Here is a 461,373-nt window from a genome sequence, read left to right as displayed (position 1 = left end):
CGCCTTCTCCGGCAGGCTGAGCCAGGTGGAGCTGTTCAGCAGGAACCCGATGCAGGTGGCGCCGTTGCCCCGCAGCCCGGCCAGCAGCTCGGCCTCGGCCACGCTCACCGTGCCGAACAGCCCGATGATCAACCCGCCGTCGGCGCGCTGGCGGACCCGCTGCACGAGGCCGGTCACCTCGGCGCGCTGATCGAGGCGGACCTCCGCGAGGTGGTCGAGCAGCGCGCCGTCACCGCCGGCCTCCGACGCGTCCACATCGACGCCCGAGCCGGTGACCAGCCGCAACTTGTAGCCGGCCTGTCGTAGGTGGACGGCGACGCTCGCGGCGGCGGAGACGGACCACTCGAAACTGGCCGTCGGCCCCTCGCCGCGGTGGCCGTACGCCCGGGTGTCCAGAACGACAGTGGCCCGGCTCTCCCACGGCTGCTCCTCGCGGCGCACCATCAGCTCGCCGGTCCGCGCGGTCGACTTCCAGTGCACCCGGCGCAGGTCGTCGCCGCGCCGGTACTCCCGGGTCGCCGCGTCGTCCTCGCCGTGTACCGCCACCGAGCGGGCCCGGCTGTCGCCGCTGCCCGCGTACTCCCCGGGGAGCCGGACCGACGGCAGCGGGGTGACCTGCGGGATGACCGTCAGGTGGTCGGTGCTCGGGAAGGACCGGGTGAGCTCGCAGAGCCCGAACGGGTCGGTCATCCGGACCACCAGCGGGCCCACGTCGTAGCGGCCCCGCACGTCGGCCCGCACGGTGTACGCCACGGAGCTGGCCTGGTGCGCGCCGAGCCGCTCCAACACCACTCGGGGCCGGCTGCCCAGCGCGTAGGGCAGCCGGTCCTCCAGGAGGAGGGTGCCGGTCGGCAGCCGGGAGAGGTTCTGCAGACGCAGCACCACCCGGGAGTTGGCGCCGACCGGAACCCGGTGCGGGTCCAGCGAACGGTTGCAGGCCAGTTTGTAGCGGCTACGCCCGACGTAGGTCGCGGCCAGCAACGGCAGGATGGCCAGCAGCACGGCCACCCGGAGCAGGTCCTTCTCGCCGAGGATGCCGGCCGAGATCGCTGCCGCGACCGCCGCGGCGAGGAAGGAGCGCCCGCGGGTGGTCAGCCCGCGCAGCCCGGCACGCACGTCATGGCCTCCGCGGCTCGTAGGGCGCGCGGCCGTTGCCGGAAGCGGGCCGGGTGTCGTACGGGTTGCGCTGCCGGTCGTGTGGCAGTGGCAGACGGTGCACCAACTCGGAGACGATCGCGTCGGTGGTGCGTCGGGCGAGCTGCGCGTCGGCGGTCGGGATGATCCGGTGCGCGAGCACCGGCACCGCCAGCGCCTGCAGATCGTCGGGGAGGACGTAGTCGCGGCCCTCCAGGGCGGCGACCGCCCGGGCGGTGCGCAGCAGTTGCAGGGTCGCTCGGGGGGAGGCGCCGAGCCGCAGGTCGGGGGCTTCCCGGGTGGCGGTGACCAGGTCGATCGCATACTGCTTGACCGCGTCCGCCACGTGCACCTGCCGGACGGTGGCGATGAGTTGCCGGACGATCGCCGCGTCGGAGACCGGGCGGAGCTCGTTGAGCGGGTCCGTGCCGCCGTGTCCGTCGAGCATGGCCAGCTCCGCGCCGGAGTCCGGGTAACCCATCGCGATGCGGGCGGTGAACCGGTCGCGCTGCGCCTCGGGCAGCGGGTAGGTCCCCTCCATCTCGATCGGGTTCTGCGTGGCGATGACCATGAAGGGGGTCTGCAGCTGGTACGTCACGCCGTCGACGGTGACCTGCCGCTCCTCCATGCACTCCAGCAACGCCGACTGGGTCTTCGGTGAGGCCCGGTTGATCTCGTCGCCGACCACCAGGTTGGCGAACACGGCCCCGGGGCGGAACTCGAAGTCGTGCGTCTCCTGGTTGTAGACGCTGACACCGGTGACGTCGCTGGGCAGCAGGTCGGGGGTGAACTGGATCCGTCGTACCGTGCAGTCGATGGACCGCGCGAGGGCCTTGGCCAGCTTGGTCTTGCCGACACCCGGGACGTCTTCGATCAGGAGGTGACCCTCGGCGAGCAGCACGGCCAGGGCGAGCCGCACGGTGGCGGTCTTTCCCTCGATGACCTGCTCGATGTTGGCCACGATGGCCTCGCTGGCGGCGCGGAACTCGTCGTGCGGCAATAGGCCGCCCACCTCGTCCCAGGTCTGTTGTGTCACGGGCCTCCTCCTCGTCGCCGTCACGGCAGCTCTGTAGAGAGCACCTGGACCCGCCGTTGGGTTCGCGACGTCGAGCCTCTTTTGCCGCAGGATTCTCACTAGCCTCTCAGGCTAACCATGTTTGTCGTTATCGCCGACCCCCGCAGGTAGTCCGTCGGTTACGCCCCGATATTCGTCGCGTCGGGGGACCCGGCTCGGCGCGGCCCGGGGGCCCGCAGGCCGAACCGTCGGCGGGGTAGACTGCCGGACATGGCCGGAGTCTTCCTGCTTCTTACCGGGCCGTGCTGATGCGCTGAACGCGCGACAGCACGGCGGCCCCTCCTGTGCGAGGGGCTTTTTTGTGCCCGCCGCCGGCCCGGCCCGGTGGTGCCGAGACGAACGCCGCCGGCCCGGCCCGGCGGTGCCGAGACGAAGCGAAGCGAAGCGAGGAGAGACGATGAGTGAGGCAGCCGCACCGGCGGGCGACATTCCCCCGTTCCGGTACACCGCGGCCCTGGCCGACGAGATCGAGATCCGTTGGCAGGACACCTGGGCGCGCGAGGGCACCTTCCACGCACCGAACCCGACCGGCCCGCTGGCCGACCCGACCCATCCCCGCGCCGGCGCGGAGAAGCTGTACGTGCTGGACATGTTCCCGTACCCGTCCGGTGCCGGCCTGCACGTCGGTCACCCGCTGGGCTACATCGGCACCGACTGCTACGCCCGCTACCAGCGGATGGCCGGCCGCAACGTGCTGCACGCGATGGGCTTCGACGCGTTCGGCCTGCCCGCCGAGCAGTACGCGGTGCAGACCGGCACCCACCCCAGGACCACCACCGTGGCGAACATCGAGCGGTACAAGGCGCAGCTGCGCCGGCTGGGGCTGGCGCACGACGAGCGCCGCTCGGTGGCCACCATCGACACCGACTTCTACCGGTGGACCCAGTGGATCTTCCTGCAGATCTTCAACTCCTGGTACGACCGCGACGCGGGCCGAGCACGCCCGATCGCCGAGCTGATCGCCGAGTTCGAGGGCGGTAACCGGCCCACCCCGGACGGCCGCGCCTGGGCCGAGCTGAGCGTGGCCGAGCGCCGCCAGGTCGTCGACGACCACCGACTGGCGTACGTCTCGCAGGCCCCGGTGAACTGGTGCCCGGGGCTGGGCACCGTGCTGGCCAACGAGGAGGTCACCGCCGACGGCCGTTCCGAGCGGGGCAACTTCCCGGTCTTCAAGCGCAACCTGAAGCAGTGGATGATGCGGATCACCGCGTACGGCGATCGGCTGCTGGACGATCTGGACAGCCTGGACTGGCCCGAGCCGATCAAGCTGATGCAGCGCAACTGGATCGGCCGCTCCACCGGCGCCCACATCGACTTCCCCACCGCGACGGACCCGGTGCGGGTGTTCACGACCCGGCCGGACACCGTCTTCGGCGCCACCTACATGGTGCTGGCGCCCGAGCACGAGCTGGTCGACGCGCTGGCACCGGCGGCCTGGCCGGACGGGACGAGGGACAGCTGGACCGGCGGGCACGCCAGCCCCCGGGAGGCCGTCGAGGCGTACCGCAAGGCGGCGGCGGCCAAGACCGACGTCGAGCGGCAGTCCGACACCAAGGAGAAGACCGGCGTCTTCATCGGCGCGTACGCCACCAACCCGGTCACCGGCGGGCAGATCCCGATCTTCATCGCCGACTACGTGCTGGCCGGTTACGGCACCGGCGCGATCATGGCGGTGCCGGCCCAGGATGAGCGGGACTGGGCGTTCGCCGAGGTCTTCGAGCTGCCCATCGTGCGTACCGTGCAGCCGGCGGAGGGCTTCGACGGCAAGGCGTACACCGGGGACGGCCCGGCGGTCAACAGCGCCGCGCCCGAGCGCGGCCTGGACCTGAACGGCCTGGGGGTCGCCGACGCCAAGGCGGCGATCATCACCTGGCTGGAGGCGAACGGGCACGGCACCGGCGCGGTGACCTACCGGCTGCGTGACTGGCTGTTCTCGCGCCAGCGCTACTGGGGTGAGCCGTTCCCGATCGTCTACGACGAGACCGGCGCGGCGATCGCCCTGCCGGAGGAGATGCTGCCGGTCGAGCTGCCGGAGGTGGACGACTTCTCCCCGAAGACGTTCGACGCCGACGACGCGAACAGCAACCCGGAGACGCCGCTGTCCCGGCGGCGCGACTGGGTCGAGGTCGAGTTGGACCTGGGTGACGGGCCGAAGCGCTACACCCGGGAAACCAACGTGATGCCGCAGTGGGCCGGCTCCTGCTGGTACGAGCTGCGCTATCTGGACCCGACCAACAGCGAGCGGTTCGTCGACACCGAGAACGAGCGCTACTGGATGGGTCCGCGCGGCGACGGCGACTGCGGAGGCACCGACCTGTACGTCGGCGGCGCCGAGCACGCCGTGCTGCACCTGCTGTACGCGCGCTTCTGGCACAAGGTGCTGTTCGACCTGGGGCACGTGTCGTCGTTCGAGCCGTTCCGCAAGCTGTTCAACCAGGGCATGATCCAGGCGTACGCGTACACCGACTCGCGCGGCAGCTACGTGCAGGCCGAGGAGGTCATGGAGCGCGACGGCGCTTACTACCTGGGCGACCTGGCGGTCAACCGCGAGTACGGCAAGATGGGCAAGTCGCTGAAGAACGTGGTGACCCCCGACGACATGTGCGCCGCCTACGGTGCGGACACCTTCCGGGTGTACGAGATGTCGATGGGCCCGCTGGAGGTGTCCCGCCCCTGGGAGACCCGGGCCGTGGTCGGCTCGTACCGCTTCCTGCAGCGGGTCTGGCGGGCCGTCGTCGACGAGCAGACCGGTGCCCTGCGGGTCACCGAGGACCCGGCCGACGAGGCGACCCGCCGGTTGCTGCACAAGGTGATCGACGGGGTCCGTGGCGACATGGACGGCATCCGGTTCAACACCGCGATCGCCAAGCTGATCGAGCTGACCAACGGGTTGACCCAACTGTCGGCCACGCCCCGCGAGGTGGCCGAACCGCTGGTGCTGATGGTGGCGCCGTTCGCCCCGCACCTGGCCGAGGAGCTGTGGCGCAAGCTGGGCCACGACACCTCGCTGACGTACGCGGACTTCCCGACCGCCGACCCGGCGCTGCTGGTAGCCGACACGGTGACCTATCCGGTGCAGGTCAACGGGAAGGTCCGTGGCCGCATCGAGGTCCCCGCCGACGCCGCTGAGGAGACCGTCCGCGCGGCGGCCCTGGACGCGGTGGCCGCCACCCTGGCCGGCAAGGAACCCCGCAAGGTCATCGTGGTCAAGGGCCGGATGGTCTCCGTAGTCGCGTAACCGACCCCCGCGATCTTGCACTTTCGGTCCCTGGTTCGCCCTCTTTCGGGCGGTTTGTCGGGACAGAAAGTGCAAGATCGCGGGGTCAGGGGGCCAGCGCCGCCTCTGCCACGGGGCGATTGGTTTTTAGCCAGTCTTGCCAATGGGCGATCAGCGCGCCTATGCCTGCCTTGCGGAGGCGTCGCATGGCTGGGTCGGTGCTGGTGTCGATGGTGCGCCAGGTGCTCTCGATCTGGCGGAGCATCACGTCTGTCAGCTCCCCTCGGGGCAGCAGCCCGGGGCCGGCCGCGTCGTAGGCGTCGCAGAGCACGCGACAACGCCGGCCCAGCTCGGCGGGATCGGCGCCGTCGCCCAGCGGGGCCCAGTGCCAGCCGGCGAACGCCACGTCCTCGATCCGACGGCCCGGGGCAGCCAGGTCCCAGTCGAGGAAGGCCACCGGGAGCGGCCCAGCCGGGAAGTCCCGGTACACCGTGTTCTTCGGCGACAGGTCGCGGTGACACACGGTCTCGGCGTCACCGGCCAGGTCGGTGCCCGCACACGCGTCGTGCAGCCGCCGGATCAGCTCGGCCAGCCGCACCAGCGCCGCGTCGGCGAAGAACGCCGGATCCTCGGAGTCCCGCCACGGCACCCTCCCCGCGACGTAGCCGAGCATCTGCCGCCCACGCGCGTCGACGCCGAGGTGGCGGGGCGCGAGGTCCGCGCCCACCCCGGCGAGGTGGTGCAGCAACGCGCCGACGAAGTCCAGGTTGGCTGGCGGGGTACGTCGTACCGTGTCACCGACCCGAACCACGTCGGCGACGAAACCACCGGCGAGCGGCTCCTCGGCAGGGCTGTCGGTCGGCTCGGGCACGGTCACACCGGCAGGCGACGGCGTCGTCGCTCGGCGCGCCACCACCGGTGGACGAGCACCAGGCTGGCGATCACACCGAGGCTGGACGGGGCGGCGGCGTACCAGTTGACGTGGCCGGGGGAGCTGACCGCCGCGCCGATCGCCGCGTAGCCGAAGGCGGTCGGCGCGGAGGCGATGACGCTGCCGGCCAGGAACGGCAGCACCCGGGCTCCGGTCGTGCCGTAGCCGTAGCTGACCAGCCCGAAGCCGGCGATCGGCAGCAGTCGGACGGTGATCACACCGACCACGCTCTGCCGGGCGAACCAGCCGTCGAGGCGGGCCAGGCGACCACGGACCCGTTCGGCTACGAACTCCCGGCCGAGCAGCCGGCCGACCGTGAACCCGATCGCCGCGGCCACCAGCGCGGCGCCGAGGGCGTACCCGGCACCCTCCAGCGGGCCGAAGATCGCGCCCGCGGCGAGCGTGATGAAGGTCCGGGGGACCAGCGCGACCAGCAGCAGCGCCCCGCCGAGGATCGCCGCCACCGGGGCGAGGTCGCCCAGCCGGTCGGCCAGCAGCGGCAGCCGCTCCGGATCCGGCCGGGGCACCAGGAGCAGCAGTAGCCCGCAGCCGCCGATCAGCAGCACGAGCAGGGCGAACCGGGCTGCCGACGGCTGCCGGAGCAGCCGCCGGACGGCACGGATCATGCCCGGGCGGCGGCCACTGCGGAGCGGCGCTCGTTACGGAGCCGGTCCGACCAGGTGTCGTCCAGCGGCGGGAGCTGGTGTGCTCCGGTGGCCCAGCGCAGCAGCAGGTCGGCCAGGGCCGGGTTGCGGGCCAGCGCCGGGCCGTGTGAATAGGTGCCGAGCAGCTTGCCGCGCCACGCGCCCTCGGTCGCGCCGTCGTTGCCCACCCCGGCGGTGACCCGGGCCAGCGGGGAGACCTCCGGGCCGAGGTGGGTGCGGCCGCCATGGTTCTCGAAACCGGTCAGCGGGGGCAGGCCCAGCCGGGGGTCGATCTCACCGGCCAGCTCGCCGACGGCCCGGCTCTCGCCCCGGTCGGACTGCAGGTCGAGCAGCTCCAGGCCACGGCACTGCACGCCCTTGGCGAAGAAGGAGGTGCCGAGTAGTTGGTAGCCGGCGCAGACGCCGAACACCACCGAACCCTGGGCGACCGCCCGGTGCAGACCGCCGTCGGCGAGCAGGCGCTGGGCGCCCAGCGCCTGCGGGCCGTCCTCGCCGCCGCCGACCAGGTAGATGTCGGCGGTCGCCGGCAGTTGCTGGTCGGAGCGGACCTCCAGCACCTCGACCGGCATGCCGCGTTGGCGGGCCCGGCGGGCGAGGATCAGGGCGTTGCCCCGGTCGCCGTAGGTGGAGAGCAGGTCGGGGTAGATCCAGACGATGCGCAGGCTCTCAGATGACACGGTCCAACTCCGCTCGGATGTCCTGGAACGCGGTGTAGTTCGCGATGACCTCCAACCGCCCGGGCGGAACCGACCGGATCGCTTCGTCGAAGGCGCGTACGTGCTGGAACGGCACGTCGTTGACGTCCAGTCGGACCGCCAGGTCGTACGCCCGGTCGCCGGTGATCAGCACCTGCCGGCCGCGGAGCGGGGCGAAGTCGACGTCGAAGAGCCAGGAGGTGTCGAGACCGTCGGGGTCGCGCGCGTTGATGGAGAGCAGGGTCGGCGCGTCGTCGGCCATGTCGAAGGCCTCCAGCCAACTGGCCGGGTTCTTGGCCAGCAGCAGCCGGATGTTGCGCCCGTCCTTGTCGACCTGCGCGTAGCGGCCGGCGACCGAGGTGACGATGCCGAGGCGGGACACCGCGTCGACCGGGCGGACGCCGAACTCGGCGGCCACGGCCAGCGCGGTCGCCGCGTTGCCGAGGTTGACCTTGCCGGGCAGTTGGAGGGAGACCTTGTGCCAGGCGCCGGTGGGGTCGAGCACGCCCTCGTCCTCGACGACCCACTGCGGCTCCGGCCGGCGCAGCGCACAGCCGGTGCACCACCACTGGTCGCCGGATCGCTGGATGGTGGAGCCGCACTCCGGGCAGACCCAGGAGTCGTCGTGCCAGCGCTGGCCGGCGCTGAACCAGGTCACGTGCGGCGGGTTGATGCCGCGGGCGGGGTCGGCCGGAGGGGTGGCCGCCCAGACCACCATCGGGTCGTCGGCGTTGGCCACCACCCGGACGTTGGTGTGCCGGACCAGTGCCGCGCGCCAGAGCTGCGCCATCATGGCGACCTCCTTGGCGCGGTCGAGCTGGTCGCGGGAGAGGTTGAGCAGCGCGACGACGTGCGGCTCGGTCGCCTCCAGCACCTGGGCGAGGTAGTGCTCGTCGACCTCCAGCACCGCGTACGGGGTGCTGCCGGCCTTGGCCAGCGCCGACGTGTGCCCGCTGGGCATGTTGGCGCCGAACGAGTTGGTGGCGACCCGGCCGAGCACGCCGACCGCGGCGGAGGTCAGCCGCGTGGTGGTGGTCTTGCCGTTGGTGCCGGAGACGAGCGCGATCGCACGCCCGGCCGACAGGTGGGCCAGCAGGTCCGGGTCGATCTTCAGGCCGATCCATCCGCCGATCACCGAACCGTCGCCACGGCCGGCCGCCCGGGAGAGTGCCGCGGCGGTCCGTGACACGGAGCTGGCCACCTTGGCCCGTAGGGGCATTTTCGCGTCCGTCACGCGAGCGAGGTTACCGGACCGCCCGCCTCACCAGATCGCCGCCGACGGTGAACCGTTCGGCCGTGGTGGCTGCGCGCGCGGCCAGGTGGGCGTCCGCCGGACGGAGTCGATCTATGTCGGAAAGCGGACCACGCCGGGGGGCCGCCGTGGCCCTCCACTCCGCTCCACCCCTTGTGACGTGCGGTTTTGCCCTCCGATCGGTCACGCCACGCGGGCGATTCTGGTTGCGGGTGGAGGGAAGTGGAGTAGAGTGGGGACCAATGGTGAGGCCGGGAGGGCTCACCGGCCCGGGGGGTCAGCGGCGCCGCGAACGCCGCTCAGGGGCGAGGGGGTAGGGCCGTTGTTTCTCGGCACCCACACTCCACGCCTGGACGAAAAGGGCCGGTTGATCCTTCCGGCCAAGTTCCGGGATGAGCTGGCGGGGGGTGTCGTGGTCACCAAAGGGCAGGAGCGCTGCCTCTACGTCTTCCCGACCCCTGAGTTCCAGCGGATCGCGGAGCAGTTGCGCGCGCAGCCGATGACGCACAAGGCGGCCCGGGCCTACAGCCGGGTCTTCTTCGCCAGCGCGCACGACGAGGTTCCGGACAAGCAGGGACGGGTGACCATCCCTGCCCACCTGCGGGCGTACGCCGCGCTGGACCGTGAGCTGGTGGTGATCGGCGCGAGCACGCGGGTGGAGATCTGGGACAAGGTCGCCTGGGAGACCTACCTCGCCGAGAGCGAAGACGACTTCGCCGACATCGAGGAGGGGGTGCTGCCCGGCGGTCTGTAGGGCGGAACGGCGCCCGACGTACTGCGAGATCTCCAGCCGCTTTCGAGTTCCTGGCATCACTTCCCCGGTGCCAGGCGCACGATCCAGTCATCGGGCGACGGTCCGGTGTCCGGCGGGAGCGGATGGGGATCTGGCGGTACGACGGCAGCGCCGTCCGACGACAGGCGCACGAGGAGAACGGACGTTTCAACCAGTGGGGGTCAACATGGGGGAGTTGCGCGGCACGCACGTGCCGGTGCTGCTTGAGCGGTGTCTTGAGCTGCTGGCCCCCGCGCTGGGTCGAGGCGGCCGTACGGTCCACGTCGACGCGACGCTCGGCCTGGCCGGGCACGCGGAGGCGGTGCTCGAGGCGCACCCGGAGACGGTCCTGATCGGGCTCGACCGGGACACCGAGGCGCTCGCTCACGCGCGGGTCCGGCTGGCCCGGTTCGCCGATCGGGTGCATCTGGAGCACGCCGTCTACGACGAACTGCCCGATGTGCTGGACCGGCTGGGCTATCCGGGCATCGACGGGATCCTGTTCGACCTGGGCGTCTCGTCGCTGCAGTTGGACGCGCCCGACCGCGGGTTCGCGTACGCCCAGGACGCTCCGCTGGACATGCGGATGGACCAGACCCGGGGGGTGACCGCCGAAGAGGTGGTCAACACCTACGCGCATCCGGACCTGGCCCGGGTGCTGCGGGTCTACGGCGAGGAGAAGTTCGCCGGCCGGATCGCCTCGGCGATCATCCGGGAGCGGGAACGCGCCCGGATCACCTCGTCGGCGCTGTTGGCGGAGCTGGTTCGGGACTCCATTCCGGCACCAGCCCGACGAACGGGTGGGCACCCGGCAAAGAGAACGTTTCAGGCTTTACGGATCGAGGTAAACAGAGAGCTGGCAGCGCTGGAGACAGCGCTGCCGTCCGCACTCGACGCACTGACCGTGGGCGGTCGCATGGTGGTCCTGTCCTACCACTCCCTGGAGGACAGGCTCACCAAGGCGGCGCTCGCGGACCGGGTCCGCAACAAGGGCCCGGTCGACCTCCCGGTCGAGCTTCCCGGGTCCGGTCCGACGTTCCGGCTGCTCAGCCGGGGCGCCGAACTGCCCGGGGAGGCGGAGGTCGCCGCGAACCCGCGCGCCGCATCGGTGCGGTTGCGGGCCGCGGAACGGCTCGACCCGAACGCGACAGAGCAAGGGCGGACCGACCGCGAACGGTCTCGCCGACGGGTGAAGGGAATGCACCAACCGGGCACGGGGTCCGCCTGATCCGTGGGGGGTCAGGGGCACCGGGACGGCAGAGGGACGGGATGTTGAGGGGGAGGGACATGAACATTGACAAGCGCGACCGCCGGGACGTCACCGGCGGCGGGCAGCGCACACCGCGGTCGGGGGGCCGGACCGCGGCGGAGCGGGCTCCGCGCCTCGGAAACGGTACGCCACGCATCGATCGAGTGAACCGGCAGGGGGAGACTCGCGCCCGGGGGGCGCGCGAGTTCCCGACTCAGGGCGCCGCCGCGCTGCGGCCGGTCGAGAAGGCCGGCAACGCCGCCAGCGCCCGCCCGCCGCGGTTGCGGGTGGCGCCGCCGCCGCCGGTGTCGGTGCCGCGCGCGCCGTTCGCGGCGCTGATCGTGGTGCTGGTGGTCGGTGGGGTGCTGGGCATCCTGGCGGTCAACACCAAGATCAACGAGAACGCGTTCCGGTTGGAGCGGTTGCAGCAGCAGCAGGCTCGACTGGACGTGGAGAAGCAGCAGCTCGACAAGCAGATCGCCGACGCCGAGGCGCCGGGCAACCTGACCGCCGAGGCACGGCGGCTGGGTCTGGTCGACGCTGGCGAGCCGGGCTACGTCCGGCTGCCGGACGGCAAGACGATCGGCGTGCCGCAGCCGGCGAGCGGCCAGCCGTCGGTGACCAGCCAGGGTGCGGGAGGCTGACCGGTGGCACCAAGGTCGGACGAGCCGCGCCGGGACCCGAAAGGGGCCCGGCGCGGTTCTTCGCGTGACGCAGGCCCCACCGACGGCGAGCCGCGCACCGGCGAGCCGGGCATCGGGGGCATCTCCGGCGCCCGGGCGTACACGCCGAGGGGTCGGACCGTCCGCGAGGACCGCGGCACCCCACCCCGCAGCGTGGGCGCCGAGCAGCGGCGTACACCGCGCAGCACCCGATCCGGTGACCCGTTCCGACCGGCGTTGCAGGTGCTCGACGGCGGTCGGGCCGCCGCCAGGGCCGGCCGGCGCGACGCCCCGGCCGCCGGACGCGGGGGTGTCGTGCGCACCGTCGCGCCGCGTACCCCCCGGGGCCCGGGCGTCGACGAGCCGCCGCCACGCCGCCGGACCACGCCGCGCGCGCCGCGGCGCGGCGACCGCCCGGCGGCCCGCCGGCCGTCGCGCAAGCCACCGCGTCCCCCGAAGCTGGCCGACTCGCGGCTGCGGCTGCGGCTGGGCACCGCGCTCGCCCTGACGCTGTTCGCCACCATCGGAATCCGGCTGATCTTCCTTCAGGCGGTCGACACCCCGGCGTACGCCGGCGGCGGCATCTCCGACCGCCTCCGCACGGTCGAGCTGCCCGCGCCGCGGGGAGCGATCTACGACAGCACCGGCGCCCTGCTGGTTCGCAGCGTCGAGGCGCGGTACGTGTTCGCCGACCCCACCGAGGTCGAGGACCCGGCCGGCACCGCCAAGGCGCTCTCACCACTGCTCGCGATCCCGGCGTCGAAGCTCGCCGATCTGCTCAAGCCCCGCAAGCTGGAGAACGGCAACGAGTCCCGATTCGTGTACCTGGCCCGAGGGGTGGAGATCTCGACCGCCAAGCAGGTGCAGGCGCTGGAACTGCCCGGGATCGGGGTGCACCGCGACGAACGCCGCGACGTGCCCGGCGGTGACCTGGCAGCCAACCTGATCGGCTTCACCAGCCAGGACATGACCGGGTTGGAGGGGCTGGAGGCCCGCTACGACGACCTGCTCGCCGGACAGGACGGCAAGCGGGTGTACGAGGCCGGCCGCCGCGACCTCGACGCGGCGATTCCGGGCGGCTACAACCGGACCACGCCCGCCAAGCCGGGTAGTTCCCTGCGCCTCACCCTCGATCGTGACCTGCAGTTCCGGACGCAGCAGATCCTCAGCGCGGGCATGGCCCAGCTGCGGGGCGGCACCGGCGCGGCCGTGATCATCGAGATTCCCTCCGGCGCGGTGCTGGCCCAGGCCAGTAATCCCACCTACAGCGCGGCGAAGCCGCTCCCGAGCGACCCGGTCGCCCGGGAGGACGCGGCGACCAGCTTCATCGTCGACCCCGGCTCAATCCACAAGGCGATCACCTACGGCGCGGCCCTGCAGGAGGGGGTGATCACCCCGGACACCACGCTGCCCATCGCCAACAGCATCAAGAAGGGCGACACCTGGTTCTCCGACACGCATCCCGCCAATGGCAAACGGATGAGCATCCCCGGGATGCTCGCCTACTCGTCGAACGTCGGCACCATCACGATCGCCGACAAGCTCGGCCGGGACCGGTTGATCGACTACCAGAAGCGGTTCGGGCTGGGCAAACCGACCGGCGAGGGGATGCCGGGGGAGGCCAGCGGGCGACTGCTGCCGGCCGACGAGTGGAGCGAATCGTCGTACGGGTCGGTGCCGATCGGGCACAGCGTCGACGCCACGCCGCTGCAGATGGCCGCCGCGTACGCCGCGATCGCCAACAACGGCACGTACGTGCAGCCGCACCTCATCAAGGAGGTGATCGCCCCGGACGGCAAGCGCACCCCCGCGCCGGCTCCGGTCACCCGGTCGGTGCTCAGCCCGCAGAACGCGGCAGCCCTGCGCACCATGCTGGAGGCGGTCACCACTGTCGATCACGCGACCGGCCTGACCGCCGCGGTCCCGGGCTACCGGGTCGCGGGCAAGACCGGCACCGGCTCGCGGCTGGCCGACGGCAGGATCGAGACCGACAAGGTGTCCTCCTTCATCGGCATGGCTCCCGCCGAGAACCCCCGGTACGTGATCGCGGTCTTCGCGTACGCGCCCGGCGGTGGGGGCGCGGCGATCACCGGGCCGGCGTTCCGCGACATGATGCAGTTCACTCTGCGTCACTATCGCGTGCCGCCGTCCACCGGCGGTTCCGCACCCAAGTTCACGGTCTATCCGCGCTGAGCAGCGACGGCGGGACATCATCGGTGAGTGCCGACGAACTACCGGGGCGGCTGTACGGCCGGAACCGGACGACCGGGTAGGGTCTGACGCCGTGCCCGGCAATCCACGTCCACGTACCGTGACCGGAGTCCGGCTCGGTGATCTCGCCGTCCGACTCGCCGTCGACCTCCCGGCGGACGCCGCCACGGTGGTCGTCACCGGGGCCACCCACGCCAGCCAGGAGGTCCACCCCGGTGACCTCTACGCGGCGCTGCCCGGTGCCCGTCGGCACGGCGCGGAGTTCGCCGCCGGTGCCGCCGAGGCGGGCGCCGTCGCCCTGCTGACCGACCCGGCGGGTGCGGAGCTGGCGGCGGGCAGCGGCCTGCCGACCCTGGTGGTTGCCGACCCGCGTGCCGTGCTCGGCGAGCTGGCCTCGGCCGTCTACGGCGACCCGACCGAAGGTCTCACCGTGATCGGGGTGACCGGCACCGCCGGAAAGACCTCCACGGCGTACCTGATCGAGTCCGGGTTGCGGGCCGCTGGGCACGTCACCGGCCTGATCGGCACGGTGGAGACGCGGCTCGGCGATCTGCTGATCGACAGCGTGCGCACCACCCCCGAGGCCACCGACCTGCACGCCATGCTGGCCACCGCACGCGAGCGTGGCGTCACCGCCGTGGTCATGGAGGTCTCCAGCCATGCCCTGGCAATGGGCCGGGTGGGCGGTGTCCGGTTCGCCGTCGGGGGTTACACCAACTTCGGCTCCGACCACCTGGACTTCCACGCCGACCGCGACGACTACTTCGCCGCGAAGGCCCAGCTCTTCGACGGGCGCTGCGCGGTCGAGGTGCTCAACGACGACGACCCGGCGTTGCAGCCGCTGTACAAGCCGACGACGGTCACCTACTCGGCCGCCGGCGACCAGGGCGCGACCTGGTGGGCCGACGGCGTGGGCGGCGAGGGGTACGCCCAGCGGTTCACCGCGCACGGCCCGGACGGTGTGGTGCTGTCCGCCGGGGTGGCGCTGCCCGGCCGGCACAACGTGGCCAACGCGCTGCTGGCCATCGCCGCGCTTGTCGGTGCCGGTGTCGATCCGGCGACCGCGGCCGAGGGCGTGGCCGCCTGCGGTGGCGTACCCGGCCGGCTGGAGCTTGTCGAGTCGGTCGGGCCGGTGCGCGGCGTCGTCGACTACGCGCACAAGTCGGACGCGATCGTGGCCGCGCTGGCCGCGCTGCGCGAGCTGAGCGTCGGCCGGTTGATCTGTGTGATCGGTGCCGGCGGAGACCGGGACCGGGGTAAGCGCCCGGTGATGGGCGCGGCCGCTGCGGAGGGAGCCGACGTGGTGCTGGTGACCGACGACAACCCGCGTACCGAGGACCCGGCGGAGATCCGCGCCGAGGTGCTCGCCGGGGCGTACGGGGCTGCGACGGCCGCCCGGATCATCGAGGTGGCCGGCCGGCGCGCCGCGATCGACGAGGCGGTGCGGCTGGCCGAGCCGGGCGACGTGATCGCGCTGCTCGGCAAGGGGCACGAGCGGGGCCAGGAGGTGGCGGGCGAGGTGTTTCCGTTCGACGACAACGTCGAGCTGTCCGACGCGCTGCGGGCCCGCTTCGCCGACCCGGCGGGGCAGCGGTGATCGCGCTGAGCCTGGCCGAGGTGGCCGCGGCGGTCGACGGGCGGCTGGTCGGCGCCGACCCGGCCGCCACCGTCACCGGCTCGGTGGAGTTCGACTCGCGCAAGGTGGGGCCCGGTTCGCTCTTCGTGGCGTTCCCGGGGGAGAAGGTCGACGGGCACGACTACGCGGCGACGGCGATCCAGGCCGGCGCGGTGGCGGTGCTCGGCACCCGCGAGGTGCCCGGGGTGCCGATGGTGCTGGTCGACGACGCCCTGACCGCGATGGGCCGGTTGGCCCGCGCGGCGGTGGACCGGCTGCCCGGGCTGACCGTGATCGGCGTGACCGGCTCCTCCGGCAAGACCACCACGAAGGACCTGATCGGTCAGCTCACCACCCGGCTCGGGGCCACGGTGGCGCCGCCCGGCTCGTTCAACAACGAGCTGGGGCACCCGTACACCGCTCTGCAGGCCGGGCCGGACACCCGTTACCTGGTGATGGAGAAGGGCTCGCGCGGGATCGGGCACGTGCGGTACCTCTGTGAGCTGGTGCCGCCCCGGATCTCCGTGGTGCTCAACGTCGGCACGTCGCACATCGGCGAGTTCGGCTCGCAGGACAACATCGCCCTGGCCAAGGGCGAGCTGGTCGAGGCCCTGCCGTCGGACGGGCTGGCGGTGCTGAACGCCGACGACCCACGGGTGGACGCGATGGCGAGCCGCACCGAGGCCCGGGTGGTCCGTTACGGCGAGGCGCCGGATGCCGACCTGCGGGCCGAGGACGTCACGCTGGACGAGCGGGGACACGCGTCGTACACCCTGGTCACCCCGGAGGGCCGCGCGTCGGTGCGGCTCGGGCTGAGCGGCCGTCACCAGGTCGGGAACACTCTCGCCGCGGCGGCGGTGGCCCGGGAGTTGGGCATGCCGCTGGCCGAGCTGGCCACGGCCCTCGGCGAGCTGGGGCTGGTCTCGACCCGTCGGATGGACGTCTTCGACCGTCCGGACGGGGTGACCGTCATCGACGACTCGTACAACGCCAACCCGGCCTCGATGGCGGTCGCGGTGCGGGCGCTGGCCAGTATCGGCCGGGGACGGCGTACCGTCGCGGTGCTCGGATACATGGCCGAGCTGGGCCCGTTCGAGTTCGACGGCCACGCCGAGGTCGGCCAACTCGTGGCCGAGTTGGGTGTCGACCGGCTGCTCGTGGTGGGCGAGCCGGCCGCGCCGATCCACGAAGGCGCGACAGCGGTAGGGAACTGGGGAGGAGAGTCGGTGTTGCTCACCGATCAGGCGGCGGCCGTCGAGGTGCTGCGGGGCGAACTACGACCGGGTGACGTCGTCCTGGTCAAGGGCTCGCGGTATCGGACCTGGGAGGTGGCCGACGCCCTGCGCGCCGACGCCGATGGGGAGTTCGCCCGATGAGGGCGGTCATCGTCGCCGTCGGGGTGGCCTTCATCGTCTCGCTCTTCTGCACCCCGATCGCGATCAAGGTTTTCACCCGACTCAAGGCGGGCCAGCCGATTCGGAGCGACGGCCCGGCGATGCACCAGGGCAAGAAGGGCACGCCCACGATGGGTGGCGTGGTCTTCATCCTGGCCACGGTGATCGCGTACGTGGCCGGACACCTGGCCCTGACCACTCTGCCGGACCAGCAGATCGCGCAGGTGGAGCCGACCATCACCGCGCTGGTGCTGCTGGGACTGATGGTCTTCTCCGGCGCGGTCGGCTTCCTCGACGACTTCCTCAAGGTGCGCAAGCGCAACAGCGCCGGGCTGAACAAGCGCGGCAAGCTGCTCGGTCAGATCCTGGTCGGCGCGGTCTTCGGCGTGATCGCGCTGTACTTCCCGAGCACGATGACCGACGCGAGGGGCCTGGCGACCAACACCGAGACGGTGGGCAGCACCACGCTGAGCTTCATCCGGGACATCGACGTCCTGGAGGTCAGCAAGGTCGGCGCGGTGATCATCTTCATCTTCGTGGTGATGGCTGCGACCAACGGGGTCAACCTCACCGATGGCCTGGACGGCCTGGCCACCGGCGCGTCGGTGATGGTGCTCGCCGCGTACGCGTTGATCGCGTTCTGGCAGTACCGGCACTGGTGCGCCGACCCGAGCTACACGCAGCCGTACTGCTACGAGGTCCGCGACCCGTTGGAGATCGCGCTGATAGCCGGAGCGGCGGCCGGGGCCTGTGTGGGCTTCCTCTGGTGGAACACGTCCCCGGCGCGGATCTTCATGGGCGACACCGGGGCCCTGGGGCTGGGCGGCCTGATCGCCGGCATGGCGATGTCCACCCGCACCATCCTGCTGCTGCCGATCATCGGCGGGCTCTTCGTGATCATCACGATGTCCGTGGTGATCCAGATCATCTCCTTCAAGACCACCGGTAAACGGGTGTTCCGAATGTCGCCCCTGCAGCACCACTTCGAGTTGGCCGGCTGGAGCGAGGTCAACATCGTGGTGCGCTTCTGGATCATCGCCGGCATCGGCGTGGCCATCGCCCTGGGCCTGTTCTACAGCGAGTTCCTCGCCAACATGACCTGACCCCCACTTCCCCGCGATCTTGCACTTTCGGCCCCCGGAACGTCCCGCAACGCGGCTTGTGTCCGGGCAGTTAGTGCAAGATCGGCGGGAGGTGGAGGCTCGACACGCCCGGGGTGGCGTTGTGGGCCCGCCGGGCGCGGCTAGCGGTGATGATGTCGGGGTGGGGGAGGATCCAGGCACCGACGACAGGACAGCCGGTCGACCGCGACGGTCACCGGGCGCTGCGCGTACCGCGGAGGCCAGCGCGCCGCCGGACGACGTGCGCGGCCCGGACCCGGGCGCGGCACCGCGGGAGGCCGAACCGGCGCCCTCCGTGCCGCTGCGCGGGTTGGACGCGGCCAACGGGCTCGCCGCGCTGCGGGGCCTGCTGGACCGGCCCCTGGCCTCCTACTACCTGCTGCTGTCCTGCGCCGGCCTGCTGCTGCTGATCGGGCTGACCATGGTCTTCTCGGCGACCAGCGTGAAGGACTACGCCGAGGACGGCAACGCCTCGGCCTCGGTGACCAAGCAGGCCATCTTCGCGGTGATCGGCATCGTGGTGTTCTGGGCCTGCCAGCGCCTGCCCGCCAGCACCTACCGATCGCTGGGCCGGCCGCTGCTGTTCACCTCGATCGGGCTGCTGCTGCTGCTCAACCTGCTGCTCGCCTACGCGCGACTGACCGACCAGGATTCCGCCCGGATCGGCCCGATCGAGGCACGGCTGCTCTGGCTGTTCATCGGCGGGGTCCAGGTGCAGCCCTCCGAGCTGGCCAAGATCGCGCTGGTGCTGTGGGGCGCGCACCTGATCGCCCGCAAGGGCGCCGCCCTGGGCTGGTGGCGGGAGCTGGCCACCCCGCTCTTCCCGGTGATGGGACTGCTCTTCGTCCTGGTCGGTTACAACGACGTGGGCACCATGCTCTGCCTGCTGGCCCTGGTGGTCGGCCTGCTCTGGGCCGCCGGCGTACGGATGCGGGTCTTCGGTGCCCTGACGGTGGTCGGTCTGCTCGGCGTCGGCCTGCTCATCGCGGTGGCGTCGCTGGGCGCCGGCTCTGGTGAGCGCGGCGCCGACAACTACCGCCTGGCGCGACTGACGCTCTTTCTCAACCCACCGGCGCCGGACAAGTGCGGGGACCCGTGCTACCAGTTCTACCAGGGCCGACTGGCCATCGAGCACGGCGGCTGGTTCGGGGTCGGGCTCGGCAAGGGCAGCCTGAAATGGGACTGGCTGCCCGAGGCGCACAACGACTTCATCTTCGCGATCATCGCTGAGGAGTTGGGCGTGATCGGGTGTGCCGTGGTGCTCAGCCTCTTCGCGGTGCTCGCGTACACCGGGTTGCGGATCGCCCGGCGGGTCGACGACCCGTTCCGTCGGCTCGCCGCCGCCGCCGTGACCACCTGGCTGGTCAGCCAGGCCGTGATCAATGTCGGTGGCGTGGTCGGGCTGCTGCCGATCACCGGCCTGCCGCTGCCGTTCATCTCCGACGGCGGAAGTGCCCTGGTGGTGACGTTGGCCGGGATCGGGATGCTGGCATCTTTCGCCCGCGCCGAACCCGATGCGGCCAGAGCACTGCATGCCCGTCCGCCGGCCCGGTGGGTCCGACTACTCTGGGCCCCGTTGCCGCCGCTTCCCGGCCGGCGCCGCCGACCGGCGACGCCGCCCGCCGGCCGAGGGTCCGTGCCCCGGTCCCGCGAGCGGCGCCACGACGACCAGGCCGCGCCGCGCGGGGTCCGACAGGACCGGAGCCGCGGGGGTACGGCGAGCGAGAGGAGACGCTGATGGGTCCGCTGCGTTCGGTGGTGCTCGCGGGAGGTGGCACCGGGGGACACGTCTACCCGTTGCTCGCCTTCGCCGACTGCCTGCGCCGACACGACCCGGGCGTCCGGATCACCTGCCTCGGCACACCACGCGGTATGGAGAACGACCTGATTCCGCCGCACGGCTACGAGCTGCGGCAGATCCCGGCGTACCAGCTGCCCCGGTCGGTCAACATGAACCTGGTCCGTACCCCGGGCCGGATGTGGACCGCGGCGCGCGCCGCGGGCAAGGTGATCGACGAGGTGCGCGCCGACGTGGTCGTCGGCTTCGGCGGGTACGTCTCGGTGCCGGCCTACCTGGCCGCCTGGCGGCGGGAGCTGCCCATGGTGATCCACGAGGTGAACGTGCCGCCGGGCGTCGCCAACCGGCTGGGCATGAAGTTCACCAAGAACATCGCCGTCGGCTTCCCGCACCAGCCGAGCCAGGCCGAGTCGCTGCGCGATGCCACCATCGTCGGGGTGCCGCTGCGCCGCACCATCGCGGGGCTGGACCGGTACGCGCTGCGCAACGCCGCCCGCGCCCACTTCGGGCTGCGCCCCGACCTGCCGGTGCTCTTCGTCTCCGGTGGTTCGTCGGGCGCCCGCTCGATCAACCTGGCGGTCTCCGGGGCGGCCAAGGAGCTGGCCCGCAACGGCGTGCAGGTCCTGCACGTGATGGGCGCCCGCAACGAGCCGGTGCCGATCCCCACCGACCTGCCGGTGCCGTACGTGACGCTGCCGTACCTGTCCGAGATGGAGCTGGGCTACGCCGCCGCCGACCTGATGCTGGCCCGGGGCGGGGCGATGACCGTCGCCGAGGTGGCCGCGATCGGGCTGCCGACGATCTACGTGCCGTACCCGCACAGCAACCAGGAGCAGAGGCGCAACGCGCTGCCCGTGGTGGAGGCCGGCGGTGGGCTGCTGGTCGACGACGCGGAGCTCACTCCGGACTGGTTGGAGCGCACCGTCATTCCGCTCATCCGCGACCCGCAGCGGTTGTACGCGATGGGCGCCGCCGCGGCGGCGTACGGGCGGCGCGACGGTGACGAGGCGCTGCGCTCCTTCGTCATCGAGGCGGTGGCCCGATGACCGCGCAGTTCACCCCGGCCGGCACGCTCACCGCCGAGGACCTGGGCACCATCCACCTGATCGGGGTGGGTGGGGTGGGCATGAGCGGGCTGGCCCGGCTGTTCCTGACCCGGGGCATCGCGGTCTCCGGCAGCGAGTTGCGCGAGTGGCCGTCGCTGGCCGGTCTGCGCGCGCTGGGCGGCACGATCCACATGAGTCACGAGGCGACAAACCTCGACGGTGTGGACACCGTCGTCTACTCGTCGGCCATTCCGCAGGATCATCTCGAGCTGGTCGAGGCGCGTCGGCGCGGGCTGCGGGTGCTGCACCGCTCGGAGGCGCTCGCCGCGGCGATGACCGGCCGCCGGGCGGTGGCGGTCGCTGGCACGCACGGCAAGACCACCACCACCTCGATGGTGACGATGGTGCTGCAGCAGGCCGGGGTGGACCCGTCCTTCGTGATCGGCGGCGAGATCTCCGAGGTCGGCTCGGGCGCCCACCACGGCACCGGCGAGCACTTCGTGGTCGAGGCGGACGAGAGTGACCGCTCGTTCCTCATCTACCGCCCGTACGTCTCGATCATCACGAACGTCGAGGCGGACCACCTGAACACCTACGGCGACTACGCGACGCTGGAGGCGGCGTTCGTGGAGTTCGCCCGCCTCACCGACCCGGACGGGTTCATCATCACCTGCGCCGACGACCCGGGCGGTCGGCGGCTGGCCGAGAGCCTGCGCGCCGAGGGGCGGCGGGTCTTCACCTACGGCGAGGCGGCCGACGCGGACCTGCGGTTGACCGAGATCGTCTCCTCCGCGCGTGGTGTGCGCTATCTGGCCGCTATCGATGGCCGCTCGCTGGGCGAGTTCCGGCTGCCGGTGCCGGGGCGGCACATGGGGCTCAACAGCGCCTCGGCGGTGCTGGCCGCGTACCTGCTGGATCTGCCCCTGGAGGCGGCGGAGGCCGCGCTGGCGGTCTTTCCCGGTGTGCGACGGCGCTTCGAGCGCAAGGGCGTCGCGGACGGCGTGCTGGTCTACGACGAGTACGCCTACCACCCGACCTCGATGACGTTGGCGTTGCAGACGCTGCGCGAGGTGGCCGGGGACGGGCGGCTGATCGTCGTCTTCCAGCCGTACCGGCTGTACCGCACCCGGGACTCCCAGGCGGAGATCGCCGAGGCGTTGGGTCTCGCCGACGAGCTGGTGCTGCTGGAGGTCTTCGGGCCGGGCGAGTTGCGCCAGCCCGGCGAGGGCTCGGCGGCGCTGATCGCGGCGGTGGCGCTGCCGGCCGACCAGAAGGTCTTCGTCGAGTCGTGGGAGGCGGCGCCGGGCGAGGTGGCCCGGCGGGCCCGCTCGGGCGACGTGGTGGTCACCATGGGCGCCCCGCCGATCTCGCTGATGGGCGACGAGCTGCTGGCCGCCCTGGGTGAGCGGGCCTCCGGCCCCACTCCGACCGCGACCGTCGACCCGGTGGCCACCGCCCCGGCGATCGGTGATCCGGTGCCGGGTGGGGCCACGGCCGGGGGCGACGGAGCAGCCCTCGGTGGCACCGCCGCACCCGGCGGCACGGCGCCCATGGCCGGATGAGTCCCGGCCCGGCCCGAGGACGGACCAGCGCCGCCGACGGCGGCGCCCCACGCCGCGGTCCGTCCCGGCGTTGGCAGCTGGTCCGGGCGGGCCGCGACGCGGTACCGCCCTCGACCCGCCGGTTCATGGCCCGTGCCCGGCAGCGTCGCATGCGTGCGGCGCTGCCCTGGGCGGTGGCCGCCGGGGTGCTCGCGCTGGCCGGACTGGTCGCCTGGACGGTGCTCGGGACCGGGCTGTTCGGGGTCCGGGAGGTGCGTGTCGAGGGTGCCGACCTGGTCACCCCGGTGCAGGTGCACGACGCGGTCGGTGTGCCGGACGGGGTGCCGCTGGCCCGGGTGGACCTGGCCGCCGTCGCCCACCGGGTCGGTGCGCTGCCGGCGGTGGAGCGGGCCACGGTGTCCCGGGACTGGCCCGGCGCGCTGGTGGTGCGGGTGACCGAGCGGACCCCGGTGGCCGCGGTGCCGCAGGGGGAGGCGTTCGCCCTGATCGACCGGAGTGGGGTGGCGTTCCGGACGGTGGACCGACGCCCCGCCGAGCTGCCACAGGTGACGGTGGTCCGCCCGGCCGCCGACGACCCGGGCACCCGGGCCGCGCTGGAGGTGCTCGTCGCGCTGACCCCGGAGCTGCGCACGGAGCTCGTGGACGTACAGGTGGAGGGGCTGGCCCGGATCAGCCTGCGGTTGCGGGGGGACCGGACGGTGGTCTGGGGCGACGCGAACCGGGGGCCGGACAAGGCCCGGGTTGCCACCGCGCTGCTGGACGAGGACGCCGCCCGGATCGACGTGAGCGCGCCGGACGTGGTGACCTTCCGCTGACCCGGGGAGCGCGCGCGGAGGTGACCCGTCGCGCTCGGGTCGGCGACACGCCGGTCGGGTCCTTGGCTCATCGCGCGGTGGCGCTTACGTTGCCCCGAAGAGGATCAGTGGTTGACATAACTGTAAGCCTCTAGTAGAGGGTGAGGGTTCATCTCTGATCCTCGCTGGTGACAGATGTCGTCGGCCGCTGGTCTGGCCACGCCGTACCCGGTCGGCCGAAGCCAATCTCGAAGGAAAGGACCGGAGATGACACCTCCGCACAACTACCTGGCGGTCATCAAGGTCGTCGGCATCGGGGGCGGCGGCGTCAACGCCGTCAACCGGATGATCGAGGTTGGGCTCAAGGGCGTCGAGTTCATCGCGATCAACACCGATGCCCAGGCGCTGCTGATGAGTGACGCCGACGTCAAGCTCGACGTCGGCCGTGAGCTGACCCGTGGCCTGGGCGCCGGCGCCAACCCCGACGTCGGCAAGAACGCCGCCGAGGACCACCGCGACGAGATCGAGGAGGTGCTCAAGGGCGCCGACATGGTCTTCGTGACTTGCGGTGAGGGCGGCGGCACCGGCACCGGTGGCGCGCCAGTGGTGGCCAACATCGCCCGCAAGCTCGGCGCGCTGACCATCGGTGTGGTGACCCGGCCGTTCTCCTTCGAGGGCAAGCGCCGCCAGGTGCAGGCCGAGACGGGGATAGACGAACTCCGCAACCAGTGCGACACCCTGATCGTGATCCCGAACGACCGGCTGCTGGCCCTGGGCGACCGCAACATCAGCATGATGGACGCGTTCCGTACGGCCGACCAGGTGCTGCTCTCGGGTGTGCAGGGCATCACCGACCTGATCACCACCCCGGGTCTGATCAACCTGGACTTCGCCGACGTCAAGAGCGTGATGAGCGGCGCCGGCAGTGCGTTGATGGGCATCGGCAGCGCCCGCGGGGAGAATCGCGCGGTCGAGGCGGCCGAGGCGGCCATCTCCAGCCCGCTGCTGGAGCAGAGCATGGACGGCGCGCGGGGCGTGCTGCTCTCCATCGCCGGCGGCTCCGACCTGGGCCTGTTCGAGATCAACGACGCGGCCCAACTGGTCACCGACGCGGCCCACCCGGATGCCAACATCATCTTCGGCGCCGTCATCGACGACGCGCTCGGTGACGAGGTGCGGGTGACGGTCATCGCGGCGGGCTTCGACGGCGGCACTCCGGCCTACAAGGCGGCTGAGCCGACCCGCAAGACCAACACCAACCAGCCGGCGCCGCAGAGCACGCCGGTGCCGGCACCGGCCACCAACCCGGCTCCGGCCCAGTCACCGCGCCGAGTGCTCTTCGACGACGTGGACGTTCCCGATTTCCTCAAGAACGGGTCCTGAGCACCGCCGATGACCGACAGCTCAGCCACGGTACGACCGGACCGGCGCGCCGAACTCGCGGCCGGCCTTGCCCACATCCGGACCCGGATCGCCGACGCCTGCGCGGAAGCCGACCGCGACCGCGCCGAGGTCACGATGATCGCGGTGACGAAGACCTACCCGGCCAGCGACGTGTTGGCGCTGGCCGGGCTCGGAGTGACCGACATGGGGGAGAACCGCGACCAGGAGGCAGCCGGTAAGGCCGCCGAGGTCGCTGCGGCGGGGGTGCGTCCCCGTTGGCACTTCATCGGTCAACTGCAGCGCAACAAGGCCCGCTCGGTGGTCCGCTACGCCGACGCGGTGCACTCCGTCGACAGTGTCCGGCTGGCCCGGGCGCTGGCCTCCGCGGCCGCCGACCGGGAGTCGCCGCTCGACGCCATGGTCCAGGTGAGCCTGGACGGCGACGCTGCCCGGGGCGGAGCGCTGCCCGGGTCGGCCGATCCGGGCGCCGGGCTGGAACCGGTGGCCGAGGCGGTGGCCGAGGCGCCTGGGCTGCGTCTGACGGGCCTGATGGCGGTGGCTCCGCTGGGTTGGGAGCCGGAACGGGCCTTCGCCCGACTCGCGGAGGTTGCCGGCGCGTTTCGGGCAGTCCATCCGGGAGCTACCGGGCTGTCCGCGGGAATGAGCGGAGATTTCGAAATCGCGATCCGATACGGCGCGACACATGTCCGCGTCGGTAGCGCGTTGCTCGGAATGCGTCCCACGCTGCGGTAGCCTGACCGCGAGACATGCAAATTACATCAGTGTTGTTTCAGGGGCGGCGTCTCCTAGTCGGGGGTCGTGGCATGCGACGCGAATCGCGTGCCAGGAGATTGCCGTTCCGGTCCGATGGGCATGGTTGTCCACTCGCGACGGGCGACATGGCACGGGGGCGCGTGCCGCACGGCGGACGGAAGGGCGCGGGATGGGTGCACTGCGCAAGGCGGGGGTCTGGCTCGGTCTGGTCGAAGAGGACGACGAGCGGGCCTACGACGACGGTGGCTACGACAAGGGTGGCTACCGCGACTCGCGTTACCGGCAGAGCCGGTACGCCGAGGAGTTCGCCGACGAGGACGAGGACGACACCGAGGAGCCGCCGGCTCCACGGCCGCGCGCCAGTGAGCGGGGTCGACTCTCCGAGCGGACGAGCGGGCGGCTGAGCGAGTCCGAGCGTGGTGACGGTGAGCGTCCGGAGCGGGCCGAGCGGTCCAGCGTACGATCGATCACCCGGTCGTCGGCTGGTGAGACCTCCGGCGCGCTGACCTACCACACCCGTGACAACCTGGCCCTCGCGCCGCAGGTCACGTCGCGTGAGCGGGCGTTGCCCGAGGAGGAGCAGCGCTACCAGATCACCACGCTGCACCCGACCACCTACCGGGAGGCGCGCACGATCGGCGAGCACTTCCGCGACGGCGTTCCAGTGATCATCAATCTCACCGAAATGGATGAGGCCGATGCCCGCCGTCTGGTGGACTTCGCCGCCGGTCTGGCGTTCGGCCTGCGCGGTACGATCGAGCGCGTGACCAATCGGGTGTTCCTGCTCTCACCGGCCAACGTCCAGGTCACCGCTGAGGACAAGGCCAAGATCGCTGAGGGCGGCTTTTTCAGTCTGAGTTGACCCCGCCCGACCCGAGGGACGTCGCTGACCGTGTTGTCGATCTTACTGCAAGTGCTGTACCTGATCCTTTATGTCTTCCTGCTTCTGCTTCTGTCCCGGTTCGTGTTGAGCGCCGTCCTGCAGTACGGCCGTCGCTGGCAACCGGGGCGTGGCGCATCGGCAGGATTGGAATCCGTGTGGAGCGTCACTGATCCCCCTCTCAACGCGTTGAGGCGTGTGATCCCTCCGCTGCGAATTGGTACCGTGAGCATCGACCTGGCCTCCCTTGTGCTCCTGGTTATCCTGTTCGTGCTGATGGAGTTCGTGTTAGGGCCGTCGATCAGGGCATCTGCCTGATGACCGACGCGCTTTCGCGGCCGCAACTGACCCGAGGAGTTTCGATGCCGCTGACCCCGGCCGACGTCCACAACGTCGCCTTCAAAAAGCCGCCGATCGGCAAACGGGGGTATGACGAGGAGGAGGTCGACGCCTTCCTTGACGAGGTTGAGCGCGAGCTCGCCCGTCTCATCGAGGAGAACAACGAGCTGCGCGCCCAGGTGGAGCGCGGCGGCCGTGGCGGCGCCCCCGCAGGCCCCGGCGGCGACGCCCGACTCGCGGCGGAGCTCAACGACGTCAAGGCCCAGCTGGACCGGGTGCAGCGCGACAAGTCGGCGGCCGAGCAGGCTGCCCGCGCGATGCAGGCCGAGCTGGAGCAGGTCCGTGCAACCGGCGGCCCCGCGGTCACCGGTGACGGCGAGCAGCAGGCCCTGCGCGTGCTGATGATGGCCCAGCGCACCGCCGACGACCACGTGTCCGACGCCCGCCGCGAGGCCGACCAGCTGCTCTCCGAGGCCCGCGGCAAGGCCGAGGAGGTGACCCGCGAGGCTCGCGCGAAGGCCGACGCCCTCGAGCGGGACGCCCGCCAGCGGCACCAGGAGGCCATGGGCGGCCTGGACGCCAAGCGCACGGCTCTGCAGAAGCACATCGAGGAGCTCAAGCAGTTCGAGCGCGAGTACCGCACCCGGCTCAAGGCGTACCTGGAGAGCCAGCTGCGTGACCTCGACGGTCGCGGCCAGGGCCTCGAGGCCGAGATGACCCGCTCCGAGGCAGGCCGGGTCGCCGGCGGCAACGGGCTGGCCGCTGCGGGCCTCGCCGGTTCGTACGGCGGCGGCGGGCGTTCCGGCGCCCTCGAAGCCGGACGCTGAGCACCGGCCGGCGATCGCGTCCGCCAATGGTGACGGTCGCCGGCCCAGCCTGGACGGTTCGACGCGGCGGGGGTGAGCCGTGATAGTCGCAAGTCTGTTGCTCATCCTCGTCGCGGTGGTGCTACTGGTGCTCGGCCTGGCCGGTGGCTCAAGCTTCATGTTGATCATCTCCATCGCGGCCAGTCTGCTGGCCGCCGTGGCGTTGGTGGTGGGCGCCCGCCAGGCAGCCACCAACCGCGCTACGGCGGGTCCCGGCCGGACCGGCCGGCGGCACCCCGACGCATCCCGCACGGCCAGCCAGGCCCCGCCGGGAGTCGCGTACGGGCCGCCGCTGGTCGAGCCGGAAGTGCCGGTCCAGCACGTGCCCACGACGGTTGGTACCGGCGGCACCGGGTGGCGGCAACCACCCGTGTCGCCGGTCGACCATGCGGCACGCGTCGACGACGCGCCCGTGTTTGACCCGGGCGTCGACGAGTCGCCGCCGTTCGACCCGCGCGTCGACGATGCGCCCCTGCTCGACCCGCGCGTGGATGATGCGCCCCCGTTCGACCAGGGGGCGCCTTTCGTGACTCCGGCCGACGACGTGTCCGCTCCCGTCAGCCCGGCTTCGTCGCCTGCGGCCTCGACCGACGACGCCCCGGACCGCGGTGACCCGCCAACCGACGAGCCGGAAGAGCAGTTGGTCACCCCCGCCGAGGCGGCCCGGGTGGCACGACTGCCCGATGCCGTCCACGTGGTGGACGGCCGTCCTCGCTACCACCTCGCCGACTGCCCGCACCTCGTTGGCCGGGTCACCGAGTCGCTGCCGGTGGCCGAGGCCGCCGAGCTTGGTTTCACTCCGTGCGCGCACTGTGCGCCAGCCACCGCCCTGCTCGCCGACGCCCGGCCGATCTGAAGCGGCACCGGTGCCCACGCAGGACACGCTCACCGTGGCGGTGCGGGTGAAGCCCGGCGCGTCCCGGGACCGGGTGGGTGGGCGCTTCGACGGTCCGCACGGGCCCGCCCTCGTAATCGCGGTGCACGACCCGGCCGTCGACGGTCGGGCGACCGAGGCGGCCCGCCGGGCCCTCGCGGCTGCCCTGGGCGTCCGGCCGGCGGCGGTGTCGCTGCGTACCGGCGCGGCCAGTCGGGACAAGCTCTTCCTCGTCGATCGGCCCAGCCCTGAGCTGTCCGGGGTGCTGCGCCGACTGCGCGACGGATCCGCCGAGTGAGGAACGCCCAGGCCAGGCAGCCGTGACGCCCGGGTTGGATATCGCGCTGCTGCTGGGTGCGGCCGTGCTGCTGGTCGCGGTCGGTGCTGTGCGGCTCTCCACCCGGCTCGGCGTGCCCAGCCTCCTGGTCTATCTGGCGCTGGGCGTGGCGATCGGCGAGGCCGGGCTCGGCATCCGCTTCGACGACGCCGAGTTGACCCGGACCCTCGGCTTCTGCGCGCTGATCGTGATCATCGCGGAGGGCGGCCTGACCGCCCGGTGGACCACGCTGCGCCCGGTTCTCGGGCTGGCCTCCGCGCTCTCCACGGTCGGCGTGGTCGTGAGCATCGTGGTGGTCGGCGTCGCTGTGCACCTGCTGCTGGGGCTGGACTGGCGGTTGGCGCTGCTCTACGGCGCGGTGCTCTCGTCCACCGACGCGGCGGCCGTCTTCGCCACCCTGCGCCGGCTGCGGCTGCCGCCCCGCCTGGTGGCGACGCTGGAGGCCGAGTCGGGCATGAACGACGCCCCGGTGGTGCTGCTGGTGGTGCTGCTGTCCCACCAGGGCTGGGCACACCCATGGTGGTACGAGGTCGCGCTGGTCTGTTACGAGTTGGGCGTCGGTGCGGCGGTGGGCGTGGCCGCGGGGGTCGCCGGCACCTGGGCGCTACGCCGGGCCGCGTTGCCCTCGGCCGGGCTCTACCCGATCGCCGCGGTGGGCATCACCGTCCTCGCGTACGCCGCGGGGGCGTCGCTGCACGCCTCGGGGTTCCTCGCCGTCTACGTGGCCGGAGTGCTGCTGGGCAACGCCCGGTTGTCACACCGGCAGGCGATCCTCGGCTTCGCGGACGGTCTGGCGTGGCTCGCCCAGATCGGGCTGTTCGTGCTGCTCGGGTTGCTCGTCTCGCCGGCCCGGCTGGACGCGGCGGTGCTGCCCGCGGTGGTCGCGGGGCTGGCCCTGGTGCTGCTGGCCCGGCCGCTGTCGGTGGCCGTCTCGGCGCTGCCGTTCCAGGTCGGCCTACGAGAACAGGCGTTCCTGTCCTGGGCCGGGCTGCGCGGGGCGGTGCCGATCGTGCTGGCCACCATTCCGCTCTCCGAGCGGGTGCCCGGTGCGGAGCGCCTCTTCGACGTGGTCTTCGTGCTGGTGGTGATCTTCACGCTGGTGCAGACCAGCACCCTGGGGCCGTTCGCCCGCCGGTTGCGGGTGACCGCGCCGGCCGAGGCCGCCGAGATCCACGTGGAGACCGCGCCGCTGGAGCGGATGCGGGCGGATCTGCTCCAGTTGGAGGTGCCGCCGGGCTCGCGGTTGGCGGGCGTGCACGTCGACGAGTTGCGGCTTCCGCTGGGCGCGTCGGTAACCCTGGTGCTGCGTGACGGGGTGGGTTTCGTGCCCGGACCGGACACCCGGCTGAAGACCGGAGACAGCTTGCTGATCGTGGCGACCGCCGGGGTGCGGGACGCCGCCGAACGGCGGCTGCGGGCGGTCAGCCGGCGAGGTCGGCTGGCCCGATGGTTTGGTGAGTACGGGGATGAGGCGGTCGGTTGATCTGCTAGCGTTCCTTTTGCCCCAGTTAGGCAGGGCTAGGGGCGGTTAAGCGGTGCGACGGTGCGGCACGTTGTCGGACGCCTGTACGTTCCGTATTCTTGCCAACCTCCGGAGTGCGCGGCCATCGTCGCCGTGCGCCCCTTTTCGTACATATAGGGGACGCCCTGGTTGGCGCCCCCTGACCAGGTGCCGCGGACCGCGCGGCTCCCCGGCCGAGGGAGCGACCTATGGCGAAGCCAGCCGACACCAGGACCGCCGGGCGCAAGCCGGCGGCCAAGGCCACCCGCAGCACGGCGGAGACCGAGAAGATCCGGGCGGCGCTGGCGGCGCGACGGGACGAGCTTCGCGCCGAGTACGATCAGACGCTGAGTGAGATCACCGAGCTGCAGCGCGATCGGCTGACCGACTCGGCCGGGGACGACCAGGCCGACACGGGCACCAAGACGCTCGAGCGGGAGCAGGAGATCTCTCTCGCCAACAGCATTCTGGAACGGATCACACAGGTCGAGCGCGCTCTGGAGCGTCTCGACGAGGGTGGTTACGGCTGGTGCGAGCGGTGCGGCAACCCGATCCCGGTCGAGCGCCTCGCCGCCTTCCCGTCGGCCACCCAGTGTGTGACGTGCAAGCAGCTGGAGGAGCGGCGCTGAGGTCCGTTCCCCGGCGGCGATGAGACGGTGAACGATCACCGCCGAGACTGTCGATGGGGAGCGCATGACCGCAGCACCGTCCGCCGAACCCGGCCGCACTGACCCGGGTGGCGGCAAGCGCCGGCCTCGGGCCGTTGCGATTCTGGCCGGAGTCGCCCTGGTGGCCCTGCTGGCCGACCTGGTCACCAAGCACCTCGCGCTGGCCGCGCTGACCGACCGGGAGCCGCTCCGGCTGCTCGGCGGGTCCGTCTACCTGAGTCTGACCCGCAACAGCGGCGCCGCCTGGAGCATCGGCGCGGACCACACCTGGATCTTCCCGTTGATCACCATCGGTGTGGTCGGCTGGATCGTCTGGATGGCCCTGCGACTGCGCTCGCTGCCGTGGGCGGTCTCCCTCGGCCTGGTGTTGGGTGGCGCGCTCGGCAACCTCGTCGACCGGATCTTCCGGGCACCCGCACCCTTCCACGGGCATGTGGTTGACATGATCAGCCTCTTCGATCCGTACGGCCAGGTCTGGCCGGTGTTCAACCTGGCCGACAGCTCGCTGGTCTGCGGTGTGCTGCTGGCTGTGCTGTTGGAGCTGACCGGCCGCCAGCGGGACGGTCGGCGGGCCGGCCGCGACGGCGACCCGGCCGAGTCGAACGCCGCGCAGGACGCCGACCAGCGGGAGCGGGCATGACCTCCGCGTTCGCCGCTGGCGGCGACCACCGTTCCCTCCCGGTCCCGGACGGCCTCGACGGCATGCGACTGGACCAGGCGGTGTCACGTCTGTTCGGGCTCTCCCGCACCGCCGCCGCGGCCCTGGTCGATGCCGGGGACGCGCTGGTCGACGGCAGCGCCCGGCCCAACTCGCACAAGGTCAAGGCCGGCTCCTGGCTGGATGTCACGCTGCCCGCCCCGGTCGCGCCGCCGACCATCGTGCCGCAGGCGGTGCCGGGCCTGCGGGTGGTCTACGCCGACGACGACATCGTGGTGGTCGACAAGCCGGTGGGCGTCGCCGCGCACCCCAGCCCCGGCTGGACCGGCCCGACGGTGATCGGCGCCCTCGCCGCGATCGGGCACCGCATCTCCACCAGTGGTGCCGCCGAGCGGCAGGGCGTGGTGCACCGGCTCGACGTGGGCACCACCGGCATCATGGCGGTGGCCAAGAGCGAACAGGCGTACACCGCGTTGAAGCGGGCCTTCAAGTACCGCGAGGTGGACAAGGGCTACCACGCCGTGGTGCAGGGTCACCTGGACCCGCTGCGCGGCACGGTCGACGCGCCGATCGACCGGCACCCCACCCACGACTACCGCTGGGCGGTGGTTTCCGGCGGCAAGCCGAGCATCACCCACTACGACACCCTTGAGGCGTTCCCGGCGGCCAGCCTGGTCGACGTCCGACTGGAGACCGGCCGGACACACCAGATCCGGGTGCACTTCTCCACCCTGCGGCACCCGTGCGTGGGTGACCTGACCTACGGTGCCGACCCCACCCTGTCGGCCCGCCTCGGCCTGGCCCGACAGTGGTTGCACGCCCGCGAATTGAGCTTCCTGCACCCCCGAACGGGGGACGAGGTCCGCTTCGTCAGCGACTACCCTGACGACCTGGAACGTGCGCTTCAGATCTTGCGTGACTGAGCGGCGACCGCCCGACACCGATCCGACGAGGGGATCCTGCCCGTGCGCGCCGGCAACCTGCTGCGGCAGCTGGACCAACGGCTGCTGCCGCCGCTGACCCGGGCCGTGGCCCGGCTGGGCGACCGGTCGGCGCGGTCCGGGGTGCTCAGCTGGGCGGCCGTGCTCTCCGCGGCGGCGGTGCTGGGCACCGCGGTCTGGGCCGTCGACGACACTCCGGTCGGCGACCGGACGGTGGGCGAGGTGACCCGGGTCGGAGTCTCCGACGGCGACTCCGTGCCCGGCTACCTGCAGTCCGCCGCTGCCGACCTGGCGGCGCTGCCCGCATCGACCCCGGCCACCGAGGACGGGACCTACGCGCTGGTCACGCTTGTCGCGTACCTGCCGCCGCAGCGTCTGGCGACGGTGCTCAACGACGTTCCGGTCTCGACCGTCTTCGGGCGGGTTCCGCTGCCCGGGCGGCAGACCGAGATCGTCAAGATTCCCGCGATGCGGGTGCCGGACGACGTGGTCGCCGGGATGGACCAGGTGGCGGCCCGCAAGGAGACCGAAGCCGCCGACTACCGGGCCAGGGCCGCCGCGGTCGACGGTGAGGGTGCGGGCGAGCGGGAGTTGCGTTCGCGCTACGCCAGCGGCGCCGACGTGGCGGCCGCCGAGGCGGCGGCGTACCGCACCGGTTGTGCCTGCGTCTATGCGGCGGTGGTACGCGCGACACCGGTGGTGCTGCGCGGCGTCGCGGCCCGGCCGGACGTGCGGGCGGTCGACCCCGCCCCCGAGGTGTACCGGCTGGACCGCACGGTCTTCACGCCGCCACTGCCCGAGCAGCGCGACGTGGTGCGTCCGCCGGCCGACACCGGGCCGAGCCCCGAGCCCACCCCGGGCGTTCGGTCGGAGCCGGCACCGGGCACGCCGACGCCCTCGGCGTCGATGGGCGAATCGTCGGAACCCGCACCGGTCGTGACGATTCCGTCACCTGAACCGTCGTCACCGGAACCGACCGAGTCGGCGCCGCCGAGCGTCACCACCTCCCCGGACGCCACCGCCACCGAGCCGCCGACGCCCACGTCGTCGTGATCTGCGTCGGCTGGTGTGCGTTCTGAGGTGTGGTCCGAATAGGGTTTGGTTCGTAGCCTGTCAGACGGAGATCGATGGCGCTGGGAGGGCGGGCCGTGGAGGGCAGTGAGACCGGCTGGGGCCGGCCGGCCGAACCAGCGCCGCGCTGGCGCGCGTTGTTGGACCGTGCCCGGCTGGGTGGTCGCGGCGCGGAGCCGGCCGAGCCGGACCGGCACGCCGACGAGGCGCCGCCGGACCCGCTGCCGCGACGCGCGGCCCCCAACGGGTACGCCGGGCGGGCACCCGCCATCGGACATCCGGCCGAGCTGTCGTACGGCGCCGAGCCCACTTACCGGGCCGAGGCGACCTACCGCGTCGACCCCGCCTACCGGGCGGAGCCGGGCTACCGCGCCGAGCCGGACTACCGCTCGGAGCCGGCCTACCGGACCGAGCCGGGTTATCGGGCCGAGCCGGGCTATCGCGCTGAGCCGGACTATCGGGCTGAGCCGGACTTTCGTGCTGAGCCGGGCTATGGTGCCGAGCCGGGCTATCGGGCTGAGCCGGGTTATCGGGCGGAGCCGGGCTATCGGGTTGAGCCGGAATACCGGGCGGAGCCGGGCTATCGCGCTGAGCCGGGCTACCGTGCTGAGCCGGACTTTCGGGCCGAGCCAGGTTATCGGGTCGAGCCGGGTTACCAGCCGGAGCCGACGTACCGGGCCGAGCCCGAGCCGCCCGCGCGCGGACCCGAGCCGGTCCAGTCGCGCTACGCGCTGTTGGACAACGGCTACCGGCAGGGCGACCCGGCGGTCGAATCGCGGTACGCCCTGCTGGAGACCGGGTACCAACCCGAGACCGGCTACCCGGCACCCGCTCCGGTCACACCGCCGCCCCCACCGGTCGCACCCCCACCTGCCCCGCCGGTCGCGCCGCCACCCACCCCGGCGGTCGGCTCGGCGATCGCCGAACGCGCCTATCCGACCCGGGTCGAGTGGCGCCCGCAGGGCGCCGACCCGGAGCAGGAACGGGCCAACGGGGTGCTCAAGCGGGACCTGGGCACGCCCCGGGTGTTCGCCTTCGCCAACCCCAAGGGCGGGGTGCACAAGACCACCGCCACCGTGCTCGCCGCGGCCACGGTCGGCAGCGTGCGCGGGCAGGGCGTACTGGCCTGGGACGACAACGAGCTGCGCGGCACCCTCGGGCTGCGCGCCGGCAGCGCCCGGCACGCCCGGACGATCCGTCACCTGATCACCGACCTGGCCCAGATCGAGATCCTCGAAGGCTCGACCCTGCTGGGTCGGCTCGACGACTACCTGCGGCATGCCTCCGACGGCTCGTACGACGTGCTGGCCGGCGAGGAGAGCCCGCGCTTCGCCCAGCGGCTGGATCAGTTCACCGTCCGGCGGGTGTTGGAGCTGCTGCGACGCACCCACGACGTGGTCTGCGTGGACACCGGCAACAACGTGGAGAGCCCCAACTGGCGCACGGTGATGCAGGCCGCCGACCAGTTGGTGGTGACCACCGTGCCCCGGGAGGACGCGGCGTTCAGCGCCGACTGGATGCTCGACCTGCTGCACGAGGAGGGCATGGGCGAGTTGGCGGACAACGCGATCACCCTCATCTCCTGCCCGACCCCGGGCCGCTCGACGCTGCAGGACGACCTGGAGCGACACTTCGCCACCCGTACCCGTGGGGTGGCCGTGGTGCCGTACGACCCGGCGTTGGAGACCGGTTCGTCGATCGAGTACCACCAGCTCCAGCCGGAGACCCGGGAGGCGTGGCTGCGTGCGGCGGCGATGATGGTGGAGCCGTTCGCCCGGTGAGCTGGTCTGCCGCCACCGGCACCCCGGCCCCGCACCGGGCCTGAGAGGATCATCGGGTGAGCCCGGACAACCCCGACCGTGAGCGGCCCGTCGACGAGCCCGACCGATCCGCGCCGCCCCGATCATCGGGCGCGACATCGCCGGCTGCCGAGCAGCCGCTAGCTGCCGAGCAGCCGCCGGCCGCCGAGCAGCCGCTAGCTGCCGAGCAGCCGCCGGCCGCCGAGCAGCCGCCGCGCGGCGAAAGCCCGACCGAGAGCCCTGCTGACTTCGCTCCTCCGGCGGCGTACCAGAGCTCGTTGGAGCTGAGTTTCGACGAGCCGCGCCGTCCGCTGCGGGCCGTGGCGACGGTGCTGGGTGCCGTGGTCGCGCTGGCCGTGCTGGGTGTGCCGTTCGGGCTGCTCTGGGCCGTGCTCGCGCCGGACACTCCGGTGCTCAAGACCGTCGAGGGGGCGATCTACGCCGAGCCGCAACCGGAGCAGCCGATCGCCGCGGACGGGTGGTTCAGCCTGCTCGGGCTCGCCTTCGGGCTGCTGGTGGCGCTGGCCCTGTGGATCGTGCTGCGGCGACGGCGTGGTCCCGTCGGGCTGCTCGCCGCGGTGCTCGGCGCGCTGGTCGCCGCGCCGGTGGCCTGGCAGGTGGGGCGGCGGGTCGGCCTGGCCACCTTCGACCGGTTGCTGGCCACCGCCCCGCCCGGACAGGCCTTCACCAAACCCGCGGACCTGCGGGCCGGTGGGATCGACTGGCTGCTCGGCGTGCTGCCGGTGCCGCACGGCAACCTGCTGTTGCCGGCGTTCGGCGCGGCGATCATGTACACCCTGCTGGCTGGCTGGTCGCGGTGGCCCGGGCTGCGCCCGGAGCCCGACCCGGCGGGGCTCAGTTGGGTGTCGGTGGGGACGCCAGTTCCGCCAGCGGCACCGGAACCGCCCGCACCTGACGCAGCAGAGCCGCCTCGCGGTTGAGCAGCCGCAGCTCGGCGCGGAGGCGGGCGGCGGTGTCGTCGATTGCCAACAGCCGCTGCCGGTCGTCGACGGTGAGCGCCGCGGTCGCCGCCACCAGGTGGGAGAGCACGGTCGGGTCCTCCGGCAGTTGCTCGGAGATCTCCTCCGGGTCGGAGCGGATCAGGCCGAGGTACTGCCGGAACACCGCGATCACCCGGGCGGCCAGCAGCTCGGCCACCTCGTCCGGCCCGGCCGGGTCGGGCAGCCACTCGACGTCGGCGGTCAGATAGGGCGCGGCGCTGTCGTCGACCTCGGCGATCCGGAAACGGCGCCGGCCCACCGTGACGATGTCGAAGCCGCCATCGGCCAGCTCGGTCACCTGACGCAGCTCGGCGGTGCAGCCCACCTCGTGCAGGGTGACATCGCCGGCGCTCGGCGTCGCGCGGGCGCCGGGCCCGGCGGGCGCGACCTCCCAGCCCGCCTGGATTGCCACCACGCCGAACTCACGCGGCGCGCCCTCGGGCAGGTCGACAAGGTGCCGGACCAGCGCTCGGTAGCGCTCCTCGAAGATGTGCAACGGCAGCACCAACCCCGGAAAGAGCACCGTTGCGAGCGGGAAAACCGGCAGCCGTGCGGTCACATGGTCGAGCCTAACCAATCTCGCCCCCGTGGGCGTGGCCCGGCTCACCGTCCCGGCGGACGGGCGGCTCGGACCTGCTGCGGACCGGCCGCCTAGACTCCCAAGGGTGCTGAATCGGATCGACCTGCGCGACGGTCTCGGTGACCCGCGCCGCCTGCTGCCCCGTGCCCAGCTCGACGTGTCGGTCGCCGTCGAGCGAATCCGGCCGCTGGTGGAGGCGGTCCGCGAGCATGGGTACCCGGCGATCCGGGAGGCCAGCGAGCGGTTCGACGGCATCTCCCCGGAGATCCTGCGGGTGCCGGTGGAGGCGATCGCCGAGGCCGAGGGGGTGCTCGACCCCGCAGTGCGCGCCGCGTTGCTGGAGTCGATCACCCGGGCCCGTCGGGTGCACGCGGACCAGCGGCGCACCGACCACACCACGCAGGTGGTGCCCGGTGGCACCGTCACCGAGCGGTGGTTGCCGGTCGACCGGGTCGGCCTCTACGTGCCCGGCGGCCTGGCGATGTACCCGTCGACCGTGGTGATGAACGTCGTGCCCGCCCAGGCGGCCGGGGTGCGCTCGCTGGTGGTGGTCAGCCCGCCGCAGAAGGACAACGGCGGCCTGCCCGACTCCCGGGTGCTCGCCGCGTGCGCGCTGCTCGGCGTCGACGAGGTGTACGCCGTGGGCGGGGCCCAGGCGGTGGCGATGCTGGCCTACGGCGCGGCCGTCGACCCGACGGGCGAGCGGCGGTGCGACCCGGTCGACCTGATCACCGGCCCCGGCAACATCTGGGTGACCGCCGCCAAGCGACTGCTGCGCGGTGTGGTCGGCATCGACGCCGAGGCGGGGCCGACCGAGATCGCCATCCTGGCCGACGACACGGCCGACCCGGCGCACGTCGCCGCCGACCTGATCAGTCAGGCCGAGCACGACCCGCTCGCCGCGAGCGTGCTGGTCACCCCGTCGCTGGCGCTGGTCGAGTCGGTCGAGCGGGAGTTGGCCCAGCAGGTGCCGGCGACCAAGCACACCGAGCGGGTCACCACGGCGTTGACCGGCGAGCAGAGCGGCGTGGTCCTGGTCGACGATCTTGAGGCGGGGCTGCGGGTGGTCGACGCGTACGCGGCCGAGCACCTGGAGATCCAGACGGTCGACGCCCGGGAGTGGGCGCTGCGGGTCCGCAACGCCGGGGCGATCTTTGTGGGCGCCTGGTCGCCGGTGTCACTCGGCGACTACTGCGCCGGGTCCAACCACGTGCTGCCCACCGGCGGCTGCGCCCGGCACTCCTCCGGGCTCTCCGTGCAGTCCTTCCTGCGCGGTGTGCACCTGATCGAGTACACCGAGGCGGCACTGCGCGACGTGGCCCCACACGTGGTCACCCTGGCAGGAGCGGAGGACCTGCCGGCCCACGGCCAGGCGGTCCAGGCCCGCTTCCCGGGAGAGTCGGCATGACCAACCTGGAGGACCTGCCGATCCGTGCCGACCTGCGCGGGCTGTCGCCGTACGGGGCGCCGCAGCTGGACGTGCCGGTGCGGCTCAACACCAACGAGAATTCCCACCCGGTGCCGGAGCCGGTCGTCGAGGCGATCGGCAAGGCGCTCGCGGCCGAGCTGCGCGAGCTGAACCGCTACCCGGACCGGGACGCGGTGGCGCTCCGTGCCGACCTGGCCGAATATCTGGGGCACGGGCTCACCGTCGAGCAGGTGTGGGCGGCCAACGGCTCCAACGAGATCCAGCAGCAGTTGCTGCAGGCGTTCGGCGGGCCGGGGCGCAGCGCGCTCGGTTTCGTTCCGGCGTACTCGATGCACCCGCTGCTGGCCCTCGGCAGCGGCACCCGGTGGGTGCCCGCCCAGCGCGGCGTCGACTTCGGGTTGACCGTCGAGGAGGCGGTCGCCCAGGTCCGCGAGCACCGACCCGACGTGGTCTTCCTCTGCTCGCCGAACAACCCCACCGGCACGGCACTGGACCCGGCGGTGATCGCCGCGGTGCTCGACGTCGCGCCCGGCATGGTGGTCGTCGACGAGGCGTACGCCGAGTTCGCCCGACCCGGGACGGTCAGCGCGCTCGCGGTGTTGCCCGGCCACCCGCGGCTGGTGGTCACCCGGACGATGAGCAAGGCCTTCGGCTTCGCCGGCGGGCGGCTGGGTTACCTGGCCGCCGACCCGGCGGTGGTGCAGGCGGTGCAGCTCGTCCGACTGCCGTATCATCTCTCCGCGCTGACCCAGGCCGCCGCGCGCGCGGCGGTGACCCACCGCGACGCCCTCCTCGGCACGGTCAGCGCGATCATGGTGCAGCGGGACCGGATCGTGGCGACGCTGCGCGAGCGTGGGTTGCGGGTCGCCGACAGCGACGCCAACTTCGTGCTCTTCGAGGTGGGCGGCGACCAGACCACCGTCTGGCAGGCCCTGCTGGCGCAGGGGGTGCTGGTCCGCGACGTCGGCCTGCCCGGCTGGCTGCGCGTGACCGCCGGCACGTCCGCCGAGACCGACGCCTTCCTTTCTGCAATGGAGACAGTGTGATGGGAGCGCGAGGAGTGAGCTTGCGCGCCCCGCAGCCGCGACCGAGAGGTAAGCAATGAGTCGGACCGCCCGGGTGGAGCGGATCACCAAGGAGACCAAGGTCCTCGTCGAGATCGACCTCGACGGCACCGGCACCGCCGAGATCAGCACCGGCGTCGGCTTCTACGACCACATGCTGCACCAGATCGCCCGGCACGGCGGCTACGACCTGACCGTGCGCACCGTGGGTGACCTGGAGATCGACGCGCACCACACCATCGAGGACACCGCGCTCGCCCTGGGCGCCGCGTTCGACCAGGCGCTGGGCGACAAGGCCGGCATCCGACGGTACGGTTCGGCGACCGTACCGATGGACGAGGTGCTGGTCCGGGCGGCGGTGGACCTGTCCGGTCGGCCGTACGTGGTGCACGACGAGCCGGCACTGGCCCCGTACATCGGGCCGGTCTACGCGACCAGCATGACCCGGCACATCTGGGAGTCCTTCGGGCAGGCGGCCCGGGTCACGCTGCACGTCGACGTGCTGCGGGCGGCCCGGCCGGGCGGTCACCCGGACGCGCACCACGTGGTGGAGGCGCAGTTCAAGGCGGTCTCCAGGGCGTTGCGCGAGGCCACCGCGATCGACCCGCGCGCGGCCGGTGCCATTCCCAGCACGAAAGGTGCGCTCTGATGAGCGCGAGGAGTGCAGCGCGGCGGAGCCCCGCAGTCGCGAATGAAAGAAGGCTCTGATGGGTGCCGCTCTGCCGACGTTGTTGCTGATCCTGGCCGGGGTGCTGGTGGGTGGCACCTGGTCGCTCTACCGGCAGGGTGCGCCGAAGGCCGCCGTGCTGGTCACCGCGGCGCTCGCGGTGCTCGCCACGGTCGCCGGGGTTCTGCGGCTGCTGCCGGAGAACGGGTGATCGGGGTGACGACATGAGTGCTGTGGTGGTGCTCGACTACGGCTCGGGGAACCTGCGCTCGGCGGAGCGGGCCCTGGCCGCCGCCGGCGCGGACGTACGGGTGACCGACGACCTGACCGCCGCGGCCGCCGCCGATGGTCTCGTGGTGCCGGGGGTGGGCGCGTACGCCGCGTGCATGGCTGGGATCGAGGCGCTTGGCGCCGGCCCGGTGATCGCCGAGCGGGTGGCCGCCGGCCGGCCGGTGCTCGGGATCTGCGTGGGCATGCAGGTGCTCTTCGAGCACGGTGACGAGCACGGTGTGGTGACCAAGGGGCTCGGGCTGCTGCCCGGCGGGGTGACCCGACTGGCCGCCACCCGGTTGCCGCACATGGGCTGGAACACGGTCCGGGCACCCCGGGAGTCGGTGCTCTTCGCCGGGCTGCCGGAGCAGAGCCGGTTCTACTTCGTCCACTCGTACGCGATGGGCGACCCGGCGGGGCTGGCCGCCGCCGGGGCCGCGGTGACCACCGCCCACCACGACACGGATTTCGTCGCAGCGGTGGAGCGTGGTGCGCTCTCGGCGGCGCAGTTCCACCCGGAGAAGTCCGCCGACACCGGTGCCGCGCTGCTGCGCAACTGGCTCGCCACGCTGCCCAGCGGTGACTGAGCGTCGTCGCCCGGTGCCCGGCCGAGGGGAGTCGCGGTGAGCCGGGAACGTGCCCGTCGGCGGGCCGAGCGGGAGGCTGAGCAGGCCCGGGAGCGGGCGGTCCGGCAGCGTCAGGTGGCTCGCCGTCAGCGCCGCCGCGCGGTGGTCCGCCGGTTGACTCCGCGGTTGCGGCGGGGCCGTTCCGGGCGGCTGGCCCGGCACACCCGGGGTGAGCGTGCCGCGATCGTGCTGCTCACCGGTGCGGCACTGATTTTGATCTGGACGTTCGTCGACAACCTGGCGTTGCGTATCGCGCTGATTGTGCTGTTGCTGCTCGTACTGCCGGCGATCGTCGTGATCGCCCTGGACCGTCGTACCTGATCGAGGAGAAGACGTTGAGCCTCACCCTGTTACCCGCCGTGGATGTCGCCGACGGCCGGGCCGTCCGGCTCGTGCAGGGCGCCGTCGGAAGCGAGAGCATCTACGGTGACCCGTTGGACTCCGCCCTGGCCTGGCAGCAGGACGGCGCCGAGTGGATCCACCTGGTCGACCTGGACGCGGCGTTCGGTCGGGGCACCAACGCGCACCTGCTCGCCGAGGTGGTGCGCCAGTTGGACGTGAAGGTGGAGTTGTCCGGCGGCATCCGTGACGACGAGTCGCTGCGCGCGGCGCTGGGCACCGGGGCGGCCCGGGTGAACATCGGCACCGCGGCCCTGGAGGACCCGGTCTGGTGTGACCGGGTGGTCGGGGAGTACGGCGACCGGGTCGCCATCGGGTTGGACGTACGGGGTCACACCCTCTCGGCGCGTGGCTGGACCCGTGACGGCGGTGACCTGTACGAGGTGCTGGAGCGGCTGGACAAGGCGGGCGCGAGTCGGTATGTGGTCACCGACATCACCAAGGACGGCACGATGCGCGGACCGAACCTGGACCTGCTGCGCGAGGTGTGTTCCCGCACCGACCGGCCGGTGATCGCCTCCGGTGGCGTGTCCACGCTGGACGACCTGCGGGCGTTGGCCACCCTGGAGTCGGACGGGGTGGAGGGTGTCATCGCCGGCAAGGCGCTCTACGCGGGGGCCTTCACGGTGGCCGAGGCGCTGCGGACCCTGGCTGCGGCGTGACGACCACCCGGCTCGGCTCGGGCGGTCCGTGGGAGCAGCGGTACGGCTACTCCCGGGTGGTGCGGGCCGGTGAGCGGGCCTGGACGGCCGGTTGCACGGCCACCGTGGACGGTCGGGTGGTGCATGTCGGTGATGCCGCGGCGCAGACCGCGCAGGCGTTGCGGATCGCGCTGGCCGCGCTCGCCGAGGTGGGCGCGGAGCCGGGCGACGTGGTCCGGACCAGGATGTACGTGACCGACCGGCTGCACGCCGACGAGGTGGGCCGGGCGCACAACGCGGTCTTCGGCGCGGTCCGGCCGGCGGCGACCTTGGTGGTGGTGGCCGGTCTGCTGGACCCGGAGCACCTGGTCGAGGTGGAGGTGGAGGCGTACCTCGGCGATCGCTGAGGTACGCCCGGCGGTGACCGTCGTCCTGGCCGGATCACGGCCAGATAAGTTGTGCGCAACTTAATTGTGGGCTATGGTTCAGCGGTGACCGATGACCTGGTGCTGCGCCGGCAGGTGTGCTTCGCGCTCTACGCCGCGTCGCGCGCACTGACCGACGTCTACCGGCCGATCCTCGACGAGCTCGGGCTGACCTACCCGCAGTACCTGGTGCTGCTGGTGCTCTGGGAACGCCCCGACGACGCCCCCACGGTGTCCGAGCTGGGGGCCGAGCTGCGGCTGGACTCCGGCACGCTCTCCCCGCTGCTCAAGCGGCTGGAGGGGGCGGGCCTGGTGGTCCGGCGGCGGTCGGCCCGCGACGAGCGGCGGGTCGAGGTGGGCCTCACCGAGCAGGGCCGGGCGCTGCGGCAGCAGGTGGACGAGGTCCCGCTGCAGATCGCCCGGGCCACCGGACTCGGCATCACCGAGCTGGTCGCGCTGCGCGACACCCTCACCCGGGTCACCGACACCATCCACCGACAGAAGGAGCAGTGACCATCATGCAGGTTCTCTACACCGCGTCCGCGACCGCGAGCGGCGACGGCCGCGACGGCCACGTCGAGACCTCCGACGGCACCTTCACCCTCGACCTGGCCGTGCCGAAGGAGATGGGTGGCGCCGGCGGCGCCGCCAACCCCGAGCAGCTCTTCGCCGCCGGCTACGCGGCCTGCTTCCACGGCGCGCTGCGACTGGTGGCCCGTCGGGCCAAGGCCGACGTGACCGGCTCGGTCGTCGGCGCCGAGGTGGGCATCGGCCCGAACGGCAGCGGCGGCTTCGGGCTCACCGTGGGACTCGTCGTCGACCTGCCCGCCGTGCCCCGCGACGCCGCCGAGCAGCTCGTCGAGCAGGCCCACCAGGTCTGCCCGTACTCGAACGCGACCCGCGGCAACATCGACGTCACGCTGACCGTCCGCGAGACCCTGCCCGCGTGACGTCGCGGAATCAGGCCCCGACCGCGGACGAGAGGACGACCACCCCCGTGACCAGCAACCGCGAGATCCACCTGGCCAGCCGCCCTGTGGGCTGGCCCTCCGAGGACACCTTCCGGCTCGTCGAGACTGACGTTCCGACCCCCGGGCCGGGCCAGATCGTGGTCCGCAACCAGTACCTGTCCGTCGACCCCTACATGCGCGGACGGATGAACGACGTCAAGTCGTACGTGGCACCGTTCGCGCTCGACGCGCCGCTGGACGGGGGCGCGATCGGCGAGGTGGTGGCCAGCGAGGCGCCGGACATCGCCGTCGGCGACACCGTCCTGCACGGGCTGGGCTGGCGGGAGTACGCGCTGCTCGACGCGACCGCCGCCCGTAAGGTCGACCCGACGCTCGCCCCGGTCAGCGCGTACCTGAGCGTGCTGGGCATGCCCGGCCTGACCGCGTACGCCGGGTTGTTGGACGTGGCCGCGATGAAACCCGGCGAGACGGTCTTCGTCTCCGCCGCGGCCGGCTCGGTGGGCAGCCTGGTCGGCCAGATCGCCAAGCTCAAGGGTGCCGGCCGGGTGGTCGGCAGCGCCGGCTCGGCGGCCAAGGTCGAGCGGTTGCGGGCGTTGGGCTTCGACGCCGCCTTCGACTACCACGACGGGTCGGTCCGCGCCTCGCTGCGCGAGGCCGCCCCGGACGGCGTCGACGTCTACTTCGACAACGTCGGTGGCGATCACCTGGAGGCGGCGATCTCGGCCATGAAGCTGCACGGCCGGGTCGCCATCTGCGGCATGATCGCGCAGTACAACGACACCGAGCCACCGGCCGCGCCACGCAACCTGGCGCAGATCATCGCCAAGCGACTCACCCTGCGTGGGTTCCTGGTCGGCGACCACGGCCACGTCCGTGCGGAGTTCGTCCGTGACGTCGCCGGCTGGCTGGCCGACGGCACGCTGTCTTACGACGAGACGATCGTGGACGGCATCGAGAACGCACCAGCGGCGTTCCTCGGCCTGCTGCGCGGCGACAACCTCGGCAAGATGCTCGTCCGGGTCTGAGGAAGGTTCCCTTCCGGCGAGGCCCCGCACCAACGGCACCCACGGTGGCCGGCCCGACGGGTCGGCCACCGTGGTCGTACGGAGGGATAGGCTGGTGGCATGACGGTGGCGGTACGGGTGATCCCCTGTCTGGACGTGGACGCCGGGCGGGTGGTCAAGGGGGTCAACTTCCTCGACCTGCGCGACGCCGGCGACCCGGTGGAGTTGGCCGCCGCGTACGACCGGGCCGGGGCGGACGAGCTGACCTTCCTCGACGTCACCGCGTCCTCGAGTGACCGCGGCACCATGCTCGACGTGGTCCGCCGCACCGCCGAGTCGGTGTTCATCCCACTGACCGTCGGTGGCGGGGTCCGGCAGGTCGCCGACGTGGACACGCTGCTGCGCGCCGGGGCGGACAAGGTCGGCGTGAACACCGCCGCGATCGCCCGGCCGGAGCTGATCGCGGAGATCGCCGACCGGTTCGGCCGGCAGGTGCTCGTGCTCTCCCTCGACGTGCGCCGGGCGCCCGACGGTGGCACGCCCAGTGGCTTCGAGGTCACCACGCATGGCGGTCGGCGCGGCACCGGGATCGACGCGGTCCAGTGGGCGCGCCGCGGCGCCGAGTTGGGCGCGGGGGAGATCCTGCTCAACTCGATGGACGCCGACGGCACCAAGGCGGGCTTCGACCTGGAGTTGATCGCCGCGGTGCGAGCTGTCGTGGACGTGCCGGTGGTGGCCAGCGGTGGCGCCGGCGAGGTGGCCCATTTCCCGCCGGCGATCGGCGCGGGGGCGGACGCGGTGCTCGCCGCCAGTGTCTTCCACTTCGGTGAGCTGACCGTGGCCGAGGTCAAGGACGCGCTGCGGCACAGCGGCCACCCGGTGCGCTGAGCCGGTCAGCGCCCGCCGGAATGCCCCTCCGGTGACCGGCGGGGCGTGGGGATCGAGCGGACGGCGTACTCCTGCACGGCCGCCGCGTGGTCGGCCTCGTCCAGGCTCCAGTCGGCGCTGCCGGGCGCATGCCGGCGGGTCAGCACGCCCTGCACGGTGTCCACCATCGTCGCCACACCGGCACGCGGGCGGGTACGCCAGAGCTGCTCACCCTCGGCGGTGATCCGGAACCAGCCGTCGGCGACGCTGACCAATCCGGCGCCGACCAGCCGCTGGACCGCGGCCTCCACCTCGTGCCGCTGCGGGATCGTGTGGTTGAGGTGGTCGGCGGTGGAGAGCACGTCGGTCAGGCGGACGCCCTCCGGCCGTCGACTTGTCGCTGACCGACGGTGCCGCCCGGCCCCGCTCGCGATGACCAGCGACACGAAGATCCAGGCGTCCGTCCAGCGCCAACCGTTCTCCCCCATGCAGTGATGATGACGGCGCGCGTCGCGGAAGGGAACACCCACCCTCCCATCCGGCATCTTGTACCACCACGGCGTGCCGGTTCGCCGACCGTCGGTGAGGGCTCAGCCGGCGGGAGCGGGCGGCGCGGCGGTGCCCGGACCGGCGGCGCCCGATGCGGGCGCGGGGCCGTCGGGCACGGCGAAGAGCGGGATGAAGAGCTGGGCCAACGGGCCAATGGCCAGCGCGTAGGCGACGGTGCCCAGGCCGACCGTGCCGCCGAGCAGCCAGCCGAGCGCCAGCACGGTTACCTCGATGACGGTGCGCACCAGCCGGACCGACCGGCCTGGCCGGCGGGCCACGAAACCGGTCATCAGCCCGTCTCGGGGGCCGGGCCCCAGTCGGGCGCCGAGGTAGAGGCCGGTGGCGGCGCCGTTGGCGACGATCCCGGTGATCAGCAGCGCGATCCGGGCGCCGAGTGGGCCACCGGTGGGCAACAGGGTCAGGGTGGCGTCCACGACCAGACCAATCACCACGACGTTGCTGACCGTGCCGAGGCCCGGCCGCTGCCGGAGCGGGATCCAGAGCAGCAGCACCAGCGCGCCGACGGCGATGGTGACGGTGCCGAAGGAGAGATTGGTCAGCTCGGACAATCCCTGGTGGAACACGTCCCATGGGTCGAGGCCAAGGTCCGAGCGGACCATGAGGGCCATGCTGACGCCGTAGAGGGTGAGTCCGAGGTAGAGCTGAACCAATCGTCGAACCGGCCGATGCCGCAGATTGCCAATCAGTGCCATGCATGCCACTCTAGGTGCCAATCCTCGCGGAGGAAGAAGCCAATATCCGAGGAGTGGCCATGACTGGTCAGGTGCGCGGGGTCCAATTGGCGCGTCTGCTTGGGCAGTGGCACGCCCTGCCGGGTCGTCGGCGCAGCCCCGACTACGTCGCCCTGGCCAGCACTGTGCGCGGCCTGCTCGCCGACGGTCGGCTACCGCTGGGCGTCCGACTTCCTGCCGAACGGGAGCTGGCCGAGGCGCTGCGGATCAGCCGGACCACGGTAACCGCCGCGTACCGGCACCTGCGCGAGACCGGGCACCTGGCCAGCCGCCGAGGGGCCGGCAGTTGGACGATGCTGCCCGGCAACCACCGGGTGGCCAGCACCGGTCTGTGGACCCCGCTGGACGACCGGGAGATGCTCGACCTCGGCGTCGCCGCGTTGGCCGCCCCTCCGCAACTCCTGACGGCCGCCCGGGCGGCTGCCGAGGACCTGCCCCGCTACCTGGGCGGGGCCGGCTACCACCCGACCGGCATCGTCGAGCTGCGCGAGGCGGTGGCCGAGGCGTACACCGCCCGGGGGTTGCCCACCTCGGCCGACCAGATCATGGTCACCAGCGGCACCCAGCACGCACTGGACCTGGTGCTGCGACTCGCCCTGGCCCCTGGTGGCAACGTCCTGGTCGAGTCTCCGACCTACCCCAACGCGCTCGCCGCGCTGGCCGGCCGGCGAGCCCGGATCACCACCCACGGCCTGGCCACCGACGGCGGCGGCTGGGAGCCCGACCTGCTGCTGGCGAGCCTCCGGCAGACCCGGCCCAAGCTGGCCTACCTGATCCCCGAGTTCCAGAACCCGACCGGGCACCTGATGCCCGCCGCGCTCCGCGAGCGCGTGGTGGCCGCCGCCCACGCGGTCGGCACCGATCTGATCATCGACGAGTCCTTCGTGGACCTCGCGTTGGACGGCACCGAGCTGCCACCCCCGGTGGCTGTCTACGACCGACACAGCCGTGTGATCAGCATCGGCGGGATGAGCAAGCCCTACTGGGGTGGCCTGCGGATCGGCTGGGTACGCGCCTCCGCGCCGCAGGTGCAGCGGCTGGCCGCCGTCCGGGTCGGAGTGGACATGGCCAGCCCGGTGCTGGACCAACTGGTCGCGGTGCACCTGCTCGCCGACGCCGACGCCATCGTCGCCGACCGGCGCGTCCAGTTGGCCGCCCAGCGCGACGCGCTGCTGGGCGCGCTGGCGCACCGGCTGCCGGACTGGCGGGTCACCGTGCCGCGCGGTGGCGTGACGCTCTGGGCCGAGTTGGACGGGCCGGTCTCCAGCGCGCTGGCGCGGGCCACCGAGGAGGTCGGCGTACGACTGGCACCCGGCCCCCGGTTCGGCCTGGACGGCACCCTGGAGCGTTTCCTGCGGCTGCCGTTCACCTTGCCCGCCGCGGACCTGGTGGAGGCCGTCGGGCGGATCGCCGCGGTCCGCTACGACCTGGACCGGGCCGGGCCGCAGCGGTGGCGGGAACCTTCCGTCATCGCCTGAACCGCACCGACGGAAACGCCGGTGGCGCCGCACCCGAGCGGGCACGGCGCCACCGGCGCTGGATCAGAGCTCGGCGAGGGTGCCGGCGTACATCTTGTCGATCTCGGCGGCGAAGTTGCTCTCCACACCACGCCGCTTGATCTTCAACGACGGCGTGATCTCGCCGTCCTCAATCGTCAGGTCGCGCGGCAGGATGGCCACCTTCTTGATCGTCTCCCAGCGGTTGAGCTTCGCGTTGAGCTGGGCGACGTACTCCTCGACCATCGTCTGAGCCTCGGGCGAGGTGACGATCTCGGTGTAGCTGCGACCCTCCAGCGGGCCGCCGGCGACCCAGCCCCGGATCGCGTCCGGGTCCAGCGTGACCAGCATCGTGCAGAAGTTGCGGGCCTGACCGACGACGACCGCCTGTGAGGTGTACGGACAGATGGCCTTGAACATCCCCTCGATGTGCGACGGCGCGATGTACTTGCCGCCCGAGGTTTTGACCAGGTCCTTCTTGCGGTCCGTGATCCGGAGGTAGCCCTGCTCGTCGAGGGTGCCGATGTCACCGGTACGGAAGAAACCCTCCTCGGTGAACGCGGCGGCGGTCTCCTCCGGCAGGTTGTGGTAGCCGCGCATCACCGGCCGACCACGCACCAGGATCTCCCCGTCGGTGTCGATCCGGCACTCCAGGTCACCCATCGCCCGACCCACCGTGCCGATCCGCAGCCCGGCCGGCGGGTTGACGAAGTTGCCGGCGCTGGTCTCGGTCAGGCCGTAGCCCTCCGAGATCGGCAGGTTCGCCGCGGCGAAGAAGGTGGCGATCTCCGGGCTGAGCGGCGCGGCGCCGGACACCAGCACCCGCATCCGGCCACCCAGGCGGGCCTGGAGCTTGCTGAACACCAGCTTCTCGGCCAGCCCGTAGCGCAGCTTCAGCCCCGCCGGCACCGGCTTGCCCGCCTGCTCCAGGGTCACCTTCTCCTTGCCGACGCCAACGGCCCAGGCGAAGATCTTCGCCTTCGCGCCGCCGGCGCCCTGCGCGGTGGTCACCGCCCGGTTGTAGACCTTCTCGAACACGCGGGGGGCGCCGCACATCAGCGTCGGACGGATCACCGACAGCAGGTCGACAAGCTTCTCCACCCGCCCGTCGACGTAGGTGGGCAGCCCGACGTGGATGGCGCCGCAGAGCAGCGTCTTGCCGAACGAGTGGGCCAGCGGCAGCCACAGGTACTGCAGGTCGTCGTCGCGCAGCAGCCCGACCTCCGCCTGCGCCACGGCCTCCCAGCACCAGCCGCCGTGCAGCAGCTCGACGCCCTTGGGTTGGCCGGTGGTGCCGGAGGTGTAGATCAGGGTGGCCAGGTGGTCGGGGCCGATGCCGGCCACGAGCATGTCGATCAGATCCGGTTCGGCGGCCAGCGCGCGGGTGCCCCGCTCCTCCAGCTCGGCGAGCGTCAGTTGCGGGATCGCGGCGGTGGGGTCGACGGCACCCTCGATGAGCACCACGTGAGTCAGCGCGGGCAGGTTGGCGCCGGCGATCTTCGCCGCCTGGGCCGGGTTCTCCGCGAACAGCACCTTCGACCCGGAGTCGGCGATGATGTACGTCGCGTCCGCCGGCTCGGTGGTCGGGTAGACGGTGGTGGTCGCCCCGCCGGCGCACATGATGCCGAGGTCGGCGATCACCCAGTCCAGCCGGGTGTTGGCGAGGATCGCTACCGGGTCCTCCTGGCCGACGCCCAGGCCGTGCAGGCCGGCGGCGACCGCCTTGGCGCGCTGGCCCACCTGCTCCCAGGTCAGCCAGACGGGCCCCGAGTCGTCGGGGGTCGGGGACGCAAACGCATTCCGGTCGGGGGTGGCCGCCACACGCTTGAGGAACATGTCCGGGATGGAACGGTACGGTACATCGAGAGCCATCGCTGTAGCCGCCTTCGGGGGTGGTGGCGTGACGGTCGTCACGTCATGGTGGTTACCGAAGAGTATTGCCTGGCGCGGTGCGTCGGCTAGCCCTGGTGATCGTCCGGCCATCCCTCCCCACCGACCGGTACGGCCGAATCAGGCGTACCGGGCAGCCACCAGTGACCAGTCGTAGGTGGCCCGGATCCAGTTTCGCCGTGCGGCCAACGCGTGGTGTATCCCGTCGTCCCCACTGGCCAGCAGCGCCTCCTCCGCATCGAGGTACGCCGCCAGCCCCTGGTTGAACCGGTTCGCCGCAGCACGCAGCGCGGTCGCCTCGTCCGCGCCGCTGTTGCGCGCGATCACCGTTACCAAGTTGTGCGCGTCCGGGTCCACCTCGCTCTCCTTGCCGTAGGAGAAGAGGTCGTTGCACCAGCAGACCAGGTCCACCGCCAGCAGATCCAGGGCGACCAGGGCCGGATCGGCGTTCTGGGCGGACCCGGGTGGTTGCGCCGACGCCAGGTCGGTCAGCGTGAGGCACGGGCGTACGCCGCCGGTGTGCCGCCGCATCTGCACGTACTCGGCGACCTCGGGGACCCGCCGACGCTCCCGGTTGGTCGCCTCCCAGAGCAGTGCCAGCAGGTACGCCTGCACCTGGCTGACGAACCGCAGCAGCTGCTCCGGTTGGCCGTGTGCCCGGGTCCGGCGGCACAGGTCGTGCAGCGCGGCACCGAGCGGGCCGGCGTCGACGCCTGGTGGACGGTCCGGCTCGCCGCACCGGTCCAGCACGTCGAGCAGGCCGCCGATGGTCGATGCCAGCCGGGCCGGATCCGCGCCGAGGTCGTCCTCGTCGCAGGCGTCGTCCATCACGAACAGCCAGGAGATCAGGTCGGTGAGCAGCCGCAGCCCGTCCTCTGGCCCGTCCGGGCAGGCCCGCCCGGCCAGGCCCGCGGCATCCGCCCGCCGCAGTCGATGAACCCGGTGGCCGGAATCGATCAGGTCGAAGGCGCGCGCCCACTCGACGCTCTCGCTCGCCACCCGATCCGTGGCCTTGTGGCGCCCCGCCGGAAACGGTGGCTCCCGCAGTGCCGAAATCGCGAAACTTCGCACAATTCGCCCCCACTCGCGCCACCCGGCGCGGAGCGGCGCGGTGAAGCGTACGGGAGAAAGTATCAGCGCCAGTCGCTGGGTGTGGGGTACCCCACACTTGAGCTGTGACCGTTTAAGTACAGAGGGTTACATTCCCAGGCTGGCGGCGCGTAGACGACGTGCGGTCTCCGTCGGACCGTCGAGTTGGACCCGGGCCACCCGTTGGCGACCGGAGAGGAACAGGACCAGCTCGGCCGGAGGGCCGACCAGCCGCACCGGTTCGCCGCCCCGACCGACGGACATCTCGCCGTGACCGGGCGCCTGCACGTAGAGGTCCGCCGGAAAGCGGCGCAGCGCGAGCCGAGCCATCGGGGCGGCACGCTTCCAAAGGGCGCTCTGCAGGCCGGCGGGCAAGTCGCGCGGTTGCCACCCGGAGCCGGCCCGCCGCACGTCCTCGTGGTGGATGAAGAACTCCATCGTGTTGGCCAACTCGTCGGTCACCGGGTTGCTGACCGGGCTCCACAGCGGCGGCCGCCGCACCTGCGCCACCAGCTCCGGGTAGGGCTGCGCCGCGAGTTGGCGACGGACCCGTTCGGCGTAGCCGCGCAGCGGCGGCAGCACGATCCCGCCGGCCGCGTCCGGGCGGCGCTCCCGTAGTACCAGGTGCGCGGCGAGATCACGGGTCGCCCAGCCCTCGTTGATCGTCGGGGCGTCCGGCCCGAGGGCCAACAGGAGATCGGCCAGCGCCTCGCGCTCGGCTCGGGCGTACCGCGGCATGGCCCGATCGTAGGCCGGGTCGCCCGCCGGCGCGCGACACCGGCCGTCGGGTCGGCCCCCGCCGCTGGTCGTCATCCGGTACGTGACGGTCGACATATCCGGGCCGGGTCGGCAGTGCTGGCCCGGACCGGTAAGGATGAGGGAGATAATTGCGGCTTACGGCGGGGGAAAGTGTGGCGAGCAAGACAAGTCGGGACGTGCTCAGCCGAGGGCTGGGAGTCCTGCGGCAGGCGATCCGCGAGCAGCCACGAATCTTCGCGGTCGCGGTCGTCGGCAGCGTGCTCTTCGGCGGGATGATCATTGTCAGCGCGCGGGTCGTCGGGACGGTCGTCGGTGAGGTGGCGCTCCCGGCCATCTCGCGCCGAGAAGTGGGCACCGGGACGCTGGCACTGGCCGCGGCCGCGTTGTTCGGGATCAGCGTGCTGCGGGTGGCTGGCATCATCGGCCGTCGCCTCGGCGCCGGCTACATGCAGTACCGCCTCCAGGCCTCCTACCGCCGCCGGGTCACCCGCCGCTATCTGGAGCTGCCGCTGTCCTGGCACCACCGCAACTCCACCGGCACCCTGTTGTCCAACGCCAACTCCGACGTCGAGGCGGCCTGGTACCCCATCGCGCCGCTGCCCTTCGCCGTCGGCACGCTGGTGATGCTGGTCGGCGCGATCGTCTCGCTCTTCGCCACGGACTGGGCGCTCGCCCTGGTCGGTCTCGCGGTCTTCCCGGCGCTGTTCGCGCTCAACGTGGTCTACTCCCGCCGGATGGCGCCCCGACAGGCCCGAGCGCAGCGCCTGCGCGCCGAGGTCAGCGGGATCGCGCACGAGAGCTTCGACGGCGCTCTGGTGGTCAAGACGATGGGCCGCGAGGCCCAGGAGACCGCCCGGTTCGCGGGCCGGGCCGGCGAGCTGCGCGACTCGTTGATCGCGGTCGGTCGGCTGCGCGGCGTCTTCGACCCGCTGCTGGAGACGCTGCCCAGCATCGGCACCCTCGCCGTACTGGTGGTTGGGGCCTTCCGGCTGCGCCAGGGCGCGATCAGCGTGACCGAGCTGGTCAGCGTGGCCTTCCTCTTCACCGTGCTGGCCTTTCCGGTGCGGGCCATCGGTTGGGTCCTGGCCGAGCTGCCGCGCAGCGTCGCCGGCTGGGACCGGGTCCGCCGGGTGCTCGACGCCACCGGCGAGATGCCGTACGGAGAACGCGTCCTCGACCCGGCCAGCGGGCTCGGCCCGGCCACTCTCGCCTTCAGCGACGTGCACTTCTCCTACCCACCCGCCGAGGCGCACCAGCCTGGTGCGCAGGTGCTCGGCGAGGTCGGCTTCACCGTGCCGGCCGGCCGGACGGTGGCCCTGGTCGGGCCCACCGGCGCCGGCAAGTCGACAATCGCCTCGCTGGCAATCCGCCTCGTCGACCCGGACTCCGGCACCGTCACCCTGGACGGGGTGGACGTGCGCGAGCTGACCGCCGCGTCGCTGGCCGGCACGGTGGCCCTGGTCGCCCAGGTGCCGTTCGTCTTCGACGACACGGTCCGCGCCAACATCTCCCTCGACCGCGCGGGTGTCGACGACGAGGCCGTCTGGGCGGCGTTGCGACTGGCCGAGGCGGACGGGTTCGTCGCCGCGCTGCCCGATGGTCTGGACACCATGGTCGGTGAGCGGGGCACCTCGCTCTCCGGTGGGCAGCGGCAGCGGCTCACCCTGGCCCGCGCGCTGGCCGGCCGGCCGCGCCTGCTGGTGCTCGACGACGCGACAAGCGCGGTCGACCCGCGGGTGGAGGCCGCCATCCTGGCCGGGCTGCGGTCGTCGACGGCCGAGCCGGGGGTGCCGGCCGCGTCGATCCTGGTGGTGGCGTACCGCCGGGCCACCATCGCGCTGGCCGACGAGGTCATCTACGTCGAGCAGGGGCGGGTGGTTGCCCGAGGCACGCACAGCGAGCTGTTGGCCACCGTTCCCGGCTACGTCGACCTGGTCACCGCCTACGAGCAGGCTGAGGTCGACCGCGCGCAGGAAAGCCCGTATGGCGATGAGGTCGCGCCGTTGCCGTCCAGCCTGGAAATCGAGGTGGACCGGTGAGCGCGAGGAGTGCAGCGAAGCGGAGCCCCGCAGTCGCGAACGAAAGGCCAGCACCGGTGAGTGGGAAGTCGTCTGAGACCGCTGAGAAGCAGGAGACGACCTGGCAGACCCTGCGTCGGGGCCTGGCGCTCTCGCCGGAGCTTCGGACCGGTCTGGCTGGCACCCTGGTCCTGGCGTTGGTCTACATGGTCGGTCGGGTGGCGGTGCCGGTCGCCGTGCAGCAGGGCATCGACCGCGGCATCGTGGGTGGCCTGAATCTGGACGTGGTCTGGTCGGTGGTGGCGATCACCGCACTGATCCTGACGGTCACGACGATCTGCGGCTATCTGATGATGCGCCGGCTGTTCACCGTCAGCGAGACGGCGCTGGCCAACGTGCGGACGCGGGCGTTCCGGCACGTGCACGACCTGTCGATGTTGCACCAGCAGTCGGAGCGGCGTGGCTCGCTGGTTTCGCGGGTGACCAGCGACGTCGACCAGATCACCCAGTTCCTCCAGTGGGGCGGGGTGATCTTGCTGGTCAACCTCGGTCAGTTGGTGGTCACCACCGCCGTCATGCTCGCGTACTCCTGGCAGTTGACCCTCGTGGTGTTGGCCGCGTTCCTGCCGGCGGTGCTCGTCATCCGGCAGTTGCAACGCCGTCTCGGCACGGCGTACGCGACGGTGCGCCAGCGCACCGGCACGCTGCTCGGCACGATCGGCGAGAGCGTGGTGGGCGCGCCGGTGATCCGGGCCTACGGGATCGCGGGGCGCACCGCGCGGCGGCTGGACGACGCCATCGACAGTCAGCGTGTGGCACAGCAGCGGGCGATCCGGATCAGCATCGTCGGCAGCTCGGTCGGCGAGTTGGCCGCCGGGCTGGCACTGGCCGGTGTGGTGGTGCTCGGGGTGACGCTCGGAGTGGACGGCACGCTGTCGATCGGTCAGCTGACCGCGTTCCTCTTCCTGGTGACGCTCTTCATCCAGCCGGTGCAGATCGCCACCGAGGTGCTCAACGAGGCGCAGAACGCGATCGCCGGTTGGCGTCGGGTGCTGGACGTGCTGGACGTCGCCCCCGATGTGGCCGACCCGGGGGAGCAGGGGCGCAAGCTGCCGAGCGGGCCGTTGGACGTCCGGTTCGCCGGTGTGCGGTTCGCCTACCCGGGTGGTCCGCCGGTGCTGCACGACATCGACCTGGAGATTCCCGCGAAGAGCCGGGTGGCGGTGGTCGGTGAGACCGGCAGCGGCAAGACCACCTTCGCCAAGCTGCTGACCCGTCTGATGGACCCGTCGGACGGGGCGGTGCTGCTGTCCGGCGTGCCGTTGGCCGAGGTCCGGTTCGACTCGCTGCGCTCCCGGGTGGTGATGGTGCCGCAGGACGGGTTCCTCTTCGACGCGACGGTGGGGGACAACGTCCGGTTCGCCCGGCCGGAGCTGACCGACGAGCAGCTGAGCGCGGCCTTCACCGAGCTGGGCCTGTCGGACTGGCTGGAGGGTCTGCCGTCGGGTCTGGACACACCTGTCGGCGAGCGCGGTGAGGCGCTCAGCGTGGGCGAGCGGCAGCTCGTCGCACTGGCCCGGGCGTACGTGGCCGACCCGGACCTGCTGGTGCTGGACGAGGCGACCAGCGCGGTGGACCCGGCGACCGAGGTGCGGTTGCAACGCACCCTGGACGCGGTCACCAGGGGTCGGACCACCCTCGCGATCGCACACCGGCTCTCCACGGCGCAGGCAGCCGACGAGGTGATCGTGGTGGACCGGGGTCGGGTGGTGCAGCGCGGCCCGCACGATGAGCTGGTCCGCGACGCCGACTCGGTCTACGGCCTGCTCTACGCCTCCTGGCTGGAGCAGACACGGTGACGCGGTGGCGTTTCGGTTGCGCCGGTGTGGTGGACGCCGACGGCCAGGTGCTCTAGGCTCCGGGTTAGGTAAGCCTAACCTTTGAAGGAGGTCGCGCCCATGCGGCCCAATCCCGCCGAGATCGTTCGTACCCTCGTCGCCGGCCGCCTGCCCGGCCTCGTCCACCTGGCTCACCGGCCGGGACCGCACCACGCCCGGCACGTGACCGACCCGGACGGGCGGGTGCTGCTGCTGGTGCCGGTGGCCAGCCACCTGGCCGCCGCGCTGCAGCCGGTCGCCGGGGGCAGCGACGTCGCGGTGGTGCTCGACGTGCTCGACCTGCCACCCGCCGCTGGAGCGCCCGGCCTGGGCCGGGCCTGGGTCTCCGGCTGGGCGGGCGAACTGCGCGGCGACGAGGCCCGCCACGCGGCGGTCGACTTCGCCACCGTGGAGCCGACGGGCGACCTGCTCGACCTGGGCACCCGGTTCCGGCTGTTCCGCTTCGAGGTGGTCGAGGTCCGCTGGGAGCGCGCCGGCGTCGTGCACCGGGTCGACCCCGGGGAGTACGCCGAGGCTGAGCCGGACCCGGTACACCCGGTCGAGGCGCGCCTGCTCGCCGACCTCGCCGAGCGCGACGGCGCCCAGGTGACGGAGTACCTGCGCCGGCAGCTCGGGTTGACCGAACAGACTCCCGACGGGTCGCCCCGAGTGGTGCGGATCGACCGCTACGGGCTCGTGGTCGCCCTCGGTCGGCCCGGCGCCCGACGTCGGATCCGGCTGGCCTTTCCCGGCCCGATCGCCGACCCGGCCGAACTGCCGCGACTACTGCCACCGCTGCGACTCCCGGCCGGCGCCCGCCCGCCGCGCTGACCGCCCGCCGCAGTGGCCGTCGGGCGCTCACCTGGGGCTTGATCGACTCCGTATCGCCGATCTGGGGGTGTCCGCGCACGCTGATACCCCCAGATCGGCGAACTGGAGTCGATCAACGGCTTCGGCCGGCCACTACCCGCCGGCCACTGTTCGCTGGCCGGGTCGGGCCTAGGTCGGGAGCGGACCGGTGAGGTACCGCTGGATGGTGGGACCGATCGCGGCGGCCAGGGTCTCCGGGTCCGCCGAGGCGACCGGCTCAAGGCGCACCACGTGCCGCATCATGGCCAGGCCGATCATCTGGGTGGCCACCAGGGAACCACGCAGCGGTAGCTGGGCCGGATCGACGTCGAGCTGTTCGAGCACCCGACGCAGCACCTGCGTGGTGATGAATTCCCGCAGCAGCCGCGCGGTCCACTCGTTGCTCACGGCCGAGCGCAGCAGTGCCACCCCGGCGCTGCCGGCCGGGGAGTCCCAGACGCCGAGAAAGATGCGCACCATGCGCTCACCGACGCCGTCCCGGTCACCGGCGAGCACCTTCGGCACCAGCTGGCCGGGGTCGACGGGAAAGTTCATCGCGGCCAGGAAGAGCTGGTCCTTGCTGCCGAAGTAGTGGTGCACCAGCGCCGGGTCGACCTCCGCCGTGCCGGCGATGGCACGGATCGAGGCGGCGTCGAAGCCACGCTCGGCGAACGCCGTCCGCGCCGCGTCGAGAATCGCCTCCCGGGTGCCGGGGTTGCCGGGTCGCCGGCCGGTCCGCCGCGTCATCGCCGCCCTTCGTTCGTCCACCGGGGTCCGCCGTGGTCCGGCCACCCCCGTCGCGCCGGGAGCAGCCGCAGCGCGCCGGCCCGACCGCCGCGCCGGCGCGTCGCCTGTCAGCCGCCGCGCCGGCGCGTTGGCCGTCAGCCGCTGCGGCGGCGCAGGGTGGCCGCCGCGAGCACCAGCGCCAGCACCACCGCGCCGAGCACCACCGTCACGTCCCGCCACATCCTGCCGGTCGGCTCGGCGTGGGCGCCGACCTCCTGCAACGCCTCGATGGCGTACGACAGGGGGAAGGCGTCACTGAGCGCCTGGAGCCAACCGGCCATCTGGTCGCGGGCCACGAACAGCCCGCAGAGCAGCAGTTGGGGGACCACCACGACCGGCAGGAACTGTACTGCCTGGAACTCGGTGCGCGCGAAGGCGCTGCAGAGCAGACCGAGGGCGACGCCGAGTACGGCGTCGATGACGGCGATCCCGATCACCAGCCCGATGCTGCCGGCGGTGTCCAGGTCGAAGACCCAGTACGCCACGCCGGCGGCGACCGCGGCCTGCACGGCGGCGGCCAGCCCGAACGCGATGCCGTACCCGAAGAGCAGGTCGAGCTTGCCCAGCGGTGTGGTGAGCAGCCGCTCCAGGGTGCCGGAGGTGCGCTCCCGGAGCATGGCGATGCTGGTCACCAGGAACATGATGACGAAGGGGAAGATGCCCAGCATCACCAGCGCGATCCGGTCGAACGTCGTCGGCTGCCCGGGTGGGGTCGGCTGGTCGGCGTACATGAAATAGACAAGGGTGAGCAGGGCGGCCGGCACCACCACGAGCAACGCGATGGTCCGTCGGTCGTGCCGGAGTTGGCGCAGGATGCGGCCGGTGGTGGCCACCAGGATCCGTGGGTTCACGACGCCTCCTGTCCGGTCGTCGCGCGGGTTGTCTCGCCCGCCCGGATCAGGCGCAGGAAGGCCTCGTCGAGGTCGTCCACACCGGCGGCGGCGCGGACAGCGGCCGGGCTGTCGTCGGCGATCAACCGCCCCTGGCGGATCAGCAGCAGCCGGTCGCAGCGGGCCGCCTCGTCCATGACGTGACTGGACACCAGCAGGGTGGTGCCGGCGGCAGCCATCGCGTGGAACCGGGCCCACAGGTCGGCCCGCAGCACCGGGTCCTGACCGACGGTCGGCTCGTCGAGGATGACCAGTTCCGGCTCCCCGACCAGGGCGCAGGCCAGCGAGGCCCGGCTGCGTTGACCGCCGGAGAGGGTCGCGACCAGTTGGCCGGCGGCCTCGGCCAGCCCGACATCGCTGACCGCCCGGTCGGCCTCGACCCGCCCTCGCCCGTACAGGGCCGCGAAGTAGCGGGCATTTTCCCGGACCGTCAGGTCGGCGTAGACGCTCGGCGCCTGGGTCAGGTAGCCCACCCGGTGCCGCAGCGCGGGGGTGCCCGCCGGATGGCCGAGCACGGTGACGGTCCCGTCGCTGACCACCTGCACCCCGACCACCGCGCGCATGAACGTGGTCTTGCCGCTGCCGCTGGGACCGAGCAGCCCCGTGACCGCGCCGCGCGGGACGCGGCAGCTGATGCCGTCCAGCACCCGCCGCCCGCCCCGGTCGACGACCAGGTCGCGGACGGCTATCGCGTCGTCCATAACCACCTCCCCAAGAAACTCATCAACTGTTGAACTCAACGCTAGATGAGATACCCGTGATCACACAATGGGTTGACTTCGAGCGCACTCGAACTGGAAGCCTGGATGGCGTGGACGTCAGCACCAAGAAGATGACCCTCACCGTCGGTGAGGCCGCCGAACGCGTCGGCCTCACCACCTACACGCTGCGCTGGTACGAGCAGGAAGGGCTGGTCGCGCCGGTCGGCCGGGACGCCGTCGGACGTCGGCGGTACACCGCCGGAGACGTCAACTGGCTGCTCCTGCTCACCAGGCTGCGCCGCACCGGGATGCCGGTGCGCGACATGCGTCACTACGCCGAGCTGGCCCGGCAGGGCGACCGGACCCTCGGTGCCCGGCGGGCGCTCTTCGAGGCGCACCGCGCCCGGGTGCTGAACCGGATGGCCGAGCTGGAGGAAGACCTCAGCGTGCTCAACTACAAGATCGACGCCTACCGTCGCGCCGAGGAGGAGAACCGATGATCCGTCGTCGAATGGGCACCACCGGGCCGGATGTCTCGGCGATCGGGCTCGGCTGCATGGGGATGAGCTTCGCCTACGGCGGTCGCGACGACGCCGAGTCGACCCGCACCCTGCACCGCGCCCTCGACCTGGGCGTCAACCACCTGGACACCGCCGACATGTACGGTCGCGGCGCCAACGAGGAACTGCTCGGGCCGGTGGTGCGGGCCCGACGTGACGAGGTCTTCCTGGCCACGAAGTTCGGCAACCGGGTGACCGGCGAGGCCTTCGGTGGCACCGGCACCCCCGGCGCGTACGTGGACAGCAGCGCCGCCTGGGCCCGCGAAGCGTGCGACGCGTCGCTGCGCCGGCTCGGTGTGGACACCATCGACCTCTACTACCTGCATCGTCGTAATCCCGACACCCCGATCGAGGAGACCGTCGGGGCGATGGCCGAGCTGGTCCGCGCCGGCAAGGTGCGGCTGATCGGCCTGTCCGAGGTCAGCCCGGCGACCCTGCGTGCCGCGCACGCGGTGCACCCGATCAGCGCCGTGCAGTTGGAGTACTCGTTGTTCAGCCGGGACGTCGAGGGCGAGATGCTGGCCACCTGCCGGGAGCTGGGGGTGGCGCTGGTGGCGTACTCGCCGGTCGGCCGAGGGCTGCTCACCGGGGCGATCACGAGCCGCGAACAGTTGGCGGCCGACGACTGGCGCCGGGGCGCGCCGCGCTTCGCCGAGGACAACCTGGACGCCAACCTGGCGTTGGTCGACCAGGTGCGGGCGGTCGCCGCCGAGATGGGCGCCACCCCGGCGCAGATCGCGCTGGCCTGGCTGCTCGCCCAGGGCGAGGACATCCTGCCGATCCCGGGCACCAAGCGGGTGCGCTGGCTGGAGGAGAACGCCGCCGCCGTCGACCTGAAGCTCGGCCCGGAGCACCTGGCCCGACTCAGCGCTGCCCTGCCGCCCGGCGCCGCAGCCGGCGAAAGGTATCCCGCGGCAGCAATGAGAATGGTCGGGCAGTAGCCTCCGGACCGGACACCAGGTCCGGCAACGGGCATTGCGCACCGATCGGGCGTACGGCACGATGACTCGGTGGGTCACGCTCCGTTACCGGATAGCGGTTTTCTTGAGGATTGGGCCGCGCGGTTGCGGCAGACCGTCGAGCGGCCGGTTGTCGGCATCCTGCTGCGCGGTAGTCACGCCCGTCGCGCGGCCACCGCGCACAGCGATGTCGACCTCGACGTGTTGGTCGGCGGCGCCCCGTACGCGGCGCGGCGGGCGTACCTGGCCGAATCCGCAGGTCGGGTCACCCACGTCTCGGTGGCCGCCCGCGACGTCCGCTCCTGGGTGCACCGACTCGGCGAACCGGCCGACTGGGCGTTCGGGCTGCCGGTCACCGCGCCGGCGCGGCTGCTCTGGGCCGACCCCCACTGGCGGCCCCGGATCGACCTGCCGGTGCTCTGCCAGCCCGCCGAGCCACCCCGACTCGAAGAGCTGATCGCCACGCTGGGTAAGGCCGCATCCGCCCGGGCCGCCAGCGACCGCCTCGGGGTACGGCTCGCCGTGGCCGACCTCGCTCGACTCTGCCCATCGGTGCTGCGCCCCGCGAACCCGTCGGTGCGGGTGCACTCCCGCCGGGCGGCCTTCGCGGCGGCCCTGGAACTGCCGGTGGCCCCACCCGGCTACCGGGCGGACATGCTGCTCTGCCTCGGGCTGCGCCCGGGAGCCACCGGCCAACTCTGGGCCGCCGCCGTACGGCTGGTCGCCGGCACACTGCCGTTGATCCGGCCGTACGCCGAGGAGATCGCCGAGGTAGCCGGCGCGGACCTGGCCGCGGCCCTGGTCGACGGCCGGCTGGATCGCTACGTGGCCCAGCTGGCACGGCCCGCCGGGCTCGCGCCGCAGCCCCGGCGGGAGCGGTCGCCGGTGCCCGCGCCGCGTGCGGGACAATTGGTCACTGTGCCCGTACCTGACTCGCCGGTGACCGGCGGCCCCAACGACCCGAGCGACCCGGTGGCGCCCGTCCCGGCCCGCCCGTCCCGGCTCGACCCGGCCATCGCGGCCCAGTTGCGCCGCACCGCCGACGGTCTGGTCGCCGCCGTGGTCCGCGCGCACGACTCCGGCGAGGTGCTGATGGTCGCCTGGATGGACGACGAGGCACTGCACCGCACCCTCACCACCGGTCGAGCCACCTACTGGTCGCGCAGCCGCCGCGAATACTGGGTCAAGGGCGCCACCTCCGGGCACCACCAGTACGTCCGTTCGGTCGCGCTGGACTGCGACGGGGACGCGCTGCTGGTAAGCGTGGACCAGGTCGGTGCCGCCTGCCACACCGGGCACCGGACCTGCTTCTTCACCGACCTGCCCGTCACCGCCCCGGAGGCACGCCCATGACCGACGGCACCGTCAGCCCCGACCTGGCCACCTTCACCGAGCTGGCCGCCGACTGGCGGGTCGTGCCGGTCACCCGGCGGCTGCTGGCCGACGCGGAGACCCCGGTCGGGGTCTACCGGAAGTTGGCCGGTGGACCGGGCACGTTCCTGCTGGAATCGGCTGAGCAGGGCGTCGGCTCGGCCGGCATGGCCTGGTCGCGGTACTCGTTCATCGGCGTACGCAGCAGCGCCACCCTCATCGAGCGGGACGGCGTGGCCACCTGGCTGGGTCAGCCGCCGGCCGGGCTGCCCACCGAGGGTGATCCGGTGCGGGTCCTGCGCGAGACGGTGGCGGCGCTCGCCGGCCCGGTCGGGGACCCGTCCGACGGTCTGCCGCCACTGACCGGGGGCATGGTCGGCTACCTGGGGTACGACCTGGTCCGCCGCTTCGAGCGGTTGCCGGAGCTGACCGAGGACGACCTTGGCGTACCCGAGCTGGGCATGATGCTCGCCACCGACCTGGTGGTGCTCGACCACTACGACGGCTCGGCGATCCTGGTCGCCAACGCGGTGCTGCCGCCGCTGGACGCCCCGGACCGCGCTCCGCAGGTCGCCGCCGCGTACCACCACGCCGTGGGCCGGCTGGACGCGATGACCACCGCGCTGTCCCGGCCCATCCCGCCGATGATCTCCACCGTCGAGCGTCCGCCGGCCGGCGAGGTGCTCTGCCGTACGCCCGACGGCGGCTACCCGAAGGCGGTGGAGGCGGCCAAGGAGGCGATCCGGGCCGGCGAGTGCTTCCAGATCGTGCTGTCCCAGCGCTTCGAGCGGTCGACGCACGCCGACCCGCTGGACGTCTACCGGGTGCTGCGCACCAGCAACCCCAGCCCGTACATGTACCTGCTGCGCTTCGACGGGTTCGACATCGTCGGTTCCTCGCCGGAGGCGCACCTGAAGGTGACCGGCGGCCCGGACGGGCGGCGCCGGGCGTTGCTGCACCCGATCGCCGGCACCCGGCCGCGCGGCGGCACCCCCACCGCCGACGCCGCGCTCGCCGCGGAGCTGCTCGCCGACCCGAAGGAACGGGCCGAGCACGTGATGCTGGTCGACCTGGGCCGCAACGACCTGGGCCGGGTGTGTCAGCCCGGCAGCGTGGAGGTGCCCGAGTTCGCCACCATCGAGCGGTACAGCCACGTCATGCACATCGTTTCCACCGTCACCGGCACGCTGCGTGACGACCAGTCCGCGTTCGACGCGCTCGCCGCGACCTTCCCGGCCGGCACCCTGTCCGGCGCGCCGAAGGTGCGCGCCATGGAAATCATCGAGGAGCTGGAGCCGGTCCGCCGCGGCCTCTACGGCGGCACGGTCGGCTACTTCGGCTTCGGCGGCGACCTGGACATGGCGATCGCCATCCGGACCGCGCTCATCCGCGAGGGCCGCGCCTACGTGCAGGCCGGGGCGGGGGTGGTGGCCGACTCCGACCCGGCCGCCGAGGACCAGGAGACGCGGAACAAGGCCGCGGCGGTGCTGGCGGCGATCGCGGCCGCCGAAACATTGCGGCCGGCCCGTTGAGTGCCGGGGAGCGGTCCGCGGTGGGGCGGCGCGAGTTGACGTACGCCGTCCTGCTCTGCCTGGCCGGCGCGGGCCTGGCCCTGTGGGCTGCGACGCGGAACTGGTCGGTCGAGCTGACGCTGCGTCCGGCGCCGCTGCCGCCGGTGCGTGAGGCCCGCAGCGGCGCCGGCTTGCTGCCCTGGCTGCCGGCGTTGGCCCTGGTGACGTTGGCCGGCGGTGGCGCGGTGCTGGCGACCCGTGGGGGGCTGCGGCGGGTGCTCGGTGTGCTGCTCGGCGTGCTCGCGCTGGCCGTGGCGGCTGGTGGCGGTTACGGGCTGGTCGCCGACGTCGGCGGTTCGGTGAGCCGGCAGTGGCCGGCGCTCTGCCTGCTCGGCGGTCTGCTGGCCGCCGCGGGCGGTTTCTGGACGGCGCTGCGCGGCGGCGGTTGGCCGGCGATGGGTGCTCGGTACGAGCGGCCGGCGCGGAACGATCCGGAGGGCTCGTCGGTTTCGACCGGCCCGGAGGGGCCGCAAGCGCCGATGGCGGGGCGGCGGACCACCGAGGCGTGGAACGCGCTGGATCGGGGCGAGGACCCGACGGCCGACTGAGCGATGGCCGGAGTGTCAGGCGACTGGCTGACGGTCCCGCTGCGGTCGGTGACCGGCGGCGCGGGCGGCGGTCAGCTCGGCCACCAGGCGGTTCAGTTCGGCGCGCTGGTCGGCGCGGGCGCGGTCGGCGCAGACCGCTTCCCAGGCGTTGCCGCGCGCGGTCCGCATCCGTCCCTCGCCCACCACGGCCCGCTCCAGGGTGTGCACCACCCCGACGGCGAGCGACGCTACCGTCCGTGAGATGGTCGTCAGCCCGATGTTCGGTTGCGGCTCGGAAATGCTCATGGTCACCTCGCACGAGGAGTTGCGACGGTCGGGGCAGGCGCGTCATCGAGTCTGCCTGAGGACGATGCTGACCGGCTGACGTTTCGCCGCCGTGACCGCCCGGTCAACTGTCCCGCCTCGGCCATGACCAGGGGCCGTCCGTTCGGCCTTGAGCTTGGTCACAACATCGATCGACGCCGTTGTCGGCGGGCGCTGCCCAGGAACTGGTGGCATGATCGATGGATCGGCCCGGTCTGACCGTGGCCGCCAGGCTCCGTTCCGCGTGACAGCGGTCGATACGGGAGGTGGCGCTGCGTGACATACCGTTCACGGCAAGTCGGCCATTATGCCGCAGCCCTTTTCGTGAGCAGCGCCATACCCCCGGCATCCGGCGTCGGTCGGCTGCCCCTAGCATCGGCCCATGACGCCCGGAGAGGGGAGTCCGTTGGTGACTGCTGAGCATGCGCACGCGGAGGGGGACGAGGCCGGTCAGGCAGCGTCCGTAAGCGTGCTCGACGAGATTCTGGCTGGCGTACGTGAGGACGTCGCCCGACGCCAGGAGCAGGTTCCGCTGGAGCGGATCCGTGAACTGGCAGCGGCGGCGCCGCCGCCGCTGGACGCGTACGCGGCGCTGCGCAAGCCCGGCGTGGCCGTGATCGCCGAGGTGAAGCGCTCGTCGCCGTCCAAGGGCCGGCTGGCCGAGATCGCCGATCCGGCCGATCTGGCGGTCGACTACGCGGCCGGTGGGGCGCGGGCGATCAGCGTGCTGACCGAGGGGCGCTGGTTCGGCGGCTCACTGGACGACCTGGCGGCCGTCCGGGCCGCGGTCACCGTGCCGGTGCTGCGCAAGGACTTCGTGGTCTCCAGCTACCAGGTGCACGAGGCGCGCGCGCACGGCGCCGACCTGGTCCTGCTGATCGTCGCCGCGCTCGAACAGAACGTGCTGATGGGCCTGCTGGAGCGGATCGAGTCGCTGGGCATGACCGCGCTGGTCGAGGTGCACGACGAGGAGGAGGCCGACCGCGCTCTGGAGGCCGGCGCTCAGGTGATCGGGGTCAACGCCCGTGACCTGCGTACCCTTGAGGTCGACCGGTCGGTGTTCGAGCGAATCGCGCCCGGTCTGCCCAGCAGCGTGGTCAAGATCGCCGAGTCCGGCGTCCGCGGCCCGCACGACCTGATCCGGTACGCCTCCGCGGGTGCCGACGCGGTCCTCGTGGGCGAGGGCCTGGTCACGCAGAAGAGCCCCCGCGAGGCGGTTGCTGAGCTGGTCAACGCCGGCAACCACCCGGCAACGCCCCGGCCGGTGCGCTGACCCCGCGCCGACGTACGTCCCACCGAGAGGATTTCCGATGAGCGCCGACGCGCTGGCCCCACTGGCTGGCCCGCAGCCCGACTCCACCGGCCATTTCGGCCGTTTCGGCGGTCGGTTCGTTCCCGAGGCCCTGGTGGCCGCGCTGGACGAGCTCGACGGGGCGTGGCGCACGGCGATGGCGGATGAGTCCTTCCGGGCCGAGTTCGGTGGGCTGCTGCGCGACTATGCGGGCACGCCGTCGCTGCTCTACGAGGCCCGGCGGTTCTCCGCGAGGGTCGGCGCTCGGGTGCTGCTCAAGCGCGAGGACCTCAACCACACCGGCGCGCACAAGGTGCGCAACGTGCTCGGCCAGGCGCTGCTCACCAAGCGGATGGGCAAGACCCGGGTGATCGCGGAGACCGGGGCCGGCCAGCACGGCGTGGCGACCGCGACCGCCGCCGCCCTGTTCGACCTGGAGTGTGTGGTCTACATGGGCCAGGTCGACACCGAGCGGCAGGCGCTCAACGTCGCCCGGATGCGGATGCTCGGCGCCACCGTCGTTCCGGTCACCAACGGCTCGCGCACTCTCAAGGACGCGATGAACGAGGCGATGCGCGACTGGGTGGCCAACGTCGACGAGACGCACTACCTGATCGGCACCGCCGCCGGCCCGCACCCGTTCCCGGCGATGGTCCGCGACTTCGTCCGGGGCATCGGAGACGAGGCCCGCCAGCAGTGCCTCGACCTCACCGGTGCGCTGCCGGACGCGGTCACCGCCTGCGTCGGCGGCGGCTCCAACGCGTTGGGCATCTTCCACGCCTTCGTCGGCGATCAGGACGTGCGGTTGTACGGCTTCGAGGCCGGCGGCGACGGGGTGGCCACGGGCCGGCACGCGGCGAGCATCACCGGCGGGTCGGCCGGTGTCCTGCACGGCACCCGGACCTTCGTGCTGCAGGACGCCGACGGGCAGACCCTGGAGTCGCACTCGATCTCCGCCGGCCTGGACTACCCGGGCGTCGGGCCCGAGCACGCCTGGTTGCACGACACCGGCCGGGCGAGCTACCTGCCGGTCACCGACGACGAGGCGATGGCCGCGTTCGAGCTGCTCTGCCGCACCGAGGGGATCATCCCGGCGATCGAGAGCGCGCACGCGCTCGCCGGCACCGTCGCGTTGGCGCCGAAGCTCGCCGCCGAGCTGGGCCGGGAGCCGACCATCGTGGTCAACCTCTCCGGGCGGGGCGACAAGGACGTGCACACCGCCGGGGACTACTTCGGCATCCTCGACAAGGAGCGGTGAGATGAGCCGGATCGGGGTGGCCTTCGACAAGGCCCGCGCCGACGGACGGGCGCTGCTGGTGGGCTGCATGCCGGCCGGTTTCCCGACCGTCGAGGGCAGCATCGCCGCGATGACCGCCATGGTCGAGGCCGGTGTCGACGTCATCGAGGTGGAGATCCCCTACTCGGACCCGGTGATGGACGGGCCGGTGATCCAGAAGGCCAGTGACATCGCGCTGGCCGGGGGCGTACGCACCACGGACACGCTGCGCATCATCGAGGCGGTGGCGGCCACCGGGGCTCCGGTGGTCACGATGACCTACTGGAACCCGGTCGAGCGGTACGGCGTGGACGTGTTCGCCCGTGACCTCGCCGCTGCCGGTGGCACCGGTCTGATCACCCCCGACCTCATTCCCGACGAGGCGGACGAGTGGCTGGCCGCCTCGGACGCACACGGGCTGGACCACACGTTCCTGGTCTCGCCGTCGTCCACCGACGCTCGGCTGGCGATGACCGTGGAGCACTGCCGTGGCTTCGTCTACGCGACCGCCGTCATGGGTGTGACCGGCGCCCGGGCGCGTACCTCCGATGCCGCGCCGACGCTGGTCTCCCGGGTTCGGGCGGTCACCGACCTGCCCGTCGGTGTCGGTCTGGGCGTGGGCACCGGTGCGCAGGCCGGCACCGTCGCCGGGTACGCCGACGGGGTGATCGTCGGCAGCGCGCTGATCCGGTGCCTGCTCGACGCGCCCTCCGAGGCGGAGGGGCTGGCCGCGCTGCGTACCCTCAGCGCCGAACTCGCCGAGGGCGTCCGCACCCCCGTCCGGTGAGCGTGACCGGCCCAGGTGCCGGCAGGTCGCGCACGGGGTTGTGGCCGGCGACGGCGATCCGCGGAGCGTGTGGTCAGGGCCGGAACGACGGGTCTGTCGCTGCCTCGCCGCGTTGCTCCGGTGGCTGACCCACTCCCGGCCGCTCGTCGTGGTCGGTTCCGGGCGCCCACGCGTCGCGGAGCACGCCGGAGCGGCCGGCGACCGCGTCGGTGACGGCGGCCCGGGTGAGCGGGGTGACCGCCTCGGGCAACGCGGCGGGGGCGTGCCAGGACAGGCGGCAGCCCGGCGGTGGGTCGGCGGTGGGTCGGACGTCGGCGGCGCGGGCCCGGAACACGTGCACGAGGACGTCCGGTAGCGGCCCGGCGCGTCCTGCCGGGGTCTCCCTCATGGGCCCGGTCAGGTGGTAGACGCCGACCAGGTCGACCAGCTCGATCTCCCAGCCGGTCTCCGCGCGGATGTCCCGCAGGGCCGCCCGCACCGGGCTCTCGGCCGGGCGCAGTCGCCCGCCGGGCAGCGCGTAGCGGCGTTCACCCCGACCCTGCTGGCAGAGCAGCACCCGGCCGGTGTCGTCGCTGACGACCGCGGCAACCGCCCAGGTGAGCGCGCCCATGGACAAAGAGCCTACGGCGGCGCAAACCAGAAGTCATCGAGATACACCCTCCAACCGCCCGGGGTGCCGCTGTGGGGGTGTGCAGCGGTAGCGTGTGCACCCGTGACCCTCGCCTCGCTGTCCCCCCAGGCGGCCCTGCCCAGTCCCAGCACCGCGGTCTGGCAGCTCGGGCCCGTGCCGATCCGGGCGTACGCGCTCTGCATCATCGCCGGCATCGTGCTGGCCTGCTGGGTGACGGAGCGCCGGCTGCGGCAGCGCGGCGTCGCGCCCGGCGCGGTGCTCGACATCGCCGTGTGGGCGGTGCCCGCGGGCATCATCGGCGCCCGGATCTACCACGTGATCACCTCGCCGGACAAATACTTCGGCGCCGGTGGTGACCCGATGAAGGCGTTCGCCATCTGGGAGGGCGGTCTCGGCATCTGGGGTGCCGTCGCCGGTGGCGCGGTCGGCGCCTGGATCGCCGCCCGGCAGCTCGGTATCCCGTTCGGCGTGGTCGCCGACGCGCTGGCCCCCGGGCTGCCGCTGGCCCAGGCGGTCGGCCGGCTCGGCAACTGGTTCAACAACGAGCTGTTCGGTGGCCGCACCAACCTGCCGTGGGGCCTGGAGATCCACCGGATGGACCCGGACAATCCGGGGCACGCGCTGCGTGACGACGCCGGGCAGCCAATCCTCGAACCGGGCCTCTACCACCCGACCTTCCTCTACGAGTTGCTGTGGAACCTCGGCGTCGTCGCCCTGGTCCTGATCCTGGATCGCCGGCTGAAGCTGGGTCGCGGCCGAGCGTTCGCGCTCTACGTGATGGGCTACACCGTCGGCCGGTTCTGGATCGAGCTGATGCGCACCGACGAGGCCAACCAGATCCTCGGCGTCCGGCTCAACGTCTGGACCGCCGCCCTGGTCTTCCTCGGCGCGTTGATCTACTTCGTGCGGGTGCGCGGCCCTCGGGACTACCTGATCCCGCTCGGCGCGGCGGCGACGCCGACCCCGCCCCCCACGTCCGACCTGTCCCAGGTCGACCTCTCCGAGCGGGAGACCCCCACGCGGGCCGCCGCGCCGGAGGGCTACCGGGTGGTCAGCGAGGAGCAGTACGCCGCCTGGCAGGACACCGGCGTCATTCCGCCGGAGCCGGCTACCGACGAGGACTCCCGACCGGACGGCGAGCCGCTCGGTGACGCGGCGCCCGTCGACGGCCCGTCGACCGACGACGAGCCGGCGGACGACCCGTCGACCTCGCGCGCCGACCGGGCCGACGCCACAGGCGTGCGGCCCGCCGACCGGGACAGCTGAGCGGGGGCGGCACCGATGCGAAGCGCGGTGGTGGTCGGCGCAGGGGTCGGTGGCCTCGCGGTGGCCGGCGCGCTGGCCCGCTCCGGCTGGCAGGTCACCCTGCTGGAACGCGCCGAACGGGTCCGCCCCGAGTCGACCGCCGTGGTGCTCTGGCCCAACGGCGTCCGCGCGCTGCAGGCTCTCGGCCTCGGCGCGGGCCTGGCCGCCATCGCCACCCCGCTGGCCGACGGCGGGGTCCGTCGCCCGGACGGGCACTGGCTCGTGCAGCCTCGGCCCATCCCGCCCGACCGGATGCCCGTGGTGGTGCACCGCGAGGACCTGCACGACACGCTGATCGCCGGCCTTGGTGACCGGGTCGACCTGCGTACCGGCGTGACCGTGCGCCACGTCCGGGTGGAGCCGGGCGAGCGACCGGCGGTCAGCGACGGACGGCACACCATCGAGGCCGACCTGGTGGTCGCCGCCGACGGCACGGACAGCGGCATCCGCCGCCAACTCGCCCCCGAGTCCCGGGTGGTCAGCTCCGGATGCGCCGCCTGGCGGGCCGTCATTCCCTGGTACCAGGCACCCCGGCTGCCCGACGACCAGCCGCTGGCCGGCGAGATCCTCGGCGCCGGCTACCGGTTCGTGGCCGCGTCGCTGGGCGAGCGCGGTTCCTCAGGCGGGTCCACCCGGGGCGGCATCTACTGGGTCGCCACCGCCGCCGGGGCACCACGCCCGGAACCCCCGGAGACCCAGCTCGCCCTGCTGCGCCGCTGGTACGCGGGCTGGCCCGCCCCGGTCGGCGCGCTGCTCGACGCCACCGACCCGGCCGACCTGGTCCAGCAGGAGGTCCGCGAGCTTCGTCCGCTGCCCCGTGCGTACGGCTTCCCGGTCGGGCCGGGCGGGGTGGTGCTGCTGGGCGACGCGGCGCACGCCATGCCACCACACCTGGGGCAGGGCGCCTGCCTCGCGTTCGAGGACGCCGCCACGCTCGCCTCCCTGCTGCGGGAGGCTCGACTGCCCGACGCCGTTCAGGCGTACGACCGGGTGCGCCGTCCCCGGGCCGCGACCGTGGTCCGGCAGACCCGGCGGATGTCGGCGGTGCTGCAGACCCGGGGCCGGTTGGCGTTGCGCGCCCGGGACGCCGCACTCGGCACGATCAACACGCGGTTGCTCTCCAGCGCCGCGGCCACCGCCGCCCAGTGGCGTCCCCCAGCCTGACCTCGGTCACGGGAGAGGTCAGGCGATGAGGGCGGCGGGTTCGGCGATGCAGGCGGTGCCGATGCGGCGGAACCCGACCCGCAGGTAGACCCGGGCGATGTCCTCGCTGCCCGCGGAGAGAAAGATCAGGTCGGTGCCGGCCGCGCGGAGCTCGTGGGCAAGGGCGGCGGTGAGCGCGGCGCCCAGCCCGCGTCGTCGGGCGGCCGGCAGCGTGGCCACCCCGGCGATCTCCGCGACGTCGCCCACACGCATCGCCATGCCGCTGGCCAGCGCACCGTCGACCGACGTGCCGGCCAGCGCGGAGACCCGTCGACCGTCCGCGATCCGGGAACGCTCCTCGTCGAGCGCGGCCAACTCGAGCTCGGTGACGGCGGCGTCCCGCTCGGCCGGGCCGGCCTCACCCGGCGCGGTGCCGGCCGCCGCGAACGACACCGCCGCCACCGCACGCCGGGCGGCGACGTCGGCGGCGAAGCTGGGGGAGTCCGCCGCCAGCACCCGTACCGCCCCGTCGGACAGCGTCGCCGGGTCGGGCAGGGCCGTCGGGTCGAGCACCATCAGCGGTGCCTCCAGCACGCTCAGCCCCGCCGAGCGGGCCACCGCCAGCAGCTCGGGGGTCGTCTCGTGCACCCACTCGAAGGCCTCCGGCAGGCCCAGCTTCCGCTGCCGCTCGCGGACCGAGGTCACGTCGGCCAGCGACGGCGGCTCGGTGGCGTCGATCCGGGGGCGGGCGTAGAACGGCCAGCCGGCACCCTCGCGGACGAACAACACCAGCCCGCCATGCTCCTCCACACCGGCGACGTCGCGGGGCACCGCGTCGTAGAAGTGTTCCAACCGGTCGAAGATGTCCTTGTGTAGCGGATCCACCGCGCGAGACTACACGTCCCAGCCTATGGACGGTGTGATCAATCTCAGGTGGCAGGGCGGGCCCGGCCCTAACGTAGACTCAATAGACCCACGGGCCGACGTCGTCCCCACCATGATCCAACCTGAGTGACGACAGGAGGCCCGGTGGCTCAGCCGTACGCGGATATGACACAGCCGTACCCGCACAGCCCGCAGGCGTCCCCGACGCCCGGCGCCCACCCCTTGGCCCAGGGCCTCTACGACCCGACGCAGGAGCACGATGCCTGCGGCGTGGCGTTCGTAGCGGACCTGCACGGCCGCCGTTCGCACGCGGTCGTCGCCAACGGGCTCGGCGCGCTCTGCCGGCTGGACCATCGGGGCGCCCGGGGCGCCGAGCCGAACACCGGCGACGGCGCGGGCATCATGATGCAGGTGCCCGACGCGTTTCTGCGCGCGGTGGCCGACGTCGCGCTTCCCGCGGCCGGTGAATACGCCACCGGGCTGGTGTTCCTCCCCGACGACGATGCCGCCGAGGCGCGTGCCCGGCGGGTGGTCGAGAAGTACGCCCTGGTCGAGGGTGCCGACGTGCTCGGCTGGCGGGATGTGCCGATCGACCCGACCGGGCTCGGCGAGACCGCCCTGGCGGCGATGCCCCGGGTCCGGCAGGTCTTCCTGGCCGCGCATCGGCTCACCGATTCCCCCGAGGGGCCGGCCGGTTCCCCGCTGAGCGGCATCGAGCTGGACCGGGTGGCCTTCTGCCTGCGCAAGCAGGCCGAACGGGAGACCGCCGAGCGGGGCGTGCCGGCGTACTTCCCGTCGCTGTCCAGCCGGACGATGGTCTACAAGGGAATGCTGACCCCGGACCAGTTGCCGGCGTTCTACCCGGACCTGCGCGACGAGCGGGTGGACAGCGCGATCGCGTTGGTGCACTCCCGCTTCTCCACCAACACCTTCCCGTCCTGGCCGCTGGCGCACCCGTACCGGTTCATCGCCCACAACGGCGAGATCAACACGATCCGCGGCAACCGCAACTGGATGCAGGCGCGCGAGGCGCTACTGCGCTCGCCGAACGTGCCGGGCAACATCCGGCGGGTCTTCCCGGTCTGCACCCCCGGCGCCTCCGACTCGGCGAACTTCGACGAGGTCCTGGAGTTGCTGCACCTGGCCGGGCGGAGCCTGCCGCACTCGGTGCTCATGATGATCCCCGAGGCGTGGGAGAACGACCCCGGCATGGAGCCGGCCAAGCGTGACTTCTACCGCTTCCACGCCAGCCTGATGGAGCCGTGGGACGGTCCGGCGTCGGTGGCCTTCACCGACGGCGAGATCGTCGGCGCGGTGCTGGACCGCAACGGGCTGCGCCCGGGGCGCTGGTGGCAGACCGACGACGGGCTCGTGGTGCTCGGCTCCGAGGCGGGCGTGCTCGACCTCGACCCGGCCCACGTGGTCGCGAAGGGGCGGCTCCAGCCGGGCAAGATGTTCCTGGTCGACACCGTCGCCGGCCGGATCGTGCACGACGAGGAGATCAAGTCCGAGTTGGCCGCCGCGCAGCCGTACGGCGAGTGGCTGCACGCCGGGCTGATCGAGCTGGGCGACCTGCCCGCCCGCGAGCACACCGTCTACACGCACGACTCGGTTCGCCGCCGCCAGCAGACCTTCGGCTACACCGAGGAGGAGCTGAAGATCCTGCTCGGGCCGATGGCCCGTACCGGGGCCGAGCCGCTGGGCTCGATGGGCACGGACACTCCGATCTCGCCGCTGTCCACCCGGCCACGGCTGCTCTACGACTACTTCCACCAGCTCTTCGCCCAGGTCACCAACCCGCCGCTGGACGCCATCCGCGAGGAGTTGGTGACCAGCCTGGCGTCGACGATCGGGCCGGAGGGCAACCTGCTCGACCCGGGCGCGGCGAGCTGCCGGCAGATCGTGCTGCCGCATCCGGTGATCGACAACGACGAGCTCGCGAAGATCCTCTCCATCGACGAGGACGGCGACCTGCCCGGCTTCAAGGCGGTCCGGGTGTCCGGCCTGTACCGCATCCGGGAGGGCGCCGCCGGGATCAAGGCACGGCTGACCGAGATCTGCCGGCACGTCTCCGAGGCGATCGAGGACGGCGTCCGGATCCTGGTGCTCTCCGACCGGGACTCCAACGCCGACCTGGCGCCGATCCCGTCGCTGCTGCTGACCGCCGCCGTACACCAGCACCTGGTGCGTGAGCAGACGCGTACGCAGGCGGCGCTGATCGTCGAGTCGGGCGACTGCCGCGAGGTGCACCACGCGGCGGTGCTGATCGGCTACGGCGCGGCGGCGGTCAACCCGTACCTGGCCTTCGAGTCGGTGGAGGACATGATCGCCACGGGCGCGCTGGCCGGTGTCGAGCCCGCCGCCGCCGTGCACAACTACGCGAAGGCGCTCGGCAAGGGCGTCCTGAAGATCATGTCGAAGATGGGCATCTCGACGGTCTCCTCGTACTGCGGTGCCCAGGTCTTCGAGGCGGTCGGTCTCGACAACCGGCTGGTCGAGCGCTACTTCCGGGGCACCCCCAGCCGGATCGGCGGGGTCGCGCTCGCGGGCGTGCACACCGAGGTGGCCGCCCGGCACGCGCTGGCCTGGCCCCCGGCCGGCACCGCCGCCTCGGACCGGTTGGAGGTCGGCGGCGAATACCAGTGGCGCCGCGAGGGCGAGCTGCACCTGTTCAACCCGGAGACGGTCTTCCTGCTGCAGCACGCCACGCGCAGCCGGCAGTACGACGTCTTCCGGCAGTACACCGCGAAGGTCGACGCGCTCGCCGCGCAGGCCGGCTCGCTGCGCGGGTTGTTCACGCTGCGCACCGGGGTTCGCCCGGCGGTGCCGATCGAGGAGGTCGAGCCGGCCACCGAGATCGTCAAGCGGTTCGCCACCGGCGCCATGTCGTACGGGTCGATCTCCGCAGAGGCGCACGAGACGCTGGCGATCGCGATGAACCGCCTCGGCGGCAAGTCCAACACCGGTGAGGGCGGCGAGGACGTCGAGCGGCTGCACGATCCGGCCCGCCGCTCGGCGGTCAAGCAGATCGCCAGCGGCCGGTTCGGTGTGACCAGCGAATATCTGGTCAACGCGGACGACCTCCAGATCAAGATGGCCCAGGGCGCCAAGCCGGGTGAGGGTGGTCAACTGCCCGGCAACAAGGTGTGGCCGTGGATCGCCCGTACCCGGCACGCCACCCCCGGCGTTGGCCTGATCTCACCGCCGCCGCACCACGACATCTACTCCATCGAGGACCTCGCCCAGCTGGTGCACGACCTGAAGTGCGTCAACCCGGCGGCCCGGGTGCACGTCAAGCTGGTCAGCGAGGTCGGCGTCGGCACCGTCGCCGCCGGGGTGGCGAAGCTCAAGGCGGACGTCATCCTGATCTCCGGTCACGATGGCGGCACGGGCGCGTCTCCGATGAACTCGCTCAAGCACGCCGGCACCCCGTGGGAGTTGGGGCTGGCCGAGGCACAGCAGACGCTGCTGCTCAACAGGCTGCGTGACCGGGTCACCGTGCAGGTCGACGGTCAGCTCAAGACCGGCCGGGACGTGTTGATCGCCGCGCTGCTCGGCGCGGAGGAGTTCGGCTTCGCGACCGCGCCGTTGATCGTCGCCGGCTGCGTGATGATGCGGGTCTGCCACCTGGACACCTGCCCGGTCGGCATCGCCACGCAGAACCCGGTGCTGCGGGAGCGCTTCACCGGCACTCCGGAGTTCGTGGAGAACTTCTTCCTCTTCCTCGCCGAGGAGGTCCGGGGGTACCTGGCCGAGCTGGGCTTCCGGTCGATCGAGGAGGCGATCGGGCAGTCCGAGCTGCTCGACGTGGCCCCGGCGGTGACGCACTGGAAGGCGAACGGTCTGGACCTGGCGCCTGTCCTGCACCTGCCGGAACTGCCGGCGGGGGCTGCCCGCCGTGGGGTCCGCGCGCAGGATCACGGCCTGGAGCAGGCACTGGACAACGAACTGATCGCGCTGGCCCGTCCGGCGCTCTCGGATGGCGCGCCGGTGCGGGTCGAGGTGGCGGTGCGCAACGAGCACCGCAGCGTCGGCGCGATGCTCGGCGGCGAGGTGACCCGTCGCTTCGGCGGTGCCGGCCTTCCCGAGGACACCATCGAGTTCGTGCTGCATGGCACGGCTGGGCAGTCGTTCGGCGCGTTCCTGCCGCGCGGGGTGACCCTGCGGCTGCACGGTGACGCCAACGACTACGTGGGCAAGGGCCTCTCCGGTGGGCGACTCATCGTCCGTCCGGACGCCGCCGCGCCGTTCCTCGACGTCGACGCCGAGCCGGGGCAGCGGGCCGAGGATCAGATCATCGCGGGCAACACCATCCTGTACGGGGCCACCGCGGGCGAGGTCTTCCTGCGTGGGCGCGTGGGGGAGCGGTTCGCGGTGCGCAACTCCGGCGCGGTGGCCGTGGTCGAGGGTGTCGGCGACCACGGCTGCGAGTACATGACCGGCGGCACGGTCGTGGTGCTCGGCGCTACCGGCCGTAACTTCGCGGCCGGCATGTCCGGCGGCACGGCGTTCGTGCACCAACTGGACCGCGCCCGGGTCAACGCGGAGCTGGTCGACCTGGCCCCGCTGGGCGAGCAGGAGCAGTTGTTGCTGCACGAGCTGGTCCAGCGGCACGTGGCCGAGACCGGGTCGGCGGTCGCCGAGGAGCTGCTCAAGCGTTGGCCGGAGGCGGTGGCTGAGTTCACCGCCGTGGTGCCTCGCGACTACCGCCGGGTAATGGAGATCATGCGGGCCGCCGAAGCCGCCGGCCGCGACGTCGACGACGCGGTGATGGGCGCGCTCAGCGCACCCGCCGCGCCGGTGCCGCCCGCCCCGCGGGTGGCGGCCCAGGAGGTGGCACGTGCCTGACCCGAACGGTTTCCTGCGCTACGACCGGCGACTGCCGGCCCGCCGCCCGGTGCCGGTGCGGATCAGCGACTGGCGGGAGGTCTACCCGCCGGCCGGCGAGGAACTGGTCCGTGAGCAGGCCACGCGATGCATGGACTGCGGCATCCCGTTCTGCCACAGCGACACTGCCGGTTGCCCGCTGGGCAACCGCATCCCGGACTGGAACGACCTGGTGCGTACCGGCAACTGGGACGCCGCGGTGGATTCGCTGCACGCCACCAACAACTTCCCGGAGTTCACCGGCCGGCTCTGCCCGGCGCCGTGCGAGGCGGCCTGCGTGCTCGGCATCTCCGGCGGCCAGCCGGTGACCATCAAGCAGATCGAGGTGGAGATCGCCGACTTCGCCGTGGCGCGCGGACTCACCGCTCGCCCCGTGCCGGCGCCGTCCGGCCGGTCGGTCGCCGTCGTCGGCTCCGGGCCCGCCGGCCTGGCCGCCGCACAGCAGCTGGCCCGCGCCGGTCACGCGGTGACGGTGTACGAGCGTGACGACGCGATCGGTGGCCTGCTCCGGTACGGCATCCCCGACTTCAAGCTGGAGAAGCGGCACGTCGACAGCCGATTGGCTCAGCTCACCGCCGAAGGGGTGCGCTTCCGGACCGGCGTGAACGTCGGGGTGGACATCACCGCCGAGCAGTTGCGCGCCGAGCACGACGCGGTGCTGCTGGCCTGCGGCGCGTTGCAGGGCCGGGACACTCCGGAGACCCCCGGGCGCGCGCTTCGGGGCGTACACCAGGCGATGGCACACCTGGTCGCGGCGAATCGCGCGGTCGCCACCGCGGCCACCGAGCAGCCTGGCGTCGCGGCCACGGGCGAGGGCCGGCCGGCGCGTGCGCTGCTGCCGGACGGCACCCCGATCGACGCGGCTGGCAAGCACGTAGTGATCATCGGTGGTGGTGACACCGCGGCGGACTGCCTCGGTGTCGCCCACCGCCAGGGTGCGGCGGGCGTGCACCAGCTCGACCTGTACCCGCAGCCGCCCGAGGCGCGCGACGAGGCACGGGACCCGTGGCCGACCTGGCCGTGGATCCTGCGCAGCTACCCGGCGCACGAGGAGGGTGGCGAGCGGGTCTTCGCCGTCGCGGTGCAGGAGTTCGTGGACGACGGCACCGGCCAGGTGCGGGCGGTGCGGATCGCCGAGGTGACCGTGGAGAAGCGCGACGGCCGGCGGGTCGTCACCGTGGTGCCGGGCTCCGAGCGGGAGCTGCCGGCCGATCTGGTGCTGCTGGCGATCGGTTTCGAGGGCACCGAGCAGCAGCCGCTGCTGGCCCAGTTCGGTGTGACCCGTAATCCCCGGGGCGCTGTCGACGCGCGCGACGACTGGCAGACCGACGCCGACGGGGTGTTCGTCGCCGGCGACATGCACCGGGGTGCCTCGCTGATCGTCTGGGCGATCGCCGAGGGGCGTGCGGCGGCCGCCGCCATCCACGGGTATCTCGGCGGTGTGGGCGCGTTGCCGGCCCCGGTGGGCTCGGCCGCGCAGGCCCTCGCCGCCACCCGCTGAGGCGGCACCCGACGGATCGACGGAGGTCCGGCCGGCGCGGCAGTTCCTGCCCGCCGGTCGGACGTCTTCGCTGGTGAGACCGCTCACAAACGTGGGCAAATAGGTTTAAGGCCGCAAGACTTGTCGGCTGCCGAACCGCACCGCGATCGGCATGAATGATCATGCAGCCGATCGCTTGGAGGTTCGTCGTGGCCAAGGGTGCCACCTTCGCCGCGCTGCGCCACCGCAACTACCGGATCTGGGCGTTCGCCGGGTTCGTCTCCGTCATCGGCACCTGGATGCAGGTCCTCGGGGTCAACTGGTACGTCCTGAAGGAGACCGGCTCGGCGACGTCCATGGGCTTCGCCGTGCTGCTCCAGGCGGCTCCCACGCTGCTGCTCAGCGTCTGGGGCGGTGTGCTCGCCGACCGCCTGCCGGCCCGCCCGCTGTTGATCGCCGCCCAGGTGGCCCACGCGGCACTCGCCGCCGGACTGGCCGCGGTCGCCCTGACCGGGTTCGGCGGCCTGCCACTGATCTTCGCGATCTCCCTGGGCACCGGCGCCGTCTCGGCGATCGAGGGCCCGGTGATGGGTCGCTGGGCCTCCACCCTCGTCGACCGGGAGACGCTGGGCAACGCCCTGGCGCTCGGGTCGCTCACCAACTCCGCCGGCCGGATCCTCGGCATGAGCCTCGGCGCGGTCGTGGTGGCCGCCGTCGGGCCCGCGCTGCTGTTCGGCATCAACGCGGCGAGCTTCGCCGCCGTGGTGGTGGCGCTGTTCGCCGTCCGTCCGGGAGCTCTGCCCACGGTGGCGGCAGCAGAGGACGGTCGGGTCCGCGGCGGTGCTCGCGCCGGGTTCGCGTACCTGCGCAGGCAGCCGGTGCTGCTCCTCGCGCTCGCCCTGTCGTTCGTGCTCGGCAGCCTGGGCCGCAACTACCAGGTGACGATGGCGGCGATGAGTGACGGGCCGCTGGACGGCGGCGCCTCCGGCTACGGCTTCCTGTCGACCGTGTTCGCGGTCGGAACGGTGCTGGGTGCGCTCGTCGCGGCCCGTCGGCGCTCCCTGGACTACCGGACCCTGGTCGTCGCGGGTCTGCTCGCCAGCGGGCTGCAGATCGTCGCCGGCCTCGCACCGGGCACCTGGAGCTTCGCCGCGGTGATCCTGCCGATCGCCGCCGCCGCGGTCGTCATCGACACCACCGTCGGTACCCGCGTCCAACTCGACACCGACGGCGCGATGCGGGGCCGGGTGCTCGCCGCGCTGGCGGTCACCGGCTCGGTCTCCGCCGCGGTCGGCGCTCCGCTGCTCGGCTGGCTCGCCGAACACGCCGGGCCGCGCCAGACGCTCGTGCTCGCCGGCGCTGTCGCGGCGATCGCCACGGTCGTCGCGGCGGCCGCCCTGGACCGCCAGCGCGCCCGCGCGACGACCCTCACGCTGGTCGTGCCGCGGCCCCGCCATCCGGTACGACGAGTGGCCTGGAGGGCGGCCCGCATCGTCCGGCCGACCGGGGCGGTCTGTGTCGTCGCGCCCGCCGGGCCCGGCGGGGTTCGGTTGGGCTCGGTCCGGCTCGAGGAGTTGGCCACGGCCGGCCCGGCGGCGCGCCGCTGAGACAGCGGTCACGCCCGGCGGCCGCTCTGCGGGACCAACCGCCACGAAGATCATCGTTACGCTGCGATCATGGACATCGAGGAGCGGCTACGGCGGACCCGCCGGTGGCTGTGGATCGTGCTGATCGGACTCTTCCTGAGTGGTGCCACCGCGTTCCCGCTGGAGATCGAGGTGCGCTGGCTGCTGCGCGCGCTGGATCCGCTCGCCGGCCAACTGCCCGCCCTGGTCGACTGGATCGAGCGGGTGCACACCGGGCTCGTGACCGCCGACGCGGACTATCCGTTCCTGCTCTACGGCACCGACTGGCTGGCCTTCGCCCATCTGGTGCTGGCGGTGGCGTTCTGGGGGCCGCTGCGCGACCCGGTGCGCAACGTCTGGGTGGTGCAGGTCGGCATGATCGCCTGCGCGGGCATCATCCCACTGGCGGTGATCTGTGGCCCGATCCGGGACATCCCCTGGTTCTGGACGCTCATCGACCTCTCCTTCGCGGTCGGGGCGTTCCCACCGCTCTGGTTCGCCTACCGACACATCCGGGCCATCGAAGCGAGCACGGCTGCGGCGACAGGTGTCCCAGCGACTTCCTGATCGGGGCTCTCCAGGCCCTCGGCCCGGTGGGTCACAACACCCCCGACGGATGCCTGTAGAGCTGCCCCAGATATGGGCCGCCGTCATCGCCATCGCCCCATTTCTGGGGCAGCTCTACAGGCGAGCACTGCAGTGGTCGGTCGCCGGTCCGCAGCCCGGGAGAACAGCGGGATGCCGGAGAGACTGGGCCACCGGCGAGCTGGAAGGGCCCGCCGCAGGGGCGGCGAGCCCTTCCAGTCCACACCGGATCCCTAGTGCGACAGCAGGCGGTGCGACTCGCGGATCTTGGCCCAGGACTTCGGCTCGGTCGGCGGGGTGGCCTTGCGCGCGGCGGTGGCCACGTCGGGTCGGCCGGCGGTGAACAACCAGGTGGTGAACAGGTCGTCCAGGTCCAGACCGGAGATCCGTTCGGCCAGTTCCTGGAACTGCGCGATGGTGCCGTTGCCGTACCGACGCTCGGCCGTCCAGGCCGGCAGGATCTCGAAGAACGCGTCGTCACCCACGGCCAGCCGCAGCTGGTGCAGGGTCATCGCGCCCCGGTCGTAGACGGCACCGTCGAAGACCCGGTTGGCACCCGGGTCACCGGGCAGCACCTGCCAGAACTCGTCGTCGGCCGGGTAGCTGGCATAGGTGAAGTCGAACAATTCCTGCGCGGTGCCCTCGCCCTGCTCGTCCGACCAGAGCCACTCGGCGTACGAGGCGAAGCCCTCGTTCAGCCAGATGTCGCTCCACCCGGCCACCGAGACCGAGTCACCGAACCACTGGTGCGCGTTCTCGTGTGCCACCACGTACGTGTTGGCGCCGCGTCGCCAGTAGCCCGGCCCGTACACCGGTCGGGTCTGCGTCTCCAGCGCGAAGCCGATGCCGTCGAGCGGACCGGCGACGCCGCCCTGCGCCTCGAACGGGTACGGGCCGAAGATCCCGCTCTCCCAGTCGACGATCTCGGCGGTCCGCCCGATGCTGGCCCTCGCGGCCGGCCCGAGCTCGCCCAGTGAGGTGCTGTACGCGTTGATCACCGGCAGGCCGCTCGGGGCGGTGTCGCTGACGATCTCGTACTGGCCGATGGCCATGAAGGCCAGGTAGGTGGCGGTGGGGGAGGTGGTCCGCCAGATCCACCGGGTGCGGTTGCCGGCCTCGGCCAGCGGTGGCCGCGGCTGCACGCCGTTGCTGATCACCTCGACGCCGGTGGGCACCGACACCGAGACGTCGAAGGTGGCCTTGTCCAGTGGGTGGTCGTTGCTCGGGAACCACCACCACGCCGACTCGGGCTCGTTGACCGCCAGCGCGCCGTCGTCGGTACGCGTCCAGCCGGTGTAGCCGCCGACCAGGGTCTCCGACGGGATGCCGGCGTAGCGCACCACGATGGTGAGCTCCTGGCCCCGGGTCACCGTGCGGGCCGGGGTGACCACCAACTCGTGCACACCCGCGGTGCTGGTGCTCGCCGCCCAGCCATTGACCCGTACCGACTCGACGTCGAGCAGGAAGTCCAGGTTGAAGGCGGAGAGGTCCTCGGTGGCGGTGGCGAGGATGGTGGTGGTGCCGCTGAGCTGGTCGGTCGCCGGGTCGTAGCGCAGCCGGACGTCGTAGTGCTCGACGTCGTAGCCGCCGTTGCCGTAGTCGGGGAAGTAGCTGTCGCCCAGGCCGGGCGCGCCGGGTTGCGGCGCCACGGTGACGACAGGACGGCCCCAGCCGGTCGGGGCGGCCTGGCCAGGGGTGCCGGCGAGCATGGTGCCGGCGGTGGTGAGGGTCAGGGCGGCGGTGGCCGCCGTGAGAACTCGTCGCACGGGGTGGACTCCCTCCATCGGGTGTTCGCCACGACAACCTAATCGACAACGGTGAACGTCGCCGGCCCGCCGCGCTGACCTTCGCCGGGTACGGCGGCGCTGTCCTCTGTGGGCGGTCGGTCGCCGGCTCTGGCGGGTCTTGCGCCGCATGGTCACACTGTGTGGATCGGAGGTGACGCGTGCGGCGTTCGGAGGTGCCCAAGCGCGAGTTGATCGGCCAGCGGCAGTCCGCCGGAGGACGGGACCGCCTGCCGGCCGGCGGGTTGGAGTTCTTCGCGCTGCTCGCGCGGCTGCTGCGGCGACCCCGTCGAGGTGACCGGAGACTGCCGCTGCTCTGGCTGGTCCGCTCCGACACCTCGGACCTGATGGTGCCGCTGCGCCGATTCCTCAGCCAGGGCCCCCGGCGGCGGGTGCCGCACGCCGTACTGGACGCCGACGCGCCGCCGGGCGCCGGCGACGTGTCGGCGCTGCTGCGCGAGCTGCACCGGCAGCTCTCGCTGGAGGCGTTCGGCGCCGCCCGGCTGCGTTTCCGGCACTATCCGCTCGCCGACTGGCTGATGCACCAGAGCCTCAGCTTCGGCGTCGACGCCGACGACGGCCGTTCGGCCCTGGTACGCCGGCTACGCGACCGCCGGGGCCCGCGTACGCCCGAGGCGTTGCCCTCCGGTGGCGACGCGGTCAGCATCGCCTCGCAGGTGCTGCTCTGGCTGGTCCGTCGCGCCGTGCCCGGCGTCGTCTTCCGGGCCGCTGTCTCCGGTCGGGTGCCGGTCCTCGGGCGGCACTACAACTGGTTCATGCGCCAGCAGTATCTGGCGCCCCGGCAGTCGGTCACCTTCCTCGGCTTCGCCGAGCGCCTCACCGCGGGGTGGCGCGACGGCGAGCAACCCGACCAGGTCAACAAGCTGCTGCTGCACGCGTTCCTGGAGGACCTGCGGCAGGCGTACCGGCGTCGGCCGTGGCGCCCGTCGGACTGGCGGCGCACCGCGTACCCGGCGCTGCTGCTCGATCACGTCGCCCCCGGCAACGTCGGCGGGGAACTGATCCGCCTGATCGGTGACGTCCGCACCGAGACCGGCCGTAACGACCCGCTGCTCATCGTCGCGTCCGGCGGGCAACCTCCGCCGGAGCTGCCGGAGCCGCACCCGTTGACGGAGGCCGACGAGGCGTACGACGAGTGGGCCGAGGCGCTGCCGGAGATGCGGCGGCTGCGCCGCCCGGCCGCCTGGCTCGTGGCGCTGCGGCCCGACGACACCGACACCGGCCCACCCTCCCGGGGCGGCATCCGGCCGTTCTCCGCGCCCGACCCGCCCTGGTGGTCGCGGCGTTTCCTGCCGGCGGCGCTCTGCCTGGTGGTGCTGGTCTCGGCGGGCGCGTGGGTGGGCAGCCGGTGGTCGCCGGGCTGCCATCCCTCGCTGACCGGCGGGCAGGTCTCGGTCGAGGTGGTCGGCAGCGGTGAATGTGTCGGCTACAGCGACAGCGCCGCGCAGGTGTTCAACAACGACCCCGGCCAGGAGCGGCTGCGGACCATCCAGCAGCGCATCTTCGCGCAGAACCGGGCTGCCGAGGAGGTCTGGCAGCGCAGCGACCGGCGCCGGCCCTTCCTCACCCTGGTCTACCTGGGCACCCTGACCGGTAACCGGACCCGTGCCGACGAGGAGTCGTACGTCTCCGAGCGGGAGGAGCTCGAGGGCATGGCGACCGCGCAGTACGCGCTGCTGAAGGAGTCGGCCGGGGCCGACGGCGCCGCGCTGCTGCGGATCGTGGTGGCCAACGGTGGCCGACAGATGATCTACGCCGACCGGGCCGTGGCGATGCTGGCCGAGCTGGCCCGGGACGATCCGACGGTGCTCGGGGTCGTCGGGTTGGTGGAGAGCCGGACCAGCACCGCCCGAGCGCTGCGCGAGTTGAACCGGGTCGGTCTGCCGGTGCTGGCGCCCACGCTCTCCGCCGACCGGATGGACGCCAACTCCCGCCTCTACCTGCAGATCTCCGCGCCCAACGCGGATCAGGTCGAGATGGTCGACGCGTACGCCCAGCAGGTGTTGAAGGTCAACGACGCGCACGTCTTCTACACGACACTGGAGGGCAGCTCACTCACCGAGGACCTCTACGTGAACACCCTCGTCGAAGGGCTCCGACAGCGGTTCGGCGCCCGGATCACGCGCCTCGACGAGTGGCGCACCGGTCAGCGCCTGACCGGCGAGTGCGGGTACCCCGGTCTGCTCTTCTACGCGGGTCGGTGGTCGGAGTTCGACGGTTTCCTGCGGGCGCTGCGCGAGTGCGGCGCCGACCCGCCCCGGCACCTGGTCGCCGACGACTCGGCGAACCGCTACATGGCCAATCCTGGGCTGCGCGCCGCCGCGCCCGGCAACCTGCCGGTCACGTACGTCTCCAAGGCCGCCCTGGCCACCTGCGCCGCGCTGCGGGCCGCCCAGGACCGGCGCGACGACGCCCGGGCCAGCTTCCTGTCCTGGATCCAGGCCGACGACCTGCTCGACCCGCCGCGCTGCCGTCCGGACACCGGGTACCAGGTCGGCGAGCGGGTCAGCCTCGCCTACGACGCGGCGATGATGCTGATCCGGGCGGTGGAGAGCCTCGCCGCCCGGCTGCACCACGCCGATCCACGTCAACGCTGGGAGCCGACCTCGGTCAACCCGGTCGGTGTGCACGCGGAGGTGCTCCGGCAGAACGCCGGCCAGGGCTACCCGGGGGTGGCCGGGCTGATCCGGTTCACCCCCGACTCGGGTGAACCGGTCGACAAGCGGCTGGCCCTGATGCGGGTGGAGCAGGTGCCCGACGTGGCGACGGCGCCGGTGGAGGTGTTCCGCTGCGGGGTGGCCGACGCGTCCGGCCCGGCGGCCTGCGGCCCGGCGTGACAGGCCCGGCGTGACACGTCCTCGCAGGACTGTCCGGGTGCCACCGGTGTCCGTTAGGGTTCCTGGGACCAGGCGGCCGTTGGCGTTGGGGGCAGAGGTTGAGCAGGCTCGCGTCGTCGTACCGGCAGGCGGTCGCCTCCCACCGGGCGGCCCGGGCGCACCTGGACACCGCCCGGAGCGCGCTCGGCACGGCACCGGTTGCCGTCGCGCCGGCCGGCGCCGAGGAGTTGGTGGCCCGCCTCGCCCGCCTCGGCGGCGCCCTGGCCACTCCCACCCCGAACGCCACGCCACTGACCGACGAGCCGGCCGCGGTGCGGATCGGCGAGGCGTCCACCTCGGACGGCGGCTTCCCGGTGCTGGTCCCGCTCGGCGGCGGCCACCACCTCGCCCTGGACGCCGATGTCCGCGACCCGCGGGTCGCCGGGCTGTTGCGGGCGCTGGTGCTGCGGCTGGTCGCCACCGCACCGCCCGGGCAGGTCCGGGTCGCCGGCATCGACACCGCCGCCGTGGGCGCCACCTTCGGCCCGTTGCGCCCCCTGCTCGACGCGGGGGTGCTCGACCCGCCGGCCACCGGCGAGGCCGAGGTGGCCGCGCTGCTGGACGCCGCCGAGCAGCACGCCCGCGCCGCGCAGCACGCCCAGCCCGCCGCCCGGCACCTGCTGGTGGTGGTCGCCACCGCCGCGCCACCGCCGCGCGAGCTGGCCCGGCTCGCCGCGCTCACCCACGCCGGCCCGGCCGCCGCCGTCTGCGTGCTGCTCGCCGGCCACCCGTCGCGGCAGCCCGGAGAGACCGCGACGACGCTGGGCGGCACCACCGCGGTCCGGCTCAACCAGGGGTACGCGTACGTCGGCGACCCACCCGGCACCCCGTTCAGCGCCGACGGCACCGGCCTCGCCGCACCCGTCCTGCTCGACGGCGACCCGCCGCCCGCCTCGGTACGCGCGCTCGCCGAGCACCTGGGCGCCGCCGCCCGCCGCGCCGACGCGCTGCCCTTCACCGACCTGCTGCCCGAGCGGCGCTGGGTCGAGTCCGCCGGCAACGGCCTGCGGACGGTGATCGGTCGGGCCGGCGGCACCCCGCTGACCGGCGCCTTCGACGATGCGTTGACGCTCGCCTTCGACGACGCCACCCCGCACTGGCTGGTCGGTGGGCGCACCGGCGCCGGCAAGACGGTGTTCCTCCTCGACGTCCTCTACGGGTTGGCCGCACGCTACTCCCCGGCCGAGCTGCAGCTCTACCTGCTCGACTTCAAGGAGGGCGTGAGCTTCACCGAGTTCGTGCCCACCGGGCGGGACCCGTCGTGGTTGCCGCACGCCCGTGCCGTCGGCATCGAGTCCGACCGCGAGTACGGGCTCGCCGTGCTGCGCGAGCTTCGCCGGGAGGCGCAACGCCGGGCCACCGCCCTGAAGCGGCACGGCGTCACCAAACTCGCCGACCTGCCCCGCGACAACCCGCTGCCGCGCATCGTGGCGGTCATCGACGAGTTCCAGGTGCTGCTCGCCGGCAACGACGCGCTGGCCCGCGAGTCCGTCGACCTGCTGGAGGAGTTGGCCCGCAAGGGCCGCTCGTACGGCATCCACCTGGTACTGGCCAGCCAGAGCATGACCGGCATCGAGGCCCTCTACGGGCGGGCCGAGGCGATCTTCGGGCAGTTCGCGCTACGGGTGGCGCTGCCCGGCGGTGGCGGGGTGCTCGACCAGCTCAACGACGCCGCCGCGGCCCTGCCGATCGGCTCGGCCGTGGTCAACACCGCCGCCGGTGCGGTCGGCGCCGACACCGTGCTGCGCTTCCCCGACGCGCATGCCGCCGCGGCGGACCTCGCCGCACTGCGCCACGAGCTGTGGCAGGCCCGCCCGCCGGGCTCGCGGGCACCGGCGGTCTTCAAGGGGTACGAGGCCGCGCGGGTCGAGGACGACCCCACCTTCGCCGGGCTGCGCCCCGGTGGCCGACGCCCGATGGCCCTGGTCGGCCGGACGGTCGACGTGCACGGCACCACCGCGCTGTTCCTGATGGACACCACCCCCGGCCGGCACCTCGCCGTGGTGGGCACCGCACCGACCGGCGCGGACGTGCTGCGCGCCGCGACGCTGAGCCTGGCCCGCCAGCACACCCCTGGTGATGCCCGGTTCGCGCTTGCCTCCCTGGTCACCGCCGCCGGCCCGGTCGCCGACGACACCGAAACCGTCCTGCGGGCCGCCGGTCACCCGGTGCGGCGCCTCGACGCGGCCGGGCTGCGCGAGCGCATCGCCACGCTGGCCGCCGAGCCCACCGGCCGCGAATACCTGGTGGTGTTCGGCATGGACGCCGCCGCGCCGGTCCTCGGGGCCGCCGACCCGAGCACGTTCCGCTCCGGCCTGGACGACCTGCGCGCACTCCTGCGCCAGGGGCCCGGGCAAGGGGTGCACCTGCTCGGTTGGTGGCGTGGGTTGCGGCGGCTCGCCGACGACCTCGGCGGCACCCAGAACCGTGACGACGTCGCCTGCCTGGTGGCGCTCAACGTGCCCGGGTCCGAGCTGGCCCTGCACCTCGGGATGCACGACCTGGCCTACACGCCCCGCGCCGACCGGGCGCTGCTGGTCGACCGGCACGACCAGCGCACCCGGCTGATCGTCCCGTTCGTCGGCGACGGGCACGAGCCGGACTTGGAGCGGTGACAGTGTCCTTCGAGGAGTACGCGGCGCTGGCCCGGCAACTCGCCGAGCAGCACCGCGCCGGCGTTCAGCACGCCGCCGCCGAGTCCGAGCGCCGCCGTGACCTGCACGCCGCCGCCGACTACCTGCAGCAGAGGTTGACCATCCAGGGGCAGCGCCTCGACCAACTCGGTCGAGCGATCGGCCTGCACCAACCGGCATCCGCCCCTGCCGCTGCCGCGGAGCCCTCTTTCACCGCGCCCGGATCGGGGAACGGGGGACCCGCCGGCGCAGCCGGCGCGCCGGGGTGGGCGGGGGTCGGGGCGTACCCCCAGGTGCCGGCGGGGGAGGCGCGGCTGGCGCTGCCGACGGCGGTGAGCCCGGCGGGCGCGGTGCCGGCGCAGCGCGCGGTGCCGGTCGACCCGGCGGTGGAGCTGGAGCTCGCCCGGCGGATGGCCGACGAGGCCGACCGGCACGGGCAGCAGGCGGAGCTGCTCGCCCAGCGGCCGGTGCTCCTGCCGACGTGGTCACCGCTGGCTCGGTCGGTTGCCATCTACGCCGGCTGTGCGGCGGCCGCCGGCGTGGTGATGCTGGCTCTGGTGCTCGCCTCCGGGGTCGGCCTGGTCGACGGCTTCACCCTCGGCGCGTGGATCTGCGCGGGGCTGCCGGCGGTGGCGTTCTTCGGTGGGTACCTGGTGCTGGGCCGGTGGGGGCGACCGGCCATGATCGAGGGGGCCCCGCCGCGTTATCTGCCGCTCGGGTTCCTGATCTGTTTCCTGCTGGTGCCGATGGCCTACTGCGCCTACCTGCTGATGGTCCGCGGCCTGCGCGGCTGACAGGTTGCCCCCAGCCCGCCTCGGACCTGCCTCGGGCTCGCCCCGGGCATGATCCACTCGATATCGAGTCGACCTTGGACTTGTCGGCTGCGAGCGGGCGGTCGCGCTCAGTGCGCGGATCTCGTACGCTCCCATGTGGTCTCCGCCGGTGCGGCGGTGGAGGCGATGGTCGACCAGGGGAGGGCGCGCGTGAGCGCAGCACAGATCATCGCGCGGTTGGCGGCGGCGTCGCAGAAGCTCGACGAAGCGAAGGCCAAGACCGCAGCGGCGGCCCAGGACGCAGCCGAGGCACGGGCGCTCGTCGCCGGGGCTCTGGAGGGCGTGGCCGCAGGCCCCCTCATCGGCATGATCGACGCGTATCGTCAGGCCCTCGCTCAGGCGTCCCAGGGTGGGGACCCGGCGAAGCAACACGTTCAGGAGACGATCGCCAAGGTCCGAGCGCTGGGAAACTGACCACCTGGATCCACTCCGGATCGGCGATGTGGGGGTGTCTCCCCGCAAGGACACCGCCACATCGGCGATGTTGAGTGGATCAAGCGGGCCGCGTGCCTCAAGCGGGCCGTTTGTGTCGGGGTGGACCGTTCCTGACCCTGGGACCCGAGGCGGCGTCGGTCAGGACGTCGCGGCGGACTGCCCGCTGCGGTTGCCCGGAGTCGTGCCGTGCCCGGGGCGGGTGGTCAGCACCTGGGGGCCGGCCTCGGTGATCGCGACGGTGTGCTCGGAGTGGGCGGTGCGCGAGCCGTCCGCGGACCGGATCGTCCACCCGTCCTTGTCAAACTTGATCTTGTCGGTGCTGCGGCAGAACCACGGCTCGATCGCGATCGTCAGGCCGGGCTTGAGCTTCATGCCCCGGCCGGAGCGGCCGTCGTTGGCCACGTGTGGGGCCTCGTGCATGGTGCGGCCGATGCCGTGCCCGCCGAACTCGTTGTTGACCCGGTAGCCGTAGCGGCGGGCGACCTCGCCGATGGCGGCGGAGACGTCGCCGAGGTGACTGCCCGCCACGGCGGCGTCGATCCCGGCCTCCAGCGCGACCTCGGTGGCCTCGATCAGTTTCAGGTCCTCCGCGGCGGCGGTGCCGACGATGACGGACAGCGCGGAGTCGGCGACCCAGCCGTCGATCCCGACCGCCATGTCGATGCTCAGCAGGTCACCGTCGCGCAGCGCATAGCTGTGCGGCAGGCCGTGCAGCACGGCGTCGTTGACCGAGAGGCACAGGACGTTGCGGAACGGGCCGCGTCCGAACGACGGCGAGTAGTCCCAGTAGCAGGACTCGGCGCCACGTTCCTTGATCCGGCGGCGGGCGTGGTGCTCGAGGTCCATCAGGTTGACCCCGACGGCGGCGACCGCCCGCAGCTCCGCCAGCAGCTCGCCGACGAACTGGCCGGTCACGGCCATCCGTTGGATCTCCTCGGGGGACTTGAGCTCGATCACGATCCACCCTCCCTTCCGTTGCCGGTATAGTTATACCACGCTGCTCGGCGCGTCCATCGTGATGGCGTTGCCGGTGCGCGGAGGCGGATCTATCCTGCTCACATGGTTCGCCCACCGCTCACACCCGCACAGATCGCAGCGGGGCAACGTCTCGGGGCGGCGCTTCGGGTCGCGCGAGGTGACCGCAGCCCCGTCGAGGTGGCCCTGGCGGCCGGCATCTCGCCGGAGACGCTCCGCAAGATCGAGGTGGGGCGGCTCCCGGCACCCGCGTTCGGCACGGTGGTCTGCCTCAGTGAGGTTCTCGGCGTTGCGCTCAGCGACCTGGCCGAGGTGTGGCTGGCCGATGTCCGGGTGCGCGAAGCGTCCTGAGGGAACACCCGCGAAACGACCTGAACGCGAAACGACCTGAACTCGATGGGCCCTGGCCGGGACGGTCAGCCGCGCGAGCGCGGCAGGCAGCACTTCTTGTACTTGGCGCCCGATCCACACCAGCAGGCGTCGTTGCGGCCGGGCGGCCAGGACCTGAGGTCGGCCCCGGTGAGCGAGTCGGCGTACTCGTCCTGGGTTTCCTCGTCGGTGGGGTCGCGGTCCTCCCGCTCGGCGAAGGCCGTCAGCCCGGCGACGGAGCCGACGACCACACCCAGGTCCGCGCCACCCACCCCGGACGCCTCGACGAGGGCGAGCTCGATCTGGGCACGGTGCTCGTCCCAGGTGGCGGGGTAGCTGCCGCTGAGGGTGGGCCAGCGCGTCAGCAGCGCGTCGTACTCGGCCTGCGGCCAGAACAGCAGCGTCGCCGGGCCGTCGTCCAGCCCGTCGAGCGCGTGGTTGCTCGCGGCGCGGAGCCGGTCGGCGAGGTTGTCGTACTCGTCGTGCGGCAGACCGATCTCCTCGCGGAGGTCGTGCCGTCCCTGGGCCAGCCCGTAGATCATGGCGGCGGCCTCGTCCTGCGCGTCTTCGGACTCGTGCTGCTGGGTCCGGGTCCGTTCCAGGATCGCGTCCAGCGCGGCGGTCAGCCACTCCAGCGCCGTCTCGGTGCGGCCGGCGCCCGCCAGGTCGTCGATGAGGTACGTGGCGTCGGGGTCGGTCTCCAGCAGCGGGCGCAGGGCCGACAGCTCGGCCATGCCCTCTTCCTCCCGGCCGAGGCGCAACAGCAGCCCACCGCGCATCGATCTGGCGTACCCGTCATCGTCCGGCTGTTCGGCGATGGCGCGGGTGGCCAGCGCGAGCGCGTCGGCCAGGTCGCCCGCCTGCGTGAGGATGTCCGCGGCGACCAGCAGGGCGTACCCGGTGTCGTCGGGGTCCGCGACCCGCCCCTCGTCGACGGCGCCCACCAGCTCGGCGACCAACGCGGCCGGGTCCGGGCTCTCGGAGCCCAGGGAGCCGATCTCCTCGATGCGGTCGGCGGTCAGCAACTCGGACATGGGCGCATCCTGAGGACGGGGAACGGACGGGGAAGCGGCCAGCGTACTCCCGAGGCCGCCGGATACAGCGGAGCCCGGGGCGGTGTACCGCCCCGGGCTCCACTCTGGGTCAGCGGGTAGCTGGCATGGTGGCGAACTCGCCGGCTAGCTCCGACTCGACGATCGTCGCGGTGGACGGCCGGCGACCGGACGACGCCCGCCGGGCGGACGGGACGGCCAGCGCCGCGAGCGCGGCGGCCAGGGCGATCGCCGTGAGGACCAGAAACCCTGTCGTGAAGCCGGCCTCCCGGGGCAGGCCGTTGGCCTGCGGGTTCGCGGTGATCACGCCGCTGACCACGGCGGCGCCGATTGCGCCTCCGATGGTGCGGATGTTGGCGTTCATGCCGGTCGCCACGCCGGTCTGGCTGGCGGGCACGCTGGCGACGATCAGGTTGGCCATCGACGCGAAGGCCAGACCGATGCCGAGGCCGACCAGGCCACCGGCGACGGCGACCTCCCAGCGGGTGTCGTGCGCGGTGGCGAGCATCGCGGAGGCGGCCACGTTGAACGCGGCACCGGTGGCGAGCTGCGCCTTGGCGCTGAAGACGGCCTGGAGCCGACCGGCGACCAGGCCGGCGACGAACATCGCGACGAGCATCGGCAGCATGAGCAGACCGGCCTGGCTGATGCTGGCGCCGAAGCCGTAGCCGGCGACGGTCGGGGTCTGCACGAACTGGGGGAGAAACGCGTAGATGGAGAACATCGACGCGCCGTAGAGCAGCGCGACCAGGTTGGTGGTCCAGACGCCGGGCAGGCGCATCATCCGCATGTCGATCAGCGGGTTGGCCGAGCGCACCTCGGAGATCAGCCAGCTGACCAGGAGCACCACGGCGAGCGCCAGCAGGCCGATGACCCGGGGAGAGGTCCAGCCCCAGGCCGCGCCCTGGCTGATCGGCAGCAGCAGCGCGACCAGCCAGCCGGAGAGCAGCAGGGTGGCGCGCCAGTCGATGCGTCCGGGGGTACGGACCGGCGACTCGGGGACGAAGAGGTGGGCGGCGACGGCGGTGAGCCCGACGACGACCATCGGGATCCAGAACAGCCACCGGTAGTCCAACGCCGTGACGATCGGGCCGGCCAGCACGATGCCGAGCCCACCGCCGGCGGCGACGATCGCCGAGATGGCGGCGACGGCGGAGGAGACCCGCGCGGCCGGGAACTCGTCGCGGATGATGCCGAACGACAGCGGGAAGACCGCCCCGCCGATGCCCTGCACGACCCGGGCGATGATGAGGACGCCGATGTTCGGCGCGATGGCGGCCAGGAGGCAGCCGAGGGCGAGCGCGGCGAGCGAGACGACCAGCATCCGCTCCTTGCCCACCATGTCGCCGACTCGTCCGAGGATCGGCGTGAAGATCGACGCGGAGAGCAGGTAGGCGGTCAGGACCCAGGTCACGGTGTTCTGAGAGGTGTGCAGGTCCTGCTGGATGGTCGGCAGCACCGGGGTGATCAGCGACTGGAGCATCGCGAAGAACCCGGCACCGGCCGCGAGCACGGTGAAGGTGAGCCGACGCGAGCTGCGTCGGGAAGTCACTGCCACGAGAGAAAACTCCCTGATTACGTACGGAAGGAGGCTTGTCGCCCGCCGTCGGTGACGGGCTCTGATGTCGGGTCCGGGCGATCGGGTGGCCAGGCGGCGATCGGGCGGGTCCCGAGGTAAGCTAACCGGAGGCAGGCCTCCGGGATTCCGGAGGGGTGCCTCCACTAAGCTAGCGGAGGGTTGCCTCCGGATGCAACCAAGGTGAGGTGACGCACGTCATGACCAGCGCGGGGCAGGTGCCCGAGGTCTTCGCGCAGCGGCCCAAGCGGGCCGACGCGCGGCGCAACTACGACGCCCTGATCGCTGCGGCGCGCGAGGCGTTCGCCGAGAACGGAGCGGCCGCCTCCCTGGAGGACGTGGCCCGCCGGGCCAGCGTGGGCATCGGCACGCTCTACCGCAACTTCCCCACGCGCCGTCACCTGTTCGAGGCGGTCTACGTCGAGGAGGTCCGGGCGCTGAGCCGCTCCGCCGAGGACCTGGCCGAACTGCCCCCGTGGGACGCCCTCGTCGCCTGGCTGCACCGGTTCGTCGCGTACGTCGCCACCAAGCGGGCGCTCGCCGAGCAGTTGCTGCACGACTCCGAGATCTTCGCCAGTTGCCGCACGGAGATCTACGCCGCCGGTGAGCCGCTGATGAGTCGCGCGCAGGCCGCCGGCGTGGTCCGCGACGACATCGGCTTCGACGACGTGGTGCGGTTGATCAGCGGTCTCACCATGGCCCAGTTCCCGTCGTCCGAGCAGCGCGACCGGGTGCTCGGTGTGGCCCTGGACGGATTGCGTCCCTCAGCCGCCACCCGCTGACCCGCCGTTCAGCGGTCGACCAGCAGCAGCCAATCGTCGTCGAGTCGTTCGACCACGGCGCCGGTCGGCCACCGGTGACCAGGATCGGTCACCGCCCGGGCCTGGTCGACCTGCGGTGGCCGGCTGAACTGAGCGTCGCGGAAGCTGGCCATGCTGTGGAACCGGGCCCGGCCGAAGTTCGCCGCGTCGGTGAAGCGGGCGCGGTCGAACAGCGCCTCCGCGCCGAAGATCGTCCAGCGGAACAGCGCCATGTTCGTGAAACGGACGGCGTGGAAGCTGGCCGACCCGCCGAACTCGGTGTGCTCCATCGACAGGGCGCCGACGAACTCGGCCTCCCGGAAGGTGGCGTCCTCCTCGAAGCGGGTCGCGTCGAAGCTGGTCGGCTGACCAAAGGTCGCCCGACGAAATGAGGCCGGGCCGGCGAAGCTGGACCGCCGGCAGGACAGGCCGTCGAACGCGGCCCCGTCGAAGCTGGCCGAACCGCCGACGCGAGCACCGTCCAGCACGACCTCCCCGTCGGCGTTGAGATCGTCGAAGACCACGTCACCGAAGACCGCCGCCCCGAGCAGGAGACGCCCCCGCGCCGCCGCGCCCGCGAAGGTGGTCGTGCCGGTGAACGCCGCCGCCGTGAAGTTCGCGTCGACCAGCGTGCAGCCGGCGGCGTCGAAGTCGACCAGCCGGGCTCCGGCCAGATCCAGCGTGACCTCCGGCCAGTAGGCCGCGTCGTCCGCGCGCAGGTGCCGGGTGAGCACGCGCTGCGCGGTGCGCCGAACCTCCGTCTCGCGCGGCTCGCCGTTGCCCGCCGGCATCCGCAGGTACGCGCAGAGCACCGCCGCGATCGTCGGGCGCTGCCCCGGATTGTCCTGACCGAGGCGCTCCAGCGCGTGCAGACCGCCGAGGCGTACCGCCGCGCTGTCGTTGCCGAGCAACTCGACCGCGCGGGTGTAGAGCTCGGTCAGCCGACGCTCGGCCGCGTCATGTTCGGCCGCGCTGGACTGCCGATCCTGGTGGCGCTGCGCGGCTACGGCCACCGCCTCGGCGTGCGACTGCACCCGGTCCCGGTGTGCCTGGTCCTGGGCGGCGACGTCCTCCTGGTGTCGCTGGGCGCGCTCGGTGATCCACTGTCGCCGCGCGGCCAGCAGCAGCGCGAGCCCTCCGCCGGTGCCGGCGACGACGGTCAGGCCGGTGCGGATCGCGTCGATGCGCAGAGTGGCGCGGGTGTCCGGCTGGCTGGCCCGGTCGGCCTCGGTGAGCAGCAGGTCCAGCACGAGCCAGCCCAGGGCCGCGGCGACCAGCAGGCCGACCAGGACCAGCCACCACGGCATCACTCGCAGCTGGTGCGCGGTGGGTTTGTCGACAGCCACGGCCACAGCATGCCAGCCACCGACCAGGTCCGATATGGAGCTTGACGGTATGCCCGTTTGCGCCCCCGCCGGAACAACGGGTTACTGGCGCGTAACAAGTCATTGACGTTTCCAAATTGTTGCGGGCATCATCGTCGCACGGTCGACCGGACACCCCCACCCACCTGCCCGGTTCGCCGGGTGCCTCCCCCCGGAGGTGCAGCGATGCTGCTCCGAAAGACCGCCCTCGTCCTGGCCCTCGTCACCGCGGCCCTGCTCACCTTCACCACCCCGGCGACCGCCGATCCCGTGGCCCCCGCCGATCCCGTGGCCGCCCCGAAAGCCGCTGCCGCCGCCAACCCGGTGATCGTGGTCGGCGGGCTCAGCGGCGTCGCCGTCGCGTACGAGCCGATCGCCGCCCGCCTGCGCGGTGACGGCTACCGCGCCTTCATCTACCAGTTGCCCGGGTTGGGTCTCGGCGACATCCCCACCTCCGCCCGCGCGTTCGCCACCTACGTCAACCAGGTCCGCGCCAGCACCGGCGCGGCCGCCGTGGACCTCGTCGCGCACTCCGAGGGCGGACTGGTCGCCCGCTACTACCTCAAACGGCTCGGCGGCACCGCCACCGTCGGCCGGTACGTCAGCCTGGGCTCACCGCAGTACGGCACCTACGTGGCCAACATCGTGGCGTTCCTCGGCCTGGGCAGCTGCGCCGGCATCGTGGCCTGCCAACAGATGACCATCGGCTCCGCGTTCCTCGCCGACCTCAACGCCGGCGACGACACTCCCGGGTCGGTGCGCTACACCACCATCCGCACGCTGCAGGACGAGCTGATCCGCCCGACCGGGAACGCCGTCGTCAACGATGGCGCGACGAACGTCCTCATCCAGGCGTACTGCCCGCTGCGGGTGGTCGGGCACCTGGGCCTGGTGCTCGACGGGACGTCGTACACCATCGTGCGTGGCGCCCTGGTCGACGGCCCGGTGCGACCCAACTGCCTGGCGCTCTGACCTGGTCCGCGCGGGTGGTTCGAGCCCGGACCACCCGCGCGGCCACGTCGGATTGCCGACTTCCCACCCGTAACGGTGTGGCGGACATCGGACACGCTCGATAACCTGCTCCGGCTGTCCATTCCCGACAGACGTGATTTCCGAAGGAGCAGCGCGCATGACCGAGCCGCACACCGTGCCGCCGGAGGGCACGCCGCCTACCGTGCCGCAGCTCGACGTGCGGGCGGCCGAACCGCCGGCGGACGACACGCCGCCGCCCACCGGCGGGTTCGCCGACCGGCCACCCGGCTTCCCCAGCGCGCTGGTCTGGCTGCGCGCCGGGATCGTGCGGGACTGGCGGGGCGTGCTCGGGGCTTTCGTCGCCACCTGGTTCTACCTGCCGATCGCACTGCTGCTGGCGTTCTGGGGTGGCCTCAGCCTCGCCGCCGTCGGCCTCTTCGCCGGCGGGCTCGGCGCCGACGACCAGGTGCCCTCGGTGCTGCGCGACGCCCCGCTGATCGGCTCGCTGCTGGAGGCGTTCCTGAGCCGCTCCGGCGGGGTCCTCGGCGGCGTCGTCGGCTTCGTCGTCGGGTTCCTGGCCGGTTTCCTCTCCGTGCTGGTGCTGCCCTGGCTGGGCACCACCGACGAGCCGTTCGCGCTGTTCACCGGGCTGGTCGGCATGGTCGTCGCGGCGGCGCTGATCGGCGTGCTCTACACGCTCTACCGGGTGTTGCTGGAACCACGCCTGCTGGTGGTCTCCGGCGCCCGTCAGCCCAGCCGCCGGGAGTCCGCGCGACTGCGCCCGATCCTGGACGAATCCGCCCGGCGACTCGGCCTGCCGAGCGTGCCGCGGCTGCTGATGGAGGACGACCCCGTCCTGAGCAACGCCCGAACGTACGCCCGGCACGTGGTGGTCACGACCGCCGTGCTGACCGAACCGGACGACGAGGTCGCCGCGCTGCTCAGCCACGAGTTGGTGCACTGGCGCACCGGGGACGAGATCACCAGCGCCTTCGTCCGTGGTGTCGGCCTGCCGCTGACCCTCGCGCACGCCCTGCCGACCTGGCTGATGCGGACCTTCCCGCACCCGGCCACCAACTTCGTGGTCTTCCTGTTCTTCTGGCCGGTGCTGCTGACCATGCGTTACGTGGTGCTGCCGCTGCACGCCCGCGACGTCCGCGCGGCCGAGTACCGGGCCGACCTCGGTGCGGTGCTCACCGGCCACGTCGACGGCATGCGGCGCATCCTGGAGCGCCGACTGTCCTTCGAGAGCGGTCGCAGTGGTTGGGACGAGGCGGTCTGCGCCACCCACCCGCCACACGAACTCCGGCTGGACCAACTGGAGCTGGCGTCGGTGGCCGGCGCGCCGGGGACGCCCGAGGCCGCTCCGGTCACCGCCGAGCGGCTGTTCGGCAACTCCGGTCCGGTCGGCAGCCGGCGGACCTGGCTCCTGGTCGGCGCTCTGGTGCTCGCCGCCTGCGTCGGCACCGGCGGGCTCGGCGTGGTGCAGTGGGCGTTCTTCCGGCCCCAGGCAACGGTCGAGGGCTACTTCTCCGCGCTCGCCGACCGGGACAGCGACGCCGCGCTCGACTTCCTGGGTGACCAGAGCAGCGTCACTGATCGCAAACTGCTCGCCCAACTGTTGAAGGGCGAAGGCTACCAACCGCCGACCGACGTCGAGATCAACTCGCTGGAGCGCGACGGCGACAGCGCCACCGCCGCCGTGGCGTACCGGCTCGGCGATGAGCGGCACACCGTCACCGTAGGGCTGCACCGCGACGAGGAAGCCACCGTCGGGCTGTTCCACGGCTGGCAACTGCTCGGTGGGTTGATCCCGCTCGACGTCCCGGTCGCCGGCCCCGGGGTGCAGCTCAACGGGGTGGCCCTGCCGGCCGCCACCGAGGGGCCCGCGCTGGTGCTGCTGCCCGGCGGCTACACCGCGACCGGCCCGTCCACCGCCCTCAGCGAGACACCGAGCACGACCGTGACGGTCGGCCCGGGGCAGAGCGCGGCCACCCTCCAACTGGTCCCGGTGCTCAAGCCGTCGGCGGTCGAGGCCGTCGAAGCCCGGGTGCGGGCCTGGCTCGACGAGTGCGCCAAGCAGACCGTCGCCGCACCGGAGGGTTGCCCGTTCCGCTACTACAACGCGAGCGCCGGGCAGAAGGTCACCTGGAAGATCCTCGACTACCCGCGGCTCGCCGTCGAGCTGACCGGACCGGACACCGCCCAGGTCGGCACACAGTTCGAGGCCCGGGGCCGAGTGCAGGTCAGCGGCACCACCACGTACTTCGGCACCAGCTCACCCTTCACCGACGACCAGGAGCTCAGCGTCGCCGGTGTCGCCACCGTCGACGGAGACACCGTCGCCTTCCGACCCACCGCCAACTGACCGGGGGAGACAGTGACCGACAGCGACACCGCCGCGCGCCAGCCGGTGCGGCTGACCATCAGTCCCCGGCACCGGCAACCGCCGCCAGTCGCCCTGCTCGACTGGATCCACCGCAGCCCGCAGTACCGGCCGGTGGTCCGCCAGGCCGGCGGCGGTGGCGGGGGACGGCCCGGCTTCAGCGACGCGGTGATCATCGCGGTGCTGGCTCAGGGGCTGCTTCCGGGGCTGTTCAACCTGCTGCAGTCCTGGGTCGACCAGCAGCGCACCGAGGCCAGCATCCGGATCCAGGCCGGGGACACCGAGGTGGAGCTGCAGGTGAGCGGGCGTACCGACTCCGCCCGCCTGCTGGCCCAGGCGACCGAGGCGCTGCGGGCCGCCCGGGAGCCCGGTTCGGACGCCGCCGGCTGAACCGACGGCGTCCGAACCTGGCGCGTCAGCTCGCCTTGGCCAGCGCCTCGAACTCGTCGTCGGTGAGCCGCACGTCGGCCGCGCCCACGTTCTCCTCCAGGTGCGCCACCGAGGACGTACCGGGGATCGGCAGCATCACCGGCGAACGGCGCAGCAGCCAGGCCAGCGCGAGCTGCGCGGGCGACGCGCCGTGCGCGGTGGAGATGGCGTCCAGCGGGCCGCCCGGCCGGGCCAGCTCACCGGTCGCGATCGGGAACCACGGGATGAACGCGAGGTCGTTGCGCTCGCAGTAGTCCAGCACGTCCTCGGCACTGCGGTTGGCGAGGTTGTAGAGGTTCTGCACGGAGGCGATCGTGGTGATCGCGCGAGACTCCTCGATCTGCGCGACGCTCACCTCGGACAGCCCGATGTGCTGGATCTTGCCCTCCTGCTGCAACAACGCCAGCTCACCCAGCTGATCGGCGAGCGGCACCTTCGGGTCGATCCGGTGCAGCTGGTACAGCGGGATGCTGTCCAGGCCGAGGTGGCGCAGGCTCAGCTCACACTGCTGACGCAGGTACTCGGGGCGGCCCAGCGCACGCCAGTCGCCCGGGCCGGAGCGGCTCAGGCCGGCCTTGGTCGCGATGACCAGGTCCTCGGCGTACGGGTGCAGCGCCTCGCGGATCAGCAACTCCGAGACGAACGGCCCGTACGAGTCGGCGGTGTCGATGAACGTCACGCCCATCTCGACGGCGCGGCGCAGCACCCGCACCGCCTCCGCCGGGTCCTTCGGGTCGCCCCAGACACCCGGGCCGGTGATCTGCATCGCCCCGTAACCGAGGCGGTTGACGGTGACGTCCCCGCCGATCCGGTACGTGCCGGACGCCTTCGCGGGCTGCTCACTGATGTTGGTCGCCATGGGTAGATCATCCCCCGGAACCCGGTCGTCGCACCGCGTGTCGGCCGACTGTGTGCGTGGACACGTCACCTGCCCGGGGAGGCCAGTTGCCCGCAAGCGCCCGCTACGACCGGGGCGTACGTGCGACGCTGGCCGGGGCCGGCGCATGCCGGCGCGACGGCGGAGGGAGCACCCATGGCGGGAGTGCCGCAGGTCAACTTCGCGCTCGACACGTACGAGTGCATCGTGATCTATCCCGGCGCGGCCGGACGGGCCCTGCCCCCCGAGACCGTCCAGCGGTTGCAGTCGGAGCACGCCGAGCACATGCAGGCGTTGCAGCGCAGCGGCATCGTCCTGGTCGCCGGGTCGATCGACGGGCCGGCCCGCAACCCGGAGCCGCCGATCGGCTTCGGGCTGGCCCGCACCGGGAGCGTCGACGACGTCCGCAGCGTGCTGGAGGCCGACCCGGCGGTGCAGGCCGGGCTCTACCGGGTGGACGTGCTGAGCTTCCTGTGCCCGGCCGGGTCCCTGGAGTTTCCGCTGGTCAAGACCGAGAGCTGAGCTGCCGCTCAATCGGCGGCTGTCGTGATGACGACGGCGCTCGGCGCTATGCCGGTGTTACGGTCGCGCCCAGCGAGGGCCGCCGCCGGGGCGCACCCGGAAGCCTTGGGTCGGCCCCGGTCGAGGAGTCGCCATGATCTCCGCCGCCACCCCCGATGTCGCGACGGCCACCGCCCGGCTGCGCGCCCTGCTCGGCGATCGACTGCACGAGCCGGGCGATCCCGGTTTCGTCACCACCACCCGGCTCTGGAACGGCGCGGTGGACCGCACGCCCGTACTGGTCGCCCAATGCCTGACCGACGACGAGGTGGCCGGCGCGGTGCGCATCGCCGCCCGGTGCCACCTGCCCCTCTCGGTCCGCTCCGGCGGGCACGACTGGGCCGGTCGGGCGCTGCGCGACGGCGGCCTGGTGCTCGACCTGACCGGGCTGCGCGACGTCCGGGTCGACCCGGACGACGCCACGGTCACCATCGGCGGCGGCGCCACGTCAGCCGAGCTGCTCGCCGCCGCCCGCCCGCACGACCTGGTGGTGCCGACGGGTGTCGTCCGCGACGTCGGCATGGCTGGGCTCACCCTCGCCGGCGGGTACGGCCCGCTCTGCGGCCGGTTCGGTCTGACCTTGGACAACCTGCTCGGCGCGGAGGTGGTCCTCGCCGACGGTCGCCGCGTCACCGCCGACCCCCGCCACGACGCCGAGCTGTACTGGGCGCTCCGCGGCGGCGGGGGCAACCTCGGCGTGGTCACCGAGCTGCGCTTCCGCGCGCACCGGCTGCCCGCCGTGCTGGCCGGCATGATCATGTTCGCGCTGGCCGAGGCGCCGGCCGTGCTGCGCGGCTACGGGGCGCTGATCGCCGAGGCCCCGGACGAGCTGACCGTGATGGCCGGTTTCCTGCCCGGCCCGGCCGGTGAGCCCGTGGTCTTCGTCTGCCCGTTCTACAGCGGCCCGGACCTGGACGCCGGGTTGCCGTGGCTGGAGCGGCTGCGCGCGCTGGGCAGCCCGCTGGTCGACCAGATCGCCCCGATGCCGTACGCGGACGCGCTGCGGATGTTCGACGGCGGGATGGTGGACGGCAACCACTACCTGCTGCGTACCCGCTGGCTGCCCGCGCTGACCGACGGCGCGGGGGAGGCGCTCGTCGACGCGGCCCGGCAGGTCAGCTCGCCGTTCTCCGCGCTGGCCCTGCACCACTTCCACGGAGCGGCCACCCGGGTCCGGCTCGCCGACACGGCGTTCGGCCTGCGTAGAGATCACCTGCTGACCGAGATCATCGCGGTCTGGGCGCCCGGCGAGCAGACCGGGCCGCACCGGGAGTGGGCCGAGCGCACCTCGGCGGCGCTCGCCCCGCACGCCCTGCCCGGTGGTTACCCCAACCTGCTCGCCCCGGAGGAGACCGACCGGGTCCGGCTCGCCTACGGCACGAACTGGGCGCGGCTGCGCCGGGCCAAGCGCCACTACGACCCGCGTGACCTGCTCACCGCGGTGCCCACCCTGCCGCCGTCGGGGCATCCACGGTGAGCGTCTGTCGGGAGCACCCCGACAGCGCACGGCGACGGAGGCGTACGATTCCCGGCGCGCGGTCGCCGTTGCCCGTCGCCACAACGTTCCCGGTGCGGTTCCGCCCGCCGGCCCGACGCGCACCGCGCGTTGTTGGACACATGTTCCGCTGCCTGCAATGGGTCGGCCCCGAGTCCGACCTGAAGGAGAGACTAGCCTGATGGGCGTGACACGCCGCGTAAAGATCGTCTGCACTCTGGGTCCCGCCACCTCGTCCCCGGAGCGCATCCGGGGTCTTGTCGAGGCCGGCATGAACGTGGCGAGGCTCAACTTCAGCCACGGCAGCCACGCCGACCACGAGGCGGTCTACCGACTGGTCCGGGAGGCGTCCGAGGCGGCAGGTAAGCCCGTGGCGGTCCTCGCCGACCTGCAGGGCCCCAAGATCCGGCTCGGTAAGTTCGCCGACGGCCCCCACGAGTGGCGCACCGGCGACTCGGTCGTGATCACCGGTGACGACATTCTCGGCAGCAAGGAGCGGGTCTCCTGCACCTACCGCAAGCTGCCGCAGGAGGTGAAGCCCGGTGACCGGCTGCTGATCGACGACGGCCGGGTCGCCGTCGAGGTCACCGACGTCACCGGCAACGACATCCGCTGCCTGGTCACCGAGGGCGGCCCGGTCTCCAACAACAAGGGCGTCTCGCTGCCCAACGTGGCGGTCAGCGTCCCCGCCATGTCGGAGAAGGACGCCGAGGACCTGCGCTTCTCCCTGGGCCTCGGCGTGGACCTGGTCGCGCTCTCCTTCGTCCGCTCGGCCGAGGACATCAAGCTCGTCCACGGCATCATGGCCGAGGAGAACGTGTTCCGGCCGGTGCTGGCCAAGGTCGAGAAGCCGGAGGCGGTGGAGCACCTCGAAGCCATCGTGCTGGCCTTCGACGGCGTGATGGTCGCCCGCGGTGACCTCGGGGTCGAGATGCCGCTGGACCAGGTCCCCCTGGTGCAGAAGCGCGCCGTGCAGCTGTGCCGGGAGAACGCCAAGCCGGTCATCGTGGCGACCCAGATGCTCGACTCCATGATCGAAAATTCCCGCCCCACCCGGGCGGAGGCCTCCGACGTCGCCAACGCGGTGCTCGACGGCGCGGACGCGGTGATGCTCTCCGGCGAGACCAGCGTCGGCAAGTACCCGGTGCTGACCGTCAGCACCATGGCCAAGATCGTGACGACCACCGAGTCCGGCTCGATCGGCGTGCCCCGCCTGCAGCACGACCCGCGTACCCACGGTGGCGCGCTCACCGTCGCCGCCTCGTCGATCGCCCGGGCCATCAACGCCAAGGCGCTCGTCGCCTTCTCGCAGACCGGCGACACCGTCCGACGGCTGTCCCGCCTGCACTGCGACCTGCCGCTGCTGGCCTTCACTCCGGTCCCCGAGGTGCGCGACCAGCTCGCCCTCACCTGGGGCGTGGAGACCTTCCTGATGCCGTTCGTGCAGCACACCGACGACATGTTCCGCCAGGTCGACCAGGCGCTGCTCGGCCTCAACCGGGCCAACCCCGGTGACTACGTGGTGATCGTGGCGGGCAGCCCGCCCGGCACCCCCGGCTCGACCAACACGCTGCGCGTCCACCAGCTCGGCTCGTTGGTCGACGCGGCGTCGGCGCGGGCGCTGCAGTGAGCGACGGTCGGGTCGCGGTCGGCCAGGCGGCGGTGGACCAGCTGCTGGAAGTGCTGGACCTCGACCCGACCGGGGAGATGACCTTCCGGGGGATGAGCCCCCCGGTCGGCCCACAACGGGTGTACGGCGGCCAGGTCGCGGGTCAGGCCCTGGTCGCCGCCGGTCGCACGGTCGACCCGGAGCGGTTCGTGCACTCGCTGCACGGATACTTCGTCCGCCCCGGCGACCCGGTCGAGCCGATCGAATACCAGGTGGAGAACATCCGCGACGGCCGGTCCTTCTCGGTGCGCCGCTCGGTGGCCCTCCAACACGACAAGCCGATCTTCTTCATGTCGGCGTCGTTCCAGCGGGCCGAGGAGGGTCTGGACCACCAGGCCACCTCCCCGCTGGACGTGCCACCGCCGCAGGACGTGCCGACGATGACCGACCGGCTCTCCCGCTACCCGGAGCGGCTGGGCATCTGGGGTCAGATCCCGCGCCCGATCGACGTGCGCTACGTCGGCGAGCCCGGCTGGGTCCGCCCCGGCGACCGACCCGCCGACCCGCACCAGCGCGTCTGGATGCGGATCGACGGCAAACTGCCGGACGATCCACTGCTGCACGCCTGCGCACTCACCTACGCGTCGGACCTCACCCTGCTGGACTCGGTGCTCTCCGCGCACGGCGAGGTGTGGGGGCCGGGCGGGTTGGTCGGCGCGAGCCTCGACCACGCGCTCTGGTTCCACCGGCCGTTCCGCGCCGACGAGTGGTTCCTCTACGACTGCTTGAGCCCGTCGGCGTCCGGTGCGCGTGGGCTGGCCACCGGCCGGATGTTCACCACGGACGGCCGGCAGATCGCCAGCGCCGTCCAGGAGGGTCTGCTTCGCCGGGTAGGCGCCTGAGACCGTCGACCATCCCCGCCAGGCGCGCACCCGAACAGGGCGCGTCGTGGCGGGGATGAGGCGCCGTCAGGCCTGGTGGATGGCCTCGCCGGCGATTTCGATCTGCACCGTCTTGCCGACCAGCACCCCGCCGCTCTCGAGCATGACATTCCAGAGCAGGCCGTAGTCCTCGCGGTTGATTTCGGCCGTCGCGCTGAAGCCAAAGATGTTCTGCCCGTACGGATCAGTGCGGGCGCCACCGAAATTCACCTCAAGGTCGACAGCCCGGGTGATTCCTTTCACCATCAACTCACCGGTGAGCACGAATCGGCCGGGGGTGCCGTCGGACTGCGGCGGGACAATGGGACTCCGGCCTCGCCCACCGAGCCGATGGCTGCGCAGACGGGCCCACTGGAAGATGGGGTCCTCGTTGCCCTGCCACTTGATGCCGGTGCTTCGATACTCGAGGGTGGGATAGCGCTCCACGTCGAGGAAATCGGCACTCTTCAAATGCGTGTCCCGGTCGAGGCTTCCGGTGGTGATGCTCGCCGACGCGATGGTCGCCGTCACCGAGGAGAGCAGCGGATCCTCCGCCACGAAGATCTGCGCCGTGGCCTCGGCGAACTCGCCGCGCACCGGGCTCACCATCATGTGCCGGGACAGGAAACCGATCCGCTTGTGCGCCTGATCGAGAAGATAGGTGCCGGCCACCGGGATGGTCATGCCATCCCAGGTGCGTGTGGCGATATCGGTCATCGTGTTGCCTTCCCCCCAATGTTTATCAATATGCTGCCCGGCGTCGCTCAAACGGTCTGACAGTCGTACCCCCGCCCAGCATAAGGACGCTCCATGCTGGCATTTTCGCGCCCACCAAACGGTGGTTCATGAGGTACTTCACTAGTCCTCGGCGGCGGCCGGAACGGGCGCGAATGGCGCGAGTTTCCATCGATGCGTGCCCGATCGGCAGAGGGTCGGCCGCCCGGCAGACTGAGCAGCGGCTAACCTTGCCGGCATGCGCCTCTCCGCCCGGGTCGACTACGCCCTCCGCGCGGCCGCCGAGCTCGCCGCGACGGCCAGTGGTCCTGGGCGCGGCCGGCCGGTCACGGCCGACCAGATCGCCCGTGCCCAGGAAATCCCGCCGAAGTTCCTGGAGAGCATCCTGCTCCAGCTGCGCCGGGGCGGCATCGTGCACGCCCAGCGTGGCCCGGAGGGCGGCTACTGGCTGGCCCGCCCCGCCGAGGAGATCACCCTCGCCGAGGTGATCCGGGTGATCGACGGGCCGCTCGCCCACGTACGCGGGCAGCGCCCGGAGCAGCTCGGCTACCACGGCCCGGCCCGCGCCCTCCAGGAAGTCTGGATCGCGCTGCGCGCCAGCGAGCGGGAGATCCTGGACCTGGTCAGCATCGCCGACGTGGCCGCCGGGACCCTGCCCGCGCGCGTCACCGAGCTGGTCGCCGACCCGCGCGCCTGGATCTGAGGGTCGGCCCCTCGCGGGCTGCGCGTCGCTCGTGTGGCGGGGTGGTCCTCCGGTCCCGCGTCGCTCGTGTGGCGCGGTGGTCCTGCGGTCCTGCGTCGCTCGTGTGGCGGGGTGGTCCTCCGGTCCCGCGTCGTTCGTGTGGCGGGGTGGTCCTCCGGTCCTGCGTCGCTCGAGTGGCGCGGTGGTCCTCCGGTCCCGCGTCGCTCGTGTGGCGGGGTGGTCCTCCGGTCCCGCGTCGACCCGTGCCGCACGATGGCGGCTGCTGCGGAGAGCCGCATCATGGCGTCCCATCCACCGATCTGAGGCTTGACCCCGGCAGGCCGGTGCCGCATTGTCGACCAAGTCGATAGGAGATGCCGAAAAGTCAGGGGGCGCTCGTGCGCAAGCTGTTGATCCTCGCTCTGGTCGGGCTCGCCGCGCAGTTGATCGACGGCTCGCTCGGCATGGCGTACGGGCTGACCTCGTCCACTCTGCTGCTGGTCGCCGGGGTCGCACCGGCCGCCGCCTCGGCCTCGGTGCACCTGGCCGAGATCGGCACCACGCTCGCCGCCGGGGTCGCGCACTGGCGGTTCGGCAACGTCGACTGGCGAGTGGTGACCCGCATCGCCCTGCCCGGCGCGATCGGCGCCTTCGCCGGCGCCACCCTGCTCAGCTCGATCTCCACCGAGTCGGCCGCGCCGTGGATGGCCGGCATCCTCTTCACGCTCGGCGCGTACCTGCTGGTCCGCTTCGCCCGACCGCTGCGTACCGATCGGGTCGGCGGGCGGCTACGTGGTCGTTTCCTCGGCCCCCTGGGCCTGGTCGCCGGCTTCGTCGACGCGACCGGCGGCGGCGGGTGGGGGCCGGTGGCGACTCCGGCGCTACTGGTCTCCGGCCGGATGGAGCCACGCAAGGTGATCGGCTCGGTGGACACCGCCGAGTTCGTGGTGGCTGGCGCGGCCAGCGTCGGCTTCCTGATCGGGCTCGGCACCGAAGGCTTCCTGCTCCCCACCGTCGCCGCGCTGCTGGTCGGCGGTCTCATCGCCGCGCCGCTGGCCGCCTGGCTCGTGCGTATCGTGCCCGCCCAACTGCTCGGCGCGGCGGTCGGCGGCGTGATCGTGCTGACCAACGCCCGCACGTTGGTCCGCTCTGCCGAGCTGGACGGCCCGGCCGGCCCCGCCGTGTACGCACTGCTGGCCGCCGGCTGGTTGGCCGCGCTGGTGCTAGCCGTGCGGGCTCTGCGTCGCACCCACCGGGTCCGCGCCGAGGCCGCGAACGCCGCCCCGGCCCTCGCCGCCCCTGCCGACGTCGCTGCCGGCAATGCCGTCGCTGCCGGCCATGCCGGCCCCGCCGTCGTCGCTGCTGCGTCCGCCTCGGCCTTCGACGATGCGGTCCCGGGCGAGCTGGCCGTAACAGGTACCGCCAACCCACGCTGAACCCTGCTCCACCGTCTGCCCGACCGACCAGCGAGCCTGCGGGTTCGACGACGGGCGCGGTCGCAGACGTGCGGGCCCGGGGGGCGAAACGCCCGCTAGCTTCATAATCACCGAGGTCGACCAGCCAAGATCGTGCTCGAACATGGAGGTAGTGGCTTCCGGCGAGTCCGAGGCCACTACAACCAGGATCGAGCACGATCTTGGCGCCGGGCGCCGGGCGCCGGGCGCCGGGCGCGGGGCGCGGGGCGCGGGGCGCGGGGATGTCAGGGGGCGAGGAGGTCCTTGGCCGTGTTGGCGAGCAGTGTCCAGGCCTCGTCGACGTGTGCCTCGGTGGTTTGTGGCGATCCGACCGCCAGCCGCAGCGTGTAGCGATCGGCGACCCGGGTGTGCGTCAGGTACACCCGCCCGGTGGCGTTCACCTCGGCCAGCAGTGCCGCGTTGACGTCGTCGTCGGCGCGCAGTCGGAAGCAGACGAGCGAGAAGGGGTGTGCCGCCGCCAACTCGAACCGGTCGTCGGCGCGGACCCGTTCGGCGAACCGGTCGGCCAGCGCCACCCCGGAGCGGATGTGCGCCCGCAGCCCTTCGGCGCCGTACCAGCGCAACACGAACCACAGCTTCAAGGCCCGGAATCGCCGGCCCAGCGGCACCTGCCAGTCCCGGTAGTCGATCACCGCACCGGACTCGGAGGCCGCGTTGCGCAGGAACTCCGGCAGTACGGTCAGCGCCTCGATCAGCTCGGCGCGGTCGGCCACCCAGAACGCGTCGCAGTCGAAGCCGGTGAGCAGCCACTTGTGTGGGTCGAAGCAGTACGAGTCGGCGTACTCCAGGCCGGCGTGCGACCACCGCAGCTCGGGGCAGACGGCGGCGGAGCCCGCGTACGCGGCGTCGACGTGCAGCCAGATCCCGTACTCGGCGCAGATCGCCCCGATTTCCGGTATCGGGTCGACGGCGGTGGTGGAGGTGGTGCCGATGGTCGCCACCACGATGGCGGGTACGTCCCCGGCGGCCAGGTCGGCCTCGATCGCCGCGCGTAGAGCGTCCGGCCGCAGGGCCTGGGTGTCCTGGTCCACCTGGATTGTCCGGACCCCGTCGGCGCCCAGCCCGGCGATCCGCACGGCCTTCTCGATGGAGGAGTGCCCGTGGACGGAGGTGTACGCGCGGTAGCGCCGGTCGATGCCGGTGTCGCGCCAACGACCCCCGCTGGCCCGGTGCAGCGCGGCCAGGGTGGCCACCAGGGTCGCCGAGGACGCCGAGTCCTGGATGACCCCACCGCCGGTGCCGGTCGAGCGGAATCGCTGCGGCAGGTCCATCAGTTGGGCCAGCCAGTCCATCAGCACCGTCTCCAGCTCGGTGCAGGCCGGGCTGGTGGCCCAGAGCATCCCCTGTACGCCGAGCCCGGAGCTGACCAGGTCGCCGAGCACGCTCGGGCCGGAGGTGTTGGCCGGGAAGTAGCCGAAGAAGCCGGGGTGCTGCCAGTGGGTCAGCCCCGGTAGGACGATTGAGTCCAGGTCGGCGAGGACGGCCTCGACGGGTTCGCCTCCGGCGGTGGGCGGCGCGGCGGGAAGAGCGGCGGCTACCGTGCCCGGCGGGTCGGCCGGGGCGACCGGTCGTTGCTCCAGCGTCGTCCAGTAGTCGGCGATCCAGTCGACGACGGCGTGGCCAGCGCGACGGAACTCGGCGGGGTCCATGTGGGGGGCGCTCACCCGAACGAGTTGATCAGGCATTGATCGTTGAGGCAAGACCGGGCGTGGCAGCCATCGATGTTGCGCCCTGGAAAGCGCTTGCCTTACGATGCGCGGTGAGTCGGATCCGTGAGTTCCAGGGCGTTCACCCCCGATCAGATCGCCGGCCTCCGCCGTAGCGGCGGGGCAGGGTCCACTGTGCTTCCCGGGCAGGGCGGATGGGCCGCGGCGATCACCAGCGGATCCCCGGAGGCAGTCCCATGCACCCGTCCAGACATCGGCTCATCCTGCTCGCGGCCACGACGGCGGCCGCCGTCGTGGCCGGCACCCTCGGCACGGTCGTCGCCTCGGCCGCCGCCATCGGCTGCCGGGTCGACTATCAGATCACCAACCAGTGGCAGGGCGGCTTCGGCGCCAACGTCACCGTCACCAATCTTGGCGACCCGGTCAACGGGTGGGCCCTCACCTGGTCGTACGCCGCGGGCCAGCAGGTCACCCAGGCGTGGAACGCCGCTGTCACCCAGTCCGGTGCGCAGGTGACGGCACGCAACGTCGACTACAACGCCACCATCGCCACCAACGGCACCGCCGCCTTCGGCTTCAACGGTTCGTGGACCGGCAGCACCAACCCGGTGCCGTCCAGCTTCGCGTTGAACGGGACCACCTGCACCGGCGCCCCGCCCACCGACGGCCCGACCACCCCGCCGCCGACGACCACTCCGCCGACGACCACCCCGCCCCCGACCACGCCGCCCTCGACGACCACACCACCTCCCACGCCGCCGCCGTCGGGGGCGAAGCAGATGGAGGACCTGGACCGAGGGCTGATCAGCGTCCGCTCCGGCAACGGCAACCTGGTCTCCTGGCGGCTGCTCGGCACCGAGACCTCCGGCGTGGCGTTCAACCTCTACCGCGCCTCGACCAGGGTCAACGCCAGCCCGATCACCGGCGCCACCACCTACCTCGACAGCGGGGCGGCGGCCGGCTCGGCGTACACCGTGCGGGCCGTGGTCGACGGCGCCGAGCAGGCGGCGTCGGCGCCGGCGTGGCAGTTCGGCGCGGGCTACCTGGACGTGCCGTTGCAGGTCCCGGCCGGCGGCAGCACCCCCAGCGGCGAGAACTACACCTACAGCGCCAACGACGCCTCGGTCGGTGACCTCAACGGTGACGGCACCTACGAGATCGTGCTCAAGTGGGATCCGTCGAACGCCAAGGACAACTCCCAGTCCGGCTACACCGGAAACGTCTACGTCGACGCGTACACCCTGACCGGCAGTCGGCTGTGGCGGATCGACCTGGGCCGCAACATCCGCGCCGGGGCCCACTACACCCAGTTCCAGGTGTACGACTACGACGGCGACGGCCGCGCCGAGGTGGCCATGAAGACCGCCGACGGCAGCCGCTCCGGCACCGGCCAGGTCATCGGGTCCTCGTCGGCGGACCACCGCAACTCCAGCGGTTACGTGCTGGCCGGGCCCGAGTATCTGACCATGTTCAACGGTCAGACCGGCGCGGTGCTCTCCACCGTCAACTACGACCCGCCGCGCGGCACCGTGTCGTCCTGGGGCGACTCGTACGGCAACCGGGTGGACCGGTTCCTCGCCGGCACCGCGTACCTCGACGGGCAGCGCCCCTCGCTGATCATGGCCCGGGGCTACTACACCCGCGCGGTGGTCGCGGCCTGGGACTTCCGCAACGGCACGCTGACCAGGCGCTGGACGTTCGACTCGAACACCTCCGGCAACGGCGCCGCCGCCGGTCAGGGCAACCACCAGCTCTCCGTCGCCGACGTCGACGGTGACGGCCGGCAGGAGATCGTCTACGGCGCCGCCACCATCGACGACAACGGTCGTCTGCTCTACTCGACCGGGAACGGGCACGGCGACGCCCTGCACGTGGGGGACCTCGACCCGGGCCGCGCCGGCCTGGAGGTGTTCAAGGTCGACGAGGACGCCAGCAAGCCCAGCTCCTGGTTCGCCGACGCCCGTACCGGTCAGATCCTCTGGTCCACGCCGGCTTCCGGCGACAACGGCCGGGGTGTCTCCGCGGACATCTGGGCGGGCAGCCCCGGTGCGGAGTCCTGGTCGTCGGCGGTCGCCGGGCTGGCCAACACCAGAGGCCAGAACATCGGCCGCAAGCCGTCGTCGGCCAACTTCCTCGCCTGGTGGGACGGCGACCCGGTGCGGGAACTGCTCGACGGCACGGCAGTCGACAAGTACGGCACCGGCGGCGAGACCCGGCTGCTCACCGGCAACTCGGTGGGATCGAACAACGGCACCAAGTCCACGCCGGCGCTCTCGGGCGACATCCTCGGTGACTGGCGTGAGGAGGTGATCTGGCGAACCACCGACAGCCGGGCCCTGCGCATCTACAGCACACCCACACCGACCAGCACCCGGATCCACACCCTGATGCACGACCCGCAGTATCGGGTGGCGATCGCGTGGCAGAACACCGCCTACAACCAGCCGCCACACCCGGGGTTCTTCATCGGCGACGGAATGGCCAGCCCGCCCACTCCGAACATCTACCTACGTTGATCTGACCCCTGGCGGTCCCGAGCGGGGTCGCCTAGGGTGGCAGGCACCGGGCCGCAGCCGCGGAATCCGCTCAGCTCCGGCCCGGTGCGCCACACCGCGGCATTCCCAACCCGTCCCGACCGGGAATGCCGTACCACCACCGGCACCAACATTAGGCACCGTCGGGGTCGGCGGGGTGACGCTGACGTGAAGATCGTGTTTCACGCCCGCTGGCGTAGACCGCCCGCCACCTGCTCGGCGATCAGTTCGTACGACCGCACCCGGTCCTGCACGTCGTACACGAGGGTGGTCAGCATCAGCTCGTCCGCGCCGGTGCGCTCCACCAACTCGGTCAGCTGTCGGCGCACCGTCTCCGGTGAACCCATCGCCTGACCGTCGCGGCGCTGCAGCACGAACTCCCGCTCGATCTCGGAGTACGGGTACGCCGCCGCCTCGTCGGGCGTCGACAGCGGCTCCGGCCGGCCGGAACGCAGCTTCAGGAACGACAGGGCGCTCGGCCCCGCCAACCACTCGGCGCGCTCGTCGGTGTCGGCGCACACCGCGTTGACCGCCACCATCGCGTACGGCTTGTCCAACCACTGCGAGGGCCGGAAATTCTGCCGGTACAGGGCCAGCGCCGGCAGGGTGTTCGCCGAGCTGAAGTGGTGCGCGAAGGAGAACGGCAGACCGAGCAGGCCGGCCAGTTGGGCGCTGAAACCGCTGGAACCCAGCAGCCACACGGCCGGCTGCTCACCGCGGCCCGGCGTGGCGATGATCTGCCCCGGCCGTTCCCCGCTGAAGTAGTTCATCAGGTCGGCCAGCTCGCGCGGGAAACCCTCCGCCGACAGGCCCTCCATGGTGCGCCGCAACGCCAGCGCGGTCACCTGGTCGGTGCCCGGCGCCCGCCCGATGCCCAGGTCGATCCGACCGGGGTGCAGCGCCTCCAGGGTGCCGAACTGCTCAGCCACCACCAGCGGCGCGTGGTTGGGCAGCATCACCCCGCCCGACCCGAGCCGGATGGTCGACGTGTTCGCCGCCAGGTGCGCCAGCAGCACCGCGGGGGCGGAGCTGGCGATCGCCGGCATGTTGTGGTGCTCGGCCACCCAGAATCGGTGGTAGCCCAGCTCCTCGGTGCGGCGGGCCAGCTCGGTGGTGGCTTCCAGGGCCGCGCCGACGGTGGTGCTCTTGGCGACCGGAGCAAGATCAAGAACAGACAACGGTACGGTGATCACACGGTCAGCCAACCCTCCGCCAACCGGATTTGTTCCGCTTGGCCGGCATCTGTCGGTTGATTCACCCCTGCCGCCGCTCAGCCCATCCCACGCGCCTGCTCGAAGATCAGGCTGGTCTGGGTGTGCTGCACCACCGGGTCGACGGCCAGATGGTCCAGCACGAAGTCCCGCAACGCGTCACCCGACGCCGCCCGTACGTGCAGCACGTAATCCTCCGCGCCGGCCACGTGGAACACCGACACCACCCCGGGCAGCCGCACCGACCGGGCCCGGAAGGCGTCCACCGCCGCCCGCTCGTGCGCGGTCAACCGCACCGACACCAGCGCCTGCAACGGCAGTCCCAGCGCGGCCGGATCCACCTCCGCGTGGAAACCGCGGATCGCGCCACGCTCCCGCAGCGCCCGGGTGCGGGTCAGGCACGTCGACGGCGCCACCCCCACCCGCTCGGCGAGAGCGTTGTTCGGCAGACGACCATCCGCGGCCAGTTCGGTCAGGATCGCGCGGTCCACCTCGTCCAGGGCCGGATACGGCCGCACATCGTTCGGCTCAGGAGGCATCCGACCATCCTCGCCCGAATCCCACAACGAAACCAAGCCCATTCACAGAATCATCTGCCGAGCCATTGCTTGCCAGCCGGTGGATGTTCGACGCTACGCGGCATGACATCGGTGGACACCCGGGCCGTACACGCCGGACGCGACGACCTGCGCACCCTCGGCGTGCACGTCCCACCCATCGACCTGTCCACCACCAACCCGCTGCCCTCCGTCGACGAGGGCGGCGCCGCGTACGAGCAGCTCGCCACCGGCGGCACGTTCCCCAACGAGGGCGGGGCCGTCTACCAGCGGCTCTGGAACCCCACCGTCGCCCGCTTCGAGACCGCCCTCGCCGAACTCGAGGGCACCGCCCAGGCCGTCGCCTTCGCCAGCGGAATGGCCGCTCTCACCGCCACCCTCCTCGCCGCCGCCCGCGACGACCGCCGGCACGTCGTCGCCGTCCGACCCCTCTACGGCGGGACCGACCACGTCCTCGCCACCGGCCTGCTCGGCACCACCGTGACCTGGGCGCACCCCGACGAGATCGCCGCCGCCATCCGCCCCGACACCGCGCTGGTCATCGTCGAGACGCCGGCCAACCCCACCCTCGACCTGGTCGACATCGCCGCTGTCGCCGCCGCGGCCGGCGACATCCCGCTGCTGGTCGACAACACCGTCGCCACCCCCGTACTGCAACAACCCGCCCGACACGGCGCCACCCTCGTCCTGCACAGCGCCACCAAGAGCATCGGCGGGCACGGCGACGTGCTCGCCGGCGTCGTCGCCTGCGACGCCGACTGGGCGGTGCGACTACGCCAGGTCCGCGCGGTCACCGGCGCGATCCTGCACCCACTCGGCGGCTACCTGCTGCACCGCGGCCTGCAGACCCTGCCACTGCGGGTCCGCGCCCAGCAGGCCACCGCCGAGAAGCTCGCCGGCTGGCTCGCCAGCCACCCCGCCGTACACCGGGTGCACCACCCCTCGGTGCACGACCCGGCGGCGCTGGTCGGCCGCCAGATGGCCGGACCCGGCAGCCTGCTCGCCTTCGAGGTACGCGGCGGCGCGCCCGCCGCGGCCGCCGTCGCCGGTGCTTGCCGACTCATCACGCACGCGGTGTCCCTCGGCGGCGTCGACACCCTGATCCAGCACCCCGCCTCGCTGACCCACCGACCCGTCGACGGCGACGCGAAACCCGCCGCCGGGCTGCTGCGCCTCTCGGTCGGCCTGGAGGACCCCGAGGACCTGCGCGTCGACCTCGCCCACGCGCTCGACACGCTCACCTGACCGGACGCGCGGTCAGCGCAGCTCGCGATTGCCCAGCACCCGGCTGGGCGAACCCTGCCGGGCCACCCGCAGCATCGCCAGGCCGATCCCGTCGGTCGTGGTGATCTGATTCGGCAGCAACCGGCGCAACACCGGGAAAAGCGGACGGGTGATCGCGTACCCGATCCGATACCAACGGGTCCTCGACACCACCCCGTGCCTCGGCTGGATGACGCCGGGCCGCGCCGCGTAGCCGTTGGGCAGCAGGTCGATGATCGCGTTCTCGGCACGACCCTTGACCCGGGCCCACATCACCCGACCCTCGCCTGAGGAATCGGTCCCCTGACCGGAAACGTAGACGAACGTGACCTGCGGGCTCACCTCCGCCAACAGCCGCGCCGCCGCGAGCGGGTAGTCGTAGCTGACCCGGGTGTACGCGGCCTCGCTCAAACCCAACGAAGAGACGCCCAGGCAGTAGAAACACGCGTCCACGCCGGTCAACTCGGCCCGCACCGCGTCCAACTCGCCCACGTCCGCGACCGTCAGCTCACGCAGCTTCGGATCCTGCCCACCGGTCGGCCTCCGGCCGACCGTCACCACTTCCCGCACGTCCTCGGCGAGCAGGCACTCCCGCAGCACGCCCTGGCCGACCATGCCGGTCGCACCGAAAATGACCACCCGCATCGGTCCTCACCCCTGTCGATCTCGCAGCTTCGTAGCGGCCAGGCTCCCACGCCCGGCAGCACCACGGGGGTCGGAAAATGCCCCGCCGATCGACATCGCCGAACCGGCAGGGGAGACGACCGCGAGCGCGCGAGCTGCGCCCGCATCTGCGGCGGGACGCACGCTCGCATCGTCGAACAGGTGTATGACGGGGTGCCGGGAGCGGGATTCGAACCCGCAAGCCCTTTCGGGCAGAAGTGTTTGAGACTTCCGTGTATGCCGTTCCACCATCCCGGCGGGTGGCGCTTACTGTACCCGACTACTCTCATGCGGGAGCATGGGTGGTAGCCGTGCAGTGATCGATGGTGGGGGTAGGGCTGGTGGCTGAGATGCCGACGGATGCCGAGCGCAGGCGCGTACTGATCGCCGAGGACGAGGCGCTGATCCGGCTGGACCTCGCCGAGATGCTGGTCGAAGAGGGTTACGAGGTTGTGGGGGAGGCCGGTGACGGTGAGACCGCCGTCCGCCTGGCCGAGGAGTTGAAGCCCGACCTGGTCATCCTCGACATCAAGATGCCGATCATGGATGGGCTGGCTGCCGCCGAGCGCATCGCCGGCGCCCGGATCGCCCCGGTGATCATCCTGACCGCGTTCAGCCAGCGTGACCTGGTGGAGCGGGCGCGGGCGGCGGGCGCGATGGCGTACCTCGTGAAGCCTTTCCAGAAGAGCGACCTGGTCCCGGCGGTGGAGATCGCGCTGTCGCGTTACTCGGAGGTCGCCGCCCTGGAGGCCGAGGTCGCGAGCCTGACCGACCGCCTGGAGATCCGCAAGGCCGTCGAGCGCGCGAAGGGCGCGCTGATGACCACGTACGGGATGACCGAGCCGCAGGCGTTCAAGTGGATCCAGCGCACGGCGATGGATCACCGGATGACCATGAAAGAGGTCGCCGAGCGGATCCTCGCGGAGACCGCTGGCGGCGAGGTGTCGCAGCAGCCGACCGTCTGAAGACCCGACCCGCGCGATACGGCCTGCGCGGGGCCCCGGGCGCGGTGTCCGGTGGTTAGCATCGACGGGTGTCCGTCCGACGGGTGATCGCGGTGTTCGGCCTCTTCGCGCTGGTGCTTGCCGGGTGCGACGGGCCGACCGCACCGAGCGGCGCCGGGTCGACGTCGGCCGCCGCGCCGGCGCTGCGGCCGGTTTGGCAACCCTTGGCGCTGCCGGCGCCGCCGGGTGGCGCGGGCCGTCTTCTCCTACGCGACGCGACATCATGCGCGGGTCGATGGTTCCTGGTGGGTGGCGTCGCCGACGCCGACGGAGGGACTCGTCCGGCGGCGTGGACCAGCGTGGACGGTACGACCTGGACGGTGGTGACGGTCCGTCCGGATTCCTTCTACGGTCGGCAGAACGTGTTTCTCTCGGTGGCCTGCCGGGACGGTGCGGCGGCGCTGATCGGCGCGAAGGTCGGTGGCGCGCACGGCTATCCGCGGGTGAGCACGTGGCGGCAGGTGGCCGACGGCGCGCTGGTCGAGGTGCAGGCGCCGTTCGAGACGTTCGGCGGGCCGACGGCGGTGAACGTGTCCCGCCTGACGGCCGGCGCGCAGGGCTGGTTGATCGTCGGCAACCGTTCCGCGGGTGCGGCCTCCTGGGTGGCGACGCCGGACGCGGCCGAGTTCGCGCTGGTCGAGGGTGCGCCGGAGCTGGCCAGTGACGCGGTCGGGGTGACCTGGGCGTTCGACGCGGTGGCGACGTCGTCGGGCTGGCTGGCGGTCGGTGGTCTGCTGCCGGCCGGCCGGATCGACCGTGACCCGGCGGTGTGGTCGTCGCCGGACGGGCGGTCGTGGCGGCGCACGGTGTTGCCGGGCGGTTCGGAGTACGAGGAGTTGCAGCGGGTGGCGCTGGTCGGCGGGGTGCCGGTGGCGGTCGGGCTGCGGGGGTCGACGTTCGGCGCGTGGCGGCAGGAGGCCGCGGGCTGGGTGGCCGCCGCGACGTTCGGGCGGCGGGCCGGGGCCGGGGTGCCGGGCGTGACGTCGCTGGTGTCGTCCGGGGATCGGCTGTTCGCCGCGGTGACCGATGGGGCGCGGCAGTCGGTGTGGGTGTCGACGGATCGTGGTGGGTCGTGGCGGGAGGTCACGATGCCGCTCGATGTGCCGGCCGGCGTTGATCGGGACGTGTCACTGGTGGCGGTGGGTGACCGGTGGTGGCTGGCGGCGGACGACGGGACGCGGGCCGGGCTGTGGTGGGCGGCCGGCGTGGGCGTCTGAGCGCCAACGGTCGCGTGCCGTGCCGGGCCGGGTGCAATGTGCCGAGCTATTTTCGCAGGTCAATGGTCGTCTCATCGGCTGGGATTGGTCCGGGTCGGTGCGGGTGACCTCCGACCGGACGTGCGCTTAAGGACCAAAAGACGGGTTCACCTGTTACGCGCATCGACATGATTACCCACGTCTTCGTAACGGTTTCGCAGACCCCGCGTTCAGGCCTTCCGGGACGGTATGCGGTGTCGGTACGCTCCGCCATCACGAGCCGTAACGCAGGGGCAGTCCCTGCGGGGTGGGTGGAATTGCGGTCTGCTGCTGTCGCCGTCGCAAACGGGTCAGTGGCGTCCGCATCTGGAGGAGGTCAGGAAGCCGTGAGGCGAAGCTATGTACGGGCGCTGGGTACCGTTGCGCTCGCCGCGACCCTGGTGGTCGCGGCAGGTTGCCAGGATTCCGGTGGCGGCGACAGCAACACCGCGTCCGGTGACTGCGGTGGCAAGATCGCGATCTTCGGCGCGTTCACTGGCGACAACGCGGGTCTGGTGATCCCGTCGCTGAATGGCGCCAAGCTCGCCGTGAAGCAGTTCAACGCGGCGAACCCGAACTGCAAGGTCACCATGCAGGAGTTCGACACTCAGGGTGACCCTGCTGTGGCGACCCCGTTCGCGAACCAGATCGCGGGGGACAACTCGTTCCTCGGTGTCATCGGTGGTCACTTCTCCGGTGAGTCGGACGCGACGATGCCGATCTACCAGGCCGCGGGCCTGGCGATGGTCAGCCCGTCGGCGACCCGGACCGACCTGACCCAGAAGGGCAACACGTCCTTCTACCGGGTCGTCGGCAACGACGGCACGCAGGCCGGCGCGGTGGCGAGCTACCTGAAGACGCAGAACGCGCAGAAGGTCTTCCTGGTCGACGACGCCAGCGCCTACGGCGCCGGCATCACCGACGAGCTGGGCAAGCAGCTCGGCCCGCTGGTCGTGAACAAGGACAAGATCCAGGAGCGGCAGGCGCAGTTCGACGCCACCATCTCCAAGATCAAGTCGGCGCAGGCGGACTTCGTCTTCTACGGCGGCTACACCCGTGAGGCCGCTCCGCTGGTCAAGCAGATGCGTGCCGCTGGTGTCCAGGCCAAGTTCGTCGGCCCGGACGGTCTCTACGACCCGGCGTTCCCGGCGGGTGCCTCCGGCGGTGCCGAGGGCGCGATCATCACCTGCCCGTGCCTCCCGGCTGACAAGGCCGGCGGCACCTTCTCGGCCGACTACCAGAAGGAGTACGGCATCGCGCCGGGCTCCTACGGTGCGGAAGGCTTCGACGGCGCGACGATCTACCTGGACGCCTTCAAGGCTGGCAAGAAGAGCCGGGCGGACATCCTGGCGTTCGTGAAGTCGTACGACAAGCAGGGCGTGTCGAAGTACATCAAGTTCGACGCCAAGGGTGACGTTGACCCGACGAAGGTCGTCATCTGGGCCTACCAGATCAAGGGCACTGCTATCGAGGCGCTGCAGGAGCTCAAGCTCAGCTGACGCCCACGCAATGGAGTGCGGCCGGGGTGTTTCACCCCGGCCGCACTCGATTCAAGGAGACCCCCGGTGCATTTTGATGAACTGATCGGCCATCTCGGCCAGCACACGGTCGATGGCCTGTCCAAGGGCGCCATCTACGCCCTGATCGCCCTTGGCTACACCCTCGTCTACGGCGTCCTGCGCCTGATCAACTTTGCGCACTCCGAGGTTTTCATGGTCGGTACCTTCGCGGTGCTGATCCTGTGGACCCAGCTCGGCGTGCAAAATAACCCGCCTGTCGGCCAGGCGATCCTGTTCCTCGTGCTTGGTCTGGTCGTCGCGGCGGCAGCCTCGGGCGGTACGGCCCTGGCGCTCGAGCGGATCGCGTACCGACCGTTGCGCCGTAAGAACGCGCCGCCGCTGATCTTCCTGATCACCGCGATCGGTCTGTCGCTGGTCTTCGTGGAGCTCTTCGGGCAGGTGCTGCCCAAGCTGCTCGGTGGCGTGTTGCCGGAGGCGTTCGGCCGGCCCCGGCAGATCGTCGGTATGCCGACGATCATTCAGCAGGAGACGCTCTTCACCATCGGCAACACGGCGATCACCAACATTCAGCTGATCGTCTTCGTCGCGGCCGTCGCGATGATGGCGGTGCTGGACTGGTTCATCAACCGCACCCGGTACGGCCGGGGCGTGCGGGCGGTGGCCCAGAACCCGGAGACCGCCGCGCTGATGGGCGTCAACCAGGAGCGCGTGATCATGCTGATCTTCGTGCTGGGTGGCATCATGGCCGGCGCCGCCGCGCTGTTGTGGAGCATGCGGTTCGGCTTCACCCAGAACAGCATCGGCTTCGTGCTCGGTCTGAAGGCGTTCACCGCCGCGGTGCTCGGCGGCATCGGCAACCTGCGCGGCGCACTGCTGGGTGGTCTCTTCCTCGGCATCGTCGAGGTCTACGGCGCCACGCTCTTCGCGTCCAACTGGGAGGACGTCATCGCCTTCGTGGTGCTGATCGTGGTGCTGATGTTCCGACCCACCGGCCTGTTGGGTGAGTCGCTCGGGAGGGCCCGCGCATGATCGACAAGATTCGCTCCGCAGACCGTCGCCGGGTCGGCATGCTGACCTCGGTCGGCGACCGCTGGCGTGCGCTGACGAAGTGGCAGCAGGCGCTCGGCCTGGCCGCGTTCGTGGCGTTCCTCTACTACCTGCCGCTGCTCGGCATTCCGGGCCTGACCTGGTTGCGTACCGACTCGATCGAGGGCGGCAACAACTGGGCGGGTGTGCTCTTCGTCTGCGCCATCTACGTGCTGGTCGCGATCGGCCTGAACGTGGTGGTCGGCCTCGCCGGCCTGCTCGACCTGGGCTACATCGGCTTCTTCGCCATCGGCGCGTACAGCGTGGCGCTGTTCGGCTCGGTGAACTCGCCGGTGGTCAAGTGGATCCAGCAGGAGTTCAACCTGCCGCCGACCTGGGCGGTGACCTGGGCGATCTGCCTGTTCATCGCGATCGTGCTGACGATGATCTCCGGGGTGCTGCTGGGCTGGCCGACGCTGCGGTTGCGCGGTGACTACCTGGCCATCGTGACGCTGGGCTTCGGCGAGATCATCCGGATCGTGGCCCGTAACGCCACCGGGCTGACCAACGGCCCGGTGGGCATCTCGGCCATCCCCGGTCCGGAGGGCGCGCCGTCGGCGGACAACAAGGTCTTCGGTCTGATCGACGCGAAGCCCTGGTACTGGTTGGCGATCACCTTCGTGCTGATCATGGTGTTCCTGGTGCGTCGGCTGGAGCACAGCCGGGTCGGCCGGGCATGGTTGGCCGTGCGCGAGGACGAGGACGCCGCCGCGGTGATGGGCGTGTACCCGTTCAAGTTCAAGCTCTGGGCGTTCGCCATCGGTGCGGCGCTCGGCGGCCTGTCCGGCTTCCTGTTCGGCAGCCGGAACGCGTTCATCGACCCGACCCAGTTCAACGCGAACCTGTCCATCCTGTTCGTCGCCATGGTCGTGGTGGGTGGCTCCGGCAACATGATCGGCGTCTCGCTCGGCGCGGTGCTGCTGGCGTACCTGCCGGAGCGGTTCCGCGACTTCGCCGACTACCGGTGGTTGGTCTTCGGCCTGGCCATGGTCCTGGTGATGATCCTGCGTCCGCAGGGCCTCGTCCCGAGCCGGCGGCGTGCCCGCGAGTTGAAGGACCGCGCGGCCGAGGCAGAGGAGGCGCCCGCTCATGTCTGACCAGACCACCCGCACCGCGACGCCGAAGATCCCGACTCAGCCGGGACCCCGGTCGGTGCTGCTCGAAGTCGACGACGTCACGCTCCGCTTCGGCGGCGTGGTCGCCCTCGACAAGATCAATTTCCAGATCTACGAGGGCGAGATCCTCGGCCTCATCGGGCCGAACGGTGCCGGCAAGACCACCAGCTTCAACGTGATGACCGGGGTCTACAAGCCGACCTCCGGGGCGGTCCGGTTCCGCGGCCAGAAGGTGACCGGCCGCAAGCCGCACCAGATCAGCCAGTTGGGCATCTCCCGCACGTTCCAGAACATCCGTCTCTTCCCGGAGATGACGGCGCTGGAGAACGTGATGGTCGGCACCGACTCGCGGCACAAGACGAGCGTGCCCGGGGCGCTGTTCCGGCTCTACCGGGTGCGGCCGAAGCCGGAGGAACTGCCGCAGGTCACCGCCGCGTCCGGAATCGTCCGGACCTGGCAGCAGGTGCGCCTGTCGGCCGCGAAGATCTTCGGCCTGTCCCGGCACATCCTGGAGGAGCGGGCGGCCGAGTCCAAGGCGCTCGAGTTGCTGCGTTTCGTCGGAATCGCCGATCGGGCCAACGACGAGGCACGCAACCTGCCGTACGGCTACCAGCGCCGGTTGGAGATCGCCCGCGCGCTGGCCACCGAGCCGAAGCTGATCTGCCTGGACGAGCCGGCCGCCGGCTTCAACCCGGCGGAGAAGGAGGAGCTCCTCACCCTGATCCGCAAGATCCGTGACATGGGCCTGACCGTCCTGCTCATCGAGCACGACATGCGGCTGGTCATGGGAGTCACCGACCGGATCGTGGTGCTGGAGTTCGGCCGCAAGATCGCCGAGGGTGCGCCCGCGGAGGTCAGCCGCGATCCGAAGGTGATCGCCGCGTACCTGGGGGAGCCCGCCGATGACGCTGCTTGAGCTTGAGAACGTCGCCGTTGCCTACGGCCGGATCGAGGCGCTGCACGGAATCAGCCTCACCGTGAACGAGGGCGAGGTGGTGGCCCTGATCGGCGCGAACGGCGCCGGTAAGACCACCACCATGCGGGCCATCTCCGGCACCCGGTCGCTGGCCGGCGGGAAGATCACGTTCAACGGCGAGGACATCAGCAAGCTCCGGGCCGACCTGCGGGTGGTCCGGGGGCTGTGTCAGTCGCCGGAGGGACGGCAGATCTTCCCGGGCATGACGGTGATGGAGAACCTGGACATGGGGGCGTACACCCGGCGGGACTCCGCCGGCATCGCCTCCGACCTGGAGCGGGTGCTGACCCTCTTCCCGCGGCTGGCCGAGCGGCGCAAGCAGGCCGGTGGCACGCTCTCCGGCGGCGAGCAGCAGATGCTCGCGGTCGGCCGGGCACTGATGAGTCGACCGAAGCTCCTGCTGCTCGACGAGCCGTCGATGGGTCTGGCCCCGTTGGTGATCCGGCAGATCTTCGACATCATCACGGAGATCAACCAGCAGGGCACCACGATCCTGCTGGTGGAGCAGAACGCCCAGCAGGCGTTGTCGCGGGCGCACCGCGGCTACGTGCTGGAGACCGGTCAGATCGTGAAGGAGGGGTCCGGTCAGGACCTGCTGCACGATCCGTCGGTCAAGGAGGCGTACCTCGGCGTGGCCTGAACCACCCGAGCGTCGGCCGGTCATCCCCTCGCGGGGGTGGCCGGCCGACGGCGTTCGGGCCGGCTCTCGTCTCGGTGCCGCGGCACCCCGTGCCGAGGGCCAGGGATGTCGGTGCGACGGACTAGAGTCGCTGCCGTGACAGCTACGACACCGCGCCTGCTCCTCGTCGACGGACATTCCATGGCATACCGGGCCTTCTTCGCCCTGCCGGTGGAAAACTTCTCCACCACGACGGGGCAGCCGACCAACGCGGTCTACGGCTTCACCTCGATGCTGATCAACGTGTTGCGGGATGAGCAGCCCACCCACATCGTGGTGGCCTTCGACGTCTCCCGCCGTTCCTTCCGCACGGAGAAATACTCGGAGTACAAGGCCGGCCGCAGCGAGACTCCGACCGACTTCAAGGGCCAGGTCAGCCTGGTCAAGGAGGTCCTGGCCGCGCTGCAGATCCCGGTGGTCGAGAAGGAGGGCTTCGAGGCCGACGACGTCATCGCGACGCTCGCCTGCCAGGCCCGCGACCAGGGCATGTCGGTGCTGATCAGCAGCGGTGACCGGGACGCGTTCCAGTTGGTCGACGATCAGATCACCGTCCTCTACCCGCGCAAGGGTGTCTCCGACCTGGCCCGGATGGACCCTGCCGCGATCGAGGCGAAGTACGGCGTCACCCCACAGCAGTACCGGGACCTGGCCGCGCTGGTCGGCGAGACCAGCGACAACCTGCCCGGCATCCCGGGCGTCGGCCCGAAGACCGCCGCCAAATGGATCACCACGTACGGCGGGGTGGAGGGCGTGATCGCCCGGGCCGACGAGATCAAGGGCAAGGCCGGCGACAGCCTGCGGGAGCGGCTCGCCGACGTGATCCGCAACTACGAGATCAACCGCCTCGTCTCCGATCTGGAGCTGCCGCTGCGCCCGGAGGACACCCGCTGGGCCGGTTGGGACCGCGAGGCGGTGCACCAGGTCTTCGACACGCTGGAGTTCCGCATCCTGCGGGACCGCCTCTACCAATACCTGGAGGCGGTCGAGCCGGAGGCCGAGTCCGGCTTCGACCTCGCCGGCGAGATGCTCACCGAGCCCGGCGCGCTGGCCGGCTGGCTGGGCACCCACGCCCCGACCGGCACCCCGGTCGGGTTGGCGGTCAAGCTCGACACCGGCCCCAACCGCCGGCACACCGCCTCGATCACCGGTCTGGCGCTGGCCACCGCCGGCGGCGCGGCGGCCTGGGTCGACCCGGCGCGGCTCGACCCGACCGACGACGGCGCCCTGGCCGCCTGGTTGGCCGACGCGCAGCGGCCCAAGGTGCTGCACGACAGCAAGCCGGCCGTGCTGGCCTGCGCCGCGCACGGTTGGCAGCTCGCCGGCATCGTCCGCGACACCCAGATCGCCGCGTACCTGGCCCGTCCCGATCAGCGGTCCTACGACCTGACCGACCTGGCGCTGCGCTACCTGCACCGGGAGTTGCGGGTGGACGTCCCGGAGTCCGGCCAGCTCACCCTCGACGGGCTCGGTGACGAGGGCGTCGCCGAGCAGAACCTGATGCTCCAGGCCCGGGCCACTCTCGACCTTGCTGACGCGATCGACGCCGAGTTGTCCCGCGACGGCGAGCAGTCCGCCCGGCTGATGGCCGGGGTGGAGCTGCCGTTGATGCGGGTGCTGGCCGGCATGGAGAGCATCGGCATCGCCGCCGACACGCACTATCTGTCCGAGTTGGAGGCGCATTTCGCCGCCGAGGTGAAGGCCGCCGCGCAGGGCGCGTACGAGGCGGTGGGTCGGGAGTTCAACCTCGGCTCGCCCAAGCAGTTGCAGGAGATCCTCTTCACCGAGCTGGGCCTGCCGAAGACCAAGAAGATCAAGACGGGCTACACCACCGACGCCGACGCGCTGCAGTGGCTCTACGCGCAGCAGCCGCACCCGGTGCTGGCCCACCTGCTGCGCCACCGGGACGTGGCCAAGCTCAAGTCGACAGTCGACGGGCTGCTCAAGTCGGTCTCCGACGACGGCCGGATCCACACCACCTTCAACCAGACGGTGGCGGCCACCGGGCGGCTCTCCTCCACCGAGCCCAACCTGCAGAACATCCCCATCCGCACCGAGGAGGGCCGGCGGATCCGCCGTGCCTTCGTGGTGGGCGAGGGTTACGAGTGCCTGCTCACCGCCGACTACAGCCAGATCGAAATGCGGATCATGGCTCACCTGTCCTCGGACGACGCGCTGATCGAGGCGTTCAACTCCGGGGCCGACTTCCACGCCGCCACCGCGTCGTCGGTCTTCGGGGTGCCGCTCGACGAGGTCACCCCCGACCAGCGCCGCAAGATCAAGGCCATGAACTACGGCCTGGCGTACGGGCTGAGCGCGTTCGGCCTGTCCCAGCAGCTCAGCATCGGCACCGACGAGGCGCGCGGGCTGATGGAGAACTACTTCGCCGGTTTCGGCGGGGTGCGCGACTACCTGCAGCAGGTGGTCGCCCGGGCACGCCAGGACGGCTACACCTCCACCATCCTGGGTCGCCGCCGCTACCTGCCCGACCTGGTCAGCGACAACCGGCAGCGCCGCGACATCGCCGAGCGGATGGCGCTCAACGCCCCGATCCAGGGCTCCGCGGCCGACATCATCAAGGTGGCGATGCTGCACGTCGACACCGCGCTCGGCGAGGCCGGGATGCGCTCGCGGATGCTGCTGCAGGTGCACGACGAGTTGGTCTTCGAGGTCGCTCCCGGTGAGCGGGAGGCGTTGGAGGCGCTGGTCCGGCGGGAGATGGGCGAGGCGTACCCGCTGTCGGTGCCGTTGTCGGTGTCGGTCGGCGACGGGCACGACTGGAACAGCGCTGATCACTGAATTTCTGTCTTGCGGTGGGGGTTCCGGGGCAGCCCGACCCGCTCCGGGCGGTCAGGCTTGATCCCTGCGCGGGTCGGGCTGCCCCGGAACCCCTGACTGGGTCACCCCGACGGCGATGCTTTCGGCCGTCGCCTGGAGTGTGATCTTGTTCGTGGTTACTTCAGGGGGTCGTGGCCCCAGTTCATGAGGGACCAGCGCCACTTGGTGTCGCGGACGTTGCCCGACGGGCGTTGCGCCATGTGCCGGCGAACGTAGCCGACCACCTTGCGCATGTGCTTGTAGTCGCCCTCGGACAGGTCACCGCGCTTGCGCCGGAGCAGGTTGATGATCTTCCGGCCGGAATCGTGCCCGACGGACTCGCCGCCACCGGAGCGGCCGCCCTTGTGCCAGCCAACCCGCTTCGACTCATCGGTCTCCAGCCACGTGGACAGCTCGCCGGGTTTCATGTTCACCGCCTCGGTGAACTCCCGGTAGGTGTCCCGGCCCTGATCGTCAGCTCTGCTCATGACGCAGCGCCTCGGGGCGGTGGGCCACGTCGCGGCCCGTTCCGTCACTGCGGACCCGGTACTGCGGGTCGTCGGGCGCCGCGTTCACTGCCCGCCCGCGGATCCGCGTCCGCTCGGTGATCGTCTCCTGCACCACGCCGTACGCGCGGCTGCCGTGGGCCGACCAGGAGACATGGTCGCCCTTGTGGAAACTCTGTTCGGCCATGACCCTCGGCTACCCGACGCCGTAGGGGTGAAACGACTACGGGGTGATCTCGGCGATCGGCAGTTTGATGTCGAACGGCTCGGCCAGCTCGATCACGTCAGCGCCGTCGGCGACCAGTTCGTACTGCCGCTCACCGCCCGGCCCCACCCGGTCGCCGATCCGGTACGCGTACACGTGCACCGGATCCTGCTCGATCCGCCAGTAGAACGGGATGCCGGCGGCGGCGTACTCGCCCGGTTTGGCGAATCGGTCGATCCGCCGCGTGCCCGGCGACACGATCTCCACGGCGAACACGACATCCTCCGAGCGCAGGATGGAATGGGCGGACGCCACGCCGGCACGGTGCAATAGCACGTCGGGCTGTCGGCTTGTGTTGTGGCTGAGCTTGACGCCGATGGCCTGGGCAGCGCCGAGGTGCTGAGGCGCGTGGTTGTGCAGCCAGAGCCACAGCAGGCTGGAGATGTTCTGATGGCCCAGGGTGGGGGAGGGTGTCACCTGGAAAATTCCGTCGACGAGTTCGACGCGGGGGGCGTCGTCCGGCAGGGCGAGCAGGTCTTCCAGCGTGTAGTCGGCACGCTGCTGCCGCATCGGATCCGGACACCAGGGGCCAGGTGATGTAGGGATGGGCCCCGCGCTCATGAGCCGAGCCTACCGGCGATCGATGGAATGCAGGTCGGACCGCGAGTGCGACGCGCTTACGTGGCGGGCTTCTCGGTGACGAAGATGGCGGTGCCGGGGAAGAGCCGACCGCGCAAGGGGCTCCACTGCCCCCAGATCCCCTCGTGCCCCTGCGGCCACTCCGGTTCCAGCAGGTCCAGCAGCCGGAACCCGGCGCCGACCAGCTCCCGGATCCGGTCGCCGAGGGTGCGGTGCTGCTCGACGTAGGTGGCCACGCCGGACTCGTCCTGTTCCACGTAGGGGGAACGGTCGAAGTACGAGTGCACGGCGGTCAGCCCGCCCTCGCCGGGGTCGTCGAGGAAGATCCAACGCATCGGGTGGGTCACCGAGAACACCCACCGCCCCCCGGGGCGCAGCACCCGGTGCACCTCGGCGTGCAGGGTCGCCGAGTCGTCCACGAAGGGGATCGCGCCGAAGGCGGTGCAGGCGACGTCGAACGACCCGTCGGCGAACGGCAGGGCGAGCGCGTCGGCCTGCACCAGCGGTACGCGTACCCCGGTGCGGTCGGCGGCCTCGGCGGCGTGCCGCAACATGCCGGCGGACAGGTCGAAGGCGACCGGCCAGGCGCCCTGGGTGGCCAGCCAGCGGGCGGCGGCGGCCGCTCCGCAGCCCACCTCCAGCACCCGCCGCCCGGGCAGGTCGCCGAGCAGTCGGGCGTCGGCCTCGCGCAGCCCCTCCGGGCACCAGACGAAGTCGACGTCGCCGAGGAACGCGCCGTGCTCGGCCTGGTAGTCGTCGGCGTCGGTGTCCCACCAGCCGCGGTTGGCCCGCCGGGCCTCGGCGTCACCCACCCGGCGCCGGGTGACCCGGCTGTCGTCATCCACGCGCTCACGCTAGGCCCCACCGTGGTCGATCCGCCCGCTGGGCCGGCCCGACCCGCCGAGCCCACACACCCCACCCCGGCCCCGCCTCGGCAGGGCGTGAATCTTGGAGGGGCCGCGGTGGCCGCTGGGGTCGCTGTGACGCACGAGACAGCAGGGGTGGTTTCCGGGCGATTGTTCGTCTTTCGCAGGTCATCGCACGGAGAGAAGCCGGGAGGGCTTGCACGCTGTGGTAATGCGCACGGTAGGCTAGACGATGCGCTCGCGGATCGCGTTGCCTCGGCAGGGAGCAGGTACGCGGTCGACGGAGCCACATCATGATCTCACTAGGCGATCGTTCGGTGTGCCCGGCGACGGATCCGCTGGCGCGAACAGGTCACTGCGACACCAGCCTGCTGTGACAACCCACCGACCGGAGCAACCGCCCACATGACGAGCAGCATCGAGGCCCCCTCGAGCGCCACCCGGGTCACCCACGACGATCTCGGTTCCGAGGAGGCATTCCTCGCCGCGATCGACGAGACCATCAAGTACTTCAACGACGGCGACATTGTCGAAGGCACCGTCGTCAAGGTCGATCGGGACGAGGTCCTGCTCGACATCGGCTACAAGACCGAGGGTGTCATCCCCTCTCGGGAGTTGTCGATCAAGCACGACGTGGACCCCGCCGAGGTTGTGACGGTTGGTGACCACATCGAGGCCCTGGTCCTCCAGAAGGAGGACAAGGAGGGTCGTCTGATCCTCTCCAAGAAGCGGGCACAGTACGAGCGGGCCTGGGGCACGATCGAGAAGATCAAGGACGAGGACGGCGTCGTCCGCGGTTCGGTCATCGAGGTGGTCAAGGGCGGCCTCATCCTCGACATCGGGCTGCGCGGCTTCCTGCCCGCCTCCCTGGTCGAGATGCGTCGTGTGCGCGACCTGCAGCCGTACGTCGGGCGTGAGCTCGAGGCCAAGATCATCGAGCTGGACAAGAACCGCAACAACGTGGTCCTGTCCCGCCGGGCCTGGCTGGAGCAGACGCAGTCCGAGGTGCGCACCGAGTTCCTCAACAAGCTGCAGAAGGGCCAGGTCCGCAAGGGCGTCGTGTCCTCGATCGTCAACTTCGGCGCATTCGTGGACCTCGGCGGCGTCGACGGTCTGGTGCACGTCTCCGAGCTGTCCTGGAAGCACATCGACCACCCGTCTGAGGTCGTCGAGGTGGGCCAGGAGGTCGAGGTCGAGGTCCTGGACGTCGACCTGGACCGCGAGCGCGTCTCGCTGTCGCTGAAGGCGACCCAGGAAGACCCGTGGCGGCAGTTCGCCCGCACCCACGCGATCCAGCAGATCGTGCCGGGTAAGGTCACCAAGCTGGTGCCGTTCGGTGCGTTCGTCCGCGTGGACGACGGCATCGAGGGCCTGGTCCACATCTCCGAGCTGGCCGAGCGCCACGTGGAGATCCCGGAGCAGGTCGTCCAGGTTGGCTCCGAGGTCATGGTCAAGGTCATCGACATCGACCTGGAGCGTCGCCGGATCTCGCTGTCGCTCAAGCAGGCCAACGAGGGCTTCGTCGAGGGCGAGGAGCACTTCGACCCGACCCTCTACGGCATGGCCGCGACGTACGACACCGAGGGCAACTACATCTACCCGGAGGGCTTCGACCCGGAGACGGGCGAGTGGCTCGAGGGGTACGACAAGCAGCGCGAGACCTGGGAGAACCAGTACGCCGAGGCTCGTCTGCGCTGGGAGGCCCACACCAAGCAGGTGCAGACCTCTCGGGCCGCCGACGCCGAGGCTGCCGCCAACCCGACTCCGGCCGTTCCGGCCGCTGGCGGCGCAGGCGGCGGTGGCACCACCTCTTCGTCCAGCCCGGCCCCGAGCCGGCAGGCCGAGGAGCCGGCCGGCACGCTGGCCACCGACGAGGCGCTCGCCGCACTGCGGGAGAAGCTCGCCGGCGGTAAGTGACCCGCTGAACGACTGAACGACGACAGGCCCCGTCCCCGCGATCTCCGGATCGCTGGGGGCGGGGCCTTCGCCGTGCCCGGGCGCACCTCGCGGTGTCCGGGAGCGCTTTGCGATGTATGAGGCAGACCTCGCCGTGCCCCGCGCGGCTTCGGCACTGTCCGGCCACCCCGCCGGCGCGCAAGATCGTGCTCGATCCTGGATGTAGGGGCCACCAGGCGACCAGGACACCACTAGAACCAGGATCGAGCACGATCTTGCTGGGCTGAGCGGTATTCGGCCATCCCGGGCTCGGGCCGGGCTCGGGCCGGGCTCGGGCCGGGTCGGGCTCGGGTCGGGCTTGGTGGGCCGGTTGCCGGCCTGGTGAGCACCAGCGCGGTGGGTTTGGCGGCTTGGCCGGTGATCCGGTTGACTGGTCGGGTGCTGAGGGTGGGGTTGACCGGCGGGATCGGGTCGGGCAAGAGCGCGGTGGCCGCGCGGCTCGTGGAACGGGGTGCGGTGCTCATCGACGCCGACCGGGTGGCCCGGGAGGTCGTCGCCCCGGGTACGGAGGGGCTGGCCGAGATCGTTGCCGCCTTCTCCGACGCGGTGCTGGATGCCGATGGCGCACTGGACCGTGCCGCACTGGGCGCGGTGGTGTTCGCCGACGAAGCCGCCCGCCGTCGACTGGAGACGATCACCCACCCCCGGGTGCGGGCTCGCACGGCGGAGTTGGCCGCCGCGGCGGCACCCGACGCGATCGTCGTCAACGACGTACCGCTGCTTGTCGAGGTTGGGCTCGCGCCCACGTACCACCTGGTGATCGTGGTGGAGACGGCCGTGACGACCCGACTGGAACGGCTGGCGCGCGACCGGGGGATGGGTCGCGCGGAGGCCGAGCGGCGGATCGCCGCCCAGACCGACGACGCGCGTCGCCGTGCGGCTGCGGATGTGGTGCTCAGCAACGACGGGAGTCTGGCGGCGTTGGACGACGCCGTCGACGCGCTGTGGCGGCAGCGGCTGGTGCCCTACGAGGACAATGTGCGCGAGCGGCGGGTGGTCCCGCCGGGCCGGGTCGACCTGGCCGAGACCGACGCGAGTTGGCCCGAGCAGTACGCGCGGCTCGCCGCCCGGATCCGGCACACGCTCGGCTCGGACGCCCTGCGGATCGACCACATCGGCTCGACCGCGGTGCCCGGGCTCGCCGCCCAGGACGTCATCGACGTGCAGGTGGCCGTGCCCAGCCTCGTCGACGCCGACGGGGCGCTGGCCGACCGGCTGGCGAACGCCGGGTTCCCACGGGTACCGGGGCAGTGGTGGGACGATCCGCGCCCGGCCGGCACTGCTCGGTGGGAGAAGCGGCTGCACGGCAGCGCGGACCCGGCCCGCCCGGTCCGGCTGCACGTGCGCGTCGCGGGCTCGCCAGGCTGGCGGTACGCGCTGCTGATGCGCGACCACCTTCGTGCCGACCCGGATCAGCGGGCCGCGTACCTGCAGCTCAAGCGGGACCTGGTCGACTCGGCACCGGCCAGCGACTCCGGCACGGCCGGCGACCCGTGGTTCGACGAGGAGTACCTGCGGGCCGAGCAGTGGGCCGCGCAGACCGACTGGCGGCCCTGAGAGCCACGGTCAGCGGGTGCCGGGCCGCGCGGTGGTGGGCCGAGCCGAGGTGGGCCGGGGGTTCGGGGCCGGACGGGGCACCGGGGCCAGTCGGGGCACCACCGCGGCGTGGAGATCCAGTTGAGCCCAGGTGTTGGCGTCGGTGCGCAGCTCCAGCCGCCGTAGCGACCCGTCGCGGTCGATCCAGTAGCGCAGTCGCGCGCCGACCGGGCCCACCTCGACGACGTCCACGGTCCGTCCGGTGGTGACGTCCTCGCGTACCCGCACGGCCGCACCGGGTTGCCCGACCGACCCGGCGGCCAGCGCGGCGTCGACCAGCAGGTTCAGGTCGTCCCCGCCGGATCGGGAGACCCGCCACGCCCCGGCCGGGGGTGGCAGCGGTGGCCGGCCCGGCACCTCCGCCGTGCCGCCGCCGGCGGCAGCGGCCGGCAGGTCCGCCCGGGCCAGCCCGGCGGTGTCGCGGCGCAGCAGGGTCCGCCGATCCGGCACGCCCAGATCGGCAACCGAGAGGTACGCGGTACGCGCGGTCCAGCTCAACCAGCCGGCCCCCCGCAGGTTCGTGTCCGTGCCCGTCGGCGCGGTCAGCGTGACCGTGGCACCGCCCTGGGCGCGTAGCCGAGCGGGCAGCCGGTCCAGCCGACGCTGCTCGGCGTCGGTCAGTGCGCGGGGCAGACCGGGCCGGCCACCGAGGGCATCCACCGGCCGGAGTGTCGGCCGGTCCACCCGGTTGAGAATCACCGTGACCGGGCCGACGCCGGGCAGCTGGGTCACCAGCTTGTGCAGGCGGGCGTCCTGGTCGAGCCAGTACCGGCTCCGTCCGTCCTGGTCGGTGCCCGCCGACCCGCTGCCCGGTGCGGTGCTACCCGGTGCGGTGCTACCCGTGGTGCTGCCCGGTGTGGTGCTGGCGGCGACTGGTGTCCCGGTGGGCAGCGGCGCCTGGAGAACGTCCACCGGGCCGCCCGCCACGGTGTCCCTGGCGATCCAGCGTGCGCCGCTGCCCGGCACCGTCTGGGTCGGGTCCGGCCGGTCGGCGGCGAGCCCGAGGAGCAGGTCGAGTACCGGTGCCAGCGTCGATCCCGGTGCCAGGCGGTGCAGCCGCCAACGGTCCGTCGGAGGCATCAGTGGGGGTGCGGCGGGGGTGGGCACCGCCGCCGGGTCGGGCCGGATCACCAGCACCGGGCCGGCTCTCTGCAACAGCCCGCGCTCGGCACCCGCACCCGGCCCGCCCACGTCGAGGTAGAGCAGTGACCGCGACCAGTCCACCCAGCCCACCAGCTCGATCCGGGCTGCGTCGGTGCCGGCGGTGACGCGGACCCCGGCGCGGAGGTCCCGCAGGTTGGTGACCCGCACGGCGGCCAACCGCTCGCCCTCCGCGAGGGTCAGCGGCCGGGCCGGCTCGGGAGGTTCGGGCGCCCAGCTCAACAGCCCGAGAACCAACGCCGTCGCGGACGTCACCGCGGTCAGACCGAGCAACATCAGCACGGTACGTCTGCGGCGGCTGGCCTGGCGCGGACCAGCGGCGTCGGCCGCGTCGGCGGTGCCGTCGGGGCTGGTGGTGGTCGGGGTGTTCGCGGGTCCCCGGCCGGCGGCGGATCGGTGGCCTGCGGCGGTTCGGCGGCCGGGGGGCCGATCGTTGTCGGGTGGTCGGTCGTTGTCGGCCGGTCGCTCGGCGGCGGGTCGGCCGGTGGTGGACCCGATCCCGATGGTCCGGATAGCTGCGGACGCGCCGGCCGAGCCGGTGCGGTGACGCCCGGTGCCACGCCCCGGCCGGACAGTTCCGGCACCGGGACCCCGCAGCTCGACACTCCCGCCGCCGGGAAGTCCCGCACCTCCACCGCCCGACGGCTTGACACCGGATGGCTTGGCGCTCGACGGCTCAGCACCGGGCGGCTTAGTACCGGATGGCGTGGTGCCGGGCGGTGTGTTGCCGGAGCGCTTGGCACCGGAGGGCTTGGCACCGGAGGGCTTGGCCTCGGAGGGGGTGGCACCGGAGGGTTTGATGCCGGAGGGCGTGGCACCGGGCGGCTCGGCGGCGGGCGGCGTGCCCCTGGGGGCGGTGGCGTCGGGCGACGGGGTCGCAGAGGTGTCCACGGAGATGAAACGGGCGGGGAGGCACCGGGGTGACGAGCAGGGGCGCTCGCGGCGGCCGGTCTGCGCCTCGAGCGCGACCACACGGGTGCGCACGCCGGACGAGCCGGGTGCTGCGACCGCAGTGCCGGGGGCGGCCGGCCGTGATGACGGCCTGGCCACCGGCCCGGTCGGCCGCCGCGAGCGGCCTACATGGAGAGGGTAGTCCCGGTGACATGTGCCACACAATGGGAATATTGAAGCCGATCACGTACCTGGCGTGACGGCCGTTCCTGTCGGACCTCCGGCGTACCGTTGTTGGCATGGCGCTCGACATTCCCCGGCTCGACAGCCGCTTCCAGGTCGTCAGTGATTTCCAGCCGGCCGGTGACCAACCCGCAGCCATCGATGACCTTGAGCGTCGGGTTCGGCGCGGCGACCGCAACACGGTGCTGCTCGGCGCGACCGGCACCGGCAAGAGCGCCACCACGGCGTGGTTGATCGAGCGGCTGCAGCGCCCGACCCTGGTGCTCGCCCCGAACAAGACCCTCTGCGCGCAGCTGGCCAAGGAGTTCAGTGAGCTGCTGCCGCACAACGCGGTCGAATACTTCGTCTCTTACTACGACTACTACCAGCCTGAGGCGTATATCCCGCAGACCGACACCTACATCGAGAAGGACTCCTCGATCAACGAGGAGGTTGAGCGGTTGCGGCACTCGGCGACGATGTCGCTGCTCACCCGTCGCGACGTGATCGTGGTGGCCACCGTCTCGGCGATCTACGGCCTGGGCACCCCGGAGGAATACCTCAACCGGGCGGTCCGGGTGCAGACCGGCCAGGAGCTCGACCGTGACCAGTTGCTGCGTCGGCTGGTCGACATCCAGTACACCCGCAACGACATGGCCTTCCAGCGGGGCACCTTCCGGGTTCGTGGCGACACGTTGGAGATCATCCCGGCGTACGAGGAGCTGGCGGTCCGCATCGAGCTGTTCGGTGACGAGGTGGAGAAGCTCTACTACCTCAACCCGTTGACCGGTGACGTGGTCCGCGAGGTCGACCAGCTGGTGATCTTCCCGGCCACGCACTACGCGGCCGGTCCGGAGCGGATGGAGCGGGCGATCCGTGACATCGAGGTCGAGTTGGCCGAGCGGCTCGCCGAGCTGGAGCGGCAGGGCAAGCTGCTGGAGGCGCAGCGGCTGCGGATGCGCACCACCTACGACATCGAGATGATGCGGCAGGTGGGCTTCTGCTCCGGCATCGAGAACTACTCGATGCACATGGACGGGCGGCTGCCCGGCAGCCCGCCGCACGCCCTGCTCGACTACTTCCCCGACGACTTCCTCACCGTGGTCGACGAGTCGCACGTGACCATCCCGCAGATCGGCGGCATGTACGAGGGCGACGCGTCCCGCAAGCGGATGCTCATCGACCACGGCTTCCGGCTGCCCAGCGCGGCCGACAACCGGCCGCTGCGCTTCGACGAGTTCCTGGAGCGGGTCGGCCAGATGGTCTACCTCTCCGCGACCCCCGGCACCTGGGAGTTGGAGCAGGCCCAGGGCGAGTTCGTCGAGCAGGTCATCCGGCCCACCGGTCTGGTCGACCCGCAGGTCGTGATCAAGCCGACCAAGGGTCAGATCGACGATCTGATGCACGAGATCAAACTGCGCACCGATCGCGATGAGCGGGTCCTGGTCACCACGCTGACCAAGAAGATGGCCGAGGACCTGTCCGACTACCTCCTGGAGAACGGGATCCGCGTGCGCTACCTGCACTCGGAGGTCGACACGTTGCGCCGGGTGGAGCTGCTGCGCGAGCTTCGCAAGGGCGACTACGACGTGCTGGTCGGCATCAACCTGCTGCGTGAGGGTCTGGACCTGCCCGAGGTGTCGCTGGTGGCGATTCTCGACGCCGACAAGGAGGGCTTCCTGCGCAGCGGCCGGTCGCTGATCCAGACCATCGGGCGGGCCGCTCGTAACGTCTCGGGTCAGGTCCATATGTACGCCGACAAGATCACCCCGTCGATGGCGGCGGCGATCGACGAGACAGATCGGCGCCGGGCCAAGCAGATCGCGCACAACGAGGCACACGGGATCAGCCCGGAGCCGTTGCGTAAGAAGATCCACGACATCCTGGACGACATCTACCGCGAGGCCGAGGACACCGAGAACTCCCGGGTCGGGGGCGCGGTGCGTCAGCTGTCCCGTGGCAAGGCGCCGGTCAAGGAGACCCGCAGCCGGAGCCGGTCGGCCGCCACCACCACCTCCCGGGAGGGGATGGCCCGCGCCGACCTCGCCCAGCTCATCCAGGAGCTCAACGACCAGATGCTGGCCGCCGCCCGCGAACTGCAGTTCGAGCTGGCGGCCCGGATCCGTGACGAGGTCTCCGACCTGAAGAAGGAGCTGCGCGGCATGGACGCCGCCGGCGTGAAGTGACGGCCACCACCCGGCTGGCCACGACGAGCGCTCCGCTCGGGCGCGGCCGGCCGGGGCGCGCGAAGGGCGGGCGAGGTTGACGGCGGTGGCACCGGTCGGGGAGATGGTTCTTGGGCTGCCCGACGTCCGGCTGCGCCCGTTCGTCGACCGGTACATCGGCTACCGGGAACGGGCGGACGTGCCCCTGGTCCGCCGGGAGTCGGCGGGCGTGTTCGTGGTGCTGATCCTGGGCTGGGGCGCGCCGCTGGACGTGACCGACCCGCGCAGCGCGGAGCGCGGGGCCACGAATGTCGACTCGTTCGTGGCCGGCACCTTCGACGGTTGGTGCGCCACCCGCACGATGGGTGTGGGGGAGGGCGTCGAGTTGCTGCTCGCCCCACTGACCGCCCGCAGGCTCCTCGGTCTGCCGCTCAGCGAGCTGACCAACCGGGCCGTGGGCGTCGGGCAGCTCCCGGGCCGTTGGCTGGATCAGCTGCGCGGCCGGCTCGCCGAGGCGGCGGGCTGGCCGGAACGGTTCGCCCTGCTCGACAGGGTGCTCGCCGACCGGCTGGCGGCGTCCCCGCCGGTGGACACCCGGCTGGACTGGGCGTGGCGATGGCTCGTCGCCGGCGGTGGGCAGGAGGGTGTGGGTGCGCTCGCCGACGAACTGGGCTGGAGCCGGCGGCACCTCGCCTCCCGGTTCCGGAAGGACGTGGGGCTGCCGCCCAAGATGGTCGCCCGACTGCTGCGCTTCCAGCAGGCGTACGCGGCGCTGGCCGACGTGGGCGCGACCATCGGGGCGGGTGCCGGGGCGGGTGCCGGGCCGCCGACCGACGCCGGGCGGTCCGCGGCCGGTGCGGGGTCGGCCGGCGCGACACGGGCCGTCGACTGGGCCGAGGTGGCGGCGCGCTGCGGTTACTACGACCAGTCCCACCTGATCCGGGACTTTCACGAGTTCGCGGGGGCGACTCCGGCCGCGCTGCTCGCCGCCCGGTCGATGGCCGGCTGACACCACGCGGTCGACGACCCGCCGAGGTCACATTCGTCCAATCCGGAGCAGGGTCGCCAGCCGCAGAATCGGGTCATGCGAACTGTCTATCCTGTCTTCCGTTACCCCGATCCCCGCTCCGCGATCGACTGGCTCTGCGCCGCCTTCGGCTTCCAGGTGCACGCCGTGCACGAGGCACCGGACGGCACGGTCGCGCACGCCGAACTCGTCCTCGACACCGGCATGATCATGCTGGGCGGTCGAGCGGACGCGACGCCCAGGTCGGCCGATGACGACTGCCCGATCTACGTGGCGGTGCCGGACGTCGACGCCCACTGCGCCCAGGCCCGCGCGGCCGGTGCCGAAATCACCCAGGAGCCGTTCGACACCGACTACGGCTCCCGTGACTACGCCGCCCGCGACCTGGCCGGGAACGTCTGGGCCTTCGGCACCTACCGGCCCTGAGCCCAGCCTGGCCGGCCCTGAGCCCAGCCTGGCCGGCCCTGAGCCCAGCCTGGCCGGCCCTGTTGTCTCGGGCCCGATCCGTAGACCGCGCCGAATGACCTGATTGCGGTGAGCGAGCGACCTATTGCACTGGGTGATCGTCCTGCGTAGTCTCCCTCGATGGGGAGGCCGGGATGCCGCTGCCAACGAGTCCTGTCATTCGACGTGTACGCCTCGGCGCAGAACTGCGCCAACTACGTCGGCGCGAGGCGCTGACCCTGGAGCAGGTCTGCGACCGGCTGGGCTGGGCCTCGACGTCGAAACTGTCCCGCATCGAGCTGGGCCAGAGCCGCCCGGACCTCGCCGATGTGCTCGATCTGCTGGACATCTACAAGGTGCCGACGCCGGCCCGGGACGCGCTGATCGTGATCGCTCGGGACGCGGCGACCAGCCGAGGCTGGTGGAAGACGCTGGGCGAGATGAGCGAACGGCAGCGCACCTACGCCGAGTTGGAGGCGGGCGCCGCCGACATCGTCGAGTACCAGCCGACGGTGGTGCCGGGGCTGCTCCAGACGCCCGAGTACGCCCGGGTTCTGGTCGCGGCAGGCGCCCAGCTCACGCCGGAGGTCGACGTGGAGGCGGAGGTGCGCGCCCGGGCGCTGCGGCAGGAGGTGCTGAGGCGGGCCTACCCGCCGCGCTACACGGCGGTGCTCGCCGCGGCCGTCTGCGAGCCGGGTGACCTGCCGGTAGCGGTCTGGCGGGAGCAGTTGCGGCACCTGGTCGCCGTGACCGGGCTGTCCCATGTCACGGTGCGGCTGTTGCCACCTGGGGCGGCCGGCGGCGGGCTGCACCCGCTCACGCCGTACTCCTGCTATGCCTTTCCCGACCCGGCGGACCCGCGGACGGTGATGATCGAGGCGTTGACCACCGACGTCCGGTTGGCCACGGTGCTCGACGTCGACCGCTACGAGCGGATGACCGAGGCGTTGCTGGCGGCCGCCCTGTCCGCGGAGGAGACGGTCACCGCGCTGGCTCGGCGCGCCGGCGAGTAGGGCCAGGGCGGCGCGCCGCGCGGCCACCGGGCCCGGCGCCCCCGAGCCCGTCGGGACCGGCGGCCGGCGCGTGCGCAGGGCACGATAACCGTGGGGTACGACAGCGTCACGCAGGCCGGCACGTCGTGACGCCTGTGTGTCGAATCAGCCCGGTGTGTCGAGACAGGCCGGTGCGTCGGATCAGGCCGGCACGTCGAGGAAGTGCTCGACCACGGGCGGCCCGGCGAAGTGCGGTCCGATCAACGCCCGCCACTTCTCGAACCGCTCGGTGGCCCGGAAGTTCTCCTCGTGCGCCTCGACCGAGTCCCATTCGACCAGCAGCACGAAGCGGGTGGGGGACTCGATCCCCCGCGTCATCCGCACGGACCGGCAGCCGGTTGCCCCGGCGAGCACGGGGTGACCCTCGGCGTACGCGGCGGCGAACGCGTCCTCGTGTCCGGGCAGTACGTCGATGAGCGCGACCTCAAGCACCATGTCGGAGAGCCTCCCACGGTGGGCGGGACCGGGGCTGACGCGGGGTCTGTTCCGGTGTCGACGGTGCCCCTAGGGTGAACATCGTGATCATTGACTGGCTCACCGGCACCGCGTTCCAGGTGGCCGGTACGGGCACCACGTGGGCGGAGCTGCTGGGGTTCCTGACCGGTGTGCTCACCGTCTGGTTGGTGGCCCGGCAGAAGATCGCGAACTGGCCCATCGGCATCGCCAACGCGCTGCTGCTCATGCTGCTGTTCTGGACCGCCGGTCTGTACGCCGACGCGGGGCTGCAGATCGTGTACGTCACGCTGGGCTGCTACGGCTGGTGGCACTGGCTGTTCGGTGGCGAGCGGCGGAGCCGCCTTCTGGTGAGCCGGACCGGGCGCCGGGAGTGGCTGGTCCTGCTCGTCGTCGGGTTGCTGCTGACCGGTGGGCTGTGGGCCCTGTTGGACCGGGCCACCGACTCGACCGTGCCGTTGCCGGACGCGTTGACCACGGCGCTGTCCCTGCTGGCCACGTACGGGCAGACCCGCAAGCGGGTGGAGAGCTGGTGGCTCTGGATCACCGCGGACCTGATCTACATCCCGTTGTACGCGTACAAGGAGCTGTACCTGACCGCCGTCCTGTACCTGGTCTTCCTCGCCCTGTGTGTGCTCGGGCTGCGCGCCTGGCGGGCCGACCTGCGTCGGGTCGACCGGCCGACCCCCGTCCCGCCCGGCCCGGCCCCGGTCGCCGCGTGACCGCCGGGGCGCCGGGGCGCCCGCCGACACCCCGCCAGCCAACGACACCGGGCCAGTCAACGACACCGGGCCAGCCAGCGCGGTCCCCGGACTTCGGCCATGGGATGGTGGTGGGGAAGTTCTACCCGCCGCACGCCGGGCACCACGCGCTGATCGAGGCCGCCGCCGCCCGCTGCGCCACGGTCACCGTCGTCGTGGCCCCCTCGCGGCGGGAGTCCATTCCGCTCACGCTGCGGCTGGAATGGCTGCGGGAGGCGCATGCGCGCACCCCGTGGGTCCGCTTCGTCGGCCGGTACGACGACCACCCGGTGGACTACGCCGACCCGGCCGTCTGGGACGCGCACTGCGCGGTGTTCCGCGAGGCGGTCGGGTCGGGGCGGGTGGACGCGGTCTTCTCGTCGGAGGCGTACGGCGCGGAGTTGGCTCGACGCTTCGACGCCGTACCCGTGTCGGTGGATCTGGATCGGCGGACCGTTCCGGTGTCCGGGACGGCCGTCCGCGCGGACCCGGCGGGTCACTGGCGGTGGTTGAGCCCGCCGGTGCGGGCCTGGTTCGTGCGCCGGGTGGTGGTGGTCGGCGCGGAGTCGACCGGCACCACCACGATGGCGGCAGCGCTCGCGGCGCACTACGGCACGCCGTGGGTGCCGGAGTATGGCCGGGAGTTGACCGCCCGCAAGCTGGCCCGGTTGCGCGAGCGCACACCGGAGGTGACGGTCTTCGACGTGACCTGGGACCGGGACGACTTTCGCACGGTGGTCCGCGAGCAGCAGGCGGCCGAGGATGCGGCGGCCCGGACGAGCGGGCCACTGCTGGTCTGCGACACCGACGCGCGGGCCACGGCGGTGTGGGAGGAGCGCTACCTGGGCAGCGCGTCTCCGGAGGTGCGGGCGGCGGCCCGTCGGCCGGCGCTGTACCTGCTGACGGATCACCGGGATGTGCCCTTCGCTGATGACGGGCTGCGCGACGGCGAGCATCTGCGGAGTTGGATGACCGAGCGGTTCCGTGCCGAGTTGGCGGGGTGCGGCGTGCCGGTGGTGGAGCTGGTCGGGTCGCACGCGGAGCGACTGGCCCGGGCGGTGCGGGCCTGCGACGACCTGCTCGCCGCCGGTTGGTCGCTCGCCGACCCGATCGACGCCCCCGACTCGCACTAGCCTCCTAGGACGGCCCAGCGGGTGTGGCACGTGCGTTGTTCCCCGTTGACGGGTGGCCAGCGCCACCGGCTGCCCGGGGTGTGATCACGGGGCGTGGTGGGCAACAATGGTCACCGAGGAGGGGAGTATTCCCCCGCGACGGAGTCGTCAGCACGGTCGATCGCCGGAACCACGGCGGCCCGACCCGGCCCCGTAGGTCGCCGCCCCGCGAGGGGTGGCGGCGGAAGAGACCTCCGACAGTCACCAGAGTGAGCGACAGCGGCACGCCGGCCCCCCAGGGGGCGTACGGTGTGCCCGACGCCGCGTGTCTGCCGGAGGAATGAACGTTGGACGTGTCCGGATTGGTGTGGGCGGGGACGCTTGTCGCACTGACTGCGGTCCTGCTTGTCGACCTGTTGATTATCGGTCGGCGTCCGCACGAGCCGAGTGTGCGGGAATCGAGCCTCTGGGTCGCCTTCTACGTCGGTCTTGCCCTGCTCTTCGGTGCGGGTGTCTGGCTGACCTCGGGCGCCAGCGCGGCCGGGCAGTTCTACACCGGCTGGCTCACCGAATACAGCCTCTCGGTGGACAACCTCTTCGTCTTCGTGATCATCATGGCCCGCTTCGGGGTGCCCCGGCAGTACCAGCAGAAGGTGCTGCTCGTCGGCATCGTGCTGGCGCTGGTGATGCGCGGCGGGTTCATCGCCGCCGGCGCGGCGCTGATCACGCAGTTCTCCTGGGTCTTCTACATCTTCGGCGCGTTCCTGATCTACACGGCGATCAACCTGGCCCGGCAGGGTGAGCCCGACGAGGACGAGTTCTCCGAGAACGTGCTGATCCGGTGGAGCCGCAAGGCGCTGCCGATCTCCAAGGAGTACGACGGCGCGAAGCTCACCACCCACGCGGCCGGCAGGCGACTGTTCACCCCGATGCTGATCGTGATGATCGCGATCGGCACCACCGACCTGATCTTCGCACTGGACTCGATCCCGGCGATCTTCGGCATCACGCAGGAGCCGTACCTGGTCTTCACCGCGAACGTCTTCGCGCTGATGGGCCTTCGTCAGCTCTACTTCCTGCTCGGTGGCCTGCTCGACCGGCTGATCTACCTGAGCTACGGCCTGGCCGTCGTGCTCGGCTTCATCGGGGTCAAGCTGGTGCTGGAGGCGTTGGCCGACAACAACCTGCCGTTCATCAACGGTGGCGAGCACGTCGGCTGGGCGCCGCACATCCCGATCTGGCTGTCGCTGCTGGTCATCATCGGCACCCTGGGTGTCGCCACCGCCGCCAGCCTGGTCAAGTCCTCCCGGGACCGGCGCCGCGAGCTGGCCGACGCCCGACGCTGACCGGGCACCGGCCGGGCGCGGATGCGCGCCCGGCCGGTCAGACCCGGTGTGCGCCGACCAGCGTGGCGGTCCGATCGGCGGGCAGCGGCTCCTCGATGACCCGCCGCCGCCGGTAGCAGGCGTGCAGCATCCGCCGCTGGCCGTCGTCGCCGGGCAGGGCGGTGACGATGCCGATGTGGTGGATCTTCCGGCCCGGCCGGGCGAAGAAGTAGAGGTCACCGGGGCGTTCCGCGCCCAGCGCCAGCGGTGTGGTGGCCATGGCCTGGTCGTCGGCGTCGCGGGGTAGCAGCACCCCGAATCGCCGCCAGGCCAGGTGCACGAGCCCCGAGCAGTCGATGCCGTGCGCGGAGAGACCGCCCCAGATGTAGACCACGTCCAGCAGCCGCTGCGCCACCGCGAGCGCCTGCTCGGCGGCCGGCGACGCGGCCGGGGCCGGGACCAGGTGGCTGTCGAGCAGCCAGAGCGGCGCGGCCCGCCCGGGGACGTGTACCGGCCGCCAACCGTCGCGGGCAGGGCCGGCCGGGGTCAGGCGGGTGCCGACGACCACGCCGGGCAGCACCACCGGGCCACTCGGCTCGGCGTGCAGCCCGGTGACGGTGGCGTCGACCACCAGCGGGTGGTCGGTGTCGGTGCGGGTGGCCGGGTCGACCGCGGTCAGCTGGTCGGCGGGGAGCCAACCCGGGTAGCCGCGTGGGTCCAGCTTGGCGGCGGGCTGCTCAACGGCGACGACCCGGGCCCAGCCGTCCGGGCGCAACTCGCTGACGAGGACCCGCTCGCCGAGCAGGAGTTGGCTCAGCACGCAGTCGCCGACCTGCTGGTCGGTGTTCAGACCGGAGACCCAGGCCGGGATGTCGACTCCGGCGGTCAGCGCCGGGCGGTCGACCGGACGGACCGCCTCGGGGGAGGTCCACAGTGTTGCCACCGCGACCCGGACGACGGCCTCGCGGCCCGGTTGCAGCTCCACGTCAACCCCCAGATCGTGTCGGCTGTCCCAGGGGAACCCTATGAAAGAAACCAACGATCATCAACCGCGGGTCTGCACCTTTGCTTCAGCAAGCCCGGAAATGCCCAGGCCAGGGGCATCCGGCAGCACCACGGTCGACCCGTCGTAACGTACCCCGCCCTGCACCGGCGACCAGGCCAGCCACCAGGCCGCGTCCAGGTCGGCCACCGCGGTGGTGCCGTATGCGGCGACCAGGCTGGCTGCCGCCCCGATACCGACCTGGCTCTCCATCATCGAACCGACCACCGTGCCGAGACCGTGGGCGGTGGCCAGCTCGAGGAGGGTACGCGCCGGGTGCAGCCCGCCGCACTTGGCCAGCTTGACGTTGACCAGGTCGGCGGCCCGACGGCGGATCACCTCCACCAGGTCACGGACCCCGAAGACCGCCTCGTCGGCCAGGATCGGCACGGACACCCGGTCGCTGACCCAGGCCAGCCCGTCCAGGTCCCAGCGGGCCACCGGCTGCTCGACCAGCTCCACGTCGAGCCCGGCGTCCTCGATGCCACGAATCACCCGGACCGCCTCCCGGGGCGTCCAGCCCTGGTTGGCGTCGAGCCGGATCCGGACCCCGGGGCCGACGGCCGCGCGGACGGCCCGCACCCGGTCCAGGTCGCCGGCCGCGTCGGTGCCGACCTTCAACTTCAGGACGCCGAACCCGTCGGCCCGCCGCTGCCTCGCCGCCGCCGCCAGATCCACCGCGTCGCCCGCCGCCAGCGTGACGTCCGTCGGCACCCGCAGCGTGGTGCCCCCGAGCAACCGCACCAGGGGTACGCCCAACCGCCGGGCGGCGAGGTCGTGCAGGGCGACGTCCACCGCTGCCTTCGCCGCCTCGTTGCCAGCCGCCGCGCGCTGCACCTCGGTGCAACGGGCCACCAGGTCGTCCGGGTCACGGCCGATCAGCAGGGGGCCGAGCAGCTCGCGTACGCACGCCTGCGCGCCGGCCACCGACGCCCCGGTGACCTGCCAGACCTGGGGCGCCTCGCCGAAGCCGGACCGGCCGTCGGCATCGATCAGCTCGACGACGAGAGTGTCCACAGTGGTGGTGCGGCGCAGCGCGGTGACGAATGGGGTGTGTAAGGGGGCGGAAACCCGGTGGGTGCGTACCGCCGAGATCGTCATGTGGGGCACCCTATACGCAGGCACATGGCGGGAGGGGAGACCGGATGGCTGGTCAGGGCTGGGAGTTGGTGGGCGCACCGAACGCGCGCGACCTGGGCGGGCTCGTCGGTGCCGACGGGCGGCGGGTCCGCGTCGGGCAGCTGATCCGCACACCGGCGTTGGGTCGACTCGCCGACGAGGACCTGCCGGTGCTCGCGAAGCTGGGCCCGGCATGTGTGCTGGACCTGCGCGACTCCTCCGAGATCGCGGTCGCCCCGGCGGATCGGCTGGTCGGCGAGCCCCGGGTGGTGCACCTCCCGGTGCACGATCCGGAGCACCCGGTCTTCACGTACGTGTCGGCGGTGCTGCTCGGCCACGACCTCGACGCGTACGCGGAGCTGGCCCGGCAGGGCACGGCGAGGGCGATGGCGGCCATCTACCGGTGGTTCGTCACCGGCGAGTCGGCGCGGACCGGCTTCGCCGAGGCGGTGCGGCTGGCCACCCAGTCGGAGAACCTGCCGCTGGTGTACCACTGCTCCGCCGGCAAGGACCGCACGGGTTGGCTGACCGTCATCCTGTTGACGGCGCTGGGGGTGGACGAGTCGGCGATCCGCTCCGACTACCTGCGCAACAACGCGTTGACCGACAGTCTGCGCGCGGTGATCGTCGAGGCGTTGCGACGACGGCAACCCGGCCTGGACGTCGACGCGGTGCTGCCGGTGCTGGAGGTCCGCGCCGAGTATCTCGACGCCGCGTACGACGAGGTGCGCCGGGTGCACGGCTCGTTCGACGCGTACCTGCGCGACGGGCTCGGAATCACCGACGAGACCCTCACGGCGCTGCGGGCGCGGTTGCTGGAGTGACCGGCGCGCCCGGCGGCGTGCTGGCGCGGCCGGCCCAGCCGGTGACGATCAGCGCCTGGCCGGCGGCGTAGGACGCCATGATCAGCACCGGCGCGCCGGGTGGCTCAGCCACCCCGGCCACCCCCGCGGCGATCAACAGGTCGGAGCCGAGGAACAGCGCGGCGCCGAGACCGACCCGCCAGCCCTGGGCGGCGGCCGTGCTGGCCATCGCGGCCAGCGCCAGCGCGTAGCCGGCCACCGGCAGGGCCAGCCCGGCATCGGTCAGCCCCGTCCACATCCACCAGAGCGCGACGACGGTCAGCACCGCGTACCCCAGCGGGACCGCGACCAGCGGCGGGCGGCGTAGCGCGAGGTCGGCCCGGTAGCGGGTGAAGGCCGCGATGTAGCAGAGGTGTGTGCCGAGGAAGCAGGCCATGCCGGCGAGGAACCAGCCGGTGCCGCCGATCATCAGGGCCACGTCACCGGCGGTGGCGAAGGCCAGTGCGGCGAGCACCAGCCGGTCGGGTCGTGCCCCGCGTTCGACGCAGGCCCGCCAGAGGTACGCGGCGAGCAGCGGCATGAGCAGCGGCTTGGTGACCCGAAACGCCACCTCGCTGTCGGTGGCGTTGGCCAGCAGGTTCGCCGCCGTCACGACGAGGAAGGCGGCCAGCAGGTCACGGCTGCGAGGCATCGGCGGCTCCGGATGTGGGGGGGGGGTGCGAGCAGCCTAGCCGGAGTCGGCCTGTGCGGGGTCAGAGCTGGTGGCGGGCGGCCCAGACCTGGGCCGAGATGTGGGCGATCAGCAGGCAGGCGTCGTCCTCGTCCTCGTCGCCGCTGGCGTTGCCGTCGGCCGGGTCGGTGGTGGTGCAGACGACGATCAGGTAGGGCGGGGCGTCGTCGGGCAGCACCACGCCGGCGCCGTGCCGCACGCCGCGTACCCAGCCGTTCTTGTGCGCGATGCGGGTGCCCTCCGGCAGACCGGCGGCCAGGTCCTCGCGGTGCTCCTGGGCGAGCAGGACGTCCAGCATGGCCGAGCAGGCGGCCGGTGCGGCGAGCGTGCCGGGGGAGCCCGCCCCGGAGGCCAGTGCGCCGAGCAGGGCGGCCAGGTCGGCGGCGGTGACCACGTTGGTGATGCCGGCCTCGCGGGCCGCGAAGTCCTCGATGCCCCGGCCCGTGACGCTGTTGCGGGCGCCGGCGAGCGCCCACACGTCGGCCACCGCGGGCAGCCCGACGTGCCCGATGACGAGGTTGGTGGCCAGATTGCTGGAACGCACGATCATCCGGTCGGCTAGCCAGCGCAGCGTCGCCGTGCCACCCAGCCGGTCCCAGACGGCGTCGTCGTTGTCGTAGGGCTGTGCGCAGGAGAACCGGGGCGCGCCGGGCTGGGCGGAGTCGAATTCGTTGACGATCGGGACCGGGGCGTCCAGGTTCAGGGTGCCGGCCTCGGCGGCGCGGTGCAGCGCGGCGAGCACCGCCACCTTCATGGTGCTGGCGGCGTAGTGGGCGGCGTCCGCGTGGCGGGTCCAGGTCGGCGGCGCGTCGAGCCGGCCCACGTACGCCGAGACGGTGCCGGGCACCCGGTCCAGGTGGGCGTCGAGATCATCCCAGGTCATGCCGGTGACCGTAGCCCATCAGCGCCGGAGGGTCGGACCGGCCCGCGTACCCGTGGCGGAAACGGACGGGCGCGTCGACCGCAAGCGGTCGACGCGCCCGGTGTCGGGTGCTGCTGGGGTCAGCCGGCGTGCTTGCGGCGGGCGGCGGCCCGGCCCCGCTGCTGCTGGTCGAGCACCACCTTGCGGATCCGCACGGTGGCCGGGGTGACCTCGACGCACTCGTCCTCGCGGCAGAACTCCAGGGCCTGCTCCAGGGAGAGCTTGCGCGGCGGGACCAGCTTCTCGGTCTCGTCGGAGGTCGACGCCCGCATGTTGGTGAGCTTCTTCTCCTTGGTGATGTTGACGTCCATGTCGTCGGAGCGGGAGTTCTCCCCGACAATCATGCCCTCGTACACCTCGGTGGTCGGCTCGACGAAGAGCTGGCCACGCTCCTGCAGGTTGATCATCGCGAAGGCGGTGACCGCGCCGGACCGGTCGGCGACCAGGGAGCCGTTGTTGCGGGTACGCAGCTCGCCGAACCACGGCTCGTAGGACTCGAAGACGTGGTGCAGGATGCCGGTGCCCCGGGTGTCGGTGAGGAACTCGGTGCGGAAGCCGATCAGGCCGCGCGCCGGGACCAGCCACTCCATCCGGATCCAGCCGGTGCCGTGGTTGACCAGCTGCTCCATCCGGCCCTTGCGGGTCGCCAGCAGCTGGGTGATCGCGCCCAGGTACTCCTCGGGGGAGTCGATGGTCAGCCGCTCCACCGGCTCACAGGTCTTGCCGTCGATCTCCCGGGTGACCACCTGCGGCTTGCCGACGGTCAGCTCGTAGCTCTCCCGGCGCATCTGCTCGACCAGGATGGCCAGCGCCAGCTCACCGCGGCCCTGCACCTCCCAGGCGTCCGGTCGCTCGGTGGGCAGCACCCGCAGCGACACGTTGCCGACCAGCTCCTTGTCGAGCCGGTCCTTGACCATCCGGGCGGTGACCTTGGCGCCCTTGACCCGGCCGACCAGCGGCGAGGTGTTGGTGCCGATGGTCATCGAGATGGCCGGCTCGTCGACCGTGATCAGCGGCAGCGCGACCGGGTTCTCCGCGTCGGCCAGCGTCTCACCGATCATGATCTCGGGGATGCCGGCGACGGCGATGATGTCGCCCGGGCCGGCCGTCTCGGCCGGCTTACGCTCCAGGCCCTCGGTCATCAGCATCTCGGAGATGCGGACCCGCTGGGTGCTGCCGTCGGTGCGGCACCAGGCCACCGTCTGGCCCTTGCTGATGGTGCCCTGGCGGACCCGGCACAGCGCCAGCCGGCCGAGGAACGGCGACGCGTCGAGGTTGGTGACGTGCGCCTGCAGGGGGGCGTCGTCCTCGTACGCGGGTGCCGGGATGGTGTCCAGCAGGGTGCGGAACAGCGGCTCCAGGGAGGTGCTGTCGTCGGGCACCGAACCGTCGGCGGGCTGGGTCAGCGAGGCGATGCCGTCGCGGGCGCAGGCGTAGACGATCGGGAAGTCGATCTGCTCCTCGTCGGCGTCCAGGTCGAGGAAGAGCTCGTAGGTGTCGTCCACGACCTCCTTGATCCGGGCGTCGGGGCGGTCCACCTTGTTGATCACCAGGATGATCGGCATCCGGGCGCGCAGCGCCTTGCGCAGCACGAAGCGGGTCTGCGGCAGCGGGCCCTCGCTGGCGTCGACGAGCAGCACCACGCCGTCGACCATGGTCAGGCCGCGTTCCACCTCGCCACCGAAGTCGGCGTGGCCGGGGGTGTCGATGATGTTGATGGTGACCGGGTCCGAGCCGTCCGCCGGCAGGTAGCGCACGCCGGTGTTCTTGGCCAGGATGGTGATGCCCTTCTCCCGTTCCAGGTCCCCGGAGTCCATCACCCGCTCGGTGTTCTCGCCGCGTGCGCCGTACGCGCCGGCCTGCCGCAACATGGCGTCGACCAGGGTGGTCTTGCCGTGGTCGACGTGAGCGATGATGGCGACGTTGCGGAGGTCGCTGCGAAGCTGCATACCCTCTATCCTTCCGCCTGCGCTCGCGCAGGCTGCGTCGGGGTCACCCCCAGGTGCCCCTGATCTATGGTGAAACTGCTGTCCGGGTCGTTCCCCCGGCTGGCATGCTGACTCCCGTGTTCCGGGGGCCTGAGTGCATGACCTGCTGACCTGGGTGCAGGGCCTGCCCGCCCTGTGGATCTACCTGGTCGCCGCGCTGATCGTGGCGGGCGAGACCGCGGTGATCTTCGGCCTGCTCGTGCCGGGTGAGGCTACCCTGCTGCTCGTCGGCTTCCTCACCTACAACGGTACCTTGCGGCTCGGGCCGGCGTTGCTCGCGATGATCGTCGCGGCGGTCCTCGGCGACGGGCTGGCCTTCCGCGCCGGACGGCGCTACGGGCCCCGGCTGCGTGCCGGGTTGGGGCACCGGGTGGGGCCCGAGCGGTGGGGCCGGGCCGACGCCATGCTCGCCCGGCTCGGTGGGCGGGGCGTGTTCGCCGCCCGTTGGGTGGCTTTCGCCCGCACCCTGGTGCCCCGGCTGGCCGGCGCGGGCGGCATGCCGTACCGGCGGTTCGCACCGTGGAACCTGGCCGGAGTGATCACCTGGGTGGGCGGCTCGGTCCTGCTCGGTCACCTCGCGGGTGAGTCGTACGACACGGTCTCCCGGCTGCTCGGTCGGGCCACCGGCGTGGCGCTGCTGCTGCTGGCCGGTCTGTTGGGAGTCGTGCTCGCCGGCCGGTGGCTGGGTCGTAACCCCGACCCGGTACGCGCCCTGCTGTCCCGGGCGGGCGCGCTGCCGCCGGTGCGCTGGCTCACAGCCCGCTACGGTGTGCTGTTCTTCCTGGTGGCCATGCGGATCGGGCCGGCCTGGACGCTGCTGCTCAATCTGGCCGCCGGGCTCCTGCTGCTCTTCGCTGCCGGGCTCGCCATCGCCGGACTGCTCGCCGTGGCGATCCGCAACAGCGGGTTGGCCGCGCTGGACGACGCCATCGCGGACTGGTTCGCCGCCCGGCGTACCCCGGGCGCCGCCGACGCCACGATGCTCGTGGTGTCGGTGGTACGAGGGTCGGTGTTGATCGTGTTGGTGGCGCTGGTGGCCGCGGTGCTGGCGTGGCGCAACCGACCCTGGCGTGCGGACCTGCTCAGTGTGGTCGGCACGGTGGGCGCGTTCGTGCCGCTGGTGGTGCTGGCCGTGGTGGCCGAGGTGACCGGGCCGCACGGCACCGCACCGGGTGGCGGCGAGGCGAATCCGCTCTCGACTCAGAACGCCGTGGTCGCGGCGAGCTTCTGCACCCTGGCCTGGCTGGTGTCGCGCAACGCCCGCTGGCCGGTCGCGGTGGCCGCCTGGACGGCCGCCGCCGCGGGGGTGCTCGGGATCGGCGGCGCGCGGCTCTACCTCGGCTTGGAGACGGCGAGCGGGACCGCCGCGGCGGTGCTGCTCGGAGTGCTCTGGACGGTGGTGTTCATCGTCGCCTGGGCCACCCGGGACCGGGCGGTGGGCGACCGGGAACAGCACGTTGATCAGGCCCGCCCGCCGTCGCAGGGGCACCGCCGCCCGGTCGAACCTTGCTAGGGTGCGGCGACGATCACACCGGGAGGCATGGGCATGTTTCGACGGACCGGCCGGCGGGGCGCTGCGGTGCTCGCCGGGCTCCTGCTCGCGAGTGCGCTGGTCGGCTGCGCCGCCAAGGGGGAGAACCCGCAGGACCTGACCGCCCCGGTCGCGGTCACCGATGCGCCGACGGACGCCCCCACAGACGAGGTCTCCGCGGCGCCGAGCCCGTCGCCGACCGCCGTGGCGTCGATGGGTGCCGCGCCGAGCCGTAGCGCGACCCCGACGCCGACGAAGAAGCCGACGAAGAAGCCGAGCCGCACGGCGCCGAAGCCGCTCGCGGTGGCGAAGCCGCCCACCGAGACCAAGGTCCCGCCGGCCCCGCCGAAGCCGGCGCCCAGCTCCTGCAAGCCGAGTTACAAGGGCACCCAGGCGACCCGCGCCGAGGTGAAGGCCGCGTTGACCGACGCGGCCGGCCGCACCTACTGGCCGGTCTCCGCTCCGGACATCAAGATCCCGCTCAACCTGCTCAAGGCCACCGCGTGGCAGGAGAGCGGCTGGCAGTCCAACATCTACGCCTGTGACGGCGGTGTCGGGTTGATGCAGGTGATGCCGGGCACCGCGACCTGGATGAACCAGCGGTTCGAGAAGAGCTACCAGATCGACGACTACCGGGACAACGCCTACCTCGGCGCCACCTACCTGGCCTGGACGACCAAGTACATCGGCGAGATGTACTTCGAATCCGACTTCCGCCTCGACCCGGCCCTGTGCACCACCGAGCTGAACTCCTGCCTGCTCAACGCGGTCATCGCCGCGTACAACTTCGGGCATGGGGCGGTGGCACGGGAGGGGGAGCCACTGGCCATCCCCAACCCGTCGTACGTGCGCAACGTGCGGGCGCTGATGAGCGAGTGCGTCTGCCTGGAGTACTGACCTCGACAGGGGTCGTGTCGGTGTCGCCCCGGCCTGCGCCGCACCCGTCGGTCAGTCGCGTGCGGCGACCGGCTCCGGCGACGCCGCGATGTCCTCCGGGCGGTCGCGGCTGATCCGGCCGGGCCACCAGAAGCGGTCGCCGAGCACGAACGCCAGCGCCGGCACCAGGACCGTGCGGACCAGCAGGGTGTCGAACAGGACACCGATGCAGACGATGATGCCGATCTGGGTCAGCGTGATCAGCGGCAGCACGCCGAGCACGGCGAAGACCGCGGCGAGCAGCACTCCGGCGCTCGTGATCACCCCGCCGGTGACCCGCAGAGCGGAGAGCATCCCGTCGCGGGTGCCCACGCTGCGGGCGTCCTCTCGGGCACGGGTGACCAGGAAGATGTTGTAGTCCACACCGAGTGCCACCAGGAACACGAAGGCGAGCAGCAGCACACCGCTGTCCAGTGCCGGGAAGCCCAGCACGTGATCGAAGAGCAGCCATGCGGCGCCGAGGCTCGCGAAGAACGACGCGATCACGGTGAGCACCAGCAGCACCGGTGCGAGCAGGCCGCGCAGCAGCAGCACGAGCACGGCGCCGACCAGCAGCAGGATGATCGGCAGGATCAGCCGCAGGTCGGAGTCGTTGGCCTTCTCCGAGTCGTAGGTTGCCGCCACGGTGCCGCCGACGAGCGCGCCGGACGGCGGATCGGCACCGTCGACGGCGGGCGGCGCGGAGCCTCCGACGGCGGCGACCGCCGCGCGCAGCGCCTCGATGGCGCGGTCCGCGGCAGTGGTGCCCGGTTCGGCGTCCAGCACCACGTCGACCTGGGCAACGGCCTCACCCGCGTCGCCGGGGCGTACCGAGGCGACCCCGGGCACGGCGCTCGCGGCGTCGGTGACCGCCCGGACGGCCGCCGGGTTGGTGAGCACGGCCACCGGCTGGGTGGTGCCGGCGGGAAACGCGCGGGCCAGGGTCTGCGCACCGGTGACGGCCTCGGGCTCGGCCCGGAACTGCTCGGTCTCGGACAGGCCGGTGCGGATACCGAGCCCACCCAGCGCGAGGCCGCCGAGCAGCAGGGTGGACAGCACCGCGACCACCACCGGGCGGCGTTGCACGGCGGTGCCCAGCCGGCCCCAGAGCCGACCCTCCCGGGCCGGGCCGCCGACCCGGGGTACGAACGGCCAGAACAGGCCCCGACCGAGGAGCACCAGCACGGCGGGGAGCACGAACAGCGCCGAGAGCATGGCGAAGACCACACCGGTGGCGCAGGCCACCGCCAGTGCCCGGTTCGTCTCCTGCTCGCTGAGCAGCAGGGTGAGGACGCCGAGCACCACGGTGCCGCCGCTGGCCAGGATGGGCTCGGCGGTACGGCGCAACGCGGCGCGCATCGCGACGAACCGGTCCTCCTCGCGCCGCAGCTCCTCGCGGTAGCGGGCGATCAGCAGCAGGGCGTAGTCGGTGGCGGCACCGAAGACCAGCACGCTGGCGATGCCGGTGACCTGGCCCGGTTGGAGGTTGATCCCGACCGCCGGCACGATCGTGTCCACCGCGCGCAGGGTGATCTGCTCGGTCACCGCGACCACCACGAGCGGGACGATCCACAGGAACGGGCTGCGGTAGGTGATCAGCAGCAGCAACGCGACCACGGCGGCGGTCACCGCGAGCAGGGTGACGTCGGCGCCGTCGAACACCGAGGACAGGTCGGCGGTGAAGGCCGGGGCGCCGGTCACCTCGACGGTCAGGCTGTCGGGCAGGTCCGCCAGAGCCGCGCGTAGCTGGGTGACCGTCTCGGTGACGTCCTCCTGTCCGCCCGCGGTGTCGAGGGGCACGGCGACGAGGGCCACCGTGCCGTCCGGGGACACCTGGACGGGGCTGACCTGCCCGCCCACCGCGAAGCCGCGCAGGGCGTCGGCGCGGGCGCCGATGGTGGCCCGGTCGGCCTCGCTCAGCGCCCCGCCGTCGTCGCGGCCGACCACCATGATGGCCGGCTGCACGTCACGGGACGGGAGCTGGTCCTGCAGGCGCTGCACCTGGGTCGACTCCCACCGCACGGAGAGACCGGTGGCGGAGACCGGCGCCGGGTTGTCCGGCTGGGGCATTCCGAACACGGCCGCGCCGACGACGATCGCGGCGGCCACGGTGAGCCAGGCGGCCAACCGGCCGCGGGCGACTCTGGTGAACACAGACATCAGCTGACCCCAAGGTCCTTCGGAAACCGAGTATCTCGATAATCGAGATTATCGAGGGCTGTTCTATGCTGCAACCCGGGGGACCGACGACGGGAAGAGCGGCGCGAGGTGGCGACTCACGGCATGTACCGGCGGCGCGACACGCGCCGCGAGCAGCTGGTCGCGGAGATCACCAACAACCTCCGGCGGTACGCGGTGGACGCCCAGCAGGTCGGCCACGCCTTCGCCAACCTGCACGGACTCAACCCGACCGACCTGCAGGCGTTGATCGCGGTGATGGACGCCGAGCTGCTCGGTGACCCGATCACCCCCGGTCGCCTCGGTGAGCAGCTCAACCTCTCCTCCGGCTCGGTGACCGCCCTGATCGACCGGCTGGAGCGGGCCGGCCACATCCGCCGGGACCGGGACACCGTCGACCGCCGCAAGGTGCTGCTGCACTACGCCGACCAGGGAGCCGCCCTGGCCATGGAGTTCTTCCAGCCGCTGGGCGCCCGGACCGACACGGTGATGGCCCGCTTCGGCGAGGACGAGCTGGAGGTGGTGCACCGATTCATGGCGGAGATGAGCGAGTCGCTACGGGGGCACCGCGACGCGGTACGCGCAGCCCGGCCCGAGTCGCCCCGCCGACCGACAGGCTGACCCGTGTCGGACCGGCTCCTCACCCGCCTCGCCGGCGTCGCGCTGCGGTTGCCACCGACCCGCCCCGGCCCGGTACGGGTCACCCGCGACATTCCGATCCGGGCCTGTGACGGTGTGGTGCTGCGCACCGATCACTACGCCCCGCAGGTCCGGGACGCGCCGACCGTACTGATCCGCACCCCGTACGGGCGGGGCGGACCGCTGCGACTGCTCGGCCGGCTGCTCGCCGCGCGGGGCCGGCACGCGGTGATCCAGTCCTGTCGCGGCACCGGTGGTTCCGGTGGGACGTTCGCCCCGCTGGTGCACGAGCGCGACGACGGAATGGACACCCTGGACTGGCTGCGTCGCCAGCCCTGGTGGTCCGGCCAACTCGGCATGTTCGGGATCAGCTACCAGGGGTTCGCACAGTGGGCGCTGGCCGCCGACGCCGGCGAGGAGTTACGCGCGATGGTCGCCGTGGTGACCGCCTCGGCCACCCGGGACTCGACGTACGCGGGGGAGTCCTTCGCCCTGGACACCGTGCTGACCTGGGCGGAGTTGCTGCACGCGCAGACCGTGCCGTGGCTGGCCCGGCAGTGGGAGCTCAAGCGTGGCCAGCCTCGGCTGGCCGCCGCGCTCGCGCACCTGCCACTCGTGGACGCCGACCGGGTGGCCACCGGCGTGACCATCCCGTTCTTCCAGGAGTGGCTGCGCCACCACACCCCGGAGGCCGTGTACTGGCGGAACCGGGTCTTCGCCGACCGGGTGCCCTTGGTGCGGGCGCCGGTGGTCATGGTCACCGGTTGGCACGACATCTTCCTGCCCGCCCAGCTCGACGATTACGCCACCCTGCGCGCCGCCGGTACGGAGCCACGCCTGGTGATCGGCCCATGGACGCACGGCAGCCCCGGTCTGTTCGTGGCCGCGCTGCGGGAGGGGCTGGCCTGGCTCGACGAGCACCTGAACGTCGCGCCACCGGCCGGTGGGCGCTCACGTGCGGGTTCCGCCCCGGTCCGGCTGTTCGTGGGTGGTCCCGGCGGCGGTTGGCGGGACCTGCCGGACTGGCCACCGCCTGCGGTCGAGACCGCCTGGCACCTGCACCCGGGTGGTGAGCTGGCGGTGCGCCAGCCGGTCACGTCGGCGCCGGACGGGTTTCGGTACGACCCGACCGACCCCACCCCGTCGCTGGGCGGGCCGCTGCTCGTCGGCCAGCGGGCCGGTCCGGTGGACAACCGGACCGTCGAGGCCCGCCCCGACGTGCTGACCTACACCAGCGCCCCGCTGACCGGGCCGGTCGAGGTGATCGGTCCGGTACGCGCCGAGATCTACGTCCGCAGCGAGCTGCCGCACCTGGACGTCTACGTTCGACTGTGCGATGTGGACCGGCGAGGTCGCTCGTCGAACGTCTGCGACGGTCTGGTGCGGGTGACACCCGAGCACTTCCCCGCCGACTCGTCCGGCGTGCTGCGGGTTCCGGTCTCGCTCTGGCCGACCGCGTACCGGTTCGCGGCCGGGCACCGGCTGCGGGTGCAGGTCGCCGGCGGCGCCCATCCGCGCTGGGCGCGCAACCCCGGCACCGGCGAAGCCCTCGGTACGGCGGTCACTCTGCGTGCCGGCTGGCGGCAGATTCTGCACGACCCGGCGCACCCCTCCGCCGTGCTTCTGTCGATCATCCACTCTGGTCAGTGATCTCACTCAGAAAATAAATCGCTCTGACCTGGGCATTCATGTATTGATGGGGCTATGGTTGGGTCATCGCCCGGTGCCACGCACAAGTTAGGCCGGGCCCTACCTGAGGCCCACACCGCGCACACACGGTGTGACATCGCTTCTGGTTCCCCGTACTTCCTGAGAGGGGGGCCGATGACTCGCGCCCCATCCAATCTGTTGGCTGTTCGCAGCCTGCTACTCACCCATCTCAACATCGACCCGAACACCGATCGGCCCGAAGACCTCGAGCCTGCGGAGGTCGGCATCGTCGGGGACCCCGCCCACCGGGGTGGTTACCACTGCGGATCGGATCGGGTGGTCACCAATGACTACTCGGTGGTGGAGTCACCCCGGGACAAGGCCGGTCTGACCCTCGACGCGGCGGCGCTGGACGTCGGCGGCTTCGAGGTCCGTTCCGGCGGCCGTACGCACACCCTGTCCAGTTTCTCGCTCTGGTGCGTGGGGCAGTGCGCCGCCAACGCGGCCGACACCCGGGACATCCGGGAGATCATCTACAGCCTCGACGGCTCGACCGTGAAGCGGTGGGATCGTCTCGGCAAGCGCACCACCGGCGACAGCTCGCACCGCTGGCACACCCACTTCAGCTTCTTTCGCGATTCGACAAAGGCGGGCCGCGACCAGCGGCCGCTGTTCCGTCGCTACCTGATTTCCATCGGTCTCCTGGAGGACGACGACATGACCCCCGAAGAGCACGCCTGGCTGGCCACCGTCCACAAGAACATCACCGTGCTCGACGGCCGCAACCCGATCGGACAGATCTACACCCGAATGGCGGAGGGTCGGGACGACACCGGTGCTCCGGTGATCGGCAACTGGAACCTGCAGGCGATGACGAAGCAGCTCACCGCCCTGCAGGCCACGGTCAACGCACTGGCCGGGAAGGCCTCCACCGACGAGACGGTGGTCGCCCAGGGCGTGCTGGCCGGACTGTCACCGGAGAAGATCGCCGCGGCCATCCCGCCCACCGTGGCCAAGCAGGTCGCCGACGAGTTGGCTCGCCGACTGGTCGCCTAGAGCGAGGGGCGACTCGTACCCGCCGGGTCGCCTCTCCTGGCATCCGCAACGACTGTTGGGCAATAAAAATTGCGCAACGGCCGTTGCGGATGCGATTCTGATGGCATGGACAGTCCCGACGTACGCCAGATCACCGACTCGCGGGTCCTCGCTGCCATGGCCCACCCGCTGCGTCGCCGCCTGATGGACGTGCTCAAGGTGCACGGACCCTCGACCGTCGGGCTCCTCGCCGACCGCACCGACCAGGCACCCGCGAACGTCAGCCACCACCTCAAGGTCCTTGCCGCCGCGGACCTCGTCACCGAGGCCCCCGAGTTGGCCCGGGACCGGCGCGAGCGCTGGTGGCGGTTGGTCACCCGAGCGCTGCGCTGGACCAACACCGACTTCGACACCGACCCGGCCGCCCGTGCGGTCGCCGACGCCGCCACCTCGCTCAACCTGGACCGGCACGTCGCCCTGGCCCGGGCGTGGCACGCCGCCGACGAGTCGGCGCAGGCCACCTGGAACGACGCGCCGTTCTCCACCGACCACTGGCTGCGCCTCACCCCCGACGAGTTGGCCGAGCTGAGTCGCGAGATGATCGACCTCCTCGCCCGCTGGGCCGACCGCGACCTGCCCGACGACGGTGCCGACCGCCGGCCGGTCTTCGTGTTCGTCCACGGCGTGCCGGCCCGCCCGTGACCGCCGACACCCGCAGCGACCCGGCCTCGACCCCGGCCCGCCAGGCCGGAGGGCTGCTGCGGCACCGCGACTTCCGGCTGCTCTGGGCCGGTCAGGCGGTCAGCAGCATCGGCAGCAACGTCACCACTGTCGCGCTGCCCCTGGTCGCGGTCACCGTCCTCAACGCCGGGACCTTCCAGGTGGCGGTCCTCACCGCCGCGGCCTGGCTGCCCTGGCTGCTGATCGGCCTGCCGGCCGGCGCATGGGTGGACCGGCTGCCCCGTCGACCGGTGATGGTGGTCTGCGACCTGCTCTGCGCCCTGGCCTTCCTCAGCGTGCCGCTGGCCGCCGTGCTGGACCGGCTCACCGTCGTGCACCTGCTGGTGGTCGCCCTCGGCGCCGGCGCCGCGCGGGTCTTCTTCGAGACCGCCGACCAGGTGTACCTGCCGGTGCTGCTGCGACCCGAGCAACTGCCGGAGGGCAACGCGAAGCTGCAGGCGACCCAGACCGCGAGCTACGTCATCGGACCCGGCCTCGCCGGCCTGATCGCCCAGCTCATCGGTGCCGTGGCCGCGCTGTTGCTGGACGCGCTCACGTTCCTGCTCTCCGCGGTCCTCCTGCTGCGGATCCGCACCGTCGAACCACGCGCTCGCCGAGAAGACCGATCCCGGGCACTACGCCGGGACATCGCCGAGGGCCTGCGCTTCGTCGCGCGGGACCCGTACCTGCGGGTGCTGACGGTCTTCGGCGCGGCCAGCAACATCGGTCTGACCGGCTACCAGGCCGTCCTGGTGGTCTTTCTGGTCCGCGAGTTGCGGCTGGAGCCGGGCCTGGTGGGCGCGCTGGTCGGCGTGATGAGCGCGGGCGGGATCGTCGGCGCGCTGCTCGCCACCACGCTGGCCCGGCGCTGTGGCACCGCACGGGCGCTGCTGGCCGGGGCGGTGCTCACCGGCCCGCCCGCGCTGCTCATCCCGCTCGCCACACCTGGTGTCGGGTTGATCTGGCCGGCACTCGGCGGGGTGCTGATCGGCCTCGGGGTGGCCATCGGCAACGTGGTCAAGGGCGCTTTCCGGCAGGCGTACACGCCGCACCACCTGCTGGGCCGGGTGACGGTGAGCATGCATCTGCTCAACTACGGCACGATCCCGCTGGCGGCCGTGCTGGCAGGCGCCATCGGCGCGCGCTACGGCGTCGAGACGGCGATCGGGGTGATGACCGCCTGGTTGGCGCTCACCCCGTTGATTCTGTTGATCGGGCCAATCCGGAGGCGGCGGGACCTGCCCGCCGCCCCGGCGGCGTCTTGAGTGCGCTGCGACGGCGGCCGGAGGACCGGCCGCCGTCACCGGCACGGAGCTACATCGGGCGGACGTTGTCCGCCTGCGGACCCTTCTGCCCCTGGGTCACCTCGAACTCGACCTTCTGGCCCTCGTTGAGCTCCCGGTAGCCGCTCGAAGCGATGGCGGAGTAGTGGACGAACACGTCCGGCCCTCCACCGTCCTGCTCGATGAAGCCGAAGCCCTTTTCCGAGTTGAACCACTTAACCGTGCCGGTTGCCATGCATCTCTCCCTGTTCAAAGCGGCTGACCCTCGGCCTCTGGCCGATGATCGCCCGTACCTGTCCGACAGTAACGGGCAAAACCCCGATCCGCTGGCCGAAGTGCCGTAGGTCTTCGTGTGAAGTCGGGTGAACTCTGCGCGCCGGCATGCGAAAGCTGCCCCGACCACCCGCCGCTGGGGCATGCTTGCGCCGATGAGGGGTGCCGCAGCCGACGCGCTGACCGAGCTGGAGCGCGAGATCGACGCGCCCGGCGCCGGCCTGGATCGGCTCCGGTTGGTGCCCACCCCGTTCGTACCCGAGGTGCGGCTGCACCTGGCCGAGGACGCGATCGTCTGGTGGGCCCGGATGGAGGCTGCCGTCGGGCACGCCCTGCCGGCGCCGTACTGGGCGTCCGCCTGGGCTGGAGGCCAGGCCCTGGCCCGCCACCTCCTGGACCACCCGGAGCTCGCCGCGGGCCGCCGGGTGCTCGACCTCGCCGCCGGATCGGGGCTGGTGGCCATCGCCGCGGCGCTGGCCGGTGCCGCACAGGTGATCGCCAACGACATCGACCCCTACGCCGTCGCCGCCGTCACGCTCAACGCGCGGGCCAACCGGGTCGCCGTCGACGCCGTCGGAGACGACCTGCTCGACAGCACCGAAGCGGAGGCCGACCTGGTGGTCGCCGGGGACGTCTTCTACGACCGCGCGATGGCCGACCGGATGCTGCCGTTCCTGCAGAGAGCCGCCGCCGGGGGCGCCGAGGTGCTGGTCGGGGACCCCGGCCGGGGGCACCTGCCGGCGGACCGCCTGACGGTGCTGGCCAACTATCCGGTGCCCACCACCGAACCGTCGGTCGACTCGTCGTTACGCCGAGTGCAGGTGCTCCGACCCGCCTGAGGTCAGCCGCCGCCTCAGGGGCGACCCCGAGGCGAATACCAGGGGTCGCTGGGGGCTACGACCGGATGCCCAGGGTGGTGCGGCGGTCATACCGTACGAGGCATGACGCAATGGCTGGCCCAGATCGGAGAACTGCCCGTCCTGCTGCTGATGGGTGCGCTCGGGCTCGTCATGCTCTTCGATGCCGTACCCCTGCTGGGTGTCCTGGTCCCCGGCGACGTGGCGATCCTGGCCGCCGTCGGGGTGGGCCGCCCGACCACCGGGCTGGCCACCTTCGCCGCGGTGCTGGTCGGCTGCCTGGCCGGCTGGTCACTGAGCTTCCTTATCGGCCGCCGCTACTCCGAGCGGTTGCGACACAGCCGGATCGGCGGCTGGATCGGCGAGACGCGCTGGACGGCCGCGGAGGGAATCCTGCGCCGCGGTGGCGGCCGGATGATGATCGTCGCGCCGTTCCTGCCCGTGTTCAACGCGCTACTCCCGCTGGCCGCCGGCGGGCTACGGATGTCGTACCGGCGATTCCTCGGCTGCGCGGCGCTCGGCGCCGCTGCCTGGGCCGGTCTCTACCTCGCGCTGGGCACCGCATCCCGGTCACTCGCCGGGCTGCTGCCGGGGGACCCCAGTCCGCTGCTGGTCACCATGGGGGTCGGGCTGGTGCTGGCGTCCGTCGTGCTGCTGGGGGCGCGGCGGCGGTTGTTCTCGGTGGCTGGGTGACGGGGTCGGGGTTTGCCGGTTGCGGTTTCCGGTGGGGCTTGCTGGTTGCGGTGGGGGGCGGGGGCCTGCCGTGCCCGGCTCCGGGCGGTCAGGCTTGATCCCTGCGCCGGGCACGGCAGGCCCCCGCCCTCGTCGTGGTGGCGGCTCATTCGGGGGAGCCGCCACCACCGACGGTGGTTGATCTTGGTGGTTCTTGGTCCTTGGTGGTTCTTGGTCAGCGTGTGGTTCGTGGCTTTACCAGCCTCGGGTTCGCCACTGGGGGAGGGCCGAGCGTTCTGCTCCCAGGGTGCTGTCCTTGCCGTGGCCCGGGTAGAACCAGGTGTCGTCCGGTAGCTGGTCGAACAGCTTGTGCTCGACGTCGTCGATCAGCGCGGCGAAGCGCTCCGGGTCCTTGTCGGTGTTACCGACGCCACCTGGGAAGAGACTGTCGCCGGTGAAGAGGTGCGGGGTGCCGGCCGGGTCGCGGTAGAGCAGCGCGATCGAGCCCGGGGTGTGCCCCTTGATGTGGATGACCTCCAGCGCGCAGTCGCCGACCGACACGGTGTCACCGTCGGCCAGGTGGTCCGCCTCGATCGGCAGCCCGGCCGCGTCGTCGGCGTGCACCAGCGCCCGGGCGCCGGTCTTGGCGACCACCTCCTCCAACGCCACCCAGTGATCCATGTGCTGGTGAGTCGTCACCACGGCGGTGAGGCCGCCGTCGCCGATCAGGTCCAGCAGCCGGGGTGCCTCGTTGGCGGCGTCGATCAGCACCTGGTCACCGGTGCCCGTGCAGCGCAGCAGGTAGGCGTTGTTGTCCATCGGGCCGACCGACAGCTTGCTGATGGCGAGCCCGTCCAGCTCGCGTACCGCCGGCGCGCCGCCGTGGGTGACGTCTCCGCTGTATGTCATGACGTTTCTATATCCATTCCGGTGGAGTAGGCAGGGGACCGTCGGGGATGACGGAGAGCGGGTCGCCGTCGGCACGGCCGATCAACCAGGCAGCGAGGTCGGGGACGGAACCGGCGACGATCGGGGCGCCGGCGCGGTCGCCGATCACCACCTCGTGCCCGCTGCCGTCGAGGCGTAGCACCATCGATGGCGGTGTCGGCCCCATGGCGTGATGGCTGGCTGCCTCGCGCAGCAGTCGGAGGGCGAACGTCTCCGACCAGTCGGTGGGCCGGTAGTCGGCGGCCAGGTCGAGGTGGTGCACCTCGATCTCGCGCAACCGGCCCCAGACGAGCAGCGCGGCCGGCCACGGGCCCCGACGGGCCTGCACCGTCGCCGCCCAGGCCTCGGCCGGCATCGCCGCGACCGCCTCCTTGAACAGGTCCGCGGTGCGCCGCAGGTCGTCCAGGTGCTCGGCGGGTGGCCGACCCGAGCCCACCTCGATGTCCGTCGTGCGGGCCGCCAGCGAGGCGTACATCGGCAGTGCCTCGCCGGTGCGGGCCGCGGTGAGCAGATTGACGAAGCCGTCGGCGTTGCGCGCCAGGTGCGCCAGCACGTGGCCGCGCGTCCAACCCGGCAGCAGCGACGCGGCGGCCAGGTCCGCGGCGTCGAAGGAAGCCGCGGTACGCAGGAGTCGGCTGGTGGCCGCGTCCACCTCGCCCATCAGCAACAGCGGATCCGTGGTCACCCGTCGACCCTAGCGGTCGGCCGTCGCGCCGTCGCCGGGGAAATCGCTTTCGGCGAGTCGGCGCGGGACCTACCGTCAGCGGCAGACGCGGCACCGGGACATCGGACGGAGGTGGTGATCATGCCGGACGTGGCACGCGTGTTCCGCCATCACCAGCTTCGACACCGATGAGGATGCCATGACGATCGATCTGACCGCCCTCGGCTGGGACGCCGAGCGGGCGGCCTACGCCGCGCGATGCGGCGAACACCACCCTGGCCGGGTGGCCCGGGTGGACCGGGGGGTCTGCACGGTGCTCGCGGCGGCCGGCCCGGTCCGGGCCAGCCTGGGCGGTGCCGTGCTGGCCGCCGCTGCCCGGGACCCGTCCGCGTTGCCCTGCGCCGGGGACTGGGTGCTGCTCACACACTGGCCGGACCGGCGCGTCACCGTGGAGGCGGTGCTGCCGCGCCGGGCCGCGCTGATCCGCCGTACCGCCGGCAAGGACGCCAGCGGCCAGGTGCTGGCCGCCAACCTCGACGCGGCCGCCGTGGTGGAGCCGGTGCACCCCGAGCCGGACGTGGGACGCATCGAACGGCTGCTGTCCCTCGCCCACGAGTCCGGCGCGCGGCCGCTGGTCGTGCTGACGAAGGCCGACCTCGCGGCCGACCCGGCCGCGCTGGCCCGCCAGTTGGCCGCGGTCGCCCCGGGCGTGCCGGTCCTGCCGGTCAGCGCCGAATGTGGCATCGGGCTAGGCCCGCTGCGCGCCGAGGTGACGCCCGGCCGCACGCTCGGCCTGCTCGGGCCGTCCGGCGCCGGCAAGTCGAGCCTGGTCAACGCCCTGGTCGGGGCGGTGATGATGCCCACCCAGGCGATCCGGCGGGTCGACGGCAAGGGCCGGCACACCACCACCTGGCGGGCCCTCGTGCCGATCCCCGGCGGCGGCGCGGTGATCGACACTCCCGGTGTGCGGGCGGTCGGCCTGCTGGACGGCGAGACCGGGCTCGACCGGGCGTTCGCCGATATCGCCGGGCTGGCCGAGGGCTGCCGGTACGCCGACTGCGGGCACGACGGCGAGCCCGCCTGCGCGGTCCGCGAGGCGCTGCAGACCGGCGAGCTCTCCACCCGCCGGTGGGAGAGTTGGCGGCGGCTGCAGGGGGAGGTGTCCCACGAGAGCCGGCGGCGGGAGGCCCGTCTGGCGGCGGAGCGGCGCGGTGGTTGGCGTTCGGCCCGACGTCGGGCAGCCCGGCCCCCGTCGCCCGGGGGTTACTGAGCCGACGCGTGCGACCGACGCGGCCAAGAGCGCCTGATCGGCGCGGCCGACCGGGCTGAGCTGGGGGAATGTGCGGGCGGGGAAAACTGTCGTACCTCGGGGCTAGAGTTGCCGAGGCGTGTTTTCCGCGCTCGCACGACCGCTCAGAATCACCCCAGAGCGGGACAGATCCTTCGCTTCGTCTTCTCCCGGGAGTACACGCACCGTGGCCGACCGACTGATCATCCGTGGCGCGCGCGAGCACAACCTGCGTGACGTCAGTCTCGACCTGCCCCGGGACGCGCTCATCGTGTTCACCGGGCTGTCCGGGTCGGGCAAGTCGAGCCTGGCCTTCGACACGATCTTCGCCGAGGGGCAGCGCCGGTACGTCGAGTCGCTCTCGTCGTACGCCCGGCAGTTCCTCGGCCAGATGGACAAGCCAGACGTCGACTTCATCGAGGGCCTGAGCCCCGCCGTCTCCATCGACCAGAAGTCCACCTCGCGCAACCCGCGTTCGACCGTCGGCACCATCACCGAGGTCTACGACTACCTCCGCCTGCTCTACGCCCGCATCGGCGAGCCGCACTGCCCCGTCTGCGGCGAGCGGATCTCTCGGCAGAGCCCCCAGCAGATCGTCGACCGGGTCCTCACCATGGCCGAGGGCACCAAGTTCATGGTGCTCGCGCCGGTCATCCGCGGACGCAAGGGTGAGTACGTCGACCTCTTCGCCGAGCTGCAGGCCAAGGGCTATGCCCGGGCCCGGGTCGACGGCGTGGTGCACCCGCTGACCGAGCCGCCGAAGCTCAAGAAGCAGGAGAAGCACACCATCGAGGTGGTGATCGACCGGCTCACCGTCAAGCCGAGCGCCAAGCAGCGGCTGACCGACTCGGTCGAGGCCGCCCTGGGTCTGTCCAGTGGCCTGGTGCTGCTCGACTTCGTCGACCTCCCGGAGGACGACCCGGAGCGGGAGCGCCGCTACTCCGAGCACCTGGCCTGCCCCAACGACCACCCGCTCGCCATCGAGGATCTCGAGCCTCGGGTCTTCTCCTTCAACGCGCCGTACGGCGCCTGCCCGGAGTGCACCGGCCTGGGCACCAAGAAGGAGGTCGACCCGGAACTGCTGGTCCCCGACCCGGAGCGGAGCCTGCGCGAGGGCGCCATCCAGCCCTGGTCCACCGGCCACAACCTGGAATACTTCCTGCGCCTGCTGGAGGCCCTCGGCGAGGCCCAGCACTTCGACGTCGACACCCCGTGGCGGGCGTTGCCGGCGCGGGCACAGAAGACGATCCTGCACGGCTCCGACGATCAGGTGCACGTGCGCTACCGCAACAAGTACGGGCGCGAGCGCTCCTACTACACCGGCTTCGAGGGCGTGGTGCAGTGGATCGAGCGCCGGCACTCCGACACCGAGTCCGAGTGGTCCCGCGACAAGTACGAGGGCTACATGCGCGACGTGCCGTGCGCGGCGTGCGGCGGCGCCCGGCTCAAGCCCGAGGTGCTCGCGGTCACGCTGGCCGGCAAGAGCATCGCCGAGGTCTGCAACCTGTCCGTGGGGGAGTGCGCCGACCTGCTCGCCGGCATCGAGCTCTCCGACCGGCAGAAGATGATCGCCGAGCGGGTCCTCAAGGAGATCAACGCCCGGCTGCGGTTCCTGCTCGACGTGGGTCTGGACTACCTCTCCCTGGACCGGCCGGCGGGCACGCTGTCCGGCGGTGAGGCGCAGCGCATCCGGCTCGCCACCCAGATCGGCTCCGGCCTGGTGGGCGTGCTCTACGTGCTCGATGAGCCCTCGATCGGGCTGCACCAGCGCGACAACCACCGGCTGATCGAAACCCTGATCCGGCTGCGCGGCCTGGGCAACACGCTGATCGTGGTGGAGCACGACGAGGACACCATCCGCACCGCCGACTGGATCGTCGACATCGGTCCCGGCGCGGGTGAGCACGGCGGCAAGATCGTGCACAGCGGCTCGGTGCCGGCACTGCTGAAGAACAAGGAATCGATCACCGGGGCGTACCTGTCCGGGCGGCGGTCGATCCCGACGCCGACGAAGCGCCGCCCGCACGATCCGGCGCGGGAGATGGTGGTGCACGGCGCGCGTGAGCACAACCTGCGCAACCTGACCGTCCCGTTCCCGCTGGGCCAACTGATCGCGGTCACCGGGGTGAGTGGCTCGGGCAAGTCGACGCTGGTCAACGACATCCTCTACGCGGTGCTGGCCAACCAGATCAACGGCGCCCGGCTGGTCCCCGGCCGACACACCCGGGTCTCCGGCCTGGAGCACGTGGACAAGGTCGTCGGCGTGGACCAGTCGCCGATCGGCCGGACGCCGCGCTCCAACCCGGCCACCTACACCGGGGTCTGGGACCACGTCCGCAAGCTCTTCGCCGAGACCACCGAGGCGAAGGTGCGCGGGTACGGCCCGGGTCGGTTCTCGTTCAACGTCAAGGGCGGGCGCTGCGAGGCGTGCTCCGGCGACGGCACCATCAAGATCGAGATGAACTTCCTGCCCGACGTGTACGTCCCCTGCGAGGTCTGCAAGGGCGCCCGGTACAACCGGGAGACCCTGGAGGTGCACTACAAGGGCAAGACCGTCTCGGACGTGCTGGAGATGCCGATCGAGGAGGCCGCCGAGTTCTTCTCCGCCATCCCGGCCATCCACCGGCACCTCAAGACGCTCGTCGACGTCGGCCTCGGCTACGTACGCCTCGGTCAGCCCGCGCCGACTCTCTCCGGCGGTGAGGCGCAGCGGGTCAAGCTCGCCTCCGAGCTGCAGAAGCGCTCCACCGGTCGGACGGTCTACGTGCTCGACGAGCCGACCACCGGTCTGCACTTCGAGGACATCCGCAAGCTGCTGATGGTGCTGGAAGGGCTGGTCGACAAGGGCAACACCGTGATCACCATCGAGCACAACCTCGACGTGATCAAGACGGCCGACTGGCTGATCGACATGGGTCCGGAGGGCGGTCACCGGGGCGGCACCGTGCTCGCCACCGGCACCCCCGAGGAGGTCGCCGAGGTGGCCGAGAGCCACACCGGCCAGTTCCTGCGCCAGGTGCTCAAGCTCGACGGCGAGGCGAAGGGCGCGGCCGCCGCCACCACCCGGGCGACCAAGGCCAACGGCGTGACCAAGGCCCGGGCCGGTCGCAAGGTGCCGGCCGCGGCGCGCTGACCCTCGACTCTCCTGGAGCGGGTCTGGTCGCGTACTCCGATCGCGGGGGTGGGTCCGCTCGTGCTCGCGGACGCCGACTGCGGGGCGGGTCCGGTCCGATTCGCGCACGTCCTCGGGGCGTGGGCGAGCCGGACCGGAGCCCGTCCCGTCCCATTTCTCGGGTCGGACAGATGCCGCGGTGAACCATCCGGCACAGTTGCCCGTGTGGAGAAGTGTGCCGGCTTTCCACCCGGCGCAGCGGGCTAGAGAGAGGCGAGGCATGAGTGACGATCAGGCGCTGAGCGGTCCGGGTACGCAGACACGCCGCACCCTGCTCACTGGCGTCGGGGCAGTCGGCGCGGCCGTCGTCCTGGCCGCCTGCGGCAGTGACGACGGCAACGGCAGCGCCGCTCCCACCAGCGGCGGCCCGGCGGTGCCCAGCACCGGAGACGCTGGCGGCGGCGACCGGCAGGGCGCCCAGTCGTTGGCCACCACCGCCGACATCCCGGTCGGCGGCGGAAAGGTCCTCGCCACCGACGGCGTGGTCATCACCCAGCCCACCGCCGGCCAGTTCAAGGGCTTCAGCCCGATCTGCACCCACCAGAACTGCCCGGTGACGAACGTCGACGGCGGCACCATCAACTGCACCTGCCACGGCAGCAAGTTCTCGATCGAGGACGGCTCGGTGAAGGCCGGCCCGGCCACCAAGCCGCTGCCGCCCAAGGAGATCAAGGTCACCGGAGACCAGATCTCACTGGCCTGACGCGTACCTCGCCTGCGTGGTCGACTCGCGTTCCGGGAGTCGGGGTGTCCGCGGCCTGCGACACCCCGACTTCCCGGGAACCGAGTGGATCTAGCGCTCGCGGTGGGTTGTCGGTGCTGCGGACTAGGCTTGCTGGCGTGGCTGACCCCTCGACCTACCGCCCCGCACCCGGCACGATCCCGGAGTCACCGGGGGTCTACCGCTTCCGCGACGGCACCGGCCGAGTGATCTACGTTGGCAAGGCGAAAAACCTGCGCAGCAGGCTCAACTCCTACTTCGGCGACGTGTGGAACCTGCACGAGCGCACGCGGCAGATGGTCACCACCGCCGAATCGGTGGACTGGATCACCGTCGGCACCGAGGTCGAGGCGCTCCAGCAGGAGTTCACCTGGATCAAGCAGTACGACCCCCGGTTCAACGTCCGCTACCGCGACGACAAGTCGTACCCCTACCTGGCCGTCACCCTCGACGAGGAATACCCGCGGCTGCAGGTGATGCGCGGCGCCAAGCGCAAGGGGGTGCGCTACTTCGGTCCGTATTCGCACGCCTGGGCGATCCGGGAGACCCTCGACCTGCTGTTGCGGGTGTTCCCCGCCCGGACCTGCTCCGCCGGGGTGTTCAAGCGGGCCGGCCAGGTCGGCCGTCCCTGCCTGCTTGGCTACATCGGCAAGTGCTCGGCGCCGTGCGTCGGCACCGTCTCCGCCGACGAACACCGCGCCATCGTCGACGGGTTCTGCGACTTCATGGCCGGGCGCACCGACACCATGGTTCGCAAGATCGAGCGCGAGATGACCGACGCGAGCGAGCAGCTGGAGTTCGAGCGCGCCGCCCGGCTGCGTGACGACGTGGCCGCGCTGCGCCGGGCCATGGAGAAGCAAACCGTGGTGTTGGGCGACGGCACCGACGCCGACGTGGTCGCGTTCGCCGACGACCCGCTCGAGGCGGCCGTGCAGGTCTTCCACGTCCGCGATGGCCGGGTCCGCGGCCAGCGAGGCTGGGTGGTGGAGAAGACCGAGGACCTGACCACCGGCGACCTCGTGCACCACTTCTGCACCCAGGTGTACGGGAGCGAGCAGGGCGAAACCGACGTGCCCCGGGAGCTGCTGGTGCCCGAGTTGCCCGCGGACGCCGACGCGCTGGCCGACTGGCTCTCCGACCACCGGGGCAGCCGGGTGTCGCTGCGGGTGCCGCAGCGCGGCGACAAGCGCTCACTCATGGAGACGGTGGAGCGCAACGCCAAGGACGCGCTGGCCCGGCACAAGCTGAAGCGTTCCGGTGACCTGACCACCCGGGGCAAGGCACTGGACGAGATCAGCGAGGCGCTGGGCATGCGCACCTCGCCGCTGCGCATCGAGTGTTTCGACATCTCCCAGATCCAGGGCACCGACGTGGTCGCCAGCATGGTGGTCTTCGAGGACGGGTTGCCCCGCAAGAGCGAGTACCGGCGGTTCATCGTCCGTGGCGCCACCGACGACCTGTCCGCCATGTCCGAGGTGCTCCGCCGCCGCTTCGCTCGCTACCTGGACTCCAGGGCCGAGACGGGCGAGGTCGGGGTGGAGTCGGCCGACGACGCCACCGCCCCGACAGACGCGGTGGAGCCGCAGGTCGGCGTCCTGATCGACCCGACCACCGGCCGGCCGCGAAAATTCGCGTACCCGCCGCAGCTGGTGGTCGTCGACGGCGGCGCCCCGCAGGTCGCTGCGGCCGCGCAGGCCCTCGCCGACCTGGGCATCGAAGACGTGGCTCTGTGCGGGCTGGCCAAGCGGCTGGAGGAGGTGTGGCTCCCCGACGACGAGTTCCCGGTTATCCTGCCGCGCACCTCGGAAGGGCTCTACCTGCTGCAACGGGTCCGCGACGAGGCCCACCGGTTTGCCATCACCTTCCATCGGCAGCGGCGTTCCAAGCGGATGACCGAGTCGGCGCTGGACCACGTGCCCGGCCTGGGAGAGGTGCGGCGCAAGGCGCTGCTGCGTCATTTCGGCTCACTCAAGCGGCTCTCAGCCGCAACAGTCGAGGAGATCACCGAGGTGCCCGGGGTGGGCCGACGTACCGCCGAGGCGATCCTGGCCGCCCTCGACAAGGACACGAAAGCCGACGACGGCGCAGCCGCGACACCAAACCCCTAAGCCCCGCCCCGCCTGCCTCGCCCCGCTCGCCCTCGCCAGTCAGTCGGTGGTGCGTTTGTCTCGTCATGATCGTGCTCGATCCTGGTTGTAGTTGCCTCGTTCGTGGTTGAGGGCCCTGTTTCCTGGATCGAGCACGATCTTGGCCGGCGGGCCCTGTCCCAGCGGTGCGCGCCCGCGTCCCGTGGGTGGTTTCCCCGGCGGTGTGAGGGGTGACAACCCGACCAGGCCTGGTCGGGAGTGGGTTGGCGTGGGACCTCTGTCCGGTTTGCCCCCAGGCGCCGAGGTGGTCGACTCCTCGGGCCCGACCCAGGGTCGCCAAGCCGGACGACTCGGCCGTGATCGACTCCATATCGCCGATGTGGGGGTATCCCGCCCGGGGGATACCGCCATGTCGGCGAAACGGTGTGGATCACGCCTCGGCGCCCACGATGCGGGATCATCAGACCACCGATCTGTTCTGTATGGGTGGTTTCGTCCGGTGGTGGGGGTCACCGTGGCGGCGGAATCGGGGGCCGGCCGGGGTCGTTATACCTGGCATGCCGCCGGAGCCCCCGGGCTCAGGCGCGCAACAGCCCCGGACCCCGGGTGCGCGGCAGTCTCCGGGAACACCCGCCAGGCCGCCACGGTTACATCCCCCGCAGCCGGCCCACGGAACATCCGCCGGGTCGCCACGGTTACATCCCCCGGCCGCCCAAGCGGCAGGCCAACCCCGGGAGTTCGGCGGAATGACCCGCCACCCCGGGTCGTTACAACCCCGTTGAGACGCCCCGATGCCGGCCCGTTGCGGGCTGCCGGGCAACCTCCAGGACTTCTTCCCGCAGCACACCCACCCCCCGAGTGTGTGTTGCGTACCCCCATCGCAGAGGAGCACGCCATCATGCGTACCGATCTGATCCGTAAGACCGCCCTGACCGCTGCTGGGCTCGCCTTCACCGGCGGCGCCATCGCCGGCCCCGTCACCGCCGCCTACGCCGCGTCCGACGCCAAGCCGACCTCGCAGACGCAGAACGACCGCAAGCCCTCCGGTGAGCGGGAGCTCGGTGTCCGCTACGAGGCGCAGCCGAACTTCTACTACTGCGGGCCCGCCGCGACCCGTAACGCCCTGTCCGTGCAGGGCAAGAACATCAACGTCGACGACATGGCCAAGGAGATGGGCACCACCGAAGCCGGCACCAACTCCATCAACGACATCACCCCCGTGCTGAACAAGGAAACCGGCAAGCCCGACGCGTACCGGTCCGTGGAGATCAGCAACCCCAACGCTGACACCAAGCAGACCGACACCCTGCGCACCGACGTCGTCCACACCGTCGACCAGGGCCGCGCCGTCGTCGCCAACATCGCCGGCACCAGCACCGACACCACCGGCACCACCCACTCCTACGAAGGCGGGCACTACATCAGCGTCGTCGGCTACCACGACAACGGCAACACCGTCACCATCGCCGACTCCGCCGACCCCAACCAAGCCGCCTACGACATCACCATCGAGCACCTCGCCGACTGGATCGCCACCCGCGGCTACGCCACCAGCTGACCCCCGCACCACCACGACCACACCGAAGGGCCGGACCCCACCACGGGGCCCGGCCCTTCGGCATGCCTTCAGTCGGTGGCGAGGACGGTGAGGATCTGCTCGCCGTACTTGGCGAGCTTGTTCTCGCCGACGCCGCTGACGCGGGACAGGTCGGCCAGTGTGGCCGGCGCGTCGGTGGCGATCTGGCGCAGCGTCGCGTCGTGGAAGACCACGTACGCCGGGACGCCCTGCTCTTTGGCGGTGGCCGCCCGCCAGCCGCGCAGCCGCTCGAAGAGCGACGTGGCGGCCGGCGTCAGCTCGGCCACGACGGTGGCCGAGCCGCGCGGCTTCGACGAGCGGCTCGAGGCCGGCTTCTCCGGTTCGCGGCGCATCGTCACCGTGCGGCGGCGACCCAGGACGTCCGCGCTCGCCTCGGTCAGGGCGAGCGTGCCGTAGTCGCCCTCCACGGCGAGTAGCCCCTCGGCGAGCAGTTGCCTGACCACGCCTCGCCACTCCGCCTCACTCAGCTCCGAACCGATGCCGAAGACGGTCAGCGAGTCGTGACCGTACTGGCTGATCTTGTCGGTCTGCTTGCCGAGCAGGATGTCGATGCAGTGCCCGGCGCCGAACCGCTGGTTGCGTTCGCGGTCGAGACGGAAGACGGCGGAGAGCAACTTCTGGGCGGCGACGGTGCCGTCCCAGGACTCCGGTGGGGTGAGGCAGGTGTCGCAGTTGCCGCAGGCGGACGTCGTCGTCTCGCCGAAGTATTCGAGCAGTTGGACCCGTCGACAGCGCACCGTCTCGCAGAGGGCGAGCATCGCGTCCAGGTGTGCGGCGAGGTTGCGGCGGTGGGCGAGGTCGCCGTCGGACGTCTCGATCATCTTGCGTTGCTGGACCACGTCCTGCAGTCCGTACGCCAGCCAGGCGGTGGACGGCAGGCCGTCCCGCCCGGCGCGGCCGGTCTCCTGGTAGTAGCCCTCGACGGACTTGGGCAGGTCGAGGTGGGCGACGAATCGGACGTCGGGTTTGTCGATGCCCATGCCGAAGGCGATGGTGGCCACCATCACCAGGCCGTCCTCCCGCAGGAAGCGCTGCTGGTTGGCGGCGCGGGTCGCCGCGTCCAGACCGGCGTGGTACGGCAGGGCGGCGACCCCGTTGGCGGTGAGGAACTCCGCCGTCTTGTCGACCGAGGCCCGGGACAGGCAGTAGATGATCCCGGCGTCACCGGGGTGCTCGTCGCGCAGCAGGGCCAGCAGTTGCTTGCGGGGCTCCCGCTTGGGCACGATCCGGTACTGGATGTTGGGCCGGTCGAAACTGGCCACGAAGTGGCGGGCGTCGTCGAGCTGGAGCCGGCTGGCGATCTCGGTGCGGGTGGCGCTGGTCGCGGTGGCGGTGAGCGCGATCCGGGGCACCTGGGGCCAGCGCTCGTGCAGCATCGACAGCGCCAGGTAGTCGGGGCGGAAGTCGTGCCCCCACTGGGACACGCAGTGCGCCTCGTCGATCGCGAACAGGGAGATGCGCCCACGGTCCAGCAGGGCGAGGGTGGATCGGACGCCGAGCGCCTCCGGGGCAAGGTAGAGCAGGTCCAGCTCGCCGGCGACGAAGGCGGCCTCGACCCGGCGTCGGGCGTCCAGGGTCTGGGTCGAGTTGAGGAAGCCGGCACGCACGCCGACCGCGGTGAGCGCGTCCACCTGGTCCTGCATGAGCGCGATCAGCGGGGACACGACGACCGCGACCCCGTGGCGGACCAGGGCTGGAATCTGGTAGCACAACGACTTGCCGCCACCGGTGGGCATCAACACCAGTGCGTCGCCACCGGCGACCACATGGTCGATCACGTCCTGCTGGAAACCGCGGAAGGCGTCGTAGCCGAACACCCGGCGCAGCACCGGCAGAGCGTCCTCGGTGCGCAGGTCGGTGGGAGAAGCCATCCGCGGAGTCTACGAGCCGACCCCGACAGCGCCTGCCCGGCGCACCCGAGTGGCGGCGCGCCAGGCGCACCCGACAGTGCCTGCCCGGCGCACCCGACTGGCGGGCGCGCCGGGGACGGGGTCAGCTGGGCTGGCTGGACCGGTTCGCGAGGCCGCGCGGCGGGGCCTTCATTCCGACCACGATGTCGACGATCTCGATGTAGCGGGCCTTGTTGCCCATGCGGAAGGCGGTGGCCGCCGCGTTGATCTCCTCCAGGGTGTCGGCCTCGACCATGGTGACCTGGTCGTACTTGCCGTTCACCCCGGTCGTCACGACGTGGGTGAGCTGCTTGGCGAAGCGGCCCAGGTCCCGCGCGTGCTCGGCGGAGACCTCGTGGATGCCCTCCCGGCCGAGGGCGAAGTACTCCGGGTTGATCCGCATGAACAGGAAGCCGATGTATTTGTTCTTGTCCGCAAGGTCGTGCATCGCACCCTCCCAGTGTCGGTCTGACCTGCGACGATCACGAAGAGCTTATTGATGATTACTGATCGTCATCAAGGGCGGTGACTGTCGGGAGGGCGACCCGCGCCGGCTGGTCGAGGGACGACCCGCGACGGGTGCCGGCCGTCGGCTGGGCGGCGGGATAGAGTCGCTGATTGACCTATCGCGGCCGAGGGCGGCCGCGGCGCCACAGCTTGGGGGTACGGGTGAGCGAGGCGCGCACAGCCGGCGGACGGATCGACGATCCGAGCGCCGTCGACGGGCAGTTGGCGGCGGAGTCGGAAACCACCCTCGTGGTGGTCACCGGCGTCTCCGGGGGCGGCCGCAGCACGGTTGCCCGGGCGTTGGAGAACGTCGGCTACTACGTCGTCGACAACCTGCCACAGGCACTGATGCTGGACATGGCCGAGTTGGCGTTCAAGGCGGGCGGCGCCGCTCGGCGTACCGCGATGGTGCTGGACGTGCGGTCGCGGGCCTTCTCCACCGACCTGGCCGGGGCGATCCGGGAGCTCAAGGAGCGCGGCTTCTCGCCCCGGGTGGTCTTCGTCGACGCGGACGACGAGGTGTTGATCCGGCGGTTCGAGAGCGTTCGCCGTTCGCACCCGTTGCAGGGCGACGGGCGGTTGGCCGACGGCATCGCCGTGGAGCGGGGGCTGCTGGAGGAGGCGCGCGACCAGGCCGACGTGATCATCGACACCAGCCACCTCAACGTCAACCAGCTCCGTCGGCGCATCGAGGAGCTGTTCGGCGGCGAGGACGCCCGCCGGCTGCGGGTCACCGTGTTGTCGTTCGGCTTCAAGTACGGCCTGCCGCCGGACGCGGACTTCGTGCTGGACGCCCGGTTCCTGCCCAACCCGTACTGGGTGCCGGAGTTGCGCGAGCACACCGGGCGGGAGGAGGCGGTCAGCGCGTACGTGCTGGGCCAGGAGGGCGCGGACGCCTTCGTCACCTCGTACGCGGACCTGGTCAACGCCACCACCATCGGCTTCGAGCGGGAGGGCAAGCGGTACCTGACGGTCGCCGTGGGCTGCACCGGCGGCAAGCACCGCAGCGTGGCCATCGCCGAGGAGTTGGCCAGCCGGCTGCGTCACTCGGGGCTGGCGGCCAACGCCCAGCACCGTGATCTGGGGCGCGAATGACGGCCCGCCGGGTGGTGGCGTTCGGCGGTGGGCACGGCCTCTCCGCCTCGCTGCGGGCGTTGCGTCACTGCGCACCCGAACTCGACTTCGACATCACCGCGGTGGTCACCGTCGGTGACGACGGCGGCTCCAGTGGCCGCCTGCGTGCCGAGCGCGGTGGGCTGCCTCCGGGTGATCTGCGCCAGGCTCTGGTGGCGCTGGCCGGGGACCACCCGGCCACCCGGCGCAGCGCCGGGCTGTTCCAGCACCGCTTCGCCGCTTCTGCCGGCGTACCCCAGACCGCTGCGGGGGATCCGACGGACCTGGCGGCGGCCGGCGGTTCTGCCGGGCCGGCGGCGGCCGGTGGTTCTACCGGGCCGGCGGCGGCCGGTGGTGTCGCCGGGCCGGCGGCGGGTGGCGACGGGCTGGCCGGGCATGCGGTGGGCAACCTGGTGCTCTGCGGTCTCATGGAGCTGCTCGGCGACCCGGTGGCCGCGCTGGAGCACGCCGGTGCGATGCTCGGCACGGTTGGCCGGGTGTTGCCGATGTCCCGCCAGCCGGTCGGCATCGAGGCGCGGGTCCGCGGGGCCGACCCGGCCGCCCCCGACGAGGTGCACACGGTGCGCGGGCAGCACCAGGTGGCCGTGACCACCGGGCGGGTCGAGTCGCTGCGCCTCACCCCCGCGGCCCCGGCGGCCTGCGCCGAGGCCATCGAGGCGATCATGGCGGCGGACTGGTTGATCTTCGGGCCGGGCAGCTGGTACACCAGCGTGCTTCCGCACCTGCTGGTGCCGCAGTTGGCCGACGCGATCGTGTCGACCTCGGCCCGGCGGTTGGTCACGCTGAACCTCGCCGCGGAGAAGGAGACCCTCGGGCTCTCCGTCGCCGGTCACCTCGCGGCCCTGCACCAGTACCTGCCCGAGCTGAAGGTGGATCTCGTGCTCGCTGATGCCAAGGCGGTGGGTGACCCCGAACCGGTCGAACGTGCGGCAGAATCGCTGGGTGCCCGCCTGGTCCTCGCCCCCGTCGCCGTCAGCGACGGCACTCCCCGCCATGATCCGGCTGCCCTGGGCGCCGCGCTGGTGCCTGTCCTGCGCGCCGATCGTTAGACACGTACGTAATCTCCGGCGACACGCCGGAACCGGTCCGTGAGGGGACGCACAATGGCGATGACGGCCGCGGTCAAGGACGAGCTGAGTCGGGTCGACGTGCCCAAACCCTGCTGTCGGCGGGCGGAGATGGCGGCTCTGCTGCGCTTCGCAGGCGGGCTGCACATCGTCTCCGGCCGCGTGGTGGTGGAGGCGGAGTTGGACACCGGGGCGGTGGCCCGGCGGCTGCGCCGCGAGATCGCAGAGGTCTACGGATACCCGAGCGAGATCCACGTGCTGGCCTCCGGTGGGCTGCGCAAGGGCAGCCACTTCATCGTGCGGGTCGTCAAGGACGGCGAGGCCCTCGCGCGGCAGACCGGCCTGCTCGACGTGCGGGGCCGCCCGGTGCGTGGGCTGCCCCCGCACGTGGTGGCGGCGAACGTCTGCTGCGCGGTCTCCGCGTGGCGGGGCGCGTTCATGGCACACGGTTCGCTCACCGAGCCCGGCCGCTCCAGCGCCCTGGAGATCACCTGCCCGGGGCCGGAGTCGGCGCTGGCACTGGTCGGCGCGGCCCGCCGCATCGGCATCACCGCGAAGAACCGCGAGGTACGCGGCGTGGACCGGGTGGTGGTCAAGGACGGCGACGCGATCGCCGCGTTGCTCACCCGCATCGGCGCGCACTCCAGCGTGCTGGCGTGGGAGGAGCGGCGGGTGCGCCGCGAGGTACGGGCCACCGCCAACCGGCTCGCCAACTTCGACGATGCCAACCTGCGCCGCTCGGCGCGCGCGGCGGTCGCCGCCGCCGCCCGGGTCACCCGCGCCCTGGAGATCCTCGCCGACGAGGTGCCCAACCACCTGACCGACGCCGGACGGCTGCGCCTGGAGCACCGGCAGGCCTCGCTGGAGGAGTTGGGCGCGCTGGCCGAGCCGCCGTTGACCAAGGACGCCATCGCCGGGCGGATCCGCCGGCTGCTGGCGCTGGCCGACAAGCGGGCCCGGGACCTCGGCATCCCGGATACGGAAGCAGCCGTCACGCCCGACATGCTCGTGGTCTGATAGGACGGTGGGGCCGCACAACGCGCCCGGGAGCACGACCCGGCGCAGTGTGGTCTCGCACGCTCGGATAAGGTCGCTGCGTACGGCAAGGGGGCCGACACGAGGCACTCCTCGTCGTGCGCACCGCCTCGGGCGGTCAGGTCCTCAGACCGCGGCGGGGTGGCCTAGACGAACCGTCAGCGGCCGGTCCAACGGTCGGCGCACACCACTCCGCCGGCCCGTTGTCTGAGGCCGGCAGACCAGAACGCGAGGAGATGGGACCTGTGACCATCCGGGTTGGCATCAACGGCTTTGGCCGAATTGGCCGTAACTTCTTCCGGGCAGTGCTGGCGTCTGACGCCGACATCGAGGTCGTGGCGGTGAACGACCTGACCGACAACGGCACGCTCGCCCACCTGCTCAAGTACGACAGCATCCTGGGTCGCCTGCCCTACGAGGTCAAGGCCACCGCCGACGAGATCACCGTCGGTGGCAAGACCATCAAGGCGTACGCCGAGAAGGACCCGTCGAAGCTGCCGTGGGGCGAGGTCGGCGCCGACGTCGTCATCGAGTCGACCGGCTTCTTCACCGACGCCACCAAGGCGAAGGCGCACGTCGACGGCGGGGCCAAGAAGGTCATCATCTCCGCCCCGGCGAAGAACGAGGACGTCACCGTCGTCATGGGTGTCAACCACGACACCTACGACCCGGCGAAGCACACGATCATCTCGAACGCTTCGTGCACCACCAACTGCCTCGCCCCGATGGCGAAGGTCCTGCACGACACGTTCGGCATCCAGCACGGCCTGATGACGACGATCCACGCGTACACCCAGGACCAGAACCTGCAGGACGCGCCGCACTCGGACCTGCGTCGGGCCCGAGCCGCCGCGCTGAACATCGTCCCGACCTCCACCGGTGCCGCCAAGGCGATCGGTCTGGTCCTGCCGGACCTCAAGGGCAAGCTCGACGGGTACGCCCTGCGGGTGCCGATCCCGACCGGCTCGGTCACCGACCTCACCGTCAACGTGGCTCGCGAGACCACCGTGGACGAGGTCAACGCCGCGCTGAAGGCCGCCGCGGACGGCCCGCTCAAGGGCATCCTGGTCTACAACGAGGACCCGATCGTCTCCACCGACATCGTCACGGACCCGGCGTCGTGCATCTTCGACGCGCCGCTGACCAAGGTCGTGGGCAACCAGGTCAAGGTCGTCGGCTGGTACGACAACGAGTGGGGCTACTCCAACCGTCTCGTCGACCTCGTCAAGCTGGTCGGTAGCTCGCTGTGAGCATCCGGACCCTCGACGATCTGCTCGCCGAGGGGGTGTCGGGTCGGCGCGTGCTGGTGCGCGCCGACCTGAACGTCCCGCTCGACAAGCAGACCGGTGCCATCACCGACGATGGGCGGATCCGCGCGGTGCTGCCGACCCTCGGCGCGCTGGTCGAGGCCGGCGCGAAGGTTGTCGTCTGCTCGCACCTGGGCCGTCCGAAGGGCGCACCGGACCCGCAGTTCAGCCTCCGCCCGGTCGCCGGGCGGCTCGGTGAGCTGCTCGGCGCGCCGGTGCACTTCGCCACCGACACCGTCGGGGATTCGGCCCGTTCCACCGTCGCGGACCTGGCCGACGGCCAGGTCGCCCTGTTGGAGAACCTGCGCTTCAACGCGGGGGAGACCAGCAAGGACGAGGCCGAGCGGGGCGCCTTCGCGGACCAGCTCGCCGCGTTCGGCGACGCGTACGTGGACGACGCGTTCGGTGCCGTGCACCGCAAGCACGCAAGCGTCTACGACGTGCCGCCCCGGCTGCCGCACGTCGCGGGCCGCCTGGTGCTGCGCGAGGTCGAGGTGCTCTCCAAGCTCACCAGTGACCCCGAGCGGCCGTACGTGGTGGTGCTCGGTGGGTCGAAGGTGTCCGACAAGCTCGCCGTGATCGAGGCGCTGCTGCCCACGGTCGATCGGCTGCTCATCGGTGGCGGGATGTGCTTCACCTTCCTCAAGGCCCAGGGCCTGGAGGTGGGCACCTCGCTGCTGGAGAAGGACATGGTCGAGACGTGCCGCAACCTGCTCGAGCGGTCCGGCGGCAAGATCCTGCTCCCGGTCGACGTGGTGGTCGCGGACGCGTTCGCCCCGGACGCCGCGCACGACACGGTCCGCGTCGACGGCATCCCGAGCCACCGGCTCGGCCTGGACGTCGGCCCGGAGACGGTGGCCGGCTTCACCGCCGCGCTGTCCCCGGCGAAGACGATCTTCTGGAACGGCCCGATGGGCGTGTTCGAGATGCCGGCCTTCGCGGCCGGCACCCGGGGGATCGCCGAGGCGATCACCAAGGCCGACGCGTTCAGCGTCGTCGGCGGCGGCGACTCGGCGGCGGCGGTCCGTGCCCTGGGGCTGGACGAGTCGTCCTTCGGGCACATCTCCACCGGCGGCGGCGCCTCCCTGGAATACCTCGAGGGCAAGGCCCTCCCCGGCATCGCAGCCCTGGAGAACTGAATGGCGAGCACCACCCGCCGGCCGTTGATGGCCGGCAACTGGAAGATGAACCTCAACCACCTCGAGGCCAACCTGCTGGTGCAGAAGCTGGCGGCGAGCCTCACCGAGAAGCAGCTCACCGACGTCGAGACGGTCGTGCTGCCGCCCTTCACCGACCTGCGTACCGTGCAGACCGCGGTGGACGGCGACAAGCTGCTCATCGGCTACGGCGGGCAGGACCTCTCCCCGCACGCGTCCGGCGCGTACACCGGGGACATCTCCGGTCCGCTGCTGGCGAAGCTCGGCTGCACGTACGTGGTGGTCGGGCACTCCGAGCGGCGGGCCTACCACCACGAGGACGACGCCGTGGTCAACGCCAAGGTGAAGGCGGCGCTGACGCACGGCCTGACGCCGATCCTGTGCGTGGGCGAGGGGCTGGACGTGCGCGAGCAGGGCACCCACGTGGCGCACTGCGCCGACCAGCTCGACGGGGGCCTCGCCGGGCTCACCGCCGAGCAGGTCCGGCAGGTCGTGATCGCGTACGAGCCGGTCTGGGCGATCGGCACGGGCAAGACCGCGACGCCGGAGGACGCCCAGGAGGTCTGCGGCGCGGTCCGGCAGCGGCTGGTGGAGCGCTTCGGCCAGGACACCGCCGACCAGGTCCGGGTCCTCTACGGCGGCTCGGTCAAGGCGTCCAACATCGCCTCGATCATGGCCCAACCGGACGTGGATGGGGGCCTGGTGGGGGGCGCCAGCCTGGACGCTGAGGAATTCGCTCAGATCTGCCGGTTCCCGGAGCACCTCGCCCGCTGATCGCTCGGTATCCTTGACACCGCCCGTCCGCCGGTCGGTGCCACCGTGCCCGATCAGACCGGGCGAGGATCGCTACGAGAGGAACTGACCCCAGCCATGCCGATCTGGTTCGCATACACGTTGATCGTGTTGCTGGTCATCACGAGCATTCTGCTCACCATGCTGATCTTGCTGCACCGCGGCAAGGGCGGCGGTCTGTCGAGCATGTTCGGCGGTGGCGTCAGCTCCAGCCTCGCCGGCTCCTCGGTCGCGGAGAAAAACCTGGACCGCTACACCGTTCTGGTGAGCGTCGTCTGGTTCGCCGCCATCGTCGGGCTCGGGCTCTGGCTTCGCCTCCAGATGAACAGCGGCGCCTGAGCTAGCTCGTAAAGTCGTAGAATCTGCGCGCGGTTCGTCACTCGACGGGCCGCGCGCAGGCTTTTCTCCGCTGCACCGCGTCGCCCGCCGCCCACCCCTGAAACGACGGCGGGTCCCCTCCGACGACAGGAGCGAGCAGCCGTGCCCAGTGGCAACGTCATCCGCGGCGCCCGAGTCGGGTCCGCACCCATGCGCCCCGACGAACGGCACCAACCCGCCCCCCGACAGGACGTCACCTACTGGTGCCGCAACGACCACCGGATCGACATCCGGATCGCCGCGGACGCCGAGGCACCCGCCCTGTGGGACTGCCCCCGGTGCGGCCTACCCGCCGGTCGGGACGCGCTGAACCCGCCAGGCCGGGTCCGCGCCGAACCGTACAAGAGCCACCTGGCGTACGTGAAGGAGCGGCGTACCGCCGAGGAGGGCGAGGCGTTGCTGGCCGAAGCCCTCGCCGCGCTACGCCGTCGGCGCGGCGAATAGCGGGCCCCTCCTCGCGCTCAGCGCAGGCTGCGTAGGCGGGCCGGTACGTCGGCTGCCGCCGCCCGGTCCAACAGCCAGCGGGTGCGGTCCACGCCGTGCACCCCGGCGGCCGGCAACTGCACCGGTCCCGCGCCGGCCAACGCCATACCCACCGCGCGTGCCTTGTCGGCGCCTCCGGCCACCAGCCAGACCTCCTCGGCGGTGTTGATCGCCGGCAGGGTGAGCGTGGTCCGCATCGGCGGCGGCTTGGGGCTGCCCCGCACGGCGCTGACCGGCCGGGTCTCGTAGTGCACCGGGTGCTCGGGGAAGATCGAGGCCACATGCCCGTCCTCGCCGACGCCCAGCATCAGCACGTCGAAGTGCGGCAGTGTGGCGTGCCCGGGCCGGGCTGCGCGCGCCAACTCCTCGGCGTACGCGGCTGCCGCCGCCTCGGGGTCGTTGCCGGTCGGGCCGTCGGAGGCCGGCATCGGGTGCACCCGGGCCGGGTTCAGCGGCACCACGTCCAGCAGGGCGGCTCGGGCCTGGGTCTCGTTGCGGTCCGGATCACCGGCGGGCAGGAACCGCTCGTCACCCCACCACACGTCGACGCGGGACCAGTCGACCGCGTCGCGGGCCGGCAGCGTCGCCACCGCCCGGTACACGGCCGCGGCGACCCGACCACCGGTGAGCACCACCGAGGCCTCACCCCGGTCCGCCTGGGCGTCGAGCAACTTCACCAGCAACCGGGCCGCCACGGCCTGCGCCAGCAGGTCGGCGTCGGCGTGGACGGCGACACTCGCCTCACTCATGGGTTGCGCCTTCGTCTCTCGGACCGCGGGGCGGTCGCTGTCGCGTCGTGCCCGGGCCGGTGTGCCCGAGGTGGCGGGGCGAATGCCCCGGAGGTTCCGAGGGCAGGGCCCGGTCTCAACCCGGCCCTGCCCCGAGGTCGTGCCCCGGTGGGGCTCAGCCCTCGCCGCTCGTGCCGGAGTGTGCGGCGACCCCGGCCTCGGCGCGCTGCGCGGTGGCCGGGTCCTTCCAGACGTGCACCCGCTGCGGGGGACGCTGCTCCAGCCCACGCAGCCCGACCGTCGCGCCCAGCGCCTCCGCGTACACCTGGTCGGCGTCCAGACGGCGCAGCTCCTCCGCCAACTCGTCACCGAGCGGGCGACGGACCAGCGGCAGGGCCCGGTCGTCCTGGCCGGTCCGCCGGAACACGGCCATGCTGTCCTCGCGGGTGAGGATCAGCTGGTCGCCGTTGGCGCAGCTCAACTGCACCTCCCGCATCCGGGGGAACTCGTTGGTGTCCACCCGACGCGGGGTGATGCCGAGCCGGCTGGCCAACCAACCGACCATCAGCGTCGCGGTCGGGTCGGTGGGCGGCGCGACCACGGTCGCCTCGACGACCTGCTCGCTGGCGGTGTCGAACGCACCGGCGACCAGGGTGCGCCAGGGGGTGATCCGGGTCCACGCCAGGTCGGTGTCGCCCGGGGCGTAGTCCCGGGCACGCTGCCGCAGCGCCTCCACCGGGTCGGCGGCCTGCGCGGAGTCGGTGATCCTCCGGTCGGCGACCACCCCGAGGAAGTCGGTGGCGATCTCCGCCGGCGGCTCGCCGTGCCACCAGGTGACCACGGGCACGTCGGGGACGAGCAGCGGCATCACGACCGACTCGGCGTGCAGCGCCAGCCGACCGTACATCCGGGTGACCACCGCCTCGCACGGACCGAGCCGGCCACCGACCACGATCTCCGCGTCCAGCCGGTTGCGGTCCCGTTCGATCTCGGACCGAACCACCACCACCAGCCGGCACGGGTGGGCGGCGGCGGCGATCGTCGCCGCCGCCTCCGCCTCCCGGACCCGCTTCTCGTCCACCACCACGATCAGGGTGAGCGCCATGCCGCTGGCCACCCCGCCGGCGCTGCGCCGCTCGGCGGCGAGCGCCTTGACCACCTCGTTGCCGGTGGTATCCCACAGCCCGATCACTGGAGCCTCCTGCTCTGCGTCATGGTGAGGTCGCCGCGCTCGCTCACGCGCGCCGCCATGCGCGGCCCTCGCGGGCCAGCATTTCGTCGGAGGCCCGTGGCCCCCACTCGCCGGCCCGGTACGGCTCCGGCTTGGTGCCCGCCCAGGCGTGCTCCAGCGGGTCGATGACCTGCCAGCTCTGCTCGACCTCGGCCGCGTCCGGGAACAGGGTGCGGTCGCCGATCAGCACGTCGAGAACCAGCCGCTCGTACGCCTCGGGGCTGGACTCGGTGAACGCCTCGCCGTACTGGAAGTCCATCGCGATGTCGCGGACCTCCATCGTGGTGCCCGGCACCTTCGAGCCGAACTTGAGCACCACGCCCTCGTCCGGCTGAACCCGGATGACCAGCTGGTTGTTGCCCAGCGACTCCATGTCGGCGTCGTTGAACGGCAGGTGCGGCGCCTTCTTGAACATGATGGCGACCTCGGTGACCCGCCGGGGCAGCCGCTTGCCGGCCCGGATGTAGAACGGCACCTCCGCCCAGCGGCGGTTCTGGATGCCCAGCCGCACCGCCACGTACGTCTCCGTGGTGGAGTCGGTGGGAACGTCCCGCTCCTCCAGGTATCCGACCGCGCGTTCGCCGCCCACCCAGCCGGGCAGGTACTGGCCGCGCACGGTGTCCCGGGCGACGTCCTTGGGCAGGGTGATGGCCTTGAGCACCTTCAGCTTCTCGGCCCGGATCTCGTCGGCGTCGAAGCTGGTCGGCTCCTCCATCGCCACCAGGGCGAGAAGTTGCAGGAGGTGGTTCTGCAGCACGTCGCGGGCGGTGCCGACGGTGTCGTAGAAGCCGGCGCGGGTGCCGATGCCGACATCCTCGGCCATGGTGATCTGCACCGAGTCGACGTACTTGGAGTTCCACAGCGGCTCGAACAGGTTGTTGGCGAACCGCAGGGCGAGGATGTTCTGGACCGTCTCCTTGCCGAGGTAGTGGTCGATCCGGAAGACGTCCTCCCGGGTGAACACGTCGTCGACGAGGTCGTTGAGCGCCTTCGCCGAGGGCAGGTCGTTACCGAACGGCTTCTCCACCACGACGCGGCGCCAACCGCCGGACTTCTCGTTGTCGGCCATCCCGGTGCGGGCCAGTTGCTTGAGCACGACGGGGAACGCGGCCGGGGGGATGGAGAAGTAGAACGCCGCGTTGCCGGTGATGCCGTGGGTCTGCCGCAGGTCGTCCAGCGTCGAGGCGAGCTGGTCGAACGCGGCGTCGTCGTCGAAGGACCCACCGACGAACTTGATGTTGCCGGCCAGGCGTGCCCACACCTCGTCCCGCCAGGGGGTGCGGGCGTGCTTGCGGGCCGCCTCGCAGGCGAGGGTCTCGAAATCGCCGTCACCCCAGTCGCGGCGTGCGAAGCCGAGCACCACGAAGCCGGGCGGCAGCAGCCCCCGGTTGGCCAGGTCGTAGACGGCCGGGAGCAGCTTCTTGCGGGCCAGGTCGCCGGTCACCCCGAAGATCACCAGAGCGCAGGGCTCCGGGATCCGGGGCAACCGGCGGTCCTGCGGGTCGCGTAGCGGGTTCACCGAGGCCTCCCGGTTCGCGACTCCGGGGCTACGCAAGATCGGCTCACTCCTCGCGCTCACGGTGCCTCCAGTCACATCGTCCATCCTCACGCCCGCAGCTCACCGGCCGCGTCGAGTAGTTGGGCGACGCCGGCGGCCCGGTCGGTCAGGTGCAGCCGCAGCACGGGCCGCTCCCGACCCGCGAGGGCCTGCCGGTCGCCGGCGGCCTGTGCCGCCTGCAGCGCACCGAAGGTGTACGGCTTACCCGGCACCTCCAGGTCCTCGGCGACCGCGCCGGTCACCTGGAGGTAGCTGCCGACCTGCGGGCCGCCCTTGTGGTACTGGCCCGTCGAGTGCAGGAACCGCGGCCCCCAGCCGAAGGTCACCGGCCGCCCACCCGCCTGCGCCAGCAGCGGCCGCAGCCGGGCCGCGTCGGCGTCGGCGAACCGGTCCAGGTACGCCATCACCGCGAGGTAACCGTCGTCGCCCAGCCCGTCGAGCAGCCAGCGCAGCACCCCGGCCAGGTCGCCGGGAGCGCCCTGCGGGGCGTACACCTCGATCGCGCCCTCGGTGAACGACGGCGTCTCCGCCGGCAGGCCCGAAGCCAGGATCTTGTTGGTGTTCTCCTTGGACTCGGTGACGTTCGGCTGGTTGAACGGGTCGATGCCGAGCACCACGCCGGCCACCGCGGTGGCGTACTCCCAGGCCAGGAAGTGCGCGCCCAGCGGGCCGTTGACGGCCACGTCCGGGGTGGCGCCGCCACCCGGGACGTCACCGGCGGCGAGCGCGCCGCCGTAGCTGACGGTCAGCACGTCCGCACCGGTGGCGCCGGGGCTCTGCGGGGACTCCACGACCACCGGGAGGATGCCCACCCCGGCCTTGCCGGTCGACTCGGCGATCAGCTGCTCAGCCCAGTCGCCGAGGCCGTCGATGCCGGTGCCGTCGGACACCAGGGCGATCTTGTCGCGGGCCAGCGTGGCCGCCGCGCCCAGGGCGGCGCCCAGCGCCAGCGCCGGATTGTTCCGGTCCGCGCCGAGCGACGCGGCCAGCGCGTCGGCCTGGTCGAGCAGTTCCGCGACCTCGACCCCGGCCAGCGCCGAGGGCACCAGGCCGAACGCGGTGAGCGCCGAGTACCGGCCGCCGACGTTCGGGTCGGCGAGCACGGTGAACGCGCCCATCTCGGTAGCGGTGGTCTCCAGCGGGGAGCCCGGGTCGGTGACGATGACGAAGTGCCGCCCGGCCTCCGCCTCGGTCATCCCGGCGTCCAGGAACGCCTGCCAGTAGGCGCGTCGGTGGCTGTCGGTCTCCACCGTCGAGCCGGACTTGCTGGCCACCACCACCACGGTGCGCTCCAGCCGGTCACCGAGCGCCGCCCGGACCTGGCCCGGGTCGGTGGTGTCCAGCACGGTCAGCGGACGACCCAGGGTCCGGGCGATCACCTCGGGGGCCAGCGACGAGCCGCCCATCCCGGCGAGCACCACGTGGTCCAGATCGGCCAGCTCAGCGGTCAGCTCGGCCAGCTGCACCAGCAGCTCCCGGCTGCGCTGGTGGGTGTCCACCCAGCCGAGCCGGATCTTCGCCTCGGCTTCGGCGTCCGGACCCCACAGACTCGCGTCCTTGCCCGCCAGCTTGCCCGGGACGCCGGCCTTGACCAGCGCGTCCCGGGTCGAGGCGGGCGCGGACTTGTCGACCGCGTCCGCGCCGTAGACGGCGAGCCCGGCGGCTGCCTCCACCGGCCCTGAAAGTAGATCGCTCATGCGCCACCGGCCTTCTCGGCGGCCTTGGCGTTGCCCTTGGCCGCCTTGTTCGGCGCTCCCGTGCCCTTTGCCGCCGCCTCCAGCGACTTGCGGACGCCGTCGAGCAGCTCCTGCCAGCTGGCCTCGAACTTCTCCACGCCCTCGCGCTCCAGGGTGACGATCACGTCGTCCATGTCCACCCCGACCGACTCCAGGTCCGCGAAGACCTTGCGAGCCGCGTCGTAGGCGCCGGTGATGGTGTCGCCGCGGGTCTCGCCATGATCGGCGTACGCGTGGATGACCGCCTCGGGCATGGTGTTGACCGTGCCGGGGGCGATCAGCTCCTCGACGTAGATCACGTCGCGGTAGTCCGGGTTCTTCGTCGAGGTGGACGCCCACAGCGGCCGCTGCGGGGGCGCCCCGGCGTTGGCGAGCGCCGTCCACCGGTCGGAGGAGAACACCTCGGTGTAGCGCTCGTACGCCAGCTGGGCGTTGGCGATGGCGGCCTTGCCCTTCAGGGCCTTGGCCTGGTCGGACCCGATCTTCTCGAGCCGCTTGTCGACCTCCGAGTCAACGCGGGAGACGAAGAACGACGCGACCGAGCCGATCTTCGACAGGTCGTGGCCGTTGGCCTTGGCCTGCTCCAGGCCGGCGAGGAACGCCTCCATGACCGCCGAGTAGCGGTCCAGACCGAAGATCAGCGTCACGTTGACGCTGATGCCCTCGGCCAGGGTGGCGGTGATCGCCGGAAGACCAGCCTCGGTCGCCGGGATCTTGATGTAGAGGTTGGGGCGGTCGACCAGCCACCACAGCGCCTTGGCCTCGGCCACCGTCCGGTCGCTCTCGTGCGCCAGCCGGGGATCCACCTCGATGGAGACCCGCCCGTCGACACCGGCGCTCGCGTCGTACGACGGCCGCATCACGTCGCAGGCCCACCGTACGTCGTACGTGGTGAGCATGCGCACCGACTCCTCGACCTCCACCCCACGGGTGGCGAGGTCACGCAGCTGCCAGTTGTACTCGTCGGCGTCGCTCAGCGCCTTGGCGAAGATCGTCGGATTGGTGGTGACTCCGGCCACGTGCTTCTCGCGGCGGAGCTGGTCCAGCCCGCCGGAGCTCAGTCGTACCCGGGAAAGGTCGTCGAGCCAGACCGCCACGCCCGCGGCGGTCAGCTCCTTCAGCTTGTCCGTCATGCCGTCCACGCTCCCTCAGTTGCCGGTCGTGAAACCGGTGATGTCGCCCACCCGGGCCAGCGAGGCGTGCGCCGCCGCCACGATCCGGTCGGGAGTGAACCCGAACTGCTCCAGGAGCACGGTGTACGGGGCACTCGCGCCGTAGTGCTCCAGGCTGACGCTCTCGCCGAGGTCGCCGACGATGCCGCGCCAGGACATCGCGATGCCCGCCTCCACGCTCACCCGTGCCTTTACCCCGCGGGGGAGCACCGACTCCCGGTACGCCTCGTCCTGCTCGTAGAACCACTCCTGGCAGGGCATCGACACGACCCGGGTGGGGGTGCCGTCGGCCTCCAACCGCTCCCGGGCGGTCAGGCAGAGCTGCACCTCGGAGCCCGTGCCCACGATGATCACCTGCGGCTTGCCGTTGGACGCCTCGGCCAGCACGTAGCCGCCCTTGACGACCCCCTCGGCACCGCCCAGGACACTCCGGTCCACGGTCGGCAGCGCCTGGCGGCTCAGCGCCATGGCGGTCGGACGGTCGGTGTGCTCCAGCGCCTGCCGCCAGGCCCAGGCGGTCTCGTTGGCGTCGGCCGGGCGGACCACGTCGAGGCCCGGGATGGCGCGCAGCGCGGTCAGGTGCTCCACCGGCTGGTGGGTCGGGCCGTCCTCGCCGAGGCCGATCGAGTCGTGCGTCCACACGTAGGTGACCGGCAGCTGCATCAGCGCGGCCAGCCGGACCGACGGGCGCATGTAGTCGCTGAACACCAGGAACGTGCCCCCGTACGGGCGGGTGCCGCCGTGCAGCGCGATGCCGTTGAGGATCGCGCCCATGCCGTGCTCACGGATGCCGAAGTGCAGCGTGCGGCCGTACTCGTGACCGGGGAAGTCCTTGGTGGCGTGCGCGGCCGGGATGAACGACGGCTCGCCCTTCATGGTGGTGTTGTTGCTCTCGGCCAGGTCGGCCGAACCACCCCACAGCTCCGGCAGCACCGGCGCGAGAGCCTCCAGCACCTTGCCGGAGGCGGCCCGGGTGGCCACGCCCTTGGCGTCGGCGGGGAAGACCGGCAGCGCGTTGGTCCAGCCGTCCGGCAGCACCCGGCCAGCCATCCGCTCGTAGAGCGCCGTGCGCTCCGGGTTGGCCTTCTTCCAGGCGTCGAACGCGGCGGTCCACTCCTGCTGCGCGTCGGAGCCGCGGCTCATCACCGTGCGGGCGTGGCCGAGCACCTCCGTGTCGACCTGGAAGGTCTGCTCCGGGTCGAAGTCGAGGATCCGCTTGGTGGCCTTCACCTCGTCGGCGCCGAGCGCCGAACCGTGGATCTTGCCGGTGTTCTTCTTGTTGGGCGCGGGCCAGCCGATGATGGTGCGCAGCGCGATGAAGGAGGGGCGTCCGGTCTCCGCCTTGGCGGCCAGCAGCGCGCCGTGCAGGGCCTCGGCGTCCTCGTGGTAGTCGCCCTGGTCGGCGTCCCCGGTGCGCCAGTCGACGGTCTGCACGTGCCAGCCGTACGCCTCGTAGCGGGCGGCCACGTCCTCGCTCTTGGCGATCCGGGTGTCGTCCTCGATCGAGATCTCGTTGTCGTCGTAGATCACCGTGAGGTTGCCCAGCTGCTGGTGCCCGGCGAGGGCACTGACCTCGTGGCTGATGCCCTCCTCGATGTCGCCGTCGGAGACGATGCACCAGATGTCGTGGTCGAAGACCGACGCGCCCGGCTCGGCCTCCGGGTCGAACAGGCCGCGCTCGCGGCGGGCCGCCATCGCCATGCCGACCGCGTTGCCCAGGCCCTGCCCGAGCGGGCCGGTGGTGGTCTCCACGCCCGGGGTGTGCCCGTGCTCGGGGTGACCCGGAGTCTGCGAACCCCACTGCCGCAGCGACTTGAGGTCTTCCAGGCTCAGCGGGTAGCCGGACAGGAACAGCTGGATGTAGAGAGTGAGGCTCGAGTGCCCGGCGGAGAGCACGAACCGGTCCCGGCCGGGCCAGTTCGGGTCGGCCGGGTTGTGCCGCATGACGCGGTTGAAGAGGAGGTACGCCGCGGGCGCGAGGCTCATCGCGGTGCCCGGGTGGCCGTTGCCGGATTTCTCCACGGCATCCATGGCCAGCACGCGGACGGTATCGACGGCCCGGCGATCGAGGTCGGACCAGTTCAGTGCGGAGTGCTCGGGTCGTTTGGCAGCCACGATGGTTGTGCTCCTCGGCAGATGGGCGGAACCCTCACTGGTGACCCTATCGAGCGTGCCTAAACGTGCGCCCAGGGATCTCTGCATGGTGTGCGCTACGTGACCATTCGAATGCCCGGTTCAACCCGGTGGTGTGACGGCCCGCACCGTTGTCGGGTCGGCCGGGCAGCCAAAACGACGACGCGTAGTGTGTGGGTCGGTATGCGGACCCGAGTGGTCCCGACCGATCCGATCTCCCCGTGCCGATGCCGGAAGGTGGCAATCCGTGAGCATGATCACCGAGCGCCCCGCGAGCAACCCGGCCGGGCATCCGGCGCGGGCGGCCGAGGGACCGGTGGCCCGGCGGGACGTACGCGCGGTCCTCATGGCGTACGTGGCGCTCACCAAGCCGCGGATCGTCGAGTTGCTGTTGGTCACCACCATCCCGGCGATGATGCTCGCCGACCGCGGGCTTCCGTCGCTGTGGCTGATGGCCGTCGTGCTGATCGGCGGTTCGCTCGCCGCGGGCGCGGCCAGCGTGCTCAACTGCTACATCGACCGGGACATCGACCAGTTGATGCGGCGTACCAAGCGTCGCCCGCTGCCGGCGCACACCGTGTCGCCACGGAACGCGCTGATCTTCGGTCTGGTGCTGGCGGCGGTGTCGGTCGCCCTGATGGCGGCGTTCACCAACCTGCTGGCCGCCGGCCTGACCCTCGCGGCGATCGCCTACTACGACCTCGTCTACACCCTGTGGCTCAAGCGGTCCACGCCGGCGAACACCTTCTGGGGCGGCGCCTGCGGGGCGGCCCCGGTGCTGATCGGGTGGGCGGCGGTGACCGGCTCACTTGCGCCGGCCGCCTGGGGGCTCTTCGCGGTGGTCTTCTTCTGGCAGATGCCGCACTTCTACCCCCTCGCCATGAAGTACAAGGACGACTACGCGCGGGCCGGCATTCCGATGCTGCCGGTGGTGGCCTCGACCCGGCGGGTGAACGCCGAGATCCTGATCTTCGCGTGGCTCACCGTGCTCACCTCCCTGGCTGTCTGGCCGCTGGGGCTCAGCGCGATCTACGGCGTGCCGACCCTGGTGGTGGGCGCCATCTTCGTGGTCGAGGCGCACCGACTCTGCCGGCGCGCGACGCGCGGCGAGGCGGTCAAGCCGATGCGGCTGTTCCACTGGTCGACGACGTACCTGACGATCGTGTTCGTGGCTGTCGCGCTCGACGCGCTGATCTGACCCGTTCCCGTCCCGCGGCTCCGCCGGTACGCCGAGCCCGTGCCGGTGATCTCCTGACTAATCATGGCCATGGATGAGTTGTCCGGGTTTAACGTCACATCAGAGTAACTTTCGACATGAGTCGGATCGGCTCAACCTGCGACGGTTGGGCGCCGGTTTGGCAGCGTGCTTTGACCTGGAAAGTCCGGATAAAACCGGACAGCAAACCTGTGGTCATCCTTAAACCCTTGAGTAATTGGCATCACAAAAGGTTCATGGTTCTCGCCCGGTGGGGTGCAACTCTGCTTAGGCTTCGCGTCATGGCAGATGGTTCCGATACGACGCTGACGGCCGAGCAGACCGCCGGCGAGCAGGCGCCCCACGGCCTGGTCGCGGGCCTCAAGGCGTTCGCCGCCGGACACGGCGGCGCGAAGGCGGTCATCGAGTACGTCGGCAAGCGTGGCGCGCGAATCGTCCTCGTGGGTTCCGACGGTGAGTGGGGCGACCAGTTCGCCGACGACACCGTCGCCGCGCGGGAGGCGTGCGCCAAGGCGGGAGTCACCGTCGAGAACGCCTGGGAGCGTGAACTGATGGACCAGATGCGTCCGAGCAACGACCTGTGGCGGTCGATGGCCCGGCGCACGATGGCCCGCTGAATAGACAGCTGAATTGACCACCCACCACAAGTCGACCCGGGGGGAACCCCGGGTCGCTCTCGTCACCTGTGCCGACCTGGTCGACCTCGACCCGGACGACCGGCTCGTCCTCGCCCCGCTCTCCGCCCGTGGCATCGCGGTCGAGACGCCGGTCTGGGACGACCCCGACGTCGACTGGTCCTCCTACGACCTGGTCGTGCTCCGCTCACCCTGGGACTACGCGTTGCGCCGCGACGAGTTCGTCGCCTGGGCGGCATCCGTCGCGGCGCTGGTCAACCCGGCCGACGTGGTTCGCTGGAACACCGACAAGCGTTACCTCGCCGAGTTGAGCGCCACCGGAGTGCCGACCGTACCGACGTCGTGGGTCGAGCCGGGGGAGAGTTGGCAGCCACCCGCCGAGACCGGCGAGTACGTGCTCAAGCCCTCGGTCAGCGCCGGCAGTCAGGACACCGGCCGCTACGACCTGGCCGACCCGGAACACCGGGACCTGGCCGTGGCACACGTCCGCCGGCTCTCCGACGCCGGCCGGGTGACCATGGTCCAGCCGTACCTGCGCGCCGTCGACACCGAGGGCGAGACGGCACTGCTCTTCCTGGCCGGCCCGGACGGGCTCACGTTCAGCCACGCGATCCGCAAGGGCCCGATGCTGACCGGGCCGGACCTCGGCCCGGACGGGCTCTACAAGACCGAGGCGATCACCGCCCGCACCGCCCGACCCGAACAGCTGGCGGTGGCCGAGAAGACCCTCGCCGCGGTTCCTGGCGGCACGCGGCAGCTGCTCTACGCCCGGGTCGACCTGATCCCCGGCCCGGACGGCGAGCCGGTCCTGGTCGAGCTGGAGCTGACCGAGCCGTCACTCTTCATCGGGTACGCCGACGGAGCCCCGGACCGTCTCGCCGCCGCGATCACCACCCACCTGGCCCGCCGCACCTGACCCACGCCGGCGTTCTGCCGGGCGACGGCGGTCGCCGGCTCCACGATCCGCGCGACGCTGCCCCGCGCCGACTTGCCTCCTGCGCAAGATCGCGCAACATCCTGGATGTAGTGGTGTCCCGCGTGCCGGACCGCACTACTTCCTGGATCGAGCACGATCTTGGCGCGGGGCGCGGGGCGCGGGGCGCGGGGCGCGGGGCGCGGGGCGCGGGGCGCGGGGCGCGGGGCGCGGGGCGCGGTGGCGTCAGGCGGTGACCGGGACGGGTGCGGCGTCGTCGGCCGGGGTGGTCGCGGGTGCCGGGGCGACCGGACGGCGCTCGCGGGTCGACCACTGCACCGACAGGGTGGCCAGCAGCACCAGGCAGGCGCCGAGCATGTGCGCGCCGACCAGGAGCGCGGGCACGTGGGTGAAGTACTGCACGAAGCCGATCACGCCCTGACCCAGCTCCACGGCGACCAGGACGATCGCGGCACGGGTGGCCCGCTGCGCTCCGACGGCGCGGAACGCGAAGATCAGCGCCACCGAGAGGCCGATCAGCAGGAAGACGCCGTCCGCGTGCACCTGCGAGATCGACTCGGGGTCCAGGCCGTTGCGGGCCGCGCCATGGTCGCCAGCGTGCGGGCCGCTGCCGGTGACCCAGGTGCCGAAGACCAGCACCGCGACGCCGACGCCGGTGGTGATCCGGGCCAGCGCGCGCAGCGGTGTGGGCACCACGGCCACGGTCGGGCCGTCCGGGTCGCCGATGCGCCGCCAGAGGGCGTACGCGGCGGCGATCACGGCCATCGAGGCGAGGAAGTGCAGCCCGACCACCCACGGGTTGAGGTTGGTGAGCACGGTGATGCCGCCGACCACGCCCTGGGCGGGGATGCCCAGGAAGACCGCGACGGACAGCCCCAGCAGCCCCGGTCGGCGCGGCCGGTGCGCCAGCACCGCCAACACGGTGGCCAGAGCGATCAGGCCCACTACGAAGGTCAGCATCCGGTTGCTGAACTCGATCACCCCGTACACACCCATCTCGGGTGTGGTGACGTACGAATCGTCGGTGCAACTGGGCCAGGTGGGGCAGCCGAGGCCGGAGGCGGTCAACCGGACGGCCCCGCCGGTGACGACGATGCCCACGTTCGCGATGATCGAGGCGAGCGCGAGGCGGCGCAGCAGGGTGCCGGAGACCGGACGGGTGATTCGGTTCACGGCGCAAATCCTACGCACCGTAGTGATCGAGGTTCGTCCGACTCCGTCGGCTCGGTGGTTCGGATCACCGGGGCCCGGGTTTGCGACCCTCCGGGTAATTACGTAACGTTGGCGTTGTGAAAAACGCGGCGGCGCTCTCCGGGCACCAGCCGACGGCTGTCCCGGCCGTCGGCGCGTCCGCGTCCGCGCCCGTCGTGACCACGTCGGCGGCGCTCGGTGCCGCCACGGCGGCCGAGATCTCCACCCGCGACCGGGTCACCCAACTGCTGCTGGAGCGGGGGGCCACCACCGCCGCGCAGCTCGGCGTGGCCCTCGGGCTCAGCCCGGCGGCGATCCGCCGGCACCTGGACGCGATGCTTGCCGAGGGTGACGTCTACGCCCGCGAGCAGACCGTGCAGGGCAGCCGCGGTCGGGGGCGCCCGGCCAAGGTGTTCATGCTGACCGAGGCCGGCCGGGTCCGCTGTGGCACCCATCACTACGACAACATGGCAACCGCCGCGCTGCGGTGGATCGCCCGCAGCGGTGGCTCGGACGCCGTCGAGGCGTTCGCCACCGAGCAGGTGTCCGCCCTGGAGTCGCGCTGTCGGGCGGCCATGGAGGACGCCGGCGACGACCCTCTCGCGCGAGCCGAGGCACTCGCCGCGGCGCTCACCGCCGAGGGTTACGCTGCAAACGCGACCACGATCGCCTCCGGCGGTCAGCTCTGCCAGCATCACTGCCCGGTGGCGCACGTGGCCGCCGAGTTCCCTCAGCTGTGCGAGGCCGAGACCGCGGTCATTTCCCGTCTGGTCGGCACCCACGTGCAGCGCCTGGCCACCATCGCGCACGGCGACGGGGTGTGCACCACGCACATTCCGACCCAGCCGGGGCGTGCTCAATCCGGTAATCCCGTCACCACTGTGAGGACAGATAGATGACCGAGCAGATCGTCCAGCCCCTGACCCAGGAAGAGCAGCTTGCCGCCCTGGGTCGGTACGAGTACGGCTGGTCCGACCCGGACGCCGCCGGGGCGGTCGCCCAGCGCGGCATCAACGAGGCGGTGGTGCGGGACATCTCGGCCAAGAAGAACGAACCGGCGTGGATGCTCGACCTGCGGCTGAAGGGTCTGCGGCTGTTCGGCCGCAAGCCGATGCCGGCCTGGGGCGCGGACCTCACCGGGATCGACTTCGACAACATCAAGTACTTCGTGCGGTCGACCGAGAAGCAGGCCACCAGCTGGGAGGACCTGCCCGAGGACATCAAGAACACCTACGACCGGCTGGGCATCCCGGAGGCGGAGAAGCAGCGCCTGGTCGCCGGTGTCGCCGCGCAGTACGAGTCCGAGGTCGTCTACCACAAGATCCGCGAGGACCTTGAGGAGCAGGGTGTCCTGTTCCTGGACACCGACACGGCGCTGCGCGAGCACGAGGACGTCTTCAAGGAGTACTTCGGCACGGTGATCCCGGTGGGCGACAACAAGTTCGCCGCCCTGAACACCTCCGTGTGGTCCGGTGGCTCGTTCATCTACGTGCCGAAGGGTGTGCACGTGGAGATCCCGCTGCAGGCCTACTTCCGGATCAACACGGAGAACATGGGCCAGTTCGAGCGGACGCTGATCATCGTCGACGAGGGTGCGTACGTGCACTACGTCGAGGGCTGCACCGCGCCGCTCTACTCCTCCGACTCGCTGCACAGCGCGGTCGTGGAGATCATCGTCAAGAAGAACGCGCGTTGCCGCTACACGACCATCCAGAACTGGTCGAACAACGTCTACAACCTGGTCACCAAGCGCGCCGTCTGCCACGAGGGTGCGACCATGGAGTGGGTCGACGGCAACATCGGCTCCAAGGTGACCATGAAGTACCCGGCGGTCTTCATGGTCGGTGAGCACGCCAAGGGCGAGGTGCTCTCGGTGGCGATGGCCGGCGAGGGTCAGCACCAGGACGCCGGCGCCAAGATGGTGCACGCCGCGCCGCACACCTCCTCGACCATCGTGTCGAAGTCGATCGCCCGGGGCGGCGGCCGCACCTCGTACCGCGGTCTGGTGCAGGTGCTGGAGGGTTCGCACCACAGCCGCAGCACGGTCAAGTGCGACGCGCTGCTGGTCGACACCATCTCCCGCTCGGACACCTACCCGTACGTCGACATCCGCGAGGACGACGTGTCGATGGGGCACGAGGCGACCGTCTCCAAGATCAGCGACGACCAGCTCTTCTACCTGATGAGCCGGGGCCTGAGCGAGGACGAGGCGATGGCCATGATCGTGCGCGGCTTCATCGAGCCGATCGCCAAGGAACTCCCGATGGAGTACGCCCTGGAGCTCAACCGCCTGATCGAGCTCCAGATGGAGGGTGCGGTCGGCTGACGCCGCCGCTCCCGCGTGGCGGGCCGAAACGCCGGCCCGCCACACCAGGCCCCAACCTCGTCGTCACGGAACAGACAGACCAAGGAAGAAATGACTACCCAGGCTTCCGCGCCGCCCAGCACCAAGTCGCAGGCGCTGCGCTCGTACGACGTCGCTGACTTCCCGGCCCTCACCGGCCTGGAGGAGGAGTGGCGCTTCACCCCGCTCAAGCGCCTGCGTGGCCTGGCCACGGCGGACACCTCGGCCGCCACCGGCCGGGGCGTCACCGTCGAGCACCCGGACCTGCCGGCCGGGGTGTCGGTGCGGCTCGTCGACCCGACCGACGCCAGTGTCGCGCCCGCGCCGCTGCCGACCGACCGGATCAGCGCGCTGGCCCACGGCGGGGCGGCGCGGGTCGCGCTGGTCGAGGTGGCCCCCGAGGCGGTGGTCTCGGAGCCGGTCGTCGTCCGGCTGCTGGGCGCGTACCCCGAGGAGTTGGCCTTCGCCCGGACCCAGGTCCAGGTGGGTCGGTTCGCGGAGGCCACGGTCGTGTTCTCCCAGGAGGGCTCGGCCACGCTCGCCGACAACGTCGAGGTGACGGTCGCGGACGGCGCGAAGCTGACCCTGGTCACCGTCGCGGACTGGGCCGGGGACGCGGTGCAGGCGCAGCACGTCAACATCAAGCTGGGTCGCGACGCCCGGGTGGTGCACGTCCAGGTCACCCTCGGTGGCGACCTGGTCCGGCAGTTCACCAGCGTGGACTACACCGGCCGGGGTGGCGAGGCCGAGCTGTACGGCGTCTACTTCGCCGACTCCGGCCAGCACCTGGAGCACCGGCAACTGGTCGACCACACCGTGCCGGACTGCCGCAGCTACGTCGGCTACCGGGGCGCGCTGCAGGGCGAGGACGCGCACACCGTCTGGATCGGTGACGTGCTGATCCGGGCCGAGGCGACCGGCACCGACACGTACGAGATCAACCGGAACCTGCTCCTCACCGACGGCGCGCGGGCGGACTCCGTACCCAATCTGGAGATCGAGACCGGCGAGATCGCCGGCGCCGGTCACGCCAGCGCGACCGGCCGCTTCGACGACGAGCAGCTGTTCTACCTGATGGCGCGCGGCATCCCGGAGAGCGAAGCCCGCCGCCTGGTGGTCCGCGGCTTCTTCGCCGAGCTGATCAACAAGATCCCGGTGGAGCCGCTGCGCGAGCGCCTCGGCGACGCGATCGAGGCCCGGCTCGCCAAGGCCGGCGCCTGATGATCCGCATCTGCTCCACCGAGGACGTGCCGAAGGGCACCGCGATCAGCGCGGACGTCGACGGCACCCCGATCGCCCTGGTGCACGGCGAGGACGGCAACTTCTACGCCGCCTACGACGAGTGCTCGCACGCCTCGGTCGCCCTCTCCGAGGGCGAGGTCGACGGTTGCACGCTGGAGTGCTGGCTGCACGGCTCGCGCTTCGACCTGCGCACCGGCGCACCCAGCGGGCTGCCCGCCACCGAACCCGTACCCGTCTACCCCGTCGAAGTCCGCGACGGCGACATCTACCTCAGCCTGACGCCGAGTAATGGAGTGACCCGATAATGAGCACCCTGGAGATCCGCGACCTGAAGGTGTCGGTCAAGCTGCCCGAGGGTGAGCTCAAGCCGATCCTGGCCGGCGTCGACCTGACCGTGAAGTCCGGTGAGACCCACGCCATCATGGGCCCGAACGGCTCCGGCAAGTCCACCCTGGCGTACTCGATCGCCGGTCACCCGAAGTACGAGATCACCGGCGGCACGGTGACCCTCGACGGCGAGGACGTGCTGGCCATGACGGTCGACGAGCGCGCCCGCGCCGGCCTCTTCCTGGCCATGCAGTACCCGGTCGAGGTGCCCGGCGTCTCGGTGGCCAACTTCCTGCGTACCGCGAAGACCGCCATCGACGGCGAGGCGCCGAAGCTGCGCACCTGGGGCGGCGAGCTGCGCGGCGCCATGGAGCGACTCCAGATGGACCCGGCGTTCGCCCAGCGCAACGTCAACGAGGGCTTCTCCGGCGGTGAGAAGAAGCGGCACGAGATCGTCCAACTGGAGCTGCTCAAGCCGAAGATCGCGATCCTCGACGAGACCGACTCCGGCCTCGACGTGGACGCGCTGCGCGTGGTCAGCGAGGGCGTCAACCGGGTCCGGGACACCGGTGACACCGGCGTGCTGCTGATCACCCACTACACCCGGATCCTGCGCTACATCAAGCCGGACTTCGTGCACGTCTTCGTGGCCGGCCGGATCGTCGAGCAGGGCGGCCCGGAGCTGGCCGACAAGCTCGAGGCCGAGGGCTACGAGCGGTACGCCGCCGGGGCCGGCACGGCCCAGGCCTGAGCGAGAGGGGCGCTGCCGAGATGACCAGCATCGCGATCCCACCCGGGATGCCGCAGTACGACGACGTGCCGCGTTTCGACGTGGCCCAGGTGCGCGCCGACTTCCCGATCCTGTCGCGGGAGATCAACGGGCACCCGCTGGTCTACCTCGACAGCGCCAACACCTCGCACAAGCCCCGCCAGGTGCTCGACGTGCTCGACGAGCACTACGCGCGGCACAACGCCAACGTGTCGCGCTCCGTGCACACCCTGGGCACCGAGGCCACCGAGGCGTACGAGGGTGCGCGGGCCAAGGTCGCCGCGTTCATCAACGCGCCGAGCCCGGACGAGGTGGTGTTCACGAAGAACTCCACCGAGGCGATCAACATCGTGGCGTACGCGTTCTCCAACGCCTCCCTGCGCCCGGACGCTGACCCCCGGTTCCGGCTCGGCCCCGGCGACGAGGTGGTGATCTCCGAGATGGAGCACCACTCCAACATCGTCCCGTGGCAGCTGCTCTGCGAGCGGACCGGCGCGACCCTGCGCTGGTTCCCCGTCACGGATCAGGGCCGGCTGGACGAGTCGGGCCTGGACGACCTGGTCACCGAACGGACGAAGATCGTCTCGCTGGTGCACGTGTCGAACATCCTCGGCACGGTCAACGCCACCTCCCGCATCACCGCGCGGGTCCGCGAGGTGGGGGCCCTGCTGCTGCTGGACTGCTCGCAGTCGGTGCCGCACCTGCCGATGGACGTGGTCGACCTGGACGCCGACTACATCGTCTTCACCGGTCACAAGATGCTCGCCCCGACCGGCATCGGTGTGCTCTGGGGCCGGGCCGAGCTGCTGGCGGCCATGCCACCGGTCTTCGGCGGCGGCTCGATGATCGAGACGGTCACCATGGCCCGCTCGACGTTCGCCGCGCCACCGGCCCGATTCGAGGCCGGCACCCCTCCGATCGCCGAGGCGGTCGCGCTCGGTGCGGCGGTCGACTACCTCAACGGCATCGGGATGCGGGCCATCCAGTGGCACGAGAAGGAGCTGACGGCGTACGCGCTGGACGCCCTCGGGACGGTGCCGGACCTGCGGATCTTCGGCCCAACCGTGCCGGTCGGCCGGGGCGGCACCATCTCGTTCGCCCTCGGTGACGTACACCCGCACGACGTGGGTCAGGTGCTCGACTCGCTCGGCGTGCAGGTGCGGGTGGGCCACCACTGCGCCAAGCCGGTGTGCAGCCGGTTCGGCGTCCCGGCGATGACCCGGGCCTCGTTCTACCTCTACACCACCACCGAGGAGATCGACTCTCTGGTGACCGGTCTGGAGCAGGTGCGGAAGGTGTTCGACTGATGCAGCTCGACCAGCTCTACCAGGAAATCATCCTGGATCACTACAAGCGCCCCCACGGGCGTGGCCTGCGGGACGCCGACGACTCGGGTGACCAGGTCGCCGAGGCGCACCACGTCAACCCGACCTGCGGTGACGAGGTCACCGTCCGGGTGGCCACCGACGGTGACGTACTGCACGACATCTCGTACGACGGGATGGGCTGCTCGATCAGCCAGGCCTCGGCGAGCGTGCTGCACGAGTTGCTGCGCGGTCGGAGCGCCGGGGAAGCTTTCGAGGTGCACGAGGCGTTCGTGGAGTTGATGTCCGGACGTGGCCAGGTCACGCCGGACGAGGACGTGCTCGGTGACGGGGTGGCTTTCGCGGGTGTTGCCCGCTACCCCGCCCGGGTCAAGTGCGCGCTGCTGCCGTGGATGGCTTTCAAGGACGCCGCGGCGCGCGCCGGTGTGGGCGTGAGCCCGGAGGTAAAGGCATGAGTGAGCGTCAGCGAGCGAATCATTGTTGCAGCGCGATGATGCCTCGTGGCGTCATGAAGCGAAACGGAGGGACGGCATGAGCAGCGAGAACACGGCTACTGCAGCAACGCCGGAGGCTGGTGACGCCGTCGTGGCGCAGACCGACGCCGTCGCACCGACCGACGCCGTGACGCCCGACGGTGTCGCGACGCCCGAGGCCGGTACCCCGGCGGGCGGCGTCAGCAAGGCCATGATCGCCGACATCGAGGAAGCGATGAAGGACGTCGTCGACCCCGAGCTCGGCATCAACGTGGTCGACCTGGGCCTGGTGTACGGCGTGCACGTCGACGACGAGAACGTCGCCACCCTGGACATGACGCTCACCTCGGCGGCCTGTCCGTTGACCGACGTCATCGAGGACCAGGCCCGGCAGGCGCTCACCACCGGCCCCGGCGGCGGCCTGGTCAACGACATCCGGATCAACTGGGTGTGGCTCCCGCCATGGGGCCCGGACAAGATCACCGATGAGGGTCGGGACCAGCTCCGCTCCCTCGGCTTCAACGTCTGAGCCGACCTGGTCGGCCCTGCCCGTCGAGCGCGACGCCCCGGTTGGGGGCGTCGCGCTCGATGCTTTTCGCGCCTAGACCGACCTTGCTTTGCCCGCAAGATCGCGCAACATCCTGGATCTAGTGGTATCCCGCGTGTCTGACCCCACTACTTCCAGGATCGAGCACGATCTTGGCGTGGGGCGTGGGGCGTGGGGCGTGGGGCGTGGGGCGTGGGGCGTGGGGCGTGGGGCGTGGGGCGTGGGGCGTGGGGCGTGGGGCGTGGGGCGTGGGGCGTGGGGCGAGGGCGTGGGGCGTGGGGCGTGGCAGGCCGGTCAGGCCCGCCGGGGTGGTCGGGTCGGGCGAGGCCCGCGCGCGACGGTTGAGGTGGGCGTGATCGACACGAGGTCGCCGATGTGGGGGTGTCGCGCTGTCCGGATGCCCCCACATCGCCGACCTGGTGTCGATCATGGCGATGGAGGCGGGCGGGGCGCAGGAGTGCGGGGTGCGGGTGCGGGGTGCGGGAAATTTGGTGGCGGGGGTGGGGCTGCGGTGACCAGGATGACGGGGTGATTGAGGCGTACCCGAAGCAGGTTTCTGTCCGTGCGGCCACCGCCGTGCGTCGACAGCGCACCGTGCCCGGGGTCGCTTTGATCCGGCACCCGTCGTCGTGAGCGGCGCGTTCCTCGCCGGTCTCGTCGCCGGCTACGGCGTCGCCATCCCCGTCGGCGCGATCGCGATCCTCATCCTGGGGCTCAGTGCTCGTACCTCGTTTCGGGTCGGTGCGGCCGCGGCGCTCGCGGTGGCGACGGCCGACGGGCTCTACGCGGCGGTCGCCGCGCTCGGCGGCGCGGGCCTGGCCGGGATCGTCGCGCCGGTCGCCGGGCCGCTGCGGGTGGTCGCCGCCGCGGTCCTGTTGGGTCTCGCCGCGCATGGCCTGTGGCGGACCTGGTACGCCCACCGTTCGCGGCAGACGTCGACGACACCCGTCGGCCGGGGTCTGAGCACTCCCGGGCGGGCCTTTGCGGCGGTACTCGGGCTGACCCTGCTGAACCCGACGACGGTGCTCTACTTCGCCGCGCTGGTGCTTGGCCGTCGGGACACCGCCGACGAGGGCTCCGCGGCGCTCTTCGTGGCGGGTGTGTTCCTGGCGTCGGCGAGTTGGCAGCTGCTGATCGCCGGCGGTGGCACCGTCGTCGGTCGGGCGCTGACCGGGCCGCGCGGCCGGCTGGTCACCGGCCTGGTCTCCAGCGCTCTGATCGCCGCGCTGGCGGTGGCCGCGCTGCTGCGGCCCTGAGCGGTCGCCCGCGGGTCCGGCCGGGCCCGCCGTGCCGTGCGGTCGCCCGCGGGCCCGGTCGGGCCCGCCGTGCCGTACGGTCGGGCGGTGACCAGTCGACCCGCAGCCGGGGGCGGCCGGTGGGTCGAGGTCGACCCGGCCCGCGTCGGCCGGTGGGTCGAGGGCTTCGCCGACCGGCACGGCCCGCCCACCACCACCCCCCAGGAGTACGGGCTGCTGCTCGCCGCTCCCGACGGGTCCACCGCCGAGCTGTACGCCCCACCCGGGTCGCCGGCCAGCGTCGACGTCGCCGGGTTCGTGACCTCTGCCATGGTGCCCCGCCGGATCGGCCTGCTGCTGGCCCGCAAGGGCGCGGTGGCCGTCGGCGTGGCCGAGGGCGCCGACCTCGTGGTGTCCAAGGTGGACCGCCAGTACGTGCAGGGGCGCACCGCCGCAGGGGGATGGTCGCAGCAGCGGTTCGCCCGCCGGCGCGACAACCAGGCCAAGGCGGCGTTGGGTGACGCGGCCGAGCTGGCCGTACGGCTGCTGTTGCCGGAGGCCGCCGCGTTGGCGGCGGTGGTCTGCGGCGGTGACCGGCGGTCGGTCGACACGGTGCTGGCCGACCGGCGGTTGGCTCCGCTCGTGCCGCTACGTGCCGAGCGGCTGCTCGACGTGCCGGAGCCTCGGCACGCGGTGCTGGTCGGCGCGGTGGGCGCGGCCCGGGCGGTATGGATCCGGCTGCGTGACCCGGCACCCGAGCGCGCCGACTGACCTCGGGCGGACGGCCGACTGGTTTTGGGCGCTGTGGGCGGACGGCCGCGCGCATTAGCGGATTCCCGGGGTCTGGCCGCGCTGGCGGCCGGAGTATGGGCACGTGGAGTTTCTGGTGGACATGGTGACGACGGTGCCGGAGGGCACGTCGGAGGACGGGGTCGCCGACATGCGCCGGCGTGAGGCGGCACGCTCGGCCGAGCTGACGGCGCAGGGCAACCTCCTGCGGCTGTGGCGGCCGCCGCTGGCGCCGGGGGAGTGGCGCACCTGGGGGCTGTTCCGTGCCGGCGACGCGGACGAACTGGAGGTGGTCCTCGCGTCGATGCCGCTGCGCGCCTGGCGGCGCGAGACCGTCACCCCGCTGACACCGCACCCGAACGATCCCGGTCAGCCGCCCCGGTGACCGGTGACTCACCCGACCGCGAGACCAGGGAGATCGTTGTGTCCAGTGCCGAGGCTCAGATCCTGCGTACCGTCCTCGACCGGTGGCGGTCCGCGGTCGACGCCCACGAGCCGGATCGCGTCGCGTCGCTCTTCACCGACGATGCGATCTTCCAGGGTCTGCACCCGTACAGCGTCGGCCGGGACGGTGTCGCCGCGTACTACGCCGCGCAGCCGATCGGCCTGACCGCCGCGTACGACATCCGGGAGACCCGGCGACTCGCCGACGACCTGGTCCTCGGCTATCTCGAGGTCGACTTCGGCTTCACCGACCGGCCGACGCTGACGGTCAACCTCAGCGTGATCGTGCGCCAGCTCGAAGACACCTGGTACATCAGTCACTACCAGGTCTCCCGCCTCACCTAGCCACTCCGGTCCACGCACGCCCGCGTCGATCATGGAGTTGTGGTGGTGGACGAAGGCCGCTTACCCTCCCGAACCAGGCACCACAACCCCATGATCGACGACGTCGGCGGGGGCGTCGGCGGGCGGCGTTGACGGGCGGCGCCGGTTAGAGCTGGTCGGTGTTGAAGGTGTCGCAGGTCTTCGGGTCGCCACGGTCGTAGCCCTGCTGGAACCAGCGCTGTCGCTGCGCGGAGGTGCCGTGGGTGAACTGGTCGGGGTTGACCTGCCCACCGGAGCGTTCCTGAATGCTGTCGTCACCGATCGCCTCGGCGGCCTGCACCGCCTCGCTGATGTCGCTGGCGGTGATCGACTTGAACAGCGGCTCCTGGCCGGTCTTGTCCTTGCTCTCGGTGGCGTGCTTGGCCCAGGCGCCGGCGTAGCAGTCGGCCTGCAACTCCAGCCGCACCGAGGCGGAGCGGGGGCCACTCTGGTCGCCCTGGCCGGCCTTCTCGTTGGTGCCGAGCAGGTTCTGGATGTGGTGACCGTATTCGTGGGCGAGCACGTAGGGCTGGGCGAACTCACCCTTGGCGCCGAACCGGGACGCCAGCTCGTCGTAGAAGCTCAGATCGATGTACACGTTCCGGTCGGCGGGGCAGTAGAACGGGCCGACACCCGAGTCGGCCTGGCCGCAGCCGGTGTTCACCGCGGCCTGGAAGAAGTTGGTCTGGGTCGGCTCGTACTTGGCGTTGCCCAGCTCCGGGTACGTCTTCTGCCAGTAGTCCTGGATGCTGTTGACGTAGAGCGTGTTGCGGCAGCGCAGGTCCTCAAGACGCTGGGGGTTGTCGCGTGAGCACACCTGCTCCAGGTCGGTGCCGCCGGTCTGGCCCGTGTCGTCGCCGTTGGTCATGGCATTGAGCCCGAAGCCGCCGCCGAGCAGCGCGACGAGCACGGCCACCACGATGCCGATCAGCGATCCCCGGCCGCCGCCACCGGGGATCGGGATGCCGAGGCCGCCGCCGGATCCACCACCTCGGCCCACGTCGTTGACCTGTGAGGTGTCGATTTCGGCCCGCTCGTTGAGTTCCATGGTGACCCCGATCGCCGTATGCCGATGAATGTCGTCTGTGTGTCGTTTCGTCGCGTTGGTGCCGGACGGGGTCCGGACAGCGGTTCCGGTACCCGATGATCTTGATTGGTAATCCGGGCGGGCCGCTCAGCGGCGCCCGGTACACTTGCTGGGTGCTGCGCTGCGAAGGCTGAACCGCCCCGCGCCGTCGGGCCCTTGAGCCCGCCGGCCGTTTCGCGTGCCCCGAGTCAGCCTTCCAGACCCCGAGAGCGAGCCCGAAAACATGATCACTGCCACCGGCCTGGAACTGCGTGCCGGTTCCCGGATCCTGCTGTCCGACACCACCCTGCGCGTGCAGCCCGGTGACCGGATCGGCCTGGTCGGTCGCAACGGCGCCGGCAAGACCACCACGCTGAAGGTTCTCGCCGGCGAGGGGCAGCCATACTCCGGCCAGATCGACCAGCGCAGCGCCATCGGCTACCTCCCGCAGGACCCGCGTACCGGCGACCTCGAGGTGACCGGCCGCGACCGGGTCCTCTCGGCCCGGGGCCTGGACGTGCTGATGGCCCAGATGCAGGAGATCGAGGCTCGCCTCGCCGAGGACGCCAACGAGAAGCTGGTTCGTCGTTACGGCGCGCTGGAGGACCAGTTCGCCGCCCTGGGCGGGTACGCCGCCGAGGCTGAGGCCGCCCGGATCTGCGCCAACCTCGGCCTACCGGACCGGGCGCTCGCGCAGACCATCGGCACCCTCTCCGGCGGTCAGCGTCGGCGCATCGAGCTGGCCCGGATCCTGTTCCGCGACGCGGGCGAGAACGGCGGCGGCATCCTGCTGCTCGACGAGCCGACCAACCACCTCGACGCCGACTCGATCACCTGGCTGCGCGGCTTCCTCGCCAATCACAAGGGCGGCCTGATCGTGATCTCCCACGACGGCGCACTGCTGGAGTCGGTGGTCAACAAGGTCTGGTTCCTCGACGCCACCCGGTCCGTTGTCGACGTGTACAACCTGGGCTGGAAGGCGTACCTGGAGGCGCGCGAGACCGACGAGCGGCGCCGCCGCCGGGAGCGGGCCAACGCGGAGAAGAAGGCCGGCGCGTTGATGGCGCAGGCCGACAAGATGCGGGCCAAGGCGACCAAGACCGTGGCCGCGCAGAACATGGCCCGCCGCGCCGAGAAGCTGATTTCCGGCCTGGAGGAGGTCCGGGTCGCCGACCGGGTCGCCAAGGTGCGGTTCCCCAACCCCGCGCCGTGTGGCAAGACGCCGCTGACCGCGACCGGCCTGTCCAAGTCGTACGGCTCGCTGGAGATCTTCACCGACGTCAACGTCGCGGTGGACCGGGGCTCCCGGGTGGCCATCCTCGGGCTCAACGGCGCCGGCAAGACGACCCTGCTGCGGATGCTCGGCGGGCTGCTCAGTCCGGACACCGGCGAGGTGCACGCGGGTCACGGCCTGCGGCTGGGCTACTACGCCCAGGAACACGAGACGCTGGACGTGGAGCGGACCGTGCTGGAGAACATGCGCGCCGCAGCCGTGGAGCAGTCCGACACCGACCTGCGCAAGATCCTCGGCGCGTTCCTCTTCTCCGGTGACGACGTGAACAAGCCGGCGGGTGTGCTCTCCGGTGGCGAGAAGACCCGGCTGGCACTGTCCACCCTGGTCTGCTCCGGAGCGAACGTGCTGCTGCTCGACGAGCCGACGAACAACCTCGACCCGGTCAGCCGCGAGCAGGTCCTCGACGCGATCGCCAACTACCCGGGCGCGATCGTCCTGGTCACCCACGACCCGGGAGCGGTGCTGGCGCTCAAGCCGGACCGCGCGATCCTGCTGCCCGACGGCGACGAGGATGCCTGGAGCGACGACCTGCTCGAGCTGGTCGAGCTGGCCTGAGCACTTCCGGACGGCTGCTCGGCCACTCTCAGCCGAGCAGGTCGACCAGCCGGCCGAGCACGCCGGAGCTCACCAGGATCACGATTCCGATGGCGACGAAGATCGTCGGTACCAGCCAGTGGCCGGCGCGTTCGACCAGCCGGACCACCCGCCGGTGCCCGCCCAGCCAGGCCCCGGCGGCGCACCACAGCGCGATGAGCAGCACGAAGACCAGGAGGAACACCGCGCTGTCGGCCACGCCGAGGGCACGGAACACGGGGACGTAGACGGCCACATTGTCGGCGCCGTTCGCGATCGTCACCCCGGCGACACCGAGCATTCCGGTGACGACCGTGGGGGAATCGTCGTCGTCGGAACGCCCTAGCGCGCGGAGGCCCAGCGCGATCGGCAGCAGGCCGAGCAGCCCCGTCCACGGTTCCGGCACCACCAGCAGCCCGGCCGCGACCACCGCGCTGGCCAGCGCGAGCGCGCCGATACCGAGGTATTGTCCGGCGACGATCTGCCAGGTACGCGGTCGCCCGGTGGTGCGGGCCGCGACGAAGAAGAGCGTCAGGATGACGATGTCGTCGATGTCGGTGGCGGCGAAGACCACGGCCGCTGCGGCCCCGGTGCCCAACAGGTCGATCACGACCGAAGGCTACGGGTCGCCGGCAGCTGCCAGCGCGCGGCGGTGGTACGCCTGGACGCAGCGCCGGGGCCGATCGCCAGGATCACTCTATCGGGAAGCTGACATTGCATAGCGTGTCGGTTGGCGAAGAGTTGATATCTGGCGCATGATCGTTCGAGGCGGTCTAATAGGTGGGACCGTATCCGAACCGCACAGTCTGGGACGTGAGGACACAGCATGGCAGCCACTGGCACAGCCACCAGCACTGAGAAAGGTCGCCGGATCGTCGGAGCCGAGCGTCAGACGCTCGCCAAGGACCTGGTAAAGCGGTACACCTCGGGGGAAAGCATCCGCGCGTTGGCGGCCTCGACCGGCCGTTCCTACGGGTTCATCCACCGAGTGCTCACCGAGTCAGGGGTGCAGCTGCGTCAGCGCGGCGGTGCCCGGCGCCGCAAGAAGGCGTGACCCGCCCCCCAGCGTCGTCCACCAGCGCCACGACCCGGGTCGCCCGGTGACCGCCGAGGCGACCGGGGTTCGGCTGAGCTGCGACGGGCCGGTTGCCACGGTGACGTTGTGCCGGCCCGACGTGCTCAATGCTCAGACGCCCGCGATGTGGCGGGCGATGAGCGACTTCTCCCGCGATCTGCCCGGCGACGTGCGGGTGGTGGTGGTCCGGGGTGAGGGGCGTGCGTTCTCCGCCGGCCTCGACCTCGCGGTGGCCGGCGCTTCCGGCCCCGGCTCCTTCGCGGAGCTGGCCACCCTGCCCGAGCAGGAGTGCGCCGAGCGCATCGCGGAGTTCCAGGCTGGTTTCACCTGGCTGCACCGGCCGGACGTCATCTCCGTCGCGGCCGTGCAGGGCCACGCGATCGGCGCTGGCTTCCAGTTGGCGCTCGCGTGTGACCTGCGAGTGCTCGCCGCGGACGCGAAGCTGTCGATGGCCGAGGTGACGCTCGGCCTGGTGCCCGACCTGGCCGGCACGAAGCGCCTCGTGGAGTTGGTCGGCTATGCCCGGGCGTTGGAGATCTGCGCGACCGGCCGCCGGTTGGACGCCGCCGAGGCGGACCGGATCGGCCTGGCGACCCTGGTGGTGCCACCACCCGAGTTGGACGGCGCGGTCCAGGACCTGACCGCTGGCCTGCTCTCCGGGGCCCGCGACGCGGTGGTGGAGATCAAGGCGTTGCTCGCCGGCGCCGCGGGGCGGTCGCACGCCGATCAGCAGCGCGCCGAGCGGGAGGCGCAGACCCGCCGGCTGCGCGACCTGGCTGGACGGGGAGAATAGGTAAGGACCGTACGGGAAGATCCGGGTTACGACCGAGGTTGTCACAGTCGTCGGGAGAATTGACCTGACGGTGCGGTCAGTCCGACAACCCGGAGGTGAGCGGTGTCCAACCCGATGTCCGGCGGAGGCATGGCCGGGTGGAGCATGCTCCGGTCGATGCGTAACCGCGACGAGGTCTCCACCCACCGGCTGAAGCGTGGGGTCGCCCGACGCATCGTGGCCTTCGCCCAGCCCTACCGGCGCGACATCGTCGTCTTCCTGGCCACCGTCGTCCTGGCCGCCATCATCGGCGTGGCCACACCGGTGCTCGCCGGCGACGTGATCAACGCGATCAACCGGGGAGGTGCCGAGGCCGGTCGACTCGTGGTGCGGCTGGCCCTGTTCATCGCCGCGCTAGCGGTCGCCGACGCACTGCTCTCGCTGGCCCAGAGGTGGTATTCCGCCCGGATCGGCGAGGGCATCATCTTCAACCTGCGCACCCGGGTCTACGACCACGTGCAGCGGATGCCGTTGCAGTTCTTCACCCGTACGCAGACCGGTGCCCTGGTCAGCAGGCTGAACAACGACGTGCTCGGCGCCCAGCGGGCGTTCACCTCCACCCTGTCCGGTGTGGTCAGCAACGTCATCCAACTGGTGCTCACCGCGGCGGTGATGTTCACCCTCTCCTGGCAGATCACCGCGCTCTCGCTGGTGCTGCTGCCGATCTTCATCATTCCGGCCCGCCGGGTCGGTCGGCGGTTGGCCGACATCACCCGCGAGTCGTACAACCTCGACGCCAAGATGAACGCGACCATGACCGAGCGGTTCGGGGTGGCCGGCGCGTTGCTGGTGAAGCTCTTCGGCCAGCCCGAGGTCGAGGCCCGCCGGTTCGCCGCCCGAGCTGAGCGGGTCCGCGACATCGGCATCCAGTCCGCGATGTATTCGCGCACGTTCTTCGTGGCGATGCTGCTGGTCGCCTCGCTGGCGCAGGCGCTCACCTACGGCCTCGGTGGCTGGCTCGCCGTGACCGGCGGCGTCAGCGCGGGCACCGTGGTGACACTCGCGCTGCTGCTCACCCGCCTGTACGGTCCGATCACCGCGCTCTCCAACGTCCGGGTGGATGTGATGAGCGCGCTGGTCTCCTTCGACCGGGTCTTCGAGGTGCTCGACCTCGAGCCGGGCATCGTGGAGAAGCCCGACGCGGTGTCGGTGCCCCGGGGCGCTGGCCGGGTCGACTTCCGCGACGTGCGATTCCGCTATCCGAGTGCCGCGGAGATCTCGCTCGCCTCCCTGGAGGAGGTCGCCACCCTCGACCGGACAGTCAACGAGCCGGTGCTCAAGGGGGTCTCGTTCAGCGTGGAGCCCGGGCAGATGGTCGCGCTGGTCGGTCCGTCCGGTGCCGGCAAGTCGACGCTGTCGATGCTCATCTCCCGGGTCTACGACGTCACCGAAGGGCAGGTGCTGGTCGGTGGCGTGGACGTACGCGACGCGACGCTCGCCTCCCTGCGCGACGAGATCGGGGTGGTGACCCAGGATTCGCACCTGTTCCACGAGACGATCGCCGAGAATCTGCGGTACGCCAAGCCTGACGCCACCGACGACGAGATCTGGGCCGCGCTGGCCGGCGCACAGGTGGCCGACCTGGTCCGTTCGCTGCCGGACGGGCTGGACACCACCGTCGGGGAACGCGGCTACCGGTTCTCCGGCGGCGAGAAGCAGCGCATCGCGATTGCCCGGCTGCTGCTCAAGGCGCCGTCGATCGTGATCCTCGACGAGGCGACCGCACACCTGGATTCGGAGAGCGAGTCGGCGGTGCAACGGGCGCTGTCGGTGGCGCTGGCCGGGCGAACCGCCCTGGTGATCGCACACCGGCTCTCCACCGTGCGCGACGCCGACCAGATCCTGGTCCTGGACGGCGGGCGGATCGTCGAGCGGGGGCGGCACGACGAGCTGGTGGCCATCGGCGGTCTCTACGCCGAGCTGTACCGGACCCAGTTCGCGGTCGCCGACTCGCCCACCCCGTTCGTCGACGCGACCGGCCCCGAGCCGGTGGTCATGCCGCTGGGCACCTACCGCGCCGACGAGGTGCTGCCGCCGGCCGCCGCCAACTGACGGTCAACGCCGACGGTGTTGCTCGCGGGCTGCTGCCCCACCTTGATCAATTGATGAGAAGTAGGTGTCAGGACCGATCCGGACCTACTTCTCATCAATTGATCACCGCGTATCCCTCCGGTGTACCGGTGCCGGCGGCGGTTAGGCCAGGCGGCGGTCCGGTAGACCCGCCGGCGCCCGCAGCTCGGCGAACGCGAGGCCCAGTGTGAGCGGGGTGAAGTGCGCGTTCAGGCCGCTCGGGTTGGGCAACACCCACAGCCGGGCGCCGGCCAGCGCCTCCGGTTGCGGCCCGAACGCGGCCTTCGGCCGCTGAAAACCGATCCGGTACGCGGTCACCCCCACCACCGCGACCCAGCGTGGCCGGTACCGGGCCACTTTGTCGGTCAGGATGGCGGCGCCATCGAGTAGTTCCTCGGTGCTCAGCTCGTCCGCGCGGGCGCTGGCCCGGGCGGCCATGTTGGTGATGCCGAGCCCGAGGGCGGGAAGCTCGTCCTGTTCGCTGGGGTGCAGCAGACGGGGAGTGAACCCGCCCCGGTGCAGCGCGGGCCAGAACCGGTTGCCGGGCCGCGCGAAGTGCCAGCCGGTCGCGGCCGACCAGAGACCCGGGTTGATGCCCACGAAGAGCACCGCTAACCCCGGCGCGAGGACGTCGGGGATGGTGCGGTCGGCGGCCGCCGCCAACTCCGCCGGGGTCGGCCGCGGATAGCCGCCAGCAGCACCGGCAGGCCGGATCGGGTCCGGCGTCACCGCTCGGGCACCGCTGGCCGGGTCTGGCGTCACCGCTCGGGCATCGCTGGCCGGGTCTGGCGTCACAGTCCGCGCAGCGCGCCGCCGTCGACCGGCAGGGTGATGCCGGTCAGGTAGCTCGCGGCGGGGGAGAGCACGAACGCTGCCACCCGCCCGAACTCGGCCGGGTCGCCGATGCGGCGCAGCGGAATGCCGGCCTCCGCTTCGGTGCGGGCGCGTTCCGGGTCACCGGTCGCCGCGAAGAGCTCCCGGTTGCGGTCGGTCAGGATCCGGCCGGGCAGCAGGCCGACCACCCGGACACCGCGTGGGCCGTAGTCGTCGGCGATGTCCTTGGCGGCCCCGACCAGGCCGGGTCGCAGACCGTTGGAGATGCCGAGGCCGGGCACCGGGCCTCTGGCCGAGGTGGAGAGCACCAGCCCGATCGCACCGCCCTCGGGCAACGCGCCGGCGATCGTGCGGACCGCGCGGATGGTGCCGAGGAAGACCGTCTCGAAGGAGAGCCGCCACTGCTCGTCGGTGATCGCCGCGGCGTTGCCCGGCGGTGGCCCGCCGACCGAGATCAGCGCGCCGTCGAGCCGGCCGAAGTGTTCCCGGGCGGCGGCGACGAGCTGCCCCGGGGTCTCCGGGTCGGCCAGGTCGGCGGTCAGCCCGACGGCGTGCTCCGGGCCGCCCAGCCGTTCCGCGGCGGCGGCCACGGCGTCCGGGTCCCGGGCCGAGAGCACCACCCGTGCTCCGTCGGCGACCAGGCACTGCGCGGTCGCGTAGCCCAGGCCTCGGGAGGCGCCGGTGAGGACGTACACGCGGTCGGTCAGTCCGAGATCCATAACGCCGATCCTGCCGCATCGGGTACGCCGTCGCCACCAACGGGGGGCACCGTCGATGGACGCGGGGCGGGGCGCAGCAGGCGTACCCGGCCGGCGATCTGCACCGCGACGGCGCCGCCGGCGCGGCCCACCGTCGGCATCCGGCGCGGACGCGGCGCCGAGAGCCCGTCGTAGCGCAGGCGCGCCTCCCGGAGGGCCAGCTCCTCGGCGGCGGCCGGGGGCAGCGCTTGCCGGTTGTGCAGTGCGCGGGCCAGGTCCCAACCGTCGCGTAGCGACCCGGCGGTAGGTCGTCGGGCGGCCCAGCCGGCGAAGGTCGTCGTCCACCTGGCGCCGAGCCCGGCGGCGAGCAGTGGCCAGTGCCGCGCCACCTCGCCGGCACGTTTGCGCAGGAGGGCCGCCCGGGTGGCGGCCAACTGGGCCGGTGCGAACCCCGGCGGTGGCGGCCCGCCGGCGACCAGTGTCGCGACCAGCGCCGCCTGCCGCTCGGCGAGCCCGGCGAGATCGCCGGGTGGCCGCGTGTCGTCGTGCGCGTCGGTCATGTCACGGCCGGGAAGCCGGCGGCCGCCGCCAGGGCGTCCAGTTCGGCGCGGAGCTCGACCGCCGGCGGGTAGTGGCCGTCCCGTTCCAGCAGCAGCGCCGGTGGTCGCTGTCGGGCGCAGAGCGCGCCGACCAGCTCCAGCACCGCCGCCGGAACCGGGTCGGTGTGTGTGTCGTGGTAGAAGCCGCCGTGCTCGGCCCCGCCGGCCACGTGGGCGTACGCGACCCGGTCCAGCGGCAGACGGTCCAGCAACGCGAGCGGGTCGGCGCCCCGGTTGCGGGCGTTGGCGTGCACGTTGGCGACGTCCAGCAGCAGCAGTGCCCCGGTCCGGTCGAGGATCTCGGTGAGGAAGTCCGCCTCGTCGAGCTCGTCGTCGGGCCAGTCGACCAACGCGGCGATCGGTTCCAGCGCGAGCGGCACCGGCAGCTCGGCCTGTGCCCGCGCCACGTTGGCGCAGACCGCGTCGACCGCCGCCCGGCTGCGCGGCAGCGGCAGCAGGTGCCCGGCCTCCAGGCCGCCGGCTCGGACGAACGCGATGTGCTCGCTGACCAGCGGTGCGTCGACGCGTTGCGCTACCGCGGCGAGGTGGGCGACCCGCGCCGGGTCGACCGGTTCGGCGCCGCCGAGGGAGAGCCGCACCCCGTGCGGTACGACCGTCACCGCGCGCTCGCGCAACTGCGCCAGGCCTGGTGGGAGTGGCCCGGACGCGGGCACCGCCTCGGCCACCACCTCGACGAAGCGCAGCCCGGGCAGGTCGGCCACGAAGCCGGCGATCTCCGGCCGCCAGCCGATGCCCACTCCGGACGGGCCGGTCATCCGCCGCACCCCCCGCCGCCGCCGCAGCCGCCACCTCCACCGCAGGAGCTGCCGCCGCCGGAGCTGTCACCGCCTCCGCCGGAGCTGTCTCCACCCCCGCCGCTCGACCCGTCGGAGCCCCCCGTCCAGCCGGAGTTGCCGACGGCCTGGCGCTGAATCTCGGCCTGGTCGGCGAAGCCCGGGTCGAGTGCCCAGAGCGAGGCGGTGCCGAACAGGGCCACGCCCATCGCCGCGCCGGCCGCTCCGTAGGTGGCGTAGGCGGGCGCGGAGGCAGGGGCGAGGTGGGTGTGCTCCTCGCGGACGGCACGCAGCGTGGCCCGACCGGCCCGGGTGAGCGCGGGTGCCCGGCCCAGCAGCAGCGTGGCGCCCAGGAGCGCGACAAGGGTGAGCAGCAGGTAGCCCACCGGTCGATCATTGAAGAAGCCAGAGAACAGCCGGAGCCCGCCGAGGCCCAGCAGGGCCATCATGACCTTGTTCCAGAAGCGGGCTCGCTCGCGCTGCGTGTCGTTCGTCAGCAAACCGCGCTGCTCCAGGCCGTTGCGAATCTGGTCGAGCGCGGTGCGTACGCGGGAGTCCTGCGGCAGCTCCCGGACCCGTGCGTGCTGGTGGGCGGCCCAGTGGATGGCCTGGTCCAGCGGGGTGAGCCCGCCCGGCGCGGTGCCGACGGTGGTCAACCGGCGGTCCGGGCGTACGGCGATCGCACCGCTGCCGCGCAGCCCGCCGAGTGCGGCGTGCACGGCCAGTTGGGGCCCACCGTTGAGGTAGGCGACCTGCTGTGGCCCGAGCGGGTCGAGTGTGGTGTGCCCCGAGACGGTGAGCAGGCGGATCCGGTAGTACACCCCGATCGCCACCACCACGGCGGCCGCGACGAGGTAGTACCGGAGGAAGGTCGGGGCGGAGATGCCCCAGGTGTCGCCCGACGCCGCGTTCACGATCATCGACTGCTCCTGTCACCGGAGGGATCGGCGGCCCCATTGTGGAGCAGCTCCGCCACGGTCGACGTACCGGTGTCGGCGCGGTCAGCGGCGGCGGACCGCCTCCTCGACGAGGTCGAGCACCGGGCCCAGGTCACCGGCCGGTCGGCCCATCGCCAGGTGCAGCACCAGGCCGTCGTAGGCCAGCTCCAGGAACTGGGCCAGCACGTCGATCGGTACGTCCTCGCGCAGCACCCCGGCGTCGCGTTGGCGGGCCAACCGGTCGCGGGTCGCCTCGGCGATCGCGGCGGACCGCTCCGCCCAGCGGCGGGCGAACGCCGGGTCGGTGCGCAGGCGGCGGGAGACCTCCAGTTGGCTGCCCAGCCAGCCGGTGGTGTCCGGCGAGACGGCGCGGGCGAGCAGGTCGCGCATCACCTGCACCAGACCGTTGCGGGCCACCGTCTCGACCATCGCCGCGGCGTCGTCCTCGGCGACGGCGAGGAAGAGCGAGTCCTTGTCGCGGAAGTGGTGGAAGATGGCACCGCGGGACAGGCCGGTGGCCTCCTCGAGGCGGCGTACGGTCGCCCCCTCGTAACCGAGCCGGGCGAAACACGCCCGCGCGGCGGCGAGGATCTCCTGCCGGCGCGCGTCGAGCTGGTCCTGGCTTACTCTGGGCACGCGTCGATCGTTGCAGGTCACCTCGGGTCACGCAAACCGTACGTACGGCTTGGTTCCCCGCCGACTACCATCGCCCGGTGACCCTGCCCCGCACCGTTCCCGCCACCCCGCTGACCGTGGCCACCGTTCAGGCCACGCCCACGCCCGGCGACGTCGCCGGAAACGCGGTCCGTGCGGCTGACCTGGTCCGCCAAGCTGGTGAGCTGGGCGCCCGGGTGGCTGTCCTGCCGGAGCTGTTCCTCTGCGCGTACCACCCGCCGACCCTCGCCGCCGACCCGGTCGGCACGGACGTCGCGGCCGACCCTGCCGGGATGGTCGCGGATCCTCGGCTCGACCCGCTGCGCGCCGCGGCCCGCGAGGCCGGCGTCACCGTGCTGGTCGGCGCCGCCGCCCGGCACCCGGACGGTCGGCGGACCATCGCCGCGCTGGTGGTCGACCGGGCCGGCGCGGTCCGGGTCGGCTACGACAAGCAGCAGTTGTGGGGCGACGAGCGTGAGCTGTTCAGCGCTGGCGGTCGGGGCGCCACGCTGCTCGTCGACGACTGGCGGCTCGGGCTGGGCATCTGCTACGACGGCTGTTTCCCGGAGCACGGCCGGGCCGCCGCCCTCGACGGTGCCCACGGATACCTGTGCCCCAGCGGATACCTGGCCGGTTCCGAGCACCGCCGAGACCTTTACTACGCCGCGCGAGCCCTGGACAACACGATGTTCGTGGTCTTCTCCAACGCGGTCGGAGGCGTCGACCCGTGGCGGTTCAACGGCGGCGCGGCGATCTACGACCCGCAGGGGCGGGTGCTGGCCCGGGGCGCCGACGACGGCACGGCGGTGCTGGTCGCGACGTTGGACCCGGCCGCGCTCGCGGCCACCCGGGCGGCCCATTCGATGCTCGCCGATCGACTTCCGGACCAGGGCGGCCCTCGGGTGTCGATGTCTGGCTGAGCCCGTCGTCAGGTCGGTACCCGCAGGATCTGTTGGCGGACACGTCGGTCCCGTAGGGTGCCCGAGTGCCACTGCTCCTGCTGGACCTGGACAACACCCTGCTGGATCGGGCCGGGCCGTTCCGCCGCTGGGGTGAGCGCTTCCTGGACGGCATCGGCGCGCCCCCCACCGACATCGACTGGCTGGTCTCGGTCGACGCCGACGGCTTGACCGACCGCTGGGATCTCGCCGACGCCATCCGGGACCGCTACGAGCTGCGCATTCCCTCGATCGACCTGGTGGAGGACCTGCACGACGGGGTGGTGGCGCAGACCCGGCTCGACCCGCTCACCGCCTGTGCGCTGCGGATCGCCGACGACGCCGGCTGGGTGCCGGTGGTGGTCTGCAACGGCACGGTGCGCGTCGAAGACGCCAAGATCCGCAGAACCGGCCTGGACCAGTACGTCGCGGACTGGGTGATCTCCGAGGAGGCCGGCGTCAGCAAACCCAACCCGCGGATCTTCGCGCTCGCCGCGCAGCGGGTCCGAATGCCGCTGCGCGGTGCCTGGGTGGTCGGCGACAGCCCGGAGGCGGACATCGGTGGCGCCGCCGCGGTCGGGTTGCCCAGCGTCTGGCTGCACCGGGGGCGCACCTGGACCGACGTCCGGTTCGCGCCGAGCCGCACCGTGGACGGGCTGATCGCCGCGGTCGCCACCGTGCTCGCGCGCTGAGAGGTTCGCTCGCTCGCCCCGGTGTCGACGCTGCCCGGACGGCGTTTCGATAAATCGGTTGACCGGCTGCCGCGGGGCAGCGAGCATTGTCGGCGCATCGTGCATCCCGGGCGTGGGCCCGGTCGAGGAGAGGGGGTCGGTCATGGCCGTCTTCGCAGGTCGCTTCCAGCCGCCTATCTCAGCCTCGACCAAGGGAACCTCACCACAGTGCGCGATCACGACCTTCCGGCGCTGGAGCGCCGGAGCCGCGGCAAGAGCCGCTTCGACGACGACGAACCGCAGTTTCTGAAGCGCGGGCGGCCCACCGAGCCGCTCGCAGACCCGGACAGCGACCCTGACCCGGACACCGGCGAACGCTGGTCGTCCTGGGACGACGCCGTCCACGGGCCGCAGCCCCACCCGGACTGGCTGGTCACCGAGTTGGCTGCCAAGGACACCGAGCTGGGTGTGCTGAAGACCGGCAAGGAGGCGGACGTCCACCTGGTCCGCCGGGCCGTGCCCGACAGCGACCGCTCCTGCCTGCTGGCGGTCAAGCGCTACCGCGACCCCGAGCACCGGTTGTTCCACCGCGACGCCGGCTACCTGGAGGGCCGCCGGGTGCGCCGCTCCCGGGAGAACCGGGCGATGGCCGGTCGGACGGCGTTCGGCCGGCAGATGATCGCCGGGCAGTGGGCCGCGGCCGAGTTCGACGCCCTGGCTCGCCTCTGGGAGATCAGCGCAGGGTACGACCGGATCGCCGTGCCGTACCCGGTGCAGTTGCGGGGTACCGAGCTGATGCTGGAGTTCGTCGGCGACGCCGAGTCGGGGGAGGCTGCGCCCCGACTGGCTCAGTTGCGCCCCGACCCGGCCGAGCTGCGCGACCTGTGGAACCAGCTGGTGGAGGCGCTGCGAGTGCTGGCCCGGGCCGGCTATGCCCACGGCGACCTGTCGCCGTACAACCTGCTCGTGCACCGGGGCCGGCTGGTCGTGATCGACCTGCCGCAGGTGGTCGACGTGGTGGCGAACCCGCAGGGGCCGGAGTTCCTGGCCCGCGACGTGCGGGTGGTCGGCACCTGGTTCGCGGCCCGGGGGATGCCCACCGAGCAGGTCGATCCCGGCGTGCTGACCGGAGAGCTGCTACGCGAGGCGGGCATCCGCTGATCGGAGCGGGTCGGGCGGCCTGACCGCCCGACCCACCACGCCGGTTACTGCAGGTAGCGCTCCACCTCGGGCTTGGGGCGCTCGCCCTGTGCGTCCGGGTCGCCGTGGGTCTCCCGGGCGGCCCGCCTGCGGCGCAGGAGGTCCCAACACTGGTCGAGGGACTCCTCCAGGGCGCGCAGCCGCTCGCTGGCCTCGCCCTCGGTGCCCGACTCGTGGGCCTGGGCATCCGCCCGCAGCTTGTGTTCCTCGTCGACCAGCTCGGTGATCCGGTTCAGGATGGTCTTGTCGTCCATGACAAGAGCCTGGCACAGGGGACCGGACGTCGCCCGGATTCGGTCGTTCCGCCGGGTCGACTCGTGCGGCCGAGGCGGCTGCCTGCCGCGGTCCGCGGCCGAGCCGCGGCGATCTCCCGGGCCGCTCCTCGACGGGATAGTGAGTGATGTTCATCACTATCGAACGTCACGGATGCCGACTGATGGTCACCGCCGTCACTACCTGCGGGATCTGTGATAGGCGCACTTCCCGGCATCCCAATCCTACGGCGACGCAATCCATGCGTGTGAAAATTTCACGTACTGCGTCTAGAGAGAGACGACCGAGCGGTGGCATGCTCCACGAACACCTAACTCCGCAGAGTCGTTCCGCGACGGCGAGTATCCACAAGGGAGTGTCGGGTCCCGTGGTAGCACCTCAGGCAGTGCCGGTTCAGCCACGACGAGCGGGCTCGGTCCCGCTGCGTCACGTGGTGCCCAACCTGTTCCGCGATCCGGCCGGCACCCTGGTCGAGATGGGCGAGCGGTCGCAGGGTGAGGTGGTGAAGCTCAGCCTGGGCGCGTTCCGGCCCTACCTGGTCACCCGGCCAGAGCACCTGCAGCGGGTTCTGCGCGAGAAGTCCGACAACTACGTCCGCGCCGGTGACGGTCTCCAGTGGCGTCCGCTGAAGCGGTTGTTCGGCGACGGCATCCTCAGCGACGGCGACTACTGGAAGAACAGCCGCCACGTACTCCAGCCGCTGTTCACCGCTCGACGCGTCGACTCGCTGGTGGACCGGCTGGCCGAGGCGATCGAGGATGCGGTCGACGACCTGGACGAGCCGGCCCGCGCCGGCCAGCCCGTCGACATGGGCACCGTCCAGGCCCAGATCGTCTGCTCGGCGATCATGCGGGTCTTCTTCGCCGACAAGATCTCGGTGCCGCAGGCGATGCGCATCATGAAGGCGCAGGACGCGATCGCCTGGTCGGTGATGCCACGGCTGATGGTGCCATGGGCGCCGCTGGCCATGCCGATGCCCGGCGACCGGGCATTCCGTAAGGCCGTCCGCCTCATCGACGACACGCTGCTCCCCATCGTCCGAGCCGCCCGGGAGACGGCCGAGACGGATGGCGACGACATCATCGCGACGTTGTGGCGAGGCCGCACCGAGACGGGTGGCCGGCTCGACGAGCGGCAGGTCCGTGACGACACCGTCTCCATGGTCGCCACCACCACCGAGACCACGATCAGCGTGCTGACCTGGCTCTGGCCGCACATCGCCCAGGACGAGCAGATCGCCGAGCGGCTGTACGAGGAGATCGACCGGGTGGTCGGCGACGCGCCGGTCCGCCGCGAGCACCTGCGCGAGCTGCGCTACACCCGGCAGGTGCTCGACGAACTGCTGCGGCTCTATCCGATCGGTTGGCTCTTCCCGCGCCGCGCGGTGGAGGCCGACGTGATCGGCGGCGTACGGATCGAGGCCGGCGCGACCCTCGTGGTCAGCCCGTTGATCACCCACCGGATGTCCGCGTTCTGGGACCGCCCCGAGGTCTTCGACCCCGACCGCTTCGACCCCGAGCAGGTCCGCAACCGGCACCGGTACGCGCACTTCCCGTTCGGCGGCGGCCCGCACCAGTGCATCGGCATGCACCTGTTCTATCTGGAGGCGATGCTGATCGTGGCCACGGTGTTGAGCCGGTTCCGGTTCAGCCTGCAGCGGCAAGCTCTGCCCGGTATCAAGGTGGCGGCGGCGCTGCGACCCCTTGAGCGTGTCGAGGTGACGCTGCGGCCGGCACGGAGTGTCTCCGCATGACCGCAGGGCTCACGTCGCCGCCGGCAACCGGTGGCGACCAGATGGCGCTGGCCGCCGAGCAGGGCCGGATCTGTGCCCTCGCCGCGAAGGGCCAACGTGACCTGGCCGAACGTGCCGCGGCGTACCCCGATCTCTTCCCGGCGCGACCGTTCGACCCGGCGCTGTTCGGCAACGTCGCGATGGCGATCGCGTTCGGGGCGCCCTGGTGCGACCTCGACCAGTTGCGTGTCACGAACCGGGCCGTGCTCTGGGGCTTCGCGGTCGACTGGCTCGTCGACCACGAGGCGCGTACCCGTGACGAGATCGACCGGTTGACGGCGGGCTGCCTCGCGGTGGCCGAGGGCGGGCGACCGGCGGCGGACGATCCTCTCGGCCGCTTCCTCGCCGAGTTGCACGACGACCTGGCCGCCGTGCCGGCGTACGCGACCCACGGGGTGGTGTGGCGCACCGAGTTGCGCACGATGCTCGACGCCATGGCGCGGGAGTGGGACTGGAAGCAGGCCGCCGACGGCGGGGCGCTGCCCACCCTCGACGAGTACCTGGCCAATGCGGCGAACCTGGCCTGCACGGTGGTCAACGTCGTGCACTGGATCCACTCCGACGATCCCGCGACGCTGGCCCACCTCGACGCGCTCGTCGCGGCCAGTGACCAGGTGCAGCGGATCCTCCGACTCGTCAACGACCTGGCCACCTACGAACGCGACAAGCGGTGGGGGGACCTCAACGCGTTGATGCTGGTGCCGGAGCGGGCCGACGTCGAGCGTCAGGTCACCGACCTGGTGGCGCACGCCCGCGAGATGCTCGAACCGCTGCGCGAGACCTGCCCGGTGCAGGCCGACTATCTCGCCCGCCAGATCGGCTTCAGCTCGGGCTTCTACCGGTCGACCGACTTCTGGGGCGTGCTGTGACCAGCTCACCAGCCGCCGACGCCCGGGACGAGTCCGAGGTGGCCGCGTCGGCCCGGGAACTGCTCGCCGCCATGACGCTCGAACCGGCGGGCCGGGTCACCCCCTCGGTGTACGAGACCGGTCGGGTCGTCGCCGACGCGCCGTGGCTCGCCGGGCATGATCGGCGGCTGCGGTATCTGCTGGACGCCCAGCGCGCCGATGGCGGTTGGGGTGGCGCTGGCGGTTACGCCGTGGTGCCGACGGTGAGCGCGGTGGAGGCGCTGCTCGGCACGCTGCGTGGCACCGAGGATTCCGACCCGGACGTGCTGGCGGCCGCGGCCCGCCGCGGGTTGGAGGTGCTCGCCGACTGGCTTGGCAGAGGCACGCCGCTGCCGGACACACCGGCGGCCGACCTCATCGTGCCGGCCCTGGTGGAGCGGATCAACGACCACCTCGCGTTCTTCGCCACACGCGACGATCGGAGGTTCGCCGACGGGCTCCGCGCCCTGCCCGGCGTGGACCGACGGCGGCTCGACGCCGTCCACGCGCTGGTCGGCACCGGACGTCCGGTGCCGCAGAAGCTGCTGCACGCCTTCGAGGTGCTCGGACCGGTCGCGCGCCGGCACGGCGGCGTGTCCCCGGTCGCCGGGGCCGTCGGCGCCTCGCCTGCCGCCACCGCCGCCTGGATCGGTGACCCGGCGACGCCCGGCGCCGACCCGGAGGCGCTGGCCTACCTGCGGGAGGCGGTCGGTCCTCTCGACGGACCGGTGCCCTGCTGTACGCCGATCACGGTGTTCGAGCGGGCCTGGGCGCTGAGCGGTCTTGCCCGCGCGGGGGTGCCGGTCCGGCCCGCGCCGAAGCTCGTCGCCGAGTTGGCCGCCGCGCTCGGGCCGCGGGGCGTGCCGACCGGGCCGGGGCTGCCGGCCGACGCGGACACCACCTCGGTCACCCTCTACGCTCTCGCCCGCCTCGGTCACCCGGTGGACCCGGCGAGCCTGCTCCACTTCGACCTCGGCACCCACTTCTGCACCTGGCAGGGGGAGGACGGGCGGTCGGTCACCACGAACGCGCACGTGCTGGAGGCGCTCGGCTGGCACGCCCGGCACACGGCGGTGGGCGCGAGCCGCTACGGCGTCCGTGCGGCCGCGCTGGCCGGGTGGCTGGGCGACGAGCAGCAGCCCGACGGCTCCTGGGCCGACCGCTGGCACGCGTCGGCGTACTACGCCACCTCGTGTGTCGTGACGGCCCTCGACCGGTACGCCCCGGCCGGGGTCGGCGGACCGGCGGTCGATCGCGCCGTCGACTGGCTGGTCGCCACCCAACGGGCGGACGGGGCCTGGGGACGGTGGGCGGGCACCGCGGAGGAGACGGCGTACGCCCTGCACGTGTTGCTGGGGGTGCGTCGACCGGTGCGGCCGGGCGTAGCCGAGGCGATCGGTCGCGGATTGCGTCATCTATCCGAAGTGGACGATCAGCAGGACGACCCTCCCTTGTGGCACGACAAGGATCTCTACACGCCGGTGCTGATCGTCCGAGCGGCCGTTCTCGCCGCGCGGCAGTTGGCGATGACCAGATCCGACCTGGTCAACAACCCGGACCGGCCCCTGCTCCGGTCCCGCACGGCGGTCTCATGATCAGCAGCGCTTGAGCACAGCCCCGGACGCTGCTAGCGTGCGCCGGGGTCGATGCGTGCACTACGCATTCCTGACTGATCACTCACACAGGCCGCGCCAGGGACGGTGTAATGGGTTCCCGCAGTACGAATCTGCGTACCAAGGTCGTTGCTCTGCTCGTCTCCCTCGTCGCGCTCTGGGGCTTCACGGCCTGGGTCACCGTCCGGGACGGGGTCAACCTGCTCGGTGTGCAGACGCTGGACGTCAAGGTCTTCGATCCCACCGAGCCGCTGCTGCTGCAGCTCCAGCTGGAGCGTCGGACGTCGGTGGCCTACCTCGGTCGACCCGACGACGCGCAGCGCGCCACGCTGGCGCAGATGCGGCAGCGCACCGACGAGTTGGCGGCGAAGTTCACCAAGTCCACCGAGAACTGGCAGGTCGGCGCGCTGGGCAGCGACACGCTCGACCAGCGGATCAAGGCTCTCACCACCGGGCTGACCGAGCTGAGCAAGACCCGTACGGCGGTCGACGAGCGGAGCATCGACCGGGCCGGGGCGACCGCGACCTTCACCGGGGTGATCGAGTCGATCTACCGGGTGTACGACGCTCTCGGCAACCTCGACGACGAGCAGGTCGCCGAGGACACCGCCGCCCTGATCGGCCTCAACCGGTCCCGCGAGCTGCTGTCCCAGGAGGACGCGCTGCTGGCCGGCGTGCTGGCCGCCGGCCGGATCACCCCGGCCGAGCGGGCGGACTTCACCCGGATCGTCGGCGCCCGACAGTTCGTCGCCGCCTCCGCGCTGGTCCGGCTCCCGGCCGCCGACCAGCGCCGCTACGAGACGATGTCGACGGGCCCCACCTTCAGCCGGCTGACCACCCTGGAAACCCAGGTCATGCAGGGCAGTGGCGCCGGCCGACCGTCGGTCACCGCGACGGACTGGAGCGACACCACCACCCCGGCGCTGACCGAGATCAGCACGGTCGTGCTGGCCGGCGGCGACGGAGTGGTCGACCGGGCCACTCCGGTCGCCATCGGCGTCGTCGTCCGACTGGCGCTCGCCACCGGCCTCGGTCTGCTCGCCGTCATCGCCTCGATCATCGTGTCCATCACCACCGCCCGCGCCCTGGTGCGGCAGCTGGAACGGTTGCGTAACGCGGCCTTCCGCCTGGCCAACGAGCGATTGCCCAGTGTGGTCGAGCGGCTCGGTCGCGGCGAAGACGTCGATGTGGCCGCCGAGGCGCCACCCCTGGAGTTCGGCACCGACGAGATCGGCCAGGTCGGCAAGGCCTTCAACGCGGTCCAGGAGACCGCGATCCGTACCGCCGTCGAGCAGGCCGAGCTGCGGCGCAACGTCCGCGAAGTCTTCCTCAGCCTGGCCCGGCGCACCCAGGCCCTCGTGCACCGCCAGCTCACCCTGCTCGACGCGATGGAGCGCCGCGAACACGACGCGGAGGAGCTGGAGGACCTGTTCCGGGTCGACCACCTGGCCACCCGGATGCGACGCAACGCGGAAAACCTGATCGTGCTCTCCGGCTCCACCCCCGGCCGGGCCTGGCGGCGCAACGTTCCGATGGTCGACGTGGTGCGCGGTGCAGTGGCCGAGGTGGAGGACTACACCCGGGTCAACGTGCTGCCGCTCGGGCCGGTCTCGCTGGCCGGCCGCGCGGTCGGCGACATCATCCACCTGCTCGCCGAGCTGATCGAGAACGGCCTGTCGTTCTCCCCGCCGCACACGACCGTCGAGGTCCGCGGCCAGCTGGTGGCCAACGGCTTCGCCATCGAGATCGAGGACCGGGGCCTCGGCATGAGCGAGGAGGACCTGGTCGCGGCGAACCACCGGATCGTCGACCAGTCCGAGCTGAACCTCGCCAACGCCACCCGCCTCGGGCTCTACGTGGTGAGCCGGCTGACCGAGCGGCACGGCGTGCGGGTGCGGCTGAAGGAGTCCGCGTACGGCGGCACCACCGCTGTCGTGCTGATCCCGCTGGAACTGGTCACCGAGAACGCGATCGGCCCGGAGGACTCGGGGGCGATGCGGACCGGTTCGGCCATCCCGCTGCCTTCGGCGCCCGCTCTCGACACCGGCCGTCCGGCCTTCCTCGCACCGCTCGCACTGGCCGCACCGACGACCACCGCACGGGACGTACCCGAACCGGTCAGCACGGAGACGCCAATGTCGGCTGACATCGCCACCTCGACGGCACCGGCCGACGAGGCCGAAACCGTCCTACCCACCCGGCAGCGGGCAGCCCCGGCCGCCGCACCCGAGCTGCCCACCCGGGCCCGGCGCGGCCCGGGCCAGCCGGCCCTGGAAGCCCCGACGGTGCCCACCGGCCTGCCCGCCGTCGACCGCACCCGGGTTACGGACGACGACGGCGCGCCGGTCGTGGCAGCCGACGACGCTCCGGGGCTCGCCCGCGCCGAGGCGGAACGCACCGACTCGGGACTGCCCGTCCGGGTTCGACAGGCGAACATCGTCCCCGAGCTGCGCGACGACCCGGCGGAGTCGGAGACCAACGACGAGGATGTGGTGCGCGCACCGGAGCAGGTGCGCCGCATGATGAGCTCCTACCAGACCGGCACCCGGCGTGGCCGGACCGACGCGGCTCGGCTGATCGGCGGCGCCTCCGGCGCTCCGGCGACCGCGTCTCCCGAGCCGGCCGACGAGGACCCACAAGCGACCTGACCGAGCACCGATGACGCGGGTTCCGCGCGGTGCGGCGGTCAAGCCCCAGACGAATACGGCGCACAGCCGGGCGAGAAGAGGACGACGAAGTGACCCAGAAGACGGCTTCGAGTGCCGACCTGACGTGGTTGCTGGATGACCTGGTGGGCCGGGTGAAGCAGGCCGAGCACGCGGTCGCGCTCTCCACCGACGGCCTGTTGATGGCCTCCACCCAGGGGCTGAGCCGGGACGACGGCGAGCACCTTGCGGCGATGGCAGCCGGCATCCAGAGCCTGGCCCGAGGCGCCGGCAAGCGCTTCGGTGGCGGGCAGGTGCAGCAGACCATCATCGAGATGCAGTCGTCGTTCCTGTTCGTCACCGCGGCCGGCCGCAACGCCTGCCTGGCGGTGCTGGCCACCGAGGACGCCGACGTCGGTCTGATCGCGTACGAGATGGCGATGCTGGTCACCCGCGTCGGCAAGTACGTCGCATCCCCGTCCCGTACCGAGCAACTGGCCGGCGAGAGGTAGCGGCGATGACGGTCCAGGGGGAGTCCGCAGACCAACAGTGGGTGGATGACCATGCGGGTCCGGTGGTGCGCCCGTACGCGGTGACGCGCGGTCGGGCCCGCCCGGTCACCGGCACGTTCGACCTGATCTCCCTGGTCACCGCGACCCGAGCCGAGGTCACGCCGGAGATCGGTATCGGTCCGGAGCATTTGGCGATCGTCGGGCTGTGCCAGCGCATACAGTCCGTCGCCGAGATCGCCGCCCATCTCGACCTGCCGGTGGGCACCATCCGGGTGCTCCTCGGTGATCTGGCGGCACGCAGCCTGGTGCAGGTTCGCGAGCCGCAGACCACGGCCGGTCTTCCCGACAACAGCATCTTCGAGGCGGTAATCAATGGACTACGGGCACTCTGACCGGCCGGCGGGAGCGACCCCACTGCCCACCGCGATCAAGATTCTGGTCGCCGGCGGCTTCGGCGTGGGCAAGACGACCATGGTCGGCGCGGTCAGCGAGACCCGGCCGTTGCGCACCGAGGAGGTGCTGACGGAGTCAGGGGTCGGCATCGACGACCTGTCCGGGGTGGAGGGCAAGACCACCACCACCGTGGCCATGGACTTCGGCCGGATCACCATCAGCGACGACCTGGTGCTGTACCTGTTCGGCACGCCCGGGCAGGACCGGTTCTGGTTCGTCTGGGACGAGCTGGCGCTGGGCGCCATCGGCGCGGTGGTGCTGGCCGACACCCGCCGGCTCGCCGACTGCTTCCCGTCGATTGACTACTTCGAGGGCCGCGGCACGCCCTTCGTGGTCGCGGTGAACTGCTTCGAGGGCGCCCGGCAGTACCGGCTCGACGAGGTGCAGGCCGCGCTGAACCTGGACCCGGGGGTGCCGGTGCTGCTCTGCGACGCCCGGCAGCGGGAGTCCAGCAAGGAGGTGCTCGTCACGCTGATGGAGCACGCCATGAAGACCCGCGAGGCCCGCCGCCGCGCCGCGAACGGAAACTGACCGAGGTTTTTTCGGGGGAGGGTGTCCGGAACGGCCCCGGCCGATCGTCATGCTGGTGATACCCGAAGACACCAGGGAGCGACACCAGATGAAGTACATGATGTTCGTCTGCACCGACAGCGCGCCGGACACCGACCCGACCGACGCCCCCGACATCGACAAGTGGGTGGCCGAGAACGACGCCCGCGGTCGACGCGTCGCCGGCGACCAGTTGGCGCCGACCGCCGCGGCCACCACGATCCGGGTACGCGACGGCGAACTGCTCGTCTCCGAGGGGCCGTTCGCGGAGACCACCGAGGTGATCGTGGGCTTCGACCTGCTCGACTGCGCGGACCTGGACGAGGCGATCGAGGTGGCGCGGGCACACCCGATGGCCCGACACGGGCGGCTGGAACTGCGCCCGTTCGCGGACCTGTCCGCCTGACGGGTTGTCCACACCGCAGCGCCGGCCGTCGTGCACCTCGGCGCCGGCCGACGCGGCCGCGGCGGAGGCCGTCGCGGCCGCCAGCGTCGAGGCGTACCCCCGGATCGTCGCGGCCCTGATCCGGGTGACCGGGGACTGGGCGCTGGCCGAGGACTGCGCCCAGGAGGCGCTGACCGTCGCCCTGGAGCGCTGGCCCGACGACGGCGTGCCGAACAACCCGGGTGGCTGGCTCATGACGGTGGCCCGTAACCGGGCGCTCGACGTGCTGCGTCGGGCCACCGTGGAGCGTCGCAAGCTGCACGACCTGGCGCTCCTCACACCGGCCGAGACGCAGCCCGAGCCCGAGGTGGGGGCGGACGTGGTGGACGACCGACTGCGCCTGATCTTCACCTGCTGCCACCCGGCGCTGGCCATGGAAGCCCGGGTGGCGCTGACCCTGCGGACCGTGTGCGGTGTGCCGACCGTGGACATCGCTCGACTCCTGCTGGTCAGCGAGTCGACGATGACCCGGCGGTTGACCCGTGCCCGGACCCGCATCGCGCAGGCCGGCATCCCGTACCGGGTACCGAGCGGACCGGCGCTGCCCGAGCGGCTGCCCGGCGTCCTCGCCGTGCTGTACCTGTTGTTCACCCGGGGCTACGTCGCCGACGGGGAGCCGGCCTTCGCTGACGAGGCGGTCCGGCTGGCTCGACTGCTCGACCGGCTGATGCCGGAGCAGTCCGAGGTGGCCGCGCTGCTGGCGCTGTTCCTGTTCCAACACTCCCGTGCCGAGGCCCGCCGCGACGCCGCCGGCAACCTGCTCACCCTGCAGCGGCAGGATCGCCGCCGGTGGGACCGCGCCGCCATCACCGAGGGCCTGGCCGCGCTCGAACGGGTACGCCACGACGGGCCATACGCGTGGCAGGCCCGGATCGCCGCCTGCCACGCCACCGCGACGTCCGCCGACTCCACCGACTGGCCCGCGATCGCACGGGCCTACGACGCGCTGATCGGCATCCAGCCCTCGCCGGTGATCGCGCTCAACCGAGCGGTCGCGCACAGCCACGCGTACGGGCCGGCCGCCGGGTTGGGGCTGCTCGACGCGGCACACGTCGGGGGAGGGTTGGACGGCAACCCGCTCGCCGTGGCCGTGCGGGCCGATCTGGTGGCCCGGCAGGGTGACCGGACGCGCGGGGCCATCCTGTTCCGGGAGGCTGCGGCAAGGGTGGGCTCGGCCGCTGAACGCCGCGCACTGCTCGACCGGGCTGACGAACTCGCCCCGTAGCCGTGAACGCGGCAGGGCCCCTACCCGCCGGGCGGCGAGCAGGGGCCCTGGTGACGTTGGTACGTCAGTTGGCGATCATGCGGCGCAGCACGTACTGCAGGATGCCGCCGTGCCGGTAGTAGTCCGCCTCACCGGGAGTGTCGATCCGCACCACGGCGTCGAACTCCACGCCGGTGTCGGTGTTGACCCGCACGGTGCGCGGGGTCTCACCGTCGTTGAGCGCGGTCACCCCGGTGAAGGTGAACGACTCGGTGCCGGTGAGACCCAGCGACTCGGCGGTGACGTCCACCGGGAACTGCAGCGGCAGCACGCCCATGCCGATGAGGTTGGAGCGGTGGATCCGCTCGTACGACTCGGCGATGACCGCCCGGACGCCCAGCAGCATCGTGCCCTTGGCCGCCCAGTCCCGCGACGAACCGGAGCCGTACTCCTTGCCGGCCAGCACGACCAGCGGGATGCCGGCCTCCTGGTAGGCCACGGAGGCGTCGTAGATTGAGGTCTGCTCACCGGTGAGGTGGTTGACGGTGAAGCCGCCCTCCACCCCGGGCACCAGCTGGTTGCGCAGCCGGATGTTGGCGAAGGTGCCCCGGATCATGACCTCGTGGTTGCCCCGGCGGGAGCCGTACGAGTTGAACTCGTGGCGCGGTACACCGTGCTCGGCGAGGTACGTCCCGGCCGGGGAGTCGGCCTTGATGGCGCCGGCCGGCGAGATGTGGTCGGTGGTCACCGAGTCACCCAGCTTGGCCAGCACCCGGGCGTCGGCGATGTCCACGACCGGGCTCGGCTCCTGCTGCATGCCCTCGAAGTACGGGGGCTTGCGCACGTAGGTGGAGTCGCTCTCCCACGCGAAGGTGTCACCGGTCGGGGTCGGCAGCGACTGCCACCGCTCGTCGCCGGCGAAGACGTCGGCGTACGCCGCGCTGAACCCGGTGGCGCCGATCGCCTGGGCGATGACGTCCTGGATCTCGGCGCTGTTCGGCCAGATCTCGCGCAGGTAGACCGGGTTGCCCTCGGTGTCCTCACCGATCGGCTCGTTGGCCAGGTCGATGTCCATCGTGCCGGCGAGGGCGTAGGCGACCACCAGCGGCGGGGACGCCAGGTAGTTCATCTTGACGTCCGGGTTGATCCGGCCCTCGAAGTTCCGGTTGCCCGAGAGCACCGAGACCACCGACAGGTCGTGCTCGTTGACCGCGGCGGACACCTCCTCGGGCAGCGGGCCCGAGTTGCCGATGCAGGTGGTGCAGCCGTAGCCGACCAGGTTGAAGCCGAGCTTGTTCAGGTACGGCGTGAGGCCGGCCCGCTCGTAGTAGTCCATGACGACCTTCGAGCCGGGCGCCAGGGTGGTCTTCACCCACGGCTTGCGGGTCAGGCCCTTGTCGACCGCGTTACGGGCCAGCAGCGCGGCACCGATCATCACCTGCGGGTTGGACGTGTTGGTGCACGAGGTGATCGCGGCGATCACCACGGCGCCGTGGTCCAGCTCGTACTGCACGCCGTCGGAACCGGTGACCCGGATCGGGTTGCTGGCCCGGCCACCCGCGCCAACCGCCGCGGTCTCCAGGTCGCGCGGCTCGTCGGCCGGGTCGCTGAACTCGTTGGCCGGCGGGTCGCTGGCCGGGAACGACTCGGCGCTGGCCTCGTCGGCCGGGCCGTTGGCGCCGCGCGGCAGCTCCTCGCGGGGCACACCCGGCTTGAGGTCGCGCTCACCGACGGTGTCGTCGGCGACGTAGTCGGTCAGCGCCGAGCGGAACAGCGTCTTCGCAGCGCCCAGCGGCACCCGGTCCTGCGGGCGCTTCGGGCCGGCGAGCGACGGCTCGATGGTGCCGAGATCCAGCTCCAGGCGCTCCGAGTACTCCGGCTCGGCCTCCGGGTCGTGCCAGAGGCCCTGCTCCTTGGCGTACGCCTCGACGAGCGCGACCTGCGCGGCGTCGCGGCCGGTCAGCTCCAGGTAGCGGACGGTCTCCGCGTCGATCGGGAAGATCGCCACGGTCGAGCCGTACTCCGGGGACATGTTGCCGATGGTCGCCCGGTTGGCCAGCGGCACGGCGCTCACGCCGGGGCCGTAGAACTCGACGAACTTGCCGACCACGCCGTGCTTGCGCAGCATCTCGGTGATGGTCAGCACCAGGTCGGTGGCGGTGGTGCCGGCCGGCATCTCGCCGGAGAGCTTGAAGCCCACCACCCGGGGGATCAGCATGCTGACCGGCTGGCCGAGCATCGCGGCCTCGGCCTCGATGCCGCCGACGCCCCAGCCCAGCACACCCAGGCCGTTGACCATCGTGGTGTGCGAGTCGGTGCCGACCACGGTGTCCGGGTAGGCCTGGCCGTTGCGCTCCATGATGGTACGGGCCAGGTACTCGATGTTGACCTGGTGCACGATGCCGGTGCCCGGCGGGACGACCTTGAACTCGTTGAACGCGGTCTGACCCCAGCGCAGGAACTGGTAGCGCTCCTTGTTGCGCTCGTACTCCAGCTCGACGTTGCGGGCGAACGCGTCCTCGCGGCCGAACAGGTCGGCGATCACCGAGTGGTCGATGACCAGCTCGGCCGGAGCGAGGGGGTTGACCTTGCTGGCGTCGCCGCCCAGGTCACGCACGGCCTCGCGCATGGTGGCCAGGTCGACCACGCAGGGCACACCGGTGAAGTCCTGCATGAGCACCCGCGCCGGGGTGAACTGGATCTCGACGCTGGGGGCGGCGGTGGGGTCCCACCCGCCGAGCTGACGGATGTGGTCGGCGGTGATGTTCGCGCCGTCCTCGGTCCGCAGCAGGTTCTCCAGCAGGATCTTCAGGCTGTACGGCAGTCGGGCGTAGCCCTCCACCTTGTCGATCTTGAAAATCTCGTAGCTCGCGTCTCCGACGCGTAGCTGGGTCTTCGCACCGAAGGTGTCGAGGCTCGCCACGTCGTACTCCTTCACACCAGCGACCGTGAGTAGTCCTGAGCAGTCTGTCGCACCGGTTGGGGTGCCGCCGAGGTTAGGTCGCACTTACCGGCGATTCCGCTCTCAACAAAACCGTACGTCCGTCTTGCTAGTTGCGCAACCTGAGCGTCGGCTCCTCGTCCCGCCTCACCCCTAGCCTCCTAGGACGGCGTACGCGGTGTGGGCACTCCCGCGCGTTCCACCTGCGGCACCTGCGTCCGACCCGCCACCGGTAGGGTTCGAGGCCCGCCGGGAAAGGGGTCCACCGATGTTCGACGTCCAGCACTGGCTGGTGTCGCTGCCGCCGATCGCGGTCTACCTGCTCGTCGGCGGGGTGATCGGCGTGGAGAGCATGGGCATCCCGCTACCCGGTGAGATCGTCCTGGTCAGCTCGGCCCTGCTCGCCGCCACCGGCGTGGTGGAACCGGAGTGGGTGGCCACCGCCGCGGCGTTCGGCGCCATTGTCGGCGACTCCATCGGGTACGCCGTTGGCCGACGCGGAGGTCGTCCGCTGCTCGCCCGGCTGGGCAGGCGGTTCCCGAAACACCTCGGCCCGCCGCAGCTCGCCCGTGCCGAGCAGAGCTTCGCCCGGTACGGCGTCTGGGCGGTCTTCTTCGGTCGGTTCGTGGCGCTGCTGCGAATCCTGGCCGGGCCGCTCGCCGGGGCACTGCACGTGCCCTACCGCCGGTTCCTGCTGGCCAACGCGGCAGGCGGGCTGGTCTGGGCGTTCGGCACCACCTACCTGCTGTTCACCGTGGGCCGGGCGGCCGAGCACTGGCTGAAGGACATCTCCTGGGCCGGGCTGGTCCTCGCGGTGCTCGCTGGTCTCGCCAGCACCTGGTGGCTGCGCCGACGGGCCCACCGGTTCGAGGCGCCCGACGGCGTGCAGGCGGCTGAGGTGGCCCCCGGCCGTCAGGCGGCCGAGGTGGCCCCCGGCGTCGATTCGGTCCGCGCGGGCAACGAGCACTGACTCAGGCATGCCGAAGGGCCGGGCCCCGTGGTTGGGGTCCGGCCCTTCGGCATGGTCGTGGTGTGCTGGTGCGGGGGTCAGCTGGTGGCGTAGCCGCGGGTGGCGATCCAGTCGGCGAGGTGCTCGACGGTGATGTCGTAGGCGGCTTGGTTGGGGTCGGCGGAGTCGGCGATGGTGACGGTGTTGCCGTTGTCGTGGTAGCCGACGACGCTGATGTAGTGCCCGCCTTCGTAGGAGTGGGTGGTGCCGGTGGTGTCGGTGCTGGTGCCGGCGATGTTCGCGACGACGGCGCGGCCCTGGTCGACGGTCTTGACGACGTCGGCGCGCAGGGTGTCGGTCTGCTTGGCGTCAGCGTCGGGGCTGCTGATCTCCACGGACCGGTACGCGTCGGGCTTGCCGGTTTCCTTGTTCAGCACGGGGGTGATGTCGTTGATGGAGTTGGTGCCGGCTTCGGTGGTGCCCATTTCCTTGGCCATGTCGTCGACGTTGATGTTCTTGCCCTGCACGGACAGGGCGTTACGGGTGGCGGCGGGGCCGCAGTAGTAGAAGTTCGGCTGCGCCTCGTAGCGGACACCGAGCTCCCGCTCACCGGAGGGCTTGCGGTCGTTCTGCGTCTGCGAGGTCGGCTTGGCGTCGGTTGCGGCGTAGGCGGCGGTGACGGGGCCGGCGATAGCGCCGCCGGTGAAGGCGAGCCCAGCAGCGGTCAGGGCGGTCTTACGGATCAGATCGGTACGCATGATGGCGTGCTCCTCTGCATTTCGGGGGTGCCCGCACAGCACTCGACAGGGGTGCGTGGCCGTGCGGGAAGTTCTCGCAAACGGCCCGGCGATCAGGGGGACCTGCTCGGGCGTCGCGGGGGGTGTAACCGGGGTGGCCTGCCGGGTGTTCCCGGCGGCTGCCGTGCACCACGACCCGACAGTCGCGGTGCCATGCCAGGTATAACGACCCCGGCCGGCCCCTGATTCCACGTGGGGGGTGGCATCGACCACGGGACACCAGTCCACACAACCGGCCGGACGAGGCAGACGGGCCATTACCAAACCGGACATTGAGCCTCAATAGCATGTCGGGGCTGATAGTCGTCAGACGGGCTGAGCCGGCCCCTTGCAGGTCGAGTACGGCGTCCACGACGCGCTGCCACCAGGCAACATCTAGGCTCTGACCGAGAGGGGTGGATCATGGACGCTGCATTTTGCCGGGCTCTGGCTCCTTTCCCGCCCGAGGTCGGCCGATGAGCACAGTGGCATTCCTGAACATCGCCATGCACGGGCACATCAACCCGACATTGCCCGTTGTGGGCGAGCTTGTTCGTCGTGGTCACTCCGTCACCTACCACACGACGCCGGCCTACGCCGAGGAGGTCGCGGCCACCGGCGCGCGAGTGCTCCTCTACTCCGGGGACGAGCTACCGCTCTCCGGGCCGCCGACGCCCGTCACGCTGATGGAGCAGCTTGCGCGTACCGCCGTACGCGTGCTGCCGGCCGTCCTCACCGACCTGAGGGGCGCCCGGCCCGATTTGATCGTTCACGACTCCCTCTGCCCGTGGGGGCCGGTGGCCGCCCGGGAACTCGGCGTGCCGCCAGCATCGTCGTTCACCACGTTCGCCTTCAACCGGCGCGTGCCCAGTCCGACCCGCGGCTCCCGGGAGCTGCTCACCGCGGCGGTGGCCCTTCCCCGTCCCACTATGGGGTACCTGAGGTCGCGCTGGGAGCTGCGTCGCCGGTACGACACAGGCACGTTGCCCCTGATCGACCTGGCCAACATCCGTCAGCCGCTCAACCTGGTCTACACCTCGCGGGCGTTCCATCCCGAGGCGGACAGTTTCGACCAGTCCTACCAGTTCGTCGGACCGAGCATCGGCGGCCGCCCAGCAGACTCGTCGTTCCCGGTCGATCGACTGCGGGACCCCGTGATGTACGCCTCGATGGGCACGGTGTTCGACGCCCCGCGGCTGCTGCGCACCTTCGCCGACGCGCTCGCCCCGCTGGGTGGCACGGTGATCGTTTCCACGGGACACACCAATCCCACCGCGCTTGGCCCGCTACCGGGCAACGTGCTCGCCTTCCGTTCCGTACCGCAGTTGGAGGTGCTGGCCCGCGCAGCGCTGTTCATCACTCACGGTGGGGTGAACAGCGTCAACGAGGCCCTGTACGCCGGCACCCCGATGCTGGTGGTCCCGCAGGGCGCTGACCAGCTGCTGGTGGCTTCCCGCATCGTCGAACTCGATGCCGGCCTGTCGATCCGTACCGAGGACGTCACGGTGGAGATCGTGCGGGCCCTCGCTCAGCGTCTGATCGAGGAGCCTCGATTCCGGGCCGCCGCGAGCACCCTGCAGGTCGCCCAGCGTCAGGCGGGCGGCTATGCGCGTGCCGCCGACGTCCTGGAGGACTTCGTGCAGCAGACCGGCTCGGTCACTCAGCCGGGCTCCGCCGATCTGCCACCGCAGGGCTGACCGATGTCTCCCGTCGTCGCCGTCCTGCTGTTGGTCGCCGGGCTGTCCGAGGCCGCCGGGCGTCTCCTGCCGGTGGTGGCACGCCTGTCCGGCGTGTCGCACGCGAGGGTGGTCGGGTTGTTGCTGGCGGGCGCGATCGTTGACGGCGCAGTGTTCGCGCTCTGGCCGCTGTCCGCGTGGGCCGTTGCCGGTCTGGTGCTGCCCGCCGCACCGTCCGACGAGACGGCACTGGTCTGGACACCGGGCCTGGCCGCTCCGCTGGTGCTTGCTGGAGTCCTCGCGTTCCCGCTGCTCGGGCCACTGCTGCACCTGTTGCTCATGGTGGGGGTGGGGGTCGGCCTCGCCGGTGCGCTCGCCACGGTGGCCGGAGTCGGCTGGTGGGAGGCCGCCGGCTGCGTAGCGGTCGCCGGTGTCGGGCTCGGCGTCTCCGTCGAGGCCGTCCGCCGCCTTGTCGTGAAGCTCAACACCACCCGAGCACCGGAGCCAGTCGCGTGATCGGACTGGCGCTCCTGCTGCTGCTCGGAGGGCTCGGACTGGTGCTGATCGCCGAGGCCCTGCTTGCCCGCTACGAGGTGCTGGTTTACGTCGCCGGCTGGCGCCCACCCACCATCTCGCGCCCCGACGGCACGTCCTACGCCCGCGGGGCGGATCCGAACCGCCCTCCGGACGCCTACCTGATCTATCTGGACGGCATCGGGAAACGCCGTTTCCACGACACCCGCGACGGTGGCCGACTGGTCAAGAGCCTGATCAACCGAGCGCCGGAGCTCAGGGTGCTGGGCCAGGTGCAGCCCTACTCCCCGCTGGCCGTGCCGCTCGCCGACCGGCCGGTCTGGGCCTGGCTTCGCCGCCACATCGGGCTGCTGCTGTTCCTGCACAACGTGATGCAGATCTTCGTCGCCGCCGACCGCCGATACCGTCCCCTGTACAACCGTGCCGTCGGTGCACAGATCGCCACCGAGCTCCGGGTCGCCGGTTACCGACCGGACAGCGGTATACCCGTCGTACTGCTCAGTTACAGCGGTGGCGCCCAGGTCGCCAGCGGTGCGGTGAACGAACTGTGGTCCCAGCTGCGCACCCCGCTTTGGTTGATCACTCTCGGCGGTTTCCACAACGGTGCCAACGACATCACCCATGCCCAGCACCTCTACCGGCTCACCAGCGCTGGCGACTGGATTGAGCGAGTCGGCACCTGGATCTTCCCGCAGCGGTGGCGGCTGTTCCGCTGGAGCGGATGGAACCGGGCGGAGCGCGAAGGGAAGATCACCGTGCACCGGCTCGACCCCGCCACTCACATCGGCTCCCGCAGCTACATCGCCCCGGAGGCCCGCTTACCCGATGGCCGCAGCCACCTCGACCGGACCACCGACACCGTGATCGCGCTGATCCGGGATCGCCTCAGCCTGACTGCGGAGACCGACGGCCCGCTGCCCTGAAGGCTCACACGTCGGGGTTCAAACCGGCCTGCTGATTCGCCTCCGTCTGGGGGAGTCCGGAGACCTGGAGCAGCTGACTGACGACAACGCGCAGTTGCGAGACGACGACAGCCCCGGAGGACCCGACACCCTCAGCGCATGCCTCGTTGATATCAGTGATCACCTGTAGCGCTCGCTCCCGCGCGCGATCCGGCTCCCGTCCGGCCAGGAAGTCACGATGCAGAAGCCTGAACGCCTGGCCGAAGTGCTCGATCGCTGTGGAGAGGCCGGCCGGCAGCGTCTCCCGGGCCTGTAGTGCCGACACCGCCCATTGCAACATTTCGCGGCTGCTGGTGTAGGCGAGTTCCAGGTGCTCGGCCGCCCGCGCGTACCGACGCATGATGCCCAGCCGTCGTCTCCGCCACGGAGAGAGAAGCGCGACTTCGCATGCTGCGGCGACCACGTCGGTGGTGTTACGTCGTTCCGCCTCTGCCGCACGCAGCCGCTGCAGGGCATCCTCGGCCTGCCGCACGTCGCGGTGAACCATCGCATTGGCGGTAGCGGTCATTTCCCGGGCGATGGCATCGACTGTCGGACCAGCGGCGCGGTGGACGATCCGTACCGGATTGAGCGGCAGAATCAGCAAGGCCACCACGATGGCCACCAGGACACCGACCAACGCATTCGCTGTGCGCGGAACGGCCAGGTCCGGCCGTTCCGGAGACACCGTTCCGAGCAGGACGGCGGTGCTTCCCGCCTGCACCATGACAGCTCCGGTGCCTCGAAATACGGCGGCCGCCGAAATGGCCAGTGCCACGACCACGCCGGTCTGTATCGGTCCCGCCCCGATGAACCGTATGAGCCCGTTTCCGACCAGCACCCCCAGGATCACCCCGGCGAGAAGTTCCAGAGTTCGACGGGCTCGATTACCGATGGCCGCCGCGATCGTGCCGACCGCGGCGGCGGGTGCGAACAGCGGCTGCGGATTGTGCAGTACGTCGCTCGCAACGAACCAGGCCAACCCGGCGGCCACACCCGCCTGCACCGCGAGGATGAGGTAGGTGCGAAGCCGTTCATAGGCCTCCCGGCCCTCGCGCAGCGCACTCTTCGCCGGTCGGGCACCCCGACGTCTGCTGCGCACGTCTCACCCCCCCACCACCGATCGGCTCTCTGACGATCGTCGTACGACGGCGAACGTCGGGTGTGGGAGATCCCCAATCTGGTGCGCCACCGACGGGAGCCTGGGCATCCCGGGGGGGGGTATCCGGCCGGCGGGGTGGGGTCAGCCGGCGTTGAGCAGGTCCTGGACGGCGTCGCGGGCGGCCAGGACGGGCCGTCTCGGATTGCGGGCTGTGCTGAGATTATCGAAGGGGTGCTGCCCGTCCGGCACCTCGATCACCAGCATCGGCCAACCCTGGGCGGTCGCCGCGGGGAGGAACGCGTCGACGCCAGCCAGGACCGGTGGATGTCCTGCCGTGCACCACCACGATGGCGGGCGCCGGACCGGTGTGGGTGGGCAGGTGCGGGTCGACGTTGCCGTGTCGTTTGACCGGAGCGGCCGGGGTGGACAGGACGAAGCGCCGCTGCGCGACGGGCGTCGTCATGCCCCCATCGTATCGATCATCGACCTGACCGACTTTCCATTGGCGATCTACAGGAGACGGTCGGTCAAGTCGAGTCGCCCGGCTTGGCGGTGTCGCCGGCCTGGGCGTGCCGTTCCAGTAGTCGCTGCCGGATCTCCTCCGGGGTGTACGCGCGCCGACGCCGTTCGGCTCGCGCGATGACCACGCCGGAGGCCGCGACGCCGGCGAGGCCGGCCAGCCCGAGGACCTTCCACCACCGCATTCGTTGCCGCATCGGCCTAGGCTAGACCCTCATGAGCATCAGCCTGGATGAGGCCGTCGAGTTGACCCGCACCGGCGACGTGTGGGTGTTCCGGGGTCGCAGCGTGCCGGACCGGGCGATCCAGTTCACCACCAACAGCCCGGTCAACCACGTCGGGATGGCGGTGGTGCTGGACGACATGCCGCCGTTGATGTGGCACGCGGAGCTGGGCAGGTCGTTGCCGGATCTGTGGTCGGGCACCCACCAGCGCGGCGTCCAGCTGCACGACCTGCGGGACGCGGTCTGCGTCTGGGCCAACCGGTACGGCCAGCGGGCCTGGCTGCGGCAGCTCGACCCGCCGGCCGACGGGGAGATGGAGCGGGCGGTGCTGCGCACGATCGCGCGGTTGGACGGCACGCCGTTCCCGTCGACGGCCCAGCTGGCGTGGCGTTGGGTGCGTGGTCGGGTGCCGGCGCTGCCGCGCCCCGGCCGGCCGGCACCTCGGCCAACCCCGGCCACCCCCGCCGGCCCGGCCGGACGAGCGGGGGAGCGGGACCGGGCGCTGGAGACGGCGTACTGCGCTGAGGTGGTGGCGGTGACCTATGAGGAGATGGGGTTGTTGCCGGCGGGCCGGCGTCCGAACTGGTATGACCCGGGACGGTTCTGGAGCGGGGACGACCTGGGTCTGGCCGCCGGCGCCCGGCTGGGTTCGGAGATCGAGGTGCGGGTGCCGCAGCGCTGAGGTTTGACCGACCGGGTTGTCCGCGGGGTCGAGCCGTTTTCCGGGGGGCGTCGGCCGGTTGGCCCGATCCGTACCCGCCCGGTTTCCGGTCGGCGCGGTCCTGGCTACGCTGTCGCGTCGGTGGGGACGAGGGGAGACCTGATGGCGGTGCGGCCGGACGGTGCGGCAGGGTCGCGGGCGGCTCGGGTGTTGGCATCGGCGCCGTGGGTCGTGGTGCTGCTTGGTGTGGGTGCGCTGGCGGTGCTCCTGGTGATCGCGCTGGTGTCGTTCCGGGGCAGGGAGCGGGACGCCGTGCCGCAGGCGGCGCCTCCGGTGTTCCTGCCGACTGTGCCGGCCGCCGCGTCGGCCACCGGTGGGCCGACTCCGGTCGGCGCGGAGCGGCGCTCGGTGTCGCCGCGGCCGTCACGCAGCAGTCGGACACCGTCGCCGCGTGTCACCGTGAGCAGTTCGCCGACTCCGGGGCGGACGAGCGCCCCGGCGGTGCCGCTGGTGCCGGCGGCTGACACGGTCAAGGCCCGGTACCAGGTCGGGACGAACGGCTGGGACGGTGACGCGGCGGTGCTGTCCATCGAGAACGAGTCGAGTCGGTCGGTGGACTGGTCGGTGGAGTTGGCGTTCGACGACGACATGCGGGCTCTGCGGGTCAGCGACGACTCGGGAATCTCGGTGCGGGGGCGTGGGAACGGCGAGTTCGTGTTGCGTGGTACCCGTTCGCTGGACCCGGGTGCCTCTCGGACGCTGCGGCTGCGTCTCGGCTGGGGTGACTCGGCGGAGCGGCCGCTTCGGTGCACGATCAACGGGGTCGACTGTCGGCTCGGCTGAGCTGTCGGCGCTTCCGGCCTCGGCCGCCGATCGTTAGGCTGCCCGGACGGTCCGCTGAGGGAGGTTCATGTCCGGCATGCGTCGTGCCCCGCGACTGCCGCACGGTCCGGCTGCGATCGTGTCGTCGCCCTGGATCGTGGTGGGCGCTGGTGTCGTCGTGATGGTGGTCCTGCTCTTCGTGGCCCTGGGCGCGTACCGGGGGCGTAGTCCTGCGCCGGACGGCGCGCCGGTGCCGCCGGCGTTGCCGCTCCCGTCGGCGGTCGTTGCGCCGAGCGCGCCCACGTCGGTGTCGGCTCCGGCGTCGTCGCCGGCCCCGGTGCTGCCGGGCCTGTCCGGGCGTGCGAGCGGGCTGCCACCGAGTGCCGTGGCCGGGTCGCGGTCACCGTCGGGGAGTCCGTCTGTCGTCCCGACGGGTGGGCCGACGGTGACGCGGTCGCCGAGCCGGGCCCCGCAGGGGCGGCCGGCGATGAGTGGGCGGTACCGGGTGGTGCAGAGCTTCGACGGGGGTTTCATCGGCGAGGTGTCGATGGTCAACACCTCTGCCGAGAGCCGTGGTTGGACGGTTGCGCTGGAGTTCTCCGGGGGGCGGTTGGTGACCACCTGGGTGGAGGGCGTACCACAGGGGACGGTCCGACATGCCGGCAGCAGCTTCACGTACGTCAGTGGAGTGGACGTGCGGCCTGGTGGTTCGGTGTCGTTGCGGTTCCACCTGGAGCGGACTTCCAGCACCCCGCGGGCGTGCACGGTCGACGGGCTGCGCTGCAGCGGGTTCTGACCTCGACGAACACGGCGCTTCTGCAAGGTTGCTGCTTTGTTGCGACCGTGTTTGCAAGGTATTGCAGAATTTTTCGGCAAGGGTTAGCGTGCGGCCAATCAGCGACCAGAGGAAGGCGTCGATGAAACCCCCGCCGATACCGCGCACCGCCCTGCTGACCCTCGTCTCCCTGCTCACCCTCACGCTCGTCGGCACTCCGGTCGCCGCGCAGCCCGCCGCAGCCGCGGCTCCCCGGCCGTCCGACAGTGCCCCCCTCGCCGTCGGCGGCGCCGCACAGTGGCGCGACGAACCCACCGCCGAGGCGCTGCTGAAGGCCGGCGGCAACTCCGCCGGGGCCGAGCAGTTCTACTTCGTCCTGCCGGACCGGTTCGCCAACGGTGACCCCCGCAACGACCGGGGCGGCCTCACCGGTGACCGTCTGCGAACCGGGCTCGACCCCACCGACAAGGGCTTCTATCACGGCGGCGACCTCAAGGGCGTCATCGACAAGCTGGACTACATCCAGGGCATGGGCACCACGGCCATCTGGCTCGCCCCGATCTTCAAGAACCGGCCGGTGCAGGGTGCCGGTGCCGACATCTCGGCCGGCTACCACGGCTACTGGATCACCGACTTCACCCAGGTCGACCCGCACTTCGGCACCAACGAGGAGATGAAGAGGCTGGTCACGCTCGCCCACCGGCGTGGCATCAAGATCTACCTCGATGTGATCGTCAACCACACCGCCGACGTCATCAAGTACGCCGAGGGCACGTACGCGTACGTGGACAAGGCGACCTCGCCGTACACCGACGAGCAGGGGCGGGCGTTCGAGGACCGCAACTACGCCGACGGCAGCCGTGCGTTTCCGCGGGTCGACCAGGAGTCGTTCCCGTACACGCCGACGTTCCCCGAGGCGGGGGACGCCACCGTCAAGGTTCCGGCCTGGCTGAACGACGCCACCATGTACCACAACCGGGGCAACACGACGTTCGCCGGCGAGAACAGCGAGTACGGCGACTTCTTCGGTCTCGACGACCTGTGGACCGAGCGCCCCGAGGTGGTTCAGGGGCTGACCAAGGCGTACGGGGACTGGATCGGCGCGACCGGCGTCGACGGGTTCCGGTTGGACACCGTGAAGCACGTCAACATGGACTTCTGGCCGCAGTTCAGCCAGGGCATCGAGCGGGCCGCCGAGAAGGCCGGCAAGAAGGACTTCTTCATGTTCGGCGAGGTGTACAGCGCCGACCCGGAGATCAGCTCCAGCTACGTCCGGCAGGGTGGCCTGCCGGCGACCCTCGACTTCGCCTTCCAGGAGGCCGCTCGCGGGTACACCGCCGGCGCCGGCTCGGCGAAGGCGCTCGCCGACGTGTACGCCCGCGACGACCTCTACTCCGCCCGGGACACCGACGCGGGCCGGCTGACCACCTTCCTCGGCAACCACGACATGGGCCGGATCGGTTCGTTCGTCGCCGGCGGTGGCACCGACCCGAGCAGCCACCTACGCCGCGATCAGCTCGCGCACCAGCTGATGTTCCTCACGCGTGGCCAGCCGGTCGTCTACAGCGGCGACGAGCAGGGCTTCACCGGCCCGGGCGGGGACAAGGACGCCCGGCAGGACATGTTCGCGTCGAAGGTCGCCGACTACCTCGACGACGACCTGCTCGGCACCGACCGCACCCACGCCAGCGACCAGTTCGACACCGGCCACCCGCTGTACCGGACCATCGCCGAGCTGGGCCGGCTGCGCCAGGCGCACCCGGAGCTGCGCGACGGCGTGCAGGTCACCCGGTATGCCGCCGACGGTCCGGGCGTCTTCGCCGCCTCCCGGATCGCCCCCGCCGACCGCACCGAGTACGTCGTGGCGGTGAACAACGCCGACACCGCGCAGACTGTCACCGTGGACACCTGGTCGGCCGGCGCCACCTTCACCGGAATCTACGGCGGCTCGGGCGAAGCGAAGGCGGGCGCCGACGGGAAGCTGACCCTGACCGTGCCGCCGCTGTCGGCGGTGGTGCACCGGGCCGGCACCCCCATCGCACGCCCGGCCGGCGCGCCGCGGATCACCATCACCGCCCCGGCCCCGAACGTGCCGGTCGCCACCCGGGCCGCGGTCACCGCCCAGGTGACCGGTGACCCCCTCGCCACCGTCACCGTCGCCGCCCGGGTCGCGGGCGGCCGGTGGACGTTGCTGGGCAGCGCCGACCACGCGCCGTACACCGTGCAGCACGACCTGCTCGGTCTGGCCGGCGGCACCCGGGTCGAGTACAAGGCGGTGGTCCGCGACGGCCGGGGCCGCACCGCGACGGCCCGGTCCACCGCCATCGTGGGTACGCCGGCACAGGGCGAGTCCCGGGAGTGGGCGGTGGTGCACTACCAGCGCCCCGCCGGTGGGTACGACGACTGGGGGTTGTACGCCTGGGGTGACATCGACCCGGCGTACGTCACCGAGTTTCCCAAGGGGCAGCCGTTCGCCGGGGAGGACCCCTACGGCCGGTTCGCCTGGGTGAAGCTCAAGCCGGGCGCGAAGTCTCTGAACTTCCTCGTGGTCGACAAGAACGGCACCAAGGACGTCGCGCAGGACCGCAGCATCGACGTGACGTCCACCGGGGAGATCTGGCTCAAGCAGGGCGACCCGGCGATCTACCCGAGCCGGCAGGCGGCCACCGGTGAACCGGATCCGCCGGTCCAGGAGGGCACCGCCGTGATCCACTACCAGCGGGCCGACGGCAACTACGACGGCTGGGGTCTGCACCTGTGGGACGGCGCGGCCAACCCGACCGAGTGGTCCAGCCCGTTGAAGCCGACCTCGACCGACGCGTTCGGGGCGGTGTTCCGGGTGCCGCTGGCGGCCGGTGCCACCGGGCTGAACTACATCATCCACCAGGGCGACACCAAGGACCTGCCCGACGATCAGCGGCTCGACTTCGCCAGCGCGGGACGCGAGGTGTGGTTGCTCGCCGCCACGCCGGGCCGCTTGCTGCCGTCGACCGCGACCAGCGCCAGCGGGGACACCGACATCAGCAAACAGAAGGCGCACTGGATCGACCGGTCCACCGTGGCGTGGCAGACCCCGCCGACCGACGGCAAGACGTACGCGCTGGTCGCCGGCCCCACCGGCGGGGTCAGCGTGGTCGACGGGGAGCTGACCGGGACGTACACCTCGTTGCCGCTGCGAGCGCAGCGCAACGGGCTCACCGAGGCCCAGCGCACCGCGTTTCCGCACCTGTGGTCGTACCGTAGCTTCACCCTGGACCGGGCGGACCTTGCCAAGGTCCCGGCGGCGCTGCGGGGGCAGCTGCTGGTCACCGAGCGCGACGCCGCGGGGGCGCTGCTCGCCGCGACCGGCGTGCAGATCCCCGGCGTGCTCGACGACGTGTACTCCCGGGCCACCGACGCGACCCTCGGGCCGACGTTCGCGGGTCGGACGCCGAGCGTCGCGCTGTGGGCGCCGACCGCGCGGACGGTGACGCTGCAACTGTTCGACTCGCCCACCGCCCCGCCCAGGACGGTGCCGATGCGCCGCGACGACCGCACCGGTGTCTGGTCGGCGCGCGGCAACTCCACCTGGGTCGGGAAGTACTACCGGTACCAGGTGCAGGCGTGGCAGCCGGCGACGCAGAAGATGGTCACCGCGTCGGTGACCGATCCGTACTCGGTGGCCCTGGCGGCGGACTCCACGCACAGCCAGCTGATCGACCTGAACGACCCGGCACTGGCCCCGGCGGGCTGGCGGACGCTGCGCAAACCGACGCCGGTGCCGCCGGCGAAGGCGCAGATCAGCGAGTTGTCGGTACGGGACTTCTCCATCGCCGACGACACCGTGCCGGCCGAACGGCGGGGGACGTTCCTCGCCTTCACCGACCCGAAGACCGCGGGCATGACCCACCTGAAGGCGCTCGGCGACGCCGGTGTCACCCACCTGCACCTGCTGCCGGCGTTCGATTTCGCGACGATCCCGGAGAAGCGGGCCGACCAGCGTCAGCCGGCCTGCGACCTGGCGGCGCTCCCGCCGGACTCCGCCGAGCAGCAGAAGTGCGTGGCAGCGGTCGCCGAAACCGACGGCTACAACTGGGGGTACGACCCGTTGCACTACACCGTGCCGGAGGGCGGCTACGCCGTCGACCCGGTCGGTGCGGCGCGGACCACCGAGTTCCGCCGGATGGTCGCCGGAACGAACGACGCGGGCCTGCGGGTGGTCATGGACGTGGTCTACAACCACACGTCCGCGGCCGGCGCCGACGCGAAGTCCGTGCTCGACCAGGTGGTGCCCGGCTACTACCACCGGCTGCTGGAGGACGGCACGGTGGCCAACTCCACCTGCTGCGCCAACACCGCGCCCGAGCACGCCATGATGGGCAAGCTCGTCGTCGACTCGCTGGTCACCTGGGCGCGACAGTACAAGGTGGACGGTTTCCGGTTCGACCTGATGGGTCACCACCCGAAGGCGAACATCCTGGCCGTCCGCAGGGCACTGGACACGTTGACCGTCGCCCGCGACGGCGTGGACGGCAAGGCGATCCTGCTCTACGGCGAGGGCTGGAACTTCGGCGAGGTCGCCAACGACGCCCGGTTCGTCCAGGCCACCCAGGCCAACATGGCGGGCACCGGCATCGGCACGTTCAACGACCGGCTGCGCGACGCGGTGCGCGGCGGTGGACCATTCGACGCGAACCCGCGGGCGCAGGGTTTCGCCTCCGGGCTCTACACCGACCCGAACGGTGACGCGGTCAACGGGTCACCGGCCGAGCAGAAGGCCCGGCTGCTGCACGCCCACGACCTGATCAAGGTGGGTCTGACCGGCAACCTGCGCGGGTACCGGTTCACCGACACCGCCGGACAACAGGTCACCGGCGCGCAGGTGGACTACAACGGCTCCCCGGCCGGCTACACCGCGGCGCCGGGGGAGGCCGTCACCTACGCCGACGCGCACGACAACGAGATCCTGTACGACGCGCTGGCGTACAAGCTGCCGCAGGCCACCACGGCGGCGGACCGCTCCCGGATGCAGGTGCTGGCGCTGGGCACGGTGGTGCTGGGACAGGGCACCGGGTTCGTCACCGCCGGCACCGAACGGCTGCGGTCGAAGTCGCTGGACCGCAACTCGTTCAACTCCGGTGACTGGTTCAACCAGATCCGCTGGGGCTGCGCACAGGGCAACGGGTTCGGCGCCGGCCTGCCGCCCGCGCAGGACAACGAGGACAAGTGGTCGTACGCGAAGCCGCTGCTGGCGGACCCGGCGCTGGTGCCGGACTGCGCGGCGATCAACACCACCGACGCCCGCTACGCCGAGTTGCTGCGCATCCGGGCGTCGTCGCCGGTGTTCGGGCTGGCCACCGCCGAGCAGGTGCAGCAGCGGGTGGCGTTCCCGCTGTCCGGGGCGCAGGAGACGCCCGGCGTGCTGACCATGACGCTGGACGCCCGTGGGCTGGGCGGGACGTGGAAGTCGGTGACCGTGGTCTTCAACGGCACCCCGCAGGCGGCCAAGCAGACCGTGACCGGTCTGCGCGGTGCGGACGTGGCACTGCACCCGGTGCTGGTCGACTCGGCCGACCCGGTGCTGCGTACGGCCTCGTTCGATCGGAGGGCGGGCACCTTCACCGTCCCGGGGCGCAGCGTGGCGGTCTTCGTCCAGCAGTGACACGAACCGGCCCCCTTCCGCGTCGTGCGGAAGGGGGCCGGTCCCGGTTCACTGCTGTTGCACCGCCGTCACCCGAGGGTGCTGTGCCATCGTCACCCGGAGGTGATCAGGCGAAGCAGTTCTCGATGGTGCCGCCCGGGATGGCCAGGCAGTTGGTCGGGCGGTTCGCGGTGATGGCGGACTTGTCGTCCACGTTCACGTCTCCGAAGAAGCTGAAGACACCGCCCGGCTCGAAGGTGGAGAAGTTGTGGGCGACCTTCGTCTTCGACAGGTTGACCTGACCGAAGATGTTGAAGATGCCGCCACCGACTCCGATCGGGCCGAGTGCCCGGTTGCCGACGACCTCGCTGTCGCGCAGCGTGGTGATGCTGCCGGCGTTGAAGAGCCCGCCGCCGAAGAAGCCGGCGGTGTTGTCCTTGATGGACGTGTGCTCGATCGTGACGGCGTTGTCGAAGACGACAGCCAGACCGCCACCGACGCCAGCGGTGCTGTTCTTCTCGACCGTGGACTTGTGCAGGTTGAGCTGGCTGTCGGCCGCCGCGATACCGCCACCGGCGAGAACCGCGGTGTTCGAGACGAACTTGGTCTCGTACGCGGTGGTGTTGCCCTCGATGTCGAGGTAGCCACCGCCGAAGCCCAGCGTCTCGTTGTCGTTGATCTCGGCCTTCTTGAGCTCGACCGTTCCGCCGTCGACGTCGTCGGTGAAGATCTCCGCGGCGCCGTTGGAGATACCGCCACCACCGATGACGGCGGTGTTGTCGGTGATCTTCGACTCCTCGACCTTGAGCAGGCCGGCGTTGAAGACACCACCGCCGAAGAAGAAGGCGGTGTTACGGGTTACGGTGCTGTGCCAGATCTTCGTGGTTCCGAAGTTGGCCACGCCGCCGCCGTTGCCGCCCGACTGGTTCAGGACGACCTCGGATTCCAGAATGTCGGCGGTGCCGCCCGGCTGGACCAGGATACCGGCGCCATCGGTGTCTTCCGGCTGCTCGACGAGCGGCGTGACGACGCCCCCCGGCGCGGCCGGCGCGGCCTTGAGCGCGGCCTTCGGTGCGGCCTTGAGCGCCGCCTTCGGGTTGGCCTGCCGCGCGGTGAGCGCCTGGTTCAGCGGGACGCCTGCCTTGACCTGCGCGGCGAGCGCCTCGGAGTCCGAGTAGGCCCCCCAGACCGCAGCCGGCTCGACGGGCAGGTACCGCTCGAGGGTCTGGCCGCCCTTGATGGTCAGGCCCTTGATCGTGAGGTGCCCGCCGCTGCCGACGTTGAGGATCCGGAAGTAGTCGGCCGTGGCGTCGCGGACGATCGTGGTGTGCTCGCCCTTGAGCGTGATCCGCTCGGTGATCACCGGCAGGCCGTTGCCCTCGTAGTCGTTGCGGGTCAGGTTGTAGGTGCAGCCCTTGGCCAGCTCCAGCACACCGCCGTGCTTGTTGTTGGCGAACACGATCGCCTGGATCAGCTTGTCGGTGTCGCAGGGCACCTCCTTCCCGCGCTCGTGGTCCTTGTCCTTGTCCTTGTCTCGGTCCTCGCCCTTGTCCTTGTCCCAGTCGCGTCCTTCGTCACCCCGCTGGTCGCCGTCCTTGCTGACCTGCGCGGTGTTCCAGTTCAGACCGACTGCTCCGGCGCTGCCCGCGACGCCCACCGCCGCGAGACTGATCACGCCCGTCAAACCGGCCACGCCACTGGCGAGCCAGAGCTTGCGGCGGCGCTTGGCCGTCGCCCGCCCGGAGGCTTCGTTGTTCGTTAGGTAGTTGGACATCGGAGCTCTCTGCCCTCTCCTCGTACCAGACAGGGTCGCCGCCGTCAGACGGACGTCCCCTGCTACAAATCGGTTGTAGCTCCCAAAACCACCGTATGAGAAGGATCCTCGCCTCGCGGGCTTATCCGAAAGAAGCCCGCATTCGGTTCATGTCCTGTCCGGAAGGGCCGGGACACCCCGGCAGGCCCACCGCCGCCCAATCCGGCCGTCGACCCCTCTTGACCTGCCAAAACGGGTGCGCCCCTCCGCGCCGTCGCCGGCTCGGAGGGGCGCACCCTCTATGTGGATCAGCCACCCCGTTCCGGTCAGAAGCAACCGGGAACGTTCAGGCAGTTGGTGGGGCGGTTGGCGGACACCACAGACTCGTCGTCCAGTCTGACGAAGCTGAAGAGTCCGTTGGAGATGCCACCGGGCGGCAGAGTGGCGAAGTTGTACGTCACCTTCGTCCGGTAGAGGGCGATCTCGCCGCCGTCCGTGTTGTAGATGCCACCGCCGCTGCCGAGCGGGCCGACGGCCCGGTTGCCCACCACCTCGCTGTCGCGCAGCGTGGTGACGCTGTCCTCGTTGAAGAGGCCCGCGCCGAAGAACCCGGCGGTGTTGTCCTTGATCTTGCTGTTCTCGATCGTCGCGGTGCTCTCGAAGGCGACCGCCACGCCGCCACCCACGCCGGCAGTGCTGTTGTTGGCCACCGTGGCGTTCTTGAGAGTGAGTTGGCTGTCGGCCACCGCCACGCCGCCACCGGCGAGGACCGCGGTGTTGCCGCTGACCTTCGTCTCGTGCAACGTCGTGGTGCCCTCGACATCCAGGACGCCGCCGCCGAAGCCGAGCGTCTCGTTGTCGGTGATCTCGCTCTTGTAGACCCAGACCGAGCCGCCGTCGACGTCATCGGTGAAGATCTCGGCAGCGCCGTTGGAGATGCCGCCACCGCCGATGATCCCGGTGTTGTCCTTCACCTTCGACTCATCGATCTGGAGCACTCCGGCATTGAAGATGCCGCCGCCGAAGAAGAAGGCGGTGTTGTGCGCCACTGTCGTCTTGCTGAGCTTGGCGCTGCCGAAGTTGGCCAGCCCGCCGCCATTGCCGCCGGACTGGTTGTAGAGCAGCTCGCTGTCCAGGATCTCCGCGCGACCACCGGGCTGCACCAGCACCCCGGCACCGTCGGTGAATCCGGGCTGCTCGACCAGCGGCACCACCGCCGGCCCGGCCGCCGCCGCGACCACGGGCTTGGCCGCCGTCGTGGCGGCCTTGGTCGCTGCCGCCGGAGCCTTGGCCTCCGCCGCTGCCGCGGGCTTGGCTTCCGCCGCGGGCTTGGCTGCTGCAGCCGGACCCGGTTCGGTTGCCGTGCCCGGCTTGCTCCCGGGTGCTTCCGTGACGTCCGGCTTGGCCGCCGCGCCGGCTGCGGTCGAGCGGACCACCGCCGAGTACGGCGCCCAGACCGTCGCCGCGTCAGCGGTCATCGCCGGCCGAAGGGTCTGGCCGCCCTTGATGCTCAGGCCCTTCAGGGTGAGGTGCCCGCCGGGGCCGACGTTGAGGATCCGGAAGTAGTCGGCCGTGGCGTCACGACCAATGGCGGTGTGCTCGCCCTTGAGCGTGATCCGCTCGGTGATCACCGGCAGGCCGTTGCCCTCGTAGTCGTTGCGGGTCAGGTTGTAGGTGCAGCCCTTGGCCAGCTCCAGCACACCGCCGTGCTTGTCGTTGGCGAACACGATCGCCTGGATCAGCTTGTCGGTGTCGCACGGGACCTGCTTGGTGCGGTCCTTCTCGTCGTTCTTGTCGTCCTTGCCGGACTGGTCGTCGAAGCCGCTCCAGTCGTCGCCGCTCCACTCGCCTTCCGTACCGTCGTCCTTCTTGGCGCCGTCGTCCGCGCCACCGGCGTCGCTGACGTTCTGCCGATTGGTCGACGGCTGGGCGTCCGACGCCCGGTTGGAAGTGGGTTTGTCGTCCCGGGCGATCACACCGCCCAGGGCAGCCAGGCCGACCACACCGGTCAGCCCGGCGACGCCGGCGACCCAGAGCGCCCGCCGTCGTCGTGTCGGCGGAGCTGTCGAGGCCCCGCCGTCGGTACTCGTTACGTCGTTGGACATCAGAGCCTTCCGCCCTTTCCTGCTACCAGACGGGGCCGCACCGCCCGAGGCGCCACGACCAGCTACAAATGGGTTGCAGCCTCTGATCCCCACCGTATGAGAACCATCTTCGCGATGCGGACGTATCCGAGATAACCACGCATTCGGCTCAGCTCAGCTTAGGGAGCGCAACCGGTTCGGGCTGGCGGAAAGGGGTGTGAGCAGCACAAACACCGACGGATGGGGTGTGCGAGGGCCTCGCTACCCGGGGTTCGGGCGGGGCCGACGGCAGTGCCGTCTGGTGGGGTCGGTGGAGCGACAGCTGACCGAGGTGGGGCTGGGGGCGCGGCCGTTGCCCGACCGTGCCGAGATGATCCACTCCAGTTCGCCGACATGGGGGTATCCGCGGCGCTTGATACCCCTACATCGCCGATGTGGTGTCGATCATGATGATGCGGGCGAGGCCCCGGTCGGCGTCGGAGCACGCTGACCAGGGCCTCGCCGGCGGCAGTCGCCGTTCGTCAGGTTCAGCCGGGCAGGCGGGGGCCCGCCTCGCGCTGCTCGGCCAGCCAGGTCTCCACGTCGTCGGAGGTGCGGGGCAGCCCGGCCGACAGGTTCACCGCACCGGTCGCGGTGACCAGCACGTCGTCCTCGATCCGGATGCCGACGCCGCGCAGCTCGGCGGGGACCAGCTCGTCCTCCGGCTGGAAGTACAGACCCGGCTCGACGGTGAGCACGTAGCCCTCGCCCAGCGCGCCGTCGCGGTAGGTCTCCTTGCGCGCGTTGGAGCAGTCGTGCACGTCGATGCCGAGCATGTGGCCGAAGCCGTGCAGCGTCCACCGCCGGTAGACCGTCGACTTCTCGTCCATCGCCTCGTCGACGCTCACCGGCAGCAGACCCAGCTCGGACAGGCCCTCGGCGAGCACCCGCATGCAGGTCAGGTGGACGTCCTTGAACTTCACACCCGGCCGGATGGCTTCGATGCCGGCCTGCTGTGAGGCGTAGACGATGTCGTAGACCTGGCGCTGCAGGGCGGTGAACCGGCCGCTCACCGGCACCACCCGGGTCACGTCGGCGGTGTAGAGGTTGCGGCCCTCGACGCCCATGTCCATGAGCAGCAGGTCACCCGGTCGGGTGGCACCGTGGTTGTGCACCCAGTGCAGGATCGTGGCGTGCTCGCCGGCGCCGACGATCGAGCTGTACCCGACGTCGTTGCCGTCGTGCCGGGCCCGCAGCGCGAAGACACCCTCCAGGAGCCGCTCCGAGACGGCGCGGTCCGCCGGCAGGATCCGGGCCACGTCCTCGAAGCCGCGTACGGTGGCATCGATCGCGTCCTGGAGTTGGCCGATCTCCCACTCGTCCTTGACGAGCTTCATCTCCGAGATGGCGATCGCCAGCTCCCGGTCCCGGGCCGGCTGCCCCTCGGCGCGCGCACCGTCGTAGGGGTGGACGGCCGCGTCCACGTGGGCGTCGAACCCGCGCAGCACCCGGGTACGCCCCGGCGCCAGGTCGGCGAGGGTCGCCTCCAGGCCGGTCAGGTCGGCGGTGGGCAGGCCCAGTTCGGTCGACTTCTCGCTGAGCGTGTGCCGCCGGCCCACCCACAGCTCGCCGTGACGGCTGCGGAAGAACTCGTCGGTCTCCCGGGACGAGCGGGGCCGCATGTACAGCGTCGCGTCGTGCCCTGAGCCGTTCGGGCGCAGCACCAGCACGCTGTCCGCGTCGTGGTCGCCGGTCAGGTAGGCGAAGTCACTGCCCGGCCGGAACGGGTAGTCGGTGTCGTTGGCCCGGACCTTTTCGGTGCCGGTGGGGATCACCAGCGTCTCTCCGGGGAACGCCGCCGAGAGTGCCGCCCGCCGCTTCGCGTAGTTGGGCGTCTCCGGCCGGGGCGCCACGGGGAGCGCGGTGTCGCGCCAGCCCTGCCGCATGAACGACAGGAATGCCTCCGGAAAGTCCGGATCGTGCGATTCCGTACCGTCCGTCGGCGTACCGTCGGTGCGTCCCTCGGTCATTGCGCCGCTCCCTCCGCTTCGTTGCTGGTCCCGACGGTACCGCGCGCCCGGTTCGCGGTTGCGCCCACCGGGAGCCGGGCGGATCGACGGACGGCTGCGACGGGCCCACAACGCGCGTGGGAAGATGACCACCATGTGCGGACTTCTGGCCTTCTTCAGCGCGAACGGCAATGCCGCCGCGCACCGCGACCACATCGCCGGAGCGTTGGAATGCCTGCACCACCGCGGCCCCGACGAGACCGGGGTCGAGGTGGTCGGCGACGCCTCCGGCCGGTACGCGGACGGCGTGTTCGCCCACAAGCGGCTGGCGATCATCGACGTCGCGTCGAGCCACGAGCCGCTGCCCTACGCGAACGGCCGTTACCTGCTCACTTTCAACGGTGAGATCTACAACTACATCGAGCTGCGCGAGGAGTTGATCAGGGACTTCGGCGCCCAGTTCGCCACCGCCGGTGACGGCGAGGTGATCGTCGCGGGCTACCACTTCTGGGGCGAGCAGGTGCTCACCCGGCTGCGGGGCATGTTCGCCTTCGTCATCTGGGATCGGCAGGAGCGGCGCGCGTTCGGTGCCCGCGACTACTTCGGCATCAAGCCGATGCACTACCTGGAGACCGCCGACGGCCTCTACCTGGCGTCGGAGAAGAAGGCGCTGCTGCCGTTCGCGCACAGCAACTACCAGGGCGACGCGGGCGTCGACGCGGCCAACCTCAGCCACTACCTGACCCTGCAGTACGTCCCCGAGCCCGGCACGCTGCACAAGGGCATCAGCCGGATCGGCTCCGGGGAGTACCTGAACTGGACCCCGGGCGGGCGGATCGACGTACGGCGGTGGTACCGGCCGGTGTTCCGGCCAGCGCCGGTCGACGACGAGCAGAAGCTGTACCACGAGATCCGGGAGACGCTGCGGGAGAGCGTGCGCATGCACATGCGCTCCGACGTTCCGGTCGGCTCGTTCCTGTCCAGCGGCATCGACTCCACCGCGGTGGTCGCGCTGGCCCGGGAGTTCAACCCGAACATCCTCACGTTCACCGTCGGCTACGACGTACCGGGATATTCGGAGATCGACGTCGCCCAGGATTCGGCGCGGCACCTGGACGTCACCACCATCCCCACCAAGATCGGTCCGCAGGACATGATCGACGCGCTGCCGAAGATCGTCTGGCACCTGGACGACCCGGTGGCCGACCCGGCGCTGGTGCCGCTCTACTTCGTGGCCAAGAAGGCCGCCGAGCACGTCACGGTGGTGCTCTCCGGCGAGGGCGCCGACGAGTTCTTCGGCGGCTACACGATCTACCGGGAGCCGCTGTCGCTGGGGACCGTCAATGGTCTGCCCGGCGGGGTGCAGAAGGGCCTGCGCGCGGTCTCCAAGGCGATCCCGCAGGGGGTCAAGGGCAAGAGCTTCCTGGAGCGCGGCACCACCCCGATCGAGGAGCGCTACTACGGCAACGCCCGGATGTTCACCGAGGAGGAGAAGCAGCACCTGATGCGGCGCTACGACCCCTCGGTGCGCTACACCGACGTCACCGCCCCGATCTACGCCGAGTGCACCGAGCTGGACGACGTCACCAAGATGCAGTATGTCGACCTCTACACGTGGCTGCGGGGCGACATCCTGGTCAAGGCCGACCGGATCTCGATGTCGCACTCGCTGGAGGTGCGGGTGCCGTTCCTCGACCGTGCGGTCTTCGACGTCGCGGCGAAGATCCCGGTCGACCTGAAGCTGCCGCCGCGCTCCGACGCCACGAAGTACGCGATGCGCCAGGCGTTGCAGGGTGTCGTGCCGCCGGCCATCGTCAACCGCAAGAAGCTGGGCTTCCCGACCCCCACCCGGGTCTGGTTGCGCGGCGAGATGTACGAGTGGGCCCGGCACGTGCTGAGCACCTCGGGCGCGGGCGACCTGCTCGACCTGTCGTACGCGCTGCGGCTGCTCGACGAGCACAAGCGGGAGGAGGCCGACCACTCCCGCAAGGTGTGGACGGTGTTGATCTTCTGCATCTGGCACGCCATCTTCGTGGCCAAGACCCTCGACCCGGGCATCCAGCGCAACCAGTCCGCCCTACTCACCAAGCCCGTAGTCGGCTCCATGGTCCGCTGACCCCACCCCAGCCTGTTGATCAAGAGGTTTGCGTCATCCGGAGCCGTTCCGGTGACGCAAACCTCTTGATCAACTGGTGGTTAGCGGCGGGCGCAGGTCACTGTGGGGATGCCGTTCGTTCCTGTGGAACTGGCCAGGAAGCCGAACGTTGTCGTGCCTTCTGGTGCGACCGTGCCGTTGTAGGAGACGTTTGTCGCCGTCACCGACGATCCGGACGACGTCTGTGTGGCGCTCCAGATCTGACTGATCGACTGCCCGTTCGGCCAGGTCCAGCTCGCGGTCCAGCCGGAGAACGGCGTACTGCCGTGGTTCATGATCGTGACCTCGCCCTGGAAGCCACCCTGCCAGGCGCTGGTCACCTTGTAGACCGCCATGCAGTCGCCGCCGGTCGGCGGCGGGGTGGTGGTCGGCGGCGGAGTGGTGGTCGGCGGCGGAGTGGTCGGTCCCGGCGTCGAGTAGGTCGGTGTGGGCGTGGGGGAGACCGGGGTCGGGGTGGGCGACGGCGAACCGTTACCCGGGCCCACCCCGGTCACCTGACCGTTGCCGCCGTCGAAGGTCACGTCGGAGCAGCCGAAGAAGTTCTCCTGCGAATCCGAGCGCACCCAGCGGGAGTAGATGATGTGCCGGCCACTCTTGCCCGACGGCAGGTTGCCGCTGAAGTAGTAGTGCCCGTCGTTGGTGCCGACCGCCCCGCGCTGCGGCGGATTGGTCACCTGCAGGAATGGTTGCTCCTCCAGGTCACTCCAGGCCAGCGCCCGGGTCGGACTCCAGCTGTTCTTGGTCACGTAGAAGTAGAACGTGCCCGGGTGGTGCGCCCAGTTGCTGTACCGGAAGTCCAACTGCGCCCCGGCGGTCAGGTGGGTCAGCGGCCAGTCGGTGCGGGGCAGGTCGTAGCCGCGGTAACCGGAGTTGCCGCCGCTGCACAGCTGCCCGTCCGGGATGAAGCCGGTGGTCCGGCCGCCGGCGTCGGAGCGCAGCACGCTGAACCAGTTGTAGAGCGAGTTCGCCCCGCTCTGCGCTACCGCAGCGGAGCACGCGGGGTTGTTCGGCCTGATCTCACCGGTCTGGCTGCGGCCATCCTGCCAACACAGGTAGGTACGGCTGCCCGGGGTCATCGCCGCGCCGTGCGCGGCGGCCGGCTGGGGACTGGACGCCAGGGCGACAGCGCCCAGCGAGAGGGTCACGGCCGCGATGAGCAACGCGGCCGTACGGGAACGGTTCACGGGTTCTCCTGACTCGCGAGGCGCGCTGCCCGAGCCGCCCCGCCGCAATCGGGTGGGTTGTGGCCTGATCGCCCCGCTGACGTGAGCGGTGCGACGATCACGGCGACGTGCCCCGGCGGGAAACGGCCGGTGGACGAGCGCCATCGACGGTCCTGTCACGGACCGGCGCCCTCGCGTCTGACGAACCCGGCAACCGGCGGCGCGGCAGCCCCTCGCACCGCCCGGTACGCGCCATCCCACCACGCCGCACGGTCGCAGCGCAATAGCCGTTCCTCGATGTGTTGGACCGGGTGTCAGGCCACTCTCAGAGCAGCTTCTCCAGGGTGATCGGCAGCTCGTACTGCCGGCGTCCGGTGGCGTCGTGCACGGCGTTCGCGATCGCGGCGGCCGCACCCACCACGCCGATCTCCCCGACGCCCTTCATTCCGAGCGGGTTCACCACCTCGTCGTGCACCTCGACGGTGTCCACCACGACGTCCGGCGCGTCCGCGTTGACCGCGACCAGGTAGTCGCCGAGACTGGCGTTGGCCCAGCGGCCCGACCGGGGATCCATCCGGGTGGCCTCCAGTAGCGCCTGGCCGAGCCCCCAGAGCATGCCGCCCATCAACTGGCTGTGCGCCGTCTTCCGGTTGAGCACCCGGCCGGGCGCGAACACCCCGACCATCCGGCGCACCCGCACGACGCCGAGGTCGGCGTCGACCGCCACCTCGGCCATCTGTGCCCCGAAGGTGTGCAACCCGTACCCAGCGTCCTGCGGTGGCGGCGTCCAGGTGCCAAGTACCTCCGCGTCCGGGGTCAGGGTGCGGGCCATCATGTCCGCGTACGTCTCGCCGACGTCGGGACGGTCGCGCAGCGCCATCCGACCGTCCTGAACCACCACCGTGCCGGGATCGGCGCCGTGCAACGGCGAGTGGGCGTCGGCGACCGCGCGCCTGATCAGCTCGTCGCGCAGCTGCGTCGTCGCGAGGTGTACGGCGGAGCCGACGGCGCTGGTTCCCGCGGAGCCCACGGCGGCGGTGACGTTCGGCAGGTCACTGCTGCCGCCGACGAACCGTACCCGCTCCACCGGGAGGCCGAGCGCGTCCGCGGCGACCTGGGTCATCGCGGTGAAGACCCCGGTGCCGAACTCGGACACGCCCGCCTCGACGACGGCCGTACCGTCGTTGTAGAGCCGGGCCCGCGCGCGTTGCGGGTTCACCGGTTGGGTCACCGGATAGAGCGCGCTGGCCATGCCGCTGCCGATCAACCATTGGTCCTCGCGCCGGGGACGAGAGTCGCGGTCGCGCCAGCCGAACAGCTCGGACGCCCGCTGGTAGCACTCCTTCAACCCGCTGCTGGACCACGGGTTTCCGCTCTCCGGGTCGGCGTCCGAGTAGTTGCGCAGCCGCAGCTCCAGGGGGTCGATCCCGATCTGCTCGGCCAGCTCGTCCATCGCACACTCGAGGGCGAACATGCCGGTCGCCTCACCCGGTGCGCGCATGAAGGTCGGGGTGATCGTATTGCCCCGGACCAGGTGGTAGATCCCCTCGTAGTGGGGGCTGGTGTACGCCACCGCCGGGCTCTGCAAGGACGGTTCCGCCCAGTCGTCGAAGCGCGAGGTCAGCGACAGCTTGTGGTGGCGCAGCGCGGTGATGCGGCCGTCCGCGCCCGCGCCGATGGTGATCCGCTGCTCCTGCTCCTCGCGGTGCCCGCAGGAGGTGAACATCTGCTCCCGGGTCAGCGCCAGCTGTACCGGCCGGCCGACCTGCCGGGCGGCGAGCGCGGCCAACGCCGGGTGATGCCAGATCATCGCCTTCGAGCCGAAGCTGCCGCCGACGGCGTGACTCACCACCCGGATCGAGATGGGTGGCAGGCCGAGCAGCGCCGCGACGGTGAACTGGGTGGCGTTCGGCCCCTGGGTCGAGTCGTAGATGGTCAGCCGATCGACGTCCTCCCAGACGGCGGTGCTGGCCGACGGCTCGATCGGGTTGTGGTGGTTGGGCGCGAAGCGATATGTAGCGTCCACGCACACCTGCGCCTCAGCCAACGCCTTCGCCACGTCACCACGGGATGCCTGCCCCGGCAGCAGCCCGCCGAAGATCCGTTCGGGCACGTACGCCTGGTCGCGGGCCTGGTCGAGCAGGGTGATGGAGGGCGTGGCGGCGTACTCGACGCGGATCAGGGTGCCGGCGTGGTCGGCGCGTTCGACGGTGTCGGCGACCACGATGGCGATCGGCTGACCGGAGTAGTGGATGACCTCGTCCTGCATCGGAAAGAAGGTCTGCCCCGGCGCGGCCAGTCCGGCCAGTGACGGGAGTAGCGGCGGCACGCTGGCGACCCGGCTCAGGTTGCGGTGGGTGAACACGGCCAGCACCCCGTCGGCCCGCTCGGCCTCGGCGGTGTCGATCGCGGTGATCCGGCCACTGGCCACCGTCGCGTTCACCAGCACGGCGTGGACCAGGCCGGTCACCGCGACCTCGGCGGAGTAGCGGGCGTCCCCGCGCACCTTGGCGCGACCGTCCACCCGATTGAGCGTGCCGCCGATCGCCGGGCTCATGCCGGTCCCTCCCGCTGCGTCATCTGCTCGAGAGCCCGGACGACGGTACGTCGGGCCAGCTCGACTTTGAAGTCGTTCATGCCGTGCGACACCGCCGGTGCCAGCTCGGCCGCCGCGGCGCGGGTGAACGAGTCCGTGGTCGCCGGGGCGCCGTTGAGCTCCCGCTCGGCAGCCCGTGCCCGCCACGGTTTGGTGGCCACCCCGCCCAGGGCCAACCGGACCTCGGTGACCCGACCGTCGTCGACCGCGATGGCCACCGCGACCGAGGCGAGCGCGAACTCGTACGACTCGCGGTCGCGAATCTTGATGTAGCGGGAGGTGGCCGCCACCGGTGCCGGTGGCAGGTCGATGCCGGTCACCAACTCGCCGTGGGTCAACGGGTGTTCCCGCTCCGGGGTCTGGCCGGGCAGCAGGAAGAAGTCGTCGATGGGGATGCTCCGTGCACCGCCCGGCCCCTCGGTCTGCACCACGGCGTCGAGCGCGACCAGCGCCACAGCCAGGTCGGACGGGTGGGTGGCGATGCACTGGTCGCTGGTGCCGAGGACCGCGTGCCCCCGGTTGATGCCCTCCAGCGCGCTGCACCCGCTCCCGGGGACGCGCTTGTTGCAGGCCGCCTCGGTGTCGCGGAAATAGCTGCACCGCACCCGCTGCAGCAGGTTGCCTCCGATGGTGGCCATGTTGCGTAGCTGCGGGGAGGCGCCGAGCAGCAACGACTCGGCGACCATCGGGTAGCGCCGGACCAGCTCCGGCTCCTGGGCCACGTCGCTCATCCGGGCCAGCCCGCCGATCCGCAGTCCACCGTCGGGCAGCGCCTCGACCCGATTCAGCGGCAGGTCGTTGATGTCGACGAGGCGGCGCGGCTGTTCGACGTAGATGCGCAGCAGGTCGACCTGGGTGGTGCCGCCGGCCAGGAAAGCGCTCTCCGGGTCGGAGCTCACCGCGCCGATGGCCGCGCCGACATCGGAGGCCCGGGAGTAGCTAACGGGCCGCATCGCCACCGCTCCCGTCGCGGACCCGGCGGATCGCCGTGCGGATGTGTGGGTACGCGGCGCAGCGGCAGAGGTTGCCGCTCATCCACTCCCGGATCTCCGTATCGTCGCCGGCGTGCCTCTCGGCCAGCAGAGCCACCGCGGACATGATCTGCCCGGGGGTGCAGTACCCACACTGGAACGCGTCGCAGTCCAGGAAGGCCTGCTGCATCGGGTGCAGGGCGTCCCCGTCGGACAGCCCCTCGATGGTGGTCACCTCGCGGCTCTCGCAGGTGATCGCCAGGGTCAGGCAGGCCAGCACGCGGCGACCGTCCACCCACACCGTGCACGCTCCGCAGGCACCCTGGTTGCAGCCCTTCTTGGTGCCGGTCAGGTCGAGCCGGTCGCGGAGGGCGTCGAGCAGGCTGACCCGTGGCTCCAGGTTCGTCGTCCGACTCTCGCCGTTGACGCGCAGATGGACCGCCACCTCGCCCGGACCCCTGACCATCGCGTGGTCCGGATTCGGCGCGGTACGCAGCGCCTCGTACGACTTCACCAACTGACACTCCCTCCAGGTGGAACCGACCATATCCTCGGCTTAAGGCCGTTTTGCGGCTTTTGCGGGCAAGGGTTTCAGGCGGCGACCCGGCCTGGTGGCCCGGCTCGATCAGCGACGAAACGGAGAGTGGGCAGCGTGCCCGAGGTGTTCGACGAGGTGCACCGCCGGTGCCGGGCCGGCGAGGTGGTCGCCCTGGCCACCGTTGTGGCCACCTGGCGGTCCGCGCCACAGCCACCCGGCGTCACCATGCTGGTGGCGGCCGACGGCACGGTCACCGGCAGTGTCTCCGGTGGCTGCGTGGAGGCCGACCTCTACGAGAGGGCCCACCGCGTGCTGGACGCCGGCGTCCCCGAGCTGATCCGCTACGGAATCAGCGACGACGACGCGTACGCCGTGGGCCTGACCTGTGGCGGAATGCTCGACGTGTTCGTGGAGCGAATCGAACCCGACGCCATCGCGGAGTGGGACGCGGTCGCCGTCGCGCGCCGTGCCGGCCAGCCGGCGGCGGTGGTCACCTGCGTGGCGGCCAACGATCGCGACCTGCCGGGCGACCCGGCCGGGCGGCTGGGCCGCCGGCTGGTGCTGACCGGGGACCAGGTGATCGGCTCCCTCGGCGCTGAGCGGCTGGACGCGGCCGCGACCGCCGACGCCGTCGGGCTGCTCAACGCCGGGCACAGCGGAATGCTCCGGTACGGGTACCACGGGCAGCGCCGGGGCACCGGCCTCAGCCTGTTCGTGGCTGTCCACGCCACCCCGCCCCGGATGATCGTTTTCGGGGCGATCGACTTCGCCGCGGCGGTGGCCCGGATCGGCGCGTTCCTCGGCTACCGGGTGACCGTCTGTGACGCCCGCCCGGTCTTCGCCACCGCGCGACGGTTTCCGGAGGCGGACGAGGTGGTGGTGCAGTGGCCGCACCGCTACCTGGCGGCGGAGTTGGACGCCGGCCGGGTCGACGGGCGGACCGTCGTCTGCGTGCTGACCCACGACCCGAAGTTCGACGTGCCGCTGCTGGCGCTGGCACTGCGTCACCGGCTGGCGTACGTCGGTGCGATGGGATCACGACGCACCCACGACGAACGGCACAAGCGCCTGCGCGAGGCGGGTCTCGATGCGGCGCAGCTGGCCCGGCTCGCCTCACCGATCGGGTTGGACCTCGGCGGGCGTACCCCGGAGGAGACCGCGGTGAGCGTGGCCGCGCAGATCGTCGCGGGCCGCTGGGGTGGGACCGGCCACCCGCTGACAGCACTCGACGGGCCGATCCATCACCCGGTGTAACGCGTGTCGTTGCGCCGCCTTCCGTGCGCACCGGGCCGCCTGCTGTGCCAGCCTGGTGCCACGCCGGTCGGGCTCGGTGGGCGGTGGCGGTTGGCGACGACGAGAGGATCGGCATGGGATACGCGGTGGTGCTCGGCGAGGCGCTCGTCGACCTGCTCGACACCGAGCGCGACGGGGAGCGGGTCTACCGGCAGGCGATCGGCGGCGGGCCGCTCAACGTCGCCGTCGGGGTGGCCCGACTCGGCGGCGCGGCACAGTTCGTCGGCTCGCTCGGCGACGACGTGCTGGGCGGGCGGATCCGCACCTTCCTGACCGACGCCGACGTCGGGGTGGCCGGAGCGGTCACGGTGCCCGCACCGACCACGCTCGCGGTGGTCACGTACGCCGGGCCGGAACCCGACTTCCGCTTCTACGGCGAACCGGCCTCCTACGGCCTGCTCGGCCCCGACGATCTGGATCTCGCGCTGCTGGAGGGCGCCGACGTGCTCTACTGCGGCTCGATCGTGCTGCTCCAACCCGGCACGCTGGCCGCCGCCCGACGCGCCTGGTCGCTCGCCACCGGTCTGCGGGTCTTCGACCCGAACGTGCGTCCCCGGCTGCTGAACGGGCCGGCCGCGTTGGAGGGGTTGCGCGAGGTGGTGGCCGAGTTCGCCGCCGGCGCGCACCTGGTCAAGCTGAGCGCGGCCGACGCCGGGCTGCTCTACCCGGGTGAACCGGTCGAGGGGGTGGCGGCGTACCTGCGCGAGTTGGGGGCCGCCACGGTGGTGGTGACGCTTGGCGCGGCCGGTGCGGTGCTGGCCGCGGCCGACGCGGACCCGGTCCTGGTGCCAGCCCTGAAGGTCAACGCGATCGACGCCACCGGTGCCGGTGACTCGGTGATGGCCGCGCTCATCGCCGACCTGCTGAACGACGGCGAACCGACCGACCCGGGAGGCTGGGTCGAGCGGGTGGCGTTCGCGCTGCGAGTGGCGGGCCTGGTCTGTGAGTCCCCGGGCGGCGCCACCGCCATGCCCACCCGCGCCGCCGTCGAGCGCCGCTTCGCGGCCTAGGCCTCGCCGTCGAGCTCGCTGTAGCCGCGCCGGGCAGCGATCAGGGCGGCGCGGGCTCCGAAGGGGGCCTCGGCGGCCACCCGCTCCGGCGGCGCGCTGCCGGTGTGCGCAGCCCGGATCAGCCAGGCCAGTCGCACCAGCTCGGCGTGCTGGGCGCGGACGAAGTCGACGTCCACCGGGTCGCCGTGGCCCGGCACCACCACCGTGCGCGCGGTGGTCAGCCGCAGCAGGTCCGCGACCGCGTCCGGCCACTGCAGGGGGTACGAGTCCTCGAAGGCTGGCGGGCCACTCTGCTCCACCAGGTCCCCGGCGACCAGCACGTCCGCGTCCGGCACATGCACCACCAGATCCGCCTCGGTGTGCCCCCGCCCCGGGTGCCGCAGCAGCACCCGCCGGCCACCCAGGTCGAGCGACGTCTCGATCCGCACGGTGTGCGTCGGGGCGAGCAGCGGAGTGTCGGCCAGCTCGGCGGCGAGCGCGGGATGCTCCGTCCGCACCTCCTCGTACGCCTCCCGGCGCAGCCGCTCCGGCTCCGTGCGCAGAGCGGCGGCGGCCAGCTCGTGCGCGTACACCGGGCGGGGCGGGTCGCCGGCCAGGACGGCGTTGCCGAAGCAGTGGTCGTAGTGGTGATGGGTGTTGACCAGCGTCAACGGACGGTCGGTGACCGCCCGGACGGCGGTGGCCAGTTCGGTGGCCTGGGCGGCCGACGACAGTGTGTCCACCAGCAGCGCCTCGTCGTCGCCGACGACCAGCGTGACGTTGACCCGCAGCAGCGGCTCCCGTCTCACGTACACCCGGTCGGCGACCTCGACGAAACCGGCGTTCACGACGCCCGCCCGGCGCGCTCGACGAAGCGTTGCCGGTCCACCAGGATCCGGTCCACCCGGCCCCGGGCCACCGTCTGGTCACCGTCACTGACGGTGACCTCGAACGACAGCCGGCGACCGTCGACCGTGGCCAGCAGGGCCTGCGCCCGGACGGTCCGGCCAACCACGGTCGGGGCCAGGTGCTCCAGCTCGACACGCGTCCCCACGGTCGTCGACCCGGGCGGCATCCCGGTCGCCGTCGCCGCGACGGTGGCCGCCTCGGCGAGCGCGAGCACCCGAGGCGTGCCCAGCACCGGTACGTCACCGGAACCGACCGCCTGGGCGGTATCCGCGTCGGTGACGGTCAACTCGACCTGGGCGGTCAGACCCGGCGCGAAGGCCGGCTCGGGCTGCTCCTGCATGGTCGTCAGCCTAGGTGCTCGCCGACCCCGCCGAACACGCGCCCGAGGATCCCGGCACCGACCGTCCGCCCACCTGTGCACGGCTTCGCCGGGTGGTCCCCGTCGGTCGATGCCGCCCCCGTCGTTAACCTTGACGACGATGGCCGTCGTGACTGACCCCCAGCCCCCCGCCCGGACCGACCCGCCCGCGTCCGCCGACGGGGGCCGTCGGCGTGTCGTCGCCATGAGTGTCTGGGCGGCCGCCTTCCTCGCCGCGTGGCTGGCCATCGGGCTGCCCACCGACCCGACGTACGCCTTCGTCTGGATCTGGGCGGCGACCATCGCCTGGAACAGCGACCGGCCGTGGCGCAGTCACCTGCGCTTCGCCCGGGACTGGGTGCCGGTGGTGCTGCTGTTCGTCGTGTACAACCTCTCGCGCGGGTTCGCCGACAACGGGGCCACCCCGCACGCCATGGAGTTGATCGTCGCCGACCGGTTCATGTTCGGCTGGGCCACCGGCGGCGAGGTGCCCACCGTCTGGTTGCAGCAGCACCTCTACCACCCGCAGGTGCACTGGTGGGACATCGCGGCGAGCTGGGTGTACTTCTCGCACTTCGTGGTGACGCTGACCGCTGCCGCGGTGCTCTGGCTGCGCGACCGGCACCGCTGGGCCGCGTACATGCGGCGCTGGGGCTTCCTCTGCGCCGCCGGCCTGGTCACCTACTTCATCTACCCGGCGGCCCCGCCCTGGTGGGCGGCGCAGAACGGGCTGCTCACCGAGGTCGCCCGGATCTCCACCCGGGGTTGGAAGGCGTTCGGCATGCACGGCGCCGGCAACGTGCTCAACGCCGGCCAGATCGCCTCCAACCCGGTCGCCGCGATGCCGTCGCTGCACACCGCGTGGGCGCTGTTCGTGGTGCTGTTCTTCCTGACCGCCACCCGCCGCCGCTGGTGGCCGCTGCTGCTCGCGTACCCGCTGGCGATGACGTTCACCCTGGTCTACTCGGGTGAGCACTACGTCATCGACGTGCTGGTCGGCTGGGCCTACGTCGGGCTGACCTTCCTGGTCGTCGGCCTGGCGGAGCGCGGTTGGGTCGCCTGGCGCGCCCGCCACCCAAAGGCCGACGCGGAACCAGCCCCCAGCCAACCACCCAAACAAACCCCCGCCCCCGCCGACCACTAACCCCCCACCCCCCACCCCCCACCCCCCCCGGGCCCCCCACCCTCACCCCGTTGATCATGAAGTTATTGCCCTCCCGCCCGGCGTGTCGGGGCAATAACTTCATGATCAACCGGGGGGTGAGCGCGGGATTGAGTGGGGCGGGTTAGGTGGGGTGGCGGGCGGTTTGGGCTCGGGCAGTTAGGTCGGCGGCCAGGGTCCAGGCCTCGGCCAGGTCCCGGTCCTGGGCCGTGGCGCCGGACCCGCCCGCGGTGTCCGCGTGCACGGAGGCCAGGCCCAGGCGGCGCTGGAGGGGCCCCTGCACGACCCGCACGCTCTGGATGCGGGCGTACGGCACGATCACCAACTGCTGCGTGAGCCGCCCGGACCGGGTGACGAACACCTCGTCGAACAGCCCCGCGCCGAACGCGGCACGGCCCAGCGGATGCAGCCAACGGGTTCGGCGGGGCGGCGGGGTCAGCGCGAGCGCGTCGAGGCGTACCCCCGGAAGCACCTCGGCGACGATCATCGTCGCCGTCGGCAGGTCGCCGACCGGTAGCAGCCGGTCGGGCCGGTTGCGGTCGTCGGCCTCGGCGACGGAGTACCCGGCCACCTCAAGGCGCAGCCGCAGCCAGCCGTTCACCCGCCAGAGCAGCGGCCAGGTGGCCCGCACGGTCTGCACCCGCGCCAGCGGCACGGTCTGCGCCCGGGTTTCCAGCAGGCCGTTGTGCACCCTCAGCGTGCCGTCGTCGCGGGCCAGTCGGAAGTTCCAGTCGTCGAGGACCCGGCGCACCGGTTGCAGCAGCACACCGGCCATCGCCGTCAGCGTGCTCGCCACCGCGACGAACGACCACGACCCCGCGGTGAGGAACTGCACCACGACGAAGGCCACACCGAACGGCAGCAGGAACGCCTGCGGGGTGAGTAGTTGGCTGACCAGCAGGTTCTGGTTGCGTACCGCGTGCAGTGGCCGGCCCGGCACGGTCGCCGGTGGCGCCGCCGCCCCCGGGACCGGGACCACCGCGGGCACCGCGTGGCCCGGCACGGTCGGCTGCGTCACCCGCCCGGCCAGCGCCAGCAGCCGCTCGCGCAGCCGGGCCGCGTCGGCCACCCCGAGGTACGCCAGGGGCGCCTCGGTCTTGCCCCCGCCGACCACTTCCAGGCGCAGCTCGGCCAGGCCGGTGAGCTGGGCGAGCAGTGGCCGGACCACCTCCACGGCCTGGAGTCGCTCCAACGGGATGGCCCGGGTACGCCGCCAGAGCAGCCCTTCGTACACCCGTAGTTCGCGGCCCACCACGTGGTAGCCGGTGTTGTACCAGCTGATCACCGACAGCACTGTCGCGCCGAGCGCCAGCACCACCACCATGGCGGCGAACCAGCCGAAGCCCACCCGGGACAGCGTCGACCAGGACAACCCGGCGATCACCACGAACAGGGATTTGGCGCCGTGCAGCAGCGGGCTGAGCGGATGCAGTCGTTGCCGGGGCTCGGCCTCGCCGCCGCCCGGGGGTGCCGGCCACGGCACGGCCGCCCCCGGCGGTACCGGCTCGTGGGGTGGCGCGCCGACGGGCGGCACCGGCTCGTGGGGCGTCGGGCCCGCGGGTGGCACGGTGCTCGGCTCGGCGGGGCGGTCGCTCATCGGGCTGGCCCTCGACACGGTCGATGGTCGCCCGCTCGGGCGCTCACAGCCCCTCCGCCCGGTCCTCGCCGAGCGCGGTGAGCCGGTCGCGTAACCGGGACGCCTCCGCCGGGCGCAGCCCGGGCACCCGGGCGTCGCTCGCCGCCGCGGCCGTGTGCAACTGCACGGTGGCGAGGTCGAACGCGCGCTCCAACGGCCCGGCGCTGACGTCGACGAACTGCATCCGCGAGTACGGCACGATGGAGAGCCGGCGGACCAACAGCCCATGCCGGACGAGCAGGTCGTTCTCCCGCTCGGCGTAACCCCAGGCCCGGACCGCGCGGACGATCGCGACGGCCCGCCACACGCCGAGCAGCAGCACGACCGCGAGGGCGAGCCCGAACAGCCAGTGACCGCTCAACACCCAGCCGACCGCCGTCCCGGCCAGCACGATGCCGACCACGACCGCCAGCCGGATCAGCTCCACCCAGATCAGGTCGGTGGAGATCGGCTGCCAGTGGACGGTGTTCGGCCAGGGCTCCAGCGGCCCCCGGGCCACCGGTGCGGCCGTCGAGGCATCAGGTCCGGGAGGCGGTGGGGCGCCGGGGGTGCTCACGTGTCGAGCGTAGGCGATCCGGGCACCGGAGTGACGGCACGCAGGAAGCCGCGAGCGTCCAGGAAGTCACCGAGGCTGGTCCGGTGCTCCGCGCAGGCCAGCCAGGTCTTGCGCCGAGCGGTGTCATGCAGACGGGGATTGTTCCACTCCAGGGCCCAGACAGCGGCGGCACGGCAGCCCCGGGCCGAGCAGACCAGGGCGTCCTCGGCGGGGGAGTGGATGCTCATCCCGGCCAGTCTAGGGCGGCGGGACGGAGAGCTTGAGCGCCGGGCGACCACGGGGGGAGCCGCCCGGCGACGGGGTGAATCGTACACGCGGCGGGCCGGTCCGTGTGCACCCGTGATGCGCGATTCGGCTGCTGAGGACGGCGCGGCGAAAATCGGCTTCTCCCCACCTCGACACTCAGGAAGGCGTGCGAGTCTTGATACCGCATCAGCCGCGACGACCGACCAACGCTGTGGAGGACCGGTGGCCCAGCCGACCATGCCCGACGCCCCGACGCCGAACGGGGCGGCACCGCAGACACCTGCGCCGGTGACCACGCCCGCGCAGGACGCCACCCTGCTGGAGCGGGCGCTGTTCGAGATCAAACGCGTGATCGTCGGGCAGGACCGAATGGTGGAGCGGATGTTCGTCGCGCTGCTCGCCCGGGGTCACTGCCTGCTCGAAGGTGTGCCCGGGGTCGCCAAGACCCTGGCGGTGGAAACACTCGCCAAGGTCGTCGGCGGGTCCTTCGCACGGGTGCAGTTCACCCCGGACCTGGTCCCCGCCGACATCATGGGCACCCGGATCTACCGGCAGTCCAGCGAGAAGTTCGACGTCGAGCTGGGCCCGGTCTTCGTCAACTTCCTGCTCGCCGACGAGATCAACCGGGCTCCGGCGAAGGTGCAGTCCGCCCTGCTCGAGGTGATGAGCGAACGGCAGGTGTCCATCGGCGGCGAGAGCCACCGGGTGCCCGACCCGTTCCTGGTGATGGCCACCCAGAACCCGATCGAGCAGGAGGGCGTCTACCCGCTGCCGGAGGCGCAGCGGGACCGGTTCCTCATGAAGATCGTGGTGGGCTACCCGACCGACGCGGAGGAACGCGAGATCGTCTACCGGATGGGCGTGACCGCGCCCGAGCCGACCGCGGTCTTCGACACACCCGAGCTGATCGCCCTGCAACGCAAGGCCGACCAGGTCTTCGTGCACAACGCCCTGGTCGACTACGCGGTCCGGCTGGTGCTGGCGACCCGCGCTCCCGCCGAGCACGGCATGCCGGACGTCGCGCAACTGATCCAGTACGGGGCCAGCCCGCGCGCCTCGCTGGGCCTGGTCCGGGCGACGCGTGCGTTGGCGCTGCTGCGCGGGCGCGACTACGCCCTGCCGCAGGACGTGCAGGACATCGCGCCGGACATCCTGCGGCACCGTTTGGTGCTCAGCTACGACGCGCTCGCCGACGACGTGCCCGCCGACCACATCGTGCACCGGGTGATGTCGACCATCCCCCTCCCGGCGGTCGCGCCCCGGCAGCAGGCCACCCCGTCGACCACGCCGCCGCCGGGCGCCGGCTGGCCCGGGCAGCGGCCGTGACCTCACCCACCCCTCGTCCCGCCTCCGACCGCAGCGAGGCCGTGCTGTCCCGGCTGCAGTTGCTCGTGACCCGTAAGCTCGACGGTCTGCTGCAGGGCGACTACGCCGGTCTGCTGCCCGGACCGGGCAGCGAGGCGGGGGAGTCACGGGAGTACCGCCCCGGCGACGACGTGCGCCGGATGGACTGGCCGGTCACCGCACGGACCACGACACCGCACGTGCGGCGTACGGTCGCCGACCGGGAGTTGGAGACCTGGCTCGCCCTGGATCTCTCCGCCAGTCTGGACTTCGGCACCGGGCAGTGGCTCAAGCGGGAGGTGGTGGTGGCAGCGGCGGCCGCCATCACCCACCTGACCGTGCGTGGCGGCAACCGGATCGGCGCGGTGATCGGCACCGGCGGCGGCGTGTCCGCCCCGGCCCGGCGCTGGCGCGGTGGAGCACCACCGCCGGCTGGGCCGGGCGTGCTCACCCGGCTGCCGGCTCGCTCCGGCCGCAAGGAGGCGCAGGGCCTGCTGCGTACCGTCGCCGGCACCACCATCCAGCCTGGCCGTGGTGACCTGGGCGCCCTGGTCGAGATGCTCAACCGTCCGCCCCGCCGGCGCGGGGTGGCCGTGGTGATCTCGGACTTCCTCGCGCCAGCCGAGCAGTGGGCCCGGCCGATGCGCAAGCTGCGGGTCCGCCACGACGTGCTGGCGATCGAGGTGATCGACCCGCGCGAGCTGGAGTTGCCCGACGTGGGCGTGTTGCCGGTGGTCGACCCGGAGAGCGGCGAGCTGCACGAGGTGCAGACCGCCGACCCGCGGCTGCGGCAGCGCTACGCCGATGCCGCGACCGCCCAACGGGCCACGATCGCCGCCGCCCTGCGCGGCGCCGGCGCGGCCCACCTGCGTCTGCGTACCGACCGAGACTGGCTGCTGGACATGGTGCGATTCGTGGCCGCGCAGCGGCACGCGCGCACCCGGGGGACGACACGATGATCCGTTTCATGCAACCGTGGTGGCTGCTGGCCGTTCTGCCGGTGCTCGCACTCGCCGCGTTCTACATCTGGCGGCAGCTGCACCGCCGGGCGTACGCGATGCGGTTCACCAACGTGGACCTGCTGCGTACGGTCGCGCCGAAGGGGCTCGGCTGGCGTCGGCACGTCCCGGCGACCGCGTTCCTGCTGTGCCTGCTGGTCCTGGCCACCGCGCTGGCCCGGCCGGCGGTGGACACCAAGGAGCCGCTGGAGCGGGCCACCGTGATGCTCGCCATCGACGTGTCGCTGTCGATGCAGGCCGACGACGTGGCGCCGAACCGCCTGGAGGCGGCACAGGAGGCGGCCAAGCAGTTCGTCAGTGAGCTGCCGGAGAGCTACAACCTGGGCCTCGTGTCGTTCGCGAAGGCGGCCAACGTGCTGGTGCCGCCGGGCAAGGACCGGGACGCGGTGACCAGTGCCATCGACGGGCTGGTGCTGGCCGAGGCGACCGCGACCGGTGAGGCGGTGTTCACCTGCCTGGAGGCGATCCGGTCGGTGCCGGCCGACGGCGCGGCGGGCATCCCGCCGGCACGGATCGTGCTCCTCTCCGACGGGTTCCGCACCTCCGGGCGGGCGGTGGAGGAGGCGGCGGCGGCCGCGCAGGCGGCAAACGTCCCGGTCTCCACCATCGCCTTCGGTACGGACACCGGCCAGGTCGACATCGGCGGGCAGTTGCAGCGGGTCCCGGTGGACCGGATGGCCCTGGCCGAGCTTGCCGAGACCACCGAGGGCTACTTCTACGAGGCGGCCTCGGTGAGCGAGCTGAAGCAGGTCTATCAGGACATGGGCAGTTCGATCGGCTTCCGCACCGAGCCGCGTGAGGTGACCCAGTGGTACGCCGGGCTGGCGCTGCTGCTGGCGCTCTGCGCCGGTGCGCTCAGCCTGCTGTGGTCGTCGAGAATGCTCTGAGCGTTGGGCCGGCGGCGGGTCAGTGACCGCCGCCGGCCAGCACGAAGACGATGGCCACCCAGACGGCGGCGAGGGTGAAGCCCAGCGGGGCGACGTAGCGGCTCATGGACGGCTCCGGGTGGCGGCAGGACGGTCCGCGTGCGGGGGCGGACCGCAGGGGTGGGGACGCGCACACGAAGTCGTGACCGGGCGGCTCCCGGCGACCGCCCGGAATCGGGCGGCGCGGCACACGCGCCCCGGCAGGTGCCGAAGCGGTGGGGGAGCGGAGCGGGGTCAGCTCACCAGACTGAGTCGTGGCTCAGCGGGGCTGACCATCGGCCCGGCCACGACTGGGAGGATCGCTATCTCGCACAGCGATCACCTCCTGCAAGTCGGGCGGGCCGGAACGTCGATGATCGTACACCTGGGGTGCCGACGAGACGTACTCGGCCGACCGGCTGGCGACCCCTCCACCGCCCGGCTGGCGCGGCCCTCGCAGGCGGCCCGCCGGCTGGCCGATCCGCACGACCGTGACCAGCACCGCGGCGAGCAGCGGCAGCCAGCAGCAGCGCGCCAGCACCCAGCTCAGGCCGTCCGGCATGGTGTGCAGCCCCGGCAGGGCCAGTCCGCTGCGGGCGGTGAGCGCGGTCACGGCCACCAGTACCGGTTGGTGGCACAGGTAGATCCGGACCGCGTGACGGTTCACCTCGGTCACGGCCCGGCCCGGCAGCGGCCGGGCCAGCAGCCGTTCCAGCACCGGCGATCCGAGCAGCCCCAGCCCGACCTGGGTGACCGCCAGCGCCACGGCCAGCAGCGACGGCGGGTTCAGGTTGGACATCCCGGCGCCCGGCACTCCGACCGCGCTCACCGGGTAGCCCAGGAGCAACAGCGCCGCCAGCACGGCGGCCCCGCCGCCCGCGAGGCTGCCCGCCGCCCGCCGTCCGACCAACTGCCCGTCGGCGTGCGCCACCCCCAGGAGGTACGGCACCGACCAGGCCGCCACCACGGTGACCGGCGGCAGGTGGGTGCCGGTCGGCAGGAGACGCAGGACCAGGTCGGCCGCGGCGACCACGGCCACCGCCGGCGCGACGCAGCGCGCCACCCCCCATCGGCGTACGGCGGCGCGCAGCGGGCCGGTCACCGCGACCAGGAACACCAGCGGCAACAGGAACCACAGGGGACTGGCCGCGAGCCGCAGCGCGACGGCGAGCGTGTCGTCCGGGGTCCCGGCGACGGTGGCGGCGAGCAGCACGGCGGCGCCCACCCCCAGCAGCGCCACCGTCGGCAGCAGCAGGTGGCGCAGCCGACGGGCCAACCAACCGCCCGGACCGCCCTGGTGACGGGCCAGCGACCGGGTCGAACCGAACCCGGCGGTGAAGAAGAACAACCCGAGCGTCTGCAACACCCAGGTCACCGGGGCCAGCCCGGGCAACGCGGTCAGCGGGCTGGCCTGGTGCAGCCCACCCTCGCCGGTCAGCACCAACCCGGTGACCAGCCAGTGCCCCAGCACCACCCCGCCGATGGCGTACGCCCGCAGCGCATCGACGGTACGGTCCCGGTTCACCGGGCGTCTCCGACCCGGTCGGCGTCGACGCTGCCCAGCACGACCGCCGCCAACGCGACAAGCGTGGCGCTGCCCGTCGTGAGGTAGCTGTCGTGCCCGGCCACCCCGCCCACCGGCAGGGGTCGGGCGCCGAACGCCGGGTCGCCGGGGCGACGGCCGAAGCCGAGGCCGGGCAGCCGTACCGGCGGCACTCGGCGGATCCAGTCGGTCGGCGCCTCGGCCGCCCAGAACCGCCGCTCGCCGGGCAGATCCTCTGCGCGCTGCACCCCGGCGCCGACACCGCCGAGGCTGACCACATCGGTGACCTGGGCCGGGGCGTCCGCCGCCGCCAGGGACACCACCAGCGCCCCGTAGCTGTGCCCGACCAGCGTGATCGTCGTCGCCGGACGTCGCACGGCCAGCTCCCGCAGCAGCACGGCAAGCCCGGCCGCGCCCCGCCGGGCGCTGGCGCCGCCGGCAGCCGTCCACGCCCCGTCGGGCGGGTCGTAGCCGAGCCAGGCCAGCACCGCGACCCCCGCCGCTGGCTCGGTCGCCCGCAGCTCCTGGTAGAGCTGCCCGGCCTGCACCGCCGGGGCCCGGCGGGCCACCCCGCCCAACCCTCGATCGAAGTCGGCCAGGGTGCTGCCGACCCCCGGCACCAGCACCGCGATCCGATCAGCGCTGGCCAGGTCGCCGAGCACCTCGACCACCCGGCCGTCGCCGCGCGGGTCGAACATCAAGAAGTGACGCCCGTCGGCGGCCCAGTCCGCGTACGGGGGGCCGGCCGCGCCCATGGCTGCCGCGGTGACCGGGTACGCCTCGACGAACCCGGCCGCCGCGACCGGCTCGGGTCGGGTCGGCAGTACCAGGTTCACGCCGAGCAGCGCGGCCAGCGCCAGACGGCTGGCACCTCGTCGTCGCATCACGTTCTCCCTCCGGAATGGTGTCCGGAGGGAGAGTGCGCGAGTGGGCGGTGCTCGGTCGTCGTCCCAGAGAGCCGTCTGCGGGCTGGCTCCACGGGGCTACTCGCCGGCGGCCACCAGACCCGTCTCGTACGCCAGCACCACGGCCTGGGCCCGGTCACGCAGCCCCAGCTTGGCCAGGATCCGCCCGACGTGCGTCTTGACGGTCTGCTCGGCGACCACCAGGTCACCCGCGATCTCAGCGTTGTTGCGGCCCCGGGCGATCAACCGCAGCACCTCGGTCTCCCGTGGAGTGAGCCCGGCCAGGTCGGTGGGGCGCGGCCGGCGGCGATCCGGGCGGGCGGCGAACTCGGCGATCAGCCGGCGGGTGACCGCCGGGGCGAGCAGCGCCTCCCCGGCCGCCACCACCCGGACCGCCTGCACCAGATCGGCCGCCGGGGCGTCCTTGAGCAGGAAGCCGCTGGCCCCGGCGCGCAGCGCCTCGTACACGTAGTCGTCCAGGTCGAAGGTGGTGAGGATGAGCACCCGGGGGCGCTGCGCCGACCGGTCACCGAGCAGCTTGCGGGTGGCGGCCAATCCGTCCAGCACGGGCATCCGCACGTCCATCAGCACCACGTCCGGGTCGAGCCGGCGAGCGGCTTCGACGGCCTGCGCGCCGTCGGCGGCGTCCCCCACCACCAGCAGGTCCGGTTGGGCGGCGAGCAGCGCGCCGAAGCCCTGTCGGACCATCGCCTGGTCGTCGGCGATCAGCACCCGGATCATCGGTCCCCGCCTTCCACGTCGTACGGCAGCTCGGCCGCCACCGCGTAACCCCCGTCGGGCAGTGGCCCGGCGGTGAACGTACCGCCCAGCGAGGTGGCCCGCTCCCGCATGCCGGTCAGCCCGTGCCCGGCACCGGCCTCGCCGGTCCGGGAGCCCGCCTCGGCGGGTCGCGCGTTCTGCACGCGTACCGTCAGGGTGGTCGGGCCGGGGCGGACGGTGACGCGCACCGCGGCGCCGGCCGCGTGCCGGGCGGCGTTGGCCAGGCCCTCCTGCACGATGCGGTACGCGGCCAGCCCGACCGGCGCGGGCACCTGCCCGTCGTCCACCGGCCCGAACTCCAGCGTCACCGGTAGGCCGGCCCGGCGTGCCGCGTCCACCATCGCGTCCAGGTCGGCCAGGTCGGGCTGCGGCGCGGTCTGCGGCCCGGACGACTCGCTGCGCAACACCCCTAACAACCGCCGCATGTCGGTCAGCGCGTCGCGGGCCGAGCCGGCGATGGCGACGAACTCGGCGGCTGCCGGCGCCGACACGTCGGTCAACCGGTACGGAGCGGTCTCGGCCTGCACGGCGATCAGCGACATGTGGTGCGCCACCACGTCGTGCATCTCCCGCGCGATCCGGGTGCGTTCCTCCAGCACCGCGCGGCGCTCCTGTTCCCGCTCGCTCTGTTCGGTCTGGGCGGCCAGAGCGTGCCGCGACAACCGGTTGCGTCGGACCAGGTCGCCGACGATCGCCAGCGCGCCGAGCAGCAGCAGGACGGGGACCCGGTTGTCGGGGTGGACCAGGGTGAGCACCGGCACCGTGGTGATCGTCACCACCCAGACCAGCACCGGCCGGTCGACCCGCGCGACGGCCACCGCGACCACCGCGATCGACCCGAGCGCCAGCGGCGGGGTCCACGGCCAGGCCTGGTCGGCCGGCGCGTTGAACGTGCAGATCAGCAGGGCCAGCACCGTCAGCCGCCAGGCCAGCAGCGGGTGCCGGGGCAGCGCCAGCAGCGGCGCCACGGTCATCGCCGCGAACAGCACCGCGATCGGCGTGGGCAGGCCCCAGTCGCTCTCCACGCTCAGCGTGATCGCGAAGAGGCCGAGCGCGGCGAGCAGCCCGACCGGGGCGGCGTAACGGGCCAGCCCGGGCCAGCGGGCCAGTAGCGGTCTGCCGGGCGGGGCGTCCCGGCCCAGGAGGGTCTGTCGCAGCGCCCGCAGGGCCACGGCGATCGGTTGCCGGTTCACCACCGGGAGGCTACGGGCCGGCACCCCCGCCAGGCGTGCCACCAGGGGTTGATCCCGGTGTCGTACCCCAGTGTGACGCGACTCCCGTTAGCGCTTACCTGCCGGTAACGCCTAGGCTCCGACGCGTCCGTGCTGAGTATTCGCAAGGGGGAACAGTGGCCCGTACCGTGCTGGTGACCGGGGGCAACCGGGGAATCGGCCTCGCCATCGCGCAGGCCTTCGCCAAGCAGGGCGACCGGGTGGCGGTCACCCACCGCAGCGGCGAGGCACCCGAAGGGCTGTTCGGCGTACGCGCCGACGTCACCGACGCCGCCTCGATCGACGCTGCGTTCAGCGCCGTCGAGGCCGAGCTGGGTCCGGTCGAGGTGCTGGTCGCGAACGCCGGCATGACCGCCGACACGCTCCTGCTGCGGATGTCCGAGGAGCAGTTCACCGGCGTGGTGGACACCAACCTCACCGGCGCGTTCCGAGTCGCGAAGCGGGCCTCCGGCAAGATGCTCCGCGCCAAGTGGGGCCGCATGATCTTCATCTCCTCGGTGGTCGGCCTCGCCGGCGGCGCCGGGCAGGTCAACTACGCCGCCAGCAAGGCCGGCCTCGTCGGCGTCGCCCGCTCGATCACCCGGGAGCTGGGCAGCCGCAACATCACCGCGAACGTGGTGGCGCCCGGCTTCATCGACACCGACATGACCGCCGGCCTCACCGGAGACCGCAAGGCGGAGATCCTCAAGTCCATCCCGGCCGGCCGGATGGCCAGCCCGGAGGAGGTCGCCGCCGTGGTCACCTGGCTGGCCTCGGACAGTGCCGGATACGTCTCCGGCGCTGTTATCCCGGTCGACGGCGGCCTCGGCATGGGCCACTAACCTTTTTTGACTACGGAGGAACTCAGCGATGTCCGGACTGCTCGCCGGTAAGCGGCTGCTCGTTACCGGTGTCATCACCGACGCCTCGATCGCCTTCTCGGTGGCGAAGCTCGCCCAGGAGAACGGCGCGCAGGTCGTGCTCACCGGCTACGGCCGGCTCTCCCTGGTCGAGCGGATCGCCAAGCGCCTGCCCGAGCCGGCCCCGGTCATCGAACTGGACGTCACCGACCCGGCGCACCTCGCCGGCCTGGCCGACCGGGTGCGCGAGCACGTCGACGGACTCGACGGCGTCGTGCACTCGATCGGCTTCGCCCCGCAGAGCTGCCTGGGCGGCGGCTTCCTCGACGCGCCCTGGGAGGACGTGGCGACCGCCCTGCACGTCTCCACGTTCTCGTACAAGTCGCTGGCCATGGCGGCGCTGCCGCTGATGTCCCCGGGCGGCGCGGTGGTCGGCCTGACCTTCGACGCGACGAAGGCGTGGCCGGTCTACGACTGGATGGGCGTGGCCAAGGCCGGCCTGGAGTCGGCGTCCCGCTACCTGGCGATGCACCTGGGCAAGCAGGGCATCCGCAGCAACCTGGTCGCCGCCGGGCCGCTGCGCACCATCGCCGCGAAGTCGATCCCCGGCTTCGACGAGTTCGAGGGCGCCTGGGCCGAGCGGGCCCCGCTGGGCTGGAGCCTCACCGACCAGGAGCCCGCCGCCCGGGCCTGCCTGGCGCTGCTGTCCGACTGGTTCCCGGCCACCACCGGCGAGATCGTCCACGTCGACGGCGGCTACCACGCCATCGGCTCCTGACGTTCCCCCGACGGCGCCCCCCGACCACCGTTGGCGTGACCCACACGTCCGGACCAGGGGGCGTCGCCGGGTGGTCCCGGCCGACCGGCAAGAATGAACCCATGTCGTACGACGCGGTGGTGCTGGTGTCCTTCGGCGGGCCGGAGCGGCCCGAGGACGTGATGCCGTTCCTGCAGAACGTGACCCGGGGTCGGGGCGTACCGCCGGAGCGGCTGGCCGAGGTCGCCGAGCACTACCAGCACTTCGGTGGGGTGTCCCCGATCAACCAGCAGAACCGCGAACTGCTGGCCGCCGTCCGCGCCGACTTCGCCGCGCACGGTCTCGACCTGCCCATCTACTGGGGCAACCGCAACTGGGACCCGATGCTCGCCGACACCGTGACCCAGATGCGCGACGACGGGGTCACCCGGGCGTTGGCCTTCGTCACCAGCGCGTACGGCGGCTACTCGTCCTGCCGGCAGTACCAGGAGGACATCGCCGCCGCGCGGGCCGCGGTCGGCCCGGACGCCCCGGTGATCGAGAAGCTGCGCCAGTTCTGGGACCACCCCGGCTTCGTCGAGCCGCACATCGACGCGGTCCGGACGGCCCTGGGTCAGCTCGACGCGGCGAAGCGGGACACCACCCGGCTGGTCTTCACCGCCCACTCCATCCCCACGTCGATGGCGGCCAGCGCTGGCCCGCACGGCGGCCGGTACGAGGCCCAGCTGCACGAGACCGCCCGGCTCGTCGCCGCGGCCGCAGCCCCCGACCTGGCGTACGACCTGGTCTGGCAGAGCCGCTCCGGCCCGCCGCAGATGCCGTGGCTGGAACCGGACATCAACGACCACCTGGCCAGCCTCGCGCAGGGCGGCACCACCGGCGTGGTGGTCAGCCCGATCGGGTTCGTCTCCGACCATCTGGAGGTCGTGTGGGACCTGGACACCGAGGCGCTGGAGACGGCCAAGCAGCTCGGCCTGGACTTCGTCCGGGCCGCCACCCCGGGCACCGACCCGCGTTTCGTGACCATGGTGCGTGAGCTGGTCACCGAGCGAACCGACCCGGACGGTGCGCAGCTGCGCCGCCGCCTGGGTGAGCTGCCGATGTGGGACACCTGCGCGACCGTCTGTTGCGTGCCGACCCGACGCCCCTGACTCCTGAGGATCATCATGCATGACCGCAAGCCCGTGCAGAGTTGGCTGACCGACATGGACGGCGTACTGGTGCACGAGGGCCAGCCGGTGCCCGGCGCACCGGAGTTCATCAATCGGATGCGCGCCTCCGGCAAGCCGTTCCTGGTGCTGACCAACAACTCGATCTACACCCCGCGCGACCTGACGGCCCGGCTGAGCCGGATGGGGCTCGACGTGCCGGAAGAGTCGATCTGGTCGTCCGCGCTGGCCACCGGTCAGTTCCTCGCCGACCAGCGGCCGGGCGGCACCGCGTACGTGATCGGTGAGGCCGGGCTGACGACGGCGCTGCACGCGGTCGGCTACGTGCTCACCGACTTCGCCCCGGACTACGTGGTGCTCGGCGAGACCCGCACCTACAGCTTCGAGGCGATCACCAAGGCAGTCCGTCTGATCAACGACGGAGCCCGGTTCATCTGCACCAACCCCGACGTGACCGGCCCGTCGGTGGAGGGCGCCCTGCCCGCCGCCGGCTCGGTCGCCGCCATGATCTCCAAGGCGACCGGCGTGGAGCCGTACTTCGTCGGCAAGCCGAACCCGATGATGATGCGTTCGGCACTCAACACGATCAACGCGCATTCGGAGAGCACCGCGATGATCGGTGACCGGATGGACACCGACATCCTGTGCGGCCTGGAGGCTGGGCTGGAGACGATCCTGGTGCTCACCGGCATCAGCAGCCGCACCGAGGCGGAACGGTACCCGTACCGTCCGTCCCGGATCATCAACTCGGTCGCGGACCTGCTCGACGAGATCTGACCGACCGGCCTTGGCGGGCCGCCGGCCCGGCCGCTGGGTCGATCCTGCGCGTGCTGCACGTGCTGTTCGCGCTTCGCGTGTTTCGCGCGCTGCGCGTGCTGCCCGCGCTTCGCGCGCTGCGCGTGCCGGTCGCGCTTCGCGCGCTGCGCGTGCCGGTCGCGCTTTGCGCGCTGGGCGTGCCGGTCGCGCTTCGCGCGCTGCGCGTGCTGGTCGCGCTTCGCGCGCTGCGCGTGCTGGTCGCGCTTCGCGCGCTGCGCGTGCTGGTCGCGCTTCGCGCGCTGCCCGCGCTGCCCGCGCTGCCCGCGCTGGTCGCGCTTTGCGCGCTGATCGCGCTGCAACCAGGATGTAGTGGTAACCCTCGGACCAGGAGGCCACTACATCCTGGATCGAGCGCGATCATGCCTGGGTCCGCCCGGCTACGCCGCGGCGTGGCGCGGGTGCGGCGGGGTGCGGGCAGCGCCGTCGGGGGTGCGGGCAGCGCCGTCGGGGGTGCGGCGGGGTGCGGCGGGGCGGGGTGCGGTCGCGCAGCAGAGTGCGGTCAGGGGCGTAGCGGGGCGTTGCAGGCGGCCACCAGCGCCTGGCGGCAGGCCGCGGTGAGTGGGCGCAGGGCCGCATCCCGTTGCTGCGCCTCGTAGTTGTTGATCGCGCCGCCGGGCGCGGCGTGCCCGGCCAACGCGAGCACCCGGTCGAGCACTGCGGCCCGGGCGAAGAGCCGGCGGGCTCGCGGATCGAAGCCCGGTGGCAGGTCGGTGGCGCCGTCCGGGCGGCGCAGCGCGGCCAGCGCACCGGCCAGTTCGGGTCGCCACTGGGCCACGTCGAGACGGGTCAGCGCGGCGGTCGTCTCGGCCAGCGCGGCGGCCAGCTCGGCCTCCGCCTCGGCCGCGCCTGGCAGTGAGAGTGAGGCGGCGGGCGCGTTGGCCGGCAGCGGGTAGACCCGCCAGAGCACCGTCTCGAAACAGTCCCCCGAGCCGGAGGTGTGCATCCGCACCTGGGGAATCAGGCCGAGCCCGCCCGCGACCACCGCCTCGCCCGTGACCAGCGCCGCCCCGGCGAAGTCGCCCGGACCGGGCAGCCCTCGGGGGTCGCCGGGCGCGGGCAGCACCAGGCGGATGTCGTCCGGGGAGAGCTTGGCCAGGGTCGGCAGCGCGGCACTCAGCGGGACGTCGGTCCAGGTGCCGGGGGCGTCCGCAACAAGGTGCTCCTCGTCGCCGGCGATGGCGTCGGCGACCTCGTCGTACGGCACCAACCCGGCGCGCCACGCGCGCACCCAGGCAACGAACCGGCTCGACCGGCGCGGCGTGAGTGTGGCCGCGCCCGTTGCGGGGGTGGACATGCCGAAAGGGTACGTGGTCACGACCGGCCCTGTCTCGACTGCCGCTCCGGTCGCCCGGCCTGCCCCGAACTGCCCCCTTCGCCCCGAATCCCCACCCCAGCCCCACCCCACGCCCCCGCCATCCCACGTCCGCGCCACCCCCACCACCCCCCCGCCACCCCCACCCCCCGCGCTCACCACCCTCAACCCCCGCGCCACCCCGCGCTCACCACCCTCAACCCCGCGCCACCCCGCGCTCACCACCCTCAACCCCGCGCCACCCCGCGCTTACCACCCTCAACCCCGCGCCACCCCGCGCTTACCACCCTCAACCCCCGCGCCACCCCGCGCTTACCACCCTCAACCCCGCGCCACCCCGCGCTTACCACCCTCAACCCCCGCGCCACCCCGCGCTTACCACCCTCAACCCCGCGCCACCCCGCGCTTACCACCCTCAACCCCCGCGCCACCCCGCGCTCACCACCCTCAACCCCGCCTCCGCCCTGCCCACCCCGTCGATCATGGAGTCGTGGTGGGCGAAAGCTGCTGATTGCGGGCGTTTCGTGAGGCACCACAACTGCATGATCGACGGCGACGGCGACGGCGTCGGCGTCGGCATGGGTGGGGGCGTGGGTGGGGGTGGGAGCGGGGGATGGGGTGGGGCGGTGTGTCGGGGGCGAGGGGGGTGGTGCGGGGGTTAGCGTGATCGCCATGGCGGGGCGATACGGCGAGGACGTGTTGGCGGGGGACTGGCGGCGGCGGAAGGTCACCCCCGAGGTGGACGCCGAACCGGATCTCGTCGTGGAGGATGCCGACTCCGGGTTCTGCGGAGCGGTGGTGGGCTTCGAGGCCGGTGCCGCGGTCCTGGAGGATCGGCATGGCCGACGACGCAACTTCCCGCTGCTCCCAGCGGCGTTCCTGCTCGACGGTTCACCGGTGACGCTGCGCCGCCCGACCCGCCCGACGGTGCCGGCGGCCCGTCGGCGTACCGCGTCCGGCTCGGTGGCCGTGGACAACGTGAAGGCTCAGGTCGCGAAGGCCAGCAGGATCTGGGTGGAAGGCATCCACGACGCCGCGCTGGTCGAGCGGATCTGGGGTGACGACCTGCGGATCGAGGGCGTGGTCGTGGAGCCGTTGGACGGTATCGACGCCCTCGACACCGAGGTACGCGACTTCGGCCCCGGCCCGACCCGACGACTCGGCGTGCTCGTCGACCACCTCGTGCCGGGCAGCAAGGAGAGCCGGATCGTGGCTCGCGTGAACTCGCCCTTCGTGCTGGTGACCGGACACCCGTACGTGGATGTCTGGCAGGCGGTCAAGCCGGCGGCGCTGGGCATCGCGGCGTGGCCGGTGGTGCCGCCGGGGCGGCCGTGGAAGGAGGGGGTCTGCGCGGCCCTCGGGGTAGCCGAGCCGGCCGACATGTGGCGGCACATCCTGTCCCGGGTGAACAGCTTCGCCGACGTGGAAACCCCGTTGATCAACGCCATGGAACGCCTGATCGACTTCGTCACCGAGCCAGCCTGACCCGCCGGTTCGCCCCCGCCGCGCGCTGTGCGGTGGGGGCGAACCACGGGTGTCCCGCACCGGACGGGGCAGCGCGTGACTCAGGGCTCCTGGTCCGGGGTGCGGGTGTGGACGAACGTCGCGATGTCCAGGGCGACCGCCCGGCCCTGCTCGTCACGTCGCACCGTGAGGATCTCGCCGTCCTGTCCACCCGCTCGACCCCGCCACCGGTCCGGGCCCTCGGCGACGAAGCGGAGGTCCGGCGCGCCGACCGGGCCGGCGTGCAGGTCCCCGGCGGGGTCCGCGGTCACCTCGATCTCGGAGCCCATCCACCACCAGCGGCCGGTCAGCTCGGCCAACTCGGCGGGCGGGGCGCTGGCGGCCGGCCGCCACGGGGTGACCGGCGCGGGTTCGCGGTCCAGCACGAGGGTGAGCAGTTGCCGGCCGAGCGCGCCGAGGTGGCCGGTGCGCAGGCCGTACGAGTTGGCGAAGCCGACCACGGCGGTGCGGGTGGGCCGGTGCACGGCCAGCGAGGCGATGTAGCCGGGCATCGATCCGCCGTGCCCGGCGTACACCCGGTTTTCTTCCCGGAAGAGCTCCACCCCGAGACCGTGCCCGTGGGTCCAGGCCTCCAGGTCGCCCATCACCACGGGCGAGCACATCTCGGTCACCGTCTCGGCGGCCAGCACCGACGGGTCGGGGTCGGCCAGGAACGCGGCCCATCGGCCCAGGTCCTCGATCGTCGACCAGAGCTGCCCGGCGGGGGCCATCGCACCGGTGTCGGTCCGGGGTTCCTCGCGCAGCGTGTCGTGCCAGGGGTGTACGACGTAGCCGCGGGCGTACGGCTCGGTGGCCGCGTACGTGGTGCGGCGCATGCCCAGCGGGCCGAGGAGCCGTTCGTTGAGCAGGTCGAACCAGGGCATCCCGCTGAGTCGTTCGAGCAACCCGCCGAGCAGCCCGTACGCCAGATTGGAGTAGTGGTAGGTGAGGTGCGGCGGGTAGGCGATCTTGTCGGCGGTCAGCCCGGCGAGCAGGGTGGTGAGGTCGACGCCCGCCGTCCGCTCCCACCAGTCCCCGTCGGGTTCGCGCTGGATACCGCTGGCGTGCCCGAGCAACTGGCGCAGGGTGAGCGCGCCCAGACCGGTGCCGGGCAGGTGCCGTTCCAGCGGGTCGTCCAGGGTCAGCCGTCCGGCGTCGCGCATCTGCATGATCAGGGCGGCGGTCATCGTCTTGCTGATCGAGCCCAGCCGGTACTGCAGGTCGACGTCCGGACGGGGGTGCTCGCCGGCGGCGGCGAGATGGGCCAGCGCGCCGTCGCGGACCACGCCCAGCACCAGCGACGGGGCGCGACCGTCGATCTGCGACTGGGCGACCTTGGCGTCGATCTGTCGGGCGGTCTCGGGCAGCAGGGTCAACGGGATCTCCTCGGGTCGGGCCGCCGAATCGTGGTGTTTTGGTGGGCCGGAAAGGGCCTCGCCGAGCCTACTGATCTTCGCGGGGCGGCCGCGCGTGCATTTGCGTGTCACGATCGTGGTGTGGACGCCGTGGTGTGGATCGTGTTGGGTGTGTTGCTGGCGGTCGCCGAGATCTTCACGACGACGCTGTTTCTGATCCTGTTCGGGGTCGGCGCGTTCGCCGCTGCCGGCGCTGCCGCGCTTGGCGCGCCGGTGGCCGTGCAGGCGCTGGTCTTCGCGGTGGTGTCGGCGTTGAGTCTGGTGGCGGCCCGGCCGGTCATCCGCCGGCACCGCCGTTCCGCGCTGGAGAGCGGCGAGCAGCCGTTCGGCGTCGAGGCGATCGAGGGCTCCACGGCGCTGGTGCTGGAACGGGTGGACGCCGAGCACGGCCTCGTCAAGATCGACGGGGAGCTGTGGAGCGCCCGCTCGTACGACACGACGCAGAGTTTTGAACCTGGTCAGCGGGTTCGGGTGATAAAGGTCCGGGGCGCGACAGCCCTGGTTTGGCAGGACGATATTTCTTCCGCCGGTGAGCTGCCGGAAGCGAGAGGGTGAACGGGATGACGGTCATAGGCGTGCTCGTGCTCGCGGTGGCGTTGATCGCCGTGGTGACACTGGCCAAGGCGGTGCGGATCGTGCCGCAGCAACGCCAGGACGTGGTGGAACGGCTCGGCAAGTACAAGCGCACCCTCAGCCCCGGCCTCAACCTGCTGGTGCCGTTCATCGACGCGGTCCGCACCAAGGTCGACATGCGGGAGCAGGTGGTCAGCTTCCCGCCGCAGCCGGTGATCACCTCGGACAACCTCGTGGTCTCGATCGACACGGTGCTCTACTTCAAGGTAGTCGACTCGGTCCGGGCGACCTACGAGATCTCCAGCTTCCTGCAGGCCATCGAGCAGTTGACCGTCACCACGCTGCGTAACGTGATCGGCTCGCTGGACCTGGAGCGGGCGCTGACCAGTCGCGACGAGATCAACCGGCACCTCTCGGGCGTGCTGGACGAGACCACCGGCCGCTGGGGCATCAAGGTGACCCGGGTCGAGATCAAGGCGATCGAGCCGCCGGCCAGCATCCGCGACTCGATGGAGAAGCAGATGCGCGCCGAGCGGGACCGCCGTGCGGCGATCCTCACCGCCGAGGGCCACAAGCAGTCGGTGATCCTCACCGCCGAGGGTGACAAGCAGTCGGCGGTGTTGCGGGCCGACGGTGACCGGCAGGCCCGGATCCTGCAGGCCGAGGGTCAGGCGAAGGCGATTCGGACGGTCTTCGACGCGATCCACCAGGCGAACCCGAGCCAGAAGGTGCTCGCCTACCAGTACCTGCAGGCCCTGCCGCAGATCGCCCAGGGCAGCGCCAACAAGGTCTGGATCATCCCGGCCGAGCTGACCAAGGCGTTGGAGGGCATGGGTGGCGCGCTCGGCGGGCTGAGCCAGATGGTGGGGGATCTCCCCGCGCCGGAGGCGGCCGACCAGGCGAGCCAGGTCGAGCGCGAGGCCGCGGAGGCGGCGCAGGCCGCGGCGGCGGCCGCTCAGCAGATCCACGACGAGGTACGCGTCGCCGAGGCGCAGGCCACCGGCAGCAAGGGGCCGCAGGGGCTGCCCGCTCCGGAGCCGGTCTCCCCGGCCAGCCTGGTCGAGGACCCGGCCGACCAGCGCGAGCGCGGCTGATCCAGTACGCCGGCCGGCCGGCCGGGTAAATACGAGAAAGACTCATGGGGCGCTCCGACGCCTGCCACGATCGGTCCTAGGACGGGTGGTGACCAGGCAATCGGGGCGCCCCGGCGCGTCTCGCACCACTCGCGGACGAGCGAGGTGACGCATGAAGGATCCGGCGAATCGGATGTGGTCCTCGGCCCCGGTGCCCGGCGCACACGACCCGGTCGCCCCGCTGGGCTCCCGGAGCAGCGGTGGCGGGTTCGGCGTACTGCCGTTCGTCGGCGAGCCGACCCCCGCCGGTCCGGCCACGAACGCCAGCTGGGCCTGGTCGGTGCGTCGGTTCGCGCGGGCGGCCGTGTGGCTGCTGCCCGCGTACGCCATCCTCTACGGCGCGGTGGCGATGGCCAGTGACGGAGGGGTGGGCAACGACCCCTACCCGGCCGACGGCCAGGCGGTGTACCTGATCGGTTGGGTGGCGGCGGTCTGGCTCGGCCTGCTCGCGCTGCTGGCCCTCACCGGGCTGCTGGCCGCGACCCGCAGCCGCCGGGTGGCCGCCGCCGGACTGCTGGTCAGCATCGCCGGCACCGTGCTGATGCTGCCCTTCGCCGGGCTCGCCGAGCAGACGCCGGTCTTCGGCACCACCGCGCGGTCACTGGTCCTGGTCGGCGCCACGTTCTACAGCGTGGGCTGGTTCCTCACCGGGTGGGCGGTCGCCCGCTCGGGCACCTTCAGCCTCGGCGACGGAGTCATGCTGATCATCGCCGCGCCACTTCTCGGCCTGGGCGGCGCCCTGGTTGGTTCGCTGCAGACGTTCGGCGCGATCTTCGTACTGATCGCCGGCATCGGCATCGGCTACCGCTCCGGCCGCCTGATGCCCCGCGAAACCGCACGAGACGCCGCCAGCGCCAGCCTAAGCACCCCAAACCCCTGACCGTCGGCCAGCCCAGCCCCGCGGCCCGGCCGCCCTCGCCTCCCGTCCCCGTTGATCATGAAGTTATTGCCCTTGGCCTCGGCGTGTCGTGACAATAACTTCATGATCAACAGTGCGAGGCGCGGGCTGGGCGGGCGCGGCTGGGTGGGGATTGGCTGGTGGGGGGCCGTGAAGTTGCTGACAATTGGGCTGCGGGGCTGGTCGGTTAGCGGCTTTCATGGCAATCCTGGGGAGCATGGCCGCCCCCCGCTCGCCGCTGTCGCGGCTGTTCACCGTGCTGCTCGCCGGCTTGCTGGCCGGGCTTGCCCTGGCAGTCGCCGCACTGCCGGGCAACCTGCTGCTCGGGTTCACAGCCCGCTCGGCGCTCGCGTCGTACGCCTCGTTGCCCGCCTCGCTGCGCACCCCGGCCACGCCGCAGCGCTCGTACCTCTACGCCAACGACGGCAAGACGCTGATCACGACGTTCTACGACGTGAACCGCACCGACGTCGCCTTGGCGGACATCGCACCGGTGATGCGGCAGGCGATCGTGGCGGCCGAGGACCGGCGCTTCTACGACCACGGTGGCGCGGACCTGCGCGGCCTCGCCCGGGCACTGGTGGCCAATGTCAAGGGCGGCGGCACCGAGCAGGGCGGCTCGACCCTGACCATGCAGTACGTCCGTAACGTCCTGAAGACCGACCCCACCCGCACCGCCGAGGAGCGCGCCGCCGCGACCGACCCCACCGTCGGCCGCAAGATCCAGGAGATCCGGTACGCGAGCGCGCTGGACAAGAGCCTCGGCAAGGACGAGATCCTCGACCGGTACCTGAACATCGCCTACTTCGGCTCCGGCGCGTACGGGGTCGCGGCGGCCAGTCAGCGCTACTTCGGTAAGCCCCCGGCGCAGTTGACCCTCGCCGAGTCGGCCCTGCTCGCCGGCCTGGTGCAGTCCCCGGACGCGTACAGCCCGATCGACGGGAACTCCGACGACGCGTTGGCCCGCCGGTCGTACGTGCTGGACTCGATGGTCGCCACCGGCTCGATCACCGCCGCACAGGCCGCCCAGGCCAAGGCGGAGCCGCTGGCCCTGCATCCGACCGCCCAGCCCAACGGCTGTACCGCCGTCTCCCAGGGCCACGACGACTGGGGCTACTTCTGCGACTACCTGCGCCGGTGGTGGGTGGCACAGCCGGCGTTCGGGGCGACCGTCGCGGAGCGCGAGCAGGCTCTGCGCTCGGGTGGCTACACCGTGATCACCTCGCTCGACCCGAAGGTCCAGGCGACCGCGCAGCAGCAGGCCACCAAGGTCTACGGGTACGACAACAAGCGTGCCCTGCCGATCGCGGCGGTCCAGCCGGGCACCGGGCAGGTGTTGGCTATGGCGGTCAACCGGCACTACAGCCTGGCCGACAACCCGGCCGGGCAGGCCAACTACCCGAACACCGTCAACCCGCTGATCTCCGGCGGGACGAGCGTCCACGGGTACCAGGCGGGTTCGACGTTCAAGCTGTTCACCATGCTCGCCGCGCTGGAGGCGGGCCGTACCCTCTCCACCGGCTTCGACGCGCCCGCCAAGCTCCCCACCCGGTACGCCGCCGAGGGTCCGGGCAGCTGTGACGGCCACTGGTGCCCGGCGAACGCCAACCCGGACTGGATGGACGGGTACCGGATGATGTGGGACGGCTTCGGCCGCTCGGTGAACACCTACTTCGTCTGGTTGGCCGAGCAGGTCGGCCAGGACAAGGTGGTCGAGATGGCGCAGCGGCTCGGCATCACCTTCCGCGCCGACTCGGACGCCGCCTTCGCCAAGGACAACGCCGCCAACTGGGGTTCGTTCACCCTCGGCGTGGCCGCCACCACCCCGCTGGACCTGGCGAACGCGTACGCCACGGTGGCCGCCGAAGGCACCTACTGCACGCCGGTGCCGGTGGTCTCGGTGACCGCCGCGAACGGTGAGAAGGTGCCGGTCGGGCAGCCGTCCTGCAAGCGGGTCCTCGACGCCGACGTCGCCCGTGCCGCGACCGACGCCGCTCGCTGCCCGGTGGGCCAGCAGTCGGCGTTCGGGCAGTGCAACGGCGGCACGGCCACCGGTGTCAACGACATCCTCGACGGCCGGCCGGTGGCCGGTAAGACGGGTAGCTCGGAGCAGAACTCCACCGAGACGTTCGTCGGCTTCACCCCGCAGGTCGCGGTGGCCGGCATCGCCGCCAACCCGGACGACCCGGCCGACGAGGTGGGCTCCGCGGTGCAGACCAAGGTGATCGACGCGGTCGCCCGGGTCATCGCCACCGCCGTCAAGGGCCAGCCGGAGAAGACGTTCGCCGCGCCCAGCCACGAACTGGCGGGCGACCCGCACCGCCCGGTGGACCGCCCGAAGGCCCCGGACCGCGAGCAGCAGCCCACCGAGGAAGACCCCGGCGACCTCCTGCAACGCTGGCTGAACAACCGTCGCGGCTAACCTCCCGTACCCCGGTATCAGCGCTCGCGGCGGCGGGGGCGGTAGCTGCTGATCGTGGACGGTAGGCCGCGGCGGATGATGCCGGCCCAGTCGGTGTCGCCGCGCAGCACCGCCGCCGCGGTCTTGCGGGCCTGCTCGACCGTGAAGTGCGGAGGCAACATCAGCTCGGCCGGGTCGACCAGGGCGTTGATGACCACCGGTCGGTCGGCGGCGAGTGCCCGGTCCCAGACACCCGGCACCTGCTCCGGCGAGTCGACCAGCTCACCGTGCAACCCGAGCACCTGTGCCCACTGGTGGTAGGCGATGTCCGGCAGTTGCTGGCTGTCCGGGAACATCGGCGTCCCCTCCGAGGAGCGCTGTTCCCAGCTGACGAACGCCAGATCCCGGTTGTTGAGCACCAGCACCACGAATCGTGGGTCCGCCCAGCTGCGCCAGTACTTGGCCACGGTGATCAGCTCGTTGACGCCGTTCATCTGCATGGCGCCGTCGCCGATCAGCGCGACGAGCGGGCGGTCCGGGTGGGCGAACTTGGCGCTGAGTGAGTACGGCATGGCGCCACCCATGGACAGCAGCGTGCCGGACAGGCTGGCCCGCATCCCGGGGCGGACCTGGATGTGGCGGGCGTACCAGGCGGTGGCGGTGCCGCAGTCGACGGCGAGCAGCACGTCGTCGGGCAGCCGCTCATTGAGGGTGTGGAAGAGCAGTTGTGGGTTGACCGGGTCGGCCGTCTGCTCGGCCAGGTCGCGTTGCACCCGACGCCACGCCGAGGTGGCCTCGGCGATCTCGGCCCGCCAGGCGGTCGGACCGGGGCCGGGGCCCAGCTCGCGAAGCAGCGCCTGCAGCGTGGGGCGGGCGTCGCCGGTCAGGTTCACCTCGGTCGGGTAGCGCAGGCCGAGTTGGGTGCCGTCCAGGTCGATCTGCACCGCGCGGGCCTGCCCGGGCGGCGGGTAGAACTCCGAGTAGGGCATGTTGCTGCCCACGATCAGCAGTCGGTCGCAGCCGGTCATCAGTTGCCAACTTGGCCGGGTGCCGAGCAACCCGATCGCCCCGGTGACCCAGGGTTCGCGGTGGTCGACGGCGGTGAAGCCGAGCAGCGCGGTGGACACCCCGGCGCCGAGCCGGTGGGCGATCTCGCGGACCTCGTCCGTCGCGCCCAGCGCGCCCTGCCCGACCAGCATCGCCACCCGCTGCCCGCCGCCGAGAACCTCGGCGGCCCGGCGCACGTCCGCCTCCGGCGGCACCGTCGGCGTACTGCTCGGCACGTTGCTGGTCTGGTAGTAGCCGTGTGCGTGCGGTGGGTCCAGCACGGCCGGCTCGTCCTGCAGGTCCAGGGGGAGGATCAGGGCGGTGACGGTACGCCGGGCCAACGCCGTGCGGCACGCCCGGTCGACGAGGTGGCGGACCTGCGCGGGGTGGTCGAGCTGGGCGAGGAAGGCCGCGGCCACGTCCTTGTAGAGGGCGAGCAGGTCGACCTCCTGGTAGTAGCCGCCGCCCTCGGCGGTGACCGCGGTGTGCCCGACCAGGGCGATCACCGGCTGGTGGTCGAGCTTGGCGTCGTACAGGCCGTTGAGCAGGTGGATGGCGCCCGGCCCGCTGGTCACCAGCGCGCAGCCCAGCGGCCCGCCGCCGTACTTGACGTGTGCCGACGCGGCGAAGCCCGCGGTCTCCTCGTGGCGTACCTGGATGAACTGGGCTCGCTCGTTGGTGCGCTGCAGCGCGGAGGTGAGGCCGTTGATGCCGTCTCCGGGGTAGCCGAAGTAGCGGTGCACACCCCAGCTGAACAGCCGCGACACGATGTGGTCCGCGACGGTCGGGCGCCGGGGTAGAGCACCTGCTTCGCCCGGTGCGGTGTGTTCGCTGCTCACCTGGCTGGTCCTTCCCGTCGGGTCCGATACCCGGCCGGTCATTCCCCTTCTTCTTCGGACAAAACGCCCCGTCGGGCGGGCATCGGTGGGCAAGGTTCGTCGTCCGGCAGAATCGTCGGGTGCCCGTCCACCAGATCACCGACCCTGACGACGACCGGATCGCCGACTACCGAGCGCTCACCGACGTCGAGCTGCGCACCCGCTGGGAGCCACCGCACGGCCTGTTCATCGCCGAGGGTGAGCTGGTGCTGCGCCGGGCGCTGCGCGCCGGCTACCCGGCCCGGTCGTACCTCGTCGACGCCAAGCGGATCGACCAGCTCGCCGATCTGGACACCGGCGACGCGCCGGTCTACGCGGCGACGCAGGACGTGCTGCAGCGGGCCACCGGCTTCCACGTACACCGGGGGGTGCTGGCGTCGTTTCACCGCCGGTCGCTGCCGACGGCGGCCGAGGTGCTCGCCGCCGCACGCCGGGTGGTGATCCTGGAGGACGTCAACAACCACACCAATCTCGGCGCGGTGTTCCGAGGTGCCGCCGCACTCGGCATCGACGGCGTGCTGCTGTCGCCGACCTGCGCCGACCCGCTCTACCGGCGGAGCGTGCGGGTCAGCATGGGCGAGGTCTTCGCGGTGCCGTACGCCAAGTTCAGCCGCTGGCCGGACGGGCTGGAGCAGGTGCGGGAGGCCGGCTTCACGGTGCTGGCGTTGACCCCGGCGGCGGACGCCCTCCCGATCCAGCGGCTCTCCCCAGCCCAGCGGGCCCGCGCGGCGTTGCTGTTCGGTGCCGAGGGGCCCGGGTTGACCGGGGCGGCGCAGAGCGCCAGTGACGTGCGGGTGCGGCTTCCGATGCGGCGCGGGGTGGACTCGCTGAACGTGGCCGCCGCCGCGGCGGTGGCGTTCTGGGAGCTGGGCCGCGACGATCCGCCGTTCGGCAGCGAGTAGACCCCCGGCTTGCATGGCCATGCGCCCTGTTGCATAATCTTCCTTGTGTCCAAGGTTCTCACCTCTCTGCCCACCGGCGAACGTGTCGGCATCGCCTTCTCCGGCGGCCTCGACACCTCGGTCGCGGTCGCGTGGATGCGCGACAAGGGCGCCGTTCCCTGCGCCTACACCGCCGACATCGGCCAGTACGACGAGCTCGACATCGCCTCGGTGCCCGGTCGCGCGCTCAGCTACGGCGCCGAGGTCGCCCGACTGGTCGACTGCCGCGCCGCCCTGGTCGAGGAGGGCCTGGCGGCGTTGACCTGCGGGGCCTTCCACATCCGCTCGGGCGGGCGGGCGTACTTCAACACCACCCCGTTGGGCCGGGCCGTCACCGGGACCCTGCTGGTGCGGGCGATGATCTCCGATGACGTCCAGATCTGGGGCGACGGCTCCACCTTCAAGGGCAACGACATCGAGCGGTTCTACCGCTACGGCCTGCTGGCCAACCCGCAGCTGCGCATCTACAAGCCATGGCTCGACACCGACTTCGTCACCGAACTGGGTGGGCGCAAGGAGATGTCGGAGTGGCTGCTCGAACGCGGTCTGCCGTACCGGGACAGCACCGAGAAGGCTTACTCCACCGACGCCAACATCTGGGGTGCCACGCACGAGGCGAAGACCCTCGAACACCTCGACACCGGCATCGAGACGGTCAACCCGATCATGGGAGTCCGGTTCTGGGACCCGTCCGTGGAGATCCCCGCCGAGGACGTCACGATCGGTTTCGACCAGGGTCGTCCGGTGACGATCAACGGCAAGGAGTTCGGCAGCCCCGTCGACCTGGTGCTGGAGGCCAACGCGATCGGCGGCCGGCACGGCCTGGGCATGTCGGACCAGATCGAGAACCGGATCATCGAGGCCAAGAGCCGGGGCGTCTACGAGGCGCCCGGGATGGCGCTGCTGCACGCCGCGTACGAACGGCTGGTCAACGCCATCCACAACGAGGACACCCTGGCGAACTACCACAACGAGGGTCGCCGCCTGGGCCGGCTGATGTACGAGGGGCGCTGGCTGGACCCGCAGGCGCTGATGCTGCGCGAGTCGTTGCAGCGGTGGGTCGGCACGGCGGTCACCGGCGAGGTGACGCTGCGGCTGCGCCGGGGAGAGGACTACTCGATCCTGGACACCACCGGCCCGGCGTTCAGCTACCACCCCGACAAGCTGTCGATGGAGCGTACCGAGGACTCGGCGTTCGGCCCGTCGGACCGGATCGGCCAGCTCACCATGCGCAACCTCGACATCGCCGACTCGCGGGCGAAGCTGGAGCAGTACGCCAACCTCGGCGTGGTCGGCGGGGCGACCCCTCAGCGGATGGTCGGCGCCGCGCAGGCGGCCTCCACCGGTCTGATCGGCGCGATGCCGCAGGGCGGCGCGGAAGCCATCGCCTCCCGGGGCGTCTCCTCCGCCGACGACGAGGCACTCGACCGGGCCGCGATGGAGTTCGGCACCGACTGAGCGGCACCTCGGCGACCCTGGTAACGCTCACCCGACGAATGTCGAGATCCGGCGTCACGGAGGGTAGCGTGTCGGCCGTGTTCCCTACCGTGCGTGAGGTCCTCGCCCTGGGCCCGGTCCGCCACGGCGCACCGCGCGTGGTCGCCGGGGACGCCGGGCTGGACCGGCCGGTCCGCTGGGTGCACGCCGCCGAGGTGCCGGACATCGCCACCCTGCTCGGCGGTGGCGAACTGGTGCTCACCACCGGCATCGGCTTGCCCGGGGACGACGCGGGGCTGCGCGCGTTCATCGGGGACCTGGCCGACGTCGGCGTCTCCGGGCTCGTCGTCGAGCTGGGCCGCCGCTACGTCAGCGGCGTGCCCCGGGTGATGGTCGCCGCCGCCGAGCGGCGCGGGCTGCCCCTGGTGGAGCTGCGCCGGGCCACCCCGTTCGTACCGATCACCGAGGCGGTGCACGCGCTGATCATCGACGCGCAGCTCACCGAGCTGCGTGCCACCGAGGAGATCCACCAGCGCTTCAACGACCTGTCCGTCGAGGGCGCCGACGCCGCCGAGGTGATCCGGCAGACCGCCGAGCTGTCCGGTTGCCCGGTGGTGCTGGAGAACCTGTCCCGGCAGGTGCTGGGGTACGACCCGGCCGGGGAGAGCGCCGAGATGCTGCTCGACGGTTGGGAGCAGCATTCCCGGCGGATCCGACCGGCCGGGCGGAGCGCGTACGACCTGGACAGCGGCTGGCTGGTGACGGTCGTCGGCGCCCGGGGGCAGGACTGGGGGCGGCTGCTGCTGCGCTGGCCCGCCAGCGGCGAGGTGGCCACCCACCGGGCCAGCGAGCCGAACGCGGGACCGCCCACCCGACTCACCATCCTGATCGAGCGGGCCGCGTCCGCCCTCGCGCTGGACCGACTGATCCGTCGCGACGCCGAAGGGCTGGAACGGCAGATCCATCGCACCCTGCTCACCGCGCTCCTCGACCATTCCCGGCCGGTGGACGAGGTCGCGCTGCGGGCCAAGGCGCTCGGCGTGGTGCTCGACCGCCGGCACCTGGTCGGCGTGATGGTCCGCCACCGGGCTGAGGACCCGATCGGGGAGAGCGGCCCGGAGGCGGGACAGGCCCGGCTGCGGGACCTGTCCGAGGCGGTCGGCCAGGCGCTGCGGGAGGCGAAGCTGACCGCGCTGACCAGCGCGGTCGATGATCACTCGGTGGGCGCCCTGCTGGCCCTGACCGACCCGGCCGCCGAGGACCGCGCGCTGTCCGCGTTCGCCAGCGCACTACGTCGGGTACGCCTCGACGCCGGCACGGGCCGCGCAACGCCGGGTGCCGAGACGCCCCGGGCGGCTCCCGGTGCGGAGGCGTCCCGGGCGCCGTTCGGTGCGGAGGTGTCTCGGGCGCCGTTCGGCGCGGAGGCGGCCCGGGCGCCGTTCGGCGCGGAGGCGACCCGGTCTGCGTTCGGCGCGGACGCCGGTCGGGCGGTGGGCGGTGCTGATCCGTCCCGGGGCGGCGGCGGTGCTCCGGGTGGGGTCATCGTGGCCGCCGGCTCGGGCGTCAGCAACCTGCGGGAGGCGCGGCGGTCGCTGGTCGAGGCGCGGCAGATCGCCGAGGCGGCCCGACGGGACCGACGGGACCTGCCGATCTTCCGGCTGCCGCACGTCGGCCTGGCCGGGCTGCTGCACCTGCTACGCGACGAGCCCCGGTTGCAGACGTTCGTGGAGCGCGAGCTCGGCGCCCTGCTGGATTACGACGCCCGGCATCCCCGGGACCAGTTGCTCGACACCCTGCGTGCGTACCTGGAGCAGGGGCGCAACAAGACCGCTGGCGCTGCCGCCGCCCACCTGTCCCGGCCCGCGTTCTACGAACGCCTGGCCCGCATCGCCCGCATCCTCGACGTCGACCTCGACTCGGTAGAGGCATCCCTGTCCCTACACGTGGCCCTGCTGGCCCTGGAAGCAGTCCGCACCCCCTAACGGTCCCCCTCTGCCTCGTTGATCATGAAGTTGTTGCCCCGACACGCCGGCCGGGATGGCAATAACTTCATGATCAACAGGGGTGGGGCGGGGGGTTAGGTGAGGGGGGTTAGGGCCTTGGCGTAGGTGGGGGGGATGTGGTTGGGGCCACCGGGGGTGAAGACGTCGGACGTGGCCACGGCGGACCAGGCGGTTTCCGGGACGGCTTCGACCAGGGCCTGGATCACCGGGGCGTCCCGCCACTGGTCCTGCTCGGCGAGCAGGCCAAGGGCCACCACCGACTCCTCGACCTCGCCCACGCACTCGAACGGCTTGTGCCCGTCCACACCCAGCAGCTCGCGATAGCCGGGGATCTGCTCCGGGTCGGCCAGCAGATCGCCGCCGAAGATGTGGGTGACCCGCTCCCGTGGCATGAACGGCGCCATGGCCAGGAAGACGAACCGGCACTTCGGGCAGTCGCGGCACCAGCGCTCGCTCGCGTCGTGCAGCTTGAACGCGGCGTTGCAGCTGGTCACCACGTCGTCGTACCGGGTGAACTCGGCGAACAGCCGGGCGATGTGCAGCTCGGACAGCGAGCGCAGAAGCGAGAAGTACGGTTCGGTCAGGCCCGCGTGCTCGGCCAGCGACGCCCGCAGCAGCCCTTCCGCCTCGACGCCCTTGGACCACTGGTGGTTGATCTCGTGGCCGTTCCAGACCAGGTTGGGGTCGGAGGCCGAGCGTTCGTTGGACATCACCACCGGACCCAGCCCGTGCAGCACCGCGGTGGCCACCGCGATCAGCGAGTTGATGGCGGTGACCGGGATGTGCCCGTTGAGCGCGCCGGCCGCGTTCAGGTCGAACAGCACCGGGTCGATCCGCCGGCGGGCGGCCAGCGGGGTCAGCCCGGACGCCTCGTTGACCGAGACGATCACGTGGTTCGGGTTGACCGAGAACGGCACCGGGTCCAGCTCGGCGCGGCGCAGCGCCTCCAGGCTGACGATCGAGTCCTTGCCCCCACCGACCGCGGAGAGCGGACGACGGTCGGAGTCGTCGTACACGCGTGGCGGCTCCGGCGAACCCACCGGCACCTCCGGGCGCAGCTCCAGCACGTGCGGCAGCTGGTTGCGGTACGCGTACTCGGCGAGGCCCTTGGTGTAGACGGCCGTGACGTAGTCGACGGTGGCCGCCCCCAGCGGCGCCGGCAGCACGAGTCGGGGCGGTGCGGCGGCCTTGTAGTAGCTGACCCCGGCGACGAGGTGCAGCACCTCCAACACCCGGCCCAGGGTCGCCACCGTCTCGTCCGAGGGCGGCTCCGCCGGCAGCGGAAGAGTGATCGCCTCGGTGAACCGTTGCTCGCCGGCCGGGCCGGTGAGGGCGTAGTCGAACAACACCTCGCCGGTGGCGAAGTCGATCGAGTAGGACGGGAAGGTGAAGGCGTCCATCCGCCGAAGTTGTCCGTTAGGCACAGGTCATACTAGTCCGAGCCCGTCCGCTTGCGAGCAAGGAGATCATAGGTGCGCCTGGCTGACCTGCGCGGACGCTCTGTGGCTGTCTGGGGTACGGGCCGTGAGGGCGTGGCCGCCGTCACCGCCGTCGCCGCGCACGGCCCGGCCAGCCTGGTCGCCGTGGACGACCGGACGAACTTCCTGTCGCTGCCGTGGGAAGGGCCGATCGCCCAGGCCGCGCCGCTGGTGACCGGCGACGACGGGCTCGCTCGGCTGGTCGCGGCGGACGTGGTGATCCGCTCCCCGGGGGTGCCGCAGACGCACCCCTGGATTGTCGAACTGCGCAAACGCGGTATTCCCGTCACGCAGGGCACCGCGCTCTGGATGGCCGACCACGCGGCCCGCACCGTCGGGGTCACCGGCAGCAAGGGCAAGAGCACCACGTCGAGTCTGACCAGCCACCTGCTGAACGCGGTCGAGCGACCGAACCTGTTCGGCGGCAACATCGGTGTGCCGACGCTGGAGCTGCCCGAGGCGGAGCTCTACGTCCTGGAACTGTCGAGTTACCAGTGCAGCGATCTCACCGACTCGCCACGTCTCGCCGTGGTCACCGCGCTCTTCCCCGAACACCTGGACGCGCACGGCGGTGAGCAGGAGTACTACCGGGACAAGCTCAATCTGATCGCACACGATCCGGAGACCGTGATCGTCAACGGCACGGACCCGCGGCTCATCGCGGAGTTGGGTGACCGGCCGGTGGTGCGGGCCGGTCTGCCCGACACCACCCACGTCGATGTCGGACCGGACGGGACGCCCTGGTTCTACCTGCGGGACCACGCTCTCTTCCCGCGCGCGGTGCTGCCCCTGGTCGGCCGGCACAACGAGGGCAACCTGTGCGTGGCGCTGGCCGTGCTCGACGCGCTCGGTGTCGACGTCGTCGCCCGTAAGGACACCCTGGCCGTGGCGGTCGCCGAGTTCCAGGGCCTGGCGCACCGGCTCACCGAGATTCTCGACCCGTCCGGCCTCACGTTCGTCGACGACACCCTCGCCACCAGCCCGTACGCGGCGATGCACGCTATCGACGCGTACGAGGGGAAGCCGTTGACCGTGATCGTCGGAGGTAACGACCGGGGCGTGGACTACACCCCGCTGCGCGACCACCTGGCGGAGCGGGAGCTCACCGTGATCGGCATCCCGGACAGCGGTCCCCGGATCGTCCAGACGCTGGACGGGCTGCCCGGGGTGCGTTGCGAGATCGTGGACGATCTGACGGCCGCCGTGCGGCAGGCTCGGAAGATCACCCCGGCCGGTGGCGTCGTGCTGTTGTCGCCGGCGGCGCCCAGCTATGGTCGGTTCCGCAACTACGAGCACCGCTCCGAGGTGTTCCGCGAGGCCATCGCGGAGACCCTGGCCGGCTGATCGGAGCCGGCCGCGCAACCCCCGGTGAGGACGGTCTTGGACTTCGCTTTCGCCACCGCGCCCGGGTCGGACCGGCCGAACGAGGACCACGTCGTCGTGGCGGCCGACTACGCGATCGTGCTGGACGGGGTCACCCAACTGCCCGATCTCGACACCGGGTGTGTGCACGGCCCCGCATGGCTCGTGCGGGAAACGGGGCGACCACCTGGCAGGCGCGTCGACAGCCGGGCCCGCACGCCACGAGTTCGGTGAAGGAGGAGCATGGTCAGCTTCGCTGCTGTCGCCCTTCCGACTTGCGAGCCGAAATTCCGTCCGCAGGCCGCGGCCGAGGAAATCCTCGGCTGGATCTCATCGCCGCCGATGCGCGCGTTGGTAGAGGAATACGGCGGCACCCTGCCGTCGGGCGATGTCAGCGAGCTGCTGGCCTGGCTCGACGCGTTCTCCGACCGGCACTGGAATTTCCGCAAGCAGGGCAATGTGGAACGTGACCAGGTGGCGGCGCCGACATTCGACCCGGCCAGGACCGCGCTCGTGCTCGCCGTGGCCACCGCCCTTCGTCTCGTCGAGCCGACCGATCCGCCCCGTGCCACGTACGACCATCTGCTGGTCCTGGGTGGCCTCGGGCGGGCGTGTCTGCAACGCACCGAGTACGCCGCCCGACTCGTCCGCGAGGGTGTCGTCGCGGTCGGTGACGTGGCGGCACTCGGCAGTTTCCGGCCGTTGACCGAGGCGGAGACGACGCTGCCCGGCCTGGCCGGCAGCCGGTTCGAGATGGACGCGATGGACGTCGGCGTGCGCGGCGCGTTCGGCCTCACTCAGTTGGTGCGGTGCGAGTCGTCCGACGGGCACGTGACACACCGGGCCTGGCAGGTCCGCACGTACCAGGCCGACGGCTGCCCCGCGGTGCACGTGCTCGCCGCGCCCTCCAGCGAGCCGACGCAGCGTCGCGCCAACACCCCCGACACGTACGATTTCTGGGCGCAGCGGTCCAGTCTCCGGCCGACCGACCGGATCCTGGTCGTCACCTCCCCGATCTACGTGCCGTTCCAACACAGCGACGCGATCCGCATGCTGGCGGCCCGGTACGGGTGCGGGATCGACACCATCGGCTTCGATCCGGCGCGGACCACGGTGCCACTCGCGCCCGGCGCCACCAACCCCGACCGATATCTGCAGGAGATCCGGTCCGGGATCCTGTCGATGCAACGCCTGCACCAGGCGCTGGCCGGGAGCCTGGCCGCGTGACGGCGGCGGTCTTCTCCTCGGTGCCACTGCCCACCACCCGCCCGGCGAGAGGCGAGCGGATCGCGGCCGGTGCAGGGTTGGCCACGCCCGACCGGGCCAGGCTCGTCGAGCGGATCACCTCCTGGGTCGACTCGCCGGCCATGACCGCCCTGCTGGCCGAGTTCGGGGCTGAGCAGCGGTTGGCGGGCTCGCTCGCCGAGCGGCTGCGGGCGCTGGAGGAGTTCTCCGCCACCCGCTGGGACTACCGGAAGGGGCAGGTGGAGCGCTACGAGGCTGTGGGGGAGACCTTCACGGCCCCGACCGACGTGCGCATCCGGTCGGCCGCGAGGTCGTTGGGGCTGGCCGCTCGGGTGGTGCCGCGAAACCGGCGGTTCGATCACGTCCTGGTGCTCGGCGGCGGCGTCCGCACCATGATGGCGCGTGCCCACCTGGCCGCCACGATCCTTCGCCAGGGTGTGCAGGCCACCTCCGTCGACGGGTTGGGCAGCCTGCGGCCGATTCCCGAGCAGAACGTGTTCGCCGCGCAGTTCGGGCTGGGCGATGTGGCGACCGAGGGCGACGCGGTCGACGAGACACTGCGGCACGTCTTCAGCGCGGCGCCGGCCACCGAGCAGCGCTCCGGTACGACCGAGACCGGTCATGCCTGGTGGGTGCGGTCCCATGGGGACGTGGAGCCCCCGGTGCACGTGCTGGCCGCGCCGTCGAGCCGGCCGGGTAAGCGGGCCAACACGGCGGACACGCTGATCGGCTGGGCGGAACTCCTGCGGCCGGCACCGGTCGGCGTGCGACTGCTGTTGGTCACCACCGACATCTTCGTACCGTTCCAGCACTGTGAAGCGGTTCGACTCCTGGGCCTACGGTTCGGCTGCGACGTGGAGACGGTGGGCTTCGACAGCAGCGTCAATCCCTGGGTCCCACCGGCACCGACCTTCGCCATCCTCCAGGAGGTCCGGTCCACCATCCGCTCCATGCAGGCCTTGTACGAGGCGCTCGGCTGACGGTCGGCAGCGGCGATCAGCTTCTCCATCTTCGGCGGCAACCCGATCTGCGCGGTGGCCGGCAACGCGGTCTCGACTACCTGATCGAGCACGACCTCCAGCCGAACGCGGCCCGCGTCGACGCGATCCTCACCGACGGCCTGCGGTCCGCGGTGGGCGGGGCCCGACTGCATCGCCGCGCGATACCCCTGTCCGATATCGACCATCGGGCTGAGGCCGTGCGGAGGAGGTCCGGCGCGGGTGCCTGCTGCTCGGGGCGTGGGCCTGTCGGGCCTGTCGGGCCTGTCGGGTCTGCGTCGGGCCTGGGTGGGTCTGCAGATTCGGCGGTACTCCTCAGCGCCTGGAGTGGTTGCCGGCTCGGTCAGCCTCGCCAGGTTGTCTGATACCTGCTCGTCGGCGGCCTGATGTCTCCGGTTCTCCTCGCCGTGGTGCTGCTCCTCTTCGTGATCCGCAACGCCGGCCTGCTCGGCATCTGGACCGGGCTGATCCTGTTGTGCGTGGCCTCTTCGCCGCCGTTCACCGTGTTCTTCGTGACCGCACTCCTCGGGACCAGGTCGACCTCGATGGCGATGCCTCCGGCTCAACTCCCGGCTGATGCTGGCCGATGGTGCGTCCAGAATTGATCAGTGATGCGATCTTCGACCTCCTCAGCCTGTGCATCCATTCCTGTTGCCGCAGGTGCCGATGCAGGGCGCCTGCCCGCCGCGCTGGGCCGGGCTGCGCGTCATGATCGTGCTGGATCCTGGATGTAGTGGCTTCCTGGCGTGAGGTGGGGACTACATCCATGATCGAGCGTGATCATGGCGCGTGCGGGGCGCGGGCCGGACGGAGCGCGGACGGAGCGCGGGCGCGGGCCGGGCGTGGGCGTGGGCGGGGCGGGCTGTGTGGGGGTTAGGGGGTGGTTGGGAACAGGCGGGCGTGCAGGGCGGCCGGGTCGGTGACCTCGGGCAGGTCGCGGGCGGCGAGCCAGGCTGCGGCGGCGGCTCCGTCACCGGCGGTGTGTAGCGGCGCGTTCGGCCAGTGCCGGGCGATCTCGGTTCGGACGGCGGTGGCCAGTGGGGTGTCCGCGGTGAGGAGTCCGCCGCCGAGTACGACGGGTGTCACCGCCTCGGCGGGTCGGATTCGGCTCACGCTTTCGGCCAGGTGGGTGGCGGCCTCGGCGATCAGCGCGAGGGCAACGGGTTCACCCTGGCTGGCGGCGGTCACGACCAGCGGTGCCAGCCGGGCCAGTTCGACAGGTGCGCGTCGGGTCACGGCCTGGATGGTGGCGTCGACGGTGGCCCGAGGGCGGGCGGCGATCTCGGCGCTGCCGACCAACTCGGTGAGCACCGCCGTGGCCAGCGCGCCGGGCGTACGTCCGATGTCCAGGTCGGCGAGCAGCCGGCGCACCGCTTCGCGACCGAGCCAGAAGCCCGAGCCGGTGTCGCCGAGGAGCCAGCCGTGACCGTCGGCGATCCGGTCGAGTCGCAGATCGTGGACCTGCGCGGTGATCGCCCCGGTGCCGGCGATGAGGATGGTTCCGTCCGGGGCGGCGCTGCCGGAGGCGTAGGCGACCAGAGCGTCGCCGTGTACCGCGTACGGGCAGCGTAGGCCGGCGTCGTGCCAGGCGCGGTCGAAGGCGGCCCTCCCGGCGGGGTCGGCGAGCAGTCGACCCGCCCCGGCCAGCCCGATGGTGCCGGCGACGACCCGGGCCGGGTCGAGGTCGGCGAGCGCCTCGCGTAGCGCGGTCAGCAGTTCGGCGGCGGCGCGTTCGGCGCCGTGACTGGTGGGGTTGCCACCGCCGGCACGGCCGGTGCCGAGGCGTTGCCCGGTGACGGTCAGGACGGTCGCCCGGGTGGACGTCCCGCCGACATCGAGACCGACCACGAGGGTGTCGGACATCGGCACGGGCCTCCTTGGGTTGTACGTCGATCGGGCCTGTTCATGCTGGTCGGCGACGTCTTACGGGGCAAGTTCTGGCGGGCGCAAGGGGCTGTGCGCCAGGTAACAGTTTGAAAACTTCGCCCACAGTCTTGACACGGAGGGCCGTTCAGTAAGAACTTTTACCACTAACAGTTAACAGTCTTTTCGGAAAGGTGAGGCGACTGATGGTTGATCACGAGGTGGACGCCGCCGCGGGGACCGCGGTGGTCGACGCCGACGCGATCGACCGGCGGAACGCCCTCGGATCAACCTCCGACGGGGTCCTGGCCCGCGTCCGCAACGGGCTCGGCGAATTGACCGGGGCCCTGCGCCGGGTCGCCGAGCACGTGCTGAGCGACCCGGAGGCGGCCGCCCGATCCACCATCGTCGAGTTGGCCGAGCGCAGCGGCACCTCGCCGGCGACCATCACCCGCTTCTGCCGGGCGATGGGCTTCGAAGGGTACGCCGACCTGCGGCTGGGCATCGCCTCCGAGACCGGCCGGGCCCGCTCGGCCGGCTGGACCATCGACATTGGACGAGAGATCCAGCCGAGCGACCCGCTCGCCCGGGTGCTCGACCAGATCATGGCCGCCGACACCCGGGCCATGCACGACACCGCCACCCTGCTCGATCTCACCGAGGTGGAGCGGGCTGCCGTGGCGATCGCCGGCGCCAGCAGAGTGAACATCTTCGGTGCCAGCGGCAGCGCGCTGGTCGGCGAGGAGATGCAGTTCAGCCTGCATCGCATCGGCGTGGCCGCGTGGGCGTGGAACGACGTGCACGAAGGGCTGGCCAGCGCCGCGTTGCTGCGCAGCGGAGACGTGGCGCTCGGCATCTCGCACACCGGGCAGACCCGGGAGACGATCGAGATGCTCGCCGAGGCGGGCAGCCGGGGCGCCACCACGCTCGCGCTCACCGGCTTCCCCCGCTCACCGTTGGCCGAACTGGCCGACATCGTGCTGCTCACGGCCAGCCAGGCGACCACCTTCCGGCCGGACGCGCTCTCCGCCCGGCACCCCCAACTGGTGGTGCTCGACCTGCTCTACATCGCCGTCGCCCAACGCACGCACGACCGTGCGCACGCGGCCTTCCGGCGAACCGCGCAGGCCGTCGACGGGCACAAGGCAGCGAAGGGAGTCCTGTCATGATCAGCGCTCAGGGGTACGCGGACGCGGTCCGCCCGGTGCTCGACCGACTGCTTGACTCGGAGGCTGACGGGATCACCCGGGCCGCGGATCTCATCGCCGACAGCCTGCGTGACGGCGGCGTGCTCCAGGCGTTCGGCGCCGGGCACTCCGAGGCGTTCGCCGCCGAGCTGGTCGCCCGGGCCGGCGGACTGGTTCCCACCAACCGACTCTCGGTGCGGGACCTGGTCATGCACGGTGACGCCCCCCGTGACGTGCTCGCCGACCCGAAGCTGGAACGCGACCCCTCCATCGCCCACCAGATCTACGCGCTCGCGGCGCCACAGCCGCGCGACGTGTTCGTGGTGGCGTCCCAATCCGGCATCAACGGCTCGGTGGTCGAGCTGGCGGCGCTGGTCACCGAGCGCGGTCACCCGTTGATCGCGGTCACCTCGGTCGAGCACACCGCACGGGTCGCTCCACGGCACCCGTCCGGGTATCGGCTCGCCGACCTCGCCGACGTCGTGCTGGACAACGGCGCGCCGTACGGCGATGCACTGCTGCCGCTCGAGGGCGGCGGCGCGGTCTGTGCGGTCTCCTCGGTCACCACGGCGCTGCTGGCGCAGCTGCTGACCGCGGAGGTCGTACGACGGTTCCACCAGGCCGGAGAGGTACCCCCTATCTACCTCTCTGCCAACGTCCCCGGCGGGGACGAGCACAACATCGCCCTCGAGTCGCAGTACGCCGGGCGACTCCGGCGCACTGCCTGACCCGAATTCCACAAGGAGAGACGACGATGTCGATTACCCCCGAACAGCCGGCCGCACTCGACCGTCGCACGGTGCTGCGTCGCGCCGCCGCCGTGGGCATGCTCGCCACCCCGGCCATCGGCCTGCTCAGCGCCTGCGCCACCAGCGGCAGTGACAAGGAGACCGAGCAGGTTGGCGGCGGCACCAAGAGCGCGGCCAACCCGCTGGGCGTCAAGGAGGACGCCGCGATCGAGGTGATCATCTTCAACGGCGGTTACGGCGAGAAGTACGCCACCGACGTGCACGAGCCGCTGTACAAGAAGGCGTTCCCCAAGGCGGAGGTCAAGCACCAGTCCACCCAGGCCGTCTCCACGGTGCTCCAGCCGCGGTTCGCGTCCGGCAACCCGCCGGAGTTCGTGAACAACTCGGGCGAGAAGCTGATGGACTTCGGCGCGTTGGTCAACGACGGCCAGCTGCAGGACCTGACCGAGCTGTGGGATGCCCCGTCGGTCGACGACCCGGCCAAGAAGGTCCGCGACACCGTGGTGCCCGGCACCGTCGAGGCCGGCTCGTTCAACGGCAAGCCGTACGTCCTGTACTACGTCTCCACCGTCTTCGGTATCTGGTACTCGGGCAAGCTGTTCAAGGACAACGGCTGGGCTCCGGCGAAGACCTGGGACGACTTCATCGCCCTGCTCACCTCCATCAAGGCCAAGGGCATCACCCCGTACGGCTACGCCGGCTCGAACGCGGCCTACTACCAGTGGAACGTGATCCTCACCCAGGCCGCCAAGATCGGCGGCACGGACGTACTCAAGAACATCGACAACCTGGAGGACGGCGCCTGGAAGCAGGACGCCATCAAGCAGGCCGCCACGGCGTGGGCCGAGGTCGGCGCGAAGTTCAGCGACAAGAGCTTCGAGGGGCTCAAGCACACCGACGTGCAGCTGCGGCAGAACCAGAACAAGGTGGCCCTGTACCCCAGCGGTGACTGGCTGGAGGGCGAGCAGAAGCAGGACACCCCGGCCGGCTTCGAGTACCAGCTCATGCCGGTGCCGAGCCTGACCGCGTCGGACAAGCTGCCGGTCACGGCGCTGCGGGCCACCGCGGGTGAGGGCTACTTCGTCTCGGCGAAGAGCAAGAACCCCAAGGGCGGCCTGGAGTACATGCGCCAGATGTTGTCCGTGGCAGGCGCGAAGGGCTTCACTGAGGTGGTCAAGGCCCCGACCGTGGTCACCGCGGGCTCGGAGGGCTTCGCCTTCCCGCCCGGTGTGGCCAGCTCTCAGGCCGCTCTGAAGGCGGCCGGCCAGGACGTGTTCAACCTGTACTTCGACGGCTGGTACAAGGAGCTCGACACGGAGGCGCGGGCCGCCACCAACGAGCTGATGTTCGGCCGGATCAACGCGGACGCCTTCGTGGAGCGAATCCAGAAGCGCGCCGACGCGATCAAGAAGGACACCTCGGTCGCCAAGTTCAAGCGCTGATCGATCGGAGCTAGGGTCATGCGGCACGGCAAGTATCCATTTGTGATCGGGTTCCTGATCGCCCCGGTCGCGCTGTACGTGACATTCGTGATCTGGCCGTACGCGCAGGCGTTCTGGATCTCGATGACCAACTGGCGGGGGTTGTCGGCCCCGCAGTACGTGGGCTTCGACAACTTCCGGAGGTTGCTCGACGACGGCGCCTTCTGGAAGGCGATCCAACACCACGGCGTACTGCTGCTTGCCCTGCCGCTGATCACCATCGCCATCGCTCTGTTCTTCGCCTTCCTGCTCAACGTGGGCGGCAAGAGCAGTGGCGGTCAACGCCAGGGGGTCTGGGGGTCGAAGTTCTACCGGGTGGTGTTCTTCTTCCCCCAGGTCCTGGCGGTGGCCATCATCGCGGTGCTGTTCCAGACGGTGTACCGGCCGAACGAGTCCGGCCTGATCAACGGCGTGCTGATGAAGCTCGGGCTGGATCCGGTCCTGTTTCTCATCAGGCCGAACCTGGCGCTCTGGTCGATCATCGCGGTGCTGGTCTGGCAGGCCGTCGGCTTCTACGTGGTGCTCTTCTCGGCCGGGATGGCCTCCATTCCGGGTGAGATCTACGAGGCGGCAGAGATGGACGGGGCGAGCAGGGTGACCCTGTTCTTCCGGGTCACCCTGCCGCTGCTCTGGGACACCCTCCAGGTGGCCTGGGTCTACCTTGGCATCGCGGCGTTCGACTGCTTCGCCATCGTGGCGGTGCTCTCGATCGATGGCGGTGGACCGGACGGCGCGACGACCGTGCTGGCCGTGGAGATCTACCGCAACGCGTTCACGTATCAGAAGTACGGCTACGCCTCGGCCATGGGTGTGGCGCTGTTCTTCCTCACCATCACGTTCGCGGCGTTGACGCTGCGGCTCACCAAGCGGGAAAGCGTGGAGTACTGATGAATCCGCAGTCGACGCTGCCGCCGACCCCGGCGGCACTACCGCCGAAGACCGGTGACCCGTCCGTACCCGTCGGCCGGCGCGGCAAGGGACCCCGCTCGGAGGTACGGTTCTTCTCCGGCCTTGGACACGTCGCGCTCGCCGTGTGGGCGGTGATCGTGATCGTGCCGATCCTCTGGACCTTCCTCGCCGCGTTCAAGAACACCACTGAGATCTTCAGCAGCCCGTGGACGCTCCCGGCGGAGCTGCGCTGGGAGAACTTCGGGCGGGCCTGGACCAAGGCGAGGGTCGGCCGGTACTTCCTGAACAGCGTGATCGTGGTCGGGGGCAGCACGTTCCTCACCATGCTGCTCGGCTCGATGGCGGCGTACGTGCTGGCCCGCTACCGGTTCTGGGGCAACCGGGCGGTCTACTACCTCTTCGTCTCCGGCTTGGCCTTTCCGGTCTTCCTGGCGCTGGTGCCGCTGTTTTTCGTGGTGAAGCAGTTGGGCTTACTGGACACCTACCAGGGTGTGGTGCTGGTCTACACCGCGTACTCGTTGCCGTTCACGGTGTTCTTCCTGGCCGCGTTCTTCAAGACTCTGCCGACCTCGGTGGCCGAGGCGGGCATGATCGACGGGTGCGGGCACACCCGGCTGTTCTTCCAGGTCATGATGCCGATGGCGAAGCCGGGTCTGATCAGCGTCGCGATCTTCAACATCATCGGCCAGTGGGCGCAGTACCAGCTTCCGTTGGTGCTGCTCTCCGACAAGAACAAGTGGGTGCTCACCCAGGGCATCGCGGAAATCTCGGTGAACGCCGGCTACGAGGCGGACTGGTCCGGGTTGTTCGCCGCGCTCACCCTCGCCATCCTTCCGATGATCATCGTGTACGCGATCTTCCAACGCCAGATTCAGGCCGGCCTCACCTCCGGCGCCGTGAAGTAGGGGCTCGACCTCACCGCTCGTCGGCGTGGGTGTGCCAGGAGTGCCACAGAGCCGCGTACGCCCCGCCGGCCGCGACCAGCTCGTCGTGGCTGCCGATCTCGGTGATCCGACCGTCGGCCAGCACGGCTACCCGGTCGGCGTCGTGTGCGGTGTTGAGCCGGTGCGCGATCGCGATGACGGTCCGCCCGGCGAGCACGGCGGCCAGCGCCCGTTCGGTGCGACGGGCGGTGGTCGGATCGAGAGCGGCGGTCGCCTCGTCCAGGATCAGCGTGTGCGGGTCGGCCAGCACCAGCCGGGCCAGCGCGAGTTGCTGTGCCTCGGCCGCGCCGAGCTGCCGGGCCCCGTCGCCGAGTTGGGTGTCCAGGTCATCGGGCAGCCCCGCGAACCAGTCGGCGCCCACGCTGGTCAGCGCGGAGCGCATCTGCTCGTCGGAGGCGTCGGGTGCGGCGAAGGAGAGGTTGTCGCGCACCGAGCCGATGAAGACGTGGTGCTCCTGGGTGACCAGGGCGATCCGGCGGCGCCGCTCGGCGGGGTCGAGGTCGGTGACCGGGCAACCGCCGATGCTGACCACGCCCTGACGTGGCGCGTCGATCCCGGCCAGCAGCCGGGCCAGGGTGGACTTGCCGGCACCCGACGGACCGACGATGGCCAGTCGCTCACCGGGCTGCACCTCCAGGTCGATGCCGTGCAGCACGTCCGCACCGCCGGAGTAGGAGAACCGCGCACCACTTACGACGAGTCGCTCTCCCTGTGCCGCTGCCGTCCGGCCGGGCGGCTCCGGCGGGACCATGCCGACGCCGAGCACCCGGGCGTACGACGCGAAGCCCCGCTGCGCCTGCTCCGTCCACTGCAGCAACCGGTCCATCGGATCGATCGCCTGTTGCAGGTAGAGCGCGGCGGCGACCACCGCGCCGAGCGAGACGATGTCCCTGGAGAGCAGGTAGCCGCCGACGAGCAGGACCAGGGCGACCGGCAGCGGATAACTGGCCTCGACGACCGAGAAGAACACCGTACGTAGGGCGAGGGTCGCCCGGCGGGCCGACCAGACCCGGGTGATGTGGGCGGTGCCGTGCCGGATCCGGTCGTCGGTCAGCCGCAGCGCCTCCACCGTGCGGGCGCCCTCGGCGGTGGTGGTCAGCGTCTCCGTCAACTCGGCCGACGCCGCGCCCTCGGTGAGGTACGCGGGACTGGCCCGTCGCAGGTACCAGCGGGTGACCGCCACGATCGACGGGAGCCCGGCCAGCGCTGCCAGCCCGAGCAGCGGGTGCAGGAGGAAGACCGCCCCGAACAGCAACGTCAACTGCACTATGGCGATGACGATGGTGGGCACCACGTCCCGGACGGTGGTGCCGACCGTCGCCACGTCGACCGAACTGCGGGTGGCCAGGTCCCCGGAGCCGGCGCGTTCGACGACCGAGACCGGCAGCCCGAGGGTCCGGGAGACGAACTCCTCGCGCAGTTCGGCGACGGCCCGTTCACCGAAGCGGTGGCCGGCGTACTGGGCGTACCGGGAAAGCAATGCGCTGACCAGGACGCAGCCGGCGATGGCCAGCGCCAGCCGGTCCACCGTGGCCACGCCCGCGCCCGCGGTGACCCGGTCGACGATGGTGCCGAGCAGCCACGGTGGGGCCAGCCCGGCGACCGCGGCGGCGCTGTGCAGCGCGAGCACGATCCCGACCGCGCGGCGGTGCCGGCTGATCAGATCCCGCAGCGCGCGACGTACGGTGCGGCGGTCGGCCACGGGCAGCCGGCTCACCGGTACGCCTCCTCGGTGTCGGTGGGCTGCTCGATGTCCGGATCCTCGCTGCCCCGGGCCACCAGGTGCCGGTAGTCGGCGTCGGAGTCGAGCAGGTCGAAGTGGCTGCCGGTGGCGGTGATCCGGCCGCCGCTCAGGTGCGCGACCAGGTCGGCCCGGCCGAGCAGCAGTGGCGACGTGGCGATCACCACGGTGGTCCGTCCGGCCCGCGCGGCATGCAGCCGCTCGGCGATCCGAGCCTCGGTGTGCGCGTCCACCGCCGACGTCGGGTCGACGAGGATCAGCACCTCCGGCTCGGTGCGGAGTGCCCGGGCCAGACGGACCCGTTGGCGCTGACCGCCGGAGAGCGTCCGGGCGCGGGCGTCGATCGGGGTGTCCAGCCCGGCCGGCAGGGAGTCGACGACGTCCTCGGCCGAGGCGACCCGCAGCGTCGCGTGGATCCCGTCGTCATCGTCGCCTCCGGCGTTGGCAACGGTCGGACGCAGGATGTCCCGCAGGGTCCCGGCGAAGAGGTACGAGTCGTGGTCGGCGACGACGATCCGGGAGCGGACCTCGTCCAGGGCGACCCCTGCCAGCGGCACACCGCCCCAGGTGGTCGCGCTGACCGCGTACCGCCCGAGCCGGTCGGCCAGGGCCACGCCGGCGGCCGGGTCGTCTGCTGCGACCGCGGTCAGCCGGCCGGCGCGCACGGTCAGGCCGGTCACCGGATCGTGCAGGTCGGCGGGGCCGGCCGGCGCGGCCAGGGGGCCCGGCCGGCGGGCGTCGGGCACGAGGCCCGGCCACCGACGACCCGGACCACCGACGTCGTCCGGGCTCACGTTGAGCAGGTCGGCGATCCGCCGGGCGGCAACCCGACCCCGGATCAGTTCGTAACTGCCCTCGAGCAGGAACCAGACCGGCACGACCAGGGTCGCCACGTAGCCGTAGATGGCGACCAACTCGCCGATCGTGACGTCACCGGTCACCGCCATCCGAGCCGTCAGCCAGACCACCGCCGCCAGGAACAACCCGGGGATGGCGACGGTCGCCGCGTCGATCCAGCTGTTGACCGCGCCGACCCGGTAGCCCTCGGCGCGCAGGTCCTGGGATCTGGCCGCGTACCGTCGGGTGAACAGGTCCCGGCCGCCCACCCCGGCGAGCACTCGCAGCCCGGCCACGATGTCGCCGGATCGGGCGGTGAGCACGCCCTGCTGCTGGCGGTAGACGGACTCCGCGCGTTCGAGGCGGCGCAGCAGCGGCCCGACGACCAGCGCGACCACCGGCACTCCCACCAGCACGCAGAGCGCGAGCATCGGGGAGATCGACCAGAGCACCACGGCGATGACCGCGTAGGCGATCACCGAGCCGACGCCCGGCCCGGTCAGCGTCAGCACCTCCGCCGTCCAATTGATGTCGGAGCCGCCGACGGTGGCCACCTCGCCTGCGGCGACCCGGCGTGGTAGCGCGGCGCCGATCCGGGACAGGTGGCGCAGCAGGACCTCCGCGGAGCGGGCCTTGGCGTCCTCCCGAATGAAGGTCATCGTGCGGTGCCGCATGATGCCGACGTATGACAGTGCCACTCCGGCGACGATGATCGCCGCGACCCAGAACGCCAGGGCCCGGGTGTCACGTGCACCCAGCCCGTCGTCGACCGCACGGGCGATCAGGTAGGGCCGTGCCGACAGCCCGATCATCCAGGTCGTCCCGAGCAGGCTGCCGCGCAGCACCCGCCAGGGTTGGCAGCGGATCAACCACCAGAGGTATCGCATCGGACCGCGGGTGTCCGGAGTGCCAGGATCGGAATGCGGGATCTGCGGAGGCACCAGGTCAAGCTACCGGTCAGCTCCGACACCCCACCGACCCGACGAACGTAAGGTGCGCCTCACTTCCTGTCGGAGGGGCGGGGCAGAATCGCGTTCGTGCTGGTGGCGGTGGTGGCTGATGAGCGGGGTGGGGGAGTGCTGTGCCCGCTGGACGCCGCCGGCCGGCCGGCTGGCCCGACCGAGGTCGTCGCCGACCTGGTCGCCGCGGTCGCCGCGCGGGAGGCCGCCGAGCACCCGCGTTGGGTCTGGTCGACCGCCGCATCCGTCTACCCGGGGCTACTACGCGCCGGCGTCCGGGTCGACCGGTGCCACGACGTGGAGTTGACCGAGGCGTTGCTGCTCGGGCATGCCGGCCGCTGGGGCGAGCCCCGCGCGCTGGCCGCCGCCTGGGCCCGCCTGACCGGCGCGGCGGTGCCGCCCGACCCACCGCCCCGCGCCGCCGAGCCGCCCGGGCACGGCCAGGGCGCGCTCTTCGACACGCTGCCCGGCCCGTCGGGCCCGGGCATCGACGCACTGACCCAGGTGTACGCCGACCAGCTCGCCCGCATCGCCGAGACCGAGCACCCGGGCCGGTTCCGGTTGCTGGTGGCCGCCGAGTCGGCCGGCGCGCTGATCGCCGTGGAGATGGGCGCCGCCGGCCTTCCCTGGCGCGCCGACGTGCACGACGAGATCCTCACCGAGCTGCTCGGTGAGGCGTCCCCGGTCGGTGGGCCGCCACGTCGACTCGCCGACCTGGCAGCCCAGATCGCCGACGCGTTCGGCGTACGTCGCCTGCACGCCGACTCCCCGGCGGAGCTGTTGAAGGCGTTCGCCCGGGTCGGGGTGGAGCTGCCCAACACCCGGGCCTGGGTGCTGCGCGGGGTGGACCATCCGGCGGTGCCGCTGGTGCTGGAATACAAGGAGCTCTACCGGATCTGGACGGCGCACAGCTGGTCGTGGCGCGAGCAGTGGGTGCAGGGCGGCCGGTTCCAACCGGAGTACGTGCCGGGTGGGGTGGTCTCCGGCCGCTGGGCCACCCGGGGTGGTGGCGCGTTGCAGATCCCGAAGGTGATCCGGCGCGCGGTGATGGCCGATCCGGGCTGGCGGTTGGTCGTCGCCGACGCCGGCCAGTTGGAGCCCCGGGTGCTCGCCGCTGTCTCCGGCGACGCGCGTCTGGCGGCGGCGGGAGGTGCCGGTGACCTCTACGCCGCGCTGGCGCGCGATGCGTTCGGCGGCGACCGGGCGCGGGCCAAGGTGGCCCTGCTCGGCGCGATGTACGGGCAGACCGGCGGCGCCGCGGTGCCCGCGTTGGCGGTGCTGAAGCGCAGTTACCCGACGGCGTTCAACTACGTCGAGGCGGCGGCGCGCACCGGTGAGGCGGGCGGGTTGGTGCGGTCGTGGCTGGGGCGGACGTGTCCGCCGGGTTCGGCCGGGTTCGGTGATCCCGACGATGTGCCGTCCGATCCGGATGGAGCGGCCGACCGGCACAGCCCTCGGGCTCGGGCCGCGCGGTCCCGGGGGCGCTTCACGCGCAACTTCGTCATCCAGGCCACCGCCGCCGAGTGGGCCTCCACGCTGCTGGCGACGTTGCGTACGGAGCTGGCCGGCACAGACGCGGAGTTGGTCTTCTTTCAGCACGACGAGGTGATCGTGCACGCTCCCGCCGAGCAGGCTGCCGCGGTCGCCGAGGCAGTCACCCGCTCCGGTGAGCGGGCCTCCGCGCTGCTCTTCGGTGCGACGCCGGTCCGGTTCCCGCTGGATCTGTCCATCGTGGACTGCTATGCCGACGCCGACTGAGTGAGGGCTCAACCCGAGGCAGCGCCTCGGTTAGTCTCACCGGAGCGTCGCGCTTTCGTCGGGATGGGAAGGTGCTCCATGGTCGCCGCAGTCGTCCGTCATCTGGCCGGAATGGCCGCCGCCTGGCTGGTCTTCGTCGCCGAGGCGGTCGTGGGATACCTCGGCCTGCTGGCGTACGCGCTGGCCAGCGGGTCCGGGCTGGGCGGCCCGCTGGCCGGGCCGATGCTCGTGTTGATCGCCGCAGTGCTCGGTGTGGTCCTGCTTCCCCTGCTCTTCCTGCCGGCCGTGGCGGTCGGGGACGCCGCCGGCCGTGATCGGGGGACCGGCCGGGTGGTGGCGCTGTCCGTGCCCGTCGCTGTCGTCCTGGCCGTCGGATATGCCGTGGGCGGGGCGATTGCCACGGGGGTGTCCGCCGGCTACGTGCCCCTGGTCGCGGCAATCGCCGCGCTCGTCGTCCTCGCTCCGGTCGTCCTGTACGCGCTCACCGTCTCCGGCCTCGGCTGGGTGGCTCGACGGGTGCCCCGGCGGTGGGGCGGCACCGCGATCGCAGTGCCCGCAGAGGCGAGCTGATCGCCGCTCGGTCCCGGCGAACCCGGCCGTCGGCCGACACCACCGCGTCGAACACCCCGCCGTGCTCGGGGACCTCAGGTGTCCGTATCGGGAGATGCCGGGCGTGTAACGATTGCACTATTTCCCCCTTTCGCCCCGCCACTCCCGGCCAGCCGTCCTCGTTGCAGTCTCCGTAGGAAGGGACGGATCGGTCACGGTCGGTCCCATGCTTGAGGGGGCGCAGCTGAACCGGATCGCAGGAATGATCATCGCCGCGGGCGGGGGACGACGGATCGGCGGTCCCGAGGCGCTGCTCCACCAGGGCGAGAAGCCCCTGGTCAACCAGATGATCGACACGATGACCAAGGCGGGCTGCGAGCAGATCGTGGTCGTGCTGGGTGCCGCCGCCGAGCAGGTCCGGGAAACCGCCGACCTGGGCGAGGCCACCGTAGTGATCAACAAGGCGTGGGGCACCGGGGTCGGCTCGTCGATCCGGGCCGGTCTGGCCGCCATGGACGACGAGGGGATCGAGGCGGTGGTGGTGGTCCCCGTCGACATGCCGGGCCTGACCGCCGCGGCGGTCCGCCGGGTGGCCGCGCTGCCGTACCCGGACGTGCTGGTCTGCGCCACCTACGACGGGCTGCGCGGCTACCCGATGCTCTTCGGCCGTCGGCACTGGCCCGGCATCGCCACCCTGGCCAGCGCCGACGTGGGCGCCCGGCCGTACCTGCTGGCGCACAAGGACCAGATCGTCGACATCGCCTGCGACTCGGTGGCCGACGGCAGTCGGGTCGACACCCCGGAGCTGATGGCGCTCTACGGCCTCACCGTGCCGCCGCAGCGCGTGGGCGTCTAGCACACCGCGAAGTTCACCGGGGCGGAGGCGGCCCCGCGTGCGCCATCCTGGCCGCGCTGTCGTACGCGGCCGCTCGGGCGATCACCTCGGGGGTCGCGCGGGACGGGTGGCCGCTGTCGAACGGTGGTTGTGGGTCGTACTCCATCCATAGCTGGATGGCCTCCGCGGTCGTCCGGTCGGTGAGGAGTTCGACGAGTCTCAGCCCCATGTCGATGCCGCTCGACACGCCGGCGGCCGTGATGATGCGGGCGTCCGGTTCTTCGACGACCCGCTGGTCCGTCGGCTCGGCGCCGAAGCGGATCAGCTCCTGTGCTGCGCGGTAGTGGCTGGTGCCACGTCGTCCCCGAAGTAGTCCGGCGGCTCCCAGGAGGATCGAGCCGGAGCACACGGAGGTCGTGAAGGTCGTCGTGTGGTGGATCCGTCTGATCCAGGCCGGTAGAGGCCCGGTGAGAGCCTGAACGGTCCCTGGTCCTCCCGGGACGACGAGAACGTCGGCCGCTTCCACGTCTTCGAGCGCGGCCTCGGCCACCAGGGAGACCATCCCACAGTCGTCCCGGACGGGACCGGGGCGTTCGGCGACCAGGACCACGTCGATGCCCGGGGTGAGGGCCAGTGGCTGGTAAACGCCGATGACGTCCAGCGCGGTGAAACGCTCGTACAGCGGAATGACGACGTGGGTCACCAGAGGTTCCTTTCGGTGGTTCGGAGCGATGGGCCGTCGAATGCGGTCAGAGCATCGAGAAGCGTGCGCGAAACGCGCCCGGGGTCGTGCCGAGTCGTTCACCGAAGACACGTCGAAGCGACTCGGCCGACCCGAATCCCGACCTGGCCGCCACCGCGTCGAGGGCGAGATCGGACTGCACCAGGAGACGTTTGGCGGTCTCCAGGCGAAGCTCGGTGAGGTAGCGCCCGACGGTGAGTCCCGTCTCACGTGCGAAGAGACGCTGGAAGTGTCGAGGCGACATGGCGAACTGCGCGGCAAGGTCATCGACACGGTGTGCCGCCGCCGGGTTGGCATCGATGGCGCGCTGAACGGCGGCTACCCGCTTCTCGGTGGCGCGTTCCAACCACACCGGGCCGGAGAACTGGGCCTGCTGTCCGGGGCGATGCAGGAACATCACGAGCCAGCGGGCGATCTCCTGGGCGACTGGCGCTCCGTGGTCGGCCGCCACGACAGCCAGTGCCAGGTCGATTCCTGCCGTGACACCACCCGACGTCCATACCGGGCCGTCGTGCACGTAGAGGGCGTCGTGGTCGACGGTGAGGTCGGAGAATCGGCGGCCGAGGTCCCTGGACACAGACCAGTGGGTGGCCACCCGGCGACCGCTGAGCAACCCCGCCCGTGCGCACAGGAACGCTCCGGAACAGATCGACAACAGCCGGGTGGGGCGGCACTCCCGCAACCAGGCGACGAGGTCGGCGTGCTCGTCCCCGGCGGCCGCAGTACGGCCGCCGGGGACGACGAGGGTGCCGGCCTGGACGGGCTCCCCGAGCGCGTCGGCCACCATGACGAGGCCGCTCTCGGACGCCACCTTCTCCTCCGCGCCCGCCAGCCTCAGGTCGTACGCGGGTTGCTCACCACGTGCTGCCCGATGCCGGTTCGCCCCGGTCAGGACCTCCCACGGCCCGGCGATGTCGAGGGACTGCACGCCGGGGAAGGCGACGACGGTGACGTGCTCAACCATGCCCTGAGTCTGCAGGCCGAGCCGTCGTGGCGCCATGACGCCGTACCCACGGAAAGTGACATCGTGCGGGAGGCGTCAGTCGAGACGGCCGGTCGCGGCGAGCCGCTGGTACCAGTGGGCGCTGTCCTTCCAGGTGCGTACCTGGGTGTCGTAGTCGACGCGGATGATCCCGAAGCGGCGGTCGTAGCCGTAGCCCCACTCGAAGTTGTCCAGCAGCGACCAGACGAAGTAGCCGCGGACGTCGGCGCCTTGCGCCCGGGCGTCGGCCACCGCGCCGATGTGCCGGCGCAGGTAGTCGATCCGCCGGTCGTCGTGGATCTGGCCGTCGGCGGACACCACGTCGTCGAACGCCGCGCCGTTCTCGGTGATCATCATCGGCTGGCTCGGGTACTCGTGCCGCAGGCGCAGCAGCAGCTCGGTCAGGGCCGGCGGGTCGATGTTCCAACCCATCGCCGTGTACGGGCCGGGCTGCGGCAGGAAGTCGACGTTGTCGGCGGCGACCCACGGCGTCGAGGTCGAAGCGCCGTGCCCGTCGGCGTCGGAGCGGGCCGACACCCCGTCCCAGGCTCGGACCAGGGTGCTCGAGTAGTAGTTGACCCCGAGCACGTCCAGCGGCACCGCGATCAGCTTCTCGTCGCCCTCGCGGACGAACGACCAGTCGGTGACGGATGCGGTGTCGGCCAGCAGGTCGGCCGGGTACGCCCCGTCCAGCATCGGGCCGAGGAACGCGCGGTTGGCCAACGCGTCGATGCGGCGTACCGCGTCCTGGTCCGCAGCCGAGTCGGACGCGCCCCGGATCACGTGCAGGTTCAGCGTCACCGACAGTTCGGCGGTCGGGGCCAACTCCCGGACCACCCGGCCGGCCAGCCCGTGCGCGAGGTTGAGGTGGTGCACCGCGGCCAGCGCCGCCGCCGGCTCCGTCCGACCCGGCGCGTGCACACCGGAGGCGTAGCCCAGGTACGCCGAGCACCACGGCTCGTTGAGCGTCGTCCAGGTGTGCACCCGGTCGCCCAGCGCACCAACGATGCCCGCCGCGTACTCCTGGAAGCGCAGCGCGGTCTCCCGCACCGCCCAGCCGCCGGCGTCCTCCAACTCCTGCGGCAGGTCCCAGTGGTACATGGTGGCCACCGGGCGGACGCCCCGCTCCAGCAGCCCGTCCACCAGCCGCGAGTAGAAGTCGATGCCAGCCTGGTTGAACCGACCCGAGCCGCCCGGCTGCACCCGCGGCCAGGAGATCGAGAATCGGTACGCGCTGAGCCCGAGGTCGGTGATGTGCCCGAGGTCGTCAGCCCACCGGTGGTAGTGGTCGGCGGCCACGTCGCCGGTGTCGCCGTTCAGCGTCCGCCCGGGCGTGTGACTGTAGGTGTCCCAGATGGACGGTCCGCGCCCGTCCTCGGTGACCGCGCCCTCGATCTGGTACGAGGCCGTCGCCGACCCCCAGACGAAGCTTTCCGGGAAGTGGTGTTGCGTCATCGTTCAATCCCCTGGATCTCGCAGATGTGGCCCGTCGAGGTGCCAGCGACCAGTTCGGCGCTGGCAGTCCCATCCTCGTAGCGCACGTCGAACTCGACGCCCGGCCCGTCCCCGGGTGACGGTACCCGTACCCGGGTCCGCTGCCCCTCGGCCGGTGCGTACAGCCGCAGCCGCACATCGTCGGCCCACTCGTAGTCCGGTCGGTCGTTGCGGGAGCCGAACGGGATGACCGCGCCGGGCCGTGCCAGCACCGGCAGGCTGTCGAACCCGTGCTTCTCGGTGACCCACGCCGGGCCGGTGACCTGCGCGCCGGTGACCAGGTGCGTCCAGGTGCCGGCGGGCACGTAGTAGGTGACGTCGCCGTCGGCGCTGAGCACCGGAGCGACCAGCACGTCGGGGCCGAGCATGTACTGCCGGTCCAGGTACGCCGTGGCCGGGTCGTCCGGGAACTCCAGGAACATCGGCCGCATCACCGGCGTACCGTCGCGGTGCGCCTCCTGCGCGGCGGCCGCGAGATACGGCATCAGGCCGAGCTTGAGCTGGGTGAAGTGCCGCAGCACGTCGACGGCCTCGTCGTCGAATGCCCACGGCACCCGGTACGAGCCGGAACCGTGCAGCCGGGAGTGCGACGAGAGCAACCCGAAGGCGACCCACCGCTTGAACACGGCCGGATCGGGGGTGCCCTCGAAGCCGCCGATGTCGTGGCTCCAGTAGCCGAAGCCGGACGCGGCCAGGGACAACCCGCCGCGCAGCGACTCGGCCATCGCGACGAACGTCGACTCGCAGTCGCCGCCCCAGTGCACCGGGAACTGCTGCCCACCGGCGGTGGCCGAGCGGGCGAACAGCACCGCCTCGCCCTTCCCGCGTTCCGCCTCCAGCAACTCGAAGACGGCCTTGTTGTAGAGGTAGGAGTAGTAGTTGTGCATCCGCTGCGGGTCCGAGCCGTCGTGCCACACCACGTCGGTCGGGATGCGCTCACCGAAGTCGGTCTTGAAGCAGTCGACGCCCATGTCGAGCAGCGCCTTGAGCTTGCCGGTGAACCAGCGGACCGCATCCGGGTTGGTGAAGTCGACAAGCGCCATGCCGGCCTGCCACTTGTCCCACTGCCAGACCGACCCGTCCGGGTTGCGAACCAGGTAGCCGGCCTCGCGGCCCTCCTCGAACAGGTACGAGCGCTGGGCGATGTACGGGTTGATCCAGACGCACACCTTCAGGTCACGCTCGTGCAGCCGGCGCAGCATCCCCTCCGGGTCGGGGAAGGTCGCCGGGTCCCAGACGAAGTCGACCCAGTGGAACTGACGCATCCAGAAGCAGTCGAAGTGGAACACCGACAGCGGCAGCCCGCGCTCGGCCATCCCGTCGACGAACTCGGTCACCGTCTTCTCGTCGTACGAGGTGGTGAACGAGGTGGACAGCCACAGCCCGTACGACCAGGCGGGGATCCGGGCCGGCCGGCCGGTGAGCGCGGTGTAGCGGCGCAGCACGTCCTTCGGGTTGGGCCCGTCGATGACGTAGTAGGTGAGCGACTGTCCCTCGACGCTGAACTGGGTCTGTGTGACGACCTCGGAGCCGACCTCGAACGACACGTGCTCCGGGTGGTCCACGAACACCCCGTAGCCGGCGCTGCTCAGGTAGAACGGCACGTTCTTGTACGCCTGCTCGCTGGCAGTGCCGCCGTCGGCGTTCCAGATGTCGACCGTCTGCCCGTTCTTGACGAACGGGCCGAAGCGCTCGCCCAACCCGTACACCGTCTCACCGACACCGAGGGCGAGCCGCTCGTGCACGTGCGGGCGGCCCTCGGCGTCGGTGACGACGCCGATGCTGCGCTCGGTGGACGCGGTGACCAACCGGTCGCCGTGCAGGAAGTCGACCCGCCACCCGTCGACGAGCGCGACCCGCGCGGTCAGCTCACCGGTGGTCAGCGTCGCGCTGATCCCGGTGACGTCGACGGTGACCGGGTGCGTCTCGTCGGTGTTCAGCCCGAAGTGCGGCTCGCGGGGCAGCCCGCCGGTGTGGTGGGCGATGGTCACCCCGATGACGCCGGGGGCGGGGGAGAAGAACCGGACGGTGACGAGGGGCCGGTTGAGGGTGTCGCCACGTCCGGTGATCTGACCGGTCGGCGCGAAGACGGTGAAGCCGCGATCGTCCGGCTCGACCGATTCCACGATGCCGGGGCGCAGGACGCTGACGCCGGGGCGCAGCTGCCAGTACCCGTCGGTGAACTTCACTTCTCGGCTCCTGCCGTGATGCCGCGCGCCAGGGTGCGCTGGAAGATGAGGAAGAAGAGGATGGCCGGCACCAGACTGATCAGCGCGCCGGCGTTGGTGGTCGGAGCGTCCATCAGCCGGTCGCCCTGCAGCGACGCCAGCGCGACCGGAATGGTCTGCGTCTGGTTGTCGATCAGCATGACCAGCGGGATGAGGAACTCGTTCCAGGTCCAGATGAAGAAGAAGATGAGCAGTACCGCGAGGGTGGGCCGCAGGTTCGGGAAGACCACCCGCCACAGCACCGTCCACTTGCCGGCGCCGTCCAGCGCCGCGGCCTCGAGCAGCGAGCGCGGGAACGTGCCCATCACCGAGGCGAGCAGGTAGGTGCCGAACGCGCTCTGGATCACGGTGAAGATGATGATCACCGAGAGCTGGGTGTTGTAGAGACCGACCTGTTTCGCCACGTAGTACAGCGGGTAGATCAGCGCCTCCTGCGGCAGCATGTTGGCCAGCAGGAACAGACCGACGATCCAGAGCCGCCCGCGGACCCGGCCGATGCCCAGGGCGTACGCGTTGAGCAACGACACCGCGACGCCGAGGACAGCCACCGAACCGGCGATGAGCGCCGAGTTCCAGAGCTTGAGCGGGAAGTTCACCTCGGTCCAGTACGTCCGCAGACCCTTGGTGTAGAACTCCGTCGGCCAGCTCAGCGGGCCGGCCGACGAGTAGTCGCTGGGCGACTTGAACGCGTTGAGCAGCATGAACGCGAACGGCACCAGCATGATCAGCGCGCCGAGGACGACCAGGGCGAGCACCACCCAGCGGCTGACGCCGCGGTGGTGCCGATCGCGAACGGGCTTGGGTGGCGCCACCGGTGCGCTGCTCGGTGTGAGCGTGACAACCATGTCAGATCCCCCGGTCCCGGCGCTCGCTGCGAGCCTGCATCCAGATGAAGACCACGGCCACCACAACGATGATCAGTGTCAGCACCGTGGAGATCGCGGAGCCGTAGCCGACCTGCAGCTTCTTGAAGAACGTGTAGTACGCGAAGTACGACGGCACGTTGGTGGCGTTCTCCGGGCCGCCCCGGGTCAGGGCGAAGATCGGTCCGAACACCTTCAGCGCGGCGATGGTGCAGGTCAGGGCCACCACGAAGGTTTCCGGCCGGATCTGCGGGAGAGTGATCGCCCGGAACCGGTGGACCCAGTTCGCGCCGTCGACCTCGGCCGCCTCGTACAACTCGGGGTCGACCCGCTGCAGCGCCGCCATGAAGACGACCACCGGGTAGCCGATCTGCACCCAGATCATCACCGCCATCACGGCCGGCAGGGCAGTGTCCGGATCGCCGAGCCAGTCGTGGCGTAGCGCGCCGAGACCCACCGCGTCGAGCAGGCTGTTGAACGCGCCGTCGGGGCGCAGGATCCAGCCCCAGACGATGCCGGCGACCACGACGGGCAGCACCTGCGGAAGGTAGAACGCGGCCCGCAGCGCGGCGGCGGTGCGGGGCTTGAACCGGCGGCCGATGACGTCGAAGAGCACCGCGGCGAGCAGCAGCCCGAGCAGGGTCGGCACCACCACCATCGCGACGAGCATCCAGACGGTATTGCGGAACGACGCCCAGAACACGTCGTCGTGCAGCAACTGCTGGTAGTTGTCCAGGCCGACCCACCTGGGGTCGCCGATGCCGGACCACTTGGTCAGCGACAGGTAGAGGGTGCCGACCAGCGGTGCGCCGATGACCAGGATGAAGAGCACCGCTCCGGGGAGCAGGTAGAGCCAGTACGCCGCGTTGCGGCCGCGCCGTCTGCGGCCGGGACTGGGCTGGGGCGGGGTCGCCGCCGGCTGTGCCGCGGCGAGAGTCTCGGAGACTGCCATGGAAGATCCTTCCCGGGTGGGCGGGCGGGCGCGTCGGTCGTGCCGATCGCGCCCGCCGCTCGCCGTGTCACTTGCCGGTGATCTCCTTGACGCCTTCCGCGTACGGCTTGGCGATCGAGTCGAGGACCTGGTCGGGCGACTTGGAGCCGTTGATCAGGCCCTGGAATCCGCCCACCAGCACGTCGTAGTAGCCGGGGACCGGCCAGTCCGGGTAGAAGGCGAGCCCGTCCTGCTTGCTGACCGTGTTGAAGTCCTCGATCAGCTTGCGGTCCTTGGGGTCAGTGATCTTCGACGCGTCAGCGGCGACCGGAACACCACCGTTGTTGCCGATCAGGTCCTGGATCTCCGGACGCAGGGTGATGTCGATGAAGTCGTACGCCAGGCTCTTGGCCTTGCTGTTCTCCGGGACCACCCAGAGGTTGCCCGAGGAGCCGGCCTGCAGGGTGTTGCCGGGGAAGAGGAAGGTGTCCCAGTTGGCCTTCATCTCGGTCTTGAACCGGCCGTACCACCAGCTACCCGAGACGATCATCGGAACCTTGCCGCCGATGAACGCGGTGCCCATGTCCTCGGCCTTGAGGCTGGCCGAGTCCTTGGCGACGTAGCCCTTGCTCACCCAGTCGGCGAAGGTCGCCGCGCCGTACTTCAGCGGGTCGGCCTTGAAGTCCACCGGGTTCTTGTAGAGCTGGTAGTTGTCGACGAACTGCCGGTCCGCCTTGGACAGGGCCAGCTGGTAGAAGAGCTGGCCGGCCGGGTACTCGGCGCCGGCCATGCCCAGCGGGGTGATGCCCTTGCTGACGAAGGTGTCCATCGCGGCGGTCATGTCGGCCATCGTGGTGGGGACCTTGACGCCGTTGCGCTCGAAGAGGTCCTTGTTGTAGTAGACCGTCACGTACTCGCCGTAGTTCGGCACGCCGAACCACTTGCCCGAGCCCATCACGCCCTTGTCGCTGTACCGCGCGGTGGTCTGCAGGCTGGGGCTGAGCTTGCCGGCCCAGCCGCGCTTGTCGGCCTCGGCGCTCAGGTCGGAGAGCAGGCCCTGGGAGGAGAGCAGGCCGGCGGTCGCGTTGCCCTTGTTGTACTCCATGATGTCCGGGCCTTCGGACGAGTTGATGATCATGCCGGCGTTCTGCTGGATCTGCTCGAACGCCTTGCGCTCGAAGCGCACCTCGACGCCCGGGTGCTCGGATTTGAAGATCTCGATCGCCCGGTTCCAGCCGACCCCCATGGCGCTGGTTTCGCTCTCGTAGTGCCAGAGCTTCAGGACCTTGGCGTCGCTGTCGTCCCCGCTGTCACCACCGCCGCAGGCGGCCACGGTGGTCGTCGCGGTCGCCGCCAGGGCGAGCGCGGCGACGAGCCGGCGGAATCGCTGCATTGCTATCCTCCTCGTTGAGTATCTAGCCGGTACTGCAGTGGGCCCGTCGTCGCGTTGCCGCGCGGCGGCGGGCCGTTGTCGCTGGTCAGCCCCCGTCGGTCGACGATCGACGAGAGGTGACCAATGCCGGCCGCCGTGGCGCGGCGGTCGATCCCCGGATCTCCAACGCGCACGGCAGCAGTTGCTGGTGACGTTGATCGCCAGGGCCATCCAGGTGGCGCAGCAGCGCCTCGATCGCGATCCGACCGAGGGCCGAACCGGGTGACGTCATCGCGGTCAGCGCCGGGGTCGCCAGTTCGGCCACCTGCGTCGAGGTGACCATCGAGACGACAGAGACGTCGTCGGGCACCGACAACCCACGGCCGGTCAGCTCACCGAGGATGCCGAAGATCGCGGTCTCGTTCATGGCCAGCACGGCGGTCAGCTCCGGCGCCTGCGCGAACGCGGCGGCCAGGGCCGCCCGCCCGCCGGCGGCGCTGTCCTCGGCCGGGATCATCACCGGGTCGAGGCCGTGCCCGGTCATCGCCGCGACAAAGGCGTCCCGGGTACGCAGCGCGGGCCCGTAGCCGCTCGCCAAGGTGGCGGCCGAGTGGTTGACGTACACGATCCGCCGGTGCCCGAGGCCGACCAGGTGCCCGACGGCGTCCCGGACGGTCTGGTCGAAGTCGATGTCGACGTACGAGAGCGTGCTGGTGTCGCCGGTGCGGCCGATCAGCACCAGCGGCACACCGGCCTCCTGGAGAACGGTGACCCGTTCGTCGGCCAGCTGAACCTCCATCAGCACGACACCGTCGAGCATCCGCTGGCTGGCCAGCCGACGCAGATCGTCGAGGTCGCCGCCACCGCCGACCGGCGAGAGCACCAGGTGGTAGCCAGCGGCGCTGGCCGCCGCAGCGGCACCGGTCACGAAGGCGGTCTCGGTGGCGCCGAGGCCCCGCTCGTCCATCGGCATCAGCAGGCCGAGGATTCGGCTGCGCCGGCTGGCCAGGCCGCGGGCCATCGCGTTGGGCTGGTAGTCGAGCTCGGCCATCGCGGCGAGCACCTTGTCGCGGGTGGCCTGCGAGATCGGCCGGGTGCCGGTGAGCACGTACGAGACGGTGCTGACCGAGACCCGTGCGAGGCGGGCGACGTCGTGCATGGTGGCCACCGCGCACCTCCTCTGGCCTGGCGTGGGATCGCTCCCGCATGATCGTCGAAACGCTTCGACGAAGCGGTTCGACAGACGCTAGGCCACCTGTTACGGCGACGTCAATAGGTGATGTCGAAAAGAAGTCCAGCCGGCCGCGCGGCCGCGCTGACCGCCGCGCGCGGCGTCTCCCCGGCCCGTCCTGGGCGGGCAACCCGCAAGATCGTGCTTGATCCTGGATGTAGTTCCCACGGATCGCGGCGGAGGCCACTATTTCCAGGATCGAGCACGATCTTGGAAGGGCGCGCCCCCGGCAGGCGCGTTGGTGGCGGGGTGCGCTGGTGGGAGGGTGCGGTGGTGGGGCGGTGTTGTTTGGCGGAGGGGGTTCAGGGCAGGTCGAACAGGGCGGCCGCGCTGTCCCAGCAGACCGCGCGCAGCCAGTCGTCGCCCAGGTCCAGTCGGGTCAGCCCGGTCAGTTGGTCGGCGTACGGGTACGGGATGTTCGGGAAGTCGCTGCCCAGCAGCACTTTGCCGGACAGCCCCAACTCGCGCAGCCGGGGCAACTCGTCGGTGGGGAAGGGGAGGAACTGGTCGAAGAACGGCGTGAACGCCATCGTGGTGTCCAGCCGGACCCGTTCGTACGTCTCCGCCAGGTCGAGGAACGCGCGGTAGTCCGGGGCGCCGAGGTGCGCCACCACTGCGGTCAGCCGGGGGTGGCGGGCGAGCAGGGCTGCGAACGGGTCCGGTCCGGTGTGCGCGGTACCCACCGGGGCGTGTCCGGCGTGCACCACCACCGGCACACCCGCGTCGGCCAGCGTTCCCCAGACCGGGTCCAACGTCGGGTCGGTTGGCGCGAAGCCGCCGACCTGCACGTGCACCTTGAACAGTTTGGCACCACCCGCGAGCGCGGCCTCGACGTACGCGGGGGCGTCCGGTTCGGGGAAGAACGTGGCCGAGGCCAGGCAACCGGGAGTGTTGCGGGCGAAGTCCAGTGTCCAGCGGTTGAGTTCCGCCGCCATGCCCGGCCGGTGGGCGTACGCCAGGGCGCTGAACGCCCGCACGCCGAGCCGACGCAGGTGCGCGACCCGGTCGGCGTCGCTCCACCGGTAGCGGATCGGCCACTCGGTGCCGACCAGTGGCCCCGCCGCGTCGAAGTACGCCCACACGCGGCGTAGCAGTCGCGGTGGCAGGAAGTGCACGTGGACGTCGGCCAGACCGGGCAGCCCCAGCGAGCGCCAGAACTCCGGTACCTGCGCGTCCGCTGCCGGCGGTTGCTCTGGCGCCGCGTCTGTCATATGTCGATGTCGAACCGGCTCAGCACCGAGGGCGCGATCAGGCCGACGGTCGCGAGCGCCGAGACGACGGTCAGGGCGATGCGCATCCCGACCACCTCGGCCTTGCTGCCGACACGCAGGGCGATGCTGTTCGGCAGGCCGATCATCATCCACATGCGCCGCTTGATCGGGATCGGCCACAGGATCGGCACGCCAGCTCGGGTGATCATGTCGCCGAGGATGTGCACGAAGCAGCCCACCCCCAGAGCGGTGCCGATCAGGGGATAACCTCGCCCGCCCGGGAGGTTGACGAAGGTGAACCAGGCCGCCCCGGCCGACGCGAGCGTCACGATCACCCAGCCGGCGCGTTCCGCCCAGTCGTCGAACAGCCCGCGCAGGGCGAGGCCGAACATGAAGAACAGGATGGTGATGACGGCCCACTTGCCGTACGCGGCGCAGAGCGCGGTGGTGCCCCAGCCGACCAGCAGGGTGAACGGCAGCGTGTGGGTCAGCGTCCGGTGCCCGTTGTTGCGGCGGGGGTCCTTGCTGAGCTTCGTGGCGTAGTAGACCCCCAGTGAGACCTTCTCCATCACCTCGGCGGCGAAGAGCGAGAAGACTCCGAAGGTACGGGCCACGGTGGCCCCACCCTGGTTCTTGGTCACCTTGCCCGACATGTCGAGGTCGGGAAAGAGTGCGCCACCGGCGCACACCGCGGTGCCCACGGCCAACGCGAGCGGCGACTGGTGGTAGTCGGCGAACTGGTCCAGTGCCCAGGATCCGGCCAACCACACCGCCGCGCCAGACAGCGCGTGCTGCGGTCCCATCATTTCGGCTCACCCTCCCCAGGGATCTTGAGCGCCCAAAGCTACGCCACTGTAGTCAGCGCCGGCGCCGCAGGGGCATCACCCAGACGGTCCACAACGGACGGTGTCACAGAGCGGGGGTGAAGCTCTGCCGGATCATCGGCAAGTATGCCGCGTTGACCTGCCAGTCGAACTCTTTTGTCAACCACGAGACGATGTACGAACGCGTGGCCGAGGTGTTGGCGAGCAACCGGAAGCTGTGTACCTGTTCGCCGGCGGCGTTTTCCCAGCCGCACTCCCAGACCGCGCCACCCTCGAAGATGTCCATCGCGGAGATGTCCACCTTGCGATAGCCCTCCAGTAGCGCGTCGCCGGTGGTGAGTCGCACCTCCTCGGCCTGCCAGTACGCCACCGGGTCGGGCCGCGCCGGCCCTGCCTCGACACTGAGCACCCGGGCGCCGTCGGGCTCCCGGAAACAGGTCACCGCCCCCTCGGCCCAGCGCGTCCAACCCACCGGCACGGCGATCCGAAACCCGGCCGGGTCGTCGTGCCAGGTCCAGCCGTCACGCAGCCGGTATCGCGCGTCGGCCGGCCGGGGCACCTTTGCCACCGAAGTGGCCGTCGGTGGCGGTGGCGGTGGCTTCGCGCAGGCGAACGCGGCCGGCCGGGAGGTCGGCGCGCCACCGCCGGAACCAGACGGTGGTGTCCGCTTACTGTTCCGGTCGACCAGCGCCAACGTGACGCCGGTGGCGACGAACAGGGCGGTGGCCGTCGCAACCAGGGCGATCAGTCGCTGCCGCCGTCGGCGGAGGCGGCTCGCTGGCGGTCCGGAAGGCGTCGCCGGGTCGCCGGACAGGCCCGCCGGGTCGACCGGACCCACCGGGTCTGCCGGCCCTGCCGGGTCGACCGGGCCCGCCGGGTCGACCGGACCCACCAGGCCCGCCGGGGCGATCGGGCGTCCCGGAGACGCCGGGCCTGCCGGGCCTGCCGGGTCGACCGGGTCGACCGGATCGACCGGATCGACCGGATCGACCGGATCGACCGGATCGACCGGATCGACCGGATCGACCGGGTCGACCCGGTTGGGCACCACGGCACGGCCCGCGCTGCGTACCGCTGCCACCGCCGACGACCGGGGCGGACCGATGGTCTGATTGTGGTCCGCCGCGGCATTTCGCAGCAGGGGCTCCACTTCGGTGGCGGTCAACCGCCGCCAGGGGTCGCGCTCCAGCAGGCCGGCGAGCGCGGGACGCAACGGACCGGCGCGGCGCATCGGGTCCGGTGGTTCGGTGGCCAGCGCGCTGAGCGTCGCCATTGCGCTCGACCGGGCGTACGGCGACTGTCCCTCGACCGTGGCGAAGAGCGTCGCGCCCAGCGACCACAGGTCGGTACGCGGATCGGACACCCCTTCGCGGGCCCGCTCCGGCGCCACGAACTGCGGCGAACCGAGCACCATGCCCGGCCCGGTCATCGCACCTTCGCCGCCGTCGAAGGTGGCCAGTCCGAAGTCGGTGAGCACCACCCGCCCGTCGTCGGCCACCAGCACGTTGTGCGGCTTCACATCGCGGTGCAGCACCCCGGCGGCGTGTGCGGCCCGCAATGCGGCGAGCACCGCCAGCCCGATCCGGGCGGTGCGCTGCGGGCTCAGTGGCCCCTCGGCGCTGATGATCTGCTGCACCGACCGGGACGGCACGTACTCCATCACGATCCAGGGGTTCTCCCGGTCGTGCACCACGTCGTAGATGCGGACCACGTTGGGGTGGTTGAGCCGGGCAGCGGTGCGTGCCTCGCGCAACGTCCGCAGCCGCAACTCCTCGCGCTCGGCCTCGGCCAGCCAACTCGGCGGCACGACCTCCTTCACCGCGACGTCGCGATGCAGCATCTCGTCGCGGGCAAGCCACACCCGGCCCATTCCGCCGGTGCCGACCAGGTCGAGAAGCCGGTACCGACCCGCGATCAGCAACTGATGCACGGTCGCTCCCCCTCGGTCACTCCGGGTTACACGATAGCCACGGATACCGGCATTCTCATCCACTGAGCGGCCTCGATCCACGCCGGACGGTGGCTTGGATCATGGCCATACGGCGCAGGTCAGTGGGGTGCTCGGAAACTGTCTCGCACTTTCGCCCAGTCTGCCCCGGCCGAGGCCCAGTCCGCGTCGTCGGTGATCCAGCCCAGCGTCCAACGGCCGGCCCCGACAACGTATTGCCGGGCGTGCAGCCAGGGCCCGTCCGGCGCCCGCCAGCGGCACTCCCATTCCGCCCCGCGGTCGCTGGCGGCGAGCAGGATCTCCTCGTACCCGGACAAGGCCCCGGCCCCGGCTGCCGCGTCACGGGCGGTCCGCAGCCGGACCAGGGGATCGGCCGCGCCGCCCTCGGCGACGCTGAAGGCCCGGCCGGTCGCCGGGTCCTGGAAGCAGGCCGACCCGCCGTCGCGGGAGTATCGCCAGGTCGCCGGAACGGTGACCCGGAAGCCGGAGGTGTCGGCGTGCCAGACCCAGCCGGGCGGTGGGCGGAGTTCCTTTTCGGGGGCCGGCGTGCCGGCCGACACCGGCGAACCGACGATGTCCGGGCGGACGCAGGGAAACGGTGGCGGGGGCACCCCGCCCCCGCCCGGCGGCGGGCGGGGGCGGTCGGGGCCGGGACCGAAGGGGCCATCCGGGCCGCCGCCGTAGGGCGGCGGCCCGTACGGCGGCGGCGCGGTGGGGCTGGCGGCGGTGCCGGTGGGCTCGTCAGCGGTGATAGCCAGCGCGGTGCCCACGCCGGCCGCGACGGCCACCAGTAGCGCCACGGCGACCAAGGCAGCCCGCCGCGCCGTGCGCGGCCCGTCCGGTCGGGAAAGCGCCGGAGCGGGCTCGCCCGGGTCGGTGGCCTGGCCGGGCTCGGGCAGCGGGATGGTGGGGTCCTGGTCCTGATCGGCCAGGTCCTCGGCCAGAGTGCTCCGGCCGCTCGCCGCCGGGCTGAGGTGGTCGGTCGCCGGCGGCGGGTCGGTGCGGCCGGTCGAGGCCGTGGTGAGCAACCGGCGGGCCGTCTCGTGGTCGAGGCGGTCGCGCGGGTCGCGGCGCAGCAGCCCGGCGAGCACCGGCGCGAGCGGCCCGGCGTGCGGGGCCGGATCCGGCGGCCCGGCGGCCAGTGCGCTCAGGGTGGCCATCGCGGTGCTGCGCGCGTACGGGGAGCGGCCCTCTACGGCGGCATGCAGGGTCGCTCCGAGCGACCACAGGTCGGCGGCCACCGTGGAGACCCCCTCGGCGGCCCGCTCGGGGGCGACGTACTGCGGGGAGCCGAGGACCATGCCGGGGCGGGTCATCGTGCCGTCGCCACCGTCGAAGGTGGCGAGCCCGAAGTCGGTGAGCATCACCCGCCCGTCATGCGCCACGAGCACGTTCTGCGGTTTGATGTCGCGGTGCAGCACGCCGGCGGTGTGCGCGGCCTGCAGCGCGTCGAGCACGGCCAGGCCGATCCGGGCGGCGTGGGCCGGCTCCAGTGGCCCTTCGTCGTCCACCAGGTCCTGCAGGGTGCGGGACGGCACGTACTCCATCACGATCCACGGGCTGCCCTCGACCGGGATGACGTCGTAGAGCCGGACCACGGCGGGATGGTTGAGGCGGGCCGCGGCACGCGCCTCCCGCAGGGTGCGCGAGCGCAGCTCGGCCCGTTCAGGTTCGGCCAGCCAACTCGGCGGCACGATCTCCTTCACCGCGACCTCGCGGTGCAGCATCTCGTCGCGGGCCCGCCACACCCGACCCATGCCCCCGCGACCCACCAGGTCGAGCAGCCGGTACCGACCGGCGATCAGCACCTAGGCACGCTCCTCCTCAGCCGCTGTCCGGGCTACACCCTAACCAGCGGATCGGAAGTCACCTATCGGTCGTCCGACTCGGTCAGCAGGCGGCGTGGTCGGCGCGGGCCAGCAGATTGCCCTCCGGGATGGCGATCCGGGTACGCCCACCAGCCAGTCGGGCGGCGGCACGCCGGGCCTGCAGCGGGCCGTGCTCCCGACGGGCAGCGGCGTAGCTGGCGGCGGTGCGGGCCGCGATGGTGGCCCACCCGTACTGTTCGCCGACCATGGTGCGGGCCCGGCGGGCCACCCTTCGGGCGAAGACCTCGTCGTCGAGGAGTTGACCGACCGCGCCGGCGAGCGCGTCGGGGTCGCTGTGCGGGAACGTCACCCCGGTCACGCCGGGCTCGACGATCTCGGCGAGGCCGCCGGTGCTGGCCACCGCCAGCGGCGCTCCGGCGGCCGCCGCCTCCAACGCCACCATGCCGAACGGCTCGTAGAGGCTGGGCACCACGGTCGCGTCGGTGGCGCCGAGCATCGCCGGCAGTTGGGTGGAGTCGAGGAAGCCGGTGAACCGGACGGTCGAGCAGAGCGCCAGGCGCCGGGCCTGGGCCTCCAACTCGGCGCGGTACGGGCCGTCGCCGGCGATCACCACGCGGAGCCCTGGGTGCCGCTCGCGTAGCCGGGGGACCGCGTGCACCAGGTGCTGGACACCCTTCTCGTAGACCAGCCGCCCGGCGTACCCGACCAGCGGGCCGTCCCCGGCGAACCGTGCTCGGGCCGACGCGACCGCCCGCGGTCGGGCCCGCCAGGCCCGGCCGTCGACCCCGTTGGGCACCACGTCGACCTGGGCGGCCGGTGCGTCGAACAGCGCGGTGACCTGCTCACGCATGTAGCCGGAGCAGACGATGACCCGGCCGGATTCGTTGCTGAGCCAGTGTTCGACGCCGTGGATGGTGCGGTTCATTTCTTCGGGTAGCCAGCCCTGGTGTCGTCCGGCCTCGGTGGCGTGGATGGTGCTGACCAGGGGGATGTCGAGGTGGTCGCGCAACGTCATCGCGGTGTGGGCGACGAGCCAGTCGTGGGCGTGGATGACGTCGTAGCTACCGGCTTGGGTGGCGCGGAGGGCGGTGCGGGTGAGGGTGTGGTTGAAGGCCATGGTCCAGGCCAGCAATGAGTCGGTGGCGAGGGGGAAGGTGACCGGGTCCTCGGGGGCGCGCAGGATGTGGACGCCGTCGGCGTATTCCTCGTGGGGTGCGCCGTCGCTGTGGCGGGTGACGACGGTGACGTCGTGGCCGGCGGCGGCGAGGGCCACGGAGAGGGCGTGCACGTGTCGACCGAGGCCGCCGACGAGCACCGGCGGGTACTCCCAGGAGAGCATCAGCACCCGCAGTTGCCGGGCGGGGTGGATGTCGATCACGTGGGCATCGGGTGACATGCGGCCCCCTTTGAGTTGTCCCCGGGCGCGCGCCGACCGACACCGGAAGTCGATGTCGCCGTCGCGTCTGGATCGGGGCCAATCCTGCCGGGATCGAGATAACCAGCGGCGACACCACCGTTGCGGTCGTGTAAAGCGCTACTGGCCCTTTCGGCGCACCCGCAGCAGCTCCGCAACCGACCACGCCTGGAATGGGCAGCCGGTCGCGGCGTGCGGCGCGACGCCGTCGGCCGTCTCGCTCACCGAGCCTAACCCATACTCGGTCAGATGAGCCTCAATGCCGACGAACACGTCATCGACTGACATCTTTCCCCGGCGGGCGGCATCGACGTACGGGCCGAGCAGCCATGGCCAGACCGTGCCCTGGTGGTAGCCCCCGTCCCGGTCGGCCGGGCCACCCCGGTGCCGGCCCACGAATTCCGGCGCGTCCGGGGCGAGGCTGCGCGGCCCGAGCGGGGTGAGCAGCCCGCCCGCGATCCGGCGAAGCGTCGCCTCGTCCGGCTCCATCGGTGCGAACGGCAGCGACCAGGCCAGCAACTGGTTGGGGCGTAGCGCGTCGTCGTCGTGCAGGGCGGCCCCACCCAGGGGGTACGCCGGCGCGGGCGCGTCCAGCACGTCGTGCAGCCAGCCGGTCGGCGCCGGGAAACGCTCCCGGAACGAGGTGGTGGCCTGCCCGTGCCGTCGCCACAGCTCGTCCGCGTCCTGCCCGGCCAGCTCAGCCAGCTCGGCGAGCCCCGCCAGCCCGTTGATCCACAACGCGTTGACCTCGACCGGCTTGCCGGTGCGCGGGGTGACCGGTACGCCGTACACCCGGGCGTCCATCCAGGTCAGCGCCGTGCCGGGGGCGCCCTGGGCGAGCAGCCCGTCGGCCGGGTCGACGCGGATCCCGTACCGGGTGCCGGCCACATGGGCGTCGACCACCGCCCGCAGCGCGGGCAGCAGCTCGTCGCCGAGATCGGTGTCACCGGTGACGGTGACGTGCCGGCTCACCGCGTGCAGGAACCACAGCGTGCCGTCGACGGTGTTGTACTCCACCCGGCCGGTGTCGGCCGTGTTGGCCAGCATCCCCTCGGACAGCGTCGCCGCGTACGCCCGCAGTAGTGCCCTTCCCAGCTCGACCCGACCGGTGCAGAGGAACAACCCCTCGTACGAGATCATCGTGTCCCGCGACCAGGCCCCGAACCACGGGTAGCCGGCGACCACGTCCACCGCCGCGTCATTGGTGCGCACCACGAACGCGTCGGCGGCCAGCGCCAGGGTGGCCTCCACGTCGTCGGCTGGCTTCGCCGCCGCCACCACCTGCCGGTTGCGCCGTCGGGCCGTCGCCACGATCTCTTCCGCCGGCATCGGCTCCAGGTCGAGCGGGGCGGCCCAGGCTCGCACCGACACCGTGTCGCCGGGACGTTCCAGCTCGCCGGCGAAGCGTCCCGCGTACCAGAGGTCCTCGTCCGGCTGCAGACCCCGGTTGGCCTCCTCACGGTGGTGTACGCCCAGCCACCACTGCCCCTCGGGCGTCCAGCCCGGGCCGGCCAGCCGGTACGCACCCTCCACTACCGCGCCGTCGGCCACCGCCTCGACCTGCGGGATCGGGCCGTCGGCACGCCGCTCGCCGTGCGCGTCGCGCCAGGTGCAGGCGGCGGAGAGTTCCAGCCGGACGGGCCCGCCGGCGACCAGCCGGTGCACCACCGCCACGCAGGAACGGCCGGGCAGCATGGCCAACTCCCGCTCGATCACCACCGCGCCGATCCGCCACCGCCACCGGGGCAGCCCGTCGACCAGGTCGAAGCGCTCCAGCAGCTCGAAGCCGCGCGGGTCCACGTCGCCGGAGGACCACTCGTGCGCGCCGAGCCGCACCCGAGCACCGGACGGCAGGGTGACCGCCGGGTCCAGACTGACCAGTCCCACCTGACGGGACGCCGGGGTTTCGCCGGGGACCACCAACAGACCGTGGTATCGACGCGTTCGCAGCCCGCTGACGGTGCCCATCGCATAACCGCCGAGGCCGTCGGGGACCAACCACTCCCGGCTCGCCGCACTGGTCAGATCGCCGCAGACCTGGGGGCCGAAGTGAATGTCAATCAACTTTCCTCCACCGGCGGCGGGGTGTAACACGCCACGACGAGAATGGCCGCTGTGGTCAAGTACCGCGGCGGCGTCAAAGATGTGCACGTGATCACTGACCGATCGTCCTCCGACGCCTCGCCACCCGACGCTGAGCGGCTCCGGCTCGCCCAGGCCGACTCGGGGGAGCAGGACTGGCGCGCATGGGGTCCCTATCTGTCCGAACGGGCGTGGGGGACGGTGCGGGAGGACTACAGCGAGCACGGTACGGCCTGGGACTACTTCCCGCATGACCACGCGCGGTCCAGAGCCTACCGGTGGAATGAAGACGGGATGGCGGGCGTCTGCGACGAACGACAGACGTTCGCGTTCGCTCTCGCGCTGTGGAACGGCAGGGACCCGATCCTCAAGGAGCGGATGTTCGGTCTCGGCGGAGACAGCGGCAACCACGGCGAGGACGTCAAGGAGTACTGGTGGTACGAGGACTCCACGCCCACCCACTCGTGGATGCGCTGGCGCTACCACTACCCGCAGGCCGCCTTCCCGTACGACGAACTCGTCGCGGTGAACGCGTTGCGCGGCCGCGACGACACCGAGTACGAGCTGGTGGACACCGGGATCTTCGACGACGACCGGTACTGGGCGGTGACCGTCGACTACGCCAAGGCGTCCCCGACCGACCTCTGCATCGTGGTTACCGTCACCAACCGGGCCGACCGGGCGGAGACCCTACACGTGCTGCCCACCCTGTGGTTCCGCAACACCTGGGCCTGGGGCCTGCCCGGTGGCGACCGGGTCCCCCGGCTGACCGGCCAGGGCACCCGCCTCGTCGGCGAGCACCGGGTGTTCGGCCAACTGCTGCTGGAGGGCGACGGCGGCCCGGTGCCGCTGCTCTGTGACAACGACACCAACGCCGAGCGGCTCTGGGGCCTGCCCGGCCGCTCGCCGTACCCGAAGGACGGCATCAACGACCACGTGGTCAACGGCGCGGCCACGGTCAACCCGGCGCGGGAGGGCACCAAGGGCGCGCTGCACTACGTGCTCGACGTGCCGGCCGGCGGGCAGCGCCAGATCCGGCTGCGGCTGACCCGTACCGCGTCACCGCCGGCCGCCGCGCCGCCGCCTCCGGCGGACCTCAGCGACGGCTTCGAGGCGGTGGTGTGGGCGCGGCGGGCCGAGGCGAACCGGTTCTTCGCCGGGGTGATCCCGCAGGCCGCCACGCAGGACGAGGCGCTGGTGGCCCGGCAGGCCATCGCCGGGTTGATGTGGGGCAAGCAGTTCTACCACTTCGACGTCAAGCGCTGGCTCGAAGGCGACCCGGGCTCCACACCACCGCCGGCCGGGCGCCGGCACGGGCGCAACAGCGCCTGGTGGCACATGACCAGCTTCGACGTCATCTCCATGCCCGACCCCTGGGAGTACCCCTGGTACGCGGCGTGGGACCTGGCCTTCCACTGCGTCAGCATCGCCCGGGTCGACCCCGGCTTCGCCAAGGAGCAGCTCCTGCTCCTGCTGCGTGAGTGGTACCTGCACCCCAACGGGCAGATCCCGGCGTACGAGTGGGCGTTCGGTGACGTGAACCCGCCGGTGCACGCGTGGGCGGCGCTGAAGGTGTTCGAGATCGACGGCGGTCGGGACTACGAGTTCCTGGCCCGGGTGATGCACAAGTTGCTGCTCAACTTCACCTGGTGGGTCAACCGCAAGGACACCGGCGGCAACAACGTCTTCGAGGGCGGTTTCCTCGGGCTGGACAACGTCGGGCCCTTCGACCGCTCGGCGGCGCTGCCGGTGGCCGGTGTGCTGGAGCAGTCCGACGGCACCGGCTGGATGGCCATGTACGCGCTGAACCTGCTGGACATGGCGATCGTGCTCGCCGAGCACGACCGGACCTGGGTGGACACCGCCACCAAGTTCTTCGAGCACTTCGCCTACATCGCCGCCGCCGCGTACGAGCAGGGGTTGTGGGACGAGGAGGACGCCTTCTTCTACGACGTGCTGCGCCTCGCCGACGGCACGAAGGTGCCGCTGAAGGTCCGTTCCGTCGTCGGGCTGCTGCCGTTGGCCGCCACCACCCGGCTCACCGCGAAGACCCTGCACCGGCTACCGGAGTTGGGCGCGCGGTTGCGCTGGTTCCTCACCAACCGCCCGGAGTACGCCCAGGTGATCGGCACCCGCCGGCTGGGCCCCGATGGTCGGCAGCAGCGACTGCTGTCCATGGTCGGCCCGGAGCAGGTGGTCCGACTGCTCGCCCGGATGTTGGACCCCGACGAGTTCCTCTCCGAGTACGGCCTGCGGACGCTGTCTCGCGCGCATCTGGACAAGCCGTTCTCCGTCGCCCTCGGCGGGCAGGAGTTCTCGGTCGGCTACGAGCCGGCCGAGTCGACCAGCGGACTGTTCGGCGGCAACTCGAACTGGCGGGGTCCGATCTGGATGCCGACGAACTTCCTGCTGATCAGCGCTCTGCGTGACTATGCGGCGTTCTTCGGCGACGACCTTCAGGTGGAATATCCGACCCGCTCCGGGGTGAAGCGCTCGCTGGACGAGATCGCCGACGATCTCTCCGCTCGGCTGATCTCGCTCTTCACCCAGGACGACTGGGGCCGGCGGCCGATCTACGGTGCCGCTCAGATGTTCCAGACCCACCCGGACTGGCGGGACCTGATCGCGTTCCCCGAGTACTTCCACGGTGACAACGGGGCCGGTCTGGGTGCCTGGCACCAGACCGGCTGGACGGCCCTTGTCGCCGACCTGATCCTCACGCTGCGTCGCTGACCCCCCCGGCCTGCCGCGCCGGGCCCACCTCGCGGCATGATCGCGCTCGATCCTTGTTGTAGTGGGGTCCCTGGCGCCGGGAGGCCACTCGATCCTGGATCGAGCGCGATCATGCTCCCTGCAGGGCCGTCAGGCGGTGACGAGGCCGAACTTGATCAGGCTGTCGGCGGTGTCGGTGATGGTCGTCTCCACCGGGCGAGGCCGCCAGCCGAGGACGTCGCGGGCCTTGTCGTTGCTGATCACCGGGATCTGGCCACGAAGGGCGGCCGCGTCCCGCAGCGCCGGTTCGGTCTTCGCGGCCTCGCGGACCTCCTCGTCGGTGAGTTCCCGGGTGGGCACCCGGTCGGCAAGGCTGGGCAGGTGCCGAGCCAGCATCTTCGCCACGTCGAAGAAGCTGATCGACGGGCCGCCGACGCCGATGAACCGCTCGCCGGCGGCGGCCGGGTGCAGCATCGCGCCTAGGTGCAGGTCGACCACGTCCCGGACGTCCACCACCCCGAAGTACATCCGGGGTACGACCGGCCTCGACCCCTGCAGGAACGCCTGCACCAGACCGGTCGACGCGGACACCCGCGCCCCCACCAACGGCCCGAAGATGCCGGTCGGGTTGATGACGCTCAGCTCGATCCCGCCGTTGTCCCGGACGTAGTCCCAGGCGGCGCGCTCGGCGAGCGTCTTCGACCGGTGGTACGCCGGAATGTCGTCATCCACGTTCGTCCAGTCCGCCTCGCTGTACCGCCCGTCGGGCTTGACCGTGTAACCCACCGCCGCGTACGACGAGGTCAGCACCACCCTCCGTACGCCGGCCTCGCGGGCGGCCCGCAGGACGCGCAGCGTTCCTTCGCGTGCTGGCCGGATCACCTCGTCCTCGTCCTCCGGCGCGGTGAACGGGAACGGTGACGCGTGGTGCAGCACGTACCGCACCCCGTCGACCGCTTCGGCCCAGCCCTCGTCGGTGGCGAGGGCCGCCGTCCGGAACTCGACCCGGCCGTTCGGGTCCGTGCCAATCTGCCGCATCCGGTCGAGCACCTCGTCCTGCTGGCCCGGATCGCGGACGGTGACCCGCACCCGGTAGCCCTCGTCGAGCAACCGGACGACGGAGTACCCGCCAAGGTGTCCAGTGGCACCGGTGACCAGCACGGGGGTGTCGTCGGTGGCGCTCAGCGGTATGTCGTTACGCATGATCCGTCCCATCGTTGCTCAGAACTCCTGAAGGGTTCGTTCGACCTGCTGGATCGCGCGGGCCTCGGCGGCCCTGTCGCCGCGGTACCGGGCGGCCCACATGTCCGCCTTGCCGCGCATGTACGCCTGGCGTACCCGTAGCCGCTCGATCTCCGTGGTCAGCCGGTCGGCGTGCCGGGCGAAGAGGTCGTGCTGTTCGGCGGCGGCCGCCCGGTCGCCCTCGGCGAGCAGCGCCAGGTACCGGCGCATTTCCGCGACGCTCATCCCGGACGATCGCAGGCAGGCCAGGGCGTCGACCCGCTCGGCGAGCGGGGTGTCGTAGCGGCGGTGGCCGCTGCTGTCGTCGCGCGGCACCACGCCGAGCAGTCCGACCTTCTCGTAGTAGCGCAGCGTCGGCTCGCTGAAGCCTGACCGCTGGGCCATCTCCTGAATGCTCAGGGGCGGTTGTGTCCGCTCCCGACCCGCCTTCGTCGCTGCCATGACTGAAGCGTCCCCAACCTCAAGCGCTTCAAGTCAAACGATGTGACCCGGGGCACGGGGTCCCGACGAGCCTCTGTCACCGCCAGTGTGATACGTCCGTAATGCCATAACTTGTCTCTTTTGTCATCGTTCAATCGTTGACGGGTGCCGAACACGCCGAGCACGCCCGTCAGTCGAGCTGAACGGGGGAAATTGGTGAGTTCTGTCCTGCGAAGAGTGACGACGGCATCCACGGCGGTGCTGGTCGCCGGCCTGGCGACCTTGGGGTTGGGGACACCGGCCCGGGCGGCACCGGGTGACGCGAACGCGCGAGGTGTCGTCGTCGGCCTGTCAGCGGCGGTGCTCGGCATACCCGTGATCAGCGCGGACACCACCATCGGTACGGCCACCGCCCCGGCTGCCGGCGGCACCGACACCGACAACCAGGCCATCGCGATGCCCGGGGCGGTCGGCGTGACCGCCACCGGCACCGTCGAGGTCACCGCCACCCGCGCGGCGGCCTCGTCGTCGGCCTTCGCCAGCGTCACGAACTTCAACATGGCCATGCTCGGCATCGCCGTGCTGGAGGCGACCGAGGCAACCGCCACCGCGACCTGCCCGCAGGTCGGTGCGACCAGCGCCGGCACGACCCTCGTCGGGATGGAACTCTTCGGCTCGGCCGTGGCGCCGGTGGCGAATGGCCCACCGATCGTGGCCAGCGCGCCCGTGGTGGTGCCCGGGCTGCTGGGCGCGAGTTTGAGCGTCTCGTTGACCCGGACCGAGACGACCACCGTCAACGGTGCCGCCGCGGTCGCGGTGCGGGCCACCGGCACCTTGTCGGGCACCGCCCTCGGCGTACCGACGACGATCCCGGTCGGGACCGTGATCGTGGCCGAGGCCAGCTGCGAGCGTCCGTCGGCGACGCCCACCGCCGCGGCGATCACGCCGGACGAGGGCCCACAGTCGGGCGGCCAGACGGTCACGATCACTGGTACGGGCTTCATCCCGGGTGGCACCACGGTCACCTTCGACGGCGTTCCGGCGACAGGTGTCACGGTGGCACCGGGCGGCACCTCGTTGACGGCGGTCACCCCGGCCGGTGCGATCGGCCCGGCGTCGGTCGTGGCCAGCACGGTGAACGGCACGGCACCACCGCTGGGCTACACGTACCTGGCCGACGGCAGTGCTGCTGTGGTCACCGACCTCGCGCCCGCCTCCGGGCCGACCGTCGGCGGCACGACGGTGACGATCACCGGGACCGGCTTCGCCGAGGTGCGGGGAGTGGACTTCAACGGACTGCCCGGCACCGACTTCACCGTCGACCAGGCCGGCACCACGATCACCGTGGTGTCCCCGCCGAACCCCGCCGGACCTGCCCTGGTCGAGCTGGTGTTCCCGGCCGGGCGGGTGACCGCGCCGACGTTCACCTACATCGCGCCGACGATCACCACCGTCGTGCCGAACTCGGGCCCGAACACCGGTGGTACGACGGTGACGATCACCGGGACCGGGTTCACCGGCGCGACCGGCGTGACCTTCGGCGACACGCCGGGCACCAATCTCGTCGTCGACCCGAGCGGCAGCTCGCTGACCGTGGTCACACCGCCAGGGCCCGTCGGCCCGGTGGACGTGAGCGTGCTCCTCCCGGGCGCGAACGCGGGCGCGCCGGACGGATTCACGTACGTGGCCGCTGCTCCGACCGCTGGGGCGATCACACCGGACGAGGGTCCGCAGTCGGGTGGACAGACCGTGACGATCACCGGTACGGGCTTCATCCCCGGTGGCACGACGGTCACGTTCGACGGAGCACCGGCGACCGGAGTCACGGTCAACCCGCAGGGCACGTCGCTGACGGCGGTCACCCCGTCCGGTGCCATCGGCCCGGCGGTCGTGGTGGTGACCACTGGTGGTGGTTCGTCCGCAGAGCTGGACTACACGTACCTGGCCGATCAGGGTGACGCCGCCGTGACCGGGTTGACCCCGACGACCGGGCCGACCTCCGGTGGCACCACGGTGACCATCACCGGGACCGGGCTCAGCGGCGCGACCGGCGTGACGTTCGACGGGGTGCCCGGCACCGGCTTCACCGTCGACCAGGCCGGCACCACGATCACCGTGGTCACCCCGGCTGGCCTGCCTGGCCCGGTGGACGTGACCGTGCAACTTCCCGGTGACGACGTCACCGTGCCGGACGGCTTCGCGTACCGAATCGCGCCGCCGGTCGTCGATGCGCTGTCCCCGGCGCAGGGACCGGTCGGTGGCGGCACCACCGTGACGGTCGCCGGTTCCGGCTTCGTTCCGGGTGGCACCGTGGTCACCATCTGCGGCCGGACCATCCCGGCGAGCGAGGTCACCGTGGCGCCGGGCGGGCGTTCGTTGACCTTCCGCACTCCAGCCTGCGCGGCCGGGAACACGACTGTCGTCGTGCGTACCGATGGTGGGGTCTCCAGCGGACTCACCTTCCGCTTCGTTCCGCGGAGCCTGCCGGTGACCGGTGACGCCATCGCCGCGCCGTTGACCGTCGGCGCGATGCTGGCTCTCCTCGGCATCGTCCTCGTACTGCTGACCCGACGCCGGCAGCGCGCCGGCCGGATCGGCTGACCGGCTGTCCCGGCCGGGGCCCAACCCGGGCCCCGGCCGGGAGGTTCACCCTGCCGCGTTGTGCTTCGCGACCAGGCTCGGAAGCTCGTCCAGCGAGTCGATGCGGAACAGGCACTGCTCGGACACGGCGGGAAGGTCGAGGATGTGACCCCACGGACCGCGCCGGATCAGGCAGGTGTTCATGCCGGTCAGCATGGCCGGGCGTACGTCGTTGTCGGGCCGATCGCCAACGTAGAGGATCGAGGAGGCGTCGCCACCGCCTTCGCGAACGACCCGCTCGAAGAAGGCCGGTGCCGGCTTCGCCACGCCCCAACCGTGTGAGGTGCCGATGGCGTCCACCGGGAGGTCGAGAGCGCGGAGAAGCGCCTCGGCATGAGCTGGCTGGTTGCCGGCCAGGCCCACGAACAGACCCTGGTCCTTCAAGGAGGTCAGGCATCCTCGGGCGTCGGGGTAGAGGTCGTCTTCGCCGAACGACTCCGGCTTGCCGGCGGCTGCTCGGCGCTCCAACTCGGCCGCGAGATCGAAATCGGGCCGGAAGACCCGGAACGTCTCCTGATAGTCCAGACCCCGGGCGATCACCGCACCGAAGACCGCCGAGAACGTGTGCCGTGGAACGCCGAGCCAGTCTGCCCAGGTCTCGAACTCGCGGGACTCGTCGAGAATCGTCCCGCCAACATCGAAGAAGATCGCCTTGAGCAATGTGTCCCCCGTCACGCTCGCATTGCCAGTGAATCATAGACGCGATCGACGCTCATGTTCACGTGGCGATAGGCGGCTTGCACTCATCGCCCGGCGCTCCGGTCGAGGGATCGCAGCGCCCGCATGCCGAGCGCCGCCCCGACGGCGAAGGTCAGCCGCCTCGCCGATCAAGGAGTTGTGGTGGGTGACAAAGCATCCGTCATAACGCCTAACGGGCACCACAACTCCATGATCGACGGGTTGGTGTTAACCCCGAGAAGCTGTCGCACCGGAGTTGATGGTCAGCCGCATCGTCTGGGAAGGCATCGGCACGAAGCCCAAGGCGCGGTAGAGCGGCTCCCCGGCCTCGCTGGCCTTCAGCTCGACCAGGGTCACCCCTCGCTGGTGATACCAGCTCAGTAGGCCTTCCATGCAGGCGCGGGCGTATCCGCGCCGGCGGTAGCCGGGGTCGGTCACCGCGTTGAAGACATACCCGATCACACCGCTGGGGTTGAGCGGGCCGCCCAGCCGATATTCGATGACGCCGATCACGCATGCCGCCAGCTCGCCGGGCACGTCTGGCTTGTCGGTGACGTACGCCGCCAGGGTGTCCTGTGGATCCACAAGGCGCCGGCGCAGGGTCCGCAGCGCGTCGTCCTGCCACCGGCCGGGCTCCGGCGCTCGTCCGTTCAGGCCTGTGAACATAACCCCGCGGAGCCTCACCAGTGCCGGGGCATCCTCAACTGTCGCGCGACGTGCTGTGATCACACGACGGACCGTACTGGCAAGACCTCCAGTCCCGCCAGCAGCGTTTTTGCACGGCGGCCGGCTCGACGAGGCCGGTGCCGGCATTGCTGCTAGTACGGGGGCGTGGCTGTCTCCGGTGGGTGCCGCCGTGACCGTCTCGTGTCAGCGGCGGCGACGCCGAGCAGCACCACGGCCGCCGCCGCGCCGGCGGCGAGCGGTGTGAGGTGGAGGGTCACCGGCGTCAGCAGGCCGAGAGTCAGCAGGCCAGCTATCCGGGATCGGGAGACTCTGGCGAAGACCTGGTATTCGAGAGCCGATCGGCCGACGAGGAAGAGCACCGGACCGCCGAGGATGGCGATGAGCCAGGCCGCCGGCAGGTGCCCGAGCGGCTCGGTGACGAACAGTTCGAAGCCAACGCCGCTCAGCACGATCCCCGCGATCATGATCAGGTGGGTGAACGCCATGTCGGTCGCGAGCCGATCGGCGCTGCGGGAACGGCTTACGGCGGCATCCAACAACCCTCCCGCGACGTGGAAGTAGATCCGCCAGAACAGGACGGTGGTCGCCAGTGCGAGGAGGAAGCCGACCGTCTGGTCGGCGTGAAACTCACTGCCGCTGAACGCCAGCCCGATGACGAAGATCGCTTCACCGATCGCGATGAGGAGGAACTGTTGGTATCGCTCGGCCAGGTGCTCGGCCGCGATCATCGGGCCGCCGATCCGTTGCGCGCCGATCCGAGGGGTCGGCCAGCCGAGCAGCAGCCCGGTGTAGTCGATCAGCACGGCGATGGTCCAGAGCGGCCCGCGGACCGTGCCCTCGTCAGCCAGACCGCCAATGACCCAGAGCGGCGCGCTCAGACCGAACCAGAACAGCACCCGGGAGGTTTGCCGCGGATCCGGCCGGCCGTGCCCGGCGACGTGGAAGTAGATCACGCGACCGATCTGGAGGCTCACGTAGGTGATGGCGAAGAGGGGGGCCCGCGCGCCGAAGCCGTCGGGCACCGCGACAGCCATCGTCATGGAGCCGACCATCGTCATGACGATGACGGTCTGGACTATCGGCGCCTCCGGGTCCAGCCAACTGGTCGACCAGACGGTCAACGACCAGACTGCCCACAGCGCCAGGAACAGCAGCAGGGCCTGACCGAGACCGGCGTACACGCCCCGCTGGCCGTCGGTGAAGTCATCGATCACCCGCGCGGAGATCCGGGTGAGGGCGAAGACGAAGACCAGGTCGAGGAAGAGCTCCAGAAAGGTCGCCCGCTGGCGGGTGGCCTCGCTGCGCACCAGCTCGTCGCGGTGCCTTTCGCTCATCGATCCGCCACGGGCCGGTGTCGCCGAACGACCACATGCCCTCCCGTCTCGGTGATCTCCTCACCTAACGAACCAGGGGTCGGCTGTGGCACGTGGAGCCACGGACCTGACCATTCCGCGCAGTCGCCAATCCGTCACCGGGGGACTACGAATGGTGTCCGCCCCTAGGCTCGGGTGCGTGCCCGGACCTGCCGAGAAGGCCACTGAACAGGACCGGCGTGACCTCATCGTCGCGGTCGCGCGAGAGCTGGCCGAGGTGGAGGGCTGGGCGGGGGTGAGCACCCGACGGCTGGCCGAGCGGGCCGACATCGACATCGGCGACGTCTACCGGCACTTCGCGGATCTGGAGGCGCTGCTCGCCGCCGTCGCCGTGTGCGCCTTCGCCGACCTGGCCGCCGATCTGGCGGAGGCGCACGCGGAGACCGCCGACGACCCCGAGGGTGCCTGGCCTGCGGTCGCCAGCGCGTACCTCGACTTCGCGTACACGAATCCGGAGGTCTATGACGCGATGCTCGCGCTGACCCCCGACCTGGCCCTCGGCGTGGACGGGGTGCCGGCCGCGCCGCGGGCGGTCTTCGCCGAGCTGCGTGCGGCCCTGACCCCGCTGGCCGAGGGCCGGGACCCGGACACCCTCGCCGAGGTGGGCTGGAGCCTGCTGCACGGCGTGGTGATGCTCACCCGGGGCGGCCGACTCCGACCCGAGGGGCAGGAGGAACGGGAAGCGTTGATCGCGCAACGGTTGCTGCGCTGGCCGTGACCCTCAACGCGCGCCGGGTGCCAGCGTCGGGCGGTCAGTTGACGGGCTGACGGTCGGCGGGGCCCTTGTCGACGAACCGGAACGTGCTGCTCGGTGCGGCGTCACCCGCCTCCTTGAGGATCAGCCCGTTGCCGGCGGCGTGTTGAAGGGTCCGGGTCTCACTGCCGATCGCGTAGCTGCCGTCGCCCTTGGTGACGATCGTGAACCGCTGGATCGGGTTGTCCTCGTCGCAGACCGCGGCCTCGATGGTCAGCTCGGGCTCGATGTCGAGACCGTTCACCTGCCAGCAGGACGGATCGTCATTGGCGGGGTGGCCGTCCTTCGTGCCGAATGCCTTGATCACGTACCGGTCCCCGCCGATCGGCATCGGGACGAACAGGACCCGCCCGCCGGTGTCGCCGCCCTCCTCAAGGCGACCACTGAGCTCCAACTCGCTCCCGGACCCCTGCACCCGCACTATCGTTACCTCGCGCTTGCCGGACAGCAGCGGGTCGGTGGCGACCGCCGACGGCGTCCCCACCGTGCCCGACGGCGTGCCCGACGGCGTGGGCGTCGCCGCTGCGGCCCCCGGGGTCTTGTCGGCACCGCCTCCGCACGCCACCAGCGCGCCGGTGCAGGCCAGCATCACCGCGCCGGTGACCCACCTCATCGTGACCATGCCGTACTCCTCAAGATCTGCTTCGAACGGCCAGGCGGCAAAGATCGTGCCGAGAAATCGGTAGTCCATGTCGCGCCTATCGTGTTTCCTCGGCCTTTCGACGGTGGGCACGAGGAGGAAATGTTATGACGGTCGGCGAGACGGCGCGGCGGCAGGCGCAGGTGCTGATCTTCGACGCGGACGACACGTTGTGGGAGAACAACGTCGTCTTCGAGCGGGTGATCGACGACTTCCTCGAGTGGCTCGACCACCCCACCCTCGATCGGGCCGAGATCCGGACGATCCTCGACGACATCGAGCGGGCCAACGCGGTCGCACACGGGTACGGCAGCAAGGTCTTCCTGCGCAGTCTGGCCGAGTGCCTGGAGCGGCTGCGTGAGCGGCCGGCCACCGACTCCGAGCGCAAGGAGATCGACCGACTGTCGGTGGCCCTCATCGAGCACCGGGTGGAGCTGATGCCCGGCGTGGCCGATGCGCTCGACGAGTTGGCCGGCCGGTACGACCTGCTGCTGCTGACGAAGGGGGACCAGGCGGAGCAGCAGCGCAAGCTGGACGCCTGCGGGCTGCTGCACCACTTCCGGGCCGCGCACATCGTCGCCGAGAAGACCGTCGAGACGTACCGGTGGTTGGTGCGGGAACACGGCTTCGAGCCGTCCGACGCCTGGATGATCGGCAACTCCCCGAAGTCGGACATCCTGCCGGCGCGAGCTGCTGGGCTGAACGCGGTGTTCATTCCGAACGAGAACACCTGGGTGTTGGAGGACGACGAACTGGACCCGACCGACGCCGGTGTCCTGCGGCTGGCCGCGTTCCGCGACCTGCTGCGGCACTTCTGACCGCTCTTGGTCGTGAGGTCTCGCCGGGGGCGCGCCGAGCGTCCGGCGGGTGCGCACCGTGGAGTTGAGCGCAGAACGGTCGGGCGGTCGGGGTCAGGGCCGGGTAGTAGCGGACCCGGCTCTGACCACCACCTCGACCGCGTGGTGGCGCCGGGTCAGGAAACCTCGCCCCGGACGATCGCCACCGCCACCCTGCAGAACTCGTCCATGTCCGGGTTGAACCCGGCCGCGATGTCGGGATGCAACCCGGAGCGGGTCTCCTCCAACAGCCGCTGACAGACCTGCTCGACCGGCTCGCCGGCGTAGCCGGTGCGGACCCGGTCGGTGGCCGCCTGAAGCGCCGAGGTCAGTTGCTCCTCCAACGGGCCCCGCAGCTTCTGCTGCACAGGGTCGAGCCCACGTGGGTCGAGCGTGACATGTGGCTCCGACATCGGTGCTCCCTTCGTCGGCGTCCGCGGTACCCCACCGCGGACGTCGGTCAAACCCCGGTCGGTACGGCGGCGACCCGCACCTGGTACGAGAAGGCCTCCGCCGGCTCCTCCTGGTACGACAATCGGCGGATCTGCCGGTCGTCGTCGAAGAGGGCGACGTCCACCAGTACGCCGAGGTGGGCGAGGCCGATGGTCGACACCCGCTTCTTGTCCTGCAGCACCGCGCAGACGCCGCCGAGCAGGGTGCTGGCGTCGGCCGTCCGGTGCCCGGGCGGGCAACGCAGGACCAGATCCACCTCGATCGGCCCGGGCAACGGCGTCCAGCCGGTGCGCTGGGCCGCCGCGAGGGCGGCTCGGAGCAGGTCGCGGACCCTCGTCGCCTGCCGATGCCCGGCGGCGAAGATGGACAACGCTTCGGTCTTTACCGGTGGCAGGCCGCTCACCTCGAACGTCAGGGCGAGAGCGCGGGTGTCCTGCACGACGGCACCTCCTCGTTGGGACGATCCTGCCGAACCGGGGGAGCGGCGGTGGGACGTTCCCGCGATTACCAACCGATCGGGCAGGCTGGGGTCGGCCGGAGGCGTGTCGACGGCGGCGGCGAACGCGCTGGCTGCGGCGCTAGGAAAACGCTAGCCGACACCGCCCGCGCTCGGTAGTCGGTCGTTCACCCAATCGAGCGCGGTGCGAAGGCACAGAACTCGTTGCCCTCCGGGTCGGCCAGCACCCACCAGTTGCTGCGGGCGCTCGGCTCCCACAGCAGCGTCGCGCCGGCGCCGATCAGCGCGGTGGGCTCCGGGTCGACCAGGTCGACGTCCCAGTGCAGCCGGTTCTTGACCGTCTTGGGCTCGGGCACCCCGGTGAAGACCCAGGAGTCCCAGGGGAAGCCGGACGCGCCGACCACCGACGGGTCGGTCGACCCGTACTCGACGGAACCGCCGAGCACGCTCGTCCACCAGGTTGCCTGGGCGACCGGGTCGATCGAGTCGACGACCAGCGCGAACGGACCCGGCCGGGTGCCCTCGTTGGCGGGGAACGCGCAGAACGGGTTGCCCTCCGGGTCGTTCAGCACCCACCGGTTGGCCTCGTCGGCCGGTTCGCGGGCCAGTCGGGCGCCATCCGCGAGCAGCGCCGCCGGCTCCGCGTCGGCCAACCGCAGATCCAGGTGTACGCGGGTCTTGCCGACCCGCGGCTCCGCCACCCGGTTGACCCAGATCGACTCGGCGGGTGAGCGTGCCGAGCGGGGGTCGACCCGGGTGTCGCCGTCGCCGGCGTCGGCCACGTCGGCGTCGAGCATCCGGGCCCAGAAGCCGCCCAGCGCGAGCGGGTCCGCGGCGTCCAGGCAGAGATCCTTGAAGCGTGCGATCACGGTCAGTGTTGCTTGGCGTAATCGACGAACGCCTTCCAGGCCGTCGGGTCGACGTGCAGGGTGCCGCCGTCGCGGTCCTTGGTGTCGCGCACCAGCACCACGTGCGGCAGGTTGTCGGCGACCTCGACGCAGGCTCCGCCGTTGCCGCCGGACCTGGTCGACTTCCGCCACTGCGGGGTCAGCATGTCCATGACTTCGCCACTTCCTTGATCAGCTCGATTGACTGCCGGCGCGGAAGCGCCTCGTTACGCACGATCTCCCACGTCTTCGCCAGCTTAGCGACGTCCGCCGGCGCATCGACGATCTGCGCGGTGAGCTGGTTGTCGGCGTAGGTCACGCGCTCGCCGTCCGGCATCTCGGCGAGGATGAACTGGCCGCCCATCCCCAGGTACATACCAGCATCCGCGGGCACGATGTGCACCTGGATATGCTCCGCCGCCGCCAGCTTGACCAGGTGCTCACACTGCTCGACCATCAGCCCCGGCTGGTCGAGCACCGGCCGGCGAAGCACGGCCTCGTCCAGGACGGCGATGAGCTGAGGCGGGCGGGGACGCTGCAGGATGAGCTGCCGCTCCAGCCGGGAGGCGACGATGCGGTCGACGTCCTCGACATCGAACCGGCCGCCGGCCAGCGTGGCCCGGGCGTACCGCTCGGTCTGCAGGAGGCCCGGCACGTACGCCAGCTCGAACCAGCGCAGCGTTGTCGCCTCGCGCTCGAACTCGATCCACTCGCGGAGCCACGCCGGCTCCGCGTCGAGTTGGGCCAACCTCTCCAGCATGCGCAGGAAGCGCCCGCTGGTCTCGTGCTGGGCATCGACGGCCCGCATGTACTCCTTCGTGGGGGGTCGTCCGCCCGTCTCCACCGAACTGACGTGCGAGCCCGAATATCCGATGCCCTTGCCGAAGTCGTCCTGGCTGAGCCCGGTCGCCGCTCGGAACAGGCGTAGCTCCTCCAGCACGTAGTCGGTGACGGTCCCCATCGATTCCCCAACCTTCGCTCAGTGTGGATCGGCGTGTCCTTCATGGCTGCCCACCTGGGCCGTTGAGCTGCACGGATGCCGCGAGCACGTATCGACGGTAGTCGTGCAACCCCAGACTGTCACCAATGGCGGGCCCGCGGAAACGGCGCCCTTCCGATCACCGAGGAGGTCGATGTGCTGAGTCCGATCATGTGGTGGCGAGACCACCGAGACGCGCAGCGGTGGTGCTGAGAGTGGTCCGGCCGCCCGTGCCGCACACCGCCATGCGCCCGCTGTGGCGGTGCCGCAGTTGCGGCAAGGAGTGGCCCTGCCAGCCGGCCAAGCTCGCACTGCTGACGGAATACCGGGCCAGCCGGACCGCGCTGCTCATCTACCTCGGCACCCTGATGAACGAGGCGACGAACCAGCTCACCCAGCTCCACCCGGACCACCCGCCGGCCAGGATGACCGAGCGCTTCCTCTCCTGGGCGAGGGCCCGGAGTTGACGACGCGATGGCGGCAGCTCAGACGGGTCTGATTACCGTGGCGTCTGGGTGGGAGGTGTCGGAAGCAGCCCGTCCCTCGCGGAGCGACAGGCGACGTGCCAGGACCGTGGCGCCAGCGAGCGTGGCCAGGACCATGGCGAACTCCGTAGCCACTACCTCCGGTGCCGTGCTGTAGTCGGTGGACCAGGCGAATGCCATCGTGATCGGCGTGACGAGAATGCCGGCCGCCGGTATGAGGACGCTCATGATCCGGGCTGTTCTCCGGATCCTGGGCAGGTCAGGTAGCCGGGTGCGCACGGCGATGACTGCTCCGGCCGCGACGACGGCGGCCGGTACGCCGTAGTAGACGGCGACGGCGAGATGAATTGGTACGTGGATCGAGCGGGGGATGTCGACGATGCGGACGAAGATCGGGTAGACCGCGATCAGGAGGCCGTAGCCGAGCACCGCACCGAGCACCGCGCCGATCAGTGCGGTGCTCAGAAGGCGGCCGTAGTCTCGGCGCACGCGTCGGACCCCGGCCTCGTCGGCGAGCCGTCGTGCGAAGCCGGCGACGTCGTCGCCGAGCATCTGCACCGGATCGCCCCCGTCGGCAGCCGCGGCCCGCAGGTCGAGGCGCAGGTCCGCGCCGAGTGCCGCCCGGTCGGCCGAACCAACCCCGTACGCCCGCCACGCCTGGTCGGCTTCGCCCAGAAGACTGTCGATGGTGTCCATGGTCAACTCCTCGTGGGGCTGTGGTCGAGCGGAGCGAGGATGGCGCCGACGGTGTCGGCGAAGCGGGTCCACTGTTTCTGCCAGGCGTCCAGGTGGGTCCGGCCGGACCCGGTCAGCGCGTAGACCTTTCGGGGTGGGCCGGTCGGGCTGGCCTGCTGTTCGTGGGCGACCAGGCCGAGTCGGCGCATCCGGGTCAGCAGGGGATAGATGGTGCCGTAGCTGATCGCGCCAAAGCCGGCTGTCTCCATCCGCCGGACCAGCTCGTAGCCGTGCGCGGGCTCGCGCGCCAGCAGCGCCAGCAGGCACATGTCCAGCGCACCGCGTAGGAGTTGGGTCTGCCGGTCGTTCTCATCAACCGACTGATTCTCCGCGCCTACCATGCGACGCATAATACCGGACTAGTGGGTGTCGCGATATACCAGAACGAAAAGCCGTGTTCGCGCGTGCTCGTGGCCAGGTTTCACGACTTCGGCGGCGGGGCAGTGTAGCCGCACAGAGCATCCGAGCCGGAGTGTTTCCGCAGCTTGCCGGCTCGGAACTGTCTCGCCGTGCACCGGGGCACGGATGCCCCTCCCCGGTTTTCGCCGAAGAGAGGGGGAGGGCGATGACGGACCCCGAAACGGCTCGACACCGACGTCGGCCGATTGTTCGGCTCGGAGCGGCGGCTGCCGCGTTGGCGCTGGTCGCGCCGCTGGCCGCGTGCGGCGCGGACGACGCTGGTGGCCCACCGACGCTCAACCTGTACTACCCACCCGAGCAGAACCTGCAGAAGGTCGTCGACGACTGCAACGCGCAGGCCCAGGGGCGGTACGAGATCGCCTACCGGGTGCTGCCCCGGCAGGCCGACGACCAGCGGGTGCAGATGGTGCGCCGGTTGGCCGCCGAGGACACCGGGATGGACCTGCTCGGCCTGGACGTGACCTGGACCCAGGAATTCGCCAGCGCCGACTGGATCCGCGAGTGGACCGGCCAGGACAAGGCCGAGGTCGAACAGGGCACCCTCGCCGGGCCGCTGGAGACCGCCCGCTACGAAGACAAGCTGTACGCGGCGCCGAAGAACACCAACGTCCAACTGCTCTGGTACCGCAAGGACCTGGTGCCCCAGCCACCGACGACCTGGGACCAGATGATCAGCGCGGCCCAGCAGTTGAAGGACCAGGGCAAGCCGTACCAGGTGCTCACCATGGGCGCCCAGTACGAGGGTCTGGTCGTCCTCTACAACACCCTGGCCGAGAGCGCCGGTGGAAAGATCCTCAACGACGACGGCACGAAGGCCGTGATGGACGACGGCACGGTTCGGGCGCTGGATCAGCTCCGGCGCTTCGCCACGTCGGGCGTGACCTCACCGTCGTTCAGCAACGCCACCGAGGACCCGGTCCGGCTGGAGTTCCAGTCCGGCGCGGGGGCGTTCCAGGTGAACTGGCCGTTCGTCTACCCGGCACTGCAGGAGGCGAACCCGGAGCTGGCCAAGCAGGTCGGCTGGGCCCGGATCCCCGGCATCGACGGGGGCACCCCCAGCAAGGTCACCATCGGTGGGGTCAACCTGGCGGTCAGCTCCTACTCCAAGCACCCGGAACTCTCCTTCGAGGCCGCCCGGTGCATCCGTAGCGCCGAGCACCAGAAGTTCTCCGCCATCAACGACGGCGTGCCGCCCACCATCGAGGCGGTCTACGACGAGCCGGAGATGACCGAGGCGTACCCGATGAAGGACACCATCCTGGAGGAGCTGAAGGACCCGGCGACCCGTCCGCTGACCCCGGCCTACCAGAGCATCTCCACGGTGATGTCGGCAATCCTGTCCCCGCCGTCGGGCATCCGTCCGCAGCAGACCGCGGACGAGCTGCGCGACGCCATCGCCGACGCCCTCCAGTCGAAGGGTGTGCTTCCATGAGCACCAACGCCGCGCCGACCGGTGCCGAGGCCGCCGTCGAGAAGACCGGCCAGCGGGCAAGCGTGCCCACCCAACGCGGCGGCCGCCGTAAGCCGCCGTTGAGCGAGAACAAGAAGGCCGAACGCAAGCTCGGCCTGCTGCTCTGCGCGCCCGCCGCGCTCGTCATGGTCCTGGTGACCGCGTACCCGATCATCTATTCGTTCTGGCTGTCGTTGCAGCGCTACGACCTGCGTTTCCCCGACCAGCGCGAGTTCATCGGGCTGGAGAACTACGTCACCGTTCTCAGCAACGAGTTCTGGTGGACCGCGTTCGGGGTGACAACGCTGATCACGGTGGTCACCGTGGCCGTCGAGCTGGTGCTCGGCATGGGTCTGGCGATCATCATGCACCGCACCCTGGTCGGTCGCGGCCTGGTCCGGACCTCGGCGCTCATCCCGTACGGGATCGTCACGGTGGTCGCCGCGTTCTCCTGGCGGTACGCCTGGACGCCCGGCACCGGCTACCTGGCCGACCTGTTCAGTGACGGCGCGCCGCTCACCGAGCGGGCCAGCGCCCTGGCGATCATCATGCTCGCGGAGATCTGGAAGACCACCCCGTTCATGGCACTGCTGCTGATGGCCGGGCTGGCGCTGGTGCCGGAGGACCTGCTCAAGGCGGCCTCCACCGACGGCGCGACCGCCTGGCAGAAGTTCACGAAGGTGATGCTGCCGGTGATGAAGCCGGCGATCCTGGTCGCGCTGCTGTTCCGCACGCTGGACGCGTTCCGGGTCTTCGACAACATCTTCGTGCTGACCGCCGGAGGTAACGAGACGTCGTCGGTGTCGATGCTCGCCTACAACAACCTGCTCCGGGGTCTCAACCTCGGCATCGGCTCGACGATGTCGGTGCTGATCTTCATCACCGTGGCGATCATCGCCTTCGTCTTCGTGAAGCTGTTCGGCACCGCTGCCCCCGGCAGCGACGACGGGGAGAGGCGCTGACATGGCTGTCGAAACCACCACTCGGGCGAAGCTGCGCTGGGGTCTGCTGGACGTCCTCGTGGTCGTCTTCGCGATGGTCCCGGTGCTGTGGATCGCGTCGCTGTCGTTCAAGACGCCGGCCACCCTCACCGACGGGAACTTCATCCCCCGGGAGTGGACGCTGGACAACTACCGGACCATCTTCGAGACCGACCAGTTCGTTCGGGCGCTGGTCAACTCGATCGGCATCGCGTTGATCGCCACGCTGATCGCGGTGGTGCTCGGCGCGATGGCCGCGTACGCGATCAGCCGGCTGGACTTCCCCGGCAAGCGGTTGCTGGTCGGCGTCTCCCTGCTCATCGCGATGTTCCCGCAGGTGTCGCTGGTGTCGCCGCTGTTCGAGATCGAGCGTCAGCTCAAGATCTTCGACACCTGGCCCGGGCTGATCCTGCCGTACATCACCTTCGCGTTGCCGCTGGCGATCTACACGCTGTCGGCGTTCTTCAAGCAGATCCCCTGGGATCTGGAAAAAGCGGCGAAGATGGACGGCGCCACCCAGGGGCAGGCGTTCCGGCGGGTGATCGCTCCGCTGGCCGCGCCCGGGTTGTTCACCACGGCGATTCTGGTCTTCATCTTCTGCTGGAACGACTTCCTGTTCGCCATCTCGCTGACCTCCACCGAGCGGTCACGCACCGTGCCGGCCGCGCTGTCGTTCTTCACCGGCGCGTCGCAGTTCGAGGACCCCACCGGGGCGATCTGTGCCGCCGCCGTGGTGATCACCGTTCCGATCATCCTGTTCGTCCTCTTCTTCCAGCGTCGCATCGTGTCCGGCCTGACCTCCGGCGCAGTCAAGGGATAGGTGAGTAGTCATGGCTGACATCGTGCTCGACAAGGTGAGCAAGAGTTTCCCGGACGGGACCGTCGCCGTGCAGGACGTCGACCTGGAGATCGCCGACGGCGAGTTCGTGATCCTGGTCGGGCCCTCGGGCTGCGGTAAGTCCACCACCCTCAACATGATCGCCGGTTTGGAGGACATCAGCTCCGGTGAGCTGCGCATCGCCGGGCAGCGCGTCAACGACAAGGCTCCCCGGGACCGGGACATCGCCATGGTGTTCCAGTCGTACGCGCTCTACCCGAACATGACCGTGCGGGAGAACATGGCGTTCCCGCTGCGGCTGGCGAAGCTGGACAAGGAGACCATCAACCAGAAGGTCGACGAGGCGGCGAAGGTGCTGGAGCTGGTTCCGCTGCTCGACCGCAAACCGGCCAACCTCTCCGGTGGGCAGCGCCAACGGGTCGCGATGGGGCGGGCGATCGTCCGCCAGCCGAAGGCGTTCCTGATGGACGAGCCGCTGTCCAACCTCGACGCCAAGCTGCGGGTGCAGATGCGCACGGTGGTGTCCCGGTTGCAGAAGAAGCTCGGCACCACCACCGTCTACGTCACCCACGACCAGACCGAGGCGATGACCCTCGGCGACCGGGTGGTGATCATGCGCGGCGGCGCAGTGCAGCAGGTCGGCGCTCCACAGGAGCTCTACGACCACCCGCGAAACCTCTTCGTGGCCGGCTTCATCGGTTCGCCCTCGATGAACTTCCTGCACGCCGCCGTCCAGGACGGCGGGCTGCACACCGCACTGGGCGACGTGCCGCTCGGCGACCGGGTACGCCGCGAGCTGGAGGCAGCGGACGCACCCCGCGAGCTGATCCTCGGCATCCGCCCCGAGCACTTCGAGGACGCCGAGCTGGTCGACGAGGACACCCGCCGCCGGGGCATCGAGTTCGAGGCGCCCGTGGACATCGTCGAGTCGATGGGCTCGGACAAGTACGTCTACTTCACCGTGGAGGGGGAGCGGGCCAGCGCCGCCGAGCTGGAGGAGTTGGCCGCCGACGCCGGTGCGGCCGACTTCGCCGGTGCCGGCGGCAACCTCGTCACCCGGTTGTCCGCCGAGTCACCGGTGGTCGAGGGGCAGTCGCGCCGGGTCTGGTTCAACCTGGAGAAGATCCACCTGTTCGACCCGACCAACGGCCGCAACCTGACCCTGCACGAGGGCCGGGCGGCCGGCGCGCTCGCCGACTGACAGCGCCACCACGACGGGGGCCGGCGGGTTCGCCCGCCGGCCCCCGCCGTGCCCCCGCGACATCCGCAGGAGGGGGGCAGCGGTCAGGCCAACCAGTCGTAGCGGCCAGGCAGCCCGAGGAAATCGGCGTACCGCCCCAACGCCTGCTCCACCCGGGCGCGCGCGGCGGCGTCCAGCGTCGTCAGCGGTTGGATCGTCACCGTGACCGCGGACCGGCCGACCTTGCGCTTCCACACTCCCACCACCCGCCCGGCGCGGACCACCGTGGCCTGGAAGATGCCGTTGTTGCCCGGCACCACGGCCGCCTGGTGCGCCGGGTCGAGCATCAGCGTGCGGTCCCGGTAGCCGAGCAGGTACTCATCGAAGCCGGGCAGCGCCAGCACGTCGTCCAGCGGTGTCCGCGCGTCGGCCAACGCGATGTCGGCCAGCGCCGCGTCGACGTGCATCGGCTCGTCGTCGACCCGTACCGTGTGCAGCACGTCGGCGGCGGCGGCCAGCCCGCGCCGCGCGTCGGTCAGGGTGAGGCCGCTCCAGCCGGCGAACTCGCGGGCGGTGACCGGCCCGTGCCCGCGGGCGTAGCGGTGGGCGAGCAGGGCCAGCGCCTCGTCCCGATCCAGGTGGCGTTGCTCGGGCGCCCACTCGTCGAGCAGAGCGAAGGTCTGCTCGGTGCCGATGTTCGGTGCCACGCAGGTCACCCCGCGCACACTCGCAAACCACAGCAGGTGGTAGCCGCGCTGACCGTCGGTCGCCACCCCGGCCGCGCGAAGGGCCTCCAGGCACTGCGCTCGGGTGAGCCGGCCCCCGCCGACCAAGGCGGCGCCGAGCACGTCCACCGCCCGGTCCGCGTCCGCGTCGGTGAGCCCGAGCTGCACCCGGCGGGTCGCCGCGCCCGCCAGCGAGCGGACGCCGGTCAGCTCCAGCATCCAGCGGGTGTCGGCGGGTGGGATGAGGTGCACGGTGCCGCGCATCGGCCACGTGCGCAGAGCCTCGCGGCGCTCCAGCGCCGCCTGCACGTCGACGATGGTCCGCCCCGGCAGCCGGGCGCCCAACGACCACAGGCCACTCGCCAGATCCTGCGCCTGCATCGCGCCGAACCACTCGACCACGTCGGCGACGCCACCGGGTCGGGCGCTCGGGTGCGCCCGCAACAGCAGGCTCGTCATCCGCAGATCGAGCGCCTCGGATGCCGTGAGTTCCCTGGTCATCGTATTCCTCCCCGCAGGTGGTTGCGCCAGGGTAGGGCACACGCCCGACAGAGGGACCCACGGCGGGACGTAGATGTGGCACGATCTCCCACGTCGCCATCTGGTGCCGCAACGGTGCCGCCGCGCCGCCCCGCACCCCAGTGTGCGGACGGCCTGGTTCTCGGGTGACTTCACGGGGGTTGACGACAAAGTGCAGACGTCCTCTTGGAAGACGGCCATCGTCGGCGGCGCCGCTGTGGTGCTGGCCAGCACCGCAGCCGTTGTCATCAGTCAACTGCCCTCGTCGGCCGAGGACACGCCGCCCTCCATCGTGGAGGACTACTCCTACCCGGGTGCCGCGCAGGTGTTGGCCCAGCGGGGCATCAAGCTGATCAAGGGCGACGGGCACATCACCCTGGTCGACTGTGGCTCCAGGCCCAACAACCCGCCCGAGGATCTGATCCTGGTGCAGAGCAACGACCTCACGTTGCCGGGTGGCAGCAACTTCTGCTTCAAGCCCACCGGGGCCTCGGGCCTGCTCACCATGGAGATTCCCAAGGTCTACTTCGTCCGCGGTGACAACACGAACACGCTCGCGGCGAAGGTCGAGGTCAAGGACGACCCCACCGTCGTCGAGGTCGAAGAGGTCACGCCCCTCGAGTGGCAGCCGGTCGGCGTCGGGCAGGAGCGAGGCGACGCCACGATCCTCGAACTGCGGTACCCCTTCACCTCCTGACGCGACTGACGCCCCCTGACCGGTACCGACGCTCTTTTGGGCACCGCGTGGGGCATAACCGCCCACGCAGCGGGAAGGCGGCCATCCGGAAGTGCGCGCGCCGCGCGTACGGAAGGGAGCCTCATGACTGCCGCAAGCGAGCCGGCCCGGGGTGCCGGCGCACCGGCCGGGTCCCGGACCCATCGGGCGGACGGCCGGGCGAAGACGAGCGCCGCCGCGACCTTTGCCCTGGTGTTCGGGGTGGCCGGTCTGTTCAGTGTGTTGACGGCGATCCTCGCCTGGCTGGGGCTGGTGCTCGGCATCATCGGGATCATCCTCGGCATCGTCGGCCTCAAGATGGCCAGCCGACCGGGGGTCACCGGCCGCGGCGTGTCGATCGGAGGCCTGGTGCTCAGCATCCTGGCCGTACTGATCGGCTTGGGGCTGGCCGCGGGCATCTCCACCTTCGTCAACAACGAGAACGCGGTGGACCGCCTCCAGACCCAGGTCGACAAGCTGCGCGACAAGCTCGACTGATCCCCGGCAGGCGCGGGCGGAGGCCACAGTAGGGTGGGCGGCGTGCTCCGCCAGGTCACCGCGATCCGATACGTCACCCCGCTGCGCGAGGGTGGGTCGCTGCCTGGCGTGGTGGAGGCCGACGACCTGGGCACGTACGTGGCGAAGTTCCGGGGTGCCGGCCAAGGGCCCAAGGCGCTGATCGCCGAGGTGATCTGCGGCGAGCTGGCCCGCCGGCTGGAGCTGCGGGTGCCCCCGCTGGTCGTGCTCGACATCGACCCCGTGATCGGGCGAGCCGAGCCCGACCAGGAGGTGCAAGAGCTGCTGCGTAACAGCGGAGGCGCCAACCTGGGGATGGACTTCCTGCCCGGGGCGCTGGGTTTCGACCCGCTGGCGCACCCCGTCGACCCGGCGCTGGCCTCCCGGGTGCTCTGGTTCGACGCGTACGTGGAGAACGTCGACCGGAGCTGGCGCAACCCGAACCTGCTGGTCTGGCACCGGGAGTTGTGGCTGATCGACCACGGGGCCTCGCTCTACTTCCACCACAACTGGCCGCGTGCGGCCAATGCCGTGCACCGGGCGTACCGCGCCGACGACCACGTGCTGGCCCCGTACGCCTCCCGGCTGGCCGAGGCCGACGCGGAGTTGGCGCCGAGGGTCACCCCCGAACTGCTCACCGAGGTGCTGGCGCTGGTGCCCGCGGAATGGCTGACCGCCGCCGACTTCGACTCGGCGGATGCCGCCCGGGCCGCGTACCTGGAGCACCTGTCGGCCCGGATGACCCGCACCGCGGACTGGCTGCCGCAGGGGAGCGCGGCATGAGGCACCCGTTCGAGTACGCGCTGATCCGGCTGGTGCCCCGCATCGAGCGCGGCGAGCAGATCAACGTCGGGGTGCTGCTCTACTGTCAGCAGCGCGACTTCCTGGCCGCGCGTACACACCTGGACGCCGACCGGGTCCGCGCGCTGGCGCCCGACGTCGACCTGCCGGAGGTGGCGGCGGTGCTCGGCTCCTGGGACCGGACCTGCTCCGGCGACGGGCCGGCGACCCGGATGCGGCTCGGCGAGCGGTTCCACTGGTTGGCCGCGCCGCGCAGCACGATGATCCAGACCGGCCCGGTGCACACCGGCCTCACGGTCGACCCGGCGGCCGAGCTGGACCGACTGATGGCGGCCCTGGTCCACTGAGCGGCGACAGCAGCGGCCGGCAGCCGTTGAGCGCGCTGGGCGGGCCCCTGATCGCGCTACGCCAGCGCCGTTGCTGGCGGAGCGCGATCCCCCGTTCAGGTGCGCGGTGCGGGGCGGCGGCTGATTCCCGCCGGCACCGGTGGCATCAGGATCGCCGTCCGCACGGCTCGTGGGGCGGAAACAGTCGGGAAGTTGCGGAAAACTTGAGCCCGGCGGACCGGTACCGGGTACGCGCGTGGGCGCTGCCGTTAGAGGTTGGGCCCAACGGGTAGTCGCGGGAGTTGACCCGAGACGAGAAGGGGAACTTCTGATGGCTGCCCAGACCAAGGTAGCGGTGATCTATTACAGCGCCACCGGCACCACGTACCAGATGGCGCAGGCCGTGTGCGAAGCCGCCGGGGATGCCGGCGCCGACGTGCGCCTGCGCAAGGTGCACGAGTTGGCGCCGGACGAGGCGATCCGCTCCAACTCCGGCTGGCATGCGCACCACCTGGAGACCCAGGATGTGCCCGAGGCGATGCTCGACGACCTGTCCTGGGCCGACGTCGTGATCCTCGGCGCGCCGACCCGGTACGGGATCATCGCCGCTCAGCTGAAGCAGTTCATCGACACTTCCGGCCCGCTCTGGGCGCAGGGAGCGCTGGCCAACAAGGTCTACGCGGGCTTCACCTCCTCCGGGACCCTGCACGGGGGGCAGGAGACCACGTTGACCTCGCTCTTCAACGTCTTCTACCACTGGGGCGGCATCGTGGTCACCCCCGGATACACCGATACCAGCCAGTTCATCGCCGGCAACCCGTACGGCGCTTCGCACACGAGCAACAACGGGGAGATCGCCCCGGACTCGGTGGCACTCGAAGCCTGCGCCCTCACCGCCCGGCGGGCGGTGCTGATCGGGACCGCGCTGAAGGCGGGCATGGCCGGGTGACGGCCCCGGTGGGCCGGGTGACGACGCCGACCGCGACCGGTGGCGCGGGCGGGGGCTCTCGGCCCGTCCACGCCACCGGTCGATCCAGCCCTACCCCGAGGCGGGGCGACTATGCGTGTCCGCCCGCGGCGGACAGCTCGTCGGCGCGCGGCGCCGGCAGCAGGTCGCTCAACAACTCGGTCAGCACCTCGATCCCGTCCGGGCTGAGCACCGACTCCGGGTGGAACTGCACCCCGGCGAAGCCGCTCCCGCGTAGGGCGTGCACGGCGCCGTCGCCGGCGTCCCGAGCCAGCTCCACCGGCCCGTACGCGGTAACCAGCCGGTCCGCCTCGGCGCGGGCGGTGAACGTCGAGTAGAACCCGACCCGCCGGGTCCTGCCGAACAGCGACACCTCCCGCTGCAACCCCTGATAGGTCGTCTCCCGGCGGTGCAGCGGCAGCCCCAGCAGCCCGGCGAGGACCTGATGGCCGAGGCAGACCGCGAGGGTCGGCCGGCCGGTCGCCAGCTGCCCGGCCAGCAGGCTCCGCAGCGCCACCATCTTCGGCTCGTCCAGGCTGCCCGGGTCACCCGGCCCGGGACCGGCCACCACCAGGTCGTACGCGTCGACCGGGCCGCCGACGTGCCACGGCCGCAGCGTGACCGTGAGCCCCAGAGCGCCCAGTTGGTGAGCCAGCATCCCGGTGAAGGTGTCCTCGTTGTCCACGATCAGAGCCCGCCGACCGACCAGCCCGGGCAACCCCGGCGCGTCCGGTGCCCGCTGGTCCAGCCAGAACCGGGCCAGCGGTGCGTTGCGGGCGGCCAGCGCCTCGCGTACCGCCGGGTCGTCGGCCAGTCGCGCGACCGGCCCGCGGCCGCCGGCGGGGGCCGCCGGCCCGAGGCCGAGCGCGGCCAGCACACCGGCCGCCTTGGCGTGCGTCTCGGCCACCTCGCCGGCAGCCGTCGAGTGTCGGACGAGGGTGGCTCCCACCGGCACCCGCAGCCGGCCGGTGGGTGAGATCTCGGCGGTACGGATCAGGATCGGCGCGTCGAGTGTCTGCCGGCCAGCCTCGTCGTGGCCGAGCAGGGCCAGCACGCCCGCGTAGTAGCCCCGGCCCCGGCGCTCATGCCGGGCGATCACCCGGCAGGCGTTCTCCATCGGGCTGCCCGTGACGGTGGGGGCGAACATCGTCTCGCGCAGCACCTCCCGCACGTCACGGGTTCCCCGCCCGGCGAGCAGGTACTCGGTGTGCGCCAGGTGCGACATCTCCTTCAGGTACGGACCGATCACCTGGCCGCCGTGTTCGGCGACGGTGGCCATCATCTTCAACTCCTCGTCGAGGACCATGTACAGCTCCTCGACCTCCTTCTCCTCGGCAAGGAAGCGCAGCAGCGCCGCCCGGTCCGCGGTGCCACCGGCGCTGCGGAAGGTGCCGCTGATCGGGTTCATCATCACCAGCCCGTCGTCGACGCTGACGTGCCGCTCCGGGCTGGCACCGACAAGCGTCCGCGTGCCGGTGTGCACCACGAACGTCCAGTACGCGCCGCGCTCGGCGACCAGCAGCCGGCGCAGCGCGGCCAGCGCGGCAACCAGCGGTGGGCCCTGCACGGTGGCGTGCAGGGCGCGGTGGATGACGAAGTTCGCGCCCTCGCCGCGGCCGATCTCCTCGGCGAGCACCCGCTGCACCGTCCGCGCGTACTCCTCGTCGCTGATGTCGAAGGCGGCATCGACGGTGCGGACCGGTTCGTCGGGCAGCGTGGCCAGAGCGTCAGCCAGCGCGATCCGCTGATGCTCGCGGACCCGCAGGCACTCCAGCGGAGCGCCGTCGTCGACGCAGGCAAACCCGCGTTCGGTGATCTGCCGGTACGGCACCAGGGCCAGCGTCCGTGCCCCGGGGGTGCCCGGCGTCAGCGGGATGTCCGCGAGCCGCTCGACGGTGTCGACCGGGCCGGTGAACAGCTCGAGTTCGTCCGCGCCGTCGCGGCGCAGCAGCGCGAAGGGGCCAGGGTCGACGCCGTCGGCGACGGCGGCGAGCAGGTCGGTCAGGTGGGTCATCGGAGTCTCCGTCGAGCCGGGCGCCGCAGTCGGGGCGGGCTCTCCGGACGGGAGATCCGGGCGACCGCCTCGATGGCGGCCGCGTGGATGGAGCTACGCGCGGAAGTGGGCCGCCGGGTTGGCGGGCCACCAGCAGGTCAGACGCGCGAGCATACGATCCACCCTACGCCCCCCGGCGCCCACCTGACACCGGGTAACTTGACCGGCGATGAACATTCTCGCGCTCGACCTGGGCACCTCCTCGGTACGCGGGCTGGTGCTGGACGCGGACACCCGACCGTTGCCCGGCGCCCTGGCCCGGCGCAAGATCGACCTTGCCATCGGCGACGACGGCACCGGCACGCTGTCCGGTCCCGGCTATCTCGCCTCCCTGGTCGACTGCCTGGACGAGCTGGCCGACGCGGGGCACCTGCACGAGGTCGACCTGGTGGCGGTCTCCGCCCAGTGGCACTCGGTGCTCCCACTCGACCGCGACGGCGAACCGCTCGGCCCGGTGATCACCTGGCTGGACACCCGGCCCGCGCCGGTCGGCGGCACGGCGGGGCCGAGCGACCCGGACGGTTTCCACCAGCGCACCGGCTGCTGGTGGCACCGCTCGTACTGGTCGATGCGGTTGCCCTGGTTGCGCGAACGGTCGGGCACACCGATCGCCCGGTTCGTCGGCCTGCCCGAGTACGTGCTGGGCGAGCTGCTCGAGTCGGCGCCCATGTCGATTTCCCAGGCATCCGGGACCGGTCTGCTGGATCTGAGCACCCTGCGTTGGGACGAGGAGGCGCTGACGTTGGCCGGGGCGCGGCCGCAGGACCTGCCGCCCCTCGGTGAGCTGGACTGGCACGGCCGGCTCCGGGCCGAGAAGGCCCGCCGTTGGCCGCAGCTGGCGCGGGCCCGGTGGTCGCCGCCGGTGGGTGACGGCGGGGCGTCGAATGTCGGCTCGGGCTGCGTCGACCCGAGCCGGGCCGCGGTCACCGTCGGCACCTCCGCCGCCGTACGGCTGATGCAGCGGATCCCGGCCGGCGAACCGATGCCTCGGCTCCCCGAGCGGCTGTGGCGTTACCGGGTCGACCACGACCACGTGGTGACCGGTGCGGCGTACGCCAGTGGGGGCAACCTGTTCGCCTGGGCGGACCGGGAGTTGCGGTTGCCCCAGGGGGCGGAGCTGGACGCGGCGCTGGCGCTGGTGCCGGCGGGCGGTGGCCGACCGGCCGACCCCCGCTTCGGTGGCGACCGGCCGCCCGGCCTGGCGCCGGCGGGCACCGGCCGGCTCGGTGGCCTCAGCTTCAGCACCACCTCCGTGGACATTCTGGCCGGGCTGATGCAGGGGCTGTGTGAGCTGGTCGCCGAGGATCTCGCGGTGCTGGAGTCCACGATCGACAAGCCGGTCGGCGTGGTGCTGGGTGGGGGCGCGGTGGCAGCCTCCATGTGGTGGCGGCAGGCCTTCGCCGCCGCGCTCGCACCGCGACCGGTGTCGCACCAACGCAACCCGGAGATCGGCGCCACCGGCGCGGCACTGGTGGCGCTGGGTCGGTTCGGTGACGCGGTCGACCTCGCCGACATCGGCCGGACGGACGAGCTGGTTCTGCCGACCACGGCAGGACGTCCCCACCCGCAGTATCCTTCCTGAACCTCCGCGTCGCCCGGGCCGTTGACAGCGCTCCCGAGCCTGGTTGGATGGACTGCGCTCCCCGGACCGCGGTGGACGCGGTAGGACGGAGGAGGCAGGGTGGCGGCAGGTCCCGACCCGGCGAACGGCGCGGTGTCGAACCACCGTCGGCGCCGCTTCGACGTCCGAGTCGTCCCGCATCGACGCCGGTCACCGTTCCGGCTGCGGGACTGGCGGATGAGCACGAAACTCGCCACCGTGCTGATGGTGCCGTCGATGGCGTTCCTGGTGCTCGCGGGCGTGCAGACGAGCGCGCTGGTCGGGCGGACGACGGCGTTGAACGACTTCTCCCGTCAGGTCGGCATCGGCCGGCAGATCACCGCGGTGGTGCACCAGCTCCAGCAGGAACGCGACCGCTCGGCGGGGGAGCTGGGCGGGCTGCGCAGGGGCGGCGACCGGGAGACCGCGGCGACCGACCTGAAGCCGTTGCAGGCGGCCACCGACCGGGCCATCGTGGACCTGCGCCGGGCCGCCGAGCCCCTCGCGGACGCCGACGCGTCCTGGCGGGTCGCCTTCTCCGAGGCGCTGGAGGCGTACGACCAGGTGGTCGACATCCGGCCGGCGATCCCGCCGGCGGTGCTCAGCAGCGACACCATCCTCAGCAACTATCACCGGGCCGTCGGCGCGATGATCGACCTGCTCGCCGAGCCGACGCCCGGGCAGGACCAACCCGCGTTGAACGACGCGGTGCTGCGCTACGTGCAGCTGGCCCGGGTCAAGGAGCTCTCCTCCCGGGTGCGGGCCCAGCTCTACGGCGCCGCCCGCGCCGGTGCGTACGGCACCGAGGACCGGGTGCTCCTCGCCGATCTGCGCGCACAGCAGTTGACCGCGCTCGGCGCGTTCCGGGTGGCCGCGACCACCGACCAGATCCGTCGGTACGACGAGACCACCGTGGCCCCGATGTTCCTGACCGCCGTGCAACTGGAGGAACGCAGCCTGACGACCGGCGACGCGTCGCCAGAGGTGCTGCCGTCGGAGCAGTGGTGGGTGGCGAGCCAGCAGCGCCAGGAGTTGCTGCGGCAGCTGGAGGCGGGCGTGCTGGACGACGCCGTGCGGCAGGCCGACGACGCCAGCAACGGTCAGCTGCGAGCTACCCTGCTGGTGGTCGGCGGGGTCGTCGCGGTGCTGCTGGTCGCCCTGCTGATCTCGTTGCTCGTCGGGCGGTCGGTCGCCCGGTCGATGCGGATGCTGCGTAGCCAGGCGCTGCGAATCGCGCAGGTCGAGTTGCCGGATGCACTGGACCGTCTGAAGACAGTCACCGGCGGTGTGCCCGGCATCGAGGTCGCGCCGGCGGTGGTCCGCTCGCTCGACGAGATCGGTGAGCTGGCCGAGGCGTTCGTGGCGGTGCACCGCAGCGCGGTCACCGTCGCCGTCGAGCAGGCGCTCATGCGGCGCAACGTCAACGCGATGTTCGTCAACCTGGCCCGGCGTAGCCAGGTGTTGGTGGAGCGACAACTGGAGCTGCTGGACGACCTGGAGCGTGAGGAGAGCGACCCGGACCAGTTGGAGAACCTGTTCAAGCTCGACCACCTGGCTGCCCGTATGCGCCGTAACGACGAGAGTCTGCTGGTGCTCGCCGGCACCGACTCCACCCGTCGGTGGAATCGGCCGGTCGGCCTCGGGGCGGTGCTGCTGGCCGCCGCCGCGGAGATCGAGCAGTACCAGCGGGTCCGCATCGAGTCGGTGGCCGACGTGTACGTGGTGGGGCACGCCGTCGGCGAGCTGGTGCACCTGTTGGCCGAGCTGCTGGAGAACGCCACGGCTTTCTCCCGCCCGGACACCGTCGTGGTGGTGACGGCCAGGGTCGAGGCCGCGACCCCGCTGATCGAGATCGCCGACCGTGGTCTGGGCATGAGCCCGGCCGCGCTGGTCGAGGCGAACGCCGTGCTGGCCAGCCCTCCGGCCGCGGACGTCGCGGCGGTGGAGCGGATGGGTCTGTTCGTGGTCAGCCACCTGGCTTCCCGGCTGGGTCTACGCGTGCGGCTCGACGGGGGCGAGAACGGCCTGGTCGCCCGGCTCGCGTTGCCCGTGGAGTTGCTGGCGCCGGCGGGAGCGGTGGAGCTGGATCCGCCCGCGCCGGCACGGATGCTGGCGACGAGCGCCGCTCGGGGAGTGGTCCCGAACCCCGGGATCACCCGGGGGGCCGCTGCCCCGGGGTCGGGCATCGGCGCACGGGACATGCCGGTGGCCGGCCGGCCCCCGGGCGTCGCCGTGCCGCGCCAGGCACGTCCGGTGCCGGTGCGCGCCGAGGACGTGTTGACCCCTGCGGCGGCCGGCGACGACGGTGGAGGCTGGTGGTCGCGGCAGGGCCCGTCGGCGCCGGCGGTGCCCGCGCCGGCGGTGCCGCCGGCAGTGCCGGTGACCGGTGGCACCAATGAGCGAGGGTTGCCGATGCGGGTGCCGATGGCGCAGTTGAGCGCGGTCACCCGTCCGGCACAACCGATGTCGGCGCCGAACCGCGCCGATCCGGACCCGGAGGCGGTCGGCGGCATGCTTTCCCGGCTCTACAGCGGGGTGCGGCGAGCCGAGGCCGAGGACACCACCGAGATACCCGTGCCGCCGTCCGGGGGGCACGACGAAGGGGGACGACGACAGTGACGACGTTGAGCCAGGAGGCGCGTGACCTGAGCTGGCTGGTGAGCGCGTTCGCGGAGCGGGTGCCGGGTGTGGCGCACGCGGTGGTGGTCTCCTCCGACGGGCTGCTGGTGGCGATCTCCGACCACCTGCCCCGCGACAACGCGGACAAGCTCGCGGCGGTGACCTCCGGGCTGATGAGCATCACCGCGGGCGCGGCCCAGATGTTCGACGGCGATGTCGTCAAGCAGACGGTGGTCGAGATGGGTCGCGGCTACTTCCTGGTGATGCAGGTACGCGACGGTTCGATCCTGGCCACGCTGGCCGCCGGTGACGCGGACATCGGCGTGGTGGGCTACGAGATGGCCCGGCTGGCCAAGCAGGCGGGGGAGATGCTCACCCCCGCGTTGCGGGCGGAGTTGCAGCAGGCTCTGCCCCGCTGACCGGCCGAGTCCCGGACGGTCGCCGGCTCACCAGAGCCGAGCCGTCCGGGCCCGGCCGTCCGGGTGGCGGCCCGTTCAGAAGCCGCCGTCGGTGATGACGGAGCGGTACCAGGCGGCGCTGCTCTTGAGCACCCGCCGCTGGGTCGGGTAGTCCACGTAGACCAGTCCCCAGCGCTGGTCGTATCCCGCGTCCCACTCGAAGTTGTCCAGCAGTGACCAGACGTGGAAGCTCTCCAGCGGCACCCCGGCGGCGATGGCCTGGTGCACGGCGGTGAGGTGGTCGCGCAGGAAACTGATCCGACCCGCGTCGTGGACGGTGTCGTCCGCGGCCAGGGTGTCCGGTGTGGGCAGCCCGTTCTCGGTGATGGTGAGTGGGATCGGGCCGTAGTCGCGGGTGACCCGGGTCAGCAGGTCGTACAACCCCTGGGGGTAGATCTGCTGCCACTCGGCCTCGGAGGTCGTCCAGCGTCGCTCGGTGCCGCTGTCGGCGGTGACGTAGATCGGCGTGTAGTACTGCACGGCCAGCAGGTCGATCGGCGCGGAGATGATCGCCAGGTCGCCGTCGCGGACGCCCTGGACCATCCGGCTCTGCGGACCGAGGTCGGCCAGCAGATCCTCCGGGTAGCTGCCCCGGAGCAGGGAGTCCAGGTAGAGGCGGTTCTCGTAGCTGTCGTAGAGGCGGGCGGCCGCGGCAGCCTGCGGGGAGTCGTCGGCGGGGTAGCAGGGGTGCAGGTTGAGTGCGGGGCCGATCCGGCCGTCGCTGCCGCTGGCCCGCAGCGCGCCGACGGCGAGCCCGTGCGCGAGCTGCAGGTGGTGGGCGACCAGGTAGGCGGCGTCCGGGTCCTGCCGGCCGGGGGCGTGGTGGCCGGTGAGGTAGCCGTTCTGCACCACGGTCTTGGGTTCGTTGATGGTGAGCCAGGCCGGTACCCGATCGCCGAGGGCGCGGAAGACCAGGTCGGCGTAGTCGGCGAAGCGGTAGGCGGTGTCGCGTGACTCCCAGCCGTCGGCGTCCTGCAGCGCCTGCGGGAGGTCCCAGTGGAACAGGGTGGCCATCGGGGCGATCCCGCGTTCGTGCAGGCCGTCGAGGAGCCGGCGGTAGAAGTCGAGCCCGCGCTGGTTGGGCGCGCCGGTGCCGTCGGGCTGGATTCGTGGCCAGGAGATGGAGAAGCGGTAGCTGCGCAACCCGAGGTCGCGCATGAGGTCGAGGTCCTCGGCGTACCGGTGGTAGTGGTCGGCGGCCACGTCGCCGGTGTCGCCGTTGCGGGTGCGCCCTGGGACGCGGCTGAAGGTGTCCCAGACGGACTCGCCGCGCCCGTCCTCCTTGGCGGCGCCTTCGATCTGGTACGCGGAGGTCGCCGCGCCCCAGCCGAAGTTGTCGGGGAAGCGTAGCGGGCCGGCGGGCCCAGTAGGTATCGACATGGATTCTCCTCGTGGATACGGGGCCACCGCCGAGATTCGGGAGCGCTCCCAGGATAGGCCAGGAGTGGCCGGCCCGGTCAGCTGGCCGTCATGGCGGCCGGCGATGGCGGGTCGAGGCGGTTGGGGGCCCCGGACAGCGAACAAGGCCGCCGGGCGGCGCGGCGCGCCTGTCCCGTCGGCCTCTTTTCCCATCGTGTACGGGGGTTTAGTGTGGGGACGGGGGAGGGCAACCCCCGTCCCCACCGTAACTGCACACACACGGGCGGAATTTGGGTCCTGCCGTGCGTGTCGCGCGGGAGCCGGGCCACGCGAGTGGCTCTGGTTCCACCTCCCTCCGTATGGCGGGACGATGGCTGACGACGGCGTCCGGGCTGGCCCGTCGTCAGCCCTCGGGCTGGTTCACCGGGTCTGTCAGAGACGGCCCCGGTGATCTTCTTGTTGGAACCTTGTCGATGGAAGCGCTCCCATCGACCGATGTTGCGACTGTAACGCCCGTCACGCCTTTGTGAAAGACCCAAAACGAGATCGAAACAAGGAGCCGATCCGGTGCCGCGCGCGCTTGTTGTGGGAGCGCTTCCATGGCAGACTGTCGATTCGACGCGACAGGAGCCACATCGCGTGAGCGCGGGTCCACCGAGGGCAGCCGGCAGCACAACGTCCGGTCACGGTCACCCGATCGCAGCCGGCGGGACCCCCTCCCGTGCGGGCCGCACCGCCCTACCCCGGCCGGGCCCGGGGGAGACCACCTTCCCGGCGCCTCGAATCTCCCGCGGACCACCACCCTCGCGGGCAGGCGCCTCGCCGGGGACCGTCCCGGCCTGGTCCGAGGAGACACCGCGCACATGAGACAACTGGCACGACGCCGTCGAGTGGCGATGATCGCCGCCGCCGTGCTCGCCATCGGCGGGGTGACCCTGCCCGCCGGCGCCGCACAGGCCGCACCCGCCTGCGACGTGGTCTACGCGACCAACGACTGGAACACCGGCTTCACCGCGAACGTCACCATCAAGAACCTGGGTGACCCGGTCAGCAGCTGGACGCTCAAGTGGACCTTCCCGAACAGCAGCCAGCGGGTCACCCAGGGCTGGTCGGCCAAGTTCAGCCAGTCCGGCAGTGAGGTCACCGCGACCAACGAATCGTGGAACGGCAACCTTGGCACCGGGGCCTCCACCACCATCGGCTTCAACGGCACCCACTCGGGCAGCAACCCGAAGCCCACCTCGTTCACCCTCAACGGCACCGCCTGCAACGGCACCCCGGCCAACCAGCCGCCGACGGTCTCTCTCGGCCTGCCGACCGGGCCGTTCACCGCGCCGGCCGACGTGCCGCTGACCGCCACCGCCAGCGACCCGGACGGGACGATCAGCAAGGTCGAGTTCTACCGCAACGGCCTGCTGATCAACACCGACACCTCCGCGCCGTACGCCTACACCCAGGAGGACCTGCCAGCCGGCAGCTACACCGTCCAGGCCAGGGCGTACGACAACGCCAACGGCATCGGGGTCGACGAGAAGGCGTTCACGGTCACCGCCGCGAGCGGCCCGACGCTGGTCGCCACGCCGTCCGCGGTGAGCGTCACCGAGGGTGGCACCTCCACCTTCAACCTGAAGCTCAGCGCCGCGCCGACGGCCAACGTGCCGGTCACACTCACCCGCACCGGCGACACCGACGTCACGGTCTCGCCGGCCACCGCCACGCTGACCCCGAGCAACTGGAACACCGGGGTCACCGTCACGGTCGCGGCGGCGGAGGACACCGACACCGCCGGCGGCGCCGCCACCATCACCGCCTCCGCCAGCGGTCTCGCCTCGCTGGCGGTCACCGCCACCGAGATCGACAACGACACCCCCGGCGGCGACAACGCCTACATAGCGAAGTTCCTCGAGCAGTACGGCAAGATCAAGAACTCGGGTTACTTCAGCCCCGAGGGCGTGCCGTACCACTCGGTCGAGACGCTGATCGTCGAGGCGCCCGACCACGGCCACGAGACCACCTCGGAGGCGTTCAGCTTCTGGCTCTGGCTGGAGGCGAACTACGGGCGGGTCACCCAGAACTGGGCCCCGTTCAACAACGCCTGGACCGTGATGGAGAAGTACATCATCCCGACGCACGCCGACCAGCCGACCGCAGGCTCCGCCGGCACCCCGCAGTACGCCGCGGAGTACAACCTGCCCAGCCAGTACCCCTCGGCGCTGAACCCGAACATTGCCGTCGGGCAGGACCCGCTCCGCTCGGAGTTGCAGTCCACCTACGGCACCGGCGACATCTACGGCATGCACTGGTTGCTGGACGTCGACAACACCTACGGCTTCGGCCGCTGCGGTGACGGCACCAGCAAGCCGACGTACATCAACACCTTCCAGCGGGGCACCCAGGAGTCCGTGTGGGAGACCGTCCCGCAGCCGTCCTGCGACACCTTCGCCCACGGCGGTCAGTACGGCTACCTCGACCTGTTCGTCAAGGACACCGGCGCCCCCGCCAAGCAGTGGAAGTACACCAACGCCCCGGACGCCGACGCCCGCGCCGTGCAGGCCGCCTACTGGGCGCTGACCTGGGCCAAGGCGCAGAACAAGCAGGCCGACGTCGCCGCCACCGTGGCCAAGGCCGCCAAGATGGGTGACTACCTGCGGTACGCGATGTTCGACAAGTACTTCAAGAAGATCGGCAACTGCGTCGGGGCCAGCACCTGCCCCGCCGGCAGCGGCAAGGACTCGGCGCACTACCTCCTGTCCTGGTACTACGCCTGGGGTGGCGCGTACGACGCCAGCCAGAACTGGTCCTGGCGGATCGGCTCCAGCCACAACCACTTCGGCTACCAGAACCCGTTCGCGGCCTGGGCGCTGACCAACACCCCGGAGCTCAAGCCGCAGTCGTCGACCGCGGTCGCCGACTGGACCAAGAGCTTCGAACGGCAGCTGGAGTTCTACACCTGGCTGCAGTCCTCCGAGGGTGGCATCGCCGGCGGCGCCACCAACAGCTGGGACGGCAGCTACGCCCAGCCGCCGTCCGGCACCAGCACCTTCTACGGCATGTTCTACGACGTCGACCCGGTCTACAACGACCCGCCGTCGAACCAGTGGTTCGGCATGCAGGCCTGGTCGATGCAGCGGATCGCCGAGCTGTACCTGCAGACCGGCAACGCGAAGGCCAAGGCGCTGCTGGACAAGTGGGTGCCCTGGGCGATCGCCAACACCACCCTCGGCACCAACTGGTCGATCCCGTCGGACATGGCGTGGACCGGGCAGCCGACCACCTGGAACCCGTCCAGCCCGCAGCCCAACACCAACCTGCACGTCACGGTGACCACCAAGGGCCAGGACGTCGGCGTCACCGCCGCCTACGCCCGGACCCTGATCGCGTACGCGGCCAAGTCGGGCAACGTGGCGGCCAAGGACACCGCCAAGGGGCTGCTCGACGCGCTCTCCGCCGCCAGTGACGCCACGGGTGTCTCCACCACCGAGAAGCGTGGCGACTACCGGCGCTTCGACGACGTCTACAACGCGTCCACCGGGCAGGGCCTCTACGTCCCGTCCGGCTGGACCGGGGAGATGCCGAACGGCGACGCCATCGCCGCCGGCAAGAGCTTCCTCGACATCCGGTCCTTCTACAAGAACGACCCGGACTGGCCCAAGGTGCAGGCGTACCTGGACGGTGGTGCGGAGCCCAGCTTCAACTACCACCGGTTCTGGGCACAGGCGGACGTCGCCATGGCGTACGCCGACTACGGCAGCCTGTTCCCGAACGGCTGACAGCGACCCGGGGTGGGTGGCGTGGACCGCCCACCCCGGGGTCCGACCCGGGTCCGGGGAACGACGGACCTTGGTCGGCGGACGGCCTGACACCCACGGTCAGGCCGGGGTGGGCCAGCCATCTGGCCGACGCAGCGGATCGGCTGGCCCACCCCACCGCCCGGACTAGAGCCAACCGCGAAAAAGCCCAGAAATTCGGGCCGTCACGGGATCACGCCGAAGTCCGCGACGGAGTAACGTACGTCACCGGAGAGGCCGCTCCCCCCGTGGCGGCCTCTCCACTTTTTTGCCCGCCACCGCCCGCCACGACCCGGATTCGCCCCGGGGTCAGCGAGGCGGTGCGGCCGGGTCGTCAAGGACCGGATGACGCAGACCCGGGTGCCCGGCCGGCAACGACCGCCGCAGCACCACCCAGCTCAGTGCCAGCGCCGCGGCGACCAGCGGCCAGGTCAGCGCCACCCGGGCCACCACCAGCGCGAGCACCTGCCCACTGAGGTACAGCGGCACGAACACCGCGAGCCGCACCAGGTAGGTCGCCGTCCACACCCAACTGGCCCGGCCGTACCCGCGTCTCAGCGCCCGGTCCCGCCGCCACCGGGTGCGCTGGCCCAGCACCGCGCCGACCAACACACCGAGCAGCGGCCAGCGCACCACGATGCTGACCGTCCAGGCGAGTGCGCTGGCCGCGTTGGAGAGCACCTGAATGAGAAAGAAATCCTCGGCCCGGCCGGTCCGCACCGCGATCAACGCCGCGACGCAGACGGCCAGCAGGCCGATCAGCACCGAGCGCGGTCGATCACCCCGGAACAGCCGTACGCCGGCCACCGCCGCGCCCACGGCCAGCGCCGCGCCGACCCCGCCCCAGAGCGACTCGCCGCCTAGCAGCCAACCGGCCGCGAACGCCAGCGGCGGCAGAGTGGCGTCGATGGCGCCGCCCCGCCCGCCCAGCAGCTCCGCCAGGGAGTCGGCCCGCGCCGGCTCTCCTGGCGCCGGCTCGGCACCCACCCGCTGGTCCGGGCCGGGTGCGGCCTGACCGCTGTCGCGCTCCGGGATTCCGCCCACCACCGCCTCCTCGCCTCTGGCACAACCTAACCGTTGACGGGCGGCGGGCCACCGGTCGACAGGGCACCACCGGCCGCTACGGTGTGCGGATGCGCGCGACGGCACGGGGTTGGACCGCGGTCTGGTTGGTCGTACTGGCCCTCGTCCAGGCGGCCGCCTTCGTCGCCGTGTGGCGGGTGGCCGTGCACACCGAGATCGGCCAGTGGGTGGACACCGTGGCGCTCACCGGCAACCGGATCGGGCAGGACACCATCGACGGCCCGGTCAACCGGCTCCTCAACGCGATGTCGGTGGTCTCCCTGCTGGCCGCCACCGCGATGATCGGGTTCATCGCGCTGATCCGGGGACGGATCGCCCTGGCCATCACCGCGACCCTGCTGATCGCCGGAGCGAACCTCTCGACCCAGTTGCTGAAGCACGGCCTGGGCCGGCCCGACTACGGCCTCGACCCGGAGCGCCTCGCGGTGGGCAACAGCCTGCCCAGCGGGCACACCACGGTGGCCGCGTCGGTGGCGGTCGCGCTCGTGCTCGTGCTGCCGGCCAAGGTGCGGGCGGTCGGTGCCTTCCTCGCCGCCGGCTATGCCGCCGTCGCCGGAGTGGCCACCCTCTCCGCCGGCTGGCACCGGCCCAGCGACGCGGTCGCCGCGTACCTGGTGGTGGGTGTCTGGGCGGCGATGGCCGGGCTGCTCCTGCTGATCAACCAGCGGGAGCAGGCCGAGGTCGCGCCCGGCGACGCGCACCGCATCGCGGCGCTGGTGCTCGGGGTGGGCGGTGTGCTCGCCCTGGTCGCCTGCGGACTGGCACTGGCCTGGCTGGTCGACCTGCGCGACACCGGACCGGATGACCTCACCCGCCGACCACTGTTCGTCGGGTACGCGGGCAGCGCCGCCGGCATCGCCGGCACGATGGCGGTGGTGATGGCGTTGGTGCTCACCGTCGTACACCGGCTGGTGCCTCGGGTGAAGGGCTGAGCGGGCCGGTGGACCCCGTCCGCGTGGCGTTCTCCGCCGAGTGCGCGCTGCTCACCGAGATCCTTGCCGAGTTGGTCGACGCCGACCTCGACCGACCCACCGACTGCCCGCCGTGGACCGTCCAGGAGTTGATCGCGCACGTACGTACCGGAGTGGGCCGGCTGGCCGACATGCTCGCCGCGCCGGCCCCGCCGCACGCGGAGGTGGACGCCGCCGGCTACTTCGGCGGGGCGAAGTTCACCGCGCAGGTGGACGCCGACCGGATCGCCGGCGGCCGACGCGACGCGCTACAGGTGGACCGGGCCGCGCTGGCGACCGAGTTGGAGCGGGCCTGGCGGGCCACCGACGCGGCGGTCGCCGCCGCGCCGACCGATTGGGTGGTACGGACCCGACACGGCGACGCGATGCTCCTTACCGAGTTCCTGCGGACCCGCGTCGTCGAGGTGGGTGTGCACGGTCTGGACCTGGCCGCCGCGCTGGGCCGACCCCCATGGCTCACCCCACAGGCGGCCACCGTGATCGCCGACCTGCTCACTGGCGGGACACCGACACCGGCCGCGCTGCGCTGGGACGAGCTGACCCTGATCCGCAAGACCACCGGCCGGGCGGCGCTGACCGCCCCGGAAAAGGCCGCGATCGACGCCGCCAGCTTCCGCTGGCTGGCCTTCGGCCGCTGACCCTGCACCGGGCCGGCACCGACCGTCGCCGGCGCCGGCCTGGGTGGGTCAGCTCGCGAGACGGGGTGCGGGGACGTGCGGCGCGACGCCGCGCAGATGCGTCAACACCACCGGGTCGATCCGCCCCGGCACGAGCCGCTCCTCCAGGTTCTCCAGCCCGGCCCAGGAGATCAACGCCGCCTCCGTGCCGTCGTCCGCCACGGAATGACCCAGCGCGCTGAGCAACGCCGCAACCTCGTCGGCGACCGCGCCGCTCAGGTCGAGCAGGGTGGCCGGGTCGGGCCGGCTGAACAGCATGGTGTGCACCGCGAGCAGTCGACTCAGCTCGGCGACCGGTTCCGGGTGGTCGTCCACCCGAAGGTCGACCAGCACGTCGCTGCCGCCGGCGTACCCTCCGCCGCGCTCGACCACCAGCAGGCCGGCGCTTTGCCGGCCCCGCCGGTCGCCGCCGGCCTCGTCGCCCGCGCGCAACGCGGCGACGAGGCGCTCGGCGAACGGCAGCGCCGACCCTGCCAACCAGGCATCACCCAGGGCGTCGACGACCTCCGGGCCGGTGAGCACGTTGCCCTGCGCGGCCCAGCCGTCGCCGGTCCGCCCGCCCGCCCACGGATGGCAGGCCGGCCCGGTCCAACTGGCGCCCGAACCGCTGACTCCCACGACGCCGAGCTGGCGGTGCTCCCGCTCCGGGTCGGCGGCGATCAGCCCGGCCACCACGTCGGCGGCGGCCACACCGGTGCGCAGCAGGGTGAGGCCCTGCGGGCGATAGGCGAGGTTGACGTGCGCCTGGGTGGCCAGAGCGCCGACCTCGGCGGCGGCGGCCGGCACCAGCGCACCGGCGGCGAGGAACTTACTGGCGACGGCGACGCCGTGCAGGCGGCCGTCGGCGGAGCGGGCGACGAGCGAGAAGGTCACCCGCCGAGCCTATCCGGCCGTGTCGGCACGACATCGTCGTACTCGAATGGCTCAGAAGGGTGGCGCGGCGGCCTCCGGGGGAGCACCGTGCGCCCGGCGGACGTCGGCGACCGCGACCGCGGCCAACACCACCACCCCGACGGCGGTCGCGGCCACACCGGGCAGGGCGAGCAGCGGTACGGCTGCCGCCGCCAGCACCAGGACGGCGATCCACCGCGACGGGGAGACCCGCGCGAACACCTCGTACTCGAAGCGGGCCCGGCCAAGCAGGAACAGTGCCGGCCCGCCGAGCACCATGGCCAGCCACGGCCCCGGGATCTCCTTCAGCGGATGCTCGATGATCAGCTCGTAACCGACCGCGGTGGCCGCGAGGCCCACCACCATCACCAGGTGGGTGTCGGCAGCCGAGCGGCCGATGTTGGCGGGATGCCGGGCCTTCACGACCGCCTCGCCCAGGATCTGACCGGCGCGCTGGACGTAGATCCGCCACAGCATGATCGAGGTGGCCACCGCGAGCCCGAACGCCCACGCGTGCCCCGACCCGTACGGCTCGGCGCTGTACGCGAAACCCGCCACCAGGATCGTCTCGCCCAGCGCGACGAGGAAGAACTGCTGGTACCGCTCGGCCAGGTGCTCCCCGGCGATCTCCCACTTCGAGACCGTCGACCGGCCCAGACCCGGGACCGGCCAACCGAAGCGGGCGGCCCCGTACTCGAGGATCAGCGCCGCTGTCCAGAGCGACACCTGCCCATCCGTGGGCAGCGTCGCCCCGCCGATCCAGAGCACCCCGCTGACGGCGAACACCACCGCCATGCGCACCTTCAACCGGCGGTACGGGTGCGGGCCGAGCGCGACGGCCAGGATCAGCGGCCGGGACACCTGCGTGACGACGTACGCCACCGCGAACATCAGCCCGGTCGCGCTGAACGCTCGGGGGATCGCCACTCCCATCAGCATGCTGCCCACCAGCGCGATGATCACCACGGCCTGCAACGCCAGCCGGTGCGGGTCGTAGCGGCTGGTCGTCCACGCGGTGCCCTGCCAGACCGCCCAGAGCGCCAGCAACAGCAGCAGAGTCTTGCCGCTGCTGGTGATGGCGGCCCCGACCTGCCCCATGGCGCCTTCGTGGGTCAGCTCCTCGAACGCGCGCGCCGAGATCCGGGTGAGCGCGAAGACGAAGACCAGGTCGAAGAAGAGTTCCAGGAAGGTGGCCCGGCCGGGAGGGGACGACGCGGCGAACGGCTCCAGGCGTCCCGCTGCCCTGGAACCCATGGTCAGCGACCCGCGCCGTCGGTCCGGTCCACCCCGAAGTCGTAGCACCCCCGGTGGGGCGGACGGCCGGAAACCGGCGATTCTGCCCAGTCCGGGGATCTTGCTCGCGTGCCCCGTCAACGGGCACGATCGATCGGTGACGAATCGATGGGGCATGACGGTACCGCTGGGTGGCCTCGCACTGACCGACCATGACGCCGGATACGCGGCCCTCGACCGGGCCGGGTTCACCGACGTCTGGTCGTCCGAGGTCGCCGGGACCGACGCGTTCACCCCGCTGGCGCTCGCCGCGGCGTGGCAGCCCCGGCTGCGGCTGGGCACCGCGATCACGCCGGTCTTCACCCGGGGCCCCGGGCTGCTGGCGATGAGCGCGGCGGCGTTGGCCGAGGCCGCGCCGGGCCGGTTCTCGCTCGGGATCGGCGCGTCCTCCCCGGTGCTCGTGCAGGACTGGAACTCCGTGCCGTTCGACGAGCCGTTCCGGCGGACCCGCGACATGCTGCGCTTTCTGCGCGCCGCGCTGAGCGGCGAGACCGTCGACGAGGCCTACGACACATTCACCGTGCGCCGGTTCACGCTGGAACGACCACCAGCGGTGCCGCCGCCGATCCTGCTCGCCGCCCTGCGCCCGGGGATGCTCCGGCTGGCCGCCGCGGAGGCCGACGGGGTCATCCTCAACTGGCTCAGCGCCGACGACGTACCGCGCGCCCTCGCCGAGCTAAGTGACCGGCGCGCCGGCTTCGAGGTCGCCGCCCGGATCTTCGTCTGCCCCACCGAGGACACCACGTACGCCCGAGCGTTGGGCCGCCGGCTCATCACCAGCTACCTCACGGTCCCGGCATACGCCGAGTTCCACCGCTGGCTCGGCCGCGACAAGGTCCTTGCGCCGATGTGGGAGGCCTGGGCCGCCGGCGACCGGCGCGGCGCCAGCGCGGCGGTGCCCGACGACGTGGTCGACGCCCTGGTGCTGCACGGCTCACCGGAGCGGTGCCGTGCCGAGGTGCGCCGCTATGCCGACGCTGGCGTGGATGTGCCGGTGCTCGCGCTGCTGCCCACCCCGGAGGTCACCGCCGGCGGCGCGACCGCGCTGCTCACCCTCATCGCCCAACTGGGCGTCGACCCCGCAGGAGCGTCCGCGTGAACCTCACCGACCGGATCGTGGTCGTCACCGGCGGCGCCGGCGGCATCGGGGCCGCGCTGTCACGCCGCTTCGCCGCCGAAGGCGCCGCCGCCGTCGTGGTCGCCGACCTGAACGCCGAGGCGGCGGACGCGGTGGCCGAGGGCATCGGCCCGGTCGCGCACGCCATCGCACTCGACGTCACCGACGAGGAACAGGTGCGCGACCTGGTCGCCGACACCGAGGAGCGGTACGGCCGCATCGACCTGTTCTGCGCCAACGCGGGCGTGACCACCGGCGGGGGAGTGGAGGTCGACGACGCCGACTGGGACCGGGCGTGGCGGGTCAACGTGCTCGCCCACGTCTACTCGGCCCGGGCGGTGCTGCCCGGAATGCTCGCACGGGGCGGCGGCCACCTGCTGCACACGTGCTCGGCGGCGGGTGTGCTGACCGCCGTGGGCGACGCCGCGTACACGGCGACGAAGCACGCCTCGGTGGGGTTCGCCGAGTGGCTGGCCATCACCTACCGGGACCGGGGCATCCGGGTCAGCGCGCTCTGCCCGCAGGGGGTGGACACCCCGATGCTCGCCGACGGGATCGTCGAGGGACACCTCGGCGCCCGGGTGATCGCCGCATCCGGTGCGGTGCTCACCCCGGACCAGGTCGCCGACGCGGCCATCGCCGGACTGGCCGAGGAGCGTTTCCTGATCCTGCCGCACCCGGAGGTCGCCGACTACGCGCGTCGCCGCGCCGAGGACCCGGACGGCTGGCAGGCCGGGATGCGCAAACTCATCCGCCGGCTGACCACCTAACCCGCACGCATCCGGCGGGCGCGGCGCAGCGGGGCGGGGTGGACGGACCAGAGCAGGCGCCGCCACCAGGGGCGGGCGGAGCGCAGGTCGGCCACGTAGGCGGTGGCCACCTCGGCGGCACGGGCCGCCTGGTCGGCCGTCGCGCCGCCGGGTGCGAAGCCCACCTGATTGAGCAGGGCCGCCAACTCGTCGACGGCCGGGCTCACCGGCTCCGACGTGGTGCGGGCGTCGGCGAGGGCCGTGCGGGCGTGCCCGGCCACCTCGGTGGCCGCCAGGTCAGCACCGACCGGTCGACCGGCCAGCCGCAGCGCATCGGTGACCTCCCGCCAGGCGCCGGCGATGCGCTGATCGGGGTCACCCCGGACGAGCCGGGCGCGGGTGAGCGAGCGGCGCATCGCCAACAGGGTCAGCAACAGCGCCCCCACCAGCAGCAGCAGGCCGCCACTGCCCCCGGCGACCAGCACCGGGGTGGACACACCGCCACGGCTGGGCGGCCCCTCGGCGGCGGCGACCGGCTCCGGCGACGCGCTCGGCTCGGCGGTCGGTGCCGGCGCCTCCGACGGCGGCGGATCCTCCGGCGTCGGGCGGAAATCCTCCTCCACCGGCCTCGGCTCCTCGTTCGGGCGAGGCAGCGGGTCGAACGACACCCAACCCAACCCGTCGAAGAGCACCTCCGGCCAGGCGAACGCGTCACCGGCCAGCACCGGCCCCTGCCCGCGAGCCCGGAAACCCACCACCACCCGGGTCGGCAGCCCGGAAAGCCGGCCGAGCACCGCGAACGCCGCCGCGAACTGCTCCGACGTGCCCTCCTGCCCGCCGCCGTTACGAGGTCCGAAGAGGAAGAAACCCAGGTTCGGGTACGCGTGCCCGCTGGGCGCGTCCGCCACCACCCGGTAGTGCTCAGCCAGGAACTGCTCGATCGCCAGAGCCCGGGAATACGGGGCCCCGTTCTCCTCGGCGAGCTGTGCGGCCAGCTTGCGCATCGGGTCGGGCACCCCGTCGGCGACCCGCAGCACCCGGGCCACCTCCTCGCCGGCCGGCACGTTGGCCGTCGTCAACAGGTTCGAATCCGGGTGCTCCTCGGCGGAGGTCACCTCGTACCGCAGGCCCGGCGTCAACCCCTCCGGCCGGATCAACGTCCCGCTCGCCTGGTCGTACGCCACCCGCGCCCCGCTGACCTCCCGAGGTGTCGCCACGGCGGGCAGGAGCCGACCGCTCAGCTCCGCCACGGTGACCTGCTGGCGGACCGTCCGCACCGTGCTGTCGCGTGGCGTTGTGGCAGCCGGCAGGATCCGCCCGGCGTTGCGGTACGTCGCGCCGACCCGCCAGGTCACCCCGTCGTAGTCGCTGAGCACCGCCAACCGGACCCGAACGCCCGCGCCCGTGTCGTCCGCCGCCGGTTCGCCGTCGGTGGCCGGCCCGGTGCTCGGTGCGGTATCGCCGGCCTGGGCACCGGAGCGCTCCGTGCGCACATCGAGAAGTTTCTGCTCCGGATGCAACGCCCAGCCGGAGATCCGGATCAACGGGTTCTCGTCGAGCGTCTGCACCTGCGGTGGCTCCACGTACCGGCGCGGGTCCACCGGCCGGCCGTCGACCTGGTCGGCGACGACCGGGCCGAGCAGCGCGACCAGCCCGACCACCAGGGCCACCCCGAGCGCCGCGCTGGTAGCCAGCCGGAGCCGCACCGCCGCGCGTACCCGGGGGGCCAGATCTGCGGCCGGATCCCCGCCGGCCGGTGCCGTCCTGGCGGGCGCCGCCAGGCCGACCGCCGCGACCGTGACGAACGCCAACGTCGCCCCGACCGCCGGCGCGGCATTCGGACCGACCACGTAGAGAGCGGCGGCGTAGAGCCCCGCCGCCGGCAGGTAGCCCAACAGCACCCGGCCGGCGCGCAGCGCCACCTCCGCGCCGGCAAGCCCGGCCAGCCAGGCGGCGACAACGGGCACCAGCACCGTGTCCGGTGTGGGCTCCACCGGGATCATCGCGGTGAGCAGCCGGGGAATGCCGTTGCGGGCGGCGTCCGCGGTGATCTCCAGGAGGCCGCCCGGAATCTCGGCGTGGGCGGCGGCCAGCCGCAGCGACAAGAGTGTCCAGCCGGCCATCGCGGCAACCGACACCGGTGCCACCAGCCAGGACGGCAGCCGCCGGGCGGCCACGCTGACCAGCACCGAACCGACCGCCGCGCCGATGACCAGCCGGGTCAGCAGATCACCCGCGTACACCCGGCCGAGCACCACCCCGGCGAGCGCGGTCAACCCGATCAGCGCAAGCGGGACGACCGCCGCCCGCAGCACCCGCACGGCGCCCGTCACCACCGGCGTACCCCGTCCCACTCGGCGGCGAACTGCGCGCCGTCCGCCGCGTCGACGACCACCAGACCGGCCGCGCCCGGCGGCGTCGGCTCGGCCGCGCCGAACACCCCGACCACCACCGACGGGTACGCCCCGCGCAGCGCCCCGACGTGCCCCAGCTCGTCCCGGCCACCCGGCCCGGTCAGGAAGATCAGCGTGTCACCGAGCCGGTCCTGGCGCAGCCGGGTGGTTGCCGCGCGCACCGCGCCGTCGTCGCCCGACAGTGCGGCGGCGGCGAGCCGGTCCAGCGGTCCGAGAGCCGGCCCGACGTCCGCGTCCCCGCCGGGCGTCCCCGCCTCGGTTCCGTCGTCCGGCTGCGCGGCGACCAACAGCAACAACACCGGCAGGTCCGCGCGGTGCGCGGCGGTGACGATCGACGCCGCCGCCTCACAGGCCGACTCGAACGACTCCGCCACCCCACCCACCCGCTGCGGGTGCGCGGCGGCCCGGTTGTCCAGCAGGACGACCAGACGCGGCAGGCTGGTGTCCACGTTCTCCCGCACCATCAGCTCACCCACCCGGGCGCTGGTCCGCCAGTGCACCCGGCGCAGCTCGTCGCCGACCACGTACTCCCGCAGCGAGTCGAACGTGATCGACCCGTGGGGCACCCCGTCCACCCGGCCGTCGAGGCTGCGCCCCGAGCCGCGGGGCACCGCCGTCAGCGGATGGATGCGGGGGTGCACCCAGACCGGCACCGTCGTGCCGTACGGGCGGGCCAGCGCCACCAACCCCAGCGGGTCGCGGCGGGTCACCCGCAGCGGCCCGACCGGCACCACTCCGCGTCGATGGGTCGGCACGTCGTAGCGGACCTCGGTGTCCCGACCGGGCCGCAGACGCAACACCGGCACCGGCACGGTGCGTTCCCCGCACCGGTCCTCGGCCAGCAGGTTCGCCGACCGCAGCCGGCCGGTGTTGCGCACGGTCAACGTCATGCTCGCCGGCTCGCCGCGCGCCACCCGGTCCGGGTCGGCGCGGCGGGTCACCGTCAGCCGGGGCCGCCAGGCCGCGACCAGCGCCGCGTAGCCGACGGCCGCGCCGGCCGCCGCGCCAAGCAGCGTCAACTCGGGGTACGCGAACCGGAAACCCGCCGCCAGCAGCACGACGGCGGCGATGAGCAGCCCGACCCCGCGGGCGGTGATCCCCATGCCGCTGCTGCCGGTCAGCCCTGCACCGGAGCGGGCTGCCCCGACGGCAGGGGCACCGGCACCGAGGCGATGGCCTGGCGCAGCACCTCCGCGGCGGTCAACCCGCGCACCTGGGCGTCCGGGGTGAGCAGCAGCCGATGCGCGAACACCGCCTCGGCGAGCGCCTTCAGATCCTCCGGCATGATCCAGCCCCGCCCGTCGATCAGCGCGTACGCGCACGCGGCACGCGTCAACGCGATCACACCTCGGGGGCTGACCCCGACCCGCACCTGCGGGTGGGTGCGGGTGGCGGCGGCCAGCCGGACCGCGTACGCGTAGAGCGGCTCGGCGATGTGCACCCGGCGGGCCATCCGGACCATCTCCCCGACGGTGGCGGTGTCGGTGACCGGGGCGAGCGCCTCCGGGGAACGCACGGTCGCGCCGCGCAGCACCTCCACCTCGACCGCCTCGTCCGGATAGCCGACGGACAGCTTGACCAGGAAGCGGTCCAGCTGGGCCTCGGGCAACCGGTACGTGCCATCCATCTCGACCGGGTTCTGCGTGGCCACCACCAGGAACGGCGACGGCACCGGATGCCGGACCCCGTCCACGGTGACGGTGCGTTCCTCCATCACCTCCAGCAGCGCCGACTGGGTCTTCGGCGACGCCCGGTTGATCTCGTCGGCGATGACGATGTTGGCGAAGACCGGCCCCGGGTGGAACTCGAAATCCCTGCTCGCCTGGTTGAAGATGGTCACCCCGGACACGTCTGACGGGAGCAGGTCGGGCGTGAACTGGATGCGCCGCCACTCACCCTTCACCGTGGCGGCGATGGCCCGGGCGAGGGTCGTCTTACCGACCCCCGGCACATCCTCCAGCAGCACGTGACCCTGCGCGAAGAGCGCGGTCAGCGCCAACCGGACCACCTGCGGCTTGCCGAGCACCACCGCGTTGACGTTCTCGGCCAGCCGGGCGGCGAGGGCGGCGAAGCCCTGCACCTCCGGCTGGGTGAGCGGCTCGTGGGTGTTCACGGTCGGTGGTGCTCCTTGCCTGGTGTTTCAGCAGGTGGGCAGGGTGTTGATGTTGTCGCCGCCCTCCAGGTTGAGCCAGGCCCAAGGGATGTAGTTCTTGCCACCCCCGAAGTTGACCTGCACCCACCAGGTGCTGCGCTTCTGATTGTTGTAGATCCAGGAGTCGACGTCCTCACCGGCCTTCTTGCAGTACGCCATCAGCCGGGTGCCGGGCCTCGCCCAACCAGCCTGCTGGTCGTTGTCCTGCCGCGTAACCCTGAAGACCTCGTTACCGTTACGGCCGTCGACTTCGGCGTTGCAGTAGGTCCGCTGGTCGCCGTCCGGCCCGTTGTTGCAGGTCGCGATCCCGTACAGCGGAAGCGTTTCCTGCGCCTTCGTCGCCGTGCCGTTACCGGCCGCGTTGGTGGCCGTCACCGTGAGCGTGTACGCCGTGCCCGGCGCCAGGCCCGACATGGTGATGCTGGAGCACGCCCCGGCCTTCGCCGGCTCACCCGGTGTGCTCACCGAGCAGGTGGCCTGACCTCCGCCGGCGTCCACGGTGAACGTCACCGTCGCCGAGGTGGCCGTCGCCGACGAGCCGGTCACCGTGACCCGAGGTTCGGCGACCGTACGCGCGGTGGCGGTTGCCTCCGGGCCCGGCCCCGCCTCGTTGACAGCCTTCACCTTCACCGTGACGTTCTGGCCGTTGCCCAGCCCGGTGACGGTCGTGCGGGTGTCGGTCACCTCGCTGACGCGCCCGCCAACGTCCACCAGGTACTTCGTCACCGGGCGGCCGTTCGCCTCCGCCGGCGACCACTGCACCGTGACCGCACCCGGCTGGTTGGCGACCGTGCCGGCGCTCAGGTCGAGCGGCCGACCGGGCGCCGCGAAGGGCACCACCGTGTTGCTGACCGGCGACGCCGCCGACCCGGCGCCCTTGTCGTTGACCGCCACCACGGTGAACGCGTACTGGGTGCCGAACTCCAACTCACCGGCGGGCACCACCAGCTCGGTCTTCGTCGACTCGCCGGCCGGCGCGTTCGCCCCCGCCGAACTGGCCGTGACCGCGTACCTCGCGATCTTGTTGCCCTGCCCGTTCGCCGCCGGCCACTTCACCAGCACCGTGCCGTCGGGCCGCTCCTGGGCGGTGACACTGGCCGGCGGGTCGGGCACCGCGGCGGTCGGGGTCACCGGGTTGCTGTTGCGCGACGGACCGTCGCCCTTGGCGTTGACGGCGTGCACCGCGAACCGGTACGTCTCGCCGTTGGTCAGACCCTTGACCTCCACCGCACGCTGGTTGGCACCCACCTCCAGGCGCTGACCGGCGCCCTCCACCACGTACTTGATGATCTCGGCGCCGTTGGCGGCGGCCGGCCGCCAGCTCACCCGCGCCTGAGCGTTGCCGGCGGCGGCGGTGACGCTGCGCGGCGCGCTCGGCTTGCCCACCCGGGGCTTCTTCGGCGGAGGCGGCGGCGGGGCAACCGGCGGCGGGTCACCGCCGAGCACGTCATTGGCGTACTTGTTGACCTCGCGCACCTGGTGCTTGTCGTCCACCACCCGAGCGGTCGCCGCGTCCGGGGAGTTGATGAACAGGTGGTTCTCCCGTACTTCCAGCTCCAACGGCCCGTTCGCCCGCCCGCGGATGGTCTCGACGAGCTGCCCGCCCGCGTCGAAGGCGTAGATCGTGCCGGTGGCCTCGTCGGCGCAGTAGAACCGGTCCGCCCAGGCCACCGCCGGGCTGAGCCGGTCGCCCTCGCCCGGCACCGTGAACGCACGCTCCTCACCACCGTCACCCACCACCAGCACCCGCCGCTCGGCGGGCACGGTGACCGGGATCCGCTGCCCGCTGGTGCGCGCCGGCAGCGCCGCCGGACCGGACAGCTTCAACGGCGTCGGGTGAACCTCGCCCCGCTGCACCCGCACCAGCTTCCCAGCCGTGCGGTCGAGCACCGCCACACCGTCGTCCAGGGTGGAGACCACCAGCTCGTGGCTGGCCTCGGCGACGTCGTACGCCTCGACACGCTTCGGGCTGAGCCCTGCTCCGGCGGGCGCGGCCGAGGCCGGCGCGGACGGCAACGTGGCGGCGGTGATCGCCGAGACGGTGCCCTCGCTGGGCACCGCGATCCAGAGCCGACCCTTACCGTCGAAGGTGCCGCCGGTGATGCCCGGGGGATAACGCACCGGCTCGCCGACCGGGGTCAGCGACCGCGGGTCGAGCTGCCGCACGATGCCCTGCACGGCGTCGACGACGAACGCCGAATCCTCGTGCAGGGCGACACTCACACCCAGGCCAGGAGTGGTCTTGGTGGTCGCGCTGAGCTGCAGGGTGGCCAGGTCCAGTGAGCTGATCTGCCCCGTCTGCAGGTCACGCAGGATCAACAGCCGGTCGGTCTGGGCGATCTGCATCGGGTGCTGACGGGCATTGGGAATCTCGGTGCGGGTGTCCACCCGGGCGGTGACCCCGTTGACCCGGGCCAGCTCGCTGCGTGCCGTGCTCCAGAGCCAGGAACTCGCGTCGTAGTTCGCCACCGCGTTGTCGGCTGCGCCGAGCCCGAGGACGGTCAACCCCATGGCGGCCAGCAGCGCGGCCACCGTGCCAACAGTTACCAGCCCACCCCGAAGCCGGGACCGGGGGCGGGGGGCGTCGGTCCGTACGGCGTCGTCGATGTTGGCCACAGCCGGCTGCCTCCCCTGAGTCGTGGCAGGTGGCGCGCCTCGCGGCGACCCCTCCCCTGAGCCGGGTGCCATCATATGGCGCTGCTGGTGACGGGGGAACCCGCACCGTCACCCCTGTGGATACCGAGAGTGTGCGGTGTGGACGCCCAGCTCAGCTCGGTTCAGCTCCACTCGCCTCAGCTTGGCGTCGGTCGGGCCGAGGGCTCGCCGCTCGACGGGACGGTGCGCTGCCGAGCCGTACAGACCTGTGCCGAGGTCGCAAAGCTGTCGGTGGAGTAGACCGCCAACACCGTGAAGCAGTGATCCACCCGCGAGTTCAACCCGTTGACCGTGTAACTGGTCTTGCCCGGATCCACGGTGGCCATCACTCCCAGGGGCTGCCCGGCCCGACCAGCGGCGACCATGAACGGCACCGCGCCGCCGGACGGGTCCGTCCAGGTCAGCGTGATCGTGGTCAGATCATCGCGCAGCTTCAGATCCCCGGGCGGGGGCCCGGCCGCCGCGGGTCCCGCCGCCGTCGGCCTAGTCCCCGAGGGCGGCGAATCGTCGCGGGTCAACACCACCGCGCCCAGGCCGGCCACCGCCACGACGGCCACCCCGGCAGCTACCAACGCGCCGATCAGCGTCGCCCGGCTGCGGCCCGCCGACCCGCCCTCATCGGCGTACGCCGGCCGGTACGCGTCCTGCACCGGGGGGTACTGCTGACCCGGATACGGCGCCTGGGTCGGGTACTGCTGCTGGATCGGGTACTGATTCTGGGTTGGGTACTGATCCTGGCCTGGGTACTGGCCCTGGGGCGGGTACTGGGCCTGGTGGTACTGCGGCGTCGATTGCGGGGCGGTTGGCCACGGCCCCGCCGGGCCGGCGCCGGTCTCCGGTGACCAGGCGGCCGGAGTCGGCGCGGCCGATGCCGCGACCGGGCTCGGCTGTGCAGGTGTCTGGTTCGGCTGTGTCGCGACAGGTCTCGCCTGTGCGGACGTCTGGTTCGGCTGTGCGGTGATGGGCTGGCTCGAACTGGTGTCGCCACTGCTCGGGCCACTGCCCAGCTGGACGGACGGGAACACCACGGTCTCATCGATCGGCGCGACCCCGGCCTGCCGGGTCGGCACCACTGCGGCGTCGGCGTTGCCCAGCCCCAGCTCAGCGTCCACGCCAGCGTCAACCGCGTCCACTGGAGATCGCTCAGCGGAGTCGGCACCGGGAGCCGGCAGGGGTTGTGGTGGAGCGCTGAGGCTCCACGGCGGCGCGGTCATCCCCCACGGCGGTACAGGTGGCGCGCTCACCGGAGGCGCGGACACGGGTTGTCCGTAGGGCGGCGCGGAAACTTGTTGCCCGGAACTGGGCGGGGCGGACACCGGATAGGTGTGCCCGGGTGGTGCGGACACGGGTGGCCCGTAGCCCGATGGCCCGGAGGCCGGGTACGGCTGGCCGGGTGGACCGGAGACCGGGTACGGCTGTGCGGGTGGTGCCGAGACCGGGTACGGGTGGACGGGTGGTCCGGAGACCGGGTACGGCTGGGCCGGTGGTCCGGAGACCGGGTACGGCTGGGCCGGTGGTCCCGAGACCGGGTACGGGTGGCCGGGTGGCGCGCTGACCGGGTGGGTCGGTGCTCCGCTCACCGGATGCGCCGGCCCTGGATAACTGTTGGCGGAGGATTGCCAGCCCGGCGACGTCGCCTCGGCGCCGGATGCGTCGACCGGTCCACCCGCCCCGGTCGGTCCGGCTGCGGCTCGGGCAGCCTCCTCGGCGAGTAGCGGTTCGATCTGTCGTACCTGGATCGTGGGGTTGTCCCAGCCTGGTGCCGGCACCCCCGATGCTGGCGCGGTGGCGGTCGGCGCCGGGGCTGGGGTGGACGGCTGGTTTCGCACGTCGAGCGGCGGGTGGTTCGCCTGGTCGCCCACGCGCTGACGGGGCGCTACGGCTGGCCCGGACGGCGGTCGCTGCGGTGGCCGCTGACCGGACGACGGCGGTGGCTGGCTTTCGGCTCGCGGCTGGGGTGGCCGGCCTTCGGCTCGCGGCTGGGGTGGCTGGCCGGCTGCTGGCCGGTCAGTCCCCGGCGGTTGGTGGTTGGCGCGTTGACGCGGCGGCACCGCGGGCCTGGGTTCGGCGGGCGGCGGGCCGGGCGGCGTCGGCGTCGGCGTGACCGAGGAGAGTGCCGGCTGGGCGGGCGTCAGCCGAAAAGCCGGAGCGGGCTCTGCGCTGATGTTGTTGGGCGCGGCGGGTCCGCGTACTCCGGGAGGGGTTGCTCGGGGTGTGGCCGGCGGTTGCGGCGGAGCCCACGGTGAGGTGGCGGCCGGCGGGCCGCCAGCGGAGGGCCGCATCGCGGCCAGGGTCGCCATGGACAAGGTCGGGCCGGCCAGGGCCGACCGGGTGGCCGACTCGGTCGCCGTGGCGGCCCGGTCCGGACCGGGCGTCGACGACGGGCCGTGCTGCTCGTTCGGCGCTGGCGCGGGCTGCCCGAGATAGTGGCGGGCCGCACGTACCGCCGGGTGGTGTTCCCCGAGCGTGGCGGGCCCGGCGGTGGCGACGCGGGTGTAGTTGCGGCGGGCCTCGTGCCGGTTGCCCAGCTCCTCCGCCAGCTCGCCGAGCTCGAAGGCGAGGGCGAGCATCACCGGGTCCGAATGCTCCCAGCGCCGCTCGCCCGCCGCGAACGCCTCCTCCAGCACACGGCGGGCGGCGAGCGGATCGTCCGCCTCGCGGTGCAGCCGGGCCAGCAGGTGTGCGGTGTGCAGCACCTCGGGGTGGTCGACGCCGTACGGCGGGGGAGCGGATCCGACGGCCTCCGCGAGCAGCTGCCGGGAGGCGCTGAGGTCGCCCGCGGCGCGCAGGGCGAGGGCCCGGTGCTGAGCGGCTGCCAGGGGGGAGGGATGGGACACGTGGCAATGCTGCCGTCAGAGGGGCGCCGAACGCTAGCCGGACACGCCCCGGCGTGGTGTCGACGAGCGCCTGCGAGGCGGTTTGAGCAGCGGCTGAAGCGCTGGGTGAGGGGTGCCGGAAGGCGATGTGCATGATCCACGGGCGGCGTGTACAGTAACTCCCCGTGCGGCCCGCCGTGCCGACATCGGATGGAAAGATCATCTGGGTCGGCGAGGTAGGCTGAACGTGTAGGTCCGGGTGGCGGAATGGCAGACGCGCTAGCTTGAGGTGCTAGTGCCCGTATAGGGCGTGGGGGTTCAAGTCCCCCCTCGGACACAGATATTTACCCTACGGTGTGCGCTGAGATCCACTGCAGCGCGCACCGTTTGCGTTTCGGTCTGGTAGGTGAGTCGGAGTCCGAGTTGCCGGTAGACCTCGGCTTTGTCGTCCGGGTCGGCGTCGCGCAGCTCGGCGACGATGTCGCCGAGCGCTCGGACTAGGTCGGCGATCTGGGAGCGGCTCATCCGGCGTGGCTCTGTCTGCTGGGTCGTTTGAAGATCGGCTTCGGCTCGTGTCCGTTCGGCCTGGGTTTGGGTGATCCAACCGGTGACTAGTGCGGGATCTGCGCCGGCGTCGAGGGCGGCCCGGTACTGGGCGAGCTTTGCGTCACAGGCCGCGAGCGTGGCCTGCGCTGCGGCCGTCTGTGGCGTTGTGTCCGTTGGTTGGGCGTCGCACATGGCGGTGATCGTTTGGTCGAGGTGGTCCGGGGTGAACGCGGATGCCAGCCACTCGTCGAGCGGGTCGGTGAGGCCGTCCTCGCGCAGGTAGACGTTGCGGGGGTGTTCGACCTCGTTGACCAGGGCGTATTCCTGGGAGCCTGGACGGGCTCGACCTCGACGCGCTGGGCCAGTTGGGAACGCAGATTGTGGCGGCGTTCGACGCCCTGCGCGACCCGGCCCCTGGACGCCGCCGGCCTCGCCCGGCTGCGGGACCTGGCCACGTCCGTCCAGTCGGTGCGAATCCAGCAGCAGCAGATCGAGCAGGCGGCGCTACAGGTTGCCTCCGAGTTGGACGACCTGGACGTCGTCGTGCACAGCGACGCAGAGGCCCCGACAGCCAGTCGTGTTCCCAAGCGCCCCGCTCTGCTTGGTGACCTCTTCGGCGTGCCCGAAGCCGTCAGCGATGCCCTCCGGAGGCGGTAGGTCAGCGTCCGCTCATGTCGATGTGCGGATGCTCGGAGATGGAGGGTGTCAGGTGGGCCTCAGGTTGGTCGGGTTGGGGCCGGTCAGCACGCCACCCTCGACGGGCAGGGTGTGGCCGGTGATCCACGCAGCGTCGTCGGAGCCGAGGAAGGCGACCGCCGCGGCAATGTCTTCCGGCTCGCCGACGCGGCCGAGCGGGTACATCAACTTGAGCTTCTCCAGCGCGCCCGGCTGGGACTCCCAATTGGGTGTCCGGACGGTGCCGGGGGCGACAACGTTGAAGCGCACACCGAGCGGACCGTACCGGGCGGCGTAGTTCTGAGACATCGCGATCTGGCCGGCCTTCGCCGCGGCGTACTCCACGTTGCCGAAGGCGGAGATACCGTTGACCGAGCTGATCGTGACGACGTTGCCACGGGTCTTCACCAGGTGCGGGATGGCCGCCTGGATGCAACGGGCGGCGCTGAGCAGGGTGAAGTCGAGCTGACGGTGCCAGTCTTCGTCCGAGGTGTCCTCCGGCATCGAGGTGATGATGCAGCCGCCCGCGTTGTTCACCACCAGGTCGAGCCGGCCGAAACGCCCGACCGCCGCGGCGATCGCGGCGTCGATGTCGGCGCGTGAGGTGACATCGACCTTGACCCCGAGCGCGTGCTCAGTGCCGAGTTCGTCGGCCAGCGCTGCCACCGCGTCCTGCTGCAGATCCGTGACGACCACCCCGCCGCCCTCGGCGGCGATCCGCCGGACGACGGCCTGCCCGATGCCCTGAGCCGCGGCCGTGACGAGCGCGACCTTGCCCTCGAACCGCCGCATCACCATTCCTCCGGACCGTTGCCGCCATTTTCCGCAATTCGGCCCGGCTTGGGCGCCGAGACCGCAACCGAGCATGATCGACCGCCCTCGGTCGCCTGCGCCGCACTAGATCGACTAGTGAGAGGGTCTCTCGATGAACACTATCGTCCCGTCCGCTCATGCCGCCGATAGCGTGGGTCGCAGCCAACTCGGGCGGGCACACGTCCTCCTACTCGAGGATCGAATAGGGCGGGGCGCGCCTGCCGATCCCCTCACTGCGGACTCATCACCTCAACAGCCTGATGCAAGGGCGGCTTCCGCAGCGGCGCGGCTGTGCGGTGTCGGGAATCAGCGCCGCCTAGCCGTAGGCAGCTCTTCCGATGGTGACATCGACGTGCTTCGGTAAGCACGCCACCACCGCACGTCATTGGGAGTAGAGATGGCCCGGACTGTTCGGAACGGCTTCTTGGTCAGTCTGACCGCTGGCGCCCTCACCGCAACACTGGGCCTGCCCGGCGTTGCCATGGCCGAGCCGAAGCATCGGCCCGTCCCGGTCTGCGCGCTACGACCACTGCCCTTACCAGCGGACATGAACGGTAGAGCTCTGACGGTCGACCCGACTGGTCGGTTCATCGCCGGTATCGGCTACCGAACCGATGACGCCGATTCGCAGCCGCTACTGCTGCTCTGGGCCGGAACGCCGCGCCGACCCAGGCCGGGGGTGTGGGACGAACCCCGCCTCACCGTCGTCACCATAAGAGCGCCGCAGCAAGTCGAGGACATCAATCGGTACGGCGTTGCCGTCGGCAATGCCTTCGACGGCAACGTCTACCGCCCCTGGCGCTACCGCAACGGGCGCCTGGATTGGTTACCCGTTCTGCCGACTGTCTCCAACACCCTTGCGCTGGGGATCAACTCACGCGGCGACATCGTTGGCCTGGGCGCCGTTGAGCAGACCGAGTCGACCCTGCCGCTGCTCTGGCCCGCCGACCGGCCGGGCACCGTCGAGGTGATCGACGCCCCGTTTTACGCTAGCGCGAGGGAGATCCTCGACGACGGCACCATCATCGGCACCGCCGGCAGCTTCGGCTGGGTACGCCATCCCGACGCAAGCACCGACCGGCTCACCGCCCCCGGGGCCCGGTGGTCGGGGATCGCCGCGGCCCGGGGGACCTGGGCAGTCGGTAGCATCGGCACCGGCAGTGAGGGCGGGGACAGCACCCTGGTGCGCTGGGACCTGCGGACTGGCGTGGCGTCCGCCGTGAACCCGGCGCTGGTATCAACGCAGGACGTCAACAGTCGAGGCACAGTGCTCGGCGACCGAGCCGTCGACCACGGCGACCGGCTCGTCGCCCTAGGCGGCGCCATCCCCGGTGTCCGAGACCCCTTCGGCTGGGGAATCGCCGACAACGGTCTCGTCGTAGGCTCCATCAACGGCTCCCGACTGCGCCCAGCGCGTTGGATCAACTGTTGAGAATAGTCGGCGCCACGGCTTGTATCTTGTGTCTTCCTCGGGTCGGAGGGCCATGGATGCGCCGAGGGGTCCTTAAGCACCGGCAGTTACGGAGGCGGCTCCAGTAACCGTAGGCTAGTCGCGCATAGCACACTGACAGAGAGCATGCTCGGTGCGTTTACGGTGACGATTATCGGCCAACGGTCCGGCACGAGCCCATTTGGGGGAGCAGGTTGGGAGCAGCGGGGTGCCCTGAACGGCCTTGAACTGCGTCCAACGGCATCGAACGGCGCTCAACTGCACCCACCCCTGCCTGCGGCTCTACGTTGCCGCAGCTCAGAGAGGGTGCAGCGTCCTGGTTCCCGCGGAGTGCTCTGCGGTTCTACCCAGCAGTCGAAAACTATCTATGTTGCCTGACAGGGGAGTGTCCGCAGGTCAGGGCGGTAAGGAGCCGTTGGTTGGCCCGGCCTTGCAGCTGGGAGCGGATTGGGCGCAGGTTGGCGAAGAGGTCACTGCGGCCGAAGTGCTCACCGATGGCGGACAGAGACGAGAGCTCTGACCTGCGGCGATGCGATCAGGCGGTGCGGTGTGACCTCCCAGTAGAGGTCGAAGTGGTCAGGCGTGTCGTTCCGGAATGGCTGGCGCGGGCCGGGGCGCGGTGGTGGTGGGTCGTCGGCTGAGCGCGATAGCCGGTCACCTCGAGCTCCGGCCCGAGATATGACCGGGCGGTGGCGTGTCGCGCGCAGGGACCTGAGCGAGAATGGGCCAGTTCGGACTCTGCGTAACCCTGGAAGGACCGTCCCTTGGCAAGTGGACTCGTTGCCCTGCTGGATGACGTGGCGGTGCTGGCTCGCGCCGCTGCCGCGTCGATCGATGACATCGGGGCGGCCGCCACGAAGGCCGGCGCCAAGGCCGCGGGCGTCGTCGTCGACGATGCTGCCGTCACGCCGCAGTACGTGCGGAGCCTGGCGGCCGAACGCGAGCTGCCGATTATCAAGCGCATTGCCCTGGGGTCGCTGCGCAACAAGTTCCTCATCATCCTGCCGGCGGTGCTGCTGCTCAGTCAGTTCGTTCCCTGGCTGCTCACTCCGATCCTCATGCTCGGCGGCGCCTACCTCTGTTATGAAGGCGCGGAGAAGGTGTGGGCCAAGATCGCCCATCACGCTGCCCACGGCGCGGGCGAGGAGAAGGTGCAGGACGAGACGACACTGGTGTCCGGGGCGGTACGAACCGACCTGATCCTCTCGGCGGAGATCATGGTCATCAGCCTTAACGAGGTGATCGATGAGGCGTTCTGGTCCCGCCTGGCGATCCTGGCTGTCGTCGCCGTCGTCATAACCGTCCTGGTGTACGGCGTGGTGGCCCTGATCGTAAAGATGGACGACGCCGGGCTGCGCCTGTCGCAACGTTCCGGCGCCGTCGCCACGTTCGGCCGCGGTCTGGTGAGGGCGATGCCGGTGGTTCTCACCGTGCTGACGGTAGTCGGCACCGCGGCGATGCTGTGGGTGGGCGGGCACATCCTGCTGCTAGGCATGAACGAGCTGAACCTGCACTTCCTGTACGAGGCCGTGCATGACGTGGAGGTCGCCGCCCACGACGCCACGGGTGTTCTCGGCTGGCTCGTCGGCTGGCTCGTCAACACGGTGGCCAGCGCGATCCTCGGGCTGATCGTCGGAGCGCTGGCCGTGCTGGTCATGACTCTCACGCTCCACCGCCGCAAATCCAAGGCTGCGGCTGCGACTGCGGCGACCACGACTCGTACTGACGGCATCATCCCCGCGCCGCCGAGCCGTGCAGCTCAGCGTCGCGACGCTCCTGCGGACCGAGCGCCGCGCGGATGACCGCAAATCATCGCAACTCGACCACGCAGTCAGGCGTTCTGGTGCCGAACCGCGCCTAACCCGGCTGAGCTGCGCGGGTATGCCGACGAGAGGACACCGTTTAACCTCGCGAATGGTGGGTGGGTCCCAATGACCGGGAAGGGATGAATGACATTCTCATGCCACCGCTTTTTTCTTTGGCAACGTCGTCGGCGGCGTCATGATCAACGCCAGTGAGGCGACAGAGATCGCGGTTGCGCCCAGGATTGCGGCCTGCACGGGAGTCGGAACGTCAGAGTACCCAGCAAGAACCTTCAAGGCTTCCGTCATTGCCAACGCTGCGGCGGTGGCCGCAGTTGCCCACGAACGCCTCCGTGTCCTCTTTTGAGTAGACCGCCGGCGAGACACGCCATCAGCCTACTTCGTTACGGCTACGCGTGTGGCCAACCGACGGCTCAGATCACCAGCCTGCTCCGGTTGCCGCGGGCGGTAGGTGGTGGAGGATCATGCCGGGGATGGGCAGTGTCGTGGAGGTGCGGAGTCCGGTCGACGTCGCGCAGCTCCGCGCCCGGCTGGGAGATGCGGATGTCGTCCAGTTCCAAGAGCCGCTCACCGAAGCGGGATATCGGTCGGTGGCCGCGCTCCTGGGGGACCATCCGCTGGTCCTGCTACGGGTCTACGGGTTCGACGGCGACCTTGCGACGCTGCGATTCCTGCGCTGGTTTCCACATGTTCGCCGCTTCAGCGTCGCGGGCCTGTGGCACCTGACCGACCTGACCCCGTTGGATCAGTTGAGCGCTGAGGTGGAGTTCCTTGACATCGGCGAGACCCGCAGACCTCTCGACCTCGCTCCGGTTGCCCAGTTTCGTCGGCTTCGCCGGCTGAGGATCGTTGAGCACCGGCGTGGTCTTCCCGAGCTGCTGCACGCCAACCCGGGCTTGCGGGACCTGTCGCTGTGGCGGCTTCCCGTCGACAACGTCCTGCCCGTTATTGCCCTGCCTAACCTGCAGGCGTTGGCGCTGACCCTCGGCTCGTTGACGAACAGCGAATGGCTCACTCAGATCCCCACACTTCGCTACCTGGCGCTGCGCCGGGTTCGAAAGCTCAGCGACCTCACCCCGGTGACACACCTGCCGGCATTGCTGTGGCTGTGGCTGGAAACGCTCACCGTCGAACGGCTTCCGGACTTCGGCTCCAGCACCTTACTGACGCGGGCCGATTGCCTCGGGTTGCGTCACCTCCGCCATCCGGCAGCCCTCCAGGGCCTTGCCGCGGCGCCGCAGTTGCGGGAGCTTCTGGTCGCAGCGCCGCACCTGCCAGTCGACGCGGTCGTCCCCTTCGTTGAGCACCCGACACTCGAATGCGCCGAGATCGTGCTGGGCAGCCAACAGCGCGACCGCGACGCCGATGACCTTCTGCGGCTGCCACCACCACGTCCGGACACGCAGTTCGCCGCGATGCACGAGCTAACCCGCATCCTGTAACCCAGGCCCCTGCACGTCCGCGGTTGACCTGCCCGCTCGGGCAGCACCACGGCTGCGGACCGGCTCATCGACGGTCACAGCACCTGCTACCCGCCGGGCGATACCCGCACCGTATTCGCACCGCTGCACCCCGACCGACTCGGCGAAGACCTCATCGCTCTGTCCACCCCCGGCCACGACCACAAGAGCGTCACCAGCCTGGAACGCGACTGGACACCTGCCGCGAGCACCGGCCTGCTCACCGCAGGCGGGCCGCAGCCGCCGGACTGGACCGCGACCGCGGTCACCGTCCTGGTCGAGGCCGCGTACCGGTGGCCTCACCTGACCCCCGTGCTGTACCCGCTCCTACGCGATCGCCCTGACCTGGGCATCGCCGCGGGCGGGGCAACCCTCACCCGGGTAGGTCCGCAACGGAACGCATCATCGGGCTAGACCGCCGGGCCGCTGAGACGTCGACGCTTCCGGTCGCGCCAGCCAACGATGTCGGAGCTGTCGATGGGTTTCTCCTCGCCAATCGTGGTTGCGGGGTGTTCGCGGCGAGCCACGCGTCCACCATTCTGGTGATCAACCCTGAACATTGCCGTGACCCGGCCGGCTCGGCCATCTGAAGAGGCGTGCACGAGTGATCCCGCATGCGCTCATCTGGCGCCGTCCGAGTGTGACAGCCTTTGGGCGGTGCGTTCGTGCCAATCAGCTCACGCGGGGCCGTCGAGATAGCCGACATCCGTGGCGCCCGACGCGACGCGGACGGGATACCCCCAGTGTCGTAGGACCTGGGCGATCTTTGCGGCGCCGCCCGGGTTGGCGGAGTGGACGTTGATGACGCCGACGTCAAAGGGGCGCTTGTCGAAGGCGGCCCGTTCCAGGACCTCCACGACCGGCCAGATCGTGTCGTCCCCGCCGAGGTCGTGGTCCAGCCACAGTTCGTCCAGGCGCCGGTACCGGTACCGATCGAGGAGGTCAACTCCGGCGGCACTGGTGCGGGCCACCTCGGCGCTGCGACCATCCGCGAACGAACGGAGGTCATCGATCAGGACGATCGTTCGGCGGGCATCCACGCGATGATGATGCCTGCCACCGTCAGGATCCGACATCTGGATTTGCCGCCGACCGTGCGTGTCGGCACCGAGTGCCCGTCACTCTTCGTGACTACCAGCGGCGGCGTGTCCAGGCGCAGGTGCCTCCGGTCGTGCCGCGTTGAGGCCGCTGAGGTAGGGCGGTTCGGAATTCTCTATCGGTGCGAGAACCGTCCTTTACCATCGGCCGATGGACGATCTAGCCCTCGGGCTGCGAAGGCTTGGTGCGGCGGAGACGAGGCAACAGCTCGTCGATGCTGTGTGGAACCTGCGTGATTCGGCCTACGACAGTCCTCAGCTATGGACTGCCTTGACACCGGAGACGCTCTTTCAAGCGCTGGCGGAAGAGTTGGAGCAGGTGCCGGATGACAGCGGCCAACCCTTGGTTCACGTCTTGGCATCTGCTCTTGAGAAGGTGCTCGGCCCTCGGCTACCCGGCTAGGCTCGGCTGCTGTGAGCGACAACGACGCCCGGGCTGTCGAGACGGTGCGTGCATCTGCCGCTGACAAGGCCCGTGAGTCTGCTGCCCGATCGACCGATGCGGCTGCGGGAGTCAGCGCTGGTGCCAGCCAAAGCACTGGGAAGCCGGCGCACGATCGCTTCGCAGCCCGCTGCGAGCCCGGTTTCGGGGGAGCAGGCGGGGAGCAGCAGGGTGCCCGGAACGGCGTTGAACTGCGTCCAACAGGATCGAACGGCGCTCAACTGCACCCACCCCTGCCTGCGGCTCCACGTTGCCGCAGGTCAGAGTCGGTGCGGCGTCCTGTTTCCCGCGGAGTACTCTGCGGTTTTGCGTAGCTGTCGACAGCGCTCTATGTCGCCTGGCATGGGAGTGTGCGCAGGTCAAGGCGGTGAGGAGTCGTTGGTTGGCCTGGCCTTGCAGCTGGGAGCAGATTGGGTGCAGGTTGGCGAAGTGGTCTCTGCGCCCGAAGTGCTCACCGGTGCCGGGCGGAGACGAGGCGCTTTGACCTGGGGTGGTGGAGGTCGAGCGGTGCGGCGTAACCTCCCAGTAGAGGTCGAAGTGCTCAGGCGTTGCTGCTCGGGGTGGCTGGCGCCGGCCGACGTCTCGGTTCGTCTAAGGCCACGTCTGCAGACGTGCTGCAGATCGATGTGGAGCGTGGCCGGTGAGCCTGCTGGAGTCCGCCGTAGTTCCGTCATTCGAGACGCCGATCCCACGGGCAACGTTCTGACCTGGCCCTTCAGGCTGGAGAGCTCTTCGGTGAGCCCGAAGGGCGTCATGGGCCGCGCTCGACCCCGAAGCCTCTGCGACCCCGCGACCCCGCGGGCCGGTGTTGCCGGCAGGCGGGGGCCTGCACGAGATGCGCGCGCCGCATCCCCACCACGGCCTCCTAGCGGGACGAGGCGTTCCGGCGCTCGAACGAGCCGTCAAGGTGAGTTTGACGCCGTACCGGGTGGCGGTTCGGTCACCGGGGCAGTTCGACGTTAACCCAACTCGACGTGCAGCAGATCGGCTGCTTCCTCGACGGTGGCCACGAACTCGTCCGGGGGGATCCTGGCGACGAAGACCTTGCCTAGGTCATCCGGAAAGGGATGGTCCGGCCGCCAGATCGCGAAGACGATCACTAGAACGTCGTCCAGGTGGGCGCACGTGGAGACGGTGTCGACGGTCTCGCCCCACTGCATGAACCAGGACTGCTCCCGAAACTCCGTGTCGTCTGCGTGGAGCAGCCGGAAGAACTCGTCCGGTGCGGCCCGGGAAGGGACAGGGCTTGACGTCGCGTCGGCGCACCTGCGCCGCGCTCGACCGCATAACGCGGATGAAGGACGGGAGGAAGGCGTAGTTGTCCTCGGTGGTCAGCCTCCTGCCAGCCGCCCACAGGTCGACGACGCGGAGTTGGTGCGGCTCGACCTCGCCGATCTCCACCGCAAACGTGGCCCGGTCACCGAAGCGTCGTGTCATCAGCCCACAGGCGCAGTCATAAGGAAGGCTGTGCCTGACGGGGTAGCTTGCCATCCCTCGGCCAATGCCTTGCGGACAATCGCAGCGACCGCCGACGGGAGAACGGGCACGGCCGACCCGCCAATCCAGTTACTTGGATGGTCCTGAGGCATGCTGACCAGCAGCACCCTGCCCTTGCAACCGACTTGTTCTACAGCGACAGCGAGCGGTCGCTCACACAGCCCTTGGACATAGGTTGGTCTGCCGCGCACTCGCCACCTGTAGGTGACTCCGTCAACCGTTATGAGCCGAGAACCCTTCTTGACCAACGCCATGACGACCCTCCTCGACGTCAGACGACCGTGCCCGTAGCGTGCCCGATGCAGCGGTCAGTATGGGGGCAGCGCGGGACGCCCGATCAGCGATGCAGACACGCCGCGCGCCGCCTGCCCCCAGAATGTCGCTACGCCCCGTGTAGATCAACGCGATTCGCAAGCTGAGCATCGGCCGCTGCCCTAGTCACCTTGCTTGGGCTGGAAGTAGCGCTGATTGATCCGTGCAGCGCCGCCGGGCTTCCCCGCCAGGATCTGACGCCCCTGCCACTCGACGGTCCGCTCGTCACTCCAACCTACGCAGAAGTGCAGTCGCCCTCCGGCGTAGAGGTTGGCAGGTTGCCACAGCGTCATCGGTAGCAGATCAACCAAGAGGGCTTGCATGGCGTGAGGGTAGCCGTAGCCCGCTGAGAGGCTGCCGGCCACCGCGAGTGACAGACTGAGTGACGACCGAGGTCGCCACATCTCGAATACCGGTGGACGACGACGGATCGTTTCCGGAAGAGGTCACTGCCGCGCGGAACCGGTTCCGTCAGCAGTAGCCACGTATCTGGAGGGATGTGCGGCTTGCCGGGAACAGCGCGTCGCTCTTCGCGGTAGCTCGCTGGGCGTGGTGTTCACCGTGGTTCCGTCACCCGAGACACCGATCCCACGGACGACGCCATGACCAGGCCCTTCAGTCTGGAGACCTCTTCGGCGGTCCGAAGATGTCAGCCATGGTGCTCCCGGCCGTCACTTGGGCGACGTCCGCTCATGTCGATGAGAGTGCGTTCGATGCTGCCGGTGGCCTATCCTCCCGTGCGTGGATGAGCGCATGTGGCACCAGAGTTCCGACGTTTCCCTTGTCATCCGTACCGATTTTGCCCATCCGCAGGAATGGACAGCGATTCAGGCGGCGATCGTTGAACCGCAGACAGAAGACGGATTCACCGCTTCCGTTGCATTCGTCGATGATCGTGCGTTCGAGGGGATCACGCCGTCGCAGCTCCTGGAGGTGGTGCCCGCGGATTTCAATCATGCCGTTGCCTTCCTCGTCGACACGAAGGCACTGACCCACCCTGATCGGCCGATCCTGGTGGTCAACCTCTACGACTACGTGGAAGATCTAGAGGACCAGGGCAAGGGGTCGCAGTACGGTGCCACGTTCCGAGTCCTGCCGTCCGAGACGTGGTCGGTTCAGAACAACCTCACGATTTCGAACATGGACTGGGAAGAGTTTGCCGGCAATGCGAACGCCGAAGGCATCTTCCGCGGCTTCTAGTAACACGCAACCTGATGCGAACATCTGCCGCCGACATGGCGCATTAGCCGTCCGTACACTCCCACGGCCAGTGCGGCATCGAGATTGCCCGCCGCATCATCAGGCGATGATCGTGGCTGCAGACCTGGCCGGCCAGCGCCATGGTCGGCGTGACTGACCATATTGCTGGACGAGTCGGCTGATGGACCTACCCGAGCAGCGCCGCGGCCGCGGCCAGGGTGGCCAGCGACAGCGTCGTGGTCACCACGACCGCGCGGTTGGCCACCGCCTCGCCGACGCCGTACTCCTGGCCGAAGATGAACGTGTTCTGCGCTGTCGGCAGGCCCGCGCACACCACCACGGCGAGCAACTGCGGCGCGGATAGGTGCAAGGCCAGCCCGGCCGCGTACGCGATGACCGGCTGTGCGACGAGCTTCAGCGCGGTGATCACGGCCAGCTCGGCCGGCTTGGCCGGCGCGGCCCGCGACAGCGCCGTCGGTGCATCGACGCGCCGAGCGCGACCAGGGCGGCCGGAACCGCGGCGCCCGACAGTCTCGCCAGCAGATTGCTGACTGTGGGCTGCCGGGTCAGCGAGCGGTGAGGTTGGCTAGTCGGCCCAGTTCGGTTGCGGCGAGTTGGCGCAGGGTCTGGTCGGGGTCGCGGGTATACCGGTGGAGGATGTCCGGGGCAGCGTCGGGCGCGAGGTGTCGTGCCACGACCGCGACGCGCTGACGGACCATTGGGTCTGGGTCGTCCGCCAATTCGACCAGGAGTCGCCCCCGGAGTGATGGCCCGCCTTCGGCGCTGGCGAGTCCGCTGAGGGTCGCCGCTCGTACTGCGGCCTCGCCGTCTCGTGCCAGCATCGTGAGTTGCGGCGCCACGCGGGGATCCGAGTCAGCCGCCTTCGCCAGCGCTTTGGCGGCTTGGACTCGCAGTTGTGGGTCTTGGTCGGCAGCCAGCGCCAGTAGCGTATCGACCGCCGCTGGCCCTCCGACTGAGCCGAGGGCTTCCGCAGCGTTTTCGCGGACGTGCCGGTCGGGGTCGTGGAGGAGCCGTTGCAGGGCCGGGGTCGCCTCGTGACTGCCGAGTCGCCCGAGTGCGTAGGCGACCATGGACCGTACCCGCGGTGTCGGGTCGGCCGCGAGGGCAACGAGCGGTGCGACCGCGTCAACCCGGCCGGTGTAGCCAAGCCTGCTCACCGCTGATACCCGTACCTGCTCGTTCAGGTCGCGCAACGCCAGGACGAGTGCGGCGAATGCCCGGTCGTCGCCGGCTGGGTCAGGGATCGATCCGACCGCCATGGATCTGATCTCCGGGTCGGCGTCGGTCACGGCCGCGGCCAGCAGGTCGACATCCTGTGCTTCAACCACGAACCCGAGCGCCCACAGCCCCACACGGCGCAGCTCCGGCGTATCACCGGTGGCGAGATTACGTACCACACGCCGGCTGGTCGCCCGTTCTGTGTGCAGCAGTTCGATGATCTCGGCCTGCAGACTGTCCTGGTCGTCCCCGAGATCGCGCGCCGAAGCGCGTAGCAGCAATGGCAGCGCCGCCACACCTTCGATGCCAGCCAAGACACCGGCAATCAGGTCCCGGCCGTAGAAGTTCCCCTCGTCGAGGAACCGGTCCAGTACCTCCTGCAGCCGGGGCACCAAGGCAGTGTCCCCGGACGCCGTCAGGGCCGCGACGGTTGGCGCGATGTCGTCGTAATCGTCCTCAAGCTCCACGGCATGCCGGACCACAGCCTCCAACGCCCCACCGCTGTCAATCATCCGGTCACCCTGCCACGCGATCACCCGGCGGTGGAAAACGGCATGCAGGCAAACAGGGTCTGTGGTTCATGCACGGATCTGCCGCAGACAACGCGCGCTCCAGTGTCACCCAACCCGATTGAGTCGGCCCTCGGTCGTGCTGATGTCAGCGCCTATTCGACGCCTCGATGATGGTGGCCGTCCCTACCTCAGGCTGGCCCTCGTGCATGGTGATCGTCATGCCCGGCTGCAGGTGACGCCAGAGGGTTGGGGACAGTGGGCCCAGGCGGACCGACCCGGTGGCGCCTGGTGGCAACGCTGGCGCGGACTCCACCCAGATGCGTGCCACGAGCAGATCGGGGTCGCCCGCGGCCGTACGCCGGCCGAGGTCCCACAGCGGTCGGAGAATGCCCTTGCCCGGGATCGGTGTTCGCCGGCCACCTTCGGTGGGCGACAGGAGCCGCAACTCCGCGCGGACGATCCCGTGGAGGCTCTCCCACCGACCCCAACGGCACCACGCTGCCGCGTCGGAGAGCCACATCAGCTCGGCGCTGTCGATCAGCAGATCCCACCAAGGGGTCGGCGGTCGCCAACCCGTGTCGAGGTTGGCAAGGAGGTCGAGCGCGACCTCCCACTCGTCGTGGTCGAGGTACTCGCGTACGTCCACCACCGTCACGCCGGCCTCGTTGACGACATCAGCCGGGACAAATGCCTGCAGCCCGAGCGAGCAGATCGGCAACATCCACCCGCGGATTATTCAACCTCGCCGCAGCATCGGCGCAACGGCTCTCACCGGCGAGCGGGTCTGCCGCTGACCGTGCGCGTAAACGGCCGGTGCCCGCTCGGCAGGTGTGCGTTGCCGGTGCGAGTGCCCGAGGGCTATGCCCAGGGTGGGATGTATCGGCCGATGTAGTCGCGGGCGCGGGGGCACGGGTCATGCCAGTACTGGTTCGGCATGCGGTGGTGGTGCTTCTGGCAGAATTCAGCGAGACCATCTGTGATCTTGAGGCGCTCTAGCGGTTGGCCTTCGAAGTTTGTGTTGACCGCCAGTAGTTGAGGCTCAAGATTCCACCCTGAGTGGTCGAACGCCCAGCCGTCCCAGGCCGCGTAGGTGTGGAAGACCTGCCGCTGGCCCGGGAGGCGCACCCCGGCTATCTGGATGGACCTGTCTGGATAGGAATCCCGGCAGACCCAAGCGAGGATGTGACACGCTCCGGCAGCGAAGAAGGCCTGGTCTGTCCGGTCCCATGCGACCCGCTGGTCTGACCGCTCGATCGGCGTCCGACGAAACGCTCCCGCCGCTCTGGCCGCCATAGCCCGGACGGTAGTGGATGAGCCGACACATCGGGAGGGCTATCGCGCGCGGTTCCAGAGCGGTGTTGCGGCCAACGCGTCCAGAACGGTTCGTTCGAGGGCTACCGCAGCAGGCCTGTCTGCAGTGGTGGTCCAACGGAGGTGCAGGTCGGCCCACAGCATGGCGTCTTGGGCCCAGACGGCAGCGCGCTTGGGCTGACCGGCGAGAAATTCCTTGAGGCGCACCTGCACGCGGTTGTCGACGCCGCATGAAGACTGGCGTTGACACCACGGTCGCAGTTCAATGGAACAGGTTGCCGCTGACAAGGCGCAGCGATCGTGGGCGTGCTCTGTCGGATCGACCGATGCGGCTCCGGGAGCCAGCGCTGGTGCCATTCACAGCACTGGGCCGGCAGCTGACGACCGGTCGGCGGTCGGCGGCCCGGTGGAAGCCCGGTTTGGGGGAGCAGGTTGGGAGCAGCGGTATGCCCTGAACAGCCTTGAACTGCGTCTGACGGCGTCGAACGGCGCTCAACCGCACCCACCCCTGCCTGCGGCTTCACGTTGCCGCAGGTCAGAGTTGGTGCGGCGTCCTGGTTCCTGCGGAGTGCTCTGCGGTTTCGCGCAGCGGTCGACAAGCCTCTATGTCGCCTGGCGGGGGAGTGTGCGCAGGTCAAGGCTGTAAGGAGCCGTTGGTTGGCCTGGCTTTGCATCTGAGAGCAGATTGGGTGCAGGTTGGCGAAGAGGTCTCCGCGTCCGAAGTGCTCTCCGATGCCGGACAGGGACCAGGCGTTTTGACCTGCGGTGATGGAGATCGGTTGGTGCGGTGTCACCTCCCAGTGGGTACCGAAGAGGTCAAGCCTCCAGCCTCCCGACTGGCTGGTGCCGGCTGTTGAACTGGCGCCTGCCGGTGCCGATCACGAGGCCAGTCCGCATCGATTCGCGGCTCTGGCTGTCGTCGCGGTGGCGTCGGTACGGATCCCGCGAGCTGAGAACCGGATCCCACTGGGAACCTCTGAGCAGGGCTTCCTGAACGGTGACCTCTTCGGCGGGCCCGAAGGCGTCAGCACTGGCGGCCTAGGTCGTCGGGCCGAGTGACGAGCGGCTCGCCGACGTGCGGCTGACCCGAGGGCGGCAGACGTGAAACCGTGATGCGGTCCTCTCAGGGGCTGTGGATGATGGTTGGCGTGACTGAGAAGGGCAGCGGGTCCGCGGAGCAGCGCCTGTATGACGCTGTGGCGCATTGGAACCCCGACACCGGGTACGGCTTGGCGGACACGATCCATGCCGCTTGCCAGGCGCTGATCGACGGGCTGGACTCGCCGACGTTGCGCGAACTCGCCGGCGCTTCGGTGCATGACTCGTCCTGGGATGTCGGCGAACTCGTGACCAAGTCGCTCGAGGAACTTGAGATCCCCTACCCGGGCACTGTTCCTCCGGGCTTCGCACTTGCGCCAGGCGGAGGGGTCACCCGCCGGCCAGGAGTCGACTTTCTCCGTCTGGAGGTATCGCCGGTGCCCGGCGGCGCAGGCGGCGGATTCCAGGTGCAGGTCTGGGTCAACGGTACGGAGATGACCTCTGCCGGAGCGGGTCTCGGGATGGACCCGTACGACGTCCTTGTTCCCACTAATCGTCTGGTCGCGGTCTCCCGGCCGTGCACCGTTGCGATCGCCCGATGCGACTGCGGTGTGTACGGCTGTGGATCCACTGACGTCACCATCGCGCGGGATGGCGATCTGGTGCATTGGGACTGGTCGCTTGAGGTGCCCATGATGCGGGGCGTGTCGTTCGTAGCTGCGGAGTACGACGTGGAAGTCGCACGGGTGGCCGCGGATCATTCGTGGGAGACGTTTGAGCGTGCGGCCGGACGGCGTGTCCTGACGGACGTGGACCGCGATTGGTTGCTCACTTATGGCCTCAGACCCAGTTGGGTCGCCAACGACTACCGCGATCAGGAGCTGTTTCGGGTGGCCCTTCAGATCGGTGGTGACTACCAGGTCTTCGTCGACACCCCGTGGCGTGGCCGCAGCCCGGATGAGTTGGCGGGCGAGGTGTGCGCCACCTTGGCACTTCCTCCCAGCGCCTGGCACGCCACCTGGCGCGCCATTATCCCCACGTTGACCAAACCGCCGAAGATCGCGGGACCGTCCTGGCGACCCGCGCGGTTCTAGCAGCAGCTAGCCGGCACCGGGTCGGTCTGCTGCACCCTTAGGTGGCAGCGGGCCTGGGACGATCTCGCCATGGCGACCTATGAAGTTGCGCTGGTGCTTCTCGTCGATTCCTCGGAGGCGGTACTCCTGCAGCATCGCGATGATCAAACTTCGGCTTCTCCGAATCAGTGGAGCCTGCCAGGTGGTCATGTCGAGCCGGGCGAGACGCCTGAACAGGCGGCGCACCGGGAGTTGTTGGAGGAGACGGGCCTGAGGACAGGTGAGTTACGCGCGTTGTGGAGCGGCCCGCGCCCATACGAGGCTGGCTTCCCGCACACGGTGACTGTTCACGTTTTCCGCGGCCGGACCGATGCTCGGCAACAAGATGTGGTGGTCGGCGAGGGCCGCGCGATGGTGTTCGTCCCGCGGGATGAGGTCCTCGACCGCGACCTGGCCGTGACGACCGCCGCAGTCCTGCCGCTCCACCTCGACGGCACCGGCGAGACGCACTGATCCTCGTGATCCGGGCGCCGCGAGGCGTTACCGCCGTCGTGACCGTGAACATCTGACCGGGCGCATCGTCAGCCGGACTTGCGGGCGTCAGCTGCCGCGCAGAATCTGGTCCCGGTACTGCTGGAAGCCGTGCCAGCCAGCGGTCTGAGTGGGTTCGCCGGTCAGGAACTCGCCGGTCGAGATGTCGAGAGCGCGACCACCGACCGTGGCGACGATCCGCGCGATAACGGCCAGAACGTCGTCGCCGCCTCCACGCACGTACAACATGATCGAATCAACGGGGTCATGCGACCCGATGTTGAGCTCGATGTGCCAAGTCGGGCCGACCATGCGCCCCCAAGCAGGATCCGAGAGGTCGAGGTCCCGGAGGTTTTCACGTAACCACCGCCTGACATCCGGCCCGGCTCCCAACGGCGGCGGAATGAAGTCCTGCGGAAGCTGGTCAACCGACCTGGCGTCGGCCGGGGCGTCGAAGATAAGAACATCCCAACTCATGGCGTCTCCGGTGTCATTTCTGCAGAGCGGACCGAGGCGACGGCGGCGGTACCGGCCGGCCGGCACTTCTGGGCGTGGTGGGGGAGAATCGAATCATGTTTGTCATCAAGGAGCGGTTCTTCTCGATCGGCGACGACTTCGACGTGCTCGACGAGCACGGCACCAAGGTCTTCCACGTCGACGGCAAGGTGCTCAGCGTCCGCAACAAGGTCGTCATCGAGGACGCCTCCGGCCATGAAGTCGCCACGCTGCACCGGCACCTGGTGGCGCTGCGTCCCACGTACGAGATCCGGATCGGCGGCGAGAAGGCCGCAGAGGTCCGCAAGAATCTGCTCACGCCGTTCCGCGACAAGTTCACCATCGACGTGCCGGGGCCCGACGACCTGGAGATGAAGGGTGACCTGTTCGACCACGAGTACGTGATCGAACGTGACGGCACCGAGGTGGCCGCGGTCTCCAAGCGGTGGCTGACGATCCGGGACACCTACGCCGTGCAGGTCACTTCTGGCGTCGACCCGCTGCTCATTATCGGCAGCGTCCTCGCGCTCGACCTGGCCATGGACCGCGACAAGAAGAAGGGCGACGAGGACTGACCCCCTGGGCGGCAGCCGCATTGCTCGCGGGCGGGCTCATGGCCGGGAGGGTCTAACTCGTTCACCGGCGGCGGATCGCTGATCCTTTCATGGGGCATCATCGGCGCACCTGCTTAACGGACAAGAGCCGGAGTCACCAGACATGCTGTGGGGCTTCAGCGTGGGGCGAGGCCGGCTTGGTGGGGCAGCAGGGCGGCTCCGGTGCGGTTGCTGCTGCCCAGCTTGACCAACAGCCGTGAGACTTGGCCCTTGACGGTGGCATCGGACGGGGCTTTTGCAGCTCACAAGACGGCTAGCGCCGCCCGGCACTCTGGACGCCGAACTTCGAAGCGGCATATCCTCCAAGAATTGGGACGCCGATCCCACCGGCAACGCCCTGACCCCCTCTTCGGCGCGCCCGAAGATGGGGTCACCACCGCAGCTAGGCTTGCGCGAGTTTCAGAGTCGCGCTGAGTGTCATTGGCGGTGGGGGAATGGTTCGTGTCGCCCCTCGGACACAGATCTTTATCCTACGGTGTGCGCTGAGATCCACTGCAGCGCGCACCGTTTGCGTTTCGGTCTGGTAGGTGAGTCGGAGTCCGAGCTGTCGATAGACCTCGGGTGGCTGGCAGCCGCGCGAAGGCAGGTGCGGCGGCTGATAGCGACGCTGCGGATTGCCGCCGGCCAGCCGGTGACCGTGGTAGGTCAGAGGTAGTTGATGCCGGTCAGGTCCGCGGCTGCCTCCCATAGCCGTGTGCCGACGGCCGGGTCGGCGGCCTCCTGGCTGAGCCGGGCCTCGGTGACTCTGCCTCGCGTCTCCCAGAGCCCGGACGGGCCGAAGAACTGGCCACCCCGCACACCGGGCTCGGTCGCAGCGCGCAATTGCGGCAGCGCGCCCTGCGCCACCGGCTGGGTTGCCAGCAGACCGGCCGACGCGATCAGTCGCCCGAATCGGCCACGGTGTTCCCAGGCACGCGGAGTCAGGTTGGTGCGGGTGAGACCGGGGTGGGCCAGGGCGCTGACGATCGGCGTTCCGGCGGCGCGCAGGCGGCGGTCCAGTTCGATGCCGAAGATTGTGGTGGCGAGCTTGGACCGGCCGTAGGCGGTGGCTGCCCGATAGTCGTGTTCGAACATCAGGTCGTTGAAGTCCAGGTGCGCGTTCTTGTGGGTGATCGAGCTGAGACTGACGACGCGGGCTTCCCGCGCCGCGGCCAGGTTGCCGAGCAGCAAACCGGTCAGTACGAAGTGGCCCAGCATGTTGGTGGCGAGGTGCAGCTCGAATCCGTCGGCGGAGGTGCGACGTGGGCCAAGCAGCACCACGCCGGCGTTGTTGACCAGCAGGTCGATCGTCGGGTGGTCGCCGGCCAGCTTCGCCGCGAAGGTCCGCACGGAGGCGAGGGAGGCCAGGTCCAGCTCGCGTACCTCGACGTCGCCACCGATGCGGCGGGCGGCGTCCTCGCCGGCGGGAGCGTGGCGAACGGCGAGCACGACGTGGGCGCCGTGGCTGGCCAGTTCGGTGGCGGTGACCAGGCCGAGGCCCGAGTTCGCGCCGGTCACGACGGCGACCCGACCGTGCTGGTCGGGGATGTGGTCGGTGGTCCATCCGGTCATCTGCTGCTCCTGGAGGTGTCGGTGCACTGGCCCCATCGACGTTAGGAGCGATCCCGATGGGTTCCGTCATTCTCGGTTGCCTAGGTCTGAGGGGCCTACCTTCGGCGGTCCGTGCCGCTGCACACTTGCGGCATGGACAGCCTTCATCCGTATGCTCGTGAGCTGGGCGACTTTCTACGCGCTCGGCGTAGTCGGTTGCGTCCGCACGACGTCGGCCTGGAGCCGGGCGGCCGGCGCAAGGTCACCGGCCTGCGGCGCGAGGAACTGGCCCTGCTGGCCGGGCTGAGCACTGACTACTACCAGCGGATCGAGCAAGGCCGGGAGGTACGCCCGTCCGACGACGTCCTGGACGCGCTTGCAGGCGCTCTCGGCCTCGACGACAAGGAACGCCGGCACCTGTTCACCCTGGCCCACGCCGCCCGCCGGTCGATGCCCGCCCGGGTGGACCGCGATCCGGAGCGGGTGCCGGAGAGCACACGGCGCCTGCTGCGGGTGATGGACACTCCTGCGGTCATACTCGGCCGGCATCTCGACCTGCTCGACTGGAACCCGATGGCGCAGGCGCTGCTCGGCGACCCGGACGGCTACCAGGCCGACCGGCTCAACATGCTCCTGTTGCTGTTCGATGACACGCTGACCGGCGAGCGTAGCTGCCCGGACTGGGAGCGGCAGGCCCTCGACTACATCGGCATGATGCGTGCCGCCGTCGCCACCGACCCCACCCACCCACGCGCCACCGCGATCGTTGGCGAGCTGAGCATCCGCAGCGCTCAGTTCCGGCGGCTGTGGGCCCAGCACGACGTACGCGAATCGGTCAGCGGTACCAAGACCTTCCGGATTCCCGGGGTAGGCGACATCGTCCTGGACTGGGACACCTACCCCCTGCCGGGAAATCCCGGCTCCGTCATGCTCGTCTTCACCGCCGAGCCGGGCAGCGCCGACGCGGACCGGCTGCAACTCCTGGCGTCATTGCACGCGACCCGCTCAGCACTCGCCAACAAGCACCCCTCCCAGAAAGACGCCTCCGTGGGAAAACTGTCCGAGAGGCAATCCCACCACCGCTGAACCAGATGTCGAGAGGTGCGCACCGTCTCCAAGCGTCCGGGCCCAGCTGCCGAGATCAATCCTCGCCCGGGCGGAGGAACAGCTCGGCCAGCCGGGGTAGCCGCCGCCGCATCTCGTCATCGTTGTCGAAGTCGAAGTCCTCACCCATGTCGGGTTCGTGGGCCTCGTCGATGCCGACCGCAGCGTGCTGGCGGGTCTTCATCGCCTCGTAGAAGGCGTCGTCGTCACCACCCGTGACCTGCTCGTAGGCTTCGCTGGCTACGTAGTTCACCGCCTCGGCGAACAGTGCGCCGTCGTCTTCCTCGGCCGCCGCTTGTCGTACCACGGGATGGTCAGCCAGTCCGTCAGGGGAGGCCAGGACACGTTCGTACCACTCGCGCCCGAGCGCGATGACTCCCGCTCGGAAATCTATGAAGCTGTCGTCTGAGCATCCCCCGCCGATCAGGTACGCAGCCGCCCACACGTCCCAGCGGTAGAGCGCGTCATGGAGCTGATCGAACAGCTCCTGGAACTCGAGGATGCCCTCCAACGATGTCGCGGCTAGACGCGTCACCAGTGCCGCGGCAACGGCCTCACCGTCGTCGCCGGTCCGCCCGTCGAGACCCGCCCCGGCCGACTCCACGACCGCCCAAAACTCGTCAACGTCCACGGCGCGAGAGTCTCCCACGGCCAACTGACACCACTCATGCCTGTCGACCCGAGCACCGGTCGTGGGCAGCCGCTGAAGCGTTTCTGTCCCTGAGTATCCGCTCATGGCCGCGATGAATGCGCTACGTCGCTCCACCTCGGCAGCGCTGGCGGGACCCACTGATCTGCCGCTGACAAGGCGCGGCGATCGTGAGCGTGCTGCCCGATCGACCGATGCGGCCGCGCGAGCTGGCGCAGGCGCCAACCGAACACTGGCCGGCAGCTCACAGGCGGTTGGCGGCCTGGAGAGCCCGGTTTGGGGGAGCGGGTTGGGAGCAATGCCCTGCACTGAACAGCCATGAACTGCGTCCAACGGCATCGAACGACGCGCAACTGCACCCACCCCTAGCTGCGGCTCCTCGTTTCCGCAGGTCAGAGTCGCCGCGGCATCCTGTTTCCCGCGGAGTGCGGGGCGGCCGGAGGAGTCCGGCCGTTGATCAAGTCGTTGATGAGTGATGGCTGGAGCATCGACAGGCCCGCCCCGGCCAGGACGTCATCGGAGCGTCCCGTCGATCACCGCCGCGCGCTCGCCGGACGGGGCGGACTTCGGCAGTCGGATTTCACGGCGGTCGATGGAACCATTGTTGGACGATGATGAATCTGTTAACTTTTCCAAACCTCCATGAGAGAGCGCTCTCCCGAGAATAGAGGTCAAAGAAGATGGCGGCGCTGCACCCCTGACCAGCCACCGTCAACAGCCGCTCACGTCCACCCGACCCCACCCCCACCCCCACCCCCATCCCCATCACGGCGCAGCGCGACCTCACCGAGGCGCGACGTGCCGACGACCCTCCACCGCCGGGACAGACGCGACACCGCTGTGCGCGTCCCGGGACCTACCCGCGGGGCCGCCCACCGCGGCCACGTTCGAGACGTGATCGGCGCACGTTTCGGCTACTTCCTCACGAGAGGTAACCAACCGATCATGATTCGCAGAATGCTGCTAATCGTCGCTCTTGTGCTGGCCGGGATGGGCGTCAACGTCGCCCCGGCATTCGCAGCCGACTTCTCGGTGCTGGTCTTCAGCAAGACCGCGGGGTTCCGGCATGACGCGATCCCCGCAGGGATCGCTGCGATCCAGCAACTGGGCACGCAGGGCAACTTCACGGTCGAGGCGACCGAGGACGCCGCCCAGTTCACCGACACGAACCTGGCCAGGTTCAGAGCGGTCATCTGGCTGTCCACGACCGCCGACGTGCTCAACCCGACCCAGCAGGCCGCGTTCGAGCGCTACATCCGCGCCGGCGGCGGCTATGTCGGCGTGCACGCCGCCTCCGACACCGAATACGACTGGCCCTGGTACGGCAACCTTGTCGGCGCCTACTTCTCCAGCCACCCCGCGATCCAGCCGGCCACCGTCCGCATCGAGGACACCGCCCACCCTTCGAACGCGGGCATCCCGGTGAACTGGAACCGCACCGACGAGTTGTACAACTACCGCACCAACCCCCGCTCGCAGGTGCACGTCCTCGCGAATCTCAACGAGGCCACGTACACCGGCGGCACCATGAACGGCGACCACCCGATCTCGTGGTGCCGGCCCTACGACGGCGGCCGCTCCTGGTACACCGGCCTCGGCCATACCCAGGAGAGCTACACCGAGGCCAACTTCCGCACCCACCTGCTCGGCGGCATCAGGTACGCCGCGCAGAACATCGGCAACTGCTCGGTGCAGGCCCCCGTCGGCACGTTCAACCAGGTGAACCTGGCCAAGGGCGTGGCGGAGACCGGTGAGCCGATGGGCCTCACCGTGTTGCCCAACCGGGGTGTGCTGCACACCTCGCGGAACGGCGTCATCCGGTACACCGACGTCAACGGCAACACCAAAGTCGCCCTGACGCTGCCGGTCTACAGCCACGACGAGGAGGGTCTGCAGAGCATCAAGGCCGACCCGAACTTCGCCAGCAACCGCTGGGTGTACGTCTACTACGCGCCGCCGCTCAGCACGCCGGGCGGCGACGCTCCGTCCACCGGCACGGCGGCGCAGTTCGCCCCGTTCAACGGCTCCAACAAGCTGGCCCGGCTCACCGTGCGAGACGACAACACGATCGACCCGGCCTCGCTGGTGACGATCCTCGACGTGCCGACCAGCCGTGGGCTGTGCTGCCACGTCGGCGGTGACATCGACTTCGACGCCGCCGGCAACCTCTACCTGTCCACCGGTGACGACACCAACCCGTTCGACTCGGCCGGGTCCGCGCCGATCGACGAGCGGGCCGACCGCAACCCCGCCTACGACGCGCAGCGCACCTCGGCCAACAGCAACGACCTGCGCGGCAAGGTGCTGCGGGTCAAGCCGGGTGCCACGGGCGGCTACACCATCCCGGCCGGCAACATGTTCGCCCCGGGAACGGCGAACACCAGGCCCGAGGTGTACGCCATGGGCTTCCGCAACCCGTTCCGGATGAGCGTGGACAAGGCAACCGGGATCGTCTACCTCGGTGACTACGGCCCCGACGCCGGCTCTGCCGACCCGCAGCGCGGGCCGGCGGGCACCGTCTCGTTCGAGCGGATCACCCAGCCGGGCTTCTACGGCTGGCCGTACTGCTCCAACTACAACACCCCCTACCAGGAGTTCACGTTCCCTAGCGGGCCTTCGTCCGGCCCGTACAACTGTGCCGGTGGGCCGACGAACAACTCCCGGAACAACACCGGCATCACCACGCTGCCGCCGTCGCAGGCGGCCTGGCTGCCCTACGGCGGGCAGGGGCCCTGGCGGCCCGAGCTGGGTGGCGGCGGGCCCATGGGCGGTCCGGTCTACAACTTCAACCCAGCGCTGGCCTCAGACGTGAAGTTCCCGGCGTCGTACAACGGGAAGGTCTTCCTCGGGGAGTTCACCAGTCGCTGGATCAAGGCGGTCACCCTGAATGCCAACGGCACGGCCGGCGCGATCGAGCCGATCCCGTGGTCCGGGACCGCGATCATGGACATGGAGTTCGGGCCTGACGGCGCCCTGTACGTGCTCGACTACGGCACCACCTGGTTCGGCGGCGACGCCAACTCGGCCCTCTACCGGATCGAGTACAACACCGGCGGCAACCGGGCGCCGATCGCGCAGATCAGCGCCACCCCGTCCTCCGGCGCGGCGCCGCTGGCCGTGCAGTTCAGCTCGGCGGGTAGCAACGACCCGGACGGCGACCCGATCACGTACGCCTGGGACTTCACCAGTAACGGCAGCACCGACTCCACGGCGGCCAACCCGACATTCACCTACCCGGCTAACGGCGAGTACACCGCGACGCTGACGGTACGGGACCCCGGCGGCAGAACCTCGACGGCCAGTACCGTCATCGGGGTCGGCCGACCATCCATCCAATTGATCACACCGGCCGACGGATCGGTGTTCCAGTTCGGCGACCTGGTGCCCTACGAGGTGAGGGTCACCGATCCGAACGCCGGCACCATCGACTGCAACCGGGTCCAGCTCAACTACATCCTCGGCCACGACAGTCACGGTCACCCGATCACCAGCAAGAACGGCTGCACCGGGTCGATTCAGACCACGGTGGACGGTGAGCACGACGCGTCCGCGAACATCTTCGGGGTGCTCGCCGCGGTGTACACCCCGGTCAGCGGGGTCGCGGTCCAGGACCAGCACGTGTTGCAGCCGCGGACCCGGCAGGCCGAGCACTTCGGCACCATGAACGGCGTCCAGCTCGCCGCCAAGCCCAGCGCCCACGGCGGCAACGCCATCGGATACATCGAGAACGGTGACTGGATCTCCTTCACGCCGTACAACCTGGCCGGCGTCACCGGTATCAGGGCGCGGGTCGCCTCGGCCGGCGTCGGTGGCACGCTGACCGTGCGGGTCGACTCACCGACCGGCCCGGTGGCCGGCACGGTGCAGGTCGCCCCGACCGGTGGCTGGGAGACGTGGGCCGACGTCACCGGGACGATCAGCCCACCCGCCGGAACGCACCAGCTGTACCTGGTGTTCACCGGCGGCGCGGGATCGCTGTTCGACATCGACGACTTCACGTTCACCTCCGGCACCACACAACCGCCGTCGGGGAACCTGGCGTTGAACAAGCCGGTGACGGCGTCGAGCACGGAGTCCGGCACATTCCCGGCCTCGGCTGCGGTCGACGGTTCGCTGACCACCAGGTGGGCGAGCACCTTCAGCGATCCGCAGTGGATCCAGGTGGACCTCGGTCAGTCGACCTCTATCGACCGGGTCAAGCTGACCTGGGAAGCGGCGTACGGCTCGGGGTACCAGATCCAGACGTCGGCCAACGGGACAACCTGGACCACGGTCCGGACAGTCACCGGTGGCGACGGTGGGGTGGACGACAACACCGCGCTGGCCGCCACGGGTCGTTACGTGCGGATCAACGGTACGGCCCGCGGCACGGCCTGGGGATATTCCCTGTTCGAATTCGAGGTCTACGGGGGCGGCGTCGTGCAGCCGCCCGCAGGCAACCTGGCGTTGAACAAGCCGGCGACTGCGTCGAGCACCGAGTCGGTCGCCTTCCCGGCCTCCGCTGCGGTCGACGGTTCGCTGACCAGCAGGTGGGCGAGTGCCTTCGCCGACCCGCAGTGGATCCAGGTGGACCTCGGTCAGTCGTACCCCATCAATCGGGTCAAGTTGACCTGGGAGGGGGCGTACGGCTCGGGGTACCAGATCCAGACGTCGGCCAACGGAACAACCTGGACCACAGCCCGGACGATCGCCGGTGGCGACGGTGCCGTGGACGACAACACCGCGCTGGCCGCCACCGGCCGATATGTGCGGATCAACGGCACGACCCGCGCCACAGCCTGGGGCTACTCGCTGTTCGAGTTCGAGGTCTACAGCTGATCGGGTAGACCGCGCACGATGGGGCGCAGGGACCTTCGAAGGTCCCTGCGCCCCTGGTCTGTCCCGGCCATCGCCACATGACGGGCGGCGGTGGGCGGTGCCGCTTCCGTCGCCGCGCGCGGTGCGGTGGCGCACGCGCCGGTGGCCGAGCCGGCATTCGGCGACGGAACGTGCGTCGACGCGTAGCTGATCGGCCCGACGGCTGCGTCGCCTGGGCCTTGCCCACGGCTGAGGGTCTGGACACCACCGCGCCGGGGCGTGGGCTCGTCACCTGGTTCGGCCACCCGGCCTGAGCGGCGCATTAACGGTCGTCTCAGATTCGCTCGGTACGAAGTCGGCATCAGATGAGCGAACTAACCGTATGGGGGGAAGCTAGTGATGGCAGTCAAGGCAGCGCCGCCCGGTCGCTTGGCAGGCCGGTGGGTGCCATGGTTGGTGATCGGGTTGTGGGTGGCGCTGGCGGCGGTCATGGTGCCGTTGAGCGGAAAGTTGAGCTCGGTCACCACCGACAGAGCCGTGGACACCCTGCCGGCCAGCGCCGAGTCCACCAAGGTGGCGGTGCTGGAGGACAGTCTCCCCGGCGGCGAGGACAACACGTTCGTCTTTGTGTACCACCGCGCCGGCGGCATGACCGACGCCGACCGCGCGACGGTCGAGCGCCACCACAACACCCTTGCCGAGCGGTACCCGCCGAAGGCGGCGGCCGGCGAGGACGACGAGAGCACGGCGACAAGACTCTCCACCGACGGCAAGGCGATGATGTTCACCCTCGACGTGAGCACGACCTACGGCGCACCGGAGGCCATCGTCGGCCCGTTGCGTGACGCCGCGAAGGACCGCCCCACCGGCCTGGAACTCGACGTGACCGGCCCGGCCGCGATCGACGGCGACATGGACGCTGTCTTCGACGGCATCGACCTGCAGGTCTTCCTCACCACGGTCGTCGTCGTCACGGTCCTGCTTATCCTCACCTACCGCAGCCCGGTGTTGTGGTTCGTCCCGCTCGTGGTCGTCGGCGCGGCCGCACTGACTGCGATGGCGACTGTCTACCTGCTCGTCAAGGGCTTCGGCGTCGTGGTGAACGACCAGAACTCGGCGCTGCTGACGATCCTGGTGTTCGGCGTCGGCACGGACTACGCGCTGTTGCTCATCGCTCGATATCGGGAGACACTGCGCCACCACGAGAACGTCCGGGTCGCGATGGTCCACGCCCTACGCGGCTCGGCGCCAGCCATTGTCGCGTCCGCGGCCACCGTGGTCGCCGGCCTGCTCTGCCTGCTCGTCGCGGACCTGAACAGCACCAGCGGGTTGGGCCCGATCGGCGCCGCCGGCATCCTGTGCGCGCTGGTGGCCATGCTGACGCTCTTCCCCGCGGTGCTCGTGGTGCTCGGCAGGCGAATCTTCTGGCCGGCCATCCCGCGGTTCAGCACGGCCGTGCAGGACAAGCCGGGGCTGTGGGGACGGCTCGGCACCGGCATCAGCCGCCGACGGTGGGTGGCCACGCTCGGCTCGCTCGGAGTCCTCGGCGTGCTCGCCATCGGTCTGACGGGTAACACCGGCGCCCTGCGAGAGCAGGACCAGTTCCTGTCCGCGCCGGAGTCCGTCACCGGCTTCACCGTTCTTCACCAGCACTTCCCGGAGCTCGGCGGCCAGCCGATGACGATCTATACGCGGCCGGCGTACCAGGAGCGGGTGGTCGACATCGTCAAGCGCACTCCCGGCGTGGCAGAGGCCGTTCCGGGCCAGACCGTCGGAGGCTGGGCCGACATCTCCGTGTTCCCGACCGACGCCCCGGACACCGCCGCGGAGTACGACACGATCAAGCGGGTGCGCGCCGCTGTGCACGCGGTGAACGGGGCGGGGGCGATCGTCGGCGGGCCGAGTGCGGAGAACCTCGACACCGAGGTGACCACCAGACGCGACGAGAAGCGGGTGATCCCGCTGGTGCTCGCCGTCGTCCTGATCGTCCTCGGGCTGCTGCTGCGCGCGATCGTGGCCCCGCTGGTCCTGATGGCGACTGTGATCGTCTCGTTCGCGGCGGCCTTCGGCGGCAGCGTGTTCGTCTTCGACACGATCCTCGGGTTCAAAGGTATCGACTATTCGGTGCCGCTGCTGGCATTCCTGTTCCTGGTGGCGCTCGGCGTCGACTACAACATCTTCCTGGCCAGCCGGGCCCGGGAGGAGACCGTGCGTCTCGGCACCCGAGAGGGCATGCTGAAGGCCCTGTCGGTCACCGGTGGCGTCATCACCTCGGCAGGGCTGGTCCTGGCGGCCACGTTCGCGGTCCTCGCCACACTTCCGCTGGTGATGCTGATCGAGGTCGGGTTCCTGGTCGCCTTCGGCGTGCTGCTCGACGCCCTGCTGGTGCGGTCGGTCCTGGTGCCCGCCCTCACCCTCCTGATCGGCCGGCGGATCTGGTGGCCGAGCCGGCTGTCCCGTCCAGCGGCAGGGCCGCCGATCGGTCGACAGACGCTCGCCGACGAGGAGGATCCCGCGCTGCAACGGTGAGCGCGGCGGCACGGACGAGATCCGGGACGGGCATCCAGCCCGTCCCGTGTCCTTTCGTGGGCCCGACGGCCGCCGCCCTCCGGTCCTGCGCGACGCGCCGGGCCTGGGGTCGGCGCACCGCGGTGTCCGGCCCCGAAGGTGAACGGCGCCGGGTCATGCCCGAAGGCGGCCGTCTCTTGTCCTGCGCCGCACCGCCGAGACGGGGTCAGCGCGCCGCGGTGTCCTCCCCGACGGTGCGGCGCGCGATCGGGGCGGGCGGGGCCGCGGCCGGAAGGTCGACCCGAAGCAGCGCGCCACCGCGTACGGAACGGGCGACAGCGGCCCGGCCGCCGTGGGCGTCGACGACCCGCTGCACGATCGACAGCCCCAGACCGGATCCCGGCAACCCCCGGGCGCTGTCGGCACGGTAGAACCGGTCGAACACCCGCGGTACGTCGACTGCGTCGATGCCCGGCCCGGCGTCGTCGACCTCGAGCACCGCCGACGCGCCCTCGGCACGCAGCCGGACCTGGACCGGCTGGTCCGCGGGGGACCACTTGCCGGCGTTGTCGATGAGGTTTAGCACCGCCCGCTGGAGCGCAGCGGGACGCCCGCTCACCCACACGGAGGTCACGTCGAGCGCGACCTCGATGTCAGGCACGCGGGAACGCGCCCGGGTCGCGGCGGCCACCACCACGTCGGTGAGGTCGAGCAGCTCGGTGCTCTCGTCGCTGACGTCACCGCGCGCCACCTCGGTCAGCTCAGCGGCAAGGGTGCTCAACTCAGCCACCTGGGCGCCGAGATCGTTGAGCAACCGGGTCCGGCTCTCCGCCGACAGTGCGCTGTCCAGGGTGCCGCGCCGATCGAGCCGGATCAGCAGCTCGACGTTGAGGCGCAGGCTGGTGAGCGGGGTCTTGAGCTCGTGGGCGGCGTCCTCGGCGAGCAGCCGCTGGGCCCGCCGGGAGTCCCGGAGCGCGGCGAGCATCTCGTTGATCGACTGGATCAGCCTCCGGATCTCCCCACCGCCCTCATCCGGGATGTCGGCGTCGAGAACCCGGGTGCGCGCGACACGTACCGCTGCGGCAGTCAGCCGGTCGATCGGTGCCAGCCCGGCCCGTGCCACGGTCCGCCCGACAAGGGCGCCGCCAACCACGCAGAGCAGCCCGATCAGCAACATCCCGAACCCGAACCGGTTGATCGGGCTGTCGTCGGCGACGCGGGCCACCTGGACCGCGCCGTCGCCCGCCCGCAGCGTGTAGATGCGGTAGCCGTCCTCGTCGCTGTCGTTCGACTCCATCAGGTCGGCCGACGCGCCCTGCGCCACGCGCCCGGCGCGCCCGCTGACCGGAGGCAGCGCGGGTTGGCCGACCGGCGTCCGGGTCGAGCCGTCGGGCAGGATGACCCGTACCAGCCGGCCGGACCCGGGATACGGCGGTAGCTGGACCTGCTCCACACCGGCGCGCTCCGCGTCCGTCGCCAGGACGCGGGAGTCGGCGCGCAGTTGATCCTCGGCGGTGTCCTGCAGCTCCCAGTCCAATAGCTCGCTGGCCACCTGGAAGGCCACGAACACGCTGACCGCGATGGCCGTCGCCGCGATCACCGTCAGCCTGGTCCGCAGGGACCGCCGGCGCCACCATCGGGTCAGCCGGCGCGGTTCCCGGCCGGCGGGCCTGCTCACGGAGGAGTCTCCCGCAACGTGTATCCCAGGCCGCGCAGCGTGTAAATCAATCGCGGCTCACCCTCGGCCTCCATCTTGCGGCGCAGGTAGCTCACGTATACCTGGAGGTTGTTGGCGGTGGCGCTCATGTCGAAGCCCCAGATCGCCTCGAACAGCGCGTCGCGGGTCAAGACCCGGGTCGCGTTGCGCACGAGAACCTCCAGCAGGGAGAACTCGGTCCGGGTCAAGCGCAGCGGCCGCCCGCCACGCCACGCCTCGAACCTGTCGGGATCGACCCGGACGTCGGCGAACGACAGGATCTGCGACTCCCCGTCGGCCGGCGTGCGCCGGCGCAGCAGGGCCCGCACCCGGGCCAGCAATTCCTCGGTGGCGAACGGCTTGGGCAGGTAGTCGTCAGCGCCCGCGTCGAGCCCTGCGACCCGGTCGGAGACCTGGTCACGGGCGGTCAGCATCAGCACCGGCAGATCCCGACCCGCGGCCCGCAACCGCCGGCAGGTCTCCAACCCGCCAAGGCGAGGCATCATCACGTCGAGGATCAGCAGATCCAACGCGTCACCGCCCGCCCCACCAACCCCGTCGAGCACGGCGAGACCGTTGGCGACGGTGCTGGTGTCGTAACCCTCGACCTGGAGCACCCGCTCCAGCGACCCACGGATAGCCCCGTCATCATCCGCGATCAGGATCCGCACGCCGGCCCGCCCCCTTCCAGTCGATGCTTTGCCGCTCATCCTCCCCGATCAACCTGAAGCCAGGATTAGAACGTCGTCTCTGTGGGGCCCGCTGGCCGTGCTCTTACGGATGCCTGAGCGCAGACTTGACCACCGACGGGACGGCAACGAACCGTGAAACCGCCGTTCCCGGGTTGGCTACCTTCACGGCCGCAAGGGTTCGACCATCCGGCACGCCCGGGAGCAACCCGTCGACACCATCGTGATCGGTGGGGATGCGGTGTCGGGTTACTACAACCTGGCCGCCTCCATGCCGACGCCGCGAGGGTCAATGGGGAAAGCGTCCTCCGGCTGGTGCCCAGGCCCTGAGCGTCTCAGCTCGCGTCAGATGGAGAACGAGGTCAACTCCCGGGTGGCGCTCCTGCGTAGCGGCGTCGCCCGGCGCCCGCCGCCGAGTTGCTCGTGGCCTTCGGGGCCGGGGTGGAAATCGGCGGTGGCGCGACGGCCTTCAACGGCCCTGGGATACCCAACTCCTCCACCACCCGGATTTTCTCCGCCGGTATCTCTTCCTTGGTCTGGAAGTTGTTTGGGTCGCCGCTGTGGTCGTGGCGCCACGCGTCGTTGCCGTCGAGGGCGCTTTTCGGCATGTCGAAGGCGAGGACGATCCCGCCCTCGTCGGCGACGTCGCGCAGGGTTGGCTCGCCACGTTTCTTCCCCATGGCCCATTCGGTGTGCTGCCGGGCGTAGGACAGTGCCAGGTCGAAGTCGAGGGTGACGGTGTTCCAGCCCTTGTCCTTGCTCTCGCTGGCGACGTCGTGTTTCTCCCAGCGTTTGCAACCGATGTCGCTGCCGGCTTTGCCCGGCATCAGCCCCGTGGCCTGGATGCCGTCGCCGTAATAGTTGCACCGGTTGGTGCCGTGGTAGAACCGGTAGACGTCCGCGGACGGCGGCTTCTGAGGCGGATTGGCCAACCGCCACAGCTGTTGTTGAACGTTGTTGTGCCTCAGAAGCGCCTCCTCGGTGGTTGTGTTTACGCCGAGGTGCTCGAATGCTGTGGCCAATCGGTACAGGATCAGCTTGTCCGCGACGGCGACGAGCTCTGGCTCGGCGTACTTCGGGGACAGGACGATGGTGTTGGTGCCCGGCACGTGGTCGCTGCCGACGGGCGTGTGGAGAAGACCCACCGTCAGTGGCATGGCGTATTCGGTTTCGATAGCTCTCACGACATCGGCGACCACCTGCTCGGCCGCGAACCAGTGCGCCAGACGCGCGGACAGTGTCTGATCCGGGACCGGTGCTGATAGTTGCGCCCGTGCAGGGTCAGCGGTGGCGTCCCGTGGCGGGCGGGTCGGCTCGTCGGGATGGACAGGCCCCGTGGGGGCACCGGATTGGACGGGCACTAGTGGGGGCCGAGGAGTCTGCCCGGTGGGTGAATGATTCGGCTGCATTCCGTGAAGTTACGCACAGCCACCGCCCCGAGTGATCGTGTAGTCATCAAACGGACCCGGGCACCGTCCCCTGTCCCGGCCCGGGGTCGCCGCGCCAGATGTCTCGTGCCGCATTCCGTTCGAGGCTGCGCGCCCCCCGCCGGCAACAGCGGCCCGGGCCAGGGCTCAGTCGAGCAGATAGCCGGCCGGGACCGCGTCGGTGAGCCAGACGCCGTTGGCGCTGCGGTGGAACACGTGCCCGGCGGCGGCCATCGCCGCCGCGTCGATGGTGAGGATCACGACCCGACCGGCCCGTCGGGCGCCGACCCGGCGGGCGGTCTCGGTGTCGGCGGAGAGGTGGACGTGGTGCCGGCCGCCGCGGTGCAGGCCGGTGGCCCGGATCGACTCCAGCGCACCGGCGCTGGTGCCGTGATAGAGCCGGTCCGGCGGGGTCACCGGGGGCAGCCCGAGGTCCACCGGGATCGAATGGCCCTGGTTGGCCCGGATCCGCAGCACCCCGTCGGTGCCGCGCTCGACAGCGAACCGCTGCTTGTCGTTGCCGGCGACGACCGCGTCCAGCTCGGCCCGCTCGATCCGTAGGGCGGCGAGCAGAGCGTCGACGGGGGTCCAACCGGCCGGGTCGAGCACCAGGCCGGACCGGTCGGGATCGTGCCGGAGTGCCTTCGACATCCGTTTGCTCAACCTCACCAGCCGCTCGCGTTCCACAGTTCATTGTGGTCGATCACCGTCGCTCAGATCGAGAGGTTTTCCGGCGACACCGGACCCGGGTTTTTCTCCGGTGGGCCTGTGGGGTACGCCCGGCCGGCTCTGAGCTGTCTACTGTAAATGCGAGCCATCCCGAAGAACGTCGCGTCCCGGAGGACCGGATCAACCTGCGGCTCGCCGGCTCGCGGACCTTCGACGACCTGGCCGTACTGCCCCGCTACGAACTCGCCGAACAGGGACGGTAGCGCAATTGGCGGCACTTCAACCGGCGGTGATCGGCTGACCAGGGGTCGGCGGGACCCCGGAATCAGCCCGGAGCGCGGCGAAATGTCCTCCGCAACGCAATTGGCCGTAAGGGCCATCGCGGCTCCTCAATTAGACCGTATGTGCCTCGTCCCCGACGACCACTATCGATCCCGAAGGGACCAACGACCTGGCTTTGGTTCGCCTCGGAGCGGCATGATGTAGTGACTCAACCGAGGAGTGGCGATGCGATCGGTTAACGCGGCACACTCCATCCTGTTCGCGCTACCACTCGGCTTCCCCAGCGCCAGCACTTTGACGTACGACTTTCTCTCCCCGGTCGCCGCGATCGTCGTCGGTGCGTTCGTTGCGCGGATGATCCACACGCTGATCCGTCGCCGCCGTGCGGCGGCTCCCGCGATGGCGGTCGTGCCCGGCGGTCTTGACCTGGCCTCCGGCAGCTCGCGACGGCAGCGGATCGTGCCCGCCGAACTGCCCCCGCCGCCCGGCCTGCTGGCTGGCCGGGACCGTGAGTTGGATGAGATGTGTGACCACCTGGCCCGGCCCGACAGGGACGGCGACGCTCTGATCGTCATCCACGGTGAACCCGGGGTCGGGAAGACCGCGTTGGCGATCAGGATGGCCCACCTGGTGTCGGACCAGTATCCCGACGGGCAGTTGATGCTCCGGTTCGACAGCTCCGACGACCAGTTGACCGAGGACCGGTTGGAGACGTTCGTGCGGGCCCTACGTGGGCCACGGGAGGTCATGCCGGAGCGCGCGGATCTCGGCCGCTGGTACCGGGACTGGACGCGGCGCCGGCGGGTGCTGGTCATCCTCGACAACGTCGGCGACCCGGACCAGATCCGACCGCTGTTGCCGGCCGGCCCCGGGTGCCTCACCATGGTCACCGCCCGCGGCGCGGTCCCCGGGTTCCCTGGACAGTTCCCGGTGGCGCTGGAGCCGCTGCGGGACGAGGCGGCCACCGCACTGCTCGACCGGCTGGTCGGGGGCGACCGGATCGGCGCCGAACCGGCAGAGGCGAAGCAGATCGTGGCCGCCGCGGCCGGCTATCCGGTGGCGATCCAGATGGCCGGGGCGGTGCTCGCGGTACGCAAGAACTGGACCCTGGAGATCGCCGTCCGGCGCATGCGGGACATGGCCACCGATCCGCAACGAAAGAAGGTCGTCGCCTTCTCCGGCATCCTCGACCTGGCCTTCGCCCTGCTCACCCTCGAGGAGCGGGAGGCGCTGGTCCTGCTCGGCCTGACCGACCGGCGCCGGGTCGAGCGGTGGATGCTGGCGATGCTGTTCAACGGCGCCTTCGCCGACCGCACCATGCCCGAAAACGTCGCCGGCCGGTTCCTCGACCACCTCGCCTCAGCCCGGTTCGTGGAACGTCGGGTGGACGACCATTCCGGGCTGCTGACCTTCCGGGTACCGGTCTACGTCCACGCCTACGCCGCCACCCATCTCGGCAGCCACCTGACGCGGCCGCAGCAGCAGCGCGCCCGTCGGGGACTCTCCGAGGGACGGCGCCGGCGCAACGAACGCAACGCCGACGATTTCCTGCGCCGGACGGTCTTCGCGTTCCTGGACCGGGGCGAACTCGACGCCGCCCTGAACTCCGCCCGAGAGTCGCTCGCGTTCTGCCGGGAACGCGCCGCCGCGCTTTCCAGCAGCGACTCCGGGGCGCTGGCGCTAGCCAGCGAGGAAGGTCTGACCCTCGCCGCGCTGGCCGAGGTCAACGCCGAACTCGGCTGGATCGACGAGGCCATGACCTACGCCGAAGACGCCGGGAAACGCGGCAGTCAGTCGCCGCGCACGCTGTCCCGGGCACTGCGGGTGAGCGGCAGCCTGCGCCGGCGGCTACGCCAACTGCCGCAGGCCGAGGCGGACCTGCTCGCCGCCGAGCGCAGCGTCCGGAACGCCGACGACCGCGACGAGCACATCCGGGTGCTCTCCGAGTTGACCGCTCTCCAGGCGCCGCTCAAGGACCTGGAGGCGGCCACCCAGTACCTCGACCAGGCTCGACGGCTGTGTGCGGGCGCGGGACCGTCCGGCGTGCGGCAACTGCCCGCGGTGCTGCTGGCGTACGCGCAGGTGTTGCGGGAGTGCGGGGAGCTGGCGGCGGCGGCCACCACCCTCGCCGAGGCCGAGCTGCTCACTGGTGACCCCGACGGCTTGCAGCGGCTCCGCCGGCCGTGGATCCGGCTGTACCGCGCCCTGACCCTCCTCGACCTCGGCAAGTACGACCAGAGCCGCGAATTCAGCTCCGCGGCGTTGGAAGGGTTCACCACGTTGCGGCACCGCTACGGCAGCGGCTGGGCGCGGCTCGCCCTGGGCCGGGCGCACCTCGCCGACGGGAACCTCAACGGGGCCGCCCCGGAGCTGGAGGAGTGTCATGGGACGTTCCGCCGCTGCGGGGACCGCTGGATCGAGGCGGAGTCGGCGACCTGGCTGGCGGTGGCGTACCACCGGGCCGGGCGCGGCCAGGAAGCGGTCGACCTGCTCTCCGCTGCCGAACAGGCGTTCTCGAAGCTCGGTGACGAGCAGGGCGTACGGCGGGCAGGCCGGCTGCTGTTTGAGGTGGAGTCCTCACTGCCCGCTCAACCGCTGAGACCGTTGCCGGGTGTCCGGGAGTGGCTGGCCGCGGTCGGCCGGCAGCCGACCGATCCGGCCGGCACCCGAGCGGGAATCTGATGCTCTCCAACCGGTCCAGATGGGATGGCTTCCTTGTCGTTACGCTGGTTGATCCGGCGGGCACGCCGACGCCTCAGGCGGTTCCGGCTTCTGATCGCCGCTGCGGTGACCGTGCTGGCCAGCGTGCTCGGCACCGTCTACGACAAGATTCCCGCCGACCTGCAACTGGCGGCGCTGCTGGTGATAGGCGCGTTCGGCGCGGCCGCGGTGATCCTGGTCGAGTCGCCGGAGGCCAGTTACGAGCAGTCGCTTGTGGACCCGCCCTCCGCCCGCAAGAGCAAGCGCGCCAAGCCTGCCCGACCGCGCCGGGACCGGACGGAGCCGCGCTTCCGGTTGGCCCAATGGCTGGGCTGGTGGCGCAACCAGGTGGTGCCCACCCTGCCGCCCCGCGACGAGCTCTTCCGGGGCCGCGAGCGTGAACTGGCCGACCTGCAGGGATTGCACGACGTGCAACGGGCGGCTCGCACCGGCGGCGTACGGTCGATCTTCCGGCGTGGTGGACGGCGGACGGCGGACCGACGCGGAGCCGCCGGACCGGTGATCCTGCTCCTGCACGGAATGCCGGGGGTCGGCAAGACCGCCTTGGCCGACGAGTTGGCCCGGCGGCTGGCCCGGCGCTACCCGCACGGGCAACTGTTCGTGAACCTCGGCACCGGTGGCGCCGCCCGCACACCGATGGAGATCCTCAAGGAGCTCCTTCTGGCGCTGGGCTGGAGCGACATGCCCGACACAGCGGTCGGCCGGGCGATGGTCTTCCGGTCGCTGACGGCGAAGAAGAGGATCCTGTTCATCCTGGATGCCGCCCGCAATGCCGACCAGGTCCGGCACGTACTGCCGAGCGACTCCGCCGCCGCCGTGATCATCACCTGTCGGCGCGGCATGACCTGGTCCGACCCGCTGGCCGAACCGTCGTACGCGTTGGGCCTGCCAGACGACGACGAGGCGCTGGCCATCTTCCGGGCCGTCTCCCGGACCGCCGAGAGCGTCCGGCCGGAATGTGCCGCCGAGATCGTGTCGCTGTGCGGACGGCTCCCGCTCGCCGTCCGGGCCGCCGCCGAGCGGGTCTCCAACGACGGCGCCGACATCTGTCAGATCGCCGGGCTGCTGCGCGAGCCGCGGTCCCGGCTCGGCTGGTTGGACCGCCCCGGTCGGTCCCTGCGGGCCCACCTCCAGACTGAGTACGGCCGTCTGCTGCCGAAGGAACAGCAGGCGCTGGCCATGCTCGCGCTGATTCCGTCGCCCACCTTCGTGCCGTGGGTGCTGGGTCCGCTGATGAACCTGCCGCCGGCCGAGGTGGAGGCCCTGGTCGACCGGCTGTCCGCGGCCCAACTGCTCGAAGACCTCGGCATGGACGAGGTGTCGGAGGTGGCCCGGTACCGGCTCCACCCGCTGGTCCGGCTGTTCGCCAGCGCACAGGCCGCCCGGATTCCGGCGCACGAGCGCGAGTGGGCGTTGGACCAGCTCACCGCTGCCTACGTCCAGGTGGTCAGCGCGGTGCTCGCCGTCCTGCACGACGACTTCGTGTACGCCGGGCCGATGGACTGGCTCGCGCCGGATTCGAAGTACCCGCAGCGGATCGCCGACCATCCGGAGGCCTGGGTCCGGGCCGAGTACCCCAACCTGCTGCGGGTGTTGGACGACACCGCGGCCCTGCCGGACACCGGTTTCGGCACGCAGCTGCGCTGGCGGGTCGGCGCCTGGCTGGACGGCTGTGTCGCCGAGGGAGTGAGCTCGGCCGCGACTCTGGCGGCGTACGCCCAGGCGGCCCGCGCCGCCGAGCGCGACGGCAACGTCCTCGCCCAGGTGGACGTGCTGCTCGCCAAGGGCACCTTCCTGGTGGCCGTCGAACGGTACCGGGACGCCGAGCAAGACCTGGACCGGGCGATCGCGTTGTCGCACCGGCTGCTCGGGGACCGGTCGGCGGCGCGCGAGGAGGCCGAGCGCCGGATCGCGATCGCCCTGCGGAAGATGGGTGAGGGATTCCTGCAGGCCGCCGCGTACCAGCGCGCGGTCGAGAAGCTGGAGGACGCGCTCGCCCGGGCCGAGACCATAGGGGACGGACCGGCGCAGCGACTGATCCGGATCCTGTTCGCCGAGGCGCACCACGTCGACACGGCAGAGGCCGTCTACGACGAACTGCTCGACCCCGGGCTTTCCGACGCCACCCGCTACCGGATCTATCTCTCCCTGGCCGAGGCGGGTCGCCGACGGGGGGACTGGCAGTCCGCCAGTGACTACCTCGGTCAGGCCGCCCGGCTGGTCGACGGGGACCTGCGCCGGGTCGCGAACGTGCGGTACCGGACCGCACGTCTCGCGCTCGACCAGTACGAGGACGGGACCGGCGGCGGCGACGGTCGCGACCCGGAACTCGCTGCGACCGCGGTCCGGCGAGCCGCCCACGCGTTGCTGACCTTCCGCCAGATGGGCAACCCGCTCGGGACGGTGCGGACCCAGTGCCTGCTGGCCCGGGCGATCCTGGCGATGGGCCGGCCGGTGGAGGCGGACCACGTCGCGCACGCGGCCGAGGGCGAGCTGGCCGCGGTGCAGGGATCGGGCGAGAAGCCGGAGGTACTGGCTCCGCTCACCGCGCGGCTGACCCGGGTCAAGGGCGAGATCCGGCTGCGCGCAGGGGATCGGACCGGCGGGCGGCAGCTGTTGATGGACGCCGCCATGACGTTCGGCGAGCTGAAGGACTGGGCAGGGCTGCGCGCGGTGCTCGGCCTGCTGGAGGAGGTCGCCCCGGCCGGGGCCGAGGCGCCCGGCGTCGGACTGCCGGTGGTCGTCCCGGTCGACGGATGGCCGGGGCGCGGTCCGATGCCGATGGGCGGCGGTCCGGTCAACTTGTCGCCGGCTGTCACCGATCGCCTGGCGGCCCGCCTGAGCAGCCAGGTGGTCGACCGGGTGCAGGATGAGCTCCGGCTGACGCTCACCCCGGCCGAACCGGTCGCGTTCCGCGGTGCGCTCGGCGCCGGGCTGACCGGCGCCGAAACGGCCCACGACGAGGAGCTGCCGCCGACTTGGCGCATCCCGGTCGGCGAACTGTGCCACCTCACGGTGCTCGTAGCGACCGGGCAACCGGCCTTCGCGGACGAGCCGGGGCGGCGGCCCGCCCTAGCCGGCCCGCGGGTCTGGCGCCCGCTCGCCGTCAGCACCGGCGTCCGGGCCGACGACGTCGACCTCACTCTGTTGGTCGACGCGCCGTTCGTCGACGTGTCCGACCCGGAACTGCGTACCACCTGCCGGGTCGAGGGCGGACTGGCCCGCTTGGACAGCACCCTGCGGATCGGCGAGCCCGGTGCGAACGAACTGCGAATCACCCTGCTGTCGTCGGGTCGGCTTGTGCAGTCACTGCCGATCCGGCTGCTGGCGGTAACCGGGGAGGAGAGCGTGGGTGGACCTGCCACTGTTCCGCTCGCCTGAGGTGACGGCCCGGACCACGGTCACCGACAAGGGCATCTGCCTGCGGCTCACCGCGGCCCGCGGGCCGGCGCCGACTGACATCCAACTGGTCGACGCGGATATCGTGCGCGAACATTGCGCCAAGCTCGGGAAGCGAGTCGGTCGGATAGCCGCGAGTTGTCGGCAGTGCTGGCCGGTGGCGACCGACGCCGCGGGCGAGGCGCTCGGCAACCTCGCGGCTGCCGGGCGGATATTTCTCTTCGACGTGCTACACGACCCGCAACGGGACTTCCCCCGGTTGTCGCTGTTCCTGCAGGCGGCCTGCCCGACCTGGCAGAGCAGGCAGAGCCGTACCCCGTTGATCCACGCCATCGCCGAGACGGACCAGTACTTCCCCTGGGAGTTGTTGCCGTTGTTCGCGCCGACGTCGACGGTGCGGGCCGGCAACCAGGCAGAGTTGGAACGGGCCGCGCTGGCCTTCCCTGGCTTCGCGGCTGTCGTCGAACGCCGCGACCCGGACCACGTGCCCGATTCCACCTCCCTGAACGGCTGGGACGGACTCCCGATCCGGATGGTGTACGACGCCAGTTTCCCGGGTGTACAGCAGGAGGTGGGCTTCTTCCGGGGCAAGGATGCCCTGTTCCTGCTGAAGGGGCCGTACCCGAAAGACAGCGACGACCCGGCGGCACCGACGCTGGCGCAGCAACTCTGCGACCCGGCGCTGGGGCTTGACCACAACCGGGACGGCCCGCTCGACCAGGTGGTGCACTTCTCCTGTCACTGCCAGGCAGCCGACGGCGACACCACCCGGTATGCCTACCACCTCTCCGACGAGCAGGGTCGAAAGCTGGTGGTACCGCTGGAGGAACTCGCCGAGGAGATGATGCGGATCTGGGCCGCCGAGATGATAGCCGCCCGACCGGGGTCACGACCGGACATGCCGTTGGTGTTCCTGAACGGCTGCGGCACCGTGGCGATGGACCCGACGAGCGCGGCATCGTTGCACAAACCGTTCCGGCACAACCGCAACCGGGGCATCATCGGCACCATCGCGAATGTGCCGGACCGGATCGCCGCGGAGATCTCGAAGTGGTTCTACCTGAACCTACTTGTCGAGCGGCACGACGTAGGGCAGGCACTGCACGAGGCGAAGTGGCGGCTGCTGCAGGACCGCGGCAACCCGCTTGGACTGCTGTATTCCATCCACGCGTACGCGGGCCTGCGGATCGAGCCGGTTCCCACGCACGCCGGTCCCGCCGACGGAGGCGCCCGATGACCAGCCTGTTGAGCAGTCTCTGGCACGAGACCCGGGGTCGGTTCGACCGGCTGCCGGTCTGGCTGCCCGGTGCCCGAATGGAACTCGGCGACGTCGGTGTCTTCGACGACGGGGGTTGGGTGAAGCACACCACCCTGGACGCACTCGGCATCCCCTTCACGCCGGACCTTGCCGGCGTTCCGACCGGCTACGACTACGCCTCGCAGGACGGCGCCCAGGTGAGTACCTGGCTGGCGGCCGACGGCGACCCCACGGTCAGCGGCATCGCCCAGGGCAACGCCGGGCTGCGGATCCGGTTCTCCCGGGCCGGGGCGTTCGTCCTGAAGGCCGACGAGGTGACCGTCCAGAGCCTGGCCAACCTCGCCGAGGTCGACCGGCGGATTCTCGCCCGGCACCGGGCCGGGAGGTGGGAGCGGGGCTGGGTGCTGGTGAGCGAGGTGGCCCGCGGCGGACCGGCGATCACTGTGGTCTCGGGCAGTTCCGACGGCGAGGCCTTCGTCGACCTCGGCGTGACGGCGGCGGTCGCCGGCCAGCCGCTGGCGGCCGCCGGCGCGGGGATCGCCCTCGGTACCCGGCGGGGCCTGGCCGGCTACTTCGTCAGCCCCACCGAGACGACCCTGCTGTGGCGGGGCCGCTGCGTACGGGATCCCTGGTGGTCGTCGAAGGCCTCGATGAGCGACCGAGGCGACCAGATCCACGAGGAACTGCCGGTCGACGGCAGGGGACTACATGTCGTCGAGATCGAGCACCTCGAGGACGTACCGACCGACGACCGGTAGTTTCGGCGACCAAGCCGGATCGCACTCCGACCTGGCGGCCGAAGGGCGCGACCTGCTGCAACAGATCGAGGACTTCACCAGCACGCCTTTAAGGGCACTTCCCAGGTAAGGCAAGATCGGGGCAGGTACCCCGTGACGTTGAAGGGCCGCGCCGTCATCCCGCGAGAGCTCCGCAGCGACGACGCGGCCCCTTCGTTTGCCCTCATAGGCGACGAACGTGTGACCCGCTGGCTCTCCTTCGATATATCTGCTGCTGACGGGGCGCGGCGATCGTGAGCGGGTTCCCGCGATCGTTGGCGGCCCGGTGCGAGGCACGGTCTGGGGGAGCAGCGGGGTGCTCTGAGCGGCCTTGAACTGCTGGCTACGTCGGTTTCAGCTGACACCGGATGTCGGTCTCTGTCGACTCCAGAATCGATGGTGCCTATCGGATGTCGATGGACGTCGAAACCGCCGATGACGCGTAAGTACCAGTTCTGACTTATATAAGTTGTACCTGGTATGATCCTGGGTCGTGCACGCGTTCGACATCCTCGGAGACCCGGTGCGCCGGCGCATTCTGGAGCTGCTCGCCGACGGTGAGCAGACCTCTGGGGCGATCACAGACGTGATCCGGGCCGAGTTCGCACTGTCCCAGCCGGCTGTCTCGCAACATCTGCGCGTTCTGCGGGAGAACGGGTTCGCGTCGGTCCGGGCTGAGGGGGCTCGCCGGTTCTATGCCGTCGACCCCACGTCGCTGAGCGAGGTTGACGTGTGGTTGGACCGGTTTCGCGGGTTCTGGGATCAGCGGCTCGATGCCCTGGAAACTGAGCTGACCCGTGGCAGGCGTGCATCCCGGACCCCAGGTGTTGGCAAGGCCGATCCGCCAGCGAAAGGAACATGGCATGAAGGACGTACTGGATGAACTGGCCGCTGTGCGCCGGACGATGGGCACAACGACCCTGCCCGCCGCCGACGCGTACACGATTGAGCTGCGGCGTTGCTACGACGCACCGGTCGACGAGGTGTGGAACGCCATCACCGACCCCGAGCGGCTGGGCCGCTGGTTGAAGCCAGTCACCGGCAACCTTCGGCTCGGGGGGTCGTTCGAACTGGACGGCGGTGAGCACGGCGAAATTCTCCGTTGCGACCCGCCGCGGCGGCTGCGGGTGTCCTGGCTCTTCGGGCCGGAGGCTGACGAGTGGCCGGGTACGAGCGAGGTCGAGGTGCTCCTGTCCCCGAGCCCTGCCGGGGGCACCGAGTTCGAACTGGTTCATGCAGCGGCAGTCGGGGAGCCCATGTTTCCGACCTACGGCCCCGGTGCCGGTGGCGTGGGCTGGGACTTGCATCTCCTCACCCTGGCCCGGTTCCTAGCCGACGGCGAGGCCCCCGATCACGAGGAGTTCCAGACCTCGCCCGCGGGCCGCGAGTTCGCCAGGCGTAGCGCCGTGGCATGGGGCGAAGCTCACCTGGCCGCCGGCGGCGATCCGGATCACGTGGCGGCCGCGGTCGAGGCCACCACGGCGTTCTACGTCCCCGGAGGCAACGAGCGATGAAGTACACCACCTCGATCGAGATAGACCTGCCCCGCGAGAAGGTGGTCCAGCTGATATCCGACCCGGCGCAGATGCCAAAGTGGCTGCGGGGCCTGGTGCTGCACGAGCCGACAAACGGGGTGCACGGCCACCTCGGGACCACCTCGCGAGTCGTGATCCAGATGGGGAAGCAGAGGATGGAAGCTACCGAGACCATCACACGCGTGGATCCCGCAGACCTGCACTCCATCCCGAGCTCGGTCGTCGTGCACTACGACCGCGAGATCGTCGGCGAGGGCATGTGGCAGGCTCAACGCGACCGGATCATCGAAGCCGGTCCGAACACGACACTGTGGGAGAGCGAGAGCGAGTTCCGGTTCGACGGACTCCTGATGCGGCTGGTGGCGCTGCTCATGCCTGGCTCGTTCCGCAAGCAGTCGCAGCAACACATGCAGGACTTCAAAGCGTTCATCGAACAGGGGACGGACGTCCGCCAAGGGCCAAACTGATTGATCGGGTCTTAGGCATCTGGTGGGGTGAAGCGAGGGAGTACGCCGTGGAGCTGCGTCTGCGCATGTCCGGCAAGGCTCGAGATTTCGTCGAGCAGGTACTGCACGAGATGCTGGTGCGCTTCCCGATCACTCGGGACGAGGCGGTCACTGCTCCCAGGATGGCTGCCGCCGGCCGGTGCCACGGCTCGCCCAATGCCACGCCAGCAGGCCTGCTGCTGATCGATATGAAGCGTTGCGGGTGAGCTTGCTGGAGTCCGCCGCGGGGGCGGTGTCCGCTCATGCAGATGAGCGAACGGTGCCGGTGTCCGCTCAGCAAGGCTGCTGTGGTTAGCATCGTTTGTGACGGATCTCCATGTACTTCGTGTGTTCTGCGGTCCCGGCGGTAAGTACGGAAACCAGCTCGGCGTTGTTCTTGACGGCCATGCCGTGGCCGCTGGGCAGGACCGCCAAGCCGTGGCCGCGCGGCTGGGCTTCAGCGAAACCGTCTTCGTCGAAGATGCCGGCACAGGGGTAGTCGATATCTACACGCCGAGCGTGCGGCTGCCGTTTGCCGGGCATCCCCTGGTCGGCGCGTCCTGGTTGCTGAGTCGGCTCCGGGGAAGGCCGGAACTCCTGCGCCCGCCGGCGGGCGCGGTGCCAACCTGGCAGGACGGCGAGTTCACCTGGATCAGGGGTCGCGCGCAGTGGGTGCCCGGCAGGCGCATGCAGCAGTACGCCTCAGCCGAGGAGGTTGACGCGCTGCCGTGTCCGCCGCCAGGTGATGGGTGGTTGTACGCGTGGGCGTGGCAGGACCGTGCCGCCGGCCGGGTGCGTACCAGGGGATTTCCCCGCCGGGGCGACACCATCGTCGAGGATGAAGCCACCGGAGCGTCCGCGATCGTGCTCACCGCCGAGCTACGCCGTGCGCTGGACATCATGCAGGGCAAGGGATCGCAGATCCTGACTCGACCAGGTCCGAACGACGCCATCGATGTCGGCGGCCGGGTCATCCTTGAGGAAACCCGCTCCCTCTAATTGAGCCACTCCCACGGCGGTGGCGAGCGGCGGAGACAGTCGTGACGGCCTTTGCCAAACAATTGGCCAGCTTCTCAAAGAGTTCGTTCGGCGTGTCGTAGTGCTCGTCGTCCGGCCGAGGTGCGTCATGCCGAGCCGGCCGGCAGACGGCCTGGGAGGCACGGTTGTCCGGATGCGTGACCGCAATGATCGTCTGACCGAGGTCGGACGCACACGCCGCAGCAGAGCACTCCAGCCAACAGTTGGCTCGAAGAGGACGTGTCGATTGCCACCGTCGGGAACGGGTCGCACGCATTGAGCGACCTGCTGGATCAGACGTTCGAGGCGATCCACTTCACCCGCTGAAGCCATCACCGGCTCGGTCATCGACACTTCGCGCTGACGTTGCGTGGCTCGATGCGGTCCAACTCCCCATGCCACCGATCAACATCAACGTCCGCCACGCGCGGATCTACGAACAAGAGTCGAACTCGGTTCGCCTACCGCATTTGCAGTGCTAGTGGGCGATGAGCCCGGGGTTGATTCGTTGTCGCAGATCTCCGCAATACACGTCCTCTTTCGTACCCACGATGACGTGGGGGACGAATGATGAGACGGTTCTCGTAGGCAGGCAGCGGCAGGCGTGACACCTGACATGCGCGCCTGCCGCATTGTGCACCTTCAGTCTTTCGGTGCGACCCGGATACGGTTCCCGTCAGGGTCGGCTGCGAGGAAGGTCAGGCCGAACCCCGCGTCGTGCGGCTCTTGCAGGATCGTGACGCCCTTGGACTGCCACTGCTTGAAGATCGAGGTGATCTCGTCGGGTCGTCCACCCTCGATGGCCAGGCAAACCTCACTGGTACGCGGTACGTCGGGCGACAGGTCCTCGAACTGACCGGACCACAGAGCGAGGTCAGCGCCTGGCCCGAGGTCGAAGGTGATGTATCCCGAAGTCTCGAGCGAAGGGCTCATGCCGAGGAGGTCGCCGTAGAAACGAGCTGCGGCGGGAGCGTCGTTGACGTAGACGATGGACACGACGGAGGTGGTCATGGTTGTTCCTTCTCGCTGGTCGTAGGTACGCATCCACCAGCCTGGCCGGAATATGCGCCGCATCGTGTCGCAATTTCTTGAGAAACTTGGTGTGTGACCCCGGACCGGTTCTTCGCCCTGATGCTGCTTCTCGAGTCGAGGGATGGCGCGACCACCCAGGAACTTGCGTCGGCGCTCGGGGTTTCCCTTCGAACCATCAACCGGGACCTGAACTGGCTCCGCGACGCCGGTCTGCCGGTGACCGCACACCGGGGCCGCCTCGGCGGGGTGACCATGCTGCCCGGGTCCGGGCTCGACCTCACGCGACTCACGCCTGACGAGCGTGATCATCTCTCGCTCATCGGGCTGGATGAAAAGCAACGTGCGGAGCTCGACGCATCGGTCGAAAGTCGGCGCGTGCTCGCCAAGATCGCCGCTACCCAGTCAAGTCGAGTTCATGATCTCCTGCCGCTCCCCGACGTAGTGCACGTGGACAGCCGTCCCTGGCTCCAGACACCAGCGTCCGGTACGACTCCGGCTTCGCTGATCGGCTCAGTGCGGCGAGGTCTCCGGCTACGAATCGAGTACGACAGCCCACGCGAGTCATGCCCACGCGAGCTAATCGTGGATCCCTACGGGCTGTTCGCCAAGGCCAGCATCTGGTATCTCGTCGCCGACTGTGCCCGAGTGCCACGGATGTACCGACTCGAACGGATCACGATGTGGAAAGAAGTCGACCAGCCACGACGGATCCGCGAGAACCAGACCCTGGCCACCGTCGCTGCAGCGCTCATTGACCAGTGGGCGCACAACCACGCGATCGAGGTCGACGCCACCATCGACCAGACCCAGATCGAGCGAGCGCAACGGATCTTTGGCCTACGACTCGTCCGGGACGACCATGAAGAATCCGTCACCGGCCATCAGGTGACAATTCGCTTCCTGCACCTGGAGGACGTGCGAGCATTGCTGCCGTTCGGGAACGCCATCACGGTGCACGGACCCACCGAAGTCAGGGCTCACCTCCGCGCCCTCGCTACCGACCTTGCTCGCCACTATGCGCCGTCACCAACGTCCTGACCGGCAAACGCCCACGACCACGTCCCGTGACCGCTGGGCCGAGCGCGACCACGTAACCCACGTTCTCGTGCCCGAGCGTGTAGGGGCGGTCCTTGTGCGGCACGAACTGCACGCCATGGTCCATGATCCCTAGATCGGTACGACGCAGCCCGGCCGCCGCCATCTGGATCAGGACCTCGCCGAAGCTGGGCTTCGGCACGGGTATCCGCGACCATTGCGCGGAACTGTGGATCGATGGGATGCGGTAGGCCAGCGTCGTATCGTCAGGCATGTTGGCGACTCTGGCTGGTTGTAGGGGCTCTCGCAGGCAATCCTGTGGCGTGCAGCGGCGCGGGGGCGTGGCTCCAGGTCACGACCTGGTCGAGAGCGGCGTCGAGCGTGTCCCATTGGAACTGGTAGCTCTGCGGCGTAGCAGTTCCGAACCACACCACAGACCGAACCCGGTGATCGACAGAACAACTCCCAGTGCGGTGGCGCCAGACCATCCTGTGTGGCCAAACAACAACCCTGACAACGCCGATCCGATTGCGCCGCCCAAGAAGACGCTGCCGATGAAGACCGTGTTGATCCGGGATCGAGCGTCGGGTCTGAGCTGATAGATCTCCTGTTGGCTGAGAACCAGGTTGCCCTGGACCGCGAGGTCGAGCAGGACACCGGCGATCGCCAGGATGACGAGGTTGTGCGCGCCGAGCCCGGCGATCGCCATCGAGACCGTGGCGAGTGCGAAGACCGCGCCCGTGGCCGGTCGGCCGAGGCCGCGGTCGCCGAGGCGCCCGGCGATGGGCGCGGCCCCGGCGCCCGCAGCGCCCACCAGGGCGAAGATCGCGATCTGGGTCTGGGAAAGGTGGTGCTCCTTGATCAACTCGTAGGCGATCGGCGTCCAGAACGCGGAGAACGTCGCGAACATCAGAGCCTGCAGCGCTGCGCGCCGACGTAATGCCGGCTCGGTCCGGATCAGATTCACGATCGAGGCCATCAGGCTGCGGTAGCCATCGGTGTGGTCCGGCTTGCGCTTGGGCAGTGTTGTCGCCAGCACCACCGCCAGGATCAGCATCAGCACTGCCGAGACGACGTAGACGGAGCGCCAGCCCCAGAGGTCGGCGAGCAGGCTGGAGACGGTGCGAGCCAGCATGATTCCCAGCAGCAGGCCGCTCATGACCTGTCCGACGAACCGGCCGCGCTGGGCCTCGGGTGCCAGGTGCGCCGCGAACGGGACCACGATCTGCGCGACGACAGCCGTGAAACCAAGCAGCACCGAAAAGACGAGGAAGATCGGCAGGTTCGGGGCGATCGCGGCCAGTCCCGCCGCGATCGCCGTCACGATCAGGACCCGCGACGCCAGGGCGCGGTTCTCGATCAGATCCCCGAGGGGCATCAGCACGATGATCCCGGCCGCGTAGCCGAGCTGGGTCACCGTCACCACGGCCGCGGCCGAGCTCTCGGTGGTGTGAAAGGCCTGCGCGATCAGACCGAGGAGCGGTTGCGAGTAGAAGATGTTGGCCACGGACAGGCCGGAAGCGGTGGCAAGGATGAAGGTGAGCACGCGAAGGCGGCTCGTGCTGAGGCCCGAACTTGTCGGGGCGGGGTGGACCTGAGAGCTCATGCTGCGGTTCCTGCCGATCGATGGTGGCTCGAGCGCCTTGGGCGGACGAGCTTGCGGCTGGCACCATGAGAATGACCATTCTCGCCGCTGGCCTGTAGTCTAGAGAATGGTCATTCTCATCGGCAAGGGAGGGGTACGGTGCCAGCAGCGACCGCGGCCCAAGAGGTCATGCGTGGGCAACTACTCGACGCTGCCGAGCGGGTCTTCTACTCGCGCGGCATCCAAGCGGTGAACATGAACGAGCTCCGGTCTGCTGCCGAGCTGCCACTCAGGCGCATATATCAGCTGTTCCCCAGCAAAGACGACCTCGTCGTCGCGTTCCTCCGACGGCGCCACGACCGCATGATGGCCGCCATCGAGGACTACGTTGCGGGTGCCCAGCCACCGCAGCCACGGGTGCTGGCGATCTTCGACTACCTCGACGAGTGGTTCCGTGAACCCGACTTCCGCGGGTGCCCCTGGATGAACGCATACGGTGAGCTCGGTCCGACCAACCCCGCTATAGCGGCGGAGGTCCGTCACCATCAGCGAGCGTTCCGCAAGCTCGTCACTGGCATCGTCACCGAGGCCGGCTACACAGTTGACGTCGCGAGCGTCATCTATCTGTTGGTCGAGGGGTCTGTGGCGACGGCAGCGGTCCAGCACGCCGCCAGTCCAGCGGGTGAGGCTCGACGCGGGGCAGAGATACTGCTGACGAGCGATCCATCTCCTACCCGTCGCGTCGGCACGCGGTAGCCGGCCGCATGTTCCCGTTTCCGTCCGCCTGAGCCGACTTCATGACAGGACGCGATCGACGAGATCCTCTTGCTCGCGTGCGTGTCGCTTGGCCGAGCCGGTCGCGGGAGCGGCCGAAGCGGTCCGAGAAACCAGCCGGAGCGGTCGGGGCAGGCTTGGCGCGAGTTCGGAGAGCAGGAAGGTCCATGCGCCCTGGTTCTTGGGCTCTTCCTGCGCCCAGACGATCTCAGCATTCGGGTAGGCCTGAAGGCGCCGGTTGAGTTCATCGACGGGGAGCGGGTACAGCTGCTCGATGCGCAGGATGGCGATGCTGGGATCGGGCCGTATCGCGAGTCGTGCCAAGAGATCGTAGTAGAGCTTGCCCGAGACGAGGACCGCCCGTCGCACCGCGCTGGTATCTGTCGAACGCCCATCGTCGAGGACCGGCTCGAAACGGCCGCTCGTGAACTCGTCCAGGCTGCTCGTGGCGGCGCGCATCCGCAGCATCGACTTCGGCGTCATCACAACCAGCGGCTGGCGAGGTCGCGTATGAGCATGCCGGCGCAAGAGGTGGAAATACGACGCGGGACTCGACGGTTGAGCGACCGTCATGTTCTCCTCCGCGCAGAGCTGTAGGAAGCGCTCGATTCGCGCGGATGAGTGATCCGGCCCCTGGCCTTCATAGCCGTGGGGGAGGAGGAGCACGACGCCTGAACGCTGACCCCACTTCTGCTCGGCGCTTGAGACGAACTCGTCAATCACGATCTGCGCACCGTTCACGAAGTCTCCGAACTGCGCCTCCCACAGGACAAGGGCCTCCGCACGCTCGGCCGAGTACCCGTACTCGAACGCGAGCGCCGCGTACTCGCTGAGGAGAGAGTCGTATACCCAGAACCTCGCCTGGTCCTGCGTGAGATTCGCCAGCGGCGACCATTCGTCGCCGGTGGCACGGTCGTGAAGGACCGCGTGACGCTGAGCGAAGGTGCCGCGCCGCGTATCCTGCCCAGCCATTCGCACCGGAGTACCCTCGGCCAGCAAGGAGCCAAGCGCGAGAACCTCGGCGAAGGCCCAGTCGACCGCACCCGAACGACTCATCTCACGGCGCTTCTCGAGCAGCGCCTGCAGCTTCGGATGGACCGTGAACCCGTCGGGCTTGTTCACGGACGCGTCGCCGATCAGCTCGATTGTCGCGGTCGAGACCCCGGTCGTCTCGGGCTCGGTCACCGCCTCGTGCTCACGTGCCATCATCCGCTCGAGTTCTGCGACGCTTGCGGCGCCCTCCGGAGGCACGGTGATCGTGCCGGTCTCGGCCGCCTTGGTCTCCGCGAAAGCGCGTTCCAGCCGAGCCTGGAAGTCACGGTCGGACGCCTGGCACTCATCCGCGCTGATGTCGCCGCGCCGGCGCAGCGCCTCGGCGTAGAGCTCACGCACCGAGTGTTTGGCCTCGACGAGGTCGTACATCTGGGGCTGGGTCATCGACGGCTCATCGGCTTCGTTGTGGCCGCGCCTGCGGTAGCAGATCAGGTCGATCACGACGTCTCGGTGGAATCTTTGGCGATAAGCGAAGGCCAGTTCTGCGACTCGCACGACCGCCTCCGGATCCTCGCCATTCACGTGGAAGACGGGCGCCTGCACCGTCTTCGCCACGTCCGTGGAGTATGTCGAGCTTCGGCCTGCTTCGGGGAGCGTCGTGAACCCGACCTGATTGTTGATGTTGATCCGGACCGTGCCGCCTGTGTGGTACGCGGGCAGCTGCGACATCTGCAGTGTCTCCACCACGACGCCCTGACCCGCGAATGCGGCGTCGCCGTGAATCAGGACGGGGAGAATGCCGAAGTGGGCTCCACGATCCAGCTTGCCGCGCACGATTCCCTCCAGCACGCCGTCGACGGCTTCGAGATGTGAGGGGTTCGCCGCGAGGGACACCGGGATCTGTTCGCCTTCGACGCTGCGGTAGGTACCTTCGTTCCCGAGGTGGTACTTGACGTCGCCGGAGCCTTCGTCTCCGCTGTTCATTCCCTCGAACTCGCGGAAGAGTTGCCCGTAAGTCATCCCGGCGATGTTGGTGAGCACGTTGAGCCTGCCGCGGTGCGCCATGCCGATCGCCACCTCCTCCAGGCCGGCGCGTAGCGACTGCCTCATGAGCGTGTCCAGGAGTGGAATAAGTGATTCAGCGCCCTCCAGACTGAAGCGCGTCTGCCCTACGTACTTCTTCTGCAGGAACGTCTCGAAAACCTCAGCCTCGGTGAGCTTGCCGAGAACACGAAGCTGTTCGGACTTCGACGGCTTGGCGTATGGCCGTTCCACATGGGCCTGGAACCAGTGCCGTTGCGCCGGATCGGCGATGTGCATGTATTCGATGCCTGTCGTGCGGCAGTACGACTCGTGGAGCACTCCGAGGATCTCGCGTAGCGGCGCCGATGTCCCTCCACCGATTCCAGTCGTCGCAAACTCACGATCGAGATCCCAGAGGCTCAGGCCGTGGCTGGCCAGCTCCAGGTCCGGATGAGACCGCTGGCGATAATCGAGCGGATCGACGTCCGCCATGAGATGGCCGCTGACCCGAAACGAGTTGATGAGGTCCTGCACCCTGGTTGCTTTGTCCACGCCGCCCTTGACCTCGGTCCCGAGGTCAGCAGCCCAGCGGATCGGCTCATACGGGATGCGGAGCGCAGTGAAGATTGCATCGTAGAACCCGTGACCGCCGGTCAGGTGCTCGTCGATCAGCTTGAGGAACTCGCCGGATCCGGCCCCCTGGATGACGCGGTGATCGTAGGTGCTTGTGAGGGTCAGGGTCTTTCCAACACCCAGTGCGGCCAGCGTCTTCGGCGACGCTCCTCGAAACTCGGCCGGGAGATCCAGCGCCCCGACGCCGATGATCGAACCCTGGCCGCGCATCAGCCGGGGGACGGAGTGCTTCGTTCCTACTCCGCCCGGGTTGGTCAACGAGATCGTGACCCTCTCGAAATCGCCCGCGGTGAGCTGGTTCGCACGAGCCCTGGAAACCAGTTCCTCATAGGCCGCGACAAACTCGTCAAAGCTCATGGCGTCGGCCTGCCTGATGGCGGGGACGACGAGGGATCGGTCCCCGCCCGCTTTCGAGATGTCAATGGCGATGCCGAGGCTGACGTGAGAGGGCGTGAGGGCCGAGGGCCGTCCGTCGATCTCCTGGTAGTACACGTTCTGGCTCGGGAGTTCCTTGAGTGACCGCACCACCGCCCACGCGACCAGATGGGTGATGGAGACTTTGCCCCCGTGCCTCCTGCGGAGATGGTCGTTGATGACCGTGCGGTTGTCGACCATCAATTTGGCCGGGACCGTCCGGACGCCTGTTGCGGTCGGCACGGACAGGCTGGCGTCCATGTTGAGCGCCAAGCTCTTCGCCGTTCCCCTTAACGGGGTCGCGGCATCCCGCACTTCGTCGGTCGCTTGGGCGGACGCACGTCGCGTCTCGGGCGGGTCCGTGGGAAACGGCTCTGATCTGATCGGTGTGGACGCCGTCCGAGACGATCGGCCGTCTGCGGCTGCCAGCGAAGGGTCGTGTTCTTGGTTCGTTGTCACCACCGGCTCGTAGCTCTCGAGGGTCGGCCACCAAGACCGATCCACCGAGTCGCGATCAAGCAGGAACTTCTCGTACATCTCGTCGACAAGCCAGTCGTTGACGCTGTATTCACTGGACGGCTTGCCTGCCGCCCCGGTCGTGCTTACCGACACGATAGGTCGCTTCTTCCCCATTTTTTCCGCGCGGCATCTCCGCACGGAGATTAGAGTTCCGTGTGTGGATCGGGCAGAGGGCTCGCGGGCTCGCTAGAGGTCCTCGATCGTCGCGTCGATGATCCGGAGCACGCGGCTCTGATCCGTCCGAGCCTTCACTAGCAGGCTCGTGCCGATTACCGTTGTCAGTAGCGCGCCCGCCTCCGTGGCGGCGTCGCGCACCGTGTTCAATTCTCCGTCGCGCTGTCCACGTTGGATTGCCTGACGGAAGGCATCCTCAATCCCGACGAACAGACCATCGGTGACGTCCGTCACCGCTCGATCGGCGCTTCCCAACTCGGCTGAGGCGTTGACAAGAAGACAGCCTCGATCGTGGTCGCCGTATCCCGTAAGAACCTCCACCGCCTCTCGCAACTGGAGGCGAACCGGCGCGGCGCTTGAGAAGTTCTCCGAGAGGAATTTCATTCGCCATGCGCTGTACCTCGCAAGCGACAGGAGGAACAGGTTGTGTTTGCTCTCGAAGGTGTTGTAGAGGCTTCCTTTGCCAATTCCGAGCTCGGAAGTCAACGCTTGTGGCGTTGTAGCCGCGTACCCATTGCGCCAAAAGAGCCCCATCGCCGTCTCGACCGCGGCGTCCGCATCGAACTGCATGGGTCGTCCCATGCGGCCAACTGTAGACCGTTCTGTACCTGCGGGTCAACTACGGTCTCATCGACGCCCGGTGGCGCAGAATTTTTCGGCCGATGGTCGCGGCGCGCGTTGCGCAGGAGGCGGCGTCGGGACCGGGGCCGCCATTGGGCCGGCGTCAAGTCCGTGTCGCGCCCTGGCTCAGCACAATCATTACCGAAGGGCCGGGCCGAGGGTCGGACGGTGGAGGTGCGTCGGGCGGTCGAGCTGCGCTGGGTCAACCGCGCAGGAAGTAGAGGGTCGTCATGGTGCCGGCGGACGCCAGGATGATGCCGCGCAGCAGCCGGGCGGGGAGGCGGCGCGCGACATGGGCGCCGACGAAGCCCCCGGCCACCGCGCCGGCCAGCATCGTGGCAAGGGGGAGCGGGTCGTTCAGGACGTCCGACGCGACGAGGAAGAGGGCGGTCGCGGTGAGGTAGACGGCAGTGACCTGGGTGATTCGGGCCGGATTGCTGGTCGCGGCGTCGAGACCTAGGCCGATTCCCCACAGGGCCAGCATGAGGATGCCTACGGCACCGCCGAAGTATCCGCCGTAGATCGCTAGCAGGAACTGCCCGAGCAGGACCGCACGGGCACCCAGGTCGAGTGGCCGGCCCAGCGCGGTGCTCAGGGCACGAGCGAGCCGGCGTCCGAGGGCGAGGACCAGCGTGCCGAACGCGAGCAGCCACGGCACCGCTGCGTCGAACGTCGCGGCCGGAAGCGCCAGTAGCAGCCCGGCCCCGAGCCCGCCGCCGAGCACACTGGCCGAGGTGAGCGCGGCCAGGGAGGTTTTCCCGACCGGAGCGAGCTCTTTTCGGTAGACCCAGGCGCTCACCACGGCCCCCGGTACGAGGGCGACGGTCGTCGAGGCGTTCGCGGTGACCGGCGGTACGCCGACGGCGACCATGGCGGGAAGTGCCACGAACGTCCCCCCGCCGCCGATGGCGTTCAGCGCCCCAGCGGCGAGGCCGGCGAACATCACGAGCATTATGTCCGGCATAAGGCCGAGCATCACCGCGCCAGTGACGCCGCACAATGCGCTATCGGCGTAGGCAGCCTCAGGCTGTGCCATAGGCTCGGCGGGGTGCGTTACGACCTGGACGACCTACGCCTTTTCCTGCACGTCGTCGCCGAGGGCTCGATCACCTCGGGCGCCGGCCGGATGCACCTGAGTCTCCCCTCGGCGAGTGCCCGGGTGCGTGCGCTCGAACAGAGCGCGGGAGTGGCGCTGCTGATCCGGGGCCGGCGGGGGGTACGCCCCACCCCCGCAGGGACAACGCTCGCCCGTCACGCCCGCGACGTCCTCACCCAGACTGCGCGGCTCGACGGTGCCGTCGCGAGCTACCGGCGTCCTCCGGCCACACCACTCGTCCTGCTCGCCGGGGGCTCCGCGATGCACCGGCTGATCCCGCTGGCCCTGGTCTCGTTCCTCCGGGAATACCCCGACGTCGACGTCACCGTCGCCGAATGCCGCACCCCTCGTACGGTGCGGATGCTCGCGGACGGCGAGGCAGACCTGGGCATCGTCCTCGACGACGAGGCGCGTGGCTGTGGGTTGGACACAGAAGCCCTTGGCGACGACTCACTCGTCGTCATCGGGCAGGCCGGCGGCATCCTCGCCGGGCGGACCGCGATGCCTTATCGCGAGGTCGCCGAGCACCCGCTCGTCGGGCTCGACGCCGGATCGTCGCTGCGACGCTGGATCGAGAAGCACGTGGGTGCCCACGCCCCGGTTCCCCGGTACCGCACCAGCGTCGCCAACCTGAATACCGTCATCGCGCTCGTCGCCGCTGGTGCGGGGCTGGCCGTCGTCCCGCGTCGTGCCGTCGACCCGAACCAGCCGCTGGCGATGTGCGACCTCCAGGAGCCCTGGTCACGCCGGCGCCACCTGCTGGCCTGGGGAACGAAAGTCGAGGTGGCGTCCGGGGCCGCCGGCGCGCTCGCGGAGCACCTACGCCGCGTCGCGCTGTCGGACGAGGGCGCCTCTCTTCCGCAGTGAGATGAGCGCCAGCAACCACGGCGTCCGGTCGGCGTCTCCGCTGGCCGAGTTGCTGGCGAGACAGGCGGACGAGCCGGTACCCCCGGCGGTTCCGCTGCAACTCAACTGGACGGCGTGACCGGGGACCGCATGCCGAGCCACTGCTCGGCGTCCCAGGCATGGAACCGTTCTACCTCGGTGAAGCCCAGCTTCGCCGCGAGGCGCATCGAGCCGACGTTAGCGGTCTGGGTGGCGAGCACCACCGGCTCACCGGGAAGGACATTGTCGAGCCAACCGAGTGCCGCCGCGCACGCCTCGACGGCATACCCGAGTCCCCACGCCCGTGGCAGAAACAGGTAACCGAGATCAACCTTCCCCATAGCAGCCGGGCGGTGCCTGGCCGGTCTCCTGAGCAGGATCTGGCCGATCATTATTCCGTCGAGGTCGACGACGAAACTTCCCGGCCACCGCTCGGGCACCTCGGGCAGTTCGCGCTCAAGCACGTCGCGCGGGCGCGGCCCGCCGAGATAGGTATGCGCCTCTGGCGAGGCAAGCAGCTCGATGAACGCCGCACGGTCCCGGGCCTCGGTCTCACGAAGCACGAGCCTCTCAGTCCTGATCGGCTCAGGCGGCCAAGCCACAGATCCAAGATCTTGCATCCGCGCACGCTAGCAGGACGTCCAACGGCCCAACTCGATCAAAGCTCCGGCGCCACAACGTTCGGACCAGATCGACGTCTGCGGCCACGCCCAGCTGCCCTACCCGTGCCCCCGGAGACCGCACCATGAACTCCCACATCAGGCCCCAACGCAGCCAGGCTTGCGCGAGCTTCAGAGTCGCGCCGAGCGTCATCGGCGGTGGGACGATGATCGTTTGGGCTGCTGCGAACGAGTGGTGGTGGCTCGGCATCGGTCATCGGACACGGGTTGGTGTGGTCAGGAGGCGGTACAGGATCTGATCTGTGGTCGTGCGCCGGAGTTGCCGTTCATCATGGTGGTGAAGCCGAAGGTGTTGCCGCTGCCGTTGGACCGCACCGTCGCCACCGTGCCGCTGCTGTCCCAGGTGAAGCTGCCGCCGCCCCAGGTGGTGGAGACCCGCTGCGGCGAGGTGATGCTCACGACCGCGGTCCAGTTGCTGGCTCCGCTGACCGTCACCGAGGTGTTGTACCGGTCGCCCCAGACAGTGCCCTGCGTCACCGACGCCGAGCAGCTATCTCCGGCCGGCGGGGTGGTTGGCGGGTCGGTCGGGGCGGCACCTTCGCTGACGGTGAGAGTGGAGATGCTCCGCGCCGGGATGTTGATGGTCGCCTGTCCGTCGCCGAGACTCACCGGCTGTGCTGCGGCGCCCAGGCCTTGTGAGGTGACGGTGTATTCGGCGTTCGAGATGCTCTGTGGCGTCTGGACGACGGCACTGTCGACCGCGCTGTTCGAACGGTTGAGGATCACCAGCGTGACCTTGCCCCTACCCTGGTAGGCCGTGACCTCCAGGGACGACGTTTTCGAGCTCTTCGAGAGGGCGACCCGCTTGTCGCCGGGCCGGACGTACTTGGAGTATTGCGAAAATGCCTGGCCGCGTCTGAGGACCGCGCCCTTCGTGGTCCCGTACTGCGAGTCGCCGTCACCGATGAAGGAGTAGAAGCGGCGGCCGTACCACCAGATGTATGCGCTCCAACTGGCCTCCATCGACCGGTGTACGGTCCGCATGATGTTGTCCAGGGTCTCGTTCCAGACAGCCGCGTTGCTGGGATTCCCCCAGATGTTCGAACCGTTCCCGTCGGCCGCGTGCAGGTTCCACTCGGTCATCCACTGGTTCTTGCCGTACTGGTTCGCGAGCGGGTAGGAGGACAGGTTGCCACTGTTCTCGGCGTCGTACAGGTGCCCGCCCACATAGCCGACGTTGTTGCGCGCGGTGGCGTCCTGCAGCGTGGGGTCGGTGTACGCGCGGTTGAATCTCAAGGATTCGCCGACCATGAGCCTTGTGTCTCTGATCCTGGTGCCCTGGTCGCGGACGAAGTTCCGCAACTCGGTGCCGGTCCAGTCCATGGAATCGTAGTCCGGGTGCCAGTCCGGCTCGTTCTGGACCGAGGTCACGTCGATCGGGACGCCCTGGCCCTTCATGTACTGAACGTAGCTGTTCAGGTGCTCCGCATAGTCGTCGTAGTAGTCGGTCCTGAGCTTGCCGCCGTTGATCCTGCTGTTGTTTGTCTTGAATGCTGCGGGGGCCGTCCAGGGCGAGGCAAGAATCTTGACGTCGGAGCCGTAAGACTTCGCCATTTTCAGGCTGTTCGCGTACAGGCTCCACTCGCTCGACACCGGCGACACCACGGTCCGAACGATCGACATGCCGAGCTGCCCCTGGCCCATGCCGACGAGTGTCTGGGTCTCGCTGTCCGTCCACGGGCTACCGGAACCATTGAAGATCGGCGTCGCGGCCCCGAAGCCGTCGATCGTCTGGTACGACGAGGCGGTATTGACGGTGATGTCAGGCGTTGCGGCCAGCAGGGGCGGCGGGGCAGTCAGGACTCCCGCCACGGTGGCCAACGCGGTCGCTGCGGCCACCATTACAACCTGGTTCTTCTTCACATCTCACTCCACTGGCTCGTGCGGCAACAGTCTTTGAGAGGTCGACGGGCAGGGCGTCGGAGTACTAGGGCTTGTTTCATAAGGACTGGCCGGCCTGCGGCGGGCCCGGACGACGACCGGCGGCGTTGCGGTTCCGTCCGGATACGACACCGGTATCCGGACGAGACCGCGCCTTGCCGGACCGCCGCCTGGACTCCGCCTCGGCTCGACCGCCCTTACGAAACAGGCCCTAGCCGGCGGTGCAGGAGTTGATCTGGGGTCGGGCTCCGGAGTTGCCGTTTGTCATGGTGGTGAAGCCGAACGTGTTGCCGCTGCCGTTGGATCGCATGGTGAGCACGGTGCCGTTGCTGTTCAGGCTGGCGCTGCCGCTCCAGGTGGTGGTGATTCGTTGGGGTGCGTTGACGCTGACCACCACGGTCCAGGTGCTGGCGCCGTTGACCGTTACCGCGGTGTTGTATCGGTCGCCCCAGACCGTGCCCGGTGAGGTCTGCGCGGTGCAGCTACCGCCCGGAGGCGGAGTCGTGGGCGGCGGGGTCGTCGGCGGAGCCGGGGTGGTGGGGCTCGGCGAGGGGGTGCCGTTGGTGAGGCTGTCCGGGACGGAGCGCAGCGCGTTGAACCAGACGGTGGACATCTTCTCGTAGCCGCCGGCGTTGGGGTGCACGCCGTCGGCGAGGTCGGTGGCGGTCAACGCGCGGTACATGTCGACCAGGTACACGCGTTTGCCCGCGGCGACCTTTCCTTGCACGATGCCGGGGATCGCGGCGTTGAACGTGCGCACGGCGGCATCGGCCGCGGGGAACGGGATGATGGTCGCGACGAACACGATGATGCCGGGCGACGTGTTGGTGATCCGGTCGAGCAGTGTGGACAGTCGTGCGGGCGCGTTGGCGGCGTTGCCGAACATGTCGTTGGTGCCGATGTGCAGCAGTACGGTGCGGGGCGTGGTGGTGCGAAGCCAGTTGACGATGTTGGCGTCGATCTGGTCGATGCGCCAGCCGGAGTGGCCTTCGTGGTCGTGGTCGCCGAGGCTGCTGGGCCCGTTGAACTGGGATCCGACGAAGTCGACGGTGTGACCGCCGGCGACGAGTTTCTGCCAGAGACCGATTCGGTAGCCGCCGGGCACGGTGAGACCGTCGGTGATGGAGTCACCGAGCGTCATCACACGGACGCCGCCGTTGGACTCGGCGCTGGCCGCGCCACCAGCGAGGAATGGCGCACTGAGAGCCACCACGACCGCGGCGAAAACGGCCAGTAGCGGTCTGGACGATCTTCTACGCATCTGTACCTCCGGGTCGGACGAGGCGGCGGGCCGGCTCATGCTGCCCTCGAGGGGTGCCGGTCGCGGACCTCATGGGGGTTCCCAGCTGTCTGTGGCAGAGGTTACGAAACTTTGTCGAAATTTCCTAGACCCGAAATTTCTGCTCCTCGCCGACGCTTGCCCGCCTCAGGTATCGATGGTTGTCGGGATGACCGCAGCATCTTTGCAGGTCAACCGAGATCTAATGTCGTCACCAGTGGTGAAGTCGGGGCGGGCCGCAATCGCGCCGGTCGATACTCATAGACCTGAAACCGGCCTTCGGTGGCCTCGGGATCGCCGCAACTTGCGGCATCTGGTCGAAAGTTGCGAAGAATTTGGCGGCGCACATCCGGGGTCTGGCCTGGAGTTTCGCGGCAGAAGGCCAGGTCGACAGGGAAATTCACGGGCTTGAATCCGACGAAACTTCTCCGTAACCTGTCGCCCTACGGGTGCCAGATCGAGGTCAATGCCCCAGCTCAACCGGCCTCGGGTCGCACCCGCACCCGCACCCGCACCGTCGCTTGTAAAGGAGGCCGCGATGGGCGCCACACCGGTCGAGGTCAGCCCTGGCACGGACCGAGACAGCTGCGCGCGCCGCGGTCCCGTCGGCACCGCCAGCTCGCGTACCGCTCACACCCTGACCCGCACACGGCGCAGCCGCGCACGTGCCGTCCGCGGCGACCGGTCGCGGTAACCCCCCAACCGCATCGAGGCCAATCCGACATCCACCGCCAACCCGGGAGAAGAACTCACCATGACCATCAGCCCAAGCCGCTCGAAGATACGGTCGGCGGTCATCGCGCTCGCGGTGGCGGTGCTCGCCGTCGCCGGCACGGCAGCCGTCATAGGCCCCACCACACCCGCGCACGCCGCCGCCACCGTCGAAGACGAGGGCATCGACTGTCCGGTGCCGAACACGTCCGTACCGGCCAGTTCCCGGCTGCCCGACCCGTTCCGAAAGCTGGACGGCACGCGTATCACCAGCAAGACGGAGTGGCGGTGCCGGCGGGCCGAGACCCGCGAACTGGCCGAGCGGACCGTGTACGGGCAGAAGCCCCCGAAGCCGGCCACCGTGAGCGGCACCGTCTCAAGCACGAGCATCCAGGTGAACGTCTCCGACCAGGGCCGTAGCGCCAGCTTCTCCGCCAGCGTCCAACTGCCGTCGGGCACCGGCCCGTTCCCAGCCGTCGTCGTCCTGGGTGGATTCGGCGCTGACACCGCCACCATCCGCAACGCCGGCGCCGCGGTCATCAACTACGACCCCCTCGCCGTCGGACGGGAGGGCACCCCCCGCAACAACAAGCAGGGCGCCTTCTACACCCTCTACGGCGCCAACAGCAGTACCGGAATTCTGATGGCCTGGGCCTGGGGAGTGTCCCGGATCATCGACGTCATCGAACAGGCCGGCGGCACCGTCCTGCGCCCCGACGCGACCGGGGTGACCGGCTGCTCGCGCTATGGCAAAGGCGCGTTCGTGATCGGCGCGTTCGACCAACGGATCGCGCTGACCATGCCGATCGAGTCCGGCTCCGGCGGTGCCCCGATCTTCCGCGGCATCCCCGGCGAATCCGGCTCGCAACCGCTGTCCAGCGCCTACGGCGAGCAGCCCTGGCTCGGCGACGCGTTCAGCTCCTACACCGGCAACCCGAGCGGACTGCCGATCGACACCCATCAGGTGATCGGCCTCGTCGCACCCCGGGGCTTGTTCATCATGGAGAACCCGCACATCGACTGGCTCGCGGCCCGCTCCGGCAGCAACGCCGCCCTCGCCGGCGCCGAAATCTACAAGGCCCTCGGAGCGGGGGACAACATCACCTACTGGTCCGACGTCTCCGACGGCACCCACTGCGCCAGCCGCTCCGAATGGCGAACCCCGCTGCAGCAGAACATCCAGAAGCACCTACTGAAGACCGGCAACGCTGCGGGCACGATCCGGATCTCCAGCCGCAAGCAGGGCAACCTGGCCGAGTGGCGCGACTGGCAGACCCCGGTCCTCACCGACGGACCGACCACCCCGCCGCCGACCACTTCGCCCACGCCCACCACCCCGCCGCCCACCACCCCGCCTCCGACGACTCCGCCGCCAGGCGGTAGCTGCACCGCGTCGACCTCACCAGGCACGGTCTGGGGCGACCGGTACAACACCGCGGTAACGGTCAACGGCGCCAGCACCTGGACCGTGGTGGTCAGCGTCAACGCACCCCAACGGATCACCACCACCTGGAGCGGCAGCGCCAGCCTGAACAGCAACGGCACCGTGCTGACCATGCGATCCAACGGCAGCGGCAACACGTTCGGCTTCACCACCATGACAAACGGCAACTCCGGAGCCCGACCCCAGATCACTTCCTGCACCGCCGGCTAGACCGCACGACCGCTGGCCGTGCGCGGCCCCTTCCAGACAACCGCGCACGGCCGGCGGTGGCCGGCAGCAGGGGAGATCCGACGATCCCAGCGCACGCCGGTTCGGAGATCCGAATGCGGAGCAAAGGCCAACGATGCTCCGCGGTCCTAAGCCCGTGAATCCTGTCAAGCCGCCCGAGAGAGGCATACAAGGATGATGAACCAACCGGTTGAAGCGCATCGGCGCGCATCGCTGAGACGGTTCCGGCCGTCCCGGCTGTTGCTGGGCGCCATGGGCCTGTTGCTCGCTACCGGTGCCACCGTAGTGGTGACCAGTTCGGCGCAGGCCGCCACCACCCTGGGTGCGTCGGCCGCGGAGCGGGGCCGTTTCTTCGGCACCGCCGTGGCCGCTGGCAAGCTCGGCGACGGGTCATACACGACGATCCTGAACCGCGAGTTCAACCAGGTTACGCCCGAGAACGAGATGAAAATCGACGCGACGGAGCCGCAGCGGGGCCAGTTCTCGTACGGCAACGCGGACCGGATCGTGCAACACGCCCGTAGCCGTGGCATGCAGGTCCGGGGGCACACCCTGGCCTGGCACTCCCAGCAGCCCGGCTGGATGCAGAGCCTGAGCGGCAGCACGCTGCGCCAGGCCATGCTCAACCACGTCACCCAGGTCGCCACCCATTTCCGGGGCCAGGTCACCTGGTGGGACGTGGTGAACGAGGCGTTCGCCGACGGCAGTGGCGGCGGCCGTCGCGACTCGAACCTGCAGCGCACTGGCAACGACTGGATCGAGGCCGCGTTCCGGGCCGCTGACGCGGCGGACCCGGACGCCCAGCTCTGCTACAACGACTACAACACCGACAACTGGACCGCCGCCAAGACCCAGGGCGTCTACCGGATGGTCCAGGACTTCAAGTCTCGCGGCGTGCCGATCGACTGCGTCGGCTTCCAGGCCCACTTCACCGGCGGCTCGAACTACCCCAGCAACTTCCGCACCACGCTCTCCAGCTTCGCCGCCCTCGGCGTCGACGTGCACATCACCGAACTCGACATTCGCAACGCGCCCGCCGACGCGTATCGCAACGTGACCAACGACTGCCTCGCCGTGCCCCGCTGCACCGGAATCACGGTCTGGGGTATCCGCGACTCGGACTCGTGGCGCTCCGGCGAGAGCCCGCTGCTCTTCAACAGTGGTGGCACCAAGAAGGCGGCGTACGACGCGGTGCTCGCCGCGCTGAACAGTGGCGCGCCCAACCCCACCACCCCGCCGCCGACCACATCGCCCACGCCCACGACCCCGCCTCCGACGACTCCGCCGCCCACGACTCCGCCGCCGGGCGGTAGCTGCACCGCGCAGACCTCGCCAGGCACGGTCTGGGGCGACCGGTACAACACCGCGGTAACGGTCAACGGCGCCAACACCTGGACCGTGGTGGTCAGCGTCAACGCACCCCAACGGATCACCACCACCTGGAGCGGCAGCGCCAGCCTGAACAGCAACGGCACCGTGCTGACCATGCGATCCAACGGCAGCGGCAACACGTTCGGCTTCACCACCATGACAAACGGCAACTCCGGAGCCCGACCCCAGATCACTTCCTGCACCGCCGGCTAGACCGCACGACCGCTGGCCGTGCGCGGCAACCACGCACGGCCAGCGGGGCCAGCGCCGCCACCAGCCATCCGAGGGTTCGAAAGGACCAACCGTATGAGACTCAGACGTTTCCTGATCGGCGCGGCGGGCCTCGCGACCGCGCTCGTGGCCGCCACGCTCACCATCGCGCCACCGGCATCCGCGGCCACGCTCACCGAGGTCACCGGTTTCGGCACCAACCCGAGCAACCTGCGCATGCACCTGTACGTGCCGGACCGGGTCCAAGCCAGTCCGGGCATCCTCGTGGCCGTGCACTACTGCACCGGCAGCGGGCCTGCCTACTATTCCGGCACCCAGTTCGCCCAGCAGGCGGACCAGTACGGCTTCATCGTCATCTACCCGTCGGCGACCCGCAGCGGCCAGTGCTTCGACGTGTACTCCCCACAAGCCCTGCGACGCGACGGCGGCAGCGACCCGGTCTCGATCAGGTCGATGGTTAGCTACGTGCAGCAGCGCTACAACGCCGACCCCAACCGCATCTTCGCCGCCGGCACCTCGTCCGGCGCGATGATGACCAATGTCCTGCTCGGGCTCTACCCGGACGTGTTCAAGGCCGGCGCCGCGTTCGCGGGTGTGCCGTTCGGCTGCTTCGCGACGACTGGCGGCTCGACGTGGAACAGCCAGTGCGCCAATGGCCAGATCACCCGTACCGCCCAGCAGTGGGGCGACCTGGTTCGCAATGCCTACCCGGGCTACACCGGCGCGCGGCCACGTATGCAGTTGTGGCACGGCACGAACGACGAGACGCTGCGCTATCCGAACTTCGGTGAAGAAATCAAGCAGTGGACCAACCTGCACGGGCTGAGCCAGACGCCGACCTTCACCGACACGCCGCAGTCCGGCTACACCCGCACGCGGTACGGCGGCAGTGGCGGACAGGCCTCGGTCGAGGCGATCAGCATGCAGGGTGTGTCGCACAACCTCCCGGTGAACGCCGCCGAGGCGATCCGCTTCTTCGGCCTGAACACCAGCACACCGCCGACCACATCGCCCACGACCCCGCCTCCGACGACTCCGCCGCCCACGACTCCGCCGCCGGGCGGTAGCTGCACCGCGCAGACCTCGCCAGGCACGGTCTGGGGCGACCGGTACAACACCGCGGTAACGGTCAACGGCGCCAGCACCTGGACCGTGGTCGTCAGCGTCAACGCACCCCAACGAATCACCACCACCTGGAGCGGCAGCGCCAGCCTGAACAGCAACGGCACCGTGCTCACCATGCGATCCAACGGCAGCGGCAACACCTTCGGCTTCACCACCATGACAAACGGCAACTCCAGCGCCCGACCCCAGATCACCTCCTGCACCGCCGGCTAGACCGCACAGAACGACCGCTGGCCGTGCGCGGCAACCAGGCACGGCCAGCGGTCCGGCTGCAACGAATATTTAGATCGATCAACACAATTCGACGCCACCCCTCCAGGTGTTCCTCCCGGCGGCACGGGTGACCGGTGCGGCTCGCGCTCGACCCGAGCAGGCAGCCCCGGTACTGCCGTCCGGCACGGCCGCCCGCCGGGGCGCCACGTTTCCGTCGATTCACCCCACCCACCGCCTGGAGGTCCAGCAATGCGTCTACAACGTCCCCGATCGAGGCTATGGTCGGCCGTGACCGTGACAGCCGTGGTCGCCGCCAGTGGCACGGCCATCGCCGTCTCCGCGAACGCGGCGGCAGCCGCCGCCGGCTGCGGTGTCTTGTACACAGTCGGTTCGCAGTGGCAGGGCGGCTTCACCGCCACGGTCACGGTCACCAACGTCGGCGACCCGATCAGCTCCTGGACGCTCACCTGGAGCTACGCCGCCGACCAGCGGGTCACCCAGGCCTGGAACGCCACCGTGTCGCAGAACGGCGCAGCGGTCACCGCCCGCAACGCCAGCTACAACGGCAGCATTGCCACCGGAGCCAGCGTCTCGTTCGGCTTCAACGGGTCCTGGAACGGCAGCAACCCCGTGCCGACCAGCTTCGCCGTGAACGGCACCACCTGCACCGGCTCGCCCGGCCCCAGCCCCACCACCGGGCCTACCCCGCCGCCGACCTCGGCACCGCCGGGCAGCCCGACCTGGGGCACGGCGCTCCCGCCGGCCGGAGCTGTCACCAGCCGGGCGTACACCCTGATCGCCACCGCCAACGAGAGGGGGTACCAGCCGCGGGCCGGCGAATGCTCGGTCGAGATCCACGCCCGCTACTGGATGTACGGGCCGGACGGCAAGGTATACCCGACCTGGCACCCGAACCGCGACCCCAGCGGCTGCAACTTCGGCCACGATCACGGTGACGACCCCCGGCCCTCGGACCTGTACTCCACCGCCGGTTGGCCGGCGTTCGGCTACACCAGCGAGGTGATGCTGGACAGCATGCCCGAGCACAGCCACCGGCACGAGGACCATGTCGGGCACAAGGTCCTCACGGTCAACAACGTCAATGTGATCCAGGGCGACAACGGCACCAGCTTCTTCCCGCCACAGGGCACCACGATCGCGACCTGCGACGTACTGCTCAAGTTCCACCAGGGCACCCACTCCCCGGACGCCTTCACCAACAACGTCCACGAGTTGCTCTTCAACCAGCGCTGCTCCCAGACCAACGGCCAGGTCGTCGAGGCCCGGTACAACGCGATGATCCCGCTCGGGCGGGCTGGGGGATTCAGTCCCAGCGAATGCCCGGGCTTCGGCGGTCAGTTCATCAACGTCGCACCCCCGGTGCCCGCGGACTCGCCGTCGGAGACCCGCTCGCTCGGCCGGCTGATCACCGAGCCGGGATGTGTGCAGGCGATCCGCGAAGGCCGCACCCACAACGACCCACTCTCGCCAACACCGGTGCCGTTTACCGTGTCCGACATGGACGACTTCTGGTTCTCCGACGTCCAGGTGACCGGTTCCGGGCTGACCTTCCGTCTCGCGCCGCTGTTCTACGTGGTCAACCCGTCCCGCTACTACGACCCGACCAAGCCGAACAACCTGGGCCGGATCGTGGACCTTTGCTACACGAACCTCGCGGGTGGTGACTACTGCAACCAGGCCCGCCAGGCCGGGCAGAACCTCGCCTGGGACGATCCGCGCTCGCCGTTCAAGGGCACACTGCGGGAGTACCGGCCGGGCACCTTCATGGTGCGCAACACCGGCCCGACCACGGTCTACACCGACGTCTACGGCCGTAACGCCTCCAGCACGCCGTTCGCCGGCTCCATCCAGCAGTACTTCTCCGGCAACCAGTCATCGACCCAGCTGTACGTCCGCGGTGCTACCAGGGACTATGCCGCCAATGGGGTACACGCCCCGAACTGACGCCTACGCCATTGCCGGGCCCCCGCAGCGGAACCCTCCGTCGCGGGGGCCTGTCTCGCGCGCGGCCGAGGTTGTGCATCGAGCGTGGGGCGTTGAAAGAGCCACGAAGGTATCCGCACCGTCCGCCTGCCTGCGGGCTGTGCCTCACTCGTGCGGGCCCCGGCGCAGCCGTTGGGGTTTGGCGGCGTGGCTTTGGCGATGGCGCGGTTGCGGTGAGTCGGTCGGCCGGCTTGAGCCGCGAAGCTCAGGCGGGACCGGATTTCGACGGCAGGTGCAGGTGTTGTAGCTCCTCTGGTACCGGTAGGTCAGGCGGGTAGACCAGCAGGGGCGGTTCGCTACCGGCGTCGGCGCGGGCGGCGGGAGCATCGGCCAGCGAGAATTGGTCCCGGAGTCGGCCGAAGAAGTCGTCGACGTCCGCGACGATGAGCTTGGCCCGGCGTCGGGCGGGGTAGACGGCGACCCAGTCGCCGGGGTCGAGGATTCCGTGTACGCGCCCATCGACGACGACAGCGACCTGGCCCGATTTCGGGAGTACCTGCACGCCCACGGGTTCGTCCGGGGCGGTGACCATGCTGCGGTTGAACGCCATGTGCGGGGCGACCGGGGTGAACACGAGCGCATTGAGCCGCGGCGACAAGACCGGCCCGCCCGCGGCGAACGAGTACGCGGTGGAGCCCGTCGGCGAGGCGACCATGACGCCGTCGGCGGAGTAGGTGGCGAACAGCCGCCCAGACAAGTAAACCGCCACGCTGGTCTGACGGTCCCGGCCGAGTTTCTCGAACACGACGTCGTTGAGGGCGCTCAAACCCAGCGGGACACCCCAACCCACCTCGTCGGGCGTACCCGGCCGGGGAAGGGGCGGGACGGGATCGGGACCGCGGCCGTAGCGCAGCAAGGTGCGCAGCTCCGGTGGGACGTGCAGCGGCCGGGACGCCCGCAGGGTGAGCAGCATGCGTTCCTGGGTGGGTGCGCGGCCGGCGAGCGCGGCGCCCAGCACCCTCGGCAGGTCCGTCGCGTCGAACGGGGTGAGGAAACCGACCCGGCCGGCCTTCACGCCGAGGACCGGTGCGTCGGCCTCGACGGCGACGGCCAATCCGCGCAGGAGAGTTCCGTCACCGCCGATGGTGACGACGAGTTGGGGACGCTGCGCCATGCCGGCCAGTACGTCGGCGGGGCTCTGCTCGTCCTGCCAGACGTTCAGGGCCTGCGACGTCGCACCGTGCTCGGCGCAGATCTGCGACACCATCTCCGCCGTCTCGGCGGCCTGCGGTCTGGTCGGGTGTACGACGACGGCAACGAGCATCCGACTCTCCACGTCCTCTCGGCTGTCGAATCCATCTGGCGGTGAGCTCGCGGGAACACTCTACGTACAGGGTTCGTGGCACAGGGGTGAGGCTGCCCCGTTATCACTCGAGCCGGTCTCTGCGTCCTGTGACCGCAACTGCAGCGTGCCGCCGCCGGCTCGCTCACCTGGAAGGTCTCCTCGCCGCGCCTCCGAATACCGGCGCGCCGGTGGGAGGTGGCACACCTGGCTGCTACGTGTCACTGGACTCACGCTGCACGTCTGCTCGCGCTCGCCCCGACGGCATGCTCGCTGAGCTGCCAGAGGCGCTGCACCGCCGTTGCGTCGGTCACGAGCGGCGCCGGAATCGCAGGCAGGCAACCCTCGTAGTAGGCACCGTTGACCGGCGCCCTGCCGGTGGCCGCTCGCAGTACCGCCTGCATCCCGTCGATCACTGGGACACCGCTGCGGCCATAGACACTGAGGAGCCGCGTTGCCACCACCCCCGGGTGAACATTGGCGACCGTCACCTCGGGCCAGGACCTGTCGGCCAGCGCCACCCCGAACATGGTCAGCGCCAGCTTGGCCTGGGCGTACGCGGTCACCGGCGCGTACCGCCCGGTGCGGTTCAGATCACTCCACGGCAGGTCGCCCATCCGGTGCAGGCAAGACGACACGTTGACCACGCGCGCGCCGCCCTTGTCGCGCAGCGCCGGCAGCAGCGACCTTGTCAACAGGTACGGTGCGAGGTAGTTCACCTGCCACGACAGTTCGTTGCCGTCAACCGTCTCTGCCCTGCGCGCAGGGCCAACCATCGCTGCGTTGTTGATGAGCAACTGCAGCCCGGCGGACTCGGCGACCACCGCGTCGGCGAGCGCTCGCACCTGCGACAGCTGCGCGAAGTCCGCGATCATCGGCTGGACCGGCGCCGATGTCACGACGGCGTCGAGTAGCCGCCGCGTCGCGTCGCGGCCCTCGGCCTCGGTCCTGGCGTGCAGCAGCACGTGCCAGCCGCGGGCCGCCAACGCGCACGCGACCTCGAAACCGATGCCGCTGCTGGCCCCGGTGACCAGAGCGGTCCGGGAGACCTCACTCATCTGGCTCCTCAACGCCGGTGTGCTGTCACCTGTTGGGTTGGGCTCTCTTCGATAGAAGAACGCTGCGGCGGGTTCGAAGCTGAATCGGCCCGAACCCGCGAGTCCGTCGGGGTGCATCGGGTCGATCTGGCTACCGTCGTTCCTTCCGGCTCGGCCGGGAGTCGTCCTTCCGACGACGAGCACATCCCGCGCGGGGTATGCGCCACAAGACTCTTCACACCGCTGATACGAAAGCCGGCCGAGAATTGACGCCGCCGATACGCCGGCCTGCTGCGCACGTAGGGGTAGCCATGTGCCCGAGCAGGCGGCCGAGCGGCGGACGTTATTGCCGTGTCAAGAATCGACCCGTGGTCGTAACGGGTGCGTGAAAGCCGTCGACGGTGGCGGGGAGGTGCAGGTCAGCGGAACCCCCGCCGGCGCGTCGCTGCTGCCCGGACTCACACTGCCCCGGGCAGCGGCAACGCGGCGATCTCGCTGTAGAACCGGTGAATCTCGCCGACCACGCGCTCGAACGCGTCCAAATTGATGGGCTTCGTGACGTAGGCGTTGGCGTGGGCGCTGTAGCTGCCCAGCACGTCCGCGTCGACGGCGGAGGTCGTGAACACCACTACCGGAATCGCCTTGAGCACCTCATCAGCCCTGACTGCGGCGAGGACCTCCCGGCCATTCATGCGGGGCATGTTCAGGTCGAGCGTGATCAGATCTGGCCGGGGAGCGCCAGCAGCACCTGCAGCATGTCAGAGCAATCACGAACGGTGGCGTTCACGGCCCGAAGCATACGACCCCACCTCGACCGGTAACCAGAGACAGTTGCACCGCGTAGCCGACCCCCCGCCAGGTCGGGGCCGTGGCCGGATCGTTTGACGTTGTCAGGTCCGGGACGGTTCACCACGGCCAGTCTGCGCCCGCGTTAGGTCTGGTCGGGGTCGCTGAGCAGCCGGCGCAGTGTTTCCTCGTCCTGCTTGGTGAGCGAGCTGACAAATCGGCGGAGTACCGAGGCGTGGTCGGCGTCCGTGTCGAGGAGTCTGCGCATCCGCCATGCCACGAGCGCAGAGGGGTTGACGACCGCGACGTACCGGAAGGCCGGGCCGTCGCGGGCGCGGGTGACGGCGTCTTTTTCGTGGAGGCGGCCGAGCGTGGTCACGACCGCGCTGTACGACAGCCGGCGCTTCTGATTGGCAGCCGGCGGGAAACCCGATGTCCGGGGCAACGTCGTCAGCCACCGCCCGCTGGCTGCTCGACGCTCCCGCCAGGCCGGGGTAATCGACAGCGCGGCATGTCCGCCGCGACCGCGGCGGCCAGCGGCGCGTGCGACCCCGGCCGGGCGTCGGCGGGAAACTGTTGGCATGTCCTCGACGATGCTCGTGGTTGGCCCGAAGCTCGGTGTCGCGCTGGTAGTCCTGACCCTGGTAGCGGCGGCCGTCGTGACCCTCGGAAAACTGGGTCACGGTCGGCAGGTCGTGGTCGCCGCCGTCCGCGCTGCGATCCAACTGGGTGCCGTGTCCCTGTTGATCGCGGGCATCGTGGTGTCGCTGTGGGCCACGGCTGCCTTTGTGGTCCTGATGTGCGTGGTCGCGACGGTCACGTCCGGGCGGCGGGTCACGGGTGGCAGTCGGGGTTGGTGGGCTGGCGCGCCGATCGTGGCGGGGAGCATGCTGGTGGTGGCGGGGCTGGTGGTGGCGGGCCTGGTGCCGATGCGTGGCATCGCGATCATTCCGGTCGCCGGGATTTTGATCGGTGGGGCGATGACCGCGACGTCGCTGGCCGGGCGCCGCGCGCTCGACGAGTTGACCAGCCGGCGTGGTGAGGTGGAGGCCGGTCTGGCCCTGGGCATGCTGCCCCGCGACGCTGTGCTGCTGGTGTGTCGTCCGGCGGCCGGGCAGGCGTTGGTCCCGGCACTCGACCAGACCCGGACGGTGGGCCTGGTGACCCTGCCCGGCGCGTTCGTCGGGGTGCTGCTCGGGGGAGCGAGCCCGCTCGCCGCCGGCGTAACGCAGTTGGTCGTCCTCGTCGGGCTCCTCGCCGTGGAGGCCGTCGCCGTCGTCCTCACCGTCGAGTTGGTGGCCCGCAGCCGTCTCCAACCCGTCACGTCGGAACCCCGGCCGGGCCACTGACGCAACCCGATGCCGCACCGGCTTGCCTGACAGGGTGCGTCCGCTGCCACCGTCTCGTTCGGCCGCTGACTCGACCGTCGGGCGGGCCCCGGCCTGCCTACATCGGCAGCTTGCGGACGTGGGATGCCCTCAGCGGGCGTTGCGGCCGTTGGGCACGACGGTGCGGCGACCGCTCCCGGCCGCTGGCTCGGAAGGTGGCGCAACCATGTCGCGATGGCTCTGAGCATCCCGTCATCGAGTGCGAGGCGGGCATTCATCGCGGGAAGTCCTACGGTGATGGCGCCCGCCAGATTCCGCTGTCGTAGTTCCTCATCTACAACATTGTCGGTGGGACCCTCTGGGGCGTCACCGTGCTGGGCTATTTCCTCGGCCAGATCGCGTTCGTCAAGGCCAACATCGAGATCATCTTGATCGGCATCGTCGTGGTCTCCGTCCTACCGATCGGAATCCAGCTTCTCCGATCCCGCCGGACCTCCGCCGCGGCGACGAACCCCGGCGCGTCGGTTCAACCGCAAACCCCAGCTCCACGCAACGAGTGACGGCATGCACCGACGACAGACGCATGGCGGTGACTCACGGGCGATCGTGTCGAGACCGACGGGCAGCGGGCAGAGCCCCGCACCCGGTCACCACGCTGGTTGAGGATCAGCCAACGCCGGAGGCGAGGCGGGCGTTTTGTGCCGCGCCGGTCATGGTTGCCCCGGTCCCACTGAAGAAGACCGTCGGCGAGCTGCAATGTCCACCACCTGATGGCCGCTGGACACCTGGCGGAGCGAGGTGTAAGTGCAACCCCTCCTCGGATCCAGCGCTTCCAAAAGCCGCGCTTCGCCGGCGGCGTCGGAGAGGTTGGCGCCGAAGGCTTCGAGGAAGGCCGTCGGCGAACTACAGGCCATCGCCACCGAGAACCCGCCGTTCACGGCCCGGCTGGACGAGCCGCTGCACTTCGGACCGACGTTGAGTTGGAACTGCCGCAGCAGCAGTGCTTGCTGCACGTACCCGCTGCCGCTACCGGCCCGGCCAACATTACTGAGCCGCTCGCGGCCGTCATGACGGTAACCGCAATCCTGAGTGCCACTGCCTTGGCCTTCACCGAGGTTCACCTCACAATCGGTCCGAAGTCGACCGCCGTGGGGACGTAGTAACCGGCCTGGCGAGAGAGGACGCTCGGTTATGTGAAGCGGCCGTCCGAATCCGGCGCCGGCGTGCACCCAGACTCTGACGCGCGCCGGTCCCAGCTGCAGGGAGAGGGCGGCCGACGAGGCGGCCAGGGCCGTGGCCATGCTCGCGCAAACTGCCGCTCCACGCCGCCCAGGTGGTCAGCTCAGCGGCGGGCGCAGCCGTTCGTCGTCGAAAACGATCTCGATCAGCGGGCTGTGCTCGAGCCAGTCTTCCAGGCGCTGGCGTTGGGTGACGCGCATGCGCAAGCCGGGCTGGTCCTGCAGGGCGACTACCGCAGACAGTACGCGATGGCGCACCGCGGAATCCTTGACCGGCACTGCCGTGGCCGGCAGGTCCGCGTGGATGCCGTTCTTGAGGTGGAAGGTGAAGTGCGGGTGTGCCGACAGGTTGGCGTGCCAGCTTCGAGGCACCGGCATCCCGCTGAGGTACCAGCGGCCGTCGACATGGTGGAACCAGATTTCGATGCGCCTCGGGCGACCGGTGCGCCGGCCCAGGGTGGTGATGTCGATGGTGCGTGCCTCGCGCGGAGAGCCCGGGCCGATGGCCAGAGCGCGCCTGACCGCGGCCACGTCGTAGCTTCTGTCCGCGGTTTCGGTCATGGTCGGCTGCCTCACTCGTGCCTCACGGAAATGGCTTTTGGGCAAGTCAACCGTCACGCCGGGAAGGCTGCTAGGGGCATCCTGGCGGATCCTTGCACGATCCTGCCCACGGGCAGGCAGTGACGGGGGGACGGCTGACGCGGCCTCCTGCCCCCGTTCATCCAAGAGGATTGGGCAAGAGGCGAAGAGGATCATTCTTTTCGCGGACCCGGCACAGCGGTCTCCTGGAAGAGACACACATCCCACGGATTCCGACGAATCCTCAGGCCCAGGAGGCACACACCATGAAGGTAGCCGTCGTCACCGGTGCAAGCTCCGGCATCGGCCAGAGCGCCGCCCTGCAGATCGCCCGGCGCGGTACCGGCGTCATCTTGACCTACAGCTCCAACGAACAGGGCGCCAAGGACACCGTCGCGCGGATCGAGCAGCAGGGCGGCACTGCCGTGGCGCTGCACCTGGATCTCGGCGACACGGCGGGATTCACCATCTTCCGGGAGACCGTTACCGAGGTGCTGCGCGAGACCTTCCAGCGGCATTCCTTCGACCACCTGGTCAACAACGCCGGATTCGCCGGTATGGCGATGATCGAGGACGCCCGCGAGGAGGAGTTCGACCGGCTCACGGACGGCCTGTTCAAGGGGCCCTTCTTCCTCACCCAGGCCCTGCTGCCGCTCCTCTCCGACGGCGGCGCCATCGTCAACCTGACCAGCAACGCCACGCTGCCCCAGGTGACGGCGCCGGGATACTCCGTCTACGCGGCTCTCAAGGGCGCCGTGGCGGTGCTCACCCGCTACATGGCCAAGGAGTTCGGTCCCCGCGGCATCCGCGTGAACTCGGTCGCACCGGGAGCCACCGTCACCCGTTTCGCCGACGACGCATTCAGCAAGAACCCGGAGATCATCCCGGAACTGGCGAAGACCTTCACTCTCGGCCGCGTCGGCGAGCCCGACGACATCGGCATGGTCATCGCCATGTTGGTCTCCGAGGAAGGCCGGTGGATCACCGCCCAGGACATCGAAGTCTCCGGAGGCCAGAACCTCTGAATGCCTGCCCGATCCCGCCCGGCCAGCGGCCACGTGTGGAGATTCGTGCAAGAATGGGTTCATGCCTGCCTTGGACGAAATGCGGGAGCTTCTTAACCGGCACGCGCGGCCCGACATGAGCACGGCGATCGACGGCATCCAGGTATGCAGGTTCACTCATCCGAATACTTCGGCGGCCGGGATGTCCGGGACCGTGCTCGCAGTCATCGCCCAGGGCGGCAAACGCCTCGCCCTGGGCGAGCGCCTCTACGAGTATGGGCCCGGCGAGTACCTGATCGCCTCCGCCGACCTCCCCGTCACCGGCCATGTCCTGGACACCGGGCAGCCCACCCTCGGCTTCGGCATGACTCTCGCCCCCTCAGCCCTTGCCGAACTCCTCCTGGAAGCCGACCCCCGAGACCTGCCGGCCACCCCACGCACCGCATCACCCGGCATTGCCGTCTCCACGGCCCCGCCTCCACTGCTGGACGCCATCGTGCGCCTGCTGCGGCTGCTGGAGCAGCCCGCAGACCGCAAGATCCTCGCGCCCATGGTCAAGCGGGAAATCCTCTGGCATCTCCTGCGCGGCGAGCAGGGAGTCGCCATCCGTCAGCTCGGTCTCGCCGACAGCGGACTGGCCCACATCAACCGCGCCGTGCGTCAGATCCGGGAGAACTACGCCACCGCCTTCCGCGTGGAGCACCTGGCGGACATCGCCGGTATGAGCGTTTCCGCGTTCCACCGCAACTTCCAGACCGTCACAGGGATGAGCCCCATCCAGTTCCAAAAACGCATCCGCCTGCAGGAAGCCCGGCTCCTGTTCGCCAGCCGCCCCTCAGACATCACCGGTGTGGGCCTCAGCGTCGGCTACGACAGCCCCTCCCAGTTCAGCCGCGAATACCGCCGCATGTTCGGCACACCGCCCAGCAAGGACACCCAACTCCGCACTCCGTCAGCAGAACTTGTCACTGCGCTGCCCTGAGCTTGACCCTGACGGGGATCTTGGTGTTTCCCGGTACGGCAGCATGATCAGCGGACATGCTCGGGGCTGATTCGAGGGCCGATGCAGTGCCCCGGCGCCGCCGATTCAACCTGTCTTCGCGTCACTGCGGGGGATGAGAGCTGGCGCAACTCCTTTGGCGGCGGCTCGTTGGTGCAGCAAGGGGCGGACGGGGGCGGGCGATGGCGGCGGGGCGGGGTGCCGAACTGCTGCGTCCTCCCACCAGTTCAGGTCGCGCGACGTTCCTGGAGCTGTTCTTCGATCTGGCCTTCGTGGTGGCTCTCACTCGGGTCTCGCAACGATTCGCCGACCTGGGTAATGACACTGGCTGGGCGCTCGTCGTCGGGGTTGGTCGTACCCTGCTGCTCTTTCTGGCGCTCTGGCTGATCTGGTCGCACACCGCCTGGATCACCAGTCGCTACGAACCAGAGCAGCCGATCATCCAGGCCGTCGTGGTCGGCACCATGTTCGCCGGCCTGATCATGGCGGTGACGCTGCCGCGCGCGATGGAGGAGCGGGCGCTGCCGTTTGCGGCCGCGTACTTGATGGTGATGGTGGTGCGGCCGCTGGTGATCGCCGCCGCGCTGCGTGGCCACCCGCGGCGGTTGGTGCCGTTCCGGCTTGCCGGGTGGGCTGTGGTGAGCGCGCCGCTGTGGCTGGCCGGCGCATTGGGTCCGGACCGACTTCGCCTGCCGCTGTGGGCCGCCGCCCTCGCCGTCGACTATCTCGCCTGGGGCCTGGGCTGGCCGTTGCCGTGGCTCGGGGTCTCGAAGGTGTCCCACTGGCGGATCGCGGGGACTCACCTCGCCGACCGTTACCAGCAGATGTTTCTCATCGCACTCGGTGAGTCGATTCTGGTCCTCGGCGTGGTTTTCAGCGGCGCGGACTATTCCGCCGAGCGAGCAGCCGCCTTCACGGTCGCGTTCGCCACCAGCGCGCTGCTCTGGCGGATCTACTTCCACCGCGCCGGTCTGCTGCTGAGCGATGCGTTGGATCGGGCGGTGATGCCCGGTCGGCTGGGTACGGCGTCGGAACGGACGCATCTGCTGATCGTGCTCAGCGTGCTCGCCACGGCGGTCGGCTACGAGCTGGTGATCGATCATCCGTTCGGGCAACCGCGGCCCAGTTGGCTCCTGTTCGTGGTGGGCGGGCCGGCGTTGTTTCTCGTCGCTCGTATACGGCTGGAGTATGAGATCTTCGGTCGGCTGTCCCGGTCCCGGGTGATCGGCTTGGTAGTCCTGTTGCTGTTCACGCCGCTGTTGGCGCGGTGGGCGCCGATGGTCGGGCTGAGCGTGGTGGCCGGGGTGCTGACCCTGGTCGCGCTCCTCGACGCGTTGCGCAGCCGGGGACGGCCGCTGGAGGTTTCCTCCTCGCCGATCGCGCGGGAGGCATCCGACGTTCGCGACTCCGAGGCGTGACCGCACGGCAAAGGCGGACCTGCGACCACGTGGACATGCGACTCGGGCGCCCATGCGGATCTTCGTGTCGAACGCCACCACGATCGAAGCAGATGCAGACCGACCGATCGCCGTGATCGCCCGCCTCGCCGCGTAACGCGGCGTCACTCGGGCTGCTGTAGTGCTAGCCGGCGGATTCGGTCGACTGGCGCTCGGCATTGATCAGAAGAAGGCCCTCGACGCCGCGGAGGAAGGTCTCGGACACCAACGCGGGGTCGAAAAGGCATCCGGCTGCCATGGCGCCGTCGCGGAGCATGACGAAATGGCGTGCGGCAGGGTCCGCCGTTTCCTGGTGAACCTGTGCCATCAGCATGCTGAGCGTGTCCAGGAACCATTGCCGGTGGGCGATGATCTCCTGACGCACGGGATGTTCCGTGTCGGGATACTCCGCCGCAGCGTTCAGAAAGGCGCATCCACGGAACCCGGGGGACTGGATGTTCTGAGCGATGGAGCCGGCAATGGCCAGGAGTGAACCGGCCGGCGATGAGTCGGTGGCGATGGCCGCGTCGATCGTGCCGCGTTCCATCTGATGGACTTCACGCAGGTAGGCGAGGATGAGATCGTCCTTGCTCGGGAAGTGCCGGTAGAAGGTCGCCCGGGTCACCTTCGCCTCGGCGATGATCCGGTCGACGCCGACGGAGTGGATGCCCTCCGAGTAGAAGATCCTGGTTGCCGTGGTGAGGAGCCGGTGGCGCGCCTCGGAGGGCCGGGCACCGGGTGCGGTGGGCGTCATGTCGCCATCTTAGCGGATAGAACGTTCGGTCTTGACGGTACGGGTTGAGTCTGTCATGCTCGGGAAGACAGAACGTTCGGTCTCTCTACCCCTCCGCTGAAAGGGTCACCCGTGACCACCATTGCTGCTTTGCCCGGCATCTCCCAG

At 71.1% G+C, this 461,373-nt stretch carries 393 protein-coding genes, 2 tRNA genes and 8 pseudogenes (2 of these 403 running past the window's edge); 241 read left to right on the top strand and 162 right to left on the bottom strand.

Annotated features, from left to right (window positions below; translation table 11 throughout):
* Together HNR20_RS05735 and HNR20_RS05730 are read right to left on the bottom strand one after the other, a co-directional pair.
* Positions 1-1,116, bottom strand: partial view of a DUF58 domain-containing protein gene (locus HNR20_RS05735; RefSeq protein WP_184177102.1) — the 5' portion only. It extends 183 nt beyond the left edge of the window; 1,116 of the gene's 1,299 nt are visible here — the first part of the coding sequence; the start codon lies at positions 1,114-1,116; its stop codon lies off the left edge, out of view.
* 1 nt (position 1,117) lies between these two features.
* The gene (locus HNR20_RS05730; protein WP_184177101.1) at positions 1,118-2,170 is read right to left on the bottom strand and encodes an AAA family ATPase; all 1,053 of its coding nucleotides are present in this window, start codon (positions 2,168-2,170) and stop codon (positions 1,118-1,120) included.
* 436 nt (positions 2,171-2,606) lie between these two features.
* On the opposite strand from HNR20_RS05730, the gene leuS reads away from it, so the two are divergent.
* The gene (leuS, locus tag HNR20_RS05725) at positions 2,607-5,447 is read left to right on the top strand and encodes a leucine--tRNA ligase (protein ID WP_184177100.1); all 2,841 of its coding nucleotides are present in this window, start codon (positions 2,607-2,609) and stop codon (positions 5,445-5,447) included.
* An 85-nt stretch (positions 5,448-5,532) separates the two neighbouring features.
* Here leuS and HNR20_RS05720 read toward each other — a convergent pair whose 3' ends face one another.
* The 4 genes from HNR20_RS05720 to HNR20_RS05705 are packed head-to-tail and all read right to left on the bottom strand — an operon-like array spanning position 5,533 to position 8,936.
* The gene (locus tag HNR20_RS05720; RefSeq protein WP_184177099.1) at positions 5,533-6,303 is read right to left on the bottom strand and encodes a phosphotransferase; all 771 of its coding nucleotides are present in this window, start codon (positions 6,301-6,303) and stop codon (positions 5,533-5,535) included.
* The gene (locus tag HNR20_RS05715; RefSeq protein WP_184177098.1) at positions 6,300-6,983 is read right to left on the bottom strand and encodes a TVP38/TMEM64 family protein; all 684 of its coding nucleotides are present in this window, start codon (positions 6,981-6,983) and stop codon (positions 6,300-6,302) included. Before HNR20_RS05715 ends, HNR20_RS05720 begins: the two co-directional genes overlap by 4 nt.
* Positions 6,980-7,699: a type 1 glutamine amidotransferase gene (locus HNR20_RS05710; RefSeq protein ID WP_184177097.1), complete on the bottom strand. Its 720-nt coding sequence runs from the start codon at positions 7,697-7,699 to the stop codon at positions 6,980-6,982. Before HNR20_RS05710 ends, HNR20_RS05715 begins: the two co-directional genes overlap by 4 nt.
* Entirely contained in the window at positions 7,689-8,936 is a 1,248-nt protein-coding gene (locus tag HNR20_RS05705; RefSeq protein ID WP_184188036.1) for a MurT ligase domain-containing protein, read from the bottom strand. The genes HNR20_RS05710 and HNR20_RS05705 overlap by 11 nt, the downstream gene beginning before the upstream one ends.
* 355 nt (positions 8,937-9,291) lie before the next feature.
* Between HNR20_RS05705 and mraZ the strand changes: the two genes are divergently transcribed.
* From mraZ to HNR20_RS05580, 25 genes and pseudogenes are all read left to right on the top strand, one after another.
* Positions 9,292-9,723, top strand: a complete 432-nt coding sequence (mraZ, locus tag HNR20_RS05700; protein WP_030488958.1) for a division/cell wall cluster transcriptional repressor MraZ — start codon at positions 9,292-9,294, stop codon at positions 9,721-9,723.
* Between the two features lie 205 nt (positions 9,724-9,928).
* A pseudogene (rsmH, locus tag HNR20_RS05695) lies at positions 9,929-11,039 on the top strand (16S rRNA (cytosine(1402)-N(4))-methyltransferase RsmH).
* Positions 11,029-11,634, top strand: coding sequence for a cell division protein FtsL (ftsL, locus tag HNR20_RS05690; protein WP_184177096.1), 606 nt, complete (start codon positions 11,029-11,031; stop codon positions 11,632-11,634). Before rsmH ends, ftsL begins: the two are co-directional and overlap by 11 nt.
* A 3-nt stretch (positions 11,635-11,637) precedes the next feature.
* On the top strand, positions 11,638-13,845 hold the full coding sequence (locus HNR20_RS05685) for a peptidoglycan D,D-transpeptidase FtsI family protein (RefSeq protein ID WP_184177095.1): 2,208 nt from the start codon (positions 11,638-11,640) through the stop codon (positions 13,843-13,845).
* A gap of 91 nt (positions 13,846-13,936) precedes the next feature.
* Positions 13,937-15,460, top strand: a complete 1,524-nt coding sequence (locus tag HNR20_RS05680) for a UDP-N-acetylmuramoyl-L-alanyl-D-glutamate--2,6-diaminopimelate ligase (protein WP_184177093.1) — start codon at positions 13,937-13,939, stop codon at positions 15,458-15,460.
* A complete protein-coding gene (locus HNR20_RS05675) occupies positions 15,457-16,854 on the top strand; it encodes a UDP-N-acetylmuramoyl-tripeptide--D-alanyl-D-alanine ligase (RefSeq protein WP_184177091.1) in 1,398 nt (465 codons plus the stop codon). The genes HNR20_RS05680 and HNR20_RS05675 overlap by 4 nt, the downstream gene beginning before the upstream one ends.
* A complete protein-coding gene (gene mraY / locus HNR20_RS05670) occupies positions 16,851-17,975 on the top strand; it encodes a phospho-N-acetylmuramoyl-pentapeptide-transferase (protein ID WP_184177089.1) in 1,125 nt (374 codons plus the stop codon). The genes HNR20_RS05675 and mraY overlap by 4 nt, the downstream gene beginning before the upstream one ends.
* 313 nt (positions 17,976-18,288) lie before the next feature.
* Positions 18,289-19,731: an FtsW/RodA/SpoVE family cell cycle protein gene (locus tag HNR20_RS05665; RefSeq protein WP_184188034.1), complete on the top strand. Its 1,443-nt coding sequence runs from the start codon at positions 18,289-18,291 to the stop codon at positions 19,729-19,731.
* Positions 19,731-20,837: an undecaprenyldiphospho-muramoylpentapeptide beta-N-acetylglucosaminyltransferase gene (gene murG, locus HNR20_RS05660; RefSeq protein ID WP_184177087.1), complete on the top strand. Its 1,107-nt coding sequence runs from the start codon at positions 19,731-19,733 to the stop codon at positions 20,835-20,837. The genes HNR20_RS05665 and murG overlap by 1 nt, the downstream gene beginning before the upstream one ends.
* On the top strand, positions 20,834-22,399 hold the full coding sequence (gene murC, locus HNR20_RS05655; RefSeq protein ID WP_184177086.1) for a UDP-N-acetylmuramate--L-alanine ligase: 1,566 nt from the start codon (positions 20,834-20,836) through the stop codon (positions 22,397-22,399). The genes murG and murC overlap by 4 nt, the downstream gene beginning before the upstream one ends.
* Complete coding sequence (locus HNR20_RS05650; protein WP_184177085.1) at positions 22,396-23,214, top strand: cell division protein FtsQ/DivIB; 819 nt, start codon at positions 22,396-22,398, stop codon at positions 23,212-23,214. The genes murC and HNR20_RS05650 overlap by 4 nt, the downstream gene beginning before the upstream one ends.
* A 246-nt stretch (positions 23,215-23,460) precedes the next feature.
* The gene (ftsZ, locus tag HNR20_RS05645) at positions 23,461-24,576 is read left to right on the top strand and encodes a cell division protein FtsZ (RefSeq protein ID WP_110564078.1); all 1,116 of its coding nucleotides are present in this window, start codon (positions 23,461-23,463) and stop codon (positions 24,574-24,576) included.
* A 9-nt stretch (positions 24,577-24,585) separates the two neighbouring features.
* Complete coding sequence (locus HNR20_RS05640) at positions 24,586-25,329, top strand: YggS family pyridoxal phosphate-dependent enzyme (RefSeq protein ID WP_184177084.1); 744 nt, start codon at positions 24,586-24,588, stop codon at positions 25,327-25,329.
* A gap of 190 nt (positions 25,330-25,519) precedes the next feature.
* On the top strand, positions 25,520-26,212 hold the full coding sequence (locus tag HNR20_RS05635; RefSeq protein WP_184177083.1) for a cell division protein SepF: 693 nt from the start codon (positions 25,520-25,522) through the stop codon (positions 26,210-26,212).
* A gap of 30 nt (positions 26,213-26,242) precedes the next feature.
* Positions 26,243-26,548, top strand: a complete 306-nt coding sequence (locus tag HNR20_RS05630; RefSeq protein WP_030334503.1) for a YggT family protein — start codon at positions 26,243-26,245, stop codon at positions 26,546-26,548.
* A 44-nt stretch (positions 26,549-26,592) separates the two neighbouring features.
* Positions 26,593-27,396, top strand: coding sequence for a DivIVA domain-containing protein (locus HNR20_RS05625; RefSeq protein ID WP_184177082.1), 804 nt, complete (start codon positions 26,593-26,595; stop codon positions 27,394-27,396).
* A 79-nt stretch (positions 27,397-27,475) separates the two neighbouring features.
* Positions 27,476-27,826 (top strand): annotated as a pseudogene (locus HNR20_RS32825) (hypothetical protein); the annotation flags it as partial.
* A gap of 475 nt (positions 27,827-28,301) precedes the next feature.
* Entirely contained in the window at positions 28,302-28,607 is a 306-nt protein-coding gene (locus HNR20_RS05615) for a DUF167 domain-containing protein (protein ID WP_184177079.1), read from the top strand.
* 22 nt (positions 28,608-28,629) lie between these two features.
* A complete protein-coding gene (locus HNR20_RS05610; protein ID WP_184177077.1) occupies positions 28,630-30,129 on the top strand; it encodes a potassium/proton antiporter in 1,500 nt (499 codons plus the stop codon).
* A 227-nt stretch (positions 30,130-30,356) separates the two neighbouring features.
* Positions 30,357-30,776 (top strand): TraR/DksA family transcriptional regulator, encoded by a 420-nt coding sequence (locus tag HNR20_RS05605; RefSeq protein ID WP_184177075.1) that lies wholly within the window; start codon positions 30,357-30,359, stop codon positions 30,774-30,776.
* Between the two features lie 64 nt (positions 30,777-30,840).
* On the top strand, positions 30,841-31,455 hold the full coding sequence (gene lspA, locus HNR20_RS05600; protein ID WP_184177073.1) for a signal peptidase II: 615 nt from the start codon (positions 30,841-30,843) through the stop codon (positions 31,453-31,455).
* Positions 31,452-32,396: an RluA family pseudouridine synthase gene (locus HNR20_RS05595; RefSeq protein ID WP_184177071.1), complete on the top strand. Its 945-nt coding sequence runs from the start codon at positions 31,452-31,454 to the stop codon at positions 32,394-32,396. Before lspA ends, HNR20_RS05595 begins: the two co-directional genes overlap by 4 nt.
* Positions 32,397-32,438: 42 nt before the next feature.
* Positions 32,439-33,467: a hypothetical protein gene (locus HNR20_RS05590; RefSeq protein WP_184177069.1), complete on the top strand. Its 1,029-nt coding sequence runs from the start codon at positions 32,439-32,441 to the stop codon at positions 33,465-33,467.
* A gap of 74 nt (positions 33,468-33,541) precedes the next feature.
* Positions 33,542-35,266, top strand: coding sequence for a MinD/ParA family ATP-binding protein (locus tag HNR20_RS05585; protein ID WP_221309718.1), 1,725 nt, complete (start codon positions 33,542-33,544; stop codon positions 35,264-35,266).
* A gap of 56 nt (positions 35,267-35,322) precedes the next feature.
* Positions 35,323-36,225 (top strand): DUF2567 domain-containing protein, encoded by a 903-nt coding sequence (locus tag HNR20_RS05580; protein WP_184177065.1) that lies wholly within the window; start codon positions 35,323-35,325, stop codon positions 36,223-36,225.
* On the opposite strand, the gene HNR20_RS05575 is transcribed toward HNR20_RS05580, so the two are convergent.
* On the bottom strand, positions 36,140-36,844 hold the full coding sequence (locus tag HNR20_RS05575; protein ID WP_184177063.1) for an LON peptidase substrate-binding domain-containing protein: 705 nt from the start codon (positions 36,842-36,844) through the stop codon (positions 36,140-36,142). The two genes, HNR20_RS05580 and HNR20_RS05575, sit on opposite strands and share 86 nt — an antisense overlap.
* 106 nt (positions 36,845-36,950) lie before the next feature.
* Here HNR20_RS05575 and hisD point away from each other — a divergent pair, with 106 nt between their 5' ends.
* The 12 genes from hisD to hisF all read left to right on the top strand — a co-directional run bounded on the left by hisD (position 36,951) and on the right by hisF (position 45,249).
* Positions 36,951-38,273, top strand: coding sequence for a histidinol dehydrogenase (hisD, locus tag HNR20_RS05570; protein ID WP_184177061.1), 1,323 nt, complete (start codon positions 36,951-36,953; stop codon positions 38,271-38,273).
* Positions 38,270-39,340, top strand: coding sequence for a histidinol-phosphate transaminase (locus HNR20_RS05565; protein WP_184177059.1), 1,071 nt, complete (start codon positions 38,270-38,272; stop codon positions 39,338-39,340). Before hisD ends, HNR20_RS05565 begins: the two co-directional genes overlap by 4 nt.
* Positions 39,341-39,395: 55 nt before the next feature.
* Positions 39,396-40,007 carry an imidazoleglycerol-phosphate dehydratase HisB gene (hisB, locus tag HNR20_RS05560; protein ID WP_184177057.1) on the top strand — a complete coding sequence of 204 codons (612 nt, stop codon included), beginning with the start codon at positions 39,396-39,398 and terminating at the stop codon, positions 40,005-40,007.
* Positions 40,008-40,065: 58 nt separating this feature from the next.
* Positions 40,066-40,236 (top strand): CG2302 family histidine operon protein, encoded by a 171-nt coding sequence (locus HNR20_RS05555; RefSeq protein WP_165435803.1) that lies wholly within the window; start codon positions 40,066-40,068, stop codon positions 40,234-40,236.
* A gap of 13 nt (positions 40,237-40,249) precedes the next feature.
* Positions 40,250-40,882, top strand: coding sequence for an imidazole glycerol phosphate synthase subunit HisH (gene hisH / locus HNR20_RS05550; protein WP_184177055.1), 633 nt, complete (start codon positions 40,250-40,252; stop codon positions 40,880-40,882).
* 36 nt (positions 40,883-40,918) lie between these two features.
* Positions 40,919-41,242, top strand: coding sequence for a hypothetical protein (locus tag HNR20_RS32180; RefSeq protein WP_184177053.1), 324 nt, complete (start codon positions 40,919-40,921; stop codon positions 41,240-41,242).
* A gap of 14 nt (positions 41,243-41,256) precedes the next feature.
* On the top strand, positions 41,257-41,982 hold the full coding sequence (gene priA / locus HNR20_RS05540; protein ID WP_184177051.1) for a bifunctional 1-(5-phosphoribosyl)-5-((5-phosphoribosylamino)methylideneamino)imidazole-4-carboxamide isomerase/phosphoribosylanthranilate isomerase PriA: 726 nt from the start codon (positions 41,257-41,259) through the stop codon (positions 41,980-41,982).
* Positions 41,979-42,368, top strand: coding sequence for a Rid family hydrolase (locus HNR20_RS05535; protein WP_184177049.1), 390 nt, complete (start codon positions 41,979-41,981; stop codon positions 42,366-42,368). Before priA ends, HNR20_RS05535 begins: the two co-directional genes overlap by 4 nt.
* Positions 42,369-42,452: 84 nt before the next feature.
* A complete protein-coding gene (locus HNR20_RS05530) occupies positions 42,453-42,899 on the top strand; it encodes a MarR family winged helix-turn-helix transcriptional regulator (RefSeq protein ID WP_184177047.1) in 447 nt (148 codons plus the stop codon).
* Positions 42,900-42,904: 5 nt separating this feature from the next.
* Positions 42,905-43,336 carry an organic hydroperoxide resistance protein gene (locus HNR20_RS05525; RefSeq protein WP_184188032.1) on the top strand — a complete coding sequence of 144 codons (432 nt, stop codon included), beginning with the start codon at positions 42,905-42,907 and terminating at the stop codon, positions 43,334-43,336.
* A gap of 47 nt (positions 43,337-43,383) precedes the next feature.
* On the top strand, positions 43,384-44,382 hold the full coding sequence (locus HNR20_RS05520; protein WP_184188029.1) for an NADP-dependent oxidoreductase: 999 nt from the start codon (positions 43,384-43,386) through the stop codon (positions 44,380-44,382).
* A gap of 99 nt (positions 44,383-44,481) precedes the next feature.
* The gene (gene hisF / locus HNR20_RS05515; RefSeq protein ID WP_110564057.1) at positions 44,482-45,249 is read left to right on the top strand and encodes an imidazole glycerol phosphate synthase subunit HisF; all 768 of its coding nucleotides are present in this window, start codon (positions 44,482-44,484) and stop codon (positions 45,247-45,249) included.
* Positions 45,250-45,254: 5 nt separating this feature from the next.
* On the opposite strand, the gene HNR20_RS05510 is transcribed toward hisF, so the two are convergent.
* A complete protein-coding gene (locus HNR20_RS05510; protein ID WP_184177046.1) occupies positions 45,255-45,716 on the bottom strand; it encodes a hypothetical protein in 462 nt (153 codons plus the stop codon).
* A gap of 102 nt (positions 45,717-45,818) precedes the next feature.
* Positions 45,819-46,490, bottom strand: coding sequence for a membrane protein YczE (gene yczE / locus HNR20_RS05505; RefSeq protein WP_184177044.1), 672 nt, complete (start codon positions 46,488-46,490; stop codon positions 45,819-45,821).
* Between the two features lie 59 nt (positions 46,491-46,549).
* On the opposite strand from yczE, the gene yczR reads away from it, so the two are divergent.
* Entirely contained in the window at positions 46,550-48,007 is a 1,458-nt protein-coding gene (gene yczR / locus HNR20_RS05500; RefSeq protein ID WP_184177042.1) for a MocR-like transcription factor YczR, read from the top strand.
* 63 nt (positions 48,008-48,070) lie between these two features.
* Here yczR and HNR20_RS05495 read toward each other — a convergent pair whose 3' ends face one another.
* The 3 genes from HNR20_RS05495 to HNR20_RS05485 form a co-directional block, all read right to left on the bottom strand.
* Positions 48,071-49,897: an AMP-dependent synthetase/ligase gene (locus HNR20_RS05495; RefSeq protein WP_184177040.1), complete on the bottom strand. Its 1,827-nt coding sequence runs from the start codon at positions 49,895-49,897 to the stop codon at positions 48,071-48,073.
* 138 nt (positions 49,898-50,035) lie between these two features.
* A complete protein-coding gene (locus HNR20_RS05490) occupies positions 50,036-50,914 on the bottom strand; it encodes a terpene synthase family protein (RefSeq protein ID WP_229687198.1) in 879 nt (292 codons plus the stop codon).
* Positions 50,915-51,112: 198 nt separating this feature from the next.
* A complete protein-coding gene (locus HNR20_RS05485) occupies positions 51,113-51,742 on the bottom strand; it encodes a TIGR03085 family metal-binding protein (protein ID WP_184177036.1) in 630 nt (209 codons plus the stop codon).
* Between the two features lie 173 nt (positions 51,743-51,915).
* Between HNR20_RS05485 and HNR20_RS05480 the strand changes: the two genes are divergently transcribed.
* The 3 genes from HNR20_RS05480 (at position 51,916) to HNR20_RS05470 (ending at position 56,489) form a co-directional block, all read left to right on the top strand.
* The gene (locus HNR20_RS05480; protein WP_184177034.1) at positions 51,916-53,802 is read left to right on the top strand and encodes an ABC transporter ATP-binding protein; all 1,887 of its coding nucleotides are present in this window, start codon (positions 51,916-51,918) and stop codon (positions 53,800-53,802) included.
* 56 nt (positions 53,803-53,858) lie between these two features.
* Complete coding sequence (locus HNR20_RS05475) at positions 53,859-55,640, top strand: ABC transporter ATP-binding protein (protein ID WP_184177032.1); 1,782 nt, start codon at positions 53,859-53,861, stop codon at positions 55,638-55,640.
* 99 nt (positions 55,641-55,739) lie between these two features.
* Complete coding sequence (locus HNR20_RS05470) at positions 55,740-56,489, top strand: DUF2470 domain-containing protein (protein WP_184177030.1); 750 nt, start codon at positions 55,740-55,742, stop codon at positions 56,487-56,489.
* A gap of 168 nt (positions 56,490-56,657) precedes the next feature.
* Here HNR20_RS05470 and HNR20_RS05465 read toward each other — a convergent pair whose 3' ends face one another.
* The 3 genes from HNR20_RS05465 to HNR20_RS05455 all read right to left on the bottom strand — a co-directional run bounded on the left by HNR20_RS05465 (position 56,658) and on the right by HNR20_RS05455 (position 58,884).
* The gene (locus HNR20_RS05465) at positions 56,658-57,254 is read right to left on the bottom strand and encodes a TetR/AcrR family transcriptional regulator (RefSeq protein ID WP_184177028.1); all 597 of its coding nucleotides are present in this window, start codon (positions 57,252-57,254) and stop codon (positions 56,658-56,660) included.
* A gap of 134 nt (positions 57,255-57,388) precedes the next feature.
* Positions 57,389-58,144, bottom strand: a complete 756-nt coding sequence (locus HNR20_RS05460) for an ABC transporter permease (protein WP_184177026.1) — start codon at positions 58,142-58,144, stop codon at positions 57,389-57,391.
* Positions 58,141-58,884, bottom strand: coding sequence for an ABC transporter ATP-binding protein (locus tag HNR20_RS05455; protein ID WP_184177024.1), 744 nt, complete (start codon positions 58,882-58,884; stop codon positions 58,141-58,143). Before HNR20_RS05455 ends, HNR20_RS05460 begins: the two co-directional genes overlap by 4 nt.
* A gap of 110 nt (positions 58,885-58,994) precedes the next feature.
* Between HNR20_RS05455 and HNR20_RS05450 the strand changes: the two genes are divergently transcribed.
* The 6 genes and pseudogenes from HNR20_RS05450 (at position 58,995) to HNR20_RS05430 (ending at position 63,893) form a co-directional block, all read left to right on the top strand.
* On the top strand, positions 58,995-59,384 hold the full coding sequence (locus tag HNR20_RS05450; protein WP_184177023.1) for a MerR family transcriptional regulator: 390 nt from the start codon (positions 58,995-58,997) through the stop codon (positions 59,382-59,384).
* On the top strand, positions 59,381-60,385 hold the full coding sequence (locus HNR20_RS05445; RefSeq protein ID WP_184177021.1) for an aldo/keto reductase: 1,005 nt from the start codon (positions 59,381-59,383) through the stop codon (positions 60,383-60,385). The genes HNR20_RS05450 and HNR20_RS05445 overlap by 4 nt, the downstream gene beginning before the upstream one ends.
* Before the next feature lie 69 nt (positions 60,386-60,454).
* Positions 60,455-61,135, top strand: a pseudogene (locus tag HNR20_RS32175) (nucleotidyltransferase domain-containing protein); the annotation flags it as partial.
* A 186-nt stretch (positions 61,136-61,321) separates the two neighbouring features.
* Positions 61,322-61,756, top strand: coding sequence for a phosphoribosyl-AMP cyclohydrolase (gene hisI, locus HNR20_RS32170; RefSeq protein WP_229687230.1), 435 nt, complete (start codon positions 61,322-61,324; stop codon positions 61,754-61,756).
* Positions 61,753-63,306: an anthranilate synthase component I gene (locus HNR20_RS05435; RefSeq protein ID WP_184177017.1), complete on the top strand. Its 1,554-nt coding sequence runs from the start codon at positions 61,753-61,755 to the stop codon at positions 63,304-63,306. Before hisI ends, HNR20_RS05435 begins: the two co-directional genes overlap by 4 nt.
* Positions 63,288-63,893: a Trp biosynthesis-associated membrane protein gene (locus HNR20_RS05430; RefSeq protein WP_184188026.1), complete on the top strand. Its 606-nt coding sequence runs from the start codon at positions 63,288-63,290 to the stop codon at positions 63,891-63,893. The genes HNR20_RS05435 and HNR20_RS05430 overlap by 19 nt, the downstream gene beginning before the upstream one ends.
* Positions 63,894-63,908: 15 nt before the next feature.
* Here HNR20_RS05430 and HNR20_RS05425 read toward each other — a convergent pair whose 3' ends face one another.
* Positions 63,909-64,178, bottom strand: coding sequence for a hypothetical protein (locus HNR20_RS05425; RefSeq protein ID WP_184177015.1), 270 nt, complete (start codon positions 64,176-64,178; stop codon positions 63,909-63,911).
* Positions 64,179-64,665: 487 nt separating this feature from the next.
* Here HNR20_RS05425 and trpC point away from each other — a divergent pair, with 487 nt between their 5' ends.
* From trpC to trpA, 3 genes are read left to right on the top strand one after another with little or no spacing between them, the layout of a single operon-like run.
* Complete coding sequence (gene trpC / locus HNR20_RS05420; RefSeq protein WP_172862221.1) at positions 64,666-65,469, top strand: indole-3-glycerol phosphate synthase TrpC; 804 nt, start codon at positions 64,666-64,668, stop codon at positions 65,467-65,469.
* 37 nt (positions 65,470-65,506) lie between these two features.
* Positions 65,507-66,745 (top strand): tryptophan synthase subunit beta, encoded by a 1,239-nt coding sequence (trpB, locus tag HNR20_RS05415; RefSeq protein ID WP_184177013.1) that lies wholly within the window; start codon positions 65,507-65,509, stop codon positions 66,743-66,745.
* A gap of 1 nt (position 66,746) precedes the next feature.
* Positions 66,747-67,550, top strand: a complete 804-nt coding sequence (gene trpA, locus HNR20_RS05410; protein ID WP_184177011.1) for a tryptophan synthase subunit alpha — start codon at positions 66,747-66,749, stop codon at positions 67,548-67,550.
* 73 nt (positions 67,551-67,623) lie between these two features.
* Here trpA and HNR20_RS05405 read toward each other — a convergent pair whose 3' ends face one another.
* Positions 67,624-68,160 (bottom strand): NUDIX hydrolase, encoded by a 537-nt coding sequence (locus tag HNR20_RS05405; RefSeq protein WP_184177009.1) that lies wholly within the window; start codon positions 68,158-68,160, stop codon positions 67,624-67,626.
* A gap of 102 nt (positions 68,161-68,262) precedes the next feature.
* Here HNR20_RS05405 and lgt point away from each other — a divergent pair, with 102 nt between their 5' ends.
* Both lgt and HNR20_RS05395 read left to right on the top strand, forming a co-directional pair.
* Positions 68,263-69,447 (top strand): prolipoprotein diacylglyceryl transferase, encoded by a 1,185-nt coding sequence (gene lgt, locus HNR20_RS05400; RefSeq protein ID WP_184177007.1) that lies wholly within the window; start codon positions 68,263-68,265, stop codon positions 69,445-69,447.
* Positions 69,448-69,462: 15 nt separating this feature from the next.
* Complete coding sequence (locus HNR20_RS05395) at positions 69,463-70,650, top strand: FAD-dependent oxidoreductase (RefSeq protein ID WP_184177005.1); 1,188 nt, start codon at positions 69,463-69,465, stop codon at positions 70,648-70,650.
* 18 nt (positions 70,651-70,668) lie between these two features.
* On the opposite strand, the gene HNR20_RS05390 is transcribed toward HNR20_RS05395, so the two are convergent.
* Entirely contained in the window at positions 70,669-71,514 is an 846-nt protein-coding gene (locus HNR20_RS05390; RefSeq protein ID WP_229687197.1) for a GNAT family N-acetyltransferase, read from the bottom strand.
* 165 nt (positions 71,515-71,679) lie between these two features.
* On the opposite strand from HNR20_RS05390, the gene gltB reads away from it, so the two are divergent.
* The 4 genes from gltB (at position 71,680) to HNR20_RS05370 (ending at position 80,073) form a co-directional block, all read left to right on the top strand.
* Positions 71,680-76,362, top strand: a complete 4,683-nt coding sequence (gltB, locus tag HNR20_RS05385) for a glutamate synthase large subunit (RefSeq protein WP_184188020.1) — start codon at positions 71,680-71,682, stop codon at positions 76,360-76,362.
* Positions 76,355-77,902, top strand: coding sequence for a glutamate synthase subunit beta (locus tag HNR20_RS05380; RefSeq protein WP_184177003.1), 1,548 nt, complete (start codon positions 76,355-76,357; stop codon positions 77,900-77,902). The genes gltB and HNR20_RS05380 overlap by 8 nt, the downstream gene beginning before the upstream one ends.
* 161 nt (positions 77,903-78,063) lie before the next feature.
* The gene (locus HNR20_RS05375; protein WP_221309712.1) at positions 78,064-79,488 is read left to right on the top strand and encodes an MFS transporter; all 1,425 of its coding nucleotides are present in this window, start codon (positions 78,064-78,066) and stop codon (positions 79,486-79,488) included.
* A 69-nt stretch (positions 79,489-79,557) separates the two neighbouring features.
* On the top strand, positions 79,558-80,073 hold the full coding sequence (locus HNR20_RS05370) for a hypothetical protein (RefSeq protein ID WP_184177001.1): 516 nt from the start codon (positions 79,558-79,560) through the stop codon (positions 80,071-80,073).
* Between the two features lie 251 nt (positions 80,074-80,324).
* Here the strand turns inward: HNR20_RS05370 and HNR20_RS05365 are convergent, their stop codons facing one another.
* The gene (locus tag HNR20_RS05365; protein WP_184176999.1) at positions 80,325-81,857 is read right to left on the bottom strand and encodes a M1 family metallopeptidase; all 1,533 of its coding nucleotides are present in this window, start codon (positions 81,855-81,857) and stop codon (positions 80,325-80,327) included.
* A gap of 179 nt (positions 81,858-82,036) precedes the next feature.
* Between HNR20_RS05365 and HNR20_RS05360 the strand changes: the two genes are divergently transcribed.
* The 4 genes from HNR20_RS05360 to HNR20_RS05345 all read left to right on the top strand — a co-directional run bounded on the left by HNR20_RS05360 (position 82,037) and on the right by HNR20_RS05345 (position 88,652).
* Positions 82,037-84,733, top strand: coding sequence for a type 1 periplasmic-binding domain-containing protein (locus HNR20_RS05360; protein WP_229687196.1), 2,697 nt, complete (start codon positions 82,037-82,039; stop codon positions 84,731-84,733).
* 98 nt (positions 84,734-84,831) lie between these two features.
* The gene (locus HNR20_RS05355) at positions 84,832-87,387 is read left to right on the top strand and encodes an FtsK/SpoIIIE domain-containing protein (protein WP_184176997.1); all 2,556 of its coding nucleotides are present in this window, start codon (positions 84,832-84,834) and stop codon (positions 87,385-87,387) included.
* On the top strand, positions 87,384-88,199 hold the full coding sequence (locus tag HNR20_RS32165) for a hypothetical protein (protein WP_229687195.1): 816 nt from the start codon (positions 87,384-87,386) through the stop codon (positions 88,197-88,199). The genes HNR20_RS05355 and HNR20_RS32165 overlap by 4 nt, the downstream gene beginning before the upstream one ends.
* 189 nt (positions 88,200-88,388) lie before the next feature.
* Entirely contained in the window at positions 88,389-88,652 is a 264-nt protein-coding gene (locus HNR20_RS05345) for a DUF6244 family protein (protein WP_121657199.1), read from the top strand.
* A gap of 159 nt (positions 88,653-88,811) precedes the next feature.
* On the opposite strand, the gene map is transcribed toward HNR20_RS05345, so the two are convergent.
* Entirely contained in the window at positions 88,812-89,630 is an 819-nt protein-coding gene (map, locus tag HNR20_RS05340; protein WP_184176995.1) for a type I methionyl aminopeptidase, read from the bottom strand.
* A 102-nt stretch (positions 89,631-89,732) separates the two neighbouring features.
* Between map and HNR20_RS05335 the strand changes: the two genes are divergently transcribed.
* Entirely contained in the window at positions 89,733-89,999 is a 267-nt protein-coding gene (locus HNR20_RS05335; protein ID WP_184176993.1) for a helix-turn-helix domain-containing protein, read from the top strand.
* Between the two features lie 65 nt (positions 90,000-90,064).
* Here the strand turns inward: HNR20_RS05335 and HNR20_RS05330 are convergent, their stop codons facing one another.
* Positions 90,065-91,051 (bottom strand): SEC-C domain-containing protein, encoded by a 987-nt coding sequence (locus HNR20_RS05330; protein WP_184176991.1) that lies wholly within the window; start codon positions 91,049-91,051, stop codon positions 90,065-90,067.
* 109 nt (positions 91,052-91,160) lie between these two features.
* Positions 91,161-92,627: an MFS transporter gene (locus HNR20_RS05325; protein ID WP_184176989.1), complete on the bottom strand. Its 1,467-nt coding sequence runs from the start codon at positions 92,625-92,627 to the stop codon at positions 91,161-91,163.
* Positions 92,628-92,845: 218 nt separating this feature from the next.
* Here HNR20_RS05325 and HNR20_RS05320 point away from each other — a divergent pair, with 218 nt between their 5' ends.
* On the top strand, positions 92,846-93,427 hold the full coding sequence (locus HNR20_RS05320) for a TetR/AcrR family transcriptional regulator (protein WP_184176987.1): 582 nt from the start codon (positions 92,846-92,848) through the stop codon (positions 93,425-93,427).
* Between the two features lie 8 nt (positions 93,428-93,435).
* Here HNR20_RS05320 and HNR20_RS32635 read toward each other — a convergent pair whose 3' ends face one another.
* Positions 93,436-94,791, bottom strand: a complete 1,356-nt coding sequence (locus HNR20_RS32635; RefSeq protein ID WP_184176985.1) for a pentapeptide repeat-containing protein — start codon at positions 94,789-94,791, stop codon at positions 93,436-93,438.
* 204 nt (positions 94,792-94,995) lie between these two features.
* On the opposite strand from HNR20_RS32635, the gene HNR20_RS05310 reads away from it, so the two are divergent.
* The 3 genes from HNR20_RS05310 to HNR20_RS05300 all read left to right on the top strand — a co-directional run bounded on the left by HNR20_RS05310 (position 94,996) and on the right by HNR20_RS05300 (position 98,557).
* Entirely contained in the window at positions 94,996-95,781 is a 786-nt protein-coding gene (locus HNR20_RS05310) for an esterase/lipase family protein (protein ID WP_184176983.1), read from the top strand.
* 157 nt (positions 95,782-95,938) lie between these two features.
* A complete protein-coding gene (locus tag HNR20_RS05305) occupies positions 95,939-98,149 on the top strand; it encodes a M48 family metalloprotease (protein ID WP_184176981.1) in 2,211 nt (736 codons plus the stop codon).
* Positions 98,150-98,161: 12 nt separating this feature from the next.
* Positions 98,162-98,557: an effector-associated constant component EACC1 gene (locus tag HNR20_RS05300; protein WP_184176979.1), complete on the top strand. Its 396-nt coding sequence runs from the start codon at positions 98,162-98,164 to the stop codon at positions 98,555-98,557.
* A gap of 25 nt (positions 98,558-98,582) precedes the next feature.
* On the opposite strand, the gene HNR20_RS05295 is transcribed toward HNR20_RS05300, so the two are convergent.
* Entirely contained in the window at positions 98,583-99,455 is an 873-nt protein-coding gene (locus HNR20_RS05295; protein WP_184176977.1) for an aldo/keto reductase, read from the bottom strand.
* A 174-nt stretch (positions 99,456-99,629) separates the two neighbouring features.
* On the opposite strand from HNR20_RS05295, the gene HNR20_RS05290 reads away from it, so the two are divergent.
* From HNR20_RS05290 to HNR20_RS05275, 4 genes are all read left to right on the top strand, one after another.
* Complete coding sequence (locus HNR20_RS05290; RefSeq protein WP_184176975.1) at positions 99,630-99,995, top strand: YciI family protein; 366 nt, start codon at positions 99,630-99,632, stop codon at positions 99,993-99,995.
* A 133-nt stretch (positions 99,996-100,128) separates the two neighbouring features.
* Positions 100,129-101,511, top strand: a complete 1,383-nt coding sequence (locus tag HNR20_RS05285) for an FAD-binding oxidoreductase (RefSeq protein WP_184176973.1) — start codon at positions 100,129-100,131, stop codon at positions 101,509-101,511.
* A 199-nt stretch (positions 101,512-101,710) separates the two neighbouring features.
* On the top strand, positions 101,711-103,159 hold the full coding sequence (gene pyk, locus HNR20_RS05280) for a pyruvate kinase (protein ID WP_184176971.1): 1,449 nt from the start codon (positions 101,711-101,713) through the stop codon (positions 103,157-103,159).
* Positions 103,156-104,040 carry an acyl-CoA thioesterase gene (locus HNR20_RS05275; RefSeq protein WP_184176968.1) on the top strand — a complete coding sequence of 295 codons (885 nt, stop codon included), beginning with the start codon at positions 103,156-103,158 and terminating at the stop codon, positions 104,038-104,040. The genes pyk and HNR20_RS05275 overlap by 4 nt, the downstream gene beginning before the upstream one ends.
* 66 nt (positions 104,041-104,106) lie before the next feature.
* Here the strand turns inward: HNR20_RS05275 and HNR20_RS05270 are convergent, their stop codons facing one another.
* Positions 104,107-104,775 carry a YceI family protein gene (locus tag HNR20_RS05270; protein ID WP_184176966.1) on the bottom strand — a complete coding sequence of 223 codons (669 nt, stop codon included), beginning with the start codon at positions 104,773-104,775 and terminating at the stop codon, positions 104,107-104,109.
* Positions 104,776-105,031: 256 nt separating this feature from the next.
* Between HNR20_RS05270 and HNR20_RS05265 the strand changes: the two genes are divergently transcribed.
* Positions 105,032-105,496, top strand: coding sequence for an RrF2 family transcriptional regulator (locus tag HNR20_RS05265; protein WP_184176964.1), 465 nt, complete (start codon positions 105,032-105,034; stop codon positions 105,494-105,496).
* Positions 105,497-105,873: 377 nt separating this feature from the next.
* Positions 105,874-106,911 carry a sulfite exporter TauE/SafE family protein gene (locus HNR20_RS05260; protein WP_184176962.1) on the top strand — a complete coding sequence of 346 codons (1,038 nt, stop codon included), beginning with the start codon at positions 105,874-105,876 and terminating at the stop codon, positions 106,909-106,911.
* A 263-nt stretch (positions 106,912-107,174) separates the two neighbouring features.
* On the opposite strand, the gene HNR20_RS05255 is transcribed toward HNR20_RS05260, so the two are convergent.
* Positions 107,175-108,614, bottom strand: coding sequence for a pyridoxal-dependent decarboxylase (locus HNR20_RS05255; protein WP_229687194.1), 1,440 nt, complete (start codon positions 108,612-108,614; stop codon positions 107,175-107,177).
* A gap of 239 nt (positions 108,615-108,853) precedes the next feature.
* Between HNR20_RS05255 and HNR20_RS05250 the strand changes: the two genes are divergently transcribed.
* Positions 108,854-111,133: a rhamnogalacturonan lyase family protein gene (locus HNR20_RS05250; protein ID WP_184176960.1), complete on the top strand. Its 2,280-nt coding sequence runs from the start codon at positions 108,854-108,856 to the stop codon at positions 111,131-111,133.
* 200 nt (positions 111,134-111,333) lie between these two features.
* On the opposite strand, the gene HNR20_RS05245 is transcribed toward HNR20_RS05250, so the two are convergent.
* Positions 111,334-112,344: an LLM class flavin-dependent oxidoreductase gene (locus HNR20_RS05245; RefSeq protein ID WP_184176958.1), complete on the bottom strand. Its 1,011-nt coding sequence runs from the start codon at positions 112,342-112,344 to the stop codon at positions 111,334-111,336.
* A 77-nt stretch (positions 112,345-112,421) separates the two neighbouring features.
* Positions 112,422-112,901, bottom strand: a complete 480-nt coding sequence (locus HNR20_RS05240) for an Lrp/AsnC family transcriptional regulator (protein WP_030334356.1) — start codon at positions 112,899-112,901, stop codon at positions 112,422-112,424.
* A 102-nt stretch (positions 112,902-113,003) separates the two neighbouring features.
* On the opposite strand from HNR20_RS05240, the gene HNR20_RS05235 reads away from it, so the two are divergent.
* Entirely contained in the window at positions 113,004-114,164 is a 1,161-nt protein-coding gene (locus HNR20_RS05235; RefSeq protein ID WP_184176955.1) for a trans-sulfuration enzyme family protein, read from the top strand.
* Between the two features lie 12 nt (positions 114,165-114,176).
* Here HNR20_RS05235 and HNR20_RS05230 read toward each other — a convergent pair whose 3' ends face one another.
* A complete protein-coding gene (locus HNR20_RS05230; protein ID WP_184176953.1) occupies positions 114,177-114,827 on the bottom strand; it encodes an NAD-dependent epimerase/dehydratase family protein in 651 nt (216 codons plus the stop codon).
* Positions 114,828-115,020: 193 nt separating this feature from the next.
* Positions 115,021-115,103: transfer RNA gene (locus tag HNR20_RS05225), tRNA-Leu, on the bottom strand.
* 83 nt (positions 115,104-115,186) lie between these two features.
* On the opposite strand from HNR20_RS05225, the gene HNR20_RS05220 reads away from it, so the two are divergent.
* The 8 genes from HNR20_RS05220 (at position 115,187) to polA (ending at position 125,256) form a co-directional block, all read left to right on the top strand.
* A complete protein-coding gene (locus tag HNR20_RS05220) occupies positions 115,187-115,810 on the top strand; it encodes an ANTAR domain-containing response regulator (RefSeq protein WP_088991522.1) in 624 nt (207 codons plus the stop codon).
* Between the two features lie 68 nt (positions 115,811-115,878).
* Complete coding sequence (locus HNR20_RS05215; protein WP_184176951.1) at positions 115,879-117,066, top strand: hypothetical protein; 1,188 nt, start codon at positions 115,879-115,881, stop codon at positions 117,064-117,066.
* Between the two features lie 365 nt (positions 117,067-117,431).
* A complete protein-coding gene (locus tag HNR20_RS05210) occupies positions 117,432-118,583 on the top strand; it encodes a branched-chain amino acid ABC transporter substrate-binding protein (RefSeq protein WP_184176949.1) in 1,152 nt (383 codons plus the stop codon).
* 66 nt (positions 118,584-118,649) lie between these two features.
* Complete coding sequence (locus HNR20_RS05205; RefSeq protein WP_184176947.1) at positions 118,650-119,633, top strand: branched-chain amino acid ABC transporter permease; 984 nt, start codon at positions 118,650-118,652, stop codon at positions 119,631-119,633.
* Complete coding sequence (locus tag HNR20_RS05200; RefSeq protein WP_184176945.1) at positions 119,630-120,787, top strand: branched-chain amino acid ABC transporter permease; 1,158 nt, start codon at positions 119,630-119,632, stop codon at positions 120,785-120,787. The genes HNR20_RS05205 and HNR20_RS05200 overlap by 4 nt, the downstream gene beginning before the upstream one ends.
* On the top strand, positions 120,780-121,721 hold the full coding sequence (locus HNR20_RS05195) for an ABC transporter ATP-binding protein (protein ID WP_221309707.1): 942 nt from the start codon (positions 120,780-120,782) through the stop codon (positions 121,719-121,721). Before HNR20_RS05200 ends, HNR20_RS05195 begins: the two co-directional genes overlap by 8 nt.
* Positions 121,708-122,421: an ABC transporter ATP-binding protein gene (locus tag HNR20_RS05190; RefSeq protein ID WP_184176943.1), complete on the top strand. Its 714-nt coding sequence runs from the start codon at positions 121,708-121,710 to the stop codon at positions 122,419-122,421. The genes HNR20_RS05195 and HNR20_RS05190 overlap by 14 nt, the downstream gene beginning before the upstream one ends.
* 135 nt (positions 122,422-122,556) lie before the next feature.
* A complete protein-coding gene (polA, locus tag HNR20_RS05185; RefSeq protein ID WP_184176941.1) occupies positions 122,557-125,256 on the top strand; it encodes a DNA polymerase I in 2,700 nt (899 codons plus the stop codon).
* A gap of 158 nt (positions 125,257-125,414) precedes the next feature.
* Here the strand turns inward: polA and HNR20_RS05180 are convergent.
* From HNR20_RS05180 to HNR20_RS05165, 4 genes and pseudogenes are all read right to left on the bottom strand, one after another.
* Positions 125,415-125,762: pseudogene (locus tag HNR20_RS05180) on the bottom strand (DUF3140 domain-containing protein); the annotation flags it as partial.
* Positions 125,749-125,967, bottom strand: a complete 219-nt coding sequence (locus tag HNR20_RS05175) for a hypervirulence associated TUDOR domain-containing protein (RefSeq protein ID WP_184176937.1) — start codon at positions 125,965-125,967, stop codon at positions 125,749-125,751. The pseudogene HNR20_RS05180 and the gene HNR20_RS05175, both read right to left, overlap by 14 nt.
* A gap of 36 nt (positions 125,968-126,003) precedes the next feature.
* Positions 126,004-126,555: a Uma2 family endonuclease gene (locus HNR20_RS05170; RefSeq protein WP_184176935.1), complete on the bottom strand. Its 552-nt coding sequence runs from the start codon at positions 126,553-126,555 to the stop codon at positions 126,004-126,006.
* A 107-nt stretch (positions 126,556-126,662) separates the two neighbouring features.
* The gene (locus HNR20_RS05165; protein ID WP_184176933.1) at positions 126,663-127,469 is read right to left on the bottom strand and encodes a class I SAM-dependent methyltransferase; all 807 of its coding nucleotides are present in this window, start codon (positions 127,467-127,469) and stop codon (positions 126,663-126,665) included.
* 426 nt (positions 127,470-127,895) lie between these two features.
* Here HNR20_RS05165 and rpsA point away from each other — a divergent pair, with 426 nt between their 5' ends.
* Together rpsA and coaE are read left to right on the top strand one after the other, a co-directional pair.
* On the top strand, positions 127,896-129,407 hold the full coding sequence (gene rpsA / locus HNR20_RS05160) for a 30S ribosomal protein S1 (protein ID WP_221309705.1): 1,512 nt from the start codon (positions 127,896-127,898) through the stop codon (positions 129,405-129,407).
* A 417-nt stretch (positions 129,408-129,824) separates the two neighbouring features.
* The gene (gene coaE / locus HNR20_RS05155) at positions 129,825-131,003 is read left to right on the top strand and encodes a dephospho-CoA kinase (RefSeq protein ID WP_184176931.1); all 1,179 of its coding nucleotides are present in this window, start codon (positions 129,825-129,827) and stop codon (positions 131,001-131,003) included.
* Positions 131,004-131,012: 9 nt separating this feature from the next.
* Here coaE and HNR20_RS05150 read toward each other — a convergent pair whose 3' ends face one another.
* On the bottom strand, positions 131,013-133,094 hold the full coding sequence (locus HNR20_RS05150) for a hypothetical protein (RefSeq protein ID WP_184176929.1): 2,082 nt from the start codon (positions 133,092-133,094) through the stop codon (positions 131,013-131,015).
* A 299-nt stretch (positions 133,095-133,393) separates the two neighbouring features.
* On the opposite strand from HNR20_RS05150, the gene uvrB reads away from it, so the two are divergent.
* From uvrB to HNR20_RS05130, 4 genes are all read left to right on the top strand, one after another.
* Positions 133,394-135,502 carry an excinuclease ABC subunit UvrB gene (uvrB, locus tag HNR20_RS05145; protein ID WP_184176927.1) on the top strand — a complete coding sequence of 703 codons (2,109 nt, stop codon included), beginning with the start codon at positions 133,394-133,396 and terminating at the stop codon, positions 135,500-135,502.
* 85 nt (positions 135,503-135,587) lie between these two features.
* Positions 135,588-136,490: a helix-turn-helix domain-containing protein gene (locus HNR20_RS05140; protein WP_229687192.1), complete on the top strand. Its 903-nt coding sequence runs from the start codon at positions 135,588-135,590 to the stop codon at positions 136,488-136,490.
* Positions 136,491-136,565: 75 nt separating this feature from the next.
* The gene (locus HNR20_RS05135; RefSeq protein WP_184176925.1) at positions 136,566-136,934 is read left to right on the top strand and encodes a VOC family protein; all 369 of its coding nucleotides are present in this window, start codon (positions 136,566-136,568) and stop codon (positions 136,932-136,934) included.
* A gap of 173 nt (positions 136,935-137,107) precedes the next feature.
* Positions 137,108-137,965, top strand: a complete 858-nt coding sequence (locus tag HNR20_RS05130; protein WP_184176924.1) for a helix-turn-helix domain-containing protein — start codon at positions 137,108-137,110, stop codon at positions 137,963-137,965.
* Positions 137,966-138,145: 180 nt separating this feature from the next.
* Here the strand turns inward: HNR20_RS05130 and HNR20_RS05125 are convergent, their stop codons facing one another.
* Positions 138,146-138,439: an antibiotic biosynthesis monooxygenase family protein gene (locus tag HNR20_RS05125; RefSeq protein ID WP_110563979.1), complete on the bottom strand. Its 294-nt coding sequence runs from the start codon at positions 138,437-138,439 to the stop codon at positions 138,146-138,148.
* Between the two features lie 83 nt (positions 138,440-138,522).
* Here HNR20_RS05125 and pnuC point away from each other — a divergent pair, with 83 nt between their 5' ends.
* From pnuC to HNR20_RS05110, 3 genes are all read left to right on the top strand, one after another.
* Positions 138,523-139,179, top strand: a complete 657-nt coding sequence (gene pnuC / locus HNR20_RS05120) for a nicotinamide riboside transporter PnuC (protein ID WP_184176922.1) — start codon at positions 138,523-138,525, stop codon at positions 139,177-139,179.
* A 104-nt stretch (positions 139,180-139,283) separates the two neighbouring features.
* Positions 139,284-140,330, top strand: a complete 1,047-nt coding sequence (locus HNR20_RS05115) for an AAA family ATPase (RefSeq protein ID WP_184176920.1) — start codon at positions 139,284-139,286, stop codon at positions 140,328-140,330.
* Between the two features lie 326 nt (positions 140,331-140,656).
* The gene (locus HNR20_RS05110; protein ID WP_184176918.1) at positions 140,657-141,655 is read left to right on the top strand and encodes a TerC family protein; all 999 of its coding nucleotides are present in this window, start codon (positions 140,657-140,659) and stop codon (positions 141,653-141,655) included.
* Positions 141,656-141,692: 37 nt separating this feature from the next.
* Here HNR20_RS05110 and HNR20_RS05105 read toward each other — a convergent pair whose 3' ends face one another.
* Together HNR20_RS05105 and HNR20_RS05100 are read right to left on the bottom strand one after the other, a co-directional pair.
* On the bottom strand, positions 141,693-142,619 hold the full coding sequence (locus HNR20_RS05105) for a C40 family peptidase (protein WP_184176916.1): 927 nt from the start codon (positions 142,617-142,619) through the stop codon (positions 141,693-141,695).
* Between the two features lie 60 nt (positions 142,620-142,679).
* On the bottom strand, positions 142,680-143,777 hold the full coding sequence (locus tag HNR20_RS05100) for a mandelate racemase/muconate lactonizing enzyme family protein (protein WP_184176914.1): 1,098 nt from the start codon (positions 143,775-143,777) through the stop codon (positions 142,680-142,682).
* Between the two features lie 44 nt (positions 143,778-143,821).
* On the opposite strand from HNR20_RS05100, the gene HNR20_RS05095 reads away from it, so the two are divergent.
* On the top strand, positions 143,822-144,619 hold the full coding sequence (locus HNR20_RS05095) for a tyrosine-protein phosphatase (protein WP_184176912.1): 798 nt from the start codon (positions 143,822-143,824) through the stop codon (positions 144,617-144,619).
* On the opposite strand, the gene HNR20_RS05090 is transcribed toward HNR20_RS05095, so the two are convergent.
* From HNR20_RS05090 to typA, 3 genes are all read right to left on the bottom strand, one after another.
* Entirely contained in the window at positions 144,588-145,289 is a 702-nt protein-coding gene (locus tag HNR20_RS05090) for a lysoplasmalogenase (protein WP_184176910.1), read from the bottom strand. The genes HNR20_RS05095 and HNR20_RS05090 overlap by 32 nt on opposite strands.
* 61 nt (positions 145,290-145,350) lie before the next feature.
* The gene (locus HNR20_RS05085) at positions 145,351-146,211 is read right to left on the bottom strand and encodes a serine hydrolase (protein WP_184176908.1); all 861 of its coding nucleotides are present in this window, start codon (positions 146,209-146,211) and stop codon (positions 145,351-145,353) included.
* A gap of 119 nt (positions 146,212-146,330) precedes the next feature.
* Positions 146,331-148,199 carry a translational GTPase TypA gene (gene typA, locus HNR20_RS05080; RefSeq protein ID WP_184176906.1) on the bottom strand — a complete coding sequence of 623 codons (1,869 nt, stop codon included), beginning with the start codon at positions 148,197-148,199 and terminating at the stop codon, positions 146,331-146,333.
* 133 nt (positions 148,200-148,332) lie between these two features.
* Here typA and HNR20_RS05075 point away from each other — a divergent pair, with 133 nt between their 5' ends.
* Both HNR20_RS05075 and HNR20_RS05070 read left to right on the top strand, forming a co-directional pair.
* Complete coding sequence (locus HNR20_RS05075; protein ID WP_184176904.1) at positions 148,333-149,751, top strand: DedA family protein; 1,419 nt, start codon at positions 148,333-148,335, stop codon at positions 149,749-149,751.
* 33 nt (positions 149,752-149,784) lie between these two features.
* The gene (locus HNR20_RS05070) at positions 149,785-150,666 is read left to right on the top strand and encodes a lytic transglycosylase domain-containing protein (RefSeq protein WP_184176902.1); all 882 of its coding nucleotides are present in this window, start codon (positions 149,785-149,787) and stop codon (positions 150,664-150,666) included.
* A gap of 51 nt (positions 150,667-150,717) precedes the next feature.
* Here HNR20_RS05070 and HNR20_RS05065 read toward each other — a convergent pair whose 3' ends face one another.
* A complete protein-coding gene (locus HNR20_RS05065) occupies positions 150,718-152,844 on the bottom strand; it encodes an MMPL family transporter (protein ID WP_184176900.1) in 2,127 nt (708 codons plus the stop codon).
* A gap of 123 nt (positions 152,845-152,967) precedes the next feature.
* Here HNR20_RS05065 and HNR20_RS05060 point away from each other — a divergent pair, with 123 nt between their 5' ends.
* The 5 genes from HNR20_RS05060 to HNR20_RS05040 all read left to right on the top strand — a co-directional run bounded on the left by HNR20_RS05060 (position 152,968) and on the right by HNR20_RS05040 (position 158,171).
* Positions 152,968-153,483: a MarR family winged helix-turn-helix transcriptional regulator gene (locus HNR20_RS05060; protein WP_184187997.1), complete on the top strand. Its 516-nt coding sequence runs from the start codon at positions 152,968-152,970 to the stop codon at positions 153,481-153,483.
* Positions 153,484-153,486: 3 nt separating this feature from the next.
* Complete coding sequence (locus HNR20_RS05055; RefSeq protein ID WP_184176898.1) at positions 153,487-155,151, top strand: CocE/NonD family hydrolase; 1,665 nt, start codon at positions 153,487-153,489, stop codon at positions 155,149-155,151.
* 174 nt (positions 155,152-155,325) lie between these two features.
* The gene (locus tag HNR20_RS05050; RefSeq protein ID WP_184176896.1) at positions 155,326-156,207 is read left to right on the top strand and encodes a hypothetical protein; all 882 of its coding nucleotides are present in this window, start codon (positions 155,326-155,328) and stop codon (positions 156,205-156,207) included.
* A 105-nt stretch (positions 156,208-156,312) separates the two neighbouring features.
* Complete coding sequence (locus HNR20_RS05045; protein WP_184176894.1) at positions 156,313-156,888, top strand: ArsR/SmtB family transcription factor; 576 nt, start codon at positions 156,313-156,315, stop codon at positions 156,886-156,888.
* Positions 156,885-158,171, top strand: coding sequence for an MFS transporter (locus tag HNR20_RS05040; protein ID WP_184176892.1), 1,287 nt, complete (start codon positions 156,885-156,887; stop codon positions 158,169-158,171). Before HNR20_RS05045 ends, HNR20_RS05040 begins: the two co-directional genes overlap by 4 nt.
* Before the next feature lie 49 nt (positions 158,172-158,220).
* Here HNR20_RS05040 and HNR20_RS05035 read toward each other — a convergent pair whose 3' ends face one another.
* Entirely contained in the window at positions 158,221-158,424 is a 204-nt protein-coding gene (locus tag HNR20_RS05035) for a cold-shock protein (RefSeq protein ID WP_007462771.1), read from the bottom strand.
* Positions 158,425-158,605: 181 nt separating this feature from the next.
* On the opposite strand from HNR20_RS05035, the gene HNR20_RS05030 reads away from it, so the two are divergent.
* Both HNR20_RS05030 and HNR20_RS05025 read left to right on the top strand, forming a co-directional pair.
* A complete protein-coding gene (locus HNR20_RS05030; protein ID WP_184187993.1) occupies positions 158,606-159,301 on the top strand; it encodes a class I SAM-dependent methyltransferase in 696 nt (231 codons plus the stop codon).
* 102 nt (positions 159,302-159,403) lie between these two features.
* Entirely contained in the window at positions 159,404-160,012 is a 609-nt protein-coding gene (locus tag HNR20_RS05025) for a DedA family protein (RefSeq protein WP_184176890.1), read from the top strand.
* Between the two features lie 234 nt (positions 160,013-160,246).
* Here the strand turns inward: HNR20_RS05025 and HNR20_RS05020 are convergent, their stop codons facing one another.
* Positions 160,247-160,900 carry an MBL fold metallo-hydrolase gene (locus HNR20_RS05020; RefSeq protein WP_184176888.1) on the bottom strand — a complete coding sequence of 218 codons (654 nt, stop codon included), beginning with the start codon at positions 160,898-160,900 and terminating at the stop codon, positions 160,247-160,249.
* A 7-nt stretch (positions 160,901-160,907) separates the two neighbouring features.
* The gene (locus tag HNR20_RS05015; protein WP_184176887.1) at positions 160,908-161,624 is read right to left on the bottom strand and encodes a maleylpyruvate isomerase family mycothiol-dependent enzyme; all 717 of its coding nucleotides are present in this window, start codon (positions 161,622-161,624) and stop codon (positions 160,908-160,910) included.
* 178 nt (positions 161,625-161,802) lie between these two features.
* Here HNR20_RS05015 and rsgA point away from each other — a divergent pair, with 178 nt between their 5' ends.
* From rsgA to HNR20_RS04990, 5 genes are all read left to right on the top strand, one after another.
* Entirely contained in the window at positions 161,803-162,873 is a 1,071-nt protein-coding gene (gene rsgA / locus HNR20_RS05010; RefSeq protein WP_184176885.1) for a ribosome small subunit-dependent GTPase A, read from the top strand.
* Between the two features lie 205 nt (positions 162,874-163,078).
* Positions 163,079-166,024 carry an excinuclease ABC subunit UvrA gene (gene uvrA / locus HNR20_RS05005; protein ID WP_184176883.1) on the top strand — a complete coding sequence of 982 codons (2,946 nt, stop codon included), beginning with the start codon at positions 163,079-163,081 and terminating at the stop codon, positions 166,022-166,024.
* 259 nt (positions 166,025-166,283) lie between these two features.
* Entirely contained in the window at positions 166,284-166,766 is a 483-nt protein-coding gene (locus HNR20_RS05000) for a Rieske (2Fe-2S) protein (protein WP_184176881.1), read from the top strand.
* A gap of 137 nt (positions 166,767-166,903) precedes the next feature.
* A complete protein-coding gene (gene uvrC, locus HNR20_RS04995) occupies positions 166,904-168,892 on the top strand; it encodes an excinuclease ABC subunit UvrC (RefSeq protein WP_184176879.1) in 1,989 nt (662 codons plus the stop codon).
* An 877-nt stretch (positions 168,893-169,769) separates the two neighbouring features.
* On the top strand, positions 169,770-170,429 hold the full coding sequence (locus tag HNR20_RS04990) for a C39 family peptidase (RefSeq protein WP_184176877.1): 660 nt from the start codon (positions 169,770-169,772) through the stop codon (positions 170,427-170,429).
* Between the two features lie 68 nt (positions 170,430-170,497).
* Here HNR20_RS04990 and recQ read toward each other — a convergent pair whose 3' ends face one another.
* Together recQ and HNR20_RS04980 are read right to left on the bottom strand one after the other, a co-directional pair.
* A complete protein-coding gene (recQ, locus tag HNR20_RS04985; protein ID WP_184176875.1) occupies positions 170,498-172,339 on the bottom strand; it encodes a DNA helicase RecQ in 1,842 nt (613 codons plus the stop codon).
* Positions 172,340-172,460: 121 nt separating this feature from the next.
* Positions 172,461-172,805, bottom strand: a complete 345-nt coding sequence (locus HNR20_RS04980) for a hypothetical protein (protein WP_110563954.1) — start codon at positions 172,803-172,805, stop codon at positions 172,461-172,463.
* A gap of 221 nt (positions 172,806-173,026) precedes the next feature.
* Here HNR20_RS04980 and rapZ point away from each other — a divergent pair, with 221 nt between their 5' ends.
* From rapZ to HNR20_RS04940, 8 genes are all read left to right on the top strand, one after another.
* Entirely contained in the window at positions 173,027-173,959 is a 933-nt protein-coding gene (rapZ, locus tag HNR20_RS04975) for an RNase adapter RapZ (RefSeq protein WP_373291038.1), read from the top strand.
* Complete coding sequence (locus tag HNR20_RS04970; RefSeq protein ID WP_184176873.1) at positions 173,956-175,047, top strand: gluconeogenesis factor YvcK family protein; 1,092 nt, start codon at positions 173,956-173,958, stop codon at positions 175,045-175,047. The genes rapZ and HNR20_RS04970 overlap by 4 nt, the downstream gene beginning before the upstream one ends.
* Positions 175,048-175,101: 54 nt before the next feature.
* Positions 175,102-176,082 carry a DNA-binding protein WhiA gene (gene whiA, locus HNR20_RS04965; protein ID WP_184176871.1) on the top strand — a complete coding sequence of 327 codons (981 nt, stop codon included), beginning with the start codon at positions 175,102-175,104 and terminating at the stop codon, positions 176,080-176,082.
* A 263-nt stretch (positions 176,083-176,345) separates the two neighbouring features.
* Entirely contained in the window at positions 176,346-177,350 is a 1,005-nt protein-coding gene (gene gap, locus HNR20_RS04960; protein WP_184176869.1) for a type I glyceraldehyde-3-phosphate dehydrogenase, read from the top strand.
* Positions 177,347-178,546, top strand: a complete 1,200-nt coding sequence (locus HNR20_RS04955) for a phosphoglycerate kinase (RefSeq protein WP_184176867.1) — start codon at positions 177,347-177,349, stop codon at positions 178,544-178,546. The genes gap and HNR20_RS04955 overlap by 4 nt, the downstream gene beginning before the upstream one ends.
* On the top strand, positions 178,547-179,338 hold the full coding sequence (gene tpiA / locus HNR20_RS04950) for a triose-phosphate isomerase (protein WP_184176865.1): 792 nt from the start codon (positions 178,547-178,549) through the stop codon (positions 179,336-179,338).
* A gap of 96 nt (positions 179,339-179,434) precedes the next feature.
* A complete protein-coding gene (secG, locus tag HNR20_RS04945; protein ID WP_124816438.1) occupies positions 179,435-179,695 on the top strand; it encodes a preprotein translocase subunit SecG in 261 nt (86 codons plus the stop codon).
* Between the two features lie 141 nt (positions 179,696-179,836).
* Positions 179,837-180,178 carry an RNA polymerase-binding protein RbpA gene (locus HNR20_RS04940; RefSeq protein WP_184176863.1) on the top strand — a complete coding sequence of 114 codons (342 nt, stop codon included), beginning with the start codon at positions 179,837-179,839 and terminating at the stop codon, positions 180,176-180,178.
* 17 nt (positions 180,179-180,195) lie between these two features.
* Here the strand turns inward: HNR20_RS04940 and pgl are convergent, their stop codons facing one another.
* The 6 genes from pgl to tkt all read right to left on the bottom strand — a co-directional run bounded on the left by pgl (position 180,196) and on the right by tkt (position 188,757).
* The gene (gene pgl, locus HNR20_RS04935; RefSeq protein ID WP_184176861.1) at positions 180,196-180,966 is read right to left on the bottom strand and encodes a 6-phosphogluconolactonase; all 771 of its coding nucleotides are present in this window, start codon (positions 180,964-180,966) and stop codon (positions 180,196-180,198) included.
* Positions 180,967-181,120: 154 nt separating this feature from the next.
* The gene (locus HNR20_RS04930; protein ID WP_184176859.1) at positions 181,121-182,137 is read right to left on the bottom strand and encodes a glucose-6-phosphate dehydrogenase assembly protein OpcA; all 1,017 of its coding nucleotides are present in this window, start codon (positions 182,135-182,137) and stop codon (positions 181,121-181,123) included.
* 43 nt (positions 182,138-182,180) lie between these two features.
* Positions 182,181-183,695: a glucose-6-phosphate dehydrogenase gene (gene zwf, locus HNR20_RS04925; RefSeq protein WP_184176857.1), complete on the bottom strand. Its 1,515-nt coding sequence runs from the start codon at positions 183,693-183,695 to the stop codon at positions 182,181-182,183.
* Between the two features lie 86 nt (positions 183,696-183,781).
* On the bottom strand, positions 183,782-185,431 hold the full coding sequence (locus HNR20_RS04920; protein ID WP_184176855.1) for a phosphoglucose isomerase-related protein: 1,650 nt from the start codon (positions 185,429-185,431) through the stop codon (positions 183,782-183,784).
* The gene (gene tal / locus HNR20_RS04915) at positions 185,428-186,603 is read right to left on the bottom strand and encodes a transaldolase (protein WP_184176853.1); all 1,176 of its coding nucleotides are present in this window, start codon (positions 186,601-186,603) and stop codon (positions 185,428-185,430) included. Before tal ends, HNR20_RS04920 begins: the two co-directional genes overlap by 4 nt.
* Before the next feature lie 15 nt (positions 186,604-186,618).
* The gene (gene tkt, locus HNR20_RS04910) at positions 186,619-188,757 is read right to left on the bottom strand and encodes a transketolase (protein WP_184176851.1); all 2,139 of its coding nucleotides are present in this window, start codon (positions 188,755-188,757) and stop codon (positions 186,619-186,621) included.
* Positions 188,758-189,022: 265 nt separating this feature from the next.
* Here tkt and HNR20_RS04905 point away from each other — a divergent pair, with 265 nt between their 5' ends.
* From HNR20_RS04905 to HNR20_RS04895, 3 genes are all read left to right on the top strand, one after another.
* The gene (locus HNR20_RS04905; protein ID WP_184176849.1) at positions 189,023-189,973 is read left to right on the top strand and encodes a heme o synthase; all 951 of its coding nucleotides are present in this window, start codon (positions 189,023-189,025) and stop codon (positions 189,971-189,973) included.
* 299 nt (positions 189,974-190,272) lie between these two features.
* The gene (locus HNR20_RS04900) at positions 190,273-190,608 is read left to right on the top strand and encodes a hypothetical protein (protein WP_184176847.1); all 336 of its coding nucleotides are present in this window, start codon (positions 190,273-190,275) and stop codon (positions 190,606-190,608) included.
* A gap of 13 nt (positions 190,609-190,621) precedes the next feature.
* Positions 190,622-191,542 (top strand): ATP-grasp domain-containing protein, encoded by a 921-nt coding sequence (locus HNR20_RS04895; RefSeq protein ID WP_184176845.1) that lies wholly within the window; start codon positions 190,622-190,624, stop codon positions 191,540-191,542.
* A 243-nt stretch (positions 191,543-191,785) separates the two neighbouring features.
* Here the strand turns inward: HNR20_RS04895 and HNR20_RS04890 are convergent, their stop codons facing one another.
* The gene (locus HNR20_RS04890; RefSeq protein WP_184176843.1) at positions 191,786-192,751 is read right to left on the bottom strand and encodes a COX15/CtaA family protein; all 966 of its coding nucleotides are present in this window, start codon (positions 192,749-192,751) and stop codon (positions 191,786-191,788) included.
* 98 nt (positions 192,752-192,849) lie between these two features.
* Here HNR20_RS04890 and HNR20_RS04885 point away from each other — a divergent pair, with 98 nt between their 5' ends.
* The 12 genes from HNR20_RS04885 to HNR20_RS04830 all read left to right on the top strand — a co-directional run bounded on the left by HNR20_RS04885 (position 192,850) and on the right by HNR20_RS04830 (position 202,591).
* The gene (locus HNR20_RS04885; protein WP_373291037.1) at positions 192,850-193,650 is read left to right on the top strand and encodes a helix-turn-helix transcriptional regulator; all 801 of its coding nucleotides are present in this window, start codon (positions 192,850-192,852) and stop codon (positions 193,648-193,650) included.
* A complete protein-coding gene (gene sufB, locus HNR20_RS04880) occupies positions 193,647-195,077 on the top strand; it encodes a Fe-S cluster assembly protein SufB (protein ID WP_184176841.1) in 1,431 nt (476 codons plus the stop codon). Before HNR20_RS04885 ends, sufB begins: the two co-directional genes overlap by 4 nt.
* 90 nt (positions 195,078-195,167) lie before the next feature.
* Positions 195,168-196,316 carry a Fe-S cluster assembly protein SufD gene (gene sufD, locus HNR20_RS04875; RefSeq protein WP_184176839.1) on the top strand — a complete coding sequence of 383 codons (1,149 nt, stop codon included), beginning with the start codon at positions 195,168-195,170 and terminating at the stop codon, positions 196,314-196,316.
* Positions 196,316-196,642 (top strand): non-heme iron oxygenase ferredoxin subunit, encoded by a 327-nt coding sequence (locus HNR20_RS04870; RefSeq protein WP_184176837.1) that lies wholly within the window; start codon positions 196,316-196,318, stop codon positions 196,640-196,642. The genes sufD and HNR20_RS04870 overlap by 1 nt, the downstream gene beginning before the upstream one ends.
* Positions 196,642-197,415 carry a Fe-S cluster assembly ATPase SufC gene (gene sufC / locus HNR20_RS04865; RefSeq protein WP_184176835.1) on the top strand — a complete coding sequence of 258 codons (774 nt, stop codon included), beginning with the start codon at positions 196,642-196,644 and terminating at the stop codon, positions 197,413-197,415. The genes HNR20_RS04870 and sufC overlap by 1 nt, the downstream gene beginning before the upstream one ends.
* A 20-nt stretch (positions 197,416-197,435) precedes the next feature.
* Positions 197,436-198,740 (top strand): cysteine desulfurase, encoded by a 1,305-nt coding sequence (locus HNR20_RS04860; protein WP_184176833.1) that lies wholly within the window; start codon positions 197,436-197,438, stop codon positions 198,738-198,740.
* Positions 198,740-199,213, top strand: coding sequence for a Fe-S cluster assembly sulfur transfer protein SufU (gene sufU / locus HNR20_RS04855; RefSeq protein WP_184176831.1), 474 nt, complete (start codon positions 198,740-198,742; stop codon positions 199,211-199,213). The genes HNR20_RS04860 and sufU overlap by 1 nt, the downstream gene beginning before the upstream one ends.
* Positions 199,214-199,289: 76 nt before the next feature.
* Positions 199,290-199,760 (top strand): metal-sulfur cluster assembly factor, encoded by a 471-nt coding sequence (locus tag HNR20_RS04850; RefSeq protein ID WP_184176829.1) that lies wholly within the window; start codon positions 199,290-199,292, stop codon positions 199,758-199,760.
* A 647-nt stretch (positions 199,761-200,407) separates the two neighbouring features.
* Positions 200,408-201,034, top strand: a complete 627-nt coding sequence (locus HNR20_RS04845; RefSeq protein ID WP_184176827.1) for a LysE family transporter — start codon at positions 200,408-200,410, stop codon at positions 201,032-201,034.
* 87 nt (positions 201,035-201,121) lie between these two features.
* Positions 201,122-201,784 (top strand): acVLRF1 family peptidyl-tRNA hydrolase, encoded by a 663-nt coding sequence (locus tag HNR20_RS04840; RefSeq protein ID WP_184176825.1) that lies wholly within the window; start codon positions 201,122-201,124, stop codon positions 201,782-201,784.
* A 103-nt stretch (positions 201,785-201,887) separates the two neighbouring features.
* The gene (locus HNR20_RS04835; protein ID WP_184176823.1) at positions 201,888-202,187 is read left to right on the top strand and encodes a muconolactone Delta-isomerase family protein; all 300 of its coding nucleotides are present in this window, start codon (positions 201,888-201,890) and stop codon (positions 202,185-202,187) included.
* 38 nt (positions 202,188-202,225) lie between these two features.
* Positions 202,226-202,591 (top strand): SgcJ/EcaC family oxidoreductase, encoded by a 366-nt coding sequence (locus HNR20_RS04830; RefSeq protein WP_229687190.1) that lies wholly within the window; start codon positions 202,226-202,228, stop codon positions 202,589-202,591.
* 145 nt (positions 202,592-202,736) lie between these two features.
* Here HNR20_RS04830 and ypfJ read toward each other — a convergent pair whose 3' ends face one another.
* Positions 202,737-203,657 (bottom strand): KPN_02809 family neutral zinc metallopeptidase, encoded by a 921-nt coding sequence (ypfJ, locus tag HNR20_RS04825; RefSeq protein ID WP_184176821.1) that lies wholly within the window; start codon positions 203,655-203,657, stop codon positions 202,737-202,739.
* Positions 203,658-203,919: 262 nt separating this feature from the next.
* Between ypfJ and HNR20_RS04820 the strand changes: the two genes are divergently transcribed.
* Positions 203,920-205,524: an ABC-F family ATP-binding cassette domain-containing protein gene (locus HNR20_RS04820; protein ID WP_184176819.1), complete on the top strand. Its 1,605-nt coding sequence runs from the start codon at positions 203,920-203,922 to the stop codon at positions 205,522-205,524.
* A 28-nt stretch (positions 205,525-205,552) separates the two neighbouring features.
* On the opposite strand, the gene HNR20_RS04815 is transcribed toward HNR20_RS04820, so the two are convergent.
* On the bottom strand, positions 205,553-206,152 hold the full coding sequence (locus HNR20_RS04815) for a cadmium resistance transporter (RefSeq protein ID WP_184176817.1): 600 nt from the start codon (positions 206,150-206,152) through the stop codon (positions 205,553-205,555).
* A gap of 216 nt (positions 206,153-206,368) precedes the next feature.
* Here HNR20_RS04815 and HNR20_RS04810 point away from each other — a divergent pair, with 216 nt between their 5' ends.
* The 3 genes from HNR20_RS04810 (at position 206,369) to HNR20_RS04800 (ending at position 209,501) form a co-directional block, all read left to right on the top strand.
* Positions 206,369-206,596, top strand: a complete 228-nt coding sequence (locus HNR20_RS04810) for a helix-turn-helix domain-containing protein (protein WP_007462679.1) — start codon at positions 206,369-206,371, stop codon at positions 206,594-206,596.
* Between the two features lie 46 nt (positions 206,597-206,642).
* Entirely contained in the window at positions 206,643-207,410 is a 768-nt protein-coding gene (locus HNR20_RS04805) for an enoyl-CoA hydratase/isomerase family protein (RefSeq protein ID WP_184176815.1), read from the top strand.
* A 114-nt stretch (positions 207,411-207,524) separates the two neighbouring features.
* Positions 207,525-209,501 carry an ABC transporter ATP-binding protein gene (locus tag HNR20_RS04800; RefSeq protein WP_184187981.1) on the top strand — a complete coding sequence of 659 codons (1,977 nt, stop codon included), beginning with the start codon at positions 207,525-207,527 and terminating at the stop codon, positions 209,499-209,501.
* Positions 209,502-209,642: 141 nt separating this feature from the next.
* On the opposite strand, the gene mug is transcribed toward HNR20_RS04800, so the two are convergent.
* The 6 genes from mug to HNR20_RS04770 all read right to left on the bottom strand — a co-directional run bounded on the left by mug (position 209,643) and on the right by HNR20_RS04770 (position 214,018).
* Entirely contained in the window at positions 209,643-210,248 is a 606-nt protein-coding gene (mug, locus tag HNR20_RS04795; RefSeq protein WP_229687228.1) for a G/U mismatch-specific DNA glycosylase, read from the bottom strand.
* 62 nt (positions 210,249-210,310) lie between these two features.
* On the bottom strand, positions 210,311-211,072 hold the full coding sequence (locus tag HNR20_RS04790; RefSeq protein WP_184176813.1) for an SDR family oxidoreductase: 762 nt from the start codon (positions 211,070-211,072) through the stop codon (positions 210,311-210,313).
* Positions 211,057-211,611 carry an SCO6045 C-terminal-like domain-containing protein gene (locus tag HNR20_RS04785; RefSeq protein WP_229687187.1) on the bottom strand — a complete coding sequence of 185 codons (555 nt, stop codon included), beginning with the start codon at positions 211,609-211,611 and terminating at the stop codon, positions 211,057-211,059. The genes HNR20_RS04790 and HNR20_RS04785 overlap by 16 nt, the downstream gene beginning before the upstream one ends.
* Entirely contained in the window at positions 211,608-212,426 is an 819-nt protein-coding gene (locus HNR20_RS04780; protein ID WP_184176811.1) for an MbnB/TglH/ChrH family RiPP precursor modification enzyme, read from the bottom strand. The genes HNR20_RS04785 and HNR20_RS04780 overlap by 4 nt, the downstream gene beginning before the upstream one ends.
* Entirely contained in the window at positions 212,423-213,364 is a 942-nt protein-coding gene (locus HNR20_RS04775; RefSeq protein ID WP_184176809.1) for a TIGR04222 domain-containing membrane protein, read from the bottom strand. Before HNR20_RS04775 ends, HNR20_RS04780 begins: the two co-directional genes overlap by 4 nt.
* An 81-nt stretch (positions 213,365-213,445) precedes the next feature.
* A complete protein-coding gene (locus tag HNR20_RS04770; RefSeq protein WP_184176807.1) occupies positions 213,446-214,018 on the bottom strand; it encodes a TetR/AcrR family transcriptional regulator in 573 nt (190 codons plus the stop codon).
* Between the two features lie 77 nt (positions 214,019-214,095).
* Here HNR20_RS04770 and HNR20_RS04765 point away from each other — a divergent pair, with 77 nt between their 5' ends.
* The 3 genes from HNR20_RS04765 (at position 214,096) to HNR20_RS04755 (ending at position 216,806) form a co-directional block, all read left to right on the top strand.
* Entirely contained in the window at positions 214,096-214,956 is an 861-nt protein-coding gene (locus tag HNR20_RS04765; RefSeq protein WP_229687186.1) for a carbon-nitrogen hydrolase family protein, read from the top strand.
* Positions 214,957-215,021: 65 nt separating this feature from the next.
* On the top strand, positions 215,022-215,666 hold the full coding sequence (locus HNR20_RS04760; RefSeq protein ID WP_184176805.1) for an HAD family hydrolase: 645 nt from the start codon (positions 215,022-215,024) through the stop codon (positions 215,664-215,666).
* Between the two features lie 207 nt (positions 215,667-215,873).
* Positions 215,874-216,806, top strand: coding sequence for a serine protein kinase RIO (locus tag HNR20_RS04755; RefSeq protein ID WP_184176803.1), 933 nt, complete (start codon positions 215,874-215,876; stop codon positions 216,804-216,806).
* A gap of 44 nt (positions 216,807-216,850) precedes the next feature.
* Here HNR20_RS04755 and HNR20_RS04750 read toward each other — a convergent pair whose 3' ends face one another.
* Positions 216,851-217,099, bottom strand: coding sequence for a DUF2630 family protein (locus HNR20_RS04750; protein ID WP_184176801.1), 249 nt, complete (start codon positions 217,097-217,099; stop codon positions 216,851-216,853).
* A gap of 494 nt (positions 217,100-217,593) precedes the next feature.
* Here HNR20_RS04750 and HNR20_RS04745 point away from each other — a divergent pair, with 494 nt between their 5' ends.
* The 9 genes from HNR20_RS04745 to HNR20_RS04705 all read left to right on the top strand — a co-directional run bounded on the left by HNR20_RS04745 (position 217,594) and on the right by HNR20_RS04705 (position 227,239).
* Positions 217,594-218,871 (top strand): cytochrome P450, encoded by a 1,278-nt coding sequence (locus tag HNR20_RS04745; RefSeq protein ID WP_229687227.1) that lies wholly within the window; start codon positions 217,594-217,596, stop codon positions 218,869-218,871.
* Entirely contained in the window at positions 218,868-219,779 is a 912-nt protein-coding gene (locus tag HNR20_RS04740) for a terpene synthase family protein (protein WP_184176797.1), read from the top strand. The genes HNR20_RS04745 and HNR20_RS04740 overlap by 4 nt, the downstream gene beginning before the upstream one ends.
* Positions 219,776-221,392 carry a prenyltransferase/squalene oxidase repeat-containing protein gene (locus tag HNR20_RS04735; RefSeq protein WP_229687185.1) on the top strand — a complete coding sequence of 539 codons (1,617 nt, stop codon included), beginning with the start codon at positions 219,776-219,778 and terminating at the stop codon, positions 221,390-221,392. Before HNR20_RS04740 ends, HNR20_RS04735 begins: the two co-directional genes overlap by 4 nt.
* Before the next feature lie 110 nt (positions 221,393-221,502).
* Positions 221,503-224,058, top strand: coding sequence for a sensor histidine kinase (locus HNR20_RS04730; protein ID WP_184176795.1), 2,556 nt, complete (start codon positions 221,503-221,505; stop codon positions 224,056-224,058).
* An 89-nt stretch (positions 224,059-224,147) separates the two neighbouring features.
* On the top strand, positions 224,148-224,567 hold the full coding sequence (locus HNR20_RS04725) for a roadblock/LC7 domain-containing protein (RefSeq protein ID WP_184176793.1): 420 nt from the start codon (positions 224,148-224,150) through the stop codon (positions 224,565-224,567).
* Positions 224,568-224,572: 5 nt separating this feature from the next.
* Positions 224,573-224,959, top strand: coding sequence for a DUF742 domain-containing protein (locus HNR20_RS04720; RefSeq protein WP_184176791.1), 387 nt, complete (start codon positions 224,573-224,575; stop codon positions 224,957-224,959).
* Positions 224,940-225,551 carry a GTP-binding protein gene (locus HNR20_RS04715; RefSeq protein ID WP_184176789.1) on the top strand — a complete coding sequence of 204 codons (612 nt, stop codon included), beginning with the start codon at positions 224,940-224,942 and terminating at the stop codon, positions 225,549-225,551. The genes HNR20_RS04720 and HNR20_RS04715 overlap by 20 nt, the downstream gene beginning before the upstream one ends.
* 88 nt (positions 225,552-225,639) lie before the next feature.
* Entirely contained in the window at positions 225,640-225,975 is a 336-nt protein-coding gene (locus HNR20_RS04710; protein ID WP_184176787.1) for a YciI family protein, read from the top strand.
* A gap of 4 nt (positions 225,976-225,979) precedes the next feature.
* A complete protein-coding gene (locus HNR20_RS04705; RefSeq protein ID WP_184176785.1) occupies positions 225,980-227,239 on the top strand; it encodes an RNA polymerase sigma factor in 1,260 nt (419 codons plus the stop codon).
* A 64-nt stretch (positions 227,240-227,303) separates the two neighbouring features.
* Here the strand turns inward: HNR20_RS04705 and HNR20_RS04700 are convergent, their stop codons facing one another.
* Positions 227,304-230,156, bottom strand: a complete 2,853-nt coding sequence (locus HNR20_RS04700) for an aconitate hydratase (RefSeq protein WP_184176783.1) — start codon at positions 230,154-230,156, stop codon at positions 227,304-227,306.
* Positions 230,157-230,427: 271 nt separating this feature from the next.
* Here HNR20_RS04700 and HNR20_RS04695 point away from each other — a divergent pair, with 271 nt between their 5' ends.
* Complete coding sequence (locus HNR20_RS04695) at positions 230,428-231,129, top strand: DedA family protein (RefSeq protein WP_184176781.1); 702 nt, start codon at positions 230,428-230,430, stop codon at positions 231,127-231,129.
* Positions 231,130-231,206: 77 nt separating this feature from the next.
* On the opposite strand, the gene HNR20_RS04690 is transcribed toward HNR20_RS04695, so the two are convergent.
* Positions 231,207-231,866, bottom strand: coding sequence for a C39 family peptidase (locus tag HNR20_RS04690; RefSeq protein WP_184176779.1), 660 nt, complete (start codon positions 231,864-231,866; stop codon positions 231,207-231,209).
* 494 nt (positions 231,867-232,360) lie between these two features.
* On the opposite strand from HNR20_RS04690, the gene HNR20_RS04685 reads away from it, so the two are divergent.
* Genes HNR20_RS04685 through HNR20_RS04675 form a run of 3 tightly spaced genes read left to right on the top strand, consistent with a single transcriptional unit; the run spans position 232,361 to position 235,017 of the window.
* Positions 232,361-233,581, top strand: coding sequence for a macrolide family glycosyltransferase (locus HNR20_RS04685; protein WP_184176777.1), 1,221 nt, complete (start codon positions 232,361-232,363; stop codon positions 233,579-233,581).
* Between the two features lie 3 nt (positions 233,582-233,584).
* Positions 233,585-234,076, top strand: coding sequence for a hypothetical protein (locus tag HNR20_RS04680; protein WP_184176775.1), 492 nt, complete (start codon positions 233,585-233,587; stop codon positions 234,074-234,076).
* Entirely contained in the window at positions 234,073-235,017 is a 945-nt protein-coding gene (locus HNR20_RS04675; protein ID WP_184176773.1) for a hypothetical protein, read from the top strand. The genes HNR20_RS04680 and HNR20_RS04675 overlap by 4 nt, the downstream gene beginning before the upstream one ends.
* A 4-nt stretch (positions 235,018-235,021) precedes the next feature.
* Here the strand turns inward: HNR20_RS04675 and HNR20_RS04670 are convergent, their stop codons facing one another.
* From HNR20_RS04670 to HNR20_RS04665, 3 genes are all read right to left on the bottom strand, one after another.
* Positions 235,022-236,137 carry an FUSC family protein gene (locus tag HNR20_RS04670; protein ID WP_184176771.1) on the bottom strand — a complete coding sequence of 372 codons (1,116 nt, stop codon included), beginning with the start codon at positions 236,135-236,137 and terminating at the stop codon, positions 235,022-235,024.
* Positions 236,138-236,278: 141 nt separating this feature from the next.
* The gene (locus tag HNR20_RS32150; RefSeq protein WP_260321780.1) at positions 236,279-236,401 is read right to left on the bottom strand and encodes a hypothetical protein; all 123 of its coding nucleotides are present in this window, start codon (positions 236,399-236,401) and stop codon (positions 236,279-236,281) included.
* Positions 236,402-236,664: 263 nt separating this feature from the next.
* Entirely contained in the window at positions 236,665-236,853 is a 189-nt protein-coding gene (locus HNR20_RS04665) for a hypothetical protein (RefSeq protein WP_184189379.1), read from the bottom strand.
* Between the two features lie 19 nt (positions 236,854-236,872).
* On the opposite strand from HNR20_RS04665, the gene HNR20_RS04660 reads away from it, so the two are divergent.
* From HNR20_RS04660 to pulA, 4 genes are all read left to right on the top strand, one after another.
* Positions 236,873-237,562 carry a hypothetical protein gene (locus HNR20_RS04660; RefSeq protein ID WP_184176769.1) on the top strand — a complete coding sequence of 230 codons (690 nt, stop codon included), beginning with the start codon at positions 236,873-236,875 and terminating at the stop codon, positions 237,560-237,562.
* 141 nt (positions 237,563-237,703) lie between these two features.
* A complete protein-coding gene (locus tag HNR20_RS04655; RefSeq protein ID WP_184176767.1) occupies positions 237,704-238,384 on the top strand; it encodes a hypothetical protein in 681 nt (226 codons plus the stop codon).
* Positions 238,385-238,451: 67 nt separating this feature from the next.
* Positions 238,452-239,159: a cellulose binding domain-containing protein gene (locus HNR20_RS04650; RefSeq protein ID WP_229687183.1), complete on the top strand. Its 708-nt coding sequence runs from the start codon at positions 238,452-238,454 to the stop codon at positions 239,157-239,159.
* A 121-nt stretch (positions 239,160-239,280) separates the two neighbouring features.
* On the top strand, positions 239,281-244,779 hold the full coding sequence (pulA, locus tag HNR20_RS04645) for a pullulanase-type alpha-1,6-glucosidase (RefSeq protein ID WP_184176765.1): 5,499 nt from the start codon (positions 239,281-239,283) through the stop codon (positions 244,777-244,779).
* A gap of 106 nt (positions 244,780-244,885) precedes the next feature.
* Here the strand turns inward: pulA and HNR20_RS04640 are convergent, their stop codons facing one another.
* The 3 genes from HNR20_RS04640 to HNR20_RS04630 form a co-directional block, all read right to left on the bottom strand.
* Complete coding sequence (locus HNR20_RS04640) at positions 244,886-246,532, bottom strand: hypothetical protein (protein ID WP_184176763.1); 1,647 nt, start codon at positions 246,530-246,532, stop codon at positions 244,886-244,888.
* A 305-nt stretch (positions 246,533-246,837) separates the two neighbouring features.
* Positions 246,838-248,616 carry a right-handed parallel beta-helix repeat-containing protein gene (locus tag HNR20_RS04635; protein ID WP_184176761.1) on the bottom strand — a complete coding sequence of 593 codons (1,779 nt, stop codon included), beginning with the start codon at positions 248,614-248,616 and terminating at the stop codon, positions 246,838-246,840.
* Between the two features lie 506 nt (positions 248,617-249,122).
* Complete coding sequence (locus HNR20_RS04630; RefSeq protein ID WP_184176759.1) at positions 249,123-250,604, bottom strand: aminopeptidase P family protein; 1,482 nt, start codon at positions 250,602-250,604, stop codon at positions 249,123-249,125.
* 133 nt (positions 250,605-250,737) lie between these two features.
* On the opposite strand from HNR20_RS04630, the gene asnB reads away from it, so the two are divergent.
* Positions 250,738-252,699: an asparagine synthase (glutamine-hydrolyzing) gene (gene asnB / locus HNR20_RS04625; protein ID WP_184176757.1), complete on the top strand. Its 1,962-nt coding sequence runs from the start codon at positions 250,738-250,740 to the stop codon at positions 252,697-252,699.
* 80 nt (positions 252,700-252,779) lie between these two features.
* On the opposite strand, the gene HNR20_RS04620 is transcribed toward asnB, so the two are convergent.
* The 4 genes from HNR20_RS04620 to HNR20_RS04605 form a co-directional block, all read right to left on the bottom strand.
* On the bottom strand, positions 252,780-253,922 hold the full coding sequence (locus HNR20_RS04620) for a lytic polysaccharide monooxygenase (RefSeq protein ID WP_229687182.1): 1,143 nt from the start codon (positions 253,920-253,922) through the stop codon (positions 252,780-252,782).
* A 304-nt stretch (positions 253,923-254,226) separates the two neighbouring features.
* Positions 254,227-256,458 carry a xanthine dehydrogenase family protein molybdopterin-binding subunit gene (locus HNR20_RS04615; protein ID WP_184176753.1) on the bottom strand — a complete coding sequence of 744 codons (2,232 nt, stop codon included), beginning with the start codon at positions 256,456-256,458 and terminating at the stop codon, positions 254,227-254,229.
* The gene (locus HNR20_RS04610; protein WP_184176751.1) at positions 256,455-257,450 is read right to left on the bottom strand and encodes an FAD binding domain-containing protein; all 996 of its coding nucleotides are present in this window, start codon (positions 257,448-257,450) and stop codon (positions 256,455-256,457) included. Before HNR20_RS04610 ends, HNR20_RS04615 begins: the two co-directional genes overlap by 4 nt.
* Complete coding sequence (locus HNR20_RS04605) at positions 257,437-257,934, bottom strand: (2Fe-2S)-binding protein (RefSeq protein ID WP_221310127.1); 498 nt, start codon at positions 257,932-257,934, stop codon at positions 257,437-257,439. Before HNR20_RS04605 ends, HNR20_RS04610 begins: the two co-directional genes overlap by 14 nt.
* Before the next feature lie 186 nt (positions 257,935-258,120).
* Here HNR20_RS04605 and HNR20_RS04600 point away from each other — a divergent pair, with 186 nt between their 5' ends.
* Both HNR20_RS04600 and HNR20_RS04595 read left to right on the top strand, forming a co-directional pair.
* Positions 258,121-259,260 carry an XdhC family protein gene (locus tag HNR20_RS04600; RefSeq protein WP_184176748.1) on the top strand — a complete coding sequence of 380 codons (1,140 nt, stop codon included), beginning with the start codon at positions 258,121-258,123 and terminating at the stop codon, positions 259,258-259,260.
* 113 nt (positions 259,261-259,373) lie between these two features.
* A complete protein-coding gene (locus HNR20_RS04595; RefSeq protein ID WP_184176746.1) occupies positions 259,374-260,309 on the top strand; it encodes a PfkB family carbohydrate kinase in 936 nt (311 codons plus the stop codon).
* Here the strand turns inward: HNR20_RS04595 and HNR20_RS04590 are convergent.
* The gene (locus HNR20_RS04590) at positions 260,306-261,136 is read right to left on the bottom strand and encodes an MBL fold metallo-hydrolase (RefSeq protein ID WP_184176744.1); all 831 of its coding nucleotides are present in this window, start codon (positions 261,134-261,136) and stop codon (positions 260,306-260,308) included. The genes HNR20_RS04595 and HNR20_RS04590 overlap by 4 nt on opposite strands.
* Positions 261,133-261,537 (bottom strand): thioesterase family protein, encoded by a 405-nt coding sequence (locus tag HNR20_RS04585; RefSeq protein WP_184176742.1) that lies wholly within the window; start codon positions 261,535-261,537, stop codon positions 261,133-261,135. Before HNR20_RS04585 ends, HNR20_RS04590 begins: the two co-directional genes overlap by 4 nt.
* Before the next feature lie 139 nt (positions 261,538-261,676).
* On the opposite strand from HNR20_RS04585, the gene HNR20_RS04580 reads away from it, so the two are divergent.
* On the top strand, positions 261,677-262,699 hold the full coding sequence (locus HNR20_RS04580; protein ID WP_229687180.1) for a phosphatase PAP2 family protein: 1,023 nt from the start codon (positions 261,677-261,679) through the stop codon (positions 262,697-262,699).
* Between the two features lie 142 nt (positions 262,700-262,841).
* On the opposite strand, the gene HNR20_RS04575 is transcribed toward HNR20_RS04580, so the two are convergent.
* The 3 genes from HNR20_RS04575 to HNR20_RS04565 are packed head-to-tail and all read right to left on the bottom strand — an operon-like array spanning position 262,842 to position 265,136.
* A complete protein-coding gene (locus HNR20_RS04575; protein ID WP_229687178.1) occupies positions 262,842-264,314 on the bottom strand; it encodes a PH domain-containing protein in 1,473 nt (490 codons plus the stop codon).
* Positions 264,315-264,357: 43 nt separating this feature from the next.
* The gene (locus HNR20_RS04570; protein ID WP_373291036.1) at positions 264,358-264,909 is read right to left on the bottom strand and encodes a PH domain-containing protein; all 552 of its coding nucleotides are present in this window, start codon (positions 264,907-264,909) and stop codon (positions 264,358-264,360) included.
* Positions 264,906-265,136 (bottom strand): hypothetical protein, encoded by a 231-nt coding sequence (locus HNR20_RS04565; protein ID WP_184176740.1) that lies wholly within the window; start codon positions 265,134-265,136, stop codon positions 264,906-264,908. The genes HNR20_RS04570 and HNR20_RS04565 overlap by 4 nt, the downstream gene beginning before the upstream one ends.
* Positions 265,137-265,377: 241 nt before the next feature.
* Here HNR20_RS04565 and HNR20_RS04560 point away from each other — a divergent pair, with 241 nt between their 5' ends.
* The 3 genes from HNR20_RS04560 to HNR20_RS04550 are packed head-to-tail and all read left to right on the top strand — an operon-like array spanning position 265,378 to position 268,405.
* Complete coding sequence (locus tag HNR20_RS04560; protein WP_184176738.1) at positions 265,378-266,481, top strand: AAA family ATPase; 1,104 nt, start codon at positions 265,378-265,380, stop codon at positions 266,479-266,481.
* On the top strand, positions 266,460-267,458 hold the full coding sequence (locus HNR20_RS04555; protein ID WP_184187957.1) for a DUF58 domain-containing protein: 999 nt from the start codon (positions 266,460-266,462) through the stop codon (positions 267,456-267,458). Before HNR20_RS04560 ends, HNR20_RS04555 begins: the two co-directional genes overlap by 22 nt.
* Positions 267,455-268,405, top strand: a complete 951-nt coding sequence (locus HNR20_RS04550; RefSeq protein ID WP_184176735.1) for a VWA domain-containing protein — start codon at positions 267,455-267,457, stop codon at positions 268,403-268,405. The genes HNR20_RS04555 and HNR20_RS04550 overlap by 4 nt, the downstream gene beginning before the upstream one ends.
* 19 nt (positions 268,406-268,424) lie before the next feature.
* On the opposite strand, the gene HNR20_RS04545 is transcribed toward HNR20_RS04550, so the two are convergent.
* The 5 genes from HNR20_RS04545 to HNR20_RS04525 form a co-directional block, all read right to left on the bottom strand.
* Positions 268,425-268,580 (bottom strand): hypothetical protein, encoded by a 156-nt coding sequence (locus tag HNR20_RS04545; RefSeq protein ID WP_184189376.1) that lies wholly within the window; start codon positions 268,578-268,580, stop codon positions 268,425-268,427.
* A 123-nt stretch (positions 268,581-268,703) separates the two neighbouring features.
* On the bottom strand, positions 268,704-269,948 hold the full coding sequence (locus HNR20_RS04540) for an acyltransferase family protein (protein WP_184176733.1): 1,245 nt from the start codon (positions 269,946-269,948) through the stop codon (positions 268,704-268,706).
* Positions 269,945-270,850, bottom strand: a complete 906-nt coding sequence (locus HNR20_RS04535) for an alpha/beta hydrolase (RefSeq protein WP_184176732.1) — start codon at positions 270,848-270,850, stop codon at positions 269,945-269,947. Before HNR20_RS04535 ends, HNR20_RS04540 begins: the two co-directional genes overlap by 4 nt.
* Before the next feature lie 99 nt (positions 270,851-270,949).
* Entirely contained in the window at positions 270,950-271,612 is a 663-nt protein-coding gene (locus HNR20_RS04530; protein WP_184176730.1) for a response regulator, read from the bottom strand.
* Positions 271,609-272,844 (bottom strand): sensor histidine kinase, encoded by a 1,236-nt coding sequence (locus HNR20_RS04525; RefSeq protein WP_184176728.1) that lies wholly within the window; start codon positions 272,842-272,844, stop codon positions 271,609-271,611. The genes HNR20_RS04530 and HNR20_RS04525 overlap by 4 nt, the downstream gene beginning before the upstream one ends.
* Before the next feature lie 155 nt (positions 272,845-272,999).
* Here HNR20_RS04525 and fabG point away from each other — a divergent pair, with 155 nt between their 5' ends.
* The 4 genes from fabG to HNR20_RS04505 all read left to right on the top strand — a co-directional run bounded on the left by fabG (position 273,000) and on the right by HNR20_RS04505 (position 276,425).
* Positions 273,000-273,704: a 3-oxoacyl-ACP reductase FabG gene (gene fabG / locus HNR20_RS04520; protein WP_184176726.1), complete on the top strand. Its 705-nt coding sequence runs from the start codon at positions 273,000-273,002 to the stop codon at positions 273,702-273,704.
* Positions 273,705-273,732: 28 nt separating this feature from the next.
* On the top strand, positions 273,733-274,500 hold the full coding sequence (gene fabI, locus HNR20_RS04515) for an enoyl-ACP reductase FabI (protein WP_184176724.1): 768 nt from the start codon (positions 273,733-273,735) through the stop codon (positions 274,498-274,500).
* A gap of 101 nt (positions 274,501-274,601) precedes the next feature.
* A complete protein-coding gene (locus HNR20_RS04510; protein ID WP_184176722.1) occupies positions 274,602-275,630 on the top strand; it encodes a ferrochelatase in 1,029 nt (342 codons plus the stop codon).
* Between the two features lie 15 nt (positions 275,631-275,645).
* Positions 275,646-276,425 (top strand): HAD-IIA family hydrolase, encoded by a 780-nt coding sequence (locus tag HNR20_RS04505; protein ID WP_091403868.1) that lies wholly within the window; start codon positions 275,646-275,648, stop codon positions 276,423-276,425.
* A gap of 538 nt (positions 276,426-276,963) precedes the next feature.
* Here HNR20_RS04505 and HNR20_RS04500 read toward each other — a convergent pair.
* Positions 276,964-277,758, bottom strand: coding sequence for an Rv1486c family protein (locus tag HNR20_RS04500; protein WP_184176720.1), 795 nt, complete (start codon positions 277,756-277,758; stop codon positions 276,964-276,966).
* A gap of 690 nt (positions 277,759-278,448) precedes the next feature.
* Between HNR20_RS04500 and HNR20_RS04495 the strand changes: the two genes are divergently transcribed.
* Positions 278,449-279,261, top strand: coding sequence for a DUF3097 domain-containing protein (locus HNR20_RS04495; protein ID WP_184176718.1), 813 nt, complete (start codon positions 278,449-278,451; stop codon positions 279,259-279,261).
* Positions 279,262-279,341: 80 nt separating this feature from the next.
* Here HNR20_RS04495 and HNR20_RS04490 read toward each other — a convergent pair whose 3' ends face one another.
* Positions 279,342-280,655: a serine hydrolase domain-containing protein gene (locus HNR20_RS04490; RefSeq protein ID WP_184176716.1), complete on the bottom strand. Its 1,314-nt coding sequence runs from the start codon at positions 280,653-280,655 to the stop codon at positions 279,342-279,344.
* A gap of 120 nt (positions 280,656-280,775) precedes the next feature.
* On the opposite strand from HNR20_RS04490, the gene HNR20_RS04485 reads away from it, so the two are divergent.
* The 4 genes from HNR20_RS04485 to HNR20_RS04470 all read left to right on the top strand — a co-directional run bounded on the left by HNR20_RS04485 (position 280,776) and on the right by HNR20_RS04470 (position 285,720).
* Entirely contained in the window at positions 280,776-281,249 is a 474-nt protein-coding gene (locus HNR20_RS04485) for an NfeD family protein (RefSeq protein ID WP_184176714.1), read from the top strand.
* Positions 281,250-281,254: 5 nt separating this feature from the next.
* A complete protein-coding gene (locus HNR20_RS04480; protein ID WP_184176712.1) occupies positions 281,255-282,361 on the top strand; it encodes an SPFH domain-containing protein in 1,107 nt (368 codons plus the stop codon).
* A 151-nt stretch (positions 282,362-282,512) separates the two neighbouring features.
* Entirely contained in the window at positions 282,513-283,280 is a 768-nt protein-coding gene (locus tag HNR20_RS04475) for a hypothetical protein (protein ID WP_184176710.1), read from the top strand.
* 235 nt (positions 283,281-283,515) lie between these two features.
* Positions 283,516-285,720, top strand: coding sequence for a transglycosylase domain-containing protein (locus tag HNR20_RS04470; RefSeq protein WP_229687176.1), 2,205 nt, complete (start codon positions 283,516-283,518; stop codon positions 285,718-285,720).
* Positions 285,721-285,737: 17 nt separating this feature from the next.
* Here the strand turns inward: HNR20_RS04470 and HNR20_RS04465 are convergent, their stop codons facing one another.
* Entirely contained in the window at positions 285,738-287,585 is a 1,848-nt protein-coding gene (locus tag HNR20_RS04465) for a thiamine pyrophosphate-requiring protein (RefSeq protein WP_184176706.1), read from the bottom strand.
* 119 nt (positions 287,586-287,704) lie between these two features.
* Here HNR20_RS04465 and HNR20_RS04460 point away from each other — a divergent pair, with 119 nt between their 5' ends.
* The 3 genes from HNR20_RS04460 to HNR20_RS04450 all read left to right on the top strand — a co-directional run bounded on the left by HNR20_RS04460 (position 287,705) and on the right by HNR20_RS04450 (position 291,984).
* Complete coding sequence (locus HNR20_RS04460) at positions 287,705-288,526, top strand: TrmH family RNA methyltransferase (protein ID WP_184176704.1); 822 nt, start codon at positions 287,705-287,707, stop codon at positions 288,524-288,526.
* A gap of 45 nt (positions 288,527-288,571) precedes the next feature.
* On the top strand, positions 288,572-290,023 hold the full coding sequence (argG, locus tag HNR20_RS04455) for an argininosuccinate synthase (protein WP_184176702.1): 1,452 nt from the start codon (positions 288,572-288,574) through the stop codon (positions 290,021-290,023).
* Positions 290,024-290,100: 77 nt separating this feature from the next.
* On the top strand, positions 290,101-291,984 hold the full coding sequence (locus HNR20_RS04450) for a PucR family transcriptional regulator (RefSeq protein ID WP_444543405.1): 1,884 nt from the start codon (positions 290,101-290,103) through the stop codon (positions 291,982-291,984).
* Between the two features lie 95 nt (positions 291,985-292,079).
* Here the strand turns inward: HNR20_RS04450 and HNR20_RS04445 are convergent, their stop codons facing one another.
* On the bottom strand, positions 292,080-293,429 hold the full coding sequence (locus HNR20_RS04445; RefSeq protein WP_184176698.1) for a MurL-like N-terminal domain-containing: 1,350 nt from the start codon (positions 293,427-293,429) through the stop codon (positions 292,080-292,082).
* Between the two features lie 48 nt (positions 293,430-293,477).
* On the opposite strand from HNR20_RS04445, the gene murD reads away from it, so the two are divergent.
* The 4 genes from murD (at position 293,478) to HNR20_RS04420 (ending at position 297,693) form a co-directional block, all read left to right on the top strand.
* Positions 293,478-294,827 (top strand): UDP-N-acetylmuramoyl-L-alanine--D-glutamate ligase, encoded by a 1,350-nt coding sequence (gene murD / locus HNR20_RS04440; protein WP_184176696.1) that lies wholly within the window; start codon positions 293,478-293,480, stop codon positions 294,825-294,827.
* Positions 294,828-295,088: 261 nt separating this feature from the next.
* Positions 295,089-296,072, top strand: a complete 984-nt coding sequence (locus HNR20_RS04435; RefSeq protein ID WP_506280101.1) for a hypothetical protein — start codon at positions 295,089-295,091, stop codon at positions 296,070-296,072.
* Positions 296,069-297,070 carry a hypothetical protein gene (locus HNR20_RS04430; protein WP_184176692.1) on the top strand — a complete coding sequence of 334 codons (1,002 nt, stop codon included), beginning with the start codon at positions 296,069-296,071 and terminating at the stop codon, positions 297,068-297,070. The genes HNR20_RS04435 and HNR20_RS04430 overlap by 4 nt, the downstream gene beginning before the upstream one ends.
* Before the next feature lie 404 nt (positions 297,071-297,474).
* Positions 297,475-297,693: a hypothetical protein gene (locus tag HNR20_RS04420; protein ID WP_184176690.1), complete on the top strand. Its 219-nt coding sequence runs from the start codon at positions 297,475-297,477 to the stop codon at positions 297,691-297,693.
* Between the two features lie 268 nt (positions 297,694-297,961).
* Here HNR20_RS04420 and HNR20_RS04415 read toward each other — a convergent pair whose 3' ends face one another.
* Positions 297,962-298,951, bottom strand: a complete 990-nt coding sequence (locus tag HNR20_RS04415; RefSeq protein WP_184176688.1) for an N-acetylglucosamine kinase — start codon at positions 298,949-298,951, stop codon at positions 297,962-297,964.
* 206 nt (positions 298,952-299,157) lie between these two features.
* Here HNR20_RS04415 and HNR20_RS04410 point away from each other — a divergent pair, with 206 nt between their 5' ends.
* Genes HNR20_RS04410 through HNR20_RS04390 form a run of 5 tightly spaced genes read left to right on the top strand, consistent with a single transcriptional unit; the run spans position 299,158 to position 304,182 of the window.
* On the top strand, positions 299,158-300,120 hold the full coding sequence (locus HNR20_RS04410) for a MurR/RpiR family transcriptional regulator (RefSeq protein ID WP_184176686.1): 963 nt from the start codon (positions 299,158-299,160) through the stop codon (positions 300,118-300,120).
* Positions 300,117-300,866 (top strand): sugar isomerase domain-containing protein, encoded by a 750-nt coding sequence (locus HNR20_RS04405; protein ID WP_184176685.1) that lies wholly within the window; start codon positions 300,117-300,119, stop codon positions 300,864-300,866. Before HNR20_RS04410 ends, HNR20_RS04405 begins: the two co-directional genes overlap by 4 nt.
* A 26-nt stretch (positions 300,867-300,892) precedes the next feature.
* Positions 300,893-302,329, top strand: coding sequence for an N-acetylglucosamine/diacetylchitobiose ABC transporter substrate-binding protein (ngcE, locus tag HNR20_RS04400; RefSeq protein WP_184176683.1), 1,437 nt, complete (start codon positions 300,893-300,895; stop codon positions 302,327-302,329).
* An 18-nt stretch (positions 302,330-302,347) separates the two neighbouring features.
* Positions 302,348-303,256, top strand: coding sequence for a carbohydrate ABC transporter permease (locus tag HNR20_RS04395; protein ID WP_184176681.1), 909 nt, complete (start codon positions 302,348-302,350; stop codon positions 303,254-303,256).
* Positions 303,256-304,182 (top strand): carbohydrate ABC transporter permease, encoded by a 927-nt coding sequence (locus HNR20_RS04390; protein ID WP_184176680.1) that lies wholly within the window; start codon positions 303,256-303,258, stop codon positions 304,180-304,182. The genes HNR20_RS04395 and HNR20_RS04390 overlap by 1 nt, the downstream gene beginning before the upstream one ends.
* Positions 304,183-304,192: 10 nt before the next feature.
* Here HNR20_RS04390 and HNR20_RS04385 read toward each other — a convergent pair whose 3' ends face one another.
* The gene (locus HNR20_RS04385; RefSeq protein ID WP_184176678.1) at positions 304,193-305,938 is read right to left on the bottom strand and encodes an ABC transporter ATP-binding protein; all 1,746 of its coding nucleotides are present in this window, start codon (positions 305,936-305,938) and stop codon (positions 304,193-304,195) included.
* Positions 305,935-307,686, bottom strand: coding sequence for an ABC transporter ATP-binding protein (locus tag HNR20_RS04380; RefSeq protein WP_221309698.1), 1,752 nt, complete (start codon positions 307,684-307,686; stop codon positions 305,935-305,937). The genes HNR20_RS04385 and HNR20_RS04380 overlap by 4 nt, the downstream gene beginning before the upstream one ends.
* A gap of 150 nt (positions 307,687-307,836) precedes the next feature.
* Between HNR20_RS04380 and HNR20_RS04375 the strand changes: the two genes are divergently transcribed.
* The 3 genes from HNR20_RS04375 to HNR20_RS04365 all read left to right on the top strand — a co-directional run bounded on the left by HNR20_RS04375 (position 307,837) and on the right by HNR20_RS04365 (position 310,921).
* Positions 307,837-309,516 carry a bifunctional 3'-5' exonuclease/DNA polymerase gene (locus tag HNR20_RS04375; protein WP_373291035.1) on the top strand — a complete coding sequence of 560 codons (1,680 nt, stop codon included), beginning with the start codon at positions 307,837-307,839 and terminating at the stop codon, positions 309,514-309,516.
* Between the two features lie 78 nt (positions 309,517-309,594).
* Entirely contained in the window at positions 309,595-310,086 is a 492-nt protein-coding gene (locus tag HNR20_RS04370; protein WP_184176674.1) for a hypothetical protein, read from the top strand.
* 241 nt (positions 310,087-310,327) lie between these two features.
* The gene (locus HNR20_RS04365) at positions 310,328-310,921 is read left to right on the top strand and encodes a nucleotidyltransferase family protein (RefSeq protein WP_184187953.1); all 594 of its coding nucleotides are present in this window, start codon (positions 310,328-310,330) and stop codon (positions 310,919-310,921) included.
* A gap of 13 nt (positions 310,922-310,934) precedes the next feature.
* Here the strand turns inward: HNR20_RS04365 and HNR20_RS04360 are convergent, their stop codons facing one another.
* The 14 genes from HNR20_RS04360 to HNR20_RS04290 form a co-directional block, all read right to left on the bottom strand.
* Positions 310,935-311,603, bottom strand: a complete 669-nt coding sequence (locus tag HNR20_RS04360) for a DJ-1/PfpI family protein (protein ID WP_184176672.1) — start codon at positions 311,601-311,603, stop codon at positions 310,935-310,937.
* Between the two features lie 46 nt (positions 311,604-311,649).
* Entirely contained in the window at positions 311,650-312,606 is a 957-nt protein-coding gene (locus HNR20_RS04355) for a GlxA family transcriptional regulator (protein WP_184176670.1), read from the bottom strand.
* Between the two features lie 75 nt (positions 312,607-312,681).
* Positions 312,682-314,079: a GH1 family beta-glucosidase gene (locus HNR20_RS04350; protein WP_184176668.1), complete on the bottom strand. Its 1,398-nt coding sequence runs from the start codon at positions 314,077-314,079 to the stop codon at positions 312,682-312,684.
* Positions 314,076-316,307: an alpha-xylosidase gene (gene yicI / locus HNR20_RS04345; RefSeq protein ID WP_184176666.1), complete on the bottom strand. Its 2,232-nt coding sequence runs from the start codon at positions 316,305-316,307 to the stop codon at positions 314,076-314,078. Before yicI ends, HNR20_RS04350 begins: the two co-directional genes overlap by 4 nt.
* Positions 316,304-317,191 (bottom strand): carbohydrate ABC transporter permease, encoded by an 888-nt coding sequence (locus HNR20_RS04340; protein WP_184176664.1) that lies wholly within the window; start codon positions 317,189-317,191, stop codon positions 316,304-316,306. Before HNR20_RS04340 ends, yicI begins: the two co-directional genes overlap by 4 nt.
* A 1-nt stretch (position 317,192) precedes the next feature.
* Positions 317,193-318,161 (bottom strand): carbohydrate ABC transporter permease, encoded by a 969-nt coding sequence (locus HNR20_RS04335; protein ID WP_184176662.1) that lies wholly within the window; start codon positions 318,159-318,161, stop codon positions 317,193-317,195.
* Positions 318,162-318,228: 67 nt separating this feature from the next.
* The gene (locus HNR20_RS04330; protein WP_184176660.1) at positions 318,229-319,533 is read right to left on the bottom strand and encodes an ABC transporter substrate-binding protein; all 1,305 of its coding nucleotides are present in this window, start codon (positions 319,531-319,533) and stop codon (positions 318,229-318,231) included.
* 85 nt (positions 319,534-319,618) lie between these two features.
* On the bottom strand, positions 319,619-320,671 hold the full coding sequence (locus HNR20_RS04325; protein WP_221310116.1) for a LacI family DNA-binding transcriptional regulator: 1,053 nt from the start codon (positions 320,669-320,671) through the stop codon (positions 319,619-319,621).
* Between the two features lie 374 nt (positions 320,672-321,045).
* A complete protein-coding gene (locus HNR20_RS04320) occupies positions 321,046-321,954 on the bottom strand; it encodes an amidohydrolase family protein (RefSeq protein WP_184176656.1) in 909 nt (302 codons plus the stop codon).
* A complete protein-coding gene (locus tag HNR20_RS04315; RefSeq protein ID WP_184176654.1) occupies positions 321,951-322,760 on the bottom strand; it encodes a metal-dependent hydrolase in 810 nt (269 codons plus the stop codon). The genes HNR20_RS04320 and HNR20_RS04315 overlap by 4 nt, the downstream gene beginning before the upstream one ends.
* 103 nt (positions 322,761-322,863) lie before the next feature.
* Positions 322,864-324,648, bottom strand: a complete 1,785-nt coding sequence (locus HNR20_RS32630) for a serine/threonine-protein kinase (RefSeq protein WP_444543411.1) — start codon at positions 324,646-324,648, stop codon at positions 322,864-322,866.
* A gap of 179 nt (positions 324,649-324,827) precedes the next feature.
* A complete protein-coding gene (locus HNR20_RS04300) occupies positions 324,828-326,534 on the bottom strand; it encodes a serine/threonine-protein kinase (RefSeq protein WP_229687175.1) in 1,707 nt (568 codons plus the stop codon).
* A gap of 82 nt (positions 326,535-326,616) precedes the next feature.
* Entirely contained in the window at positions 326,617-327,951 is a 1,335-nt protein-coding gene (locus HNR20_RS04295) for a glycosyltransferase family 4 protein (protein WP_184176652.1), read from the bottom strand.
* A gap of 138 nt (positions 327,952-328,089) precedes the next feature.
* Positions 328,090-330,033, bottom strand: a complete 1,944-nt coding sequence (locus HNR20_RS04290; protein WP_184176650.1) for an amylo-alpha-1,6-glucosidase — start codon at positions 330,031-330,033, stop codon at positions 328,090-328,092.
* A gap of 42 nt (positions 330,034-330,075) precedes the next feature.
* Between HNR20_RS04290 and HNR20_RS04285 the strand changes: the two genes are divergently transcribed.
* Positions 330,076-332,784 (top strand): MGH1-like glycoside hydrolase domain-containing protein, encoded by a 2,709-nt coding sequence (locus tag HNR20_RS04285; protein ID WP_184176648.1) that lies wholly within the window; start codon positions 330,076-330,078, stop codon positions 332,782-332,784.
* A gap of 129 nt (positions 332,785-332,913) precedes the next feature.
* Here HNR20_RS04285 and HNR20_RS04280 read toward each other — a convergent pair whose 3' ends face one another.
* Positions 332,914-333,966: an NAD-dependent epimerase/dehydratase family protein gene (locus HNR20_RS04280; protein WP_184176646.1), complete on the bottom strand. Its 1,053-nt coding sequence runs from the start codon at positions 333,964-333,966 to the stop codon at positions 332,914-332,916.
* A gap of 18 nt (positions 333,967-333,984) precedes the next feature.
* Complete coding sequence (locus tag HNR20_RS04275) at positions 333,985-334,446, bottom strand: MerR family transcriptional regulator (RefSeq protein ID WP_184176644.1); 462 nt, start codon at positions 334,444-334,446, stop codon at positions 333,985-333,987.
* 216 nt (positions 334,447-334,662) lie between these two features.
* On the opposite strand from HNR20_RS04275, the gene HNR20_RS04270 reads away from it, so the two are divergent.
* On the top strand, positions 334,663-337,026 hold the full coding sequence (locus tag HNR20_RS04270; protein WP_184176642.1) for an IPT/TIG domain-containing protein: 2,364 nt from the start codon (positions 334,663-334,665) through the stop codon (positions 337,024-337,026).
* A gap of 45 nt (positions 337,027-337,071) precedes the next feature.
* Here the strand turns inward: HNR20_RS04270 and HNR20_RS04265 are convergent, their stop codons facing one another.
* The 3 genes from HNR20_RS04265 to HNR20_RS04255 form a co-directional block, all read right to left on the bottom strand.
* Positions 337,072-337,725: an HAD family hydrolase gene (locus HNR20_RS04265; protein ID WP_184187947.1), complete on the bottom strand. Its 654-nt coding sequence runs from the start codon at positions 337,723-337,725 to the stop codon at positions 337,072-337,074.
* Between the two features lie 246 nt (positions 337,726-337,971).
* Positions 337,972-338,409: a GNAT family N-acetyltransferase gene (locus tag HNR20_RS04260; protein WP_229687173.1), complete on the bottom strand. Its 438-nt coding sequence runs from the start codon at positions 338,407-338,409 to the stop codon at positions 337,972-337,974.
* Between the two features lie 152 nt (positions 338,410-338,561).
* Entirely contained in the window at positions 338,562-339,764 is a 1,203-nt protein-coding gene (locus HNR20_RS04255) for a low temperature requirement protein A (protein ID WP_184176638.1), read from the bottom strand.
* 178 nt (positions 339,765-339,942) lie between these two features.
* Between HNR20_RS04255 and HNR20_RS04250 the strand changes: the two genes are divergently transcribed.
* A complete protein-coding gene (locus HNR20_RS04250) occupies positions 339,943-340,521 on the top strand; it encodes a TetR/AcrR family transcriptional regulator (RefSeq protein ID WP_229687172.1) in 579 nt (192 codons plus the stop codon).
* Between the two features lie 34 nt (positions 340,522-340,555).
* Here HNR20_RS04250 and HNR20_RS04245 read toward each other — a convergent pair whose 3' ends face one another.
* On the bottom strand, positions 340,556-341,248 hold the full coding sequence (locus tag HNR20_RS04245) for a hypothetical protein (RefSeq protein WP_184176636.1): 693 nt from the start codon (positions 341,246-341,248) through the stop codon (positions 340,556-340,558).
* Positions 341,249-341,304: 56 nt separating this feature from the next.
* Between HNR20_RS04245 and HNR20_RS04240 the strand changes: the two genes are divergently transcribed.
* Positions 341,305-342,015 (top strand): HAD family hydrolase, encoded by a 711-nt coding sequence (locus HNR20_RS04240; protein WP_184176634.1) that lies wholly within the window; start codon positions 341,305-341,307, stop codon positions 342,013-342,015.
* 155 nt (positions 342,016-342,170) lie between these two features.
* On the opposite strand, the gene HNR20_RS04235 is transcribed toward HNR20_RS04240, so the two are convergent.
* From HNR20_RS04235 to HNR20_RS04215, 5 genes are all read right to left on the bottom strand, one after another.
* Complete coding sequence (locus HNR20_RS04235) at positions 342,171-342,446, bottom strand: hypothetical protein (RefSeq protein WP_110561761.1); 276 nt, start codon at positions 342,444-342,446, stop codon at positions 342,171-342,173.
* Positions 342,447-342,493: 47 nt separating this feature from the next.
* Positions 342,494-342,925: a hypothetical protein gene (locus tag HNR20_RS04230; protein WP_184176632.1), complete on the bottom strand. Its 432-nt coding sequence runs from the start codon at positions 342,923-342,925 to the stop codon at positions 342,494-342,496.
* 185 nt (positions 342,926-343,110) lie between these two features.
* Positions 343,111-343,812 (bottom strand): VOC family protein, encoded by a 702-nt coding sequence (locus HNR20_RS04225; protein WP_184176630.1) that lies wholly within the window; start codon positions 343,810-343,812, stop codon positions 343,111-343,113.
* Between the two features lie 2 nt (positions 343,813-343,814).
* The gene (locus tag HNR20_RS04220; RefSeq protein ID WP_184187943.1) at positions 343,815-343,997 is read right to left on the bottom strand and encodes a DUF397 domain-containing protein; all 183 of its coding nucleotides are present in this window, start codon (positions 343,995-343,997) and stop codon (positions 343,815-343,817) included.
* The gene (locus tag HNR20_RS04215; protein ID WP_184176628.1) at positions 343,991-344,791 is read right to left on the bottom strand and encodes a helix-turn-helix domain-containing protein; all 801 of its coding nucleotides are present in this window, start codon (positions 344,789-344,791) and stop codon (positions 343,991-343,993) included. The genes HNR20_RS04220 and HNR20_RS04215 overlap by 7 nt, the downstream gene beginning before the upstream one ends.
* A gap of 233 nt (positions 344,792-345,024) precedes the next feature.
* Between HNR20_RS04215 and HNR20_RS04210 the strand changes: the two genes are divergently transcribed.
* Entirely contained in the window at positions 345,025-345,276 is a 252-nt protein-coding gene (locus HNR20_RS04210) for a flavin reductase (RefSeq protein WP_229687171.1), read from the top strand.
* Positions 345,277-345,294: 18 nt separating this feature from the next.
* Here HNR20_RS04210 and HNR20_RS04205 read toward each other — a convergent pair whose 3' ends face one another.
* A complete protein-coding gene (locus tag HNR20_RS04205) occupies positions 345,295-345,990 on the bottom strand; it encodes a hypothetical protein (RefSeq protein ID WP_184176626.1) in 696 nt (231 codons plus the stop codon).
* 2 nt (positions 345,991-345,992) lie between these two features.
* Positions 345,993-346,370, bottom strand: a complete 378-nt coding sequence (locus HNR20_RS04200) for a PadR family transcriptional regulator (RefSeq protein ID WP_184176624.1) — start codon at positions 346,368-346,370, stop codon at positions 345,993-345,995.
* 224 nt (positions 346,371-346,594) lie between these two features.
* Here HNR20_RS04200 and HNR20_RS04195 point away from each other — a divergent pair, with 224 nt between their 5' ends.
* The 4 genes from HNR20_RS04195 to HNR20_RS04180 are packed head-to-tail and all read left to right on the top strand — an operon-like array spanning position 346,595 to position 350,918.
* Entirely contained in the window at positions 346,595-347,881 is a 1,287-nt protein-coding gene (locus HNR20_RS04195; protein WP_184176622.1) for an ABC transporter substrate-binding protein, read from the top strand.
* On the top strand, positions 347,878-348,861 hold the full coding sequence (locus HNR20_RS04190) for a carbohydrate ABC transporter permease (RefSeq protein WP_229687170.1): 984 nt from the start codon (positions 347,878-347,880) through the stop codon (positions 348,859-348,861). Before HNR20_RS04195 ends, HNR20_RS04190 begins: the two co-directional genes overlap by 4 nt.
* A 1-nt stretch (position 348,862) precedes the next feature.
* A complete protein-coding gene (locus tag HNR20_RS04185; protein WP_184176620.1) occupies positions 348,863-349,699 on the top strand; it encodes a carbohydrate ABC transporter permease in 837 nt (278 codons plus the stop codon).
* Between the two features lie 10 nt (positions 349,700-349,709).
* On the top strand, positions 349,710-350,918 hold the full coding sequence (locus HNR20_RS04180) for an ABC transporter ATP-binding protein (RefSeq protein ID WP_184176618.1): 1,209 nt from the start codon (positions 349,710-349,712) through the stop codon (positions 350,916-350,918).
* Between the two features lie 83 nt (positions 350,919-351,001).
* Here HNR20_RS04180 and HNR20_RS04175 read toward each other — a convergent pair whose 3' ends face one another.
* A complete protein-coding gene (locus HNR20_RS04175; protein ID WP_184176615.1) occupies positions 351,002-352,123 on the bottom strand; it encodes a winged helix DNA-binding domain-containing protein in 1,122 nt (373 codons plus the stop codon).
* A gap of 190 nt (positions 352,124-352,313) precedes the next feature.
* Between HNR20_RS04175 and HNR20_RS32140 the strand changes: the two genes are divergently transcribed.
* From HNR20_RS32140 to wrbA, 5 genes are all read left to right on the top strand, one after another.
* Entirely contained in the window at positions 352,314-352,838 is a 525-nt protein-coding gene (locus HNR20_RS32140; RefSeq protein WP_229687169.1) for a hypothetical protein, read from the top strand.
* Positions 352,839-352,961: 123 nt separating this feature from the next.
* Positions 352,962-353,354: a hypothetical protein gene (locus tag HNR20_RS04165; RefSeq protein WP_184176613.1), complete on the top strand. Its 393-nt coding sequence runs from the start codon at positions 352,962-352,964 to the stop codon at positions 353,352-353,354.
* A 42-nt stretch (positions 353,355-353,396) separates the two neighbouring features.
* Positions 353,397-354,155: a HipA family kinase gene (locus HNR20_RS04160; RefSeq protein ID WP_184176611.1), complete on the top strand. Its 759-nt coding sequence runs from the start codon at positions 353,397-353,399 to the stop codon at positions 354,153-354,155.
* On the top strand, positions 354,152-354,520 hold the full coding sequence (locus HNR20_RS04155) for a DUF3037 domain-containing protein (RefSeq protein WP_184176609.1): 369 nt from the start codon (positions 354,152-354,154) through the stop codon (positions 354,518-354,520). The genes HNR20_RS04160 and HNR20_RS04155 overlap by 4 nt, the downstream gene beginning before the upstream one ends.
* A 310-nt stretch (positions 354,521-354,830) precedes the next feature.
* A complete protein-coding gene (gene wrbA / locus HNR20_RS04150; protein ID WP_184176607.1) occupies positions 354,831-355,448 on the top strand; it encodes an NAD(P)H:quinone oxidoreductase in 618 nt (205 codons plus the stop codon).
* Positions 355,449-355,557: 109 nt separating this feature from the next.
* On the opposite strand, the gene HNR20_RS04145 is transcribed toward wrbA, so the two are convergent.
* The gene (locus HNR20_RS04145; RefSeq protein ID WP_184176605.1) at positions 355,558-357,480 is read right to left on the bottom strand and encodes an anthranilate synthase family protein; all 1,923 of its coding nucleotides are present in this window, start codon (positions 357,478-357,480) and stop codon (positions 355,558-355,560) included.
* 208 nt (positions 357,481-357,688) lie between these two features.
* Here HNR20_RS04145 and HNR20_RS04140 point away from each other — a divergent pair, with 208 nt between their 5' ends.
* From HNR20_RS04140 to HNR20_RS04130, 3 genes are all read left to right on the top strand, one after another.
* Positions 357,689-359,101, top strand: a complete 1,413-nt coding sequence (locus HNR20_RS04140) for an FGGY family carbohydrate kinase (protein ID WP_184176603.1) — start codon at positions 357,689-357,691, stop codon at positions 359,099-359,101.
* A 99-nt stretch (positions 359,102-359,200) separates the two neighbouring features.
* A complete protein-coding gene (locus HNR20_RS32625) occupies positions 359,201-361,738 on the top strand; it encodes a sensor histidine kinase (RefSeq protein ID WP_184176601.1) in 2,538 nt (845 codons plus the stop codon).
* Complete coding sequence (locus HNR20_RS04130; RefSeq protein WP_184176599.1) at positions 361,735-362,157, top strand: roadblock/LC7 domain-containing protein; 423 nt, start codon at positions 361,735-361,737, stop codon at positions 362,155-362,157. Before HNR20_RS32625 ends, HNR20_RS04130 begins: the two co-directional genes overlap by 4 nt.
* A gap of 75 nt (positions 362,158-362,232) precedes the next feature.
* Here HNR20_RS04130 and HNR20_RS04125 read toward each other — a convergent pair whose 3' ends face one another.
* Positions 362,233-363,576, bottom strand: coding sequence for a GH1 family beta-glucosidase (locus HNR20_RS04125; RefSeq protein WP_184176597.1), 1,344 nt, complete (start codon positions 363,574-363,576; stop codon positions 362,233-362,235).
* Positions 363,577-364,427: 851 nt separating this feature from the next.
* Here HNR20_RS04125 and HNR20_RS04120 point away from each other — a divergent pair.
* On the top strand, positions 364,428-367,325 hold the full coding sequence (locus HNR20_RS04120; protein ID WP_184187934.1) for a glycoside hydrolase family 48 protein: 2,898 nt from the start codon (positions 364,428-364,430) through the stop codon (positions 367,323-367,325).
* Positions 367,326-367,652: 327 nt separating this feature from the next.
* On the opposite strand, the gene HNR20_RS04115 is transcribed toward HNR20_RS04120, so the two are convergent.
* On the bottom strand, positions 367,653-368,330 hold the full coding sequence (locus HNR20_RS04115) for a DUF3159 domain-containing protein (protein WP_184187931.1): 678 nt from the start codon (positions 368,328-368,330) through the stop codon (positions 367,653-367,655).
* A gap of 140 nt (positions 368,331-368,470) precedes the next feature.
* Between HNR20_RS04115 and HNR20_RS04110 the strand changes: the two genes are divergently transcribed.
* The gene (locus HNR20_RS04110) at positions 368,471-369,358 is read left to right on the top strand and encodes a phosphatase PAP2 family protein (RefSeq protein WP_184176595.1); all 888 of its coding nucleotides are present in this window, start codon (positions 368,471-368,473) and stop codon (positions 369,356-369,358) included.
* An 8-nt stretch (positions 369,359-369,366) separates the two neighbouring features.
* Positions 369,367-370,035, top strand: a complete 669-nt coding sequence (locus tag HNR20_RS04105) for a maleylpyruvate isomerase N-terminal domain-containing protein (RefSeq protein WP_229687168.1) — start codon at positions 369,367-369,369, stop codon at positions 370,033-370,035.
* A gap of 48 nt (positions 370,036-370,083) precedes the next feature.
* On the opposite strand, the gene HNR20_RS04100 is transcribed toward HNR20_RS04105, so the two are convergent.
* Together HNR20_RS04100 and HNR20_RS04095 are read right to left on the bottom strand one after the other, a co-directional pair.
* A complete protein-coding gene (locus tag HNR20_RS04100; RefSeq protein WP_184176593.1) occupies positions 370,084-370,947 on the bottom strand; it encodes a DUF1028 domain-containing protein in 864 nt (287 codons plus the stop codon).
* Between the two features lie 51 nt (positions 370,948-370,998).
* A complete protein-coding gene (locus HNR20_RS04095; RefSeq protein WP_184176591.1) occupies positions 370,999-372,219 on the bottom strand; it encodes a low temperature requirement protein A in 1,221 nt (406 codons plus the stop codon).
* A gap of 154 nt (positions 372,220-372,373) precedes the next feature.
* Here HNR20_RS04095 and HNR20_RS04090 point away from each other — a divergent pair, with 154 nt between their 5' ends.
* Positions 372,374-373,357 carry an LLM class F420-dependent oxidoreductase gene (locus tag HNR20_RS04090; protein WP_184176589.1) on the top strand — a complete coding sequence of 328 codons (984 nt, stop codon included), beginning with the start codon at positions 372,374-372,376 and terminating at the stop codon, positions 373,355-373,357.
* Positions 373,354-374,145, top strand: a complete 792-nt coding sequence (locus HNR20_RS04085) for an SDR family oxidoreductase (RefSeq protein WP_184176587.1) — start codon at positions 373,354-373,356, stop codon at positions 374,143-374,145. Before HNR20_RS04090 ends, HNR20_RS04085 begins: the two co-directional genes overlap by 4 nt.
* On the opposite strand, the gene HNR20_RS04080 is transcribed toward HNR20_RS04085, so the two are convergent.
* From HNR20_RS04080 to HNR20_RS32620, 5 genes are all read right to left on the bottom strand, one after another.
* Entirely contained in the window at positions 374,142-376,460 is a 2,319-nt protein-coding gene (locus tag HNR20_RS04080) for a transglutaminase domain-containing protein (RefSeq protein WP_229687167.1), read from the bottom strand. The genes HNR20_RS04085 and HNR20_RS04080 overlap by 4 nt on opposite strands.
* On the bottom strand, positions 376,454-377,641 hold the full coding sequence (locus HNR20_RS04075) for a DUF58 domain-containing protein (protein WP_184176583.1): 1,188 nt from the start codon (positions 377,639-377,641) through the stop codon (positions 376,454-376,456). The genes HNR20_RS04080 and HNR20_RS04075 overlap by 7 nt, the downstream gene beginning before the upstream one ends.
* A gap of 14 nt (positions 377,642-377,655) precedes the next feature.
* The gene (locus HNR20_RS04070; RefSeq protein WP_184176581.1) at positions 377,656-378,651 is read right to left on the bottom strand and encodes an AAA family ATPase; all 996 of its coding nucleotides are present in this window, start codon (positions 378,649-378,651) and stop codon (positions 377,656-377,658) included.
* 27 nt (positions 378,652-378,678) lie between these two features.
* Entirely contained in the window at positions 378,679-381,306 is a 2,628-nt protein-coding gene (locus HNR20_RS04065; RefSeq protein WP_229687166.1) for a fibronectin type III domain-containing protein, read from the bottom strand.
* 176 nt (positions 381,307-381,482) lie between these two features.
* Positions 381,483-384,182 carry a tetratricopeptide repeat protein gene (locus HNR20_RS32620; protein WP_184176577.1) on the bottom strand — a complete coding sequence of 900 codons (2,700 nt, stop codon included), beginning with the start codon at positions 384,180-384,182 and terminating at the stop codon, positions 381,483-381,485.
* A gap of 232 nt (positions 384,183-384,414) precedes the next feature.
* Between HNR20_RS32620 and HNR20_RS04055 the strand changes: the two genes are divergently transcribed.
* A tRNA-Leu gene (locus HNR20_RS04055) sits at positions 384,415-384,498 on the top strand.
* Here HNR20_RS04055 and HNR20_RS04050 read toward each other — a convergent pair.
* The gene (locus HNR20_RS04050; protein ID WP_184176575.1) at positions 384,480-384,899 is read right to left on the bottom strand and encodes a hypothetical protein; all 420 of its coding nucleotides are present in this window, start codon (positions 384,897-384,899) and stop codon (positions 384,480-384,482) included. The two genes, HNR20_RS04055 and HNR20_RS04050, sit on opposite strands and share 19 nt — an antisense overlap.
* Before the next feature lie 102 nt (positions 384,900-385,001).
* On the opposite strand from HNR20_RS04050, the gene HNR20_RS32120 reads away from it, so the two are divergent.
* Entirely contained in the window at positions 385,002-385,364 is a 363-nt protein-coding gene (locus HNR20_RS32120; RefSeq protein WP_229687165.1) for a hypothetical protein, read from the top strand.
* Between the two features lie 48 nt (positions 385,365-385,412).
* Here HNR20_RS32120 and HNR20_RS04040 read toward each other — a convergent pair whose 3' ends face one another.
* On the bottom strand, positions 385,413-386,174 hold the full coding sequence (locus HNR20_RS04040) for an SDR family NAD(P)-dependent oxidoreductase (RefSeq protein ID WP_184176573.1): 762 nt from the start codon (positions 386,172-386,174) through the stop codon (positions 385,413-385,415).
* A 568-nt stretch (positions 386,175-386,742) separates the two neighbouring features.
* On the opposite strand from HNR20_RS04040, the gene HNR20_RS04035 reads away from it, so the two are divergent.
* The 3 genes from HNR20_RS04035 to HNR20_RS04025 all read left to right on the top strand — a co-directional run bounded on the left by HNR20_RS04035 (position 386,743) and on the right by HNR20_RS04025 (position 390,910).
* Positions 386,743-387,627 (top strand): hypothetical protein, encoded by an 885-nt coding sequence (locus HNR20_RS04035; RefSeq protein ID WP_184176571.1) that lies wholly within the window; start codon positions 386,743-386,745, stop codon positions 387,625-387,627.
* Between the two features lie 782 nt (positions 387,628-388,409).
* The gene (locus tag HNR20_RS04030; RefSeq protein WP_184176569.1) at positions 388,410-389,447 is read left to right on the top strand and encodes a DUF808 domain-containing protein; all 1,038 of its coding nucleotides are present in this window, start codon (positions 388,410-388,412) and stop codon (positions 389,445-389,447) included.
* Positions 389,448-389,941: 494 nt separating this feature from the next.
* Positions 389,942-390,910 (top strand): hypothetical protein, encoded by a 969-nt coding sequence (locus tag HNR20_RS04025; protein ID WP_184176567.1) that lies wholly within the window; start codon positions 389,942-389,944, stop codon positions 390,908-390,910.
* 695 nt (positions 390,911-391,605) lie between these two features.
* On the opposite strand, the gene HNR20_RS04020 is transcribed toward HNR20_RS04025, so the two are convergent.
* Complete coding sequence (locus tag HNR20_RS04020; RefSeq protein ID WP_184176565.1) at positions 391,606-391,968, bottom strand: cyclic-phosphate processing receiver domain-containing protein; 363 nt, start codon at positions 391,966-391,968, stop codon at positions 391,606-391,608.
* A gap of 208 nt (positions 391,969-392,176) precedes the next feature.
* On the opposite strand from HNR20_RS04020, the gene HNR20_RS04015 reads away from it, so the two are divergent.
* Positions 392,177-392,428: a hypothetical protein gene (locus HNR20_RS04015; protein WP_184176563.1), complete on the top strand. Its 252-nt coding sequence runs from the start codon at positions 392,177-392,179 to the stop codon at positions 392,426-392,428.
* A 979-nt stretch (positions 392,429-393,407) separates the two neighbouring features.
* Here the strand turns inward: HNR20_RS04015 and HNR20_RS32615 are convergent.
* A pseudogene (locus HNR20_RS32615) lies at positions 393,408-393,904 on the bottom strand (hypothetical protein).
* A 494-nt stretch (positions 393,905-394,398) separates the two neighbouring features.
* Entirely contained in the window at positions 394,399-394,599 is a 201-nt protein-coding gene (locus HNR20_RS04005) for a hypothetical protein (RefSeq protein WP_184176561.1), read from the bottom strand.
* Positions 394,600-395,017: 418 nt separating this feature from the next.
* Between HNR20_RS04005 and HNR20_RS04000 the strand changes: the two genes are divergently transcribed.
* Positions 395,018-395,476: a DUF6924 domain-containing protein gene (locus HNR20_RS04000; RefSeq protein WP_184176559.1), complete on the top strand. Its 459-nt coding sequence runs from the start codon at positions 395,018-395,020 to the stop codon at positions 395,474-395,476.
* Positions 395,477-395,663: 187 nt separating this feature from the next.
* Here the strand turns inward: HNR20_RS04000 and HNR20_RS03995 are convergent, their stop codons facing one another.
* The 3 genes from HNR20_RS03995 to HNR20_RS03985 all read right to left on the bottom strand — a co-directional run bounded on the left by HNR20_RS03995 (position 395,664) and on the right by HNR20_RS03985 (position 397,882).
* Complete coding sequence (locus tag HNR20_RS03995) at positions 395,664-395,906, bottom strand: AEC family transporter (RefSeq protein WP_229687163.1); 243 nt, start codon at positions 395,904-395,906, stop codon at positions 395,664-395,666.
* Positions 395,907-396,042: 136 nt separating this feature from the next.
* On the bottom strand, positions 396,043-397,227 hold the full coding sequence (locus HNR20_RS03990; protein ID WP_184176557.1) for a HEAT repeat domain-containing protein: 1,185 nt from the start codon (positions 397,225-397,227) through the stop codon (positions 396,043-396,045).
* A gap of 145 nt (positions 397,228-397,372) precedes the next feature.
* Entirely contained in the window at positions 397,373-397,882 is a 510-nt protein-coding gene (locus tag HNR20_RS03985) for a hypothetical protein (protein ID WP_229687162.1), read from the bottom strand.
* A gap of 1,795 nt (positions 397,883-399,677) precedes the next feature.
* Between HNR20_RS03985 and HNR20_RS03980 the strand changes: the two genes are divergently transcribed.
* Both HNR20_RS03980 and HNR20_RS03975 read left to right on the top strand, forming a co-directional pair.
* Positions 399,678-400,670, top strand: a complete 993-nt coding sequence (locus HNR20_RS03980; protein WP_373291053.1) for a hypothetical protein — start codon at positions 399,678-399,680, stop codon at positions 400,668-400,670.
* Positions 400,671-400,739: 69 nt separating this feature from the next.
* A complete protein-coding gene (locus HNR20_RS03975; protein WP_184176553.1) occupies positions 400,740-401,162 on the top strand; it encodes an NUDIX hydrolase in 423 nt (140 codons plus the stop codon).
* A gap of 87 nt (positions 401,163-401,249) precedes the next feature.
* On the opposite strand, the gene HNR20_RS03970 is transcribed toward HNR20_RS03975, so the two are convergent.
* Positions 401,250-401,657: a hypothetical protein gene (locus HNR20_RS03970; protein WP_184176551.1), complete on the bottom strand. Its 408-nt coding sequence runs from the start codon at positions 401,655-401,657 to the stop codon at positions 401,250-401,252.
* Positions 401,658-401,752: 95 nt separating this feature from the next.
* Between HNR20_RS03970 and HNR20_RS03965 the strand changes: the two genes are divergently transcribed.
* Positions 401,753-402,250, top strand: coding sequence for an LURP-one-related/scramblase family protein (locus HNR20_RS03965; RefSeq protein WP_184176549.1), 498 nt, complete (start codon positions 401,753-401,755; stop codon positions 402,248-402,250).
* 684 nt (positions 402,251-402,934) lie between these two features.
* On the opposite strand, the gene HNR20_RS03960 is transcribed toward HNR20_RS03965, so the two are convergent.
* Positions 402,935-403,840, bottom strand: a complete 906-nt coding sequence (locus tag HNR20_RS03960) for an oxidoreductase (RefSeq protein WP_184176546.1) — start codon at positions 403,838-403,840, stop codon at positions 402,935-402,937.
* 132 nt (positions 403,841-403,972) lie between these two features.
* Here HNR20_RS03960 and HNR20_RS03955 point away from each other — a divergent pair, with 132 nt between their 5' ends.
* Positions 403,973-404,905: a helix-turn-helix transcriptional regulator gene (locus HNR20_RS03955; protein WP_184176544.1), complete on the top strand. Its 933-nt coding sequence runs from the start codon at positions 403,973-403,975 to the stop codon at positions 404,903-404,905.
* 55 nt (positions 404,906-404,960) lie between these two features.
* Here HNR20_RS03955 and HNR20_RS03950 read toward each other — a convergent pair whose 3' ends face one another.
* The gene (locus tag HNR20_RS03950; protein WP_221309693.1) at positions 404,961-405,554 is read right to left on the bottom strand and encodes a DUF4240 domain-containing protein; all 594 of its coding nucleotides are present in this window, start codon (positions 405,552-405,554) and stop codon (positions 404,961-404,963) included.
* A 975-nt stretch (positions 405,555-406,529) separates the two neighbouring features.
* Here HNR20_RS03950 and HNR20_RS03945 point away from each other — a divergent pair.
* Together HNR20_RS03945 and HNR20_RS03940 are read left to right on the top strand one after the other, a co-directional pair.
* Positions 406,530-410,390 carry a ThuA domain-containing protein gene (locus HNR20_RS03945; protein ID WP_229687159.1) on the top strand — a complete coding sequence of 1,287 codons (3,861 nt, stop codon included), beginning with the start codon at positions 406,530-406,532 and terminating at the stop codon, positions 410,388-410,390.
* A 378-nt stretch (positions 410,391-410,768) separates the two neighbouring features.
* A complete protein-coding gene (locus HNR20_RS03940) occupies positions 410,769-412,898 on the top strand; it encodes an MMPL family transporter (protein WP_184176540.1) in 2,130 nt (709 codons plus the stop codon).
* A 205-nt stretch (positions 412,899-413,103) separates the two neighbouring features.
* Here HNR20_RS03940 and HNR20_RS03935 read toward each other — a convergent pair whose 3' ends face one another.
* The 4 genes from HNR20_RS03935 to HNR20_RS03920 all read right to left on the bottom strand — a co-directional run bounded on the left by HNR20_RS03935 (position 413,104) and on the right by HNR20_RS03920 (position 417,376).
* On the bottom strand, positions 413,104-414,555 hold the full coding sequence (locus HNR20_RS03935; RefSeq protein WP_184176538.1) for a HAMP domain-containing sensor histidine kinase: 1,452 nt from the start codon (positions 414,553-414,555) through the stop codon (positions 413,104-413,106).
* The gene (locus tag HNR20_RS03930; protein WP_184176536.1) at positions 414,552-415,283 is read right to left on the bottom strand and encodes a response regulator transcription factor; all 732 of its coding nucleotides are present in this window, start codon (positions 415,281-415,283) and stop codon (positions 414,552-414,554) included. Before HNR20_RS03930 ends, HNR20_RS03935 begins: the two co-directional genes overlap by 4 nt.
* A gap of 341 nt (positions 415,284-415,624) precedes the next feature.
* Complete coding sequence (locus tag HNR20_RS03925; RefSeq protein ID WP_184176534.1) at positions 415,625-416,419, bottom strand: hypothetical protein; 795 nt, start codon at positions 416,417-416,419, stop codon at positions 415,625-415,627.
* A gap of 417 nt (positions 416,420-416,836) precedes the next feature.
* Entirely contained in the window at positions 416,837-417,376 is a 540-nt protein-coding gene (locus HNR20_RS03920) for an RNA 2'-phosphotransferase (protein WP_184176532.1), read from the bottom strand.
* A gap of 489 nt (positions 417,377-417,865) precedes the next feature.
* Here HNR20_RS03920 and HNR20_RS03915 point away from each other — a divergent pair, with 489 nt between their 5' ends.
* The 9 genes from HNR20_RS03915 (at position 417,866) to HNR20_RS03875 (ending at position 428,813) form a co-directional block, all read left to right on the top strand.
* Positions 417,866-420,322: an AAA family ATPase gene (locus HNR20_RS03915; RefSeq protein ID WP_184176530.1), complete on the top strand. Its 2,457-nt coding sequence runs from the start codon at positions 417,866-417,868 to the stop codon at positions 420,320-420,322.
* A gap of 33 nt (positions 420,323-420,355) precedes the next feature.
* Complete coding sequence (locus HNR20_RS03910) at positions 420,356-423,742, top strand: NB-ARC domain-containing protein (RefSeq protein WP_189062299.1); 3,387 nt, start codon at positions 420,356-420,358, stop codon at positions 423,740-423,742.
* Positions 423,714-424,997 (top strand): CHAT domain-containing protein, encoded by a 1,284-nt coding sequence (locus tag HNR20_RS03905; RefSeq protein ID WP_184176526.1) that lies wholly within the window; start codon positions 423,714-423,716, stop codon positions 424,995-424,997. The genes HNR20_RS03910 and HNR20_RS03905 overlap by 29 nt, the downstream gene beginning before the upstream one ends.
* The gene (locus tag HNR20_RS03900) at positions 424,994-425,776 is read left to right on the top strand and encodes a hypothetical protein (protein WP_184176524.1); all 783 of its coding nucleotides are present in this window, start codon (positions 424,994-424,996) and stop codon (positions 425,774-425,776) included. Before HNR20_RS03905 ends, HNR20_RS03900 begins: the two co-directional genes overlap by 4 nt.
* A gap of 511 nt (positions 425,777-426,287) precedes the next feature.
* Positions 426,288-426,677: an ArsR/SmtB family transcription factor gene (locus HNR20_RS03895; protein ID WP_184176522.1), complete on the top strand. Its 390-nt coding sequence runs from the start codon at positions 426,288-426,290 to the stop codon at positions 426,675-426,677.
* On the top strand, positions 426,658-427,308 hold the full coding sequence (locus HNR20_RS03890; RefSeq protein WP_184176520.1) for an SRPBCC family protein: 651 nt from the start codon (positions 426,658-426,660) through the stop codon (positions 427,306-427,308). The genes HNR20_RS03895 and HNR20_RS03890 overlap by 20 nt, the downstream gene beginning before the upstream one ends.
* Positions 427,305-427,796, top strand: a complete 492-nt coding sequence (locus HNR20_RS03885; protein ID WP_184176518.1) for an SRPBCC family protein — start codon at positions 427,305-427,307, stop codon at positions 427,794-427,796. Before HNR20_RS03890 ends, HNR20_RS03885 begins: the two co-directional genes overlap by 4 nt.
* A gap of 47 nt (positions 427,797-427,843) precedes the next feature.
* Positions 427,844-428,041, top strand: coding sequence for a hypothetical protein (locus HNR20_RS03880; protein WP_184176516.1), 198 nt, complete (start codon positions 427,844-427,846; stop codon positions 428,039-428,041).
* A gap of 97 nt (positions 428,042-428,138) precedes the next feature.
* Entirely contained in the window at positions 428,139-428,813 is a 675-nt protein-coding gene (locus HNR20_RS03875; RefSeq protein WP_184176514.1) for a PhzF family phenazine biosynthesis protein, read from the top strand.
* Here the strand turns inward: HNR20_RS03875 and HNR20_RS32110 are convergent.
* A pseudogene (locus HNR20_RS32110) lies at positions 428,785-429,024 on the bottom strand (GNAT family N-acetyltransferase); the annotation flags it as partial. The gene HNR20_RS03875 and the pseudogene HNR20_RS32110 overlap by 29 nt on opposite strands.
* 449 nt (positions 429,025-429,473) lie before the next feature.
* Positions 429,474-429,875 (bottom strand): VOC family protein, encoded by a 402-nt coding sequence (locus HNR20_RS03870; protein WP_221309691.1) that lies wholly within the window; start codon positions 429,873-429,875, stop codon positions 429,474-429,476.
* A gap of 60 nt (positions 429,876-429,935) precedes the next feature.
* On the opposite strand from HNR20_RS03870, the gene HNR20_RS03865 reads away from it, so the two are divergent.
* Positions 429,936-430,901: a helix-turn-helix transcriptional regulator gene (locus HNR20_RS03865; RefSeq protein ID WP_184176510.1), complete on the top strand. Its 966-nt coding sequence runs from the start codon at positions 429,936-429,938 to the stop codon at positions 430,899-430,901.
* On the opposite strand, the gene HNR20_RS03860 is transcribed toward HNR20_RS03865, so the two are convergent.
* Together HNR20_RS03860 and HNR20_RS03855 are read right to left on the bottom strand one after the other, a co-directional pair.
* Positions 430,858-431,172, bottom strand: coding sequence for an alcohol dehydrogenase catalytic domain-containing protein (locus HNR20_RS03860; protein ID WP_184176508.1), 315 nt, complete (start codon positions 431,170-431,172; stop codon positions 430,858-430,860). The genes HNR20_RS03865 and HNR20_RS03860 overlap by 44 nt on opposite strands.
* A gap of 78 nt (positions 431,173-431,250) precedes the next feature.
* On the bottom strand, positions 431,251-432,444 hold the full coding sequence (locus tag HNR20_RS03855; RefSeq protein ID WP_229687158.1) for an MFS transporter: 1,194 nt from the start codon (positions 432,442-432,444) through the stop codon (positions 431,251-431,253).
* A gap of 198 nt (positions 432,445-432,642) precedes the next feature.
* Here HNR20_RS03855 and HNR20_RS03850 point away from each other — a divergent pair, with 198 nt between their 5' ends.
* A complete protein-coding gene (locus HNR20_RS03850; protein WP_184176504.1) occupies positions 432,643-433,239 on the top strand; it encodes a TetR/AcrR family transcriptional regulator in 597 nt (198 codons plus the stop codon).
* 39 nt (positions 433,240-433,278) lie between these two features.
* Here HNR20_RS03850 and HNR20_RS03845 read toward each other — a convergent pair whose 3' ends face one another.
* The 3 genes from HNR20_RS03845 to HNR20_RS03835 form a co-directional block, all read right to left on the bottom strand.
* Positions 433,279-436,932 carry a multifunctional oxoglutarate decarboxylase/oxoglutarate dehydrogenase thiamine pyrophosphate-binding subunit/dihydrolipoyllysine-residue succinyltransferase subunit gene (locus HNR20_RS03845; RefSeq protein WP_229687157.1) on the bottom strand — a complete coding sequence of 1,218 codons (3,654 nt, stop codon included), beginning with the start codon at positions 436,930-436,932 and terminating at the stop codon, positions 433,279-433,281.
* 93 nt (positions 436,933-437,025) lie between these two features.
* Complete coding sequence (locus HNR20_RS03840) at positions 437,026-437,595, bottom strand: TetR/AcrR family transcriptional regulator (protein WP_184176500.1); 570 nt, start codon at positions 437,593-437,595, stop codon at positions 437,026-437,028.
* Between the two features lie 241 nt (positions 437,596-437,836).
* Positions 437,837-438,577, bottom strand: coding sequence for a sulfite exporter TauE/SafE family protein (locus HNR20_RS03835; protein WP_221309690.1), 741 nt, complete (start codon positions 438,575-438,577; stop codon positions 437,837-437,839).
* Between the two features lie 105 nt (positions 438,578-438,682).
* Between HNR20_RS03835 and HNR20_RS03830 the strand changes: the two genes are divergently transcribed.
* The gene (locus HNR20_RS03830; RefSeq protein ID WP_184176496.1) at positions 438,683-439,597 is read left to right on the top strand and encodes a LysR family transcriptional regulator; all 915 of its coding nucleotides are present in this window, start codon (positions 438,683-438,685) and stop codon (positions 439,595-439,597) included.
* 101 nt (positions 439,598-439,698) lie between these two features.
* Here the strand turns inward: HNR20_RS03830 and HNR20_RS03825 are convergent, their stop codons facing one another.
* The 3 genes from HNR20_RS03825 to HNR20_RS03815 all read right to left on the bottom strand — a co-directional run bounded on the left by HNR20_RS03825 (position 439,699) and on the right by HNR20_RS03815 (position 443,437).
* Positions 439,699-440,235, bottom strand: a complete 537-nt coding sequence (locus HNR20_RS03825) for a GNAT family N-acetyltransferase (protein WP_184176494.1) — start codon at positions 440,233-440,235, stop codon at positions 439,699-439,701.
* A 276-nt stretch (positions 440,236-440,511) separates the two neighbouring features.
* On the bottom strand, positions 440,512-442,158 hold the full coding sequence (locus tag HNR20_RS03820) for a glycoside hydrolase family 30 beta sandwich domain-containing protein (RefSeq protein ID WP_229687155.1): 1,647 nt from the start codon (positions 442,156-442,158) through the stop codon (positions 440,512-440,514).
* Positions 442,159-442,387: 229 nt separating this feature from the next.
* Entirely contained in the window at positions 442,388-443,437 is a 1,050-nt protein-coding gene (locus HNR20_RS03815; RefSeq protein ID WP_184176492.1) for a GDSL-type esterase/lipase family protein, read from the bottom strand.
* A 772-nt stretch (positions 443,438-444,209) separates the two neighbouring features.
* On the opposite strand from HNR20_RS03815, the gene HNR20_RS32105 reads away from it, so the two are divergent.
* The 4 genes from HNR20_RS32105 (at position 444,210) to HNR20_RS03795 (ending at position 450,743) form a co-directional block, all read left to right on the top strand.
* Positions 444,210-445,820: a glucuronyl esterase domain-containing protein gene (locus HNR20_RS32105; RefSeq protein WP_184176490.1), complete on the top strand. Its 1,611-nt coding sequence runs from the start codon at positions 444,210-444,212 to the stop codon at positions 445,818-445,820.
* 195 nt (positions 445,821-446,015) lie between these two features.
* Positions 446,016-447,422 (top strand): glycoside hydrolase family 10 protein, encoded by a 1,407-nt coding sequence (locus HNR20_RS03805; protein ID WP_221309689.1) that lies wholly within the window; start codon positions 446,016-446,018, stop codon positions 447,420-447,422.
* Positions 447,423-447,515: 93 nt separating this feature from the next.
* Positions 447,516-448,778: an extracellular catalytic domain type 1 short-chain-length polyhydroxyalkanoate depolymerase gene (locus HNR20_RS03800; protein ID WP_184176488.1), complete on the top strand. Its 1,263-nt coding sequence runs from the start codon at positions 447,516-447,518 to the stop codon at positions 448,776-448,778.
* A gap of 288 nt (positions 448,779-449,066) precedes the next feature.
* Entirely contained in the window at positions 449,067-450,743 is a 1,677-nt protein-coding gene (locus HNR20_RS03795; RefSeq protein ID WP_229687154.1) for a cellulose-binding domain-containing protein, read from the top strand.
* A 244-nt stretch (positions 450,744-450,987) separates the two neighbouring features.
* Here HNR20_RS03795 and HNR20_RS03790 read toward each other — a convergent pair whose 3' ends face one another.
* The 4 genes and pseudogenes from HNR20_RS03790 to HNR20_RS03775 form a co-directional block, all read right to left on the bottom strand.
* Positions 450,988-452,046 (bottom strand): NAD(+)/NADH kinase, encoded by a 1,059-nt coding sequence (locus tag HNR20_RS03790; protein ID WP_184176484.1) that lies wholly within the window; start codon positions 452,044-452,046, stop codon positions 450,988-450,990.
* Positions 452,047-452,294: 248 nt separating this feature from the next.
* Complete coding sequence (locus tag HNR20_RS03785; protein WP_184176482.1) at positions 452,295-453,239, bottom strand: SDR family NAD(P)-dependent oxidoreductase; 945 nt, start codon at positions 453,237-453,239, stop codon at positions 452,295-452,297.
* A 320-nt stretch (positions 453,240-453,559) separates the two neighbouring features.
* A pseudogene (locus HNR20_RS03780) lies at positions 453,560-453,826 on the bottom strand (response regulator); the annotation flags it as partial.
* Positions 453,827-454,032: 206 nt separating this feature from the next.
* Positions 454,033-454,470, bottom strand: coding sequence for a BlaI/MecI/CopY family transcriptional regulator (locus HNR20_RS03775; RefSeq protein ID WP_184176478.1), 438 nt, complete (start codon positions 454,468-454,470; stop codon positions 454,033-454,035).
* Here HNR20_RS03775 and HNR20_RS03770 point away from each other — a divergent pair.
* Both HNR20_RS03770 and HNR20_RS03765 read left to right on the top strand, forming a co-directional pair.
* Entirely contained in the window at positions 454,469-455,236 is a 768-nt protein-coding gene (locus tag HNR20_RS03770; RefSeq protein ID WP_229687152.1) for an ABC transporter permease, read from the top strand. The two genes, HNR20_RS03775 and HNR20_RS03770, sit on opposite strands and share 2 nt — an antisense overlap.
* A 305-nt stretch (positions 455,237-455,541) precedes the next feature.
* Positions 455,542-455,775 (top strand): annotated as a pseudogene (locus tag HNR20_RS03765) (DedA family protein); the annotation flags it as partial.
* Positions 455,776-455,925: 150 nt separating this feature from the next.
* On the opposite strand, the gene HNR20_RS03760 reads toward HNR20_RS03765, so the two are convergent.
* Together HNR20_RS03760 and HNR20_RS03755 are read right to left on the bottom strand one after the other, a co-directional pair.
* A complete protein-coding gene (locus tag HNR20_RS03760) occupies positions 455,926-456,336 on the bottom strand; it encodes a hypothetical protein (protein WP_184176476.1) in 411 nt (136 codons plus the stop codon).
* A 216-nt stretch (positions 456,337-456,552) separates the two neighbouring features.
* The gene (locus HNR20_RS03755) at positions 456,553-457,014 is read right to left on the bottom strand and encodes a nitroreductase/quinone reductase family protein (RefSeq protein ID WP_184176474.1); all 462 of its coding nucleotides are present in this window, start codon (positions 457,012-457,014) and stop codon (positions 456,553-456,555) included.
* Positions 457,015-457,298: 284 nt separating this feature from the next.
* Here HNR20_RS03755 and HNR20_RS03750 point away from each other — a divergent pair, with 284 nt between their 5' ends.
* From HNR20_RS03750 to HNR20_RS03740, 3 genes are all read left to right on the top strand, one after another.
* Complete coding sequence (locus HNR20_RS03750) at positions 457,299-458,057, top strand: SDR family NAD(P)-dependent oxidoreductase (protein ID WP_184176471.1); 759 nt, start codon at positions 457,299-457,301, stop codon at positions 458,055-458,057.
* A gap of 61 nt (positions 458,058-458,118) precedes the next feature.
* On the top strand, positions 458,119-459,018 hold the full coding sequence (locus HNR20_RS03745; RefSeq protein ID WP_184176470.1) for an AraC family transcriptional regulator: 900 nt from the start codon (positions 458,119-458,121) through the stop codon (positions 459,016-459,018).
* A gap of 200 nt (positions 459,019-459,218) precedes the next feature.
* A complete protein-coding gene (locus HNR20_RS03740) occupies positions 459,219-460,454 on the top strand; it encodes a low temperature requirement protein A (RefSeq protein ID WP_184176468.1) in 1,236 nt (411 codons plus the stop codon).
* Positions 460,455-460,617: 163 nt separating this feature from the next.
* On the opposite strand, the gene HNR20_RS03735 is transcribed toward HNR20_RS03740, so the two are convergent.
* Positions 460,618-461,226 carry a TetR/AcrR family transcriptional regulator gene (locus HNR20_RS03735; RefSeq protein ID WP_184176466.1) on the bottom strand — a complete coding sequence of 203 codons (609 nt, stop codon included), beginning with the start codon at positions 461,224-461,226 and terminating at the stop codon, positions 460,618-460,620.
* Positions 461,227-461,337: 111 nt separating this feature from the next.
* On the opposite strand from HNR20_RS03735, the gene HNR20_RS03730 reads away from it, so the two are divergent.
* On the top strand, positions 461,338-461,373 hold the 5' end (the start) of the coding sequence (locus tag HNR20_RS03730; RefSeq protein ID WP_184176464.1) for a hypothetical protein. Its footprint extends 525 nt past the window's final position; only the first 36 of its 561 coding nucleotides appear in the window; it begins with the start codon at positions 461,338-461,340; its stop codon lies off the right edge, out of view.

The sequence above is a fragment of the Micromonospora parathelypteridis genome, assembly GCF_014201145.1.
GTDB classification, from domain to species: Bacteria; Actinomycetota; Actinomycetes; order Mycobacteriales; family Micromonosporaceae; genus Micromonospora; species Micromonospora parathelypteridis.
The sequence above is the reverse complement of the archived record's forward strand: the minus strand, read 5'-3'. Positions and strand labels throughout refer to the sequence as shown.

Excerpts from the sequence above, each read along its gene's own strand:
- HNR20_RS05240 (WP_030334356.1), bottom strand. The coding sequence starts at position 112,901 with ATGCCTCCTGAGCCGAACGATGTGCGGCCGTATCCGGCCCTGGACGAG.
- HNR20_RS04175 (WP_184176615.1), bottom strand. The coding sequence starts at position 352,123 with ATGACCAGGGAACTCACGGCATCCGAGGCGCTCGATCTGCGGATGACG.
- HNR20_RS04075 (WP_184176583.1), bottom strand. The coding sequence starts at position 377,641 with ATGGGGATCACCGCCCGCGGGGTCGGGCTGCTCATCGCCGCCGTCGTG.
- HNR20_RS05605 (WP_184177075.1), top strand. The coding sequence starts at position 30,357 with ATGGCGAAGCCAGCCGACACCAGGACCGCCGGGCGCAAGCCGGCGGCC.
- HNR20_RS04800 (WP_184187981.1), top strand. The coding sequence starts at position 207,525 with ATGTCCGGCGGAGGCATGGCCGGGTGGAGCATGCTCCGGTCGATGCGT.
- HNR20_RS05485 (WP_184177036.1), bottom strand. The coding sequence starts at position 51,742 with ATGCCGCGGTACGCCCGAGCCGAGCGCGAGGCGCTGGCCGATCTCCTG.
- HNR20_RS04775 (WP_184176809.1), bottom strand. The coding sequence starts at position 213,364 with ATGATCGTGAACGCGGCGTCGGGCGACACCTGGGGCATCTCCGCCCCG.
- HNR20_RS05060 (WP_184187997.1), top strand. The coding sequence starts at position 152,968 with ATGTACCGGCGGCGCGACACGCGCCGCGAGCAGCTGGTCGCGGAGATC.
- HNR20_RS05130 (WP_184176924.1), top strand. The coding sequence starts at position 137,108 with ATGCCGCTGCCAACGAGTCCTGTCATTCGACGTGTACGCCTCGGCGCA.
- HNR20_RS04155 (WP_184176609.1), top strand. The coding sequence starts at position 354,152 with ATGAGGCACCCGTTCGAGTACGCGCTGATCCGGCTGGTGCCCCGCATC.
- trpB (WP_184177013.1), top strand. The coding sequence starts at position 65,507 with ATGAGCGCCGACGCGCTGGCCCCACTGGCTGGCCCGCAGCCCGACTCC.
- HNR20_RS03840 (WP_184176500.1), bottom strand. The coding sequence starts at position 437,595 with ATGGGACGACCCATGCAGTTCGATGCGGACGCCGCGGTCGAGACGGCG.
- HNR20_RS04255 (WP_184176638.1), bottom strand. The coding sequence starts at position 339,764 with ATGAGCGAAAGGCACCGCGACGAGCTGGTGCGCAGCGAGGCCACCCGC.
- HNR20_RS05030 (WP_184187993.1), top strand. The coding sequence starts at position 158,606 with ATGCTTGCGCCGATGAGGGGTGCCGCAGCCGACGCGCTGACCGAGCTG.
- mraY (WP_184177089.1), top strand. The coding sequence starts at position 16,851 with ATGAGGGCGGTCATCGTCGCCGTCGGGGTGGCCTTCATCGTCTCGCTC.
- HNR20_RS05065 (WP_184176900.1), bottom strand. The coding sequence starts at position 152,844 with ATGTCTGTGTTCACCAGAGTCGCCCGCGGCCGGTTGGCCGCCTGGCTC.
- HNR20_RS05285 (WP_184176973.1), top strand. The coding sequence starts at position 100,129 with ATGATCTCCGCCGCCACCCCCGATGTCGCGACGGCCACCGCCCGGCTG.
- HNR20_RS05715 (WP_184177098.1), bottom strand. The coding sequence starts at position 6,983 with ATGATCCGTGCCGTCCGGCGGCTGCTCCGGCAGCCGTCGGCAGCCCGG.
- HNR20_RS04190 (WP_229687170.1), top strand. The coding sequence starts at position 347,878 with ATGAGCACCAACGCCGCGCCGACCGGTGCCGAGGCCGCCGTCGAGAAG.
- HNR20_RS05290 (WP_184176975.1), top strand. The coding sequence starts at position 99,630 with ATGGCGGGAGTGCCGCAGGTCAACTTCGCGCTCGACACGTACGAGTGC.
- HNR20_RS04860 (WP_184176833.1), top strand. The coding sequence starts at position 197,436 with ATGACCAGCATCGCGATCCCACCCGGGATGCCGCAGTACGACGACGTG.
- HNR20_RS05335 (WP_184176993.1), top strand. The coding sequence starts at position 89,733 with ATGGTTCGCCCACCGCTCACACCCGCACAGATCGCAGCGGGGCAACGT.
- HNR20_RS04780 (WP_184176811.1), bottom strand. The coding sequence starts at position 212,426 with ATGACCGGCCCGTCCGGAGTGGGCATCGGCTGGCGGCCGGAGATCGCC.
- HNR20_RS05270 (WP_184176966.1), bottom strand. The coding sequence starts at position 104,775 with ATGACCGATATCGCCACACGCACCTGGGATGGCATGACCATCCCGGTG.
- HNR20_RS04005 (WP_184176561.1), bottom strand. The coding sequence starts at position 394,599 with ATGCAAGCCCTCTTGGTTGATCTGCTACCGATGACGCTGTGGCAACCT.
- sufD (WP_184176839.1), top strand. The coding sequence starts at position 195,168 with ATGACTACCCAGGCTTCCGCGCCGCCCAGCACCAAGTCGCAGGCGCTG.
- HNR20_RS04015 (WP_184176563.1), top strand. The coding sequence starts at position 392,177 with ATGGACGATCTAGCCCTCGGGCTGCGAAGGCTTGGTGCGGCGGAGACG.
- pulA (WP_184176765.1), top strand. The coding sequence starts at position 239,281 with ATGAAACCCCCGCCGATACCGCGCACCGCCCTGCTGACCCTCGTCTCC.
- HNR20_RS05555 (WP_165435803.1), top strand. The coding sequence starts at position 40,066 with ATGGGTGCCGCTCTGCCGACGTTGTTGCTGATCCTGGCCGGGGTGCTG.
- ftsZ (WP_110564078.1), top strand. The coding sequence starts at position 23,461 with ATGACACCTCCGCACAACTACCTGGCGGTCATCAAGGTCGTCGGCATC.
- HNR20_RS04395 (WP_184176681.1), top strand. The coding sequence starts at position 302,348 with ATGCGGCACGGCAAGTATCCATTTGTGATCGGGTTCCTGATCGCCCCG.
- tal (WP_184176853.1), bottom strand. The coding sequence starts at position 186,603 with ATGACGGACAAGCTGAAGGAGCTGACCGCCGCGGGCGTGGCGGTCTGG.
- HNR20_RS04235 (WP_110561761.1), bottom strand. The coding sequence starts at position 342,446 with ATGTCGGAGCCACATGTCACGCTCGACCCACGTGGGCTCGACCCTGTG.
- HNR20_RS04610 (WP_184176751.1), bottom strand. The coding sequence starts at position 257,450 with ATGCGGCCCGTTAGCTACTCCCGGGCCTCCGATGTCGGCGCGGCCATC.
- HNR20_RS04180 (WP_184176618.1), top strand. The coding sequence starts at position 349,710 with ATGGCTGACATCGTGCTCGACAAGGTGAGCAAGAGTTTCCCGGACGGG.
- pgl (WP_184176861.1), bottom strand. The coding sequence starts at position 180,966 with ATGAGTGAGGCGAGTGTCGCCGTCCACGCCGACGCCGACCTGCTGGCG.
- gltB (WP_184188020.1), top strand. The coding sequence starts at position 71,680 with ATGACACAGCCGTACCCGCACAGCCCGCAGGCGTCCCCGACGCCCGGC.
- HNR20_RS04185 (WP_184176620.1), top strand. The coding sequence starts at position 348,863 with ATGGCTGTCGAAACCACCACTCGGGCGAAGCTGCGCTGGGGTCTGCTG.
- HNR20_RS05250 (WP_184176960.1), top strand. The coding sequence starts at position 108,854 with ATGCACCCGTCCAGACATCGGCTCATCCTGCTCGCGGCCACGACGGCG.
- HNR20_RS04165 (WP_184176613.1), top strand. The coding sequence starts at position 352,962 with ATGACTGCCGCAAGCGAGCCGGCCCGGGGTGCCGGCGCACCGGCCGGG.
- sufC (WP_184176835.1), top strand. The coding sequence starts at position 196,642 with ATGAGCACCCTGGAGATCCGCGACCTGAAGGTGTCGGTCAAGCTGCCC.
- HNR20_RS05465 (WP_184177028.1), bottom strand. The coding sequence starts at position 57,254 with ATGACGCGGCGGACCGGCCGGCGACCCGGCAACCCCGGCACCCGGGAG.
- ypfJ (WP_184176821.1), bottom strand. The coding sequence starts at position 203,657 with ATGGAACTCAACGAGCGGGCCGAAATCGACACCTCACAGGTCAACGAC.
- HNR20_RS04565 (WP_184176740.1), bottom strand. The coding sequence starts at position 265,136 with ATGAGCATCCACTCCCCCGCCGAGGACGCCCTGGTCTGCTCGGCCCGG.
- HNR20_RS04495 (WP_184176718.1), top strand. The coding sequence starts at position 278,449 with ATGGCGGGGCGATACGGCGAGGACGTGTTGGCGGGGGACTGGCGGCGG.
- HNR20_RS04990 (WP_184176877.1), top strand. The coding sequence starts at position 169,770 with ATGCGTACCGATCTGATCCGTAAGACCGCCCTGACCGCTGCTGGGCTC.
- HNR20_RS03860 (WP_184176508.1), bottom strand. The coding sequence starts at position 431,172 with ATGCCTGACGATACGACGCTGGCCTACCGCATCCCATCGATCCACAGT.
- HNR20_RS05050 (WP_184176896.1), top strand. The coding sequence starts at position 155,326 with ATGACTCGCGCCCCATCCAATCTGTTGGCTGTTCGCAGCCTGCTACTC.
- recQ (WP_184176875.1), bottom strand. The coding sequence starts at position 172,339 with ATGGCTTCTCCCACCGACCTGCGCACCGAGGACGCTCTGCCGGTGCTG.
- HNR20_RS32630 (WP_444543411.1), bottom strand. The coding sequence starts at position 324,648 with ATGGGCCGGGTGTGGCTTGCCCGCGACGAGATGCTGCATCGCGACGTC.
- HNR20_RS04435 (WP_506280101.1), top strand. The coding sequence starts at position 295,089 with ATGGTCAGCTTCGCTGCTGTCGCCCTTCCGACTTGCGAGCCGAAATTC.
- HNR20_RS04410 (WP_184176686.1), top strand. The coding sequence starts at position 299,158 with ATGGTTGATCACGAGGTGGACGCCGCCGCGGGGACCGCGGTGGTCGAC.
- rsgA (WP_184176885.1), top strand. The coding sequence starts at position 161,803 with ATGACGATCGATCTGACCGCCCTCGGCTGGGACGCCGAGCGGGCGGCC.
- HNR20_RS05395 (WP_184177005.1), top strand. The coding sequence starts at position 69,463 with ATGCGAAGCGCGGTGGTGGTCGGCGCAGGGGTCGGTGGCCTCGCGGTG.
- HNR20_RS03885 (WP_184176518.1), top strand. The coding sequence starts at position 427,305 with ATGAAGTACACCACCTCGATCGAGATAGACCTGCCCCGCGAGAAGGTG.
- HNR20_RS05175 (WP_184176937.1), bottom strand. The coding sequence starts at position 125,967 with ATGGCCGAACAGAGTTTCCACAAGGGCGACCATGTCTCCTGGTCGGCC.
- HNR20_RS05045 (WP_184176894.1), top strand. The coding sequence starts at position 156,313 with ATGGACAGTCCCGACGTACGCCAGATCACCGACTCGCGGGTCCTCGCT.
- HNR20_RS04510 (WP_184176722.1), top strand. The coding sequence starts at position 274,602 with ATGTCGTACGACGCGGTGGTGCTGGTGTCCTTCGGCGGGCCGGAGCGG.
- HNR20_RS05095 (WP_184176912.1), top strand. The coding sequence starts at position 143,822 with ATGGCTGGTCAGGGCTGGGAGTTGGTGGGCGCACCGAACGCGCGCGAC.
- secG (WP_124816438.1), top strand. The coding sequence starts at position 179,435 with ATGCCGATCTGGTTCGCATACACGTTGATCGTGTTGCTGGTCATCACG.
- HNR20_RS04475 (WP_184176710.1), top strand. The coding sequence starts at position 282,513 with ATGAAGGATCCGGCGAATCGGATGTGGTCCTCGGCCCCGGTGCCCGGC.
- HNR20_RS04550 (WP_184176735.1), top strand. The coding sequence starts at position 267,455 with ATGATCCGTTTCATGCAACCGTGGTGGCTGCTGGCCGTTCTGCCGGTG.
- tpiA (WP_184176865.1), top strand. The coding sequence starts at position 178,547 with ATGGCGAGCACCACCCGCCGGCCGTTGATGGCCGGCAACTGGAAGATG.
- HNR20_RS03785 (WP_184176482.1), bottom strand. The coding sequence starts at position 453,239 with ATGCACCCCGACGGACTCGCGGGTTCGGGCCGATTCAGCTTCGAACCC.
- HNR20_RS05455 (WP_184177024.1), bottom strand. The coding sequence starts at position 58,884 with ATGGACGACGCGATAGCCGTCCGCGACCTGGTCGTCGACCGGGGCGGG.
- HNR20_RS05195 (WP_221309707.1), top strand. The coding sequence starts at position 120,780 with ATGTCTGACCAGACCACCCGCACCGCGACGCCGAAGATCCCGACTCAG.
- HNR20_RS05640 (WP_184177084.1), top strand. The coding sequence starts at position 24,586 with ATGACCGACAGCTCAGCCACGGTACGACCGGACCGGCGCGCCGAACTC.
- HNR20_RS05405 (WP_184177009.1), bottom strand. The coding sequence starts at position 68,160 with ATGGGCGCGCTCACCTGGGCGGTTGCCGCGGTCGTCAGCGACGACACC.
- HNR20_RS04365 (WP_184187953.1), top strand. The coding sequence starts at position 310,328 with ATGATCATCGCCGCGGGCGGGGGACGACGGATCGGCGGTCCCGAGGCG.
- HNR20_RS03815 (WP_184176492.1), bottom strand. The coding sequence starts at position 443,437 with ATGCGTAGAAGATCGTCCAGACCGCTACTGGCCGTTTTCGCCGCGGTC.
- HNR20_RS04390 (WP_184176680.1), top strand. The coding sequence starts at position 303,256 with ATGAATCCGCAGTCGACGCTGCCGCCGACCCCGGCGGCACTACCGCCG.
- HNR20_RS04920 (WP_184176855.1), bottom strand. The coding sequence starts at position 185,431 with ATGAGCGATCTACTTTCAGGGCCGGTGGAGGCAGCCGCCGGGCTCGCC.
- HNR20_RS03900 (WP_184176524.1), top strand. The coding sequence starts at position 424,994 with ATGACCAGCCTGTTGAGCAGTCTCTGGCACGAGACCCGGGGTCGGTTC.
- HNR20_RS05230 (WP_184176953.1), bottom strand. The coding sequence starts at position 114,827 with ATGCGGGTGGTCATTTTCGGTGCGACCGGCATGGTCGGCCAGGGCGTG.
- lspA (WP_184177073.1), top strand. The coding sequence starts at position 30,841 with ATGACCGCAGCACCGTCCGCCGAACCCGGCCGCACTGACCCGGGTGGC.
- HNR20_RS04745 (WP_229687227.1), top strand. The coding sequence starts at position 217,594 with ATGGGCGAGCGGTCGCAGGGTGAGGTGGTGAAGCTCAGCCTGGGCGCG.
- HNR20_RS32105 (WP_184176490.1), top strand. The coding sequence starts at position 444,210 with ATGACCATCAGCCCAAGCCGCTCGAAGATACGGTCGGCGGTCATCGCG.
- sufU (WP_184176831.1), top strand. The coding sequence starts at position 198,740 with ATGCAGCTCGACCAGCTCTACCAGGAAATCATCCTGGATCACTACAAG.
- HNR20_RS04245 (WP_184176636.1), bottom strand. The coding sequence starts at position 341,248 with ATGGACTACCGATTTCTCGGCACGATCTTTGCCGCCTGGCCGTTCGAA.
- HNR20_RS05025 (WP_184176890.1), top strand. The coding sequence starts at position 159,404 with ATGACGCAATGGCTGGCCCAGATCGGAGAACTGCCCGTCCTGCTGCTG.
- HNR20_RS03790 (WP_184176484.1), bottom strand. The coding sequence starts at position 452,046 with ATGCTCGTTGCCGTCGTCGTACACCCGACCAGACCGCAGGCCGCCGAG.
- HNR20_RS03835 (WP_221309690.1), bottom strand. The coding sequence starts at position 438,577 with ATGTTCGCCGGCCTCGCCGCTGGGGCGCTGAACGCCATCGGCGGCGGG.
- HNR20_RS03945 (WP_229687159.1), top strand. The coding sequence starts at position 406,530 with ATGCTGCTAATCGTCGCTCTTGTGCTGGCCGGGATGGGCGTCAACGTC.
- HNR20_RS04145 (WP_184176605.1), bottom strand. The coding sequence starts at position 357,480 with ATGACCCACCTGACCGACCTGCTCGCCGCCGTCGCCGACGGCGTCGAC.
- HNR20_RS04355 (WP_184176670.1), bottom strand. The coding sequence starts at position 312,606 with ATGGTTGAGCACGTCACCGTCGTCGCCTTCCCCGGCGTGCAGTCCCTC.
- HNR20_RS04535 (WP_184176732.1), bottom strand. The coding sequence starts at position 270,850 with ATGCGACGACGAGGTGCCAGCCGTCTGGCGCTGGCCGCGCTGCTCGGC.
- HNR20_RS04195 (WP_184176622.1), top strand. The coding sequence starts at position 346,595 with ATGACGGACCCCGAAACGGCTCGACACCGACGTCGGCCGATTGTTCGG.
- HNR20_RS05265 (WP_184176964.1), top strand. The coding sequence starts at position 105,032 with ATGCGCCTCTCCGCCCGGGTCGACTACGCCCTCCGCGCGGCCGCCGAG.
- HNR20_RS04315 (WP_184176654.1), bottom strand. The coding sequence starts at position 322,760 with ATGATGGGACCGCAGCACGCGCTGTCTGGCGCGGCGGTGTGGTTGGCC.
- HNR20_RS04500 (WP_184176720.1), bottom strand. The coding sequence starts at position 277,758 with ATGTCCACCCCCGCAACGGGCGCGGCCACACTCACGCCGCGCCGGTCG.
- HNR20_RS05135 (WP_184176925.1), top strand. The coding sequence starts at position 136,566 with ATGCGAACTGTCTATCCTGTCTTCCGTTACCCCGATCCCCGCTCCGCG.
- HNR20_RS04720 (WP_184176791.1), top strand. The coding sequence starts at position 224,573 with ATGACGGTCCAGGGGGAGTCCGCAGACCAACAGTGGGTGGATGACCAT.
- HNR20_RS05200 (WP_184176945.1), top strand. The coding sequence starts at position 119,630 with ATGATCGACAAGATTCGCTCCGCAGACCGTCGCCGGGTCGGCATGCTG.
- HNR20_RS04140 (WP_184176603.1), top strand. The coding sequence starts at position 357,689 with ATGAACATTCTCGCGCTCGACCTGGGCACCTCCTCGGTACGCGGGCTG.
- HNR20_RS05705 (WP_184188036.1), bottom strand. The coding sequence starts at position 8,936 with ATGCCCCTACGGGCCAAGGTGGCCAGCTCCGTGTCACGGACCGCCGCG.
- HNR20_RS04380 (WP_221309698.1), bottom strand. The coding sequence starts at position 307,686 with ATGCGATACCTCTGGTGGTTGATCCGCTGCCAACCCTGGCGGGTGCTG.
- HNR20_RS04790 (WP_184176813.1), bottom strand. The coding sequence starts at position 211,072 with ATGGATCTCGGACTGACCGACCGCGTGTACGTCCTCACCGGCGCCTCC.
- HNR20_RS05295 (WP_184176977.1), bottom strand. The coding sequence starts at position 99,455 with ATGGCGACCAACATCAGTGAGCAGCCCGCGAAGGCGTCCGGCACGTAC.
- HNR20_RS05035 (WP_007462771.1), bottom strand. The coding sequence starts at position 158,424 with ATGGCAACCGGCACGGTTAAGTGGTTCAACTCGGAAAAGGGCTTCGGC.
- HNR20_RS04630 (WP_184176759.1), bottom strand. The coding sequence starts at position 250,604 with ATGACCGAGGGACGCACCGACGGTACGCCGACGGACGGTACGGAATCG.
- HNR20_RS03770 (WP_229687152.1), top strand. The coding sequence starts at position 454,469 with ATGTCCTCGACGATGCTCGTGGTTGGCCCGAAGCTCGGTGTCGCGCTG.
- HNR20_RS05445 (WP_184177021.1), top strand. The coding sequence starts at position 59,381 with ATGATCCGTCGTCGAATGGGCACCACCGGGCCGGATGTCTCGGCGATC.
- HNR20_RS03925 (WP_184176534.1), bottom strand. The coding sequence starts at position 416,419 with ATGCCACTGACGGTGGGTCTTCTCCACACGCCCGTCGGCAGCGACCAC.
- HNR20_RS04850 (WP_184176829.1), top strand. The coding sequence starts at position 199,290 with ATGAGCAGCGAGAACACGGCTACTGCAGCAACGCCGGAGGCTGGTGAC.
- hisH (WP_184177055.1), top strand. The coding sequence starts at position 40,250 with ATGAGTGCTGTGGTGGTGCTCGACTACGGCTCGGGGAACCTGCGCTCG.
- HNR20_RS03960 (WP_184176546.1), bottom strand. The coding sequence starts at position 403,840 with ATGACCGGATGGACCACCGACCACATCCCCGACCAGCACGGTCGGGTC.
- HNR20_RS05635 (WP_184177083.1), top strand. The coding sequence starts at position 25,520 with ATGGGTGCACTGCGCAAGGCGGGGGTCTGGCTCGGTCTGGTCGAAGAG.
- HNR20_RS04660 (WP_184176769.1), top strand. The coding sequence starts at position 236,873 with ATGAGCATCAGCCTGGATGAGGCCGTCGAGTTGACCCGCACCGGCGAC.
- HNR20_RS04220 (WP_184187943.1), bottom strand. The coding sequence starts at position 343,997 with ATGCTGACCCCGCAGTGGCGGAAGTCGACCAGGTCCGGCGGCAACGGC.
- HNR20_RS04870 (WP_184176837.1), top strand. The coding sequence starts at position 196,316 with ATGATCCGCATCTGCTCCACCGAGGACGTGCCGAAGGGCACCGCGATC.
- HNR20_RS03870 (WP_221309691.1), bottom strand. The coding sequence starts at position 429,875 with ATGCGTACCTACGACCAGCGAGAAGGAACAACCATGACCACCTCCGTC.
- HNR20_RS04740 (WP_184176797.1), top strand. The coding sequence starts at position 218,868 with ATGACCGCAGGGCTCACGTCGCCGCCGGCAACCGGTGGCGACCAGATG.
- HNR20_RS04325 (WP_221310116.1), bottom strand. The coding sequence starts at position 320,671 with ATGCACGACGTCGCCCGCCTCGCACGGGTCTCGGTCAGCACCGTCTCG.
- HNR20_RS04650 (WP_229687183.1), top strand. The coding sequence starts at position 238,452 with ATGTCCGGCATGCGTCGTGCCCCGCGACTGCCGCACGGTCCGGCTGCG.
- asnB (WP_184176757.1), top strand. The coding sequence starts at position 250,738 with ATGTGCGGACTTCTGGCCTTCTTCAGCGCGAACGGCAATGCCGCCGCG.
- HNR20_RS04685 (WP_184176777.1), top strand. The coding sequence starts at position 232,361 with ATGAGCACAGTGGCATTCCTGAACATCGCCATGCACGGGCACATCAAC.
- HNR20_RS04330 (WP_184176660.1), bottom strand. The coding sequence starts at position 319,533 with ATGCAGCGATTCCGCCGGCTCGTCGCCGCGCTCGCCCTGGCGGCGACC.
- HNR20_RS05595 (WP_184177071.1), top strand. The coding sequence starts at position 31,452 with ATGACCTCCGCGTTCGCCGCTGGCGGCGACCACCGTTCCCTCCCGGTC.
- HNR20_RS05020 (WP_184176888.1), bottom strand. The coding sequence starts at position 160,900 with ATGACATACAGCGGAGACGTCACCCACGGCGGCGCGCCGGCGGTACGC.
- HNR20_RS04730 (WP_184176795.1), top strand. The coding sequence starts at position 221,503 with ATGGGTTCCCGCAGTACGAATCTGCGTACCAAGGTCGTTGCTCTGCTC.
- ftsL (WP_184177096.1), top strand. The coding sequence starts at position 11,029 with ATGAACATTGACAAGCGCGACCGCCGGGACGTCACCGGCGGCGGGCAG.
- HNR20_RS04295 (WP_184176652.1), bottom strand. The coding sequence starts at position 327,951 with ATGTCACCCGATGCCCACGTGATCGACATCCACCCCGCCCGGCAACTG.
- HNR20_RS04470 (WP_229687176.1), top strand. The coding sequence starts at position 283,516 with ATGGCCGCCCCCCGCTCGCCGCTGTCGCGGCTGTTCACCGTGCTGCTC.
- yczE (WP_184177044.1), bottom strand. The coding sequence starts at position 46,490 with ATGGCACTGATTGGCAATCTGCGGCATCGGCCGGTTCGACGATTGGTT.
- HNR20_RS05330 (WP_184176991.1), bottom strand. The coding sequence starts at position 91,051 with ATGTCCGAGTTGCTGACCGCCGACCGCATCGAGGAGATCGGCTCCCTG.
- HNR20_RS04200 (WP_184176624.1), bottom strand. The coding sequence starts at position 346,370 with ATGGTAGGCGCGGAGAATCAGTCGGTTGATGAGAACGACCGGCAGACC.
- HNR20_RS05115 (WP_184176920.1), top strand. The coding sequence starts at position 139,284 with ATGGTGGTGGGGAAGTTCTACCCGCCGCACGCCGGGCACCACGCGCTG.
- HNR20_RS03965 (WP_184176549.1), top strand. The coding sequence starts at position 401,753 with ATGTTTGTCATCAAGGAGCGGTTCTTCTCGATCGGCGACGACTTCGAC.
- pyk (WP_184176971.1), top strand. The coding sequence starts at position 101,711 with ATGGGCGTGACACGCCGCGTAAAGATCGTCTGCACTCTGGGTCCCGCC.
- trpA (WP_184177011.1), top strand. The coding sequence starts at position 66,747 with ATGAGCCGGATCGGGGTGGCCTTCGACAAGGCCCGCGCCGACGGACGG.
- HNR20_RS03970 (WP_184176551.1), bottom strand. The coding sequence starts at position 401,657 with ATGAGTTGGGATGTTCTTATCTTCGACGCCCCGGCCGACGCCAGGTCG.
- HNR20_RS05495 (WP_184177040.1), bottom strand. The coding sequence starts at position 49,897 with ATGGCTCTCGATGTACCGTACCGTTCCATCCCGGACATGTTCCTCAAG.
- HNR20_RS05090 (WP_184176910.1), bottom strand. The coding sequence starts at position 145,289 with ATGCCTCGCAGCCGTGACCTGCTGGCCGCCTTCCTCGTCGTGACGGCG.
- HNR20_RS04480 (WP_184176712.1), top strand. The coding sequence starts at position 281,255 with ATGACGGTCATAGGCGTGCTCGTGCTCGCGGTGGCGTTGATCGCCGTG.
- HNR20_RS05470 (WP_184177030.1), top strand. The coding sequence starts at position 55,740 with ATGCGGCCCAATCCCGCCGAGATCGTTCGTACCCTCGTCGCCGGCCGC.
- HNR20_RS05190 (WP_184176943.1), top strand. The coding sequence starts at position 121,708 with ATGACGCTGCTTGAGCTTGAGAACGTCGCCGTTGCCTACGGCCGGATC.
- HNR20_RS05310 (WP_184176983.1), top strand. The coding sequence starts at position 94,996 with ATGCTGCTCCGAAAGACCGCCCTCGTCCTGGCCCTCGTCACCGCGGCC.
- HNR20_RS04420 (WP_184176690.1), top strand. The coding sequence starts at position 297,475 with ATGTCTCCGGTTCTCCTCGCCGTGGTGCTGCTCCTCTTCGTGATCCGC.
- HNR20_RS05000 (WP_184176881.1), top strand. The coding sequence starts at position 166,284 with ATGAGTGACGATCAGGCGCTGAGCGGTCCGGGTACGCAGACACGCCGC.
- HNR20_RS03805 (WP_221309689.1), top strand. The coding sequence starts at position 446,016 with ATGAACCAACCGGTTGAAGCGCATCGGCGCGCATCGCTGAGACGGTTC.
- HNR20_RS04370 (WP_184176674.1), top strand. The coding sequence starts at position 309,595 with ATGGTCGCCGCAGTCGTCCGTCATCTGGCCGGAATGGCCGCCGCCTGG.
- HNR20_RS05100 (WP_184176914.1), bottom strand. The coding sequence starts at position 143,777 with ATGACGATCTCGGCGGTACGCACCCACCGGGTTTCCGCCCCCTTACAC.
- HNR20_RS04595 (WP_184176746.1), top strand. The coding sequence starts at position 259,374 with ATGGGATACGCGGTGGTGCTCGGCGAGGCGCTCGTCGACCTGCTCGAC.
- HNR20_RS05650 (WP_184177085.1), top strand. The coding sequence starts at position 22,396 with ATGAGTCCCGGCCCGGCCCGAGGACGGACCAGCGCCGCCGACGGCGGC.
- murG (WP_184177087.1), top strand. The coding sequence starts at position 19,731 with ATGGGTCCGCTGCGTTCGGTGGTGCTCGCGGGAGGTGGCACCGGGGGA.
- HNR20_RS04415 (WP_184176688.1), bottom strand. The coding sequence starts at position 298,951 with ATGTCCGACACCCTCGTGGTCGGTCTCGATGTCGGCGGGACGTCCACC.
- sufB (WP_184176841.1), top strand. The coding sequence starts at position 193,647 with ATGACCGAGCAGATCGTCCAGCCCCTGACCCAGGAAGAGCAGCTTGCC.
- HNR20_RS32150 (WP_260321780.1), bottom strand. The coding sequence starts at position 236,401 with ATGCTGGTGATCGAGGTGCCGGACGGGCAGCACCCCTTCGATAATCTC.
- HNR20_RS04040 (WP_184176573.1), bottom strand. The coding sequence starts at position 386,174 with ATGCGGCGGTTCGAGGGCAAGGTCGCGCTCGTCACGGCCGCGGCTCAG.
- HNR20_RS04405 (WP_184176685.1), top strand. The coding sequence starts at position 300,117 with ATGATCAGCGCTCAGGGGTACGCGGACGCGGTCCGCCCGGTGCTCGAC.
- HNR20_RS03930 (WP_184176536.1), bottom strand. The coding sequence starts at position 415,283 with ATGAGCGGCAAAGCATCGACTGGAAGGGGGCGGGCCGGCGTGCGGATC.
- HNR20_RS04900 (WP_184176847.1), top strand. The coding sequence starts at position 190,273 with ATGGCAGATGGTTCCGATACGACGCTGACGGCCGAGCAGACCGCCGGC.
- HNR20_RS04095 (WP_184176591.1), bottom strand. The coding sequence starts at position 372,219 with ATGGGTTCCAGGGCAGCGGGACGCCTGGAGCCGTTCGCCGCGTCGTCC.
- typA (WP_184176906.1), bottom strand. The coding sequence starts at position 148,199 with ATGCAGCTTCGCAGCGACCTCCGCAACGTCGCCATCATCGCTCACGTC.
- HNR20_RS04680 (WP_184176775.1), top strand. The coding sequence starts at position 233,585 with ATGTCTCCCGTCGTCGCCGTCCTGCTGTTGGTCGCCGGGCTGTCCGAG.
- HNR20_RS04605 (WP_221310127.1), bottom strand. The coding sequence starts at position 257,934 with ATGGTCAGGGGTCCGGGCGAGGTGGCGGTCCATCTGCGCGTCAACGGC.
- hisB (WP_184177057.1), top strand. The coding sequence starts at position 39,396 with ATGAGTCGGACCGCCCGGGTGGAGCGGATCACCAAGGAGACCAAGGTC.
- HNR20_RS03775 (WP_184176478.1), bottom strand. The coding sequence starts at position 454,470 with ATGCCAACAGTTTCCCGCCGACGCCCGGCCGGGGTCGCACGCGCCGCT.
- HNR20_RS03915 (WP_184176530.1), top strand. The coding sequence starts at position 417,866 with ATGCGATCGGTTAACGCGGCACACTCCATCCTGTTCGCGCTACCACTC.
- murC (WP_184177086.1), top strand. The coding sequence starts at position 20,834 with ATGACCGCGCAGTTCACCCCGGCCGGCACGCTCACCGCCGAGGACCTG.
- HNR20_RS03800 (WP_184176488.1), top strand. The coding sequence starts at position 447,516 with ATGAGACTCAGACGTTTCCTGATCGGCGCGGCGGGCCTCGCGACCGCG.
- HNR20_RS05125 (WP_110563979.1), bottom strand. The coding sequence starts at position 138,439 with ATGGTGCTTGAGGTCGCGCTCATCGACGTACTGCCCGGACACGAGGAC.
- HNR20_RS04125 (WP_184176597.1), bottom strand. The coding sequence starts at position 363,576 with ATGTCGATACCTACTGGGCCCGCCGGCCCGCTACGCTTCCCCGACAAC.
- HNR20_RS05085 (WP_184176908.1), bottom strand. The coding sequence starts at position 146,211 with ATGACCTGGGATGATCTCGACGCCCACCTGGACCGGGTGCCCGGCACC.
- whiA (WP_184176871.1), top strand. The coding sequence starts at position 175,102 with ATGGCGATGACGGCCGCGGTCAAGGACGAGCTGAGTCGGGTCGACGTG.
- HNR20_RS04275 (WP_184176644.1), bottom strand. The coding sequence starts at position 334,446 with ATGGCAGCGACGAAGGCGGGTCGGGAGCGGACACAACCGCCCCTGAGC.
- HNR20_RS04635 (WP_184176761.1), bottom strand. The coding sequence starts at position 248,616 with ATGTCCAACGACGTAACGAGTACCGACGGCGGGGCCTCGACAGCTCCG.
- HNR20_RS05235 (WP_184176955.1), top strand. The coding sequence starts at position 113,004 with ATGACATCGGTGGACACCCGGGCCGTACACGCCGGACGCGACGACCTG.
- HNR20_RS04810 (WP_007462679.1), top strand. The coding sequence starts at position 206,369 with ATGGCAGCCACTGGCACAGCCACCAGCACTGAGAAAGGTCGCCGGATC.
- HNR20_RS03745 (WP_184176470.1), top strand. The coding sequence starts at position 458,119 with ATGCCTGCCTTGGACGAAATGCGGGAGCTTCTTAACCGGCACGCGCGG.
- HNR20_RS03980 (WP_373291053.1), top strand. The coding sequence starts at position 399,678 with ATGGTTGGCGTGACTGAGAAGGGCAGCGGGTCCGCGGAGCAGCGCCTG.
- HNR20_RS04715 (WP_184176789.1), top strand. The coding sequence starts at position 224,940 with ATGGACTACGGGCACTCTGACCGGCCGGCGGGAGCGACCCCACTGCCC.
- HNR20_RS04335 (WP_184176662.1), bottom strand. The coding sequence starts at position 318,161 with ATGGCAGTCTCCGAGACTCTCGCCGCGGCACAGCCGGCGGCGACCCCG.
- leuS (WP_184177100.1), top strand. The coding sequence starts at position 2,607 with ATGAGTGAGGCAGCCGCACCGGCGGGCGACATTCCCCCGTTCCGGTAC.
- HNR20_RS03890 (WP_184176520.1), top strand. The coding sequence starts at position 426,658 with ATGAAGGACGTACTGGATGAACTGGCCGCTGTGCGCCGGACGATGGGC.
- HNR20_RS04750 (WP_184176801.1), bottom strand. The coding sequence starts at position 217,099 with ATGGACGACAAGACCATCCTGAACCGGATCACCGAGCTGGTCGACGAG.
- HNR20_RS05070 (WP_184176902.1), top strand. The coding sequence starts at position 149,785 with ATGTTTCGACGGACCGGCCGGCGGGGCGCTGCGGTGCTCGCCGGGCTC.
- HNR20_RS04530 (WP_184176730.1), bottom strand. The coding sequence starts at position 271,612 with ATGATCCGGGTGCTGATCGCCGACGACCAGGCGATGGTCCGACAGGGC.
- HNR20_RS03825 (WP_184176494.1), bottom strand. The coding sequence starts at position 440,235 with ATGCAAGATCTTGGATCTGTGGCTTGGCCGCCTGAGCCGATCAGGACT.
- HNR20_RS04340 (WP_184176664.1), bottom strand. The coding sequence starts at position 317,191 with ATGGTTGTCACGCTCACACCGAGCAGCGCACCGGTGGCGCCACCCAAG.
- HNR20_RS04980 (WP_110563954.1), bottom strand. The coding sequence starts at position 172,805 with ATGCACGACCTTGCGGACAAGAACAAATACATCGGCTTCCTGTTCATG.
- HNR20_RS04350 (WP_184176668.1), bottom strand. The coding sequence starts at position 314,079 with ATGACGCAACACCACTTCCCGGAAAGCTTCGTCTGGGGGTCGGCGACG.
- HNR20_RS05435 (WP_184177017.1), top strand. The coding sequence starts at position 61,753 with ATGACCGACGGCACCGTCAGCCCCGACCTGGCCACCTTCACCGAGCTG.
- HNR20_RS04820 (WP_184176819.1), top strand. The coding sequence starts at position 203,920 with ATGATCACTGCCACCGGCCTGGAACTGCGTGCCGGTTCCCGGATCCTG.
- yczR (WP_184177042.1), top strand. The coding sequence starts at position 46,550 with ATGACTGGTCAGGTGCGCGGGGTCCAATTGGCGCGTCTGCTTGGGCAG.
- HNR20_RS04050 (WP_184176575.1), bottom strand. The coding sequence starts at position 384,899 with ATGTGCGACGCCCAACCAACGGACACAACGCCACAGACGGCCGCAGCG.
- HNR20_RS04285 (WP_184176648.1), top strand. The coding sequence starts at position 330,076 with ATGGCCGCTGTGGTCAAGTACCGCGGCGGCGTCAAAGATGTGCACGTG.
- HNR20_RS05525 (WP_184188032.1), top strand. The coding sequence starts at position 42,905 with ATGCAGGTTCTCTACACCGCGTCCGCGACCGCGAGCGGCGACGGCCGC.
- uvrB (WP_184176927.1), top strand. The coding sequence starts at position 133,394 with ATGGCGCTCGACATTCCCCGGCTCGACAGCCGCTTCCAGGTCGTCAGT.
- HNR20_RS04035 (WP_184176571.1), top strand. The coding sequence starts at position 386,743 with ATGAACGGTAGAGCTCTGACGGTCGACCCGACTGGTCGGTTCATCGCC.
- HNR20_RS03975 (WP_184176553.1), top strand. The coding sequence starts at position 400,740 with ATGGCGACCTATGAAGTTGCGCTGGTGCTTCTCGTCGATTCCTCGGAG.
- HNR20_RS03735 (WP_184176466.1), bottom strand. The coding sequence starts at position 461,226 with ATGACGCCCACCGCACCCGGTGCCCGGCCCTCCGAGGCGCGCCACCGG.
- HNR20_RS05425 (WP_184177015.1), bottom strand. The coding sequence starts at position 64,178 with ATGAGCATTTCCGAGCCGCAACCGAACATCGGGCTGACGACCATCTCA.
- HNR20_RS05625 (WP_184177082.1), top strand. The coding sequence starts at position 26,593 with ATGCCGCTGACCCCGGCCGACGTCCACAACGTCGCCTTCAAAAAGCCG.
- HNR20_RS05375 (WP_221309712.1), top strand. The coding sequence starts at position 78,064 with ATGCAGCCGATCGCTTGGAGGTTCGTCGTGGCCAAGGGTGCCACCTTC.
- HNR20_RS03990 (WP_184176557.1), bottom strand. The coding sequence starts at position 397,227 with ATGATTGACAGCGGTGGGGCGTTGGAGGCTGTGGTCCGGCATGCCGTG.
- HNR20_RS04970 (WP_184176873.1), top strand. The coding sequence starts at position 173,956 with ATGACGGCCCGCCGGGTGGTGGCGTTCGGCGGTGGGCACGGCCTCTCC.
- wrbA (WP_184176607.1), top strand. The coding sequence starts at position 354,831 with ATGGCTGCCCAGACCAAGGTAGCGGTGATCTATTACAGCGCCACCGGC.
- HNR20_RS04090 (WP_184176589.1), top strand. The coding sequence starts at position 372,374 with ATGACGGTACCGCTGGGTGGCCTCGCACTGACCGACCATGACGCCGGA.
- HNR20_RS04280 (WP_184176646.1), bottom strand. The coding sequence starts at position 333,966 with ATGCGTAACGACATACCGCTGAGCGCCACCGACGACACCCCCGTGCTG.
- HNR20_RS04640 (WP_184176763.1), bottom strand. The coding sequence starts at position 246,532 with ATGTCCAACTACCTAACGAACAACGAAGCCTCCGGGCGGGCGACGGCC.
- HNR20_RS05170 (WP_184176935.1), bottom strand. The coding sequence starts at position 126,555 with ATGCGGCAGCAGCGTGCCGACTACACGCTGGAAGACCTGCTCGCCCTG.
- ngcE (WP_184176683.1), top strand. The coding sequence starts at position 300,893 with ATGTCGATTACCCCCGAACAGCCGGCCGCACTCGACCGTCGCACGGTG.
- HNR20_RS04025 (WP_184176567.1), top strand. The coding sequence starts at position 389,942 with ATGGGCAGTGTCGTGGAGGTGCGGAGTCCGGTCGACGTCGCGCAGCTC.
- HNR20_RS04690 (WP_184176779.1), bottom strand. The coding sequence starts at position 231,866 with ATGCGTACCGATCTGATCCGTAAGACCGCCCTGACCGCTGCTGGGCTC.
- HNR20_RS04695 (WP_184176781.1), top strand. The coding sequence starts at position 230,428 with ATGTTCGACGTCCAGCACTGGCTGGTGTCGCTGCCGCCGATCGCGGTC.
- HNR20_RS04575 (WP_229687178.1), bottom strand. The coding sequence starts at position 264,314 with ATGAGCGACCGCCCCGCCGAGCCGAGCACCGTGCCACCCGCGGGCCCG.
- HNR20_RS03955 (WP_184176544.1), top strand. The coding sequence starts at position 403,973 with ATGGACAGCCTTCATCCGTATGCTCGTGAGCTGGGCGACTTTCTACGC.
- HNR20_RS04240 (WP_184176634.1), top strand. The coding sequence starts at position 341,305 with ATGACGGTCGGCGAGACGGCGCGGCGGCAGGCGCAGGTGCTGATCTTC.
- HNR20_RS03750 (WP_184176471.1), top strand. The coding sequence starts at position 457,299 with ATGAAGGTAGCCGTCGTCACCGGTGCAAGCTCCGGCATCGGCCAGAGC.
- HNR20_RS04260 (WP_229687173.1), bottom strand. The coding sequence starts at position 338,409 with ATGTTCACAGGCCTGAACGGACGAGCGCCGGAGCCCGGCCGGTGGCAG.
- fabI (WP_184176724.1), top strand. The coding sequence starts at position 273,733 with ATGTCCGGACTGCTCGCCGGTAAGCGGCTGCTCGTTACCGGTGTCATC.
- HNR20_RS05320 (WP_184176987.1), top strand. The coding sequence starts at position 92,846 with ATGACCAGCGCGGGGCAGGTGCCCGAGGTCTTCGCGCAGCGGCCCAAG.
- HNR20_RS04505 (WP_091403868.1), top strand. The coding sequence starts at position 275,646 with ATGCATGACCGCAAGCCCGTGCAGAGTTGGCTGACCGACATGGACGGC.
- HNR20_RS03755 (WP_184176474.1), bottom strand. The coding sequence starts at position 457,014 with ATGACCGAAACCGCGGACAGAAGCTACGACGTGGCCGCGGTCAGGCGC.
- HNR20_RS04655 (WP_184176767.1), top strand. The coding sequence starts at position 237,704 with ATGGCGGTGCGGCCGGACGGTGCGGCAGGGTCGCGGGCGGCTCGGGTG.
- HNR20_RS04615 (WP_184176753.1), bottom strand. The coding sequence starts at position 256,458 with ATGAGCCCGGCGATCGGCGGCACGCTCAATCGGGTGGACGGTCGCGCC.
- HNR20_RS04580 (WP_229687180.1), top strand. The coding sequence starts at position 261,677 with ATGGCCGTCGTGACTGACCCCCAGCCCCCCGCCCGGACCGACCCGCCC.
- HNR20_RS04585 (WP_184176742.1), bottom strand. The coding sequence starts at position 261,537 with ATGCAGGAGCAGCCCGAGCCGGCCTTCGCGCCGGGTCTGACCGCCCAG.
- HNR20_RS04215 (WP_184176628.1), bottom strand. The coding sequence starts at position 344,791 with ATGGGGACCGTCACCGACTACGTGCTGGAGGAGCTACGCCTGTTCCGA.
- rpsA (WP_221309705.1), top strand. The coding sequence starts at position 127,896 with ATGACGAGCAGCATCGAGGCCCCCTCGAGCGCCACCCGGGTCACCCAC.
- HNR20_RS05585 (WP_221309718.1), top strand. The coding sequence starts at position 33,542 with ATGGCGCTGGGAGGGCGGGCCGTGGAGGGCAGTGAGACCGGCTGGGGC.
- HNR20_RS05510 (WP_184177046.1), bottom strand. The coding sequence starts at position 45,716 with ATGGGGGAGAACGGTTGGCGCTGGACGGACGCCTGGATCTTCGTGTCG.
- HNR20_RS04785 (WP_229687187.1), bottom strand. The coding sequence starts at position 211,611 with ATGACCGACGCGCACGACGACACGCGGCCACCCGGCGATCTCGCCGGG.
- HNR20_RS04710 (WP_184176787.1), top strand. The coding sequence starts at position 225,640 with ATGAAGTACATGATGTTCGTCTGCACCGACAGCGCGCCGGACACCGAC.
- hisF (WP_110564057.1), top strand. The coding sequence starts at position 44,482 with ATGACGGTGGCGGTACGGGTGATCCCCTGTCTGGACGTGGACGCCGGG.
- HNR20_RS04665 (WP_184189379.1), bottom strand. The coding sequence starts at position 236,853 with ATGCGGCAACGAATGCGGTGGTGGAAGGTCCTCGGGCTGGCCGGCCTC.
- HNR20_RS04320 (WP_184176656.1), bottom strand. The coding sequence starts at position 321,954 with ATGACAGACGCGGCGCCAGAGCAACCGCCGGCAGCGGACGCGCAGGTA.
- HNR20_RS04205 (WP_184176626.1), bottom strand. The coding sequence starts at position 345,990 with ATGGACACCATCGACAGTCTTCTGGGCGAAGCCGACCAGGCGTGGCGG.
- HNR20_RS03940 (WP_184176540.1), top strand. The coding sequence starts at position 410,769 with ATGGCAGTCAAGGCAGCGCCGCCCGGTCGCTTGGCAGGCCGGTGGGTG.
- HNR20_RS05565 (WP_184177059.1), top strand. The coding sequence starts at position 38,270 with ATGACCAACCTGGAGGACCTGCCGATCCGTGCCGACCTGCGCGGGCTG.
- HNR20_RS05305 (WP_184176981.1), top strand. The coding sequence starts at position 95,939 with ATGACCGAGCCGCACACCGTGCCGCCGGAGGGCACGCCGCCTACCGTG.
- HNR20_RS03740 (WP_184176468.1), top strand. The coding sequence starts at position 459,219 with ATGGCGGCGGGGCGGGGTGCCGAACTGCTGCGTCCTCCCACCAGTTCA.
- HNR20_RS05370 (WP_184177001.1), top strand. The coding sequence starts at position 79,558 with ATGGACATCGAGGAGCGGCTACGGCGGACCCGCCGGTGGCTGTGGATC.